The following is a 461373-nucleotide window of genomic DNA, read 5'->3' on the forward strand; positions in this document are numbered from 1 at the left end:
ATCGGCCGCACCGTGTTCTGGCCCGCTCCGAACGTCGATTCGGGGCTCGTCTCCCTGGTCCGGCGTACCGAGCCGATCCGCACCACCGCGAGCAGGACCCAGGTCTTCGCCGTCGTCGACGCGGCCTTCGCCCAGCGCCGCAAGACGCTGCGCGCGGCCCTCGCCGGCTGGGCGGGTTCGGCGCCCGCCGCCGAGGCGGCGCTGGTCGCGGCGGGGATCTCGCCGCAGGCCCGCGGCGAGTCGCTGACCGTGGAGGAGTTCGCCGCCATCGCCGAGAACAAGCCGGAGCCGTCCGCATGACCCACAGCGTCACCGTCCGCGTACCCGCCAAGGTCAACGTGCAGCTCGCGGTCGGCGCCCCGCGCCCCGACGGTTTCCACGACCTGGCCAACGTCTTCCTCGCCGTCGGCATGTACGACGAGGTCACCGTCACCCCCGCCGACGCCCTGCGCGTCACCTGCTCGGGGCCGGACGCCGCTTCCGTCCCGTTGGACGGGACGAATCTCGCGGCCCGTGCCGCGACCGCCCTCGCCGCCCGGTACGGCATCGCGCCCGACGTGCACCTGCACATCGACAAGGACATCCCCGTCGCCGGCGGTATGGCGGGCGGCAGCGCCGACGGCGCCGCAGCCCTGCTGGCCTGCGACGCCCTGTGGAACACGGGCGCGAGCCGGGAGGAACTGCTCGCCATCTGCGCCGAGCTGGGCAGTGACGTGCCCTTCAGCCTGATCGGCGGGGCCGCCCTCGGAGTCGGCAGGGGCGAGCGGCTGTCCCCGGTCGACGTCGGCGGCACCTTCCACTGGGTCTTCGCCGTCGCCGACGGGGGGCTCTCCACCCCTGCGGTGTACGGGGAGTTCGACCGTCTCACCGCCGGTACCGAGGTGCCTCAGCCCGCCGCTTCCGCCGGGCTCCTGTCCGCACTGCGCACCGGGGACACCGCCGCGCTCGCGGACACCCTGAGTAACGACCTCCAGGCGGCCGCGCTCTCGCTGCGGCCCTCGCTTGCCGACACCCTCGCGGCGGGCACCGCCGCGGGGGCCCTGGCCGCCCTGGTCTCGGGCTCCGGGCCGACCACCGCGTTCCTGGTGTCCGACGAGGAGTCCGCGCGGAAGGTGGCCGACGCGCTGCTCAGCTCGGGAACCTGCCGCAGCGCGCGGGCGGCGGTGTCCCCGGCGCCGGGGGCGACGCTTCAGCGGCCGTAGCGGCCGTAGCGGCCGTAGCGGCCCCAGCGGCCTGACGGCAGGCGGGGCGGTCCGTCGGCGGGCGGCCCGGCCCCGTGGGGAGCCCGGGCCGAGCTCCCCGTCAGCCGAGCTTCAGGCTCCCCTTCGCCAGCTCGTACGCCGGGAGCATCTGCCGGTGCTCCTGGGAGTCCAGCCCGCCCAGGTGCACCACGACCGGGCCGCCCGGCGTGGCGACGGCGAAGGCGCGTTCGGTCTTCGGCCCGTCCAGCAGCTCGCCGCTCACGGTGTACGTGACCTCCGTGGCGGCCACCGCGCCGGCCTTCCCCTCGGTGTACGAGGCCTTGGCGGCGTTCGGTTCGCCCGCCACGAACGCCTCGAGGACCGCACGCGTACCGGTGTCGGACGGCTTGCCCTGCCACACGCGGATGTAGCCGATGTTCCCGGCCGGCTTCGCGTCGATCTCGCACACGAGCGTGACCGGACCCTGCTCGCCGAGCGCGGCCAGGTCGGACCCGGGCTCCACGGTGACGGCCTCCGGCTTCCAGTCCGCCGCGAGGTCGAAGGTGACGGGCAGCGCGCAGGCAGAACCCGCGCCGCCGAGCCTGCTGCCCTTCTCCGCGGCGGCGCTCCCCGCGGCCTTCGGGGGAGCACCGTCCCCGTTCCTGCCCGTGTCCGTACCGCTGCCGGACGGCGACGAGCAGCCCGCCAGCACCGCCGCCGCCAGGACCGCCGAAAGACCGGCCCGCACCATGTCGCGCATCATGAAGTCCCCACCCCGGATATGTTCCGTACCGCTCCGACCTGGGGTTACGCCCCATGATCGATCGCCGCACGCTATCGCACCTCCGGCGGCGACTACGCTGGGACGTCGAGCGGTCCCCGACGCAGGGATCCCCGAGGCAGGAGTGAAATGGCCGTCAATCTGGTCAATGTCGAGCAGGTCAGCAAGGTGTACGGCACCCGTGCACTGCTCGACGGTGTATCCCTCGGGGTGTCCGAGGGCGACCGGATCGGTGTCGTCGGCCGTAACGGCGACGGCAAGACGACGCTCATCCGGATGCTCGCCAAGCTGGAGGAGGCCGACACCGGCCGGGTCACCCACAACGGCGGGCTGCGCCTCGGTGTCCTCACCCAGCACGACTCGCTGGACCCGCAGGCCACCATCCGGCACGAGGTCATCGGAGATCTCGCCGACCACGAGTGGGCGGGCAGCTCGAAGATCCGTGACGTGCTGACCGGTCTCTTCGGCGGGCTCGCCCTGCCGGGCTTCGAGCACGGCCTGGACACCGTCATCGCCCCGCTCTCCGGCGGCGAGCGGCGCCGGATCGCGCTGGCGAAGCTGCTGATCGCCGAGCAGGACCTGGTCGTGCTCGACGAGCCCACCAACCACCTCGACGTCGAGGGCATCTCCTGGCTGGCCGGGCACCTGCGGACCAGGCGCTCCGCGCTCGTCTGCGTCACCCACGACCGGTGGTTCCTGGACCAGGTCTGCACCCGCATGTGGGACGTCCAGCGCGGCGCGGTCCACGAGTACGAGGGTGGCTACAGCGACTACGTCTTCGCGCGGGCCGAGCGCGAGCGGATCGCCGCGACGGAGGAGTCCAAGCGCCAGAACCTGATGCGCAAGGAGCTGGCCTGGCTGCGGCGCGGCGCCCCCGCACGCACGTCCAAGCCGCGTTACCGCATCGAGGCCGCCAACGAGCTGATCGCGGACGTCCCGCCGCCGCGCGACACCAGCGAGCTGATGAAGTTCGCCAACGCCCGGCTCGGCAAGACCGTCTTCGACCTGGAGGACGTGACGGTCCAGGCCGGACCCAAGACGCTGCTCACGCACCTCACCTGGCAGCTCGGCCCCGGCGACCGCATCGGCCTGGTCGGGGTGAACGGCGCCGGCAAGACCTCGCTGCTGCGGGCCCTCGCCGAGGCGTCCTGGACCCAGGGTGACGTGCAGCCCGCCGCCGGGAAGGTCGTCGTCGGCAAGACGGTCAAGCTGGCCTACCTCTCCCAGGAGGTGGCGGAACTCAGCCCGAACCTGCGCGTGCTCGAAGCCGTCCAGCAGGTACGCGACCGGGTCGACCTCGGCAAGGGCCGCGAGATGACCGCCGGCCAGCTCTGCGAGCAGTTCGGCTTCTCCAAGGAGAAGCAGTGGACCCCGGTCGGCGACCTGTCCGGCGGCGAGCGGCGGCGGTTGCAGATCCTGCGGCTGCTCATGGACGAGCCCAACGTCCTCTTCCTCGACGAGCCGACCAACGACCTGGACATCGAGACCCTGACCCAGCTGGAGGACCTCCTCGACGGCTGGCCCGGGTCGATGATCGTGATCTCGCACGACCGGTTCTTCATCGAGCGGACCACGGACCGCGTGATGGCGCTCCTGGGTGACCGGTCGCTGCGGATGCTGCCACGCGGCATCGACGAGTACCTGGAGCGCAGGCGGCAGATGGAGGCGGCGGCGACGCCCGCTTCCGCCGCCGCGGCCTCCGCGCCCAAGGCCGCACCGGCCGAACCCGCCGTCTCCTCGCAGGTCGCGCGCGCCGCGAAGAAGGAGCTGCGGAAGGTCGAGCGGCAGCTCGAGAAGGTGTCGACCAGGGAGACGGCGCTGCACGCGCAGATCGCCGACCACGCCACGGACTTCGAGAAGGTCGCCAAGCTCGACACCGAGCTGCGTGAACTGGTCGCCGAGCGGGACGAGTTGGAGATGCGCTGGCTGGAGCTGGCCGAGGAGGCGTGACGCCCACGGCGTGACGGCAGGTGCCTGAGGGGCGGGTGATAGAAAGAAACCTCGCCCGGTCAGGCACCTGGCCGGGCGGCACGAAGGGGGACGAGCCGATGACCCAGCCGCCCGACGGGCAGCCGTCGCAGGGGGGCTTCGGCGCTCCGTACGATCCGGTCACCGGAGTGCCGCAACCGCCCCCTCCCGGTTACGGCTACCCGCCCCGGCCCGGCCCGTACGACCACCGGCCGGGCCCGTACGGGCAGCAACCCGGCCCGTACACCCAGCAGTCGGGTTACGGCTACCCGCCGCCCCCGATGCCGCCGCAGCAGTCGGCGGGCGGCCCGGCGGGGCCCGGTGGCGGCCGTTCCAGGGGCAGGACCTGGCTGGTCGTCGGTGTCGTGCTCGCCGTGCTGCTGACCGGCGGCGGCGTCTGGTTCGCGACGAGCGGCGACGACGGGGACACGCGGCGGCCCGTCGCCGGTGGGTCCGGCGCCCCGTCCTCGGCCGGCACGGACGGCGGCAAGGCCGGCGGCACGGACAAGGGCAGGCGTGAGAAGGCCGGGCCGACCGCCGGCGAACTCAACGCCGGGCGAAAGCCCGGTGAGGCGAAAGTGCTCTGGCTCCAGTACAACGATGTGGACGTGCCCGGCAAGGGAGCCGGGGTGCACGGGCCGTGGACGGTCGGCGACACCGTCGCCACGGCCATGTACCGCACCGTGTCCGGCTACGCGCTCGCCGACGGCACCCGCAGGTGGACCGTGAGCCTGCCGACCGACATCTGCGCCGCAGCCACCCTGCCCACGGCGGACGGAAAGATCGTCATCGGGCTGGCGGAGAGCAACACCGCCGACGCCCCCGACTGTTCCGTGCTGCAGGTGATCGACCTGAGGACCGGGAAGCCGGGCTGGAAGAAGACGGTCCCCAGCAACGGGCTCATGGACATGCGGTCGGAGGTGTCCGTCGCGATCGGCGGCGACACCGTGACCTACGCGCGGGCCGGCGGCATCGACGCCTACCGGATCAGTGACGGCACGAGGCTGTTCGGCAACCAGCCGGGAGACTGCCAGCCGAACGACGTCGCCGGTGGCCCCCGGCTCATCGCCGCCGTCACGTGCGGGGACACGGCCGGCACCGGTCAGATCCAGGAGCTCGACCAGCTGACCGGAAAGCCGAAGTGGACCTACGAGCTCGACCCGGGCTGGCACCTCGAATCGGTCTACTCCGCCGACCCACTGGTGGTCGTGGTGACGAACGTGGAGGAGCAGCGCATCATCGCCCTGCGGGACGACGGCACCCTGCGCTCGCGCATCGACGGCGCCGCCGCCCTGGGCGCGGCGGCCGACGACACGACGCTGTACCTGTCGACCAAACTCATCTACGCCGACTCCCGCGTCACCAACAAGATCGCCGCGTACGACCTGGACACGGGGAAGCGCACCTGGGAGTCGAACTCGCCGCCGGGGCAGGCCATGAAGCCCCTGCGCATGGAGGGCGGGAAGGTACTCGTCCATGTGATGGCCTCCAGAACCCGGGGCGGCGCGATCGCGACGCTCTCACCCGGCGGCGGCGCACCGCAGACACTCCTGAGGCATCCCGCGTCGGCTGCGGACGCCGAGGAGGACATGTTCTCGGCGAAGGTCCTCTACGCGGGTGGGCGTTGCGTCCTCACCACGCCGAGCGTCGCTTCCGACACGGACGCGAACGAGGCGAAGATCAGGACGATGATGGTCTTCGGCGAGTGACCGGCGCCGGGCCCGAGATGGCCACACACGCGGTGGGGAGGGCCCACCGGGGAGGGGCGGGCGATGTTCCCGGTGAACTGTGGCCGCCACGGAGTGAGTTGGTGTGCATCCGGTGCGGTAGGGCACAGGCAGGCGCGTAACGAGGGCATCACGGGCCGGTTCTCCCTTGGGAACAGGGGGTGGACCGATCCGGTGTTCGATGTGATGCGGGTGGTACAAAGAAGCCCCGCTCGACTGTCGCAACACTGCGGAAGCCATGCCCGATTCGCTCCTTTCCGGAGGGAATTCAGAGAATTCGCGTGTCCGGTCCTCTGAAATCCCGGCGGAATCGCGGGGGAGACCGGAACGGGCACCGGACCGCACGAAGGGGGACGTGCTGATGACCCAGCCGCCCAGCCAGCAACCGCCGCAGGGGGGCTTCGGGGCTCCGCAGGAACCGCAGGGAACTCCCCAGCCTCCTCAGGGAACTCCCCAGCCTCCTCAGCCTCAGGGTCCGCCTCCGCAGACGCCGCCCCCCGCGGCCCCGCCGCAGATGCCGCCCGCGCCCCCGCAGACGCCGCCGTCCGGACAGCCCGGATACGGCTACCCGCAGGCACCGTCCGGACAGCCCGGTTACGGCTACCCGCAGGCCTCTGGCCCGTACGCGCAGCAGCCCGGTCCCTACGGTGCCCAGCCCGGCCCGTACGGCCAGCCCACGCAGCCCGGCCCGTACGGCCAGCCCACGCAACCGGGCGCGTACGGCCAGCCCACGCAGCCGGGCGGTTACGGCTACCCGCAGCAGCAGTACCCCGGCGCGCCCGTCCCCGGCGGGTCCGGTGGAGGGCCCTTCAAGGGCAAGCCCGCCGTCGTCATCGGCGCGGCACTCGCCGCACTCCTCGTGGTCGGCGGCGGCATCTTCTTCGCCACCAGCGGCGACGACGGCGACGACAAGAAGCCGGTCGCCGGTTCGAGCACCGGGGACACGAAGCCCAGCGTCTCGCCCACGGTCGATGAGGGGGACGGTACCGGCGGTGGCCGTGAGGCGAACGACGACCTCAACGCCGGACGCAAGGCAGGCGAGGCGAAGGTCCTCTGGCTGACGAAGAACGACATCGACCTGCCGCGCAACGGCGCGGACGTGTACGGCCCGTGGATCGTCGGCGACACGCTCGTCAAGGGCATGTACCGCTCGGTCATCGGCTACTCCGTGGCCGACGGCAAGCAGAAGTGGACCCTGCCGCTGCCCGCCGACATGTGCTCGGCCCCCGGGACGCCCACCGCCGACGGCAAGATCGTCATCGGTGTCATGAACGGCACGACGGACAAGGCCGACTGCTCCGAGCTGCAGATGATCGACCTCAACACCGGCAAGGCCGGCTGGAAGAAGTCGGTCAAGAAGAACGGCACCTGGGACCTGATGTCCGACATCGGTCTGGCGATCAGCGGCGACACCGTGACCGTCGGCCGGACCAGCAACTCCAACGCCTACCGGGTCAGTGACGGCAAGGAGCTGTTCGGCAAGCCGTCGGGCAACTGCCAGCCCTTCGCGTTCGCCGGCGGAGCGAAGCTGATCGCCGCGTCCAGCTGCCGCACGGATGACGTGGACAACCCCCAGCACCAGATCCAGGAGGTCGACCCCACCACCGGGAAGGCCAAGTGGACGTACACACCCGAGCGCGGCTGGGAGGTCGACAAGGTCTACTCGGTCAGCCCCCTCGTCGTCTCACTGACCCACCCCGCGAAGAAGAAGTGGTCCATCCTCGCCCTCAAGGAGAACGGCACGCTCCGCTCCCAGCTGGCGGGTGACGAGGAGGACAAGTTCTCGGTCGACTGCGGTCACGACTTCGCGATCTTCGGCCAGAAGCTCGAGGGCTGCACCGGCGTCGCCGCCGACGCCAACACCTTCTACATGATGACCGAGGACGACACGAGCGGCACCGGCCGCACCAACAAGGTCATCGCCTTCGACCTGAACACCGGCAAGCCCAAGTGGAAGGCCGCGGCTCCCGCCGAGCGCACCATGAAGCCGCTGCGCATGGAGGGTGGCAACGTCCTGGTCTACCTTGAGCCCTCGTACGACAAGGGCGGGGCGATCGCGACGATCGCACCCGGCGGTGGCGCGCCCGTGGTGCTGCTGCAGCACCCGGACTCGACGACGCAGATCGAGAACTTCTTCAGCTCCACGACCGTCTACGCGGGCGGTCGTTCCTTCGTCGTCAGCACGCGTGTGAGCGCGAGCAACGATGAGGAGGAGAAGGAGCAGACGACCATGATGGCCTTCGGCAAGTGACGGCCCACGACGCCACCCGCATCCCCTTCTCCCCGGACACCCCAGAGGTACGCACCCCATGACGCAACCGCCGAACGATCCGCCGCAGGGCGGATTCGGAGCGCCGCAGGACCCGCCTCCCGGCGGTTTCGGCGCGCCCACCCCGCCGCCGCCCTCCGACCCGCTCGCGAAGCAGCCGCCGGCGACGCCGCCGCCGACCCCCGCCGCGCCGCCGACCCCGCCCGCCGGCGGGTACGGCAGCCCGCCGCCCCCGGGCGGACACGGCGCCCCGCCCGCCGGTGGCTTCGGCGCACCGCAGACGCCTCCGCCCGGCGGCCCGCCGCAGAACCCCGCGTACGGCTATCCCGGGACGCCGCCCCCGGGGCAGCCCGGTTACGGCTTCCCGCAGGGGGCGCCGGCCGGGCAGCCCGGCATGCCTCCGCAGCAGGGGTACGGCTACCCGACCGCGCCGATGCAGCCGCAGTACCTCCCGCCGCAACAGGGCGGCAGCGGCGGCAGGTTCTCCACCCAGATGAAGATCATCGTCGCCGCGGCCGTCGCCGTGGTGCTGATCATCGGCGGCGGAGTCATCTACGCCTCCGGCGGCGGGGACGACGAGGGCGGCAAGGAGACCGAGGCGTCCTCGGCCGGCACGACCGGCGGGGAAAGCCAGGGCAAGGGCGGAACGGGCAGCGGCCTCGACGGCGGCACCGAGAAGGCGCCGGCCGACACCAAGTCCACGGTCGGCTTCCAGCTGCCCCAGCCGAAGGTCACGGACACCACCACGGTCGACGGCTCCTGGGTCACCGACAAGGCGTACGTGAAGACCGGCGTGTACGAGATCACCGGTTACGACCTCGCCAAGGGCACCAAGCTCTGGTCGATCCCGCTGAAGGGCGAGCTCTGCGCAGCGTCCCGGCACCTGAGCAAGGACTTCAGGACGGCGATCGCGTTCGAGGACGGCAAGCCGAGCGCACAGGACAAGTACCCCTCCTGCACCCAGGTCGGCGCACTCGACCTGGCCACCGGCAAGCTCATGTGGAGCAAGTCGGTCACCTCCACCGCCGGTGGTGACGCGCCCGTCCGCTTCAACGAGATCACGCTCAGCGGCACCACGGTCGCCGCGGGCGGCACCAGCGGCGGCGCCGCCTTCAACCTCGCGAACGGCGCCGAGCTCTGGAAGCCGAAGGCCGACACCAACAACTGCTACGACATGGGGTACGGCGGCGGCGAGGCCCTCGCCGTGATCCGCAAGTGCGGCAGCTACGACGCCCCGCAGCTCACCGTCCAGTCGCTGAACCCGACCACGGGAGCCCCGCTCTCCTCGTACGACATGCCCGCCGGCGTCGAGTACGCGAGCATCGTCTCCACCAAGCCGCTCGTCGTCGCGGCCGACGTCGGCGACACCGCCGGTGACGGCAGCGGCATCTCGGACTTCTTCTCGATCGACGCGGCCACCGGCAAGCTGATCGTCCGCATCTCGGCCGACGCGGACAAGTACGCGGCACGCTGCGGCTCCACCGAGGTCGAGACCTGCCAGTCCCTGGCTGTCGGCGGCAACCGGCTGTACCTGCCGACCGAGGAGCACGAGGGCGGCGGGGAGTACGGCGACACCAACGAGATCGTCGCCTTCGACCTGACCACCGGCAAGCTCGTCGGCGGCAAGGCGGACGCGGGTGACCGCTACACGCTGCGGCCGCTGCGCATGGACGGCACGAACGTCATCGCCTACAAGGAACCCCCGTACGACAAGGGCGGCCAGATCGTGTCCATCAACGGCTCCACCTTCGAGGAGACCGTGCTGATGGAGAACCCGGACGAGGAAGCGGTGCGGGACGCGGAGACCAGTTTCTCCGGTGACTACGCCGAGTACATCTACGACAAGGGACGGCTGTTCATCTCGGAGAAGATGCTCAGCAAGCCCAGTTCGAGCTCCCTGGACGACAAGCAGTACCTCGTCGTCTCCTTCACCACCGGCTGACCCATGTGCGGGTGAGCACCGACGGTGTGCGACGAACGGCCCTGCCGGTTGATCATTCGACCGGCAGGGCCGATCGTTTTCTGCCCGGCAAGTGGCCTCGAACGGAGCGGAAACAGGCATTCCGAGTGGCTTCTGCCCGGTAGAGGGCGCAGCACGTCGAACAAGCGTGTAACTTGCCGGGTCAAGAGGGCCGGGGGGCCTGTTCCGGAGTCACACAGCGGTACGGCGCTGTACACAGGGGGGCTATCTCGATGGGCGTGCGGCTCATGGTGGTCGACGACCACCGACTGCTCGCCGAGGCGCTCGCCTCGGCGCTCAGACTGCGGGGGCACCGGGTCCTCGCGGCAGCCGCGCCGACCGCGGGATCGGCGGAACTCGTGGTCAGCAGAGCGCCGGAGGTCTGTCTGTTCGGTACGGCCGCGCCCGCCGCGCCGGGCGCCTTCGACCCGATCACGCGGATCGGGCGGGAACGGCCGCAGGTGGCCGTCGTCGTGCTCGGGCCGGTTCCCAGCCCGCGTGGGATCGCCGCCGCCTTCGCCGCGGGCGCCGCGGGGTACGTCCGGCACGACGAGCGCATAGAGGGCGTCGAACGCGCGATGATCAAAGCGCGGGCCGGGGAGACCGCCGTCGCCCCGCAGTTGCTGCGGGGCGCGTTCGCGGAGCTGCTCCATCCGGTGGTCCAGCCGGACGACGAGGGGCAGCGGCTGCTGCGGATGCTGACCCCGCGCGAGGTCGAGGTGCTGGTCCGGGTCGCCGAGGGCGAGGACACCCGGCTGATCGCGGCGGGAATGGCCATCGCGCCGAGTACCGCACGCACGCATGTTCAGCGCGTGCTGATGAAGCTGGGCGTCGGCTCCCGGCTGGAGGCCGCGGCCCTCGCGGCCCGTACGGGGCTGCTGGACCGGGCCTCGGCGCACACGCCGCAGGGGCAGGACGGCCTCGCGTGAACGCGTGACGGTCCTGCCCCTGCGGTGGTGTCAGCTCTCCGGCGTGGCGGGAGCCTCCTCCGGCACCTGGGCCGGGCGCAGCTTCATCCAGATCAGGAAGAAGAGCCCGAGGACCAGCATGGCCAGGCCGGTCCAGAGGTTGATGTGGACCCCTTCGGCCTTCTTCAGGTCGGCGTCGGAGGGGTTGATGCCGGCGATGGTGACGATCACTCCGTAGACCACGAAGAGCCCGCCGATGATCCTCCGGATGTCGAAGAGCCGGGCCGCGGTCGCGGATGTGCGCTCCAGTTCGGAGACTTCCTTGTGCAGGTCGGACATGGTGAGTGCCTCCGATCAGAGCGAGTAGGGCAGGTAGCAGAGGGCGGCGAGGATCATGGCGCCCCAGCCGAGCAGGGCGGGCTTGCGGTACCAGGCGCTGTCGCCCTCCTCCGGCGCCTCGTCGGCGTCCGGGGACTCGGTCCCGTACACCAGGCCGGCCAGTTCGGCCTCCGGCTTGGGGGCCGTGAAGAAAGTGACGGCGACCATGACGACCGCGCCGGCGACGAATCCGACGATGGCGGAGACGAAGTTGGCGCCCTGGTCGGACGGGATGTCGATGATGCCCTGCTTGTAGATGACGAAGTAGTTGACCATCGCGGCGGTGGTGCCCGCCACGAGGCCCCAGACGCCGGACTTCATCGAGGCGCGCTTCCAGAACATGCCGATGATGAAGACCACGAACATCGGGACGTTGAAGAAGGAGAAGAGCGTCTGCAGGTACGTCATGATGTTGGAGAAGCTGGCGGCGATGAACGCGGTGCCGATCGAGGCGAGCACTCCCACCGCGGTGATCAGCCGACCGAAGCGCAGGTAGTACGCGTCCGGCTGGTCCTTCTTCACGTACCGCTGCCAGATGTCCGTGGTGAACACCGTGTTGAACGAGGACACGTTGGCGGCCATACCCGCCATGAACGCGGCCAGCAGACCGGTCACCGCGATGCCGAGCACACCGTTGGGCAGGAGCTCCTGCATCAGCAGCGGGATGGCGTCGTTGTACGTGAGGTCCGAACCGGGCGTGCCGATCGTGGGCACCAGTACGGCGGCGACCAGGCCCGGGATCATGACCACGAAGACGATGAATATCTTCGGGAACGCGGCGATCAGCGGGGTGCGCTGGGCGGCCGAGAGGTTCTTCGCGGACAGGGCGCGCTGCACCTCGGCGAAGTTGGTCGTCCAGTAGCCGAAGGAGAGCACGAAGCCCAGGCCGAGGATGATCGTCAGCCAGTTGGCGCCGAGCGGGTTGGCGTCCCCGATGCCCGTGCCGCCCCAGGCGGACAGGAAGTCCGTGCCGTGCTGCTTCTCCAGGGAGCCGCTCAGCCCGTCCCAGCCGCCGACGCGCTTGAGGCCCAGCAGGGTCAGCGGGATCAGCGCGGCGAGGATGACGAAGAACTGCAGCACCTCGTTGTAGATCGCCGAGGAGAGACCGCCGATGGTGATGTAGACGAGGACGAAGAGCCCCGCGACGACGATCGCCACCCACTGAGGCCAGCCGAGCAGTGCCTCCACGACGATCGACAGGGCGTAGAGGTTCACGCCCGCGATCAGGATCGCCGCGAAGGCGAAGAGTATGGAACTCAGCAGGTGGGCCGACTTGTCGAAGCGCTGGAGCAGGAACTCCGGTACGGAACGGACCTTCGACCGGTAGTAGAAGGGCATCATCACGAGGCCGAGGAAGACCATGGCCGGGATGGCGCCGATCCAGTACCAGTGCACGACCGCGACACCGTACTGCGCGCCGGTCGCCGCCATGCCGAGAATCTCGGTGGCCCCGAGATTCGCCGCGACGAAGGCGAGACCGGTCACCCACGCAGGCAGTGACCGGCCGGAGAGGAAGAAGTCGAGGCTCGTCTTCACACTGGCCCGGGCGGCGAACCCGATGCCGAGCACCACGACGAAATAGATCGCCAGGATTGTGTAATCGAGCCCGTTCGTGGGGAGCCGGAGCCCTTCGGCCAGATAGTGCATGGGGGGTATCCGCTTCGTTGCGTGAACTGAACCCGTCGGAACTTACGCCTTTGTGTTCAGAAACTGAACAGGTCAAGTGGGGTTCTTTGTTTGATCGTGATCGAGCGGAGCGATATGTCCACGTCTGCGCCTCGCGGAGCACAGGTGACGCACAGGCTGTGTCCGGCATTGACTCGCGTGTTTGCTTGTGATTTGTTATGTGCGGTTATGTTGGAGGGCGGTTACATGGAGGAGCCTGGTGAAGAAGACGGTTACGACCCTCGCCGACGGCCGTGAGCTGATCTATTACGACTCCGCGGACGACACCGTCCGCGACGCCGTCGACCAGCGGCCGCTCGACGCCGTCTCGACGTCCTCGGAGATCCGCCGCGACCCGCTGCTGGGCGACTCGGTGGCCGTCGCCTCGCACCGGCAGGGGCGCACGTACCACCCCCCGGCCGACGAGTGCCCGCTCTGCCCCTCGCGGGACGGCCGGCTGAGCGAGATCCCCGACGACCACTACGACGTCGCCGTGTTCGAGAACCGCTTCCCCTCCCTCGCCGGTGACTCGGGCCGCTGCGAGGTCGTCTGCTTCACCTCCGACCACGACGTGTCCTTCGCCGGGCTCACCGAGGAGCAGGCCGCCCTGGTCCTGGAGGCCTGGACCGACCGGACCGCCGACCTCGCCGAACTCCCGCAGGTCACCCAGGTGTTCTGTTTCGAGAACCGGGGCGCCGAGATCGGCGTCACGCTCGGCCACCCGCACGGGCAGATCTACGGCTACCCCTTCGTCACCCCGCGCACCGAGCTGATGCTGCGCTCGGCCGATGCGCACCGGACGGAGACCGGCCGCAACCTCTTCGACGACGTCGTCGCCCGGGAGCTGGCCGACGGATCGCGCGTCGTCCTGGAGGGCGAGCACTGGGTCGCGTTCGTGCCGTACGCGGCGCACTGGCCCTACGAGGTCCACCTCCACCCGCGCCGCCGTGTCCCGGACCTGCGGGAGCTCGACGAGGCGGCCCGCACAGAGTTTCCACAGATCTATCTGGAACTCTTGAGGCGATTCGACCGGGTCTTCGGCCCCGGAGAGCCGCCGACCCCGTACATCTCCGCCTGGCACCAGGCTCCCTTCCGGGTGCCCGGCCGGGAGGAGTTCGGTCTGCACCTGGAGCTTTTCACCATCCGGCGCACTTCCGGCAAGCTGAAGTTCCTCGCGGGTTCCGAGTCCGGCATGAACGTGTTCATCAACGACGTGCCGCCGGAGGCCGCGGCCCAGCGACTGCGAGAGGTAGCGAGCGAGTGAGCAACCCCGGTAAGAAGTACCTGGTCACGGGCGGGGCGGGATACGTCGGCGGGGTGGTCGCCGCGCATCTGCTGGAGGCCGGTCACACCGTGACCGTCCTGGACGACCTGTCGACCGGCTTCCGCGAGGGTGTCCCGGAGGGGGCCGAGTTCATCGAGGGCCGCATCCAGGACGCCGCGAAGTGGCTCGACGCCTCCTACGACGGCGTGCTGCACTTCGCCGCGTACTCCCAGGTCGGCGAGTCCGTCGTCGACCCCGAGAAGTACTGGGTGAACAACGTCGGCGGGACGACCGCCCTGCTCGCCGCGATGCGCGACGCCGGAGTGCGCACCCTGGTCTTCTCCTCCACCGCGGCGACCTACGGGGAACCGGTCTCCAGCCCGATCACCGAGTCCGACCCCACCGCACCCACCAACCCGTACGGTGCCTCCAAGCTCGCCGTCGACCACATGATCACGGGCGAGGCCGCCGCACACGGCCTGGCAGCCGTCTCCCTGCGCTACTTCAACGTCGCCGGGGCCTACGGCAGCCACGGCGAACGCCACGACCCCGAGTCGCACCTGATCCCCCTGGTCCTCCAGGTCGCGCTGGGCCGGCGCGAGTCGATCTCCGTGTACGGCGACGACTACCCGACCCCGGACGGCACCTGCGTACGCGACTACATCCACGTCGCCGACCTGGCGGAGGCCCACCTGCTGGCCCTGGACGCCGCCACCGCGGGCGAACACCTGATCTGCAACCTCGGCAACGGCAACGGCTTCTCCGTACGGGAGGTCATCGAGACCGTCCGTCAGGTCACGGGCCATCCTGTCCCCGAGACCGCCGCCCCCCGGCGCGGCGGCGACCCGGCCGTCCTCGTCGCCTCCGCCACCACCGCCAGGGAACGGCTCGGCTGGCAGCCGTCCCGCACCGACCTGGCCGCAATCGTCGCCGACGCCTGGGCGTTCGCCCGCCGAGAGGAGCTCACCACCCCATGACCGAGTCCCTGAGCGACCACGCTCTGACCGCAGGGTTCACCGCGCTGTACGGGACCGCGCCCGAAGGAATCTGGGCCGCGCCCGGACGAGTGAACCTGATCGGTGAGTACACCGACTTCAACGACGGCTTCGTCATGCCGCTCGCCCTCCCGCACAGCGCCCGCGCTGCCGTCGCCCGCCGCACGGACGGGGTGCTGCGCCTGCACTCCACCGACGTACCCGGCGGGGTCGTCTCGCTGCGCGTGGACGAGCTGGCCCCGCACTCGGGCCACGGCTGGGCGGCCTACCCGGCCGGCGTCGTCTGGGCCCTGCGCGAGGCGGGCCACCCCGTCACCGGCGCGGACATCCAGCTCGCCTCCACCGTCCCCGTCGGCGCCGGGCTCTCCTCGTCCGCCGCCCTCGAGGTGGTCACCGCGCTCGCCCTGAACGACCTCTTCGAGCTGGGCCTGAGCGCACCGGAGCTCGCCGTTCTCGGCCAGCGCGCCGAGAACGACTTCGTCGGTGTGCCGTGCGGAGTCATGGACCAGATGGCCTCGGCGTGCTGCACGCAGGGACACGCGCTCCACCTCGACACCCGCGACCTCACCCAGCGCCAGGTCCCCTTCGACCTGGCCGCACACGGGCTGCAGCTCCTGGTCGTCGACACCCGGGTCAAGCACGCCCTGGGCGACGGCGCCTACGCGGAGCGCCGGGCCGGCTGCGAGGCGGGGGCCCGCGCCCTGGGCATAGGCACCCTGCGTGACCTTCCGTACGAGGGACTGGGCGCCGCGCTCGACACCCTGGCGGCGTCGGGCGAGGACGAGTCCGTGGTGCGCTACGTCCGCCACGTCGTGAGCGACAACCACCGGGTGGAGCAGGTCATCGGGCTCCTCGACTCCGGCGAGGTGCGCGCGACGGGCCGGGTGCTCACCGAGGGGCACGTCTCCCTCCGGGACGACCTGCGGGTCTCCTGCCCGGAGCTCGACCTCGTGGTCTCATCGGCGAACGCGGCCGGGGCGCTCGGCGCGAGGATGACCGGGGGCGGCTTCGGCGGCTCGGCGATCGTGCTCGTGGAGGAGGCCGCGGCGGACACGGTCGCCAAGTCCGTCGAGGAGGCCTTCACCTCAGCCGGTTACGCCACCCCCGGAATCTTCCCCGCGGTTCCTTCGGCAGGGGCACGGCGGATCGCTCCAACTGCTTGACCAGGATGTACTCGGCGACGCCGGGCGGGTAGTCCGCGACCTCGCCGACCACCTCGTACCCCTGCTTCCGGTAGAAGGCGGGAGCCTGGAAGTCCCAGGTCTCCAGCCGGGAGCGGGTACAGGCCCGGTCGTCACGGGCGAGGCGTTCCGCCTCGGCGAGCAGCCTGGTCCCCAGCCCGCTGCCACGGTGGCGGGGGTCCACCCAGAGCAGGTCCACGTGGAGCCAGTAGGCCCAGGTCCGTCCGGACAGCCCTCCGGCGAGTGCTCCCTGCGCGTCGATGAGCCACACGTCCAGCGGGAGTTCGTGCTCACCTGGTGTGGTGTGCAGGGCACGCAGCTCCGGTGATCCGTCCCAGTTGTCGTCATGCAGCCGACGACCCAGCAGAATACGACGTTCCTTGTCCACTTCTGTCTCAAGACGGAACATGAATCACACCCTAAACACCTTCAGCAGTCAGTTCCGTGAATCGCCTTCCGCCGTCCACTACCCCCCGTACGCTGATGCACAGCACCGGTGGGGGCCGGTGTCGTTTCAGGGGACGAGACAGTCGGACACGACGCCCGGACGGGTGGCGGTCGGCGCGCGGCGGCGGCCGTGGGCGCGGGTCGCCTCGGCGCTCCGGGCGCCGTGTCCGCAGCGGTCCGTCCCCGGCGGGGCAGGCCGCACGGGGCGCCCCAGGAGCTGACGCAGCTTGGGGGGTTGTCTGTGGCTCGTATCCGGGTTCTGGTGGTCGACGACCACCGCATTTTTGCCGAATCCCTCGCGGCGGCGCTGGCCGCGGAACCGGACGTCGACGTGTCGGCGGCGGGCAGTGGTCCCGCCGCGCTGCGGTGTCTGGAGCGCGCGGCGGCAGAGGGGCGCCACTACGACGTGATGCTGGTCGACGCCGAGCTGGGCATCCTGCCCACGGGCGGGGTGCCCGCCGTCCCCGCACCGCGGGCACCGGAGGGACACGGGCAGGCGGACGGCATCTCGCTGGTCGCCGGGGTGCGCGCGGGCCGGCCGTCGATGCGCACGGTGGTGCTCGCCGAGAGGGACGACCCGCGCCGTGCCGCGCTGGCGCTGCAGGCGGGCGCGTCGGGGTGGGTCGCCAAGGACTGTTCGCTGCAGCGGCTGCTGACGGTCGTCCGGGGCGTGCTGCGCGACGAGACGCATCTGCCGGCCGCCCTGCTGACGGGCGTCCTGCGCGAGCTGACCGCGGCCCGCAAGCACCGCACCGAGAGCGAGCAACTGGTCGAGTCCCTGACCCCCCGTGAGCGCGAGGTGCTGCGCTGCATGGTGGCGGGCCTGGGCCGCAAGGCGGTCGCGGAGCGGCTCTTCCTCTCGCCGCACACGGTGCGTACGCACATGCAGAACGTACTGGGCAAGCTGGGCGTCCACTCGACGCTGGCCGCGGTCGCACTGGCCCGGCGGGCCGGTGTGGGGCCGGCGGCCCTAACCGGGGATGTTGTCGAACGGGGCGGTCAACTGGCGTAGCAGCCCCGCCAGTTCGGCGCGCTGCCGGGGGGAGAGCTCGCCGAGGATGGTGCGCTCCTGTGCGAGCAGGCCGGCCAGCGACTGGTCGGCCCTGTCACGGCCCCGGTCGGTCAGCCGCACGAGGACGCCGCGGCGGTCACTCGGGTCGGGCAGCCGCTCGACGAGATTCTTCTTGGTGAGCCGGTCGATGCGGTTCGTCATCGTGCCCGACGTGACCAGGGTCTGGGTGAGGAGCTGGCCGGGGGAGAGCTGGTACGGTGCGCCGGCGCGACGCAGTGACGTCAGGACGTCGAATTCCCAGGGCTCCAGATCGTGCTCGGTGAAGGCGATCCGGCGGGCCCGGTCGAGGTGACGGGCCAGGCGCGAGACGCGGCTCAGGACCTCGAGTGGTTCCACGTCGAGGTCGGGGCGCTCGCGGCGCCATGCAGCGACCAGTCGGTCGACCTCGTCCTCCATGTCGATCAGTGTAAAGGGTCCCTCGACATGAAGTCTCTTGAATTCAAGTGTCTTGACATCAAGATATTATTCCGGTGATCCTGGGAGGATGACCGCACCCCTCTGGGATCCGCAGCAGTACCTGCGTCACGCGGACCACCGCACCCGGCCCTTCCTCGACCTCCTGGCCCGGATCGGGCCCCTGCCCCATGATCCCGCCCCCCGTATCGCCGACCTCGGCTGCGGCGCGGGCAACGTCACGGCCCTGCTCGCCGAGCACCGGCCCGGGGCCCGCGTCACCGGGTACGACACCTCCCCCCAGATGCTCGAACGGGCCCGCGCCCACGCCGGACCCCGCCTGGACTTCGCCGAGGCCGACGCCGCGACCTGGGTACCGGGGGAGCCGTACGACCTCATCGTCTCCAACGCCCTGCTCCAATGGGTCCCCGGCCACGCCGACCGCTTCCCCGCATGGCTGGACGCCCTCACCCCCGGCGGCGTCCTCGCCTTCCAGGTCCCCGGCAACTTCGACGCCCCCAGTCACACCCTCATGCGGGAACTGGCCGGGACACCGCGCTGGCGCGGGCGCCTCGGCGGCCTGCTGCGTCACGACGACGCGGTCCTCGCCCCGGCGGAGTACCTGCGGCACCTCACCGCCCCCGGCCGTACGGCCGACGTCTGGGAGACCACCTACCTGCACCTGCTCCAGGGGGAGGACGCCGTCCTGGACTGGGTGAAGGGCACCGGTCTGCGCCCCGTCCTGACCGCGCTCGCCGACGACCCCGGGGCCCGGGACGCCTTCGTCAGCTCCTACCGCGACCTGCTGCGCACCGCCTACCCGGCGGGCCCGCACGGCACGGTCTTCCCGTTCCGCCGAATCTTCGCCGTGGTCCGCGTCGCCGGGTGAGCCTCCGGCCGGTGTCGCCGCGCGTCGGGTGAGCCTCCGGCCGGTGTCGCCGCGCGCCGGGTGCGGCCATGGGGTGCCGGCGTGACCGCGGTCAGCTCCTGCGGTGGCCTATCAGCCGGGGCTTCGACTCCAGATTCTCCAGCCCGTGCCACGCCAGGTTCACCAGGTGCGCGGCGACCTCCGCCTTCTTGGGCTTGCGGACGTCCAGCCACCACTGGCCGGTCAGCGCCACCATGCCGACCAGTGCCTGCGCGTACAGCGGCGCCAGCTTCGGGTCGAAGCCGCGGGCCTTGAACTCCAGGCCCAGGATGTCCTCGACCTGCGTCGCGATGTCGCTGATCAGCGACGCGAACGTTCCCGTGGACTGTGCGACCGGCGAGTCCCGGACCAGGATCCGGAACCCGTCCGTATACGTCTCGATGTAGTCGAGCAGTGCGAAAGCCGCCTGCTCCAGGAGCTCGCGGGGATGGCCCGCCGTGAGGGCGCCGGTCACCAGGTCGAGCAACTGGCGCATCTCGCGGTCGACCACGACCGCGTACAGCCCCTCCTTGCCGCCGAAGTGCTCGTACACGACCGGCTTGGACACTCCGGCGCGGGCCGCGATCTCCTCGACCGAGGTGCCCTCGAAACCCTTGTCGGCGAACAAGGTGCGGCCGATGTCCAGCAGTTGCTCGCGGCGCTCCTTGCCGGTCATCCGGACCCGCCGGGTCCGGCGGGTGGGGGCTGGTCTGCTCTTCTCACCGCTTGTGCTTCCGTCGGTCGCCACGTCGTCAATCATGCAGGGTCGGCAGTGGCGGACTTGCGCCGGGAGGCGATACGGGTGGCGTCGGGCCAGCGCACGTCGTGCGCCCAGCCCAGCTTCTCGAACCAGCGGATCAGCCGGGCGCTGGAGTCGATCTGGCCCTTGAGCACACCGTGTCGTGCGCTCGTCGGGTCGGCGTGGTGCAGGTTGTGCCAGGACTCGCCGCACGAGAGGACCGCCAGCCACCACACGTTCCCCGACCGGTCCCGGGACTTGAAGGGCCGCTTGCCGACCGCGTGACAGATCGAGTTGATCGACCAGGTCACGTGGTGCAGCAGCGCGACCCGGACCAGCGAGCCCCAGAAGAACGCGGTGAACGCACCCCACCAGGACATGGTCACCAGTCCGCCGACCAGCGGCGGAATGGCCAGCGAGGCGATGGTGAAGGTGAGGAAGTGGCGGGAGATGGCTCGGATGGCCGGGTCCCGGACCAGGTCCGGGGCGTACTTCTTCTGCGGGGTCTGCTCCTCGTTGAACATCCAGCCGATGTGCGCCCACCACAGCCCTTTCAGCAGCGCCGGGAGGTCGTCGCCGAACCGCCAGGGCGAGTGCGGGTCGCCCTCGGCGTCGGAGAACCTGTGGTGTTTGCGGTGGTCGGCCACCCAGCGCACCAGCGGGCCCTCGACCGCCATCGACCCCGCGACGGCGAGGGCGATGCGCAGGGGACGCCTGGCCTTGAAGGAGCCGTGGGTGAAGTAGCGGTGGAAACCGATCGTCACGCCGTGGCAGCCCCAGTAGTACATGACGACCAGCAGGCCCAGGTCGAGCCAGCTGACACCACGTCCCCATGCCAGCGGGACGGCCGCGACCAGGGCCGCGAACGGCACGACGATGAACAGCAGGAGCGCGATCTGCTCGATCGACCGCTTGTTGTCGCCGCCGAGCGTGGCGGAGGCGGGTGTAGTCGCGTCGGCCGCCGTCGGGCCGTCGTCGATCACATCGGGGCGGGTAGGCATCGACTGTCTCCCGTGGAGTGAGGAAATATGACGAAATTACCGGACTACGCTTCCGTAACCTACGGCAACGTAAGTATGGCAGCGAGGTGACCCGCGACACGAGAGCGCCGCCGCCGGAACCCTTGCGGGACCCGGTCCGCGCCACCCCTGTCGAATACCCCCCAGGGCAGCGAGCACGCCGGAGCCCCGGACACCTATCCTGGGTGGGTCGGACAGCGCGGTCCGCACTCTGCTTTCCCGGGGTGACGTCAGCACCGCGACGGCCCCGGACCCCCTGTGACAGAAGTGCTCAACCACTGCAAGGAGCCGCACACTGTGAGCAGTGCCGACCAGACACCTGCCGCCAGCGCCGAGCTGCGCGCGGACATCCGCCGCCTCGGCGATCTGCTGGGCGAGACCCTCGTACGCCAGGAAGGCCAGGAGCTCCTCGACCTCGTCGAGCGCGTCCGCGCCCTGACCCGCACCGACGGCGAGGCCGCCGCAGCACTCCTGGGCGACACGGATCTGGAGACCGCCGCACAGCTCGTGCGCGCCTTCTCCACCTACTTCCACCTCGCCAACGTCACCGAGCAGGTCCACCGCGCCCACGAGATGCGCGACCGCCGGGCCGCCGAGGGCGGGCTCCTCGCCCGCACCGCCGACCGCCTCAAGGACGCCGACCCCGAGCACCTGCGCGAGACCGTCAAGAACCTCAACGTACGGCCCGTCTTCACCGCTCACCCCACCGAAGCCGCCCGCCGCTCCGTGCTCAACAAGCTCCGCCGGATCGCCGAGCTCCTCGACACCCCCGTCATCCAGGCCGACCGCCGCCGCCAGGACCTGCGGCTCGCGGAGAACATCGACCTGATCTGGCAGACGGACGAGCTCCGCGTCGTACGCCCCGAGCCGGCCGACGAGGCCCGCAACGCCATCTACTACCTCGACGAGCTGCACGCCGACGCCGTCGGCGACGTCCTGGAGGACCTCGCCGCCGAACTCGAACGTGTCGGCGTCGAACTTCCCGCGGGCACCCGCCCCCTCACCTTCGGCACCTGGATCGGCGGCGACCGCGACGGCAACCCCAACGTGACGCCCGCCGTCACCTGGGACGTGCTGATCCTCCAGCACGAGCACGGCATCACCGACGCCCTCGAACTCATCGACTACCTGCGCGGACTGCTCTCCAACTCCATCCGCTACACCGGAGCCACCGACGAGCTCCTCACCTCCCTCCAGGCGGACCTGGAGCGCCTCCCCGAGATCAGTCCCCGCTACAAGCGGCTGAACGCCGAGGAGCCCTACCGGCTCAAGGCCACCTGCATCCGGCAGAAGCTCGTCAACACCCGCGAGCGCCTCGCCACCGGCACCCCCCACCGCCCCGGTTGCGACTACCTCGGCACCGCCGAGCTCATCGCGGACCTGGTCCTGATCCAGACCTCGCTGCGCGAGCACCGCGGCGGTCTCTTCGCCGACGGCCGCATGGACCGCACCATCCGGACGCTCTCCGCGTTCGGCCTGCAGCTCGCCACCATGGACGTGCGCGAACACGCCGACGCCCACCACCACGCCCTCGGCCAGCTGTTCGACCGGCTCGGCGAGGAATCCTGGCGCTACGCCGACATGCCCCGCGAGTACCGGCAGAAGCTCCTGGCCAAGGAACTCCGCTCCCGTCGTCCCCTCGCCCCGACCCCCGCCCCGCTCGACGCCGCGGGTGAGAAGACCCTCGGCGTTTTCCACACCATCAAGCAGGCCTTCGAGCGCTTCGGTCCCGAGGTCATCGAGTCCTACATCATCTCGATGTGCCAGGGCGCCGACGACGTCTTCGCCGCGGCCGTCCTCGCCCGCGAGGCCGGGCTCATCGACCTCCACGGCGGCTGGGCCAAGATCGGCATCGTGCCGCTCCTGGAGACCACCGACGAGCTCCGCGCCGCCGACGTCATCCTCGACGAGATGCTCGCGGACCCGTCCTACCGCCGTCTCGTCTCCCTGCGCGGAGACGTCCAGGAGGTCATGCTCGGCTACTCCGACTCCTCCAAGTTCGGCGGCATCACGACCTCCCAGTGGGAGATCCACCGCGCCCAGCGCCGGCTCCGCGACGTGGCCCACCGCTACGGCGTACGCCTGCGCCTCTTCCACGGCCGCGGCGGCACCGTCGGCCGAGGCGGCGGCCCCTCGCACGACGCGATCCTCGCGCAGCCCTGGGGCACGCTGGAGGGCGAGATCAAGGTGACCGAACAGGGCGAGGTCATCTCCGACAAGTACCTCATCCCCGCGCTCGCCCGCGAGAACCTGGAACTGACCGTCGCGGCCACGCTCCAGGCCTCCGCGCTGCACACCGCGCCCCGCCAGTCCGACGAGGCGCTCGCCCGCTGGGACGCCGCCATGGACACGGTCTCCGACGCCGCCCACGCCGCCTACCGCAAGCTCGTCGAAGACCCGGACCTGCCCGCGTACTTCCTCGCCTCCACCCCGGTGGACCAGCTCGCCGACCTGCACCTGGGCTCGCGGCCCTCCCGCCGCCCCGGCTCGGGCGTCTCGCTCGACGGACTCCGCGCCATCCCGTGGGTCTTCGGCTGGACCCAGTCACGGCAGATCGTCCCCGGCTGGTTCGGCGTCGGCTCCGGCCTCAAGGCACTCCGCGAAGCCGGCCTCGGCACCGTCCTCGAAGAAATGCACGGACAGTGGCACTTCTTCCAGAACTTCATCTCCAACGTCGAGATGACCCTCGCCAAGACCGACCTGCGCATCGCCCAGCACTACGTCGACACCCTCGTCCCCGACGAGCTCAAGCACGTCTTCGACGTCATCCGGGCCGAGCACGACCTCACCGTGCAGGAAGTCCTCAAGGTCACCGGAGGCAAGGAACTCCTCGGCACCAGCCCGGTGCTGCAGCAGACCTTCGCGATCCGCGACGCCTACCTGGACCCGATCTCCTACCTCCAGGTGTCCCTGCTCGCCCGCCAGCGCCAGGCGGCCGAGCGCGGCGAGGAAGCCGACCCGCTCCTCGCCCGCGCCCTGCTGCTCACCGTCAACGGCGTCGCGGCAGGCCTGCGCAACACCGGCTGACCCCCGGCGCAGACATGCGCGGGTGCGGTCCTGTCACAGGGCGACGAACGTCGCCGCGAGCAGGGCCGCACCCGCGATGCCCGCGCCCCAGGCCGTCCGGGGCATCCGCAGCCCGCCGCCGATCAGCAGAGCGGCCAGTACCAGCGCACCGCCGAACGGCAGCCACGCGTGCAGGAACCCCGGCGCCCCGGTGCGCACGACCTCACCGGTCCCGGGTTTCACCACGACGGGGAAGCGGTCGCCCTTGCGCACCGCGACGGACCGCTCGATGGTCACACCGGGCCGCTCCCGCGACTCCGCGTCCGGAGCGAACGACCCCGTGCACACGTCCTCACCGCATCCGGTGACGGCCATCGTGCCGTGTTCGCGGCCCTTGGACAGCACGATGTGGTGCGCCGTGTCCCACGACGCCCAGACACCCGCGACCAGCAGCAACAGGACGACACAGCCCGCGGCGAACGAACGGCCGTGGGCCAGCAGCCGGTGGGAGGAGCTCCGCTTCATGGGGGCCGATCTTTGGGCAGAGCTGTGCCCTCGGTCAACCTGTGGCTGAAAAAGACCCGGGAACCAGAGGGAATGTCAGGAGTTGTACGTGGACTGGGCCCGCTCGAGCCCGTCCGCCAGCAACGACTCCACGGCGTCCGCCGCCCGGTCCACCAGGTAGGCCAGCTCCTTGCGCTCCGTGCCCGAGAAATCCTTCAGCACGAAGTCCGCCACCTGCATCCGCCCCGGTGGCCGGCCGATGCCGAACCGCACCCGGTGGTAGTCCGGGCCCATCGCCTTCGTCATCGACTTCAGCCCGTTGTGCCCGTTGTCACCGCCGCCCAGCTTCAGCCGCAGCATGCCGAAGTCGATGTCCAACTCGTCGTGGACGGCCACGACGTGGTCCGTGGGCACCTTGTAGAAGTCCCGCAGAGCGGTGACCGGCCCCCCGGACAGGTTCATGTACGACATCGGCTTGGCCAGCACCACACGGCGGCTCAGCGGCCCGGGCGGGCCCATCCGGCCCTCCAGGACCTGTGCCTGCGCCTTCGGCGCGCGCTTGAACTTCCCGCCGATCCGCTCCGCCAGCAGATCGGCGACCATGAACCCGGCGTTGTGCCGGTTCGCGGCGTACTCGGGACCGGGGTTGCCGAGGCCCACGATCAGCCAGGGGTCGGTGGCGTCGGACATCTGCGCTCGGTCTCCTCGCGTTCGGACCAGTCGTGACAGGGAAACGGGGCGGCGGGACCCCCGGAAGGGAACCGCCACCCCGTCAGTGAAGCAGGTGGGGCGAGGCTCAGGCCTCGGTGCCCTCGGCCTCGGCGCCCTCGGCGCTCGGCTCCTCGGCCTGCGCGGAGACGACCTGGAGCACGACGGCGTCCTCGTCGCCGGCCAGCACCGAACCGGACGGCAGCGGGACGTCCTTGGCGAGGATCGAGTCACCGGCGTCGAGACCGGCGATGGAGACCGTGACGGACTCGGGGATGTGGGTGGCCTCGGCCTCGACGAGCAGCGTGTTCTGCACGTACTCCAGGAGGTTGCCGCCCGGGGCGAGCTCGCCCTCGACGTGCACCGCGATCTCGACCTCGACCTTTTCGCCGCGCGTCACGGTCAGCAGGTCGACGTGCTCGATGTTGCCCTTGATGGCGTTGCGCTGGACGGCCTTCGGGATGACCAGGGCGTCCTTGCCGTCGATCTCGAGACCGATCAGGACGTTGGCGGTGCGGAGCGCCAGAAGCAGCTCGTGACCCGGGAGGGAGATGTGGACCGGCTCGGCACCGTGGCCGTAGACGACCCCGGGGACCAGGTTGGCACGACGCGTACGGCGGGCGGCGCCCTTGCCGAACTCGGTACGGACCTCTGCGGCGAGCTTGATCTCGGCCATGATGCACTCCTCGTAAGGTGAAAGAAGACTGTTGGTCACCCGGCCCACGACAGGCCTGCTACGAAGAGCGCGTCGATAACGGACCGCCGCACCAACAGGTACGGCCTCCCTCGCCGAGCAACTCGCTGAGTCTACCCGCCGGGGAGGCCGCACCCAAGTGGATCACCCGCAGGTGACCCACCGCCGTCCTGTTCCTAGTCGCCCTGCTCCTCGAAGAGGCTCGTCACCGAACCGTCCTCGAAGACCTCCCGGACCGCACGAGCGATCGTCGGGGCGATGGACAGCACCGTGATCTTGTCGATCTCCAGCTCGCCCGGGGTCGGCAGGGTGTCCGTGAAGACGAACTCGCTCACCTTGGAGTTCTTCAGACGGTCCGCGGCGGGGCCGGACAGCACACCGTGCGTCGCCGTCACGATGACGTCCTCCGCACCGTGCGCGAACAGGGCGTCGGCGGCGGCGCAGATCGTGCCGCCCGTATCGATCATGTCGTCCACCAGGACGCACACCCGGCCCTCGACGTTACCGACCACCTCGTGGACGCTGACCTGGTTCGGCACGTCCTTGTCGCGGCGCTTGTGGACGATCGCCAGCGGCGCGTCCAGGCGGTCGCACCAGCGGTCGGCGACGCGCACCCGGCCGGCGTCCGGCGAGACGATCGTCAGCTTCGAGCGGTCGACCTTGGCACCGACGTAGTCGGCCAGTATCGGCAGCGCGAAAAGGTGGTCGACCGGGCCGTCGAAGAAGCCCTGGATCTGGTCCGTGTGCAGGTCGACGGTCAGGATGCGGTCGGCACCCGCCGTCTTCATCAGGTCCGCGACCATGCGGGCCGAGATCGGCTCGCGGCCGCGGTGCTTCTTGTCCTGGCGGGCGTAGCCGTAGAACGGCACGATCACCGTGATGGAGCGGGCGGACGCGCGCTTGAGCGCGTCCAGCATGATCAGCTGCTCCATGATCCACTTGTTGATCGGAGCCGTGTGGCTCTGGATCAGGAAGCAGTCTGCACCGCGGGCGGACTCCTGGAACCGCACGTAGATCTCGCCGTTGGCGAAATCGAAGGCCTTCGTCGGCACGAGGCCGACACCCAGCTGATGTGCGACCTCCTCGGCCAGCTCGGGGTGGGCGCGGCCGGAGAAGAACATCAGTTTCTTCTCGCCGGTCGTCTTGATCCCGGTCACAGCACAGTCTCCTCAGACGTGTATCTGGCCCCGCGCGCAGGTGTCCCGATGTGCGACGAGCCAGCCGAAATGGGTGAGCATCTATCACGGTACGCCGCCTCGGGCGCACCTGTTTCCGGTCAGCTTTCGCCGCCGGCCTCCTGGGTGGCGGCCTGGGCCGCCTGTGCCGCCGCACTGCCGGGACGCTTGCGCGCCACCCAGCCCTCGATATTCCGCTGCTGGCCCCGTGCGACGGCGAGCGAGCCGGCGGGCACGTCCTTGGTGATGACCGAACCGGCCGCGGTGTAAACGCCGTCCCCGACCGTGACAGGCGCCACAAACATATTGTCCGAGCCGGTCCGGCAGTGTGACCCGATCGTCGTGTGGTGTTTGGCGACGCCGTCGTAGTTCACGAAGACGCTCGCCGCACCGATGTTCGTGTGGTCGCCGATCGTGGCGTCGCCCACGTAGCTCAGGTGGGGGACCTTGGTGCCCTCGCCGATCGTGGCGTTCTTCATCTCCACGTACGTACCGGCCTTCGACCTCGCGCCCAGCCGCGTTCCCGGCCGCAGATAGGCGAACGGGCCGACCGTCGCGCCCGGGCCCACCTCGGCCCCGTCCGCGACCGTGTTGTCCACGCGTGCGCCGGCGTGCACCACGGTGTCCGTGAGGCGTGTGTTCGGGCCGACCTCGGCGTCCTCCGCCAGATGCGTCGTTCCCAGCAGCTGCGTCCCCGGGTGCACGACCGCGTCACGCTCGTACGTCACCGTCACGTCGATCTGTGTCGACGCCGGGTCCACCACCGTGACGCCCGCCAGCATGGCGCGCTCCAGCAGCCGCTCGTTGAGCAGCCGCCGGGCCTCGGCCAGCTGGAGCCGGTTGTTGATGCCGAGGATCTCCCGGTGGTCACCGGCGATCGAGGCGCCGACGCGGTGACCCGCCTCGCGCAGGATCGACAGCACGTCGGTGAGGTACTCCTCGCCCTGGCTGTTGTCGGTGCGGACCTTGCCGAGCGCGTCGCGCAGGAGCCGTCCGTCGAAGGCGAACACCCCGGAGTTGATCTCCCGGATCGCGCGCTGCGCGACGGTGGCGTCCTTGTGTTCGACGATCTCGGTGACCGCCCCGGTGGCCGCGTCGCGGACGATCCGGCCGTAACCGGTGGCGTCCGGGACCTCGGCGGTCAGCACGGTGACGGCGTTGGAGTCGGCGGCGTGGGTGGCGGCGAGCGCGGAGAGGGTCTCTCCGGAGAGCAGCGGGGTGTCCCCGCAGACGACGATCACGGTGCCCTCGACCGTGCCGCCGAGCTCCTCCAGCCCCATCCGGACGGCGTGCCCGGTGCCGTTCTGCTCGGCCTGGTAGGCGGTGCGTACGGGGGCGTCCCCGGCGGAGAGGTGGGCGGTGACCTGCTCGCTCGCGTGTCCGACGACCACGACGAGGTGCTGGGGGTCGAGCTCACGGGAGGCGGCGACGACATGTCCGACGAGCGAGCGCCCGGAGATCTCGTGCAGGACCTTGGGCGTCTTCGACTTCATGCGGGTGCCCTCACCCGCTGCGAGGACGACGACGGCGGCCGGGGAGGCGACGCTCACGGATATGCCCTTCGGCTTCGGGTGGTGGACACCCGCAGGATACCGGGGGTGTTTCCGGTCGAAACGAGCGCGGGCCCCGACCGGAACGAGCGCGGGCCCCGACCGGTGAGGTCGGGGCCCGGACGCGGTACGGCTCCTGCCGGCGCCGAAGCTCCCCTGCCAGGACTCGAACCCGGACAAATGGCACCAAAAGCCACTGTGCTGCCATTACACCACAGGGGACTGCACGGTCTGTCGGACCGGACATCTCACCGGCCCTCGATACGGCACCCAACACTATGCCGTACCAGGTGCCCTCCACGCGACGCCGCTGTCCGGGTGCTTCGCTGCGCCGGACGCTCCGCAACGCTGGTGCGGCACGCCCCCGTTCCCCACGGCGGACCGGCACCGCGGAGCCTTCTGCGCCGCGGCCGGTCGCTTTCCGTGCTGTCGGACTCCCCGGAAAATCAGGTGCGCCCGCCCGTAGGCTGGACGCCATGACCGCAACGGGGGCAGACCGGGAGGCGGCGGGATCGACCACCCGCGGCTACTGGTGGTGGGAAAGGCGACGCGGTGTCGCCCTGGACGTAGGACTGGCGCTGTTCTCGGCGCTCGAGTGCGCGCTGGAGGGGGTGGAGTTCGCCGGGGACACCGGGCTGCCGGTGCCGGTCGGCGTGGTCTTCGGGCTGGTGGCGGGGTCGGTCCTCCTGCTGCGCCGGCGCTGGCCGATCGCCGTGGTGCTGGTGTCGATAGCGACGACGCCCGCCGAGATGGGCTTCCTGATGGGGCTCGTCGGCCTGTACACGCTCGCCGCCTCGGAGGTGCCGCGCAGGATCACCGTCGCGCTGGCGGGGATGACGCTCGTCGGCACGTTCGTCGTCTCCTACGTACGGCTGAGGCAGAGCGTGGACGCCCATGCCGACTTCGGGCCGGGTGTCTGGTACATCCCGGTCGTGTCCCTCTTCATGTCGCTGGGACTGACGGCGCCGTCCGTGCTCCTGGGCCTGTACATCGGGGCCAGGCGCCGGCTCATGGAGAGCCTGCGGGAGCGGGCGGACTCGCTGGAGCGGGAGCTGTCGCTCCTGGCCGACCGGGCCGAGGAACGGGCCGAGTGGGCGCGTACGGAGGAGCGGACCCGGATCGCGCGGGAGATGCACGACGTCGTCGCGCACCGGGTCAGCCTCATGGTGGTGCACGCGGCGGCGCTCCAGGTGGTGGCACCCAAGGACCCGGCGAAGGCGGTCCGCAACGCGGCGCTCGTGGGCGACATGGGCCGGCAGGCGCTGACGGAACTCCGGGAGATGCTCGGGGTGCTGCGCAGTGGCGACGCGCTCGTGGCCCCGTCCGACGGCCAGGTGCCGCTCGCCACGGTGGGCCGGGTCGCCGCTGCTGCGGCTGCCGCCGAGCCCGCGGAGGACGGGCCCCGCCTGTGCGAGGTCGAGGCGCTGGTGGCGCAGTCCCGGGAGGCGGGGATGACGGTGGAGCTGTCCGTGGACGGCGAGCTGCGCCCGTACGCCCCCGAGGTGGAGCAGACGGCGTACCGGGTGGTGCAGGAGGCGTTGACGAACGTGCACAAGCACGCGGCGGGCGCCAGGACGTGGGTACGGCTGGCGCACCGGGACGCGGAGGTCGCGATGCAGGTGGAGAACGGGCCGACCGACGGGGCCACGGCGGACGCGGGGCTGCCGAGCGGGGGGAACGGCCTGGTGGGGATGCGGGAGCGGGTGCTGGGGCTCGGCGGCGTGTTCGTGTCCGGGCCGACGGAGGCGGGTGGCTTCCGGGTGTCGGCGGTCCTGCCGGACGCCGGGGCGGCCGCGTGACGGACACGGGCTGGGCTGCGCCGCGGCCGGCCGCGTAACGGCGTGGCGGGCGGCCTGACGGCGTGCCGGGGCGGTGGCGATGCCCGGGCGGTGCGGGTGTGGCGCCCGGCGGGTGCGGGGCCCTCGCGTTCAGCCCGAGGTGAGCCGCTCCGGCTGTACCCCGGTGACGAGCGCCTCCAGGGCGCGGTCGATGTCCGACCCGAGGTACCAGTCACCCGTGTGATCGATGGAGTAGACGCGTCCCTCGATGTCGATGGCGAGTACCGCCTGTCCGTCCCCTTCTTCGCCGAGCGGTGCGACCTCGGTCCGGAGGGCGCGTCCCAGATCGCCGAGCGTGCGCGCCAGGTGCAGACCGCTCAGCGGGTCGATGCGCACGGCGGCCGGTGCGATCTGCCGGCCCGGCGCGGAGCCGGTGATGCGCAGGCCGCCGAACTCGGCCCAGGCTTCGACGGCCGCGGGGAAGACGGCGTGCTGGTGTCCGGCGGGCGAGGCGTGGGAGCGCAGGGCGTCGGCCCATTCCTCGGCCTGGCGGATGTTCCAGCGCCCAGGCTGCCAGCCGGCCTCCCGCAGCGCCGCGTCGAGGGGCACGGCGAAGCGGGTGGAGGACGTGCGGTCGTGCTGGGCGGGTACGGCGGCTCGGTCGTGCATGGTGTGGTGCTCAGCCCTTCTCGGCGGTGGTCACCGCGCCGGGGGTGGTGAGGTCGACGGGGCGTACGCCGAAGTGGGCGAGCATCGCCGTACAGGACCGGCAGGGGGGTGCGTAGCTGCCGTGGAGCGGGTCGCCGTCCTCGCGGATGCGCCGGGCGGTGAGCCGGGAGTGCTTGAGGACCCGGCGGGCTTCGCCGTTGGTCAGCGGTTTGCGCTGGGCGCGCTTGGAGCGGCTGCTGTCGGCGGAGGTGAGTTGCCGGGAGAGCAGTATCGCTTCGGGGCATCGCCCGGTGAAGCGTTCGCGCTGGCCGCTGGTGAGGGTGTCGAGGAAGTCCTGCACGAGTGGGTGCAGGACCGGTGGCTGGTCACCCTTGCCCGCCGTGCAGGTCAGTGTCTCTCCGCGTACGGACAGAGCTGCGGCCACGGCCGGCAGGATGCCGTCGCGGCGGTGGTGGAGCTGGGGCGTACGGCTGAGCTCGGTGGCGCGCCAGCTGAGACGTGGATCTCCGGACGTGACTGTTTGTGCACTGTGCATGGTGCGGACTTCCCTCCCTGCAATCCCCCGAGTTGCGGGGACAGCCTGCCAAATGTGCAGGGTGGTGGGGAAGCTGGGGCGGTGAAACGTGTGTGCGTGTCGCGATCCGGTGGCCCGGGCGTGGCACGTCCGTCACGCGTCGGTGACGTTCGGTGAGGGGTACCGCAGGGGCGGGAGCCGCTGTCGCGGCACCGCATAGGCTGTGCGGAACACCGGACGCAGCAGGGGGCAACCGCCATGACGACAGGTCGGCTCGGGCAGCAAGCCGCGCCACCGAACGCGGCCTACGCCGGGCAGGTCGTGCACTTCCCGGACCCGGTCCGGGCGTCCCGCCACCCCAGAGGTGTGCGGGTGGACGCGAACGGCCATCCGGATCTTTCGCCGTACGCGCGTGCCGCCGCGGAGATCGCCGACCCCCCTCCGGGCTTCGGGATCGACGAGCTGCGGCTGACGGACTACGTGTCGGCCAACGCGGCGATGGCGGCGAGCGGTCACGAGCTGTGGGACACGATCCCGGCGGTGGCGACTCCGCACGGATGGACGTGGCACCACGTGGCCGGTGGCCGGCGGATGGAGCTCGTCCCCGTCGAGGTGAAGGCGCTCCTGCGTCACCACGGTGGGCTGGCGACGACTCCGGTGGACCAGGACCGGCGGGGTACGCGGCCGTTGCAGGAGACGCGGCCGGCCCACTTCCGGCTGCCGAAGGGTGCCGTGGCGGTCGGTGAGCAGCAGGTCCTGGGCGTCGAGGAGGACCTCGGCTACCGGCTGCCCGGTGCGTACCGTTCCTTCCTGAAGGCGGCCGGCGGTTCGGCTCCGGTGGGCGCCGCCCTGGACGCGGAGCTCGGTCTGCTGATCGACCAGCCGTTCTTCACGGTGCGCGAGGAAGCCGCCGTGAACGACCTGGTGTACGTCAACAAGTGTCTGCGGGACCATTTCACGAAGGACTACCTGGGCGTCGCTTTCGTCCAGGGCGGCATCGTCGCGGTGAAGGTGCGCGGCAGCGACGTGGGGTCGGTGTGGTTCTGCGCGTACGACGACGCGCGGGACCGGGACGGCTGGGGTGTGCAGGAGCGCGTGGAGCGGCTCCTGCTGCCCTGCGGCGAGGATTTCGACGCCTTCCTCCAGCGTCTGGCGGGTAACCCCCCGGAGCTGGAGACGGTGGCGAACCTGATGGTGGACGGTGGCTTCGCGCGCGCCGTCCCGGTGGAGGGGTGAGCGCGTTGGTGACCTTCGCGCAGGCGCAGGAGCGGGCGGACGAGTGGGTCAACGGTGACGTGCCCGCCTATCAGCACCGTGAGGTGCGGGTCCGTGAATTCGAACTGGGTTTCGTGGTGTGGGCCGAGGACCGCGCGGAGGGTCCCGTCTCGGACGGCGGCCGTCAGCGGCTGGTGATCGCCCGCGACAGCGGTGAGGCCACGTTGTGGCCGGGGCTGCCGGTGGGTGAGGTGATCCGGCGGTACGAGGAGGAGTACGGGGCGCCGGAGGGAGTCGCGCCCGCCGCTCCCGAGCCGCCGCAGCGTATCGATCTGAATCAGACGTCGTTCCTGTTGAGCCCGCCCGAGTGGCTGCAGGAGGCGGCGGACAAGCTGGGCATCCCGGACCGGCGCGCGGAGGCGGGTACGGACCCGGCCGCCGATGCGCCGTCGGTCCCGGCTCCGGCGCCGGGTCCGGCCCCTGCCCCGGCTGCTGCCCCGGCTGCTGCCCCGGTGCCTGCTCCTTCCGTGGCCTCCGCATCCGGCGCCGCCCCGCCTTCCGGGGCGACCCCGTGGCCGGCTGCGGGCGGGCGGCCCGACCACGAGCCCACGGCTTCGGACGGCGTCCCCGCCGACGCGACCCCCTGGGCGGGTACGGACACCAACGCGGGGACGGACGACGGCGGAGTGCCGCTGCCTGCGACGGTGTTCGCGCCGCCGCTGTCCGGGTCGGACGACGACGGGACCCCTCCGCCCGCGGTGTCGGCCGAGGCGCCCACGGCGCTGATGTCGGGGGGCAGCGGGCTGCCCCGGACGGCGGTCGTCCCCGGGTTGGACGCCCAGCCCGGTGGTCCGGGCGCGCCCGCGCCGGGGATCCCCGCCGGTGCCGCTCCCGGGCGCGATGCCCGGGACATCGCGGACGCCGCCACCAGTAAGGCCGTGGTGCCGCCGCGTGGCGCGCGCGGGACCGGGCCCAGCGCTCCGCCGCCGCCGGGGGCACCGGGCACTCCCGGGCTCCGGCCGGGTGCCACTCCGCCGCCGTCGGGACCGGGTGCGCCCGGTGCGCCGGCCGGCGGGTACCTCCCGACCCAGCTCGTCTCGCAGCTCGACGGGCCCGGTGCGCCGGCCGCTCCGCGGCCTCCCGGTCCGCCCGGTCCGCCGGGACCTCCCGGCCCTCCCGGAGGCACGCCGCCCCCTGGAGGCGGGATGCATCACGCGGCCACGATGTTCGCCGACGCGAGCATCGGCGGCCCGAACGCGCCGCGGCCCCCGGGCCCTCCCGGCGCCCCGGGTGTCCCGCAGCCTCCCGGTCCGCCCGGCCCTCCCGGTGTCCCTGGTTCCACGCCGCCTCCCGGTCCGCCGGCCCCTCCGGGTCCGCCCGGTTCCACGCCGCCTCCCGGTGGCGGGGTGCACCATGCGGCGACGATGCTCGCGGGTCCGGCGCAGGGGGTGCCCGGTGCGCCCCAGCCGCCCGGTCCTCCGGGACCTCCCGGTGCTCCCGGCATGTCGGGTCCTCCCGCTCCTCCCGGGACGCCGGGGCCGCACACGCCGCCTCCCGCGTACGGCTACCCGCAGCAGCCCCCGGGGCAGCCGACGGTCGGCCCGGGCTACCAGGCCGTCCTGCGCTTCCGGGCGCCCGACGGCAGTGAGCAGCAGCTGATCCGCCGTTCGGCGCCGGGTACCCCGCACCCCGAGTGGCAGATGCTGCACGAGTTGCGTGCGATGAACGTGCCGCCGCAGCAGGTCATCGAGCTGCACACCGAGCTCGAGTCGTGCGAGCTGCCGGGTGGTTACTGCGCGCGGATGATCCGGGAGACCTGGCCGCAGGTGCGGATCACCAGCGTCGCTCCGTACGGCACCGATCACGCGAGCCGGCAGCAGGGCATGCAGCATCTGCTGACGCACCAGGGTGAGCTGCACCAGGTCGCCGACGGTCCGGCGCGGCCGGCTCCGGTACGGGCGCCGCTGCCGCAGATGCCGCCGGCGACGGCCCTGCCGCCGGAGGCACTGGCGGAGGAGATGCTCGGAGCTTTCGGTCCTCAGGGCGTGCTGCGGTTCGACCAGCGGGCGGTGTCGCGTCAGGGTGTGCCGGAGGTCGTGGCGCGGACGCTGGTCTGGGCGGGTCTGCCGGCCGACTTCGGGCCGTTCTTCTGGGCGCAGCCGGGACACCCCGTGGTGCCGACGCTGGCCGAGCTGGCGGCGCAGCGCCGGCTGCAGCCGGCCTCGGACGCGGGTTCGTACCTCGTGATGGGGTCCGACTTCGGCCGGGCGATCTGTGTCCAGTACGGGACGGCGAACATCGTCGCCGTCCCGGTGGAGGCGGGCCCCGGCGGGCAGCCGGTGCCGCCGCAGTTCGTCAACACGGGACTGCCGGAGTTCGTGCGGTCGATGGCGTTGCTGGGCCGGATGTGGCGGCTGCGGTTCGGGCTGACTCCGGAGCAGGCGGGCCGCTGGACCGTCGATTTCCAGGCGCAGTTGGTGGCGCTCGACCCGGCCGCGCTGTCGTCGCCGGAGAGCTGGTGGTCGGTCCTGCTGGAACAGATGTGGGACGGGCTGCTCTGATCCTGCCCCCTTGTGCGCACGGCGCCCGGTCTCCGGAGGGGCCGGGTGCCATCCGCGCGCGGGGGGCGTACCGGTGGTCTGTGACGCCCGTCGCTTCCGTCCTGAAAGCGGCTGATCGATTCCGACTTCCGGGCCAATTGCCGCATCCTTGGCGTATTGCTTGATGGTCGGGCGGTCGGAGAGCGGGAAAGAGGGCTTCAGGGATGAGTGGTGGTCCGGTGTCCGGGCACGGTTTCGTCGGTGTACGGGGACGTGGTTACCGTCCTGAGCAGGTGGACCGCGCCGTGGCCGCGCTGTCGGCGGAGCGGGACCGGGCCCGGGAGCGGCTGACCCGGCTGTCGGTCGTGGCCGAGGAGCTGACGGCCGAGGCGGCGCGACTGCGTGAGGTGGTGGCCTCCCTCGCGCCGCAGACGTACGTCTCGCTGGGGGAACGGGCGCAGCAGATCCTGGCGCTCGCCGAGGCCGAGGCGGAGGCGGCCAGGGGTGCGGCCCTGGAGGAGGCGCAGGAGCTGAGGGACGCGGCGGACGCGGCCGGCCGGGCGGTCCGTGAGGCGGCGCGTGAGGCGGCGGGGGCCGTGCGGGCGTCCGCCGACGCGCAGGCGGAAGGCGTGCTGGCCGAGGCGCGGGACACGGCCGGCGCGCTGGTGGCCGAGGCGCGTCAGGAGGCCGGCGCCGTGCGCGCGGCGGCGGAGGAGCAGATGGCGGAGACGCGCCGTCGTACGGCGGGTGTGCTGGCCCACCAGGAGCAGGAGCACGCCGAGCGGACCAAGGCCGCGGAGAGCGGGATCGCGTCGGCCGAGGCCGCGGCGGCGGCCCGTGAGGCGGAGCTGACGGCCCGGGCGGAGGCGGTGCTGGAGCGGGCGCGGCGGGAGCTCGCCGAGGCGGAGGAGACTGCCCGTCATGTCCAGGAGGATGCCGAGGCGCGGGCGGCGGAACTCCTCGCGGGGGCCAGGATCGCCGAGGAGCGGGTGGTCCGGGAGACGGAACGGATCCTGCGGGAGCACGAGGAAGGCCGCGAGGAGGTGCAGGCGCACATGGCGCACGTGCGCAACTCGCTGGCGGCGCTCACGGGGCGCCCGGTGCCTGACCGGCAGCCCGCGGAGGACTGACGGGCTCCCGGGGAGGGCCGGCCGGAGCCCGCGGGGAGGTGGCGGGCTGGTGGGGACGGTCCACGGCGGCCTGCGGGAGGCCCTCGGGCATCCGCCTCACGGGCGCGGCCAGGGCCGCATGGAGAGGTGCTCGATGTCGGTGTTGAAGCGTTTGAGGTAGCCGGCGAAGGCGGCGATGTCCTCGTCCGGCCACTCCTTCATGACGCGGTCCAAGGACCGGACCACGCGCTCGCGCTCCTCGTCGAGGAGGTGGGCGCCCTTCTCGGTGATGCGGAACTTGCGGGCCATGCCGCCCTGCGGGTCGGCGATGCGCTCGGCGAGTCCGGCGCGCACCGCGGCGGCGGTCTGGCGGTTGAGGGTGGACGCGTCGAGTCCGAACGCGTCGCTCAACTCGCCGATGGACATCGGCCCTTGCACCCGTATCCGGCTCAGGAGTATGTAGGCGCTCCGTTCCAGGAGGGCGCTCCTGTGGCGTCCGCCTCGGTGGTACGCGAGTTCGTGACGCCCGAGCAGCATCTGTTCGTACTCGACCTCGTAGGTGGGCCTGGCCATGGGGTGTCGCCTCCTGCTCGGGACCGGGTCCGGCCCCGCGTCGGATTCCTGGGGCCCACCTCATGATCCCACGGGGCATGCATCGGACACATAACGTGCATGACGCATTCGACATGTACGATGCACATCGCCTCTCGGACCATGAACAGACGATCCTCAAGGAGCCCCCTTCATGGATGCCCCCCAGCCGACAGCCAGATCAGGCGGTGTGATCGCCACCCTGGCCTTCGCCGGCACCGTGGCAGCGATCATGCAGACCCTGGTCACCCCGCTCATCGCGGAGCTGCCGCAGATCCTGCACACGTCGTCCTCGAACGCCGCCTGGGTGATCACCATCACCCTCCTGGTCGCGGCGGTGTGCGTACCGATCTCCGGGCGCCTGGGCGACCTCCTGGGCAAGCGCCGGATGCTGCTCGCGTGCTCGGTGCCGCTGGTCGTGGGCTCGGTGGTGTGCGCCCTGGCGTCCTCCGTGGTCCCGATGATCGTCGGACGCGGTCTGCAGGGCATGGGCATGGGCATGGTGCCGCTCGGCATCTCCCTGCTGCGTGACGTCGTACCCAAGGAGAAGCTGAGCTCCTCCATCGCACTGGTCAGTGCCTCCATGGGCATCGGCGGCGCCCTCGGCCTGCCGATCGCCTCGGCGGTCGCCCAGTACGCGAACTGGCGGGTGCTGTTCTGGGGGTCCGCCGTCCTGGCCCTCACCATCTGCGCGCTGATCTGGTTCCTGATCCCGGACGTCCCGGCCGGAGCCCGCGGTCAGCGCTTCGACGTGCCCGGAGCCCTCGGTCTGGCCGTCGGCCTGGTCTGTCTGCTGCTCGCCATCTCCAAGGGCGCCGAGTGGGGCTGGACCTCCGCGACGACGGTCGGCCTGTTCGTCGCCGCCGTCGTGGCGCTCCTCGTCTGGGGCTTCTGGGAACTGCGCACCGAGGACCCGCTGGTCGACCTGCGCACCACGGCACGCCCCCGGGTGCTCATCACCAACATCGCGTCGCTCTTCGTCGGCTTCGGCATGTACGCGGGCATGCTGATCGCCCCGCAGCTGCTGCAGTTCCCGGAGGCCACCGGCTACGGGCTGGGCGAGTCCATGCTGGCGGCGGGCCTCTGGATGGCGCCCGGCGGCGTCATGATGATGCTCATCTCCCCGCTCGGCGGAAAGCTCACCGACTCGCGAGGCCCCAAGTTCACCCTGATCTGCGGTGTCCTGGTCATCGCGGTCGGCTACGGCGTCGCGCTGCTGCTGATGGGCTCCGCCTGGGGACTGATGGTGTTCCTCATGGTCAGCAGCAGCGGCGTGGGCCTCGCCTACGGAGCGATGCCCGCCCTGATCATGAGTTCGGTGCCGCTGTCCGAGACGGCGGCTGCCAACGGGTTCAACACCCTGATGCGCTCCCTCGGGACGTCGATCGGCGCCGCCGTCATCGGCGCGGTCCTCTCCCAGCTGACCACGACCATGGGCGGCTACACCCTCACCTCCGAGGACGGTTTCCGTACCGGCCTGATGGTCGGCTGCGGTGTCGCCGTGGTCGCCGTGGTGATCGCGTCGTTCATCCCGGCCGTCCGCGCGTCCGCCGCCGCGGGCGAGAAGTCCGACGCGGCCGCCTCGCCCGAGGTGGCCGCCGCCAAGGGCTGACGCGCACGTCGCCGTGCGGCGCGGCCTGCCGCCCGGCTCCGTCCCCGAGGGGGTGGAGCCGGGCGGCTCGCCGTGACGGGGAGGAGGGCTTCCGGGCGGGCCTGCGGGGCGGGGTCCGAACGCCCGCGCCGACGGCAGGATTTCGCCGGCCCGATCGCCCGTCCCTCAGCCGCGTCCCGCGGGTGGCGCGCCCGCCAGGATCCAGGGCTCGACGGCCTCGTACCGGGCCCGTTCCCCGCCCGCCGAGCGGCTGCGGACGGTACCCAGCCAGCCGGCCAGGAAGCCGAAGGGGATGGAGACGAGGCCTGTCGTGGTGAGCGGGAACCAGTTGAAGTCCCGGTTGGGGAACACGGCTCCGGGGGAACCGGAGACCAGGTTGGTGCCGGTGATCAGGACCAGCACGCAGGCCGTACCGCCGACGAGGGTGCAGAGCAGGCCGGTACGGGTGTAGCGGCGCCAGAACATGCTGTACACGAGGGCGGGGGCGATGGCCGACGCTCCGATGCAGAAGGACAGGGTCACCAAAGCCTGGACGTTCCAGTGCCGGGCGAGGACGGCGAGGGTGACGGCGATCAGCCCCACGCCGACCGCCGCGGCCTGCGCCATGGCCATCTCCGTCCGGTCGGCCGGCTGCCGCCCGCCGCGCAGGCCGTGGGCGAAGAGGTCGTGGGCCAGGGAGTTGGCACAGGCCAGGATCATTCCGGCGACGGAGGCGAGCAGGGTGAGGAAGATCGCCGTGGTCATGGTGGTGACGACGAGAGCGCCGACCTCGCCACCCCCCGCCACCGCGCCGCTGACCTGCAGGATCGCACTGTTGCCCTGGGCGCCGGCGGCGGTGATGGCGTCGTGCCCGACGAGCGCGGAGGCGCCGAAGCCGATGACGGCGAGCAGCGGGCAGAGGCCGACGACGACGCAGACCGCCCAGGACAGGGAGCGGCGGACGGCCTGGGCGCTGCGGACGCTCGTCATCCGCATGGTGATGTGCGGCAGGCACGCGGCACCGAGGACGACCGTCAGTTCGGAGCTGATCATGTCGAGTCCGCTGCCGCCGAACTGCAGCCCGGAGTGCAGATAGGCCCCGCCGGCGCCGCTGCCGGCCCGCGCGGCGCCCAGCAGGGCGCCCGTGTCCCAGTCGAAGCGGTTCAGGACGAGTACGGAGACGAGGAGGCCGGCACCGAGCAGGGCGACGGTCTTGACGATCTGGATCAGGGCTGTGCCCTTCATGCCGCCGATCGCCGCGTAGCTGATCATGACGACGCCGAGGGCGACGACGGAGCCGGTACGGAAGCCCGGACTGTCGAAACCGAGGATGAACGCGAGCAGATTGCCGCTGCCGGCGAGCTGGACGACCATCAGCGGCAGCAGGGCGGCGAGGGTGACCGCGCAGGAGGCGATGCGAGCGGCCCGGCCGGGGGCCCGGCGGGTCAGCATGTCGCCCATGGTGAACCGGCCCGCGTTCCGCAGGGGTTCGGCGAGCAGGAACATCAGCAGGACGAGCGAGAGCGTGGTGCTGAGCGCCAGGACGAGACCGTCGTGGCCGGTCAGGGCGATGACGCCGGTGGTTCCGAGGACGGTCGCGGCGGAGAGGTAGTCACCGGCGATGGCCAGGCCGTTGCGCAGGGGCGAGAGGGAGCGGTAGCCGGTGTAGAACTCGTCGAGGTCGTCACGGTCCGGGCCGGTCATGACACAGAGCAGCAGGGTGACGGTGGCGACCGCGATGAAGGCGGTGAGGGACATCGTCCTCGCGGACGCGTCGAATCCGTTCACCGGCCGGCCCCCTTCCGGCGGCGGTCGGCCGGTCCGCCGCCCGTGGTGCCACGGGCGGCACGGCTGCGCAGACCGGCGGAGAGCGGGTCGACGGTGCGCCGGGCGGTCCACTCGTACACGGCGATGGCGACGAGGGCGACCGGGAGCTGGCACAGGCCGAGGAGGAGGCCCGTGGTCAGGGCGCTGCCGCCGACGGGACGGGTCATCAGGCCGGGGGCGTATCCCGACAACAGGAGGAAGAGCGTGAAGTAACCGAGGGCGGTCAGGGTGGAGACGCGGCGCAGCACCCGGTAGGCCGTGCGCAGCCGGCGCAGGTCGCTGTGGTGGCCGGGTGCGGGGACCGGTGCGGACGCGTGGGGCGCCCAGTTCGGTGGTGGCTGCGGTGAGGAGCTCTGCCAGGGCAGCAGGTACTCGCCGGGGTACGGGGGCGGCGGGGGCCGGTGCCGCGGGTCGCGTCCCCGCGGCTGCGGGAAGGCTGGTTGTGGGGAGCCGGGTTGCCAGGGCTGCCGGCGGGGTGGGTACGGGGGTGGCTGCGGGTGCTCGTACGGCATCTGGTGCTGCTCCTTGCATGGCTCGGGCCCGGGGACGGACTGCAAGGCAGGAGCGCGGGCGCGCTCGTGGGAGCGCGAACGTTACTCGCGAGTATCACGCCTGGGGAGGGTTACGTACGAACTACCCCCGGTAACGCGTCAGTTGCCTAGTCCTTGGCTGCCGTGTCCCTGGATGCGGCGGTGGCGCTCCCGTGTTCCGCGAGCACCGGGAAGCGGCGTGGTGCCACGAGAACGAGGACCAGCAGGGCGATTACGGCGGCTCCCGCGGCGCCCATGAACACGTGGTCGACGGCCGCGTCGACCGCCCGGCGCAGATGCTCCGTCGCGGCCCCGGACAGGGCGGCCGGGTCCGCCAGTGCGTGCGAGACCGCGTCCAGGTCTCCGGGCAGACCCGGGACGGGGGCGGAGGCCAGTCGGGAGGCGAGCACGCCGTTGGCCACGGCGCCGAAGAGCGCGGCGCCCAGACTCTGGCCCACCTGGCGGCAGAACAGCACGGAAGCGGTCGTCGTCCCCCGCTCGGACCAGCCGACGGTCGACTGGACCCCCACGATCAGGGGGAGCTGGAAGAGCCCGAGTGCCGCTCCGAGCAGCAGCATGAGCAGGGCGGGGTGCCAGGCGGCCCCCGGGAAGGGCAGGAGCGGGAAGGCCAGCAGGACCAGCAGGGCGCCGGTCATGCCTGTGATCGCGGTGCGGCGGAAACCGACGCGGTTGTAGACGCGGTCGGCGAACGCCGCGGACACGGGCCAGCTCAGCGTCATGGCGGAGAGGACGAAACCGGCGGCGATCGGGCCGAGTCCGAGCACCGACTGGGCGTACGTCGGCAGGAAGACCGTCGGTGCGACCATCAGCAGCCCCATCGCGCCGAGGGCCAGGTTGACCGAGGCGATGGTGCGGCGCCGCCATACCCAGCCCGGGATGACCGGTGCGGCGGCGCGCCGCTCGATGAAGACGGTCAGGGCGGCCAGCGCGGCACTGGCGCCGAGCAGCCCCAGTGAGGGAGCGGAGATCCAGGGCCAGGCCACTCCGCCCTGGACGAGCGCGGTCAGCAGCAGCGCGCCGGTGGCGAAGACGGCGAGGGCGCCCGCCCAGTCGGTACGGGGGCGGGTGGCGGGCCGGGGCCGGGCCGGTTCGTGGAGGTGACGGACCACCAGCCGGAGGGCGACGGCGCCGACCGGCAGGTTGACGAGGAAGATCCAGCGCCAGTCCGCGTACGCGGCGAGCAGCCCGCCGAGCGCGGGGCCCGCGACGGACGAGGTGGCCCAGACGGTGGAGAGCCGGGCCTGGATCCTCGGACGCTCCTTGAGCGGGTACAGATCGGCCGCGATCGTCTGCACCGTGCCCTGCAGCGCGCCTCCGCCGAGGCCCTGGACCACGCGGAAGGCGATGAGGGCGGCCATGTTCCAGGCGGCGGCGCAGAGGACGGAGCCGGCCAGGAAGAGGACGATGCCGGCGATGAGGACGGGCTTGCGGCCGAAGGTGTCGGAGAGCTTCCCGTACACCGGCAGGGTGACGGTGACCGCCAGCAGGTAGCCGGAGAACAGCCAGGAGAACACGGCGAATCCGCCGAGGTCGCCGACGATCTGCGGGACGGCGGTCGCGACGATGGTGCCGTCGATGGCCGCGAGCCCCATGCCGAGCATGAGCGCGGCGACGACAGGGCGACGGCTGCGGTCGGTGGCCGCCCGGTCGGTTGCGGCCCGGCCGCCGACCGCCCCGTCCGCGCCGTCCGGTCGGTGGCCCAGGGCACCCGAGTGGTCGTCAGGGCCGCCGCCCGGTCCGCGCTCCGTGCCGTCGTCGAGTCCGCCGCCCGTGCCGTCCACGCCGCCCACAGGGTTTCCTTCCCTATGCATGTATTTTCCGCGGGCCAGCCTCTCACCGCAGGCGGCCCGGCGGGAGGAGGCGGCCGAGGGGTGAGACCCCCTACTCAGGTCCCGTCCCGGGGGCCGGTTCCCCTAGGGGGAGCTCCGTCTTCCCGCCCAGGGGTCGTTCCTCCCGCTGGAGGACGTGCCGTGCCGGGGCCGTTCCTTACCGTGTTCCTACACCGCGATCGAAGACCGGACACAGGCTGACCACAGCGGCCGAGGTGGGGAAAACCCCACCCGAAGACTGCGCCGGGCACCAGCGCGCCGGACCCCTCTCGCACCCGAGACTCAGGACGTACACAGAGACGTCCCCGCACCGAACCGCATAGGAGAATCACCGTGACAACGGCTGTAACCATTCCCAGGCACGGGGGCACTGGAGGGCGTACGGCCGTCGCTGCGCGAGCGCGTCAGGTCGTCAAGGCGTACGGCGCCGGGGAGACCCGGGTCGTCGCGCTCGACCACGTGGACGTGGACATCGCCCGCGGGCAGTTCACAGCGATCATGGGTCCGTCCGGCTCCGGCAAATCGACACTCATGCACTGCCTGGCCGGTCTGGACACGGTTACCTCGGGGGAGATCCACCTCGCCGACACCGAGATCACCAAGCTCAAGGACAAGAAGCTCACACAGCTGCGCCGGGACCGGATCGGCTTCATCTTCCAGGCGTTCAACCTGCTCCCGACGCTCAACGCGCTGGAGAACATCACGCTGCCGATGGACATCGCGGGCCGCAAGCCCGACGCCGGCTGGCTTCAGCAGGTCGTGGAGACCGTCGGTCTCGCCGAGCGGCTGAAGCACCGGCCCACGCAGCTCTCCGGCGGTCAGCAGCAGCGTGTCGCGGTGGCCCGGGCGCTCGCCGCCCGGCCGGACATCATCTTCGGCGACGAGCCCACCGGAAACCTCGACTCGCGGGCGGGCGCCGAAGTGCTGTCCTTCCTGCGCAGATCCGTCGACGAACTGGGCCAGACCATCGTCATGGTCACCCACGACCCGGTGGCCGCCTCCTACGCGGACCGGGTCCTGTACCTCGCGGACGGCTCCATCGTCGACGAGATGCACAACCCCACGGCCGACCAGGTCCTGGACCGGATGAAGGACTTCGACGCACGCGGGCGGACGTCATGACCGTCTGGAAGACCTCCATGCGCAACTTCTTCGCGCACAAGGGGCGGATGGCGCTCTCCGCCGTCGCGGTGCTCCTGTCGGTGGCGTTCGTGTGCGGCACGCTCGTCTTCACCGACACGATGAACACCACGTTCGACAAGCTGTTCGCGGCATCGGCGGCCGACGTGACCGTCAGCCCGAAGGCGGCCGGCGGGGCCGACGACATGCCGGAGAACGGCCGGCCCGAAGCGCTGCCCGCCTCCACCCTCGCCCTCGTCGAGAAGGCCGAGGGGGTGAAGACGGCCGAAGGCGGCGTCTCCAGCATGTCCGTCACGGTCGTCGACAGCCACGACAAGAACATGGGCTCGGAGACGGGCGCCCCGACGATCGCCGGCAACTGGACGCACAACGACCTGCGTTCCATGGAGATCACCTCCGGCCACGCCCCGCGCGGCCCGACCGAGGTCATGGTCGACGCCGACACCGCCGAGAAGCACCACCTGAAGATGGGTGACGAGCTCCGTACCATCGCGGTCACCGGCGACATCAAGGCGAAGATCAGCGGCATCGCCACCTTCACCGTGACCAATCCGGGTGCGGCCGTCGTCTTCCTCGACACGGCCACCGCACAGCAGAAGCTGCTCGGCGCGTCCGGTGTCTTCACCCACATCTCGGTCACGGCAGAACCCGGCGTCAGCGACGTCCGGCTGAAGGAGAACGTCGCCACGGCCCTGGGCGACGGAGCCGCGTACAAGCTGCAGACCCAGGACGAGGCCGCGGCGTCCAACAAGGACTCCATGGGCTCCTTCCTCGACGTCATGAAGTACGCCATGCTCGGCTTCGCCGGGATCGCCCTCCTGGTCGGCATCTTCCTGATCGTCAACACCTTCTCGATGCTCGTCGCCCAGCGCACCCGTGAGATCGGCCTGATGCGGGCCATCGGCTCCAGCCGCAAGCAGGTCAACCGGTCCGTGCTGGTCGAAGCGGTGCTCCTCGGCATCGTCGGATCCGTCCTCGGTGTCGGTGCCGGGATCGGCCTGGCCGTCGGGCTGATGAAGCTCATGGGCGCCATGGGCATGGAACTGTCCACCGACGACCTCACCATCGCCTGGACGACTCCCGTCATCGGACTGGCGCTCGGGGTGGTCGTGACCGTCCTCGCCGCCTACATCCCGGCCCGCCGGGCCGGCAAGGTGTCGCCGATGGCCGCCCTGCGTGACGCCGGGACCCCGGCGGACGCGAAGTCGGGCTGGGTCCGTGCCGGGATCGGCCTGGTCCTCACCGGCGCCGGCGCCGCGGGACTGTGGGCGACGACGCAGGTGGACGAGGCGAGCGACGGCTCGCTCTTCCTGGCCCTGGGTGTGGTCCTCACCCTGATCGGCTTCATCGTGATCGGCCCGCTGCTCGCCGGCCTGGTCGTGCGGGGGCTCAGCGTCGTCGTCCTGCGGCTGTTCGGCCCGGTCGGGCGGCTGGCGGAGCGCAACGCGCTGCGCAACCCCCGGCGCACCGGTGCCACCGGTGCGGCGCTGATGATCGGCCTGGCCCTGGTGGCGTGCCTCTCGGTGGTGGGCTCGTCCATGGTGGCCTCGGCCACCGACGAGCTGGACAAGTCGGTCGGCACGGACTTCATCGTCCAGTCCTCCACCGGCCAGCTGATCGTGCCGCAGGCCGCCGAGGCCATGGCGAAGGTGCCCGGCATCGAGCACGTCACCGACTACAAGGTCCTCGCCGCGAAGCTCACCAACCCCGACGGTTCGACGGTGGACGAGGACGTCACCGCCGCCGACCCGACCTACCCCCAGGACCTGCGACGCGAGACCGTCTCCGGCGACCTGGCGAAGGCGTACGGCAAGAACGCCATGTCCGTCGGCTCGGACTACGCCACCCAGCACAAGATCGCGGTCGGGGACGAGATCACCGTCGCGTTCAAGGCCGGCGACCCGGCGAAGCTGAAGGTCGCGGCGATCACCTCGGACGACACGAACGTGGACCAGGGGGCGATGTACCTCAACACCACGACCGCCGAGCAGTACGTCTCCGACGACCGCATGCCGAAGAACATGATCATGTTCGCCTCGGCGCAGGACGGCAAGGAGAAGGAGGCATACGCGGCCCTCAAGAGCGCGCTGGCCGAGTACCCCCAGTACAAGGTGCAGAATCAGGCCGACTTCAAGCAGGACCTGAAGGACCAGATCGGCCAGCTGCTGAACATCGTGTACGGACTGCTCGCCCTGGCGATCATCGTCGCGGTGCTCGGTGTGGTGAACACCCTGGCCCTGTCGGTCGTCGAGCGGACCCGTGAGATCGGCCTGATGCGGGCGATCGGTCTCTCCCGCCGCCAGCTGCGCCGCATGATCCGGCTGGAGTCCGTGGTCATCGCCCTGTTCGGCGCCCTCCTCGGCCTCGGCCTGGGCATGGGCTGGGGCACCTCGGCACAGAAGCTGCTCGCGCTGGAGGGGCTCGGCGTCCTGGAGATCCCGTGGCCGACGATCCTCACGGTGTTCGTCGCCTCGGCCTTCGTGGGACTGTTCGCCGCCCTCGTACCGGCCTTCCGGGCCGGCCGTATGAACGTCCTCAACGCGATCGCCACCGACGGGTGAGAGTGCTCGCCGTAGGATGACTGATCCGGCCCCGGGGCGTTCCTCCAGACGCCCCGGGGCCGGATCACGTCGTGGTGCCGCAGTCAGGCGTGCAGGACCGGCACGTCGTACTGGGGGATCCACTTGTCGCGCGTGACGACGGTCAGTCCCTCGGTCTGGGCCTGGGCGACGAGGATGCGGTCGAAGGGGTCCCGGTGGAGTGGGGGGAGACGGCCCGCGCGTACGCCGTGTTCGGCCGTGATGGGGCACCTTCTGAACTGCATGTCCCGGGCACGCTCAGCAAGGTCTGCGGCGCCTTCCAGCTTTCCGAGGTTCTGCTTGATCGCGATTTCCCAGGGCGTCGCGGCGCTGACGTAGGCCTCGGCCTCGGTGCGCAGCAGCTCCCTAAGCTCGTCGGACAGGTCGTCGGAGGCGTTCAGCCACCACAGCACCACATGGGTGTCGAGGAGAAGCTTCATCCGCGCATCCCGAACGCCTCTGCGATGTCGTCGGGCAGCTCGTCGAAGTCGTCGGGGATATGGATCTGTCCCCGCAGGGTCCCGTAATCGGTCCGGTTGACCTTGGAGTGCAGCGGCACGACCTTCGCGATGGGCTCGCCGGCCCGGCTGATCACGACCTCCTCGCCGGTCTCGACCTGCTGCAGTATGCGGGAGAAGTTGGTCTTGGCCTCGTGCACGTTGTACTGCCGGGCTGCTTCCATGACTGCCTCACCAGCGCCGCGAGTGGACTAGCTATCGGGCTAAGGCTAGCGCCCGTACCACCGTCCGGACAACGGCGTTCCCTCGCGCGGGTGACACACCGGCGTCGTACGCTGGAGCCCCCGGCCCGTCCCACGTGTCGGGTCCTTCGCGTTGCTCACACCTCGCCACACCGGACGGAATTCTTCATGAGCCTGCACGGTCTGCTGGATGTCGTCGTCACCGACCCGGCGCTCTCGGAAGCGGTGAAGGCCGCCACCGACGGGCACCGGGCCCACGTCGACCTGGTCGGCCCGCCGGCCGCGCGCCCCTTCGCGGTGGCCGCCCTGGCCCGCCGGGTGAAGCGCACCGTGCTCGCCGTCACCGCCACCGGCCGAGAGGCCGAGGACCTGGCGGCGGCGCTGCGGACCCTGCTGCCACCGGACACCGTCGCGGAGTTCCCTTCGTGGGAGACCCTGCCCCACGAGCGGCTCTCGCCCCGCTCGGACACGGTGGGCCGGCGGCTCGCGGTGCTGCGCCGGCTTGCGCACCCCCGGCAGGACGACCCCGAGACCGGCCCGGTCTCCGTGGTGGTCGCCCCCATCCGGTCGGTTCTCCAGCCGCAGGTCAAGGGGCTCGGCGACCTGGAGCCGGTGGCGCTGAGCAGTGGGCAGACCGCTGACCTCGCCGAGGTCGTGGACGCCCTCGCGGCAGCCGCGTACGCACGGGTGGAGCTGGTCGAGAAGCGTGGCGAGTTCGCCGTGCGCGGCGGGATCCTGGACGTCTTCCCGCCGACCGAGGAGCACCCCCTGCGGGTGGAGTTCTGGGGCGACGACGTCGAGGAGATCCGCTACTTCAAGATCGCCGACCAGAGGTCCCTCGAGGTGGCGGCACACGGGCTGTGGGCGCCGCCCTGCCGCGAGCTGCTGCTCACCGACGAGGTCCGCGCGCGGGCGGCAGACCTCGCCGAGGCGCACCCCGAGCTGGGTGAGCTGCTCGGCAAGATCGCGGAGGGGATCGCCGTCGAGGGCATGGAGTCGCTGGCCCCCGTGCTCGTGGACGAGATGGAGCTGCTGCTCGACGTCCTGCCCAAGGGGTCGATGGCCCTGGTCTGCGACCCGGAGCGGGTCCGGACCCGGGCGGCCGACCTCGTCGCCACGAGTCAGGAGTTCCTGCAGGCGTCCTGGGCGGCCACCGCCGGCGGCGGAGAGGCCCCGATCGACGTGGGCGCGGCCTCCCTGTGGGGCATCGCGGACGTCCGGGACCGGGCCCGCGAGCTGGGCATGATGTGGTGGTCGATCTCTCCGTTCGCCGCCGACGAGGAGCTGGACGGGGACACCCTCCAACTCGGGATGCGTGCCCCGGAGGCGTACCGGGGCGACACCGCCAGGGCGCTCGCCGACACGAAGGGCTGGCTCGCCGGCGGATGGCGGACGGTCTACGTCACCGAAGGGCAGGGGCCCGCCTCCCGTACGGTCGAGGTGCTCGGCGGCGAGGGCATCGCGGCCCGCCTCGACCAGGACCTCGCGGAGCTCACGCCGTCGCTCGTGCACGTCTCGTGCGGGGTCCTCGACCACGGCTTCGTCGACCCGGGCCTGAAGCTCGCCGTCCTGACCGAGACGGACCTGACCGGTCAGCGCACGGCCACGAAGGACCTCGGCCGCATGCCGGCCCGCCGTCGCAAGTCCATCGACCCGCTGACCCTCCAGGCGGGCGACTACATCGTGCACGAGCAGCACGGCGTGGGCCGCTACATCGAGATGGTCCAGCGCACCGTGCAGGGCGCGACCCGCGAGTACCTCCTCGTCGAGTACGCCCCCGCCAAGCGCGGCCAGCCCGGTGACCGTCTCTACATCCCCACCGACCAGCTGGAGCAGGTCACCAAGTACGTCGGTGGCGAGGCGCCCACCCTGCACCGGCTAGGCGGCGCCGACTGGACGAAGACCAAGCAGCGCGCCAAGAAGGCGGTCAAGGAGATCGCCGCCGACCTGATCAAGCTGTACTCCGCCCGGATGGCGGCCCCCGGCCACGCCTTCGGCCCGGACACCCCGTGGCAGCGCGAGCTGGAGGACGCGTTCCCGTACATGGAGACGCCCGACCAGCTCTCCACGATCGCGGAGGTCAAGGAGGACATGGAGAAGTCGGTCCCGATGGACCGGCTGGTCTGCGGCGACGTCGGTTACGGCAAGACGGAGATCGCGGTGCGCGCGGCCTTCAAGGCGGTCCAGGACGGCAAGCAGGTCGCCGTCCTCGTGCCGACGACCCTCCTGGTGCAGCAGCACTTCGGCACGTTCACGGAGCGGTACGCCCAGTTCCCGGTCAACGTGCGGGCGCTGAGCCGTTTCCAGTCGGACGCGGAGTCCAAGGCGACGCTGGAAGGGCTGCGCGACGGTTCCGTGGACCTGGTGATCGGCACGCACCGGCTGTTCTCGGCGGAGACGAAGTTCAAGGACCTGGGCCTGGTCATCGTCGACGAGGAGCAGCGCTTCGGCGTGGAGCACAAGGAACAGCTGAAGAAGCTCCGGGCCAACGTCGACGTCCTCACCATGTCCGCGACGCCCATCCCCCGTACGCTCGAAATGGCCGTCACCGGCATCCGGGAGATGTCGACGATCACGACGCCCCCGGAGGAGCGGCACCCCGTCCTCACCTTCGTCGGGCCGTACGAGGAGAAGCAGATCGGCGCGGCCGTGCGGCGTGAACTCCTGCGCGAGGGCCAGGTGTTCTACATCCACAACCGGGTGGAGTCCATCGACCGGGCCGCGGCGCGGCTGCGCGAGATCGTGCCCGAGGCGCGGATCGCCACGGCGCACGGGCAGATGGGGGAGAGCCAGCTGGAACAGGTCGTCGTCGACTTCTGGGAGAAGAAGTTCGACGTGCTGGTCTCCACGACGATCGTCGAGTCCGGCATCGACATCTCCAACGCCAACACGCTGATCGTGGAGCGCGGTGACAACTTCGGCCTGTCCCAGCTGCACCAGCTGCGCGGCCGCGTCGGCCGGGGCCGTGACCGCGGCTACTCCTACTTCCTGTACCCGCCGGAGAAGCCCCTCACCGAGACCGCGCACGAGCGCCTGGCGACGATCGCCCAGCACACCGAGATGGGCGCGGGGATGTACGTGGCGATGAAGGACCTGGAGATCCGCGGCGCCGGCAACCTGCTGGGCGGCGAGCAGTCCGGTCACATCGCCGGGGTCGGCTTCGACCTGTACATCCGGATGGTCGGCGAGGCGGTGGCCGACTACCGGGCGGCGGTGGACGGCGGCGTCGAGGAGGAGCCGCCGCTGGAGGTCAAGATCGAGCTCCCGGTCGACGCGCACGTCCCGCACGACTACGCCCCCGGCGAGCAGCTGCGCCTCCAGGCGTACCGCGCGATCGCCTCGGCCAATTCGGAGGAGGACATCAGGGCGGTGCGCGAGGAGCTCACCGACCGTTACGGCAAGCTGCCGGAGCCGGTGGAGAACCTCCTTCTGGTGGCGGGCCTGCGGATGCTGGCCCGGGCCTGCGGCGTGGGCGAGATCGTGCTGCAGGGTCCGAACATCCGTTTCGCGCCGGTGGAGTTGCGGGAGTCGCAGGAGCTGCGGCTGAAGCGGCTGCATCCCAAGACGGTCATCAAGCCGGCCGCCCATCAGATCCTCGTGCCGCGCCCGACGGCCGGCCGGATCGGCGGCAAGCCGGTGGTGGGACGCGAACTGCTGTCCTGGACCGGCGAGTTCCTCACGACGATCCTGGGGTCGTAGTCCGTGGTGGCGGCCCGGCCGCCCGGGCCGCCACATCGCACCCGGCCGCCCGGGCCGCCACCCGACTGTTGCGGAGCCGCCGGTCAGCCGTCGTCGCGGTCGTCCCGTGCGAAGGCCAGCTCGGCGATGACCCGGAAGACCTCACCCGGGTCCCGGCCGCCCACCGGCGCGTCCAGGTTGCCGCTCAGCAGCAGCGTCGAGAAGCCATGGGCCAGTGACCAGGCGGCGATCCCCGCGAGCCGGTCGTCGTCGCCCCGGCTCGTCCCGGACAGGCCGCTGATCCCGGAGCGCAGCGCGTCCGTGGCGCGTGCCTTGGCGGCGATCAGGCCGGGATCGTCGGCGTGGTGGAGCTCCGGGCGGAACATCACCTGGAAGTGCGCGGGGTGGCCGATGGCGAACCGTACGTAGGCCACGCCCCGTTCGCGTAGGTCCGGGGCTTCGGCCAGGGCGTCGGCGAAGAGGTCGTACCCCTCGGCCGCGACGGCGGTCAGCAGTCCGGTGCGGTCCTTGAAGTGGTGGGCCGGCGCGGCGTGCGAGACACCCGCGCGCCGGGCCAGGCCACGCAGGGACAGGGCGTCGGGGCCGTCCGCCGCGATGGTGTCGAGTGCGGCGGTCAGCACGGCGCGCCGCAGGTCACCGTGGTGGTAGGTGCGCTCACTGGTCATGGGGCGTACGGTACGCCGAATCTAGGCATTGACAAGTTCACGGGTTCTGGTCCACCCTGGGGATCTAGTCACTGACAAGATGAACGCCGTGGGGGAGGTCGGGACATGTCCGACGAGCTGGGACGCGTACGCCAGATGTGGCACCTGCTGGAGCCGCTGCACGCCGTCTTCTACTACGCGCCGGAGGTGTTCGAGGAGGCCGCCGCGCTCGGGTACGCCACGGACGAGCGCTGGCCGAGCTACTTCGCCTGGCGTCCGGCGCCGCTGGGGCAGGTCGGGCCGGACCGGGTGACCGCCACCTTCTACAGCTTCAGCCCGGCCATGGTCCGCACGTACGTCCCGGCAGGCACGCCCGTGGCCGCTCCCCGGGCGGTGCTCGAGGCGCGGACGAGGGCGGTCGACCGGGCGTACCGGGCTCTGTTCGGAGACCGGGTGCACGGCCCCGACCTGGCCGAGGCCGCCACGCTGGTGCGGCGTGCGGCTCGGGCGGCCGACGTCTCCGGCCGCCCGCTCGCCGAGGCCAACGCGGCCCTGCCCTGGCCGGACGCACCGCACCTGGTGCTCTGGCAGGCCGCGACGATCCTGCGGGAGCACCGGGGTGACGGGCACGTGGCGGCGCTGATCGCGGCGGGCCTGGACCCGGTGGAGTCGCTGGTCTCCTTCGCGGCCGTCGGTGCGGCCCGCCCGGAGGTGTTCAAGAGCCGCGGATGGAGCGAGGAGGAGTGGCAGGCGGCCCGGCGCCGGCTGCGTGACCGTGGGCTGCTGAAGGCGGACGGTACGGCCACGGACGCCGGACGGGCGCTGCGCGCGGAGGTCGAACGGCGGACGGACGAGAGTGCGTCCGGCCCGTGGAGGGCGCTCGGCGCCGAGGAGCGTGAGCGGCTCGTGGAGCTCCTGGGGCCGCTGTGGGTGGAGGCCATCGGGTCGGGGCTGCTCCCGTCCGAGACGACGCTGGGCATCGGGAAGGTGTGAGAGGGGCCGACGGCCGCGGGGGACCGACGGCCGCGAGGGCCGGCGCATGCCGGAGCCGGATGGTCCCGGTCAGGCACGGGGCAGCAGCGACTGCGGCCCACCCGCCCCGCTCCCGCCCCCCGGCGCCTACTCTGGTGCGCTGTGACGCCTCTTCGTGCCGTAAGGCCCCGACGCAGCCTGCTCCCCCTGGTGACACTGGCCCTCACGGGCGCGCTCGCCCTGACCGCGTGTGAGGAGCTGGGCGATCCGCTGGAATCCTCACCGGCCCCTGCCGGCCCGGCGGCCGCAGGTTCGGCGCTCCAGGCCGTCGGAACCCTGACGGTGAAGGGCCGGGCGCCGAAGACCGGGTACGACCGGGACGAGTTCGGGTCCGCCTGGGCGGACACCGACCGCAACGGCTGCGGTACCCGCGACGACATACTCGCCCACCAGCTGGACGACGTCTCCCGGGACGCCGACGGCTGCAAGGTGCTCAGCGGTGTCCTGGACCCCGATCCGTACACCGGGACGCGCATCAGGTTCGAACGCGGGCGCAGCAAGGTGGACATAGACCACCTCGTCGCCCTGTCCGACGCGTGGCAGAAGGGCGCCCAGCGGTGGAGCGACGCCAAGCGGCGGGCCTTCGCGAACGATCCGCTCAATCTGGTGGCCGCCGACTCGTCCACCAACCGCCGCAAGGGGGACGGGGACACCGCGACCTGGCTCCCGCCCAACAAGGGGTACCGCTGCGCGTACGTGGCGGGTCAGGTGTCGGTCAAGAAGAAGTACGGGCTGTGGGTGACCACCGCCGAGCGGGACGCGATGACGAAGGTGCTGACGGCCTGTCCCGACCAGAAACTGCTCACGGGCGGCAACCCCACGCAGGCTCCCGCCCGTTGAGCGGCTCGCGGCCGGGCGCCGCCTGAGGGAAGCCCGGGGCGACGGGCGACGGGCGACGGGCGTCCGGTGATCGGCGCCCGGCCCGGGTGATGATGCCGTCGGTGCGGATACTGGGCACATGTGGAAGTGGCGGCTGACAGCCGTGGGCGTGAACCTGCTCCTCGGAGTGCCGGCCGTGGTACCGGTGTGGCTGGTGTGGTATTTCCTGGCGAACGGCCCGTTCGCGGACGTCGGCTGGACGCGGCGGGAGCCGACGGAGAACGACGGCATGGCGCTGTGGCTCGTGATCGTCGTGCCGGTGGTGCTGGCGTTCGGACTCACGTGGTGGCTCGCCAACGGCCCGGTTCGCCGGAGGGCCGCGCTGGATCCTCTCGTGTACTGGCCGGCCGGCGTGCTGCTGACCCTCCTGCCGACAGGAGCGCTCGTCGTCGCCTCCGTCGTGTGAGCCGTCAGGCCACCAGGTGTGTGCCGGGGCGCCGCGCAGGCGGTGAACCCCGAGTCCGTGACCGTGGCCACCGACCGGGAAGGCGCCGTCGTCGCATGGGCGTACAACGGGGCGTTCGCGTGTGGGCGGGGGCGGAACCCGCCCTCCGTGCCGCCACGGCGGAATCGCCATGTACCGTACAGCGTCCAGATCGCCCCGGGGCCTGTGCGGGCCCCCGGCCGGCCGGCCCGAGTGGGCTCCCGCCCGCGCCCTTCCCGTGAGGAACAGACCGTGAAGCCTGCTGTGCCCGTCGGCACCGAGCGAAGTGCCCGTACGCCGGTGGCGGCGACGAGGGCGGCACTGCCCCGAGTCCTCGTGGCCGTGGTGCCCGTGGCCACCTTGGGCATGCTGGCCTTCGTCCCGTCCCTCGTGATCGCCCTGCGCCGGCGCAGGGCCGCCGACTGGCTGGTGTGCGCCGGGTTCACCGCCGTCGCCGTCGCGTGGTGTGCCTGGGCGGCCCTCAGCCCGGTCGAGACCCACGGAACGGGCTTCGCGCTGGATCTGCTGTTGCTGCTGGGCGCGACCCTCGGTGCCGCGGCGCACGCCCTGTTCGGGTGGCACACGCCCGAACGGACCGGTCACGACGCGAAGGCGACGGCGTGAAGACCCGTCGTACCTGGAGGAGGAAGATCCCGGCCGGGACCGGCCGGTGGGTGCCCCGTGCGCGACGGCTGCTCCTCGCGTCGCAGGTCACCTTCCGCGGGCGCCGCGGCGCCTGGGCGGCAGGAGGGGTGCTCGCGCTGGTGTGCGCCCTCCTCGCCGGCTGGCTGTTCAGCGGTGGGGACACGGCGAGCCCCCCGGACGCCCGCGCCCGGCAGTACAGGGACTTCGACGCCTGTCTCCTCACCGGTGACAAGGGCATCGGGGCGGGCACTCCCGCCGCTCCGGTCTGGCGGGGCATGCAGCAGGCCTCCGACGACACACGGGTCCGTGTCACTCATCTTCCGGTCATGGGCGCACAGTCGGCGGCGAACGCGCTGCCCCACCTGAACAGCCTGCTCCAGCGCGGCTGCGAAATCGTGCTGGCCGCCGGACCCGCCCCGACCGAGGTGGTGCGGAAGGCGGCGAAGGACCATCCGGAGGTGCGGTTCGTGGTCGTCGGAACACCGGGAACGACCGCGGGGACGACCGGGGGACTCACGACCGTGGCTCCGGGCGCCGGGCTGACCGACGAGGTCGCGGGGACCGTCCGACGGCTCGTCAAGAACACCCCGGCATAGACCCCTTGGGTAAGACTTTACTGTGAGATAAAGATCGCATAAAAGTGAGGGGGGATTGAGTAGATCTTGTGACCGGTGGTGGGGCAATCTCGCGAGGCTATTTACAGACTTCGTGAAGAGAAAGCAGCCCTGATGCCTGCTCGATGGCATAGACCATCACAGTTCTTCCCACCCGGTCCCATCGGGCGACGCAGGGCACGAGGTACGGCACTCGCCGTACTCGTGTCGTTCGCCTGCATGCTGACGACCGAGACGGCTTCGGCCGCGGGTGAGAGCCTCCCGGCACTGTCGATGCCCCGGATGTCCCTCTCCGGCCTGTGGGAATGGGCGGAATCCTCCCCCCTGCACACACCCGGCCAGGAGAGCGGTACCGCGCGCGGCAAGAGCCACAGCGCCCCCACCTCGCAGACCCGCAGCGACCTCGGCGTGGGCCACCGCCCCGGAAAGGGCAAGGGCGAACTCGACGCGTACGAGCGCTACGACGACCGCGCGGACAAGGCGGTCTCCGACCCCGCCGCGGGCAACGCCAAGAGCTTCGACGCGAAAACCAGCAAGCGGAACGCGAAGAAGTCCACGGCGACATCGGACTACTACGTCAACGCGGACGGCTCCACCACGGTCCGCCACTACGCGAGCCGGTCCAACTTCAAGGCGGCCGACGGCACCTGGAAGCCGATCGACACGGACCTGACCCGGGACGAGGACGGCAGGCTCCAGCAGAGCGCCAACTCGCTCGACGTCGAGTTCGCCCCCGACGCCGCCGACCAGCAGCTCGCCTCCGTCGACTTCGGCGCGGGCCGCAGCCTCGCGTACGCGCTCCGCGGCGCGAACAAGGCCACCCCGACGGTCGACGAGGACAACACGGCGACGTACGCCGACGTCCTGCCGGAAACCGACCTGCTGCTCTCGCCGCTGACCGAGGGGTTCAAGGAGCGCCTGGTCCTGCGTTCGGCCGACGCGCCGAACTCCTGGCTGTTCCCCCTGGACGTCAAGGGCCTCACCCCGCGCGTCACCGACACCGGTGACGTGGAGTTCACCGACGCGGACGGGGAGGTGACCGCCACCATCCCGCACGCCTTCATGGAGGACTCCGAGGTCGACCCGCGCTCCGGGGACGCCACCCTGTCCCGGGCCCTCACCTACGAGCTGACCACCGCCGACGGGAGGCCCGCACTGCGGCTGACCGCCGACCGGGGCTGGCTCGACGACCCGGCCCGGGTCTACCCCGTCACCGTGGACCCGACCGTGGCCGCGAGCAACTCGACGTACACGCAGAACACCATCGGCGGCGACCACTCCACCGAGAACCAGATCAAGGTCGGCAGCTACGACTCCGGCACCAACAAGGCGAACTCCTTCCTGCAGTTCTCCTCGCTGGGCACCACGCTCAAGGGCCAGCGGGTCAGCGCCGCCACCCTCAACGTGTACGCGATCTGGTCCGCGACCTGTACCCCCGAGCCGTTCTCGGTGAGCCCGGTCACGACGTCCTGGACCCCGTCCGGCGTCACCTCCTACCCCGGCCCGGCCTACGGCGCCGCGATCGGAAGCGCCACCGCTGCCCCCGGGGATTCCTGCAGCAACAACGCGGGCGGCACGAACGACCTGAACGTCGGCGTCAAGATGCCGGTGAGCCTGTCCAAGAGCTGGTTCGACGCCGTCGCCACCGGCAGCCCGAACTACGGCCTGGCGCTGACGGCCCCGACCGGTGACGGGCTGCACTGGAAGAAGTTCCACTCGGACAACAGCGCCAAGGCGGCGTTCCGCCCGGCCCTGGACCTGACGTACACGGCCAACACGAAGCCGCAGATCAACGCCCAGTACCCCCCGGAGAACCACCAGTCCAACACCCTCCAGCCGGAACTGCTGGTCTACGCGAGCGACGCCGACAAGTGGCCGATGACGGCACTGACGTACGCCTTCGAGGTCTACGACGCGGACAGCGACAGCACGACACCCGTCGCCACCTCCGGGGTGCAGGACAAGAGCAGCTGGAAGATACCCGCCGGCAAGCTCAAGTGGAGCAAGAACTACGCCTGGTACGTGAGCGTCACCGACGGATACGACTCGGTGATGTACTCGGCGAGCCGGTTCGCCACCGCCGTACCCCAGCCGCCGGTCACCTCGGGCCTCGCCCAGAACACCGACGGCCACGAGTTCGACCCGAGCGACGGCAACTACACCACCGAGGACACCGACGCCGAGATCGAGGTCGTCGGCCCCTCGCTGTCCGTGGAGCGCTCGTACAACAGCCTCGACCCCCGCACCGACGGGGCCTTCGGCGCAGGCTGGGCGACGGTCACCGACATGAAGGCCGTCGAGGTCAAGGACGGCTCCGGCGCGCTCACCAGCGTGGTGGTCACCTACCCGGGCGGCGAGCAGGTCGGCTTCGGCCGCAACGCCGACGGCACCTTCGTCCCGCCGATGGGCCGCTACGCCAGGCTGGCACCGGCCGCGTCGGGCGGCGGTTACACGCTGACCGACAAGGACTTCACGGTCTACAGCTTCCAGCAGGCGGTGACGGGCCGGGCCGGCACGTACGCGATCTCCGCGATCAAGGACTACGCGAACCGCGCCGAGACCTTCACCTACACCAGCGGCAAGCTCAGCAAGGTCACCAACACCACGTCCAACCGGTCGCTGGCCTTCGCCTGGCAGACGCCGGCCGGTGCCACCGCCCCGCACGTGGCGACCGTGACCACCGACGCCGCCACGGCGGGGGACGCGAGCACCGCCCAGGTCTGGCAGTACGGCTACAGCGGTGACCAGCTCACCAAGGTCTGCCCGCCCGCCGACGCCACCAAGTGCACGGTCTACGGCTACACGACGGGCAACCACTACCGCACCACCGTCCTGGACGCCGACCCGTTCGCGTACTGGCGGCTCGGAGAGACCGGCGGCACGGTCGCGACAGACACGATCGACCTGAACCAGGGCAGGTTCAACGGCCTGTACCGCAACGTGACCCTCGGCGGAGCGGGCCCGCTGGCCGGCTCCACGCAGAAGGCCGCCACCTTCAACGGCACCACGTCGTACGTCGAGATCCCGAGCGCCCCCGGCGCGACGCCCTCGTACACGACGGTCTCGCTGTGGTTCAGGACCACCCAGGCGGGCGGCGTCCTCTTCTACTACGGTGACAAGCCGCTCAGTGGCACCGACCCCGTCGGCACCACGAAGAAGAACACTCCGGCGGTGTACGTCGGCACGGACGGCAAGCTCCGCGGCTGCCTCGCCATGTCACCGGGGTGCATGACCACGACCGCCTCCACGGCCACCGTCACGGACGGCAAGTGGCACAACGTGGCCCTCACCGGCGCTGCCACCAGCCAGACGCTCTACCTCGACGGCGCCAAGCAGGGCAGTCTCGCCGGCACCATCAACGACTGGGAGCAGCCCTACATCTCCTTCGGCGCCGGGGTGAACACCGACGGCTGGCCCGCCATGAACGCCTCCGACCCGCTGGGGCACTTCGCGGGACAGCTCGCCGAGGTCGCCGTCTACACCGAGGCGCTCGACCCGTCGGTCATCACCGCGCAGTACCAGGCGGCCACCCGGTCCGCGGGACTGCTCAACAGGATCACCACGCCGAACGGCAAGACGCAGTCCGCCGTCACCTACGGCACCACCGACGACCTGGTCCTCCAGGCCACCGACGGCGACGGCGGCACCTGGAAGCTGAACCCGGCCACGGTCACCGGCTCCTCCCAGGTCTACCGCTCCGCGGTGATGGGGTCCGCCCCCGCCGGGTACTGGCGCATGGACGACACCCAGGGCGCCGCGCAGGCCGCCAACGAGGTGCACACCGGATTCGGTACGTACAGCAACGTCACCCAGGGCGTGGCCGGGCCGTTCGGCACCGGTGACGTCACGGCGGCGCAGTTCAACGGCACCAGCTCGTACGCGGAGGTCCCGTACGCACCGTGGCACGGCAAGGGTGACCGCTCCGTCGAGCTGTGGTTCAAGACGGCGAAGCCCGGTGTGCTGGTCGCCGACCAGTCCAAGGCGGTGAACGACGCGGCCGGTGCGAGCGGGCCGATCAACCCCGTCCTGTACGTCGCGGCCGACGGCAAACTCCGCGGCCACTGGTACAGCGCCGCCGGTTCGGCCGCCACGGACTTCGGCTCCAAGGCCACGGTGAACGACAACGCCTGGCATCACGCGGTGCTCTCCGCCGGCGGCACCACCCAGACGCTCTACGTGGACGGTGTCAAGCAGGCCGACTTCACCGGGGCACCCAACGACCAGACCAACTCCCGCACCTTCATCGGTGCCGGCTTCGCCAAGGGCTGGATCAGCGCGCCCGCCGACGTCAGCTACTTCACCGGCTCCATCGCCGAGGTCGCCGTGCACGCGGGCGGACTCACCGAGGAGCAGGTCGAGCAGCACTGGTCGGCGTACAAGGCCTCCGCGGGCGTCGCCCCGGTACGGACGGTGAAGCTCACCGACCCCACCGGCAAGACGCTGACGTACGTGTACGACGCGGAGATGGGCAACCGCCTGCTGACCGCGATCGACACCAACGGCAAGCGGAGCACGTACGGCTACGACACGGCGGGCTTCCTGCACACCGTGACCGACGCCAACGGCAACCGGTCGGTCACCGGACACGACATCCGCGGCAACACGGTCTCCCAGACCATGTGCCAGGACACCGCGGCGGGCAAGTGCGCCACCGACTACTACACCTACTACCCGGACTCGACCACGGCGTTCCCGCCGATGGACCCGCGCAACGACCTGGTGCTCACCGAGCGCGACGGCCGTTCCTCGGGACCGACGGACAACACCTACCTGACCAGCTACGCGTACGACACGGCGGGCAACCTCACCTCGGTGACGACGCCGCCGGTGCCGGGCCACCCCGCCGGGCGGACCGCCACCACCACGTACACGACCGCCACCACCCCGGCGGCGGAGGGAGGCACCGCCAAGGCGCCGGCCGGCCTGGTCGCCGAGGTGGTCACACCGGGCGGCCGGAGGACCACGTACTCCTACTTCGCCAACGGTGACATCGCCGAGGTGACCGACGCCAACGGCGCCGAGGAGCGGAGCACCTACGACGCCCTGGGCCGTCAGCTCACCAGGACCGAGGTCACCGACGCCCAGCCGGACGGCCTCACCACGACGCTGACGTACGACAAGGACGACCAGGTCCTCACCGAGACCGATCCGCCGGTCACCAACCGGGTGACGGGCGCCGTCCACACCGGGCGGACCAGCACGGTGTACGACGCCGACGGCAACGTCTCCTCGCAGACGGTCGCCGACCTCACCGGCGGCGACGCGTCCCGCACCACGACGATCACGTACGACGCGTACAACCGCATGGCCTCCCGGACCGACCCGGGCGGCGACACCACGGCGTTCGAGTACGACGTGTACGGGAACAAGGTCAAGGAGACCGACCCGGCGGGCAACGTCAACACGTACACCTTCGACGGCGAGGGCAGGCCCCTCACCACCAACCTGCTCGGCTACACGGGCGACCCGGCCGACCCGTCGCCGCCCACCACGCTCGTGCAGGAGTCGCGGGCCTACGACCCGGCGGGCCGGCTCGCCTCGATCACCGACGCGATGGGCCACGTCACCGCGTACACGTACACCGACGACGGCCTCGCCGCCACGGTGGTGCGCAAGGACCCGGCCAACGGCCTCTCCTTCACCGAGGAGGCCAACACCTACGACGCGGCCGGCAACCTGATCCGGCAGGTCACCAACGACGGCCGGACCATCTCCGCCTTCACGGTGGACGCGGCCGACCGCACCACGTCGTCGATCCTGGACCCGGCCGGGCTCGCCCGGACCACCAAGGTCAGTTACGACCCCGACGACAACGTCGTCTCGGAGACCGACCTCGACCCGGCCAACGGCCGCACCAGCACCGAGGACACGCTCTACGACAACCTGGGCAACGTCACCGGGGCCACGCTCCACGACGGCACCACCGCCCCGGTGGGCCGCTGGAAGCTGGCCGAGGCCGCCGGCCTGACGGCCGCGGACTCCTCGGGCGGGAACCGTACGGCCACCCTCGGCAGCGCGGTCACCCGCTCCACCGAGCACGGCGGCGCCGCCGTCTTCAACGGCACGGCGAACGCCTACGGACAGACGAAGGGCGCGGCGGTCAACACCGGTGGGTCTTTCACCGTTTCCACCTGGGTCAAGCTGAACTCCACCGCCGCCAACAGCACCTTCCTCGCGCAGGACGGCGAGACCGGCAGCGGCTTCCAGTTGTACTACTCCACGGGGGCCGGCTGGACGTTCAACCGGCACGCCAACGACAGGCCGGGCACCGCCATCGTGCGCGCCAGTTCCGGCACCGCCGCGGTGACCACCGGCACCTGGACGCATCTGACGGGCGTCTACGACAAGGACGCCGGCCAGATCAGGCTGTACGTCAATGGCGTCCAGGCAGGCACATCGACCGCCTTCACCACCCCCTGGGACGCCACCGGGCCCCTCCAGATCGGGCGCAGGCTCGCCGAGGGCGCGTACGGGGAGAACGCCAACGCCTCGCTCAGCGACATCCAGGTCTACGGCGAAGCGCTGACCGCGTCGCAGGTGACCGCGCTGAAGGGCGGCACCCTCCCCGCGGCCGGCAGCTCGGTCCGCACCACCAGCTGGGCGCTGGACCAGCGCGGCCTGCCGCTGTCGATGACCGACGAGAACGGAGCCACGACCGACTACGGCTACGACGAGGCCGGTCAGCAGACCAGCGTCACCGAGCCGGCCGTCAGCAGCGAGACCGGGGGCACCGCGGCGGTGACCGTCCGGCCGGTGTCGATGACCGGTTACAACACGTTCGGGGAGGACACCGAGTCCTCCGATCCGCTCGGCAACGTGGTGACGACGGCGTACGACGCCGAGGGCCAGGAGTCCTCGACGACGATGCCCGGCTACACCCCGCCGGGGGCCTCGGCCCCGATCACGGCCATGACCTGGAACGAGTACAACAAGCTCGGTCAGGTCACCGCCGAGGTCGACCCGCTGGGCAAGCGCACCGAGTACACCTACACCCAGCTCGGTGACCTGGCCTCGGTCCGGGAGCCCGGCGGCGCCACGACGCGCTACACGTACACCACCAACGGCGACCAGCTGTCGGCCGTACGGCCCGGCGGCGCCCGCCAGGAGACCACCTGGGACTACCTCGGCCGCCCGGTCACGGACACGGACATCGTGCGCCAGCCGACCGAGCGGGCGTACACCTCGATCAACGAGTACGACGCTCCGGGAGGTGAACTCTCCCGGACGGTCAGCCCGACCGGGGTGAGCGAGTCCTACAAGTACAACGCCCTCGGTGAGACGACGGAGGTGACCGACGCCGCGGGCGCCACCAGCCGCTTCACGTACGACATGGACGGCCGGCCGCTCACGTCGGTGGACGCCGACGGAACCAGCACGGCCAACACCTACGACGGCTACGGCCAGCTGGTCGCCACGAAGGACCTGGACGAGACGGGCAAGGTGCTGCGTACCAGCAGCTCCACCTACGACCGTGCGGGCAACCCGACGTCGGTGACCGACTACCGGGGCCACACCGTCACGCTCACCAACGACGCGACGGGGCTGATCACCAAGGCGGTCCAGCCGGTCTCGGAGACCGAGTCGATCACCACGACCTTCGGCTACGACGCGGCGGGCAACCGCACGCGCTTCACCGACGGCCGCGGCAACTCCTTCCTCACCACGTACAACGCGTGGGGCATGGCGGAGAAGGAGATCGAACCCTCCACCCCGGCGCACCCCGACCTCGCGGACCGCACGTTCACGATGGTCTACGACGCCGCGGGCCGTCCCCAGGAGCAGCGCTCCCCGGGCGGTGTCGTCGTCAGCAACGAGTACGACGACCGGAGCCGGCTGGTCCGCCAGCACGGCACGGGCGCGGAGGCGGAGACCACCGACCACACCTACACCTACGACGAGGACGACCAGGTCACCTCGGTGGCGGGCGTGGGCGAGGAGAAGAACACCTTCTCCTACGACGACCGCGGTCTGCTCCTGAGCGCCGAAGGCCCGTCCGGCACCTCCTCGTTCGCCTACGACGGCAACGGGGCGATGACCTCCCGCAAGGACGCGTCGGGCACGTCGACCTTCGGGTACGACACGGCGGGCCGGCTGGACACGGCCGTCGACGCGGCGACCGGCACCTCGATGACGTACGGCTACGACGTCGAGTCCAACGTCACCTCGATCGACTACGGCCAGGGCAAGGGGAAGCGAACCTTCTCGTACGACTCCCTGGGGCAGCTCACCACCGACGAGCTGACCTCGCCGACCGGCAAGACGCTGGCGTCCTTCACCTACGGCTACGACCTCAACGGCAACGAGACGTCGAAGACGACGACCGGTGTCGCGGGGGCGGGCACGAACACGTACACCTACGACTGGGCGAACCGCCTGTCGTCCTGGAACAACGGGACGACGACCGAGCAGTACGGCTACGACGCGTCCGGCAACCGGACCCGCGTGGGCGGTGACACCTACACGTACGACGCCCGCAACCGCCTCACCTCGGACGGGCAGAGCACATACACGTACACCGCGCGCGGCACGATGCGCACGGTCACCGACGAGGGAGGTGTACAGACCTCGGTGAAGGCGGACGCCTTCAACCGGGTGATCAACGAGGGCGACCGGACGTACACGTACGACGGCCTGGACCGGACGCTCAAGGCGACCGACACCCAGGGCGGCTCGATGTACGACTTCGCGTACAGCGGAGCCGGCAACGACGTGGCGTCCGACGGCTCCACGACGTACAGCCACAACGTCGACGGTTCGCTGCTCGGCATCAAGTCGGCGGCCGGCTCGGTGCTCGCGCTGACCGACGTCCACGACGACGTGGTGGGCCAGTTCACCGCGGCCGGCGAGGCACTGGCCGGCTCGTCGACGTACTCCCCGTTCGGCAAGGTCGAGCAGTCGCAGGGCATGGTCGGCCACCTCGGCTACCAGTCCGGATGGACGGACCCGGAGACCGCCAAGGTCAACATGGCGGCGCGCTGGTACTCACCGCAGACCGGCCAGTTCAACAGCCGGGACACGGTGGGCATGAACCCACTGCCGACCTCGGTGTCCGCGAACCGGTACGCCTACGCGGACCAGAACCCGATGACGGCCACCGACCCGACCGGCCACTGGCCGAGCTTCGTCGACAAGGCCATCAAGAAGGTAAAGAAGAAGGTCAAGAAGACCGTCAAGTCGGCCTGGAAGAAGACCAAGAAGGCCGTCAAGAAGGTCGCCAAGACGGTCAAGCACGCCGCCAAGAAGATCAAGAAGGCGGTCAAGAAGGTCGTCCGCAGGGCCACGCGGGTTGTGCGCAAGGCCGTGCACTATGTGGCCGACAGCGTCAAGAAGGTCAAGAGATACGTCAAGCGCACGTATAAACGCGTCAAGAAATACGTCCACAAGGTCGTCAAACAGGTCAAGAAGACGGTCCGCAAGGTCGCGAAGGCCGTCACACACGTGGCGAAGAAGGTGGTGAAGGCCGCCAAGAAGGTCGGCAGAGCCGTCAAGAAGGCGGCGAAGGCGACAGCCAACTTCGTCAAGCAGCACGCCTCGACGATCGTCTCGGTGGCAGTCGGTGTAGCGGTCTTCGCGGGTTGCACGGGCGCGACATTCGGTGGGGGCGTTGTCGCCTGCGGGATGCTCGCGGGCGCTGCCGCCAACGCGGTCGGCTACGCGATGAGCGACGGCCCGAAGACCCTGGCCGGCTTCGCGACCGCGGTCGGCGTGGGAGCCCTGACCGGCGCCCTCGGCGGCGCGGCCGGCGGCGCTGCCTCCGGAGCGGTGGGCCGCCTGCTCGCCGGTGCCGGCGGCAAGGCGCTGAACGGCGCGGCGATGGGCGCGGCGGGCGGCGGCGCGGAAGGCGCGGTCGGCTACGGCATCTCCTGCGTGACCAGCGAGGAAGGCTGCAGCGTCAGCGGCGCGGCGAAGGCCACGGCGGTGGGCGCGGCGAGCGGTGGTGTGTTCGGCGCGGCAGCGAGCAAGTTCGGCCGCAAGTCGACGTCGAAGCCGGAACCGGACGGACAGCCGTCCTCTCCGGGGGGCGCTTGCCGAGTCGGCGTCCCGCACAGCTTCACCGGTCTGACCGGGGTCCTGCTGGCGAACGCCACGACCAAGCCGATCTCGCAGGTGAAGGTCGGGGACTACGTCCTGACGGCCGAGCCGGGCAAGAAGAAGAAGGAAAAGCACAAGGTCAAGGCGGTCATCGTCACGAAGACGGACCGTGACTACGTCGACGTCGTCATCGACACCAAGTCCGGCCCGAAGACGATCCAGACCACCAAGCACCACCAGTTCTACGAGTCCACGAAGGACGCCTGGACCCAGGCCGCCGACCTCAAGGCCGGCCAGAAACTCCAGAACGCCTCCGGCGGACCCGCGGTGGTGATCGACGTCAAGGCGTACACGGCGCAGCGCGTCACGTACGACCTGAGCATCGAAGGCCTGCACACGTACTATGTGCTCGCTGGTGAGACGCCGGTACTCGTTCACAACTGCGATGGCGGCGTCGATTGGGTCAACGAGAACGCAAATATGAGTTCCGCAGCGCGGGCTTATGATGCTGGGGCGGCGGGTTCCAGGGCTGGCGTGGCCCCGGCGTTGCAGTACTACAAGGCTGGCGGGAATCGCTTGTCTCAGATCAAATTCGATGGTTTTGATGCGGCCAACGGCGTGATGATCGACCGAAAGGTGAGCGTCACAACCTTCAACAAGACATACCGACAAGCCACGAATCAATCTCTGGCGCTTGAGCAGAACGGTTACAGCGGCCGGTGGGAAGTCCCCACTGCGGCTGAGGCCGCGCGGGCTCGGAAAGTCCTCGGCGGCCTCTTGATCACCAACATTCGAGTGAGGGTCGTGCCCTGATGGATGTCAACAAGGTCCTGGTTCGCGCATTCGTAAGCGTCGTCGTCTCGATCGACTTGACGGACGATGAAGATATTGATCCGGATATCGCGACGGATATTCTCGAACCTGCTGCCGCCCTGTTTCGTGATCTCTCGGAAGAGGGGCGTCGGGAAGTTACTTCCCTGGTTCTTGAGTGCGCCGAACTGGAAGAGAACCCGGAGCGCAGGAGGGTAATTCTGGGGCTTCCGGAAGCCATTGGTCTTCTCGATGAAGACTGATCAGCGGTAAGTGAGGCGTGACCTCTTCGCTCGATCCCGCAACCGTCGCACTGGTTATCGGTAGCGAAATTGAAGCCCCGTCAGGCGAGTCCTGGCGGGGCTTCTGCGTGGGGTGACGGCAGTAGTTGACGGCAACGTCAGCGGACGAGCGCGGCGCAGGGCGGCGGTTCGTCGCCGTCGGCGTTGCCTGTCCCGGTGTTCGTCGGGCCGTCGAGCGCGCTGCAGAGGGCGTCGATAGCGTCTTGCTGGAGGCGGAGCCTCACGTGGGCATAGACGGTGGCGGTGACGCCGATGTGGGCGTGGCCGAGGAGTTCCTTGATCACGACGAGTTCGACGCCCTGCTCCAGAAGCAGGGTCGCGGTCGAATGGCGAAGGTCGTGGAAGCGGATGCGACGGAGGCCGGCCTTGCGGAGGAGCGTGGTGAAGGAACGGGTGAGGTTGGTCGGGTCGATCGGCCTGCCCTGTGGCGTGGTGAACACGTACCCGTTGTGCTGCCACTCAGTTCCTGCCGCGTGCCCTTCGCGCTGCTGCTGCTCGTGTTGGTGCTTCAGCGAGTGGAGGCAGCGGGTGGGGAGGGCGATGCGGCGTTCGGAGGCCCGGGTCTTGGTGGGCAACGTGGTGAGTCCGCCGGTGCTGGTGCGCTGCAATGTGCGGCGGACGGCAGCGGTGCCCCGATCAAGGCGGTCCGCTGGCGCGGCCCGCGCGCGCCCGGCACCTCGGGGCCGCCGCCCGCTCCTGTCTCCGCCCCGCTCGCCGACGACCCCGCCGGTCCGGGCGCGCAACAGCCCACCCAGTAAAGCCTTTCCAGGGGCTCCGCCCCAGACCCGGGCCCTCCCTCCGAGGGGCAAGGGGGCGCGTGTCGGGTGCGGCTTCGTCGTGGTGTGGGGTTCGTGGTCGCGGGAGGGGGTCCCTCGCCGCCCGGTCACCGGAGGCGTACCAGGAACCCCCGGGGGCCGCCAAGGCCGAGCGCACGCGTCACGAAGTGGGCCTTGGCGGCCCCCGGCGAACCCTGGCATGGCAAAGCTGCCCGACCGACGAGGGACCCCCTCCCGCTCAGGCCGCGATCGTGCCGGAGGCCGGCCGACGGGTGGTCTTCTCCGAGGGCGGTCAGGACGCCAGCAGGTCGGCGACTTCGGGCACCTCTCGAAAAGCCCGCAGGCGGTCCAGCACGATCCGTGTGCGCTCTGCTGTTCGTTCGCTGCCGCTCTGCCCGAGTGCGAGCATGCGGCTCGCTGTCCCGGCTGCTGCCTCGGGCTCGTTGGCGTCGGCGTAGGCCACAGCCAGCCACGAAAGGTACAGCGCCAACTCCCTTGAGTGACTGGCGTCGTAGCGGCCGAGTACGTCCGTCAGCAGAGGTACGGCGCGCAGGGGCCGCCGCAGCTCGGTATAGACGCGGGCCTCCATGACCTGCAACTCCCCGGCGTCCATCCAGTACAGGTACGACGGCGATTCGGTGCCAGCCGAGTCCTCGGCCAGGGCCTCGGCCGCTTCTCCCAGGGCGGTCATCGCCGGGCGGTCCTGCCCGGCCCGGGTATGCGCCCAGGCCACACGGTCCAGGTACAGCGCGCGAGCCTTCGGCGGGGCGTTCGAACCGGCGCCCTCCAGCGCGGCGCGGGCCAGTCCTACCGCGTCCGCAGTGTGCCCGGTGTTGCTCCACTGGTAGGCCAGCGAGCCTGCCACGTTTCCGGACAGCACTCCGTCCCCGGCGGCCTGCGCGGCGCTCATACCGAGTCGGTAGATGCGTTCCGCCTCGGTATGCTCCCCGGCGTCGGAGGCGACCCATCCGGCGATCTGCGCCAACTCGCCGATGGCCCGCAGAAGGTCGCGTCCCACTTCGTCGGTGTGCACACCCTCGCGGTGCAGCCTCACCGCCGCTCGCAGCTCGCGCAGGGCGGGGCCGATCAGGTCCTTGCCGTACACCACGTCGTCGGCCAACCGTAGGCCGTGAACCCGCTGGGCCAGGTCGGCCACCTGCCCGGAGCCGATCCGGCGGCCCGTACGGGCACTGAGCGGGGACAGCGGGTCGCCCGCGGGCAGGAAGTCGGCCACGGACAATACACGCGGCGCGGACTCGACAGGCCGAACGGCCTTCGCCGCTTCCAGCATCTCGCGGGGAACCTCCAGCACCCGCGCGAGGAAGGGCAGCCACTCACGAGGGGACCGAGTCCCGATCTCCCAGCGGGAAACATCGTTTCGCGTCAGAGGGACGCGCCCGGGAGCAGCCTCAGCCAGCGCCTCGGCGAGCCGCCGCTGACTCCAACCACGCGCCAGACGCAGCCGCCTGACCAGTTCCCCGACCGTCTCCCGCACCAGGCCAGCTTGGCAGACAGCAAGGCAGACACGCTGGCTACTCCGCAAGATTCACGCCAGCGAGATCCTGATCAATAGCCCGAGCCGAGCCGACGAAAGGGAGACAGGATGGCCGAGCAGGCGACACAGTGGCCAGAGCGTGCCACAGCAGAGGGATCACGCCTGCTGCCGTGGACCACCCAGGACGGGCGCCCCTGCTACTTGAGCACCGACGGCCGGGGCTACCTTGCCAACCTCGCCGACAATATCGAAGCCGTACAACTCGGCATGGGCGAGGAGCTGCTGGAGTACGCCCGAGAGGCCATGGCCCCCGGAACGCAGACCCGGTCGGCGACTGAATACCGATGGCTGGCCCGCCGGTTGACCGAAGCCCTGTCCGACGCGCTCAGGGTCGCCGACTCACGCGGGCAGCGCATCCCAGACCCGGGAGAGGCGACCGAGGATGCCTGACTCCACGAACACCGACGCACCGGCCCGTAACGCCACGCGAAGTCGCTACCGATTCCGCGAGTACCACGTGACCACCGTCCCCGACCCCATGGCACTGCCAGCCCTCGAAGCGGTGTGCGTAACTGGCGAAGAACGCAACTGCGGTGCCGCATCCGGCGCACTAAACGACCGGGACGAGCTGACCCGCTGGATCGCCGGGCACTGCGCCCAGACCGGCCACGAACTGTACGAGCAGACCACCCGTGCCCTTCTCCGTGCCGAGCCCGGCGCATGGCAGTAAAGTCCCCCTGCGCCAGCACTCCGGGCCCGCACCATCTGACGGCAGTAGCGACGGCAACACCCACGGATTTCCCCGCACAACCACGAACACCAGCGGAACCCGAAACCGCCGCTGATCTGCGAATACGCAGATAGAGAGGGGTCGTGTAGCACGCGTACTATGTGCTGGCGGGGGCCACACCGGTGCTCGTTCACAATTGCGGTGGTGCGCTAGAGGGCGCTCAGGGAGTCGCTGATGCGTGTCAGCTTCCATTCGCCCCTCCGCAGCAAGGCCGGCGGTTGCGGAAGCGATTCAGTTGTCGAGTGGGCGGGTGTCGGTCATGGGCAATGCGGGATGGCCGTATGCCTCTCGCAGGCGCTCTTTAGCGGAGAGAGCCCAATGGGAGCCGATGCGGCAGCAGTTTTGATCAGAGGCGACGTTGGTCACCCCAAGCACGGATTCCCAGTGGGCCCGTGCAATAGCTGCAAGGCTCTTTCTGAGCACTTCAACCTCAACTTCCTGACAGGTGACTAGGGTGAGTGAGCTATCCGAAGAGTCGGAGCGGGTACTCCTGCTCGCAGGTTGGACACCTGGCCGGTGCGTTGATACATCGGCCTGGCGTGCCCGCCTGGAGGATTCTGGATTCGTCATGCACGAGACAGCCGAGAGCTTCCTCTCTGAATTTGGTGGCCTGTCTTTCGAGTACGGCGGTGATGGGATTTCGCGGGCGCGAGAAGCCTTCGAACTTGATCCACTGCTCGGACTCGGCGAGGATGACAGATTCGCTGAGTGGGGTGAATTGATCGGGGTGACACTGTTCCCGATTGGCGCACTCGATCAGGGCAGGTACTTTCTCGGCCTCGATGAAGCGGGGACGATCTACCTTGTAGCCGATTGGCTGGCGCAGTTCGGTGTCGGCCTCAACGGGGTGGAAAGTCTCATCCTGGGCGTTGCGCCAGAAGTGCTCTACAATTGCTATCCGAAATCTTGATCACCAGATTTCGACTCAAGGCCAGCGCGGCTTATCGAGTTTGACGGAATGGTTGCAAGCAGAAGCCCGCCGGAGTGGTTTCCGGCGGGCTTCTGGGAGGTTTGACGCCAACGGTGACGGCAACGTCAGCGGACGGCTGCTGTGGCGGGTGGGTCGTCAGGGTGGTCGTTGGGCCGACCGACGGCGTCGTTGAGGGTGTCGATGGCTTGACGTTGGAGGCGGAGTCTTACGTGGGCGTAGACGCCAGCGGGCACGCCGATGTGGGCGTGGCCGAGGAGTTCCTTGATCACGATGAGGTCGACGCCTTGACATCGTGACGCACAAGCGAAAGTCGAGTCTCATCAGCACGCACACGATCACCATGGAGGATGCCATGGCTACCGGGCGCAAATTCCTCGGTGAGGGAATGCGCGATGTGACCAAGGGGCGAGAAATCTATCGAAGCGCTGACAACCGTCGCGGATTCCGTACCGACCCCGATTCTCTTGCGGGAGGCCACTGGCCTGATGTGCCGCACGTCCATTTCGAGATCTTTGGCGAGGCAGGAAAACCATTGGCCAATAACCATGTCCCCCTTGCCGAGCCGTGATGACCAAGATTGAAATGGAGCGGCACGGGCGAATTCTTTCGGGGTTCTACGAAGGGTACTTCGTGAAACTCCATGACGACTCCGAGATCACCGGCGGGCACTACATCTACCTGGTCGACGACCTGTCCGCACCAACGGACGGGGGTGACTACTGGGTGGCGGACCGGGCGGAGCTCGAGTCTTTCGTGGAGTCTTCCCAGTGGGAGATCGAATGGCTGCCTGAGTAGGAGAGGAATCGCAGGGCCCGTCGGCATCAGTGCCGACGGGCCCTCTTCGGATTTAGGCGCATATGAGTTCACTCGGAACGCCTGGACGCAGGCGGCCGACCTCAGGGCCGGCCAGAAGCTCCAGAACGGTAGTGGTGGGCCCACGGTCATCTTCGACACCAAGGCCTACACGGCGCAGCGCGTCACGTTCGACCTCAGTATCGAAGGCCTCATACGTACTATGTGCTGGCGGGGGCTACGCCGGTCCTCGTTCACAACTGTGGCGGAAGCAAATGGACGCCCGACGAGAACTACTCGCCGGAAACTGTTGCTGGTAGAAGTGCGGCGAATAAGGCGTACTACGAGACCCCGCAAGATATGCATGATCTCGTCAGTTCCGTCACCTCGAATCCGAATTACCCGCAGCGAATGACGGGCCCTGCCGGCAATAGGCGCCCTGACGTGTATGGAGCACAGAGGCCGCTGTCACTCCAGGCTGGCCTGCCGTCTCGCTGGTGAGGCCGCCGGTGCGGGTGCGCTGGAGCGAGCGGCGGATGCTGACGGGCCCGCCGTTGAGGTCGATGTCTTCCCAGTGCAGGCCGAGGAGTTCCCCCTTCCGGAGGCCGGTGCGCAAGGCGAGATAGTCCAGAGGCCCCGCCGCAATGTGCTTCCGGAGGGGCCTCTGGGGTGTCTGACGGCAGTAGTTGACGGCAACTCGGCGGACGGGTGCCGCACAGGGCGGTGGTTCGTCGCCGTCGTCGGACCGGGTGACAGGTTCTGTGGGTTTGCGGAGGGCGTTGCCGAGGAGGCCGATGGCGTCTCGCTGGAGGCGGAGTCGGATGTGGGCGTAGACGGTGGCGGTGACGCCGATATGGGCGTGGCCGAGGAGTTCTTTGATCACCACGAGGCCGACGCCTTGTTCCAGGAGAAGGGTCGCGGTCGGGTGCCTGAGATCATGGAAGCGGATCATCGGGAGTTCCGCGCAGTGGAGGAGGCACCGCAAGTGGCGGGTCAGGTTGGTGGTGTCGAGCGGCCTGCCCTTCTGGGTGGTGGAGACGAGCCCACTGTCCGTCCAGCCCGTTCCGACCGGCAGGTGCTCCGCCAGGCGTTGGCGGCGGCAGGGAACGCCGAGGTCCGTGAGGTCGACGTCGAGGCGGCTTGTGTGGCCTACACGCAAGCCGGCTACGAGGTCACCCGTAAACTCCGGGAGTTCTTGGAGAGCTACGGCGAGATCGTCATGGGTCGGACAGCACCGGGAACGGGCGAGGAGCTTGTCCTGACGATCTCCGTCGAGGAAGCGATGGGCGTCTTTCCGCCGAACGTCCGCAGTTACTCCCGTCGGCTCGGTATGCCGGTGGTGCCGATCGGCACCGCCCTGGTCACGGAAGAGAACGTACTGCTCGCCGAGAACGGCGACATAATCTTCGCCGGGGATGCCGGGATGCAGCGTGTCGGAAACGGGTTCGCCGCGGCGGTGCAGGCGTTCATGTCCGGCACCTGGGACAAGACGTTCTTCTGAGCCGGGCGGTATCCGCGAGGTACACGCGCATGGGGGCGAGGACTCGCATGGAGACGACGGACGAGGAAACGTGGCTGCTCTGCTCGACCATCTGGAAGCACGACTGGGTCGACTCGTCGGAGCGTGGTCGGTCAGGGACGGCGCCCCCGAAGGCGCGTCGGAGGTGGGGTACTTCACCGGCGGCGCCTTCGAGGGCGTGCAGTCCTACGCGACCACCACTCTCTACCGGACGCACCTGGTCTCTCCCACCACCGGGGAGCCTCAGCACTTGGTGCTGCTCGGTTGCGGCCGCCCCCTGGCCGGGGACGAGCACGGTCCGTTTCCGGGCGTGCTGGAGTGGGTGGCGGAGCGCCTGGCGACGACCGGGCAGGCGATCCTCCGCGGGGAGGTCGTGCCGCTGCCGATGCCGTTGGGCCCGGGTGGTTCCATGACCGCGCTGTACGCGGCCCTGCCGGTCTACTTCGACGACAGCTTCTTCTCCGTCACGCTGGAGAACGGGACGCACGTGTCCGTGATCTGGCTGGTGCCGCTCCATGGCGCCGAGGCGGAGTACGTGGCGAAGAACGGCTGGCCGGCTTTCGAGGAGGAACTGACGAAGCAGGATCCTGATCTGTTCGATCTAGGACGCCCGCAGATGAGTCTTTGAACCGTTGTCCTGTCCGGTCTTCGCGGTGTGGCGGAGACCGGACAGGGCAGAGGCGCTCCCTCAGCCCTGATACCGGCGCTCCAGGGACGTGGCCGCAGCGTCGGCCACGTCCTTCCGGGGACCGGCCGCACAGGACTCCAGGAACGTGCGGACTCGGTCACCGGGCCACTCCGCGGCAGCGACCGCGGCCCAGAAACGCAGTCCGTCATAGGGGTTCAGCGGATCGAGGACGTCCAGGACGCGGTCAACGGTTTCGGCGTCCAGGGCCGCTCGCGATTCGGCGACGGCGCGAAGGGCGCCGTCGAGAAGCGATGGATCTCCATGATCCAGGCACCATCGCAGTGGGGCTCCGAAGCCTTCGTGAGGGCTTCGCAGCCGCATGATCGAGTTCCCCAGGGCAATGTGCAGTGCGGTGTCATCGGTGGGTCGCTGAGCCAGTTCGGTCAGGAACCCGACGGCGGACCGGTAACCACACGCTCCAAGAGCCATGACCATCTCGTACTGGGTCTCCCAGGTGCGGCGGTCGCCGATTTCGCGCCGGAGCGCATGGAGCAGTGCTGGCCCCGCCGCTTCTTCGGCCAGTTGATGTAGGCGCCTCGCGGCCGAACGGCGTTTTGCCGATGCCTTGTCGCTCAGTTGAATGACGGCTTCTTCCAGGGTCAGTGTCATCGTCCACCTTCCTGAGGTCCCTCATCGGTGTGCCGAACGCTAGGTGATCTGTGAAGTAAGTGGTCGCGCAGATGGGCGGCTGGTGGAGGCGTGTATCCCAGTGGTGAGTGGTCCAGACTCGGCGGATGAGACTGCGCACAGTGATGATGGTGCCGGTGAGCCGGAGAAGGCTTAGATGACACTGGTCCGGCGTTCGTAGCAGCGGGCGAGCCGGTGGAAGACGTTCTGCCAGGCATGGGGGTGCTCGGCGTGCCACCGCTGGGTGCGGTCCGAGGGAAACGGCTGTCCCGCCTGTCACAGGTGGGTGTTTGAATGCCGGGATGGCCCCTGAGACCACGCTCTCCGCCCTGCGCGAGTTCTGCGCCGAACGTCTCGGCGCAGAACTCGCCGCCCGCTTCGTCGCCCTCGCCCGGCCCGGTTTCGCGCTCACCGCAGCCGGGCCGGGCGAGGCTGCCGGGCACAGCCGATTCGGCGGCCGGGCGCTACTCGAACCAGGTACGCCCTGGCCGGCCTTCGAGGGCTTTCCGCTGAGCCTGCTCGCCATCCTCGACACCGATGCCTTGGCCCCCTGGCTCGGTGACCTCCTCCCAGCCGGGACAGGCCTGCTCAACTTTTTCTACCTCGACAGCGACTCCGAGCAGTGCGACCCCGCCGCCTTCAAGCTGGCGGCCAAGTTCTTCGGAAACGAACCACAGGTGGGAAGGGTGATCGCGGCACGCTCCGCGCACGCCGTCGAGACAACTCCGCCCGCTCGGTCGAGCGCCTTCGCGCCGGTCTCGTGGGTGGCATCACCCGGGTTCGCCTTCCCCGATCCCTGGGACCGGGCCTATGACACCCTCGAACTGGGACCCGAGGCCGACGACATGGCCAGGCTCATGCCCGGCATGTACATAGAGGACCTACTCACCGAGTGGTCGCAACGACCTGGCGCGCTCGGCTCCGAGGACATCGCCTTCGGCTGGCCGGAATTCCCGACGGGATCCTCGCCGTGGATGCCGGACGGCGAAGACCCGAACCTTCACCACCACCTGCTCCAACTGTCCTCACGGAACGAGTGGCACCTCGGCGGCGACGGCGGCTGGATGCACTGGTCGACCCCCACCGAGGCGCTGCGGGCTGGCGACTTCAGCCGGGCGATCCCGACCCCGGACATCTGGTGACCACCGGGTGGCTCAGCCGCCCGCTTGTCCGCGCCGACTCCTGTACTCGGGGAGACCTGTGCCTGGGCTGCCATCGTGGCTGACTGAGAGGCCGCGCAAGTAGGCGTGTGCGCGTGGTCGGCGTCAGGGGCGTGCGTCCCACCGGTGGGTGGTCCAGGCTCGGCGGATCAGACTGCGCACAATGATGATGGTGTCGGCGAGGTCGAAGAAGGCGTCGACAACGGTGGCCCGGCGCTCGAATACCGCGCGCTCCTCCGCTCGCGGTCGGCGACCACATGGCGGCCCGGGCCCGGTCGCAGCCCCTGTGTACGACACCGAGCGTGCCTACGGGCCCCACCACCCACTTCCGGTCGGACCCCGCGGCCGGCCGGCCCGCCATCAGGACGTTCGTGGGTCGCCGCGAGGGGAACGAGCGGCGGAAAGAGGCGACCAGGACGGGGATGTGTCCGCGACCCCACACCGACGGGTCCGGAAATCGTTGGTCGAAGCAGTGGCCCGAATCACGTCCACTGCCTAACATCGATCACCGCAAGGCTTTGTGCACTGATGCACAAACTCTCCCCGGGAGGCTCCTTTGCACCGCCGACGTCGCACCGCGCTCGCCCTGTCCGCCGCAACGCTCGTCGCGGCGCCCCTTCTCTCCGCCTGCGGTAGCGAGGGCCACCCCGGTGCCGCGGCCATGGTCGGTGGCGACCGTATCGATGTGTCCACCGTCCAGGCGCAGACGGCGGACGTACGTGACGCTCAGCAGACCTCGGCCCAGTCCGCCCAGCTGGTGAAGTCGTCCGGGCAGCTCAGCCGGGTCAAACTCTCCGGCCTCATCTTCGGCCGGGTACTGGACCGTGCCGCGAAGGACGCCGGAGTGAGCGTCAGCCGCAAGGAGATCCAGCAGACCCGCACTGCGGCAGCCGCACAGACCGGCGGGGACGAGGGCCTGCGGAGCATGATGCTGGAGCAGCGCTGGGTCGCGCCCGGGCAGATCGACGACAGTCTCCGCCAGGAGGTGCAGCTCCCGAAGCTGGCGCAGGCGCTCGGGGCCGACCTGCAGAGCCCGGCCGGCGTGCAGAAGGTGGGGCAGGCACTCACCAAGGCGTCGAAGGCCCTGCACATCGACATCAATCCGCGCTACGGCACCTGGGACGACGAGAAGGTCCAGCTCAGCACGTACAAGGTTCCGTGGATCACTCAGGTCACCACCTTCCCGAACCCGCAGCCCGAGACGAGCGCCTGACGCGGAGACCGGTGGCCGGTGGCGGCTGTTCCGTATGGCAAGGTATCCCGGTCATACGTGCTGAGCCGTGCAAAGTCTCCAGAGCCGCACAGCCCTGTCGGGGTGGGCGTTTTCGGCGTAGTTCTCTGCGTTCGCTCGCCGCACCTTACTTTTCGATCCATCTCAGGGATGTGTTGTGAACGCGAGACGACGTCGGGCGCTGCTGGTTGCCGTTGCGGTGCTGCTGGAGCCCGGTGAGCAGGTCGAGGCGACCGCGCTGGTGAATCTGAGCGAGATTTCGCTCAAGAAGAACCTGGCGATGGGGGTTGCCGCGGCGATCCTGACCGGCGGCGCGATGACGATGGCCATGGCGCCGCAGCCGATGTACCTCGCGGTGACCGGAGAGCGCCTGTTCCTGTTCCAGGCGAACCAGGCGTTCGCGAAACCGGACCGGCTCGTGGGCGTCCTTCCGCTCGAGAACCTGACGCGGACCGAGGTCAAGCGGGGCCTCATGAAGTACTCGTTCGACCTCGTCGACGAGGCGCGGGAGAGCGGTGCTCTGCGACTGTTCTTCCCGCGGGTCGGCGGTGGCAAGGAACTGGACGCGGTGGCACAGCTGATACCCGTGGTGTCGGCCGTAGCGGCATAGAGCCGGTGCGGGCGCCCGGGGGCGGCGGGCCTCGGTACGGGCGTCGGGCGGACGGACCCGGGACGCCTCACGCGACGGCCGGGGTAGGTTCGGGGTGTGAACGCTGAAGCATCCGGCCGCATCGTCCTGCTCACCGCCAGCCACCGGGTCGCGCCGGGGCTGCTGTCCTGGCCCGCCTGGCAGACGTTGCACGCCGCCGACCGCGTGCTGTGTGCCGAGGCGGACCACCCGCAGCTCCCGTACCTGAGGGAGGCAGGGGTCGCCGTCGAGCACACGGCGCCCTCGGCCGAGGAGCTCGTGGACGCCTGCGCGGGCGGGCGGACCGTGGTGGTGCTGGTGGGCGGCGAGGGCAATCAGCCGCTCACCGACGGGCTGGCCCGGCTCGGTGGTTCCGGCCGGGTGCAGATGCCGGACCTGGAGCTCCTGCCCGGTTCCTACGACCTGCCGGGAGCGCGCCTCCTCGATCTGGTGCAGGTCATGGACCGGATCAGGCTCGAATGCCCGTGGTCCTCGCAGAAGACGCACAAGGGCCTCGCGAAGTACGCCATCGAGGAGGCGTACGAGCTGGTCGAGGCGATCGAGGACGGCGACCGGGACGAGCTGCGCGAGGAGCTCGGGGACGTACTGCTCCAAGTGGTCTTCCACGCCCGGATCGCCCAGGAGGACCCGGACGAGCCGTTCGCGATCGACGATGTGGCAGGCACGATCGTGGAGAAGCTGATCCACCGCCATCCGCACGTCTTCGGTGACGAGACCGCCGAGACCCCGGAGGACGTGCACGCCCACTGGCTGCGGACCAAGGCGATCGAGAAGCAGCGTGACTCGGTCACCGACGGGGTGCCGCTCGGCCAGCCCGGCCTGGCCCTCGCGGCGAAGCTGGCCGGCCGGGTGCGTACCGCCGGGCTGGACGTGGCGCTCCCCGAGGGCGACGGCATCGGCTACCGGCTCCTCGCCCTCGCGGTGCGGGCAGAACAGGACGGCAGCGACCCGGAGGCCGCGCTGCGGGCCGCCGCGCGTACCTACCGGGACGCGATCCGGGCGGCGGAGGGCCACGGGGCGGCTGCGGATACCGTCGAGGGGTGAACGACAGCCCCGCCGACAGTCCCGCCGACACCCCCGCCGGCCCTCCGGCCGACACCCCCACCGGCCCTCCGGCCGACACCCCCACCGGCCCTCCCACCGAGTGCCCCGCCCGCCACCCGGCGCCCGCCGACGCCCCCGAACTCTTCACCTGGGAGTTCGCGACCGACCCGTACCCCGCCTACGCCTGGCTCCGCGAGCACAGCCCCGTGCACCGCACCACCCTGCCCAGCGGGGTCGAGGCCTGGCTGGTCACCCGGTACGCGGACGCCAAGCAGGCCCTCGCCGACGCCCGGCTCTCCAAGAACCCGGCACACCACGCCGGGTCGGCGCAGGCCAAGGGGAAGACGGGCATCCCGGGGGAGCGCAAGGCGGAGCTGATGACACATCTGCTCAACATCGACCCGCCGGACCACACGCGGCTGCGCCGGCTCGTCTCCAAGGCGTTCACGCCGCGCCGGGTCGCCGAGTTCGCGCCCCGCGTGCAGGAGCTGACGGACAGGCTCATCGACTCCTTCATCGAGGAGGGCAAGGCGGACCTCATCCACGACTTCGCCTTCCCGCTCCCCATCTACGCGATCTGCGACCTGCTGGGAGTCCCCCCGGAGGACCAGGACGACTTCCGGGACTGGGCGGGCATGATGATCCGCCACGGCGGCGGCCCACGCGGCGGGGTGGCCAGGTCGGTCAAGAAGATGCGCGGGTACCTCGCCGAACTCATCCACCGTAAAAGGGAGAATCCCGGCGACGACCTGATCTCGGGGCTGATCCGGGCGAGCGACCACGGTGAGCACCTCACCGAGAACGAGGCCGCGGCCATGGCCTTCATCCTTCTCTTCGCCGGTTTCGAGACGACCGTCAACCTGATCGGGAACGGCACGTACGCCCTGCTGCGCAACCCGGAACAGCGCGGACGGTTGCAGCGCTCGCTCGCCGAGGGGGAGGACGGCCTGCTGGCCACGGGCATCGAGGAACTGCTGCGATACGACGGTCCGGTGGAGCTCGCCACCTGGCGCTATGCCACCGAGCCCGTGACGCTGGGAGGCCAGGACATCGCGGTGGGGGACCCTGTCCTCGTGGTGCTGGCCGCCGCGGACCGGGACCCGGAGCGTTTCCAGGATGCGGACACCCTGGACCTCGCACGGAGTGACAATCAGCACCTCGGATACGGCCACGGCATCCACTACTGCCTGGGGGCGCCGCTGGCCCGTCTGGAGGGACGGACGGCGCTGGCCACGCTGCTGAGGCGCCTTCCTGACCTGCGACTGGCTGCGGAAGCCGACGAGGTGAGGTGGCGTGGCGGGCTCATCATGCGGGGACTGCGCACTCTCCCCGTTGAGTTCGATCCCGGACAAAGGGGCGCCGCAAGTGACACGCCGTCAACTCCGTGACCTTCACGTGATCTCCGCTGCATCGACTTGTGACACACGTTCGAGTGCGGCTAGGTTCACCGTTCGACTCACCCGTCACATGTCAGTCACACGGAAGGCAATCCCATGGGCTCCGCGAACGGCAGACACCGTCGCCCTCGTCAGGCACCCGCCATCGTCGTCGCCGCAGGCGTGACGGGATCGGCCATCGCCATCCCGCTGCTCGGCGCGGCCGGCGCGAACGCCGCCGAGGCGTCGACCTGGGACCGGGTCGCCGAGTGCGAGAGCGGTGGCATGTGGAGCGCCGACCTCGGCAACGGCTACTACGGCGGCCTGCAGTTCTCGCAGGACACCTGGTCGGCCTACGGCGGTTCGGCGTACGCCGCGCGGGCCGACCTCGCCAGCCGCTCGCAGCAGATCGCGGTCGCCGAGAAGGTCCTGGACGCCAAGGGGCCGCAGGCCTGGGCCAGCTGTGCGGTGATCTCCGGCCTGGCGATGGACGATTCGCTGCCGGGCGTCGACCCGGGCGGCGACCCGAGCGCCGAGCCGTCGGACTCTGCGAGCCCCTCGGACACGTCCTCGCCCGAAGCGTCGGCCGGGGCGGACGAGGCGGACGCGAAGGACGGCGCCGCCGCGGGCGGTAAGAGCGGCACGAGTGACAAGGGCGGGAAGGGCGACAAGGCCGCCGACGCCGGCACACCCACCGGAACCGGCACTCCGGAGTCCTCGTCACCCTCCACCACCCCCTCGCCCGAGGCCTCCGGAGCGGCGCGGGGCGAGGACGCGACGGGTGGCAAGCACCGCGGCATCCCGGCCCCCGAGGCGAGTGCGGAGGCGGACGCGGAGAGCGCCCGCGAGTCCGGCCGGCACGCCTCGCGCGGTGGCGCCGAGGCGCGCAAGGGCGCGGAGGCGGGCACGGACGGCACGTACACCGTCCGCGAGGGCGACAACCTGTGGGCGATCGCCGACACCCAGGAGCTGCCCGGCGGCTGGCCCGCGCTCTACGAGGCCAACAAGACCGAGCTGGGCTCCGACCCCGACCTGATCCTTCCGGGCCAGAGCCTCGACCTGGGTCTCCAGGGAGGGGCGGCCTCCGCCTCGACGGGCGCGGAGAACGGTGCGGAGACCGGTGCGGAGACCGGCGTGGAAGCGCCTGCCGGCAGCTGATCAAAAGTGTGAAAACACCCCGAAAGCGAGGGTAGTTCAGAGGCCTATGTCCACTTATGCGTAAGTGAGACATGGGTCTCTTTGCTTCAACTGGCGGGCTGCGCCCGTCCGGTCCGCCCGCATCCGCTCCGACCTGCGGAAACGGCCGACCTCCCCAGGGCGGTAAGGGCTGATTAGCCGTTATGTCCATCTTTGAATGTCGGGGTTGCCTGTGTTTACGGTCGTAACCGCTCGCACCGCGGGCACCTTCGACCGTCACGCCGAATCCTGCCGTCGGACGAAGGGGACCGACGCGTAAAGCGCCGTAGGCAGGAGCGGGGGACCCAGGTAAGTGCCGTGCCCGGCCGTCGAGAGACGGCGAGGACCGGCTAGGGGTGAAGTCGCCTGCGACAGCGGGCGACCGGGCGACTCACAGCCCGAACCCGACAGCTCACCTCGTAGGCGTCGGTGAGGAGAACCATGCTGCTTTCCAGCAAGGGCAAGCACCGCCGCCCGTCCAAGGCCGTCCGTGTCGCCACCCTGGCCGGTGTGGCCGGTGCCGCCGTCGCCGTCCCGCTGATGGGTGCGACGGGCGCCTCCGCCGCGTCCGTCTCCACGTGGGACGCCGTCGCGCAGTGCGAGTCCGGTGGCAACTGGTCCATCAACACCGGCAACGGTTACTACGGCGGACTGCAGTTCTCGGCGTCCAGCTGGGCCGCCGCCGGCGGTACGCAGTACGCCGCCCGTGCCGACCTGGCCACCAAGGGCCAGCAGATAGCCACCGCCGAGAAGCTTCTCGCCCTGCAGGGCCCGGGTGCCTGGGCCTGCGCCGGTGCCGGTGGCCTGACGAACGACGGTGTGGACCCGGGCGTCGACACCGGCTCCGCCAAGAACGGCGACACGGCCCCGCAGGCCGCGCCGGAGCGCAAGGCCGAGCAGCCCACCACGCGCAGCGAGACGCGCACGGCTCCCAAGGCGGAGAAGACCGTCACCACCCCGACCGGCGACAAGGTCAAGAAGGGTGACGGCGAATACAAGGTGAAGGCGGGCGACACCCTCAGCAAGATCGCCAAGGCGAAGGACGTCAAGGGCGGCTGGCACAAGCTGTTCACGCTCAACGACGACATCGTCGAGAACGCCGACCTGATCTTCCCGGGTCAGCAGCTCCACCTGAAGTAGTCCCGGGGTCTTCCTCCCTCCCAGGACGAAGGGTGTCCGGCGGCACCCGAAACGCTACCCGGCCCGGCGCGCCCACACCCCCCGTGTGCGCCGGGCCGGGGGTGTGTTCACGGAGCCTCAGGGGATCAGCCGACGGGGTACGGAGGCGGTGTGCGCGAGGGTGCGTGAGGGGGCGCAGGGGGTGTCGGCCGAGAGGCCGAGTTGCAGGTGAGTGTTCAACCTTTGTAGTTACTGACCAGTAGATTTCTGGAGCTTTGCCCGGAATGCAGGCTGTTGGGTCCTTTTTCGTCCCAGGGGACGGGCGGTCGGCCGACGGAGCGGGCCGGGCCGGTTAGGCTCGTATCGCAAGGCCACAGTGACCCTGCACAACCAGTGTCATATCCCAGAAGGAGATGCCTCGTGCCGTCCATCGACGTCGTCGTAGCCAGGGAAATCCTCGACTCCCGGGGCAACCCCACGGTCGAGGTCGAGGTTGGCCTCGACGACGGCAGCACGGGCCGTGCTGCCGTTCCGTCCGGCGCCTCCACCGGCGCGTTCGAGGCCATCGAGCTTCGCGACGGCGACCCCAACCGTTACCACGGCAAGGGCGTCGAGAAGGCCGTCCTCGCCGTGATCGAGCAGATCGGCCCGGAGCTCGTCGGTTACGACGCCACCGAGCAGCGCCTCATCGACCAGGCGATGTTCGACCTGGACGCCACCGAGAACAAGGGCTCGCTCGGCGCCAACGCCATCCTCGGCGTCTCGCTCGCCGTCGCGCACGCCGCGTCCGAGGCCTCGGACCTCCCGCTGTTCCGTTACCTCGGCGGCCCGAACGCGCACCTGCTGCCCGTCCCGATGATGAACATCCTGAACGGCGGTTCGCACGCCGACTCCAACGTGGACATCCAGGAGTTCATGATCGCGCCGATCGGCGCCGAATCCTTCTCCGAGGCCCTGCGCTGGGGCGCGGAGATCTACCACACGCTGAAGAAGGTCCTGAAGACCAAGGGCCTGTCCACCGGTCTCGGTGACGAGGGCGGCTTCGCGCCGAACCTCGAGTCCAACCGCGCCGCCCTCGACCTCATCCTCGAGGCCGTCAAGGAGGCCGGTTACGTCCCCGGCCGCGACATCGCGCTCGCGCTGGACGTCGCCGCGTCCGAGTTCTACAAGGACGGCGTCTACGAGTTCGAGGGCAAGTCCCGCTCGGCCGCCGAGATGACCGAGTACTACGAGGAGCTCGTCTCCGCGTACCCGCTGGTCTCCATCGAGGACCCGCTGTACGAGGACGACTGGGCCGGCTGGAAGGTCATCACCGACAAGCTGGGCTCCAAGGTGCAGATCGTCGGCGACGACCTCTTCGTCACCAACCCCGAGCGCCTCGCCCGTGGCATCGAGGAGGGCTCGGCCAACGCCCTGCTCGTGAAGGTCAACCAGATCGGTTCGCTGACCGAGACCCTGGACGCCGTCGAGCTCGCGCAGCGCAACGGCTTCAAGTGCATGATGTCCCACCGCTCCGGTGAGACCGAGGACGTCACCATCGCCGACCTCGCCGTCGCGGTGAACTGCGGCCAGATCAAGACCGGCGCACCGGCCCGCTCGGACCGTGTCGCCAAGTACAACCAGCTGCTGCGCATCGAGGAGATCCTCGACGACGCCGCGGTGTACGCGGGCCGTTCGGCGTTCCCGCGGTTCCGTTTCGAGGGCTGACAGCCCTTCGGCAGGACCTCGGCGCACCAGCCTCCGTCCGTCCCCGCACTCGGTCCCGTACCGTGTGCGGGGACGGACGTGCGTAACGGGGAGCGTGAGAGATGGCCGGGAAGGACCGCGACCGGTTCTCCACCACGACCAGGCTGAGGCTGCTCGGTGAGCAGACGGCGGCCCGCGTCTACCGCTCCCAGAACCGGCGTCAGGCCCGCCGCTCCCGCCTCACCGGCCGGGCGGCGTTCCTGGCGCTGATCGTCTGTTCCCTGGTGGTCGCCCTCGCGTACCCGATGCGCCAGTACATCTCCCAGCGCGACGAGATCGCCGAGCAGGAGAGGCTGTCGCGGGAGGCGCACGAGCGGACCGAGGAGCTGCGGGACGAGAAGGCGCGGCTGAAGGACGACGCGTACATCCGCCGTCTCGCGCGTGAGCACCTCCACTACGTCATGCCCGGGGAGACCGGTTACACCGTGATCGACCCGGACGCGGCCGAGGTCCGCCGAGGCGAACCCGGTGCGACGGGCCGGCCCTGGCACTCCAACCTCTGGGACGGCGTCGACAGCGCGGACCGCGAATGACCCCGTGCGCGTACGCGGCCCTGAACACGTCCCCGTACGCACACCGATACACACAGACCGACCGATGACATTCAAGGCAGGCATGGACACGCCCCCTCCGCAGACCGAATCCACCACACCCACCGCTGCGGACATCGCCGCGTTCGAGCAGCAGCTCGGCCGGCCGCCCCGTGGGCTGCGCGCCATCGCGCACCGCTGCCCGTGCGGCAATCCGGACGTGGTCGAGACGCAGCCCCGTCTGGAGGACGGCACGCCGTTCCCGACGACGTATTACCTGACCTGTCCGCGTGCCGCGTCCGCGATCGGCACGCTGGAGGCCAACGGGGTCATGAAGGAGATGACCGAGCGGCTCACGACGGACCCGGAGCTGGCCGCCGCGTACCGCGCGGCGCACGAGGACTACATCGCGCGCCGGGACGCCATCGAGGTCCTGGAGGGCTTCCCGAGCGCGGGCGGCATGCCGGACCGGGTGAAGTGCCTGCACGTGCTGGTCGGTCATTCGCTGGCGGCGGGGCCCGGGGTGAACCCGCTGGGCGACGAGGCGATCGCGATGCTTCCGCAGTGGTGGGCGAAGGGCCCCTGTGTGTCGCCGTGCGCCGCTGCGGACGAGAGCGGGAGCACGGACGAGGGGCGGGCAGCCGGCGAGCCCGGCGAGGGGGCAGGGCGGTGACCCGCGTCGCCGCCGTCGACTGCGGTACCAACTCCATCCGCCTGCTGGTCGCGGATCTCGACCCGGCCACCGGCTCGTTCACCGAGCTCGACCGCCGGATGCGGATCGTCCGGCTCGGTCAGGGTGTCGACCGCACCGGGCGGCTGGACCCCGAGGCGCTGGAGCGCACCTTCGCCGCCTGCCGGGAGTACGCCTCGGCGATCAAGGAGCTCGGCGCGGAGGAGATCCGGTTCGTCGCCACCTCCGCCTCCCGTGACGCAGAGAACAGCGAGACGTTCGTCCGGGGCGTCCTGGACATCCTGGGCGTCGAGCCCGAGGTCATCAGCGGCGACCAGGAGGCGCAGCTCTCCTTCGACGGTGCCACCAGGGAACTCGCGGGCAGCGACCACCTGGAGAAGCCTTACCTCGTCGTGGACATCGGCGGCGGCTCCACCGAGTTCGTCGTCGGTGACGACGAGGTCCGTGCGGCCCGGTCCGTGGACATCGGCTGCGTGCGCATGACCGAACGTCACCTGGTGCGGGACGGCGCGGTCGTCGACCCGCCCACGCCCGAACGGGTCGAAGCGATCCGGGCGGACATCGACGCCGCGCTGGACCTGGCGGGGGAGACGGTGCCGCTCGCCGAGGCGGCCACCCTCGTCGGACTGGCGGGCACGGTCACCACCCTCGCCGCGATCGCCCTCGGCCTGCCGGAGTACGACTCCGAGGCGATCCACCACTCCAGGATCTCCGCATCCCAGGTGCGGGAGATCACCGCCAGGCTGGTGGCCTCGACGCACGAGGAGCGCGCGGCGATTCCCGCGATGCATCCCGGACGGGTCGATGTGATCGCCTCCGGAGCGCTGGTCCTGCTCGCTGTCATGGAGCGGACCGGAGCCCGGGAGGTCGTCGTCAGCGAACACGACATCCTTGACGGCATCGCCTGGTCGGCAGCCTGATCACCGCGGGGCACAGGGAGCGGTGAGGATGCGCTCATACGCATTCCCGCCTGCACCTTTGAGCTGTTCGAGGCCTCTCCGTGCCGGTCCGGAGAGGCCTTTCGCGAGGCGCCGCGACCAACTTCGTGAACTTCTTCACAAGGAAATCGGTCCCCTTGGGTGAAGTTCTGCCGCCGTGGGGCCGTGTGGGTCGCTCCCGGGGTCGCCCGCCGGGGTCGCGTGGACGTTACGGGGGTGTGGCGCGGGGGTGTCGTGGACCGGTGGTTCGCCGCGTTCGAGGGATCAAGGGCCAGCTCACAGGCGGTGAACAACGTCCGCGTGTACCGAGTGGTTCCCCGGCGGCGCCATGACCTGGGTCACGTGGGCGGCGAAGTGTAGCAGAGGGTGGCGCATACCTTGTGAAGGGGCTCACGAGCATGCCCCCCCAGGGGGGTGGATACTCGATGGCATGAGCACCACGGAGCGTCCCAGGATCCTCGTTGTAGGCGGTGGGTACGTAGGCCTGTACGCAGCTCGTCGCATTCTTAAGAAGATGCGGTACGGGGAGGCGACCGTCACGGTCGTCGACCCTCGCTCGTACATGACGTACCAGCCCTTCCTCCCCGAAGCTGCTGCCGGCAGCATCTCGCCTCGGCATGTCGTCGTCCCGCTGCGACGCGTGCTGCCCAAGGCCGAGGTGCTCACCGGTCGTGTCACGACCATCGATCAGGACCGCAAGGTCGCCACGGTCGCGCCGCTCGTCGGCGAGGCCTACGAGCTGCCCTTCGACTACCTGGTCATCGCGATGGGCGCGGTCTCCCGCACCTTCCCGATCCCCGGCCTCGCCGAGCAGGGCATCGGCATGAAGGGCATCGAGGAGTCCATCGGCCTGCGCAACCACGTCCTCGAGCAGCTGGACAAGGCTGACTCGACGACCGATGAGGAAGTCCGCCGCAAGGCGTTGACCTTCGTCTTCGTGGGCGGCGGTTTCGCCGGCGCGGAGACCATCGGTGAGGTCGAGGACATGGCGCGCGACGCGGCCAAGTACTACACCAGCGTGAAGCGCGAGGACATGCGCTTCATCCTGGTCGACGCCGCCGACAGGATCCTTCCCGAGGTCGGCCCGAAGCTGGGCGCGTACGGCAAGGAGCACCTGGAGAGCCGCGGCGTGGAGATCTACCTCTCCACCTCGATGGACTCCTGCGTCGACGGTCACGTGGTGCTGAAGAACGGCCTCGAGGTCGACTCCAGCACGATCGTGTGGACGGCCGGCGTGAAGCCGAACCCGGCGCTGGCCCGCTTCGGTCTGCCGCTCGGCCCCCGCGGCCACGTGGACACCTCCGAGAAGCTCCAGGTGCAGGGCACGGACTACATCTGGGCCGCGGGCGACAACGCCCAGGTGCCGGACATGGTCGGCCGCCGGGCCGGCAACCCCAACGCCTGGTGCCCGCCGAACGCCCAGCACGCGCTGCGCCAGGCCAAGGTCCTCGGTGACAACGTCATCTCCGGCATGCGGGGCTTCCCGCAGAAGGAGTACAGCCACGCCAACAAGGGTGCGGTCGCCGGTCTCGGCCTGCACAAGGGCGTCGCGATGATCGTCATGGGCAAGGTGAAGATCAAGCTCAAGGGCCGTCTCGCCTGGTACATGCACCGCGGCTACCACGGCATGGCGATGCCGACCTGGAACCGCAAGATCCGGATCTTCGCCGACTGGACCCTGGCGATGTTCCTGAAGCGCGAGGTCGTCTCGCTCGGCGCCATGGAGACTCCGCGCGAGGAGTTCTACGAGGCCGCCAAGCCCAGCCCCGCGCCGGTCGCCGCCAAGGCCGAGGGCGAGAAGGCCAAGGCCTCCTAGCACGCGCACGACACCGAAGGGACCGTCCGCCATCCGTGGTGCGGACGGTCCCTTCGGCGTTTCCGTTGGCCGGCCGAACTGTATGGCGTATGCAGGTATTTTGCCGTTCCGTTGCACCGGCACGGGAAGGCCGCCGTACCGGGCGGCGTTGAGTCAGGTGTACCTCACCGTCGCCCCGAGGTGTCGCGGCCCGGTTCGGGTGCGTATATGCGAATTTAGGCACGTTGGGAACACCACCACGGAGGTGTACGCCATGGCAGACGCCGCGTCGCGGCTGACCGCTCTCGCCGAAGAGTTGCTCGGAGAACCCCTGCCGGTTCGGATCCGGGCCTGGGACGGCAGCGAATCGGGGCCGCCGGGTGCCCCCGTTCTCGTCCTGCGCCACCGCCGCGCCCTGCGCCGGCTGCTCTGGAAGCCGGGCGAGCTCGGTCTGGCCCGTGCCTGGGTGGCCGGGGAGATCGACATCGACGGCGATCTCTACGCGGCCCTGGGACATCTGGCCGCCCTCCTGTGGGAGCGCGGTGCCGACGCGAAGGACTCCGTCCACCCCGTGCGGGACCCGAAGGTGCGCGCCTTCGCCCGTGGTCTCGTGCAGCTGGCCGGGCCCTGGCCGCCGCCGCCCCCGCCGGCCGAGGAGGTCCGCCGCCGTTCCGGTGCGCTGCACACCAAGCGCCGCGACAAGGAGGCGATCAGCCACCACTACGACGTGGGCAACGAGTTCTACGAACTGGTCCTCGGCCCCTCCATGGTCTACTCCTGCGCCTACTGGCAGGACGGTGGCACGCTCGAGGACGCCCAGCGCGACAAGCTCGACCTGGTCTGCCGCAAGCTCGCGCTGAAGGAGGACGACCGCCTCCTCGACGTCGGCTGCGGCTGGGGCTCCATGGCCATCCACGCGGCCCGCGAGTACGGCGCCCGGGTCACCGGTGTCACCCTCTCCACCGAACAGGCGGCCTTCGCCCGCAAGCGCATCGCCGAGGAGGGCCTCACCGACCGGATCGAGATCCGCGTCCAGGACTACCGGGACGTCAGGGACGGTCCGTACGACGCCATCTCCTCGATCGGCATGGCCGAGCACGTCGGCTCGGTCCGCTTCCGCGAGTACGCCGACGACCTCTACGCACTCCTGAAGCCCGGTGGCCGGCTGCTGAACCACCAGATCGCCCGCCGCCCCGAGAAGGACGAGTCGGCGTACCGCATCGACGAGTTCATCGACGCGTACGTCTTCCCGGACGGGGAGCTCGCTCCCGTGGGCCGCACGGTGGCCACCCTCGAGGAGGCAGGCTTCGAGGCGCGGGACGTCGAAGCCCTCCGTGAGCACTACGCACTGACCCTGCGTCAGTGGGTGGCCAACCTGGAGCAGCACTGGCAGGAGGCGGTCAGGGTCACCTCGCCCGGACGCGCGCGGGTCTGGCGGCTCTACATGGCCGCCTCGGCCCTCTCCTTCGAGCGCAACAAGATCGGCGTCAACCAGATCCTCGCGGTGCGTCCGCAGGAGGGCGGCCCGGCGGGTATGCCGCTGCGAGCCCGCGCCTGGACGGCGTCGGCGGCCGGCTGAGCCGGGAACGCACGAGGGCCGGCACCCGCGGTGCGGATGCCGGCCCTCAATTCGTCTGTCGTCTACTCCGTCTTGATCGCGGTCAGCATGTTCAGCTTCGCGCCGCTGCGGGCCGGCCACAGCGAGGCCAGCACACCCACGAGCCCTGCCAGCACCAGGAAGAGCGCGAGCCGGTCCCACGGGATGACCAGGGCGTAGCCCGGGATGGAGGAGGACAGGGCCTTCCCGATCGCCCAGCCGAGGAACGTACCGAGGGCGACACCGACCACCGCTCCGAAGAGCGAGATGACCACGGCCTCCAGCCGGATCATGCGCTTGACCTTGCGCCGGTCCAGGCCGATCGCCCGCAGCATGCCGATCTCCTGCTGGCGTTCGAAGACGGACATGGCCAGAGTGTTGACGACCCCGAGGACCGCGATGACCAGGGCCATCGCCAGGAGCGCGTACATGATGTTCAGCGCCGTGTTCACGAATCCGCCGAACATGTCCCGGATGCCCTGGCGGTCCATGACGCTCATCGCAGGGTTGTCGCCGAGTGCGTCGACCACGGCCTGCTCGTTGGCGTCGGTCTGGCCGCCGTCCATGGTCAGCCACACCTCACGGATGTCGGCGACGCTCTCGTGCGGGTCGACGACGTCCTCGGGGACCAGGACCGGGGAGAGGAACTCGTTGCCCTCGTAGAGGGCGCCGACCTTCAGGGTCTCCTTCTTCTCGTCCTGGAACGTCACGGGGACGGCGTCGCCGGTCTTCCAGCCGTGCGACTCCGCGGTCTTGCGGTCGACGGCGATCTCGCCGTCCTTCAGCGAGGAGAGCGAGCCGGAGACCGTCTTCAGGTCGAAGACCTTCTCGACGTCGCCCGGGGTGACTCCGGAGGCCGAGACCCCGGCCTCACCGACGGTCAGCCAGACGGCCCGCTGGGGGGAGGCCGCGGCGACGCCGTCGGCCTTGCGCAGGGCGGTGAGGGCGGACTCGTCCAGCGAGCCCCCGCCGGCCATCGAGACCATGTAGTCGGCGCGGATGTTGTCCGTGGTCATCTTGTCCACGGCCTGGCCGAGCGTGACACCCAGCACCGAAATGCCCGTGACGAGGGTGAGCCCGATCGCCAGCGCGGAGGCGGTGGCACCGGTACGGCGCGGGTTGCGGACCGCGTTCTGCGCGGCCAGCTTGCCGGAGACCCCGAACAGCTTCCGCAGCAGCGGACGCACCAGGGCGATCACCGGACGGGAGAGCAGCGGGATCAGGACGATGACACCGATCAGGGCGAGGAAGGCCCCGCCGCCGATGGTCACCTTGCCGTCCGAGCCCTGGGTGGAACCGAAGACGACCGCCGCGGACCCGAGCAGGGTGAGCACCCCGCCGATCGAGTTGCGCAGGACGAGCGACTTGGTGGTGGCCACCGCGTGGACACTGCTCATCGCCGCGACCGGCGGGATCTTGGCGGCGCGACGGGCCGGCAGCCAGGCGGCGCACACGGTGATCAGCACGCCGACGGCGAACGCCGAGAGGACGGCGGTGGGGGAGACGACCAGGGGCCCGGCAGGGATCTTCCCGCCGAACATGCCCATCGCGGAGCGCAGGCCGGTGGCGAGGCCGATGCCGAGCAGCAGGCCGATCACCGAGGCGATCAGGCCGACCACACCGGCTTCGAGCAGGACTGCCCGCTTGACCTGCCGGCGGGAGGCGCCGACGGCGCGCATGAGGGCGAGTTCCTTGGTGCGCTGGGCGATGAGCATGGTGAACGTGTTGGCGATCAGGAAGACGCCGACGAAGAGCGCGATGGCCGCGAAGGCCAGCAGCATCTGGTTGAGGTTCTTGAGACCGTTCTCGGTCATCTCGGCCTCCTCGTCCGCGAGGGCCGCGCCCGTCTTGGCCTCGGCGTCCTTCGGGAGGAGGGGCTTCACCGCGTCCAGCAGCCGCTGGTCGGACGCGCCGGCCGCGGCGGTCACGGTGACGTCCTTGAACTCGCCGGGGCGCAGGTAGAGCCGCTGCGCGACCTCGGTGTCGAAGAGGACGAGGCTGCCGCCCGCGTTCACGGCGCCGTCCTCGGTGGTGAAGACACCGGAGAGGGTGTACTCCTTCACCGGCCCGTTCGTGGCGACCCGCACCGGGTCGCCCACCCGGTACCTGCCCTTGCTCGCGGTCTCCTTGTCGAGGGCGACCTGGCCGTCCCTCACCGGTCCCGTGCCCTCGGTGAACGCGTACTGCGCGTCCTCGCCGCCGGCGCCGGGGGAGAAGTTGGAGCCGGTGTTGGACCAGCCGTCGCCGATGAGCTTGCCGTCGGGGTCGGCGACGCCGGCGAATCCGGAGACCCGTCCGGTGGCCTCGGCCACGCCGTCGAGGGCCCGGATCTTCCCGAGCGTGGCCTCGTCGATGGAAGCCGACTCCTCGTCGCCGCGCTCGGCCCAGGTGGTGACGGCCACGGCGACGTCGTCGTAGCTCTTGGCGGACTGGTTGCGGAAGGCGTGGCCGAGGGTGTCGGTGAAGACCAGCGTGCCGGAGACGAAGGCGACGCCGAGCATCACGGCGAGCACGGTCATCAGCAGCCTGGCCTTGTGCGCGAGGACGTTGCGCACGGCGGTACGGAGCATGTCGTGTATTCCCGGGAGGAGTTCGGTAGGGGGTGGCAGGGGTGGGCAGCAGCTGTCAGCTGGTGCGGCCCTTCGCGTCGAACGCCTTCATCCGGTCGAGGACCCCGTCGGCGGTGGGGTGCATCATCTGGTCGACGACCGCCCCGTCGGCGAGGAAGACCACGCGGTCCGCGTAGGAGGCGGCGACCGGGTCGTGGGTCACCATCACCACGGTCTGGCCGAGTTCGCGCACCGAGTTGCGCAGGAAGCCGAGAACCTCGGCGCCCGAGCGGGAGTCCAGGTTTCCGGTCGGCTCGTCCCCGAAGATGATCTCGGGCTGGGAGGCCAGGGCGCGGGCCACGGCGACGCGCTGCTGCTGTCCGCCGGAGAGCTCGGTGGGCCGGTGCTTGAGCCGGTCGGACAGACCGACCATGTCGATGACCTTCTGCAGCCACGCGGCGTCCGGCTTACGGCCCGCGATGTCCATCGGCAGGGTGATGTTCTCCAGCGCGGACAGTGTCGGCAGGAGGTTGAACGCCTGGAAGATGAAGCCGATCTTGTCCCGGCGCAGCTGGGTGAGCTGCTTGTCCTTCAGTGTGCCGAGCTCGGTGTCGCCGATGCGTACGGAGCCGCTGCTGAAGCTGTCGAGGCCGGCCACGCAGTGCATCAGGGTGGACTTGCCGGAGCCCGACGGCCCCATGATCGCGGTGAACTCACCCTGCGGGAAGTCCACGGTCACCCGGTCCAGGGCGACCACCTGGGTCTCACCCTGTCCGTAGACCTTCGACAGCTCCGTGGCGCGGGCGGCGACCGCGGTGGTGCGGTGAACGGCGGTGGTGGTCACAGGGGTGCTCCTGGTTCGGGGTGATGCGGGACTGCTCGGGGACCCCTCCATCCTCGCCGCCGCGTTCCGCCCGGTCGTCAGTCCCCGTACCCGTTCCGGGGGCCCTCTTGAGTCGCACCGGCAGGGCCCCGGAGTACGCCTCGGGTATGACACCGACCCTGAGAGCGTCCCTCCTCAGCGGGGCGGAGCGGTCGAACCGCGGGGCACCAGCCGGGCCGCGGCGTCCTCGAATCCGGCCGGGTTCGAGGACACCGGGCCCTCCGCCACCCGCTCCAGCAGGGTGCGGGCGGCATGGGTGCCGTACGCCGGGATGTCGCGGCTCAGCGCGGTCAGCGGCGGGCGGACGACCCGGGACAGCTGGGAGTCGTCCCAGGCGACGAGCGAGAGGTCGGCGGGCACGTCCAGCCCCATCTCCTGGGCGACCGAGAGCCCGGCGACGGCCATGATGTCGTTGTCGTAGATGACGGCGGTGGGCCGGTCGGCGGAGCTGATCAGCCGCCGTGTGGCGTGCGCGCCCTCCTCGCCGGAGTAGTCGGTGTGCACCACCACCGGTTCGTGCAGACCCAGTTCGGCGCTGATCTCACGCTGGGCGCGGTCGCGCAGCTGGGTGTGGATCAGATCGGGCAGTCCGGCGACCCGGGCGACGGAGCGGTGGCCGAGGGCGGCCAGGTACGTCAGGGTGTCCCGCAGTGCCGCCGAGTCGTCCGACCACACGGGGGTGAGGGGGCCGGCGGCCGAGGGGTGGCCGATCACCACGGCGGGCAGGCCCAGCTCGGCGACGCCCTCGACGCGCGGGTCGGGGGAGCGCACATCGGCGAGGAACACCCCGTCCACCCGGCCCTCGCCCCACCAGCGGCGGTACATCTCCAGCTCCTGCGCCGGGTCGGTGACGACCTGCAGGAGGAGGGCGTAGCCCCGGGTGGACAGCTCGGTCTCGATGCCACTGATCAGTTCCATGAAGAACGGCTCGACGCCGAGCATCCTGGCCGGCCGGGACAGTGCCAGTCCCACCGTGTCGGCCCGGGCGCGGGTGAGGGCGCGGGCCGCGCTGTTGGGCCGCCAGCCGATCTCCTGGGCGATGGCCTTGATGGACGCGCGGGTCGCGGAGGAGACGCCGGGGCGGTCGTTGAGCGCGTAGGAGACCGCCACCTTGGAGACCCCGGCGCGGCGCGCGATGTCGGCGATCGTGGGGCGGTTCTTGGACATGCGACCTCGCTTAACCGGTTCCTTTTCGCGGGTCATCCTAGCCGGACGCCTGTGGCCTACGTCTCCCTGGATCCGGACCGGACCTCCCGGGAGAGCGTTGAACAAACTCCTTTGGGAGCGCTCCCGCTCTCTTGACACGGCTACGGGGTCCCCATACCTTCACGGCACTTACCCGGTTCAGTAACTCCGCTCGGCAGGGACGGCGGGGGAAGAGGAGGGGCTATGGGTACGCGTACCCGGGTGCGGATCACCGTCGCGCTCACCGTGTTCGGACTCGCCGCGACCGCGTGCACGGGCGGCGGTTCGTCGGCGGGAGGCCCCACCGGGCCGAGCGGCAGGGGGAGCTCACTGCCGCGCAACGAGACGCTCTACACGACCGGGACCCAGTGGGGGCCTCCGGCCAACTACAACCCGCTGCGCAACTGGGACCACGCGACCGGCACCAAGGGCCTGGTCTACGAGACGCTCTTCCACTTCGACCCGGACGAGGGCGAGCTGAAGCCCTGGCTGGCGGAGTCGGGCAGCTGGACCGACGGCAGGACGTACGACGTGAAGCTGCGCCCGGGCATCACCTGGGCGGACGGCAAACCCCTGACCGCCCAGGACGTCGCGTACTCCTACGGCATCGGCAAGATCGAGGCCTCCGCCTTCCACTCTCTGTGGAGCTGGCTCTCGGACGCGAAGGCGGTGGACGCGACGACCGTCCGCTTCACCTTCAAGGAGGCCCGCTACCAGGAGTGGGACTACACCCTCTTCGGTCAGCCGATCGTGCCGGAGCACATCTGGAAGGCGCGCACCGAGGAGGACATCCTCAACGGCGTCAACGACAAGCCGGTCGGCACGGGGGCGTACAAGCTCAGGAGCAAGAGCCAGGACCGGGTCGTCTGGGAGCGGCGTGAGGACTGGTGGGGCACGAAGACGCTCGGCATGACGCCCGCGCCCCGCTACATCGTGGACGTCTCCAACCCGAGCAACGAAGTGGTCATCGGCCAGCTCGGCCAGGGCCAGCTGGACCTCAGCAACAACTTCCTGCCCGGAGCCTCCTCCCTGATCAAGAGCAAGAAGGTCGTGTCCTACTACGACGAGGCGCCGTACATGCTCTCGGCCAACACCGCCTGGCTGGTGCCCAACACCACGAAGAAACCGATGGACGACGCCGCCTTCCGCAGGGCGCTGGCGGCCTCCGTCGACACCGGGAAGATCGTCAAGGGCGTCTACGGCGACCTGGTGAAGCCGGCCTCCCCGACGGGCCTGCTGCCCCAGTGGGAGCAGTTCGACGACAAGGCCCTGATCGCCGAGAAGGGCTTTCGCCACGACGTCGCCGCGGCCAGGAAGGAACTCGCGGACGCCGGTTACCGGGACAGGAACGGCGACGGCCTCGTCGAGAACAAGGACGGCTCCACCCTCGCCCTGAAGCTGGCCGTGCCGTCGGGCTGGACGGACTGGATGGAAGCGGCCAAGGTCGTCGCCGAGGGCGCCAAGGCGGCGGGCATCAAGGTCACCACGGAGTTCCCCGACCAGAACGCCCTCAACGAGCAGCGCGGCAAGGGCGACTTCGACCTCGTCGTCAACAACGAACGCCAGCTGTCCAACACCCCCTGGACGTACTACGAGTACATGTTCCAGATGCCGGTGCAGAAGCAGCAGAACACGGTGAACTTCGGTCGGTACGAGAACGAGGAGGCCTGGAAGCTGGTCCAGGAGCTCGGCGGGGTCAAGACGGACGACACCGCAGGCATGAAATCCGTGATCTCCCGGATCCAGGACATCCAGCTCACCGAGATGCCGATCATCCCGCTCTGGTACAACGGCCTGTGGTCGCAGTCCACCACCGGGACCTGGAAGAACTGGCCGTCGGACGCCGCCGGAGCCCCCAGGAGCGCGCCGGCCCTGTGGCGCAACTGGCTGGAGATGGGCGGCTTCGAGACGCTCACGCAGCTGAAGCCCGCGAAGTGACACGGCAGTTCTGACTCCATGACCGCCCCGTCGTGCGCGCTTCGACCTGACCGGTGCGCGCGCGGCGGGGCTCTCCACCAGGGGAGCTCCCTTGCGCCGCTATTTCGCCCGCAAACTACTCGTCTACGCACTGACCTTCGTCGCCGCCGTCACCGTGAACTGGATGATCCCGCGCTTCATGCCCGGTGACCCGGTGGCGGCGATGGTGGCCCGCGCCCGGGTCTCGCAGCCCGAGGCCGCCGAAGCCATGCGCGCCTACTACAACAACCTCTTCGGCTTCGACGAGCCCCTGTGGCAGCAGTACCTGCACTTCTGGGGGGCGCTGCTCCAGGGCGACTTCGGGATCTCCATCTGGGTCTTCCCCACACCGGTCGGCGACGTCCTGCTCGACGCGCTGCCGTACACCCTGGGCCTCATGATCCCGTCCGTGCTGCTCAGCTGGTTCGTCGGCAACTGGATCGGCGCGCTGTCCGCCCGCCGCAAGGTGCTGGACAACACCGTGCTGCCGGTCGGGTACCTGCTGACCGCGATGCCGTACATGTGGATCGCGGTCATCCTCGCCTGGGCCCTGGGTGCGCACGCGGGCTGGTTCCCCATATCGGGCGGCTACAGCCTGGACATCACGCCCGGCTGGAGCACCGACTTCGCGCTGGACGCGCTGCACCACTGGGTGCTGCCGTTCCTCTCGCTCTTCCTGGTCGCGCTGGGCGGCTGGGCCATCGGCATGCGCAACATGATCATTTACGAGCTGGAGTCCGACTACTCCTCCTACCTGTCGGCCCTCGGCGCACCCCAGCGCCTGATCCGCCGCTACGCGTTCCGCAACGCCGTGCTGCCCCAGGTCACCGGCCTCGCCCTGCAGCTGGGCGTGCTCGTCGCCGGAGCGCTCGTCACCGAGATCGTCTTCGCCTATCCGGGGCTCGGCTCCCTGATCCTGGCCTCGATCCAGAACCAGGACTTCTTCCTCCTCCAGGGTGCCTTCCTGTTCATCGTCATCGGCGTACTGATCGCCAACTTCCTCATCGACATCGTGTACGTCGTCGTAGACCCCCGCACCCGTACGGGCATGGCAGGAGGCACGTCATGAGCACACTGCCCGACCCGGTCCCGGAGACGGCCGCCGCCCCGGCGGCGCCGTCCGCCCCGGCGGCGAAGCCAGGCGGCGAGTGGCTGCACTACGCGGTGCGCAACCCCAAGCTGATCATCGGCGCCACCGTCGTGGTGATCCTGCTCGCCGTCGGACTCCTGGGCCCGCTGCTGCTCGACAACGGCAACCCCAACGAGTACGTCGGCCCGCAGGCGTCCGCGCCCGACGGCACGTACTGGATGGGAACCACCACCTTCGGCCAGGACGTGTACGCGCAGTTCGTGCACGGACTGCGCGCCACCTTCCTCGTGGGCGTCGTCGGCGGGGCGATCGCCGCCGTCATCGCGATGGTCGTCGGTTTCCTCGCCGGTTACCGCGGCGGCATCGTGGACGAGATTTTGAACATGCTCACCAACATCGTCCTGGTCCTGCCCGCCCTCGCCGTCCTGCTGATCATCAACGCCTACATGGGGGTGCGCAGCGTCGCCGTGCAGGGCCTGTTCATCGGGCTCACCTCGTGGCCGTGGGCGGCCAGGGCCATCCGGGCGCAGACGTTCTCGCTGCGCACCCGGGAGTTTGTGGACCTCGCCCGGCTCAGCGGGAGCGGGACCTGGCGGATCGTCTTCCGCGAGATCGCGCCCAACATGAGCTCCTACCTCTTCATGATGTTCATCCTGCTCTTCGGCGGGTCCATCCTCATCGCCTCCTCGCTGGACTTCATCGGGCTCGGCCCGACCGAGGGCGTCTCGCTCGGCCTGATGCTGCAGAGCGCCCAGCAGTGGAGCGCGCTGCAACTCGGCATGTGGTGGTGGTTCATTCCGCCGGGCGCCGGGATCACCGCGATCGTCGGAGCGCTCTACGTCGCCAACGTCGGCCTCGACGAGGTCTTCAACCCGAAGCTGAGGGAGTCCTGAGCACATGACCCTGACCGTCGACGACCTGCGGGTCCACTACCGCACACTGCGGGGCGAGGTCCGGGCCCTGGACGGCGTCAGCTTCGACCTGGCGGACGGCGAGATCCTGGGCCTGGTGGGTGAGTCCGGCTGCGGCAAGACCACTCTCGGCAAGTCCCTGATCCGGCTCGACGGCCGGATGCGGCACGCGGGCGGCACCGTCACCCTGGACGGCGACGAGCTGCCGCTCTCCGACGACCACGCCATGAACGCCTACCGGTTCCACAAGATCTCGCTCGTCCCCCAGTACTCGATGAGCGCCCTGAACCCGACCCGCCGCATCGGCCGGATGATCCGCGAACTCCTCGCCTCCCGGGGCGTGGGCGTGGACACCGGTGAACTGCACCGGCGGCTCGCCCTCGTGGGGCTGGAACCCGATGTCCTGGACCGCTATCCGATCGAGCTCTCCGGCGGTATGAAGCAGCGCACCGTCATGGTGATCTCCACCCTGCTGGACCCCTCCGTCCTCGTCGCCGACGAGGTGACCTCCGCCCTGGACGTCTCCAACCAGCAGGCCGTCGTCGGCGCCCTCACCGGACTCCGGGACAAGGGCCTGGTGACCAGCATGATCTTCGTGACCCACGACCTCGGGCTGACCTCGCACATCGCCGACTCGATCATGGTGATGTACGCGGGCAAGCTCGCCGAGAAGGCCCCCACGAAGGCGCTGACGACCGAGCCGCGTCATCCGTACACCAAGATGCTGATCGGCTCGCTGCCCCAGGTGGGCGCCCGCTACGCGGACAAGCCGCTCCGCGGGATCGAGGGCTCCCCACCGTCCCTGCTGAACCCACCGGCCGGCTGCCGCTTCCGCGACCGCTGTCCCCTCGCCGACGCGCAGTGCGCCGAGGAACCGCCCGTCGTCGAGGTCGCCCCCCGCCACTCCGTCGCATGCTGGAAGGCGGCCTGATGCTGACCCTCGACCGTGTCACCAAGACGTTCCGGGCCGGCGCCTTCGGCGGCGGCTCCGTCACCGCCGTCGACCGGGTGTCCTTCGACGCCGCGCCGGGCGAACTCGTCTCGCTCATCGGGGAGAGCGGCAGCGGGAAGTCCACGATCGGGCGCATGGTCCTCGGCCTCACCGGGGTCAGCGCCGGCCGCCTCACCCTGGACGGTGAGCAGGTCAAGCCCGGCAAGGACTTCTACCGCCGGGTCCAGGGCGTCTTCCAGGACCCCTTCAGCTGCTACAACCCCGTCTTCAAGGCCGACCGGGTCTTCGCCCTCGTCCGCCGCGCCTACCACCCGGGCGCGAGCGACAAGGAGTGGTCCGAGCGCGTGGAGAAGGCGGTACGGGACGTGCGGCTGGACCCCGGCCAGGTGCTGGGCCGCTACCCGCACCAGCTCAGCGGGGGGCAGCTGCAACGGCTCCTCATCGCCCGCGCCCTCCTGCTGGACCTGCGCTTCCTGGTAGCCGACGAGATCACCAGCATGCTCGACGCCTCCACCCGCATCGATGTGCTCAACCTCCTCGCCGGCCTCAAGGAACGGGGCCTGGGAGTCCTCTACATCACGCACGACCTCTCACTCGGCACCTACCTCGCCGAGAAGACCGTCGTGCTGCGCGGCGGACGCGTCGTCGAACGCGGCGACACCCAGAAGCTCTTCGGCAACCCGCTCCACCCCTACACCCGCACCCTCCTGGCCGCGGTGCCCCGGCTGAACCAGCCCTGGACGGAGGCCGCCCCCGTGGAGTCGTGCGCCTACCACGAAGGCGGTGGCGGCGCCCGGGGCGACGAGTTGTACGAGACCGAGCCGGACCACTTCGTCGCCTGTGCCGGACTCCCCACTTGCGGAAGGACCCCCGCGTGACACTCCACCGCCTGCCCCTGCACGAAGGATGGACGCTCCGCAGCGACGGCCCCGTGCCGGTCGAACTCCCCACGGACGGCGTGCCGGCGACCGTCCCCGGCTGCGTCCACACCGACCTGCTGGCCGCCGGACTGATCGACGACCCGTACCTGGACGACAACGAGACCCGGCTCGGCTGGATCGGCCGCACCGACTGGACGTACCGCACCACGTTCGAGTGGTCCGCCGACGGCCACGAGTTCACCGACCTGTGCTTCGACGGCCTCGACACCGTCGCCAGGATCCTGCTCAACGGCACCGAAGCCGGCTCCACCGCCAACCAGCACCGCGGTTACCGCTTCCCGGTGCGGGCCCTGCTGCGCGAGGGCCTCAACACCCTCGACGTACGGTTCACCGCCCCGTACACGTACGCGGAGGCCCTGCGGGACAAGCTCGGCGACCGGCCGGGTGCGTACACCGAGCCGTACGCCTTCATCCGCAAGATGGCCTGCAACTTCGGCTGGGACTGGGGACCGACCCTGGTCACCTCCGGCATCTGGCGACCGGTCGCTCTGGAGTCCTGGACGGGCCCGCGCATCGCAACGGTCAAGGTGCTCGGCGACCTCGACGAGGACGGCGTGCCGCGCCTGTCCCTCACCCTCGACGTGGACCGGGCCGGCGGCGAGGCTCTGGAGGCGTCGGTGGAGGTGGCCGGCGAGCGGGCCGTGTTCACCCTCCCCGCCGGAGGGTGCCGGGCCACCGCCGTCCTCGCCGTGCCCGCGGCCGGGCGCTGGTGGCCGCACAGCCACGGCGAGCAGCCGCTGTACGACGTCACCGTCCGCCTCGGCGACGAAGCCTGGAACGGCAGGACCGGCTTCCGGGGCGTCGCCCTGGAGCACGAGGCGTTCCGGATCTCCGTCAACGACGAGCCCGTCTTCGTACGCGGGGTCAACTGGATCCCCGACGACTGCTTCCCCGTCCGCGTCACCCGGCAGCGGATCTCCGACCGTTTCGACCAGGCGATCGCGGCGGGCGTCAACCTCGTCCGGGTCTGGGGCGGCGGGCTGTACGAGAGCGACGACTTCTACGAACTGGCCGACGAGAAGGGGCTGCTGGTCTGGCAGGACTTCCCCTTCGCCTGCGCCGCCTACCCGGAGGAACAGCCGCTGTACGACGAGGTGGCCGCCGAGGTCCGCGAGAACCTCGTCCGCCTCGCCCCGCACCCCTCACTGGTCCTGTGGTGCGGCAACAACGAGAATCTGGAGGGGCACGCCGACTGGGGCTGGCAGGAGAAGCTGGAGGGCCGCACCTGGGGCCACGGCTACTACCACGAGCTGCTGCCCGCCCTGTGCGCCGAGACCGACCCCACCCGCCCGTACTGGCCGGGCTCCCCCTACTCCGGCTCCCCGGAGCTGCGTCCGCAGGACCCCGCCCGGGGCACGGTCCACCTCTGGGACGTCTGGAACCGGGTCGACTACCGCCACTACGCCGACACCGCCCACCGCTTCGTCGCCGAGTTCGGCTTCCAGGGGCCGCCCGCGTACGCCACCCTGCGCCGGGCGGTCAGCGGCCCGCTCGTCCCCGGCGATCCGCTGATCGCCCACCACCAGAAGGCGGAGGACGGGGACGCCAAACTGCTGCGCGGCCTGGGCGACCACCTCCCGCAGCCCGGCGCCTCCTCCTTCGACGACTGGCACTGGCTCACCCAGCTGAACCAGGCCCGCGCCGTCGCCTTCGGCATCCGGCACTTCCGCTCGCACACCCCGTACTGCATGGGCGCGATCGTCTGGCAGCTCAACGACTGCTGGCCGGTCGTGTCCTGGGCCGCCGTGGACGGCGACGGCCGCCGCAAGCCGCTGTGGTACGCGCTGCGCACGGTGTACGCGGACCGGCTGATGGCCGTACGGGACGGTGTACTGCACCTGGTCAACGACTCGCCCCGCCCGTGGGAGGGCTCCCTGCGGCTCACCCGGCGAGGTCTGGACGGGACGGTGCTGGCCGAGGAAATGATCATGGTGGGCACGGCCGCGCGGGGGACCGGCCGCGTCCTGTTGCCGCCGTCGGTCGCCCTGCCGGGGGACGGGCGCCGCGAAGTGCTCGTGGCGGAGCTGGGCGACCTGCGGACGGTGGAGTTCTACGAGGAGGACACCCGCCTCGCGCTGCCACCGGCCCGCTACGACGTGTCGGTCACCCAGGGTGACGAATCGGGGATCGGCTACCGGGTGACGGTGACCGCGCACACCCTCCTGCGCGACCTCGCGCTCTTCCCCGACCGGCTGGACCCGGCGGCCGAGGTGGACGACATGCTCGTTACGCTGCTGCCCGGCGAGAGCGCGGTGTTCCACGTCACGGGCGCGGTCCTGAAGGACCCGAAGGCACTGGGAACCCGGCCGGTCCTGCGGTGCGTCAACGACATCGTCGGCCGGTGAGGTGGCGAAGCCGTGGCGAAGGGTGGCGCACCCATGGCTGTTGACCCGTACGAGTGCGGCGAGTTTCCGTCATTCCCGCCCGCCGCGGTTCGTCCCCCTCGACCCGCCCGGACACGGGCTGGCGCCGGTGGCGTGTCTGACGGGCCCTCAGGAAGTCAATAAAATAAGACAACATCGAGCGGAGGTTCCGCTGTTCGAGGGACGCCCCCCGATAGGGTCTTGTGCCAACGCGGAGTCGCGCGCCCACGCCCGGGTGGTGGAATGCAGACACGGCGAGCTTAAACCTCGCTGCCTCCTCGGGGGCGTGCCGGTTCGAGTCCGGCTCCGGGCACCACCGCACAGCCGGTGGAGCCCGGGCGGCCGCGCGGTGATTCAGTGGTCAACTTCTCCGAAAGATCCTCCTCCGGTACCGGACGTTTGTTTTGCCTACCCATTACTCTTGTGGGAAGGCCACGCACGGTGGCCATGGAGGAGTGAGATGAGGAGCAGCAACCCGGTCTTCTCGCGACGGGGGTTCAGCCGCGACAACGGCTACGCGGGCTTCAACGCGGCGCCGCAGGCCGGGGCCCCCGCAGCGGGTCCCAACCCGTACGCGCAGGGCACCGCCGCCAACCCGTACGCCACCAACCCCTACGCCCAGCAGGACACCCGGTACGGCGCCCCGCAGGCGCCGGCGCGCGCCGACGTGATGACGATCGACGACGTCGTCACCCGTACGGCGATGACGTTGGGCACCGTGGTGCTCACCGCCGCGCTCTCCTGGGCCCTGCTGCCGGTCGACGAGGCCAATCTCGGCAAGTCCTACGGCATCGGTATCGGCGCCGCCCTGGTGGCCTTCGTCTTCGCGATGATCCAGTCGTTCAAGCGCAAGGCGTCACCGGCACTGATCATCGCGTACGCGGCCTTCGAGGGCGTCTTCCTCGGAGTGATCTCCAGCGCGGTCAGCACCTACATCAGCCCCGGCACGGTGATGCAGGCGGTGATGGGCACCATGTGTGTCTTCGCCGGTGTCCTCATCGCCTACAAGATGCGCTGGATCCGCGTCACCCGCCGCTTCTACGGCTTCGTGATGGCCGCCGCCATGGGCTTCGTGCTCCTGATGATGGTCAACCTGCTGTTCAGCGTGTTCGGCGGTGGTGACGGCCTGGGCTTCCGCAGTGGCGGCCTCGGCATCCTCTTCGGAGTCATCGGCATCATCCTCGGCGCCTGCTTCCTGGCCCTCGACTTCAAGCAGGTCGAGGACGGCATCAACTACGGCGCTCCGCGCGAGGAGTCCTGGCTGGCCGCCTTCGGCCTGACCCTGACCCTGGTCTGGATCTACCTGGAGATGCTGCGCCTGCTCTCCATCCTCAACGGGGACGACTGACCCCGCAGGGACACGGCGCACGGAACGGCCCGCAGGCACAGAGCCTGCGGGCCGTTCCGTCGTGACCGCGGTGACCGCGGTGACCGTCGTGGCCGCGGGATCCGCGGAGCGCTCAGAGCAGCTTCCGGGCCGCCCGCCTCAGGTCGTATTCGTGGATGATCGCCTTGGCATGGCCGTACGTGAGGTCGTGTTCGCTCCGCAGCCAGCTGACCTTCTCCTCGAAGCGGAAGAGGGAGGGGCCCTCGTCGACGGTGCGGAGCCAGTCGGCGATGGCGCGGCCGGTGCGGTCAGGGATCCGGGAGAGCAGGTTGCGATGGGTTTCTTCGGAGAAGACTTGGGACATCGGCGCCTCCGACGCAGTGCGCGTTGCTGGACCTTTCCGACACCGTGCCCGAGCCGCGGCCCGTTGGCAACCATCCGGTGGGGGCGCGTAGGGTCGCGGCGTGCTCGATACGACGCCCCTGATCGCCGCCGTTGACCGATTCGCCGACCGCCTGCGCAGCGCCCCGCAGAGCAGGCTCCAGCGCGGGGCCGCCGCAGAGGGCCTGGCCGTGGCCAGGGAGCTGTCCGCACGGGCCCAGCGGGCCGAGGCGCCGGGTCGGGAGCCGCGCGTCATGCCGGACGCCGGCATATTCGCCGTCGGCGACCAGCTCGCCGTCGCGGGCCGCGACCTGGCCGTCACATTGGAAACGGCCTCGTCCCAGGAGCTGGACGAGGCCGTGCGCTGTGTCGAGGAGGCGGCGGGGCGGGCGTTCGCCCCGGAGCACCGCTGAAGGCCGCCGGACGGTGGCCGTGGCCGCCGAGCGGCGTCAGAACGAGGCGATGACGCGGTCCGCGAGGATGTAGACGTTCTCCTCGCCGCACGAGAACGTCAGCGCGTAGGCGCCGGAGACGCCGGAACCGCCCAGCAGCACCGGCTGTTCGCCCGCCCGCAGCGAGTCGGCCAGCCGCTCGGCGGTCTCGCGGTGGCCGGGGGTCATGCAGAGCGTGGTGCCGTCGGCGAAGACGTACACGTCCAGTGTCCCGAGCGGGCCCGGACGCACGTCGGTGAGCTCGGTCCCGGTGTCCGCTAGCCGCTCCAGCCGGTTCACGGTACGCTCATGGTCAGTGACAGCGGGTGCCTGTGCGGGGATGAAGTCCGGGTGCGACGGGTGGCGCCGGCGGGCCGCGGCCAGCTCGGGAGAGTCCTCGGCGAACTCCGTGACCTCGGCGACCTCGGGCAGGTCGGTCAGCTCCACCAGCTCCTCGAGGGCCTCGGCGGCTTCGAGGTCCATCGCCTCGAGACCGGCGAAGTCGGCCTGGCGGGGCATGAAGAACGGGACGTCCTCACCGAGACCGGCGATTCCGCCGAGCAGGGACGGGGCGTCGGCGGCGTCGCGCGCCTCCTGCGCGGCCCAGAAGGCGCGGGCCTCCGCGAGCTCGCGCTCCCGTTCCTCGGCGAGCGCCTCGGCCACGGCCGTGCGTATCTCCTCGGCCGTGGTGGCGGAGCTCCGGTCCTGCTGCTCGGGGACGGAAGCGTGACGGTCCCGCCCCTCCGCCAGCTCCGTACGCAGCGCCGTGACCTGCCTGCGCAGCCCGTGAGCAGCGTGCAGAGCGGCGGCGCCGACGGCCGTGGCAGCGGCGGTGGTCAGCAACAGGGCAAATGACATGGCGCTCACTGACATACTCCCGGTTTCAATCGACACCCCCCGACTTCATACATCAGCTTGTCCTGTACTGGTGCCCGCTGTCAGTGCATTACGTCACGAAATGGACAGGTATTTGGGCCTGGTGTTTAGCTGAGTGGCAGGTGTGACCTGGGAAAACGTTTCTCCCCCGGGACGTAGATCACATCCTGGGGGAGATTCGGTCACGTTCGGGGCTCGGCCCGATTCGATCCGGCCTTCCTGCGGGACGGCGGATGCCCAGCCGGCCGACTCGGGCGCCAGGCGGTCGCGTTCGCCTCGCCATGCCGAGGCTCAGCTCAGCCGCTCGGCGTCGATGGTCGCGTTCGCCTCGCCCCGGCTGCGGGCAGGTGCCGCCTTCGTACCTCAGGCGACCCCTACCCACCGCCGAGGCTCAGCTCAGCCGCTCGGCGTCGATGGTCGCGTTCGCCTCGCCCCGGCTGCGGGCAGGTGCCGCCTTCGTACCTCAGGCGACCCCTACCCACCGCCGAGGCTCAGCTCAGCCGCTCGGCGTCGATGGTCGCGTTCGCCTCGCCCCGGCTGCGGGCAGGTGCCGCCTTCGTACCTCAGGCGACCCCTACCCTCCGCCGAGGCTCAGCTCAGCCGCTCGGCGTCGATGGTCGCGTTCGCCTCGCCCCGGCTGCGGGCAGGTGCCGCCTTCGTACCTCAGGCGACCCCTACCCTCCGCCGAGGCTCAGCTCAGCCGCTCGATGACCATCGCCATGCCCTGGCCGCCGCCCACGCACATCGTCTCGAGGCCGAACTGCTTGTCGTGGAACTGAAGGCTGTTGATCAGCGTTCCCGTGATCCGGGCGCCGGTCATGCCGAAGGGGTGGCCGACGGCGATGGCGCCACCGTTGACGTTGACCTTGTCGAGCGGCAGGCCGAGGTCCCGGTAGGACGGGATGACCTGGGCGGCGAACGCCTCGTTGATCTCGGCCAGGTCGATGTCGTCGATGGTCAGCCCGGCCCGCTTCAGCGCCTGCTTGCTGGCCTCGACCGGCCCGTAACCCATGATCTCGGGGGAGAGACCGGAGACACCGGTCGACACGATCCGGGCCAGCGGGGTCAGGCCCAGCTCGCGCGCCTTGGTGTCCGACATGATGACCAGGGCCGCGGCGCCGTCGTTGAGCGGGCAGCAGTTCGCCGCGGTGACGAGTCCGTCGGGACGGAACACCGGCTTCAGGCCCTGCACGCCGTCCAGGGAGACGCCCGCACGGGGGCCGTCGTCCTTGGAGACGACCGTGCCGTCCGGCGTCGTCACGGGCGTGATCTCGCGCTCCCAGAAGCCGTTCTTTATGGCTTCCTCGGCGAGGTTCTGCGAGCGCACACCGAACTCGTCCATGTCCTGACGGGTGACGCCCTTGATCCTGGCGAGGTTCTCGGCCGTCTGCCCCATCGCGATGTAGGCGTCCGGGACCAGGCCCTCCTCGCGCGGGTCGGTCCAGCTCGCGCCCGACTCCTCGGCGCGGGCGGCGGTGCGCGCCTCGGCCTCGGCGAAGAGCGGGTTGTGCGTGTCCGGCAGGCTGTCGGAGTTGCCCTTCACGAAGCGGGACACCATCTCGACACCGGCGGAGATGAAGACGTCGCCCTCGCCCGCCTTGATCGCGTGCAGCGCCATGCGGCTGGTCTGCAGCGAGGACGAGCAGTAGCGGGTGACCGTACAGCCGGGGAGGTGGTCCATCCCCATCTGCACGGCGACGATGCGGCCCAGGTTGTTGCCCTGTTCCCCACCCGGCAGGCCGCAGCCGAGCATCAGGTCGTCGATGTCCTTCGGGTCCAGCTCGGGGACCTTGGCCAGCGCCGTCTGGATGATGGTCGCGGTCAGGTCGTCCGCGCGCAGGTCCTTGAGGGACCCCTTGAACGCCCGGCCGATGGGCGAGCGGGCTGCAGAGACGATCACGGCTTCGGGCATCACGCGGCTCCATGAGGGCTGGAAGGCAGGAAGGCTGGACTGACTTGGAAGTTACCCGGACGTATAGCTGAGGTCACCCGGCACGGGATGTGATGCGGGCCTCTTTTCTAAGCAACCGCTCAGTCTCTCCGGTTGTTCCCGTCCGGCCCACCCCGTAACCGCGCTGCCCTTCGTCGCCCCGGTCCGCGCCTCACGCGGACCGCCACGTCGCCCCGGACCCCGGCGGGGCCGGGCGGCCCTCTTCCGTGCCGTCGTGCGGTGCGGGTTCCGTGTGGGCGGGCAGCCTCCGCCGGCGCCGGTGCTTGAGCAGGGCCCAGGGCGCCCGCGCGCCCGTGACCTCCGTGCCGGCCTCCCGGGCGGCCTGGGAGGCCGCCTTGGCCACCGGCAGTATGTCCTCCCGCCGGGTCCCGTCCAGGTGGTCGGACTCGGGCCACAGGCCCAGCGCCGCGCACAGCGTCGGAAGCATCGCCATCGACGCCGTCGCGTACCCCTCCGCCGACGGGTGGTAGTTGTCGGGGCCGAACAGCTCCCGGGGGTTCGCCTCGAACTCGGGCCCCAGCAGGTCCCCCAGCGACACCGTCCGCCCGCCCTGCTCCACCGCGCCGATCGTCTGCGCCGCCGCCAGTTGCCGGCTCACCCGCCGGGCCAGCCACCGCAGCGGCTGGTACACCGGCTCGATCGTGCCCAGATCGGGACAGGTGCCGACGACCACCTCCGCACCGGCCGTGCGCAGCCGCCGGACGGCCGTGGTGAGGCAGCGCACCGACTGCGTGGCCGGCATGCGGTGCGTCACGTCGTTCGCCCCGATCATGATCACGCAGACGTCCGGCACCCCCGACGGATCCGCCAGGACCAGAGCCACCTGCCGCTCCAGATCGTCGGAGCGAGCTCCCGGAGAGGCCACGTTCCGCAGATCTACCGGGCGTTCGGCCACCGCCGCCAGCCCGGACGCCAGGAGCGCCCCCGGCGTCTGGCCGGCTCTGCGCACCCCCTGACCGGCCGCCGTTGAGTCCCCCAGCAGCGCGAAGCGCAACGGATCGGCGGGACCGGCGAACGCCACTCCGTACCGCCCGTCGGCGCTCGGCGGAACCGGTGCCGTACCCCCGCCCACCTGCCGTTTCGCCAGCTGCACCTCGGCCAGTACCAGACCTACCGTCGCCGCGCCGATCAGCCCGACGCTGCCGCCGCCGTAGGCCGCGCCCGCTGCGATCCGCCGTGCCACCCTCGCTCTCGACACAGTCCGGTCCACCTCCTCCATGCCGTACAGCCGTACACAGCACTACCTGCCCCGCAGGGGGTACGACCCAATCGCTCCGCCCGAACCCGTGCACCTACGCATAGTCTTGCCTGACCATCTCGGAGATCCCGGAGTACACGGTGCAATTCCACGATTCGATGATCAGTCTTGTCGGCAACACCCCGCTGGTGAGGCTGCGCAATGTGACGGCAGGCATTCAGGCGACGGTCCTGGCCAAGGTCGAGTACTTCAACCCAGGCGGGTCGGTGAAGGACCGCATCGCGCTGCGCATGATCGAGGCGGCCGAGCAGAGCGGCGAGCTGAAGCCCGGCGGCACGATCGTCGAGCCGACCAGTGGCAACACGGGCGTCGGCCTGGCCATCGTCGCCCAGCAGAAGGGCTACAAGTGCATCTTCGTCTGCCCGGACAAGGTGTCGACCGACAAGATCAACGTCCTGCGCGCGTACGGCGCCGAGGTCGTCGTCTGCCCGACGGCCGTCGACCCCGAGCACCCGGACTCCTACTACAACGTCTCCGACCGCCTGGTCCGTGAGACGCCGGGGGCCTGGAAGCCCGACCAGTACTCCAACCCGAACAATCCGCGCTCCCACTACGAGACCACGGGCCCCGAGCTCTGGGAGCAGACGGACGGGAGGATCACCCACTTCGTCACGGGCGTCGGCACCGGCGGCACGATCACCGGTACGGGCCGCTACCTCAAGGAGGTCAGCGAGAACCGGGTGCAGGTCATCGGCGCCGACCCGGAGGGCTCGGTCTACTCGGGCGGCTCCGGACGGCCGTACCTCGTCGAGGGGGTCGGGGAGGACTTCTGGCCGAGTGCCTACGACCGTACGGTCACCGACGAGATCGTCGCCGTCTCCGACAAGGACTCCTTCCGGATGACGCGCCGCCTCGCCAAGGAGGAGGGGCTGCTCGTCGGCGGTTCCTGCGGCATGGCGGTGGTCGCGGCGCTGGAGGTGGCCGAGCGGCTCGGTCCCGAGGACGTGGTGGTCGTCCTGCTGCCGGACAGCGGACGCGGATACATGAGCAAGATCTTCAACGACGAGTGGATGGCCGACTACGGTTTCCTGGAGGACGCCGGCCCGTCCGCTCAGGTCGGTGCCGTCCTCGACTTCAAAGAGGGCCCGATCCCCTCGCTCGTCCACATGCACCCGGAGGAGACGGTCGGCGAGGCCATCGACGTGCTGCGCGAATACGGCGTCTCCCAGATGCCGATCGTGAAGCCGGGCGCCGGACACCCGGACGTGATGGCCGCGGAGGTCATCGGCTCCGTCGTCGAGCGGCAGCTCCTGGACGCCCTGTTCACCCAGCGGGCCTCGCTCTCCGACCCCCTGGAGCGGCACATGTCGCCCCCGCTGCCGCAGGTCGGTTCCGGCGAACCGGTCGAGGACCTGATGGCCGTGCTCAGTGGCACGGACGGCGCCGACGCGGCGATCGTCCTCGTCGAGGGCAAGCCGAAGGGCGTCGTGAGCAGGCAGGACCTGCTGGCCTTCCTCGCCAAGGACGCGGCGCCCAAGCAGTGACGCCCGGCTTCCGGGCTTCGCGAAAACGGTACGGGCGCGACACGTACGCGCAGCACCGGCTTAACACGGCTCGGGCAGAGTGATCGGTGTCGGCAGGGAAACCCGCCGGCACCGAGTACGGCGACACGGACTACGGAGCGGCTCCCGGACCTCCACCGTCGCCCGGACGCGACACCCGGCCCTGACCCGGGACCGCGTCCCTCGTGGGGACCGCCGTCGTCCCGCCCCCCGGTTCGACCGGGGGTGCGGCGGTCCCCACGGCAGCTCGGCTCAGTCCTCCAGGTCGGACGCCCTACGCCCGGGCCGGAACCAGGGCCACGCGCGGGCGGCATGCACGGCGTTGACGCCGACGATGCCCAGCCAGGCCACCACGAGTCCGTCGATCCCCGCGTTCGCGACGCCGATCGCGGACAGCGGGACGGCCAGGACCAGCGAGACGACCCCGGAGCCGAACCTCTCCCCGAAGCCCCCTCCCGTCCCGGCCGGCCGTGCCGCGCCGCGGGCGGCGGTCATCTGCTGCTCGGCGAAGTGCCTGCGCGCCCGTCGGTCGAACGTGCCGTCGAGCCGCTGCTCGACCTTCTCCAGAAACGAGTCGATGAGCGCGCTCTCGTACTCCGGTCCCAGCTCGCCGCGGGCCTGCAGGGTGGCATCGAGCTCTCGCCTGAGCTCAGGGTCACGGGCTTCCATGCGTCCCACGGTACGGAGCCGGGCGGCCCGGGGCAGTGGGGCTAACCCCCCGTTCCCCGGCCCCCCGTCGCCAGGTCCTGCGGTGTGCCCGGTCCCGCGTCGTCCGGCTCAGAGGGGCGTCACCTCCGCCAGGAAGGCCTCCGGAGTGACCGCGTACCCCATGGCGTTGATGACCGCGACCGGCGTGCGGTCGATCAGTACCGTCGGGGTGGACCGGATGCCGCTGTTCTCGAAGGCCAGTGACACCTGTGCTGCCCAGGGCAGGTACTTCCCCTCCAGCACCTTCTCCCGGAAGTCGTCCGTGTGCAGGGCCTCGACCTCGTCGGCCAGGCGCAGCAGGTTGGCGCGGTCGGCGAAGGAGTCCTCGTCCTCACTGGGCTGATCGGCGTACAGGGCGCGCAGGTAGTGCATGAACGGCTCGGGGCCCACGTCGACGGCGGCGCCCAGGGCGGCCAGCGCCTCCATGGAGCCGGTCCCGCCGGCCGAGTCGTCGAGGAACGTGCCGAAGTGGTGGTCCACCGCGAACCGCCCGTCGTCGGCCGCCCGCTCCATCACGGCACCGAGGCCGAGCTCCATGCGCTTGCAGTAGGGGCAGCGCAGATCGGCGTAGACGCTCAGCACGTGCGCGGCGTCGTCGCTCCCGTAGCGGACGACGACGCCGCCGGGGCCTCTCGTATTGGCTGGGATCATGGTTCAAGGGTCGGCAGGGGGAAGCCGTCCCGCAATGCGAGCACCAGCGGTTGTATATGGACATGCAGTCTGCGTGCTGGCTGAATGGATCCGGCGGTGCCGGCCCGGTGCGCCGGATCTCTGGAGGGGACAGCATGAGCGGGAGCAGCCCGGCCGCGCGGTTGCAGGGGCTCTTCGAGGGGCGCAGGCTCACGCCCACCCAGCGGCGGATCGCGCACTCCATGGTGCGGCGGGCCGCCGACGCCCCGTTCCTGTCCAGCGTGGAGCTGGCCGAGCTGGCCGGGGTGAGCCAGCCGTCGGTCACCCGGTTCGCCGTGGCCCTCGGCTTCGACGGTTATCCGGCTCTCCGCAGGCACCTGCGGGAGGTCGCTCCGGACGGGTCGGAGAGCGGTACGGGCGGGGACGAGGACGTCAACGAGTACCAGCAGGCCGTGCGGGCCGAGATCGAGAATCTGCGGCACCTGGCCGACCTGCTCGCCGACCCGGCGCCGGTGGAGCGGGCAGGCAGGCTGCTCGCCGGATCACGGCCGCTGCTCGTCCTCGGCCTGCGGGCCGCGTCCTCACAGGCTCGGGGCTTCGGGTACTTCGCCGCCAAGGTGCATCCGGACGTACGGGTGCTCGACGAGGGCGGCAGCATGGTCCACGACCGTATCGACGCGGCCCGCCGTGCGGGAGCGAGCGTGCTGCTGTGCTTCGCGCTGCCACGGCATCCCCGCGAGGTCGTCGACGCGCTGGCCTACGCCCGGGAGCAGGGGCTGACGGTCGTGACCGTCGCCGATTCGGCGTTCGCCCCGGTGGCCGTCCACAGCGACCTGCTGATCCCGGCCGCCGTGGGGACCGGGCTCGCCTTCGACACCGCGTGCGCGCCGATGCTGCTGGGGCGGGTGCTGCTGGAGGCCATGTGCGACGGGCTGCCCGAGGCGCAGGCCCGGCTGGAGGAGTTCGACGCGAGGGCCGCCGCGAGAGGACTGTTCGTCGAGTGAGGAACGCACCGGCCGGCCACCAGCGGTGGCCGCGCCCGTCCTGGGCGCGCACCGACCGGGTGGAGCGGAACCGGCCGGCGGGCCAGGGCCTACCGGACGACCGGCCCCATGGCGGGGGACGCCGCACCCGGCGGGGCGCGGCGTCCCCCGCCGGTGAGAACCCCGGCGCGGACGCCGGGTCAGATCTCCAGCTCGGCTTCGATCTTCCTCAGCTGATGGCGGGCCATCGCGAGGTTGGACCTGCCCTTGTCCAGGACGAGGTAGAGGAACAGGCCGTTGTTGCCGCGGGTCTTGAGCAGCCGGATCAGGTGGTACTGGTCGCCGAGGGTGATCAGGATGTCCTCGATCTCGTCCTTGATGCCCAGGTGATCCATCGTCCTGAGCTTCGCCCGGACGACGTCGGTGTTGCCGGCTGCGGCGACCTCCAGGTTGAAGTCCTTGCCACCGCCGATGGTGCCCAGGGCCATGCCGCTGGTGTAGTCGACGAGTGCGGCGCCGAGGGTGCCCTCGATCGACGCCATCGCATCCTTGAGTGACGCTTCGGTGTTGGCCATAGTGCTCGTTTCCTTCCTCTGGCCGGCCCGGTGGCCGGTCCGACTCCTGGCTGACGCGGGTGTCATGGGTGATCCGGTGCGATGCTGCGGCGGGGCAGGGCCCGGGACTGCGGGGGGCGCGTGGGCGGCGCCGGGTCGGCGCGTTCGAGTGCGGCGTCGACCACTTCGCCGATCCGCGCGCCGGCCCTGCGGCCCTCCAGGTGCAGCCGGCCGACGTTGATGCGGTCCTCGGCCAGCAGGGTCAGAACGGCGGACGAGCCGGCCGCGTACGTCGCGATGTAGCCGGTCGCGCCGCGGATCAGGAGTTCGCGGAAGCCGCCGCGTCCGGTGGCGTCCGTCATCCGGGTCGACACGCCGAGTGCGGCGGCGGTCAGTGCGGCGACCCCCTCCGCCTCGATGCCAGGGGTGTCCTGGGCCACCACCAGGCCGTCGGTGGTGGCGGCGAGGGCTCCCGCCAGAAGTGGTACCCGGGCCCGTAACCGCTGGAGCTCGTCGAGGACATCCTGTACTTCGGCCTCGGGCACCATCAGCTGTCTCCTCCCGGCACGCTGTCTGAGCGCGCGTATCACAGGGCCTCCAATGCGTCTCTGAGCCGGCGCAACAGGGCGACGTCCGGGTCGGCGGTGACCTCGGGCAGCTCGATCCGGTCGCGGGCCGGGGCGGCCTGCCCGGCCGTGGCCGGGCGGACGGCCTCGACCAGACCGGCTGCCGCCAGCCGGCGCAGGTCGACCAGGATGTGGAAGGCCGAGCGGCCCAGCTCCTGCGCGATGTCCGTGGCCGTCCGCACGCCGTTCACCAGGTCGAGGACGCAGCGCTGGCGCGGCGGGACCGGGGCGTCGACCGGGTGCGCCGTGGGAGCGAGCGGGGCGCTGTCCGTCAGCGCGTCGGTCCAGATGCGGTCCAGCAGTTCACGGCGCCGGAGCGTCTCGCGCTGTACGGCCTCCACGGGCACGGGGCGGACCGGGCCGATCCAGTGGGAGACCCCGTAGCGGAACCGTGCGGGGGTGTGCGTCGGGGCCAGGGCGAAGAAGGCGGCGTCGTACAGCGCTCCGAGGTGGCACAGCTCCAGCGCGCCGCCCGGCACCCTGCCGCTGTCCACGAGGTAGCGGCCGACCCGCTGTGCCGCACCGGCCTGGGCGACGGCGTCCCACCAGCCCTCGCTGCGCAGTGCGCCCCCCGTGGTGAGCAGGACGTCGATGCCGGGCGTGGCGGGGCTCTCGGCGTGGACGACCTGGCCGTCGGCGAGGTACAGCGTGCCGCGGTCGCGCATCAGTGCGCCGGTGGCACGTTCCGCCGCGAGCCGCTGGAGCATGGGGGAGAGCACGGAGGTCTCTGATATGCCGGACGGTGCGGTGGTGGTGGGACTCATGCCAGGACCAGCCGCTCCGCCATGTCACCCAGCCGCATGCGGGCGAGGGCGAGGTTGCCTTCCTTGCGGTCCAGCCAGAGGTGGAGGAAGACACTGCTGTCGAAGGACGTCTCGACGAAGCGCAGGATGTGGTAGCCGGCTGCGGTGGTGACGATGACGTCCTCGACGGCGAGGCCGGGCGGGCCCGGAGCCCCGGGGCCGGGTAAGCGCGGCGAGCCGGCCGGGGCCGGGTGGGGCTGCGAGGGGTCTGCCGCGGGGTCGCGTGCGAAGACCGGCTGTTCGGCTGCCATCCTCGCCACCTCGGCCGTCTCGGCGGCCGTCGCCTCGTAGTCGCCGTTGGGCGATTCGCCGATGGTGCCGAGGGCGAGACCGCTGGTCCAGTCGATCACCGCGGCACCCCTGGCACCGGGCAGCCTCATGACTTCGAGCAGGCACTCGTCGATTCCGGGCACCGCGGACTCCCCTCCCGACGTGGCGTACGGCTGTAGTGACGAGGCTACGCAACGTGCTCGGGGCCGGTGGGTGTTCTGGCATTTTCCACAGGTACATGCGGACGCTCGTGCAAAGGACCGCAGGTGGACGTCCGGCAGCCGGCCGGAACATGCCCGGCCGGCTGCCCGTCGCCGAGGAGGCGCCGCGCCGCCGTCCGTCGCCGGGCGCGCTCGCGAGCCGGCAGCACGGCCTGAGGAGGCATGCCCGGGCGAGGCGCGTGCCTCTGCGCCCACCTCACCTGTTGACTAGGAGTATTCAGGGCGCCAGGATGTGAATAGAACGGTCACAGTGTTCGGTCTTCAGTCATGACGGTCGCAGTCGCGAGGAGGCATTCCCCATGTCAGGACCCCGCCCCGTACGGGCACCGCGCGGTACGGAACTGAGCGCCCTGGGGTGGCAGCAGGAAGCCGCCCTGCGCATGCTGCAGAACAACCTCGACCCCGAGGTCGCCGAGCACCCCGACAAGCTCGTCGTCTACGGCGGTACGGGCAAGGCGGCCCGCGACTGGCGCTCGTTCGACGCGATGGTCCGTACGCTGCGCACGCTCAAGCAGGACGAGACGATGCTGGTCCAGTCCGGGCGGCCGGTCGGGGTCATGCAGACGCACGAGTGGGCGCCGCGGGTCCTGATCGCCAACTCCAACCTGGTCGGCGACTGGGCGAACTGGGAGGAGTTCCGCCGGCTGGAGGCCCTCGGCCTGACCATGTACGGCCAGATGACCGCCGGGTCCTGGATCTACATCGGCACGCAGGGCATCCTCCAGGGCACCTACGAGACGTTCGCCGCCGTCGCCGCCAAGCGGTTCGGCGGTACGCTCGCGGGCACCATCACGCTGACCGCGGGCCTCGGCGGCATGGGCGGGGCCCAGCCGCTGGCCGTGACGATGAACGACGGCGTCGCCCTCTGCATCGACTGCGACCCGCGCGCCATCGAGCGCCGGATCGAGCACCGCTTCCTGGACGTCCGGGCCGACTCGCTCGAGCACGCGCTCCAGCTGGCGGTCGAGGCGCGGGACGCACGCCGCCCGCTCTCCATCGGCCTGCTGGGCAACGCGGCGGAGCTGTTGCCCCGGATGCTCGCCGAGGGCGCGCCCGTCGACATCGTCACCGACCAGACCAGCGCGCACGACCCGCTCGCCTATCTCCCGGTCGGCGTCGACTTCGACGACATGGCGTCGTACGCGGCCGAGAAGCCCGCCGACTTCACACAGCGCGCCCGCGAGTCGATGGCCGCGCACGTCGAGGCCATGGTCGGCTTCATGGACGCCGGGGCCGAGGTCTTCGACTACGGCAACTCGATCCGGGGCGAGGCCCAGCTCGCCGGGTACGCCAGGGCGTTCGACTTCCCCGGCTTCGTGCCCGCCTACATCCGGCCGCTCTTCTGCGAGGGCAAGGGCCCCTTCCGCTGGGCGGCTCTGTCGGGTGAGGCCTCGGACATCCACAGGACCGACAGGGCGATGCTCGAACTCTTCCCGGAGAACGAGTCGCTGCACCGCTGGATCAGGATGGCCGGCGAGCGGGTCCAGTTCCAGGGGCTGCCCGCCCGGATCTGCTGGCTCGGGTACGGGGAGCGCGACAAGGCCGGGGAGCGGTTCAACGACATGGTGGCGAGCGGGGAGCTCGCCGCGCCGCTGGCCATCGGGCGTGACCACCTCGACTGCGGGTCGGTCGCCTCGCCGTACCGCGAGACCGAGGCCATGCTCGACGGCTCCGACGCGATCGCGGACTGGCCGCTGCTGAACGCCATGGTCAACGTGGCATCGGGGGCGTCGTGGGTCTCCCTGCACCACGGGGGCGGCGTGGGGATGGGGCGCTCCATCCACGCGGGACAGGTCACCGTCGCCGACGGTACGAAGCTGGCCGGCGAGAAGATCCGCCGGGTCCTCACCAACGACCCGGGCATGGGCGTCATCCGGCACGTCGACGCGGGGTACGACATCGCGGAGTCCGTCGCCTCGGACAAGGGCGTACGCGTTCCCATGGCGGAGGACGACGGCCGGTGACCGGGACCGTGGACAGCCGGCCGCAGGGCGCTCAGCCGGAACCGCGGCCGTCCGGGCCGCAGTCGTTCGACTCGATGTGGCGCGGCCTCGCACCCATCGGGCGCCATGCCGCGAGCGGCGGATACCGTCGGCACGCTTGGACCGGTGCCGACCTCGAGTGCCGTGCGTGGTTCCGTGCCCAGGCGGAGTCCCGGGGGCTCGTCCACGAGACCGACCGGAACGGCAACCAGTGGGCCTGGCTCGGCGACCCGCTCGCCGGTGACGCCGTCGTCACCGGCTCGCACCTGGACTCCGTGCCGGACGGGGGTGCCTTCGACGGCCCCCTCGGTGTGGTCTCCGCCTTCGCGGCCCTCGACGAACTCCGCCGCAGAGGAGCGGAGTTCGTGAAGCCGTTCGCCATCACCAACTTCGGCGACGAGGAGGGGGCCCGCTTCGGGCTCGCCTGCGTCGGCTCGCGGCTCGCAGCCGGTCAGCTGACCGCGCAGAAGGCGCACCTGCTCCGGGACGGGGAGGGGGTCTCGCTGCCCCGGGCCATGGAGGCGGCCGGATACGACCCGGACGCCATCGGCCCCGACCCCGAACGGCTCTCCCGCATCGGCGCCTTCGTCGAGCTCCACGTGGAGCAGGGGCGCGCCCTGGACGTCGACGGCCACCCGGTCGGCGTCGCCTCGGCCATCTGGCCGCACGGGCGCTGGCGGTTCGACTTCCGGGGCGAGGCCAACCACGCGGGTACCACCCGGCTCGCCGATCGCCGCGACCCGATGCTCACGTACGCCGAGACCGTGCTCGCGGCCCGGCGTGAGGCGGAACTCGCCGGGGGAGTCGCGACCTTCGGCAAGATCGCCGTCGAGCCCAACGGGGTCAACGCGATCCCGTCCCTCGTGCGGGGCTGGCTCGACTCGCGGGCCGCCGACCAGGCCACCCTCGACGCCGTGGTCGGCGGGATCGAGCGCGCCGCCCGGGAGCACGCCGAGCGGGCCGGCATCGACCTCGACGTCGTACGGGAATCCTTCACGCCCGTCGTGGAGTTCCAGCACGCCCTGCGGGACGAGATCTGCCGGATCCTCGGGAAGCGCGGCCCGGACGACACGGGGCGCGCCGTGCCCGTGCTGGGCACCGGGGCGGGACACGATGCGGGTATTTTGTCCGCTTCCGTGCCGACCGCCATGCTGTTCGTACGGAACCCCACCGGGATCTCGCACTCGCCGGCCGAACACGCCCGTGAGGACGACTGCGTGGCCGGGGTGAACGCACTCGCCGACGTACTGGAAGGTCTCGCGTGCAACTGACAACCCGACCGGCGGGCACGCCGGTCACCGCCACCTACTGGATGTCCCACGCCTGGCTCGGCACCCATGTCGAGCCGGGCGTCGCCCTGGACGTGGCCGGGGGGCGCATCGCCGGCGTGCGCACGGGCGTCGAGCTGCCACCGCCCGGCGCCGTCGCCCTGCGCGGCCTGACGCTCCCCGGACTGGCCAACACGCACTCGCACGCCTTCCACCGGGCTCTGCGCTCCACCGTCCAGGTGGGCTCGGGCACCTTCTGGACGTGGCGTGACCTGATGTACCGGGCGGCCTCGCGGCTGACCCCCGACACCTACTACGACCTGGCCCGGGCGACCTACGCCGAGATGGCGCTGGCCGGAATCACCGCCGTCGGCGAATTCCACTATCTGCACCACGCGCCGGGCGGCACGCCGTACGACAATCCGAACGCGATGGGTGAGGCGCTCATCGCGGCGGCGGCCGGAGCGGGTATCCGCATCACCCTGCTGGACACCGCCTATCTCGCCGCCGGCTTCGGCCAGAAGCCCACCCGCCACCAGCTGCGCTTCTCCGACACCACCGCCGACGCCTGGGCCGAGCGCGCCTCCCTCCTCAAGGGCGACGACGGCCAGACGCTGATCGGCGCCGCCATCCACTCCGTGCGCGCGGTTCCGGCCGGTGAGCTGGCCACCGTCACGCGATGGGCCCAGGAGCGTGAGGCCCCGCTCCATGTGCACCTGTCCGAGCAGACCGCGGAGAACGACGCCTGTATCGCCGCGCACGGGCGCACCCCCACCCGGCTCCTCGCGGACCACGGCGTGCTCGGGCCGCGCACCACCGGCATCCACAACACGCACCTCACGGCCGAGGACATCGAGCTGCTGGGCTCCTCCCGGACCGGTACCTGCATGTGTCCCACCACCGAACGCGATCTGGCCGACGGCATCGGCCCGGCCGCCGCCCTTCAGCGTGCGGGCTCCCCGCTCTCGCTGGGCAGTGACAGCCACGCGGTGATCGACCTCTTCGAAGAGGCCCGGGCGATGGAGCTCGACGAGCGGCTCCGCACCCACGCCCGGGGGCACTGGACCGCGGCCGCCCTCCTCAGGGCCGCGTCCGCCGACGGGCACGCCGCTCTCGGCCGCCCCGACGCGGGCACGCTCGAACCGGGCGCGCCGGCCGACCTGACGACCGTCGCGCTGGACTCCGTCCGAACAGCGGGGCCGGCGCCCCGGCTCGCAGCCGAAGTGGCTGTGTTCGCCGCCTCCGCCGCGGATGTGCGGCACACCGTCGTGGCAGGCAGGCACATCGTCCGGGACGGTCACCACACGCTGGTCGAGGACGTGCCGCAGGCGCTCACCTCGGCCATCGCCGCCCTGCACGCCTGACACACCCGTATGCCGGATCGCCCGCCCTGTGCACCCGGTCCGCCCCGCGCGCCGGACGATCCGGCCGACAGCCGACAGCCGACAGCCGACAGCCGACAGCCGACAGCCGACAGCCGACAGCCGACAGCCGACAGCGACACCCGCGACGAAAGGTGCGCCCAGATGACGACGACCGCCGTCACCAACATCGCCGGACTGGTCACCAACGACCCCTCCCTCGGCAACGGAAGTCCCCTGGGCCTGATCCGTGACGCGGCCGTCGTCATCGAGGGCGACCGCATCGTCTGGGTAGGTGAGTCCGGCAGAGCACCCGCCACCGACGACATCGTCGACGCGGGCGGCCGCGCCATGATCCCCGGCTTCGTCGACTCGCACTCCCACCTGGTGTTCGCGGGTGACCGCACCGACGAGTTCAACGCCCGCATGTCCGGCCGCCCCTACTCCGCGGGTGGGATCCGCACGACCGTGTCCGCCACCCGCGCCGCCTCCGACGAGGAACTGTCCGCCAACGTCGCCCGTTACCTCGCAGAGGCGCTGCGGCAGGGCACCACCACGCTGGAGACCAAGTCCGGCTACGGCCTCACCGTCGAGGACGAGGCCCGCTCCCTGCGCATCGCCGCCGGCCACACGGACGAGGTGACCTACCTCGGCGCCCACATCGTCTCCCCCGACTACGCCGACGACCCCGCCGGTTACGTCGACCTGGTAGCGGGACCGATGCTGGACGCCTGCGCCCCGTACGCCCGCTGGATCGACGTCTTCTGCGAGCGGGGCGCCTTCGACGGGGACCAGGCACGGACGATCCTGACCGCGGGTCTGGCCAGGGGGCTGCACCCCCGTGTCCACGCCAACCAGCTCGGCCACGGCCCGGGGGTCCAGCTCGCCGTGGAACTCGGCGCGGCGTCCGCCGACCACTGCACCTACCTCACGGATGCCGACCTGGACGCGCTCGGCCAGGGCGGTACGGTCGCGACCCTCCTGCCCGGAGCGGAGTTCTCCACCCGCGCTGACTGGCCCGACGCGCGGCGCATCCTGGACGCGGGCGCGACCGTCGCCCTGTCGACGGACTGCAACCCGGGTTCCTCCTTCACCTCCTCCATGCCGTTCTGCCTCGCCCTCGCGGTACGGGACATGGGCATGACCCCCGACGAAGCCCTCTGGTCGGCCACCGCCGGGGGAGCCGCGGCACTGCGCCGCACCGACGTCGGCCGTGTCGCACCGGGCGCCCGCGCCGACCTCGTACTCCTCGACGCGCCGAGCCACGTCCACCTCGCCTACCGGCCGGGAGTCCCGCTGGTCCACACCGTGTGGAGGGGCGGCGAGCGGGTGGCAGGAGCCCGGTAGCGGAGGGCGGTGCCGACCAGGAGGTGGGTCCGACGCCGCTTCGCGCGTGGCGCGGTCCGCCGGCCCGCCCCCCGAGGGCCAGGTGCGTCCCGCTGCCGACGTCCGATGCGGCCCGGTCGGTGGCGCCGCGTCACCCATGCGGAAGGACCCGCCCGTTGCCGGGTCGGGTCCTTCCGCGTCGACGTGCCCGGGCCGTCCCGGGCGCCGGATCACTCCTCGACGGTCAGGCCCTTCCTGAGCTTGACGAGCGTCCGGGAGAGCAGCCGGGACACGTGCATCTGCGAGATGCCGAGCTCCTCGCCGATCTCCGACTGCGTCATGTTGTCGACGAACCGCAGCGAGAGGATCGTGCGGTCGCGCAACGGCAGCGAGGCGATGAGCGGCTTCAGGGACTCGACGTACTCGATGCCTTCGAGGCCGTTGTCCTCGTAGCCCATGCGGTCCGCGAGCGCGCCCTCGCCGTCGTCGTCCTCGGACTTGGCGTCCAGCGAGCTCGCGGTGTACGCGTTGCTCGCGGCCATGCCCTCCACGACCTCGTCCTTGCTGATGCCGAGGCGCTCGGCCAGCTCGTCCACGGTGGGTGCGCGGTCCAGTCGCTGGGCCAGCTCGTCGCCCGCCTTGGCGAGGTCCAGACGCAGCTCCTGCAGCCGGCGCGGGACGCGCACGGACCAACTGGTGTCGCGGAAGAAGCGCTTGATCTCACCGATGATGGTGGGCATCGCGAACGTCGGGAACTCGACGCCCCGGCTGAGCTCGAAGCGGTCGATCGCCTTGATCAGGCCGATGGTGCCGACCTGGACGATGTCCTCCATGGGCTCACTGCGGGTGCGGAACCGGGAGGCGGCGAACTTGACCAGCGCGAGGTTGAGTTCGACGAGGGTGTTGCGGACGTACGCGTACTCGTGGGTGCCTTCCTCGAGGGCTTCGAGCCGGGCGAAGAGCGTCTTCGACAGCGCCCTTGCGTCGAGGGCGCCGATTTCGGCGTAGTGCGGGATCTCGGGGAGATCGCCGAGGCTCTCGCTCAGGACGCCGTCACAGGTGGTGGCACAGGCGGTGACGCCGGTGGTGTCGCCCGTGCGTGGGCCGGGTACGGCACCAGCGACGGGGAAGTCGGAATCGGTCGGTCCCTGAGGACATGCCGACGTCGCGATGTGGGTACGCGATACGTCGAGCCGGGGTGACATGGGTCTCCTCCATCGTTCTCGGCATATGGCTGCCGATGCCCCTATGTGTTCCTGCGGTGAAGCGGCGCCTCCGAAGCCGATCGAATACCGGGTGGGGTTGTCCCTACTACCCTTACCCGGTTCCAGCCACGACTTACAAGCGCCAATTACTCCTATATGTCCGGTTTGTTGAGTTCTTCGACTACCGTGTGGCGAGGGAAACGCGTAATGTTTCACCGGCGTCGGCGTAAGCCACGAAGACAGCCGCGACATACTGCGCGGGCGGTGACGAACGGCGAAGAGGATCGGGCATGGACCGCGGGACGGTCGGCAGTGCGAACCAGGGTCGGCTACAGGTCGAGGTCCGGACCGAAGGGCTGAGCGAAATCGTGACGCCGGTGGGTGAGCTCGATCACCACACGGCCGATCTCCTGCGGGAGCCCCTGGAAAGTGCGGTCGAGCAGGGGCGTGTACGCCTCGTGGTCGACTGCTCGCGCCTCGAATTCTGTGACTCCACCGGGCTCAACGTGCTGCTCGGTGCCCGCCTCAAGGCCGAGGCCGGCGGAGGAGGGGTCCACCTGGCCGGAATGCAGCCGGTCGTGGCTCGCGTTTTCGAGATCACGGGAGCGGAAGCGGTCTTCACCGTGCACGCCTCGCTCGAAGAGGCCCTGAGCTCCTGACCCCGGTGTTTCCGAGTCGTTTCCCGCCCCCGCGCCCCGTGAACCGCCCACATCATGCTCTCGGCATAGCCGAAGTGGGTGTTGTCACCAAGCGACCGGGCAGAAGACACCCCGGTGGGGTCCTGAAGACCGCACATGCTGTAACTGACCAGTATCTTTTCGATGGCAACACGGTGAATCGGTGAGGTGAAGCGCTGATGAGCACCACCCGGCAGCATCCGCCGGGCGGCCTCGGCCGCGAGCCGGACGGTAAGGGCGCCGCCTCTGCCGTACCGTCCGACCGGCAGTGGCGCTCGCTCTCGCTGCGGCAGGCCAGCGGCATCGTGCCGATGGCCCGTGACTTCGCCCGGCAGGCTCTGTACGACTGGGGCTGGCTCCCGGCGGACGGTGCCGACCGGCGGGCGGCAGCGGAGGACGTCCTGCTGGTCGTCTCCGAGCTCGTGACGAACGCCTGCCTGCACGCGGACGGACCCGAGGAGCTGCGCATCGCCCGCTCCGACAAGGCGCTCCGGGTCGAGGTCGTCGACCGCGGCGCGGGCCAGCCGGCCCCTCGTACCCCGCACCGGGCGGGACGCCCCGGCGGGCACGGCATGTTCATCGTGCAGCGGCTCTGCCTGGACTGGGGTGTCACGCGTACGCCGGACACGCCGGGCAAGACCGTATGGGCGGAGCTCGCGGCGCCCGAGTAGGCCCCTCGGTAGCCCTGGTAACCCCGAACACCGCTTCTCCTCCCTCGGAGCGCGCCGGAACACCCGGCGCGCTCTTTCACGTGCCCGCGCGCAGGCGGCGCCCGCCGGTACGGCCGGCGGGTCCCGTCCCGGTGACGCGGGCCGGTCGGCTCATCGGCAGGGCAAGGCAGCGGGGCGGCCGAGCGGAAGGCGCGCGCCGAGCGGAAGGCGCGCCGAGCGTGCCGAGCCCGAGCGGCCGAGCGGAAGCGGAGGCGGCCGGACACGACACAGGGCCGCCGCACCGCATCGGTGCGACGGCCCCGGGCCGTGAGGAAGGGCTCCGCGTCAGCGGACGTTGCCCATGAGCGTCTTGACCTTGCCGCGGTACATGAAGATCGCGGCTCCCGCCAGGACCGCCAAGGCGGCCTGGAGCGCCACCACCCCGGTGCCGTTGAGCTCGACACCCGCGATGGACAGCAGTCCGGTGGTGCAGTCACCGGCGGTGACCGCGAGGAACCAGACACCCATCATCTGGCTCGCGTACTTGGCCGGAGCCATCTTCGTCGTGACGGACAGGCCCACCGGCGACAGCGTCAGCTCGGCGACGGTCTGCACGAAGTAGATCGCCACCAGCCACATCGCGGCGGCCTTGTGGCCGTCGCCGGCGATCGTCAGGGGCAGCAGGAAGAGGAAGAACGACGCACCGACCAGCACCAGACCGGAGCTGAACTTCACGATCGTGCTCGGCTCCTTGCCGCGCCGGTTCAGCGCCATCCAGAAGGCGGCGAAGACCGGGGCGAGCGCCATGATCAGAACCGGGTTGACCGACTGGTACCAGGAGACCGGGAAGTCCCAGCCGAGGACCGAGTTCTCCGCCGAGGAGTCGGCGAAGATCGCCAGCGTCGAACCACCCTGGTCGTAGATCATCCAGAAGATGGCCGCGGCCACGAAGAACCAGATGTAGCCGGACATCTTGGCCTGCTCGGCGTCGCTGAGCTCCTTGTCGCGCTTGATGCGCGTCAGGACCATCACGGGGATGACCAGGCCGGCGATCGTGATCGGGACCAGGAGCCAGTTCAGCGTGTAGACGCCGGTGACGACCGTGCCGATGTAGAAGACCGCGGCGACGCCCATCCAGATCATGGCCTTGCGCAGCGTGGACGCGCGCTCGTCGGCGGACAGCGGCTTCGGGACCACCAGGCTGCGCGGGTCGAGGTGGCGGGTCCCGAGCAGGAACTGGGCGACACCCAGTCCCATGCCGAGCGCCGCGAGGGCGAAGCCCAGGTGCCAGTTGACGTTCTCGCCGACGGTGCCGATGGCCAGCGGTGCGGCGAAGGCACCCACGTTGATGCCCATGTAGAAGATCGTGAAGCCACCGTCGCGGCGCGGGTCGTCCGGGCCGTCGTAGAGGTGGCCGACCATCGTGGAGATGTTGGACTTCAGCAGGCCGGAGCCGATCGCCACCAGCCCGAGGCCGGCGAAGAAGGTGCCCTCGGAGGGAAGTGCCAGCGTCACGTGGCCGAGCATGATGACGCCACCTGCGATGGCGACGGTCTTGCGGGGACCCCAGACGCGGTCGCCGAACCAGCCGCCGGGCATGGCGAGCAGGTACACCAGCGACAGGTAGACCGAGTAGATCGCCGTGGCCGTGGCGGGATTCATGTGAAGCCCGTTGGGAGCGATCAGGTAGAGCGGGAGAAGCGCGCGCATGCCGTAGTAGCTGAAGCGCTCCCACATCTCCGTCATGAAGAGAGTGGCCAGGCCGCGGGGGTGGCCGAAGAAGGTCTTCTCCGCACCAGTCGTACTGGCCGAGTCCTTCGTCAGGCTGGACGCCATGGTCGATCCTTGCTGGTCGGGACGCGTCGCCTTGTGAGCGGTACGCGCCCGGTGGGGGGTAGCCGGCACCGGCGCGGCTGCGGCCCCACCCCCGACGCCTCGAGGGGATTCGATCCGGCCGCCGGCTCCCTGGGGGAGTCGGGGCGGAGTCGGGGACCGGCCGCACCGGGATCCACACCCGTCGCGCGTCCTCGCGCTCCGGGCCCGGCTCATAGGTCATTCACTGATGAGAGCCGGCGGGAACCGGCCCGCACACAAAAGTGACCCTTGGCGCGAAACGCTGCCCAAAGGTCTTCAGGTGGTGCAACAGGCGTCGAGCAACCATACGACACGACACGCGGGCATATGGAAGGACTTGAGACATGGATCACAGGTTTGGATGGAACCACAGTCCCACATTCAAAGGTCCATGCCTGATTCGTGTCCCTGACCCGTAGGCCCTGACGAGGGCCTCACTGGGGAGCTCCGGCGCGGACTACCATCACTGCATGACCCGTGTACTGCTCGCCGAGGACGACGCATCCATCTCGGAGCCACTGGCTCGCGCCCTGCGTCGTGAGGGTTACGAGGTCGAGGTCCGCGAGGACGGTCCGACCGCGCTCGACGCCGGACTCCAGGGCGGCATAGACCTGGTCGTGCTCGACCTGGGGTTGCCCGGGATGGACGGCCTCGAGGTCGCCAGGCGGCTGCGGGCCGACGGCCATGCCGTGCCGATCCTGGTCCTGACCGCCCGGGCCGACGAGGTCGACACCGTGGTCGGCCTCGACGCCGGAGCCGACGACTACGTCACCAAGCCCTTCCGTCTCGCCGAACTGCTCGCCCGGGTCCGGGCCCTGCTGCGCCGCGGCGCCACGGAGCCGGCCCTGCAGCCCGCCACGCACGGCGTCAGGATCGACGTCGAGTCGCACCGCGCCTGGATGGGCGAGGAGGAACTCCAGCTCACCGCCAAGGAGTTCGACCTGCTGAGGGTCCTCGTCCGGGACGCCGGCCGGGTCGTCACCCGGGACCAGCTGATGCGCGAGGTCTGGGACACGACCTGGTGGTCCTCCACCAAGACCCTCGACATGCACATCTCCTGGCTCCGCAAGAAGCTCGGCGACGACGCCGCCAATCCCCGCTACATCGCCACCGTGCGGGGCGTCGGCTTCCGGTTCGAGAAGAGCTGACGTACAGAGACAGTCATGCGCCGCCGACTGATCAACTCCACGCTCGCCGTGGTTCTCGTCGTGATCGCCGTCTTCGGCGTCTCCCTCGTCATCGTCGAGACCCGCACCATCAGCAACAGCGCCCAGGAGAGCGTCGACTCCGAGGCGCTGCGGCTGATCAGCGTCGTGGAGAGCCGCCTGCTCGGAGCGGAGCGGATCACCCCCGACGTGCTGGCGGAGCAGGTCGACCCCAACCGGTACGCCCGCGTCGAGATCCCGGGGCGCACCGCCATCGAGGTCGGCGAACGCCCCACGGACAGCGTGCTGCGCAGCACCGAGACGGGGGAGCAGGGGGAGAAGGTCACCGTCGAGGAGTCCCGCTCGGCCGTCACCCGTGAGGTCGGCCGGACGCTGATGATCATCGGTGCGGTGGCCCTGCTCGCGATCGTCTCCGCCGTACTCCTCGCCGTACGCCAGGCCAACCGGCTGACCTCGCCGCTCACCGACCTCGCCGAGACGGCCGAACGTCTCGGCTCCGGCGACCCGCGCCCCCGGCACAAGCGGTACGGGGTGACGGAGCTGGACCGGGTCGCGGATGTCCTGGACGCGTCCGCCGAACGGATCGCCCGGATGCTCACCGCCGAACGGCGCCTTGCCGCGGACGCCTCGCACCAGCTCCGTACACCGCTGACCGCGCTCTCGATGCGGATCGAGGAGATCTCCGTCACCGACGACCCGGACACGGTGAAGGAGGAGGCGAACATCGCGCTCACCCAGGTCGAGCGGCTCACGGACGTCGTGGAGCGGCTCCTGACCAATGCCCGCGACCCGCGTACCGGCTCCGCGGTCTTCTTCGACCTCGACGAGGTCGTCAAGCAGCAGATCGAGGAGTGGCGCCCGGCCTACCGCAGCGCGGGCCGCGCGGTCGTCTGCTCCGGCAAGCACGGGCTGCGGGCCGTGGGCACCCCCGGTGCCGTCGCCCAGGTGCTCGCCGCGCTGATCGAGAACTCGCTGATGCACGGTGGTGGCACGGTCGCCCTGCGCACCCGGGTCACCGGCAACCAGGTCGTCATCGAGGTGACGGACGAGGGCCCCGGTGTCCCGGCCGATCTCGGGGCGCGGATCTTCGAGCGGACCATCAGCGGGCGCAACTCCACCGGGATCGGCCTCGCGGTCGCCCGGGACCTCGCGGAGGCCGACGGCGGCCGGCTGGAACTGCTCCAGCAGCAGCCCCCGGTCTTCGCCCTCTTCCTCAGCCGCGTCGCACCGGCCCACGAGGAACCGGAACGACCGGTGCGCTGAGGGTCCCGGTGCGTCCGGAAGGCCCGGGTGGGGGCCCCGGTGCCTCCGGGGCCCGGGCGGCCGGGCGCGTCAGTGGCTCACAGGGCCACGCGCTACGTCGTCGGCGGGTCGTCGCTGCTCCAGAAACCGCTCCGCGTTCAGCACGGCCTCCTTGGCGGGAAGTGCCTTGAACACCCAGGTGCGGTAGGACCAGAAGCGGAACAGGGTCGCGACGGAGATGCCGAGGATCTTGAAGGCGTTGCTCTGCACCGGGCTGTTCCAGCCGAAGCCGTACGTCGCGAGGTACAGGATGCCCGTCTCGATCACCGCTCCGACAGCACTGAACAGCAGGAACAGCGTCAGTTCGCGCGCCCGGCCGGTCTTGTCGCGGTCCCGGTAGGTCCAGTAGCGGAAACCGATGTAGTTGAACAGGATGGCGACGATCGTCCCCATCAGCCCGGCCCGCACCACCGGAATGTCCGTGGTGCGCCAGATCAGGTTGGAGACGGCGATGTTCACGACCAGCCCGAATGCGCCGACCGCGCCGAACTTGGCGACCTCCCGGGCCAGCAGATCAAGCCGGGTCCGCAGTGCGCCCCGTTCGCTCATGGTGATCGCTCAGCCCCGTCCGGTCGGTTTCGTCAACCCGGCCATGCTAACGACCTCCCCCGTGTGATGCCTGTGAGCTGCCCTGGCCGCCCGGCGAGGGCCCCTGTCCGAGGACGGGTGCAAGGACCTCCCGCCCGCCGGATATCCTGGAAGCGTGACGTTCCCGGTAGTCGGTATGGTCGGCGGCGGTCAGCTCGCCCGTATGACCCACGAGGCGGGTATCCCCCTCGGGCTGAAGTTCAAGCTGCTCAGTGACACCCCTCAGGATTCGGCCGCCCAGGTGGTGAGCGAAGTCGTCGTGGGCGACTACCGCGACCTGGAGACACTGCGCGCCTTCGCGCGCGGCTGCGACGTGATCACCTTCGATCACGAGCACGTGCCGACCGAGCACCTGCGCGCCCTGGAGGCGGACGGCATCCCCGTCCGCCCCGGCCCCGACGCCCTGGTGCACGCGCAGGACAAGGGGGTGATGCGCGCGAAGCTCACGGAGATCGGCGCGCCCTGCCCCCGCCACCGCATCGTCGAGGACCCGGCCGACGCCGCGGTCTTCGCCGAGGAGGCCGGAGGCTTCCCCGTCATCCTCAAGACGGTCCGCGGCGGCTACGACGGCAAGGGCGTCTGGGTGGTCCGCTCCGAGGCGGACGCCGCCGAGCCCTTCCGGGCCGGTGTCCCGGTCCTGGCCGAGGAGAAGGTCGACTTCGTCAGGGAGCTCGCGGCCAACATCGTGCGCTCGCCGCACGGCCAGGCCGTCGCCTACCCGGTCGTCGAGTCCATCCAGGTCGACGGCGTCTGCGACACGGTCATCGCGCCGGCCCCCGAGCTCGACGAGCGGCTGGCCGGCGAGGCCCAGCAGCTCGCCCTGCGGATCGCCGCGGAGCTCGGCGTGGTCGGCCACCTCGCGGTCGAGCTGTTCCAGACCCGCGACGGCCGCATCCTCGTCAACGAGCTGGCGATGCGCCCCCACAACTCCGGGCACTGGACCCAGGACGGCGCGGTCACCTCGCAGTTCGCCAACCACGTCCGGGCCGTCCTGGACCTGCCGCTCGGCGACCCGCGCCCCCGCGCCACCTGGACGGTCATGTGCAACGTCCTGGGCGGCGACTACCCGGACATGTACCAGGCCTACTTGCACTGCATGGCCCGCGACCCGCAGCTCAAGATCCACATGTACGGCAAGGACGTGAAGCCCGGCCGCAAGGTCGGCCACGTCAACACCTACGGCGACGACCTGGCGGACGTGCGGGAGCGCGCCCGGCACGCGGCCGACTACCTGCGAGGAACGATCACCGAATGACCTTCCCCGGTACCGCCCCCAGCCCCGTCATCGGCATCGTCATGGGCTCGGACTCCGACTGGCCCGTCATGGAGGCGGCCGCCAAGGCCCTCGACGAGTTCGAGATCCCCTACGAGGTCGACGTCGTCTCCGCCCACCGCATGCCGCGCGAGATGATCGCGTACGGCGAGGGGGCGGCACACCGCGGGCTGAAGGCGATCATCGCCGGTGCGGGCGGAGCGGCACACCTGCCGGGCATGCTGGCCTCGGTGACCCCGCTGCCCGTCATCGGCGTCCCGGTGCCGCTGAAGTACCTCGACGGCATGGACAGCCTGCTCTCCATCGTGCAGATGCCCGCCGGGGTCCCCGTCGCCACCGTCTCGGTCGGCGGCGCGCGCAACGCGGGCCTGCTCGCCGCCCGCATCCTCGCGACGCACGACGCCGAGCTGCTGGCACGGATGAAGGACTTCCAGCAGGAGCTCAACGACCAGGCCACGGAGAAGGGCAAACGCCTGCGCGCCAAGGTCGAGGGTGCCGACTCCTTCGGCTTCGGGAAGTAGGGAACCGATGAGCAGCGAGCACCACCTGGACCGGGCCCGCCGTCTCCTCGCCGACCACCCCGTCGTCGACGGCCACAACGACCTTCCCTGGGCGCTGCGCGAACAGGTCGGCTACGACCTGGACGCCCGGGACATCGCCACCGACCAGACCGGCACCCTGCACACCGACATCCCGCGGCTGCGGGCCGGCGGCGTCGGCGCGCAGTTCTGGTCCGTCTACGTCCCCACCCGCCTCACGGGTGACGACGCGGTCAGCGCCACGCTGGAACAGATCGACGTGGTCGCCGAACTGCTGGAGCGCCACCCGGCGGACCTGGCACGCGCGCTGACCGCCGACGACATGGAGAAGGCCCGCGCCGAGGGCCGCATCGCGTCCCTGATGGGCGCCGAGGGCGGCCACTCCATCAACAACTCCCTGGGCACCCTGCGCGCCCTGCACACCCTCGGCGTCCGCTACATGACGCTGACGCACAACGACAACACCGACTGGGCGGACTCGGCGACCGACTCCCCGCGCGTCGGCGGCCTGTCGGAGTTCGGCCGCGAGGTCGTACGCGAGATGAACCGCATCGGCATGCTGGTCGACCTCTCCCACGTGGCGGCCACCACCATGCGTGACGCGCTGGCCGTCTCGGTCGCGCCCGTGATCTTCTCGCACTCCTCGGCCCGCGCGGTCTGCGACCACCCGCGCAACATCCCCGACGACGTGCTGCGGATGCTCGCCGCCAACGGCGGCGTGGCCATGGCGACGTTCGTACCGAAGTTCGTCCTCCCCGCTGCCGTCGAGTGGACGCTGGCCGCCGACCGCAACATGCGGGAGCACGGTCTGCACCACCTGGACACCACACCGGCCGCCATGCGGATCCACGCGGACTTCGAGGCGGCCCGTCCCCGCCCCCTGGCCACCGTGGCGACGATCGCCGACCACCTCGACCACATGCGCGAGGTCGCCGGTGTCGACCACATCGGCATCGGCGGCGACTACGACGGCACGGCGTTCCTGCCCCAGGCACTGGAGGACGTCTCCGGCTACCCGAACCTGATCGCGGAGCTGCTCGGCCGCGGCTGGTCGGAACGGGACATCGCCAAGCTGACATGGCAGAACGCGGTACGGGTGCTGCGTGACGCGGAAGCGGTGTCCCGGGACCTGAGCGTGCGGCTGGGTCCGTCCCACGCCACGATCGAGCAGCTGGACGGCCCGGCGCGCTGACCCCGCGCCACCCGGTCCCGCCGGGCGGGGCCCGGCCGCCCCTCCGGCGACGGAGGGAGCGGCGGCCCCGGCCGCCCGGGCCTCAGGCCTTCGGCCGGCCCATCGCCCGGTACGTCCACCCGGCCTCACGCCACACCAGTGGGTCGAGCGCGTTGCGTCCGTCCAGGATGGTGCGCCGCGCGGCCACCTCGCCCAGCGCGGCGGCGTCCAGCTCGCGGAACTCGCGCCACTCCGTCAGGTGCAGGACCACATCCGCGCCGCGCACCGCGTCCAGGGCCGTGTCCGCGTAGCCGAGCGTCGGGAACAGCCGCCGCGCGTTGTCCATGCCCTTCGGGTCGAACACGGTGACCTGTCCGCCCTGCAGGTGGATCTGGCCGGCCACGTTGAGGGCCGGTGAATCGCGTACGTCGTCCGAGTCCGGCTTGAAGGTCGCGCCCAGCACCGCCACCCGGGTGCCCAGGAACGACCCCCCGCCCACGGCTTCCCGGGCCAGCTCCACCATGTGGCCGCGACGGCGCATGTTGATCGAGTCGACCTCGCGCAGGAACGTCAGCGCCTGGTCCGCGCCCAGCTCGCCGGCGCGCGCCATGAAGGCCCGGATGTCCTTGGGCAGGCAGCCCCCGCCGAAGCCGACCCCGGCCCGCAGGAACTTCTTCCCGATCCGCTCGTCGTGGCCGAGCGCCTCCGCCAGCTTCATCACATCGCCGTCGGCGGCCTCGCACACCTCCGCCATCGCGTTGATGAACGAGATCTTGGTCGCCAGGAACGAGTTCGCGGAGGTCTTGACGAGCTCCGCCGTCGGGAAGTCCGTCACCACGAACGGTGAGCCCTCGCCGACCGGCCCCGCGTACACCTCGCGCAGCACCTTCTCGGCCCGCTCACTCTCCACCCCGACGACGATCCGGTCGGGGTGGAGCGTGTCGTTCACGGCGAAGCCCTCGCGCAGGAACTCCGGGTTCCAGGCCAGCTCCACGTCCGTACCCGCCGGGGCGAGTTCCGTCAGCCGAGCCGCGAGGCGGGCGGCGGAGCCCACCGGCACGGTGGACTTGCCGACCACCAGGGCCGGCCGGGTGAGCCGCGGGGCCAGGGACTCGAAGGCGCTGTCCACGTAACTCATGTCGCAGGCGTACTCGCCGTGCTTCTGGGGAGTGTTCACGCAGACGAAGTGCACGTCACCGAAGGCGCCGATCTCCTCCCAGGAGGTGGTGAACCGCAGCCGCCCGGTGGACCCCTCGATGCCCGCGACATGCTTGCGCAGGATCTCCTCGAGCCCTGGTTCGTACATCGGCACCTTGCCCGCCGAGAGCATCGCGATCTTCTCCGGCACCACGTCGAGGCCCAGGACCTCGAAGCCGAGCTCCGCCATGGCCGCTGCATGGGTGGCGCCGAGGTAGCCGGTACCGATCACGGTGATCCTGAGGGCCATGGGTGCTCCTGACGATGCGGGCAGACGTGCGGAGCCGAGCATATCCGGGCCGGTGGAACGCCCGTTTTCCGGCAGTCCCGGGGCTGTCGGCAAGCTCACGTGTCCCGCCCGTATGCCGGAGTGGGGACCGCGAACTAAAATTGGGTTACTTAACGGTAGTTAGCATCCTTGGGGAGTGAACGTCTTGGCGGGTTCGACCGACTTCGACCTGTACCGTCCGGCCGAGGAGCACGACATGCTCCGCGAGACGATCCGTTCGCTGGCCGAGGCGAAGATCGCCCCGCACGCCGCCGCGGTGGACGAGGAGGGCCGCTTCCCGCAGGAGGCCCTGGACGCCCTGGTCGCCTCGGACCTGCACGCGGTCCACGTCCCGGAGGAGTACGGCGGGGCGGGCGCCGACGCGCTCGCCACGGTCATCGTGATCGAGGAGGTGGCCCGCGCCTGCGCGTCCTCCTCCCTCATCCCGGCCGTCAACAAGCTGGGCTCGCTCCCGGTGATCCTCTCCGGCTCCGAGGAGCTGAAGAAGAAGTACCTGGGCCCGCTCGCCAAGGGTGACGCGATGTTCTCGTACGCCCTCTCCGAGCCGGACGCCGGCTCGGACGCCGCGGGCATGAAGACCAAGGCCGTCCGCGACGGCGACTTCTGGGTCCTCAACGGTGTGAAGCGCTGGATCACCAACGCGGGCGTCTCCGAGTACTACACGGTCATGGCCGTCACCGACCCGGACAAGCGCTCCAAGGGCATCTCGGCGTTCGTCGTCGAGAAGTCCGACGAGGGCGTCTCCTTCGGTGCCCCGGAGAAGAAGCTCGGCATCAAGGGCTCCCCGACGCGCGAGGTCTACCTCGACAACGTCCGCATCCCCGCCGACCGCATGATCGGTGCGGAGGGTACCGGCTTCGCCACGGCGATGAAGACCCTGGACCACACCCGCATCACCATCGCGGCCCAGGCCCTCGGCATCGCCCAGGGTGCGCTGGACTACGCCAAGGGCTACGTCCAGGAGCGCAAGCAGTTCGGCAAGCCCATCGCCGACTTCCAGGGCATCCAGTTCATGCTCGCCGACATGGCGATGAAGCTGGAGGCGGCCCGCCAGCTCACCTACGCGGCGGCGGCCAAGTCCGAGCGCCTCGACGGCGACCTCACCTTCTTCGGCGCCGCGGCCAAGTGCTTCGCCTCCGACGTCGCCATGGAGGTCACCACCGACGCCGTCCAGCTCCTCGGCGGCTACGGCTACACGCGCGACTACCCGGTCGAGCGCATGATGCGTGACGCCAAGATCACCCAGATCTACGAGGGCACCAACCAGGTGCAGCGCATCGTCATGGCCCGCAACCTGCCGTAGCACCTCCCGCAGTTCCGCACCGCGGCCCCCGGCACTTCTGCCGGGGGCCGCGCGTGCTTCCGCCGAGGTGGACGACTTTGCCGCCCTCGGGACCAGGGTGCCTGCGACGCCTGGCCGGGCCCACACCTGCGGCCCGTCGTTCCGTCCGGTGGCGCACCGGCCGGGACGCGGTGAGGTCCTGCACGCCCGGGACGCGGTGAGGTCCTGCACGCCCGGGAGGCGGTGAGGTCCTGCACGTCCGGGACGCGAAGAGGTCCCTCACCCGCGACGGGTGAGGGACCTCGTGCGGCCGGAGGGGCGTCAGCTGCCCTTGACCGTGACCTTCTCGTCGTTCTTCAGCTGCTCCACGAGCTGCTTGACCTTCGTCTTGTCCCAGACCAGGTTGCCGTTCACGCTCTCGCCCGTGAGCGGGATGTTCATCGACGTGCCCTCGCCACCCGTGACGCCCTTCATCGCGAAGAACATGTTGCCGAGCGACCAGAGCGACATGTCCTTGTCGACGACCAGCGTGTCCAGGCCCGCGCCCATCGTCGGGTAGAGCTTGAACGGGTTGAGGACGGTCGACGGGGTCGCCGTCTGCGAGGCCAGGGCCGCGAGGAACTTCTGCTGGTTCTTCGTGCGGTCCAGGTCGCTGCCCGCGAACGCGTACCGGGTGCGTACGAAGGCGAGCGACTGCTCACCGTCCAGGGTCTGCTTGCCGGCCTGGAAGTCGGCGCCGGACTTCTTGTCCTTGAACGCCTTGGGGATGTCCAGCTCCACGCCGCCGATCGCGTCCACGATCTTGGCGAAGCCGCCGAAGCCGATCTCGACGTAGTGGTCGATGCGCAGCCCGGTGTTGAACTCGACCGTGCGGACCAGCAGCTCCGGGCCGTCCTCCGCGTAGGCGGCGTTCAGCTTCGTCGTGCGGCCGGTCCCCGCGAACTTCTTGCCGGACTCGGAGCCGACGAACGAAGGGATCTCGACGTTCGAGTCGCGGGGCAGGGAGATCAGCGTCGGGCCGTTGGACCCGTCGTGCAGGATCATCATCGAGTCGGTCCGCTTGCCCTCCGCGGAGCCGGTGTGCAGCTTCTTCTTGTCCTCCGCCGTCATGCCCTCACGGCTGTCGGAGCCGACGACCAGGTAGTTCGTGCCGTCTCCCTCGCCCGGCCGCTCGATGACCTTGGACAGGTCGACCTCGCGCTTGAGTTTGCCGTCCGCCCAGAAGTACGTGCCGACGGAGACGGCGAGCAGCACCACCACGAGGGTCAGCGCACCGACCTTGATCCGCCGGCCCCAGTCGGCGGCCGGACGGGGCCGGACGTAACCGCTGTCGCCGCCTCCGCGGCGGCCACCGCCGTTACCGCCCCCGCCACCACGGCTCTGTCCGGCGTAGACCTGACCCGTGTTGTAACCGCTGTCGTAGCCGGGGCCCTCGTCGTAACCCTGTCCCTGCTGCGGCGGGATGCGGGGCGGGGACTGCGGCGGAGCGGGACGGCGCCGGACGTGCGGCATCGCACGGGCGCTCTCGGGCCGGGAGCTCGCACTGCCCTGTCCGTAGCGTTCGCCGGATCCGCCGTTCCGCCCATCGGGCCATTCGCTCATGGGGACCAGTGTGCCGTCTCGGCCCTCGGCTCTTACAGGGTGTACCGGATTTCGGGCCGGGGCTGTTGCGAAGCTGATGCAATGCAACCGTGCGCAAGCCCCCGCATAAGGTGGAGGGCATGACAGATCAGGCCCAGATCCCGGCGGGTGAGGTCGTGGACAAGCCGACCTCGGCCTCCCGGACCACCCTCAGCCACATCATGACCGGCAACGACACGAACCTCCTGGGCACGGTCCACGGCGGTGTGATCATGAAACTGGTCGACGACGCGGCGGGTGCCGTCGCAGGCCGGCACTCGGGTGGCCCGGCGGTGACGGCCTCGATGGACGAGATGGTCTTCCTGGAGCCGGTCCGCGTCGGTGACCTCGTCCACGTCCGTGCGCAGGTGAACTGGACCGGCCGCTCCTCGATGGAGGTGGGGGTCCGGGTCATGGCGGAGCGGTGGAACGAGTCGACCCCCGCCCAGCAGGTCGGCAGCGCGTACCTGGTGTTCGCCGCGGTCGACGAGGAGGGCAAGCCGCGCCGCGTACCGCAGGTGGTGCCGGAGACGGAACGGGACAAGCGGCGCTACCAGGAGGCGCAGATCCGGCGTACGCACCGCCTGGCCCGCCGGCGTGCGATCAAGGAGCTGCGGGAGAAGCGCGCCGCGGAGGGCATCGACGACTGAGGCCGGGGGCGGTGACGCTGTCCGGCCACCAGGCAGCGGGCCGGGCATCCATGTCGCTCCGGGACCGCCCTTGGGCCGGACGACCCGGCTCACCTACGGTGCGAAAGACCTGCCCGCGTACAGGTTCGGACGGCCCGGGGCCCGTTCACGGGCAGACGACCTGGTCGCCCGTCACCGCGTCGAACTCGCCCCGCTGCGGGTCCTCGCCCTTCACCCGCCGTACCTCGGTGAAGTCCGCGCCGGCCGTCACCTTCATCGTGCCGCCCTGCCCCTTCACCGCCTTGAGCTCGCAGCCGGGCAGCGCTGCGGCCAGGGACCTCGCGGACCGGTCCCACCGGGGGTCGTAGCTGACCACCGTCCGCTTGACCACGTCCGCGCCGCCGTTCAACGGCAGCCGCGTGGTGTCGAAACCGGTGCCCCGCAGCGCGGCGTCCACCTCCTGGCCGAGGCCGTCCCGCGGCGTCCCGTTGTAGACCTGGACCCGGATCTGCTGCGGAGCGACGGCCACGAGCGTGGCCTTGGGCTGCTTCGGCAGGTGCGCGGTGAGCGGCTTGTCCTCACGCAGGGCCCGGAACAGCTTCTTCGCCTTCGGCGCGTCCCACTTCACCGTGGCACCGATGCCCTTGACCTGGTAGCCGTCCTTCTCCAGCGGCACGGAGGTGAACTCGGACGAGGCCGGGGTGAAGCGGCGCATCGCCTTGCCGAGCTCCAGCATCTGCTCCGTGTCGAAGCCCTCGTCGGCGCGGACGGAGTCGAGCATCGACGCCGCGAGCTGCCGGAACTTCACCGGGTTCATCAGGACGCCGCTGCTGGTCGTCCGCTTGATCAGCGAGGCCATGAACTTCTGCTGGCGCTGCATCCGGCCCAGGTCCGCGGCCCCGTCGATGTGGCGCGAGCGCACGTACTGCAGGGCCTGCCCGCCGTCCAGCTTGTGGGGGCCCGCGCTCAGGTCGAGGCCGGTGTAGGAGTCCTTGAGCGGCTTCGCGGTGCAGATCTCGACCCCGCCCACGGTGTCCACGGTCTTCATGAAGCTGGTGAAGTCGACCTCCAGATAGTGGTCGATCTTGATGTCCGTCATCTGCTCGACGGTCCGCACGGTCAGCTGCGGGCCGCCCTCGGCGTACGCGGCGTTCAGCTTCAAGGGGTGGGCGGAGTGCTGCTGACCGGTGTTGCGGTCGGTGTGCGCCGGGATCTCCGCGTAACTGTCGCGCGGCAGACTGACGACGCTCGCCCGCTGCTTGTCGGCCGAGAGGTGCACGAGCATGAGGGTGTCGGTGCAGTGACAGGGCTCACCGCCCAGCCTGTACTTCTTCTTGTCGTCCTTGCTGATCTTGTCGCGACCGTCGGTGCCGACGAGCAGGAGGTTCATGCCGTGACCACCCTGTGGGCGGTTCTTCATGTCCTTGAACGGGTCGACCCGGTCGATCCCCGTCTCCAGTCCGCTCACCACGGCATGGCCGATCCCGCCGGCGCCGAGCACCAGCACGGAGAGCCCGGTGGCCACCCGCATGCCCCAGCGGGGCGGCACCTTCCGGCCGCCCGGCAGGCCGCTGCCACGGCCTTCGGCCCTTGGCTGCCGAGCGGGTCTGCGCTGCACAGGGGCGGTACGGGGGCGAGGGGGCCGGGGCGATCGGGGCGGCGTGGGCACGAGGGACACCTCCGCAGTGCTAGTGGGACTTTCGCACGGTAGGCCCATACGATCAGCGGACCGGGAGGAGAACTGGCGGCGCGCGCCGGTGTCCCCCGTTCGCGGTAACGTGGCGGCCGAATCACGCCGCCTTCCGGGGTGCGAAGCCCGGAGCCGTCGGCACCCCCCGAGGACCCCCGAGGACCACATGTCTGCCGCGCAGTACCCCGCCGTCTCCGTGATCATGCCGGTGCTCAACGAGGAACGTCATCTCAGGAACTCGGTCCGGCACATCCTGGAGCAGGTGTACGCCGGTGAGATGGAGGTCGTGATCGCCCTCGGCCCCTCGGCCGACCGTACCGACGAGATAGCCGCTGAGCTGGTGCGGGAGGACTCCCGGGTCCACACCGTGCCCAACCCGACCGGCCGTACCCCGGCCGCGCTCAACGCCGCGATCAAGGCCTCGCGTCACCCGATCGTGGTGCGGGTCGACGGTCACGGCATGCTCTCGCCGAACTACATCGCCACCGCGGTCCGGCTCCTGGAGGAGACCGGCGCGCAGAACGTCGGCGGCATCATGCACGCCGAGGGCGAGAACGCCTGGGAGGAGGCCGTCGCCGCCGCGATGACGTCGAAGATCGGCGTCGGCAACGCCGCCTTCCACACCGGCGGACAGGCGGGTCCGGCCGAAACCGTGTATCTGGGGGTCTTCCGGCGCGAGGCGCTGGAGCGGGCGGACGGCTACAACGTGGAGTTCATCCGCGCCCAGGACTGGGAGCTCAACTTCCGCATCCGCGAGGCGGGGGGGACCGTCTGGTTCTCGCCCGAGCTGAAGGTGCAGTACCGTCCGCGCCCCAGCGTCCGCGCGCTCGCCAAGCAGTACAAGGACTACGGCCGCTGGCGCCACGTCGTGGCCCGCTACCACTCCGGCTCGATCAACCTGCGCTACCTGGCTCCGCCGACCGCCGTCTGCGCGATCGCCGCGGGCATCGTCGTCGGTGCCGCCGTCACCCCGTGGGCGTTCGTCGTGCCGGCCGGGTACGTCGCGGCCATCGTGGCCGGGTCGCTGCCGGCGGGCAAGGGCCTGTCGCTCAGGGCGCGGGCGCAGATCCCGGTGGCGCTGGCCACCATGCACATGTCGTGGGGGTACGGCTTCCTGACCAGCCCCCGCTCACTGGCGAAGAAGGTCATCGCGAGCCGCCGCCCGGCGGTGCGGGAGCAGACGGTCTGACGGCCGTACGGAGGAGGGCCCCACCGGCCCCCACCGGCTTCGGGGGCCCTCCTTTCCGCACGGGCTACCAGGTGTAGTTCGGGTTGACGTGCATGCACGCCCCCTCGTCCTCACCGTTGAGCGCCTTCGCGGTGTCCGGGGTCTTCTCCTCGGCCCCGGAGGCGGGATAGGCGCCGTCCTCGCGCCAGTCGGCGCCCACGGCCAGCGTGATGCCCGAGACGTCGGTCGACTTCTTCACCTGGGACACCGGGATCCCGAGGGTCTTGGCGACGGCCTGCGCGTCACCCTCCATGTCCGCGGAGGGATAGAGGATGCCGGTACGGGCGGCCGGTTCGACGTCCTGCGAGTCGATCGTGGCCCGGGCGAACCCCGCGTCCGTCAGCAGTTTCCCGACGGTGCTCGCACGGCCCCGGGCCGGAGCGAGCGTGTCCGTACCGGTCGCGTTGCGCACGCTGACCGCGATCTCACCGGTGGGCGCGGCAGGGTCCTTGGTCACCGGGGTCTTGCGCTTGGACGCCTTGCCGTCCAGGGGGATGTCGTCGCGGATCATCCGGAACAGCTGCTCGGCGTCGCCCGGCTTGGGGAACACCCGGCCGTCGAGAGCCCCCGTGCCGTAGACGTTCGGCATCGTCGTCATCGTGATGCGGCCGGTCGGGGCCTTCTTGAGCTCCTCGGCGAGGTCGTACAGCTTCTTGACGGTGTCGAGGCCCTTGTCGACCGTCAGCGCGCTGGTGGCGGCTTCGGCGAGGTCCATCAGCTTTCCGGGGTCGGTGAGCTTGGTGCCCTTGCGCAGCTCGCGCACCATCGAGTTCAGGTACTGGTGCTGGGCCTCGGCGCGTCCCAGGTCCGTGTTGTCCTCGAAGCCGTACCGGGTACGCAGCCACTGCAGGGCCTGCGTGCCCTTGATAGAGGTGGTGCCCTTCTCCAGGGTCAGCCCCGACCCCTTGCCGTCGGAGCCGCGCGAGCGGATGTTGGCGTCGACGCAGACCGGGACACCGCCGACCGCGTCGGCCATCGACACGACACCCGAGAAGTCGATCATCATGAAGTGGTCGATCGTGATGCCGGTGAGCTCGTACCAGGTGGCGACGGTGCAGCCCGGCCCACCGCGGCCGAGGCTCTGGTTGGTCTGTACGTTCCCCGCGCTGGCCGGATACACCTTGTCCGTGTCGGGGTCGGTGCACTTCGGCATCTTCAGCATGGTGTCGCGCGGCATGCTGACGACCGAGATGTTGCTGCGGTCGGCGGAGAGGTGGAGCAGCATCTGCACGTCCGCGAGGGGCGCGGCGCCGAAGGTCTCCTTCGCACCGCCGAGCTTCTGGTTCTCCTTGGAGTCCCGGGCGTCGGAGCCGATGATCAGGATGTTCAGCGGGGTCTGCCCAGCGGCGTTGGCCTTGTGGTCGGCCATCTCCTTGTCGCCGAGCGTCAGGTCCTCTTTCCTGAGGTTGCCGTTGAGGTGCCTGTAGTAGAGGTAACCGGCCGCGCCGGTGCCGAGTATCAGCAGGGCGAGCACGGAGGCGACCCAGCGCAGTATGCGGCGCCTGCCGCTCCTGGGGGCACGTCTCGAGCGGCGGCCGGGCCCGGCCTGGCGACGTCCGCCCTCCGGCGGGGCGGACCGCTCCCGCCGGCCACGACCGCCGCGTCCCGTACCGCCCTCGCTCTCGCCCTCGTGGGGCCCGTCGGCCGGGTCGCCGTGCCGGACGCGCGACCGCGTCCCCTCCCCGCGCGTGCTGCTTCGTCCCACCAGGACCCCCCTGCTGCTCAGACTTTCGCTGTGGCGCTGCGACCTGTCGTCACTTCGCGCACTCCGCCTTGTCGGCGCTGGCCTTCTGAATGTCGTCCGGCGCCTTCGCCGGACCGGTGACGGGCACCCCCGCGCCCTTGAAATCGGCCCCGAGGGTCAGGACCATCGCCTGAAGCCCCTCGGCGTCGCTCGTTCCCTGCTTCAGTGCCGTGGCGGGCAGCCCCATCATGTCCGCGAGCGTGCGGGCCTGGTCCGCCTGGTTCGGCGCGTACGCCAGTGTCGTCCTGTCGATCTTCGACGGTGCGTTGGCCTTGTTGGTGGACTCGAGGACGCCCTGCTCGTTCCGCAGCCAGGTGACCGTCGACCGGGCGGCTCCGGGGATGTCGCCGCCGTTGAGGACGTCGACGTGTACGTCGGCCGGTGCCGCCTTGGTCCCCCGGAGTGCCGCCGCCTGCTCGGTCCTGGCCGCCTTCTCCTTCTTCTTCACCTCGGTCAGGGAGGTGTCGGAGCGCATCGTCGCGAAGAGCTGCGGGGACTTCCGCGGATCCACGACCACGGTGACGGGCGTCGGCTCGGCGGGGTTGTCGATCACGGGCAGCGTGACGAACGTGATGTTCTTCGTGTCGATCTTGCCGAGCTCCTTGGCGAGCGAGGTCAGCTTCTTGATCGAGCCGATGCCGGAGTCGACGGTGAGCGCCTTGGTCGCCGCGTCGGCGAGGCTGAAGAGCTTGGACGGATCGGTCAGCGTGTCGTCGGACTTCATCTGCCGGATCATCGAGCCGATGAACTGCTGCTGGACCTTGATCCGGTCGAGGTCGCTCTCGTTGCCGAAGCTGTGCCGGGTGCGGACGAAGGCCAGCGCGTCCTCGCCCTGGACGGTGGATTCCCCCGCCGGCAGATCGAGGTGCGAGTCCGGGTCCTTCACCGCCTTGGCCAGGCAGACCTTGACGCCGCCGACGGCCGTCGAAAGCGTCTTGACCGCGTTGAAGTCGACCATCATGAAGTGGTCGACCGAGAGGCCCGTGATCTCCTTGACCGTACGCATCGTGCAGCCGGGGTCGCGCCCCTCCTGGCCGAGGCTGACGTTGAAGCGGACGTTCCGCGAGCCGGGTATGACCTTCTCGGAGCCGTCCGGTTGCTTGGTGGTGCATTCAGGGATATCCGTCATCAGGTCCCGGGGGATGCTCAGCGCCGTGGCGTTGGTGCGGTCCGCGGAGACGTGGAAGAGGATGTTGGTGTCGGCGTGGCCGGTGCTGCCCTTGTCGCCGTACCCCTCGTTGCCCTCTCCGATGCGCTTGTCCGTGCCGATGATCAGGATGTTGAGCGGCCCGTCGGCGGTGACGCTCTTGCTGCCCGCGTCACCGACGTCGACGGTGTCGAGGTTGCCGTTGAACTTCTGGTAGAGGGCATAGGCTCCGGCCGAACCGGCGACGATCACGAAGGCCATGACCCCGCCGGTCCACAGCAGGGCCTTCTTCCGCCGGGAACCGGGGGACGGGCGCTTGCGGCGGCCGCCGGCCGGGGGTTCCTGGGCACGGCCGTTGCGCGTCGAGCGACGGTCGCGCTGGACCGGCACCTCACCGCCGGCGGAGCGACGGCCGGCTGGACGGGGGGCTTCGGACGACTCTCCTGCGGAGTTGTCCGGTCGCAGTTCGTAATGGCCGGTCTGCGGGTTGAGCACCCACTGGTCGGCGGGATCGATTTCGCCCACCTGCCCACGGCTATGCGCGTCCACGTCTTCCTGAATCCTTCGTCGGTGCCACGCGAGGCGCCTCCCCCGGCAAGCGCTCGGTCTTTCCCTCCAGCAGTGCGCGACCTGACGGCCACAAGCACCGGATCGCGTCACACTATCCGGCCGATTCGGCGATCGGTGACACGCGTGAGATATTCCACGCCCCTTACAACCGGGCATTCCGCCTATTCCGCTCCGTTCGGCTCCCGTCACTTGAATATCGCTTTACGCGTCGCACGGGTCGTCGGCGGCATTCGATCCCGAATAGGTGGGAGAGGGTGTCGGGCTCCCGGTAACGGCCTCGGGCTTTTGGCCGGACGAGTTCCCGTCCGGACTGTGATCCGCCTGTGAATCGGCTGTGCGGATTTCATCGGCGGGAACGACGGCGACGGGTTCGTCTTTGCGCAACTGCTCGAACAGCCGGTCGGCGTCCGGCTGCACGAGCTCGTCGCGGTTCGGATTCGCGCGGTAGGGCTGTCGGGGCACGGTCAGGAACTGCACTTTGTCCGTCGGTACGTTCCGCATTCCTCGCACCAGGTCGTACAGATCCCGGAGGGAGTTCAGCCCCGGGTCGGTGGTGAGTGATTTGGTCGCCGCGTCCAGTACCGGGTAGAGGCGCGTCGGGTTCAGCAGGACCCCGTTGCTCTGCATCTTGTTGACGAGAGCCCCGAGGAATCTCTGCTGGCGCTCCATCCGATCGGTGTCGCTGCCGTTGCCGATCGACTTGCGCGCCCGTACGTACCCGAGCGCCTCCTCGCCGTCGAGCTTCTGGCGACCCGCCGGGAGCTTGAGGTGGGCGTCGGCGTCGTCGACCGGCTTCTTGAGACAGATCTCGACACCCTCCACGGCGTCGACCATGTCCTTGAACCCGTTGAAGTCGATGACCATGTGGTGGTCGATGCGAATGCCCGTCATCTTCTCCACGGTGCGGATCGTGCAGGCCGTGCCGCCGAGCTCGAAGGCCCAGTTGAACTGCGCGAACTGCTTCCTGGTCGCCTTCTTGTCCGCGTCGTGGCAGCTGGGGATCTCGGCCATCAGGTCGCGCGGCAGCGACACCGCGGTCGCGCTCCTGCGGTCGGCGGCGAGGTGCAGCAGGATCGTGGTGTCCGAGCGCTGGCTGCCGCCGTCGTCGCGGCCGTACCTGCTGTTGTCGCCCGCCCGGGTGTCGGAGCCGATGAGCAGGATGTTCTGCGCGTCCTGCGCGATCGGCGTAGGGCGCTCCTTCTCGTACGCCTTGAGCTCGGCGGCGGCGCCCGTGTCGGTCGTGATGTTGCCGTCGAGCTTCTTGTAGAACCACCAGCCCGCGCCGGCGGCCACCAGCACCAGGAACGACAGGGCGAGGGCCGTCCACCGGATCCAGTGGCCCCTGCGGCCGGGCAGGCCGTCCTTCGGCCGCTCGGCCCAGGTGCCGTCGCCGTCGCCCGCCCCTGCGGGGGAGCCGTCGTCTTCCGCGGGCCGTGACGCGTCCTGTGTCCCGTCCGTGGGCTCGTCCCCGGGCGAGTGGTCCGGGTGGTCCGGGGGGCCGGCACTGTCGGTCACGTCTGCGTCCATCCTTCACGGTCGGCGGCGCGCTGGGCCGCCGGTCGCAGGAGTAGACGGCTGAACCTCACGCTTGGTTGTGCAATCGGGCAGCGTTCTCGGCGGCGCTTCGTACCGCCCGATCATGTACCGCCGTCGGTGCTCAGTCCCGGGGGCTCGGCCCGCCCTGGGCCGGACGGGTGGCCCTCGGAGCGCTTGTCATACCGCGCTGCCGGTGACGCGCTCGCTCTCCACACGCTTGGCGAGACCGTCCTCGTCCAGCCGGTCCAGGTGGCGGCACAGGACCACCGACCCCCCTGCGGCCAGCGGCGCGAACAACCCGGCGGAGAGTCCGTCCCAGGTGTCGTACGTGCGCCCCGTCAGCAGCCGCGATCCAGGGACGAGCCCGAGTTCCGCCGCGTCCTGACGGGCCCGGGCCACCAGCTGGTCCGCCGTCAGCTCGACGCCGCCCACGGCCAGGGCGGGTGCGGCGGGGTCCACCGGCGCGAACGGGGCGAAGCGGTCGCCCTGGCCCGGCACCTCGACGGCGTAGTCCGAGAACCCGTCGGGTGTCTGCGGGAAGCGGCTGCCGAGGGGGCGCAGGGCCAGGGCGACCCGCTCACCGCGGCACGTACGCGCCCGCTCCAGCGTGTCCGGTCCGCTGACGACCAGATCGGCGGTGGCGGGGTCGCCCTGGACGTCGGCGACGACGCCGACGGAGGCGCAGGCGAGCAGCCAGACCGCGGACTGCCAATGGGCCGGCAGCAGCAGGGCGAGCCGGTCGCCGGGCTCCGCGGCCAGGTCGCCCTGCAGCAGATTGGCCGTCTTGGCCACCCAATTGGCGAACGTCGCCACCGACAGTTCGACGCGCTCTCCGGTTGCGTCGTCGTAGAAAGTGACGAGGGGGCGGGCGGGGTCCGCGACGAGCGCGGATCGCAGCAGGTCGGCGGGGGTGCGATCACTGGCGTTCATCCGGGCAAGGGTACGCGGCGGGAGCCGCCCGGGCGGGGCGGGCGGGCGGCGCGTACACCGGTTCGGCAGACGGGTCGTCAAGTAACGGCGGATGCACTCCAGTAGCCGGGAATGCCGGACTGAGCAAAGTATTTCCTGTATGCGTGCACTTCTTTCCTCTTCCATCGGCGTCACCTGCGCGGCGGCACTCACCCTCCCGCTCGCCGCGCCCGCGCCGGCCGTCCCCGCTCCCGTCCCGGTCGCCCAGGCGCCCGCGGTCCCCGCTGCCGAGCCCCTGGGCTCGACCCAGTCCCTGCCCCTGCGGCCGCTCACCGGCGCCGCCTCCCGGGCCGCCGGTGAACCCACCGACTCCACGTCGTCCCCGTCTCCCGCCGCTCAAGGGCTGCGGCAGCTCGACTCGCACCGCTTCTCGCTCGTCGGCGTGGTCTGGGACGACGCCGACACCGAACTGCACGGCACCGTGCAGGTCCGTACCCGTGCGACCGGCACCGGCCGGTGGTCCGGCTGGCAGGACCTGGAGACGCACAACGCCGACCACGGCGCCGACGCCGGAAGCGCCGAGCGTGAATCGGGCACGGTCCGCGGCTCCACCGCCCCCCTCTGGGTCGGTGACTCGGACGGCGTCGAGGTACGCGTCCACGGCGAGGCCGGGGGGCCGCGGACGGGTGAGGGCGACACCGCCGCACTTCCCGCAGGCCTGCGGGTGGAGCTCGTCGACCCCGGCGACGACCCCCAGCAGACGCCGGCCGCGGGCGCCACGGGCGTGGCGACACCGGCCGTGGCCACCCCGTCGGCCGGGACCGCGACACCGGCCACCTCCCCGCAGCCGGGCGCGCTCCCCGACTACGCCGGCCTCACCGTGGCGGCAGCCGAGGCCTCCGCGGTCAACGCCGACCTCGCCCCGCTCGGTGCGGCCGAGATCCCGGCCCTGAGCAAGGCCGAGTCCGAGGAGCAGGCGGTCGTCGCGGCGGGTGCCAAGCCGTTCGTGGGGCCCCGCCCGCGCATCGTCACGCGCAAGGGCTGGGGCGCCGACGAGAGCCTGCGCGAACGCGCCTTCGCCTACACCAGCACGGTCAAGGCCGCCTTCATCCACCACAGCGCCACCGGCAACAACTACACCTGCTCCCAGGCGCCCTCGGTCCTGCGCAGCATCTACCGCTACCACGTCAAGAGCAGTGGCTGGCGCGACTTCGGCTACAACTTCGCCGTCGACAAGTGCGGGAACATCTACGAAGGGCGGGCCGGAGGCGTCACGAAGGCCGTCCTGGGAGCCCACACGCTCGGGTTCAACACCAACAGCATGGGCATCGCGGTACTCGGGACGTACAGCTCCAAGAACCCGCCCGCCGCCGCGGTGACCGCGATCGCCAAGCTCACCGCCTGGAAACTCGGCCTGTACGGCCGCAACCCCAAGGGCAAGGTCACGCTCGTCTCCGGCGGCAGCGGCAAGTACAAGAAGGGCGCGAAGGTCAAACTCAACGTCATCGCCGGTCATCGCGACGGTTTCGCAACCGAATGCCCCGGGAGCCGTCTCTACAAGAAGCTCGGCACGGCCCGGACCAGTTCGGCCAACCTGCAGGGCCGCTGACCGAAGGAGCTGCGGACGGTCTGCATACACTGGCCAGCCGATACGAGGCCCGGCCCCAGCAGGAAGCAGAGACGGCGCTGTGACAGAGGCAAGAGAAGCGATCCTCCTGGTCGGGGGCAAGGGCACCCGGCTGCGCCCGCTCACGGTGAACACCCCGAAGCCGATGGTGCCCGCGGCGGGCGTCCCGTTCCTCACGCACCAACTGGCGCGCGCCAGGGCGGCGGGGGTCGAGCACATCGTGCTCGCGACCTCCTACCTGGCGGAGGTGTTCGAACCGCACTTCGGCGACGGTTCCTCGCTCGGCCTCTCCATCGAGTACGTCACCGAGCACGAGCCGCTCGGCACCGGCGGTGCCATCCGCAACGTGGCGGCGCGACTGTCCTCGGGCCCGGACGACCCCGTCCTGATCTTCAACGGGGACATCCTCACCGGCCTCGACATCCGGGCCCTGGTCGCGTCGCACGCCACATCCGGGGCGGACGTCTCCCTGCACCTGACCAGGGTGGAGGACCCCCGTGCCTTCGGCCTCGTGCCGACGGACGCGACCGGCAGGGTGACGGCCTTCCTGGAGAAGCCCCAGACACCCGAGGAGATAGTCACCGACCAGATCAACGCGGGGGCGTACATCTTCCGCCGCTCCGTCATCGACACCATCCCGGCCGGCCGGCCCGTCTCGGTGGAGCGCGAGACGTTCCCCGGGCTCCTCGCCTCCGGCGCCCACCTCCAGGGCATGGTCGACTCCACCTACTGGCTGGACCTCGGCACCCCGCAGGCGTTCGTCCGCGGTTCGGCCGACCTCGTCCTGGGCCGTGCGCCGTCCCCCGCCGTCCCCGGCCGCTGCGGCGACCGGCTCGTCCTGCCCTCCGCCTCCGTGGCCGTCGACGCCAAGCTCACCGGCGGTACGGTCGTCGGTGAGGGCGCGGTCATCGGTGAGGGCGCCAGGATCTCGGGCTCCACCGTGCTGGCGGGCGCCGTCGTCGAACCGGGCGCGGTGATCAGCGACTCACTGGTCGGGGCCGGCGCCCGGATCGGCAGCCGCACGGTCCTGGCAGGCGCGGTGGTCGGCGACGGTGCGCAGGTCGGCGCCGACAACGAACTGCGCGACGGGATCCGCGTCTGGTGCGGCGCGGTCCTCCCGGACGCCTCGGTCCGCTTCTCGTCCGACCAGTGAACGGTCCCCGTCGGCCGTACCCTCGATAGGCACCCCCCCCCGACGACCGAGGACCTCACCCGTGGCAGGACGCTTCGTACCCCTCACCACCGCCGTGCCCCGGCAGCAGCAGCAGCAGCCGGCGGTCGCGGAAGCGTCCGCCTCGCACCGGACCTGGACGCCGCCGGGGCCGCTGGACCTGAGGCTGGTCCTCTCCCCGCTGCGGCGGGGGCCCGCCGACCCCACCTACCGGGCGCTGCCCGACGGCACGTTCTGGCGGGCGACGCGTACCCCGGCCGGCCCCGGCACCCTGCGAGTCGCGGCGGCCCGGGACGGCCGGATCGCGGCGGCGGCCTGGGGCCCCGGGGCGCAGTGGCTCCTGGACCAGCTGCCCACGCTGCTCGGTGAGGGCGACGCACCCGACGCCTTCCGCCCCCGCCACCGGCTGGTCGCCACGACCCACCACCGGCGGCCCGGCCTGCGTCTGCTGCGCACCGGGCTGGTCATGGAGTCGCTGATCCCGTCGATCCTGGAACAGAAGGTCACCACCGACGAGGCCTACCGCGCCTGGCGCCTGCTGGTCCGTACCTACGGCACCCCGGCCCCCGGCCCCGCGGACGCGGAGTTCGCCGCGTACGGCCTCCACGTCATGCCGGACGCCCGGACCTGGGCGAGGATCCCGTCCTGGGAGTGGCACCGGGCGGGCGTGGACTCCAAGCGCTCGGCGACGATCCTGCGCGCGGTCCGGGTGGCCCGCCGCATGGAGGAGGCGGCGTCGATGGAGCTCCCCGAGGCCATGGCGCGGCTGCAGCTGATCCCGGGCATCGGGCCCTGGACGGCGGCGGAGACCCTGCAGCGTTCGAACGGCGCGGCCGACGCGGTCACCGTCGGCGACATCCACCTCCCGGGTATCGTCGGCTACGCCCTGGCCGGTGACAGGGACGCCGACGACGACGCCATGCTGGCCCTCCTGGCCCCGTACGCGGGCCAGCGCCACCGTGCGACCCGCCTGATCCTGCTCTCGGGCCACACCCCGCCCCGACGGGCTCCCCGCATGACGCCGCGCGACATCGCCCGCCTGTAGGGCGGTGGCGGGACACGCCGCCGTACGCCTATCGCACGGTGATGAACGCCTCCGCGTCCCGGGCTCCCCGGGCCGGCGGAGCCGTCTTCGCGTGCCCCACGGCCACCGCGCCCAGCGGGTCCCAGCCGGCCGGCAGGTCGAGGACCTCGCGCACCACGTCCCGGCAGAACATCGTCGAGGACACCCAGGCCGAGCCCAGCCGCTCACCGGCCAGCGCCACCAGGAAGTTCTGCACGCCCGCGCCCGCCGCGACCACGAACATCTCACGCTCCGCAGCGTCCCGGCGCTCGTCCCCGTAGGTGTGCGAGCCGTCCGTCACGAGGCAGGGCACCGCCAGGTACGGCGCGTTGCGCAGGACGTCGCCGCGGCGTACCCGCTTGGCGATCGACTCCTCGCTCCGGCCGTCCCGGCGCAGGTCCGCGATCCACGCCTCCCGCATCGCGTCGAGCAACCGGGTCCGCGACCGCGCCGACTCCAGCAGGACGAACCGCCACGGCGTCGTGTGGTGCGGCGCAGGGGCCGTCACCGCCGCCGCGACCGCACGCCGTACGGCTCCCGGGTCCACCGGCTCGTCCGTGAACTCCCGCACCGTGCGGCGCAGCTGCAGTGCTTCGCGCACCGCCTCGGAGGTCCCCAGCCGGAACATGTCGTCGGCCGCCACCCGCACCATCGCCCTGGCCCCGTCCTCGGAGCCGGGCGGGGCCACCACATGGGCCAGTCCCCGCACGACCGCGACCGGCAGACCGGACGCCTTGCCCTTCACCAGGTCGCCGGCCGAGGCCAGCTCGTCGGCCGTGGCGACGACGGTGGCGCTCAGCGGATTGCCGTGCGCGTCCGTGCCGCCCCGCAGGTCGTCCAGGACCCGGACGCCCGCCGCGCCGATCGCCACATCGGTGAGCCCGTTGCGCCAGGGACGCCCGAAGGTGTCCGTGACGACGACCCCGACCTCGACGCCGAGCGTGTCCCGGAGCCCGTCCCGGATCGACCGGGCCGAGGCGTCGGGGTCCTCGGGGAGCAGCAGCACCGTCCCGGCCGGGGTGTTCGACGCGTCGACGCCGGCGGCGGCCATGACGAGGCCCTGCCGGTTCTCCACGATCCGCAGTGTCCCGCGCCGGGCCACCACCCGGACGGTCTCGGCGTCGATCGCCGCCTCCCGGTCGGCGGCCTCGACGATCCGGCCCTCCGCCTTGGAGACGATCTTCGAGGTGACCAGCAGGACGTCGCCGTCCACGAGGCCCGGCTCCGTCGCGGCGATGAGCTTCGCGAGGTCGTCCCCCGCCCGGACCTCGGGCATGCCGGGCAGCGCCCACACCCGGTAGGAGGGTGCTCGGGTGTCCGGGGTGCTCATGCCCGTACCTCTTCGGCCAGCGCCAGTGCCTGCCGTGCCATCTCGGCCGTCGTCTCCACGTCCGTCATCATCAGCGGGACGGCGCGGCAGCGGATCCCGGCCGCCTCCACCTCGCCGACGGCTCCGGCGTCCACGGTGTCGACCAGCCAGCCGTCCAGGAGCCCCGACCCGTAGTGCCGTGCGACGGCAGAGGCCGTCGACTCGACGCCCACGGCGGCCAGCACCTTGTCGGCCATGCCGCGCACGGGCGCGTCCCCGACGATGGGGGAGAGCCCGACGACCGGCACGCCCGCCTCGGCGATGGCCTCCCGGATACCGGGTACGGCGAGGATGGTCCCCACCGACACGACCGGGTTGGACGGCGGGAAGAGGATGACGTCCGCCTCGGCGAGGGCTTCCAGGACGCCCGGTGCGGGCTTGGCCTGCTCGGCTCCCACCGGGACGATCGCGTGCGCCGGGACGGAGGCGCGCAGCTTCACCCAGTACTCCTGGAAGTGGATGGCCTTGCGTTCGCCGTCCACGTCGACCGCCACGTGGGTCTCCACGCGGTCGTCGGACATCGGGACCAGCCTGACCCCCGGCTTCCAGCGCGCACAGAGCGCTTCGGTGACCGCGCTCAGGGGGTAACCGGCGCCGAGCATCTGCGTACGGACGATGTGGGTCGCGAAGTCGCGGTCTCCGAGCCCGAACCACTCGGGTCCGACGCCGTAGGCGGCCAGCTCCTGCTTGACCTGGAAGCTCTCGTCGGCGCGCCCCCAGCCCTGCTCCTCGTCGATGCCACCGCCGAGGGTGTACATCACGGTGTCCAGGTCGGGGCAGACCTTCAGCCCGAACAGATGGATGTCGTCACCGGTGTTGCCGATGACCGTGATGTCCGCGTCCGGCGCGGCCTGTTTGAGGCCGCGCAGGAAACGAGCACCACCGATACCGCCGGCCAGAACCACAATGCGCATACAGACAGTCTGTCAGGCGGAGCCTGGCGTGTGTGGGGTGGTGGTGGGTGACGGGTGGGGCTGTCAGGCGGAGCCTGGCGTGTGTGGGGTGGTGGTGGGTGACGGGTGGGGCCGTCAGGCGGTCACGGTCTCCTGGGCGCACTGTGCCGCGTGCATGGGCATGTCGGTGAGGCCCGGGTAGTAGATGTGGAGGCTGACGGCCGGTTCGAGGGAGTCGTTGACGACTTCGTGGACGTACCCCGGGGCGAAGACGCGCTGTGCGCCGGGGGCCAGAGCGCGTGTCCCGCGCTGCGTGTGCTCCGTCAGTTCGCCCTCCAGGACGGTCAGTACGCCGGAGGAGAGGCCGTGGTCGTGGAGTCCGCTGCCCTGACCGGGGACCCAGCTGAGCAGCCATACCTCGTAGCCGAGCGGGGTTTCCCCCGCAGGGGCCGTCCCGGGAGTCGGCGGTACCGCCTGCAGCCGGTGGTACCAGCGCGTGGTGGTGTCGTACCGGACGAGCGGGGCCCAGCGGTCACGGTCGGCCGCGATGGTGCGGGCGAGCCCGGCGAACCCGGCCACGGTGGAGGGGTGGGGGCGGGCCGGCTGGAGGAGGTGCTGGACCTCGAGGATGTCGCCGGCGATCTGGAGGTCGCTGTCGCTGTTCATGGGTGCGGGAATTCCTCGGCGTGGGGATGCACGTGCGGGGGGTGTCGCGCAGACGCGGTTCTCGGGCAGACACGCGGGTCTCGGGGAGACACGCGGCCCGAGGAGACCGGAAAGCGCTGGAAGGCGAGCTGGTCAGAGCTGGAGCGTCAGGGCTTCAACAGCTGTGACAGCTGGAACAGCAACAGCGGGCCTGGACAGCCGTACGGAACCCACGGACGTGGGTCGGGTACATCGCTGCGGTCGCTGGCATACGGGCAAGGAGACCGGTTCGGCGGATGTTCTGTCAACTCTATGCCCGGTTTGGCGGCAATCTTTCATCCCATCCGGTTGCCGAAGGAGGAGAAAGGTTTTGGCAGCCCCAGGAGAGGCAAGGTGGCGCAACAACCGTGCTCCCAAACGCGGCTGACGCCTGTGACCCGACTGTGATCTTGATCGCTTCGATGATCGAATCGAAACATCGAGGTGGCCGCGGTCGTCTCACCCGGTGAGAAGCGGTGGCCGGGGAGACCGGCGGCATATGTCAGGTTTTTGGTGATTTGAACACTTTCCGCATACGCTTGGTTCCGCAGAGTGAATACCGAGGCCAATAGCAGATCTTCGCTTGACTGGCCCAGAGCTACACACTTGTAATTTCACTCGTGTTGTTCGGCCTCACATAACGGCCGCATCACGGGGACGCAAGAGACAGACGAGGGGCGCACATGACCGAGCTGTTCCAGCAACTGCTGGTCGAGGACGCGGACGAAGAACTCGGCTGGCAGGAGCGCGCGCTGTGCGCCCAGACCGACCCCGAGTCCTTCTTCCCCGAGAAGGGCGGATCGACCCGCGAGGCCAAGAAGGTCTGTCTCGCGTGCGAGGTCCGCTCCGAGTGCCTCGAGTACGCCCTCAACAACGACGAACGGTTCGGCATCTGGGGCGGCCTCTCCGAGCGGGAGCGGCGGCGCCTGAAGAAGGCCGCCATCTGACGCGCCACGCGCCACGCGCCACGGACCCGGCAGCCCGGGCCGCTGATGGCCCGTGGCCCCGGACCCGTACGCGGTCCGGGGCCACGGGCCATCAGCGTGTCCGCACGCCCTCCCTGCCCGCCGGTCAACCGCTCGGAGCGGGGCGCACATCCGTACCGTTAGTGTGGGGCCCCGTCCGAGAGACGCGCCAACGCCCCGCCGGGGCGCGCGTGTACACCGATGCAGCCCCCGGGGGGACGCCCCTCCGGACCCGGCCGGAGGGCCCGTACCTCGATGTCCGTGCACAGCCACCCGGCGGCGCCGAACCCGGCCGCCGCCGCCCCAGAGTTCCCCCGGCACGTCGTCACCGCCGTGCTCGTCTCCCATGACGGCGCGCGCTGGCTGCCCGACGTGCTGGCCGGGCTGCTCGGGCAGGAACGCCCCGTACAGAACGTCGTCGCCGCCGACACGGGCAGCGCCGACGACTCCGCGCACCTGGTCACCCAGGCGCTCGGCGGCGAGCGCGTCCTGCACCTCGCACGCCGTACGAGCTTCGGCACCGCCGTCGACGAGGCGACCCGCACGGCCGGCGTCCTCACGCCCGACGACCTGCCGTACCTGAAGCGCCCCAGCGGCTGGGACCCGGCCACCCGGAGCTGGCGCGACGACGCGTACGACCTGCCGGAACTCCCGCACGGCGAACCCGTCCAGTGGCTCTGGCTGCTCCACGACGACAGCGCGCCCGAGCCGGACGCGCTCGCCGAGATGCTGCGCGTCGTCGACCACGACCAGCACGCCGCGATCGTCGGACCGAAGCTGCGCGGCTGGTACGACCGCAAGCAGCTCCTCGAAGTCGGCGTCTCCATCGCCAACAGCGGACGCCGCTGGACCGGACTCGACCGGCGTGAGCAGGACCAGGGGCAGCACGACCAGGTGCGTACCGTGCTCTCCGTCTCCTCCGCCGGGATGCTCGTACGCCGCGACGTCTGGGAGGAACTCGGCGGCTTCGACCGCAGGCTTCCGCTCATGCGTGACGACGTGGACCTGTGCTGGCGCGCCCACATGGCCGGCCACCGGGTGCTCGTCGCACCGGACGCGGTGCTGCGGCATGCCGAGGCCTCCGCCAGGGAACGCCGCCCCATCGACTGTGCCGGACGCTCCGTCTCCAGCCCGCACCGCGTCGACAAGGCCGGAGCCGTCTACACGATGCTCGTCAACGCCCGGGGCAGACAGCTCCCCTGGGCGCTGCTCCGCATCGTCCTCGGGACCCTGCTCCGCACCCTCGCCTACCTCGTCGGCAAGGTGCCCGGGCAGGCGCTGGACGAGGTCGCCGGACTCTTCGGCACCCTGCTGCGACCCGGGCGGATCCTCGCCGGACGCCGTGCGCGGGGCAAGGGAGGCGTGGACGCCGCCGAACTGCGGTCCCTCTTCCCGCCGCCCGGCGCCACCGTCCGCGCCACCGTCGAGCAGGTCGCGGGCAACTTCGGCACTCGCACCGACGCGGAATCCGGTGGTTCACGGCACGGAGCCGTCGAATCCGGCCCCGGCGGCGACGACGCCGACTTCCTGGAGATCGAACAGTTCGCACGGGTCAAGCGCATCGTCCGCAAGCCCGGCCCCGTCCTCTTCGCACTCCTCCTCCTGGTCTCGCTGGTCGCCTGCCGCGGCCTTCTCGGCGGCGGCGCCCTCGCGGGCGGCGCGCTGCTGCCCGCCCCGGCGGACGTCTCCGACCTCTGGGGGCGGTACGCGGACGGGTGGCACACGGTCGGCACCGGCGGCACACAGACCGCACCGCCCTACCTCGGCATGGTCGCCGCCCTGTCCGCCCTCTTCCTCGGCTCCACGGGCTTCGCCCTCACCGTGCTGCTGGTCTGCTCGGTACCTCTCGCGGGGCTCACCGCGTACTTCGCCTCCCGGCCGCTGCTCCAGTCCCGCCTCCTGCGGGCCTGGGCGAGCGTCGCGTACGCCTTCCTGCCCGCCGCGACGGGAGCACTGGCCACCGGCCGCATCGGGACCGCCGTCCTTGCGGTACTGCTGCCGCTGATCGCCCGCGCCGCCGTCGCCGCGTACGGGCTGCGCGACGGCAGCGCCACCACGCGTGGCAGTTGGCGTGCGACCTGGGCGTACACGCTGCTGCTCACCCTCGCGACGGCCTTCACTCCGGTGGTCTGGCCGCTCGCCGTGGTGCTCGGACTCGGGGTCCTGGTCCTGCGACGGGGTGACATCACCGCGTACGGGCTGCGCTTCCTGGCCACGGCGGGCACGCCGCTGCTGGTCCTCGCTCCCTGGTCGCTGTCGCTGCTGACCAGCCCGTCCGGCTTCCTGAAGGAGGCGGGTAAGGACCTGGGCACGGGCACGGCCACCGCCCTCGACCTGCTCGGCATCAGCCCCGGTGGGCCCAAGGCCGCGGGGGGCGTCCTGCTGCTGGGCATCGTCCTGGCGGCGCTGGCCGCGCTGCTGCGCGGTGAGCGGCAGTTCGCCATCCGTACCGCCTGGACCACCGCACTCGTCGGTCTGCTCTTCGCCGCAATCGCCAACGGTTCCACCTGGGCGGGGCCCGCCACCCTCGTCTACGGCAGCGCGCTGATCGCCGCCGCGCTCCTCGGCGCCGACGGCGCCCGGGTCCGGGTCGCCGAGCTCAGCTTCGGCTGGCGCCAGCCGGTCGCCGCACTGATCGCGCTGGCCGCCGGGGTCGCTCCCGTGCTGGCCGCGGCCGGCTGGATGATCGGTGGCGCCGCAGGGCCGCTGGAGCGCCGCGACCCGGTGCAGGTGCCCGCCTTCGTCGCGGAGGAGAGCACCACCCGGGACCAGCCGCGGACCCTGGTCCTGGGCGGTTCGTCACCGGCAGCCGTCTCGTACAGCCTCGTCCGCGGCTCGGGCGCCCGGCTCGGGGACGCCGAACTCACCGAGGCGGGCGGCGGCAACGCCCACCTCGACAAGGTCGTCGCCAATCTCGTCGCGGGCTCCGGCGCGGATCAGGGCAGCCAGCTCAGCGGCTTCGCGATCCGTTACGTCCTCGTACGGGACGGGGCGCCGCGGGAGATGAGCCGCGTGCTCGACGCGACGCCGGGTCTGAGCCGGCTCAGCCAGCTGGACGGCAGCGCCTTGTGGCGGGTCGACCGCCAGGTGTCCCGCGTCATGATCGTCCCGGCCGGTGCCGGCGCCGAGCCGGTCGCCGTCGGTTCGCTGCCCGTCGAGGCGCACTCCAAGATCCCGGCAGGCGACTCCGGCCGGGTGCTGCGGATCGCCGACGGGGCCGACCCCGGCTGGCAGGCCACGCTGAACGGCCGGGCCCTGAAGCCGAAGACGGTGGACGGCTGGGCCCAGGGCTTCGAACTCCCGGCCGACAGCGGCACGCTGGACCTCACCTACGACACTCCGCTCACACACACCGTCTGGATCTGGACCCAAGTGGTGCTCGGTGTCGTGCTGCTGGTCCTGGCCCTGCCGGGCCGTCGCCGCGAGATCGACGACGACCTGCCCGAGGAGACCGCGACCGTCGCGGCCGAGCCGGTCGCGGGGGAGGGGCGCCGGGCCCGCAGGCTGCGCGCCGCGGCACAGGCGGAGGCAGCCGTGGCCGGGGAGGACGGCGAGGCCGAGGAGAACGGTGCCTTCGGCGAGCCGGGTGCCTCCGGTGAGTCCCATGAGTTCCATGGGACCGGCGGGTCCGTTCAGGAGGCCGTCGGGCAGGAGACCCCGTACGGCCCGCAGAGTGGGACAGCCGTCCCGGACGCCGCCCGGCCGGCCCAGGAGGGCTACATCCCGGCGCAGCAGAACACCGATCCGTACGCCGCCGCCCCGGACGACCAGAACGGCACCGGTTCGTACGCGGCGGTCGGACAGCAGGGCTACGGTGACGGCGGGTGGGACGCGCAGCAGTACCAGGACGCCGACCACGGCCAGTACCAGGCCGGGCAGGACACGGGCCAGTACCACACCGGGCAGGACGCGGGCCGGTACCAGGCCGGGCAGGACGCGGGCCAGTACTACCAGGCCGATCCGTACCAGCAGGAGCCCTACCCCCAGGATCCGTACCAGCAGGACGCCTACCAGCAGCAGGGCGCCTACGACCCGTACGGCTACGCCCAGCAGCAGCACTACACCCCGGGGGCGGGCGGCGAGGCCGCTCCGTACGACGGGCAGGAGAACGACGCTGCCTACGACGGGCACGACGAGAACCCAGCCCCGGGCCAGGGCCCGTGGCCGACCGGCAACGCATCGCGAGGCGAGTCCGAGTGAAGTCCACCCCCCTGTCCCTCATCGCGGGCGTTGTCGCCCTCGCCGCCGTCACCGGTTTCGCCGCGCTCAACGCGCCCGGCGACACAGGCGCACCAGAGGCGAAGGCCGCGGCCCGGCTCCCCGTCGAGCGCTCCAGCCTGCTCTGCCCGGCGCCCAGCAGTTCCGAGCTGGCGGACACCACCTACACGTCCTTCACACCGGCTGGAGCCTCGGCGGGAGAGGGCGGCGGAGAGGCCGGAACGGCCGAGCTGACACCGTCCGTGCCCCTCCCGGTGGACGGCGAGGACGCTCCGGCCGGGGACGCGGACAAGGAGAAGGGCAAGGACGGGAAGACGAGCAAGGATGCTGCCAAGCCCGTCGTCGCCCTCAAGGGAAACGGCAAGCCGGCCACTGCCGAGACCTCCGCGTCGAACGCCCCCGCACTGATCGGTACCGCCACCGGCCGGCTGGCCCCGGGCTGGACCGCCCAGCAGACCACCATGACCTCCGCGGGCGACGGGCGTGGCCTCCTCGGCGTCACCTGCACCGCCCCGGACACGGATTTCTGGCTCCCGGGCGCCAGCACGGCGAAGAGCCGCCAGGACTACATCCACCTCACCAACCCGGACGACACGGCCGCGGTGGCGGACGTCGAGCTCTACGGCCCCGAGGGCGTCCTCGAGTCCGATGCCGCAGAGGGCATCACGGTTCCGGCCAGGTCGAGCGTCCCGTTGCTGGTCTCGACGCTCACCACCGAGGCCGTCGACGATGTGACCCTCCACGTGACCACCCGGACCGGCCGCGTCGGCGCGGTGGTCAGGGTCGCCGACGAGAAGGCGGGCAGTGACTGGCTGACCGCCTCCGACGACCCTTCGGGCACCCTGGTCCTGCCCGGCATCCCGGCCGACGCGACCTCCGTTCGCCTGGTGGCCTTCGCGCCGGGGGAGGACGACGCCGATGTGAAGGTGCAGCTCATGGGGAAGAGCGCGACGTTCTCCCCGGCCGGCAATGCGAGCCTGCACATCAAGTCAGGGATGACCACGAGCCTCGACCTCAAGAACGTCACACGGGGGGAGCCCGGCTCGCTCCGGCTGTCCCCCGAGGGCGGCAGCGTGACACCGATCGTCGCCGCGCTGCGCGTGGTGCGCGGGACCGGTGCCGAACAGGAGGTCGCGTACATCCCTGCGACCGAGCCCGTGGGCGCCCGGGCGAGCGTCGCCGACAACCGGGCGAAGGGCTCGGTGCTGTCACTGACCGCGCCGGGCGCCACGGCCAAGGTCAAGGTGACCGTGTCCGCGGGCAGCGAGGGCGGGGGCAGCGCCGTCAAGACGTACACGGTCGAGGGAGGGACGACCCTCGAGGTCACCCCCGAAGCTCCGCCGGGGCTCAAGGGTTCCTACGCGCTGACGGTGGAGCCGGAATCGGGCGGCCCTGTCCACGCGGCCCGCACGCTCACGGTCGAGGAGGACGGCATCAACATGTTCACCGTGCAGACGCTGCCGAACGACGGGGGCACGGTCGAGGTGCCCGCCGCCGAACAGGACCTCTCCGTCCTCGACGACTGAGGCGTTCCCGGACGACTGAGGTGTTCCCGGACGGCTGAGGTGTTCGCGGACGCCGGAGTCCTGTCCGGCGACGGAGGTTCGTGCGACGACTGCGGGCAGGACCGAGGGCTCCTGGGGGAGGAGGCCCGGCCCTGCCCGCAGCCCGGCGAACGGGCCATGCCGGTGCCCGGGGCTCAGTCCTGGCCGTAGCGTGGGTCGACCGACTCGGGCGAGAGGCCGAGCAGCTCAGCGACCTGCTCCACCACGACCTCGTGCACGAGCAGGGCGCGCTCGTCGCGGCCCTTGGTGCGGATCTCGAGGGGACGCCGGTAGATGACGATCTGGGCCGGCTGCCCCTTCGCTGCGGACACCGCGCGGCCCAGCGGCACGCTCTCCTCCAGCGACCCCGGCACGTCGAGGACCAGGAAGTCGACATCCGCCAGCTGGGGCCAGCGCCGTTCGAGCCGCTCCACCGAATCCTGGACCAGGTCGCGGAAGCTTTCCGCCCTGCTGACGGACAACGGCACCTGGGGCGGGGCGACCGGCCCGCGCATACCGCGGCCGTGACGGTCGCGGCGACGGGGCCGTGGCTCGGACGGGTGGGGAGGTACGGGACTGTCCATCACCGACGCAGCGTAACCCTCCTCCCGCCGGGCGGATCACGGGTGCTCCGCAGGTCGGCTCGATGTCCACACCTGAACATTTCGGCCAGGGATGAGTCCGGATCCGGCCCCTCATTCGATCGCCGAGCCTTCGCCGAATGACTCCTCAGGTACTCCCCGGCGACCGGGAGGCAAGCGGTCCCAGGCCGCGCGAACCGGCTGCCGCGCAGGTCAGGGCAGCCCGGAAGAATCGCTTCGGTCCGGGCCTCGCAGGGCGACACGAGGGTGCGACCTGAGCCAGAGTCGTCGCAGCCCGCTCAAGAGTGCGGTACCGTCCAACATCGTGAGCCCTGTACGTCGCTGTTCGCGAACCGCGTGCGGCCGTCCCGCCGTCGCGACACTGACGTACGTCTATGCCGACTCGACCGCGGTCCTCGGCCCGCTCGCCACCTATGCCGAGCCCCACTGCTACGACCTCTGTGCCGAGCACGGGGAGCGGCTCACCGCGCCGCGCGGCTGGGAAGTCGTCCGGCTCTCCGACCCCTCCGGGCCCACCCACCCCAGCGGTGACGACCTGGAAGCGCTTGCCAACGCCGTGAGGGAAGCGGCCAGGCCCCGTGAACGGGCGCCCGAAACGGGCGGCCGGGGGCCGCGTACCGCGGATCCGGTCGAGGTCGCGCGCCGCGGCCACCTCCGGGTGCTGCGCTCCCCGGACTCCTGACGGCCCGTCCGTCCTTCCCGCGCGCGTTCCTCCGTCCTTCCCGCGCCGCGTTCTCCGTGCTGCCCGCACCTGGCCCGACGCCCCGTCGTGGTGGCCGGGCGCGAGGGCCGGACGCTCCCCTGACGGGATGTGCGGGGCCGCCGGGTAGTTTGGGCGGTCCGTAAAGACCCCCCAGGAGGACCGGCCGTGGTTGCTGACCTGTCGCAGCTCGTGAAGGCGTACGACGTGCGCGGAGTGGTGCCCGACCAGTGGGACGAGTCGCTGGCCGAACTGTTCGGCGCCGCCTTCGTCCAGGTCACGGACGCGGACGCCATCGTCATCGGTCACGACATGCGGCCCTCCTCGCCCGGCCTGGCCCAGGCCTTCGCCCGCGGTGCGACGGCACGCGGGGCCGACGCCACCCTCATCGGGCTCTGCTCGACCGACCAGCTGTACTACGCCTCGGGGGCGCTGGACCTGCCGGGAGCGATGTTCACGGCCTCGCACAATCCGGCGCGGTACAACGGCATCAAGATGTGCCGCGCGGGAGCCGCGCCCGTCGGCCAGGACACCGGCCTGACCACGATCCGCTCCCTCGTCGAGGAGTGGTCGGAGCACGGCGCCCCCGCGACGACCACCACCACCCCGGGCACGATCACCGAGCGCGACACCCTCGCCGACTACGCCGCACATCTGCTGGGCCTCGTCGACCTCTCCGGGATCCGCCCGCTCAAGGTCGTCGTGGACGCGGGCAACGGCATGGGCGGCCACACCGTCCCGACCGTCTTCGCCGGCCTCCCCCTCGAACTCGTCCCGATGTACTTCGAACTGGACGGCACCTTCCCGAACCACGAGGCCAATCCGCTCGACCCCGGCAACATCGTCGACCTCCAGGCCCGCGTCCTCGCCGAGGGCGCCGACCTCGGCCTCGCCTTCGACGGTGACGCCGACCGCTGCTTCGTCGTCGACGAGCGCGGTGAGGGCGTCTCCCCGTCCGCGATCACCGCCCTGGTCGCCGCTCGGGAGCTCGCCCGCAACGGCGGCACGGGCACGGTCATCCACAACCTGATCACCTCCTGGTCGGTCCCCGAAGTCGTCCGCGAGCACGGCGGCAAGCCCGTCCGCACGCGCGTCGGCCACTCCTTCATCAAGGCGGAGATGGCCGAACACGGGGCGATCTTCGGCGGCGAGCACTCCGCCCACTACTACTTCCGCGACTTCTGGAACGCCGACACGGGCATGCTGGCCGCCCTCCACGTGCTGGCCGCGCTCGGTGGACAGGAGGGCCCCCTCTCCGGGCTCGTCGACCGCTACGACCGCTACGCGGGCTCCGGCGAGATCAACTCCACCGTCGCCGACCAGGCGGACCGGCTCGCGGCGATCAGGGCGGCGTACGGGAACCGCGACGACGTGTCCCTCGACGAACTCGACGGACTCACCGTGACGAGCACCGACTGGTGGTTCAACCTCCGCGCCTCGAACACGGAGCCGCTGCTGCGCCTGAACGTCGAGGCCCGTGACGGGAAGACGATGGCGGCGGTACGCGACGAGGTCCTGGCCCTGGTCCGCGCCTGAAACCTGGCGCCCGGACCGTAGCGATGTGGCGATGTATCCGGCCGTCCGGATCCTGACACCCCTGCCGTCCGGCTCGTGGCGATCGGTCCGGACGGACCCCGAGGGCCTCGGTGCCGCCGCTCCACCGGCGGATGCGCGGCCGGACCGGGCCCGCCGCGCCGCGTCCCTCCCGGCCCGGCGGTAGGCTGACGAGGCCCCGGCGCGCGGACCCCGATCGGTCCGCACCCGATCCGTACCGCATGCCCGAAGGGACCCACCCCATGCCGCTCGAAGCCGGCCTCCTGGACATCCTCGCCTGCCCGGCCTGCCACGCCGCGCTCGACGACCGGTCCGCAGCCGACGACCCCGAGCTGGTCTGCACCGGCACGGACTGCGGCTTGGCCTACCCCGTGCGGGACGGCATCCCGGTGCTGCTCGTCGACGAGGCCCGCCGCCCCGCCTAACGCCGGGACACGCGCACCCCGCGTCCCGTACCTGATCAGCACGGTGATCGGAGGCCCACCGCCATGCTCGACGAGTCGTTGCTCGACGCCCCGGAAGCTCTGGCCCGAGCCGACCGGCGCGGTCTGCTCCGCGGCGCGGCCGAGGCCGGCGCCCGGGTCCGCACCGCCGCCCGGCACGCCTCGGAAGCGGGCATCGAGGGCCTGGCTCCCGAAGGACGGCCGCGGGCCGTCCTCGTCGCGGGCCCCGGTACCGCCGCGCGTGGCGTCGCCGACCTGATCGGCGCACTCGCGGGCGCCGCCGCACCCGTCACCCAGATCCGTCCCACCGGGGTCGCCGCGGCAGCCGGGGCCCTGCGCTGGGCGCTGCCGGGGTGGGCGGGATCGGTGGACCTGCTGCTCATCGCCACGGCGGACGGTTCGGAGCCCGGCCTCGCCCTTCTCGCCGAGCAGGCGTACCGCCGCGGCTGCACGGTCGTGGCCGTCGCGCCCGTCCGGTCGCCGCTGCGCGAGGCCGTCGACGGAGTCCACGGCCTCGTCGTGCCGATGGCCGCAGCCCCGCACGGGGAGTACGACGCCGAGACCTCCGCCGCCGGCCCGGGGACTCTCTGGGCGCTGCTCACCCCGCTGCTGGCCCTGCTGGACCGGCTGGGCCTGGTCGACGCGCCCGCCGACGGTCTCCAGAAGGTCGCCGATCGCCTCGACCGCACGGCCGAACGCTGTGGCCCGGCCATCGCCACGTACGGCAACCCGGCCAAGACCCTGGCCGCGGAACTGGCCGACAGCCTGCCGCTCGTCTGGACGGAGGGCGAGACCGCAGGTCCGGTCGGACGCCGCTTCGCCGCCGTGCTGGCCGAGCTCGCCGGCCGCCCGGCCCTCGTGGCCGAGCTCCCCGAGGCGCTGCCCTCGCACGGGGCGCTGCTCGCCGGAGCGTTCGCGGCAGGGGCCGACCCGGACGACTTCTTCCGCGACCGGGTGGACGAACCCGAAGCGATGCGGGCGCGCGTCGTCCTGCTCCGTGACCGGCCCACCGGCGGTCTCACCGCGGCGCCCGCGGCACGGGAACTGGCTCTCGGCCACGAGACGGCGATCAGCGAGATCGAGCCCGAGGACGGCAGCGCACTCGAAGCCCTCGCCGAGCTCCTCGCGATCACCGACTTCGCCGCCGTCTATCTCTCCCTCGCCTCCGACAACCGGGTGTGACGGAGTACCTCCGGGGCCCGTCTCCGCTGCGTGCGGCGGCCTCACGCGCCCGCGCGTCCGAGCCGTCCCGCCCGTCCCTTGCTCCGCCGCCCGTCCTGCGCGGCCCGACCGCGTGAGACCCCACGCCCGTCTCGCGCGTCCCTGTAAGCCCCGTCTTGCGCATCCCCTGTAACCCACGCATCCGATGAGGACGAATTCCCATGGACCGGCTCTCCAACACCGTGCGCCCCTACGCCTGGGGCTCCACCACGGCCATCCCCGAGCTGCTCGGCACGGCCCCCACGGGCGAACCGCAGGCCGAGATGTGGATGGGAGCCCACCCGGGAGCCCCCTCGCGTCTCACCCGTCCCGCGGGTGACGGTGTGGAACAGGCCCTCGACGACGTCATCGCGGCCGACCCCGAACGCGAACTGGGCGCGGCAGCCGTGCGCGCCTTCGGCCCCCGCCTCCCCTTCCTGCTCAAGCTGCTCGCGGCGGGCGCCCCTCTCTCCCTGCAGGTCCACCCGGACCTCGCGCAGGCGCAGGAGGGGTACGAGGACGAGGAGCGCCGGGGCGTTCCGATCGACGCGCCGCAGCGCACGTACAAGGACGCCAACCACAAGCCCGAGCTGATCTGCGCCCTCACGCCCTTCGACGGACTCTGCGGCTTCCGCAGGCCGGCCGAGGCCGCGGAGCTGATGGAGGCACTCGGCGTCGACTCACTGAAGCCGTACGTCGACCTGCTCCGCGCCCGCCCCGAGGAGGCGGCCCTGCGTGAAGTCCTGACGGCGGTCCTCACGGCGGACCCCGCCGAGATGGCCGGCACGGTCGGCGAGGCGGCCGAGGCCGCCGGACGGCTCGGTGGTACCCACGCCCCGTACGCGCAGATCGCCCACCACTACCCCGGCGACCCGGGTGTCATCGCGGCCATGCTGCTCAACTACGTACAGCTGCAGCCCGGCGAGGCCATGTTCCTCGGGGCCGGTGTGCCCCACGCCTACCTGGGAGGCCTCGGAGTCGAGATCATGGCGAACTCCGACAACGTGCTGCGCTGTGGACTGACCCCCAAGCACGTCGACGTCGCTGAACTGCTGCGCATCGTCCGTTTCGAGCCCACCGAGCCGGGTGTGCTGCGACCGGAGGCGGCGCCCTCCGGAGAGGAGCTCTACGAGACGCCGGTCGACGAGTTCCGGCTCTCGCGCCACGTCCTCACCGCCGGCGGAGCACCCGTCGACCTGACGGCGGTCACTCCGCAGATCCTGCTCTGCACGGCGGGCGCCCCCCTGGTGGGCGAGTTGACTCTCGCGGCCGGTGAATCGGTGTTCGTCCCGGCGGAAGAAAAGGTCGAAGTGTCCGGTACGGGAACCTTGTTCCGGGCCACCGTGGTGGTCTGACGTACCGTCCGCACCAGCGGCTGCAACAATGTCGGGCCGTACCGCGGCGTCCGTGCCGCAGCATCGAGGAAGGGACACCAGGCACCCATGAGCGCGTCAGGCGGAACCAGGGCGATCGTGGCGGCACTCGCCGCCAATCTCGCGATCGCGGTGGCCAAATTCGTGGCGTTCCTGTTCAGCGGCTCGTCGTCGATGCTCGCGGAAAGCGTCCACTCACTGGCGGACTCGGGCAACCAGGGGCTCCTGCTGCTCGGCGGCAAGAAGGCCCAGCGCGAGGCGACGCCCCAGCACCCCTTCGGTTACGGGCGCGAGCGGTACATCTACGCCTTCCTCGTCTCCATCGTGCTGTTCTCGGTCGGCGGCATGTTCGCGGTCTACGAGGGGTACGAGAAGATCAAGCACCCGCACGAGATCGAGGCCTGGTACTGGCCGGTCGGTGTGCTGGTCTTCGCGATCATCGCGGAGGGTTTCTCCTTCCGTACGGCCATCGCCGAGTCCAACGTCACCCGCGGGACGCTGTCCTGGACGCAGTTCGTCCGCCGCGCCAAGGCCCCCGAGCTTCCCGTCGTCCTCCTCGAGGATCTCGGAGCGCTCATCGGCCTGATCCTGGCCCTCGGCGGCGTGGGCCTGGCGCTGGGCACCGGAAACGGCGTGTGGGACGGCATCGGCACCCTGTGCATCGGCATCCTGCTGATCGTGATCGCGATCGTTCTCGCCGCGGAGACGAAGTCGCTGCTGCTCGGTGAGGCGGCCGGCATCGAGGACGTGGAGAAGATCAGGACCGCTGTGGTCGACGGGGACACCGTCACCCGCATCATCCACATGCGTACGCTCCACCTCGGCCCTGAAGAACTGCTCGTGGCGGCCAAGATCGCGGTGCGGGCCGAGGAGTCCGCCGCCGAGGTGGCCGAGGCGATCAACGCAGCGGAGACGCGCATCCGGACGGCTGTCCCGATCGCCCGGGTCATCTACCTCGAGCCCGACATCTACGACGAGGCGGCCGCTGCCGCGGGCGCCGACCCGGACAAGGCCCCCGGCGGGCCGGTCCCGGCCGACCCGAGCGGGCCGTCCTCTCCCTCCGCACCGACCGGATCCGGCCACTGACACGTTGGAGATCGGCCCCGGACGGCCCTGCGCCGGCCCCGGATGCCCGGACGGGCTGGGGCTCGCTGGGCCGTTCGGTGTAGATTCGTCTCAGTACCAGACGTCGCTGCTGATGGCGGTCGATCGGTTCGCGGACGCGGGCCGGCCGAGGGAGAGAGGGCCTCCGACGGACTGCACTGCGATCGACCGGGCATCCGTATGCCCGTGCCGCCGCAGCCAGCCAGCCCACCCTCGACCCACCAGGAGCAGCCCGTTATGACGACGGCCGCCAACCGCCAGGACTTCAAGGTCGCCGACCTCTCCCTTGCCGCCTTCGGGCGCAAGGAGATCACCCTCGCCGAGCACGAGATGCCCGGCCTGATGTCGATCCGCAAGGAATACGCCGCCACGCAGCCGCTGGCAGGTGCCCGCATCACCGGTTCGCTGCACATGACGGTGCAGACCGCCGTGCTCATCGAGACCCTCGTCGCCCTGGGCGCGGAGGTCCGCTGGGCCTCCTGCAACATCTTCTCCACCCAGGACCACGCCGCGGCCGCCATCGCTGTCGGCCCGAACGGCACCCCCGAGGCTCCCGCCGGAGTCCCGGTCTTCGCCTGGAAGGGTGAGTCCCTGGAGGAGTACTGGTGGTGCACGGAACAGGCGCTGACCTGGCCCAACACCCCCACCGGCGGCCCGAACATGATCCTGGACGACGGTGGCGACGCCACCCTCCTCGTCCACAAGGGTGTCGAGTTCGAGAAGGCCGGCTCGGCGCCGGACCCGTCGACCGCGGACAGCGAGGAGTACGCCCACATCCTCACGCTGCTCAACCGCACCCTCGGTGAGTCCCCGCAGAAGTGGACCCAGCTGGCGTCCGAGATCCGCGGGGTGACCGAGGAGACGACGACCGGTGTGCACCGGCTGTACGAGATGCACCGCGACGGCACCCTCCTCTTCCCGGCGATCAACGTCAACGACGCGGTCACCAAGTCGAAGTTCGACAACAAGTACGGCTGCCGCCACTCGCTGATCGACGGCATCAACCGCGCCACCGACGTCCTGATCGGCGGCAAGACCGCCGTCGTCTGCGGCTACGGCGACGTGGGCAAGGGCTGTGCGGAGTCCCTGCGCGGCCAGGGCGCCCGGGTGATCATCACGGAGATCGACCCCATCTGCGCCCTGCAGGCCGCGATGGACGGATACCAGGTCGCCACCCTCGACGACGTCGTGGAGACCGCGGACATCTTCATCACGACGACGGGCAACAAGGACATCATCATGGCCGGTGACATGGCCCGGATGAAGCACCAGGCCATCGTCGGCAACATCGGCCACTTCGACAACGAGATCGACATGGCCGGCCTGGCCAAGATCGACGGCATCGTCAAGGACGAGGTCAAGCCCCAGGTCCACACCTGGACGTTCTCCGACGGCAAGGTCCTGATCGTGCTGTCCGAGGGCCGCCTGCTGAACCTCGGCAACGCCACGGGTCACCCCTCGTTCGTCATGTCCAACTCGTTCGCGGACCAGACGCTGGCCCAGATCGAGCTGTTCACCAAGCCCGAGGCGTACCCCACCGACGTCTACGTGCTGCCGAAGCACCTGGACGAGAAGGTCGCCCGTCTCCACCTCGACGCGCTGGGCGTGAAGCTCACGACCCTGCGCCCCGAGCAGGCCGAGTACATCGGTGTCTCCGTGGACGGCCCGTACAAGTCCGACCTCTACCGCTACTGAGCCGCCCGCCGGCCGGTGGCCGGCGCGCCCTCGCAGCAGCAGATCCGAGCGCAGGCCCCCGCACCCCCGTGCCGGGGGCCTGCCCCGTTATCGCACCCGCACAGCTCGAGGAACCCGAAGGACCCCATGCCCCGCGGCCGTTATTCGCTCCACGACCTCCACGACCACACCCCCCTCGGCGAAGAACACTTCCACTGCGCCCCCGGCCCTTCCGGCTGGCGCTACGTCTCCCGGACGACGGCCCCCTCCGGCGACGACCTGGGCTCCGTCGATCTGGCCCTGGACGAACTCGGCCGCCCCATCCGTCTCGAGCTGCACACCGCGAGCTGGCAGGTCCGCGGCGCCGCACTCGACGGCGTCACATGGGTACGGACCGACCCGAGCGGCACTCACGCCACCGAAGGCAACGTCCGCGCTCACACCTTCTCCGGCACGTCCCCCGCCTTCCTCGTCGCGACCGCCCGGCTCCTGCGCCTCACCCCCGCTTCCCCCGCGACCCGGGTCCGCCTGGTCACCTTCACGGATCCGGTGCTCGCGCCCCGGACCGTCGACCAGTCCTGGGCGCTGGTGAACAGTGAAGCGCACGCCACTGACAGCGGCCCTCTGATCGTGGACGAGTACCAGGTCAACGCACTGGACACCGGCGATCAGCACACCGTCCACATCGCCGGTGACGTGGTCCTGACAGCTCCTGGCATCGAGTTGGAGGACCTCGAAACACCGCCTTCGCCGCCGCCGTCCCCGGCCGCCTAGGCGGGCGGGGCGAAGCCGGTCCCGGTCGTGACCGAGCCCTCCGGCGCGCCCGCCACCGCGCCGTTCGGCGCGGTGGCGGGCGGCCCGGGCACCGGTCCTGTCGGCCCGGGCGCCGCGGTGGCCGTCGTGGTGGGGGAAAAAGCCATGGCCGGTCCCGGCGGGAATCCCGCGGGCGCGGCCCAGGGCCCGGTTCCCGCCTGCGTTCCGTGGGGCTGACCGGTGCGGCCCGGTGCCGGGGCACCGCGGCCGGCGGCAGCGACCACGCGCCTGACATCCCGCGCCTGCCGCTCGTTCACCACGGCCGCCAGATACGCGGGCGCCGGCACCCCCTGCGGCACCGGAGCCCCCGTACGGGCGGCGAGATCGGCGGCCAGCCGCTCGGCCATCGACCGGCCCACTCCGGCCTCGAGCTGGTGCATCCGCGTGAGGTACTGCCGTATCGCCAGCCAGAGAGCGTCCGGGACACCCGACAGGTCCAGCTGCGCGAAACGGCCCACGAGCCACGGCGGGGGAGGGGGCACGGCGGCGGCCCGCCCGGACGGCACGCGCTCACGTACGACGAGCGTCCCGGCGAACACGTCACCGAGCCGCCGCCCACGGGCCGAGACCAGGGAGGAGACACAGGCCACGACGCCGAGCGTCCCCAGGATCTCGACCACGCCCATCGACCCGCGGACGAGCGAGTGCCGGAACCGGATCGGACCGCCGTCGTCCCGCACCACGCGCAGTCCGCAGGCCAACTTGCCCAGCGAACGACCGTGGCTGAGTGTCTCGACCGCGATCGGCCCGCCCACGAGCACCAGGAGGAAGGTGGCGACCGCGATCGCGGCACTCGCCGCCTCGTCGAGCGCCACGGTCGCCAGCGCCGTACCGATCGACACGAGGACGAACGCCGTCACGACCACCGCGAGATCGATGGCGATCGCCAACGCCCGGCTCGGCAGCCTCGCCGGCTGCAACCCCAGTACGACCGCGTCCCCGGTCACGAGCTCATTCATCGCCACCCCACCCCTCGCCGCCCTTCCCTGCCCGCGCAGACATCAGTCTGCCAAGCTGACCCGCAGCGCGCCGTAGTACGGACCCGTACGCACCCATGCCTGGAGCAGCAGCCGACCATGGACCTCGACGTCTTCGTGACCACCCACCGCACCGAGTGGGACCGCCTCGACCACCTCCTGCGCCGCGGCCGCAGTCTGACCGGTGCGGAGGCGGACGAACTCGTCGACCTCTACCAGCGCACAGCCACACACCTGTCGCTGCTCCGGTCCAGCGCCCCGGATCCCTCGCTGACCGCCCGCCTCACACAGCTGGTGGCGCGGGCCCGTTCGACCGTGACGGGCACCCGGCGCGCTTCGTGGCGCGACGTCGCACGTTTTCTGACCGCGGGCTTTCCCGCCGCCGTCTACCGCTCGCGGCACTGGTGGGTGCCGACGGCCGTCCTCTCCACCCTCCTGGCAGCCGTCATCGGCTGGTGGATCGGCACGCATCCGGAGGTGCAGGCGGCGATCGGCGCACCGGAGGACCTCCGCAGCCTGACCCGGCCGGGCGGAGAGTACGAGACCTACTACTCCAGTCACCCCGCCGCCTCGTTCGCCGCCCAGGTCTGGACGAACAACGCCCAGGCCGCTGCGATGTGTCTGGTGCTGGGCGCCTTCCTCTGTGTTCCGGTGGTCTGGATCCTCTTCGTCAACGTCCTCAATCTCGGCGTGGGCATCGGCCTGATGTCGTCGGCCGGCCGCCTGGACACCTTCCTGGGGCTCGTCCTGCCGCACGGCCTGCTCGAGCTGACCGCTGTCTTCGTCGCGGCGGGGACCGGCCTCCGCCTCGGCTGGACCGTCGTCGACCCGGGACCCCGGACCCGGAGGGCGGCCCTGGCACAACAGGGCCGGGCCGCCATAGGCATGGCCATCGGCCTGGCACTGGTCCTGTTCGTCTCCGGGGTCATAGAAGGCTTCGTGACCCCGTCGGGCCTGCCCACCTGGGGAAGGATCACCATCGGTGTCGTTGCCGAACTGGTCTTCCTCGCGTACGTCTACGTACTGGGAGGGCGGGCGGCCCGGGCCGGCGAGACGGGCGACGTCGACGCGGCCGAACAGAGCGCCGAGCTGCCCTCCGCCGCCTGACGGCCGATGTGCGACGACGGCCGCTGACCTGCTAGTCTCTGCTGGCCCGCAAGAACTGTTGACACAGTTCGCGTGGGGAGGTAGATTTAAACAGTTCCGACGAACTGGACACGTCCGGTCGGGAACGGTTGAAGTTCATTTCGCTCGTGTCGAGGGCAGAGCCCTCGTAGAGCCGATCGATTCTTCTCTTTCGAGCAAACAGCCGATTAGGTTCGGTCGATTTGCTTCTGATAAAGTCGAGTCAGCCGAAAGGCAAAGGCCCTCCGTAGGCCGCTGGAATCGAACTCGGACCGGAAACGGAACGAAAAAGAGTCTGGTAAAGTCGGACTCGCCGGAAAGGGAAACGCGAAAGCGAAGAACTGGAAAGCGAAACAGCAGGAACCCGCTTCGGCCGGGAATCGGACACGAAAGAGTCTGATAGAGTCGGAAACGCAAGAACGAAGGGAAGCGCCCGGAGGGCCCCGGTGAAACGGGACCGAAGGAAGCGTCCGTTCCTTGAGAACTCAACAGCGTGCCAAAAGTCAACGCCAGATATGTTGATACCCCGGCCTGCTTCGGCAGGTTGGTGGTTCCTTTGAAAAAGTCCTGCCGGCCTTTACCGGTCCGGTAGGCAACAACAGCGAGGACGCTGTGAACAACCGTTCTTATTCCGATCGGTTGTTCCGCTCTCGTGTTGTGATCCCGATTACGGGAAAACATTCACGGAGAGTTTGATCCTGGCTCAGGACGAACGCTGGCGGCGTGCTTAACACATGCAAGTCGAACGATGAAGCCTTTCGGGGTGGATTAGTGGCGAACGGGTGAGTAACACGTGGGCAATCTGCCCTTCACTCTGGGACAAGCCCTGGAAACGGGGTCTAATACCGGATAACACTCTGTCCCGCATGGGACGGGGTTAAAAGCTCCGGCGGTGAAGGATGAGCCCGCGGCCTATCAGCTTGTTGGTGGGGTGATGGCCTACCAAGGCGACGACGGGTAGCCGGCCTGAGAGGGCGACCGGCCACACTGGGACTGAGACACGGCCCAGACTCCTACGGGAGGCAGCAGTGGGGAATATTGCACAATGGGCGAAAGCCTGATGCAGCGACGCCGCGTGAGGGATGACGGCCTTCGGGTTGTAAACCTCTTTCAGCAGGGAAGAAGCGAAAGTGACGGTACCTGCAGAAGAAGCGCCGGCTAACTACGTGCCAGCAGCCGCGGTAATACGTAGGGCGCAAGCGTTGTCCGGAATTATTGGGCGTAAAGAGCTCGTAGGCGGCTTGTCACGTCGGATGTGAAAGCCCGGGGCTTAACCCCGGGTCTGCATTCGATACGGGCTAGCTAGAGTGTGGTAGGGGAGATCGGAATTCCTGGTGTAGCGGTGAAATGCGCAGATATCAGGAGGAACACCGGTGGCGAAGGCGGATCTCTGGGCCATTACTGACGCTGAGGAGCGAAAGCGTGGGGAGCGAACAGGATTAGATACCCTGGTAGTCCACGCCGTAAACGTTGGGAACTAGGTGTTGGCGACATTCCACGTCGTCGGTGCCGCAGCTAACGCATTAAGTTCCCCGCCTGGGGAGTACGGCCGCAAGGCTAAAACTCAAAGGAATTGACGGGGGCCCGCACAAGCAGCGGAGCATGTGGCTTAATTCGACGCAACGCGAAGAACCTTACCAAGGCTTGACATATACCGGAAAGCATCAGAGATGGTGCCCCCCTTGTGGTCGGTATACAGGTGGTGCATGGCTGTCGTCAGCTCGTGTCGTGAGATGTTGGGTTAAGTCCCGCAACGAGCGCAACCCTTGTTCTGTGTTGCCAGCATGCCCTTCGGGGTGATGGGGACTCACAGGAGACTGCCGGGGTCAACTCGGAGGAAGGTGGGGACGACGTCAAGTCATCATGCCCCTTATGTCTTGGGCTGCACACGTGCTACAATGGCCGGTACAATGAGCTGCGATGCCGCGAGGCGGAGCGAATCTCAAAAAGCCGGTCTCAGTTCGGATTGGGGTCTGCAACTCGACCCCATGAAGTCGGAGTTGCTAGTAATCGCAGATCAGCATTGCTGCGGTGAATACGTTCCCGGGCCTTGTACACACCGCCCGTCACGTCACGAAAGTCGGTAACACCCGAAGCCGGTGGCCCAACCCCTTGTGGGAGGGAGCTGTCGAAGGTGGGACTGGCGATTGGGACGAAGTCGTAACAAGGTAGCCGTACCGGAAGGTGCGGCTGGATCACCTCCTTTCTAAGGAGCACTTCTTACCCGGTTTTCCGGGTCAGAGGCCAGTACACCGGCGAATGTTCGGTGCTGGTTGCTCATGGGTGGAACGTTGACTATTCGGCACGGTTGGCTGGTTTTCGTTAGTACTGCTTCGGCGTGGAACACGAGAACGGGTTGATTGTGTCGGGCACGCTGTTGGGTATCTGAAGGTATGGCCGTGAGGTCGCCTTCGGTTGCCGGCCCCAGTGAACTCGCCTGTAAGGGTGGGGTGATGGGTGGCTGGTCGTTGTTTGAGAACTGCACAGTGGACGCGAGCATCTGTGGCCAAGTTTTTAAGGGCGCACGGTGGATGCCTTGGCACCAGGAACCGATGAAGGACGTGGGAGGCCACGATAGTCCCCGGGGAGCTGTCAACCAAGCTTTGATCCGGGGGTTTCCGAATGGGGAAACCCGGCAGCCGTCATGGGCTGTCACCCGCTGCTGAACACATAGGCAGTGTGGAGGGAACGAGGGGAAGTGAAACATCTCAGTACCCTCAGGAAGAGAAAACAACCGTGATTCCGGGAGTAGTGGCGAGCGAAACTGGATCAGGCCAAACCGTATGCGTGTGATACCCGGCAGGGGTTGCGCATACGGGGTTGTGGGATCTCTCTTTCACAGTCTGCCGGCTGTGAGGCGAGTCAGAAACCGTTGATGTAGGCGAAGGACATGCGAAAGGTCCGGCGTAGAGGGTAAGACCCCCGTAGCTGAAACATCAACGGCTCGTTTGAGAGACACCCAAGTAGCACGGGGCCCGAGAAATCCCGTGTGAATCTGGCGGGACCACCCGCTAAGCCTAAATATTCCCTGGTGACCGATAGCGGATAGTACCGTGAGGGAATGGTGAAAAGTACCGCGGGAGCGGAGTGAAATAGTACCTGAAACCGTGTGCCTACAAGCCGTGGGAGCGTCGCTGTATGTGCTTGCACATGCAGTCGTGACTGCGTGCCTTTTGAAGAATGAGCCTGCGAGTTAGCGGTGTGTAGCGAGGTTAACCCGTGTGGGGAAGCCGTAGCGAAAGCGAGTCCGAATAGGGCGATTGAGTTGCACGCTCTAGACCCGAAGCGGAGTGATCTAGCCATGGGCAGGTTGAAGCGGAGGTAAGACTTCGTGGAGGACCGAACCCACCAGGGTTGAAAACCTGGGGGATGACCTGTGGTTAGGGGTGAAAGGCCAATCAAACTCCGTGATAGCTGGTTCTCCCCGAAATGCATTTAGGTGCAGCGTCGTGTGTTTCTTGCCGGAGGTAGAGCACTGGATAGGCGATGGGCCCTACCGGGTTACTGACCTTAGCCAAACTCCGAATGCCGGTAAGTGAGAGCACGGCAGTGAGACTGTGGGGGATAAGCTCCATGGTCGAGAGGGAAACAGCCCAGAGCATCGACTAAGGCCCCTAAGCGTACGCTAAGTGGGAAAGGATGTGGAGTCGCAGAGACAACCAGGAGGTTGGCTTAGAAGCAGCCACCCTTGAAAGAGTGCGTAATAGCTCACTGGTCAAGTGATTCCGCGCCGACAATGTAGCGGGGCTCAAGCGTACCGCCGAAGTCGTGTCATTCATACACATATCCCCAACGGGAGTATGGATGGGTAGGGGAGCGTCGTGTGCCGGGTGAAGCAGCCGCGGAAGCGAGTTGTGGACGGTTCACGAGTGAGAATGCAGGCATGAGTAGCGATACACACGTGAGAAACGTGTGCGCCGATTGACTAAGGGTTCCTGGGTCAAGCTGATCTGCCCAGGGTAAGTCGGGACCTAAGGCGAGGCCGACAGGCGTAGTCGATGGACAACCGGTTGATATTCCGGTACCCGCTTTGAAACGCCCAATACTGAATCAGGCGATGCTAAGTCCGTGAAGCCGGCCCGATCTCTTCGGAGTTGAGGGTAGTGGTGGAGCCGACGAACCAGACTTGTATTAGGTAAGCGATGGGGTGACGCAGGAAGGTAGTCCAGCCCGGGCGATGGTTGTCCCGGGGTAAGGGTGTAGGCCGTGTGGTAGGCAAATCCGTCACACATTAAGGCTGAGACCTGATGCCGAGCCGATTGTGGTGAAGTGGATGATCCTATGCTGTCGAGAAAAGCCTCTAGCGAGTTTCATGGCGGCCCGTACCCTAAACCGACTCAGGTAGTCAGGTAGAGAATACCGAGGCGTTCGGGTGAACTATGGTTAAGGAACTCGGCAAAATGCCCCCGTAACTTCGGGAGAAGGGGGGCCATCACTGGTGATTGGATTTACTCCATGAGCTGGGGGTGGCCGCAGAGACCAGCGAGAAGCGACTGTTTACTAAAAACACAGGTCCGTGCGAAGCCGTAAGGCGATGTATACGGACTGACGCCTGCCCGGTGCTGGAACGTTAAGGGGACCGGTTAGTGCACTTTCGGGTGTGCGAAGCTGAGAACTTAAGCGCCAGTAAACGGCGGTGGTAACTATAACCATCCTAAGGTAGCGAAATTCCTTGTCGGGTAAGTTCCGACCTGCACGAATGGCGTAACGACTTCTCGACTGTCTCAACCATAGGCCCGGTGAAATTGCACTACGAGTAAAGATGCTCGTTTCGCGCAGCAGGACGGAAAGACCCCGGGACCTTTACTATAGTTTGATATTGGTGTTCGGTTCGGCTTGTGTAGGATAGGTGGGAGACTTTGAAGCGGCCACGCCAGTGGTTGTGGAGTCGTCCTTGAAATACCACTCTGGTCGTGCTGGATGTCTAACCTGGGTCCGTGATCCGGATCAGGGACAGTGTCTGATGGGTAGTTTAACTGGGGCGGTTGCCTCCTAAAGAGTAACGGAGGCGCCCAAAGGTTCCCTCAGCCTGGTTGGCAATCAGGTGTTGAGTGTAAGTGCACAAGGGAGCTTGACTGTGAGACCGACGGGTCGAGCAGGGACGAAAGTCGGGACTAGTGATCCGGCAGTGGCTTGTGGAAGCGCTGTCGCTCAACGGATAAAAGGTACCCCGGGGATAACAGGCTGATCTTCCCCAAGAGTCCATATCGACGGGATGGTTTGGCACCTCGATGTCGGCTCGTCGCATCCTGGGGCTGGAGTCGGTCCCAAGGGTTGGGCTGTTCGCCCATTAAAGCGGTACGCGAGCTGGGTTTAGAACGTCGTGAGACAGTTCGGTCCCTATCCGCTGTGCGCGTAGGAATATTGAGAAGGGCTGTCCCTAGTACGAGAGGACCGGGACGGACGAACCTCTGGTGTGCCAGTTGTCCTGCCAAGGGCATGGCTGGTTGGCTACGTTCGGAAAGGATAACCGCTGAAAGCATCTAAGCGGGAAGCCTGCTTCAAGATGAGTATTCCCACCACCTTGAGTGGTTAAGGCTCCCAGTAGACGACTGGGTTGATAGGCCAGATGTGGAAGCCCGGTAACGGGTGGAGCTGACTGGTACTAATAGGCCGAGGGCTTGTCCTCAGTTGCTCGCGTCCACTGTGTTAGTTCTGAAATAACGAACGGCCGTGTTTTCATCCGGTGTTGGTTAATTTCATAGTGTTTCGGTGGTCATTGCGTTAGGGAAACGCCCGGTTACATTCCGAACCCGGAAGCTAAGCCTTTCAGCGCCGATGGTACTGCAGGGGGGACCCTGTGGGAGAGTAGGACGCCGCCGAACAATTATTCCGGGAAAGCCCCGTGCCCTTGTGGCACGGGGCTTTTCTGCGTTCACGACCCGGCCGGGAGAGACAACTCCTCCCTGCTCCCGATCTCGGCTTCGCTCCTCAGCTTCTTTTTTCGTGGCGCCGCCCCGCCGTCACCGCCACGAATCAGAGTCGACCGCTCGCTTTCAGCGCGAGATAGGCGTCAGCCAGAGCGGGCGCCAGGTCATGGGGTGGGGCATCGACGACGACCACCCCATGACGGCGGAGTTGATCCGCCGTCCGCCGGCGCCGGGCCTGTGCCTGCGTGGCGGCAGCGGCTTCGTATGCGGCGTCAACGGTGCCTCGCGCGCCGGCCATGGTTTCCACATGGGGGTCGGCGACGGCGGCGACCAGGACCGTGTGGCGGTGCGTGAGCTGGGGGAGCACAGGAAGCAGTCCTTCCTCGATGGGAGCGGCGTCCAGGCCGGTGAGCAGCACGATGAGCGAGCCACGGGGCGCACTCGCGAGTGCGGCCGTGCTGAGACCGCGGGCGTCGGTCTCCACCAGTTCGGGTTCGAGCGGGGCCAGGGCGTTGACGACGGTCGACAGGACGTCGCCCGTGGCGGACCTGCCCCGTACCTGGGCGCGGACACGGCGGTCGTAGGCCAGCAGATCGACGCGGTCGCCTGCCCGGGCTGCGAGAGCCGTGAGCAGGAGCGTCGCGTCCATGGCCGCGTCCAGGCGCGGTACGTCGCCGACCCGGCCCGCCGACGTACGACCGGTGTCGAGGACGACGAGAACATGGCGGTCCCGCTCCGGGCGCCAGGTACGGACGGCGACCGCGGACCGGCGGGCCGTGGCCCGCCAGTCGATGGAACGGGTGTCGTCCCCGGGCACGTAGTCACGCAGGCTGTCGAACTCGGTGCCTTCGCCGCGCGTCAGGACACTGGTACGGCCGTCGAGCTCTCGGAGCCGGGCGAGCCGCGACGGCAGGTGCTTCCGGCTGGTGAAGGGAGGCAGGACCCTGACCGTCCAGGGGACGACGTGATCGCCCTGACGGGCCGCGAGCCCCATCGGGCCGAAGGAGCGAACGGTGACGCGCTCGGCCCGGCGGTCGCCCCGCCGAGCGGGCCGGAGCAGCGTGGTGAGGCGGCGACGCTCGCCCGCCGGCACGGTCAAGGCGTGCCGGGAAGCGGCCTGCTCGGCTTCCGCCGTCCAGCTGCTGGGTGGCCACGCGTCACGGAGCTGGGCGCGGAGACGGCGACGGGACGCGTTGGTCACGGTGAGTTGTACCTGGGCGGTGTCACCGAGTCGAACGGATGTGTCGCCGGATCGGGTGAACTGCAGGGTTCGCACTGGCGCTGCCAGGGCGTAGTCGCACAGAATTGCCAGAGAGAGCGGGGCGTTGACCGCGAGCATGCCTGTCCAGCTCGGGGCCAGAATGCCTACGGGGAGTGATCCCAAAGCGGCGAGCAGTGCGGTTCGTCCGGTGAGGGCCATGGTCACCGCCTCATCGGGGGACGGGGACGTGGGCGAGCACGGCGGTGATGACGGAGTCGGGGGTGACTCCTTCCATCTCCGCCTCGGGCCGCAGTTGCACGCGATGCCGCAGCGTGGGAAGAGCCAGGGCTTTCACATCGTCCGGGGTGACGTAGTCCCGGCCGGTGAGCCAGGCCCACGCACGGGCGGTGGAGAGCAGGGCGGTCGCTCCTCGAGGGGAGGCCCCGAGGCTGAGTGAGGGGGATTCACGCGTGGCACGGCAGATATCCACCACGTAAGCGGCGATCTCGGGTGACACCGAGGTCTTGGCCACGGCGGCGCGTGCCGCTTCCAGGTCGGCAGGGCCGGCCACGGGCCGTATGCCCGCAGCATCGAGGTCGCGCGGGTCGAAGCCGTCCGCGTGGCGGGTGAGGACGTTGATCTCGTCCTCACGTGACGGGAGGGGGACCGTCAGTTTGAGCAAAAAGCGGTCCAACTGGGCCTCGGGCAGCGGATAGGTGCCCTCGTATTCCACGGGGTTCTGAGTGGCCGCGACGAGGAACGGGTCGGGCAGCGTGCGCGGAGTCCCGTCGACGGTGACCTGGCGTTCCTCCATGGCTTCCAGGAGCGAGGACTGCGTCTTGGGCGGGGTCCGGTTGATCTCGTCGGCCAGCAGGAGATTCGTGAACACCGGGCCGGGCTGGAAGGAGAATTCGGCGCTGCGGGTGTCGTAGACGAGTGAGCCGGTGACGTCACTCGGCATCAGGTCGGGGGTGAACTGGACGCGCTTCGTGTCCAGTTCGAGAGAGGCGGCAAGAGCGCGGACCAGAAGGGTCTTGGCGACTCCGGGCACGCCCTCGAGCAGGACATGGCCTCGGCAGAGCAGTGCCACGACCAGTCCGGTGACAGCCGGGTCCTGGCCGACGACGGCCTTGGCGATCTCGAAGCGCAGGGCTTCGAGGGATGCGCGGGCACTGTCGGTGGCCACGGGGGTCGCAGGGGTTCCTGTGGTCACCGCAGGCGCGGAGGGCTCCGGGGTCGGGGCGCTCATGAGGTGCGTACCTCTCTTTCGAGGGCGTCGAGTTGGTCGGTCAGGAGGACGAGCGCGGCGTCATCGGCCGGAGCCGGGCCGAAGAGCAGGGAGTCGAGGCCGCCGCCCGGGGTGCCGAGGCGTGCGGCGACGGCAGGCACGAGGACGGCGGGGGAATGGCTGTCGCGGGCGGCCACACCGACGAGGGGGGCGATGCGGGTGCGGGTGGCGGAGCGCAGCGCGGTGGCGGCGCGGTCGCGGGCGTTGGTCTTGCGGTAGAGCCGGGCCCGGCCCTCGGTGGATTCCGAGGCACGGATGGCCACCGGGAGCCGTTCGGTGACCAGCGGTCCCAGACGCCGTCCTCGCCAGATGGCGGCGAGGACGGCTGCGAGAGCGAGTTGAAGGGTGCCCCAGAGCCAGCCCGAGGGGACGAGGTCGAGGAATCCGCTCTCGCCCTCGGTGCTCCCGCCGCTTTCGTCATCGCCGCTGTCGCGGCCTCCGCCTTCCGTGTTGCCGATGGACGCGGAGGGATCGTCGAGTGAGGGGAGGTACCAGACGACATGCGGCCGGGAGCCGAGGAGTTGCAGGGCGAGGGAGGCATTGCCCTGCTGATCGAGACGATCGTTGTACAGGATGTCGGGGGAGCCGAGCAGGACGGTGTCGCCGGCCTGGGTCTCCGGGAGAAGAAGGAGGGTGGGAAGGCCGTTGTCCGGGTAGCAGGCGGTCGCGTCAGTGACGTCCGGCAGGTAGCGGATGCCTCCCATGTCGGCCGTCCCCGCGGTGCGTGCGGCGGAGAACGCGCATCGTGGGACCCGGGCGGCCACCGGGCCGGACGACTGTGCGCGCGCGCCGGGGGCGAGGGTGGTCACGGACGGACGGCCGGCAGCGACCAGGACGGTTCGGCCGGCGGAGCCGCCGGTTGCTGCTCGGAGGCGCTGCTGCTGGTACGCGGTGAGCGCGTCGGGCCCGGCGACGACGAGAGTGGTGTCGGCTCCTGCCGCGCCGGCTGCGTCGTCGAGGGTGTCGACGACGTCCACGGAGACGTCGCGGTCCTTGAGGAGTTCGGCGACGACCCTGCTGCCGTACCGGTCGGCGGAGCGGGGATCGAGTCGGCCGTGCTGGCCTTCGGAGCGGACTGCGGCGACGGCGATGCCGGCGATGACGAGGATGAGAACGGCTGTCATCAGCCCTCGGACCCCTCGCCAGATCTGGCGAGGGCTCCGGGCGGTCGAGGTGCGGGCGGTCGCGGGGGTGCGCTCAAGGGCGGTCCCGGTCATCCGGCGGCCTCCCGGACCGAGCCGGCCGGCAGCAGGGGCTTGGCGGTCTGGAGATCGAGGTCGAGTGCGCGCATGTCGGTGTACGTCGCCTCGTGTGCGGTGCGGCCACCGTATGTGACGTCGTCGAAGGCACGGGCTGCGGCGCGCAGGCGTGTGGCGTGTCCTGGCAGGAGCCGGCCCGCGTCGGTGGCGGCCTCGTCCGCGGTGCGGCCGGGGCGGCGGTCGAGTACCGCCCGGTCCTCCAGGGAGCGTACGACGGCACGCATGCGTTCCTGGACGGCCTCGGTCCATCGACGGGCGGCGGCATGTGCCTCCGCTGCCGTGCGGTGTTCCGCGGCGCTTCGCTCACTGCCGCCGAGCAGGGCCTCGGCCGCGCGCACGGAGCGCTGCGGTGTGCCGAGCCGCCACCAGAGGGCGGCGCCCAGGCCCATGACGACCAGGGCGATGACGACGAGTCCGAGCGGCCCGCCGGGAGCGGACCCGGCGGCGCCGTCGAAGAGGTCGCCGACCCAATGCCAGAAGCGGTCGATGCCGCGCTGGAGGAGGTTCGGGTCGTGTTCGTGGTACATCGGCTCGGACAGTTCGTCCTGTGCGGCTTCACGGGCGGGGACGCGTGAGACGTCCACGGGTATGTCGTCGCCCGCCCGGATGAGCCGTACCGCGGCTGTGGTGCCCCCCGCCCCCGTCACCGCATCAGCTCCTGGAGGTGTCGTAGCCGGGCACACCCGCGGCTCGTGCGAGGTCGATGTCGAGTGCCTCGCGGCGAATGCGCTGGTCGATGTAGAGCAGGGCCATCACTCCCGCGGTGAAGGGGTAGGTGAGCGTCGAGACGATCACCTCGCCCACGCCGGTGATGATGAGGAAGGGCCAGCCGAAGTCGGAGGAGTCGCCGTTGAGGATCTCGCTCAGGCCGTCGCTGCCCACGGTCACGGCGATGATGCCGAACGGGACGGCAATGATCAACGTCACGACGACGACCAGCAGGTAGGTGAGCGCCAGGATGCCGAAGGTGCGCCACCAGCTGCCCCTGACCAGCTTGGCGGACCTGCGCAGCGAGGTGAGGACGGGCTGCCGTTCCAGCATGAGTGCCGGTGCGGCCAGCGTGAAGCGGATCATCAGCCAGAGGACGATGACGCAGGCGGCGACGAAGCCGACCGCGGCCAGAGCGATTCCCGCGTCGCCGCCCAGCAGCATTCCGGGCAGCAGGCCCACCGCCATGATCGCGGCGCTCATCAGGCTCAGCAGCAGCGTCAGCCCGAGCAGGGGCAGCAGCCGGGGCCGGGCCTCGGTGAAGGCCTCGGAGAGCGTCACCCCGCGGCCCAGTACGGATCGGCTGATGACCACGGTGAGGACCGAAGTGGTGAAGAGCGTGGCGATCATCGCGAGGAACGTGGCGGGGGCGCTGGAGATCAGTTCCGACTGCATCGAGTCGGTGGCCTGCCGCAGGGCCTCGGCTCCGACGGCGTTCGGGTCGATCGAGGCCGGTTCGGGCATGAGGTAGCGCTGGACGAGCAGGATCACGACCTCGGTGATCACGGAGACCGTGAGACTGACGCCGAGCACGGTGCGCCAGTGCGTACGCATCGTGGAGACGGCGCCGTCGAGGATCTCGCCGACGCCCAGCGGGCGGAGCGGGATGACCCCGGGCTTCGCCGCCATCGGCGGCCCGCCCCATCCGGCCCCGGGTGGCATGCCGCCCCAGCCCGGGGGAGGCGGGGGTGCGCCGGGCCCGCTTCCGGGAGCGCTCGGCGGCGACCACTGCCCGGGCGGCTGCTCAGGAGACCACTGTCCAACAGGGCCGCTTCCGTCGACGGGCGAGGAGGGCCTTGGGATGCCTGTCTCCTGGTCGTCGGAGGGGGCGGATCCGGGCGAAGCCCAGCCCGGAGAGTCGTTCATCGTCGCTCCTTCACGGTCCTGTCCGCTCATCGGGGCGGCAGGTTGTCAGCCATCGTGCCACGCGTTGCCCTGGTGCGGACCGGGCGCCGTATCTCGTTCTCGCCTTCGTATGCGGGCGGTGCAGCGGGCAGACTGGGCAGATGGCTGATCAGGACGCGCGACCGCCGGCGGATATCGAGTCTCCGCCCCTTTCCGTACTCCGCTGGGAGGAGCCCCCGGGAGGTCCCGTGGTGGTCCTCCTCGACCAGCGGCGGCTGCCCGCCGCGGAGGTCGAGCTGGTGTGCGCGGATGTCCCCGCGCTGGTGGGGGCGATCCGTGCGCTGGCGGTGCGGGGGGCGCCCCTGCTGGGCGTAGCCGGAGGCTACGGGGTGGCGCTGGCTGCCGCCCGGGGCGATGACGTGATGCGGGCGGTGCAGGTGCTGGAGCAGGCGCGGCCCACCGCTGTGAACCTCGGCTACGGGGCACGGCGGGTGGCGCGCGCGTACACGTCGGCGGTCGGCGAGGGGGCCGGCCAGGAGGCGGCAGCAGCCGCGGCGCTGGCCGAGGCGCGAGCGCTGCACCGGGAGGACGCGGCGGCCAGCGGGCGCATGGCGCAGTACGGTCTGCGACTGCTGGCGGAGCTGCTGCCCGCGGGCGGGCATAGGCTGCTCACCCACTGCAACACCGGTGCGCTCGTGTCGGGCGGCGAGGGCACGGCCTTCGCCGTGGCGCTCGCGGCGCACCGGGAGGGCACGCTGAGGCGGTTGTGGGTGGACGAGACGCGTCCGCTCCTCCAGGGCACCCGGCTGACGGCGTACGAAGCCGCGCGGAACGGGATGCCGTACAGCGTGCTCACGGACAACGCGGCGGGTTCGCTGTTTGCCGCAGGAGAGGTGGATGGCGTACTCATCGGGGCGGACCGCATCGCTGCGGACGGCTCGGTGGCCAACAAGGTGGGGAGTTATCCGTTGGCGGTGCTCGCGAAGTACCACCATGTGCCGTTCATCGTCGTCGCACCGACCACGACGATCGATCTGGGGACGGCGGACGGCGCGTCGATCGTGGTCGAGCAGCGCTCCGCGAGTGAAGTGACGCAGTTCACATCGCCGTGGATCGTCGGCGACGGAAGCGACGGTGGCGGAGGGGCCGGTCCGGCCGTGGCACCCGCGGGAGCCCCGGCGTACAACCCCGCATTCGACATCACGCCGCCCGAACTGGTCACGGCGATCGTCACGGAGGAGGGCGTCATTTCCCCGGTCACGGGGGTCGGACTGGCAGAGCTGTGTGCCAGGTCATCGCAGGTAACGATTAGCTAATGGGATGATGTCGTTTATGAAGGGACGCGTCCTTGTCGTCGACGACGACACCGCACTCGCCGAGATGCTCGGGATTGTGCTGCGTGGAGAAGGTTTCGAGCCGTCGTTCGTAGCGGACGGTGACAAGGCACTGGCTGCATTTCGTGAGGCCAAGCCGGACCTGGTGCTGCTGGACCTCATGCTGCCCGGACGGGACGGCATCGAGGTCTGCAGGCTGATCAGGGCCGAGTCCGGCGTGCCGATCGTCATGCTCACTGCCAAGAGCGACACGGTCGATGTGGTGGTGGGCCTGGAATCCGGGGCCGACGACTACATCGTCAAGCCGTTCAAACCTAAGGAGTTGGTCGCCCGGATCAGGGCACGTCTGCGGAGGTCCGAAGAGCCCGCGCCGGAGCAGCTGGCGATCGGGGACCTGGTCATCGACGTGGCCGGTCATTCGGTGAAGCGGGAAGGGCAGTCCATCGCCCTCACCCCTCTGGAGTTCGACCTGCTGGTCGCACTCGCCCGTAAGCCGTGGCAGGTCTTCACCCGTGAGGTCCTGCTCGAGCAGGTGTGGGGTTACCGCCACGCCGCAGACACCCGTCTGGTGAACGTGCACGTCCAGCGGCTGCGCTCCAAGGTCGAGAAGGACCCCGAGCGTCCGGAGATCGTCGTGACCGTCCGCGGTGTCGGTTACAAGGCCGGACCGAGCTGACATGACCCTGGGCAGCGCTGCTCCGAAACCCGGGGGGCCGGGAGTCCGTACGGAGCGGGCTGCCGGCCCGGCACGGAGGTTCGCCGGGCTCCGCCGGCTCCTGGCGGGTGGCCGGTTGTTCCACGACCGGTCGCCCGGCGGTCCTGTGCCGCGGCTGCTGATGCGGTGGATCCGCCGTCCGCTGCTGCCCGCTGCCCGTCTGTGGCGGCGGAACCTGCAGTTGCGCGTGGTGGCGGGCACGCTGCTGATGTCGATCGGCGTGGTGCTGCTGCTGGGCTTCGTCGTGATCGGGCAGGTCAAGAACGGTCTGCTCGACGCGAAGGGCAAGGCCGCGCAGATGCAGGCGGCCGGTGGCTTCGCGGCCGCGCAGGCGGACGCCAACGCGCCGCTCGCCCCGGGGGCTCAGGGCGAGGAGGGCGCCGACGGCATGATGGCCAGCACCTCCTGGCGCACCGAGCTGGTCGATCAGCTCGCCAGCGGTGGGACCAACGCCTTCAACGTGGTGGCTCTGAGCGCCGACTCCGTGGGGCAGAGCGCCACCAGCCGCGCACCACGTGGATCGGGTGACGTGGAGGCGTCCAGCGTCCCGCAGAGCCTGCGGGAGGCAGTGGGCAAGGGGCCCGGAGCGTTCCAGACGTACTCCCTGATCCGCTACTCCTACGGGAAGGACCCGCAGCCGGGGCTCGTCGTGGGCAAGAGGCTCTACGACATCGACCACAATCCGTACGAGCTCTACTACCTCTTCCCGCTGACGCAGGAGGAGAAGTCGCTGACCCTGGTCACGACGACGCTGGCCACGGCCGGCCTGTTCGTCGTCGTGCTGCTCGGCGCCATCGCGTGGTTCGTGGTGCGCCAGGTCGTCACGCCGGTGCGGATGGCGGCGGGGATCGCGGAGAGGCTCTCGGCGGGCCGTCTGCAGGAGCGGATGAAGGTCACCGGTGAGGACGACATCGCCCGCCTCGGTGAGGCCTTCAACAAGATGGCGCAGAACCTCCAGCTGAAGATCCAGCAGCTGGAGGAGCTCTCCCGTATGCAGCGGCGCTTCGTGTCGGACGTCAGCCACGAGCTGCGCACACCGTTGACCACCGTGCGGATGGCCGCCGATGTCATCCATGAGGCACGTGTCGACTTCGACCCTGTCACCGCCCGTTCCGCGGAACTTCTCGGGGACCAGCTGGACCGGTTCGAGTCGCTCCTGTCCGACCTGCTCGAGATCAGCAGGTTCGACGCCGGTGCCGCGGCGCTCGAGGCCGAGCCGATAGACCTGCGTACGGTCGTGCGCCGGGTCATCGGCGGTGCCGAGCCGCTGGCGGAGCGCAAGGGCAGCCGGATCCGGGTCGTGGGCGACGAGCAGCCCGTGGTCGCGGAAGCCGACGCACGCCGGGTCGAGCGGGTCCTGCGCAACCTCGTGGTCAACGCCGTCGAGCACGGTGAGGGCCGGGACGTCGTCGTACGGATGGGTGTGGCCCAGGGTGCTGTGGCGGTGGCGGTCCGGGACTACGGGGTGGGGCTCAAGCCGGGCGAGGCCACTCGGGTCTTCAACCGCTTCTGGCGGGCCGACCCGGCGCGCGCCCGCACCACCGGGGGAACCGGGCTGGGATTGTCGATCGCGGTCGAGGACGCCCGGCTGCACGGTGGCTGGCTGCAGGCCTGGGGCGAGCCCGGTGGCGGCTCGCAGTTCCGGCTGACTCTGCCGCGGACGGCGGACGAGCCGCTGCGAGGGTCGCCCATACCCCTTGAGCCCGAGGACTCCCGGCGCAACCGGGAGAACCGTGAACGCGCGGAGGCGGCCCCGGCGGCGGCCGACCACCGGCTGATGTCCGTACCGACCCAGAGCGGTTCGGCCACGCGTCCCCAGCTCCCCGTCACGGCACACAGCCCCGCCGCACCCCGTACGGCCCCTGCTTCGGTCGATCCGGCGGCCCTGCCGGGCAACGGCTCCCGTGTGGTGGCACGTCCGGCCGGGGAGCGGCCGGGCGGCGGCACCGACCCAGAGGCGCACCATCCGGAGCAGGAGGACACGACTCGTGGACACTGACCGCCGTCGGGACGGACGTCGGCGGGCGGTGCGGATGTCCGCGCTGCTCGGCTGCGGCGCCGTGGTGCTCGCGGGATGCGGGGCGATGCCGGTCACCGGTGACGTCAAGGGGGTCGGTGCCTCGCAGCCGGGCGACTCCCAGGTGCAGGTGTACGCCGTGCCGCCGAGGGAGGACGCCGAGCCGATCGAGATCGTCGACGGATTCCTGGAGTCGATGACGAGTGACGACCCCGACTTCAGGACGACCCGCACCTATCTGACGACGGAAGCCGCCCGCACCTGGAAGCCGAGTGAGGGCACGACGGTGCTGGCGCAGGCTCCCAATCGCAACGGGCCCACGTTCCGCGACGACGAGCGCAGGACCACCGACACCACGTACACGCTGACGGGTGAGCAGGTTGCGGTGGTGGACGCGCAGAGCTCCTACCGGCCGCTCGCGCCGACGGACTACTCCCAGACGCTGCATCTGGTGCGGCAGAAGGGACCGGACGGCAAGCAGGAGTGGCGCATCGACATCGTGCCGGACGGCCTGGTGCTCGGGCAGTCCGACTTCAAGCGGCTGTACCGGTCCGTGAACAAGTACTACTTCGCCGCCGGGCGGACCGACGGCGGTGCCGCGCTGGTCGCCGATCCCGTCTACGTAAGGAACCGCACGGACCCCGTCACACGGATGGACACGGCGACGCAGACCGTCCGGTCGCTGCTGCAGGGGCCGTCGGACTGGCTGCGGCCGGTGGTCGATTCCCGCTTTCCCACCGGTACGGCCCTGCGGAGCGATGTGACCGCTCTGGCACCCGACGACCAGAACGTCCTGAGGGTGCGGCTCAACAAGAAGGCCGACAAGGCCGGACAGGGCGCCTGCCGCATGATGGCGGCCCAGGTGCTCTTCACCCTGCGGGACCTGACCTCCGCCCGGGTGGGCCAGGTGGAACTCCAGGGTGAGCGCGGCCCGCTGTGCTCCCTGGGGGCCGACGAGGCCGAGGAGTTCGCGTCGGACAGCGGCTCGGAGGCTCCCGACAGTCAGTACTTCGTCGACGACAAGGGGCGGGTCCAGCAGATTCCCGGGAGCAGCAAGGGAAGCGGTGAACCGGAACCGGTGGCCGGTCCGCTCGGTTCCGGGCAGGTGGCCATGAGCGCCGTGGGGGTGGCCAGGGACGAACAGCAGGCCGCCGCGGTCTCGGCGAACCGGCAGCACCTCTACGTGTCCTCGCTGTCCTCGGAGAGCGAGCCGGCCGCCCCGGTGGTGACCAGCCAGGCCGTGAAGGCCGAGGACCGGCTGTCGGCACCGAGCTGGGACGGCGCCGGCGACCTGTGGGTCGCCGACCGTGATCCGTCCGGTCCGAGGCTGCTGCGCCTGGTGGCCGGCGCGGGCAAGCCCCAGGAGGTCGCGGTGCCCGGACTGGGTGGCGGGCGCATCGAGGCACTGAGGATGTCGGCCGACGGTGTGCGGATCGCCCTGCGGGTGTCGGAGGACGGGCACACCACGCTGAAGATCGGCCGGGTCGAGCGCCACGGCTCGGGGAAGTCCGAACGGGCTTCCGTCGAGGACCTGCGTCAGGCCGCGCCCCAGCTGGCCGAAGTGACCGCTGTCTCCTGGTCGGGTCGCAGCCGCCTCGTGGTGGTCGGCAAGGAGGAGGGCGGTGTGCAGCAGGTGCGCTACGTGCAGGCCGACGGCTCCACGTCCTCCTCCGGGGTCCTGCCGGGTGTGAACCAGGTGACGGCGGTCGCCGCCGCGGACGACGAGCAGTTGCCGTTGATGGCGGACACCGAGAGTGACGGAATAGTGAAGCTTTCGCCTGGGGACAACTGGCAGACGGTCCTCAAGGACGGTTCGTCGCTCGTCTACCCGGGCTAGAGCTCGTCCACCTGGGCCAGGGCCGGACGGCTCGTCCGCCCGGGCCGGCCGGACGGCGGCGCGGCGCGGGCCCCGGACGGCCGGCACCCACCGGCCCACGAGGTTGTCCACAGGCGCTGTCCACAGGACCGGCCAGGTTCTCCGACTCCGGGCACAGTGGAGTCATGAGCGCATGGTGGCGGGAGATCACCGGGCTGGTCCTGCCCGTGGCCTGTGGTGGCTGCGGCAGACCGCGCACGGAACTGTGCGAGACGTGCGCGGCGGTGCTGGAGGCGGCGCCGCGTCGCGTGAGGCCCACGCCCGAGCCCGCCGGGTTGCCGCTCGTGTACGCGGTCGCCCCGTACGGGAGCGCGGTGCGCGCCGTGCTGCTGGCCCACAAGGAGCGAGGGGCACTGGGGCTCGCCGGACCGCTCGGCGGGGCGCTGGCGGCCGCGGTGCGGGCCGGGGCGGGGTGCACGGGGGGCACGGGGCCCCTGCTTCTTGTGCCCGTACCGTCGGCGCGGCGGGCCACCGCCGCGCGTGGGCACGACCCGACGCGCAGGATCGCGCTGGCCGCCGCGGCCGTGCTGCGGCGGAGCGGGACGCCGGCGCGGGTGCTGGCCGTGCTGCGGCAGCGGCGGGCGGTGGCCGACCAGGCGGGGCTCGGTGCCCGGGAGCGGCAGGCGAATCTGGCGGGCGCGCTCGACGTGGCGGTCGGTGGCCGCGACCTCCTCGGCGGAGGCCGGGTGTGGCTGGTGGACGACCTGCTGACGACTGGGGCGTCGCTGACGGAAGCGGCACGAGCGGTCCGCGCGGCCGGTGGCGCACAGCAGGCCGGCAACGCCTCCGGCCAGGGCGCTGTGCGCTCCCCGGCATCCCTACGGGCCGCTGTCGTCGCAGCATCTCCGTCGGCTTTCGAAATAAACCGGAACTGACAGAAAATTTGCATCGCTGCAGGTAGTGAGTGGGTAAAGCGACCTGATCGGAGGTACGCGCGAGTAGCGGGTGCCGACACGGCGCTGGGCAGGCTATGTTCGGTTGTGAGGGACGGTGAACGCCGAACCTCGAAGAATGCACCACCGCGTTTCGGGCAGGTGAGTCACCAAGGCCAGAGGCATGGAAGTCGGTGGGGTGGAAACCCTGCCGATGGGGGAGGAGGAGGTGAAAGCCACCGAGTCCGCGGCTCCGGCGATTACCGGAGCCTGGTGCAAAAGGGAGATGCTCCGCCGCTGAAGCGGAGCGATCCGGGAACGGAGTTCTGCGTGGACATCGTCGTCAAGGGCCGCAAGACCGAGGTGCCCGAGCGGTTCCGCAAGCACGTGGCCGAGAAGCTGAAGCTGGACAAGATCCAGAAGTTCGACGGCAAGGTGATGAGCCTGGACGTCGAGGTGTCCAAGGAGCCGAATCCCCGTCAGGCCGACCGCGCGGCCCGCGTGGAGATCACGCTTCGCTCGCGAGGGCCGGTCATTCGCGCGGAGGCGGCGGCAGGCGACCCGTACGCAGCGCTGGACCTGGCCACCGACAAGCTGGATGCCAGGCTGCGCAAGGAGCACGACAAGCGCTACAGCAGGCGCGGTAACGGCCGGCTGCCGGCCTCCGAGGTGGGAGATGTCGTGCCGGGCGTCGCTTCCTTCAACGGGGACGGTGAGCTGATCCCCGAGGAGACGGAACCGGCGGTGCCCACCACCAGGATCGGTTCGCTCGAGGTGCAGGGCGAAGGGCCGCTCGTGGTGCGCGAGAAGACGCATGTCGCGGCACCCATGACGCTCGACCAGGCGCTCTACGAGATGGAGCTGGTCGGTCACGACTTCTACTTGTTCATCGACTCCGACACCAAGGAGCCCAGTGTCGTCTACCGGCGGCACGCCTACGACTACGGTGTCATCCACCTGAGGACCGACCCGCTGGCCTCCGACGGGGCGGGCGGCGCGGGCGGTGCGCTCGGCGGCTGACACGCACCATACACAGCTCATACACGGTGCCCCTGGAGCGTCTGCGCGCCCCCAGGGGCACCGGTGTGCGGCCACACGGTCACCGCTGCCACCGCTGGGCATGGAATCATGGCGGCCCAAGCCAATCGGCGCTGTGACAAGTGCCGTTGGCGGACAGCCTGTGACCTCAGGCCGTGGCCTTCAGGGGGAGGAACGATGGCGGACACCTTCGGGCCCGTGCACAGGACGAACGCTGCCGACGACGTTTCCGGTGCGGATTCCGGCGCGGACGGCGACACTTCCGGCAAGGAGCCGATCCGGGTCCTCGTGGTCGACGACCATGCGCTCTTCCGCAGAGGGCTGGAGATCGTCCTCGCGCAGGAGGAGGACATCCAGGTCGTCGGGGAGGCGGGGGACGGGGCCGAGGCGGTCGACAAGGCGGCGGATCTGCTGCCCGACATCATCCTGATGGATGTCCGCATGCCCAAGCGCGGCGGCATCGAGGCGTGCACCTCCATCAAGGAGGTGGCCCCCAGTGCGAAGATCATCATGCTGACGATCAGCGACGAGGAGGCCGACCTCTACGAGGCGATCAAGGCGGGCGCCACGGGTTATCTCCTCAAGGAGATCTCCACCGACGAGGTGGCCACGGCCATTCGCGCAGTGGCGGACGGCCAGTCCCAGATCAGCCCGTCGATGGCCTCCAAACTGCTCACCGAGTTCAAGTCGATGATCCAGCGCACCGACGAGCGGCGGCTCGTCCCGCGCACCACGGCTCACCGAGCGGGAGCTGGAGGTGCTCAAGCTGGTGGCCACGGGGATGAACAACCGTGATATCGCCAAGGAACTGTTCATTTCCGAGAACACGGTGAAGAACCACGTCCGCAACATTCTGGAGAAGCTGCAGCTGCACTCCCGGATGGAAGCCGTGGTCTATGCCATGCGGGAGAAGATTCTCGAGATCGGATAGTGCGGCGGGCGGCTGCTACGCCAGGGCGCGGGTGATCTCCGCGCTCAGCGGTCCACGCAGTTCCGGGGCGTCGACCCGCTCCAGCCGCACGTCCGTGCAGCCGACCCAGGACGCCGCTTCCACGAGAGCCTGCGCCATCGGCGTCACGGATTTCCTGCCGTCCAGGGACACCTGGCGGGCGACCAGCGTGGTGCCCTCACGCGCGGGGTCCACGCGGCCCTGCAGCCGGCCACCCGCGAGCAGGGGCATGGCGAAGTAGCCGTGGACGCGCTTGGGCCGGGGGACGTACGCCTCCAGGCGGTGGGTGAAGGCGAAGATCCGCTCCGTGCGTGCCCGCTCCCAGATCAGCGAGTCGAACGGTGACAGCAGCGTCGTACGGTGCCGGCCGCGTGGCTCCGAGGCCAGAGCCTCGGGGTCGGCCCAGGCCGGCTTGGCCCACCCGCGCACCGACACCGGCACGAGTCCCGAGTCCGCCACGACGGCGTCGAACTGCTCGCCCTTGAGCCGGTGGTAGTCCGCGATGTCCGCGCGGGTCCCGACTCCCAGCGACCGGCCTGCCAGCGCGACCAGGCGGCGCGTGCACTCCGTGTCGTCCAGGTCGTCGTGGAGGAGGGCGTCCGGGATCGCGCGCTCGGCGAGGTCGTAGACGCGCTTCCAGCCGCGCCGCTCGGTGCACACCACCTCGCCGTACATGAGGGCGCGTTCGACGGCGACCTTGGACGCCGACCAGTCCCACCATTCCCCGCCGTTCTTCGCGCCGCCGAGCTCCGTGGCCGTCAGCGGGCCCTCGGTGCGCAGTTGCCTGATCACCGTCTCGTACGTCCCGGTGGGCAGGTCGTGGTTCCAGTGCGGACGGGAGCGGTAGGCGCGGCGGCGGAACGCGAAGTGCGGCCACTCCTCGACCGGCAGGATGCACGCGGCATGGGACCAGTACTCGAACGACCGGCCCCCCGACCAGTAGGCGTCCTCGACGGTGCGGCGGCCGACCGCGCCGAGCCGGGCGTAGGGAACGAGCTCGTGCGACCGGGCGAGGACCGAGATCGTGTCGAGCTGGACGGCCCCGAGACGGCGCAGGACTCCGGGCGCCCCGCCCCGGCGGTCCGGCGCCCCCAGCAAGCCCTGCGCACGCAGGGCCATCCGGCGTGCCTGATCGGCGGAGAGTTCCAGTACGGGCAGCGGCACAGGCGTCATGGATCGAACACTAGAGGGCCCCACTGACACCGGGCGCCGGCAGATACGGGTGGGTGCCGGGCAGCCCCAGGTCGGCGGGGATCAGAGCCCCGGCCCAGGTGTCGCGCCGTATCCCCTTGTTGAGCAGGGCCGACCGCTGCTCCCCCTCCATGCGGAAGCCCGCACGCAGTGCGACGGCCCGGGACGGTGCGTTGCCGATCTCGGCCCGCCACTCGAGCCGGTCGGCCGCGAGGGCGGTGAACGCCCACCGGGCGGCGGCGAGCACCGCCTCCGTCGTGAAGCCCCGGCCACGGTGCTCCTCGGCCGTCCAGAAGCCCACCTCGTAGGTGCCCGGCAGGCTGCGGGCGTTGACGCCGAGTGCGCCGGTGAGCTGCCCGCCGTCCCGGGCCACCACGGCGAAGTCGTACGACGTGCCGTCTTGCCAGCCCCGGGGGGACAGTTCGCGGGTGAACAGCTCCGCGTCGGCACGGGTGTACGGGGAGGGGACCACCGTCCAGCGCTGGATGTCCGGGTTCTGGCAGGCGGTGTACACCTCGTCCGCGTCCTGGGGGGAGAAGGGCCGCAGGAGCAGGCGCTCGGTGGTGAGGGTGATCGGTTCCATGCGGGAATTGTGGTGATCCGCCACCCGTGATGCGAGCTCTTTCCCGGCTTCCCGGCACCTTCCGCACCCTCCGGCCGTTGTCCAGGGAGGGTGCGGCGAGGTCAACGCGGCAGCAGCCCTCCCGGCGCGGCGGGGTCCTCGCTTACGATGGCCGTTGCGGTGGGGTCCACCTGCCGTGCCCGCGCCAGAGTCCATAACACGACCCAGTGCCAGGCCCGACCGGCAAGGAGACCAGCCTCAGTGTCCGTCTTCAACAAGCTCATGCGTGCAGGCGAAGGCAAGATCCTGCGCAAACTGCACCGCATCGCGGACCAGGTCAGCTCCATCGAAGAGGACTTCGTCAACCTCTCCGACGCCGAGCTGCGGGCGCTCACCGACGAGTACAAGGAACGGTACGCGGACGGCGAGAGCCTGGACGACCTGCTTCCCGAAGCCTTCGCGACCGTCCGTGAGGCCGCCAAGCGTGTCCTCGGACAGCGCCACTACGACGTCCAGATGATGGGTGGCGCCGCCCTGCACCTCGGCTACGTGGCCGAGATGAAGACCGGTGAGGGCAAGACCCTCGTCGGTACGCTGCCGGCGTATCTCAACGCGCTGTCCGGCAAGGGCGTGCACCTGATCACGGTCAACGACTACCTCGCCGAGCGCGACTCCGAGATGATGGGGCGCGTCCACAAGTTCCTCGGTCTCGAGGTCGGCTGCATCCTCGCCAACATGACGCCGGCGCAGCGCCGTGCGCAGTACGCCTGTGACATCACGTACGGCACGAACAACGAGTTCGGCTTCGACTACCTCCGCGACAACATGGCGTGGTCCCAGGACGAGCTCGTCCAGCGCGGCCACAACTTCGCCATCGTCGACGAGGTCGACTCGATCCTCGTCGACGAGGCGCGTACGCCGCTGATCATCTCCGGCCCCGCCGACCAGGCCACCAAGTGGTACGGCGACTTCGCGAAGCTGGTCACGCGTCTCACCAGGGGTGAGCCGGGCAACCCGCTGAAGGGCATCGAGGAGACCGGCGACTACGAGGTCGACGAGAAGAAGCGGACCGTGGCGATCCACGAGCCCGGTGTCGCCAAGGTCGAGGACTGGCTGGGGATCGACAACCTCTACGAGTCGGTGAACACCCCGCTCGTCGGTTACCTCAACAACGCGATCAAGGCCAAGGAGCTCTTCAAGAAGGACAAGGACTACGTCGTCATCGACGGCGAAGTCATGATCGTCGACGAGCACACCGGCCGCATCCTCGCCGGCCGCCGCTACAACGAGGGCATGCACCAGGCGATCGAGGCGAAGGAAGGGGTGGACATCAAGGACGAGAACCAGACGCTCGCCACGATCACCCTGCAGAACTTCTTCCGCCTGTACGACAAGCTCTCGGGCATGACCGGCACGGCGATGACCGAGGCGGCGGAGTTCCACCAGATCTACAAGCTGGGCGTCGTGCCGATCCCGACGAACCGGCCGATGGTCCGGGCCGACCAGTCGGACCTGATCTACCGCACCGAGGTCGCGAAGTTCGCCGCGGTCGTCGACGACATCGCGGAGAAGCACGAGAAGGGGCAGCCGATCCTGGTCGGCACGACCTCGGTCGAGAAGTCCGAGTACCTCTCGCAGCAGCTCTCCAAGCGCGGTGTCCAGCACGAGGTCCTCAACGCCAAGCAGCACGACCGTGAGGCGACGATCGTCGCCCAGGCCGGCCGCAAGGGCGCGGTCACGGTCGCCACGAACATGGCGGGCCGAGGCACCGACATCAAGCTCGGCGGCAATCCGGACGACCTCGCCGAGGCGGAGCTGCGGCAGCGCGGTCTCGACCCTGTCGAGCACGTCGAGGAGTGGGCGGCCGCTCTGCCCGCCGCACTGGAGAGGGCCGAGCAGGCCGTGAAGGCCGAGTTCGAAGAGGTCAAGGAGCTCGGCGGGCTGTACGTGCTGGGCACGGAGCGGCACGAGTCGCGGCGTATCGACAACCAGCTGCGCGGCCGTTCCGGCCGCCAGGGCGACCCGGGTGAGTCCCGCTTCTACCTCTCGCTGGGTGACGACCTGATGCGCCTGTTCAAGGCGCAGATGGTCGAGCGCGTCATGTCGATGGCGAACGTCCCCGACGACGTGCCCATCGAGAACAAGATGGTGACCCGCGCGATCGCTTCCGCGCAGTCCCAGGTCGAGCAGCAGAACTTCGAGACGCGCAAGAACGTCCTGAAGTACGACGAGGTGCTCAACCGGCAGCGCGAGGTCATCTACGGCGAGCGTCGTCGTGTCCTGGAGGGCGAGGATCTGCAGGACCAGATCCGCCACTTCATGGACGACACGATCGACGACTACATCCGCCAGGAGACGGCCGAGGGCTTCGCCGAGGAATGGGACCTGGACCGGCTGTGGGGCGCCTTCAAGCAGCTCTACCCGGTGAAGGTCACGGTCGCCGAGCTCGAGGAGGCCGCGGGTGACCTGGCCGGGGTCACGGCCGACTTCATCGCGGAGTCCGTCAAGGACGACATCCACGAGCAGTACGAGGAGCGCGAGAAGACGCTCGGCTCGGAGATCATGCGTGAGCTGGAGCGGCGCGTGGTGCTGTCCGTCCTCGACCGCAAGTGGCGTGAACACCTCTACGAGATGGACTACCTCCAGGAGGGCATCGGCCTGCGGGCCATGGCGCAGAAGGACCCGCTGGTCGAGTACCAGCGCGAGGGCTTCGACATGTTCAACGCCATGATGGAGGGCATCAAGGAGGAGTCCGTCGGCTACCTGTTCAACCTGGAGGTGCAGGTCGAGCAGCAGGTCGAGGAGGTTCCGGTGCAGGACGCGGCGGAGCGGCCCTCCCTGGAGAAGCAGGACATGGCGGCCGGCGGCGGCCGTCCGGAGATCCGTGCCAAGGGCCTCGACGCCCCCCAGCGGCCCGACCGGCTGCACTTCTCCGCTCCCACGGTGGACGGGGAGGGCGGCGTCGTCGAGGGCGACTTCGCCAGCGGTGACGGTGACGCCGGCCGTCCCGACGGTGACGGGATGACGCGTGCGGAGCGCCGCAAGGCGCAGAAGAGCGGTGGCGGCGGGCGTCGCCGCAAGAAGTAGCGCGCAGCGCTTCGAACGGGTCTGGGCCGGGGCACCGCGGGGTGTTCCGGCCCAGACCCGTTTCCGCACCCTTCCGGAGGGTGAGGACGGCCTGGGGATTCCTCGGTCCCTGGCCCGCAGGCAGGGGACCCGGGTGGGAGGGCGGGGCCTGCGCGGGCCCAGGAAGGCGCCGGGACGGCCGTGGCGGCCCCGGGGGAGGGCTATCTCACCGCAGGCAGGCGTTCGCCGCCGAGGTCGACCGCCGCGCAGCGCCAGCGCAGGTCGCGCCCCTGTTCCAGGCGGAAGGCCAGGGCGCGGATCTGTTCGCCCGTCGCGATGCTGGCGAAGGCTTCGACCACGCCGGTGGCGGGCTGGACGCCGTGGCAGGTGCGTACGACCGGCCGGCGGTACCCCGCACCGAGCGGTGCGCTCGGCGCGAGTTCGGCGAGCTGGTCGTAGGCCTCCCCGATGGTGTGGCCGAGCATCCAGTGCACCGGGCGCTGGCCGCTGAGGACCGCGAGGAGGCGTTCCGCGAACCACTGGTGCGGGCGCAGCGCGTGCCGGGGCCGCTGCGTCCGCTGCGGCGGTACGGTGCCCGGCCTGCTGCTGTCCCGTCGTCCGGCCGGCCTCGTCCTGTCCGTGTTCATGTGTGTAGCCCCCGTGGCTGCTGTCCGGCGCCCGGAGAATACCGGGCGGTAACTTTCTGCTGGGCATCTTCTACGGGTCCGGCCGAGGGTGCCGCAAGCCGCGGAGGGGCCGTACGGGAGCCCCGCTCGATTCACCTATCCGGGTGGCGGGCCCCGCGCCGCACGGCGTCGACGGGGGTGACGGCCGTTGCCGGGTGGACAGCGGGGGGTAGCTCGCCGACCCCGATGGGGGACCTCCCACGTATCCTGAGGGCGTCATCGACTACGAAAGCGGTCATCCATGCGTGTGTACGTCCCCCTGACCCTCTCCGGTCTTGCCGAGGCGCACAGCGTGGGCCGGCTCGGCCCGGGCCCGCTGACCGCCTACGCGGTGACCCCCGGACTGCGCGAGTGGTACGTCTCCGACGACATCGAGGAGCTGGAGTACGCCGCGCTCAACCGGGCCGCGTCGGCTTCTCTGCGCCTGATCGCCGCAAAGCCGGACGAGCCGAGGCGGCGGGTCGTCGTCGCCGTCGACGTGGCGGACGGGGCGGCGGTCGCCGATCCGGATCACGTCCTGGACGCTTCGTCCCTCGGTGAGGTGCGCATCGCGGAAGCCGTGGCGCTGTCGAAGGCCGCCGCCGTGCATGTGGACTCCGACGACGCCGAGAAGGACGTCGCGGCGGCAGCGGCGGCGCTGGGCGCGGCGGACCTCGGGGACGACGACGCGCAGTTCACCGTGGACGGCGCGGAGGACCACGAGCTGCTGTGGTTCGGGATCCAGGAGATCCCCGGCCTGATCGGCTGAGCGGGGGCTGCCGGGGGCCGGGAGCTGACGGGCCCGGCACCGAACGGCCGGGCACCGGCCGGGCCGGTGGACTGTCCTACCCGGCGAGTATTTTCTACCTATGGCGACACCGGGGAAGCACCACACACATCTGGTCTGGGACTGGAACGGCACACTGCTCGACGACGTCCACGCGGTCCTCGGGGCGACGAACGCCGCGTTCGCGGAGCTCGACCTGGCGCCTCTCACGCTCGAGCAGTACCGCGAGATGTACTGCGTACCGATCCCCAGGTTCTACGAGCGGCTGCTCGGACGGCTGCCCACGGACGCCGAGTGGGAGCGTATGGACGGCATCTTCCACCGTCATTACACCGAACGGCGGTCCACCTGCGTGCTGACCGCGGGGGTCGAGGAGCTGCTGTCGCGGTGGAGCCTGGCGGGCCGCAGTCAGTCGCTGCTGAGCATGTACGGCCACGAACACCTGGTCCCCGTGGTCCGGGGGTACGGCATCGAGCGGCATTTCGTCCGCGTGGACGGCCGCACGGGTCCCTCCGGCGGCAGCAAGGCGGAGCACATGGAGCGCCACTTCGAGGTGCTGACGGCGCTGGAGGGGACGGCCCGCATAGCCCCCGAGCACGCGGTCGTCATCGGCGACGCGGTGGACGACGCCGTGGCCGCCGCGCATGTCGGGGCGCGCGCGGTGCTCTACACCGGCGGTTCGCACAGCCGCGGCAGCCTGGAGGCGGCGGGGGTCCCCGTGGTCGACACGCTCGCCGAAGCCGTCGCCCTGGCGGAACGCATGGTGGACTGACGGCGCGGCCCGCAGGTGGCCTGACCGCGCGGCCTGCGGGCGGACTGACGCCGCGGCCTGCGGGCGGGCTGACAGCGGCCGCCCGAAGACGCGTCGAGCGCATCGAGGCGCAGCGGCGAGCGCGGGGGCGCGCTGCGGCCGGGAGCGCGTCGACGGCGGACCAACGAGCGCGTGCGTCCGTCGTGACGGTCCGGGACCCCCGGCGCGATGTCCAGAGTGTCAAAGTTCGGGGTCTTCTTTTGTACATATACGGCCCATGACGGTTGCGGGTGCGGGAGAGATAGCCTTGTGCCGTGATCAGCGCGATACGCCTCGGGGGCAGCGAAGCCCCCGGCCTGCGCCCGGAGTGCCACCGCACCCGGGCGATCCGCGATCTCCGCACCCCGGGCCTTCTGCCAAAAATGGCCAATATGGCCCCGGGTATCTCCCATGGCGGCATAGCGTCGACCGAGACCGGTAACCCCGTGTCGTGGCGGTACGTCGTCTTTTACACCTACGTCACGCAACGGCGCGCGACAGGAGCCAGAGGACATGCAGACCAAGCTGGACGAAGCCAAGGCCGAGCTGCTCGAACGGGCGGCCCGGGTAGCTGACAACAGTCCGGGCGGTGGTGTCGGTGGCCCGGGAGGTATTCCCCGGGTGCTCCCTGCCGAGGAGGGCACGGGGGCGGACCGGAGTGAGCGGTCGGGCCACGACATGCTGCTCGCCTATCTCCAGCGCTACTACCTGCACACCGCTCCGGAGGATGTCACCGACCGCGATCCGGTCGATGTCTTCGGTGCCGCTTCCTCCCATTTCCGCCTCGCCGAGAACCGCCCGCAGGGCACCGCGAACGTCCGGGTGCACACCCCGACCGTCGAGGAGAACGGCTGGACGTGCAGCCACTCCGTCGTCGAGGTCGTCACCGACGACATGCCGTTCCTGGTCGACTCGGTCACCAATGAGCTGTCCCGGCAGGGTCGCGGCATCCATCTGGTGATCCACCCGCAGGTCATCGTGCGCCGTGACGTCACCGGCAGGCTCATCGAGGTCCTCGCCGACGACAGGCCCGGGGGCAACCGCGCCGAGCGGGCCAAGGGCCGCAAGGAGGTCCGGGCCGAGCTGCCGCACGACGCGCTCGTCGAGTCGTGGATCCACGTCGAGATCGACCGGGAGACGGACCGCGCCGACCTCAAGCAGATCACCGCCGATCTGCTGCGCGTCCTGTCCGACGTGCGGGAGACCGTCGAGGACTGGGAGAAGATGCGCGAAGCCGCCCTGCGGATCGCCGACGACCTTCCCGCCGAGCCGCTCGACGAACTCGGCGACGAGGAGGTCGAGGAGGCCCGTGAACTGCTGCGCTGGCTCGCCGCCGACCACTTCACCTTCCTCGGCTACCGCGAGTACGAACTCAGGGAGTCCGACGCGCTGACGGCGGTGCCCGGCACCGGCCTCGGCATCCTGCGCTCCGACCCGCACCACAGCGAGGACGAGGCGCATCCGGTGAGCCCGTCGTTCGACCGGCTGCCCGCCGACGTACGCGCGAAGGCCCGGGAGCACAGGCTGCTCGTGCTGACGAAGGCGAACAGCCGGGCGACCGTGCACCGCCCCAGCTACCTCGACTACGTCGGCGTGAAGAAGTTCGACGCCGACGGCAACGTCATCGGCGAGCGGCGCTTCCTCGGCCTGTTCTCCTCCGCCGCCTACACCGAGTCCGTACGCCGGGTGCCCGTGGTGCGCCGCAAGGTCGCCGAGGTGCTGGAGGGTGCGGGCTTCACGCCGCACAGCCACGACGGCCGCGACCTGCTGCAGATCCTCGAGACCTACCCGCGCGACGAGCTCTTCCAGACGCCCGTCGACCAGCTGCGGTCCATCGTGACGTCGGTGCTGTACCTCCAGGAGCGCCGCCGGCTGCGGCTGTACCTGCGCCAGGACGAGTACGGGCGCTACTACTCCGCCCTCGTGTACCTGCCGCGGGACCGCTACACCACCGGGGTGAGGCTCCGCCTGATCGACATCCTGAAGGAGGAACTGGGCGGCACCAGCGTCGACTTCACCGCCTGGAACACGGAGTCGATCCTCTCCCGGCTGCACTTCGTCGTGCGGGTCCCGCCGGGCACCGAGCTCTCGCACCTCACCGACGCCGACGCGGACCGCATCGAGACACGTCTCGTCGAGGCCGCCCGGTCCTGGTCCGACGGCTTCCAGGAGGCGCTCAACGCCGAGCTGGGCGAGGAGCGCGCCGCCGAGCTGATGCGCCGGTACGGGCACTCCTTCCCCGAGGGCTACAAGGCCGACCACTCGCCGCGCGCCGCGGTGTCCGACCTGGTGCACCTCGAAGCGCTCAAGAGCGACGCGAGGGACTTCTCGCTCAGCCTGTACGAGCCCGTCGACGCCGCTGCCGGTGAGCGCCGCTTCAAGATCTACCGGACCGGTGAGCAGGTCTCCCTCTCCGCGGTCCTGCCGGCCCTCCAGCGCCTCGGCGTCGAGGTCGTCGACGAGCGCCCGTACGAGCTGCGCTGCGCCGACCGCACGCACGCCTGGGTCTACGACTTCGGGCTGCGGATGCCGACGGTCGCCAGCAGCGGCGACTACCTCGCCGACGACGCCCGGGAGCGTTTCCAGGAGGCCTTCGCGGCCGTCTGGACCGGCCGGGCGGAGAACGACGGCTTCAACGCGCTCGTGCTGGGCGCGGGGCTGGACTGGCGCCAGGCCATGGTCCTGCGCGCCTACGCGAAGTACCTGCGGCAGGCGGGCTCGACGTTCAGCCAGGACTACATGGAGGACACCCTCCGCAACAACGTCCACACCACCCGGCTGCTGGTCTCCCTGTTCGAGGCCCGGATGTCGCCGAGCCGGCAGAAGGCCGGTACGGAGCTGACCGACGGGCTGCTCGAGGAGCTGGACGGGGCCCTGGACCAAGTGGCCTCGCTCGACGAGGACCGGATCCTGCGGTCCTTCCTCACCGTCATCAAGGCCACGCTGCGGACCAACTTCTTCCAGAGCGCCGACGGGGACGGCACGCCGCACTCCTACATCTCGATGAAGTTCGACCCGCAGGCCATTCCCGACCTGCCCGCGCCCCGCCCGGCGTACGAGATCTGGGTCTACTCGCCGCGCGTGGAAGGCGTCCACCTGCGCTTCGGCAAGGTCGCCCGCGGCGGTCTGCGCTGGTCGGACCGGCGGGAGGACTTCCGTACGGAGATCCTCGGCCTGGTCAAGGCGCAGATGGTCAAGAACACCGTGATCGTGCCGGTCGGCGCCAAGGGCGGCTTCGTCGCCAAGCAGCTCCCGGACCCGGCCGTCGACCGCGACGCCTGGCTCGCCGAGGGCATCGCCTCCTACAAGACGTTCATCTCGGCACTGCTCGACATCACCGACAACATGGTGACGGGCGAGGTCGTGCCGCCGGCCGACGTCGTCCGCCACGACGAGGACGACACCTACCTCGTCGTCGCGGCCGACAAGGGCACCGCGAGCTTCTCCGACATCGCCAACGAGGTCGCCGAGGCCTACGGCTTCTGGCTCGGCGACGCCTTCGCCTCCGGCGGTTCCGCCGGATACGACCACAAGGGCATGGGCATCACCGCCCGCGGCGCCTGGGAGTCCGTCAAGCGGCACTTCCGTGAGCTGGGGCGCGACACCCAGACCGAGGACTTCACCGTCGTCGGTGTCGGCGACATGTCCGGTGACGTGTTCGGCAACGGCATGCTGCTCTCCGAGCACATCCGGCTGGTCGCCGCCTTCGACCACCGGCACATCTTCATCGACCCGAACCCCGACGCCGCCACCTCCTACGCGGAGCGGCGCCGGCTGTTCGAGCTGCCGCGCAGCTCCTGGGCGGACTACGACACGAAGCTGCTCTCCGCGGGCGGCGGTGTCCACCCGCGCTCGGCGAAGTCGATCCCGATCAACGCGCACATCCGTGAGGCGCTCGGCATCGAGTCCACGGTCACGAAGATGACCCCCGCCGAGCTGATGCAGAACATCCTGAAGGCGTCGGTCGACCTCCTGTGGAACGGCGGCATCGGCACGTACATCAAGTCGTCCGCCGAGTCGAACGCCGATGTCGGCGACAAGGCCAACGACGCGATCCGGGTCAACGGCGAGGACCTGCGGGCCCGGGTCGTCGGTGAGGGCGGAAACCTCGGGGCCACGCAGCTCGGCCGCATCGAGTTCGCCCGGGCCGGTGGCCGGATCAACACCGACGCCATCGACAACAGCGCCGGTGTGGACACCTCCGACCACGAGGTGAACATCAAGATCCTGCTGAACGGCCTCGTGCGGGACGGCGACATGACCGTCAAGCAGCGCAACAAGGTTCTCGCCGAGATGACCGACGAGGTCGGACAGCTCGTGCTGCGGAACAACTACGCGCAGAACGTGGCGCTCGCCAACGCCTACGCGCAGGCGCCGTCGCTGCTCCACGCCCACCAGCGCTTCATGCGCAGGCTCGGTCGTGACGGCCACCTGGACCGGGCGCTGGAGTTCCTGCCCAACGACCGGCAGATCCGCGAGCTGCTGAACCACGGCAAGGGGCTCAGCCAGCCCGAGCTGGCCGTGCTGATCGCCTACACCAAGATCACGACGGCCGACGAGCTGATCTCCACCAGCCTGCCGGACGACCCGTATCTGCAGAAGCTGGTGCACGCGTACTTCCCGAAGCAGCTGAGCGCGGCCTTCCCCGAAGCGGTCGACGGACACGCCCTGCGCCGCGAGATCATCACGACCGTGCTGGTCAACGACACGGTCAACAGCGGCGGTTCGACGTTCCTGCACCGGCTGCGGGAGGAGACGGGCGCATCGCTCGAGGAGATCGTGCGGGCGCAGTTCGCCGCCCGGGAGATCTTCGGGCTCTCCGGGGTGTGGGACGCCGTCGAGGCCCTCGACAACCAGGTGGCCGCCGATGTGCAGACCCGCATCCGGCTGCACTCGCGCCGGCTGGTGGAGCGCGGATCACGGTGGCTGCTCGGCAACAGGCCGCAGCCGGTCGAGATCGCTGAGACCGTCGCGTTCTTCGGCGAGGGGGTCGAGAAGGTCTGGAACGAACTGCCCCAGCTGCTCAGGGGCGCCGACCTGGAGTGGTACCGGTCGATCCTCGACGAACTCACCTCGGTGGGGGTTCCCGAGGAACTGGCGGTGCGGGTCGCCGGATTCTCGTCGGCCTTCCCGACGCTGGACATCGTGGCCATCGCGGACCGTACGGGCAAGGACCCGCTGGCCGTGGCCGCGGTCTACTACGACCTCGGCGACCGGCTGGGCATCACCCAGCTGATGGACCGGATCATCGAGCTGCCGCGGGCCGACCGCTGGCAGTCCATGGCCCGCGCCTCCATCCGTGAGGACCTGTACGCGGCGCACGCCGCGCTGACGTCGGACGTGCTGTCCGTCGGCAACGGTTCCTCGACGCCCGAGGAGCGGTTCGCGGCCTGGGAGGAGAAGAACGCGGCGATCCTGACGCGGTCGCGCTCCACCCTGGAGGAGATCCAGAGCTCGGACGCCTTCGACCTGGCCAACCTGTCGGTGGCCATGCGGACGATGCGGACACTGCTGCGCACGCACGCGTGATCCGAGGCGGCCCCGGGGCCGCCTGCGGACGAGACCGCCGGACGGGCCGAAGGGGCCCGTCCGGCGGTCTCGTCACTTCCGGGGCTTGGAGGGCGCGGTGAACTTCTCGTACGCCGCCACGACCTCGTCGGCGGGGCCGTCCATCCGCAGCGTGCCGGCCTCCAGCCAGAGCGCCCGGTCGCAGGTCTCGGTGATCGACCTGTTGCTGTGGCTGACCAGGAACACCGTTCCGGCCTCCTTGCGGAGCTCCATGATCCGGTCCTTGCTGCGCCGCTGGAACTTCGCGTCGCCGGTGGAGAGCGCCTCGTCGATGAGCAGCACGTCGTGGCTCTTGGCGGCCGCGATGGAGAAGCGCAGCCGGGCGCCCATGCCCGAGGAGTACGTGCGCATCGGGAGGGTGATGAAGTCGCCCTTCTCGTTGATGCCGGAGAAGTCGACGATGGACTGGTAGCGCTCGCGGATCTGTTCGCGCGTCATGCCCATGGCCAGGCCACCGAGGACGACGTTGCGTTCCCCGGTCAGGTCGCTCATCAGTGCGGCGTTCACGCCCAGGAGCGAGGGCTGGCCCTGGGTGTGGACGCGGCCCCGGGAAGGGGGCAGCAGCCCGGCGATCGCCTTGAGGAGCGTGGACTTGCCGGATCCGTTGGAGCCGATCAGACCGATGGCCTCGCCCTTGTACGCGGCGAAGCTGACGCCCTTGACGGCGTGCACCTGCCGGGCGCCCCGTGGCTGCCGGCGCGAGACGATCCGGTTCAGGGCCGAGGTGGCGCTGCCCCGCCCGGTGCGCGCGCCGTTGACGGTGTAGGTGATGTGGACGTCGTCCACGACGACGGTGGGTACGCGCGTGCCGGGGGTGCCGGCCACGTCCGTGACGCTCAGCGGCCCTCCGGGAGTAGGGGTGTCAGCCACGTCCGTAACGCTCCTCGGCCTTCCAGAAGTACACGAAACCGCCGATCCCGCAGACGAGCGCCCAGCCCGCCGCGACGGCCCACACGTGCGGGGGCATCTGTTCCCGGGTGAAGCTGTCGATCAGCGCGTACCGCATCAGGTCGATGTAGACGGCGGCCGGGTTGCACTCCAGTGCCACCAGGACGAGGCGCGGGACCCTGTCCGTCGTGAGCAGGGTGTCGAGGCTCCACATCACGCCCGACGCGTACATCCACGTGCGCAGGACGAACGGCATCAGCTGGGCGATGTCGGGGGTCTTGGCGGCCAGTCGCGCCACGACCATGGACACCCCGGTGTTGAACATCGCCTGCAGGGTGAGGGCCGGGACAGCCAGGAGCCAGGAGGGCTGCGGGTACTGGCCGAAGGCGAGCAGGATCAGGAAGAGCGCGCCCAGCGAGAACATCAGCTGCTGGAGCTGCTGCAGGGCCAGGGCGATCGGCAGGGACGCGCGCGGGAAGTGCAGGGCGCGGACGAGTCCGGTGTTGCCGCTGATGGCCCGGGTGCCGGCCGTGATCGAGCTGGCGGTGAAGGTCCAGATGAAGACACCGGTGACGAGGAAGGGCACGTAGTCGGGGACTCCGTGCTTGGTGTTCATCAGGACACCGAAGATGAAGTAGTAGACCGTCGCGTTCAGCAGCGGGGTCATGATCTGCCATATCTGGCCGAGCTTCGCCTGGCTGTACTGGGCGGTCAGCTTGGCGGTGGCGAACGCGGTGATGAAGTGCCTGCGCCCCCACAGCTGCCGGACGTACTCCGTGAGTGAGGGCCGGGCCCCGCTGACGGTCAGGCCGTGCCGGGCGGCGAGCGCGGCCAGCTCGCCGGGTTCGTACACCGGGAGGAGGGTGGGGGAGGCGGGGTCCACCGGGGCCGGCGGTGCTGCTGTCTGGCTCACCGTGATCGCTTTCGACGGGGGGCGTGAGGAACAGGGCGAACGGTGCGGACGTGCCTCCACGGACGGGACGGCACCGTATCGTCGCCACGCTGACAGTAGGACGTTTGTGCGTCGCAACGCAACCGTTTCGTCGTTACGGTCTATCATTCGGGCCATGACCAGCGAACGGCGGACCGGGCGCCGAACCCCGGCAGGCGCCGCGGTGCTGCGCGAGGACGTGACCGACGCGATCCGGGGCGCCGTCTTCGACGAACTGGCCGCAGTGGGCTTCGCGCGGATGTCGATCGAGGGCATCGCGCGGCGCGCGGGCGTCGGCAAGACCGCCGTCTACCGCCGCTGGAAGTCCAAGCTGCACCTCGTCCTCGACCTGGTCGCCGCCGTCGCGGCCCAGGGCATGCCGGCCCCGGCGACCGGTTCGCTGTACGGAGACGTGCGCGCGGTCCTCGAACTGGCCGCGTACGCCCTGCGCCACCCCGTCGCCTCGCAGGTCATCCCCGACCTGCTGGTCGAGGCGGCACGCAGCCCGGAGATCTCCGACGCCATCAAGGCCGCCCTGCTGGACCAGCAGCAGGGGGTGGCCGCCGTGGTCGTGAGGGCGGCGGTGGCCCGGGGCGAACTGCCCGAGGGCAGTGATCCGGACCGGGCGCTGGACCTGATCGTCGGGCCGCTCTACTGGCGTCTCGTGGTGGTGCGCGGCGGTCTCCCCAAGGGGTACCTGGACGACCTGGCCGCCTCGGCGGTCCGGGCGCTCAAGGGCTGAGCCACCGGACCGGGGGAGCCGGGCGGGTTCAGCCGGCGAGGAGCCGGTCCGCGACGCGGCGTGCCGCCCCGCCGTCGTCGAGGTCGCAGAACTCCCGCCGGAAGGTCTCGTACGCGCCCGGGTGGGCGTCCGCCCACGCCCCGGGCGCACGCAGGGCCCGCACGACGTCGTCCGTGGTGGCGAGCAGGGGCCCGGGGGCCCGGGCCTCGAAGTCCAGGCAGAACCCGCGCACGGTGTCGCGGTAGTGCTCCAGGTCGTAGGTGTGGAAGAGCACCGGCCGGCCGGTGTGGACGAAGTCGAACACCAGGCCGGAGTAGTCGGTGACGAGGACGTCGGCGATCAGCAGCAGCTCGGCGGCGTCCGGGTGCGCCGACACGTCGCGCAGGGCCGGTCCCTGCGGCACGCCGCCCGTCACCTGCGGGTGCCTGCGGACGAGCACCGTGGTGCGGTCGTCGAGCCCCCGTGCCAGGGCGCGCAGATCGAGGGCCTGCTCCCATCGGTACAGCCGGGGCGAACCGTCCGCGGCGCTGCCCGGCGCGTGGGCGAGGTGGTCGCGGTACGTCGGCGCGTACAGCACCACACGGTGCCCGTCCGGAACGCCCAGCCGACGGCGTACCCGCTCGGCCGTCTTGTCCCGGCCGGGCGCGAGGAGCAGGTCGACGGTCGGGGAGCCCGCCTCCAGCACCTCACCGCCGTAGGCCAGGGCGCGGCGCAGGTGCGGGGTGGCGAAGCCGCTGGGGGAGACGAGGACCGACCACTGGGCCGAGCGGTGCGCCAGCGACGCGAGGTCCTGGTGGTCGGCGTACAGCGAGTCGGCGAGGTCCAGGCCGAAGCGGCCGAGCGGTGTGCCGTGCCAGGTCTGCACGACCGTCTGACCGGGCCGCCGTTCGAACCACGCGGGCAGCGCGCCCCCGGCGACGATACGGCGGGCGCGCGCCAGTGCGTCGTACCAGGCGGTGCTGTACGCCACCACGGGTACGGCGGCCGGCGGGACCTGGGCGGCGGAGCCCGCCGACCCGTCGGTCACCCAGAGGTGCCCGGCCTCGGTGCTCCGGCGCACGAGCTCGGCGTGGACGGCCCGCGGGGAGCCGCCTCCCGCGGGGAGCCCCGGGTGGAGGCCCGTGTAGAGGACGACGTCACGGAGGGGGAGCCGGCGCTGTGCCGGGTGGTGCGCCGTGCGCAGGAGGCCCTGCCGGTACGCGCCCCGCTCGGCGTCGCCGAGCACCGGATCGGCCCGCACGGTCAGCCGGTCGCCGTGCCGGCGGTCGACGCGGAACGCGGCGCCCTCGGGGCGGGCCGGGAACTGCGCGGCGAGCGCCGCCGTCACCCGTACGGCCAGACCGTCCAGGAGCACCTCCCAGTCGCCCTCGCGGGGCGGAAGGGTGAGCAGGGCGGCGAACCGTCCCTCCCGCCGTTCCAGGGGGACGGTCACGGTCTCACCCAGGGTGCTGTGCCGGAGGACGAGTCCACCGGGTGCGCCGTGGCCCGCCTCCGCCACGGCGAGCGTCCCGCCGATACGCAGCGCACCCTCCCGCGCGGGTTCGGCGCGATCCGCGAGCGGGTGGCCGGTCACCTCCACGACGAGCCGGCCCGCCGCGTCCGCCAGTGCCGGCGGCGGCAGGTCCGGAGCGGCGGCGAGCGGGACGCGGGCGCCGCCGGTCAGGAGCAGGGCCCGCCACCGTGTATCCGGCCCCGCGTCGACGGGCGCGGCGACCGGGGCGACCGGGTCGGCCGCGAGTTCCGCCAGCGGAATCCGTACGGTGAACCGCCCACCGCCGCCGTGCTCCGCGCCGTCCCCATGGTCGTCGCCCCCGGCGTGTCCCCCGCCGTGCCCGTGCGGCCCGCCGTCCTCTTCGAAACGCACCGGGCAGGTGTGCTCCGCCGACCCGTCGCGGGTCAGCACCAGGGCCGTCGGCCGGGCGCCGGTGTACAGCCGGCCGGTCAGCTCCAGGGTCCCGCCGGACCCGCCGTCGTGGGCGACGGCCAGGGCGGGCAGCCGTTCGACGGTCAGTTCGAGCCGGCCGCCGCGGTAGCCGAGCACCGCGCGCCGCCCGCCGGCCAGTTCGTGGACCAGCGGCTGGGCGGCGGCGGCCTCCACCGCGCGCAGGGCCGCCCGCCGGACGACACCGTGTCCGGCCACCACCACGCCCACCAGCCAGCTGCCCGGTCCGAGGCGTTCCGGGTCCAGGACCATCTCGAAGCCCGCGTGGTCGTAGCAGTGCAGCTCCTGCCCCGAGTCGGCGGTGGCCCGGGGCATCCGGATCGTGCGTACGGGCACGGGCCGCAGCCCCCTGCCCTCCGCCTCCCGCACCAGCCCTGCCTTGAGCGAGTGGCGGGCCGCCCGCGCCGGGAGGTTGCGGATGTACGCGTACCCGCGCAGCCTCAGCTTCCCGTCCTCGCCCCAGGACGACTCCACCAGCCGTGCCACGGCGGGGAGATCGCCCCGGCCGAGCCGTACGCCGGTGCCCGGGGCGCCCGCGACGGCAGGGTGCGCCGCCCGCCGCCGGCCCGGGAGCCCTTCGACGGCGAACGTCCCTGTCCCGTTGGCCCGTTCGAAGGAGAGGACGGCCAGCAGCTCCTCCAGCCTCCGCTCACGCACGAGCTGCCACCTGAGGCGGGCCTCGGCCGGCAGCCCGTCCGGCGCGGTGTCGGCAGCCCGGTCCAGGAAGGCGCCCGCATCCGCCATGAACGCCGCGCGGTAGGAGGGGCCGCCCATCGGCAGGCCCTCCAGGAAGTAGACGAAGTCGTCGCGCAGGCAGGACGCGTCGTACAGCCGCTGCTGGGCCGGGTCGCGGTCCGCCAGGAAGGCGCTGACCTGCTCACAGGCCGCGATGCGGTCCCGCACGCCCCGCACGTCCGTGCGCCGCCGGGTGATCGACCCCTCCCGGACGCGCCAATGGTAGACGTGGTCCTGGAGCACGTCCACCGCCGTGGCGAGGTAGTGCGCCGGGATCATCACGGGAGCGTCCTCGTAGAGCTTGCCCACCGGGAAGGTGAAGGCGTGCCGGTCCCAGAAGGAGCGCCGGAACACCTTGTTCCAGGCGACCCGGTCGGCCAGCAGCCGCGCGTCACGGGTGACGTGCGTACGGAGGTGGTCGGCGGTCAGCCAGCGGTACTGCCAGGCCTGCTGCCTGCCCTGCCCGCTCAGCCGCCACACGTTGCCCGTCGCGAGGTCCGAACCGGTCGACTCCAGGGACGCGACCATCCGTTCGTAGGCGTCGTGGACGACGACGTCGTCGCTGTCCGCGAACGCCAGGTACGGAACGCCGGGAGTGGTGTGGGCGACACCCGCGTTGCGCGCGGCGCTCAGACCCGCGTTCTCCTGGCGCACACAGCGGAAGCGGTCGTCCCGGGCCGCGAAGTCCGCGGCGATCCTGCCGCTGCCGTCCGTCGAGCCGTCGTCGACGAGCACCACCTCGAGGGCGTCCAGGGACTGGCCGGCCAGGGAGGCGAGGCACTCCTCCACATACTCCTCGACGTTGTGCACGGGGACGACGACGCTGAGGAGTGGCTTCATGTACGGATCAACCCGGGGGAGCCGTCCGGGTCACCGGAGCTGACCCGAACGGATGAATGTCCGTCACGGAAGGTGTGCGTCGCGCACTACGCTCCGCTGCCATGCTCGTCAGTGTCGTCATGCCCGTCCACCGCGTCCAGGGACACCTGAGGGCGGCCATCGAATCCGTGCTCGACCAGTCCGACGGGAGCTGGGAGCTGATCGCCGTCGACGCCGGTCCGCCCGACGGCAGCCTGGCCATCGCGGAGGAGTTCGCCGAGCGCGACCCCCGGGTGCGGGTGCTGCGCACGGGGCCACCCGAGGGCGCCCGGGGCCTGGGCGCCGCCCGTGACGCCGGGGCGGCCGAGGCACGCGGCGCCTATCTGCTCTTCCTCGACGGCGACGACCTGCTCCTGCCGGGCGCGGCCCGGGAGATCACCGCACGGGTGTCCCCGGAGGAGCCCGTCGACCTCGCCCCGGTGTCCCCCGGACAGCCCGATGTGCTCGTCCTCGGACACGACCGCCTCGACTGGTGGGGCCGGACGGCTCCGGGGGACGCCCTTCCCGCAGCCCGCAACCAGCTCTTCCGCCGTGCCTTCTGGACCGCCCACGGACTGCGCTTCACCGAAGGCCCGTACGACGACGTCGTGCCCGTGCACCGCGCGGTCTTCCTCGCCTCGGACGCGGGCACCCTCGCCACCCTCGACCGGATCTGCGTGCGCCACCGCCTGCGCCGCTCCCGCACGCCGGACACCCTGCCCGGGCGCGGGCACTTCGCCGTCATCACCGCCTACGAGCAACTGGCCGCCGACACCGGCGGCGACCCGCGCGTCCTGCCGGCGCGCACCGCCCACCTGCGGGCCGTACTCGACGATCCGGGCCGGATCGCCCCCGCCGACCGCGCGGCCTTCTTCCGTGCCGCCGGGCTCCCCGGACGGTACGCCGCACACCGTGCCCGGGAAGCCGTCCGCGCCCGCCGCGCCCGGGCGCGGACCGCGCTGCTCGCGGCCAGGAAGACGCTGCGCGCCCGGGTGATGAGGGCTGCCTACCGGGCCGACCTGCACCGGCCGCTGGACCCGTGCCTCGCGGTCTACGGGGCCTACTGGAACAGGGGCGTCGCCTGCAACCCGGCAGCGGTCTACGCCAAGGCCCGTGAGCTGGTCCCGCACATCCGCGGTGTCTGGGTCGTCTCCTCCCGCCATCGTGACCGGATGCCGCCCGGCGTGCCGTACGTGATCGAGGGGTCGCGCGCGTACTGGCGGGCCATGGCCACCGCCACGTACCTCGTCAACAACTCCAGCTTCCCCGGCGGCTTCACCAAACGCCCGGGCCAGATCTACCTGCAGACCCATCACGGGACCCCGCTGAAGACCATGGGCCTGGACCAGTACCCGTATCCCGCGCTCACCAACGGGGTCAGTTTCGAACGCATCCTGGCCCACACCGACCAGTGGGACTACAGCCTCTCCGCCAACCCGCACTCCACCGAGGTCTGGGAGCGCGTCTACCCCTCCTCGTACGAGCACCTGCCGTACGGCTATCCGCGCAACGACGTCTTCTTCACCGCGACGCCGGAGCGGATCGGCAGGATCCGGGCGGATCTGGGCATCGCCCCCGGTGCGACCGTCCTGCTGTACGCACCGACCCACCGTGACTACCGGCGGGGCTTCCTCCCCCGGCTGGACCTGGAGCGTCTGACCCGTGAGCTGGGCGGGGAGTACGTGGTGCTGGTGCGGGCCCACTACTTCTACGGGCGCTCGGCCGGGCAGCTCGCGGGGGGCGGGGTCGTCGACGTCACCGGGCACCCGAGCACCGAGGAACTCTGCCTCGCCGCGGACGCGTTGATCACCGACTACTCGTCCCTGATGTTCGACTACGCCTGCCTGGACCGCCCGATCATCACCTACGCGCCGGACTGGGCTGCCTACCGTGCGGCACGCGGTACCTACGTCGATCTCCTCTCAGGCCGCCCCGGCGACACCCCGGGGGCCGTCGCCACCACGGAGGACGAGCTGCGGGAGGTGCTGCGGACGGGTGCGTGGCGCTCGCCCGGGGCGAGCGCGCTGCGGGCCGCGTTCCGCAGCCGCTTCTGCCCGTACGACGACGGACAGGCGGCGGAACGCGTGGTGCGGCGGGTGTTCCCCGTCGGGTCCGGCTGACGCCTCGCGTCACCCGTACGGGGCGTCCCCTCCGTACCCCGCCGTCGTTGTCCTCAACAGCGCGCGCACACCGCAACGTTGGGAGAAGGCCATGCACCGGTCCGCCTACGAGCAGATGGAACTCTGCGTCGAGGAGTATCTGCCCAGGTCCCGCGGGTATCGGGTGGTGGACCTCGGCTCACGGATCTCGGGCAAGCAGACCCGCACCCACAAGGGGCTGCTGGCGGACCACGACATCGACTACGTCGGCGTCGACGTGCTCGACGGGCCCAACGTGGACGCGGTGATGACCCGGCCCTACCGCATCCCCGTCAGGTCCCGCAGCGCCGACGTGGTCCTGTCGGGTCAGGCGTTCGAGCACATTCCCTTCTTCTGGGTGACGATGCTCGAGATCGCCCGCGTACTGAAGCCCGGCGGCCACGCCTTCATCACCGCTCCCTCGCGCGGTCACGTCCACGACGCGCAGGACTGCTGGCGCTACTACCCCGACGGCTTCCGTGCGATGGCAGCCCACTCGCGCCTCGAACTCCGCGAGGCGTACACGGACTTCCCGCCGGTCAAGGGCATCTGGCACGACTACCGGTCCATCGACGCCAAGGCCGCCTATTGGGGCGACTCCGTCGGTGTCTTCCGCAAGCCGCAGCGCTACCCCCGGCTGGCCATGTTCGCCGTGCGGGAGACGGCGGTCTGGTGGGCCAACCGGGTCGGTGGGGTGGAGCGGGTGCCGCTGCCGCGTCCGCTGGACGGCCGGGAGCGGTGCGGGCGGCCGGAGAGCCCCGCGGTCGCATCAACGGCAGGTTGACGAAAGATGACATGAGCCGCAAAACGCGCGTACTGTCCGGCGGCATGGCTTGGCGCAACGCCGTCAACGGCGTCCTACAGCAACTCACCGGATACGAGCTCAGGCGTGCGACCGTGCCCGCCCCCCGTACCTCCCCGGTGACGAAGACGGAACAGCCCGCCCCTTCGGCGAAGCAGCAGGCGACCGTGAAGCCGGTTTCGGCCGGGCAGTCCGCCGCGGCGAAGAAGCCGCAGTTCCCGGCGGACTACGACGACGAGGCCAAGGACATCATCCGTGCGGTCAAGCCGTACACGATGACCTCGCCGGAGCGGCTCAACGCCTTCGTCCTCGCGACCCGGCACATCGTCAAGCACGACATCCCGGGCGACATCGTCGAGTGCGGCGTGTGGCGCGGAGGGTCCATGCAGGCCTGCGCGAAGACGCTGCTCTCCCTCGGCGAGACAGGGCGCGACCTCTACCTCTTCGACACGTACGAGGGCATGACCCCGCCCACCGCGGAGGACCTGCGGCGTGACGGCAGGCCGGCCCGGGAACTGCTGGACGCCCAGGGCAAGGACCGGCCCATCTGGGCCGTGGCCTCCCTGGAGGACGTCCGGGCCGGGTTCGAGCAGGTGCCCTACCCGAAGGACCGGGTCCACTACGTGCGGGGCAAGGTCGAGGACACCGTCCCCGGGCAGGCTCCCGAGCGCATCTCGATCCTCCGGCTGGACACCGACTGGTACGCCTCGACCAGACACGAGCTGCGGCACCTGTACTCCCGCCTGGTGAGCGGCGGGGTGTTGCTCATCGACGACTACGGCTACTGGCAGGGATCGCGCCAGGCGGTGGACGAGTTCCTGGAGGAGACCGGCGAGCGGCTGCTGCTGCTGCGCATGGACGAGGGCCGCATCGCCGTCAAACCCTGACCGGACGGCACGCGTCGTGAGCCCCGTGCCTCCCCGGCACGGGGCTCGTTCGTTATGCAGAAGACCAGTTGAGCCCGGACCGGCCGGCAGCCGGGGTGCCGTGTCCCCCAGGTGCCGGTCGGTCCCAGTCCGCCCGGAAGGATCGTGCGCAGCGCATGGCACCCCGTCTCACCGTCGTCGTCCCGCTCTACAACGTCGAGGAGTACCTCGGAGCCTGCCTGGAGTCGCTGGCCGCACAGACCATGACCGACCTGGAAGTCGTCATGGTCGACGACGGATCGACGGACGACAGCGCCTGCGTGGCCATGGAGTTCGCCCGCAGGGACACGCGGTTCCGGCTGATCCGGCAGGAGAACGCAGGACTCGGCGCCGCACGCAACGCGGGCGCCGGACAGGCCCATCCCGACGGGCGGTTCCTGACGTTCGTCGACAGCGACGACGTCGTACCGGCCGGGGCCTACACGAGGATGCTGGCCGAACTCGACGCGTCGGGATCCGACTTCGCGACCGGCAACGTCCTGCGGCTCCGGGCGAACGGCGCACTCGAGCAGTCCCCGATGTTCCGCAGGCCGATGGAGACCCACCGAAGGGCCACCCACGTCACCCGGGACTGGATCCTCCTCGGCGACCGCATCGCCTGCAACAAGGTCTTCCGCAGGTCCTTCTGGGACCAGCACGCCTTCGCGTTCCCGACCGGGGTCCTGTACGAGGACATCTCCGTCGTCCTCCCCGCGCACTTCCTCGCCCGGAGCGTCGACGTCGTCGAGGAGCCCGTCTACCACTGGCGGGACAGGGACGGCTCGATCACCACCCGGCGGGCAGTGGCCCGCGGTATCCGCGACCGCGTCACAGCGGTGACCACGGTCAGCCGGTTCCTGGCCGAGCGCGGCATGACGGAGGCCCGGAGGCGCTACGACGAGCACGCGCTCTCCGGCGACCTGTGGCTGTTCATCGAGGCGCTCCCGGACGGCGACGCCGACTTCCACGAGGCCTTCCTCACCCATGCCAACGCCTTCGCCGACACCGTCGAACCGGCCGTTCTCGCCGGGCTGCCCGTGCACCTGCGGGTCAAGTGGCAGCTCATCCGCGAGCGCAGGACGGCCGAGCTCCTCGCGCTCCTCGCCCACGAGTCCGAGGGCCGGGACACCTTCCACGTCCGGGGCCTGCTGCGCCCGAGGGCGCAGTACCCGGGCGTGGAGGGGCCCCTGCCGCACCGGGTCACCGCCCTGTCCGACGCGGACCTCCCGGTGCACGCGCACCTCACCGAGGCCGTCTGGCGGGACGGGAAGCTGCACCTCAAGGGGTACGCGTACGTCCGCAACGCCCCGGGCAGGTCGGCCGGTACCGGCTGGCTGAGGGCGGGAAGGAAGCTGATCCCGCTCCGGATGCGCAGGACGGTGACGGACGAGGCGGCCGCCAGGTCGGGCAGGACCCTGCACCGCTACGAGCGGTCCGGTTTCGAGACCGTGGTGGACCCCCGCCGGCTCACCACCCGGGGTGCCCGCACGGTCTGGAAGCTGGAGTCCGTCGTCCTCGCCGGTGGCCGGCCGCGCCGGGGCCCGATGCGGCTGCTGGGCAACCCGGCAGCGCCCGCGGTGCGGTACGTCGACGAGCGCAACCGGATCGTGCCCGTGCTCAGCGGCAACAAGCTGGAGCTGCGCGCCGAGCGGATCGACGCGGTACTGGCCGGACACGCGCCGGCCCGCGCGGAGGACGGAAACGGGAACGCGGTACGGATCGCGGTGCGCGTCCTGGGCGGGGAGCCGCCGACGGCCCTGAGGGCCCTGCGCCTCCTGGAGTGGCGCACGAAGGAGACCCGGGAGTTCCCCCTGGCGGCGGACGAGGGCGCGGACGGCCGCACCGTCGTCGCCGACGTGCCGCTGGACACGTTCCGGTGCTCCGACGGTGACTGGGGCGTCCAGCTCGTGGGTGCGGGCCGCCCGCTGACGGTCGCGGCCCGCCCGGAGACCGAGGCCGGGCGGTACCCGCTGGCCGGGGGCCGCGAGCTGTACGCCGCGGCCAACCCCTCCGGCGACCTCGTCCTCATCGACCGGGTCGTGCAGCCCGTCGTCGTACGGGTCTCGTGGCCGCAGGACGGTGACCTCACCCTGGAAGGGACCTTCCCGGCGACATCCGGCCGCCCGGTCGAACTCGTGCTGCGCCACGCCGGCCACCAGGAGGAGGCCGCCTTCCCGGTGGAGCGCACGGGGGCCGCGTTCCGTACGGTGCCGACCCCGGCGGCCGTCGACGGGACGGGCGGTGTTCTGCCCCTCGCGGAGGGCCGCTGGTACCCCTTCCTGCGTGAGCGGGGCGAGAGGGACCCGGAGCGCTACCTGCCGTTGCGTGCGGTGCCCCAGCTCCACTCCGGGCTTCCGGTGCACCGGGAGTCGGGTGGGCGCCGCTTCACCCTGGAGCGGCGTTTCCACGACCGGTTGAGCCTGGAGTCCGGCAGCGCCCTGCCCCTGCGGGACCGGGGCGCGTACGGACAGAGCCGGCTGCGCGAGGGGTACGCCACCGCGCGGACCCGGGGGCTGCGCGACGCCGTGCTGTACTCCAGCTTCGACGGGCGGCAGTACTCCGACTCGCCCCGTGCCGTCCACGAGGAGCTGGCCCGCCGCGACACCGGCGTCGAGCACCTCTGGGTGGTGCGCGACCAGCAGGCCGCCGTACCCGCCGGGGTCCGTGCCGTCGCCCTGCACAGCGCCGAGTGGCACGAGGCCCTGGCCCGCAGCCGCTGGATCGTCACCAACACGCAGCTGCCGGACTGGTTCGAGCGGGCGGACGGCCAGTTCGTCGTCCAGACCTGGCACGGCACCCCGCTCAAGCGCATCGGCCGCGACCTTGAGGGCAGCCCGTGCGCCGACGCCGCCTACATGGCGTCCATGCCGCGGCGCGCCGCCCAGTGGAGCGTGCTGGTCTCACCGAACACCTTCTCCACCCCCGTCCTGCGCCGCGCCTTCGGGCACACGGGTGAGGTGCTGGAGTGCGGCTACCCGCGCAACGACCTGCTGTTCGCCCCCGAACGGGCGAAGGCGGCCGTCGCCGTACGGGAGGCGCTGGGCGTGCCCGACGGCAGACGGGTGGTGCTGTACGCCCCCACCTGGCGCGAGGACCGGCCCAAACAGAGCGGCCGGTACGGGCTCGATCTCCAACTGGACCTGGACCACGCGGAGAAGGAGCTCGGGGACGACCACGTCCTGTTGGTGCGCCGCCACTACCTGGTCGGCGGCAGCATCCCCGAGACCGGCTTCGTCCGTGACGTGTCGCGCTACCCGGACGTCGCCGAGCTGATGCTGATCAGCGATGTGCTGGTCACCGACTACTCCTCCCTGATGTTCGACTTCGCCCAGACCGGCCGCCCGATGCTCTTCCACACCTACGACCTGGAGCACTACCGCGACACCCTGCGCGGCTTCTGCTTCGACTTCGAGAACCTCGCGCCCGGCCCCCTCGTCCCCACGTCGCAGGGCGTCGTCGAGGCGCTGCGCGACCCGGGGGCCGCGACCGCCGCCCACCGCGAGGCGTACGACCGCTTCCGTGCGTCCTTCTGCGATCTCGACGACGGTACGGCGGCGGCGCAGGTCGTGGACCGGATGCTGAAGGGGGCGCGGGCATGAGCGTCCCCGGCTTCAGCTGTGTGATCACCGCCGCCCCGGGTGGGGAGGCCGCCCTGCGGGCCTCCGTGGAGACCGTGCTCGACCAGTCCCTGCGCGCCGTCGAGGCCCTCGTCGTCCTGCCCGCCGACGGGGACGCCGCCCTCCGCGCGGTGGCCGAGTCGCTCGCCGGGCAGGCTCCCGACCGGGTGCGCGTCCTCACCCCGGACGCGCCGGCGAGGGCTGTCGCCGTCCTCCGCAACACCGGGCTGGACGCTGCCCTCGGCACGTACGTCCTCGTCCTCGGCGAGGGCGAACGCCTGCAGCGCCATGCCTGCCGCAACCTGTGGGAGGCCGGGGCGCGCACCGGCGCCGATCTGGTCGCCGGGCGCTGGAGCCGGCTGACCGGGGAAGGGGCCAAGGAGCAGGAACCCCACTGGCAGCAGGCGCTGATCGCCCGTTCCCGGGCCGTCGCCCGGTACGCCGAGGCTCCCGAACTGGTCGTGCACGACGCGCTGGTGACCGGCTTCTGCCTGCGACGCGAGGCGCTGGAGCGGCACGGTCTGCGCTACGACGAGGACCTCGCCCACAGCGAGATCTTCTTCGGCCCCCTCGCCGCGGCCGTGGTCGGCAGGATCGCGCTCGTACGCCGAAGGATCGTCTCCGGGCGGGCCCTGCCCGACGGCGGACGCGACCTCGCCGGCCTGGTGGAGGCCCACCGGCGGGTGTGCCACGTCCTGGTGGCGCAGGGCCTGACCGGCCTGCGTGAGGAGCGGGAGCGCGCCTTCCTGAGGGACCACCTCGTGCCCCTCGTGCGCACGTTCGTGCAGCTCCCCGCCGCCGAGCGTGACCGGATCACCGCGACGGCCGTCCGGGTGCTGCCGGACTGCGTCCCGGAGGAGGCGCTCCTGACCCTCCCACCCGTGGAGCGCGTCGGTGTCCGGCTGCTTGAGCGTGGCGACCCGGACGGGGTGCTCACGGCGGCGTACGCGCTGCGCAGGCGGGGCACCGTGGCCGCGCCGCTCAGCCTGGGCGAGGACGGGCGGGTGTACTGGCAGGGCGGCCCCGATCCGGCCCTGGACGTCACCGAACTCGGCCACCAGCACCGCACGTTCGGCGAGCTGAGGCTGATGAACCGCCTCACCCGCTACGAGGCCGGCGGCGGCCGGGTCCTGCTGGCGGGCCGGCTCGTCCTGCCCGCCCACACCGGCCCCGACCCGGACCGGCCCCTGACCGCCCACCTGGAGTTCCGGGTGCGGGACGGCTCCCGCACGTTCCGCTTCCCCGTCGACGACGTACGGCGCGACGCCACCGGGATCGCCTGGCACGCCCGGATCCACCTGACCCGTGGGCTGCGCCCGATCGGCGCCCGCGACACCGTGTGGGACGCCCGCATGGTGGTGGAGGACGGCCGCACCCGCTCGGTCAGCGACCTGTTCGCCGCCCACGACCTGGTCGGTCCGGCGGACCGTTCACCCGCCCTGCCCCGGCTGGGCCGGACGGCCGGGGACACCTGGCAGCCCTACGTCACGCTCAAGGACCACCTGGCGCTCCGGCTCGAAGCCCGCGGGCGTCCCGCACGCACGGCCCGGCGGCTCGTCCACTACGCCACCCACTTCCGCCCCGCCCGCCGGGCCAGAACCCTGCTGCGGGCCCTGCGCACGGGCGTGGGCAGGCTGCACGCCCGGGGCCACAAGGTCTCCGTCTACCACTCCTGGCTCCTCCGGCTGCCCGTCCGCAAGGGCTCCGTGGTCTTCGAGAGCCACATGGGCAGGTGTTACGGCGACAGCCCCCGGGCCGTGCACGAGGAGGTGCGCCGCAGGGGCCTGCCCTTGCACTGCGTCTGGTCGTACGAGAACTCCCCGGACGGCTTCCCGTCAGACGCGCGGCTCGTACGCCGATGGTCCTGGCGGTATCTGTGGGCTCTCGCCCGGGCCGAGTACTGGGTCGACAACCAGGGCTTCCCCCAGCACCTGCGCAAGCCGTCCGGCACCACCTACCTGCAGACCTGGCACGGGTCGGCGTACAAGCGCATGGGCTTCGACGAGACGCGGGTGCGGATGCAGAACGCCCCGCAGCGCGAGCGGCTCCGGCGGGCCGTGCAGCGTTTCGACCACTTCCTGGTCCGCTCCGAGCACGACGTACGCACGCTGGCCCGCGCCTACCGGCTTCCGGAGGAGTCCCTGCTGCGCACGGGATACCCGCGCAACGACGCCCTGGTCGCGGCGCGTGCCAGGGACGAGACGGAGGGACGTCTGCCACGGCCGCCACTCGCGGCGGAGCTCGGACTGCCCGACCACCGCAAGGTCGTGCTGTACGCGCCGACGTTCCGCGCCGTTCCCGGCAGGCGCCGGCGACGGCCGCTGCTGCTGGACGCCGCACGCTTCGCGGAGCGCTTCGGCGACGATTACACGCTGCTGGTGCGGGCCCACTACCTGGAGGCGGCGAGCCTGCCCGTGTGCCCACCCGGCACGGTCGTGGACGTCTCGGGCCACCACGACGTCAGCGAACTGCTCGCGCTCGCCGACGTCCTCGTCACCGACTACTCGTCGATCATGTTCGACTACGCGCTCCTGGACCGCCCGATCGTCCTGTTCGCCCCCGACCTCGACGCGTACGCCGCCGACCGTGGCAGCTACTTCGACCTGCGGGAGAAGGCTCCCGGGCCGGTCGTCGGGACCGAGGACGAGCTCTTCGCCGTGCTGGCCCGGCTGAAGAGCGCGGACACCGGCTTCCAGGAGCGGCGCACCGCCTTCGCCGAGGAGTTCGGCGGCTACGACCGGGGGGACGCGGCCCGTGCGGTCGTCGACACCGTCTTCGCCCGGCACATCGTCCCGGCCCGTAGGGCCCGTACCGGGGAGGCCGGCCGATGAGCCGCAGCCGTGAGGTCCGTGACGTGTTCATCGTCTCCAACAGCACGGACGAACTCGGGGGTGTGACGGGCTGGACGCACCGGACCGCGCGGCTGCTGCGGGAGCGGGGCCACCGGGTGCACGTCATCGGCGTCCACGCGTCCGAACTGAAGATGGCCCTGCCCGAACCGCCCGGTTACCCCGTCACGGCGCTGTACCCGGCCCACCCGCCGACCCCGTGGTCCCCCAAGGGGGCGCGGGACCGCCTCCGGCTCACGGCCAGGCGGCGTGAGGCGGCACGCGTGGCGGAGAAGCGGTGTGCCGTCGAACGGCTCTCGGAGATCTTCCGCACGGCGCGGCCCGGCGGGGTGGTGATCGTCAGCCAGGTCTGGGCGATGGAGTGGGTCGGCGAGGCGGACACGTCCGGCCTGCGGGTGATCGGGATGAGCCACGAGTCCTACGCCTACTCCAGGGCGAGCCACCGATACCGCTGGATCAGGAACCACTACAAGGGGCTCGACCGCTGGCTGGTCCTCACCGAGGAGGACGCCGACATCTGGGCGGGCGACGGGATGAACAACGTCGGTTCCATGCCCAACGCCCTGGCCGCGCTGCCCGATGTGCCCTCGCCCCGGCGGGAGAAGGTGGTCGCGAGCATCGGCCGGCTCACCGACCAGAAGGGCATCGACATGCTCCTGGACGCCTGGGCGCTGGTGGCCCCGCAGCGACCCGACTGGCGTCTGGACGTGTACGGGGCCGGCGAGGACGAGGCGAGCCTCAGGGCACAGTGCACGGACCTGGGGCTGGACGGGTCGGTCCGGTGGAGGGGCCGCACGGACGACGTCCCCGGAGCGCTCGCGGCGTCCTCCGTCTTCGTCCAGTCCTCACGCGGCGAGGGCTTCCCCCTCGCGCTGCTGGAGGCCATGGCGAGCGGGGTGCCGTGTGCCGCGTTCGACTGCGCGCCGGGCGTGCGGGAGATCGTGCGCGACGGCGAGGACGGACTGCTGGCACCCGCCGGAGACATCGGCGCGCTCGCCGACCGGGTCCTGCGGCTCACCGGCAACCCCCGGATGCGGGACGCGATGGGGGACCGGGCGCGGATCGCCGTCCAGCGGTTCTCCGAGGAGGAGATCATGGACCGCTGGGAGGACCTGTTCGCCTTCCTGGAGCGCTGAGCGCTGGGTGCCGGGTGCCGGGTGCTGGGTGCCGGGCGCGGGGGGCGACCCGCACCCGCACCCCCCGGACCGCGTCGCTGCCCCTGCTCCGCGTTTCTTCGGCCCGGGACGTCCGCTCTCACCCGTTGGTGTACTCCCGTACCGGCACCTGCCGGGGTACTCCCGCGGTGCCCCGGTCCTTGAGCGGTGCGGGCAGGGGCAGCCCCGAGGTCTCGCCGAGGAAGACCCGGCGGACGACCCGCTCCGCCGCGTGCCCGTCGTCGTACGGGCAGAAGCGGGCACGGAACGCGGCCCGGCGCTGCGCGGAGCGGGGGCCGCGCCAGTGGTCCGTGGAGAAGATCTCGTGCAGCTCGTCCTGGTCGCGGGCCACGGCGCCGGGAGGGAACGCCTCCAGGTCGAAGTAGGTCCCCCGGGCCGCTTCGTAGGCCTCCCGGTCGGGGAGGTGGAGCACGACCGGCCGGTCCAGGTTGACGTAGTCGAACATCAGCGACGAGTAGTCCGTGATCAGCGCGTCCGAGGCGAGACAGAGTTCCTCGACGGACGGGTGGCCGGTGACGTCGATGATCTGCGGGTGCGAGGGACGGGGGACGCCCGCACGGGCCGCCGCGTCGAGGTAGTGGGAGCGGGTCAGGATCACGTAGCGCGGACCCAGGACACGGACGAGCCGTTCCAGGTCCAGAGGGCGGTGCGGATCGCGCCGGTAGTCGCGGTGGGTCGGCGCGTAGAGCAGGGCGGTGCGGCCGGCCGGCACGGCCAGGTGCTCGCGCAGCCGTGCGATCTCGGCCTGAGGCGTGCGGTGGAAGGCGTCGTTGCGGGGGCTGCCGTACTCCAGCGTGGTGTATCCGGAGGGGTAGGTCCGCTCCCACACGAGCGTCGAGTGCTGGTTGGCGGAGAGCGAGTAGTCCCACTTGTCGACGTTGCGCAGCAGCTGCCCGAAGTCCATGGCGCCGGCGGCCGCCGGACGGTGCACCAGGTCGGTGCCCATGGTCTTCAGCGGGGTGCCGTGATGGGTCTGGAGGAACACCTGATCACGTCTCTTGACCAGCCTGCGGTCGAAGTTCACGTTGTTCACCAGGTACTTGGAGCGTGCCAGGGCCGTCCAGTACGCGTACGTCCCCGGATGCAGCACGCGCGTGGCCGACGGCACCGTGTGCGCGTCCTCGGGGCGGCAGATCCAGGAGGTGCGCAGACCGGGTACCAGGGCGCGGGCGGTGGCCTCCAGGGCTGCGGGGCTGCACGTGTAGCCGCGGTGCCAGTAGGCGGCGAACACGGCTTCGGCGGGGCGTACCGGCAGCCGTAGCTGGACGCGGTAGTGCACCTGGAGGACCGCTCCGCGCACCGCACGGCGCAGGGCGGTGTACCGGCCGCGCAGCCGGCCGCGGAGCTGCTGCCCGGCCCACAGGGTGCGGTACGTGCGATGGGCGCCCAGCCGGAACAGCGCGTGCCGCAGCCGGGTACGGCACGGGACGGGGGCGCCGGGGGTGCGGTAGCGGCGGCAGTGGGCGCGGGCGCGGCGGAAGAACTCGGCCCGGGTTCCGCGCGGGAGCCGGCCCCGGGAGGTGTAGATCGTCGAGAAGTGGTCGAGCATGCGGCGGAACATCACCGGCCGCCATACGGCGAGTTCGGGTCGGGAGCCGATGAAGGCGAAGACGCGGTCGTACTGGTCGAACACGTCGAAGTGCCGGCGGGTGGTGGTGGACAGGATGTTCCCCCGGCGCCGCTGGCGGTATCCGACGCAGACCGCGTCCAGTACGGCGATCGATCCGGCGGCCATCAGGACCGGATAGGTCCAGGGGGTGTCCTCGTAGTAGCCGGGCGGGAAGGTGAAGCCCTCGGCCTCGATGAACTCACGGCGGTACGCCTTGTTCCAGACGACCATGAGGACCTTGAGCAGTTCGGGGCGCTGTGCCAGCCGGAAGGAGGCGGGGCCGGTCTCCGCGAGGTGTTCGGCGAAGGTGTTGCGTACAACCCCGCCCGACCAGTACGTACGGGCGTAGTCGTAGACCAGGACGTCGGGTCCGCCGGTCGCGTCCAGGCGGTCGGCGATGGTCTGCAGCGCCTCGGGGGTGAAGGTGTCGTCACCGTCCAGGAAGAGCAGGTAGTCACCGCTCGCCCTGGCCACGCCGGCGTTCCGGGCGGGTCCGAGACCGGCGTTGTGCGGGAGGTGTACGGCGCTGACCCGGGGGTCACGGGCGGCGTACTCGTCGGCGATCGGGCCGCAGGCGTCCGGCGAACAGTCGTCGACCACGATGATTTCGTAGTCCTTGTACGACTGGTCCAGCACGGAGTCGAGACACGCGTGCAGGTACGCCTGGACCCGGTACGCGGGCACGATGACACTGAACCGGGGCACAACACATCCAGGGGGCGCTCGCGGGCGGGCAGGTGGCCCGCAAACGGCCGATGGAGTGACATGGTTACGGCGGACGTGGCATTCGGGGGAAATACCAGGTAGGGCGGCCCGTTCGCGAGTGAACGGGCCGCCCCTGGGGTTGACGAACGTCTGTGCTGTCGCCGGCTCCCCTCCTACTTGACCGCGCCGGCCATGACGCCGGAGACGAACTGCCGCTGGAAGGCGAAGAACACGGCCAGCGGAATCACCATCGAGACGAAGGCGCCGGGCGCCAGGACGTCGATGTTGTTGCCGAACTGCCGGACCTGCTGCTGCAGGGCCACCGTGATCGGCGGGGACTCCGAGTCGGCGAAGATCAGCGCGACCAGCATGTCGTTCCACACCCAGAGGAACTGGAAGATCCCGAGTGAGGCGATCGCGGGCCCGCCCAGCGGCATGACGACCCGTGTGAACAGCCGGATCTCGCCCGCGCCGTCCAGCCGGGCGGCCTCCAGGAGTTCGCGTGGGATCTCGGCGAAGAAGTTCCGCAGCAGGAAGATGGCGAACGGCAGGCCGAACGCCGTGTGGAACATGATCACGCCGAAGGTCGTCTCGAAGATCCCGATGGTGCCGAAGAGCTTGGAGACGGGGATCAGGGCGACCTGCACGGGGACGACCAGCAGGCCGACCACCAGCAGGAACCACCAGTCGCGGCCGGGGAACTCCATCCAGGCGAAGGCGTATCCGGCGAACGAGCCGATCACCACCACCAGGAAGGTGGCCGGGACGGTGATCAGTACGGTGCTGAGCAGCGAGTCGGTGATGACCGAGTTGTCCAGCAGCCGCTGGTAGTTGTCGAAGGTGAGCTCGGAAGGAGCCGTGAAGACCTTCCACCAGCCGGTCGCCGCGATGTCGTCGGACCCGCGCAGCGAGGAGAGCAGCAGTCCGATGGTCGGCATCAGCCAGAACAGGGCCACCAGGACGAGGAAGACCCGCATCACACCGCCGCCGGCCCGTGCCGCGAGCCGGGAGCCCAGGGACTGCCGGGCCTGTGCGTCCGGGGGTGGGGGCGTCGTGCGTACCGCCTCCGGGACGGGTGCCGTCTGTGCGGCTTCGTTCGTGGTCACCGCCGCCCCTCCTTCCGTATCCGGCGGATGTTGAACAACATCACCGGGATCACCAGCAGCAGGAGGAGTACGGCGATGGCGCTGCCGACCCCGAGGTTCGCGTCCGTCCCGAAGGAGGACCGGTACAGCTGCAGCGCCAGGACGTTCGCGTCGTCCTGCGAGGAGCCCGGAGCGATGATGAAGACCAGGTCGAAGATCTTCAGGACGTTGATCATCAGGGTGACGAGCACCACCGCCAGGACGGGTGCCAGCATCGGGACCGTGATCCGGCGGAACACCTGCCACTCGTTCGCTCCGTCGACCCGGGCCGCTTCGAGGAGTTCGCGCGGCAGGCCCGCGAGGCCCGCCGCGATGAGGACCATCGCGAAGCCCGCCCACATCCAGACGTAGCTGCCGATGATCCCGGGGGTCACCAGGGACGGCCCGAGCCAGTCGACGCCGTTGTACGGCTCCCGGAAGTTGGCGGCGGGCAGCCGTAGTTCGGCGCCGTCGGCGGACGCGGGCAGCGTGAAGACGCCGTCGGCGCCCGCCGTCGCCGACGCGATGACCTTGCCGTCCTTGACGGCCTCGACCTCGATGCCCTTGAGGCCGAGCTCCGAGGGGTCGACGACGTTGGGCCTGCCGCCCCCGCCCTTGGTGAAGTCGAGCCAGGCGGTGCCCGTGACGCCCTCACCGGAGGCGGACGCGGCCTTGGCGGGCACCGCGTCGTCCGGCATCTTCGCGGGCGCCACCCCGACCAGCGGCAGCAGCACCGGTTCACCGGCCCGTACCGGCTCCTTGGTGACGAACGAACCGCTGCCGCCCGCCTTCAGCGGGTGGACGGGCAAGGGGTGCGCCTTGGGGAACGCCGAGGAGGCGGCGAAGGTGTCGTGCACGCCCACCGCCACCGCGTTGGCGACCCCGCGTTCCGGCGCCTGGTCGTACACCAGCCGGAAGATGATGCCCGCGGCGAGCATGGAGATCGCCATCGGCATGAAGACGATCAGCTTGAACGCCGTGCCCCAGCGGATCCGCTCGGTCAGCACCGCGAAGATCAGGCCCAGCGCGGTGGAGATCGTCGGTGCGAAGACCACCCAGACCGCGTTGTTCCTGACCGCCGTGCGGATGGTGTCGTCGGTGAACAGCGCCTTGTAGTTGTCGAGGCCGGCGAAGCCCGTGCCCGCCTGGTCGAAGAACGACCGGTAGACGGAGTACACGATCGGATAGACGACGAGAGCGCCGAGCAGCACGAGGGCCGGCAGCAGGAACGCCGCCGCGATGGCCCTCCGGGTGCCGGTCACGCTCCGCCGTGAACGCCCGGGCCCTGGCCCGCGCCCGCCGGGCTGCCTGCCGGGTTGCCTGTCGGCGGGGGGTACCTCTGCGGAGCCCCCCGCGGTCGCTGTGGTCATCCCGTCAGCTCGTGTAGGCCTTGGCCGCGTCGGACTCCAGTTTCGCCTGGGTCCCCGCGATGTCCTTCGGGTTCTTGAGGAAGTCCTGGAGCGTCTTCCACTCACCCTTGCCGGGCGTACCGCCGAACGACTGAGGGGCCTGGTCCGACATGTCGAACCGGACGTCGTCGCCGGCCGCGATCAGCGCCTCGGCCATCGTGCGCTGCACGTCGTTCGGGTACGCGGCCGCGTCGAGCGACTTGTTGGGCGAGATGAACCCGCCCGCCTCGGCCCAGATCTTCGCCGAGTCCTTCGAGGCGAGCCAGGTCAGCAGTGCCTGGGCACCCTTGCTGTCCTTGAGCGCCACCGCCGCGTCGCCGCCCGTCACCACGGGGGAGTCCGCGCCGACCGCCGGGAACGGGAACACCTTGGCGTCCGTACCGATCTTCGCCTCCGTCTGGGCGATGTTGACGGAGACGAAGTCGCCCTCGAACACCATCGCGCCCTTGGGCTGGTCGCCCCCGGTGAACGTCTGCGTGACGGATGCCGGGAACTCGGTCTGCAGGGCCCCGTCGGCGCCGCCCGTGATCAGGCTCGGCTTGCCGAAGAGCTCGGCGAGCGTGGTCAGCGCGTCCTTGACCGACGGATCCGTCCACTTGATCTCGTGCTTGGCCAACTGGTCGTACTTCTCGGGGCCTGCCTGCGAGAGGTAGATGTTCTCGAACCAGTCGGTGAGCGTCCAGCCGTCCGCGCCGCCGACCGACACGGGAGTGACACCGGAGGCGGACACCGTCTCCGCGGTGGCCATGAAGTCCTTCCAGGTCTTCGGCTCGCTCGCGCCCGCGTTCTCGAACGCCTTGGCGTTGTACCAGATCAGCGACTTGTTGGCGGCCTTGAAGTAGACGCCGTACTGGGTGCCGTCGACCTTGCCGAGGTCCTGCCAGACCTGCGCGTAGTTCTGGCCCAGCTGGGCCCTGGCCTCGTTGCCGACCGGCTTGGCCCACTTCTTGGCCACCGCCTGCTGGATGGCACCCACCTGCGGGATCATCGCGACGTCCGGGGGCTGACCGCCCGCGATCTTCGTACCGAGGAAGTTGACGATCGGGTCCTGTGCCGGGACGAAGGTGACCGTGGCGCCCGTGCGCTTCTCGAACTCGTCGAGCACCTTCGTGAAGTTGGCCTGCTCCGGACCCGTCCAGACCGCGGCGACCGAGATCTTCTCGCCGTCCAGTGCGGGCAGCGTGACGCTCGACGGGCTCTCCTTGCCCGTGGCAGGGCCCTCCCCCGCCTTGTCCTTGCCGCCGCCGTCGTCACTGCAGCCCGTGAGGGCCAGTGCTCCGATCGCGGAGAACACCAGCGCGGCTCGCCGCATGCGAAGGGTTGTGCGCATTCCTGCCCCGTCTCTTCTGCACGCGTGAGCGCGGACCGGCACCAACGGTCGTACCCTGCGGTGCCACTCACGCCCCACATACGTGCGGTTCACATCGTCCGTGCGCACAGTCCTACGCCGGGTGCACGGGCGCCGCAATACCGCGATCAGCTATAACGCACCGATCGTGACGAGCTCGTGACGTCACGTCGAGACGCGGCCCGGACGGGTGGTCAGGAGGACGAGGGCGCGGCGTAAGGGCTCAGCGGCGGAAGCCGCTCGGCGTTGACCGAGCGGGCCGCCCGCTCCAGGGCGCTGGCCAGCAGGGCCAGGTCCGTGGGTCCGTTGCCCAGTTCGCGGACCGGGCGGCGGGTCGGCGGATCGCCCATCCGCTCCCAGTCCAGGGGGACGACGGTCGGGCGCAGGGTCGCGGTGCGCGGGATGCGGCCGGTGACCCGGCCCCCCTGGAACGGCGTCACACGGCCGTCCGGATGACCGAGGCGCCCGCGGCCGGGCGCCGCCTCGTCCGGGGAGGGGGGCACGACGGGTGGGTCGAGCACGATGCGCAACCGGGCGCCCCGGGCCAGCTCCGTGTCCTCGGTGCGGTCCGGGCGGCCGGAGGTGGCGACCAGGTGGACGCCGAGCCGCCCGCCGTCCCTGGCCACGGCCTCCAGGACGCGGACGACGGATCCGGCGGACGGGCGGCCGGGACTGCCGAGCGCCGGGGCGACGAGGGCGTCGAAGTCGTCCGCCAGGACGACGAGCCGGGGCAGCGGGGACGGGCCGGGGGCCGGTGGCCGGGCGGCGGCGGGGCGCAGCCGAAGAGTGCCGGTCGCGGGGGATTCGAGGTCACCGCGCTGTTCGGCGGCGCCGGAGGGGCGCCGGCCGGCGGGGACCGCCCGCGCTTCGGCGTACCGCTCGTGCCACTCGGTGAAGTCGAGCCCGCCGAGCAGTTCCGCCCGGCGTTTCAGCTCGCCACCGAGCGCCTGGGCGAACTCCCGCATCCGTACGGGGTCGGAGGCGACGAGGTGCGTGAAGACGTGCGGCAGCTCCGTGCACGGGCGCAGTCCCTCGCCGCGCTCCCCGTGTTCGCCGCCCGAGCCGTCGATCAGCAGGATGCCGAGCCGGTCCGGCCGGGCGGCGGAGGCCAGCGAGGCGGCCACGGCCCGCAGCAGTTCCGTACGGCCGCTGCCCGCCGGGCCCTCGATCAGCAGATGCGGCCCCTCGCCGGCCAGATCGACGGACAGGGGCCCCCGGGGCCCGGCACCGAGCACGATCACCGGGCGCCCCGCACAGCTGGAGGACACGCCTGCGGGCCCGGGCACGGGCCCGCTGTCGCGCCGCTGCGCCACGATCCGGGGGGCACCGCCGCTTCCGGCCGCCGTGGTGGGCGACAGGCGGCCGGAGCCGGAGCTGGTGGGCCCGCTGCCCTGCGACGGAGCGTGCCCGGATGTGGCGGCCCCGCGCTGCGGGCCCACCCGGGGCCCGGTGCTCAGGGTGCGGCCGGAACCCGTCGTGTCCAGGTCGGCGCCGGCGGGGGCCACCGGGGGCAGCGTGGCGCCGGGCTGCTGCTCCGCCGTGGAGGCCCAGCGCGCCATCAGGGAGGCGGGGGTGGCCCTGGCGAGACCCAGCTCGTCCAGGAGGCGGGCGGAAGGGGGCAGCGCCGCGGCCATGGGCCTGCCCGGCAACACGGCCGTGCCCTCGTCCCGGAGTGGTGCGAGGGCGCGCGCGAACCGCTCGGCCCAAGGCGCCGACACCGCGTCCACCGTGGCGACGGTGCCGTGGCCCGCCGTCCGGCCGCCCGCCGTGCGCAGGAGCCGCAGAGCGGTCGCCACGTCGCCGCTCAGCATGGCGACCGCTCCGCACTCACGGAAGGGGATCGAGGCCCGGCAGGCCGTGTCGTAGGTCGCGGCGACCGGGGAGGTGGGCGAGGCGGGCGGGGTCTCGGCGAGGCAGATCAGGTGGATTCCCGCGGCCGCTCCGGCGCCTGCGAGCCCGGCCGTGGCCTCGCGCAGCTCGGCGGAGCCCGGGTCGCCGTCCACGATCACCACGGTGTACGGCCCCGCGTGACCGCGGGCGGCCTGGGTGACGGCCGACCGGTCGGCGCTCGCCCAGGCGGGACCCAGCGGCCCCTCCTCCAGGCGGCGCACCAGCTCGGCCGTCCTGGCCCCCGCCTGCTCACGGTCGTACGCCAGGAGCAGCCTGCAGTCCTGGCCGTGCATGGGTCGCAGATGCGGCAGCCACCCGAGCCAGGCCCACTCGCGCCGGCGCTCCTCCGCGCCGCGTGCCCGGTCCGTGCTGATCAGGACGATCTCCAGGTCGAACGGGGAGTGCAGGGCGGCGAGCTGGGCCACCGCCGAACGGGCCAGCCCGGCCAGCCGGGCCCGGGGGCCCGCCAGCCCGAGCGAGCCGGCTTCCCGCAGCCCCACGGTGACGGGTACGGCGGGCAGGCCGGCCCGCTCCGTCGTCCCCAGCCGGACGACCAGTGCCTCCGGGTGCGCGGGGCCGCGCTCCCACAGCCGGGGACCCGGCCCGAGCGCCGTGAGGAGCACGGCCGCCGGGTCCGGCCAGGTCCCGGCCGGGACCCGGCCGGAAGGTGCGGGGGCGTCGGTGCCCGCGGGTGCGCCGCCGCGGGATCCGCTCTGCGCAGGCGCTTCCGCGTGCACCGATGTCCCCTCTCCCGGCGCGTTCTGTCCCTGGTCGCCCTTGCCGCCCGCCAGACGACGCGCCCAGGCCCCTATCCCGCGCCGGGGTGCCTCGCCCTCCGCCAGGCCGGTGCCGCGTCCGTGTGTGACGTGGGCCGTCGTCGCCCCCGGCCCGCCGGGGCCCGCCGGGCCGGTGGATCCGCGCCGCTCACCGTGGCCGGCGGGTCCGCCGTCGTACGGATCGTGCGCGGCGTGGGGGTCGTGATCATCGGGGGCGGGGCTGTAGGCGTGGCCGTGGCCCGCACCGCCCTCGGCCGCCCCGGCCTCCGTGTGCGCTCCCGCGCCGTCCGGCCGGGCCACCCGCAGATGGCCCTCTCCGTCCGGGGTCGTCGTCAGCGTCGGGGTGCGGGAGCCCGAAGTGAGCCGCAGGGCGGACTCGCCGAGGCGCAGCAGCGCGCCCGGCGCCAGCCGGACCGGGGTGTCGCGCACCTCCGCGCCGTCCAGGGAGGTGCCGTTGGTCGAACCGAGGTCGGCGACCGACACCCGGCCGTCCCCGGACACGGTCACCGCGCAGTGCAGCCGGGACACGTCCGGATCGTCGAGCGGGACGTCCGCCTCCGCGGACCGGCCGATGCGGATGCGTCCGCCGTGCAGCAGGTGGACCCCGCCGGCGTCGGGCCCCGCGATCACGTGCAGCTGCGCGGGGACGGGGTCGTCCGCCGCCTCGTCCTCGCCGGGCATCTGCAGGGAGAGCACCGCGCCGTCCACCAGGGGCGGCTCGCCGAGGGCGCAGCGCTGCGGGTCGAGCCGCTCACGCCCGGCGTACAGCACCACGGCGCCGCCGCCCAGAGAGGTCTCCGGGCCGGACACCGCCGCGGCCAGGCCGGAGGCGACGGCCGCGAGAGCCGTTCCTGCGGGCGCGGTGACGAGCACGTCGCAGGTGCGTGCCGGGGTCTGGCCGCTGCGCGGCGCGAGGACGGTCAGCCGGATCTGCATCGCCGTCAGCGGTCCCTTCTGCGCGGGGTGCCCGGCAGGGGAAATGCCCTGTGATTCCCCCCACCCGGCGCGGACGCGTCGTCCGGTACAGGTCGTCACGGAGGGCGAGGCACCAACCTCACAGCTCCGTGCTGGAGGCATCCTCGCACCTGCCACTGACAACACGCCCGGGGGTGACCGCTTAGTGATCTTGATTGGCCGAGTGTGGGTACAAAAGTGCCTGCTTGGTCCTGCGGCGGGCGTGCTGCACACTCGTTCGGCAACCAACCCTTCGGTGGCTGCGTCTTCCCCTGGACACAGCGGCGACACGGCCGGAAATCCCACCGGACGGTGCTCCGTCCGGCGGCATCACGGCCGCACGGGAGGTCGTTAGAGTGGGCCGGAACATCCGGGCGGGCCCGGGGGATCCGCAAGCACAACGATCAGCAGGGAGCGCATGACGTGCGGCCGGTAGGCAGCAAGTACCTGCTCGAGGAACCGCTCGGACGCGGCGCCACGGGCACCGTCTGGCGAGCCCGCCAGCGGGAGACCGCGGGTGCCGAGGCGGCCGTCGCCGGGCAGCCCGGAGAGACCGTCGCGATCAAGGTGCTCAAGGAGGAGCTCGCCAACGACGCGGACGTCGTGATGCGGTTCCTGCGTGAGCGCTCCGTGCTCCTGCGGCTCACCCACCCGAACATCGTGCGCACCCGGGACCTCGTCGTCGAGGGCGATCTCCTGGCCCTCGTGATGGACCTGGTCGACGGCCCCGACCTGCACCGCTACCTCCGTGAGAACGGCCCGCTCACCCCGGTCGCCGCCTCCCTGCTCACCGCCCAGATCGCGGACGCGCTCGCCGCCAGCCATGCCGACGGAGTGGTCCACCGTGATCTGAAGCCCGCCAACGTGCTGCTCGACGAGCGCAACGGCGAGATGCACCCGATGCTCACCGACTTCGGCATCGCGCGCCTCGCGGACTCCCCGGGGCTGACCCGGACCCATGAGTTCGTCGGCACGCCGGCCTATGTGGCGCCCGAGTCCGCCGAGGGCCGTCCGCAGACCTCCGCCGTGGACATCTACGGCGCGGGAATCCTGCTGTACGAGCTGGTCACGGGCCGTCCGCCGTTCGCCGGGGGCACCGCGCTGGAGGTGCTGCACCGGCACCTCAGCGAGGAGCCCCGCCGCCCCGGCTCCGTCCCGGAACCGCTGTGGACGGTCATCGAGCGTTGTCTGCGCAAGGACCCGGACCAGCGGCCCAGCGCCGTGAACCTGGCCCGCGCGCTGCGGACCGTCGGCGCGGGCGTCGGCGTGCACGCCAACTCCGCACAGATCGCGGCCGCCGAGGGCGTGGGCGCCCTGCTCGCCCCCGACCCGGCGCCCGCCGCCGTCCCCGAGACCCCGGGTGCGGCCGACGCGACGCAGGTGCTGCCGAGCAACGCGGGTTCGTACGACCCGGCGGCCCCCACCAGCGTCATGCAGCAGACCCCGGGGAGCGGCGGCCACGCCGACCCGACCGCGGTCATGCCGCCCGTGCCGCCGCGCCCCGACGGAGCCCCCGGCCCCGACGAGCCGCACCCCTGGCAGTCCCAGCTCCGGGCGGCCCGCGACCGCAACGAGCAGACGCAGGTCCAGTACCTCGACCCCAGCCAGGACCCGCTGCGCCGCCGTCCCCAGCGACAGCAGCCACCGCAGCAGAGCCAGCAGCCCCCGCAGCGCCGGCAGCAGAGCCCGCAGCCTCAGCACGCCCAGCAGTACCCGCAGCAGCAGCCCCAGCGCTACCAGCCGCAACAGCACCAGCCGCAACAGCGGCAGCAGTACGCGCCGCCGCAGCCGCCGGCACCCCAGCAGCCCACCCCGCGTCAGCCGAGACAGCGCAACGCCAACCCCATGCGCATCCCCGGCCTGGGCTGTCTCAAGGGGTGCCTGTTCACGGTGGTCCTGCTGATCGTCGCCGGCTGGCTGATCTGGGAGCTGACGCCGCTCCAGGACTGGGTCGACCAGGGCACGGGCTACTGGGAGGCCATCGGGGACGGGATCTCCACGGTCACCGACTGGGTCAAGGACCTCGGCGGCAGCTCCCCGAGCGAGCCGACGGGGCAGTAGACGGGGCAGTCACAGCACCCACTCTGTGTCTTTGTCGACTTCTGCGGGCCCATTTCGCCCGCAGAAGTAAAGGTTGGCGCCATCCAGGGCACGCAACACCCCGATCGCCGCGTAACTTTGTCGACCGGGGGTCAACGCCAGCCGCTGAGGGAGCAGTCTTGGCACGGAATATCGGCAGCCGGTACACCGCCCACCAGATCCTGGGGCGCGGCAGCGCCGGCACGGTGTGGCTCGGCGAAGGGCCCGAGGGCCCCGTCGCCATCAAGCTGCTCCGCGAGGACCTCGCGTCCGACCAGGAGCTCGTGGGCCGTTTCGTACAGGAGCGCACCGCGCTGCTCGGTCTCGACCATCCGCACGTCGTCGCCGTCCGCGACCTCGTCGTGGACGGCAACGACCTGGCGCTCGTGATGGATCTCGTACGGGGCACCGACCTGCGCACCCGCCTCGACCGCGAGCGCAGGCTCGCCCCCGAGGCCGCCGCCGCGATCATCGCGGACGTCGCCGACGGCCTGGCCGCGGCCCACCGCGCCGGAGTCGTGCACCGTGACGTCAAGCCGGAGAACATCCTGCTCGACATGGAGGGCCCGCTCGGCCCCGGCGGCTCCCACCCCGCCCTGCTCACCGACTTCGGTGTCGCCAAGCTGATCGACACCCCGCGCCGCACCAAGGCCACGAAGATCATCGGAACGCCGGACTACCTGGCGCCCGAGATCGTCGAGGGCCTCCCGCCGCGCGCCGCCGTCGACATCTACGCCCTGGCGACGGTGCTCTACGAGCTGCTCGCCGGCTTCACGCCCTTCGGCGGCGGCCACCCCGGCGCGGTGCTGCGACGCCACGTCACCGAGACGGTCGTCCCGCTCCCGGGTATCCCCGAGGAGCTCTGGCAGCTCCTGGTCCAGTGCCTGGCCAAGGCCCCGGCCTCCCGGCTGCGCGCCTCCGAGCTGGCGACCCGGCTGCGTGAGCTCCTCCCGCTCCTCTCCGGGATACCCCCGCTCGACGTCGACGAGCCGGAGGGCGACTCCGAACCGCAGACGTACGACGAACAGAGTTACGCCCCGGCCCAGGAGGAACCCCGCCGCCGCGGAGCCGTCCCTCTGGTCCCGGGCTCCGCCCCGGACTCCAACCGGGACACCCACACGAGCATGCGGGTCCCCGCCCCCGACGAGCTGGCGGGCGGCCCCCTCGGCACGGCCCGGGCCCCGCGCGCCCCGGGGCGCCCCCGGCCGGGCTCGGCCCGGAACAGGTCCGCCGCCGTGCGCAAGCGCCGCATCACCCTCGGTGCCGCGGCGGTCGCCCTGTGTGCGGCGATCGGCGTCGGCGGGTGGCTCGCCACGAGCGGGGACGACGGGGGAACGCGGCCCGGGAACACGAGGAATTCGGCTCCCACGGTCCCCTGAGGGCCGGACCATGACGGTCGGCACCCGGGGGAGGGACAGGTTCACTCGTCCAGCCGTTACGCTGGACCCGTGGCAGTCGTCGATATTTCCGAAGAGCTGAAGTCCCTCTCCTCGACCATGGGGTCGATCGAGGCCGTCCTGGACCTGGATACCCTGAGGGCCGAGATCGCCGCGCTCGAGGAGCAGGCGGCGGCGCCGTCCCTCTGGGACGACCCGGAAGCGGCCCAGAAGATCACCAGCAAGCTTTCGCACCTCCAGGCCGAGGTCCGCAAGACCGAGGCCCTGCGTGGGCGCATCGACGATCTCAGCATCATGTTCGAGCTCGCCGAGGACGAGGGCGACGCCGACGCGCTGGGTGAGGCGGAGGCCGAGCTGGAGTCGGTCAGGAAGGCGCTGGACGAGATGGAGGTCCGCACCCTCCTCTCCGGCGAGTACGACTCGCGTGAGGCGCTGGTCACCATCCGCGCCGAGGCCGGCGGCGTCGACGCCGCGGACTTCGCCGAGAAGCTCCAGCGCATGTACGTCCGCTGGGCCGAGAGGCACGGCTACAAGACCGAGGTCTACGAGACGGCGTACGCGGAAGAGGCCGGCATCAAGTCGACCACCTTCGCCGTCGAGGTGCCGTACGCCTACGGCACGCTCTCCGTCGAACAGGGCACCCACCGGCTCGTCCGGATCTCGCCCTTCGACAACCAGGGCCGCCGCCAGACCTCCTTCGCGGGTGTCGAGGTCCTCCCGGTGGTCGAGCAGACCGACCACATCGAGATCGACGAGTCCGAGCTGCGCGTGGACGTGTACCGCTCCTCGGGCCCGGGCGGCCAGGGCGTCAACACCACGGACTCCGCGGTGCGACTGACCCACCTGCCCACGGGCATCGTCGTCTCCTGCCAGAACGAGCGCTCGCAGATCCAGAACAAGGCGTCCGCGATGAACGTCCTCCAGGCGAAGCTGCTCGAGCGCCGCCGCCAGGAGGAGCAGGCCAAGATGAACGCCCTCAAGGGCGACGGCGGCAACTCCTGGGGCAACCAGATGCGTTCGTACGTCCTGCACCCGTACCAGATGGTCAAGGACCTCCGTACGGATTTCGAGATGGGCAACCCGGAAGCGGTCTTCAACGGCGAGATCGACGGCTTCATCGAGGCGGGCATCCGCTGGCGCAAGCAGAGCGAGAAGTAGCCGTACACGTACGGTGATCGGGCCCGGGCAGGGAGAACCTGCCCGGGCCCGACCCGTTCTCCCGCCGGGACCAAGGGAGTTGGGGGGACCGTGTGCTGAATGAGTCACAGTCGTGATTCCGAATAGCCGTCAAGAACCCCCATAGCGGACCGTATGCCTCGGAACGGCCTTGACGTAGCCCTTAAGTCTGGACAGGGTGCTGAGGCAGCATGCGTATGTCTGGGACAGGTGCGATCGGGGGCGGGGCGGGATGACCACGGCACGACGTGGCCCCGCGAAGACCGCGACCTCGCAGGGCCGTGGACCGCATATGGCTGCTCCACTGACGAGATCGGCTACTGGGGGTAGCAACAGATGACCAAGAAGACGCGAGTCCGCGTTGCGCGGATAGCCGCTGGTGCGGTTATTGCCGCGGGCGCCTCGCTCACCGTCGCGGGTGCGGCGCAGGCTGCGGGTTACCTCACCGAGGAGAGCTCGAACAGCAACTACACGACTGAGGGCACGGAGCCCGAGGTCAACGGCGGCCTCCTCGGCGGCGTCGACACGGGTGGGACGACGACCGGTGAGACCACCGGTGAGACGTCCACCACGGGTGAGACCACCGGCGAGACGTCGACCACGGGTGAGACCACCGGTGAGACGTCGACGACCGGTGAGACCACCGGCGAGACGTCCACCACGGGTGAGACCACCGGCGAGACGTCGACGACCGGTGAGACGTCGACCACGGGTGAGACCACCGGTGAGACGTCGACGACCGGTGAGACCACCGGCGAGACGTCCACCACGGGTGAGACCACCGACGGCGGCACCACGTCCAACGGCGGCTCCAACGGCAACAACGGCTCCTCCGGCAACGGGGGCTCCACCGGCAATGGCGGGACCACCGGTAACGGCGGTGCCACCGGCTCGGTCACCGGCGGTGACACGGGGGCAACCACCGGCTCGGTCACCGGCGGCGACACCGGAACCACCGGCTCCACCGGTGGCGCCGGCACCTGCACCGTCGACCTGGACGGCGCCGCGTGCGCCGACAACACCGACACCGACAGTGTCGGAAACCAGCCGGCCGAGCAGAGCAAGGGCAAGGACGAGCTCGCCGAGACCGGTGCGGCCGAGACCACGTTCCTGCTGGTCGGCGCCGCGACGATGATCGCGGGCGGGATCGGCTTCCGCTTCCTGCCGCGTCTGGCGGCCGGCGGCCGTACGGCCGCCTAGAGGCCCGTACGCGTACGGCGAAGGGCCCGGGAGAGCCGTCACGGCCTCTCCCGGGCCCTTCGTGTACCCGAACCACTCCCGGGCCGTGCGCGCGCGTCCTGAGACGGCTCAGGCGGCCTGGTGGGCCAGCAGTGCCAGAGCGGCCACCAGGATTACCATGAGCGCGATCAGCATCGCCGGATTCAGCCCCGCGAAGGGGCCTTCGTCCTGCATGCGCTCCCGGCTCGCCCGGCAGACGCGGCAGCGTCCCTCGCTCACGGGCGCCGCGCAGTTCGCGCACACCAGTCGGTCATAGGTCATGCGCATTCCTCCTCACCGCGCGGCGGAGCCGCATACGCGTTCTCTCCGCACAACGCTCAGGGAAACGCAACCGTTCCCCCTACCACTGTGCCAGCTCGCGCCCATTTCGGCGCGGCCCACCGGAGAGGGCCCGGCACGCCCCGTTTCGTTCCCTGCCGCGTTACGGCACAAATCCCTCATGGGCGGACGCCGACTGCACGCGTCAGCCGGGTTCGCGTATGGTCACGCACACCTACTCCCGGCCGACCGTGGTGCATCCGTGATCCGATTCGACAACGTCTCCAAGACCTACCCGAAGCAGAGCCGTCCTGCTCTCCGGGACGTCTCACTCGACATCGAGAAGGGCGAGTTCGTCTTCCTGGTGGGCTCGTCCGGCTCCGGCAAGTCCACCTTCATGCGGCTCATCCTCCGTGAGGAGCGCGCCAGCCAGGGCACGGTCCACGTGCTCGGCAAGGACCTGGCCCGCCTGTCCAACTGGAAGGTGCCTCAGATGCGCCGCCAGTTGGGCACGGTGTTCCAGGACTTCCGGCTCCTGCCCAACAAGACCGTCGCCGAGAACGTGGCCTTCGCCCAGGAGGTCATCGGCAAGCCCCGCGGCGAGATCCGCAAGGCCGTGCCGCAGGTGCTCGACCTCGTCGGTCTCGGGGGCAAGGAGGACCGCATGCCCGGCGAGCTCTCCGGTGGTGAGCAGCAACGCGTCGCGATCGCGCGGGCGTTCGTCAACCGCCCGATGCTGCTGATCGCCGACGAACCGACGGGCAACCTCGACCCGCAGACCTCCGTGGGAATCATGAAGCTGCTGGACCGGATCAACCGGACCGGCACCACCGTGATCATGGCGACCCACGACCAGAACATCGTCGACCAGATGCGCAAGCGCGTCATCGAGCTCGAGCAGGGCCGTCTCGTGCGTGACCAGGCGCGCGGCGTCTACGGCTACCAGCACTAGGGCGTGTTTCGAAAGTCCCGCCTGCCCGGGGGCGTCTGGCACGCACGCTCGCCGCGTTGTCGGGATCACCCCGATACACCCGGTATCGAGGCGACCCTCCGCCTTGCGATCGCACGCACCAGACGCCCCCGGGCCTACCCTTCGGGCAGACGACGCTACTTTCGAGACACGCCCTAGGCCGACACGTCCTGGGAGGGGCCGCCCCCTCCACGCACCTGCACGAGCATCGAGTACTGAAAGGACGCCATGCGCGCCCAGTTCGTCCTGTCGGAGATCGGCGTCGGTCTTCGTCGCAACCTCACGATGACCTTCGCGGTCGTGGTCTCCGTCGCTCTCTCGCTCGCCCTGTTCGGCGGCGCGCTGCTGCTGCGCGAGCAGGTCGGCTCGATGAAGACCTACTGGTACGACAAGGTCAACGTCTCGATCTTCCTCTGCAACAAGAACGACGCCAAGGACGTGCCCAAGTGCGCCAAGGGTGCCGTCACCGCGGACCAGAAGAAGGAGATCAAGGCCGACCTCGAGAAGATGGACGCCGTCGAGAAGCCGGTCCTCTTCGAGACGGTCGACGAGGCGTACAAGCACTACCAGGAGGAGTTCGGCGACTCGCCGATGGCCGGCAGCATCACGCCGGACCAGATGCAGGAGTCCTTCCGGGTCAAGCTCAAGGACCCGCAGAAGTACAAGGTGGTCGCGACGGCCTTCGCGGGTCGTGACGGGGTGCAGTCCGTCCAGGACCAACGGAGCATCCTGGACAACCTCTTCGAGCTGATGAACGGCATGAACGTGGCCGCGATCTTCCTGATGGCGCTGATGCTGATCATCGCGTTGATGCTCATCGTGAACACCGTGCGCGTCTCGGCGTTCAGCCGGCGACGGGAGACCGGCATCATGCGGCTGGTGGGGGCGTCCGGCTTCTACATCCAGATGCCGTTCATCATGGAGGCGGCCTTCGCCGGTCTGATCGGCGGACTGCTCGCCTGCGTCATCCTGCTCGCCGGCCGGTACTTCCTCATCGACGGTGGTCTGGCGCTCCAGGAGAAGCTGAACCTGATCGACTTCATCGGCTGGGAGGCCGTGATCACGAAGCTTCCGCTGGTGCTCGCCATCGGGTTGCTGATGCCCGCAGTTGCCGCACTGTTCGCGTTGCGCAAGTACCTGAAGGTGTGACGATCGCCCCGTGCGGCGCGCGGCCGACGAGCCGTGTGCCGTAGGGGCGTTGTCCTAGACTCGGCGTCATGACGGGCCTCACGAAACCCTTGGTTCCCCGCGGTGTCCGCCGCGGGGCGGCCCTGACACTGGTCTTCGCGAGCGTGCTGGCCACGGCCGCGGCGACCGGGTCCCTGCCCCGCGAGGACGCCGCGGGGACGGAGATAGAGGCCGGTTCCGTCTCCTCCACCGTCGGTTCCGCGGACCGCGGGGCGGTCGCCGAGGCGGCCGCCGAGGCCGAGGCCCACGGCAAGTCCGGTACGGACGCCGCGGAGGAGGCCGTCAGCCGCAGCGGGGACCGCTGGGGCGCGGTCTACGACGAGCGGGAGTACGAGGAGTTCGAGCAGGCCCTCGACGGCTCGTACACCGGGGTCGGCATCTCGGCACGCCGCTCCGCCGGGGGAGCGGTGACCGTGAGCGGCGTGCAGTCCGGCGGTCCCGCGGACCTGGCCGGGGTGCGCACGGGGGACCAGCTGCGCACGGTCGACGGCAGGCCGGTGGGCAGGCGCCCCGTCGCCGAGGTGGTCGCCCTGCTGCGCGGGGACCGCACGAAGGAGGCCGAGGGCACGCCCGTCGTCCTCGGACTGCGGCGCGGCACGCACACGTGGACCGAGACGCTGCGCCGGGCCCGGCTGACGACCGAACCGGTCACCGTCCGGCGGCTGGGCCGTGATGCGTCCTCCGCCGTCCTGGTCAAGGTCGCCGCCTTCACGAAGGGCGCGGGGACAGCCGTACGCGACGCGGTGGACGCCGCCCCCGAGGATGCGGGCATCCTCCTGGACCTGCGGGCCAACTCCGGTGGCCTCGTCACCGAGGCCGTCACCGCCTCCTCGGCCTTCCTCGACGGCGGTCTGGTCGCCACCTACGACGTGCACGGCGAGGAACAGGCGCTGTACGCCGAGCCCGGCGGGGACACCGACCGGCCCGTGGTCGTCCTGGTGGACGGCGGCACGATGAGCGCCGCCGAGCTGCTCACCGGCGCCCTGCAGGACCGGGGGAGGGCCGTGACCGTCGGATCCCGCACCTTCGGCAAGGGGGCCGTGCAGATGCCCAGCGCGCTCCCGGGCGGCGCGGTGGCCGAGCTGACCGTCGGCCAGTACCGCACTCCGGCGGGCCGCAGCGTCGAGGGGCGCGGCATCACGCCGGACGTCGGGGCGGGTCAGGAGGCCCAGAAGCGGGCCGAGACGGTATTGAGTGGCCTCGGGGGTGGGTCGTAGTGCGAAAATGACCGCACTATGGCCAAGGAAAAAGACACCGGGCGCAAGATGATCGCGCAGAACAAGAAGGCGCGGCACGACTACCACGTCCTCGACACCTACGAGTGCGGCCTCGTGCTCATGGGCACGGAGGTCAAGTCGCTGCGGATGGGCAGGGCCTCGCTGGTCGACGGCTTCGTCCAGATCGACAACGGCGAGGCGTGGCTGCACAACATCCACGTTCCCGAGTACGTGCAGGGCACCTGGACGAACCACGCGGCCAAGCGCAAGCGCAAGCTGCTCCTGCACCGGGCCGAGATCGACAAGCTGGCGTCCAAGTCGCAGGAGTCGGGCCACACGATCGTGCCGCTCGCCCTGTACTTCACGGAGGGCCGGGTCAAGGTCGAGATCGCCCTCGCGAAGGGCAAGAAGGAGTACGACAAGCGGCAGACGCTGCGCGAGAAGCAGGACACGCGGGAGACGAACCGTGCGATCTCGGCGGCTCGCCGGCGCCAGCGCAGCGCCTAAGGGTTGTCCCGCAACCCCGGCGGGCGCACGACGACAGCTACGGCACCTCACCGCGTTGTCGGAACGCCCGAATACATCCAGTATGCGGACGTCCCTCCGCCTTGCGATGCACCGCATCTGACGCCGCGCGCCGGTCCACCAGGGATTACGGGACACCCCTTAGCCGGGGCCGACGCGGTCGATGGCCGGGGCCCGCGCCCCGGAGCTGCCGGAATACGGTGGCATCCGCGTACGTTGGTCACGTACGATGGGCCGTGCGCCTCGCAGAAGGTGCACGTTTGAAAAAACAACATGGGGATGATCGGTTTCGACAGCGGATGTCGAAGCAGGGGAAGCGAGTCGAGGAAGCGGCAATGATCTCGTTAACCATATGTCGCAACCAATAATCGCCAATTCCAAGCGCGATTCCTCCGCCTTCGCCCTCGCTGCCTAATTAGCAGCTAAGCGAAGACTCTGCGGAGTGTCAGCCCGGGGGTGATCCCGACCCGGATCCTGGCATCATTCAGGGATCTAAACTTCTAAGCCCGGTCACGGGGCCTAGAAGGAAATCAAACAGTGACTGGGCCTGTCGGAGGCTTGTTCGCGTGACCTCCGGGGCCGAGAAAAGCGCAGCGAACTGCACTCGGAGAAGCCCTGGTTCTGCACCGTTGGACGCGGGTTCGATTCCCGCCATCTCCACAATTCCCATGTGAACGAGGACCCCGTTGCCCCTGGCAGCGGGGTCCTCGTTTTTCTGCCCTCCGTCATTTTTCAGGCTTTGCGCGTCCCGGCTGCCGCGACGGCCAGGGCCAGGGCCGCGGCGCACACCGGCACCGCATAGCCGGTCACCGTCCCGGAATGCTCGACCGTCCAGCCGCCGGCCGCGGAACCCGCGGCTATTCCCCCCAGGAGCGCGGTGACCGCCAGCGTCATGCCCTCGTTGAGCTGCGCCTGCGGGGTGAGGCGCTGCACGAGCGTCATGCCGGTGACCATGGTGGGCGCGGTGGCCGCGCCCGCCAGCAGCAGGCAGCCCGCCAGCACCGGCAGGGAACGGGTGGCGGACGCGGCGATCAGCGGAAGGGACATCAGCGCGGTCATGCCGGTGAGACAGAGCACCAGCCTGCGGCCGACGCTCGCGGCGGGGCGCAGTGAACCGTAGAGCAGTCCGGCCACGCAGGAGCCGCCCGCCTGAAGGGCGAGGATCGCGCCCCCGGCGTGGGCGATCGAGACGACCTCCATGGCGCCGAAGACGGCACCGGTCGCCAGGAAGACGGTCAGCAGGGCGGGCATGCCGCGGGTCCGCAGTGGGGAGGCGGCGCGGATGTGTGGGGCGACCGGCGGCTCGGTCGCCCGCTGAGCCGCGAAGATCAGGACACCGGTCATCAGCAGGACCGCGCCGGTGAGGGTGCCGGCTTCGGGGAAGAGCGCCCCGCACAGCGAGGCGGCCAGCACCGGGCCGAGCATGAAGCACAGCTCGTCGGCGGCCTGTTCGAAGGAGTTCGCGGTGTGCAGGGCGCCCGGATCGCCCTTGTGCAGGTGCGCCCAGCGGGCCCGTGACATCCCGCCGGTGTTGGGGGTGGTGGCCGTGGCGGCGTACGAGGCGAAGAGGGTCCAGACCGGAGCGTCGTAGTGCACACAGAGCACGAGGGCGAGTGAGCCGAGCACGGCGACGGCGGTGGCGGGCACGGCGATCCTGGCCTGGCCGTACCGGTCGACGAGCCGTGCGGTCCAGGGGGCGACCACGGCGGTCGCGGCCAGTCCGGTCGCGGTGACGGTTCCGGCCAGGGCGTACGACCCGTGCGCCCCGGCGATCATGATGACGGCGCTGACGCTGAACATCCCCATGGGCAGCCGGGCGAGGAGGTTGCCCGCCGTGAAGGCGCGGGCGCCGGGGGTGGCGAGCAGCCGGCGATACGGGTTGCCGGGCACGGCGGCAGGCATGGACATGGTGGGCGGCGGCGCAGGTGGGGACGCGGGCGGGCGCGCGGCAGGTGGCGACGCGGGCGGCGGAGGCGGAGCGACAGCGGTTTCATCGGGCACGCGACAACCTTCACGGCGGGACGTCCGTACCGTCCAACACCTGCACCACCCCGATTGACGCACTCCTGTTGTAAATTTCGCGCATGGCCCCCTCCGACACCGATCCCCGGCTCCTGCGCGCATTCGTCGCCGTGGCCGAGGAGCTGCACTTCACCCGCGCCGCCGCCCGGCTCTACGTCGCGCAGCAGGCGCTGAGCCGGGACATCCGCCGGCTGGAGCGCGAGCTGCGCAGGGAGCTCTTCGTGCGCACCACCCGCCAGGTGTCACTCACGCCGGACGGGGAAAGGCTCCTCCCGTACGCCCGCCGGGTGCTCGAGGCGCAGGACCATCTCGCCGAAGCGTTCGCCGATCCGGCCGCCCGTCCGCTGCTCGTCGACCTCAACACCGACGGGATGACCGCGGCCCGGGTGCTGGCCAGGGCGCGTGAGCTCGTTCCCGAGTGCGAGCTGATGGCCCGCTTCGAGAGCGGACTGACCTATGCGGCCGGTGAGGTGCTCGCCGGCCGGCTCGACGTCTCCTTCGGGAGGGCCGCGGGGCTCGACCCGGGGGTGCTCGCCCGGCTCCGCGTACAGCCGGTGCGGTACGAGCCGATGGCCGTCCTGCTGCCGCACGGTCACCCCCTGGCAGGGCGTGCGGTCGTCGCCATGGATGAACTGTCCGGCGAGACCGTCTACGCGGGGGCGGGCAATGCGCGCACCCGGGAATGGACGGATCTTGCCTCCCAACTCTTCGCGCAGTGGGACATCGTGCTCGCCCCGCCCGCCCCTCTCGCCGTCGGAGTGGCCGAATTCCAACGGGTGATGGCGAAGTCCGGGAACCCCGTACTGGCTGTCGTCGACTTCCCACCGCTGCCGGGCACGGTCGTACGCCCCTTGGTGCGGCCGGTGCCGCTGTCCCCCCTGCTGATGGTCCGGCGGGCCGGGCCGGACCATCCGGGCCTGGGTGCGCTGAGCGCCGCAGCGGCCGAATTGGCTGCCACAGAGGGATGGATGGCACGGCCAACCGGATCGTGGCTGCCCGAAAGCGACGAGTCACTCATGCGTCACCGTTTCTTCACAACAGCTGAGACGGGGTCCGGATGGTGACCGTCGTGCGCTACATTCGAAGCTCCGGTGCACGGTGGTACGTGGCGCGAGGACAGGGTGGGGGTCCGGTCCGACGGCAAGAAACCAGTCATTTCCGCGCGCCTGTCTCACTGAGTGGGGGAAGAGCGAACATCTGTGGAAAATTGGCGCGAAGGCACCCGTACCGGGCACACTCATGAGCCGCACGACGTCACGATCCAGCTGGACGGACTCGGCCGGCAACTCTCCGAACTACCTGTTGAACCAAGCCGTCCGGACCCCGCGGACGGCCCCGTCTTCGTCGACGAGAGCGGTCGCCGGAGCAAGACGTACCGACGGCTGGGCTGGCTGCTCGCCGGCATCTGCGCCGTCTACGCGGTGACCCTGGTGGTCGCGTTGCTGGGCGGCAACTCCACCGCCCCGTGGCTGCCGCTGAACGGCCAGGAGCAGAAGAAGGCGAGCGACGTCGAGGTGCGGCCCGTCCCCACCGAGAGCGCGTCGTCCGAGCTCACCGGCGCCGAACCCGGCGCCTCCGCATCGGGCGTCGCGGTGATCCCGTCCGCCAGCGCCTCCGCGTCCCCGCCGGCGGCGCCCGGCGCGCACGCCTCGGCCTCCAGGAGCAGCGCTCCCCCGAAGGCCGACGACGCCTCCGCAGAACCCGCCCCCGAGACCTCGGCCCCCGAGTCGTCCTCCGGGATACCCACGCCGTCGACCGGTACCGGGGACCCCGTCGAGGAGAGCCCGCCGGCGTCCTCGGATCCCGTGGTCCCACCGGTGCAACCACAAGAAGGCCCTCACTAGATGACGCCCCCCGCCCCGCGGGGCAGGCACAACCGGAGGAAGAAGCGGACCGTCCGGCGCAGGCTCCCCATGCGCTACCTGCTTCCGTCCCTCCTCCTTGTCGCCCTGCTCGCGATGCTGATGCTGCGCGGATACGTGCACAGCGAAATCCTCGCCGACCACCGCGTACAGCCTCCGGCTCCCACCACCCAGGTGCCGTCCGAGGTCCTCGACGGTGGACCGGTCATCGACGCCCGTACACCGGGCGAGGTGGCCAAGACCCTCCGCATACCCGACCACAAGATCGTCCTGACCTTCGACGACGGGCCGGACCCGGTCTGGACGCCGCGCGTCCTGGACGAGCTCGAGAAGCACCACGCACACGGTGTGTTCTTCGTGACCGGCACCATGGCATCGCGCTACCCGGACCTCGTGCAGCGCATGGTCGACGAGGGCCACGAGGTCGGCCTGCACACGTTCAACCACCCCGACCTCTCCTACCAGTCCACCAGCCGCATCGACTGGGAACTCTCCCAGAACCAGCTGGTCCTGGCCGGGGCGGCGGGCATCCGCACCTCCCTGTTCCGGCCGCCCTACTCCTCGTTCGCCGACGCCATGGACAACAAGTCCTGGCCGGTCACGCAGTACATCGGCAGCCGCGGCTACCTCACCGTCGTGAACGACACCGACAGTGAGGACTGGAAGCGCCCCGGTGTCCCCGCGATCATCGAGCAGGCCACGCCCGAGCACGGCAAGGGCGCCATCATCCTGATGCACGACTCCGGCGGCGACCGGTCCCAGACCGTGGGCGCCCTGGGCGAGTTCCTGCCGCAGATGCAGGCGCGCGGCTACGACTTCACCAACCTCACCGCGGCCCTGGGCGCCCCCAGCGCCCATACCCCGGCCACCGGCTTCGCGCTCTGGAAGGGCAAGGCGTTCGTCCTCGGCGTGGACATCTCCGAGCACGTCACGAGCGTGCTCGTCGTCGGCCTCGCGGTCATCGGTGTCCTGGTCATGGTCCGCTTCGGGCTGATGCTGCTGCTGTCCTTCCTGCACGCCAGGAAGGTGCGCCGCAGGAACTTCCGCTGGGGCGAGCCGTTCACCCGCCCGGTGTCGGTCCTCGTGCCCGCGTACAACGAGCGCGAGTGCATCGCGTCCACCGTGCGCTCGCTCGTGGCCAGCGACTATCCGATCGAGGTCATCGTCATCGACGACGGCTCGACGGACGGTACGGCCGACATCGTCGAGGCGATGTGGATCCCGAACGTCCGTGTCGTCCGGCAGGTCAACGCGGGCAAGCCGGCAGCTCTCAACAACGGCATCGCGCACGCCCGTTACGACATCGTCGTGATGATGGACGGCGACACGGTCTTCGAACCCTCCACCGTGCGCGAGCTCGTGCAGCCTTTCGCCGACCCCCAGGTCGGCGCGGTCGCGGGCAACGCCAAGGTCGGCAACCGCGATTCGCTGATCGGCGCCTGGCAGCACATCGAGTACGTGATGGGCTTCAACCTCGACCGCAGGATGTACGACCTCCTGGGCTGCATGCCCACCATCCCCGGTGCGGTCGGCGCCTTCCGCCGGAACGCCCTGGACCGGATCGGCGGCATGAGCGAGGACACCCTCGCCGAGGACACCGACGTCACCATGGCCCTGCACCGCGACGGCTGGCGCGTCGTCTACGCCGAGAACGCGCGGGCCTGGACCGAGGCCCCGGAGTCCGTCCAGCAGCTGTGGTCGCAGCGCTACCGGTGGTCGTACGGCACGATGCAGGCCATCTGGAAGCACCGCCGGGCGGTCTTCGAGCGGGGGCCCTCGGGCCGGTTCGGACGCGTGGGGCTGCCGTTCGTCTCCCTGTTCATGGTCGTGGCCCCGCTGCTGGCCCCCCTCATCGACGTCTTCCTGCTGTACGGCCTGGTCTTCGGCCCGACCGGGAAGACGGTCGCCGCCTGGTTCGGCGTCCTGCTGGTGCAGGCCGTCTGCGCCGCGTACGCGTTCAGGTTGGACAAGGAACGCATGACCCACCTGATATCCCTGCCGCTCCAGCAGATCCTCTACCGGCAGCTCATGTACGTCGTACTGCTCCAGTCCTGGATCACCGCTCTCACCGGCGGCCGGCTGCGCTGGCAGAAGCTGCGCCGCACCGGAGTGGTCGAGGCGCCGGGCGGTACACAGAACCGCCGCAAGGACACGGACAGGGACCGGAGGCCGGTCGCATGACCCATCCGAACCAGCAGGACGGCTACGACGGCGTCCGGCCGGCGGGGGCCGACGCCTGGGCACAGGACGGCGGCAGTCACCAGGTGCACGCCGGTGCCCACCCGCGCCACGACGGGTCCTACCCGCGCCACGACGGGTCCTACCCGCCGGCCACCGGGTCCTACCCGCCGGCCCACGGTGAGTACCAAGCCACCGGCGGCGAGTACGGGCCGGCCCACAGTGCGTACCAGGCGACCGGCGGTGGGTACCCGTCGGCCGGCAGCCCCTACGCCCCGCCCGCCGGCGCCCACCCGGCCCAGGACACCGCCTTCCCGGGACACGGCGGGGCCCCGGTGCAGGCCGCCGCCTTCCCCGGCCGGACCGGTACCGCTGCCCCGGAGACCGTGCCCCTGCCCCTGCGCCCGTCCCCCGACGAGGGGGCCCCGGCGTCCCCCGCGACCACCGAGGCCACCGGGGCCGTGCCGAAACCGGGACGGGACCGCTACCTCGACCTGCTCCGGGCCGTCGCCCTCGTCCGCGTGGTCTGCTTCCACCTCTTCGGCTGGGCCTGGCTGACCGTCCTCTTCCCGTCCATGGGCGTGATGTTCGCCCTCGCCGGTTCGCTGATGGCCCGCTCGCTGGCCCGCCCCGCGGGAAGCGTCATCCGCAGCCGGCTGCGCAGGCTGCTCCCTCCGATGTGGGCGTTCTCCCTCATCGCCGTACCGGTGATGTTCGCGCTGAGCTGGAAGCCCGTGCGCGAGGAGGGGCTGTGGTGGTTCATCAAGATCGGCTGCTACATCCTCCCGGTCGGCTCCCCGCCCTATCCCGAGGAGAGCGGCTCGACCGGCGGATGGCTGGAGGTGTCCTGGGCGGACCAGGCTGTGGGACCGCTCTGGTACATCCGCGCCTACCTCTGGTTCGTGCTCGCCTCACCCCTGCTGCTCAAGGCCTTCCGCAGGCTCCCGTGGGTCACGCTGCTCGCCCCGATCGCCCTCACGGCGGTCATCGGCACGGGTCTCGTCACGGTCCCCGGCATGCTCGGTGAAGGGCTCGTCGACTTCGCGGTCTTCGGCTCCTGCTGGATCCTCGGCTTCGCCCACAACGACGGGCTGCTCCAACAGATCCCGCGCTACCTGGCGGTGTCCAGCGCCGCGATCGTCATGGGCTTCGGCCTGTGGTGGGCGTCGGGACACCTCACCGAGGAGGGCTGGAACCTCGACGAGATCCCGCTCGCCCAGGCCACCTGGTCCCTCGGCTTCTGCGCGGTCCTCCTGCTCTACGCACCCTCCTGGCGGAAACTCCCCGGGAAGCTCGCCGGCTGGGACAGCCTGGTCACCCTCGCCAACAACCGGGCCGTGACGATCTACCTGTGGCACAACATCCTGCTGATGGCGGCCGCGCAGCTCGTCGACGAGTCCTGGAACATCCCGTGGTTCGGTGACACGTTCGGCCCATACATCGAGAAGTCCTACAACGGCCTCATCCTCATCCTGATCTGGCCGCTGCTCGGTGTCGCCATCCTGGCCTTCGGCTGGGTCGAGGACGTGGCCGCGAAGCGCCGGCCGCGCCTGTGGCCCAACGGGGCGGTCAAGGGCCGCGGCCGCGCCGCCTGAGCCGTCCGGCAGGGGTGCGGCGGGCCCGGCTCACCGCGCCCCCTCCGGCCGAGTGAGAGCAAGGTTGCGCACCGGTCACCTCACGGCACCGCGCCGAAACGCGGACTCCATAGCGTCGGGAGCACAACACCCCGACCCCTGTGGAGGCGCGTGATGGCCGGTCGTTGGATCGAGCAGTGGGAGCCGGAGGACGAGACCTTCTGGCGCGAGACGGGCGAGCGGGTCGCCCGGCGGAACCTGTGGTTCTCCGTGCTCTCCGAGCACATCGGTTTCTCCATCTGGTCCCTGTGGTCCGTCATGGTCCTGTTCATGGGACCCGAGTACGGGATCGACCCGGCCGGGAAGTTCTTCCTGATCTCCACGGCCACCCTGGTCGGAGCCGTCGTCCGGGTGCCCTACACCTTCGCCGTCGCCCTGTTCGGCGGGCGCAACTGGACGATCTTCAGCGCGCTGTCGCTGCTGGTGCCGACCGTCGCCGCCTTCGTGGTCATGGAACCCGGTACCTCCTACACGACGTTCCTCGTCGTCGCCGGGCTCACCGGCATCGGAGGGGGCAACTTCGCCTCCTCCATGACGAACATCAACGCCTTCTTCCCGCTCCGCAAGAAGGGCTGGGCGCTCGGGCTCAACGCGGGCGGCGGCAACATCGGCGTACCGGTCGTGCAGCTCGTCGGCCTCCTGGTGATCGGCACGGCGGGCGCGGCGCACCCCCGGATCGTGCTGGGCGTCTACGTGCCCCTGATCGTCGTCGCCGCGGTCTGCGCCGCTTTCCGCATGGACAACCTCCGGCCCGTGCAGAACGACGCCGGGGCTGCGCTCCAGGCCGTACGCGAGCCGCACACCTGGATCATGTCGGTGCTCTACATCGGCACCTTCGGATCGTTCATCGGCTACAGCTTCGCCTTCGGCCTCGTCCTCCAGACCCAGTTCGGCCGGACCCCGCTGCAGGCCGCCTCGCTCACCTTCATCGGCCCGCTGCTCGGCTCCCTGATCCGCCCCGCGGGCGGCTGGCTCGCCGACCGGTACGGCGGCGCCCGGATCACCCTGTGGAACTTCGCGGCGATGGCCGCGGCGACCGGTGTCGTCGTCTACGCCTCCGGGATCGAGTCGCTGGCCGTGTTCCTCGTCGGCTTCATCGCGCTGTTCGTGCTCACGGGACTGGGCAACGGCTCGACGTTCAAGATGATCCCGGGCATCTTCCACGCCCAGGCGGTCGGCAAGGGCCTGCGCGGCGAGGAGGCGGCGGCGTACGGCCGGCGGCTGTCCGGTGCGGCCATGGGACTCATCGGGGCGGTCGGCGCGCTGGGCGGCCTGGCGATCAACCTCGCTTTCCGCCAGTCCTTCGCGACCTCGGGCGCCGGAACGGCCGCCTTCTGGGCCTTCCTGGTCTTCTACGCCGTCTGCTTCACCCTCACGTGGTCGGTATACCTTCGGCGTACCGCGGCGGTGCCCGCGAAGCCCCAGCTCAGCTACGCCGAGGTGTGAGGATGGCCCTCAGGCGTCATGTGACGTAACGGGCGGGAAATACAAGCGAACCGAGCCTGTCACGCAGGGTTGGCAGTCTCGGTCCTCCGCACCATCGAGCACCAGCGGGACGAGAGCCGGGTATCACGCCATGCACGACGACGACGCACAGCACGGGCCCCTCGCGGGCTTCACGGTCGGGGTCACCGCCGCCCGTCGCGCCGAGGAGCTGGGGACGCTCCTCACGCGCAGGGGCGCCGCGGTCCTGCACGCGCCCGCGCTGCGGATCGTGCCGCTCGCGGACGACAGCGAACTCCTGGCGGCCACGAAGGAACTGATCGACGACGCACCCGACGTCGTCATCGCCACCACCGCCATCGGCTTCAGGGGCTGGGTGGAGGCCGCGGACGGCTGGGGGGTCGGCGACGCGCTCCTGGAGCTGCTGCGCGGGGTGGAACTGCTCGCCCGCGGTCCCAAGGTCAAGGGGGCCATCCGGGCCGCCGGACTCACCGAGGCGTGGTCGCCCGGGTCCGAATCGATGGCCGAAGTCCTGGACCGGCTGCTGGACGAGGGCGTCTCGGGCCGACGGGTCGCCCTCCAGCTGCACGGGGAGCCCCTGCCCGGATTCGTCGAGTCGCTGCGTGCGGCGGGCGCCGAGGTCGTCGGCGTACCCGTCTACCGGTGGATGCCCCCGGAGGACATCGCGCCCCTCGACCGCATGCTGGACGTCACGGTCGCCCGCGGTCTGGACGCCCTCACCTTCACCAGTGCCCCGGCAGTCGCCTCCTACCTGAACCGGGCCGAGGCCCGCGGCATGCTCCCGGAGGTGCTGTCCGCCCTGGGCCACGACGTCGTAACGGCGTGCGTGGGACCGGTCACCGCCCTGCCGCTGCAGGCGCGGGGCATCGACACCCTCCAGCCGGAGCGCTTCCGGCTCGGTCCGCTCGTCCAGCTGCTCTGCACCCAGCTGCCCGCCAGGGCCCGCACGCTGCCGGTCGCCGGGCACACGGTCGAGATCCGGGGGCACGCCGTGCTCGTCGGCGGCGCACTGCGCCCGGTGCCGCCCGCCGGCATGGCACTGCTGCACACGCTCGCCCGCAGGCCGGGCTGGGTCGTCTCCCGGGCCGACCTGCTGCGGGCGCTGCCCGGCAGCGGTAGCGACGAACACGCGGTCGAGACGGCGATGGCCAGACTGCGCACGGCCCTCGGAGTGCCGCGGCTGATCCAGACGGTCGTCAAGCGTGGCTACCGGCTGGCGCTGGACCCCTCGGCCGACACGAAGTACTCCGGCACCTGAACCGGTCGCGTACCGACTCCGGTACCGCATACACCGTGGCCCGACCGGGCGGTTACCGTGCGGGAATGATCGACGACATCCACCGCCTGACCTCCGACGTCCGGCTGAGGCCCGCGACGCTCGGCGACGCCGCGTCCTTCGCCGAGGCGCTGATCCGGAGCCGCTCCTACATGCGGCGCTGGGAGCCCGAACGGCCCGCATCCTTCTACACCCCCGAGGGGCAGCGACAGCGCCTGACCGGGCTGCTGGCGGACCGGGACGCGGGGCGCGCGATGCCCTGGGTGCTGGCCGACGAGGAGGACCGGGTCGTGGGGGCGATGACGCTCGCCTCCATCGAGCGCGGGCCGTTCCGCAACGCCCGGCTCGGCTACTGGGTCGACGTCGACCGGGCGGGCCGGGGCCTGGCGACGGCCGCGGTCGGCCGGGTCTGCGAGGCGGCGCGGGACGGGCTCGGACTGCACCGCATCGAGGCGGGCACGGTGGTCGACAACACCGCCTCGCAGCGGGTGCTGACCAAGTGCGGCTTCGTGCAGATCGGTACGGCGCCGCGCTACCTCCACATCGACGGGGCGTGGGCGGACCACCGGCTGTTCCAGCGGATCCTGCACGACGGGCCGCCGCAGCGCTGAGCGGTGCCTGCCGTACGCGCCTGTGGCCGTCCCGCGGACACGGTGACGGCTGCGGGTCGTCGTACGCCGCGGGCGGGGTACGTCGCCCGGGCGTCTCGGCCGCGGGCGGGGCGGGCACGACGTCCGGGCGTATCGGCCGCGGTCGGAGCGGACCGGTGGCCGGCGTCGCTGTCGTGAGGTGGCTGCGGGCACGGTGGGCGGCGTTCCGGGCGGCAGGAGGGGTTCCCGGCCGGGCCGGGGACGGGCACTCTGGGGTTGTTCCACTCGCGCGGACCGCTCCCCACGAACGGCTCTCCCCCCACAGGTGACCCCAAGGCGGTGACAGGCTCATGGCGGCGGGCACGGGCACGGCCCCGTACGGCCGGCGGTTCGACTCCGGGCGCGTCTGTCTCGACCTGGTGGCGACGGCTGCTGCCTGCTCCGGCGGCTCCGAGCGGCTCGACCGCCCCGCCGGCCTCGCCGGCTGGCTGGTGGCCTCCGGGCTGGTGCCTGCGGGGACGGTCCTCACGGGCGTGGACGAGACGTGGGTGGCGCGCTTCCGGCAGCTGCGTACGTGTGTCGACCGGCTGATGACCGCCGAACTGGCCGGGAACAGCGCCGAGAACGCCCTGGAACGCGTCAACGCCCTGGCAGCCGGGCCGCCGCCCGGGGTACGGGCCGTACGTGCCGAGGGAGGAGCCCTCGTACGGGTGCTGAGTGCCGACCCCGCGTGCGAGGCCCTGCTGGCGGCGGTGGCCCGGGACGCCGTGGAGCTGCTGACCGACCCGGCGGCCAGAGCGGGGCTGCGGCGCTGCGAGGGCGATGCCTGCCGGCGGCTCTACCTGGACACGTCGCGGGGCCGGCGGCGGCGCTGGTGCTCCAGCGAGGTCTGCGGGAACCGGGAACGGGTGGCCCGGCACCGCCGCCGCGTGAAGGCCGTGCGGTGAGCACCCGCCGAGCCGCCGTGCGGTGAGCACCCGCCGAGCCGCCGGCGCGGCGGTGGGCACCCGCCCGGGGCGGCCGGTATGCGCGCCTGCCCGCCCGTAACGGCCCTGCCGGGAAGAAAAGTCGTGCGCCCGTTGAATGAACCGCCGCCCGCGCCCGTATCGATGGTCACAGAGCTCGACAGGGTCTCGACCGGGAGGTTCGGGTGCGCAAGGATGCGGCCGTGGCCGATGACCGTCCGCACAGGGCTCGACATCGCAGTGAGCCGCCCCGCTCTCCCTCCGCCGTCCCCGACGAGGAGCTGATGCGGGCGCTGTACCGCGAACATGCCGGGCCGCTGCTCGCCTATGTGCTCCGTCTTGTCGCCGGAGACCGTCAGCGGGCCGAGGACGTCGTGCAGGAAACGCTCATCCGTGCCTGGAAGAACGCCGGTTCGCTCAACCGGGCCACCGGCTCCGTCCGCCCCTGGCTGGTGACGGTCGCCCGGCGCATCGTCATCGACGGCCACCGCAGCCGGCAGGCCCGGCCGCGTGAGGTCGATCCGTCGCCGCTGGAGGTCATTCCCGCGGAGGACGAGATAGACAAGGCGTTGTGGCTGATGACGCTCTCGGACGCACTCGACGATTTGACCCCCGCCCACCGGGAAGCATTGGTCGAGACCTACTTCAAGGGCCGTACGGTCAACGAGGCCGCCGAGGTGCTCGGCGTCCCCAGCGGAACCGTGCGGTCCCGGGTGTTCTACGCACTGCGTTCGATGAAGCTCGCACTCGAGGAGAGGGGGATCACGGCATGAGCGACCAGGAGTGGCAGCCTTTCGGGCCCCGGCCGGCAGGTCCCCGTACCCCCGGCGGGCCGTCCGGGCCACCCGGCCCGCCCGCCGGTCCCTTCGGCCTCCCCACGGAGGGCCCGGAGCACGACGCGGCCGGCGCCTATGTGCTCGGCATCCTCGACGACGCCGAGGCGAGCGCCTTCGAGGCGCATCTGGCGCACTGCGCGCTGTGCGCCGCCCATCTCGACGAGTTCGCCGGGATGGAGCCCATGCTGGCGATGCTCGCGGAGGCACCCGCCGCGGCGGGCGCGCGCCCCGTCCCGCACGTGCCCGACCGGCCCGCGCCGAGGTTGCTGGCCGGCCTGGTCGACGAGGTCGCGCGCAAGCGGTCCCGGCGGAGGCGGCGTGCCCGTTACCTGATCGCGGCGGCGGCGGTCCTGGTCATCGGCGGCCCGGTGGCCGCGGTCGTCGCCACGGGCGGCGACGACTCCGGCACGCAGGTGCAGGCCGGCGACCCCCACCCCACGAGCCCCGCCGAGGACGCCTTCTTCCACCACATGAAGGAGAAGCTGCGGGCGACCGACCCCACCACCCGGGTAGACGCCACGGTCGGTATGGAGCCCAAGGCCTGGGGGACGCACACGGTCCTGGAACTCAAGAACGTCAAGGGGCCGCAGAAGTGCAGCCTGATCGCCGTCTCCAGAACCGGCGATGAGGAGGTCGTCACCTCCTGGTCCGTACCGACCTGGGGGTACGGGATCGAGGACTCCACCCACGCGAGCGCGAGGAATCCGCTGTACGTGCACGGCGGCGCGGCGATGGCGCGCGAGGACATCGACCACTTCGAGGTGCGCACCTTCGACGGCGAGCGGCTGGTGGAGATCGACGCGTAAACGCAATCCGGGCCGCAGGTGCGCGGGGAGCCCCCTTTCGCGTACGGTTGACGGCTGCCCAATGCACGTCAGAAGGGGGCCTCGGTGGCCGCGCAGGATGCCGCTGTCGATTCGTTGCGGGACCGGGAAATCGGTGTCGAGCAAGAACATCTGGACCGGGTCTACCACCGCCTCGAAGAGAAGATCCACGAGGCGGAATTTCTCATGCACGACGCCGGCAAACGGGCCCAGGTCGGGACCCCCGGGGCACTCGCCGAACGCGACGCCCAGGTCTTCCGCGCCGGTGTCCACCTCAACCGGCTGAACAGTGAGTTCGAGGACTTCCTCTTCGGGCGGATCGACCTGCTGCACGGCAAGGACGGCGAGCGCGGCCCGGACGGCGCGTTCACCTCCGTCGCACCCGCCGACGACGCCGTACGGGAGGACGGCACCGCCGACATCGCGGAGACGCTCCACATCGGGCGCATAGGAGTCCTCGACTCCGACTACGCGCCGCTGGTGATCGACTGGCGGGCCCCGGCCGCCGCGCCGTTCTACCGGTCGACGCCCAAGGACCCGGGCAGGGTCGTACGCCGACGGGTCATCCGCTCCAAGGGCCGCAGGGTCCTCGGGGTCGAGGACGACCTGATGCGTCCGGAGCTGACGGCGTTCCTGGGAGGCGAGAGCCTCCCGGTCATCGGCGACGGCGCCCTGATGGCCGCGCTGGGCCAGGCCCGCAGTCACACCATGCGCGACATCGTCTCCTCCATCCAGGCCGAGCAGGACCTGGTGATCCGCGCCCCCGCCGCCTCCGTCACGGAGGTGTCCGGAGGGCCCGGCACCGGCAAGACGGCGGTGGCCCTGCACCGGGCCGCGTACCTCCTCTACCAGGACCGGCGCCGGTACGCGGGCGGCATCCTCGTCGTCTCCCCGACCCCGCTCCTGGTCGCGTACACCGAGGGAGTGCTGCCCTCGCTCGGGGAGGAGGGCCAGGTCGCCATCCGCGCGGTCGGCTCGCTCTCCGACGAGGCCGCCGGTGCCGAGGGGGCCACCACGTACGACGAGCCCGCCGTCGCCCGGATCAAGGGCTCCTCCCGGATGCTCCACGTGCTGCGCAAGGCCGCCCGTGGTGCCCTGGAGCAGCCGGCCCCCCGACCCGCCGCCCAGGAGGGTCAGCTCTCCTTCGGCGAGGCGGAGGGCCCGGCGGAGCAGGGCACCCCGGCCCGGCTGAGGGTGGTGGCCTTCGGCGCCCGGGTCGAACTGGAGGCGGACGAGCTCCGGCGCATCCGGCACAACGCCCTCGGCGGCACCGCACCCGTCAACCTGCTGCGCCCGCGCGCCCGCAAGCTTCTCCTGGACGCCCTGTGGAGCAAGTCGTCGGGCCGGGGCCGTTACACCGACCCCGAGCTGATCGCGGAGCTGCGCTCCTCGTTCGACGAGGACGTCTCCACCGAGCCGGTGTTCCTGGAGTTCCTGAACGCCTGGTGGCCGGAGCTCACCCCCCGCCGGGTGCTGGCCGCCATGGCCGACGAGCGGCGGCTGAGCCGGTGGGCGCGCCGGATCCTCAACCAGGGCGAGGTGCGTCGCCTGGCCCGCTCGCTGAAGCGGCTGGACGAGGACGGCAAGGGTCCCCTCTCCGTCCACGACGTGGCGCTCCTGGACGAGCTGCAGACGCTGCTGGGAACCCCGCACCGCCCGAAGAGGAAGCGCGAGCTCGACCCGCTGGACCAGCTCACCGGCCTGGACGAGCTGATGCCGCAGCGCGAGGAGACCCAGCGGGAGCGGGCCGAGAGGCTGGCGGCGGAGCGCACCGAGTACGCGCACGTCATCGTCGACGAGGCGCAGGACCTGACCCCGATGCAGTGGCGCATGGTCGGCCGCCGCGGCCGGCACGCCACCTGGACGATCGTCGGCGACGCGGCCCAGTCCTCCTGGTCCGACCCGGACGAGGCGTCCGCGGCCCGTGACGAGGCGCTCGGCAACCGGCCCCGGCGGCAATTCACCCTCACGGTGAACTACCGCAACCCGGCGGAGATCGCCGAGCTCGCGGCGAAGGTGCTGGCGCTGGCCATGCCGGGGATGGAGTCCCCGGCGGCGGTCCGCTCCACGGGGGTGGAACCGCGCTTCGAGACGGTGCGCGCCGGGGATCTGGCCGGGACCGTCCGCGAGGAGGCGCGCAGGCTGCTCGCGGAGGTGGACGGCACCGTCGGCGTGGTCGTCGCGATGGACCGCCGTGCCGAGGCCCGTGCCTGGCTCGAGGAGCTCGGCGAGCGGGTGGTGGCGCTGGGCAGCCTGGAGGCGAAGGGCCTGGAGTACGACGCCACGGTGGTCGTCTCGCCCGCGGAGATCGCGGACGAGTCGCCGGCGGGGCTGCGGGTGCTGTACGTGGCGCTCACCCGTGCGACGCAGCAGCTGACCGTGGTCTCCGGCGAACGTGACATGCCGGACGAGCACGGCGTACCGGACCTGCTGAGGGACTGACGGGACTGACGGGACTGACGGGACTGAGGGGGCGGAAGGGCGTGATGGGGCTCAGGGGGCGGGCAGACGGGCGGTTCGCAGTGGCCGGCGACTCTTTTTCGAGTCGGCGCGCCGCAGGGGAATCACTTTTCCTGGGTCTTTGTTAGCCTGGTGTCGGCACCGGCTCGATCCAAGCCCCCGGGCCCAACCTTCGTCGCTTCGAGCGACCACTTGCCGCGAGGCGAGCATGGCGGGCCGGTGTCACTGAGTGAAAAGACAGACCCGCGTCACCTGATGGTGGCGCGGGTCTGTTTGTGTTCGAGGCCTGGCCGGGGTTCCCCGACGAGCCAACTTCTCGTATGGTGGAAAACACTTTCCGAAAGGTGGCAGTCATTACCGGCTACCGGTCGGTAGGTGCGACGATTCAGAACGCGCGTACGGGACTGCGTCCCACCTGCGCGCCAGCAATGAAGCTAAGGAAAGCGAAGGACTCGCCATGGCAACGGCGCCCAGCGTCTCGTACTCGATGACGGTCAGGCTGGAGGTGCCCGCGAGCGGCACAGCGGTCTCCCAGCTCACCACGGCCGTGGAGTCCTCCGGCGGTTCGGTCACCGGCCTCGACGTGACCGCCTCCGGCCACGAGAAGCTGCGGATCGACGTCACCATCGCGGCGTCCTCCACCTCGCACGCGGACGAGATCGTCGAAGGACTGCGCGGTATCGAGGGCGTCGTCCTCGGCAAGGTCTCCGACCGTACGTTCCTCATGCACCTCGGCGGCAAGATCGAGATGGCGTCCAAGCACCCCATCCGCAACCGTGACGACCTCTCGATGATCTACACGCCGGGTGTCGCCCGGGTCTGCATGGCGATCGCCGAGAACCCCGAGGACGCCCGCCGCCTGACCATCAAGCGCAACTCCGTGGCGGTGGTCACGGACGGTTCCGCGGTGCTCGGTCTCGGCAACATCGGCCCCAAGGCCGCTCTCCCCGTCATGGAGGGCAAGGCGGCCCTGTTCAAGCGTTTCGCCGGCATCGACGCCTGGCCGCTTTGCCTGGACACGCAGGACACGGATGCCATCGTCGAGGTCGTCAAGGCGATCGCCCCCGGCTTCGCGGGCATCAACCTCGAGGACATCTCCGCCCCCCGCTGCTTCGAGATCGAGGCGCGGCTGCGCGAGGCCCTGGACATCCCCGTCTTCCACGACGACCAGCACGGCACGGCGATCGTGGTCCTGGCGGCCCTGACGAACGCGCTGCGCGTGGTCGGCAAGTCGATCGGCGACGTGCGGGTCGTCATGTCCGGCGCCGGCGCGGCCGGTACGGCCATCCTGAAGCTGCTCATCGCGGCAGGCGTCAAGCACGCCGTCGTCGCCGACATCCACGGTGTGGTGCACACGGGCCGTGAGGACCTCGTCTCCGCCGACCCCGACTCGCCGCTGCGCTGGATCGCCGACAACACCAACCCGGAGGGCGTCACGGGCACCCTCAAGGAGGCCGTCGCCGGCGCCGACGTCTTCATCGGCGTCTCCGCCCCCAACGTCCTGGACGGCGACGACGTCGCGGCGATGGCGGAGGGTGCGATCGTGTTCGCGCTCGCGAATCCGGACCCCGAGGTTGACCCGGCAATCGCTCGGGAGACGGCGGCAGTTGTGGCCACCGGCCGCTCCGACTTCCCGAACCAGATCAACAACGTGCTGGTCTTCCCCGGCGTCTTCCGCGGTCTGCTGGACGCTCAGTCCCGTACCGTCAACACGGAGATGATGCTCGCCGCCGCGCGTGCCCTCGCCGGTGTGGTCGCCGAGGACGAGGTGAACGCGAACTACATCATCCCGTCGGTCTTCAACGACAAGGTCGCGGGAGCGGTCGCCGGAGCGGTCCGCGAGGCCGCCAAGGCCGCCGGGGTGGCCGAGGCCGCGCCCGACCCGGCCTAGGGCGTGTTTCGAAAGTCCCGCCTGCCCGGGGGCGTCTGGCACGCACGCTCGCCGCGTTGTCGGGATCACCCCGATACACCCGGTATCGAGGCGACCCTCCGCCTTGCGATCGCACGCACCAGACGCCCCCGGGCCTGCCCTTCGGGCAGACGACGCTACTTTCGAAACACGCCCTAGGTCCGGCCCGAAGAGTTCCCGTGCGTCACACCGCCGGCGGAGGCCGTGCGCGGCCTCCGCCGGCGGTGTCCTGCCTCACGTCCGGGCTCCGTACGGCGCGTCGCGGGTCGCGGCGTCCCAAACGCCCCTTTAGGGTGGGCGGGCAGCGAGCCCCACAGGCCCGGCATCCGCTGCGGACCGCTCCAAGAAGTCGACGGAACGTCACCACGGGCAATCAGTGGCGCTTTTCGTGTGACGTCCGGGGGTTCCGGATTGGCGTTAGCGCCGCAGGTGGGGGCAGGATGCGTATTCGGGCGCGAGGGTCTGACATCAGACCCGGGTCCGGGGACTGTCAGAGGGCCCTGGCAGCATCGGCTTCGATCTCACGCCTCACAGGCAAGAAGAACACGGGAGTAACAACATGAACCGCAGTGAGCTGGTGGCCGCCCTGGCCGACCGTGCCGAGGTGACCCGCAAGGACGCCGACGCCGTTCTGGCCGCCCTCGCCGAGACCGTCGGCGAGATCGTCGCCAAGGGCGACGAGAAGGTCACCATCCCCGGCTTCCTGACCTTCGAGCGCACCCACCGTGCCGCTCGCACCGCTCGCAACCCGCAGACCGGCGACCCGATCAACATCCCGGCCGGTTACAGCGTGAAGGTCTCCGCGGGCTCGAAGCTCAAGGAAGCCGCCAAGGGCAAGTAAGGCCCTCAAGGCATCGAAGGGCGGCCGTCCTCTCCGGACGGCCGCCCTTCGGCGTGCCCGGACCCCGGCCGTACCGTGCCGGTCTGCCGGTCTGCCGGCCTGCCGGCCTTCCGGTCTGCCGTGCAGGCGCTGCGACGGGCTCGAGGCGGGCCGGGAGGCCCGGCGGGCCGCCGAGGGCCCCGGACGGTCGCCACAGGCCCGTGGAGGGGCTCCGGGGCCCTCGTGCACCGGTGTGTGGGCGCCGGCCCCGGTGGCTCCGCTCTCCGCAGCGCGGACAGCCCGCTGCCCCGGTCCCATGTGCGGGTCCGGGGCAGCGGGCTGCGGTGCGCGGGTGCGCAATGCTGTGTGCGGCAGCACTGTGCGTACGCCGGAGCGCGTCCGGCGCGGGGTCAGACGAGCGATCCGCCCGGGAGCTCGACCTTGGCGCCGAGTTTCTCGAGCTTGTCCATGAAGTTCTCGTAGCCCCGGTTGATCAGGTCGATGCCGTGCACCCGGGACGTGCCCTGGGCCGCCAGCGCGGCGATCAGGTACGAGAAGCCGCCCCGCAGGTCCGGGATGACCAGGTCGGCGCCCTGGAGCTTCGTGGGCCCGGACACGACCGCCGAGTGCAGGAAGTTCCGCTGCCCGAAGCGGCAGTCGGAGCCCCCGAGGCACTCGCGGTAGAGCTGGATGTGCGCACCCATCTGGTTGAGCGCCGAGGTGAAGCCGAGCCGCGACTCGTACACCGTCTCGTGGACGATGGACAGGCCCGTGGCCTGCGTCAGGGCCACCACCAGCGGCTGCTGCCAGTCGGTCTGGAACCCGGGGTGGACGTCCGTCTCCAGGGCGATGGCGTTCAGCGCGCCGCCCGGGTGCCAGAAGCGGATGCCCTCGTCGTCGATCTCGAAGGCACCGCCGACCCGCCGGTAGGTGTTGAGGAACGTCATCATCGAGCGCTGCTGGGCACCGCGCACGTAGATGTTGCCCTCGGTCGCGAGCGCGGCCGACGCCCAGGAGGCGGCCTCCAGGCGGTCCGGGATCGCCCGGTGCGTGTAACCGTCGAGCTGGTCGACACCCGTGATCCGGATGGTCCGGTCGGTGTCCATCGAGATGATCGCGCCCATCTTCTGCAGCACGCAGATGAGGTCCTCGATCTCCGGCTCGACGGCCGCGTTGGACAGTTCGGTGACGCCCTCGGCGAGGACGGCGGTCAGCAGCACCTGCTCGGTGGAGCCCACCGACGGGTACGGCAGCCTGATCTTCGTACCGCGCAGTCGCTGCGGGGCCTCCAGATACTGGCCGTCGGCCCGCTTCTCGATGGTCGCGCCGAACTGGCGCAGCACCTCGAAGTGGAAGTCGATCGGCCGGCCGCCGATGTCGCAGCCGCCCAGCCCGGGGATGAAGGCGTGGCCCAGGCGGTGCAGCAGCGGACCGCAGAAGAGGATCGGGATGCGCGACGAGCCCGCGTGCGCGTCGATGTCGGCGACGTTCGCGCTCTCGACGTGCGACGGGTCGAGGATGAGTTCGCCCGGTTCGTCACCGGGGCGGACGGTCACGCCGTGCAGCTGCAGCAGTCCCCGGACCACCCGCACATCGCGGATGTCGGGCACGTTGCGGAGTCGGCTGGGCCCGCTGCCGAGCAGCGCGGCGACCATCGCCTTCGGCACCAGGTTCTTGGCGCCTCGGACGCGGATCTCGCCCTCCAGCGGGGTGCCGCCGTGGACAAGCAGGACATCGTCTGTGCCGGTCATGTATCTCGCGTTCCGGAGTGGTCGGGCAGGGGGCCTTCGAAGAGGGTAATGGGCCCCCACCCCCCTTCCGTAAGTCACAGGGGGGTGTACGAACGTCATGAATCCGCCACAACACGCTCTGCGCCGGGAATCTTGCGGAGGGTTACCGTCCGCCAGAAGGCCCCTGGGCGGCCGTCCGCGCGCTCCCCGTGCGCCTGTGCGGCGGCTCGTGCGCCCTGAGCTGCGCGCGTGTCCGGAACCGTGCCGGGCGCGGCGTCCGGTTCCCGCGGAGGGTGAAGATGCGGGATCATCTCTGCCATGACCGAGGTGTCCTCGCTCACAGGGCGACTGCTCGTGGCCACGCCCGCCCTGGCGGATCCGAACTTCGACCGTGCCGTGGTGCTGCTCCTCGACCATGACGAGGAGGGCTCCCTCGGCGTGGTCCTCAACCGTCCGACCCCGGTCGGCGTCGGTGACATCCTCGCGTCGTGGGCCGGTCTGACCGGTGAGCCGGACGTGGTCTTCCAGGGAGGCCCCGTCTCGCTCGACTCGGCACTGGGCGTGGCGGTCATCCCCGGTGACGAGGGGCCCCTGGGCTGGCGCCGGGTGCACGGGGCGATCGGCCTGGTGGACCTGGAGGCGCCCCCCGAGCTGCTGGCCGCGGCGCTCGGGTCGTTGCGGATCTTCGCCGGGTACGCGGGCTGGGGGCCCGGGCAACTGGAGGCGGAGCTCACGGACGGGGCCTGGTACGTGGTCGAGTCGGAGCCGGGCGATGTGTCGTCGCCGCGCCCGGAAAACCTCTGGCGGGCCGTTCTGCGGCGCCAGCGCAGCGAACTGGCGATGATCGCGACGTATCCGGACGACCCTTCGCTGAACTGATGCCCGGAGCTTTCAGTACGCTTGGCAGTTATGAGCACTCTTGAGCCCGAGCGCGGGGCAGGGACGGGCACCCTCGTAGAGCCGACGCCACAGGTGTCGAACGGCGACGGCGACCACGAGCGCTACGCCCATTACGTCCAGAAGGACAAGATCATGGCGAGCGCCCTGGAGGGCACTCCCGTGGTGGCACTGTGCGGCAAGGTCTGGGTCCCGGGGCGCGACCCCAAGAAATACCCGGTATGTCCCATGTGCAAGGAGATCTACGAGTCCATGGGCGCCGGGGGCGACAAGGACAAGGGCAAGGGCGGCAAGGACAGCGGCAAGAAGTAGTCCACACCTGTTGTCACCGTCCGGGCCATGACCCCCGGGGCGCGCTTCGCTGCGCGCCCCGGGGGTCTTTCGTGTGTCCGGGGACGGCCGGGCCCGTGCGGGCGGGCGTTGCACGGGGCGCTTCGGGTGGTCACAGAGTGGTTGAGACCACTTGTCGGGGTGCGGGCGCGCCCTTACTCTCCTGCCAGTTGTGCAGAACGAAACGAGCGTTGCGCAGAATGCAACGACTGACCGGTAGGGGTTCCGGATGAAGCTTTCTGCCCGAATTGCCGCCCCGGCCGCGGCTCTTGTGCTGGCCGGCCTCACCGCCACGGCCTGTGCGCCACAGACGTCCGACGCCGGGGCCGGGGCGGACGAGAAGAACGGGACGCTCCGCGTCTGGCTCTTCCAGGAAGTCGGCAACAAGCCGAAGGAGAAGGTCGTCGACGCCGCGGTCGCCGACTTCGAGAAGTCGCACAAGGGTGCGAAGGTCGAAGTCGAGTACATACCGGTCGACACCCGCGCCCAGCGCATCAAGGCGGCGTTCAACGACCCGAAGAGCGCTCCCGACCTCATCGAGTACGGCAACACCGACACCGCCGGGTACGTGAAGGACGGCGGACTGGCCGACGTCAGCAAGGAGTTCGCCGCCTGGGACGAGGCCAAGGACACCGACCCGGCGGCCAAGCAGTCCGTGACGGTCGGCGGCCAGGTGTACGGCGCGCCCCTGTTCGTCGGCGTACGGGCGCTGTACTACCGCACCGACGTCTTCGATGACCTCGGCATCGAGCCCCCCAAGTCCCAGGCCGAACTGATCGCCACCGCCAAGAAGGTCCACAAGGAGAAGCCCGCCCTGTACGGCCTCGCGGTCGGCGGCGCGTACACCTACGGCGCGATGCCCTTCATCTGGGCGCACGGGGGTGAACTGGCCACCGAGACCGGGGTGACCTACCAGGCGGCCATCAACAGCGAGAAGGCCCGTACGGGCATCGAGGCGTACACCTCACTCTTCGGCGACGACAACTGCCCCGCCGCGAAGTGCGCGGCCATGGGCGGCAACGCCACCGTCACCGCCTTCGCGTCCGGCAAGGCGGCCATGGCGATCGGCGGCGACTTCAGCCACGCGGCCGTCGAGGCGGGTGCCGTGAAGGGCAAGTACGCGGTCGTGCCGCTGCCCGGTGTCGAGAAGGGCTCCATCGCCCCGGCCTTCGCAGGCGGCAACAACATCGGCGTGCTCAGGAGCACCTCGCACCGCACCCTCGCGGTCGACCTCATGAAGTCGCTGACCGGCAAGAGGACCCAGGCCGCGATGTTCGACGCCATGGGCTTCCTGCCGACCTACACGGACGTACGGGCCACGGTCGCCGAGAAGGAGCCCTTCGTCGCACCCTTCGTCGACACGCTCGGCGCGGGCGCCACATTCGTCCCGGCGTCCCCGGCGTGGGGTCAGATCGACGCCTCCCTGGTCCTGCCCACGATGTTCCAGGAGATCGTCAGCGGCCGTAAGGACGTGGCGACCGCCTCGGACGACGCGGCGAAGAAGATGGACGCGGCGTTCGCCGACGCGGGCTGACGATGACCGCGAACACGACGGTGCACAAAGCCCCCGAGAGGCCCGGGGCGGGCAGCGCGCCGGCCCGCCCGCCCCGGCGCCGGCCGGCATCACCCGCACGGCGCTCCGGCTGGACCCCCTGGCTGTATCTGCTGCCCGCCCTCGTGCTGCTCGGCGGGCTCCTGGTCTACCCGATCTACCAGCTCGGCCTGATCTCCTTCCTGGAGTACACCCAGGCCCAGGTCAGCGGCGGCGAACCCACCACCTTCCAGGGCCTCGGCAACTACGCGACGCTCTTCGGCGACAGCCAGTTCTGGCAGGTGCTCCTGGCGACCGTGCTCTTCGCCACGGCCTGCGTGCTCGCCACGCTGTTCGTCGGCTGTGCCCTGGCCGTCCTGCTCACCCGTGTCCGTGCCCTGCCGCGGCTCGCCCTGATGATGGCCGCCCTCGGGGCGTGGGCGACCCCGGCGATCACCGGGTCGACCGTGTGGGTCTTCCTCTTCGACCCCGACTTCGGACCGGTCAACAAGGTGCTGGGCCTCGGTGACTTCTCCTGGACGTACGGGCGCTACAGCGCCTTCGCCCTGGTCCTCCTCGAAGTGCTCTGGTGCTCGTTCCCGTTCGTGATGGTGACCGTGTACGCGGGGATCCGCGCGATTCCCGGCGAGGTCCTCGAGGCGGCCTCGCTGGACGGCGCCTCGCAGTGGCGGATCTGGCGGTCGGTGATGGCGCCGATGCTGCGGCCGATCCTGATCGTCGTCACCATCCAGTCGATCATCTGGGACTTCAAGGTCTTCACCCAGATCTACGTCATGACCAACGGCGGCGGCATAGCCGGCCAGAACCTGGTGCTCAACGTCTACGCGTACCAGAAGGCGTTCGCGTCCTCGCAGTACAGCCTCGGATCGGCGATCGGCGTCGTGATGCTCGTGATCCTGCTGGCCGTGACGCTGGTCTATCTGCGCCTGGTACGGCGCCAGGGGGAGGAACTGTGACCACGCCGACGACCCGTCCGCGTATCCGCAGGCCCGGAAGGCTGGCGGCGGAGGCGGCGGCCCTCGCCATCGCCGCCGTGGTCGCCTTCCCGCTGTACTGGATGGTGCTCTCCGCACTCAAGCCGGCAGGCGAGGTCCAGTCCACGCAGGCCCGCCCCTGGACACTGGCCCCGTCCCTCGACTCGTTCCGCCGGGTCTTCGAACAGCAGGACTTCGGCCGCTACTTCCTCAACAGCCTGATCGTCGCCGGCACGGTCGTCATCGCCTCCGCGCTGATCGCCTTTCTCGCGGCCACGGCCGTGACCCGATTCCGCTTCAGGTTCCGCACCACACTGCTGATCATGTTCCTCGTGGCGCAGATGGTGCCGGTCGAGGCACTCACCATCCCGCTGTTCTTCCTCATGCGGGATTTCGGGCAGCTGAACACCCTTGGCTCACTGATCCTGCCCCACCTCGCCTTCTCGCTGCCGTTCGCGATCTGGATGCTGCGCGGATTCGTCAAGGCCGTCCCGGACGCCCTGGAGGAGGCCGCCTACATCGACGGGGCGAGCCGCACCCGCTTCCTGTGGCAGATCCTCTTCCCGCTCGTCTTCCCGGGCCTCGTGGCGACCAGCGTGTTCTCCTTCATCTCGACCTGGAACGACTTCCTGTTCGCGAAGTCGTTCATCATCAGTGACACCTCCCAGTCGACGCTTCCCATGGCGCTGCTGGTCTTCTTCAAACCCGACGAGAACGACTGGGGAGGGATCATGGCCGCCTCGACGGTCATGACCGTCCCCGTGCTGGTCTTCTTCGTACTCGTACAGCGCCGTCTGGTCTCCGGACTGGGCGGCGCGGTAAAGGACTGACGTGGACAACCTGATTCCGGCGCCCGTACGCGCCGTGGCCGACGACCGGGGCGCGTTCCTCCTGGACGGGGCCACCACCATCACGGCGGGGACCGGCACCGAGACCACCGGACGCTGGCTGCGCACCACCCTCGGGGCCGCGTTCGGCCTTCCGCTCGCCCCGGGGGGCGACGGTGCGGGGAACACCGTCGACCTGCGCATCGACCCCGCCAGGGAGGCCGAGGGCTACCGGCTGGCCGTCACCCCCGACGGGGGCGTGGAGATCGCCGGAGGAAGCGCCGCAGGGGTCTTCTGGGGCGCGCAGACACTCCGTCAGCTCCTCGGCCCCGAGGCGTTCCGCCGCGCACCCGCCGGCCCCGTCGCCGCGCGGGCCGTGCCCTTCACGGACATCGAGGACAGCCCGCGTTTCCCGTGGCGCGGTCTGATGCTCGACGTGGCACGGCACTTCATGCCCAAGGACGACGTCCTGCGCTACCTCGACCTGATGGCAGCCCACAAACTCAACGTCTTCCACTTCCACCTCACCGACGACCAGGGCTGGCGCATCGAGATCAAGCGCCACCCGCGGCTCACGGGGACAGGCGCCTGGCGCTCCCGCACCAAATACGGCCACCGCGCATCGGAGCTCTGGGACGAGACCCCGCACGGCGGTTTCTACACCCAGGACGACATCCGCGAAATCGTCGCCTACGCCGCCGAACGGCATATCCGGGTCGTCCCCGAAATCGACATCCCCGGACACTCGCAGGCAGCGATCAGCGCATATCCGGAACTGGGCAACACCGACGTCATCGACACCACCACCCTTTCCGTCTGGGACACCTGGGGCGTCAATCCGAACGTACTGGCCCCCACTGACAACACCCTCCGCTTCTTCGAAGGGGTCTTCGAGGAACTGCTCGACCTCTTCCCCGCCGCCACCTCGCCGTTCATCCATATCGGTGGTGACGAATGCCCCAAGGACCAGTGGAAACAGTCGCCGGCCGCGCAGGCCCGGATGGCCGAACTCGGTCTCACCGGTGAGGACGAACTGCAGTCCTGGTTCATCCGGCACTTCGACAGCTGGCTCACCGCCCGGGGCCGCCGGCTCATCGGCTGGGACGAGATCCTCGAGGGCGGCCTCGCCGAGGGCGCCGCGGTGTCGTCGTGGAGGGGCTACGCGGGCGGCATCGCCGCCGCCGAGGCCGGGCACGACGTCGTGATGTGCCCCGAGCAGCAGGTCTACCTGGACCACCGTCAGGACGGCGGCCCCGACGAGCCGATGCCCATCGGGTACGTACGCACCCTGGAGGACGTCTACCGCTTCGAACCCGTCCCCCCGGGCCTCTCCGAAGAGGCGGCCACCCACGTCCTCGGCACCCAGGCCAACGTCTGGACCGAGGTCATGCAGAACAGGGCCCGCGTCGACTACCAGGTCTTCCCGCGGCTCGCGGCCTTCGCCGAGGTCGCCTGGTCCCCCCTCCCGGCGCCCGGGGAGCGGGACTTCGCCGGATTCGAGCGCCGCATGGGCACGCACTACGCCCGGCTCGACGCCCTGGGGGTCGGCTACCGGCCCCCGGGCGGCCCGCTGCCGTGGCAACGGCGGCCGGGCGTCCTGGGTCGCCCGATCGAGGGACCGCCCCCGCACGTGTGAGTGGCCCGGCGTCGTGCCCGTGTGCGGGGTCCGCGTCGGTGCGGGTGCCCGTTCGGTCCGTGTGTCCGCCCTCCGGTCCGGGCGGACACACGAACCGAACAAGTCGTACGAACTCGCCGAAGGGTGGCATTCCGCTCAGCGGGCAGAAGGCGCCCGAAAGGTGATTTACCCCCTGGTGGGGGACGGATGCTCCCTTCGTGGACCCTCGCGTCGGTCCGCCCGGAAGATGTGCCAGAGTTGCCACGTCCCGGCCGTGAGCACGTACCGTACGGCGGACAGGCGGGACTGCCGGGACACCGGGAAGGGGCAGCTGGGTTGACCACGCACGCACCGCAGGCGATGCAGTCGGTGACGCTCCCGGCCTCGCTCGACGAGGCCGTGGCGGCTCTCGGCGCCATGCCTGCCGCCGTCCCCGTGGCCGGGGGCACGGACCTCATGGCGTCCGTCAACAAGGGCCTCCTGAGGCCCTCGGGGCTGGTCGGCCTGGGCCGGATCAGCGAACTGCGGGGCTGGCACTACCAGGACGGCCACGCCCTCCTCGGGGCCGGCCTCACCCACGCGCGCATGGGGCGGCCCGACTTCGCCGCCCTCATCCCCGCGCTGGCCGCGTCCGCGCGCGCCGCGGGCCCGCCCCAGATCCGTAACGCCGGAACGCTTGGCGGCAACATCGCCACCGCGGCCCCGACCGGCGACGCCCTGCCGGTACTGGCGGCACTGGAGGCCGATCTGGTCATCGCGGGACCCGGGGGAGCCCGACGGGAGATCCCCGTCTCGCACCTGCTGGCAGGCCGCGAGATGCTCGAGCCCGCCGAGCTGATCGGCTTCGTCCGCGTACCGCTCCTGCACGCCCCCCAGATCTTCCTCAAGGCCACCGGCCGTACCGGTCCCGGGCGTGCCACCGCCTCCGTCGCGATCGTCCTGGACCCGGCGCGGCGCGGCGTGCGCTGCGCGGTCGGCGCGATCGCCCCCATGCCGCTGAGGCCCCTGGAGGCCGAACGCTGGATCGCCTCCCTGATCGACTGGGACGGCGAACGCGGCCTGGCACCCGACGCGCTGGCCGCCTTCGGCGAGTACGTGGCCGCGGCCTGCATCCCGGACCAGGCACCACCGGACGACGGGGGAGAGGCGCCACCGCTGCCTCCCGCCGTACAGCACCTGCGGCGCACGGTCGCCGCGCTCGCCCGACGCGCACTGGGGAGGGCACTGTCGTGAGCCAGGAAGAGAACCCGGAACAGCACGGGCAGCCCGACCCGTACGGCGGCTGGCAGCCGATCCCGCAGGGCGGTGAGTACGACGCCGAGGCCACCGCCTTCGTCCACCTCCCCCCGGAGGACCTGGCGAACCTCGGCGGCGTCCCCTTGGCCGCTCCTGGGCAGGGCTACGTCCCGCCGATGATCCTCCCGCTGACCCCGGCCGCAGGGCTGGACCCCGCGGCGACGGGCAGCTGGGTCATGCAGACGCAGAGCCAGCAGGAGCATGCCGACCGGGCCGCCGGCGCGGAGGCCGTACCCGAGGCGGTGCACTGGCCCGACCCGAACAGCACGCACGAGACGTATCAGCAGCACCACCCGGACACGTCGCAGTACGGGCAGACGTCGTCCACGACGGCGCAGTGGCACTTCGCGGAGGCCGAGCCCGCCGCTCCGGCCCCCGAGCCCGTACCCGAACCCCTCGGGCACACCGGGCAGTGGACGATCCCGGTCGCCGACGGCGACCTCCCGGAGGAGTCCGGCGAGTACGCCGCCTCCGCCATGGCGTCGCAGTGGTACGCGGACACGCCCCCGGCCACGCTGCCGGGTGGCGCGCCGGCACCGTGGGCCACACCGGAGCCCACGCCCGCCCCGGAGGAGCCTTCGGCCGCTTCCGAGCCCGAGCCTCCGCGCCCGGAGCCGGAGGCCGGACAGCCGGTGGCCGGGTCCCCGGAGGGGATGGAGGGGGCCGGGTCCCACATGCCCGGCTCGCAGCTGCCCGAGTCCCAGGTGCATGAGTCCCAGGTGCCCGAGTCCCAGGTGCACGAGTCCCAGCTGTCCGGGGAAGCACGTGAAGTGGCTCCCACCGACGTACCCGGGCAGGCACCGGACGTCCCCGAAGGCGCTGAGGACCCCGACGCCGGGAGCGCCCAGGACGCCCGTGCCGACGCCCCTGGTGAACTCGGCGAAGCGGACGCCCCCGGGGATGCCCCGGAGCCCGCAGGGGCCCACGAGCAAGCCGCTGTGTCCTCCACGGACGCGGGGCATCCAGGGCATCCGGAGGATGCCATCGAAGTCCTCGGGGTTCCGGACGCGGCACCCGACCGGCTTCCGGACACCGCCCCCGTGCCCACGGACGCCCCCAGCGAGCACCCGGCGGCCTCGTACGTCCTGCACGTGAACGGCGCGGACCGCCCCGTCAGCGACGCCTGGATCGGCGAGTCGCTGCTCTACGTGCTCCGCGAGCGCCTCGGCCTCGCCGGGGCCAAGGACGGCTGCTCGCAGGGCGAGTGCGGGGCCTGCAACGTCCAGGTCGACGGCCGGCTCGTCGCCTCCTGCCTCGTCCCCGCGGCCACGGCGGCGGGCAGCGAGGTCCGCACGGTCGAAGGCCTGGCGGTGGACGGGGAACCGTCCGACGTCCAGCGGGCCCTGGCCGAGTGCGGTGCCGTCCAGTGCGGCTTCTGCATCCCGGGGATGGCCATGACCGTCCACGACCTCCTGGAGGGCAACCACGCGCCCACCGAGCTCGAGACGCGCCAGGCCCTCTGCGGCAACCTCTGCCGTTGTTCCGGCTACCGGGGCGTACTCGACGCCGTACGGGAGGTCGTCGCGGGCCGGGAGGCGACGGTGGAGGCGGCGTCCGCCGCCGACGACGAGCCGCGCGTCCCGCACCAGGCGCCCCCCGGCGCCGGCGGTGTCCAGTCCCACGCGCACGAGGGAGACATCCGGTGAACGCCGTGTCTCCCGCCTCACCGGTCACTCACACCACCACCAGCCGCTGCCGCAGCGGGGCGAACGACAAGGAGGCGGCGTGACCAGCGACGCAGCCACCGCGACCAGCACCACCCGTACGTCACCGCAGCCCGAGGGCACGGGCCCGGACCCCGAGCTGCCCACGCACGGCCTGGGAGCCTCCCTCCCGCCGACCGACGCCCGCGCCAAGACCGAGGGCACGTTCCCGTACGCGGCCGACCTCTGGGCCGAGGGGCTGCTGTGGGCCGCGGTGCTCCGTTCCCCGCACGCGCATGCCCGCATCCTGTCGATCGACCCGTCGGCCGCCGCGGCGATGCCCGGCGTCCGGGCGGTCGTCACCCACCAGGACATCCCCGGCGACAGCATGTACGGCAGGAGTGTCGTCGACCGCCCGGTCTTCGCCTCCGACCTCGTCCGCCACCACGGCGAGGCGATTGCCGCCGTCGCCGCCGACCACCCCGACACCGCCCGGCTGGCCGCCGCGGCGATCGCGGTGGAGTACGAGGTGCTCGAACCGGTCACCGACCCGGAGAAGGCCTTCGCCGCCGAACCGCTGCACCCCGACGGCAACCTCGTCCGCCACATCCCGCTGCGCTACGGCGACCCGGAGACCGTGGGCGAGGTCATCGTCGAGGGCCTGTACCGCATCGGCCGCCAGGACCCCGCCCCGATCGGCGCCGAGGCCGGCCTCGCCGTGCCCCGCCCCGACGGCGGCGTCGAGCTGTACACGGCCTCCACCGACCCGCACACCGACCGGAACCTCGCCGCCGCCTGCTTCGGCCTGGACGCCGACCGCGTCAAGGTCGTCGTGACGGGCGTTCCCGGAGCCACCGGCGACCGGGAGGACCCGGGCTTCCAGATCCCGCTCGGCCTGCTCGCCCTGCGCACCGGCTGCCCGGTCAAGCTGGCCGCCACGCGCGAGGAGTCCTTCCTCGGCCACGCACACCGCCACCCGACCCTGCTGCGCTACCGTCACCACGCGGACAGCGAGGGCAGGCTGGTCAAGGTCGAGGCCCAGATCCTCCTCGACGCGGGCGCGTACGCCGACTCCTCGTCCGAATCCCTCGCCGCCGCGGTGGCCTTCGCCTGCGGGCCCTACGTGGTCCCGCACGCCTTCATCGAGGGCTGGGCGGTCCGCACGAACAACCCGCCCTCCGGCCACGTGCGCGGAGAGGGCGCGATGCAGGTCTGCGCGGCCTACGAGGGCCAGATGGACAAGCTGGCGGCGAAACTCGGCATCGACCCGGCCGAGCTCCGCCTCCGTAACGCCCTGTCCACGGGTGACATCCTTCCCACCAGTCAGACGGTGACCTGTCCCGCTCCGGTGGCGGAACTCCTGCAGGAGGTACGCGACTTCCCGCTTCCCGCGCTCCCGAAGGACGCCCCGGAGGACGACTGGCTGCTCCCGGGCGGCCCGGAGGGCGCCGGCGAGCCCGGGGCAGTACGCCGGGGCGTCGGCTACGCGCTCGGTATGGTCCACATGCTCGGCGCCGAGGGCACGGACGAGGTCTCCACGGCCACGGTGCGGGTCCACGACGGCGTCGCCACGGTCATCTGCGCGGCCGTCGAAACCGGCCAGGGCTTCACCACGCTCGCCCGCCAGATCGTCCAGGAGACCCTGGGCATCGAAGAGGTCCACGTGGCAGCGGTGGACACCGACCAGCCCCCCGCGGGTCCCGCGACGCACGGTCGCCACACCTGGGTCTCGGGCGGTGCGGTCGAGCGCGCAGCCAAGATGGTCCGCACCCAGCTCCTCCAGCCCCTGGCCCACAAGTTCGGCATGTCCACGGAGCTCCTCCAGATCGCCGACGGCAAGATCACGTCGTACGACGGCGTACTGTCCACGACGGTCATGGAGGCCATGGACGGCAAGGAACTCTGGGCCACCGCCCAGTGCCGCCCGCACCCGACCGAACCGCTGGACGAGTCCGGCCAGGGAGACGCCTTCGTCGGCCTGGCCTTCTGCGCGGTCCGCGCGGTGGTGGACGTGGACATCGAACTCGGCTCGATCCGGGTGGTCGAGATGGCGGTCGCCCAGGACGTCGGCCGGGTCCTCAACCCTTCCCAGCTGGCGACCCGTATCGAAGCGGGCATCACCCAGGGCATCGGAGCGGCCCTCACGGAGAACCTCCGCACGGCCCGCGGCCTGATCCGCCACCCCGACCTCACGGGATACGCACTTCCGACGTCCCTGGACACCCCGGACATCCGCATCGTCAAACTGGTCGAGGAACGCGACGTGGTGGCCCCCTTCGGCGCCAAGGCCGCCTCGGCGGTACCGGTGGTGACCGCCCCCGCGGCGGTGGCGTCAGCGGTCCGCGCGGCCACGGGCCGCCCGGTCAACCGCCTCCCGATCCGGCCGCAGGCGGCGGTGGCAACACCCAGGCCCTGACGTGTGATTCGCGTTGCACGTGCAACCCGGGGATGCGGTGTGTCACCGGTGCTGACTACAGTGATCCCAGATGTTGTAGCCAGCCGGATACGGGGAGGGTGCTGTGCTGCCGAGTGAGGTCGGAGCGAGTATGGCGGCGGTGCCGTTCGTGGGGCTCGCCGCGTCGGCTGCGGGAGCCGCCGATCTGGCCACGGAGTTGACGTCGTTCACCAAGTTCCGCGATCGCATCGACGAGATCCTCCGGGACCTCAAGGCGTCGCCGGCGGGGCCGCAGAAGGTCGGTGAAGACCCGCTGTCCCGCCCGCAGTTCGGCGGCGGCGACATGCAGTGGGCGGAAGCGGCCAATCTCTTCGTTTCGTACCAGAAGGTGGTCACCGAGCTGGAGACGCTCTCCAAGCTTCTGTCGGAATCCATAGAGGGTATGAGCATCGCGGTGCTCGCCTCCCACAAGGGATACGAGAACCTGGACGTCGATATCCGGCGTCGTATGCTCGCCATCACGGACAACGCGGAGAATCACTACGGCGGTGAGTACGACCCGTCGCAGGAGTCGAAGCAGAATACGGACGCGCCGGGGACGGAGAAGTCGGCGAAGCCGACGCCCGGGGCGAGCACCGGATCGGCCTGATTGCGACGATGATCACTGGCACGACACGGGGATAGACGGGGGCAGGGGATGGACGCCAGGGAAGCCGGGCAAGGTACACCGTTCGACAGCATGAGTCACGAGACCATGCTGGCTTGGCTGGACAAGGCCAACAGTGGCGCGGTCAAGGGCGCGTCCGATCGTCTGTTGAGCGCTGCCACAGAGATCCGGAAGGTCGCTACGGAGCTCAAGGACCGCCCGCAGAGGGTCGAGTGGAAGGGCGAAGGGGCGAACGCCTTCCACGCGTGGAGCGCAGACCTGGCCAACGCGACGCTTCGCCTGGGCGACTTCAGTTCGGGTGTGTCCGAGTGGCTGGCCGAGGCATCCAATGCGATCGCTACGGCTCAGGCCTCCATTCCCCGGACGCACGCTGGTGCCCAAGCGAATCTGGACGCGGCGCACGAGGCGAGGAACGACCCGGACGCGTCGGCGGTCGCAAGGAAGTCGGCGGAGACGCTGATCGCGACCCAGGAGGCCAATCGCCACGAGGCGGCGGCCCAGATGCGGAGGCTGGCTCAGACGTACGAGTTCTCCGCCAAGAAGATGGACGACCTGGAGCGGCCGGTGTTCCCACCGCCACCGGGGGCGATCGTGCCGGACCGGAAAGATCCCGAGCTGAACTCGAGCACCGGCCGTGACTTCGGATCGGCAGCGTCGACCGGGGGGACTGCTGGTTACGCTTCGACGCAGGCTACCGGCGGCGTAGCAGCTCCGACCGAGAGTGTCGCGACCACGTCAGTTGCGCACGCAGTGTCGGCTCCGGTTGGAGCCACTGTGCAGAGACCGGTCGACATGGAGATTGCGAGGGCTGGCACGCTCCCCGACACTCCGACCGTCACGCCGACAGCCCAGCCCACTGTTCCTGGGGTCGGGAAGAGCGACGGTATGCCTACGGTTGCAGTTCCTGCGGCCGGGCAAGCACTCGTTCCGCCGTTCAAGTCGAACGTGAACGGTGGCCGGCCGGTTGTCAGCGTTCGTCCACCGACACCTTCCACGGGTGGGCCGAACCTTGGGAACACTTTTGCCGGTCGCCCTCCCCGCGACGGAGGAATCACCGGGGGGCGTCAGGTCGCGCAAACCACTGGCCGGCCGTCAGGTGGACTACCTCGTGGCAACGCAATCGGCGAAGGGGCTCACGCCGGCCGTGCACCGATGACGCACGGCCCCGGCACAAGTGGGCCGGCGGGGCAGAGTGGCGTTGTCGGTGGTCGTCGCTTGGCGGGGGAGACCGGCGGCATGGTCGGTGGCCGACCTGCGCCGCAGGGGCGAGCGCTTGGCCGTCCGTTCACTCCGGGCGGTACAGGTTTGGTCCGAGGTGGGCCGACAGCCGATGGTGCTCGTGGTACCGGCGTGGTGGGGCGCGGAGCAGGGGGCGCTCCTCAGCGGCCGGGAGAACCCCGACGTGAGAACGGTGAGCGTCCGGACTACTTGGTCGAGGACGAGGAGACCTGGCAGCAGGGCGGTAGGCGAGTCGTTCCGCCGGTCATCGACTGAGCCATAGGTACAAAAAGGGAAGAGCGGATGCGGACCAACAGCACCACGGGGGTTGCCCCTCGAACTTTTGCCCCCGTTGTGCTGGGGCTGATGCTTGCAGTTGGCACCTCGGTGCCTGCGCACGCAGACTCTGCCCGTTCCGAGCAGTGGCACCTCGACGTCATGAAGGCCGACGAGATGTGGCAGAGCAGCACTGGCAAGGGCGTCACTGTGGCAGTCATCGACACGGGCGTGGATACGTCGAACCCTGATTTGGCGGGCCGCATTCTTGAGGGCTTGGATCTGGAGACCAAGATGCCAGGCGACGAGCATGTGGACTACAAGGGCCACGGCACCGGCATGGCGGGGCTCATCTCTGGAACAGGGAGGGCCCTCGGCGGAAACGGAGCTTTCGGCTTGGCCCCCGGGGTCAAAATTCTGCCGATCCGTATGCCGAAGGCAGGCCAGGCTGCGAACCGGGCTGCAGGGGACGCACGGTTCAATGAAAGCCTCACGAAGGCAATTAAGTACGCCGTGGACCATGATGCGAAAGTCATCAACGTGTCCTTGGGGGTTTCGACCGGGTCGGACGAGTTGAGCGGTGCGGTCAAATACGCGCTGGACAAGGGCGCGCTCGTTTTTGCTGCTGTCGGTAACACCGGTGACGGATCAAATGTGGTCGAGTACCCGGCAGGTACGCCAGGTGTAATCGGTGTAGGTGCTGTCGGTAGGGACCTTCAGAAGACGGAGGAGTCGCAGTACGGATCGCAAGTTGACATTTCGGCGCCAGGGGAGGAGATGATCCATGCCTGCGGTGGTGAAACCGGTTTCTGTGAGTCGCACGGGACCAGTGACGCCTCGGCCATTGCTTCCGCCTCTGCCGCCCTGATTTGGTCCAAGTACCCCGACTGGACCAACAACCAGGTTCTGCGTGTCATGCTCAACACGGCCGGAGGCCCGATCAATGGCGACGAGCGCACGGACTACATCGGCTACGGAATCGTCCGCCCCCGCATCGCACTGAAGACCCCGGGCGACCCCGGCCCCGCCGACGAATACCCGCTCCCCGACCTCGCCGCAGCTGCGTCGCCGACGCCATCTGCCGAGCCGCCGAAGGCCGCCGGCGGCGCCGAGGAGTCGGATGCGAGTGACAAGCCGGCTGCTGCTGCCCCGGCCGCCGACGACGAGAGCGGCGGTAGCAGCACCGGCCTCTGGATCGGCGTGGGTGTCGGCGCCGCGGTTCTTGTCGGTGCTGCCGCATCATTCGCGGCTGTCCGCTCCCGCCGCCGTAAGGCGGTCGCCGTGGCCCCGCCGCCGTACGCAGGTCAGCAGGCCCCGTCGCCATACCCGCACCAGCAGACTCAGTCTCCCTACCCGCCCTACGGCACGCCAGGTGCTCAGGATCCCCACTCGCCCTATGCCGACCCTCCGAGCCAGGGTGGCGGCCCTACCAGGTGAAGGCGTTCCGCGACCGAGGGCACCGCGCCACGTCCCGGGGTCTCACCCGAGGGAAGTACCGCCGGGCAGCCACATGCGCCGGACTGGCGTCGCTGCTGGTAGGCACGTCAGCTACTACCGGCACTGCCGCGACAGTACTGTCTCAGCAGTGGCATCTGGTCGCCATGAAGGCGCAAACGATGTGGCGCACGAGTACCGGCGAAAGGGTGACCGTCGCAGTCATCGACACAGGTGTACGCGAGGTGCCTGAGCTCGCTGGGCAACTCCTCGCAGGCAAGGACTTCACGGACGGCGTCGTGGGCGAGCACGACGAAGGCGGGACCACGGCCGCCGCAGCCATTGCCGGAACCGGTAAGGGCGCCGGCGGCGAGGAAAGCGTATACGGGCTGGCGCCCGGTGCGAAGATTCTTCCGCTGAAGGTGTCGGACGGAAGCGAGGCCCCGGATTCACTGCTGCGGTCGATAACTATCAACAACGCCCTGGCACCCGCCATCCGGTATGCGGCGGACTCCGAGGCCAAGGTCATCACCGTTTCGGTAGCTGCCCGCCAGGGCAGTGCGGTCGTGGCCGAGGCCGTGAAGTACGCGCTGTCGAGAGGGAAGTTGGTTTTCGCCGCGGTCGGGGAGAACGCGAGTGGACGGGGCGAGGTGCAGAACCCCGCGGTTGTGCCGGGAGTCGTTGGTGTGGCGTCCGTCGGAGAGGATTTGGCGGCCAGCGCATACTCGACGAGAGGTCCTGAAGTGGATCTCAGCGCTCCCGGCGAGGACGTGCTCAGCGCATGTGCCGAAAAGGCTGGTACCTGTAGAAGCAGTGGCTCGGCGGTGGCCAGCGCCATCGCTGCGGCGTCGGCGGCGTTGATCTGGGCGGAGCACCCCAACTGGACCAATTACCAGGTCATGCGCGTGATGGTGAACACGGCCGGGGGCCCTACGAGCGGGGCCGTGCGCAACGACTACATCGGTTACGGAGTGGTGCGCCCCCGCATCGCCCTTCAGACGCCGGGTGATCCGGGGCCGGCTGATTCGTACCCGTTGCCTGATTTCACCGACGCGCCTGCCCCGCAGTCCGGCGGGGCCACCGGAGGTGAGAAGGCCATTCCCGTGGCAGCCGACAACCGCCACCACGCCTTCGTCATCTCCCTCGGGGTGACGGGCGTGGGTTTGCTGTGCCTCGCCCTGTCCGTCCCGTTGCTGATGGCTGACCGGCGACGAGTCGGACGAAACCTCAGCGGTCCCTGAACTGCCATGTGGCCGTGCCGCCGCCGACGGTCAGGACAGCGCCGACAGACGCGAGGCCTGTCAGAAAGCGGCGTCGGACCTGGCCCGGAGGGGAGACGGGCGCTGTCGTTGTCGACGGGGCCACTTGGCGGATCTCGGCCTGCCGCCGTTCGATCAGGGCGGCCAGGGGACCCTGACGCCAGATTCCGCTGTCTGCGTGCGGGGCCGCGAAGGCGTGGGCGATCTGCCCGGGGCTCGGACGCAGCCAGGCATCCTTGGCGAGGCACGGGGCGACGAGCCCTCGGAGGGGCTCAGGAATGAGGTGCAACTGCGGCTCTCCGTGTACCACCTCGTATTGCACAGCTGCGACGTGCCCGCCGTTGAAGGCGCGCTGACCACTGGCGGCGTACAGCAGCACAGCGCCGAGGGAGAAGACATCGGCAGCCGGCCCCACCCGCTGGCCCAGCACCTGCTCGGGTGCACCGTACCCGGGCGTCACGGGGGCCTCCCCGGTGGTGGTCAGGGTGAGCCCATGCTCCGGCCTGGCAATGCCGAAGTCGATGATGCGAGGGCCGTTCGAGGTCATGACGATGTTGGCGGGTTTGATGTCGCGGTGGATCAGTCCCGCCGTATGAATGTCCCCCAGTGCCCGGGCAAGGGCGGAAGCCAGAGCGCGCACCGTCACGTCGTCGAGGGGACCGTGGGCAGTAACGGCTTCCTCCAGGGTGGGCCCGGCCAGGAACTCGGCGGCGATCCAGGGACGCCCGCCCTCGGTCTGCGCGTCCAGCACACGGGCTACCCCCGGGCTGGAGACGGACTGTGCGGTCCAGGCCTCGCGGACGAAGCGTTGTGCCAGGTTCTGGTCATGAGCCATCTCCGGACGAAGGATTTTCACAGCAGCGCGGCGGCCCAAGGTGTCCTGACCGAAATAGACCTTTCCCATTCCGCCTTCGCCGAGGACGCCGAGAAGGCGATACGGGCCGAGGCGGAGTGGGTCTCCAAGGCTGAGCGGTTTCATGGGGTTCCTCGATATTCCGGCTCGGGTGCGTGGACAACGGGACGGCTTCCGTCACTCCATGTGCAAGGCTGTCACGCGCTCCTTGCCCACCCCGATGATCATGCGCTGGTCAGGATCCGCCGCGAAACGCTCCAGCCGAGGCGCCTGAGTCCTCACGTACTTCCGGGTGCGCAAGTCGATCGCTCCCAGCCCGGTCGTTCCTCCGTAGTAAAGATGCGTCTTGCCGACGACGGGTGGCCCGGCCAAAACGGGAGGGTTCTCCTTGGGCGTGGGGGCCTCCCACAGCAGTTCGCCGCGCGCGGCGTCGAGGGCGACGATGGCCCCGGTGAGTTCGGCCGCGTACACGACTCCCTCCCGGATGGCAGGTGCTCCGTAGTGAGTGGCGAACTGCGTTGCGTCTCCGAAATCCCGGAAGCTGCCGAACTCCCAGAGGACCGTGCCGTCGGAGACCCGAATCGCCTGGAGCAGACCCGCCCCGACGTACATCTTCTCGCCGTCCTCCGCGAGCTCGGTCCCGTTGCGGACCGGGCTGATGATTTCGTCCTTCCAGTCGGACACCTCCTTGGACCAGAGGTGCTTGCCCGAGCGACTGTCGTGGGCGTGCAGCTCGAGTTGGCTGAATCCGCCGCCCAGCACCAGCACATGCCCGATGGCCTTGGCGAACCACGCGCCGCCCTCGAAGGAGGGCTCATGCATGTGTGTGAGCGGTGTCTGCCAGCGAATGCTTCCCGAGCTCGTGTTCGCGGCCAAAAGGTGCCAGTCCTGCCCGTTCAGGCCGGCCTCACGTCCGGCCGTGAAGAAGACAGTGCCACCGGAGGCGTGGAGGAGCGCTGCCGCGGTGGTCGAAGATCCCAGGGCCTTGACGTCGGGCAGGGTGACAAGAGTGCGGTCCGACCCTCCGACCTCGTCAAGGGTAAGAAGGGCCAGGCGGTCCTTGCTGTCCCGGAGGAAACAGTAAATGGCTGAACCGTCGGAGGTGATCTGGTCGGGCAGTGTGAGCGGCATGGTGAACCAACTGCCCTTGCCGGTTGCCGGGTCCAACCCGACCAGACGAAAGACGTCTGCGACCACGACTGCGTCGGCGACGAAGAACGGTGTCGTGTGATCTTGAGCTGAGGCTGTGTCGTTGGTCCACAGGGTTTGCATCAAGCGGTGAGTGCTGCCCGCCCTCGACGCGCCCTCGCCGAAAAGCCTCATCCCGGCCCAGCCGCCCGCCCCCACCCCCGCCACGGACAACCCGGCAACGGTGAGCAGCCGACGGCGGGACATCCCGGTGCGACGTGGTGTGGGCGCTTCGGGCGCCGTGCCCGCCCGTTCCGGGGGCGCAGGGAGCCGATGGGGCCGGTACTGCCAGACCTCGGCAGCAAGTCGGCCGATCACCGCGAGCAGTTCGGCCGGCAGGTGGTCCACGAACTGGCCGTGGCCGTCGTGCAGTTCCCGCGCGAGTTCGGCCGTCCCCGGGCGCGCGGACGGATCCTTGGCGAGGCAGCGGGTCAGAAGCGGGGCGAGCGATGAGGGTACGCCGGTGAGATCGGGGTCCGCGTACCGCACCCGGTAGATGAGGTCTGCGGCCTGCCCGCCACCGAAGGGGCCGTGGCCCGTGGCGGCGAATACTAGGACTCCGGCAAGGGCGAACACGTCGCCGGCCGGTGTCTGCTCCTGCCCGCCGGCCTGCTCCGGCGACATGTACGCGGGCGTGCCCGCGGCCGTCCCTGTGCGGGTGAGCCGGTCGTCGCCCAGGGCACGGGCGATGCCGAAGTCGATGACCTTCGGTCCGTATGCGCTCAGCATGACGTTGGACGGCTTCAGGTCGCGGTGCACCACGTCCGAGCTGTGGAGTTGGCCGAGCGCGCCGCACAGCGCCGCGCCCACGGCACGCACCGCGGTCTCGGGCAGCGGACCGTGCCGTGCGACGGCCTCGTCGAGAGGCGGACCGAGGACGTACTCCGTCGCCAGCCAAGGTGTTTCGGCCAGGGGATCTGCGTCGAACACCTGGGCACCGTGCCGTCCGCCGATGACACGGGCAGCATCTGCCTCGAGGCGGAAGCGGGTACGGAAGGTGGTGTCCGCGGCGATGCGCGCGTGCACGGTCTTGAGCGCGACCGTGCGGCCGCCGGGGGAGCGCGCCAGGTAGACCGTTCCCATGCCACCGCTGCCGAGCCGGGCGATCAGCCGGTAGGAAGCGGTGGTGTGCGGGTCGTCGTGGAGAAGGGGTTCGAGCACGGTCAGCTTCCGGAGGGCAGGGGAAGGTCGGCGGCGAGGATTTCCGCGGACTGGCGAGCGATGGCCGCGATCACGCGCCCCGGGAGGGGAAACGACCTGGCGGCGGCGTCGACGACGGTGGGGGCACCGGTGGTGGCCGAGGCGCCGGCGGGGAGTAGCGCGCTCAGGACGTCGGCGGCTCGTGGACGTGCGGCCGGGTCCCGGGCCAGGCAGGTCGGTACGACCGACCGCAGCAAGGGCGGGAGCTCTTGGCGGTCGGGCACCGTGTGCCCGGTAGCCGCGTACGCGAGGACCGCGCCCAGCGCGTAGACGTCACCGGGCGGACGTGGGCGCCCGCCGGTGGCTTGCTCGGGGGCGAGGCTGCCAGGCTCGAGGCCGGGCAGGCCCGCTCTCGGTGTGCCGTCCGGCGCGGCGGCCCGGGCAGCACCGAAGCAGGTGACCCGGGGGCCGTCGGGGGCCAACAGTACGGCCGTGGGGGAAAGTCCGGCGTGGGTCACGCCCACTGTGTGCGCGGCGACGAGCGTCTCCGCGAGGCAGGCACCGAGCGCCCGTAGCGTCTCCTCCGGCAGAGGCGCTCCGTGCACGGCCAGAGCGGTCGGAAGCGGAAGAGCGGGCTCGTAGGGGCGAGCGCACCAGGCGGGCCCGTCAGGAGGCGAACACTCGGTGACCACCGATGCCCACGGTCCCATCGGAAGCTGCGCGCCCGTGCCTCCACACGAAACCGGTTGGGGTCCGCTCCGCTGACGGGAAGACTCAGCATGACGGTGCGCTCACCATCAGCAGTGCGCGCGATGTATCGGCGCTCGGAAACGGGCATCGCGCCGGTGCCCGTGGGATCCAGTCGGGTGATGACGAGGTACGGCCCGACCTGCCGGGCGGAGGCGTGACGCGGCGTGTGCATGAATCGTATTCCCCCGAACGAAGACTTGACCGGGGGAGCCTACTCAAAAGGCTCATGCAGGGTGGGAGAGGGGAAAGGGCGCCCTGGCCAGGTCGACGATGCCGGTCAGTCCGGGGCCGGATCCGGCGGGGGAGGCCGGACCTGTGCCACAGCCGTCAGGGGGCCGGGAGAAGTTCGGAGGGCACGGCGGGGGCGTTGTGCAGCCCATCTGCCGCGTCACTGACTGTGCGAACGCGCTGAGCAGCTCCCACCGCAGTTCAACCCCCGGATCTGCACCCGTCACCTGGAATTGGAGCGGCAGGTCCGTCGACTGCGACGCAACTGCTCCGGGTACTGCACATCCCGCGAGCAACTGCGAGCGTGCCGGGCCGGGGTTCCGGCGCCACGTACATCAGCTCACTCGCCTGACGCCATGCCACAGCCGATCTTGGGATCACCCATCGACCCGAGTGGGAGCACGGACCACTTCACCGACACATCCCCGGTGCCACGGTGCTGTTCGCCCTCGAACGTATCGATGCGGCAGTCGGTGTAGGAGTTGGGCAGCAAGTCCGCTTCCTGCCACTCGGTCCGGGTCGCCTGCCGCCTCCGCACGGCTGGCCAGCGGACTTTCGGGCCCGTGCCTCATGAGCCGGGCTGCGAGGTGGTTGCAGTGCCGGCCAAGGGGCGAATTCCCTGCTTCTTGCTGAGTACTGAAAGCGTTCGGGTCTCGAGCCTCGCATTGCGGTCTTCCCCATACCTTTCGAACCCGCAACTCGCCGTAGGGGAGGGGATCCGACACCTGGACAGGCTGGTGATCGGTGAAACTGAACGGTTAGCGTGGGCGTCAGCGATAGCGAGGTCGACGGCAACCGGGAACAAGTACGGGGGAATACGTGACGTTCGACGCAGAATGGGCGGCTCTTCGGGCGGAATCGACCCAGCGGGTCGACATGCGGCTCAACAGCCTTCCGGCGGAGGGAGGCGGCAGTGGCAGTGGTCCGGCGGATGCCGATCTCGCCGTCGACCGGGACAACCTGGGTGCCATCGGGCATGACGCGTACACCCTGCACACCCGGCTCGCCAAGGACGGGGACCACGCACGACCCTCCACCTTCGACGCGGCGATCGCGCTGACGAACGGCAACTTCACCAGCGGGTCCGCGTTGCTCAAGGTGCACGACCGCTGGCAAACGCACATGAAGACGTTGCTCGGCGCCTGCGCGCAGATCTCGAACCACCTGGACTACACCAAGTCCGCCCACATGAAGGACGACGTACAGATCGGCGGCGATCTGATATCCGTCTCCAAACTGAACGAGTACCTGAAGTAGTCCACGGGGGAGCGCAGGAACGATGGAGTACGCGGACATAATCGACGCGCCGACGACGAAGCTGAAGACGGCGGCCGACGACTGGGCCGACATGGTCACGAAGCTGGACCGGCTGGCCGACGACGCCAACGACGGCATGAAGGTCAAGGCGGACAAGGCCGACTGGGCGGGCGCCAACGCGGGCGTCACCAAGGGGTTCATCGGCAAGACGGCCAAGGAGTTCAAGGACGCCGCCGCCGAGGCCAAGGGCGTCAAGCAGATCCTCGAAGAAGCGCACACGGCCATCAAGAAGGCCAAGGACGAGCTGATCAACATCCGGGACCACGAGGGGCCGGCGGCTGGCATCCACGTGGACGCCAAGGGCAAGGTCACCGCGCGGCACCCGGTGGAGGACATCCCGCCGGCGCAGCGGCATCACGACCCCGACTACCCGGACTTGGTGCGCCAGCAGAAGGAGAACATCGCTGCCTGGCAGAAGAAGATCGACGGCATCGTCGAGACCTGCAACGACACGGACGTGTCCTTCAAGAACTCCCTCGAGGCCAACGTCACCGAGGGCAAGGACTTCAGCGCCCCGAAGTACACGAAGATGGACCAGGAGGAGGCCGCCCGGGCTGCCGCCCTGGCCGCCAAGGGCCGCGACATCACGCACACCGAACTCACTGCGCTCAACGAGCTGCTGCACGACAACGGCAAGTCGCCGGATTTCGCGAAGAACTTCTACGAGAAGCTCGGACCGGAGAAGTCGCTCGCGTTCTTCGGCCAGCTCTCCAGGGACACGTACGACTACAGCAAGGTCGACAAGGAACGCCTCAAGGATGTTCAGGCGCTCCAGAAGAACCTGGGCCTCAACCTGGCCACGGCCTCACACGACAAGGCATTCACCGCCGAGTGGGGTCCGGAACTGCGCAAGCTCGGCACGGAACGGATCCCGCTGTCGAAGTACGACAACGGCGGGCCGTTCGGCTATCAGCTGCTCGGCGGAATCATGCGGTACGGGAACTACGACGCGAAGTTCCTGAACCCGATCGCCGAACACGTGGCACAGCTGCACCAGAAGGACCCGTACATGTTCGCCGACAGCAAGGTGGTGAACAGTCCCTTCAAGAACCCGTTCAACCCTTCCGGTGTCAACGGAGCCGGCTACGAACCGACCACGGCCATGCTGGAGGCGCTCGGCAACAGTCCGGACGCGGCGAAGCACTTCTTCGCTGACCCGCCGACCGCCTACAACGAGGACGGCACGGTCAACAAGGGCGCCACCGCGAACCTCGGGGAGGCGGACGGCAAGGCGATCGAGAACTACCTCGACTTCTTCGGCACCGAGAAGTGGGAATCCTTCGGGGACGTCAACTCGCTGGACAAGAAGGAGGGGGAGGCGTCCCTCGACCACATACCTGACGCTCTTGGGCACGCCTTGGAAGCGGCGACGCTCGGTTATCCGGTCGGACACCCGGACGCGGGCGTGGTGCGGGACGCGGACAATGCCACGATCATGGAACAGGTCATGCAGAAGTACGGCGAGGACGCCAAACTGCTCAAGGCGCACGAGTCGATGGCTGACAGCCTGGGCACCATGGGTGCCGGCTACATCGACGACATCAACTGGGCACTGGACAAGAACGGCGATGACAGCGTCTTCGCCCCGGGTAAGAACGTCGACGGGCACATGGATTTTGCCGACGCCGAGGACGGCGAAGGTCGGGGTATCGCAAGGAAGTTCCTGAGCGTTCTAGGCCAGCATCCGGACGCGTACGCGTCGGTGAGTGCTGCCGAGCAACTGTATACGAGCAGTGTGTTGGAGGCGCAGGTAAATGCCGACGGGGACATTGACACAGGGGATGCCCGAAGGGCAGTGAGAATCGGATCCGGGGCGCAGGGCATCCTGGATCAGGCCCGTGCGGATCAAATAGAGGCCACGAACCTCAAGACACACGAAGATTACGAGAAGGCGGCAGAAAAGCGTGCTGGGTGGGTGGAGTTCGGTAGCACCGCGGCTCTCGGCGCCGGAGTGGCGACAGCCGCGTTCTTCCTGCCGGCGGCCCCGGTCATCGGCGCTGGCGCACTCCTGGTACCCATTTTCACCGATACGGCGACCGGAGCCGTCGAACAGCTCATGGGAGATGTGCTGGGCGGCATGGGCGAGAAGGTGATCGACGAGAACAAAGAGAAGATGGACGATCTCACCGACACGGAAAAGTACGCCGTGTACACCGCTGGAGAGGTGTACACGGAGACACCGGTCGAAGACTTTGCGTCGCGGCACAAAGAAGAGATCGACAAGTTGGACGCGAGGACGGAGGGCTCGTTGGTTGAGGACTTGCATGAATCCAGGCTCGTCGGTTACCAGGACGGCAACCTTCGTGCGCGGGTCCAGGGCACCGGGCCCGAGGCTTGATCTGTGCGAATGGCGCTGTCAGGGGCAAACGGTTGCTGGTGAACGGGCGGATGGGACGAACCGAAGGCGAGACAAGGGAAGCGGGTGCGCGGAGGTGCGGCGATTGCTGACGGCTGCGGGGATGGTCCTGGCCTTGGGGGCGGGGAGCGTGGCATGCGGCTCCGGCGAGGAGGAGCACCCGCAGTTCGTCGGGGCCGATGAGGTGTGCGGCGGTCTGTTCGCCGGTCCGCCGGCGGAGATGCTCGAAAAGGTGACGGGGAAGAAGGTCTTCGCCTGGGAAAATGGAAACGGCATGGAGAAGGTCGTGTCGGCCCTCAAGGAGGGTTATGCGTCAGGACGTTCGTGGGCTGGTGGAGCACACCTGTGTGAACCCGATCCGAAGGGAGGGGGGCTGGGTGATGAAGCGGGCGTCTCGTTCTCCATGTACGCCCCGCAGGACGTGAAGGATGAACGTCTTCCGGCCGGTGGCGAGTTGTACACCATGGGTTTGCAGTCTTCGGTGAGGCGGGGTGGTGCATCGCTCTACTTCGAGTGCGTGAGTCCTCAGTTGGACGGTTCGGACAAGTCGCCACTGCGGATCCAGGGCGGTTTCGGGAGGGGGGAGAGCGATGCGCCCGACACGCGTGAGTACCGCAACATGAACATGAAGATTCTGCACGCCATGGCGCTCAAGCTGGTGAAGGAACTCGACTGCGAGAACAACGGCGGCCTGCCGAAGACCCCCGTACTCACCCCGAAATAGCGCCCTGGGCATACGGCATCGGCCGCCCCCTCACCATGGGGGCGGCCGATGCCGTCGGGTCTCGCGTTGAGGCGGTCTCCGGAAATAGCCGGGTACCGCGGAGGCCGTGACCGGATTCGAACCGGTGTAACTCGAGTTGCAGTCGAGCCCCTGAACCACTCGGGCACACGGCCAGGTGTGTTGTTCCCTGTGTCACCGACCGTACGGGCGCGGCGCCGCACCGCTCAAGGGCGGCGGCCGCCCCGCAATACGACTGCCATACGGCGTTCACGCCCGGGCCCGTGGACCTACGACCAACGGCGGGGCCGCACTCCTCCCACCGACAGGGGTCACCTGCTGTTTCGGCCCTTACTCTGGGGTCCATGAGTGTCCTGGAACCGCGTGACGCCGAGCTCTCGGCCCCCGTCGACGACATCGCCGCCTACGCCCCTTCCGAGGGTGTGCTGGGGCGCACGTACCGGGCGCTCAGTGTCGGCATCGTCTCCGTGGTCCTGCTCATCGCCTTCGAGGCGACCGCCGTCGGTACGGCGATGCCGGTGGCTGCCCGGGAACTGCACGGCATCCCGCTCTACGCGTTCGCCTTCTCCGCGTACTTCACCACCAGCCTCTTCGCCATGGTGCTCTCCGGGCAGTGGGCCGACCGGCGCGGGCCGCTCGCGCCGCTCGCCACCGGTATCGGGGCGTTCGGCGCCGGGCTGCTGGTCTCCGGGACCGCGGGGTACATGTGGACGTTCATCCTGGGGCGGGCCGTCCAGGGCGTCGGCGGCGGGCTCGTGATCGTGGCCCTGTACGTGGTCATCGGGCGGGCCTATCCGGAGCGGGCCCGGCCCTCGATCATGGCGGCGTTCTCGGCGGCGTGGATCGTCCCGTCCGTCGTGGGGCCGCTCGGGGCCGGGACGGTGACCGAAAACCTCGGCTGGCGCTGGGTCTTCGTGGGGATCCCGGTGCTCATCCTCCTGCCGCTCGGTCTGGCCCTGCCCGCGATCCGCCGGATGGCCTCCGGGCCGGCCGACGCGGTGGCGGGGGCACAGCCCTACGACCGTCGGCGCCTCCGGCTGGCCCTGGGCATCTCGCTCGGTGCGGGACTGCTGCAGTACGCCGGGCAGGAGCTGCGGTGGCTGTCGCTGCTGCCGGCCGTGGCCGGTACCGCGCTCCTCGTGCCGGCCGTGCTCGGGCTGATGCCCCGGGGCACGGTGCGGGCCGCGCGGGGGCTGCCCGCGGTGATCCTGCTGCGCGGGATCTCGGCCGGGTCGTTCATCGCCGCGGAGTCGTTCGTCCCGCTGATGCTGGTGACCCAGCGCGGGCTGTCCCCGACGATGGCGGGGCTGTCGCTCGCCGCGGGCGGCCTGACGTGGGCGCTCGGCTCGTACGTCCTGGCCAGGCCGCGGCTGGAGCCGTACCGCGAACCCCTGATGGTGGCCGGCATGGTGCTGGTGGCCCTCTCGATCGCCGCCGCGCCCGCCGTGCTGATCGAGGCGGTGCCGGTGTGGACGCTGGCCGCCGTGTGGGGTGTCGGCTGCTTCGGCATGGGCGTCGTGATCGCCTCGACGAGCGTGCTGCTGCTGAAGCTGTCGGCACCGGAGGAAGCCGGCGGCAACTCCGCAGCCCTGCAGATCTCGGACGGGCTGGCCAACGTCCTGCTGCTCACCGGCGGTGGTGCGGCGTTCGCCGCGCTCGGTGGCGGCGCGGTGGGCACTGCCGTGCACGGGGCCGTGGGCAGCGGGACCGCCGGGGCCCGCCCGGGGGCCTTCGCGGCGGTGTTCCTGCCGATGGCGGTGGTGGCGCTGGTGGGGGTCTGGGTGGCGAGCCGGGTGCGGACTTCCCAGACGTACCGGTGATGCGGCGGAACGCCTGGTCACCGCCGCGGCCCCGGGAGCGGTGGACGAGGTGAAGCGCATCGGCCAGGCCCTTCGCGACCCGGTCGTCCCCGACGTGTGACAGCCGTCGCACTATCCGGGGCAGGGGCGCCGTCGAGGGCGGATTCCGTCCCGCCCGCCGGTAGGGTGGCCCGGTTGTCGTATCGCGTGCGGGCTGCTTCCGGCCCGTACGGACACCGCCCCACGTACCCGAGTGCCCCGAACCGGAGACCGTGACTACTACCGCCTCCCACCACCTCTCACCCGCCTTTCCCGGCCGCGCCCCCTGGGGCACGGCCGGGAAGCTGCGAGCCTGGCAGCAGGGTGCCATGGAGAAGTACGTCCAGGAGCAGCCGCGCGACTTCCTCGCCGTCGCGACGCCCGGCGCGGGAAAGACCACCTTCGCGCTGACCCTCGCCTCATGGTTGCTGCACCACCACGTGGTGCAGCAGATCACCGTCGTCGCGCCGACCGAGCACCTCAAGAAGCAGTGGGCGGAAGCCGCTGCCCGCATAGGCATCAAGCTGGACCCGGACTACAGCGCCGGACCCGTGAGCAAGGAGTACCACGGGGTCGCCGTCACCTACGCGGGCGTGGGCGTGCGCCCGATGCTGCACCGCAACCGGTGCGAGCAGCGCAAGACGCTCGTGATCCTCGACGAGATCCACCACGCCGGTGACTCGAAGTCCTGGGGGGAGGCCTGTCAGGAGGCGTTCGACCCGGCGACCCGGCGCCTGGCCCTCACCGGTACGCCGTTCCGGTCGGACACCAACCCGATCCCCTTCGTGGCGTACGAGGAGGGCAACGACGGCATCCGGCGGTCCTCGGCCGACTACACGTACGGCTACGGCAGCGCTCTCGCCGACGGGGTCGTCCGCCCCGTGATCTTCCTCAGTTACAGCGGCAACATGCGCTGGCGCACCAAGGCCGGGGACGAGATCGCCGCACGCCTCGGCGAGCCGATGACCAAGGACGCCATCGGGCAGGCCTGGCGCACCGCGCTCTCGCCCACCGGCGACTGGATCCCGAATGTGCTGGCCGCCGCCGACAAGCGGCTGACCGAGGTCCGCAAGGGCATTCCGGACGCGGGCGGGCTGGTCATCGCGACGGACCAGGAGTCGGCGCGCGCGTACGCCAAGATCCTCAAGTCGGTCACCGGCGAGAAGCCGACGGTCGTCCTCTCCGACGAGAAGGCCGCGTCCAAGAACATCGACACGTTCAGCCAGGACGGATCGCGCTGGATGGTCGCGGTCAGGATGGTGTCGGAGGGCGTCGACGTGCCGCGCCTCGCGGTCGGCGTGTACGCCACCACCATCTCGACACCGCTCTTCTTCGCGCAGGCGGTCGGCCGTTTCGTACGGTCGCGGCGGCGTGGCGAGACGGCCTCGGTCTTCCTGCCGACCATTCCCATGCTGCTGGACTTCGCGAACGAGATGGAGGTCGAGCGCGACCACGTGCTCGACAAGCCCAAGAAGGGCAGCGACGAGGAGAACCCGTTCGCCGAGGAGGACCAGCTCCTCGCGGACGCGGAGAAGCTCGAGGACGAGGAGACCGAGGAGCAGCTTCCCTTCGAGGCGCTGGAGTCCGACGCGGTCTTCGACCGGGTGCTGTACGACGGTGCCGAGTTCGGCATGCAGGCGCACCCGGGGAGCGAGGAGGAGCAGGACTACCTGGGGATTCCGGGGTTGCTGGAACCCGACCAGGTGCAGTTGCTGCTCCAGAAGCGGCAGTCCCGGCAGATCGCGCACAGCCGCCAGAAGCCTGCCTCGGAGGCGGACCTGCTGGAGAAGCCGGCCGAGGGCAGGCCCGTGGTCACGCACAAGCAGCTGCTGGGGCTGCGCAAGCAGCTCAACACGATGGTGTCGGCGTACACGCACCAGAGCGGCAAGCCGCACGGGGTGATCCACACCGAGCTGCGGCGGGTGTGCGGCGGGCCGCCGAGCGCGGAGGCGACGGCCGGCCAGATCCAGGACCGGATCAAGAAGGTGCAGGAGTGGGCCACCCGGATGCGGTGAGCCACCACCGCTGAGGTGTGAGCGGGCCCGGTACGGCGAAGTGCGCCCCGTACCGGGCCCGTTGCCGTCACCGCTCCGGGGGCGTACGGGCGCTCGCGGGGGCGCGCGAGGCCCGCTCGGGCACAAGTTTCTGCAACAATTATTCACGGTTGGTTAACAATCGTTCACAAGTGGTGCACGGAGTGTCGCGGTGACGTCCTTCGACATGAACGCGCGTAGATGTTCGCGTTCCGGACGCTTTCGCGTTGACCGGCGGTTATGCCGTCGCGTTCGGCGGCGGGACCGGATTCTGGACGAGGTCTTCCGCTGAGCGGACCCGCTCGCTAATGTCCCCGAAACATGAACGCGCCGTGGCAGCGTGGCCGCGGAGCGCAGCCGGTGCCATGGCCAGTCGGCGGCCTCTCGGTGCGTCGCCGATGGGACCGGCGTCGGCACTCCGAAGAGAGAACCGCCCCGCTCACCAAAGAGGGAGAGGGCGTCGTGACCGCGGAGACTTCTCAGACGCTCGACCGGGGACTGCGTGTCCTCAAACTGCTCGCCGATACCGATCACGGCCTGACCGTCACCGAGTTGTCGAACAAACTCGGCGTCAACCGCACCGTGGTCTACCGACTGCTCGCCACTCTGGAACAGCACGCCCTCGTCCGGCGTGACCTGGGCGGCCGGGCCAGGGTCGGCCTGGGCGTGCTGCGCCTCGGCCGCCAGGTGCACCCCCTGGTCAGGGAGGCGGCTCTGCCCGCCCTTCGATCGCTGGCCGAGGACATAGGGGCCACCGCGCACCTCACGCTGGTCGATGGGGCCGACGCGCTCGCGGTCGCCGTCGTCGAGCCGACGTGGACCGACTACCACGTGGCCTACCGGGCCGGCTTCCGGCACTCGCTGGACAGGGGGGCCGCGGGCCGGGCCATCCTCACCGCCCGGCAGAAGACGGTCACCGACCACCCGGGCTACACCCTCACCCACGGCGAGCTCGAAGCCGGCGCCTGCGGGGCGGCGGCGCCGCTCGTCGGGGTGTCCGGGGTGGAGGGCAGCGTGGGCGTGGTGATGCTCGCGGACGCCGTACCGGAGCGGGTCGGGCCCCGGGTGCTGGACGCGGCCCGCGAGGTCGCGGACGCGCTGCGCTAGTTCCGCCCCGCCTCGCCCCCACCCCGCCTGTCACGGTGGGAGACGGGGAGCGGAGCAGCGGCGGGCGGTCGGGCGCGGGCGGCCGGGCAGGGACCGGACGGGCCCGCTCCGCCTTCCGGGCCCACCGGACCGGTGGGCCCGGGGCCGGGTGGTGGCGGATAGATTGGGCGGGTGGTCACTCGTCTCTCGCGCCCCCGCGTCCTCGCCCTCTGCGCGCTGCCCGTCCTCGCCCTGTTCGGCACGGCCGCCTTCGCGCCGCTGCCCTTCACGCTGGCGCAGCCCGGCACGACCGCGAACGTCCTGGGGGACGACAAGGGAACGCCGGTCATCACGATCGCGGGCGCGCCGACCCGGACCACCGACGGTGCACTGCTGATGACGACGATCGTCGCGACCGGTCCGGGCGCCGACGTCGGGATCGGGGACGTGGTCGACAGCTGGTTCAGGACGGACCGCGCGGTCATGCCCCGTGATTCCGTCTACCCGACGGGCGGATCCGAGAAGGAGATCGAGAAGCACAACCTCCAGGACATGCGGGAGTCGCAGAACGTCGCCGTCGACGCCGCCCTGACCTACCTGGACAGGGCCCCCGACTCGGTGGACATCACGCTGCATCTCGCCGATGTCGGTGGTCCCAGCGCCGGCCTATTCTTCTCGCTGGGCATCATCGACAAGCTGGACGGTGACGGCTCCGGCGGCGATCTGACCGGCGGCCGCACGGTCGCCGGCACGGGGACGATCGAGGCCGACGGCACGGTCGGCGCCGTCGGCGGGGTCTCCATGAAGACGCAGGCCGCCCGGCGCGACGGTGCGAGCGTCTTCCTGGTGCCCGAGGCCGAGTGCAAGGAGGCCCGGGCGGAGAAGCCGGACGGCCTGAGGCTGATCCCCGTCACGACGCTGAAGGGTGCCGTGTCCTCGCTGCGGGCTCTGGAGCAGGGCACGAAGGTCCCGAGCTGCTGAGCGGCCCGTTCCCCTCCCCCCGCGCATTCTTCCGCGGGCCCTGTGGTGCCTGACGCACCTCCATCGTGCGCCAGGCGGGGAACACCAGCGGGCTCAGCGTCGCCAGGAAGTACACCGCGCCCATCGCCAGCAGCGCGCCCCGGGCCCCCACGCCCTCCACCAGCAGGCCGGCGGCGAGTCCGCCGACGGGCATGGCCAGCTCGCAGCCCGCGGTGAGCGCCCCGGACACCCGGCTGCGCAGCTCCTCGGGGACGCGTTCGTACGTCACCGTCGTCAGGATCGGGTTGAGCATGCCGCCCGCCACACCACTCAGCGCCATCGTGACGGCGAGCGGCGCAGTCGTGCCCGTGACCGCGGCGACCACGAATCTGGGCGCCCCGCACAGCACCACGCACACGGTGAACACCGTGTGCCGTGAGAAGCGGTGCCCCACGGCCCCGTACAGCAGCGCGCCGGCCAGTCCGCCCGCCCCGAACAGTGCGGTGAGCAGCCCGAGGTCGGTGGCCCCGCCCAGCTCCCCCTCGGCGTGCACGGGCAGCAGGACCGCGTTCCAGCCCTGGTCGGTGCCGTTCATGAACATCACCATGACGACCACGCAGAGCAGCAGCCGGTTGCCCAGCAGGTAGGCGTAGCCCTCGCGCAGTTCGGCGCGGTAGGAGCGCAGCGAGACGGGGGCCGTGGTCCTGCGGGGCTCGGCGGCGCCGACCCCGCGCACGCCTGCAGCGACCAGCAGCGCGGACACGGCGAACGAGGCCGCGTCCAGCAGCAGGACCGTCTCGGCGCCGGCGACGGCGATCAGTACGCCCGCCAGGGCCGCGCCGACCATACGGGCGCCGCGCGAGACGGCGTCGAAGAGGCTGGCGGCGCGGGTCAGGGTGGTGCCGGCCTCCTCGGCCAGGTCGGGGACGAGGACGTAGCGGGCCGTGTTGCCGGGGGTGTGGACCAGTCCGTTCAGCGCCATCAGGGCGCACAGCATCCAGAAGGCGAGCGCCCCCGCGTAGTGCAGGAGGGGGATGGCGGCGACGGCCGCGCCGCACACCGCGTCGGAGGCGACGGCCACCCGGCGCCGGCCGATCCGGTCGATGACCGGCCCGCCGATCAGGGCGGCGACGACGATGGGCAGGGTCGCGCAGAAGGCGACGACGCCGGCCCGTCCCGCACTGCCCGTGGTCTCCAGGACGAACCACGGCACGCCGATGAGGGTCAGCGAGGTGCCCGCCGTGGATATGGAGTTCGCCGCCAGGACGGCGGCGAGCGGGGTGCGGTTCCGCGCAGGCCCTCCGCTGTCCGGCCCGTCCACGTCAGGCCGTCCGCGCGGCGCGGACGGGGGCCCTCCGGGTCTGCGCCAGCCGCAGTCCCAGGTCGACCATCAACCAGCCGGCCCGGTGACGCAGTCCGTCGCGCCGCGGCCGGAACCGTGTCGCCTCGCCGTGCAGTTCGGCGGCGCGGTAGGCGTGCAGCAGGTAGTGGATGTCGCAGTGCACGGCAGTGGTCCCCTCAGTCGGTCGAGCGCGGGAAGAGGTGGGTGTGGCTGCGGACCATGGCGGAACCCTCGGTGCCTTCGGGGACGCGGTCCTGGTAGCTCTCGACGAGTGCGTGCATCCGGTCGATGAGTTCGGAGGCCAGGTCGGGCGTGAGGCGCACCTTGTAGTCGCTGATGTCCCAGCTGTGGCGCCAGGTCTCGGGCCATTCGTGCATCGTGCCGACCCAGGTGTCCATCTCCCTGGCGTGCGCCGACGCGACCTCGTGGATGACGACGCCGGTGGCTCCGCGGACCTCGGGGTCCGGATGGTCCATGAGGCGGCCCATGTCGAAGCTGGTGCCCGCGTGGGCCGCCCGCCACCAGCGCTCACGGCCCTTGCCCAGTTCCGGGGCGTCCTCCACGAAGCCGTACGCCGCCAGCTGCCGCAGGTGGTAGCTGGTGGCGCCGCTGGACTCGGCGAGCCGCTCGGCGAGGCCGGAGGCCGTGGCGGGGCCGTACTCCCTGAGGGTGCTCAACAGGCGCAGGCGCAGCGGGTGGGCGAGTCCGCGAAGGGTGCGGGCGTCGACCCGGTGCAGCCTCGGGTCGTCGGCCTCAGGGGCGGTTCCGTCGGGTTCTGTGGTGGGCATGGGCTGACCGTAAGGTTGCAAAGACAGCTTTGCAACGCCTTTTTTGCAACCACCTCTTTGCACCCGCGCGGCGCACTCTCAGCCGGTGTCCCGCGCCGCCTGTTCCACGAGCGGGATGACGCGCAGCGGTACGGGGTTCTCCATCACGATCGCCGTGGAGGCCCGCATGATGCCGTCGAAGCCGACGACGCGGTCGATCACCCGCTGCAGGTCGGCGTTGGAGCGCGCCACGAGTCGGCAGAGCATGTCGCCGTGCCCTGTCGTGGTGTGGAGCTCCAGCACCTCAGGAACCCCGCGCAGGTGCGCCCGCACGTCCACCCCCTGCCCCTGCTTGATCTCCAGCGTCGCGAACGCGGTGACGGGATAGCCGAGTGCCGCCGGATCGACGTCCGGCCCGAACCCGCGGATGACGCCGTTCGACTGAAGCCGGTCGAGCCGCGCCTGTACGGTTCCGCGCGCCACGCCGAGCCGCCGGGAAGCCTCCAGTACACCGATACGGGGCTCACGGGCCAGCAGCACGATGAGCCGGCCGTCCAGATGATCGATCGTCATGACACCTCTTCCGGTGGTCATCCTGTACAGATAGCCCGCCCATCATGGCCATCCGCCGGGCAAGCTGCCCACCGATCGCGCGAACTGTTGCGCACCTTGCGAAGCGACGGGAACCTTCCGGTATGACTGAGACTCTGCACACCACCCCCGACACCGCACGGCAGGCCGATCCCTTCCCGGTCAAGGGAATGGACGCGGTCGTCTTCGCGGTGGGCAACGCCAAGCAGGCGGCGCACTACTACTCCACCGCCTTCGGCATGAAGCTCGTCGCCTACTCCGGACCGGAGAACGGCAGCCGCGAGACCGCGAGTTACGTCCTGACCAACGGCTCAGCCCGCTTCGTCCTGACCTCCGTCATCAAGGCCTCCACCGAGTGGGGCACCTTCCTGGCCGACCACGTGCACGCCCACGGCGACGGCGTGGTCGACCTCGCGATCGAGGTCCCGGACGCCCGCGCCGCCTACGCGTACGCGGTCGAGCACGGCGCGAAGGGCGTCGCCGAGCCGTACGAGGTCAAGGACGAGCACGGCACCGTCGTCCTGGCTGCCATCGCGACGTACGGCAGGACCCGCCACACGCTGGTCGAGCGCGGTGACTACGACGGCCCCTACCTGCCGGGCTACCGGGCCGCCGAGCCCATCGTCGAGCCGGCCGCCAGGCGCACCTTCCAGGCCATCGACCACTGCGTCGGCAACGTGGAGCTCGGCCGGATGAACGAGTGGGTGGCCTTCTACAACAAGGTCATGGGCTTCACCAACATGAAGGAGTTCGTGGGCGACGACATCGCCACCGAGTACTCCGCCCTCATGTCGAAGGTCGTCGCCGACGGCACGCTGAAGGTGAAGTTCCCGATCAACGAGCCGGCGATCGCGAAGAAGAAGTCGCAGATCGACGAGTACCTGGAGTTCTACGGCGGCGCCGGCGTCCAGCACATCGCGCTCGCCACCAACGACATCGTCGCCTCCGTGAAGGCCATGCGGGCGGCCGGCGTGCAGTTCCTGGACACGCCGGACTCGTACTACGACACGCTCGGCGAGTGGGCGGGCGAGACCCGGGTGCCCGTGGAGACGTTGCGCGAACTGAAGATCCTCGTCGACCGCGACGAGGACGGTTACCTGCTGCAGATCTTCACCAAGCCGGTCCAGGACCGGCCGACGGTCTTCTTCGAGATGATCGAGCGGCACGGCTCGATGGGCTTCGGCAAGGGCAACTTCAAGGCCCTCTTCGAGGCGATCGAGCGCGAGCAGGAGAAGCGCGGCAACCTGTAGGCCCCAGCGGCCGGACGCGGGCGGGCGTCCTCGCGGAGCACCCGTCCGTGCCGGCGCGCGCCGCCTACGAGGCCGCCGCGCCCCCCGGCGCCCCCGCCGACGCGGAGGACGCCCGCACGGGCGGGGCCGCCGGCTGCGTCGGCGCGGTACCCGGACCGGAGGGGGAAACGGCGCCGGTGCCGGGCCCGCGTACGGAGACCGCGTCCGCCTTCGGTGCCGAAGAAGGAGAGGCGGCGGCGGAAGGGGCCGGCTCGGGCTCCGCGCCCCGCATCTCCTCCGGGCCGCCCGGTGCCGGCTCACCCAGCTCCTCCAGGGCCTCCCGGGCCAGGGGGGCGGCCAGCGGCGAGAACCGCGGGTTGGTGCGCAGCGCCTCCTCCAGATGGCCGCGGGCCGGGCCGTCCTGACCGAGGCTGCTCTCGATCACGCCCAGGTGATACGCGTACGAGGCGTCCCGCACCCCCGTCTCCACAGCCCGCTCCGCGTACTGCACGCCCTCCTCCGTCCGGCCCGCCCGGTGCAGCGCCCAGCCCAGCGCGTCCGCGACCGCCGCACTGCGGCGCAGCGAGGACCACTCCGTGCGCATCAGCTCCACCGCCGCGTCCGGGTCGCCGTGGTCGGCCTCGTAGCGGGCCTCCAGCACGGACTCGTTCACTCCGGCGGTCCTCGCCCGGTCCAGGAGCTCACCCAGCTGTGCGTACTGGGTGCGGGCGTCCCCGTCCAGGTCCATCGACTCGTACAGCTCGCCCAGTTCGAGGACGTACTGCGGGACGGGCAGCTTCGCGGTGACCGTCCGGTAGTCGGCCAGTGCCTCGTCCGTGCGCTCCAGGGCGGCCAGCGCGCGGGCCCGGCCCGCACGGGAGGCGAGGTGGCTCCTGTCCGTACGCAGGGCCGCCTCGTACTGGGCGAGCGCCTCAGCGGGTTCGCCGCGCTCCCAGGCCAGATCGCCCAGCCGGTGCAGCGCCTCCGCCTTCTCGGCGGGAGCCGTGGCGTGGTCGGCCGCCTCCTGGGCGGTTGCCAGCGCGTCCTCGCGCCAGCCCTGGTTGCGGTACATCTCGGCCGTCCTGGCCAGCGAGGGGACACCCTTGCGCAGCGCCCCGAACCTCTCGGTGGCCTTGCCCGCCGCCTCGTACTCGCCGAGGCCGTTGTACGCGTCGATCAGCACCGGGTAGGCCGTCCAGTTCTTCGGCTGCCGGGCGCGGACCGTCTCGCCCCACTTCTTCGCCGCGAGGTAGTCGTGGCGGGCGTTGGCGAGTGCCCCCAGCCCCACCCACGCCTCCGTGTTCCCCCGCTCGCCGGGCTGTACGGCCAGTGACCGCCGCAGGGCCTGTTCGGCCCGCGCGTAGTACGCCGCGTCCGCGGAGCGCCGGCCCCATTCCACGAACGCCGTCCCGAGCACCGCCCAGGACGGCGCGTCGGACGGATGCGTCTCCACCCACCTCTGCCGGTCGCCGATCAGCGCCGTGAGGTCGGACAGGGCCGCAGGGGAGCCGGCCGCCGCCGCGGCCTCGGCCCGTGCCACCGGCCCCGGCCGGGGTGGCACGGCCCTCTCCGCGCCGTCCGGTACGGCGACCACGGCTCCGGCCACGAGCACGGCGCCGGCGACGGCCCCGAAGGCGGCCCTGCGCAGCGTGGTGCGCAGGGGCGCGGGAGGCAACGGCACGGACGTCGCGCCCTCCGGCGGCAGGGTGGAGGAGGGTGGCTCCGGGTTCTGCTGCGGCTTGGCATCCATGGTCATCACTCTGCGTCAGTACGAAGAGCACATCGCGTTCCGCGTACGTGGGCGTAGACGGGTTCACACCATTGGCCCCGGGTGTCACGCTTGGATCATGGATGCACTTCTTGAACACCTGCGGGCAGGTCTTCCGGCCGAGGCCCTGATCACGGACCCGGACGTCACCGCCTCGTACGCCCACGACATGGCGAGCTTCTGCGACGCCGGTGCCCCCGCCGTCGTCGTGCTCCCGCGCACGGTCGAGGAGGTCCAGCACGTCATGCGGACCGCCACCGCGCTGCGGGTGCCCGTGGTGCCCCAGGGGGCGAGGACGGGTCTGTCCGGCGGGGCGAACGCCTGCGACGGCTGCATCGTGCTCTCCCTGGTCAAGATGGACCGGATCCTGGAGATCAGCCAGGTCGACCGGATCGCGGTCGTCGAGCCGGGCGTCGTCAACGCCACGCTCTCGCGTGCCGTCGGCGAGCACGGGCTGTACTACCCGCCGGACCCGTCCAGCTGGGAGATGTGCACCATCGGCGGCAACATCGGTACCGCGGCCGGTGGCCTGTGCTGCGTGAAGTACGGCGTCACCGCCGAGTACGTACTGGGCCTGGAGGTGGTCCTCGCCGACGGACGGCTGCTCAGCACCGGCCGGCGCACCGCCAAGGGCGTCGCCGGATACGACCTCACCCGGCTCTTCGTGGGTTCGGAAGGCAGCCTCGGCATCGTCGTCAAGGCCGTCCTCGCACTCCGGCCCCAGCCCCCGCAGCAACTCGTGCTCGCCGCCGAGTTCCCCTCGGCGGCGGCCGCCTGTGACGCCGTGTGCCGCATCATGGAGCACGGACACACCCCGTCACTCCTCGAACTGATGGACCGTACGACGGTGCGCGCCGTCAACGCGATGGCCGCCATGGGCCTCCCCGAATCCACCGAGGCGCTGCTGCTCTGCGCCTTCGACACACCCGACCCGGCGGCCGACCTCGCCGCCGTCGGGGAGCTCTGCACCGCCGCGGGTGCCACGGAGGTCGTGCCCGCCGAGGACGCCGCCGAGTCAGAACTCCTGCTGCAGGCCCGCCGGCTGTCCCTGCCCGCCCTGGAGACCGTCAAGTCCGCCACGATGATCGACGACGTGTGCGTACCGCGGTCGAAGCTCGGCGCGATGCTCGAGGGCACCGCCGCCATCGCCGAGAAGTTCGACCTGACCATCGGCGTCTGCGCCCACGCGGGCGACGGGAACACCCACCCCGTCGTCTGCTTCGACCACACCGACGCGGACGAGTCCCGCAGGGCCCGCGCGTCCTTCGACGAGATCATGGCGCTGGGTCTCGCACTCGGTGGCACCATCACCGGCGAACACGGCGTCGGCGTGTTGAAGAAGGAGTGGCTCGACCGCGAACTGGGAGAGGTGGGGCTGGAGTTGCAGCGTGGCATCAAGGCGGCCTTCGACCCGCTCGGTCTCCTCAACCCCGGCAAGCTGTTCTGACCCCGGACCGCCCGGACCGCCCGGACCGCCCGGACCGCCCGGCCACGGGGCCGGCCCCCGCACCGCTCACGGCTCTCCGTCCTGGGCTTCGTCCGCGGACCACGGATCGGTCAGCCAGAGGTCGTCGGCCGGCAACGGCGTGAGCAGCTCGGCGAGCGCGGCGTCCAGGCCGAGCAGCGCGCTCTCGGTCCCGGGGGGCACGACCACCAGGGTGCGCTCCATCCAGGCGGAGACGGCGGCCGCGTCCATCTCCAGCAGGGCGTCGCCGTCCGGCGAGGCGAGGGCGACGCAGATGACGCCGCGGTCGCCGATCCGGGTCGGCCAGATCCGTACGTCCCCGTACCCGCACGGCCGGAACACTCCCTCCACGAGCAGCTCGCGGGCGAACGTCCAGTGCACGGGCGCCTCCGAGCCGATGTGGAAGGCGATGTGCACGGCGTACGGGTCGTCGGTGAGGTAGGAGAGCCGGGCGGGCACGGGAACGGACCGCTCGGGCGACAGGACCAGCATCAGTTCCAGCTCACGTTCCACGACGTCTCGCATGGGAAGCACCTTCCGTTGCTCGTGGGGACCGGTCCCCTGACCGGTCCGCGCAAGGAGAGAGAGCCCTCCCGTCCGTCCATGACGCGACTTCCCGGAAAATCTTCCCGCAGCCCTGAAAGTGGTCCAAACGGCAGGACCGGCCCGGGGGTGCGCGGCGGTCTGATAGATGTGGACCCTTGTATTGAGGCCTCGAAGAGATACGGGACCACGGTGATGAGCGCCCCAACCCCGGCACCCGGTGACGAAAGCCCCCGCGAGGGCTACTACCCCGATCCGTCCATTCCCGGATACGTCCGGTACTGGAACGGCGCTTCCTGGGTTCCCGGCACGAGCCGGCCCGCGCCGCCGGACGACGGGACGTCGGCGGCGCCGCAGCAGGGCGGGACGGCAGCCGCATCGACGGCGGACGCCGCCCCGCAGCAGTCGGCCCGGCGCCCCGCCCCGGTGGACGAGACCGGGCCGATGTTCCTCGACGAGGTCGAGGGGCCCGGAGGCTTCGGCGGTGGCGGTGAGGTGGCGCCGACAGGCAACCGCCCCGAACCGGCGTCCGCCTGGCAGGCCGACACCGCCCGGCAGGGGGGCTTCGGCGGCGAACACGACCGCCGTGTCTCCTGGGGCGGCCCGGACCCACGAACGGCCGGTGGTGCTCCTTCCCCTGCCGCCCGGCCGGGTGCCACGCCTCCGGGCGCCGCGCCCGCGCCCACGGGTGACGCCGCGGCCGGGCGTCCCCCCGCCGACCCCCGCGGGGCCGGCTCCGCCGACCCGACACGGGGCGCCCTGCCCGGCATGCGGGACGGCGGCGAAGCCGTGCCCGACGGCACCGTCGCCGGCCGCGCCGACCGGACGGGCGGCACCGGCGACCGGAGCCGCCCGCCGTCGGACGGCACGCTCACCATCCGTGCCGTGGGCGCGGACGGCGTACGCACCCCGCGAGCGCGCGAGACGGGGCCCGCACCCGCCGACGGCACGATGACGATGAGGGCGGTGCCGCCCGCCGCGACCCCGCGGGCGCCCGTCCCGGCGCCCGCGCCGTCCCCCGGACCGCCGCGGGCCCAGACCCCGGCGCCCGCGCCGCACACCCCCCTGACCCCCGGCCCCGGCGGCGGCTCCGCCTCCTGGGCGCAGCAGGTCCACCAGCTCGCCCAGCCCGAGCAGTCGGCCCGCCCCCAGCCGCCGCAGCAGCAGCACCCGGTGCCCGCGCCGCAGCAGGGAGCCCGGCCCGAGCAGCAGCCCGTCATCCCCTGGAAGCCTCCGGTCGACGACCCCTTCCAGCAACTGGCCCGCTCGCAGGCGTCCGCCAGGCCCGCCGGCCTCGGAAGGCGGCTGGCGGCCCGGTTCCTCGACACGGTGGTGCTCGGCGCGCTGGTCGGTGCCGTCGGCTTCCCGCTGGTCACCCGGGCGACGGACCACATCGACGGGAAGATCGAAGCGGCGAAGCAGTCCGGAGAAACCGTCACCGTCTGGTTGCTGGACTCCACAACGGCGGGGTTGTTCGGCGCCGTACTCGGCGCGTTCCTCGTGCTGGGCTTCATGCTGGAGGCCCTCCCCACGGCCAAGTGGGGCCGCACACTCGGCAAGAAGCTGTGCGGCATCGAGGTGCGGGACATCGAATCCCACGACGCGCCCTCCCTCGGGGCCGCGCTGCGCCGCTGGCTGGTGTACGGCGTGCTGGGCCTGCTCGTCATCGGTGTGGTCAACGTGCTCTGGTGCCTGGTGGACCGGCCGTGGCGCCAGTGCTGGCACGACAAGGCGGCCCGCACCTTCGTCGCCGGCTGAGGAACGGCCCGGGGAACGGGCCGGGGTAGGGCCCGAGGTGGTGGCCGACCGAGGAGCGGGCCCCGGCAGCGGCCCACGCGCACGGCCCCGTGCTGACGGCCCGACACACCGGCCGGTGCCCTGGCCCGGGCGGCGGTACCCGCCCGCACGCTGCCGTACGCCCGTGTGCTGACGCCCCGTCCCCCGAAAGCACCCCAGCCGTTGCGGGCCCGCGCGGCCCGCGGTGCACTGCCCCCATGAGTAACGAACCACCGCCGCCGCCACCCGGTCAGCCGCCCGAGGACGATCCCTTTTCCAAGCGACCGCCCCAGGGTCCCCCGCCTCCGCAGGGCGGACCGCCCCCGCCGCCGTACGACCCGGGTCCGTACGGCGGCGGCGGGCCGTACGGTGGTCCGGATCCGCTGGCGGGCATGCCGCCGCTCGCCGAGCCGGGCAAGCGGATCCTGGCGCGGCTGATCGACTTCCTGATCGTCTCGATCCCGCTGTACCTGATCTCGCTGCCCTGGGGCGGGGCGGTGGACGTCTCGTCGGACGGCAAGGACGACGACTTCGGCAATGCGGTGGGCAGCGCCTACAGCGGGCACCAGCTGGTCTGGTCGCTGATCGGCCTGGTCGTCTACGTCGCCTACGACACGTACTTCACGCACAAGGACGGCCGGACGCCCGGCAAGCGGCTGCTGAAGATGCGCGTGGCGATGCTCAACGACGGTTCGGTGCCGGACACGAGCTCCGCGCTGATGCGGGCCGTCGTGCTCTGGCTTCCGGCACTGCTGTGCTGTCCATGCCTGTGGTGGCTGATCAACATCATTCTGATGTTCACCGACAAGCCCTACCGGCAGGGCCTGCAGGACAAGGCGGGCAAGACGGTGGTGGTCGCCGTCAGATGACCGGTGAGGCGCGGGAGATGACCGGTGACGCGCGGGCAGGGCCGGGCTCAGCGGTGAAGCGAATGCTCGCCGACACGGTTCCGGCGTGCGGCGGGCGTCTCGATGTCCTCGATCACGTGCTGGGTGCGGGCCGGGGACCGCGTCGTCGCCTGCCGGGCCTGTCCGGCTCGCCCGGGCAGCGGGACGGTCACGGCCACCAGGAGGCCGAGGGCCAGTGCGGCGATACAGACGACGGCCACACCGATGCCCGATTCCGTACGTGCGAGCAGCAGCATGGCGAGGGCCGAGAAGACGACGGTGACCGAACCGTAGGAGAACTGTGCGGCAGTCGGACGAGGCATGGCGTTATCCGTCCTCTGGGTGTCGGATAGGGGGTCTCTCAACACGTTCGCACTGTCAATCGACTCTACGACGGTGGATGCCCCCGGGGAACGGGTAGTAAGCGTGACCTAACCCACGGTGCCGGTGCACAGGGGGCGCACTGAGTCACACGGGCGCCGATCGGGTTGCCCGACGCGCCGGTTGGTCACGCCGAGGTCTCACATGAACGTCCGGATACCGGTAGACGGCTCCCACATAGTGCACTTGGCCTGTGCAAGTCAAGATCTGTCTTTTCTCTCGCAACTCCGATCGAATGTCGTCACTTGTGACGCGTCAACGCGCGCGGCCCTGCTCCACACTTCGTGGCCGCGGACGCGAACGCCGGGGAGGACTGCATCAAGTGACCAATCAGAGAAGGGCGCTGCGCGCCACCGCAGTAGCCGTGGCCCTGGCCGCCACCGCTGCGACGGCATCGGCCTTCGCCACGGCGCAGGCGGATGACAGGACGTCGGGCTCGGACGCTTCCATCGTGGACCGCCGCGATCCCGCGCCGGCCAAGGCACACGAGCACGACCTGGAAGGCCCCTTCAGCAAGGAGCAGGACGCCCAGCGTCAGGCCGCGCTGGAGCAGGTCCTGTCCGGTGACAAGAAGGTGACCACCCACGGCGGCTCCAAGGTCGTCAAGCTCGGCAAGAGCAAGTACGTCGAGCTCGGCCGGGAGAAGACCGACAAGATCTTCACCATCCTCGTGGAGTTCGGCGACAAGGTCGACGACACCACGATGTTCGACCCCGACGGAGACGGCCCGAAGCCGCCCGTCAAGAAGTACGGCGGCACGGCCGGCCCGCTGCACAACCGAATAGCCGAGCCGGACCCGGCGAAGGACAACAGCACCGCCTGGCAGGCCGACTACAGCCAGGAGCACTTCCAGGAGCTGTACTTCGGCGAGGGCAAGGGCAAGGACTCCCTCAAGACGTACTACGAGAAGACGTCCTCCGGACGCTACTCGGTCGACGGCGAGGTCTCGGACTGGGTGAAGGTGCCCTACAACGAGGCCCGTTACGGCTCCAACTACTGCGGCTCGACCAACTGCGCCAACGTCTGGGACACCGTCCGCGACGGCGTCAACGCCTGGGTCGCCGACCAGAAGGCCAAGGGCCGCACGCTGGACCAGATCAAGGCGGACCTCGCCCGGTACGACGAGTGGGACCGCTACGACTTCGACGGCGACGGCAACTTCAACGAGCCCGACGGCTACATCGACCACTTCCAGCTGGTCCACGCCGGTGAGGACGAGTCCGCGGGCGGCGGCGCCGAGGGCACCAACGCCATCTGGGCGCACCGCTGGTACGCGTACGGCACCAACGCCGGCGCGACGGGCCCCGCAGGCAACAAGGCCGGTGGCGCGGAGATCGGCGACACGGGGATCTGGGTCGGCGACTACACCGCGCAGCCCGAGAACGGCGGCCTGGGCGTCTTCGCCCACGAGTACGCCCACGACCTCGGCCTGCCGGACCTGTACGACACCTCCGGCGGCGGCGAGAACTCGGTCGGCTTCTGGTCCCTGATGTCGGCGGGCTCCTGGCTCGGCACCGGCCAGGGCGAGATAGGCAACCTGCCGGGCGACATGACCGCCTGGGACAAGCTCCAGCTCGGCTGGCTCGACTACGACACGGCCAAGGCGGCCACGAAGTCGACCCACAAGCTGGGTGTGTCGGAGTACAACACCAAGAACAAGCAGGCGCTCGTCGTCGAGCTGCCCGAGAAGGCCGTCACCACCACGGTCACCGAGCCCGCCGAGGGCGCCAAGCAGTGGTGGAGCGACATGGGTGACGACCTGTCGAACACCCTGACCCGCTCGGTCGACCTGACCGGCAGGACGTCCGCGTCGCTGGACCTGTCCGGCTGGTACGACATCGAGGCCGACTACGACTACCTCTACACCGAGGTCTCGGACAACGGCGGCACCTCCTGGACCGCGCTGGACGGCACCGCCGACGGCAAGGCCATCCCGCGCGACGCCAGCGACAAGCCGGCCCTGACCGACGTCTCCGGCGCGTACAAGAAGCTCTCCTTCCCGCTGGACGCCTACGCGGGCAAGAAGATCGACCTCCGTTTCCGTTACCAGACGGACGGCGGCGCGGGCGGCAAGGGCTTCGCGGCCGACGCCATCACCGTCACCGCCGACGGCGCCGTGCTCTTCACGGACAACGCCGAGGGCGACGACAACGGCTGGACCGCCAAGGGCTTCTCGCGGATCGGTTCGTCGTTCACCAACGACTACCCGCAGTACTACATCGCGGAGAACCGCCAGTACGTGTCGTACGACAAGACCCTCGAGGTCGGCCCGTACAACTTCGGCTTCTCCTCCACCCGCCCCGACTGGGTCGAGCACTACTCGTACCAGAACGGCCTGATGGTGTGGCTCTGGGACACCGCCCAGAAGGACAACAACACCTCGCAGCACGCGGGCCAGGGCCTGATCCTGCCGGTGGACTCGCACGCCAAGCCGCTGAAGTGGGCGGACGGCTCGCTCCTGCGCAACAAGATCCAGCCGTTCGACGCGCCGTTCAGCTGGTACCCGAACAAGGGCTTCACGCTGCACAACGCCGACGTGCCGCTGAAGATCAAGCCCTCGCTGGGCGTCCCGGTCTTCGACGACCGTCAGGGGACGTACTGGTACAAGGAGAACCCGACCGGAAGCGTCAAGGTCACTGACACCAACACCCGTATCTCGATCGTCAACGAGCCGCTCAGCGGCTCCACGATGACCGTGAAGGTCGGACCTTCGGGCAAGTAGTCCGCAACACCGCAGGTCAGAACTTGATCGGCCGTCGCCCTCTAGCGGGGCGGCGGCCGATCGTGTTTAGGTGCGTCCTACCTGATCCTTATTGACGCGATGTCTCACGGGGGAGCGCGAAGCATGGCAGGCGGCGGTTTCTGCAGATTGCCCAACGGCACGGTGGTGGTGGCGCTCGCCCTGAACGGGCCGGCCGACGGAGCCGGGCCGGGGGCCCCGGTACGCGTGCTGGTCCACGCGGTCAACCGGGCGCGCGCCCTGACCCGGCTGCGCAACCTCGGGCTGCGCGCCGTCTACCTCAGGGGCAACGCCCAGCCGCCCACCCCCGACGAGATCACGGCGGTCCTGCACCACCCGGACGGGCTGCTGTGGCGCACGGCGCCCCAGACCGGCCAGGAGCTCCGGCACCAGGAGCTCTGGCACCCGATCCGGGCCCTGCTGGGCCCCGCCGGATACGCGGGGCCGGCCCGGCCGGCCGCCTGAGGGCCGCCGGAAGCCGGGTCAGACGACCGGCTTCCCGGACAGCTCCACACCCGCCGTACGCAGCTCTTCCAGGGCCCGCTCCGTCGTCCCCTCGGCCACGCCGGCGGTCAGGTCCAGCAGCACATGCGTCGTGAAGCCCTCACGGGCCGCGTCCAGGGCGGTGGCGCGCACGCAGTGGTCCGTGGCGATACCGACGACGTCGACCTCCGTCACGGACCGCTCGCGCAGCCACTCGGCGAGCCCGGTCCCGTTCTCGTCGACACCCTCGAAGCCGCTGTACGCGGCGGCGTACGCCCCCTTGTCGAAGACGGTGTCGATGGCGCCGGAGGCGACCGCCGGAGCGAAGTTCGGGTGGAAGCCGACCCCCTCGGTACCGGCGACGCAGTGCACCGGCCAGGAGTGCTCGAAGTCCGGCGTGGCGGAGAAGTGGTCACCCGGGTCGATGTGGTGGTCACGGGTGGCCACCACATGGCGGTAGCCGGGCTGTGCCTCGCCGATCAGGTCGGTGATGGCGGCGGCGACATCGGCGCCGCCCGCCACCGCGAGGCTGCCGCCCTCGCAGAAGTCGTTCTGAACGTCGACGACGATCAAGGCGCGATGCATGACGGGTGTCCTTCGGTGGGGGTTCGGCTCGGACGTTCGGCGGGGGAGCTGGGATACGGGGGAGCAGGAGAGCGGGGAGCTGGGATGCGGGGGAGCGGGGGAGGCGGTCACGGGGGACGGGTGAGGATGCCATCGAGCCTAGAGACTCGGTGGGGTCTGCGGGAGGGGGCACACCCGTCGGGTGTGCGCGCCCGTGACACCCCCGCCCTCTCAGACGTACTCCGTGGGGATCACCGGCTCGCCCCGCGACAGCTGCATCGCCGACATCGGCAGCCCCGACCGGGCCGCGATGTGCCGCTCGCGCGCCGCCTCCAGCGGCTCCCGGGCGATCACCTCGCCGCCCCTGACCAGCTCCACCTGGAGCTGCCTGCCGACCGGCTCCGCCGGTAGGTCACCGGTGCCGATCACCTCGGCCTCGGCCACCCCGTACTCGTCCAGCCGGCGCGCCGCCCACTTGCGGCCGCCCCGGGACGACTTCGCGCCGAGCGACTTCTTCACGACCGGCACCAGCGGATCGGCGGGATCGGCGGACCCCGCACGCGCGACCAGCTTGTAGACCATCGAACACGTCGGGTGCCCGCTCCCGGTGACCAGCTGCGTGCCCACCCCGTAGGCGTCGACCGGCGCGGCGGCCAGCGAGGCGATCGCGTACTCGTCCAGGTCCGACGTCACCACGATCTTCGTCTCCGTGGCACCCAGCTCGTCCAGCTGCTGCCGCACCCGGTGCGCGACCAGCAGCAGGTCGCCCGAGTCGATCCGTACGGCGCCGAGCTCCGGCCCGGCGATCTCCACGGCCGTACGGACGGCCTCGGTCACGTCGTACGTGTCGACCAGCAGCGACGTGCCCCGGCCCAGCGAGTCCACCTGCGCCCTGAACGCGTCCCGCTCGCTGTCGTGCAGCAGCGTGAAGGCGTGGGCGCTCGTCCCGACGGTCGGGATGTTGTACCGGAAGCCGGCCGCCAGGTCCGAGGTGGTGTGGAAGCCGCCGACGTACGCGGCGCGGGCGGAGGCCACCGCCGACAGCTCGTGGGTGCGCCGCGCCCCCATCTCGATCAGCCGGCGTCCGCTCGCCGCGGCCGACATCCGGGAGGCCGCGGCGGCGATCGCGGAGTCGTGGTTGAGGATCGACAGGATCACGGTCTCCAGCAGCACGCACTCGGCGAAGGAGCCCTCGACCCGCAGGAGCGGCGAGCCCGGGAAGTACACCTCGCCCTCCGGGTAACCCCAGATGTCGCCGCCGAAGCGGTAGTCGGCCAGCCAGTCGATCGTGGCCGCGTCGACGATGCGCTGGTCGCGCAGGAAGGCGAGCATCTCGTCGTCGAAGTGGAAGTTCTCCACCGCGTCCAGCACCCGGCCGGTGCCCGCGACCACCCCGTAGCGCCGCCCCTCGGGCAGTCGCCGGGTGAAGGCCTCGAAGACGGAGCGCCGGTCCGCGGTGCCGGCCTTCAGTGCGGCCTGCACCATCGTGAGCTCGTACTGGTCGGTGAAGAGCGCGGTCGACGGCACACCGACCCGTCGCCCAAGGTCCGCTGAGTTCATGCCGGGGATGCTACTCCCTATTCGTCAAACTGACGAGATGGGGGCTTCGTTTGTGCGTAGCCCCCTTCCTGGTGGCAGCATGGGCATGTGAGCGTCGCTGCCCCCGTAGAGATCGAACGTCCCGAATCGGCCGAGGAGACCTTCGTCGTCCCCGAGCCCGATGTCCCCTGGGTGACGCTGGTGCACAACGATCCGGTCAACCTGATGAGTTACGTGACGTATGTCTTCCAGGCCTACTTCGGCTACTCCAAGGACAAGGCCCACAAGCTGATGCTCGACGTCCATCAGAAGGGCCGCGCCGTCGTCTCCAGCGGAAGCCGTGAGGAGATGGAGCGCGACGTCCAGGCCATGCACGGCTACGGCCTCTGGGCCACGCTGACCCAGGACCGCAACTGACTCAACCGCTGCCCCTCCGTCCGACCCACCATCGGAGAATTCATGGCCGGCCACTTCGAGGCCACCCCCGGCGGCGGCGCGGCCGTCGCGCTCGACGAGGTCGAGATCGCCATCCTGCGCTCCCTCGCCGTCCAGCTGCTCGAACTCATCGGACCCGGTGACGAACCCGCCGACGGCGAGGACCCCCTCGCCGCACTGTTCGCCGAAGGGCCGAGCGAGCCGCCCGCCGATCCCGCGCTCGCGCGGCTCTTCCCCGAGGCGTACGGGAAACCCGAGGGGTACGGGGACGGGGACAAGGAACTGCGCGAGGCGTCGGCGGAGTTCCGCCGCTTCACGGAGAACGACCTGCGCGCCCGCAAGCGCGAGGACGCCCTCGTGGTCGTGCGGACCCTGGACGCGCTCGGACCCGTCGGAGAGGGCGGCGCGGTGCTCACCCTCACCGCCGGCGAGTGCCGCAACTGGCTGGGGTCCCTCAACGACCTCCGTCTCACCATCGGCACCCGCCTCGAGGTCTCCGACGAGGACGAGGGCCAGGACGGCTCCCTCTACCGCCTCCCCGACAGCGATCCGCGCAAGCCGATGGTGATGGCCTATCTCTGGCTCGGCGCACTCCAGGAAACGCTTGTCGAAACGCTGATGCCATAGCGACCGGGCCGTTCGCTCAACGGATGCTCAAATCCGAATAACGATCCCGTCACCTGAACGGCCTTCTTTGCAGCGGCTGGAAACTCTTGTCCGCTTTTTCCTGTGGCGTGCGCCACATAATGTCCGGTGGACCATCCGGGTACACGTGATAAATCTTCACGACCGCCCGGGGACGCCACCCCTGTCCCCGGGGGCGCTACAAGCCGGCCGAACGCCGGCGGCACTCCATCCATATCCGGGGGGATCAGGACCTGATCCGACGCCTATGACGGCGCGGATCGGCGTGGAGAAAGGCGCATCACCATGACATCGGCGCAGGTCGACAACGGACAGGCGGACGGCCCGAAGGCCGCGGAAGCCGGCACGGCGGGTGAGGGCTACCAGCGTGGCCTGGGAGCTCGGCAGATCCAGATGATCGCGATCGGCGGCGCCATCGGCACCGGGCTCTTCCTCGGTGCGGGCAAAGCCATCGACCGGGCCGGGCCCAGCCTCATCCTGGCGTACGCCATCGCGGGCCTGGTCATCTTCTTCATCATGCGCGCCCTGGGCGAACTGCTCATGTACCGCCCCGTGTCCGGCTCCTTCTCGGAGTACGCGCGCGAGTTCCTCGGCCCCTTCTTCGGATTCGTGACCGGCTGGACGTACTGGCTGTTCTGGGTCGTCACCGGAATCACCGAAGTCACCGCCGCGGCAACCTATATGACGTACTGGTGGGATATCCCGCAATGGCTGTCCGCGCTGGTGTTCACCGTCATCCTCTACGGGGCGAACCTGATCTCGGTCAAGCTCTTCGGTGAGCTCGAATTCTGGTTCTCGATGGTCAAGGTCACCGCGATCCTCGGCATGATCCTCATCTGTGCCGGAGTGCTCACGCTCGGCTTCTCCGACGCCGGTGACACCGCGACCGTCGCCAACCTGTGGAACGACGGCGGCTTCTTCCCCGAAGGCATCAGCGGCACGCTGATGACCCTCCAGATCGTGATGTTCGCCTTCCTCGCCGTCGAGCTGGTCGGTGTCACCGCGGGCGAGTCCAAGGATCCCAAGACCGTCCTGCCCAAGGCCATCAACACCGTGCCGTGGCGTATCGCCGTCTTCTACGTCGGGGCGCTCATCATGATCCTCTCCGTGGTCCCGTGGAGCTCGTTCCAGCCGGGCGTCTCGCCGTTCGTCGCCGCGTTCGAGGAGATGGGCCTCGGCATCGGCGCCGCGATCGTCAACTTCGTCGTCCTGACCGCCGCGCTCTCCTCCTGCAACTCCGGCATGTACTCCACCGGCCGGATGCTGCGCGACCTCGCACTCAACGGCCAGGGACCCAAGGCGTTCACCAAGCTCACCAGGAACGGCCTGCCGCTGATCGGCACCACGTTCTCCGCCGCCCTGATGCTCGTCGGCGTGTGGATCAACTACCAGTGGCCCGGTGACGCCTTCAACTACGTCGTCTCCTTCGCCACCATCTCCGGCATGTGGGCCTGGATCATGATCCTCGTCTGCCAGATCCGCTACCGCGCCAAGGCCGACCGCGGCGAGCTGCCCCAGTCGACCTTCAGGGCGCCCGGCGCCCCCTACAGCAGCTGGTTCGCGCTGGCGTTCATCGGCCTGGTCATCGTCATGATGGCCGTCGACAAGGACGCCCGGATCTCGCTGTACTGCGCACCGCTGTGGGGGCTCATCCTCGGCGTCTCCTACCTCGTCCTCAAGGCCCGCAACCCCGAGAACACCTCCTTCGCCAAGCGCTGACCCGCGCGACGGCACCCTCGGACCCCGGCCGCCCCAACGGCCGTGTCCGGCATCCGGGCCCTTCCGTACCACCCCTCGGTACGGGAGGGCCCGTCTGTCTATCCTGGCGCCATGCTGACCATCACCCAGGCGCTCTACGACCAGATCGTCGCGCACTCCCGCGCCGACCACCCCGACGAGGCGTGCGGAGTGGTCGCGGGCCCGGCCGGAACGGGCCGCGCCGAACGCTTCATCCCGATGCTCAACGCCGCACGCTCGCCCACGTTCTACGAGTTCGACTCGACCGACCTGCTGAAGCTCTACCGCGAGATGGACGACCGTGACGAGGAGCCGGTGATCATCTACCACTCCCACACGGCGACCGAGGCCTACCCGTCCCGCACCGACGTCTCGTACGCCAACGAGCCGGGCGCCCACTACGTGCTGGTCTCCACGGCGGACACCGATGAGGCGGGCCCCTTCCAGTTCCGCTCGTACCGCATCGTGGACGGTGCGATCACGGAGGAGAACGTCGAGGTCGTGGAGGCCTACCCCTCCGCCGCCTGACCCACGGGGGCGGGGCGATCCGTTCCGCCCCCGCCGGTTGTCCGCCTGGTGAACGCTCACCGTCCATCATGTGGGATCACACTCCGGGTTCCGGGCAGGGAATCGATACGATGAGCGCATGGTTCCCCATGACGTGAGCGACAAGACGCCGGGCATGCTGCTCGTCGCGCGGCTGCACGTCGACCTGTGCAGGCTCTCCAGCGCGATGTGTCCCGCTGCCGCATGCCCGTGAACCGCACGGTCTGAGCCGGGCCCGAGCGCCCTCACGTACGCACCACCCCTCGCGCGGGGGCCACGAACGCGCGCCCCGCCACCTCCACGCTTTCGACAGGAGCCCACGCCATGGCCATCGAGGTCCGCATCCCGACCATCCTCCGCACCTACACCGACGGCGCCAAGGCGGTCGAAGGCAGCGGGGAGACCCTTGCCGACCTCTTCGCCGATCTGGAGAGCCGCCACAACGGCATCCGTGAGCGCATCGTCGACGGTGACAAGCTCCGCCGCTTCGTGAACGTCTACCTGAACGACGAGGACGTCCGCTTCCTCGACGGCATCTCCACCAAGCTCGCCGACGGCGACAACGTCACCATCCTCCCGGCCGTCGCCGGCGGCATGCGCTGATGCGGTACGACTCCCCGCTGGAGGCCGTGGGCAACACGCCCCTGGTCCGCCTTCCGCGGCTGTCCCCGTCCGAGGACGTCCGCATCTGGGCCAAGCTCGAGGACCGCAACCCCACCGGCTCGATCAAGGACCGCCCCGCGCTCCACATGGTCGAGCAGGCGGAGAAGGACGGCCGCCTCACCCCCGGCTGCACCATCCTGGAGCCGACCAGCGGCAACACCGGCATCTCCCTCGCCATGGCGGCCAAGCTCAAGGGCTACCGCATCGTGTGCGTCATGCCGGAGAACACCTCGCAGGAACGGCGCGACCTGCTCGCCATGTGGGGCGCCGAGATCATCTCCTCCCCGGCCGCGGGCGGCTCCAACACCGCCGTACGCGTGGCCAAGGAGCTCTCCGCCGAGCATCCCGACTGGGTGATGCTGTACCAGTACGGCAACCCGGACAACGCCGGCGCCCACTACGCGACCACCGGCCCGGAGATCCTCGCCGACCTCCCGTCCATCACGCACTTCGTGGCGGGCCTCGGCACCACCGGCACCCTCATGGGCGTCGGCCGCTACCTGCGGGAGCACAAGCCGGACGTCAGGATCGTCGCGGCCGAACCCCGCTACGACGACCTCGTCTACGGCCTGCGCAACCTCGACGAGGGCTTCGTCCCCGAGCTCTACGACGCGTCGGTCCTCACCACCCGCTTCTCCGTCGGGTCCGCCGACGCGGTCACCCGAACCCGCGAACTCCTCCAGCAGGAGGGCATCTTCGCGGGTGTGTCCACCGGCGCCGCACTGCATGCGGCGATCGGCGTCGGCAACAAGGCCGTCAAGGCGGGCGAGCCGGCCGACATCGCCTTCGTCGTCGCCGACGGAGGCTGGAAGTACCTGTCGACGGGCGTCTACACCGCCCCCACCACAGAAGCCGCCATCGAAACGCTGCACGGCCAGCTCTGGGCCTGAGGGCACGTCGTCGTCCCACGGTGCGGGGCGGACCGGATCATCCCGGTCCGCCCCGCACCGCTGTTCCCCCCGTGCCGCTGCTCCGGTGATCCGTCGTCCCGGGCCGTCCCGGTGTGGTCCGCGGTCCCTGAGTGATCCGCCGTCCCGGGCCGCACCGGTCGTCCCCGCGTGATCCGCCGTCCCGGCGTGGTGCGCGAGGGAGAGCGGAGCCCTACCCCAGCTCCCGCACCCGCTCCCACACGGACGCCTCCACCTCGCCCGCCTTCCGGCGGAACCCCGACATCGCCACGTCCCGCAGCTCGTCCGTCTCCAGGAAACTCTGCCGCCCGCGCGCGTCCCCCACGGCCCCCGGCGGCAGTGCGATCACCCCGGGCCGCTCCTCATGGGACCTGCTGGTGATCTTGGCGACGACCGCCGTGCCGCCCCGCACCGACAGCACGAGACACGGCCGGTCCTTGGACCCGGGCCCGTCCTCGAACGGCACGTCCGCCCACCAGATCTCCCCGGGCCGCGGCTCACCGTGCGGCCGCGCCCGTACCCGCTCCGGCGCCCGGCCCGGCCCGCGCCCCGGCGGACGGGTCCGCCCGCCCGGTCTCCGCGGCCCGCGCCCGCCCCGCCCCCACCCGTCGGAGACCGTAGCGACGAGAGCCAGCAGGACGACGGCGGCCGACGCCACCCACCACCACGTGTTCATCACCCGACCGTACCTGTGCCCCCGTCCCCCCGGGGCTTCCATCGAACCGGTGACAGCACAGGTGAGTTCCCCCACAACGGCAGGCCGTGGAGGAGCGACCCGTGGTTTCGCGCCTTACGCTCGACGGACCGCACGAACCCTCCCCGTTCCCACGTCTCGGAGGTTCACGCTCCATGAAGCTCACCGTCGTCGGCTGCTCCGGCTCCTTCCCGTCCGCGGGTTCGGCATGCTCGAGCTACCTCGTAGAGGCCGACGGCTTCCGGCTGCTCCTCGACATGGGCAACGGCGCCCTGGGCGAGCTGCAGCGCCATGTCGGTCTCTACGACCTCGACGCCATCTTCCTCAGCCACCTCCATGCCGATCACTGCATCGACATGTGCGCGTACTTCGTCGTCCGGTACTACCGCTTCGACGGCGGGCGCCCCGCCGCCATCCCCGTGTACGGCCCCGAGGGCACCGAGCAGCGGCTGACCACCGCGCACGCCGACACCCCGTCCGACCACGCGATGGGCGAGGTCTTCGACTTCCACACGCTGAAGTCCGGATCGTTCGACATCGGCCCCTTCTCGGTCCGTACGGAGAAGCTCCGCCACCCCGTCGACACCTTCGGCATCAGGGTCGAGCACAACGGGCGCACCCTCATCTACTCCGGCGACACCGGCACCTGCGAAGGCCTGGCCGAACTCGCCGAGGACGCCGACCTGTTCCTCTGCGAGGCCTCGTTCGTCCATGGCAAGGAAGACATCCCCGACCTCCACCTCAACGGCCGCGAAGCAGGCGAGTACGCCGCACGCGCCGGAGCGGGACGCCTGGTCCTCACCCACATCCCGCCGTGGACGGACGCCGAACGCAATCTCGCCGACGCCCGCGAGGTCTACGACGGCCCGGTCGAGCTGGCGGTGCCCGGCGCGGTGTACGAGGTCTAGGGGCCCCGGACACGACGTACGGCGTACGACAAAGCCCCCACCGTCCCTTCGCGGGAGGTGGGGGCTTCGTGAGGCCGTCCAGGGCTTACGCCTTGGTGAGGTCCTCGACCTCTTCCTCGGGCTCACGGCCCGGAGTGGTGAGGTTGAACTTCGTGATGGCGAAGCGGAAGACCACGTAGTAGATCACCGCGAAGACCAGACCGATCGGGATGATCATCCAGGGCTTGGTCGCGAGGTTCCAGTTCAGGAAGTAGTCGATCGCACCGGCGGAGAAGCTGAAGCCGTGGTGCACGCCCAGGCCCCACGTGACGGCCATCGACACGGCGGTCAGCACCGCGTGGATCACGTACAGCAGCGGCGCGATGAACATGAACGCGAACTCGATCGGCTCCGTGATGCCGGTGACGAACGAGGTCAGCGCCAGGGACATCATCATGCCGCCCACGGCCTTGCGGCGTTCGGGGCGGGCACAGTGCGTGATCGCCAGGGCGGCGGCGGGCAGCGCGAACATCATGATCGGGAAGAAGCCGGACATGAACTGACCGGCCGTGGGGTCACCGTGGAAGAAGCGCGGCAGGTCGCCGTGCCACATGCCACCGGCGGAGTCCTTGAAGGAACCGATCTCCTGCCAGGCCACCGTGTTGACGAACTGATGCATGCCGACCGGCAGCAGGGCACGGTTGACGACACCGAAGACGCCGGCGCCGACAGCGCCCAGACCGGTCATCCACTCACCGAAGTTGGTGATGAGGTCACCGATCGGCTCCCAGACCAGACCGAAGAGAACACCCATGATGGTGCCGACGAAGGCCATGATGATCGGGACGAGACGGCGGCCGTTGAAGAAGCCGAGCCAGTCCACCAGCTTGGTGCGGTGGTAGCGCTGCCATATGACGGCGGCCAGGAGGCCCATGATGATGCCGCCGAAGACCTTGGGGTCGTTGTACGTCGCAGCGACGTCGACACCCTTGTTGGCCGTGGTGTTGACGACGGCGTCGGAGGTCGGGAACGCAGTCAGCACGTTCTTGTAGACCAGGAAGCCGACCAGGGCGGCGAGCGCGGTGGAGCCGTCGGCCTTCTTGGCGAAGCCGATGGCTATACCGACGCAGAACAGCAGCGGCAGGTTGGCGAAGACCGCGTCACCGGCGGTCGCGAAGACCGTGGCGACCTTGCCCCAGCCCAGGCCCTCGGCCCCGAAGACATCGGGCTGGCCGAGGCGGAGCAGAATGCCCGCTGCCGGCAGCACGGCGATCGGCAGCTGCAGGCTGCGACCCACCTTCTGCAGGCCCTGGAACACACCGGCGCCCCGCTTCTTCGCGGGCGCGGCCGGAGCGGTGTCCGTACTCATCAACTTCCTCCAGTAGGCAAGGCGCCGCCGGGGACAGGATTCTGGAGGGCGACGACTCGAGGAACGCGGCGGGGGACGGCCGCGTGGTCTGGACCACTCAGTGGTGTAGACCAGTTTTAGCACGGTGAGGGTTAAATAAGGAACCTGCGATTCTCTCCCATTTGCCGTGTAGTTCCACCGGCACCCTGGGTGACACGGCGAAGACCCCCGGACCGTCAGGCCCGGGGGTCTTCGTGCAGGGTAGGAAGCCTACTTCGTCATGTCCTCCTCCACCTTCTCCTCCTCCTCCGGAGGCTCCCGCCCGGGGGTCTGGAGATTGAACTTGGTGATCGCGAACCGGAAGATCGCGTAGTAGACGACCGCGAAACACAGTCCGATCGGGATGATCAGCCACGGTTTCGTATCCAGATGCCAGTTGACGACGTAGTCGATCAGCCCGGCCGAGAAGCTGAACCCCGCATGCACGCCGAACGCCCAGGTCACCCCCATCGACACACCGGTGAGGATCGCGTGCACCCCGTACAGCAGTGGCGCGACGAAGAGGAACGAGAACTCCAGCGGCTCCGTCACGCCCGTGACGAACGACGTCAGTGCCACGGACAGCATCAGCCCGGACACCTCCTTGCGCCGCTCCGGCCGCGCGGTGTGGGCGATGGCCAGGGCCGCGGCCGGCAGGCCGAACATCATGATCGGGAAGAAGCCCGAGGTGAACTGGCCCGCCGAGGGGTCGCCCGCGAAGAAGCGGGAGATGTCGCCCTGCACGGTGCCGCCGTCACTGCCCGTGAACTCGCCCGCCTGGAACCAGAAGAACGTGTTCAGGAACTGGTGCATGCCGATCGGGATCAGCAACCGGTTCGCGAACCCGAAGATCGCCGCGCCCCAGGCGCCGAGATCGATCAACTGCTTGGCGAACCACGTGAGCGCGTCACCCACCGGCTGCCACAGGAGGCCGAACAGCACGCCCAGGATCACGCAGAGGAACGCCATCAGAATCGGTACGAGCCGGCGCCCGTTGAAGAACCCGAGCCAGTCGACCAGCTTCGTGCGGTGGTACCGCTGCCAGATGACGGCCGTGAGCAGACCGATGATGATGCCGCCCAGGACCCCCGGATTCTGCGGTACGCCGTCGGGCGTGGCCTCGGTGACCGTGTTGTCGACGGGGAACGCGGCCAGCACGCCCCGGTAGACGAGGAAACCGACGACCGCGGCGAGCGCCGTCGAGCCGTCGGCCTTCTTCGCGAATCCGATCGCCACACCGATGCAGAAGAGCAGGGGGAGGCCGACTTCGCCGTCGAGGATCGCCGTCCCGCCGTTCAGGAGGACCTTGGCGAACTTGTCCCAGAAGGCGCCGTGGAGAGAGGAGTCGAAGAGATTGCCGAGGCTGACCAGCAGACCCGCCGCCGGCAGGACGGCCACCGGCAGCTGCAGGCTGCGCCCGACCTTCTGCAAGCCTTGGACCGGCCCGTTCCACCACTTGCGCTGCGGTGCTGCAGCCGCGCTCGAGCTCATCGGCATCCTCCCGGAACACGCCAGGTTTGGCGGGCGTTGCAAACTGGTGTAGACCAGTTGCGATACGGTGCGGAGCCCGCTGCAAGGCAGGGCGCCGGTGATCGTCATCATTGGGGACTGCGCGGTTACCCGCCCGTGAAGTTGGGCCAACCGTGCGTTACCGTGACGAAACGGACCCACGGTGGGCCGCCCACGCACGCACAGACCAGGAGAAGGACATGGCCAGCAAGGCTGAGAAGATCGTCGCCGGGCTCGGCGGTATCGACAACATCGACGAGATCGAAGGCTGCATCACCCGCCTCCGTACCGAGGTCCACGACCCCAGCAAGGTCGACGAAGCCGCACTCAAGGCCGCCGGCGCCCACGGCGTCGTCAAGATGGGCACCGCGATCCAGGTCGTCATCGGGACCGACGCCGACCCCATCGCCGCCGACATCGAAGACATGATGTGACCGGCTGACCCCGGCCGGCCCACCGCGGTCCCGCACCGCACCGCAGGCCCCGCTCCCGCCGTCCCCACCGGCCCGGAGCGGGGCCTGCGGCACGCGGCCCCGCACACGGCCGGGGACCCCGCGCCGGGGCCGGAAGTGCACCCGAACGGAGCCACTCCCGCCAGCCGATAGGCTCGGCGCCATGTCTCGTATCGACGGCCGCACCCCCGAACAGCTCCGCCCCGTCACCATCGAACGCGGATGGAGCAAGCACGCCGAAGGCTCCGTACTCGTCTCCTTCGGCGACACCAAGGTCTTCTGCACCGCCTCCGTCACCGAAGGCGTCCCGCGCTGGCGCAAGGGCAGCGGCGAAGGCTGGGTCACCGCCGAATACTCCATGCTGCCCCGCTCCACCAACACCCGCGGCGACCGCGAGGCCGTACGCGGCAAGATCGGCGGCCGCACCCACGAGATCAGCCGCCTCATCGGCCGTTCCCTGCGCGCCGTCATCGACTACAAGGCCCTCGGCGAGAACACCATCGTCCTGGACTGCGACGTCCTCCAGGCCGACGGCGGCACCCGCACCGCGGCCATCACCGGCGCCTACGTCGCCCTTGCCGACGCCATCGCCTGGGCCCAGGGCAAGAAGATCGTCAAGCACGGACGCAAGCCCCTCACCGGCACCGTCGCCGCGATCAGCGTCGGCATCGTCGACGGCACCCCCCTCCTCGACCTCTGCTACGAGGAGGACGTCCGCGCCGAGACCGACATGAACGTCGTCTGCACCGGTGACGGCCGCTTCGTCGAGGTCCAGGGCACCGCCGAGGCCCAGCCCTTCGACCGCACGGAACTGGGCGCGCTGCTCGACCTCGCCACCGCCGGCTGCGCCGACCTGACGGCCCTCCAGAACGAGGCGCTCGCCCGTACGCTCGGCGAGTAGAGCGGGTAAAGAAGCAACCAAATAAGCACCGCAGAGCGTCGTTACGCGTACGGACGCACGGGTCGAACCGTGCGTCCGTCCACGTATCCACCCCCGGGGAGGGACCGCACCATGGCCTCGCGCCGCCACCACCGCACCGCACTCGCCGTCACGGCCACCCTGCTGACGCTCACCGCAGCGGCCGGCTGTGGAGCCGTCGACAAGGCCCTGGACTGCGTCCGCACCGCCGACGCCATCGCCACCAGCGTCGACAACCTCCAGCAGGCGATATCCAACGCCTCCAACGACCCGACGCAGGCCTCCGAGGCCCTGGACCAGATCGACAAGGAGCTCAAGGACCTCGGCGACACCACGGACGACGCCGACCTCGGCAAGGCCGTCGACGACCTCCAGGCAGGCGTCACCAGCGTCCGCGCCTCCATCGAGAAGGGCGACGCCACCCCCGACATCGCCCCGGTCACCGACGCCGCCACCGAGATCGGCAAGATCTGCACACCGTGATCCCGGCGATAATCGACGCATGACCCGCCTGATCCTCGCCACCCGCAACGCCGGGAAAATCACCGAACTCCACGCGATCCTCGCCGACGCAGGTCTCACCCACGAACTCGTCGGCGCGGACGCGTACCCCGAGATCCCCGACGTCAAGGAGACCGGCGTCACCTTCGCCGAGAACGCCCTCCTCAAGGCCCACGCCCTGGCGCGCGCCACCGGCCACCCGGCCATCGCCGACGACTCCGGCCTCTGTGTCGACGTACTCGGCGGCGCCCCCGGCATCTTCTCGGCCCGCTGGTCCGGCACCCACGGCGACGACCGGGCCAACCTGGACCTGCTCCTGGCCCAGCTCGGTGACATCGCCGACCCCCACCGCGGGGCCTACTTCGCCTGCGCCGCGGCCCTCGCCCTCCCCGACGGCACGGAACGCGTCGTCGAGGGCCGCCTCACCGGCACCCTGCGCCACACCCCCGCGGGCACCCACGGCTTCGGCTACGACCCGATCCTCCAGCCGGACGACGAGACCCGGACCTGCGCGGAACTCACCCCGGCGGAGAAGAACGCGATCAGCCACCGCGGCAAGGCGTTCAGGGCTCTGGTGCCGGTGGTGCGGGAGCTGGTGGGCTGAGGTCCGCTGACACGCCGAAGGCTCAGCGCGCACGGGGCGGGCTGAGCCTTCCGTGATGTACGCGAGGAGGGACTCGAACCCTCACGCCACTAGGGCACTGGTACCTAAAACCAGCCTGTCTTGCCAATTCCAGCACTCGCGCGTGTAGCGGCAGTCTACAAGGACAGCGGTGGCCGGTAGGAAGAGGCTAAGTCGTTACCGTCTCGGCTCGACTCGGTTGCGGCAGGGAAGTGGCTGACGTCGATCCCTGCAGCCGCAATGCGGCGGGCGATGTGCGACAGCGTGCCGGTCGCCGGTGTCGCACCCAGCTCGAGGACGACCTCGCGCAGCGATGACGACGATGTCGCAGCAGCGGCGATGGCTGCGTCGGGATACTTACGCCATGGGCTCCGCTGCTTGAAGTGGCCTGTGTCGAGACCGAGCTCCGCGACCTTGCCCTTGAGGACGCGGTGTCTCCCGCCACTCTTCTTCAAGCCCGAACGCCGCATGAGGTCCGTCCAGTTGCTCGCCGCTGCCACAGCCGGTGCGAGCCTCGCTGGGTCGTACACCTCGGACGTCCTGCCTCCGCATCCGGCCGCGCGTTCGCGGCCTCGTACGGAGCAACGAACCGCTTATCGGATGGTCTCGTCCACAATGCGATGAGATGCGGAAGGGCCCGTACCGCGTCGGGGGAAAGCGGTACGGGCCCTGGCGTGCGGGGTGTGTCAGAACTTCGGGTCGGGGCTCTGGGCGTGGACCAGTTCCGCTGCTTCTTCTTCCGTCTCCACCGAGGGCGGGGAGCCGGCGAGGGGCTTGTTGGCGGTCTCCTTCATGCAGGCCACCGCGATCACGCCGACCAGGGCCGCCGCCATCGCGTAGTACGCCGGCATGAGGTTCGAGCCGGACCAGCTGATCAGGGCCGTGATCACGAGCGGGGTCGTGCCGCCGAAGATCGAGGCCGAGAGGTTGTAGCCGACCGACAGGGATCCGTAGCGGACGTTCGTCGGGAACAGTGCGGGCAGGGCGGCGGACATCGTGCCCAGCATGCAGACCAGCGAGAGGCCCAGCATCAGCATGCCGACGGTGATCGCCGGGATGCTGCCCTGGCGGATCAGGAGGAAGGCCGGCAGGGACAGGAACAGGAAGCCGAGCATCCCGGCCATCAGCAGCGGCTTGCGGCCGAACCGGTCGGAGAGCTTGCCGAACCGGCTGATGACCAGCATCAGGAAGACCATGACGGCGAGCAGGATGAGCAGACCGTGGGTCTCGCTGTAGCCGAGCTCGTCGGAGAGGTACGTGGGCATGTACGACAGCAGCATGTAGTCGGCGATGTTGTACGCGCCGACCAGGGCGATGCACAGGAGCAGCGTCGGCCAGTACTGCCGGAAGATCTTGGCGAGGTCGCCCTTGGCGGTGGACTCGACGTGGTCGGCGGCCTCGGTGGCGTGGGTGGTGCCGCCCTCCAGCTTCTGGAAGGCGGGGGTCTCGTCCAGGCGCAGTCGCAGGTAGAGGCCGACCAGGCCGAGGGGACCGGCGACGAGGAACGGGATGCGCCAGCCCCAGGACTCCATCTGGCCGGTGTCGAGCAGGGCGTACAGGAGGGTGACGAGCCCCGCGGCACCGACGTATCCGGCGAGGGTGCCGAACTCGAGGAAGCTGCCGAAGAAGCCGCGGCGCTTGTCGGGGGCGTACTCGGCGATGAAGGTGGAGGCGCCGCCGTACTCACCGCCGGTGGAGAAGCCCTGCAGCATACGGAAGAAGATGAGCAGGACCGCGGCCCAGACGCCGATCGTGCCGTGGGAGGGGATCAGGCCGATCGCGAAGGTGCCGATCGCCATGAGGATCATGGTGAGGGCGAGGACCTTCTTCCGGCCGATCTTGTCGCCCATGGGCCCGAAGAACATTCCCCCGAGTGGCCGTACGAGGAAGGCCACGGCGAAGGTCGCGAACGAGGAGAGGAGCTGGGTGGTGTCGTTGCCCGACGGGAAGAAGACGTGCCCGATGGTGACGGCCAGGTAGGAGTAGATACCGAAGTCGAACCATTCCATGGCGTTACCGAGCGAGGCCGCCCTCACCGCGCGCTTGACCGCCTGGTCGTCGGTGATCGTGATGTCCGTCCGACGGAGCCGGGGGTTCTGCCGCTTCCTGATGGCACGGAAGAGCGCAGGATGCCGTTTGACCGCGTCCGGGTCGGCCGCCTGTTGGGGGTCGGAGGCCGCCATGGCCGGTTCCTTTCCTCGACGGGAGTTCCAGGAAAGGCTTCTGCGCCGTCATGGCGTGCGCAAACCGAATCGATGGGCGATTGGGACGTCGATCACACCGGTCGCATGTTTCCGGCCATGGCGCGCCCGGTCGGTCTCAGATGCCGAGATCCTTGATGATCTTCGCTACGTGCCCGGTCGCCTTGACGTTGTAGAGGGCCCGCTCCACCTTGCCCTCTTCGTCGACCACGATCGTGGACCGGATGACCCCTGTCACCACTTTGCCGTAGAGCTTCTTCTCCCCGTACGCGCCGTAGGCCTCCAGCGTCTCCTTGGAGGGGTCGCCGACCAGGGTGACCTTGAGGTCCTCCTTCTCGCGGAACTTCGCGAGCTTCTCCGGCTTGTCGGGGGACACGCCGATGACGTCGTATCCGGCGCCGGCGAGGAGCGCGAGGTTGTCGGTGAAGTCGCAGGCCTGCTTGGTGCAACCAGGGGTAAGTGCCGCGGGGTAGAAGTAGACGATGACCTTGCGGCCCTTGCGGTCCGCGAGCGACACCTCGTTGCCGTCGGCGTCCGGAAGGGTGAAGGCGGGGGCGGTGTCGCCGGCCTGGAGTCGCTCGCTCATGTCTCTCCTCGAGTGGCACACGGACTGTGTGGGACCGAGCGTAATAGGGGGTGCCGCCGGGTGTTGGGGCGGCCGAGCTGACAGACTGTCGATGAAGGTTTACCCGACGACGACCACGGAGGCGGCGCAGTGTCGGATACCAGGACCCCTGCGCAGATCGAGGCGGACATCATCAGCAGGCGCGAGCAGCTTGCCGTGGTGCTGGACGAGATCGGGGTGCGGATGCACCCGAAGACGATGATCGGTGACGCGAAGGCCAGGGTGGCCTCGACGGTGGACCGGACGGCCGGGCGTGCGTTCGTGGCGGTGAACCGGACGGTGTCGGACGTGAGGGCGCAGTTCGTGTCGGAGGACGGTTCGCCGCGCCTGGAGCGGGTGATCCCCGCGGCGCTGGTGGTCGCGGGAGCGGTGGCGCTGCTGACGGTGTCGGTGCGGAGCAGGAAGCGCTGAGGCCCTGTCCCCGGCTGCCCGGGGGCGTGGGGTGGGGCGTGGGCAGGTAGATTTTCGGGCGTGAGCGACAACGGCGTGAGCCAGAACCCCGACGACAAGCTGCCCATCCGCATGCTGCACGACCGTGTGCTGGTCCGGTCCGATACGCCGGAGGGTGAGCGGCGGTCGGGCGGCGGCATTCTGATTCCGGCGACGGCTGCGGTCGGCCGGCGTCTGGCGTGGGCCGCGGTGGTCGCGGTGGGTCAGAACGTGCGGACGGTCGAGCCGGGTGACCGGGTGCTGTACGACCCCGAGGACCGCGCGGAGGTCGAGGTGCGGGGCGTGGCCTACGTGCTGATGCGGGAGCGCGATCTGCACGCGGTGGCGGCGGACCGGTTCGAGGGGTCCGTGGACTCGACGGGCCTGTACCTGTAGGAGAGGCCGACTCAGCGGCTGACGGTGGGCCTGGTGACCGTTGTCACCAGGCCTTTCGCTGTTTTTTGCTACGGTGGGGGACCCCGACGAGACGCGCCGTACCGGGTTTCCGCAAAGACGACGCACCCGTGTTGTTCGCGTGTTCCGTCGTGGAGGTGCCGTCGTGGCGTGGGTTCTGCTGTTGGTCGCCGGTCTGCTGGAAGTGGCCTGGTCGATCGGGATGAAGTACACCGAGGGGTTCACCCGGCTGTGGCCGAGTGTGTTCACCGGGCTCGGGATCGTAGCCAGCATGGTGCTGCTGTCGCAGGCGGCGAAGACGCTGCCGATCGGCACGGCGTACGGGGTGTGGGTCGGGATCGGTGCGGCGGGCGCGGCGGTACTGGGCATGGTGGTGCTGCACGAGCCGGTGACGGCGGCCCGGATCTTCTTCGTCTGTCTGCTGCTGGTGGCCGTGGTGGGGTTGAAGGCGACGTCCGGGCACTGACGCCCCGCTCAGTGGCGGGGGGCGGCGGTGCTCCGGGTGGGGGCGGCTTCCCGGCCTCCCGGGTCGGTTTCCCGGCCCCTCGGGGCGGGCGCCGCCGGCGCCGCAGGGGTCGCGGAGACGGTGCCCCGGCCTTTCGGGGTCGGGGTGGCGGGTGCTCCGCCGGCCGGGGGGCCGGGAGTGGCCCCGGGCGGGTGCTCGATGGTGGGGGCCTTGGTGGGCCTGGTGGTGCGGTCGCCTGACCGTCGCCCGGCGGGGGAGTCGGTGTCGCCGCCTTCGGCCTCTTCGGTGTCCCCGGGCCCCTCCGAGGCCCCGGATTCGTCCGGCTCCGGCTCCTCGGGGCCTTCGTCGGCCTCCAGCTCGAAGCCCTGTACCTCGCTGTCTTCCAGTGCCGCGCGGGTGTAGGCGCCCCACGTCTGGGCGGGGGCGCCGCCGCCGTTCATCCGGGCGAGGCCGAGGGCTCCGTAGAGCGGTTTCTGGACACCGGTGTCGGGGTCCTGCCCCATGACGGCGATGACGGTGGCGAGGTCGGGGGTGTAGCCGGCGAACCAGGCCGCGCGGTCCTCCTCGGCGGTGCCCGTCTTGCCGGCGGCGGGCCGGCCCGCCGCCTGGGCGGCGGTTCCGGTGCCGCCCTTGACCACGCTCAGCAGGACGGAGGTGGTGGTGTCGGCGGCTTCGCGGCTGACGGCCTGGCGGGTGGTCCTGGCGGGGAGTTCGAGGGCGGTGCCGTTCTTGCTGATCTTCGCGACGAGGGTGTGGGGCCGCTGTCTGCCGTGGTCGGCGAGGGTGGCGTAGGCGGAGGCCATGTCGACGACGCTGGCGGTGGCGGGGCCGAGGGCGATCGAGGGGGTGGCGGTGAGGTCGGGGGTGTCCCGGGGGATGCCGAGGGCGATCGCGGTGTCCTTGACCTCGGCGGGGCCGATGTCCTGGGCCATCTGGGCGTAGACGGCGTTGACGGATTTGTCGGTGGCTTCGCGGACGGTGATGGAGCCGTAGTCGACGTCGTCCTCGTTGGCCGGGGAGTACCCGGTGGAGCCGGTGGCGCTCTGGACGGTGCGTTCGTTGGTGCCGTCGTAGCGGGTGTTGGGGGTGATGGCACGGCCGCCCTGGGTGGTGGAGCCGTTGGCGAGGGCGGCGGCGAGGACGAAGGGCTTGAAGGTGGAGCCGACCTGGTAGTCGCGGCGGGTGGCGTTGTTGACGTACTGCCTGGTGTAGTCGACGCCCCCGTAGAGGGCGACGACGTGGCCGGTGGCGGGGTCGATGGAGGCGCCGCCGGCGCGGACGTTGCGGTCGGCCTCGCGGTCGTCGCTGGTCTTGGACAGGACGTTGTCCTCGACGGCTTCGACGAGGGCGTCCTGCTTGTCCTTGTGGAGGGTGGTGGTGATGCGGTAGCCGCCGGTGGCCAGGGTCCTGCCGTCGATGATCTTGTTGTCGGCGAGGTAGGCCTCGACGGCCCGGACGATGTAGCCGCGCTGGCCGGAGAGGGCGGTGGCGGGCTTGGCCTCGTCGGGGACGGGGAAGGTCATGGCCTTGCGTGCGGAGCGGGTGAGCCAGTCCTGCTTGACCATGCCGTCCAGTACGTAGTCCCAGCGGGCGAGCACGGCCTTCTTGTTCTCCGGGTGGGAGACGACGTCGTAGTTGCTGGGGGAGTTGAGCAGGGAGGCGAGGTAGGCGCCCTCGCCGGCGTCGAGGTCCTCGACGTCCTTGCCGTAGTAGGCGTGGGCGGCGGCCTGGATGCCGTAGGCGTTGCGGCCGAAGTAGCTGGTGTTGAGGTAGCCCTCGAGGATGTCGTCCTTGCTCTGTTCCCGGTCGAGCTTGATCGAGATGAAGAACTCCTTCGCCTTGCGGACGACGGTCTGTTCCTGGCCGAGGTAGTAGTTCTTGACGTACTGCTGGGTGATGGTGGAGCCGCCCTGGCGTCCCTTGCCGGTGAGGGTGTTCCAGCCGGCGCGGATGGTCGCCTTGATGTCGATGGCGTCCTCGGAGTAGAAGTCGCGGTCCTCGGCGGCGAGGACCGCGTGCTGGATGGTGCGGGGGATGCGGCCCAGTGGGACCTTCTCGCGGTTGATCTCGCCGTCCCGGGCGATGACGTTCTTCCCGTCCTCGTACAGGTAGACGTTGGCCTGGGCGGTCGCGGTGGCGTTGGCGGCGGGGATGTCGATGAGCTGGTAGCCGGCGACGAATCCGCCGACGAGGAGCAGGGCCAGAAGGAGGACGCCGCCGAGGACCATCCGCCAGGTGGGGACCGCCCGGCGCCAGCCGGTTCGCTTGGGGCGTTTCGTGCGCCCCTTCTTCTCGGGCACGCCGTCCTCGCCCGGAGGCTCCGGGGTGGGGGGCGCGGCCGAGGGGTCCCGGGGGACCCAGCCTTCGGGGCCCTGCTGACCAGGGTCTGAGCTGTGCTGCGGTGGCTCGTGGCTCATGACGGTGGAGGCTCCTCGACGCCGGGTGATTTTCCCATATTGCACTTTTTGGGCGGTTAACCCCCGGATCCGATGCGGAAATCGGGTCGCGGCGGCCGTCCGGCGTGGGCTAGGTTCGTTCGCTTTGGTCCTGCGCGTGGATCGGCGGGCCGACCCGCATGCGGTCCCGCATGCGGCTTCGGGTGGGGCGGTCCCGGCGTGGCCGGGAGGGGAGGGGGACCGGTGCGGCTCTATGCGGTGGTGGCGGCCGGCGGGTTCCGGCGGTACGCCACGTACCGGGTGGCGACGGCCGCGGGAGTGTTCACCAACACCGTCTTCGGTTTCGTGATGGCGTACACCTACATGGCCCTGTGGCAGGAGCGTCCGCGGCTCGGCGGGTACGACACGTCGCAGGCGCTGACGTACGTGTGGCTCGGGCAGGCGCTGCTGATGACCTGCGCCATGATGGGCGGCGGTTTCGAGGACGAGCTCATGGAGCGGATCCGTACGGGGGACATCGCGGTCGATCTGTACCGGCCGGCCGACCTGCAGCTGTGGTGGCTGGCCGGAGACCTCGGCCGGGCCGCGTTCCATCTGCTGGGGCGTGGGGTCGTGCCCATGGCGCTGGGGGCGCTGGCCTTCGATCTGGCGCTGCCCGGCTCCCCGTGGCGGTGGCTGGCCTTCCTGGTGTCGGTGGCGCTGGGCGTGGTGGTCAGTTTCGCCGTGCGGTTCCTCGTCGCGCTGTCGGCCTTCTGGCTGATGGACGGGGCGGGTGCGATGCAGATGGCGTGGCTCGCCGGGCTGTTCTTCTCGGGGATGCTGCTGCCGCTCAATCTCTTCCCGGGGGCGCTGGGTGAGGTGGCGCGGGCCCTGCCGTGGTCGTCGCTCCTGCAGGTGCCTGCCGATGTGTTCCTCGGCAGGCACACGGGATGGGACCTGGTGCGGGCGTACGCCTTCCAGGCCGGGTGGGCGGTTGCGCTGTTGCTGGCGGGGCGGTTGCTGCAGTCGGTGGCGACCAGGAGGGTGGTGGTCCAGGGTGGCTGAGACCGAGGCTGTGCGGGTGGGTGCGGCGGAGGCGGATCGGCGGCCGGAGGGGACCGCGTTCTCCGACCGGTCGCGGCTGGTCGAGGGGGTCCGGGCGTACGGGCTGATCGTGGCGATGTGGCTGCGGTCGACGTTGGCCTACCGTGCGTCGTTCGTGATGACGACGGTGGGGAACTTCGTCGCGACGGCCTTCGACTTCCTCGCGATCATGCTGATGTTCACGCATGTCGACGCGCTGGGCGGCTTCACGCTGCCCGAGATCGCGCTGCTGTACGGGGCGTCGGCGACCGCGTTCGGGCTGTCGGACCTGGTGCTGGGATCGATGGACCGGCTCGGCCGGCGGGTGCGTGACGGGACGCTCGACACGTTGCTGGTGAGGCCCGTACCGGTTCTGGCGCAGGTGGCGGCGGACCGGTTCGCGCTGCGCAGGCTCGGGCGGATCACGCAGGGGCTGCTGGTGCTCGGGTATGCGCTGGTGACGCTGGACGTGGAGTGGACGCCGCTGAAGGTGGTGATGCTGCCTCTGATGGTGCTGAGCGGGGCGGCGATCTTCGGGGCGGTGTTCGTGGTGGGGGCGGCGTTCCAGTTCTTCGCGCAGGACGCCTCGGAGGTGCAGAACGCGTTCACGTACGGCGGCACGACGCTGTTGCAGTATCCGCCGTCGATCTTCGCGCAGGACCTGGTGCGCGGGGTGACCTTCGTGGTGCCGCTGGCGTTCGTGAGCTGGCTGCCGGCGCTGTATGTGCTGGGCCGGGACTACCCCTTGGGGCTGCCGGGGTGGGTGGCGTTCCTGCCGCCGTTGGTGGCCGGGGCGTCCTGGGTGCTCGCGGGCCTGGCGTGGCGGGTGGGGCTGCGGGCGTACCGCAGCACGGGAAGCTGAGGGGCGGATATGGGCGACACGGATTTCATCGAGCTCGACGGGGTCGAGAAGGTCTTCGACGTGCGCCGCAGGGCGGGTTTCCTGCGGCGGGAGCGGCACGAGGTGCGTGCCGTGGACGGCATCAGCTTCCGGGTGCCGCGCGGCGAGATGGTGGGTTACATCGGCCCGAACGGGGCGGGCAAGTCGACGACGATCAAGATGCTGACGGGCATTCTCACTCCGAGCGGCGGCCGGTTGCGGGTGGCGGGCATCGACCCCTCCCGGGAGCGTATGAGGCTTGCGCACCGCATCGGGGTGGTGTTCGGGCAGCGGACCACGCTCTGGTGGGACCTGCCGTTGCGTGATTCGTACCGGCTGGTGCACCGGATGTACCGGATCCCGGATCGCCGCTTCAGGGAGAACATGGATCGGTGCGTCGAACTCCTCGACCTGGGCGCGTTGTTGGACACGCCGGTGCGGCAGTTGTCGCTGGGGCAGCGGATGCGGGGTGACATCGCGGCCGCACTGCTGCACGATCCGGAGGTGCTCTATCTGGACGAGCCGACGATCGGGCTCGACGTGGTGTCCAAGGCCAGGGTGCGGGAGTTCCTGCGGGACCTGAACGCCGAACGGTCCACGACGGTGTTGCTGACCACGCACGACCTCACCGACATCGAGCAGTTGTGCCGGCGGGTGATGGTGATCGACCACGGCCGTCTGGTGTACGACGGAGGGCTCGCCGGGTTGCACGAGGTGGGGGAGAGCGAGCGCACCCTGGTGGTGGACCTGGCGCGGGAGCTGCCACCGATCGACCTGGCGTCGGAGCCCTCGGTGCGGGTGGTGAAGGTGGAGGGGCCGCGGCAGTGGCTGGCGTTCCCGGCGTCGGCGTCGGCGGCGGGCCTGGTGGCGCGGATCGCGGCGGACTATCCCCTGGTGGACCTGTCGGTGCGGGAGCCGGACATCGAGGCCGTGATCGCGAAGATGTACGCGGCGTCCTCCTAGGCCCGTGAAACCTCGCTCTATAGGGTTCGCGGTATGACAGGTGAACGTCCGGACATGCGGGCCTCCGATGCGGAACGTGAGCGGATCGCCGAGACGCTGCGGGAGGCGGTGGCGGAGGGCCGGCTGGACATGGACGAGTTCGAGCAGCGGCTCGACGCGACGTACAAGGCCCGCACGCACGGGGAGTTGGAGCCGCTCGTCAGGGACCTGCCGGTGCCGGGTGCGGCGGTGGCGGGTCTGCCGTCCGTGCCGGGGCGCGGGGTGTCCACGCCCGTGGACTGGTCGCGCAGGATCGGTGGTCCCGCGACGTCGACCGGGGCGTTCGCCTTCTGGGGCGGGTTCGGCCGCAGGGGCCGCTGGACGGTGGGGCGGGTGTTCACCGCGTTCGCGATGTGGGGCGGCGGCGAGATCGACCTGCGCGAGGCGCACTTCGAGGACCGCGAGGTGGTGATCCGCTGCTTCACGATCATGGGCGGGATGCAGGTGAAGGTCACGCCCGACGTCCATCTGCACGTGAACGGCGTCGGGATCATGGGCGGGTTCGACGAGCAGACGAAGGACGCGGGCGAGCCCGGCCCGGACGCCCCGCGGGTGCGGGTGACCGGGTTCGCCCTGATGGGCGGGGTGGGTGTGGACCGCAAGTGGAGCAAGGCGCAGCGGCAGCGGCTCAGCGAGGCCGGGCGCGTGGACCGGTTGCGGCTGGAGCGGCCGGATGCGGGTGAGGGGCGCAAGGAGCTCGGCTGAGGCGGGGCCGCCGGTCAGAACATGTGCGCCATGGCGGCCCCGGACACGGCGTCGAGGTCGATGGAGCGGCCCAGGGCCCGGTAGCCGGTGTCGTTGAAGTGGAGCCGGTCGCCGGAGTCGTAGGCGGGCAGGATCCGGTCGGGAGCGTAGGGGTCGCGGACGGTCCGGTCGAAGTCGAGGTAGTCGTCGAACACCCGGCCGGCCCGGATCTGCTTGTTGACGGCGAGGCGTACGTCGTTGCGTGCGGGTGTCCAGGTGTGGAAGCCCTGGAACGGGGTCAGTGTCGTCCCGACGACCCGCAGCCCACGGGCGTGGGCGCGCTCCGTGAGGGCACGGAGCGCGGCGACGATGCGCCCCGGGTCGCTTTCCTGGGGCGCCAGCTGTACGTCGTTGATGCCGAGCGCGATGATCAGGGTCTTCGCTCCGGCGACGGAGAGCGCGTCGCGTTCGAAGCGATGCGTCCCCCGGGGGCCGCCCCGGCCGCTGGGGCTCTCACGCAGCAGGCGGTTGCCCGAGATGCCTTGGTTGGCGACTCCGTACCGGTGGTGCAGGCGGTCGGCCAGGACGTCAGGCCAGCGGTTGTCGGCGTCGGTGGTGGAGCCGCTGCCCGCGGTGAGCGAGTCGCCGATGACGACGATCGCGCCGGGTGAGGTGGCGTTGCGGACGTCGACGGCCGTCAGGTGGCGCCAGGTGGTCGTGGACCAGGTCCCGCGGGTGTCGGCGAGGTAGGACGTGCGGTGGCTGCCGGGGTGCTGGGTGACGGGACCACCCGCCCGTGGGGTGCGCAGGCTCACGACGAGGTCGGCGTCGGGGGCGACGGTGACGGTCACGGGGTCGCTGACGATCTGCCGGCCCGCGGGCACGGTGACGGTGGGCCGGCCCCGGAAGGTCACAGGGCGGGTGTCGACGCTGGCCCGGTCGATGACGAGCGGGGTGGTACCGAAGAGGTTGGACAGGGTGATGCGTGCCGCGTCACCGCCGACGCTGGTGTGCACGATGTTGCGGAAGGTGCGGCCGGGGTAGCCGTGCGCGGTGTTCGGTTCGCCGCTGACCGGTGCAGCGGTCCAGGTGGCGACCCAGGCGCCGGAGGAGTCGGCCGGGTCGGCGAGGCTGTGGGCTGCCGCGTTCGCCTCGGTCCCGGTGAGCGGGGCCTGCCGCTCTCCGGCGATCAGTGCCGTACCGAACGCCATGGCGGCGGCCAGTACGGCGGTACCCGCCACGAGGGCGATGAGCAGGGCGTACCCCTGGCGCCTGGGCATGTGCGGTGGTTCTCCTTGCGGTGTTCGTGCGTGTCTCATGATGCGACAGGCCCCGGGGAACTCGACGTGCGGCCCGGGAGTAGGTGAGGTAGGGACAATGCGTACGGCACGGAGTGACGCGTACGCGGACGGGTGGAGCGGATGGAACAGCACACGGAGCAGGGTCCGGAGCCGGCCGGAGCCGCCGGGCGATCGGCGGGGGCGTCGCTCGGCGGGTTCGCGTACACCGCCGCCGACGAGGAGAAACGGCGGGGGGTGCGCCGGATGAAGACCACCGCCACCGCTCTGCTCCTGCTCGTCGCGCTCGTGTACGTCCTCGCCACCTGGGCGAGGAACGAGGGTGGGGGCGGCTGGCCGGGCTACGTCGCCGCGGCCGCCGAGGCGGGAATGGTGGGTGCGCTGGCCGACTGGTTCGCGGTCACGGCGCTCTTCCGCCGCCCGCTCGGTCTTCCCATCCCCCACACCGCCATCATCCCCACCAAGAAGGATCAGCTCGGGGCCTCCCTCGGTTCCTTCGTGGGCGAGAATTTTCTCTCCGGGGACGTCGTTCGTGGCCGGATTCACGCATTGGGGGTCGGCGCGCGGCTGGGGGCCTGGCTGTCCGAGCCGGAACACGCGGACCGGGTCACCGACGAGCTGGCCACCGCGCTGCGCGGCGCGCTGACCGTGCTGCGGGACTCCGACGTGCAGGCGGTGGTGGGTGAGGCGATCACCCGGCGGGCGGACGCCGTGGAAGTCGGCCCGGGCCTGGGGAAGATGCTGGAGAGGATCGTCGCGGACGGTGGCCACCGCAGGGTCGTCGACCTGGTCTGCGTACGCGCCCACGACTGGCTGGTCGAGCACGAGGGCTCCGTCATGGACGCCGTGCAGGGCGGGGCGCCGGGCTGGACGCCGCGCTTCGTCGACAAGCGGGTGGGGGAGCGGGTCTACAAGGAACTGCTGCGCTTCGTCACGGAGATGCGCGACATGCCGGGCCATCCGGCGCGTGACTCGATCGACACGTTCCTGACCGACTTCGCGGCGGACCTCCGGACGGACGCGGACACCCGGGCCCGGGTGGAGCGGCTCAAGTCGGAGATCCTCGGCCGCGGGGAGGTGCAGGACGTCATCGCCTCGGCATGGTCCTCCGTCCGTTCGATGATCATCGCGGCGGCCGAGGACGAGCGGAGCGAGCTGCGGCTGCGTGCCAGGGCCTCGCTGCTGTCGCTGGGCTCCAGGCTGTCGACGGACGAGCGGCTGCAGGCCAAGCTGGAGGGCTGGCTGGAGGACGCGGCGGTGTACGTCGTCACGACGTACCGGGCGGAGATCACGTCACTGATCAGCGATACGGTCGCCGGCTGGGACGCGGATCAGACGTCGAGGAAGATCGAGGCGCACATCGGCCGTGACCTGCAGTTCATCCGGATCAACGGCACGGTGGTGGGGGCGCTGGCCGGTCTGGTGATCTATTCGGCCTCGCGGGCGCTGGGGGCGTAGAGGCTCACAGGGAGCGCGCCGGGGGCGCGCCCGTCCTGTCGTACGGGTGCGCCCCCGGGTCACGCGGGGGAGTTGCTGTTCAGTACGCACCCGGCGGCGCCCGTGTTCAATCCCCCGGCACGGACTTTCCCGGACGCGGCCCTTCCTCACCCCCGGCCTCCGCCATCCCGGGGGCGGTGCGTCCTCGTGGCGGTGCGGGGAATCCCCGGAGGCGGTGCGTTTTCGTGGCGCTGCCGGGGATTCCCGGAGGCCGTGCGTTTTCGTGGCGCCGCGGGGGATCCCCGGTTGCGGCGACGGGGCCTCAGGCGCTGCGGCGGGTGACAGCCCAGGAGGCCGCGGCCATGCCGCCGGCCACGGCGAAGACCGCGGGCCAGGCACCGATCTTCTTGGCGAGCGGGTGCGAGCCCGCGAACGCGGCCACGTAGGCGGCGCCCAGTCCGGCGGCCGCGCGCGCTCCCGCCTGCCGGTTCCACTCGTAGGCGGCCACCGAGCCGGCCGCGGCCAGGGCGACCCCGCCCAACGGGCGCTTCTTCGTCCACCGCGCGATCGCGTACCCGCCGACGAGTCCGCTCGCCGCCACCGCCGCTGCCGGGACCTTCGCCATAACCGCCACCTTCGCTCGTTTTGTTGCCGGTCGGGAATCCGAGGCTAACGCGCCGGCCCGGCCCCCCGGTTCCCGGGGGGTGTACGTACGTTTACCCTGGGGGTGAACGTACGTACACCCCTTCCCCTCCCGCCCGTACGGAGACCAGATGACCGCACCGGCCGCAGCTCCGAGCCACCCGCGTCTCGCCGTCGGCGTCCTGGCCTTCTGCGGCGTCGTGGTCGCGGTCATGCAGACGATCGTCGTCCCCCTCCTCCCGCACATCCCGGAACTCACCGGGGCCACCCCCGCCGCCGCCAGTTGGCTGGTCACCGTCACCCTGCTCACCGGAGCGGTCTTCACCCCCGTCCTCGGACGGATCGGCGACATGTACGGCAAGCGGCGTGTGCTCCTCATATCCCTGGGCGTCCTCGTCGTGGGCTCGGTGCTCTGCGCCGTCAGCTCGCACATCGGCGTACTGATCGCCGGCCGCGCCCTGCAGGGAGCGGCGATCGCCGTGGTGCCGCTGGGCATCAGCATCCTGCGCGACGAACTGCCCCCGAGCGGGTCCTGTCCGCGGTGGCGCTGATGAGCTCCACGCTGGGCATCGGCGCAGCGGTGGGACTGCCCGTGGCGGCCCTCGTCATCGAGAACTTCGAATGGCACACCATGTTCTGGGTCTCCGGCGCCATCGGCCTCCTCGACATCGTCCTGGTGCTCCGTTGCGTACCGGAGTCACCGCTGCGCTCCGGCGGCCGGTTCGACGCGCTCGGCGCCCTCGGCCTCACCGCCGCGCTGGTCTGCCTGCTGCTGGCCGTCACCCAGGGCGGCGGCTGGGGCTGGACATCGGCGCGCACCCTCGGCCTGCTCGCCGCCTCGGTCGCCGTCGCGCTGCTCTGGGGCGCGTACGAGCTCCGGGTGCGCACCCCCATGGTCGACCTGCGCGTGTCCGCCCGGCCCCAGGTGCTCCTGACGAACGTCGCGGCGCTCCTGATCGGCTTCGCCTTCTACGCCAACTCCCTGGTCACCGCCCAGATGGTGCAGGAGCCGAAGGCCACCGGTTACGGGCTCGGCGCCTCGCTCGTCGTCAGCGGGCTGTGCCTGCTCCCCGGCGGACTGGCGATGGTGGCCCTCTCGCCCGTCTCGGCCAGGATCTCCGCACAGCACGGGCCCAGGACGAGCCTGGCGCTCGCCGCCGGGATCATCGCCGTGGGCTATGTGGTGCGGTACTTCACGAGTCACAGCCTCTGGATGATCATCGCAGGCGCCACGGTCGTCGCGGCGGGTACGGCGATCGCGTACTCCGCGCTCCCCGCGCTGGTGATGCGCGGCGTCCAGATCGGCGAGACGGGCGCCGCGAACGGCCTGAACACCCTCATGCGCTCGATCGGCCAGGCGTTCTGCAGCGCCGCGGTGGCGGCCGTGCTGGCGAACATGACCTTCGTGGCGGCGGGCAGCACGGCGCCGACGCTCCAGGCCTACCGGCTGGTCTTCCTGATCGCCTCGGGCGCGGCGCTGCTGGCCCTCGCGGTGACGCTGTGCCTGCCGGGCAACCACGCGGGCACGGGCGCGGACACCGGCCCGGGCGCGGAGGCGGGTACGGTCGGCAGGAAGAAGCGCAGGAGCAGCGGCCGTGAGCGGACGGTGCCGATCCAGGAGGGTGCATGACCGCCCGAGGTGCCGCAGTACCGAGCCCGGCGGAGGCGACCACGGGCAGGGACGCGATCCTGCGTGCCGCCCGCCGGGCGTTCACGCAGCGCCCGTACGCGGAGGTGACCATCCGCGGGATCGCCGCCGACGCCGGGGTGAGCGCGGCCCTCGTGGTGAAGCACTTCGGGCGCAAGGAGGAACTCTTCAACACGGTCGCCGACTTCGGTCCGGCGGCCGATGAGCTCTTCGGCGCCCCGCTCGACGGGCTCGGCCGCCACATGGTGCTCGCCCTCGTGCGCCACCGCAGGGAACAGCAGGGCGACCCGTTGCTGCGCGTCGTCTTCTCCCTGGGGAACCACGACGAACGCTCCCTGCTCCGTGACCGGTTCCACGAACAGGTCACCGTGCGCCTCGCGGCTCTCCTCCCCGGTCCCGAGCCCGCCCTGCGTGCCGAACTGATCGCCGGCCAGCTCATCGGCCTCGGAGCCACCCTCAGCCTCCACCGCGAGGGCGCGGGGTCCCTCGCCACGCCCGAACACCTCGCGGACCTGTGCGCTCCCGCGCTGCAGAACCTCGTGACGGGCTGACCTGCCGGGGCAGCGGAGTCCGGGCCACGCGACGAGAGGGCTCCCCTCTTCTTCCGTGACGGCCTGCGTCCCGCGATGCCCGCCGCGCTCCTTGCCGACGTCCGGACGCAGGGCCGCCCGGAGGACCAGCGCTGACGCCCGGAGGACCACCGCTGACGGGACGTCGTACGAGACGTCACACGAGCCGTACGTCGATCCCCAGGGCGGTGAATTCCTCGACGACGTCCGCGGGGGCGTCCTGGTCCGTGACGAGGATCGACACGGCGCTCGTCTCGCAGACCTGGGCGAAGGCACGGCGCCCCAGCTTCGCGGAGTCGGCCACCACGACGACCGTGTGGGCACACTCGGCGAGCGCCCGGTTCGCCCCGGCCTCGGACTCGTCGTGCGTCGCCGCCCCGAAGCGGGGGTGCACGGCGTCCACGCCCAGGATCGTGTAGTCCAGGGCGAGGGTCCGCAGGACGGAGTCCACGAGCGGGCCGACGAGTTCGTAGGAGTTGGGGCGGGCCACGCCGCCGGTGACGACGATCTTCACGTGGGGGCGGACCGCGAGCTCGTTGGCGATGTTGATCGCGTTCGTCACGACGGTCAGCGCGGTTCCCCCGCCCCCGCCGGCCGGCTCGGGCCGCACGGCGAGCTCCCTGGCCACCTCGGAGGTCGTCGTACCGCCGTTGATGCCGACGGTCGAACCCGAGGGGATCAGTTCGGCCGCGGCCTTCGCGATGCGCTGTTTCTCATCGGCCTTGCGGGCCGCCTTGTAGCGCAGCGGCAGGTCGTAGGCGACGGTGCTCACCACCGCACCGCCCCGGGTGCGGGTCAGCAGGTTCTGCCGGGCGAGCTCGTCCAGGTCGCGGCGGACCGTGGCGGGGGAACAGCCCAGCCGCTCGGCGGCGTCGAGTACGTCGAGATGGCCCTGGTCGCTGAGGATCTCCAGCAGCCGGGTCCATCGCGTGTGTGCCGCCACCTGGTCCTCCTTGCGCTCGCCGCCGCCGACCTTATCGCGCCCGGTCGTCCCCGGTGCGGGCCAGTACGTGCAGCAGGCGCGTCACCTCGGCGGCGACGGCGTCGCGGGCCGGGCCGAGGTAGGTGCGGGGGTCGGCCGCCTGGGCATGGGCGTCGAGGTAGGTGCGGACGGCCCGGGTGAACAGCTTGTTCAGGTGCGTGGAGATGTTCACCTTCGTCATCCCCGCGCCGACGGCGTCGGCCAGGCCGGTGTCCCCGACGCCCGAGGAACCGTGCAGGACGAGCGGGACGCCCACCGCGTGGCGCAGCCGGGAGATGAGGGCGAAGTCGAGGACGGCGTCGCGGGTCAGCATGGCGTGCGAGCTGCCGACCGCCACGGCGAGGGCGTCGACGGCCGTGGCCTCGACGAACGCGCGTGCCTCGTCCGGATCGGTCCGCACGCCGGGGGCGTGCGCCCCGTCCTTGCCGCCGACCTCGCCGAGCTCCGCCTCCACCCACACACCGTGGCCGTGGCAGTGCTCGGTGATCGCACGGGTCGCGGCGACGTTGTCGTCGTACGGGAGCGTGGACGCGTCGAACATGACGGACGTGAATCCGAGCCGGACGGCCTCGTCGACCAGGGCGGGCGACTCGGCGTGGTCGAGGTGCACGGCCACCGGGACTCGGGCCGCCCGTGCGACGGCGAGTGAGGCGAGCCCGATCGGTTCGAGGGAGCCGTGGTAGCGGGTGGTGTTCTCGCTGATCTGCAGGATCACCGGCAGTCCGGCCGCCTCCGCCCCGGCGACGATGGCCTGCGCGTGTTCGATCTGCACGACGTTGAAGGCCCCGACGCCCCTCGCTTTCGTCCGTGCCTCGTGCGTGATGTCACCGGTGGATATGAGCGGCATGGGCTTCCCTCGCAGGTACAGGCTGCATGAATCCAGGCGGATGATGCTCGAAGTTGCTCATTTATAGCCTGTTTGAAGCAGCTTGAAAAACAGCAGCCGCCTCCGGACGGTGGCCGGAGGCGGCTGCTGACGCGCCGGGAGGGGGTGCGGGGCTACGCGCAGGCGACTCCGTCGCCGTGCCGGTCGAGGTGCGATCCGTAACCGGGGTCCCCGCAGTGGATGGGGGCGGCTCCTGTGCCGCTGAGGGGCCGATGCCCGCAGTGGGGGGACGGCTCGGCGGCGACGGCCGGTGAAGGAAGCGGAAGCGTGAATCCGTGGAAAAGCTATGTGCGCACGGGCGCACGAGCGCACGGGCGCACGAGCGCACGAGCGCACGGACGCACGGGCGGCCGTGGACCGGGAGCGGTCCTATGCCGTGGGGCCGGCCGCCGACATGGCCTGGATGCCGATGACGTCGAGGAGTCCCAGCCGGTCGGCGCTCTCGCTGCCCGGGACCGCCGTGTAGGCGACGACACGCAGGTCGCTGCCGGCGGCGACCAGCACGTCGCAGTCGAGGGCGAGGGTGCCGACATCGGGGTGGTGGACGGTCTTGGTGCCCGACACGTGGACACCCACGATGCCCGAGTCCCACAGGGAGGCGAACGCGGGCCGGCTCTCGCGCAACTCCCTGACCAGGGTGCGCAGTCCCGCGTCGGAGGGGTAGCGGGCGGTGGCCGTTCGGAGGTCTCCGACCATGGCCGCCTCGAAGTGGGACTCCTGCTCGGGGGTCTGCCTGACCCGGCCGGGCAGGCCGGCGAAGTGGCGCCAGATGAGGTTGCGTTCACGCCCCCGAAGGCCGGACGGATCCCCGAACAGGGCCGCCCACGGGCGGTTCCACTCGATCAGGTTCCACGCGGCGTCGTGGACGCTCAGCGGGGCGCCGCCCAGCTGGTCGAGCAGGCGGCGCAGCCCGGGCGGGACGTGGACGGGGATCTGGCCGGGGCCGGGGACGGGCTGCCCGGCGAGGACGTACAGGTGCTCGCGTTCGGCGTCCGACAGGCGCAGGGCGCGGGCCAGTGAGGACAGGACCTGCGGGGAGGGAGAGGTGGCTCTGCCCTGTTCGAGGCGGGTGATGTAGTCGACCGACAGGCTGGCGAGCTGGGCCAGTTCCTCGCGGCGGAGCCCGGCGGCCCGGCGCACCCCTGCGGTGGGCAGTCCGACGGTGGCGGGGGAGAGCCGGTCGCGCCAGCCGTGCAGCGCGCTGCCCAGTTCCTTCGAGTCCTTGGTTTCGCTCACCGTTCCAGTATCCGGGGACCGCTCCCGGACAGCCTGGTACTGCCGGTCCACCGGCTGGGGAAGGTACTGCCTGCGCGCCGGTGATGCGAGGACGGTGGGGCATGACCCACTCACCGACCGATCCCCGGAGCGGACACATGACCATCACACTCATCACCGGAGCGAACAAGGGCCTCGGTTTCGAGACCGCGCGGCGCCTCGTGGAGGCCGGGCACACCGTGTACGTCGGGGCCCGCGACGCCCGGCGCGGGCAGGAGGCGGCGGCGCGCCTCGGTGCCCGCTTCGTGCCGATCGACATCACCGACGAGAAGTCCGTCGAGGCAGCCGCCGCATCCGTGCGCGAGGAGGCGGGCCGCCTGGACGTCCTGGTCAACAACGCCGGGATCGTCGGCGTGCGCAAGCCGGTCGGGGAGGTGACCCGGGGACGACATGCTGGGCACGTTCGACACGAACGTCTTCGGGGCCGTCCGGGTCACCCGCGCCTTCCTGCCGCTGCTGGAGGTCGGTGACGCGTCGGTCGTCGTCAACGTCGGCAGCGGTCTCGGCTCGATCGCGGCGACCACCGACCCCGAGCGGATCGAGTTCCAGGTGGCCGCACTCGACTACAACTCCTCCAAGACCGCCCTGGTCATGGTGACCTCGCAGTACGCCAAGGCCTACCCGCACATCAGGTTCAACGCCGTCGACCCCGGTTACACGGCGACCGACCTCAACGGCAACCAGGGCACCAACACCGTCGAGGAGGGGGCGGAGGTCATCGTCCGCCTGGCTTCCATCGGCGCGGACGGCCCGACCGGCGGATTCTTCGACGAGGGCGGCCCGGCCGCCTGGTGACCGCGCCACCCGGCGGGCCGGCAGGTGCCCGGGCCGTGGGGCACCTGCCGTGCGACACGGCCTGTGCGACACGGCCCGTGGGGCACCGGCCGGGGCGGGCGTCAATCGATGGTCCGGCCGCCGCAGCGCCCGTACTGTGCCCCCATGACAGCGCAGCCCCGCCTGGAGAAGGTCACGCCCGAGAACGTGCTCGACGCCTGTCGCCTCACGGTCGCGCCCGAGCAGGAACGGTTCGTCGCCCCGGTCGCCCGGTCGCTGGCCGAGGCGTACGTCCAGCCCGAAACCGCCTGGCCGCGGCTGATCGTCGACGGCGACCGGCTGGTCGGCTTCGTGATGGCCTTCTTCGACGTACGGTTCGACCCCGCGAACCCCGCGGACCGGCCCCGCTCCGGGCTCTGGCGCCTGGCCGTCGCCGCCGGTGAACAGGGCCGGGGCTACGGTCGTTTCGCGGTGGAGGCCGTCTGCCAGGAGATCCTGCGGCGCGGACAGGACCGCGTCACGGTGACCTGGGGGCAGGGGGAGCACGGTCCGGAGGAGTTCTATCTGCGGCTCGGCTTCCGCAGGACCGGCGAGATGAGCGGGGACCAGGTCGTCGGCGAGCTGGACCTGCCCCGCACCTGACGCGGACCGGACCGGACCGGCGGTGGACATGCCCGTGATCCACATGCGGGCCGCAGTGATCCACATGCGGGTCCGGGGATGCCGCGTGAGTATCGGTGGTACGGGCGGCGGCCCGGGCGTGCCCTGACCCTCTCGGGTCGGTTCTCCCTTCCGGGTGCCCCGGTCCGTCTCCCGGCCCAGCCACCAGGGGGGTCTGGAGGTATGCATGCCGCGGCCCTTGTGGACCGGAGCGATCAGCTTCGGGCTGGTCACGATCCCGATCAAGGTGGTGTCCGCCACCGAGGACCACTCCCTCTCGTTCCACCAGTACCACGCGCAGGACATGGGCCGGATCCGTACCCGAAAGGTGTGCGAGATCGACGGCGAGGTCCTCTCGCAGGAAGAGATCGGCAAGGGGTACGAGGTCGCCAAGGACCGGACCGTCCCGGTCACCGACGAGGAGCTCGACCGGATGCCGCTGCCGACGGCGAAGGCGATCGAGATCGTGGCGTTCGTCGACGCCGATACCGTGGACCCGGTGCGGATCAGCGACAGCTACTACCTGGCCGTCGACGGGCAGGTGGCGGCGAAGCCGTACACCCTGCTGCGCAGGGCGCTGGAACGCAGCGACAAGGTGGCCGTGGCGAAGTTCGCCTGGCACAACCGGGAGCGGCTCGGCCTGCTGCGGGTCCGGGACGACGCCATCGTGCTGCACTCCATGCGGTGGCCCGACGAGATCCGCAGTCCCGAGTCGTTGGCGCCACGGGACGTCGAGCTGGACGAGGACGAGATCGACCGGGCGGTCCAGCTCACCGAGACGATGGCCCTCGACGACATCTCCGGCTTCCGGGACCGCTACCGGGAGGCCCTGGAGGAACTGATCGCCGCCAAGTCGGAGGGCAAGGAGAGGCCGGAAACGCGCGGTGGCGAGGAGGAGGAGCCGGGCAAGGTCATGGACCTGATGGCAGCGCTGAACGCCTCGGTGAAGGCCGCCCGGGAGACGCGAGGGGAGGAGCCGGAGGGCGAGCACGCGACCGTGCACGAGATGGAGTCGCGCCGCCCCCGCACCCGCAAGAAGGCCGCACCGGCGCAGAAGGAGAAGGCGGCGGAGGGGAAGGCGGCGAAGTCGGCGGGGAGGAAGCAGCCCGCCAAGAAGACGGCGGCGAAGAAGCGGACCGCGTCCTGAGCGCCACCGGGGCGTTCGATGCGGTGTCCCCGCGTGCGCGGAGCGAGGCACGCGGGGCGAGCCATGGGTGTGAACGTGCGAGGCCTGCGGAGCGGGGCGTGCGGGGCGCGGCGGGGTCACACGGGCGAGACCGCCCGGCCGGTCTCGTGCCGGAGCCTCTCCGGCGTCACCCGAGGTCGTCGGGCGCCAGATCGGGCCGCAACCGGTGCCAGGAGGGGTGGCGCAGCTTCCCCGCCCTGGTCCGGGTCGCGTACCGCACCTCGCCGACCAGCCGCGGCAGCACCCACCGGGCGCCCGCGACCTGGGGCACCTCGTCGAACGGGCACGTGCCGACCGCGGCGACCCGGAGCAGTTCGGCGAGCGTGGTGCGCTCGGCGTCGCTCCACCCCGTGCCGACGCTGCCCGCGTACCGCAGACCGCCCTCATGGCGCTCACCGACCAGCAGGGCCCCGGGCAGACCGCCCAGCCGCCCGCGGCCGGGCACCCAGCCGCCGACGATCACGTCGACGGTGCGGGCGTGGCGGATCTTGATCCACGTACGGGCCCGGACCCCGGGCTCGTACACGGAGCTCAGCCGCTTCGCGACGAGGCCCTCAAGACCGGCCTCCCGCGTCATGTCCAGGGCCTGCGCGCCGTGGCCGACGACCACCGCGGGTGTGGACCAGCGCGGCCCGTCGAGCCCGAGCGCTTCCAGGGCTGCCCGCCGCTCGCTGTAGGGCAGCGGCACCAAGCTCGCTCCCCGCAGGTGCAGGGCGTCGAACAGGACCAGGTGGGCGGGGACCCGTTCCGCCATGTGGGCGGCCTTCGCGGGAGACCCGGACAGGCCCATCCGGGACTGGAGCCGCTCGAAGTCACTGCGCCCCTGACCGTCCAGCGCGACGATCTCACCGTCCAGCACCGCCGGTACGCCGCCGAGCGCCGCCCCGAGCGCCGTGAGGTCCGGGTAGGCCGCCGTGATGTCCGTCCCGGACCGGGCGCGCAGCTCCACGGAGCCGTCGCCCGGCAGATAGACCACGGCCCGCTGGCCGTCCTGCTTGACCTCGTACGCCCACTGGTCGTCGGCGGCCGGGGCCGGCAGGGTGCCGGGGGTCGCGAGCATGGGGGCGAAACGGGGCAGAGAGGTCATGGCAGCACTTTCTCAGGTTGACCACCCACCCGGGCGCAGGCCTTCGCCAGTTCCTCGCGCCCGATCTGGACCTCATGGGTCCCGTGGTGGCCGCAGGCGAAGGCGCCGGAGACCGACCCGGCGCGTACGCACTGCTCGATGCCGCCACCGTCGAGCAGGGTGTGCAGGAACGCGGTGAGGAACCCGTCCCCCGCGCCGTTGCTGTCGATCACGGGCAGCTCCGGCCGCACGGCGGGGAAGTGCCGTACCTCGCCGGAGTTCTCCCGCTCCAGCACGAAACACCCGTTGGCGCCGTCCGTGGCCACCACGATCCGGGCCCGGCCCCGCGCCAGGATCTGCCGCAGCACGTCGCCCACCCGGTCCTTCACCGTGGCCGCGCTCAGGAAGACGAAGTCGGCCCCGTAGGCCCACGGGTGGGCCGACGGGTCCGCCCCGTCCCACGCGTGCAGGTCCGTCGAGACGGTCACGCCACGGCGGTGGGCCTCGGCGAAGACGTCGCGTGTGAAGGCGGAACGCGACACGTGGACGTGACGGGCGCGGTCGAGGTGGGGGCCGTAGAACGCGGCGGGCATGAGGAGGTCCTCGGGATGCCGGCCGTCGTAGAACGAGAAGCGGCGGCCCTCCGCGTCGACGAGGTTGACGCTGCGCGGTGTACCCGCGGGCGCGGTCAGATGATCGAAGTCCAGGCCCACCGAGGCGTAGCGTTCGAGGATCCGCCGGCCGAGATGGTCGTCCCCGAGGTAGTCGATGAACTTCGTCCGCCGCTCCAGCGCGTGGAATCCCAGTGCCACGCCGTTGCCCGTGTGGGCCACGTAGTCATGGATGGGCGGTACTCCGACGGAGTCGCCGTCGGGCACCTCGAGGGCGTCGACCCGCACGATCGTGTCGATGCCGGAACCGCCGATGACCAGGACGTCGTAGTCCACCGAATCACTCCTTCCGGGAGGCGTGGGCCCGTCGCCCCATGATCGGGTACTTCGGCGCGTACGCCGAGGCTTCCGGCCAAGAGGCAGGAGTGGTTCCGGGACGCGTACGACGTCATCGGCGGCGACGGTGCCGTACGCGTCCCGGACGGCGCCCAGGCAGGGGGGTCCGAGCGGATCCGTGACCCTGACGTGCGCCGCGGGCGGTCAGTTGTAGCCGAAACCGCGCGGGAGCGGCGCCTGGCGGAACAGCCGGGCCGGTACCGCGTCGGCCAGTGCCCGGTAGCCGGACGGGTTCAGGTGGAGGTGGTCCCCGGTGTCCATCGAGGGACGGAGGGTACGGGGTGCGAGCGGGTCGCGGGCGGTCCTGTCGAAGTCGAGCACGCTGTCGAAGCGGCCGCTCGTGCGGATCCAGGAGTTGACCGTCTGCCGGGCCTCCTCGCGGTGGCCGTCCGGATCGTCGTAACCGGTGTTGCCGCCGAACGGGGTGAGCGTCGCCCCGTACACGCGGATGCCCTGGGTGTGGGCCCGGGTGATGATCTGTTCGTACGCCGCGATGACGTCGGCCGCGACCTGCTTCTGGGCGGCGGGGGAGGCTTCGGCCGTGCCGATGTCGTTGATGCCCTCGAAGACGAGCAGCCGGTCCACCCCGCTCTGTGCCAGGACGTCACGGTCCAGGCGTGCCAGGCCGTTGGGGCCCAGGCCGTCGTTGAGCAGGCGGTTGCCGCCTGCCGCCTGGTTGACCAACGCGGTGCCCGCGGTGGCGGGTTCGTCCTTCAGGCGCTGGAGCAACAGGTCGGGCCAGCGGTCGTTCATGTTCGTGGTGGAGCCCCGGCCGTCGGTCAGCGAGTCACCCAGGACGACCGCCGCCGAGGTCGTGCTCCTGGACCAGACCTCGACGCCGCTGAGGAAGTACCAGTGGTCGGTGGGGGTCGCCCCGGGCAGGTCCGCGTCACCGACGTGGTCACCGGCCCGCAGGTAGGAGGTCGTACGGGAGCCGGGGTGCGAGGTGATGGCGGTGGATGCCTGGCCCGCGGCCAGATAGACCGTGGCGGTGAGGTTGGAGCCCGGTGCGAGGCGGAAGTCCAGGGGGTCGGAGACCGCCTGCGCACCGGCCGGTACCGACACCGACGGCCGGCCCTGGAACGTCACCCGGTGCGTCGTGCCCGCCCTGATCGCGCCGGTACCCGCCTTGCCGTCCTGCGGCAGGGCGACGGAGACCTTCGTGATCGGCAGTACCGCGCCGCCGAACGCGTTGGAGAAGCGCAGCCGGATGTGCTCGCCACCGGCCGACACGTGCACCGTCTGCCGCAGTGTGGCGTCCGTCATCACCGAGTCGGCCCGCGTGAAGGGCGCCGGGGGCATGTTCCCCGGTTCCGTCAGCTGTGGCATGGACGTCCAGGTGCTCACCCAGTGGGCGTTCCGTTCCGTCGGGGAGACCGAACCGCCCGGGCCGTGGCCGTCACCGGCTCCCAGTGCGGGGGTGACGACGGCCGCGGTGAGCGCACCCGCGACGAGCAGGCTGAATATCGATGTTCTTCGGTTCACGGTGGTGCTCCCTCTGCGTGGGTGGGGGAAGCAGGATCGATCCACGTATGTGGACGGCGTCCTCGCCTGCGGACGGCGACGCAGGCGGCAGGCTAGTCCCTCCGACAAATTTCGGTCAACGCTTCGAAAGTTTTCGTTCCCACGGTGCGCCGGCGGGATGCCCGGAGGGGTGTCACCGCGTCAGGCGGGCGGTGCCGTGAAGGAGACGTCGGCCGCCTCCGTGGTGACGTCCGCGTCCCTGCTCAGAGGCCATGCGGCAACGCGCGAGACGGTGGCGGCGGGGACGGCCTCACTGATGCCGGGCTCCGCCGGGATGTCGTGGGTCGCGTGGCCGTCGTGGGGCAGGACGACCCGGTATCCGAGCGCCAGGGCCGTACGCGCCGTCGCCTGGACGCACATCTCCGACATCAGGCCGCAGACGGCGATCGACCGCACGCCCGCGGCGGTCAACAGGCCGCCCAGCGCCGTCCCTTCGAAGCTGTCGTCGTGTGTCTTGCGGATCACCGTCTCCAGCGGGCCGTCCTGGACGGCGTGGTGGAGTTCCCAGCCGGGGGTGTGGGGCTCGTCGTCCGACCCGGCCGGGCCGTCGTTCTGGACGTGGACGACGAGGGCCCCGCCCTGCCGGGCCCGCGCGATCAGGTCCGTCGTCCGGTCCAGGAGCCGGGCGGCTGCGGGCAGGGCCCCGTCGCCGGTGACGAAGGCGGACTGGACGTCGACAACGACGAGGGCTTCGACGGGAGTCGGGTGTGTGCTCATGCCGCCATCATGCCGAGGGTCACCGGCCCGGGACTCCTCGGCCGGTGGGCCCTCCGCGTGATGGCCCTTCGCCGATCCCCCCGCGCTCGGGGTGCGGGCGGGTGTGTCCCACGGGGTGGGCGGACCGTCCGGCCGCAGGGGCGGACCGTCCGGCCGCAGGGTGGGAGGACCGTCCGGCCGGGCCGTGAAGGGTCGTCAGGCCTTGGCGGTACAGATCGCGTCGTACGGCCGGCCCGGGCTCGGGAACAGCTCGATGGGGTTGTCGGCCTCCGCCGGGCACTCCTCGACCTTCTCGGCCAGGGCCAGCACCTTGCTCCCGCCGCTCGCGCAGGCCACTTCCTTCGCCTGGTCGTCGACGCAGTCGCCCACCACGAGCTGGCCGCCGCCCATGCCCGCGTCGCCCGGGTGGTCACCCGACAGGTTCCGGCCGCAGATCGTCTTGCTGGGGAGCCCGGCACCGGCGTCGCCGCCGTAGGAGACCTTCACCGAGATGATCTCGTCCGTACCGGCGGGGCACTCGACGGCCCCGGCGAAGATCTCGCCGTCCTTGACCTGGAGGGCCTTGATCGTCGCCTCGGGATCGTCGCAGTCGAGGGCCTGGTAGCCGTCCTTCGACTTGCTCGTGTCCGGCCCGGCGCAGTCGCCGGTCTTCCACTCCTTGGCCTTCTGGTCGCCGCCGGCCGGCGAGGAGGAGTCGTTGCACGCGGTGCCGGCTCCCAGGACGAGCGCGAGCAGCAGCCCGGCCTTCGCACAGTCCAGGAGGACCGTACGCGTGCTGCGGGAGCCCCCCGCGCCGCGGTTCCGGGCGCGCGTGCTGCCGTGGACGCTCATGCTGCTCCTCGAATGCGTGACGTGGCCCCGCACGGCACCTCGCGTGGTGCGTACGGCCGTTCGCGCGTAAGGACGGCATAAGTATGCGGAGCGGTTCCCGGCAGCCATCGGGAAGTGGTGCGCGGTGACGCGGTGGCGGAGCCTTGGCCGGGCTATCTCGGATAGAAAACATCCGGGATTCCGGGTACGGTGAGGAAAGGGTGCAAACCCACTCTTCGACGGAGGTACGACATGAAGATCGCAGTGATCGGTGGAACGGGGCTGATCGGCTCGCAGGTCGTCGACATCCTGCACGCGGCGGGGCACGAGGCGGTGCCGCACTCCCTGTCCACGGGCGTCGACCTCCTCACCGGGGAGGGGCTCGCACCGGCGCTCGAAGGGGTGGACACGGTCGTCAACCTGACGAACTCGCCCACGTTCGACGACGCCTCGCCCGCCTTCTTCTGGACGACGATGGACAACCTCCTGGCGGCCGCCGCAGAGGCGGGCGTCGGCCATGCGGTGATCCTCTCCATCGTCGGCGCGGAGCGGGTGCCCGCACTCGACTACTACCGGGCGAAGGTGCTGCAGGAGGACATCCTCAAGGCCGGCCCCGTGCCGTACTCCATCGTCCGCGCCACCCAGTTCTTCGAGTTCATGGACGCGGTCCTGTCCTGGACGGCCGACGAGCACACGGTCCGGCTGCCTTCCACACCGCTGCAGCCCATGGCGTCGGCCGACGTCGCCATGGCCGTCGTGGACGTGGCCGTCGGCAAGCCCCTCCGCGGCACGCGCGACGTCGCGGGCGCCGACGTCTTCCGCCTGGACGAGCTGGGCCGTATGACACTGAAGGCCCGGGGCGACGAGCGCACCGTCATCACGGACGAGGAGGCCGGCATGTTCGCGGCCGTGGAGGGCGACGCGATCATCGCCGGTGACGACGCCGTCATCGCCCCCACCCGTTACCAGGACTGGCTCGTGTCCTGACGGCCGCCCATGAGGCCCACCGGCCGCGTGACCGTGGCGTGCGGAACCGTTCTTTCTCCCCCGGACGACGCACCGGCGTGCCCGGACGGCCACCGCCCGGGCACGCGCTGACAGGCCGCCCGTCCGGGTGGCCGTCGTCCGGCCGTGCGGCGGGGGGCGGTCGCCCGCGCCCCCGCCGCACGGTGCGGATCAGGCGGTCGCGCAGGCGGCTCCGCCGAGCGTGAAGGCGGTCGGGGCCGTGTTGGCGGCTCCCTTGGCGGCGGTGAAGCCGACGGTCACCGTGCCGCCGGCCGGGATCGTGGACGTGTACGAGGCCGGGGCGACGCTCACCGTGGCGCCGTTCTGGGTGGCGACCCCGCCCCACATGTTGCTGATCGTCTGACCGTCGGCGAAGGCGAAGCCGAGCTTCCAGCCGCTGACGGCGGTCGTGCCGGTGTTGCGGAGGGTGATCTCGCCCTGGAAGCCGCCCGGCCACTGGCCGACGACGCGGTATCCGACGGAGCAGGCCCCGCCGGGCGTGCTGCCGCCCTTGGCGGTGGTGACGTTCACCGGAGCCGAGCGGGCCGAGCGGTTGCCGGCCGCGTCCCGCGCGTAGACGGCGAAGGTGTACGCCGTGTCGGCGGTGAGGCCCTTCACGGTGGCGGATGTGGTGGTGGACGCGGCGACCGTGGTCTCGGTGCCGCCCACGCGGACGACGTCGTAGCCGGTGACGCCGACGTTGTCGGTGGCGGCCGCCCAGGAGAGGGTGGCCGACGAGGCCGTCACGGTGGTGACGGACGGGGTACCGGGGGCGGTCGGGGCCGCGGTGTCGCCCGTTGCGCCTCCGTAGACGGTCGCCTCCTCGGAGGTCTGGGCGATGCCGTTGACGCCGTGGAAGATCCGCTCACCCCAGGAGCTGAGCCGGCCGGGGTCGAAATCGATGACCAGGTCGAGGATCGGGTCGGTGTTGCCGCTCCAGGACCAGGCCAGGTAGCCGAGCCGGAGTCGCTCGGCGGTGGCCATCATCGTGTCCTCGTCCGGGTCGCCGTACTGATCGGCCGGGCCGCCGAACTCGCCGATCAGCAAGGGAAGTCCGGCGTCGACGAAGGCGTTGAGGTAGTCGGTGACCTTCTCCGCGGTGTTGTAGACGCTGTACATGTGGATCGAGAAGATGAGGTTGCCGGTGGGGTCGGCGTCGTACACGGACCGGGCGTTGGCCCGCATGACGCCCTGCCAGTCCTGGCCCCAGTTGGGCGCGTCCACCATGATCGTGTGCTGGAAGCCGGCGTTGCGCAGCTTCTTGATCGCGGCGGTCGTCGGGGCGGTCCAGCCGGCGGGGTCGGTGTTGCCCCAGGGCTCGTTGCCGATGTTGATGACGACGTAGTCCTCCTCGCCGGCGAGGACGTCCTTCAGGCCGATCCAGTAGTCGGCGGCGTGGTCGAGCGTGCCGGCCGCGGCGTCCTCGCCGTAGCCGGTGGTGTCGTGCACCTCAAGGACGCAGATGAGCCGGTTGGCCTTGCACTGGGCGATGACGGCGGCGACGTCGGCCGGGCTGTTCTTGCTCCAGCGGTAGCCGTCGGACAGCACGACGCGGACGGTGTTGGCGCCCGTCGCCTTGATGTCGGCGAGCGACTGGGTCTCGCCCGGGTACCAGGCGTGCGCGTGGTTGACGCCGCGCATGACGAAGTCGTTGCCGTTGGCCTCGACCAGGCGGCCGTCGCTGATGTGGAGGCCTGCCGCAAGGGTGCCCGCCCTCTCGGCCCGGTCCGCGGCCTGCGCGGTGGCCGGGCCGAGTGCACCGACGACCACGAGCCCGAGGAGGGCGGCCAGCCCTCTCAGCAGGAGGGTGACGGGGCTTGGTCGTACCGTACTTCTTGCTGTTCTCACTGCGACTCCAGAGGGTGGACGCGAGGAAACTCGAGCATCAGCAGAGACATGGGAGCGCTCCCATGAAGCCATCTAGGCAGGGGCACGTCAAGATGTCGGGCGGATTCCGTCTGCCGCCGGGCGGTGCCGCCCTTTCACGTGCCGACCCGGCAAAGCCGGGCACGGGATGTCGGGTCCGGCAGGGCGGGGCCTTCCTAATGTGGTGGGCGAAAAGGGAAGGGGACCGGGGTGCTGGAGCGGCTCAACCAGGCCATGGAGCACATCGAGGCGCGTCTGGACGAGCCGATCGATGCCGCGGACCTGGCGCGCATCGCCATGACGTCGGAATACCACCTGCGCCGGCTGTTCTCGGCGCTGGCAGGCATCCCGCTGTCGGAGTACATCCGCCGCAGGCGGCTGACCGTGGCGGGCGCCGAGGTGCTCGCCGGTGAGCGGACCCTGCTGGACGTCGCCGTGCGCTACGGCTACGGCTCCGGCGAGGCGTTCGCCCGGGCGTTCCGCGCCATGCACGGCGTGGGTCCGGGTGAGGCCCGGCGGACGGGTGCGGCGCTGCACTCGCAGCCCCGGATGTCCTTCCGTCTCGTCGTCGAAGGGAACAGCAGCATGCGATACAGGATCGTCGCCAAGGAGGAGTTCCGCGTGGTCGGCAGGAAGGCCCGCGTGCCCCTCGTCCACGAGGGTGCCAACCCGGCGATCGGCGAGTTCATCCGTGGGATCGGCCGGGAGACGCTCGGGCGCATGGCGGCACTGTCCGACCAGGAGCCGGCGGGGGTCGTCGGGGTGAGCGACCAGCTCGACCCGAGCCGCGCGGAGGGAACGGAACTCGACTATTACCACGGGGTGGTGACGACCCGCGAGGCGCCCGACGACATGGAGGTACTCGTCGTCCCGGCGGGCACCTGGGCCGTCTTCGAGAACTCCGGCCCGTTTCCTCAGGCACTCCAGTACCTGTGGCGCGACGTGTACACGCAGTGGTTCCCGTCGAACCCGTACAGGAGCAGGCCGGGGCCGGAGATCCTGAGCGTGAACCTGTCGGAGGACGGGACGCGGGCCGACGCGGATCTGTGGATTCCCGTGGAGGCCGACAGCGCTTGACGGACGCCGCCAGGTGGCGCCGACTGCTTCCTCCGCACCTCTCGAAGAGGAGCTGAACGACGGGCCGGAGCTGTGCGCCCACGGGGGAACTGAACACTCCCCAGGAGGGTCTACGTAAGCCGGGGGCCGTCGCGAAGGCGCGCAAGAGCGGTGACGAGTGTCGGGAGCTGGGGATGCAGGAGGACAATTGGGCGATCGCCATCGGCGTCATGGTCGTCGTGGGAGCCGTGATCGCGGTCATCGGGGCGGCGGTCGTGGTCGCGCTGGTGGGGATCGTGTTCGGCGCCAGGGCCGTGTGGCGGCGGAGGTTCGGCGCGCCTCGTGCCTGACGTGACGGGTTCACCAGGACGCAGGCCGTCACCGAGCCCGTGCGACTGGACCTGGCCTCCGGCGGTGACCGTCGGCGGCGGCGCCCGGCCGGGACGTGCCGGGCCCGGTCGGGTGGCTGCCTCGCAGGTCGGGGGTGGGCGCCGCATCGTCGGGGTGGGCGTGGAGGCAGCCTGCGTACGCGCCACCACCCGGTGGCGCGGTGTCCGGCCCCCGTGCCCGCTCCGAGGGCGTGGTCCGCGGCTGAGTACGGGGGCCCCGCACCACCGCCCGAGCTGAGTGCGCAGGCTCAGGCTCGGCACGAACTCCGGTCCGAGGATGGGGAATGCCCAGCCGCCGCACCGCCCCGTTCCGCCGAACCGCAGGAGCACCGTGCTCAGCCGTATAGCCGCCGCTGTCGTCCCGTCGCTCGGTCACCTCACGACATCCGCCGAACCGCCCGGCCTCCGGAGCCCCGGCATCCTGGTCGCCAACCACACCTCGCTCGCGGATCCCGGCATCGTGCTGGCCGCACTGCACCGGATGGGCGTCGAACCCGTCGTCCTCGCCACCGCCGGCCTGTGGCGCATCCCCCTTCTGAGGTATCTGCTGGACCGCGACGGCCACATCCCCGTGCACCGGCGCACGGCCCGGGCGGCCGACGCGCTGTACGGCGCCGCTGCGGCACTCGACGCGGGCCGTCATGTGCTCATCTACGGCGAGGGGCGCATCCCGCAGCGCAGGGACGCCGCCGAGGCCGCACCCCTGGCGTTCCGCAGCGGACCCGCACGCCTCGCCGCGGTCTCCGGGGCCCCGGTGATCCCGGTCGGGCAGGCGGGAGCCCGCCGGGTCTCCTCCGGCAGCGGCGCCAAGCAGTTCGCAGGACTCCTCACCGCACCCGCCCGCCGCCCCAGGCTGCACGTGCACGTCGGTGCTCCGGTCCGGCTGCCGCAGGAGGTCGCACCGGCGAGCGCGGCGGCTCATGAGGCCGTCACCGCCGCCTGGCGCATCGCGGCCCGGCACATCGGGGAGCCCGCGGCGTCGGCGGCGTGACCGTGGGGCGGCCTGCCTGCGGCGATCGAGGGCTGTGCCGCTGCCGATCCGGGGTCAGGGCGTTTTCAGCAGGTCGCGGAGCCCGGCGACGTAGGTGCGGACATCGCGTTCGGCGGGCAGGTCGGTGAGCGGTCGCCGGGCGGCGGGTGCTCCGGATCCGGGCTGCCGGCAGGGACGGCAGAGACCGTCGGGGAGGGCCTCGGGGCGGCCGGGGACACCGCACTTGGCGCATTCCAGCATGACCCGGTGGACAGGGCTGCCCGCCGCCGACGGCGTCGGCTGCCCCACGGGTACGTGCGGCGGGATCTTGTCGGCCAGGCGGCGGCGGAGGAGGCCGACGGGCGAGTCGACCTGGGCGGGGAGACCGGCGGTGAGGGCCTGGACGAGGTAGTCGGCGCTCACCCCGCGAGCGAGCCATTCCGTGGCCCGCGCTTCCAGGACCGCGCAGTCGGCGGCGGAAAGCGCCAGGCGGGAATCCCTACGGCCGAGTTGGGCCAGTGCGAGGTACGCGGGTGAGGGCCCCTCCGTGGTGGCGGCGGGAGCAGCGGCCGGGGAGGCCGGAGCGGGGTCGGTGGCTCGCTGCTGCGGTACGGCGGCGAGGACGGGCGCGGGCGCAGGTGCGGGTACGGGTACGGGTGCGGGCGCGGGTGCGGAGGCCACGGGGACCGGCTCCGGCGCTGGAACTGGTGTGCACGCGGGTGCCGATCGTTCTGCGGGGGCCGGGTCCTTCTCCGAGGTCCGGCTCAGTGGCGGGACAGCGGTCGCGGTGGCCGGGCGCCCCACCTCGGTGGTGGCCCACCACTCGTTGTCACGGGCCGTGCGGGACCAGAAGGTGCGGGAGACCCAGCGGACTTGGCCGAGTTCGCCGACGAGGCACCGTACGCGGCGCAGATACCCGGCGGCGGCAAGCGCCTTGAGGGCTGAGCCGACTGCCTGCTGGCCGTACAGCGGGAGTTGCCTGGCCAGGCTCTTTACGTCCATGGCGGCGCCGTCGGGGAGGTGGTCGATGAACCCGGCGATGTACCGCTCCCGGGCGGGGAGCAGTGCGAAGTCGTCGGCTCGGCGCGGGTGTTGGTCCGGCATGGAGCGCTTGCCGTAACCGGCTTTGGCCATCGGGTACGGGCGCGTGGATGCGGGTGCGGGCAGGGCGGGGCTAGGGTGCTGGATAGCCACGAGATCGGGTCCTTAGCGTTGATCTTGGGGTGAGACCCCGGCCTGGTGCGACTACACCGCGTCGGGGTCGTTCGGTTCTCGCACCGTAAGCAGTGGCGACGTTGCGTCGCAAGCTGATCACAACTAGTCATACTTGCTGGCCGTGACGGGTGGGGAGGGTAGGGAGGTTTTCCCAAACCCCTTTTATTCACCCGCCGGTTGAAAGCAGCGCTCGAATCCCGGATCCCGGGCCTCGCCCCTCGAATACCGAAGCTCGAGCGCCGGTCGGGGCCTCCGCGACCACGCCCCGAAAGAGTGACTCGGTGGCCCCGAGGCCGGCCCCCGAGTCCGGCACCCGAGTTCCGAGTCCCGAGTCCCGGCCCCAGGCGTCCCGAGTCCCGAGCGTCGAGCGCCGTTCGCCCCCCCCAACCTCCGCTGAGCGTTCCGCGCCCGAGCGCCGTGGCATTCCCTGGTCCCCCGTGGCCGCGCCTCATGGCCTGGACCTCACCGGGCCGCACGACTCGACTCGATCGGTATAAGCCCCGTAATTTTCGGGTTCGAATGCCCATTTGTGAACCCTTCCGTCGAGCTTTTCAGTGAGGCTGTGCGGCAAGTTCAACTACGCAAGCGCTGGACCTGGCCTTATGTCGTTCTGTAGCCCTTGTGCGAGCGCGAACTTTTCGGTCTCAACGTCGAAAGTATTGACACCCCTACAGGGCTGATCCAGCATCAGCGGCAACCGAATGCCCCCCACCGACGTCGGCCCGGTGCAGCCCGCGACCTGTTGCAGACAGGCCTGCCGGGTCGTACCCCGCTGCCCGGCCTCCGCCGGTTCTCACGAGGAGGAAGCATGGACAAGGACGAAGCCCCCGCCCGCCCGACCAGTCGCAGAAGCTTCATCGGCGGCGTCGGATCCCTGGCGCTCGGCGCCACGGCAGGGCTGCTCCTGCCCGGCACCGCACACGCGGACACGACGATCACCACGAACCAGACCGGCACCAACAACGGCTTCTACTACTCGTTCTGGACGGACGGCGGCGGGTCGGTCTCCATGACCCTGGGTTCCGGCGGCAACTACCGCACGTCGTGGACCAACTGCGGGAACTTCGTCTGCGGCAAGGGCTGGGCCAACGGTGGACGCAGGACGGTGCGGTACTCCGGCAGCTTCAACCCGTCCGGGAACGGCTACCTCACCCTCTACGGGTGGACCGCCAACCCGCTCGTCGAGTACTACATCGTCGACAACTGGGGCACCTACCGGCCCACGGGCACGTACAAGGGCACCGTCACCAGCGACGGCGGCACGTACGACATCTACCAGACGACGCGGTACAACGCCCCGTCCGTCGAGGGGACGAAGACGTTCAACCAGTACTGGAGCGTGCGGCAGTCGAAGAGGACCGGCGGCTCCATCACCACCGGCAACCACTTCGACGCCTGGTCCCGCGCCGGAATGCCGATGGGCAGCTTCAACTACTACATGATGCTCGCCACCGAGGGCTATCAGAGCAGTGGGAACTCCAACATCACCGTGAGCGGCTGAGCTGCGGCGTGGTCGAGCAGGTGAACGGCTGAACCTCGGCAAGCGATGGCGCGGCGTCCTCGGACGTCGCGCCATCGCTCGTGGCAGGGGTGTCCGGCCCGGTCCGCCGGTCGCGTCCTGCGTGCACCGGGCTCGAATATCGCCGTTAACAATGATCCGCTATCACTGGTAGCATCGATGGGGTCACAGCGGTTCCATCGGCAACAGCAGGGGAGAGCGGACATGATCATCGTCACCGGTGCCACCGGCCGACTCGGTTCACAGGTCGTCCGGCAACTGATCGAGCGAGTGCCCGCCGACGCGGTCGGCGTCAGCGTCCGAGACGCCGCTCGCGCCGCCGATTTCGCCGCACGCGGCGTCCGCGTACGGCGCGGCGACTTCACGGACCCCGGCTCCCTCCCCGCCGCGTTCGAGGGGGCCACGCAGGTGCTCATCGTCTCGGCGAACGACACGGGCGGGGCGGCGGTCGCCCAGCACGCCACGGCGATCGACGCCGCCCGCGCCGCAGGAGTCGAGCGCATCCTGTACACGAGCCACCAGGGGGCCGCGGCCGACTCGCTCTTCGCGCCCATGCCCGACCACGCCGCCGCCGAGCGGTACCTCGCCGAGGTGGGCACACCGTTCACGGCGCTGCGCAACGGGTTCTACGCGAGCACGGTCCCCCTCCTCCTCGGCCTGGCCCTCGAAACCGGCGAACTCGTCGCGCCGGCCGACGGCCCCGTGTCGTGGACCGCCCACGCCAACCTCGCCGAAGCGGCGGCGATCCTCCTCTCGGGCGAGAACCGTTACGAGGGCGCGACCCCACCGCTGACCGCACCGGACGCGCTGGACCTGGACGACGTCGCGGACATCCTCACCCGACTCACCGGACGCACCGTTCGCCGAGTGGTCGCCGACGACGACGAGTGGGTGGCCGGCCTGATCGGGAACGGCGTCCCCGAAGCCCAGGCGAACATGCTGCTCGGGATGTTCCGGGCATCCCGGAACGGCGAGTTCGATGTCACCGGACCGGCGTTGGAGAAGCTGCTCGGGCGGAGTGCCACGCCGCTCAGCTCCGTCCTCGAAGAGGTCGTGGCCTCGCGCTGAAACCGCCCTCCGGGGTGCATGGTCGCGACCGGCTCAGGCGCCGCGCTTGCTGACACGCACGCCGGGAAGCCGCGGGGGCAGCACCGGCCGGCCGGCCCATTCGGCTCAGGAACCGGCCGTCGGAAGTACCGGGCCCGGGTGCCGTCGCGCCGGGCGCTACGACGCGGGAACGGGTGACGTCGTCGGGCGCTGCTCCTTCAGCCGGTCCCGCAGTTCCTCGATGTCGGCCAGGAACCACGTCTGGCGCCCCCGGTTGCATTCACGGACGAAGTCCTGGAGCGCGGAACTGGCCGCCGTGTGCTCGGAGATGTCGCCGAGGACGACGAGGCCCACCCGGTATTGGACGAACTTCTGCACGATCTCGCCGGCGACGCGGGTCCGCAGGTGGAAGAACGCCTCGTCGAACCGCTGGACGGGGATGACCACCCATCGGGCGCCCTGGTAGGAGGCGTTGCCCACCAGATCCAGGGCATCACTCTCGCTGCTGATCATCTCGCCTTCGGAGGCACACATCAGAACGGGCACGTCGTCGATCGTCTGCAAGGTGCTCATGGAGGTCGAGGCTAGTGCCCCGCGCCATGACCGGAGCGGTTGTCGGCCAGCCGGACCTTCGTCCGGTCAGGAACGAGAAGCGTGTGAGCGACGTGGCAGGCGCAGGCCGGCCCTGACGCACGTGCCCGAAGCCCGAAGCCCGAATCACCGCCGTTTCACCGGTCCGGTGCGCACCAGGTGGCTCCAGTGAATGCGGCTCGCGCCTCACGGTGTGGTGGGTGCCTTGTGCACACCACCAGTCGGCGTGATGCTCCAGGAAGCACACGACCGGACGTACAGGAGGCCAGGCCTTCTCGACGTGGTGGCCGACGCCGTGAACGGTCCCTCGCCGTCGACCAGAAGGGCCCCGGGCGTGAAGTCCGGACGGAGTTCGTGGAGCGAGAAGGAGGTGCCCTCGTTCTGGGTGACGCGCAGGGGCATCCGGCCACCTGGGTGCCGGAGGACGTAGGTGCCGGTGGATCTCACTTCTTCCGTCAGGGCCGGGATGTGGTCAGCCGGATGCAGCCAGATCCGCCACCCGCGCTTGGTGGCCATCTGGAGGATCACCCGGTCACGCCCGTCCGCAGGCACGGGAACGATCGCCCGCGTCAGCACGGATCCGTGTGTGAGGATCTTCTGGGGTATTCCGCGCTCGCCCGGCGGGCTGGTCAGTTCGACCCAGGAGTCCTCGGCCCGGTCGAGGTGGACCACCAGCAGTGCGGGCTTGCGCAGGTCGGTGCGGACGAGCTGAACCCCGGTGGACCCGCGGCCCTTCCGGTGCTGCTGCACGCCCGTGTCCTGAGGCCAGGTCTCGTAGGGTGCGGACGAAGCGGGCGAGGACGCCGGTTGCGCGGCGGCAGCAGGCGTGCGGCGGTCCGGTGTCCGCTTCCCGGCTTCCCGGGCGGACGCGGCAGCCGGCCGTCGATCCGGCGGGCTGGGCGGGTGGGGACCGGGCTGCCGCTCCGACAGCCCACTGGCGATCGGCGGTACGCCCTCGGAGATGCGTATGGCATCGGCCGCACACACAGCGATGGTTCGGACGGCGCCCTCGGACGGTGCCCAGCGGACTTCCTCGGTGGAGGGTCCGTGACGGGGGTCGAAGAAGCACAGTGGGCGCAGTGACGGGCGTGGACGCCCTTGCATCGCGGCGTCCACGCAGGCCAGCGCGTGACGGCCCTCGTCAAGGGAACGCAGTACATCGGCCGCGTCCCGGAGGGTGCGGTCACCGACGAAGTTCTGTTTGGCCTGCTCGTATGCGTCCAGCGCCCGCTGGTAGTCGGTGACGAGACCCTCGTCGTCCGCATGGCCTCCCGGCGCGAAGGAATGCCCTGCAAGCGCCTCTCCGAACGCGGTGATCTCCGCATCGATCCGCGCGAGCTCGTCCTCGCGTCCACGTCCCCGGAAGAAGCCGGTGATCGCACCTACTATTCCGTCGGTCACGCAGGTGATCGTAGTCGTGCCGATCGGCTGGGGGCGGCGCCCGGACGGCGGGCCCTTGCGCCGCCCCGTGCGCTCAACGCCCCTGCAACGCCCCCCACTCGGGCGTTCCGGGCCCCGTGGGCATCGCGCATTCCGCCCAGACCGTCTTGCCCGGCCCGACGCGGTCGCTGACGCCCCAGCGGGCGGCGAGCGCATCGACGAGGACCAGGCCATGACCGTGGTCGTCGTCGGGGGTCGGCACGACGGGGACGGGCCGGGCGGGGTGGGTGTCGGACACCTCGATGCGGATGACGCCCCGGCGGTCGTCGTAGGTGAGGAGCAGGGCGAAGTCCCGGCCCGGTACGCGGCCGTGCAGCACGGCATTCGCGGCGAGTTCGGCGATGACGAGCGTGACCGTGTCGTGGTCGTCCGTACCGCGCGGTTGTCCCCACTCGACGAGTTGGAGCGCGGCGAGCAAGCGGGCGAGCCGCGCGCCGCGCCGGGTGGCGGAGAAGCGCTGGGCGAACGCGCGTACGGGGGCGACGGGTTGGCTGTGAGGGGCTGGCATGGGCTCAGCCTGGTGGGGGCGCGAGGCCCGGCGGCAGGCACGGCGCCGATACAGATCGGCTTGTACTGGCTCACCCGCTGGACTGGGTGTGTCACGTTACGTAACCATCGACCGGGTGGGCCCCGAGCGGGCCCGGCACAGGGAGAGGGCTGCGCAATGGCTATGGACAACCATGGTGGCAAGGGTGGGGGAGGCGGAAACTGTGGTGAGCCGGAGCTGTCAGACAGCCTCAAGACCTTCGGGGCCGTACTCAAGGCGCTGAGGGACGAAGCCCGTCTGACCCAGGAGCAGTTCGCACCCTTGGTGCAGTACTCGGTGGCGTACATCGCCAAGATCGAGCAGGGCAAACGGTTCCCGCCGAGGGACTTGCTGGACCGCTCTGAGGAGGTGCTGGGGACGACGGCGGCGCGGGTCCTGGTGGCGGCGGCAAGGAGCCTGACGCGGAAAGGGGGGCTGGCGTCGTGGTTCCTGCAGTGGGCGGCCATCGAGGAGGAGGCGATCACGCTGTACGCGTACGAGTGCCGGGTCGTCCCGGGCTTGTTGCAGCCGGAGTCGTACATCAGGGCGGTGTTCAGCAGCCGCTTGCCGCCCTTGACGGATGACCAACTCGAAACGCAGGTGGCTGCACGGCTGGAACGACAGCGCCTGTTCACGGACAAAGGGAACACCGCATTCGGCTTCATCGTCGAGCAGGCACTGATCCAGCGGGACACCGGGGGACCAGATGTGACGCGCTCCCTCATCGACTACATGTTGAGGATGGGAAGCCTGCGCAACGTAGAGATCCAGCTCATGCCATTGCGGCAGACAGCACACGCGGGGCTGGACGGCTCTATGTACCTGGCGGAGACTCCTGACCACCAATGGGTCGGGTACACCGAGGGCCATGACACAAGCGCTCTCGCCACGAATGGAAAACAGGTCAGTTCGATGCTCCAGCGCTATGGCAGGATGCGTTCGCAGGCCCTCAGCCCGGAGGCGTCCGTCCGCCTGCTTGAGCAACTGCGAGGAGCGCAATGACCACTCCTGAACCCGTCTGGTCCAAAAGTAGTTACAGCGGTACCGGCGGTGACAACTGCGTCGAGGTCGCCGTACGTCCCGAGGCCGTACTGGTCCGGGACTCGAAGGACACGCAGAGGCACGCGCTGACCATCTCGGCACGCGCATGGGCTGCGTTTACGGTGCTGGCTGCTGACTCACGCGTCTGAACGGCCCGTTGGGGCAGGGGCTTTCTTGTTGTCCCCCAGACGGTGTCCCCTGGACCGTGCACGTGTCTGGACGGGCTCCGTGAGCAATTCCGCCAAGGCGTCGGCGAACTCGACGATCCAGTGCAACCGTGGCCCACTGCGGGCGATACGGAATCCGTGGCGGCGGCCCCAGAACGCGGCCTGAACGGCATGGAACTGTGCCCAACGCCGCACGCGCTCGCGATCGACCTCCGCGGCCTCGGCGAAGACGTCCAGGCTCCGGTGTACGGCCGTGCGCAGGTCGTCGGCCTCGAGGAGCGTCAGCGCCCGTGACTTGAGCAGCGTGCCACCGTCGTAAGCGGGGTCGCCCACGTACCCCTTGGGATCGACGGCCAGCCACGGTTCCCGGTCGGCACGCAGGATGTTCCTGGGATGAAGATCTCCGTGAATGAGCAGGTCCGGCTGGGTGCTACCCAGCTCGCGGGCGGTCGCCGTGGCGGCGTCCACGACGTGACGCGGCAGGGCGTGCGTCAGTTCCCCGGCGTCCATGCGTAGCTGTTCCACCCAGGCGTCGGTCAGTTCCCACAGCCGGGGAAGACCCGGCGGGGCGGGGACGGCCAGCCGTCGATTGATCCGCCCTGCCACCATGAGCAGCTCATCGCCGTCTTCGACCTCCGCCAGGGTCGATGTCCGGACCCGCTCCAGCAACATCGCGAAGTGTTCGTCGGCACGCTCATGCAGCAGAACAGCTCCGCGACCGCCCCAAGCCGCGAACGCGTCCGGCTCATGGACGTTGGCGGGATGCGGGAACGACACCTTCAGCACAGCGGCCCCCTCGGCCCGCCGGCGCACAGGGACGACGACCCCGATACCGCCATGCATGACCGCGCCGTCCGGCACGCACTCCCAGTGCTCCAGCAGTTCTTGGACGATCCCGGGCAATGCGGCGAGCCATGCCGCTCCGGATTCACCTTCACGCTCGATGGTGCTGCGCGTGAACTCCGCCGGTACGTCGATCATTCGGGCACCATACGCGTCGTCGTGTTGTCATCACAGGCGCTGTTCAGCCAATGGCGATCGCCGAGTACGTCAACACGTCGGCGGGGATCTGGTGGCGGAGTTTCCAAATGATGCCCATGGGCTTGCTGCCCTCATGCTCCACGTACTCGGCCGGACCGAGGAGCATCCAGGGCTGTGGTCCGCCTATGTCCGTCTTCTTGTAGCGGCGGACGAAGAGCAAGACATGGGTGCCCATCGCCCTGTGGTTCTGGTAGCGGATGCCTGTCGGGGACGACTCCGACGTTTGATTCTGGGACTCCCAATGGAACAGAAAGTCGTTACGCGCATAGTCCTTGTACCGCGTCTCCGGCGAGAAGTCCTTCTCGTCCTTCTCCAGTGTGATGAGGAGCGCATCGGTCTGGATGTTCTCGCACCACTTCACCCCTTCCCGGAAGTGCCCAGGCAGGAAGCCGTCCACAGCGGACTGGCCCAACGCGGGGAGGATCTCCTCGCGACTGTAGGACGCGTGGACGGTCAGAGGCAGGCTCGCATGGGTGCCTAGCAGGGGGAGAGGGACGTGGTCCGCCCGGCTGAGCACGTGGGCGAGTACCTGGCGTAGTTCGTCGCGGAAGGCTTCTTGGGCGCGGAGGGTGTCGAAGCCGGCCTGGTAGTCGGTGAAGCCTCCACCCAACGGCCAGAGAGAGAAAAAGAACATGCGGGCGAACAAACGATCTTGTTCTGAGAGGTCGTCGTAGACAGGGGCGTCATCGGCCAAAAGTTTGCTGTAGGCGGCGACGCGGAGCGGATCGTCTACGTGCAGAAACGCTGAGACTCGCTTGAGCAGCGCTGTCTCACCGTCAGGCCCGGACGTGTCCAGGATTTTCGCCCGGCGGAGTAGGCCTGTCCACGAATTCCCGTTGCCTCGATACAGCTCCTTAAGCTCCCGACCGCTCTCCCAGAGGTAATCTGCGAGACGCGGCTCAGCGTATGCGGCTACCTCACGGGCCAGCTGAGTGACGTTGACACCGATCTGAGTGCGGATGTTCTCTATGATCATTTCCTTGGCCTTCGGCTCAAGGACGATCTGACAGCCGGAGGGCAATTGGGGGAAGCCCTGCTCGATGCTTGACAGGAGGCGGTTACGGGTCAGGTTGGTCAGAGCGCGGAACTGCTCCTCGAAGCGAAACTCCTTGCGGTGCTGTCCGATGAAGTCCAGAACTGTGAGCACAGCCTTGTCCTCCGTGCGACGCAGTCCGCGTCCTAGTTGTTGAAGGAAGACGGTGGCGCTCGAAGTGGGTCGTAGAAGGAGCAAGGTGTCGACGTCGGGGATGTCGAGCCCCTCGTTGAACAGGTCCACGGAGAAGATCACTTGTAGAGCCCCTGTGCGCAGGCTCTCAAGTGCGACTTTGCGTTCGTGGCGAGGGGTCTCACCCGACAACGCAAGGGCATGAAGACCGGCACGGCGGAAGAAGTCGGCCATGAAGTGCGCGTGCGCCACTGAGACGCAGAAACCCAGAGCGCGCATGGATCCCGGATCGGTGATCTTGTCCATCACCGCCTGGACGACGAGCCTGGCGCGGGCGTCGTTGCCGGTGAAGAGATTACTGAGTGCCGTTGAGTCGTATGCTCCACGCTTCCACGTGACGGTGCTCATGTCGGTGTTGTCCGTGATGCCGAAGTAGTGGAACGGGCTTAGGAGATCGTTTGCCAGGGCTTCCCACAGGCGCATCTCGGCAGCGATCCGGCCGTCGAAGAACTCGTCCTGAATGTTCAGGCCGTCCATACGCTCCGGTGTCGCCGTGAGGCCGAGCAGCTCCTCAGGTGTGAAGTGGTCCAAGAGCCTGCGGTACGTGGGTGAGGTGCCGTGGTGGAACTCATCGATCACGATGACGTCGAAATGGTCGGGGGCGAGACGCTCCAGCGTTTTCGCGTTGAGTGACTGAACGCTTGCGAAGACGTGAGTCCAGTGGTCGGGAATCTCGCCGCCAACCAACAGCTCGCCGAAGTTCGCGTCCACGAGCACGTTCTGGTAGACGCGCAGAGACTGTTCGAGGATCTCCTTGCGATGTGCGACGAAGAGCAATCGCGGGTCGCGACCGAGTGTCTGGCGCAGGCGCTTGTAGTCCAGCGCGGCCATCACGGTCTTTCCGGTGCCCGTCGCAGCTACGAGCAGATTGCGGTGGCGATCATGCACCGCCCGCTCCACTTCGAGGCGTTCGAGCATGTCCCGCTGATGCGGATAGGGCCGGACTTCGAGGCCGGAGAGAGTGATGGTGCTTCGATCCCGCTGGCCGGAACCACCCGCGTGTGACAGCGCCGCGTCGAGCCGTTCGGCGTCGGAGTCTGGGTCGTATGACTCGAAGGCCTGGTCGCTCCAGTAGGCGTCGAATGTGGCCTCGAACTTGTGGAGGACAGCCGGTGTGGCCACGGACGACAGGCGAACGTTCCATTCGAGACCATCGAGTAGCGCCGCCTTGGACAAGTTCGAACTGCCCACGTACGCGGTGTCGAAGCCGCTGTTTCTCCGGAAGAGCCACGCCTTGGCGTGCAGGCGCGTAGAGCGGAGCTCGTAATTGACCTTTACCTCAGCGCCGAAGTCGCGCACGAGTCGGTCCAACGCGCGACGCTCGGTGGCGCCGATGTACGTCGTAGTGAGCACCCGGATGGGGACACCGCGGGCGTGCGCCGAGGCGAGCGACTGCTCGAGGACGCGGAGACCGTGCCACTTCACGAACGCGCAGAGGAGATCGACACGGTCGGCAGTGGCGAGTTCAGCGCGGAGTTCAAAGCCGAGGCTTGGATCCTCCGGAGAGTTGGTGATCAGTGCCGTTTCGGAGAGTGGTGTGGCCGGACGGATGGCGTAGACGCCCGGAGCTTCCTGCTCGGCGACCGAAAGCAGTTGTCGTGGGCCGTCCGTGATGAGATCGATCCACTGCGTCGCACCCTCAATGGTGTTGAGGGACTCCAGGATGTGATTGGCCGCGAGCACCTGCTCCGCAGGGGACAACCCCTGGAGGACTTGGCGTACGACGGTGCCGATGTGGTGTGCGAGCACGTGGGGTGCGGATTCCTGCCCAACGAGCGCATCGATGGGCCGCCATCCCGTGTCGTCGAGCTGCTTCATGCGCTCTTCGAGACGGCGGGTGATCAGCGTTTCGTACAGCCCGACAACTGGCGCTGCTTCCGGAAAGGTGTTGGGCATGGCCGCGTCCCCTCATCTCGCCACGCGTGACACATGCAGTTGTATCAAGGGCCACTGACACGATGATCTCCACGCGGAGCTCGTACATGGCAAGCCGGCGAATGACGGCCTGTCGCCCGTAGAGCCATCACGACGGCCGCTCGCCCGGAACCCCCGACACCAGCACCTCCACCCCGTCCAGCACCCGCGCCAGGCCGAACTCGAAGAGGGCGTCCAGTTCCAGCTCGAAGCCGTCCTCGCCGAACAGCGTGGACAGGACCGGGTAGGCGGCGGCCGTCTGGATCGCCTCCATCCGGGGCTCGACGGACTCCATCCACTCCTCGGCCGTCATTCCGGTGTCCTGCCGGGCCTGCGACTCCAGCTCGACGGCCATCGCGATGCCCTGCGCGAACCCGAGCAGCGTGAGGTGGACGTGGAGCATCTGGGCGGGGGTGAGGCCGAGGCCCTTCAGGGCGCTGAGCACCCTCTCCGTGTACCGCATCGCGTGCGGGGAGGCCAGTGGCCGGGTCAGGGCGGCCATGGCCCGTGCCAGCCAGGGGTGTTGTTCGTACTGGCTCCACAGCCAGCGCGCCTCCCGTTCCAGCCGCGGCCGCCAGCCGACCGGCGGTGGGCCGGCGGGTGCTCCGCCGAACACCGCCTCCGACATCAGCCGGATGAGTTCCGCCTTGCTCGGGACGTGGCGGTACAGGGCCATGGTGGACGTGCCGAACTCGGTCGCCACCCGCCGCATCGAGAGTGCCGCCAGCCCCTCCGCGTCGACGAGCGCGATCGCCGCGCCGACGATGCGCCCGCGGTCGAGGCCCCGGCGGGAAGTCGGACCGCCGCGTTCGCGCACGTGCTCCGCGACCACCGTGCCCACACCGGGGACCGCCCGCACCAGGCCCTCCTGGTTGAGTGTGGCGAGCGCCTTCGTCGCGGTCGCCATCGCCACCCCCCACTCCTTCGTGATGCGCCGGGTGGAGGGGACGCGGTCGCCGGGGGACAGCTCGCCGGAGACGATCCGGCGCCGGAGCTCGCCGGCGATCCGGAGGTAGGGCGCTTCGGTGGTCACGGGCCCACCGTACTAGTGCACCTTGGGCCCCTCCACCCTCTGGGCCAGGGGTTCGTGGGCGGTGCACTAGGTACCTGTTTGTGGTGTACCCGCAGGCACCGCTTCCGTGTTCCGTTTGGAGAACACACCGAAGAACACATCGAAGAGCACACCGAACGACACATTCAGGAACGCGCTCAGGAACGCATCGAGCGGGCCACCGAGGAACGCGCCCGCACACACACCCGGCCCCCGCGCGGGCCGCAAGGAGTGGACCGCCCTCGGCGTCCTGATGCTGCCGCTGCTCCTCGTCTCGATGGACGTGTCGGTCCTCTACTTCGCGATTCCGTACATCAGTCAGGACCTGGAGCCCAGCGCCACCCAGCAGTTGTGGATCCTCGACATGTACGGCTTCGTCCTCGCCGGCCTGCTCATCACGATGGGGGCGCTCGGCGACCGGATCGGGCGGCGGACGCTGGTCCTCGTCGGCGCCGCGGTCTTCGGTTCCGCCTCGGTGGCCGCCGCGTACGCGGACTCGGCCGGGCTGCTCATCGCCGTGCGCGCGCTCCTCGGTATCGGCGGCGCCGCCCTCATGCCCTCGACCCTCGCCCTGATCCGCAACCTCTTCCACGACGAGAAGCAGCGGGGGAAGGCGGTGACCATCTGGACGGCCGTCATGACCACCGGTATCTCGCTGGGCCCGGTCGTCAGCGGACTGCTGCTCGAACACTTCTGGTGGGGTTCGGTGTTTTTGATCAACCTGCCCGCCATGGTGCTGCTGATCGTGCTCGTGCCCTTCCTGGTGCCCGAGTCCACGTCGCCGGTCCGCGGCCGCTTCGACCTGCCGAGCGCCCTGCTCTCGCTGGGCTCGCTCCTCCCGGTCATCTACGGCGTCAAGGAATGGGCCAGGCACGGTTACGCGCCGCTGCCCGCGCTCGCCATCGGCGCGGGGCTGCTGATGGGCCTCGTGTTCGTCCGCCGCCAGGGGCGCCTCACCCACCCGATGATCGACCTCGCACTCGTCGGCAGGCGGACCTTCGGCGGGCCGGTGCTCGCCAACATGCTCGCCATGTTCGCGACCGTCGGCATGGCCGTCTTCTTCACCCAGTACCTGCAGTCCGTGCTCAGTCAGAGCCCTCTGACCGCCGCCCTGTGGAGCCTGGTCCCGGCCGTGGGCGTCGCCGTCATGGCACCCACCGGAGCGGTCCTCGCCCGGCGCACCGACCGCGCATACGTCATGGGTGGCGGCTTCCTCGTCTCCGCCTGCGGCTTCCTGTGGCTGTCCACGGTGCAGGCCGACTCGCCACTCTGGCTTGTCCTCGCGGGCGGCTCGGTCTACGCGGGCGGTCTCGTCGCCTCCATGACCCTCGCCAACGAACTCGCGCTGGGCGCCGCCCCGCCCGAGCGCGCGGGCTCGGCCGCCGCCGTACTCGAAGCGGGCCAGGAGCTGGGCGGCGCGCTCGGCATGGCCATCCTCGGCTCGGTCGGAGCGGCGGTCTACAGCCGGGACATGTCCGACTCCCTGCCCGCCGGCGTGCCGGACGCCGACGCCGTACGCGAGACCCTCGGCGGGGCGGCGGCGGTGGCGGCCGACCTCCCGGCCGCCACGGCGGACGCCGTACTGACCGCCGCGCGCGAGGCGTTCACCCACGGCATGGGTGCGGCGGCGGTGGGGGCGGCCGTCGTCATGGCCGCTGCGGGAGTCTTCTCCGTCGGCCTCCTGCACGGGGCGGGCACGACGGACCATCCCGTACAGGCCGCACCCCCGGCCGCCGAGCGGGAAGGCGCACCTCTCGTGCGACCCTGATCCGGCTTTCCCCGCGATCCCGCCGGATCTCCTCTTCCGAGCCTGCGCAGCGCGGCCGGCCCGGCGATCCGGCGGTGGCGGCCGGGTCAGGCGCGCACCGCGGTGATGAGGACGCCGTTCTTCGCCTGGATCCGCAGAGTGGTCCCGTCCCAGGTGATCGGCAGCGGGAAGGGCGTGGTGTCCACCGGCGATCCGGGGTCGCCCTCCCCGGACTTCGCGTCATGGCCCCATTGCAGGGTGTGGGAGGCCTCGTCGCCGACGGAGCCCGGTAATCCGGCGCCCGCCCAGACGTTGTCCGAGGTCATGCCGTCCACCGTCACGGTCAGCCGGTCCCCCGTGAGCTCGAAGGAGCCCGCCTCGTCGCCGTCGTCGAGGCTCCATCTGCGCCCCGTGATCTCGATCCGCGCGTACTCGTCGTTGACCTGCCCCTGCGGGGTGAAGGACAGCTTCCACGCACCGCGCGCGAACGCCTCGACGGCCGCTCCGGTGACGGTCGCCTTCGCCTTGCCGGGCGCGCCGTCAGGCGTCTTCCCGCTCCGCCCGTCGTCCTTCTTGGCGCCGCATGCTGTCAGCGCGAGGGAGAGCAGGCCGAGGCCGCCGTACCTGATCGCGTCCCGCCTGCCGACGATGCGTCGTACCCGCCTGTAGTTGTCCAGCACCGCGCTGCCTTTCCTCGGCCCTGCCGTCCGAAACGCCGCTGTGGGGGAGCCAGAGTCTGGCGCACGGGCGGGCGGTACCGCAGCAGATCGCCCGTATCCGGGAAGAACCCGCGCGGTGTACGCCGGTGGACCGCAGCCGCACCGGCGCTGCGCGCGGGATGGGGCCGGAACGGACGGGACGGTCGGGGTCAGGGGATGGGAAGGGGTGGGGGGCCGAGAGCCTGGATGTCCTGAGCGAGCGTACGGCTGGCCGCCACGAAGTCCTCCGCGGCCTCGACCGACACCGATCCCGGGTGGTGCACCGCGGTGTTGCGCAGGCGACGGAGCCGGTCGAACACCGCCTCGGCATCGTCGGACACGCCCAGTTCCCTCAGCCCGGCCATGACCTGCCGGACGTCGTACGGTCCGGCCACCCGGCGACTCACCGGGAGGGATCGCTGCCGCAACACGTCCGCGGACAGTGATTCGAGGGTGGTCCACGCGGTGATCACAGCACCGACGGGGGAGGCGGCGGCCATGGCGCGAGCTTCCCCGAAGCGGGCTTCTGTGCTGTGGCCGTCGGTGCCACGCGGCCACCACCGGGACAGCCGGTGACTGCTGCCGCCGGGCCGGGCGCCGCCCGTGGCCGGAGGCGGCACCGTCCCCCAGGACGGCGGGAGCCGCTCTGCCGGGTGCGCCTGCCCGGCGGCACCCGACGGGGCTTCCGGGCCGGGCTCCCACTCGGCGTCCGCCTCGGCCTCGGGCTCCGCTTCAGGCCCGGGTTCCGGCTCGGCGCGGTGGGCCGCTTCGGGCACCGGCTCGTGACGCCGCTCCGCCGCGGGCTCCGGCCACGGAGCCCATTCGCGCCCCGACTGAGGAAACGGGTCGGCCCCCGGACGGTGGCCGGGCTCCTCGTCGGATGTGCCTCCGGGAAGCCCGTCAGGTGCGCGCGTCGCCGAGAGCCCGGCCGCCTCGTCGCGTAGTTCGCGGACCTCCGCCGCGAACTCCAGACTGCCGGCCGGCGTCTCCAGACGGGTCAGCCGCCCGAACGCTCCCCGGATGTGGGCCCGGAGACCGTAGACCAACACCAGGGTGACCAGCGGCCACGCCAGGGCTTCCACGTACTTGAGTACCAGTTCCGCGATCTCCACGGACACATCCTGGCCCGCACCGCCCGCGCTTCGCACCGGGTGGGGCGATTGTGACGGGTGTGAGACACACCCGGCGGGACGTGCGGGACCCCAGCCGGCGGGACGTCGAGGACACACACGGCGTGCCGGTGTGGGCGGGTGCCTACTTCCCGCTGTCTTCGGCGAGCGTGTGCGCGACCAGGGCGTTGGCGTGACCGTGGCCCAGCGCGTGGTCGGTCTTGAGCCAGGAGACGAGCTCCATGTGCTTGGTCAGGGGCGAGGTGCGGATGAGGTCCTTCCACTCCGCGATCGGGCGGCCGTACTTCTTCTCGATCGAGGGGAAGTAGCTCGCGGGGCCCTTCACTGCGTCGGCCATGTCGTCGTGTCCCGTCCGTCGTCGTCCTTCGTCACGAGGTGTGGTCGTCACGAGGTGCTGTCGTCATGAGGTGTTGTGGTGTCCTGCTGCGGTGATGACTGCCGGCCCGGGTGAAACTCATCGGTGACCAGGTGGTGCCGACAAAAGGGTGCCGTGTGTCAACGCACGTGAAATACTCGTGTGTTCAGTGGATCACTTCAAGCAGAGCGCGGTTCACTGCGCGGATCACCGCACGGACGACTTTCGTGGATCACTTCGACGCGGGGCGGCGGCAACGGTGCCGATGGGGGCAGGACGTATGACGGACGGGGCAGGACCGGTCGGATCGGAGCCGGGGCGGGGGACGGTCGAGTTACGGATCAGCGTGAGCGGGACCCATACCCGGCGCGACGACCTCGAGGCGCTCCACGCCTGGCTGCAGAACGCACCCGCGCTCGACGAGGCGCGGGACCGGCGTGAGCTCAGCGTCGGGCGCAAGGACTCGCTGACGCAGTCCGAGGCGATGAGCGGGGAGCTGGTCCAGGACATCATCCTCGTCGTCTCGGTCGAGGTCGCCCGGTCGGTCACCGAGAACGCGTGGCGGTCCGTGGAGACCTGGCTGCGCAACCGGCGCCGGTTCGCCGAGCCCGAGGAGACGCCCCGCGTCACCCTCGACGCGCCGCCCCAGGGGCCGGGCGCCGATCTCAGCCGTGACACCGATCGTGACGGGGGTCCGGACGCGGGCCCGGAGTCCGGCGGGCACAACCGAGCGCGCGGCGGCGACGAGCCCGGGGAGGTCTAGCCGCCGTGCCGCCGTACAACGCGCGCGGCGAGGAGAACAGGGCGAAGCGGCACCGAGCCGTGCTCGTCGGGGTCGAGCGCTACACGGGCAACCGGAACAGCCTCCCGGCCGTCGCCGCGAACCTGCGCCTGATGCGGGAAGCCCTGACCGCCGAAGGCACCGGGGTGCTGGCCCCGGACGACATCGTGGTCGTCGCGGGGGAGCGGGGCCCGACGGGGGACGCTCCGGGCGGGGTGGACCCGCTCCGCGTCCGGGCGGCGCTGAGCGCTGCCCGGGACGAGGTCACCGGGCTGCTGGTGGTCTACTTCGCCGGGCACGGCATCGTGCGTCCCGACGGCAGCGACCTCAACCTGATGTTCACCGACTCCCGCGTCTCCCGGGACCGGCACCATCCCTTCGTGGACACGCTGTCCTGGCGCGACGACGTCATGCCCGAGCTGCGCAACGCCCGCGCGGACTGGGTGGTCGTCATCCTCGACTGCTGCTTCGCGGGCAACGCCCTCTCGGCCTTCGCCCCGGCGGCCGGGCAGAACTTCGCCCTGCTGACGGCCGCGGAACCGGGCGTGGAGATCCCGCCCGGCGACCCGGCCACCGGTACGGAGTTCACGGCCGCCCTGCACCGCCTGCTGACCGCCGGCACGCACGACCGTGAGCCGGCCACCTTCACCGGTGTCGTCGCCGGGATACGGGAGGAGATGGCACCGCTCAAGGCCATCGACGGGCACCCATGGATACCGGACGAGCTCCGGCACGGCGACGACGTGGTGCTCGCCCTCGCGCGGGACCGAGAGCTCATGCCCCCTCCGCCGGACCCGCACCCGAACCCCCTTCCGACGCACACGCCGACCCCGAACCCCACGCCGACCGCTACCCCGACCCCGGCCCCGACGCACACCCGGACCCCCCTGCCCGCCCCGCAGCCGGCCCCCGGGCCGAAGCCCCCGGGCCGGAAGTGGCCCCCGGCTCCCGCCCGCGTACGCAGGTTGCTCCCCGCCCTGCCCCGCCGCCTGACCCGTACGACCGCCCTCGCCCTCGCGGGCGTGGTGGCCCTCGCCGGGGCCGGTGCCTGGTTCCTGCTGGCGCCCGGGTCCGGCGGGAAGTGCGCGCCGCCCCTGGAACTGCGCGTGCTCACCGACCCCGACATCCGGCCCACCGTGCAGAGGGCCGCCGACGCCTACCCGAACCAGCGACGGCACGGCGGCCGCGACTGCCGGACCGTCAACCTCACCGTCTACGACGCCAAGGCCACCGATGCCGTGGCGGCCTTCCGGTCCTCCTCCCTCTGGCAGGAGCCCCCGGCCGCCTGCCCGGCACCCGGCGACTGCCCGCGGCCCCAGCGGGACGTCGGCGCCCAGCCCGACATCTGGATCCCCGCCGCCGGGAGTACGTGGCAGCGGGCGACGGACGAGGAGGAGGGCGGCGGCAGCGCCGCGGCCTCCGCCCCGGCCGGGGCCACCGGCACCGACGCGCACGGGGACGTGGGGGACAGCGCCGTGACGCTCGAACCGCTGGGCTCCGTCGCCTTCACGCCGATGGTTCTCGCCGTGCCGTACACCATGCCCCTCGCGCCGTCCCTGCAGACCGGAGCTCCCCTCGGCACGGTCATCTCCGCGCTGAGAGCCGCACAGAAGCAGCCGATCGCGATCCTGCGGCCCGACCCGGAGGGTACGGACGGAGCCCTGCTGTCGACGCGTGCGCTCTACGCGTCCGCGGCCACCGGACCCGCCTCCGCCCTCGAACAGGACATGGCGCAGGAACTGCGGCCCATGCCCTCCACCGCGAGGGAACTGATGTGCGCGCTGGCCGACGGCTCCCGCAACAGCCTGGAGGACCGGGCCGCCGTGCTGGTCCCCGAGCAGACCCTGGCCCAGTTCAACCTGTCCGCGGGGAACGCGGCCCGCCCGTCCTGTGCGACCGAGAGCCTGGAGCGCCGCACCGCCCAGTACCCGTCCGACATACCCATGCTGGACCTGCCGTTCCTCCGGGTCACCTGGGACGACGCCGACCGGGACGCCGTGGCGCGCAGGAACGCCGTGACGGACTTCCACGACTGGCTGGTCACGGACCCGGATGCCCAGAGGTTCTTCACGGACGACGGCTTCCGGGGTGTCGACGGGAAGGGCCGTCCCGCTCCGCCGGCCGAGAACTCCCTGCTGCGGACCGGTGTGAACGAGTCGGCGGTGAAGGAGGAGATCCCGGCGACCGGAGCGGGCACCGGCACGATCACGCCCGCATCGCTGTACGACGTCCTGCGCCGCTACCGGTCCGCCCTCGGGCCCGGACGGGTGCTGTACCTCCTGGACAACTCGACATCGATGGCCGACAAACGGGTCTGGGACGGCCCCGGGCGGGCCAAGGAACTGGTGACACGTTCGATGAGCGCGCTCGGTACCAGGGACGAGTACGGCGTGTGGTCGATGGCCGTCGAGGAGGGGGCGAAGGCCACGGACGTCGTGCCCTTCGGGCGCCACACCCGCGCCGCCGCGTCCGGGGCCGCCGCCGCCGCGGCGACCGCCGACCACGACGCCCGCATCGCGGAGGCCCTGCACGACGCGTTCGCCACCCTGCGCGGCGGGAGCGCGGACGAGGAGCAGCCGCGGCTCCTGGTCCTGGTCACCGACGACGAGGACACCGCGGACATCGGGAAGAAGGAGCGCGACGCGCTGCTCGCCGAGGCGAGCGGCGCCCCGCTCGTACGGATCGTGTCGGTATCGCTGCAGAACGGCGGCTGCTCAGCCGGCCGGTTAGGCGAGCGGCTCGCCGGGACGAGCGGCGGGCGCTGCCTCGACCCGGCCGACGACATCGCGACCGAGCTGGCCGCCGAGGTCGCCAAGGCCGGTACGGGGGACGCGGAATGACCCCCGCCGTCCGTGGTCCCGCCCGCCGCACGGCCAGGGCCACCGTGGCCCTCGGCTGCCTGCTCACGCTCGTCTCGGCCGGCTGCACGGGCGGGCCCGACGGCACGTCCGGGCCGGACCCGCAGGACCAGGCGGCCGAGGGCCCCATCGTCGTCGCCAGCGGGCTGGACGTGACCGGCTCCGGAGGCGTGCGCCAACAGCTCATAGAGGAGTGGAACCGGCAGCACGCCGGGAAACCGGCCCAGCAGGCCAAGCTCGTGGAACTGCCCGGCGGCGCCGACCAGCAGCGCAGCCAGCTCCTCGGCGCCCTCCAGTCCGGCAGCGCCCACTACGACGTGGTCAACCTCGACATCACCTGGATCCCCGAATTCGCCGAAGCCGGGCTCATCAGCCCGATGCCCGAGGCCGAGACGGACAGCGAGGCCGACAACGACCTCGACTTCATGAAGCGCGTGCACGCGACGACCCTCTGGAACGGCCACTCCTACGCGCGCCCGTTCAACACGGACGTCGGTCTCCTCTACTACCGCCCCGACCTGCTGACGAAGGCCGGCATCCCCACGAGCCGCCGTCCCACGGCGGTATGGACGTGGGACGACCTGTACGCCTCCGTCAAGACGCTCGGGCTGAGCCCCGACCGCCCGGACGACCAGGCGGGCTGGACCACCCAGCTGAAACAGTACGAAGGGCTGACGGCCAACACCGTCGAGGCGTTCGAATCCGCGGGCGTCCAGATCGCCGACAACCAGGGGCGTTACAAGGCGACTGCCGGGCAGCTCAAGAAGGGACTCGACGAACTCCTCGACCGCACCGGCCGCGGCCGGGTCCGGCCCGCCGCGCTCAGCTCGGACGAGACGGCGTCGCTCACCGACTTCGCCGCAGGACGCGCCGTCTTCCTGCGGCACTGGCCCTACGGGTACGGGGCGATGCGGAATCTGCTGGAGCCGGACCAGTACACGGTGAACCGGCTGCCGGGGAAGTCCGTACTCGGAGGACAGAACCTCGCCGTCACCGCGGACTCCCCGCGCGGCGACGACGCACGCGAACTCATCACCTTCCTGACCTCGCAGCAGAGCGAGAGCTGCCTGTTCGACGCGGGCTTCGCCGCGACCCGCGCCTCCGTGTACAACCGCACCGCCGAGCCCTGCTGGCCCGGCGTGGCCGCCGCGCTCCGGCCGGCCGGCGACGCCCCGAAGGCGGCGGCCACCGGGGGCGAGGGGACCCCGAAGGAACAGGGGGAGGCCGAGCGGGACGCGTACGCCCGGACGCTGAGCGCGGCTCTGAACGAGGCGGTACAGCGCCCGCGCACGCCCTACTACGGCGCCTTCACCCACGTACTGCAGTCGCATGTGCACGCCCTGCTGGCCACGGACTCGCCGGACAGCGGCAAGGCCGCCACCGATCTCGACGCCGAGCTGCGGGACGTGTTCGCGGGCAGGTGAGCCGGGCCCGCCCGGGCCGGATCAGCCCGCCCGCTCGGTGGTCAGGCCGCTCCGTGGCACTCCCGGTAGGTGCGCCCGGAACCGCACCAGCACCCCGCACTGCGTGCGGGTGGCCACGGGACGGCACGGCCGCGGGCCGCGAGCGTGGTGGCGTACTGGGGGAGCAGGTCCGGGTCGGAGGGGGAGGCGGCCTCCGACGCGGCGAACGCCTCGTACGAAGGGACCGTGCCCGTGACGAGGCCGAGATTCGGCGTGCCCGTGGCGTGCAGATCCCGCAACGCCGCCTCCAGCCGCGCCAGATGGTCCGCGTGGGAGTTGTACTCCTGTGCCAGCTCCGGATAGTTGGTGAGGAGCTCGCGCAGCTCGTCCTCGGGCCAGTGCAGGACCGCCACGGGGAACGGCCGGGACAACGCCGTGCGGTAGGTGCCCAGTTCGGCGCGGAGGCGGGTGATCTCGGCCCTCAGCTCGCCCGGGTCGGAGGAGCCCAGGGACCACAGCCGCTTCGGGTCGTGCAGCTCGTCGAGAGGGACGGCGGCCGTGTGCAGGGTGTCGGCGAGCTCGTCCCACGCGTCGTGGGAGACGCCCATCAGCCTGCGCACCCGGTGCCGCCCGGTCAGCAACGACTGGGTGGCGTAGGGGACTTCCTCCCCGGGGGTGATCAGCAGGGTCAGGGCGGTCGAGAAGAAGTCGTGGGCCGGCTCCAGCTCGTCGTGGGCCTCGAGGGTCTCCGCGGCGATCTCCCACGGGGCCGCCTCGGCGGGGCTCGCGGTGCGGATGCCGTCGATGATCGCGCGGGCCTCCGCCTCGTGGCCGTACTCCCAGAGATTGGCGGCCTTGAGCGCTTTCACCAGGTGCGGGTTCTCGATCTCCGTACCGGACGATCCGAGCAGCTCGTCGTAGAGGGTGGTGGCGCGGGCGCGCTCACCGGCGAGCTCCAGATGGGCCGCGGCCTGGAGGAACAGCGGCTCCTGGTCCTCGGGGTACCGCGCCGCGGTGCGCAGCAGGCGCTCGGCTTCGGTGATGTGGTCGGCAGGCGTGTCGGGGCGCATGAACCACACGGTACTGCGCCCCGGGGGCGAGGTGAGAGGGTGCGGTCGCAGGACCGGTGGAACGCTCGGCGCTCCCGCAGGAAGGGGACGCGGGAGGAGGACGCCCGCCGTGGCCGCCAGGGCCGTCCCCGCCGGGACGGGTACCGCTGCGTGCGCGCCGGACGGCGTGGTCGCCACCGCGAAGGTCACGGCGGCACCGGCCGAGGAGCCGGGGTGGCGGGCCGTGTCGCCGGCGCCGGAAGCGCCGGCCGCCCGCTCCGGCGGCACGGACTCGCCCGAGCCCGATCGTGTATAACGGCTGGAGGACATGAGAGGCACGACGCGCAGGGGAGGGCCGATGAACGACGACACGAACCGTGCACGCCGCGCCTTCGCCCGCCTGCTGCGGCCCGCCGCCTTCCTCGTCCTCTTCCTCACCGAGGTCCTGCTCGCCGAAGGCGGCAGCCTCTCCGCCGCCGTCGCGCTCGCCGCCACCGCGGCCGCCGGATCGGCGCTCCTCGTCTGCTCCGTCATCAGCGCCCGCTGCGCCGCCCCCGTGCCCCGCACGCGGGTGCGCACCGCGATGCGCGACCGGGAGGAACGCACCGCCTTCCTTCCGCAACGGGATCCCGACGCAAGGGGCCGTACCAGGCCCCGGGCCCCCGGGGCCGCCCTCCTGGCGGCCGCGTAGGGGCATCGCTCCCCCCGCGCGGTCCGTCCTGCCGAGTTCCACTCCTCCCGGCACGACGAGACCCCCCGGAGGGCTCACCCATGTCCGCTTTCATGTCCGCCTTCGCGAGCCTGGTCGGCTCGCTGGCCGATCTGCTCCAGCCCTTCTTCCAGAGTGCGTCGACCGCTGCCGCGATCGTCCTGTTCACCGCGCTCGTACGGCTCGCCGTCCACCCCTTGTCCCGGGCGGCGGCGCGCGGGCAGAAGGCCCGCACCAAGCTCCAGCCGCAGATCGCCGCACTGCGCAAGAAGCACGCCAAGAACCCCGAACGCATGCAGAAGGCGCTCATGGAGCTGCACGCCGAGGAGAAGGTCTCACCCCTCTCCGGCTGCCTGCCGAGCCTGCTCCAGATGCCGGCGTTCTTCCTGCTCTACCACCTCTTCTCCAGCCAGAGGATCGGCGGCGGGGCGAACTCCCTGCTCGGCCACGAACTCCTCGGCGCCCCGCTCGGCGAGCGGTGGCACCAGGCCCTCGCCCACGGCGGGCCGTTCGGGGGGCAGGGGCTGGTCTACCTGGCACTCTTCGTGATCGTCGCCGCCGTCGCCACCTTCAACTACGGACGCACCAAGCGCCAGATGGCCGCCAACCCCGTCACCCCGGCGACCGGCCCGGACGGGCAGCCGGTGCCCGGCATGGGGGCCATGACGAAGGTGATGCCGCTGATGTCCTTCCTCACCCTCTTCTCCGTGGCCTACGTGCCGCTCGCCGCCGCGCTCTACATCGTCACCAGCACCACCTGGACCGCGATCGAGCGCGCCTACCTCTACCGGGACACCCCGGCCACGGACGCCGCACTCGCCCCGGCCGTGTGAGGGCCGTCGGTCCAGTGTGTGAACAGGGTCTTGCGGAGTGATCCGACGTCTTGGAGGATCGACCAAGCCTTTCGCTGGCCGCAACCCACCGACGGGCTGGATCTCGACCAAGGGGAGATGGACCGTTGAAGCTGCTTCGAGTGGGTACGGCGGGCGCGGAGCGCCCCGCACTGCTGGACCGGAACGGGACCCTGCGTGACCTTTCGGGCCTTGTCGCCGACGTCGACGGTGAACTGCTCGCCGACGCCTCGGCACTGGCCCGCGTACGGGAGGCGGCGCAGACACCCGACGTACTCCCGCCGATCGACCCGGCCGGGCTGCGCATCGGCCCGCCGGTCGGCCGGATCGGCAAGATCGTGTGCATCGGGCTGAACTACCACGACCACGCGGCCGAGACCGGCGCCGCGATCCCCCAGGAGCCGATCCTCTTCTTCAAGGCGCCGGACACCGTCGTGGGACCCGAGGACACCGTGCTCGTGCCGCGCGGCAGCCGCAAGACCGACTGGGAGGTCGAGCTCGCCGTCGTCATCGGCCGCACGGCCCGCTACCTGGACTCCGCGGAGGAGGCGCTCGGACACGTCGCGGGATACGCGACGGCGCACGACGTCTCGGAGCGGGAGTTCCAGATCGAGCGTGGCGGCACCTGGGACAAGGGCAAGAACTGCGAGACGTTCAACCCCCTGGGGCCCTGGCTGGTCACCGCCGACGAGGTCCCGGACCCGCAGGCGCTGCCGCTCAGGCTGTGGGTCAACGGGGAGCTGAAGCAGGACGGCACGACGGCCGACCAGATCTTCCCCGTGGGCGAGGTCGTGCGCTACCTCAGCCACTTCATGACGCTGTACCCGGGCGACGTGATCAACACCGGGACGCCCGCCGGTGTGGCCATGGGCCGCCCCGAACCGAAGCCCTACCTGCGGGCCGGGGACGTGGTGGAGCTGGAGGTCGAGGGCCTCGGACGCCAGCGCCAGCAGCTCAAGGACGCGTAAGGCCCGCGGTCCGGACGGGGCGGGGGCCCGCGGGAAAGGCCGGAGGGGGTGGAGCCGCGCGTGCGGCTCCACCCCCTCCGGCCGGGTCCGGTCAGGCGGTGCGGCGGGTGGCGAACTGCTCCAGCGCCTCCACGACCAGCGCGTGGTCCTCGGCCTGCGGCAGACCGGACACCGTGACCGAGCCGATCACGCCGGCACCCTCCACCGCGATCGGGAACGAGCCGCCGTGCGCGGCGTACGTGTCCGGGTCCAGCCGCGAGGACTCCTCGAAGGTCGTGCCCTTCGCCCGGAACCGTGTGCCCACCAGGTAGGAGCTCTCGCCGTAGCGCTCCACCACCCTGCGCTTGCGGTCGATCCAGGCGTCGTTGTCCGCGCTCGAACCCGGCAGCGCGGCGTGGAACAGCTGCTGGGCACCCCGCCGGATGTCGATCGCGACCGGGGCGTGCCGGTCACGGGCCAGCGCGACCAGCAGGCCGCCCAGCGCGTAGGCGTCGTCGTAGCCGAAGTGCGGCAGCGTCAGGCGCCGCTCCTGGGCGATCAGCTCGGAGATGGTCGGAGCGCTGGGATTCATGCGTGCTGCTCCTCGTCGTGGTGCGGAAGAAGGGTCACGGACGCGCCCTCGCGGGCCGAGCGGCGCGCGGCCTCCAGGACGTCCAGCGTGGCGGCGGCCTGCAGGGCCGTCACCGGGTTCTCACCGGTCCCGCGCAGAGCGGCGGCGACTGCGGCGTAGTACGCGGGATAGTCGCCCGGCAGCGTGCGGACCGGGTCGCCGCCGCCGGTCAGCGGGGACTCGCCGGCGCCCACACGCCCCCACAGCTCCTCCGGCTCCTCGCCCCACGGCTGCCCGGCCACCGGGCGGGCACCCTCGCGCAGGGCGGCCTCCTGCGGGTCAAGGCCGTACTTCACATAGCCCGCCTTCGAGCCGAGCACCCGGAAGCGCGGCCCGAGCTGGGCCGTGGTGGCGCTGGCGTACAGGTGGGAGCGGACCCCGTTCACGTGCGTGATCGCGATGAACGTGTCGTCGTCGGCCGCCGCACCCGGGCGGCGGACGTCGGACTCCGCGTACACCTGCACCGCCGGCCCGAACAGCGTCAGCGCCTGGTCCACGACGTGGCTCCCCAGGTCGTACAGCAGCCCGCCGATCTCCAGCGGGTCGCCCGACTCGCGCCAGCCGCCCTTCAGCTGCGGGCGCCACCGCTCGAAGCGGGACTCGAAACGCTGTACGTCGCCGAGCTGCCCGTCCTCGATCAGGCCGGCCAGCGTCAGGAAGTCGTTGTCCCAGCGGCGGTTCTGGAAGACCGACAGCAGGAGCCCCCGCTCACCGGCCAGCGCGGCCAGCTCACGGGCCTCCGCGGCCGTCCCCGCGAGGGGCTTGTCCACGACCACCGGGACTCCGGCCTCCAGGGCGGCCCGCGCGATCGGGACGTGAGTCCTGTTGGGGGAGGCGACCACGACCAGGTCCAGCTCGCCCGCCCGCGCGAGCAGCTCCTCGGCCGAGGCCGCGAGCCGGACTCCGGGGAACTCGGCGAGGGCCTGCGCCTGCCGTTCCTCGTTCGACGTGACGACCGTGTCCAGGAGGAGGCCCCCGGTCGCCGAGATCAGCGGGGCGTGGAAGACGGAGCCCGCCAGGCCGTAGCCCACGAGTCCGACGCGGAGAGGAGCGTTGGCAGTCATACCGACCACTTAAGCAACGCTGTTGCCAAAGTGCAAGCGAAGGGGACAATGGGGCGGTGAACAGGAGCAACAGCAGGAGCGGCGGAGCGAACCTCCCGGCCCTGCGTCACCACAACGCCTCGCTCGTGCTCGACCTGCTGCGCGTGGCCGGTGAGCAGGGGATCAGCCGGCTGGAGCTCGCCGAGCGCACCGGACTCACCCCGCAGGCCGTCAGCAAGATCACCGCCAGGCTGCGCACCGAGGGCCTCGCCGCGGAGGCCGGCCGCCTCGCCTCCACGGGCGGCAAGCCCCGCACCGTGCTGCGGCTGGTCCCCGACGCCGGGTACGCGGTGGGGCTCCACCTGGACCGCGACGAACTGACCGCCGTCCTGGTCGACCTCGCCGGAACCCCGGTCGCGACCAGGACCGCGCCGCTCGACCTCGGCGCCCCGGCGGCCGAGGTCCTCACGACGGCGGCCCACGCGGTGCAGACGGTACGGGCAGACGCCGCCCACGCCGAGGACCGCCCGGTCCTCGGCGTGGGCGCCGCCCTGCCCGGCCCCCTGGACCACCGCAGCGGCGTCCTCCACCGCGTCACGGGCTTCCCCGGGTGGAACGGCTACCCGCTGCGTGACGCCCTCGCCGAGCGGATCGGAATGCCCGTCGTCGTCGACAAGGACACCAACGCGGCCGCCCTCGGCCTCGCCCTGCGGGAACGGGGCGACGCCGACTTCGCCTACCTCCACCTGGGCACCGGGCTCGGTGCCGGACTCGTCCTCGGCGGGGCCCTGCACCGCGGAGCCCGTACCGGCGCCGGAGAGTTCGGCCACCAGACCCTCCAGCTGGACGGTCCCCGGTGCGGTTGCGGCGGGCGCGGCTGCATCGAGGCGCTCTGCCTGGCCGCCGCCGCCCGCGGCGACATCGCGGAGGCCGCCAGGGTCCTCGGGGCGGGGGCCGCCAACCTCGTCGGACTGCTCGACATCGACCGGGTCGTCCTCGGCGGCCGCACCGTGGCCGCCGACGAGGACGCCTACGTGGACGGGGTGCGCGCCGTGATCGAGGAACGCGCCAGGCGTGAGGGCGCCGTCGTGCCCGTACCGGTCACCGTCGCGGGCGGCGGCGACCTCCCGGTCGCCGAGGGCGCCGCCCAGCTGGTCCTGGCCCCGCTCTTCGGCCGGGCGGGCGAAGGCGGCGACCAGGACCCGGGTGAGGGCGGCCGGTGCGGCGAGGAGGCTGTGGGCGGGGAGGACAGGGCCGGTGGGCAGGGGCGGGGCGAGCGGGCGACGGGGGCCGAGCGGGGCCGATCGAGCGGTTCCTGACCCCCGAACGGGCGGTTTTCCCCGCCGAGCGGTGGCTCGTCCCACAGGTGCGTGGCAGCGTCGCCGCCACAGCCGGTGGCCTTCCGCCCCGGCCGTTCGCGAGCAGCAAAGGGTGTCCCCCTATGCCCCCCAAACCCCCCGCACGACTGCGCGACGGCCGTGCTCTGACCCGTCTCGGGATCGCCGCGGGACTCGCCGTCCCGACCGGTCTCCTCGGCACTCCGGCGGCCATCGCCATCCCGGTGACGGCACCGGTCGTCACCCCGTACGACGCCGTCACCGCACAGCAGCCGGCCTGCGGCGATCCGGACGGCGAGGACTTCCCCATCGACACCCGGATACACGGCGGCCCCGACACGTACGCGTCCGGCGGCGGCTACGGCACCTGGTACCTCGACCTGATCAACACCACCTCCGAGCCCTGCCACTCCATCCACCCTGTCCTGGTCCTCACCGACGAGGACCGCACGCTCACCCCCGAGCAGATCCAGCTGGAGTTCACCGAGCGGGCGCATCCCGGCGAGGAACACCGGGTCAACTGGGAGTCCACCGACCGGGACGAGCAGATCGGCGTCTTCGGCAGCGGTGAAGAGGGCGACGACTTCCCCGGCTACACCGTCCCCGCCGAGCGGACCGTCACCGTCGAGATCCGGATGGCGTTCACCTCCGACACCCGGCCCGGCAAGGTCACGGCGAACGCGGCGATCGTCCAGCGGCGTGCCACGAAGGACGACCGCAAGGCCGGCGGACAGGCCGACGGCGACTGGGTCGGCGAGTCGGAGGGGTACGCGTTCACCATCGTCGAGGGCGAACTCGACGGCGGGACCGACGCCGACCCGGACGAGGAGGCCGTGCGGCGTGACGCGGCGGGCGACCCCCTGCCGGAGCTCGCCCGCACCGGCCGGGTACAGCCCCTCTGGGCGGGCCTGACCGCCGGGGCGCTGATCCTCGCCGGAGCCGCCCTCGTCCTCCGGTTCCGCCGGCGTGCCTGAGGCCGCCCTCGCCGCTCAGCACCTCCCCGCGCCGCACCGGCCCCGGGGAGGCCCGTTCACCGTTCCGACGCCTCACGGGCTCCGCGCGGACCGGAAGAAGATCGGTACCGCCTGATCCGGTACGCCACCGCTTCGGCCTAATATCGGGACGTCGGCGCTGCACAACGCGGTGCCGCCGGCGTCCCGGCACATGGCGTGCACAGCGTACGTACGGCAGGAGTCCCGTCACATGGCAGAGCGCAAGCCGATCGAGTCCTGGCTGACCGACATGGACGGTGTCCTCATCCACGAGGGCACACCGATCCCGGGGGCCGATGCCTTCATCAAGCGGCTGCGGGAGTCGGGGCTGCCCTTCCTGGTCCTCACGAACAACTCCATCTACACCGCCCGCGACCTGCACGCGCGTCTGCAGCGCATGGGTCTGGACGTGCCCGTGGAGAACATCTGGACCTCCGCGCTGGCCACCGCCCAGTTCCTGGACGACCAGCGGCCGCGCGGCACGGCGTACGTCATCGGCGAGGCGGGTCTCACCACGGCCCTGCACGACATCGGGTACGTCCTGACCGACCACGAGCCCGACTACGTCGTCCTCGGGGAGACGCGTACGTACAGCTTCGAGGCGCTCACCAAGGCGATCCGGCTGATCAACGGGGGCGCACGGTTCATCTGCACCAACCCGGACGAGACCGGCCCGTCCGCCGAGGGCCCGCTGCCCGCGACCGGTTCCGTCGCCGCGCTGATCACGAAGGCCACCGGCAAGGCCCCGTACTTCGCCGGCAAGCCCAACCCGCTGATGATGCGGACCGGGCTCAACGCCATCGGCGCGCACTCCGAGAGCTCCGCCATGATCGGCGACCGGATGGACACCGACGTGCTCGCCGGTCTGGAGGCCGGCATGCAGACGTTCCTCGTCCTCACCGGCCTCACCACGACGGCCGACATGGACCGCTACCCCTTCCGGCCGTCCACGGTCGTCGACTCGATCGCCGACCTGGTCGACCTCGTCGACCTGCCCGTGCAGTAACACCTCCCGCGCACCCCGGCCGTAAACCGGCACGGGCCGGTCGTCACCCGACCGGCCCCCAGCGGGTGCGGGCAGCCGCTGCGCGCGTGAACCTTCCCCCAGGAGGTTCACGATGCGTTCACTGTCCCTCACGTGCTGTGCCGCGGCGGCGGCTGCGGCCATAGCCCTGCCCGTGTCCGCCGCACAGGCCGATTCCGAACACCGGGACCCCCGGGACCACGCGGTGCCGGGAGTGGTCTCGATCACTCCGTCCAGCGTCTCCCCCGGCGGGGAGGTCGAGCTCCGGGTCGACGTCTGCGGCAAGGGCGGGTCGGCCCGGGGCGACTCCGAGGCCTTCGCCTCCGAGGCGCACTTCGCCCGGGCCGACGGCAAAGGCCTCGTCGCGACGGCCCGGATCCGCTCCGGCGCAGCCCCCGACGACTACGAGGTCCGGGTGACCTGCGAGGACGGCCATGGCAAGGCCACCGGCACCCTCACCGTCGTCCACCACGGGCGCCCCTCGCCCGTCGCCCCCGTCCCGGCCGGCGGCGGAGGAACCGCGGCCCTCGCCGACGGATCCGCCTCCCGGCAGAGCGGACCTGGAACCCGGCACGCGGTGACAGGGCTGGCCCTGGGCGCCGTCGCGGCCGTCGCCGTCGCGTACCGCAGTGCGCGCCGCCGTCGTCCGGTCGCGGCCTGACATGCCCGCCCCGGACCGTCCCGCCGGAACCGGACGGCTGCTGACCGGCATCGCCTGGGCCGTGCTCCTGCTGGGTCTCTGGTTGTGGGGCCGCGAGTCCACCGGAGGCGTCTCGGCCCCGACGACCGGGGACGTCGCGGCGGTCGGGCGCCCGCTGGGCACCCAGCTTCCGCCCGCGCACGAGCCCCTGGCCGGGGCGACGCCCCAGCGGGTGGAGATCCCGTCGATCGGTGTCGCCGCGCCCGTCGTCCGACGTGCCCTGGACGGTGAGGGGGCCATCGAGCCACCACCGTTCGACACGCCGGACACCGTCGGCTGGTACGCCGCCGGCACCGAGCCCGGGACACGGGGCGCGGCGCTCTTCGTCGGCCACGTCGACACCGAGACCGAGCCGGCCGTCTTCTACGGGCTCAGCACCGCGCAGCCCGGGGAGAAGATCCGGGTGAGCCGGTCGGACGGCACGGTCGCCGAATTCACCATCGACGACGTCCAGGTGTTCACCCGGAAACGCTTCGACGCCGAGAAGGCGTACGGGCCCAGGCAGGACGGGCGGGCGGAACTCCGCCTCATCACCTGCGGCGGCACGTACGACCGCGCGTCCCACGCGTACACGGCCAACGTCGTCGTGTCCGCCTACCTGACGGGTGAGAGGAGCGGCGGGAAGAGCCGCGTCTGACGTGCCCGGACACCTGGCCCGGCCGGCACCCGCTCCCCCTCGGGTCGCCTGCCGGGCCGGTCCTCGACCGTGGTGCACGGACTGCGGGAGAAGCCCGGCACGGCACGGGAGGTCGGGAGGCCCGTCCTGACCCGACACTGTAGGGCCGGTCCCCGGTGGCGCCCAGCGAGTTCTCCGCAGGATGTCCGGATCCGGACGGAAAGCCCCAGGCACAAGAACAAGGCCCCCTCACGCTCGGTGAGAGGGCCTTGCTTCTGCGTGCGCCGTCAGGGACTCGAACCCCGGACCCGCTGATTAAGAGTCAGCTGCTCTAACCAACTGAGCTAACGGCGCCTGCTGACCTGGAGAACTTTACCCGATGGGCGAGCGTGCTCCTGACCAATTCCCGTCGGTACGGCCTGTCGAATGGTCCTTTTGTCCCTTTAGTCAGTCAACATGACCTATGCCATGAAAGGTGAGATACGAAAAGAGACTGACGGCTGCCGAGGGAAGAGGAGTCGCATGCCAGTGCCGGTCTTCGAGGAGTACGAACCCGCCGTCGACTGCGGTTGCCCGGGTTGCGCGCTGCGGCGGCGTACGGCGGCCGTGCTGCCCGTGCGGTACGGCGGACATCCGGCCGCGCACGGCGCCCGGCGGGCGCTGGTGTTCGTCACGGCGGCGGGAATGGTCCTGTCCTGCGGAGCGGCCGAGGCCGCCGCCGCGGCCGGGCGGGGGGCCCGGGCGGACACGGCGGCCGATCCCCAGCCGGCCACCCCGCAGGGGGCGGTCGGCCCCCTGGGCGCGGGCGGGGCCTCCGGTCCGCCCGCCACTCCGCAGACGGCGCCGCGCGCGACGACCCGGGCCGACATCATCAACCGGGCCAAGACGTGGGTGACCGCGCAGGTCCCGTACAGCATGGACTCGTACTGGTCGGACGGGTACCGGCAGGACTGTTCCGGCTTCGTGTCGATGGCCTGGGGCCTCGGCACCAACGAATGGACCGGCAGCCTCGCCTCCTTCGGGACGAAGATCGCCAGGGCGGATTTGCAGCCCGGGGACATGCTGCTCTTCCACGACGCGGCCGATCCCGCGCAGGGGTCCCACGTCACGATCTTCGGCGGCTGGACGGACCACACGCACACCCACTACCTCGCCTACGAGCAGACGCCCCCGCACGCGCGCAAGGCGACGACGCCCATGGCGTACTGGACCAACTCCTCCCAGTACGTGGCCTACCGCTCCAAGGGCCTGGCCGCGGGAGTGAGCGACAGCGGATCGGCCACGCAGTACCCGGGCACCGCGGCGTTCGGCCCCGGGGCCGACAACGCACACGTGACCCAGCTCGGGAAGCTGCTCATCGCCCAGGGCGGCAAGCGCTTCTACACGACAGGCGCGGGGCCGCGCTGGACCGATGCGGACAAGCGGGCGACGCAGGCCTTCCAGCTGGCGCAGGGCTGGACGGGCAAGGAGGCGGACGGCGTCCCGGGCCCGGGCACCTGGAGCCTGCTGCTCGAGGGGACCGGGCGGAAGATCCCCGCCGCGCAACCGGGCGGCAACCCGAACGGGGCCACTGCCTTCCCCGGGCGGGGCTTCTTCACGCAGGGGCAGTCCAACAGCCATGTGCGGCGCCTCGGTGCCCAGTTGGTGAAGAGGGGATACGGCAGGCACTACACGACGGGTCCCGGCCCGCGCTGGAGCGAGGCGGACCGCCGCAACGTCGAGGCCTTCCAGCGGGCCCAGGGGTGGCGCGGCGGTGCTGCCGACGGATACCCGGGGCCGGAGACCTGGCGGCGGCTCTTCGCGTGACGGCTGTGCTGACGGAACGGACATGACGGAGGCGGACATGCGCTACATGGAGAACACGTGGGACGACCGGGGCGAGTGGGGCGTGACGCCCGGCGCCGGTGCGAGTACGGGCAGGGGAGAGGAGGAGTGGTCGGATCCCGGGGCGGCTCCGAGGCCGGGGCCGGCCGAGGGGGTGTCGGTGCCCGAGCCGGTGCGGGCGGCCGAGGGGGTGTTGGTGCCCGAGACGGTGGTGGCGCCGATGCCCGAGCAGGTGCTGGTGGGTACGGGAGTGCTGCCCGTCGGCGAGACGCCCGAGGCCGGGGCGGACCCGGGGGCGGGCCGGGAGGCGGTGCCTTCCGCGGGCGCGGGCCTCGAGCTGGGCGCGGGCGACACCGCGGATGAGGGCGCGGCGGCTTTCGCCGTGGCTCCTGCGGACGTGTACCCCCCGGATCCTGACGCGGGTCCGGACCTGGACGCGGATCCGGCCGTGGACGTGCCGGCCGACCTGGGGCCCGCCCTGGACGCGGTGGCCGGCGTGGGCCGGTCCGGCAAGGCGGGCGCCGACGTGCCGCCGGACCTGCGGCCGGTCCTGGAGGTGGCCTCCTTGGTGCGGGAGTGGGCGGCTGCGGAGAGGGCCCCCGTCGTGCGGGAGCGGCCGGTCATGGAGACGGCTCCCGAGGTGCGGGAGCGGCCGGTCATGGAGACGGCTCCTGAGGTGCGGGAGCGGCCGGTCATGGAGACGGCTCCCGAGGTGCGGGAGCGGGCAACTGCGGAGGCGGCCCCCGCCCCCGCGGTGCGGGAGCGAGCAACTGTGGAGACAGCCCCCGCGGTGCGGGAGCGGGTGAGGACGGAGGCGAAGGCGGAGACCACCCAGGCGGTGCCGGTGGCCGCGGCCCGGGTTGTGGAGCCGGCTCCGGTTGTGGAGCCGTTCCAGGAGCCGGCCCCCGTGGCGGAACCGGCCCACGTGGAGCCGACCCCGGTTGTGGAGCCGTTCCAGGAGCCGGCCCCCGTGGCGGAACCGGCCCACGTGGATTCGGCCCCGGTCATGGACCCGGCCGAGGAGCCGGCCCCCGTGGTGGAACCGGCCCACGTCGACCCGGCCCCGGTCATGGACCCGGCCCAGGAGCCGGCCCCCGTCGCGGAACAGGCCCAAGCGGAACCGGCCCACGCTGTGGAACCCGCCCCCGTCGTGGAGCCGGCCCCGGCACGAGCGCAGGCCAGGGACTCGGTCCCTGCCCAGGCGGGCCAGGGGACCGGTGCGGAGGTGCCTGCCTCTTGGGAGGCGGCGCACGACGGGGAGGTGGTGGGCGGCTTCCCGGGCGGTGCCGAACGTGCCAGGGTGGCCGCCTCCGTAGGGGCGGGGGACCTGGCCCCGTGGAGGGAGACCGGACGCCGGCACACCACGATCGCCGGCGGGACCACCGCACCCGGTCCCGTACACCTCTCCTTCCGCGGCGGGTCCTCCGCCCCCGGCGATGCGGCGGCGCCGGGACCCCGGACCGACGGAGCGGGGCCGCGGCCTCCTGCCGGAGCCCCGCACCGGCCGGGTGTCCGGCGCCCGCCCATGCCGCGCTCGCCCCTGACGCAGAAGCCCACCCGGCCGGCGCCCACCCCCGATCCCCGGCTCACCGAGCGGCCCGGACCCGTACTCCCCGGCTGGGCCGCGCTGCTGACCGGGACGGCGGGGACGGTCGCCGGGATCGCCGTGCTGGGATGGCACGGTGCCCTGCCCACCGCCGTGACGGACCGGCTGGGCATCGGCGTACGCCCGTACGACGGCATCGGCATCGGCGCGTGGGCGCTGCTCGCGCTGCTCGCGACGGTGGTCATGCTCGCGCTCGGCGGGCTCGGGCGCGGGCTGGTCGGGTACGCGTCGGTGCTGACGCTCTTCGGGGACTACCGGGGCAGCATCCGGCGCACCGGCCTGATCTGGGCCTCGCCGCTCCTGCTGCGCCGCCGCGTCGACGTGCGGCTGCGGCACTGGCGCAGCGAGCCGCTGCCCGTGGTGGACGCGAGCGGTACGGCCCTGCGCGTCGTCGTCCTCGTCGTCTGGCGGGTGAGGGACACCGCGCGGGCCACGCTGGGCGTCGCGGACCACGAGCAGTATCTGCGGGACCAGGTGGAGGCGGTTATGGCCCGGGTGCTCTCGCAGCTCCCGGCCGACGCCTTCGACGGGGAGACCCGCACCCTGCGTGACGCCGAGGCCGTCGGCAACGCGCTGACCCGGATGCTGAAGGACGACTGCTCGGCCGTGGGCATCGAGGTGTACTCGGCGCAGCCGACCGGGATCGAGTACGCCCCCGAGGTGGCGGCGGCGATGCAGCGCCGCCGGGTGGCGGCCATCGACGCCAAGCACCGGGACAGTGTGCTGACATCCGTGGTCGACGCGGTGGACGACACCGTCAGCCGGCTGACCTCGCGCGGCATCGTCGAGCTCGACGACTACGAACACAAGGCCCTGGTCAGGGATCTGACGGTGGCCTTCTACACCGGGCGTGGCGGCGGCGGGTGCGCCTGACCCCGGCCGGGGCCGTGCGGGCGTGCGCGGAAACGATGGCCACATTGGTCTGGACATGTTCATGCTCCGTCAATAATCTGGAGTTGGTCTAGACCGCAAGACGACCTATGCGCGCAGCAGTCCCCGGAACATCCCCCACGTTCGAGGAGCGACACAGCATGCGGAAAAGGGCAAGCGCGGCCGTTCTCGGCCTCGCGATAGCGGGCGCCTCCATGTTCGCGACCGGCAGTGCCAGTAGCCACGGCTACACGGATTCCCCCATCAGCCGGCAGAAGCTCTGCGCCAACGGCACCGTCACCGGCTGCGGCGCCATCCAGTGGGAACCGCAGAGCGTCGAGGGCCCCAAGGGCTTCCCGGCGGCAGGACCGGCGGACGGGAAGCTCTGCTCCGGCGGCAACAGCACCTTCGCGGCGCTCGACGACCCGCGCGGAGGCAACTGGCCCGCCACCAACGTCACCAGCGGGCAGGGTTACAGCTTCCGCTGGCAGTTCACGGCGCGCCACGCCACCACGGACTTCCGGTACTACATCACCAAGAACGGATGGGACACGACCAAGCCGCTCACCAGGGCCGCACTCGAATCGCAGCCCTTCATGACCGTGCCGTACGGGAACCAGCAGCCCCCGGCGACACTGACCCACCAGGGCTCCATGCCGACCCAGAAGACCGGCAAGCACGTCATCCTGGCCGTCTGGAACGTCGCCGACACCGGGAACGCGTTCTACGCGTGCTCCGACGTGAAGTTCTGATCTCAGCGCCGCACGACGCACAGTGGGCGGTCTCCTCGGAAGGAGACCGCCCACTGTGGTGTCTGTGCGCCGTCAGGGACTCGAACCCCGGACCCGCTGATTAAGAGTCAGCTGCTCTAACCAACTGAGCTAACGGCGCCTGCTGACTCGAAAATAATACCTGGTCCCCGGGGGTGCTGGTGACACGTGCCCGCACTCCCGTGCGTGGCCCTCCCCACAGCTCTCCCGGCACCTTGACGTGCCCGGGAGGGGGGTGGCTCTCCGGTTCGCCATTCCTTCCTCAGCCTCTACCGGTCCGCGCCGGCCACGCGCCGCGCCCGGGCGTGCGGGCAGGAGACAGGGGGGCAGGGCGGAGACGGCGACCGGGCCCGGGACCGGCCTCAGAGCGCCAGCGACAGGAGTACCGGTGCCGCGCGCCGGTTCAGGGTCGCCGCCGCGGCCCGCAGCCGGTGGGCGTCCTCGATCGGCAGGGACAGGGCCAGGCACCCGGCCGTCGAGCCCGCCGTCAGGGGGACCGCCGCGCACACCGTCCCCACGGCGTACTCCTGCAGGTCGAGCACGGGAACCGTCGCCGGCTGGCTGTCCAGCTTGGAGAAGAGCACCTTCTCGCTCGTGATCGTCCGCGAGGTGAGCCGGGCCGTCCGGTGCCGGGAGAGATGATCACGCCGCCCGTTCTGGTCGAGCTGCGTCAGCAGGCACTTGCCGATCGCGCTGGCGTGCGCCGCCGAGCGGAAGTCCACCCACTCGTTGACCGCGGGCGTGAGCGGTCCGTCGGCCACCTGTGTGACGCGGATCTCGCCGTCGACGTACCGGCTGAGGTAGACCGCCGCGCCCACCGAGTCCCGCAGCTGGACGAGCGACTGCTGGAGCTTCGCCTCCAGGGCCCGTTTGCGGGCCGTGCCGGATCCGAGCTCCAGGAGCGAGGGACCGATGACGTAGGCACCGTCGGCCACCTGCTCGACGTATCCCTCGCGGCGCAGGGTCAGCAGCAGAGGCGTGAGATGGCCGATGGGCAGCCCCGTGTCGCGGGAGAGCCGCGCGTCGGTGACGCCGTCGCCGTGGGTGGACACGGACTCGAGCACGCGCAGGGCGTACTGCACCGAGTGGAACGGCGCCTTCGGCTCGGGCTTCAACGCCACGGTTTCCCCCTACCAGGTTGTGACCGCAAGCTTTCGGCCCACGATAGCCGTCAACGGCGCCGACCGGAGGGAGTGTTGGCGAGGTGGTGGGCGGGCCCCGGCCCCGTCAGCAGGGGCGCACCCGTCCGGCATATGCCCGTGTCATGGTCCGAACGCCGGCACCGAGGTCACAGCACCGCGTCGAGGAACGCGCGCGTACGTTCGTGTTCGGGAGCGGAGAAGATCTTCTCCGGCGTACCGGACTCCACCACGCGGCCCGCGTCGAACATCAGGACCTTCTCCGACACGTCCCTGGCGAAGTTCATCTCATGGGTCACGCAGAGCATCGTGATGTCGGTGTTCCTCGCGATGTCACCGAGGAGTTCCAGCACCCCCGCCACCAGTTCCGGGTCCAGTGCCGAGGTCACCTCGTCGAGCAGCAGGATCTCCGGCCGCATCGCCAGGGCGCGGGCGATCGCCACCCGTTGCTGCTGACCGCCGGAGAGCTGGGAGGGGTGGGCGTCGACCTTGCCCGAGAGCCCGACCAGGTCGAGCAGCTCGCGGGCGCGGGACTCCGCCTCCTCGCGCTCCATGCCCAGCACGTTGACCGGTGCCTCGGTGATGTTCTGGAGCACCTTCATGTTCGGGAAGAGGTTGAACTGCTGGAAGACCATCCCGATCTTCTTCCGGGACTCCCGCAACTGCTTCTCGCCCGCAGGCTTCAGCGCACCGGACGGCGTCCGCACGTGCGAGAGCGGCGAACCGTCGACCCAGATCACGCCGTCACTGACCTTCTCCAGCGTCATCAGCAGCCGCAGGATCGTGGTCTTCCCCGAGCCGCTCGGCCCGATCAGCGTGACGTGCTCACCGCGCCTCACGGTGAAGTCCAGCTCGTCCAGGACCACATGGTCGCCGTAGCGCTTGACGACCTTGTCGAAGCGGACCAGTGGCTCGACAGCGGTCTCCGCGGCGGTCCGCGCGGCGTCCGCGGGTTCCTTCAGGGGAGCAGAGTCAGTGGCCAAGGCGCTTCTCCAGCTTTCTCATCAGCAGGGAGGTGGGGTAGCTCGCGACCAGGAAGACCAGTCCCGCGAGGGTGAACACCTCCGTGTACACGAAGTGGTCGGCCCCGTACTTCCGGGCCTCGAAGACCATCTCCTGCACCGTGATCACGGCGAGGAAGGGAGTCTCCTTGAACATCGAGATCGCGTAGTTCCCGAGGGCGGGCAGCACGTTGCGCACCGCCTGCGGCAGGATCACCGCCTGCCAGGTCCGCCGGGGCGACAGGGAGAGCGCGCGGCAGGCCTCCCACTGGCCCTTGGGGACACCGTCGATCCCGGCCCGGTAGACCTCGGAGGTGTAAGCGGCGTAGTGGATGCCCAGCACCACGATGCCGATGGTCAGCGGCTCCACGGAGCGGAACACGGCGGCGGCGCCGACCAGCTGGACCAGCAGGGGCGTGGAGCGGACGAACTCGGTCACCACCTTCACCGGCACCGTCACGAACCGCGACGGTGCCCGCCCGGCCACGGCGACGGCCAGCCCCAGCACGGCGGCGACGAGCGTGCCGAGCGCGGTGGCCAGCAGGGTGACCCGGAACCCTTCGAGCAGCAGGGGGAACGCCTCGCCTGCCGCGTCCCAGTCGAACGACTGGTTCACCGGATACCTCCGGCAGTGCCGGCGGCTTCCGCCGTCCGCGTCCTGAACAGACCGGCGGCTTCCGTGTGGATGCCCAGCCGCCGCTTCGCGGTGCGCTCCAGCACGTTCATCAGCAGGGTCAGCGCGTAGGCGAGGAGGAAGTAGACGGCGAGCAGCAGCAGATAGGTGGCGAGGGTCTCCCCACTCCGGCTGCGGACGTGCTCGATCGCGGTCATCAGATCCGCGGCGGAGAGCAGCCACAGCAGGGGCGTGCTCTTCAGCAGCTGGATCAGCAGGTTGGTGAAGGAGGGGATCATCTGCACCCAGGCCTGGGGCATGATCACCTTTCGCATCCGGTGGAAGGGCGACATGTTCAGTGCCACGGCTGCCTCGTACTGCGCGCGGGGCACGGAGTTGATCGCGCCGCGGACGACCTCGGAGCCGTAGGCGCCGTAGTTCAGGCCGAAGGCGACGACCCCGCAGAGCAGAGGGGTGAGTTCGTACCCCGTCAGTGGGGGCATCGCGTAGTAGAGCCAGAACAGCTGGATGTAGAGCGAGGTGCCGCGGAAGAACTCCACCACGGTCCGCGAGACCCCGCGCACCAGGAGCAGCTTGCTGCCCGCCATCAGGCCGAGCGCGAACGACAGCAGCAGCGCGAGCAGGGAGCCGAGGGCCGTGGCCTCGAGCGTCACCCACAGGCCCGACCTGATCTGGGGGAACTCTTCGCCGAGCAGGGAGAGGAAGTCACTCATACCGTGTGATCCGCCCTGTCAGCCCTTGCACAGATCTGCGGTCTTCAAGGTGGCCGGCGGGACCTCCGTGGCGCCGAAGCCGTACTCCTTCAGCAGTTCCACGTAACGCGACCTGTCGGACACGATCTTCTTGAGTTCGCGGTTGAAGGCGTCCCGCAGGTCCTCGTTGCCCTGGCGGAACACCGCACCGCCCGGGGAGAACTGCTTCGCACCCTCCAGCTCCGGCACGAAGGCGTCGGTGACCTCGGTCTCCGGGTTGGTCCTGGCCAGCCAGCGCAGCGAGATGCCGGTGAGCAGGAAGGCGTCGATCCGGCCGCCCTTGACGGCGTCGGCACCGTCCTGCGGCTTCTGCAGCGTCTTGATCTTCCCCTCGGCGATGCCCGCGCCCTTCGCGTACGAACCCTCGACCGCGCCCGACATCACGCCGACGGTGACTCCGGCGGCCTTCGCCGACACCAGATCGGTGATCTTCTTCGGGTTGCCCTTCTTCACCATCATGGCGGTGGGGGAGATGAACTCCGGCTCGGAGAAGATGGCGTTGGCACACCGCTCCGGGGTGATGGCCATGCCCGCGCTGACCACGTCGTACTTCCCGGCCTGCAGGCCGGGGATCAGCCCGTCCCACTCCGACAGGGTGGGCTTGAGCTCGTCCACGCCGAGGGCCTTGAAGATCTCCCGGTGCAGGGTGGGCGCCTCGCCCTTGAGTTCCTTGCCCTCCATGTAGCCGTACGGGGCCTCGTTGGCGTACGCGACCCGCACGAAGCCCTGCTTGCGGAGCTTGTCGAGAGCGCCCTCACCGTCCGCCGCACCGGCGTCGGTCTTGCTGCACGCGGCAAGCAGACCGGGGACGACGAGCAGTCCTCCCACAGCTGCCGAACGATTGAGGAAGCCCCGACGGGACAGGTGAGGGAAGTCGGCCATGGTTCGCAATCTCCTGGAGAAATCGGGGAGTCGGACTGTCCGGACAGGCTGAGTGCCTGCCCGATCCCACGCGTCTATGCAGGCAGGGTCGTCATGTGATCGAACAGTGGCCGGAGGGAGACCTTCCGGTGTCTCGCCGCGGGCGGAGGGCGACGACAGGGGTGCGGACCGTGTCGCCGTGCCCCACTTGCTTCCTGAGTGACCGTTACGTCCGCGTCTCAGACGGAGACGTCCCGGGAAGGTACGTAACCGCGGCGTATGTCCACCACGTTCGGCAGCGCCTCACCGACTGCCCACTGCTCGTACATCGAAACGAACTGCTCGCCCAGCCTGTCCCGCCAGCCGGCCGTGTCGCCGCTCATGTGCGGGGAGACCACCAGGCCGGGCACGTCCCACAGCGGGCTGCCCGGCCCCAGCGGCTCCTCCTGGAACACGTCGAGCGCGGCGCCGGCGATCCAGCGCCTGCGCAATGCCCCGGCCAGGTCCTCCTCGACGACCAGTGGCCCGCGCCCCACATTGACGAACCGGGCGAACGGCTGGAGGAGGCCGAAGAAGCGGGTGTCGAACATGCCGCGCGTCGCGTCCGTCAGCGGCGCCGCGCAGATCACCCAGTCGGCGCCGGCCGCCAGCCGGTCGAGGTCTTCCACGCCGTGGATCGAGCGCCGCGCCGTACGCCCCACGAGCGCCACCCGCACGCCGAGGCCGTGCAGCAGCCGCATGATCTCCCGGCCGATCGGGCCCGCCCCGACGACGACCGCACGGCTGCCGGCGAGCTGCCGGGTCTCCCGGTGGTGCCAGCGACGCTGCCGCTGGGACTCCAGGGTCCCCGGGAGATCCTTGGCGAAGGCGAGTACCAGCCCCGCCACGTACTCGGCGACCGGGAGTTCGAAGACGCCCCGCGCGTTGGTGACGACCGTGGGGGACGCGGCGAGCTCCGGGCAGAGCAGCCGGTCCACTCCCGCGCTCGCCGTGTGGACCCAGCGCGGGCGCGGCCCCTCGCCGGGCCAGGCCCGGCGCACGGCGTCGGAGGTGAAGTCCCAGACCAGCAGCACGTCCGCGTCCGGCAGCTGAGCCGCCAGCGTCCGCTCGTCGGCGTACCGGATGCGGGCCCGCCCGGTCAGCCGGCCCAGGCGCGGAGACGGGTCGGTGTCCAGGACGAGGATCACGGGTTCGGCCATGAGGTTCTCCACGCTCGCACCGCACCGGACGGCCGTCAACAGGACCTGTGCCCGCCGGGGAAACCGCTGGTCAGGAGTGCTGCGGGCGCCGATGGGCGCCGATGGGAGGAATACTTGTCCCAGGCGGGGGCAGCGGTGACAGGGCGCACGGGAGCGGCAGCAGGACATCCGGACGGACTGGAAGGATGGACATGACGACCGTAGGACTTCTTTACCCGGGCCACGCCGCGGAGGAGGACTTCCCGCGGATCGAGGTCATGCTCGACAGCGACATCAGAGTGCCGCTGTTCCACACCGACACCGGCATCGGCACCGGCGTGGGGCAGGGTGCTTCCCGGCTCGAGGCCCTGAGGGAGGCGGGTGCCCCCGAGCGTCTCGCCGCCGGGGTGGAGGAGCTGCGCCTGGCCGGTGCCGAGTCGCTGGTGTGGGCCAGCACGAACGGCAGCTTCGTGTACGGCTGGGACGGCGCCCACCAGCAGGTCGCCGGCCTCGCCAGGGCCGCCGGGCTGCCCGCGTCCAGTACTTCCTTCGCCTTCGTGCACGCGGTCGGGGAACTGGGTGCCGGCCGGGTCGCGGTCGCCTCGCTCGACGCCGAGGACATCGCGCCGCTGTTCGCCGACTTCCTGACGGCCGCGGGTCTCGACGTCGTCTCCGTCCGGGCCGTCGGCGACGACAGCGGACCGGCCCCCGCCGACGCCGCCACCTGGGGGCCGGAGCGGGTGAGGGAGCTCGTCGCGGCCGCGGACCATCCGGACGCCGAGGTGGTGCTGCTGCCGTGCACCGCCCTGCACACGGCGGCGTTCGTCCCCGAGCTGGAGGAACTGGTGGGCAAGCCGGTCCTCACGGCTAACCAGGTGACGGTCTGGGAAGGGCTGCGGCTCGCCGACCGCCGGGTCTGGGCCCCCACGCTCGGCACCCTGTTCGCCACCCGCGAGCCCCCGCTCGGCGCCACCCAGCCCCGGGGCATCGAGGTACGCGAGTAGGCCCGGCCGGCACGGGCCACGCCGGACGGGCCGGCATCCGTGAGGGCCCGCACCCCGTGAACGGAGGCAGTGCGTTCGTGGCGCCGGGCTCGCGGTGCCGGCCGGCTCGCGGGACCCGGCCCGGGGAATAAGCGGAGCCATCCTCCTGTTCGTACTCTCCGATACACGGATGCAGCACAGGAGAGGCCAGACACGTGGACGAGAACCGAGGCGACGAGATTCGCGGCACCGCCGGCGGGACGGCTTCCGTGCCCCTGTCCGTGCTCGACCTGGTGACCGTGGGGCAGGGGCGCACCGCGACCCAGGCCCTGGGCACCAGCGTGGACATCGCGACCCTTGCCGAGCGGCGCGGATTCCACCGCTTCTGGGTGGCGGAGCACCACTCCATGCCCGGCGTGGCCTCGTCGTCGCCCGCCGTCATCCTGGCCCACCTGGCCGCCCGCACCGAGCGCATCAGGCTCGGCTCCGGCGGCGTCATGCTCCCCAACCACGCCCCGCTGGTCATCGCCGAGCAGTTCGGCACCCTGGAGGCGATGGCCCCCGGCCGCATCGACCTGGGTCTCGGCCGCGCCCCCGGTACGGACGGCGCCACCGCGGCGGCCCTGCGCCGCACCGACCGGCTCAACGAGGGCGCCGACGACTTCCCGCAGCAGCTGGCGGAGCTGACGCGCTTCCTGGACGACGACTTCCCGGACGGGCACCCCTACGCCCGCATCCACGCCGTACCCGGGCCCGTGCAGGCCACCTCGCCCGGCGGCGTGCAGTCGCCCGCCCGCCCGCCGATCTGGCTGCTGGGCTCCTCCGGTTTCAGCGCCCGGCTGGCAGGTGTCCTGGGTCTCCCCTTCGCCTTCGCTCACCACTTCTCGGCCCAGAACACCGTGCCGGCCCTGGACCTGTACCGCGAGTCCTTCAAGCCGTCCGCGGTGCTGGACGCCCCCTACGCCCTGATCGGCGTCTCGGCACTGGCCGCCGACGAGGAGCGCGAGGCCCGGCGCCAGGTGCTGAGCGGGGCCCTGTCGATGGTGCGGCTGCGCACCGGACGCCCCGGACTCGTGCCGACGCCCGAGGAGGCGGAGGCGTACACCTTCAGCCCCATGGAGCGCGACTTCGTCGACGGCTGGCTGACCAACATCGTCCACGGCACGGCCGACGAGGTCCGCAGCGGCCTGGACGACCTGGCCAAGCGCACCGGCGCCGACGAGCTGATGATCACGGCCAACGCCCACGGCGCCGATGCCCGGCTGCGCTCGTACGAGCTCATCGCGGACGCGTACGGGCTGCCCGACCTCGGCTGAACCCGCCCGGCCCGCCGGCTCAGCCCGCCTGCGGCTTGCCCGCGATCAGCTCGGCGATGCGTTCCGGGGCCACCGCCCGGGAGTACAGCCACCCCTGCCCGGTGTCACAGCCGATCCGGCGCAGCCGCTCGGCCTGGCCCGACGTCTCCACGCACTCCGCGGTGACCGTCAGGCCGAGGCGGTGCGCCAGCTGCACCATGGCTTCGACGATCGTCTCGTCGGCGGGGCTGGGGTGTGAGTCGTCCTCGTACCGGAAACCGCGGACGAAGGAGCCGTCCAGCTTCAGCACCGAGACGGGCAGCCGGCTCAGGTAGGCGAGGTTGGAGTAGCCGGTCCCGAAGTCGTCGATGGCGATACGGACGCCCATGTCGCTGAGCTCCTGGAGCACCCGCAGCGGACGGCCGGAGGACCCCATCACGGCGGACTCCGTCAACTCCAGCTGCAGCAGCGCCGGTTCCAGACCGGTTTCGGCGAGGACCTCCGCGACGTCGGCGACGAGATCGGAGTCCCGGATCTGACGCACGGCCACGTTGACGCTGATGAACAGGGCCGGCTCGCCGGGGTGTTCCAGCTGCCAGCGACGGGCCTGCCGGCAGGCCGTGCGCAGGACCCACCTGCCGAGCTGGACGATCGTGCCGTCCTCCTCGGCGATCGAGACGAACCGATTCGGCGCCAGCGTGCCGAACTGCGGGTGGTTCCACCTGACCAGGGCCTCCACGCCCCGGACGACCTCGTCGGCCATGCCGACCAGAGGCTGGTACTCCAGCGTGAACTCGCCGCGCTCCACGGCGGCCCGGAGCGTGGAGGAGAGTGCCTGCCGGGTCACCCGGTGCGCGTTGCGTTCGGGGTCGAAAAGCGTCCAGCGGGCCCTGCCGTCCGCCTTCGCCCAGTACAGGGTGGTGTCCGCGGCCTGCATCAGACCGGTGGGCGAGGTGCCCGCGGTGGCCCGCTCCACCACACCGATCGACGCGGAGACCGAGAGCCGCTGGCCGGCCAGGTCGAAGGGGCGCTGGAGCGCGGTGAGGACCGAGTGGGCCAGCTCGGTGAGCTGATGGGCGCCCGCGGAGTCCTCCACGAGGATGGCGAACTCGTCCCCGCCCAGACGGGCCACGAGGTGACCACCGCCGCCGACACCGTGGTCGCCGCCGCGGTGGTGGCCGTCCGCCTCGGCACAGTCGGTGAGGCGCCCGGCGACGGCGGCGAGCAGCCGGTCACCGACGCGGTGCCCCAGGGTGTCGTTGACCGCTTTGAAACCGTCGAGATCCAGGTAGCAGAGGCCGATGCGGCCGTGGCGGGGCAGCGAGTCGTCCTGGAACGGCGGGGTCTCCAGAGCGGTGGAGAGCCGTTCGAAGAAGAGTGCCCGGTTGGGCAGCCGGGTCACCGGGTCGTGCAGGCGCAGATGGCGCAGCCGCTCCCGCAGTTCGTGCCGGTCACTGATGTCCGTGACGGACAGCAGCACCCCGCCCGCACCGGCAGGTCCGCGCGCGGCGGGGTCCGCCATCGGCACGACGGTGACCTCGGCCCAGACGGACCGGCCGTCGGCGTGCTTGAGCCGTCTGGTGCAGCGGAGCCGGGACCGGGTGCCGTCCAGGACCTCGCTGTACGACTGCCAGGTGGGGCGGTCCGACGCGAGGCCGACGAGATCGGCCGCGGGCTGCAGGACCAGCGAGCGGGGGTCCGCGCCGAGGAGTGCGCCCATCGCGTCGTTGACGCGGACGACGCGGCCCCGGCGGTCCACGACGGCCATCGGGAGGGCGGCCAGCTGGAAGGCGGCGCGGTACGCGTCCGGTTCCGAGGGCCCCGGACGGTCGTCCGGTCCGGAGGGTGCCGCACCCTGCTGGTCACGTTCGGTGACCGTCGGTCGTGCGGTGCCGGTGGACGCACCGGCCGGGGCTGCCGGTCGTTCGGAGGTTCCGCTCACCGCTCGCTCCCGCTGTGCAGATGGTCGTCGACGGATGTGGTCGGGCAGGGTCATGGGGTGGAGTGCCGTGCCAGTGGCGGAAACCACGCAGGAAAGCGAGGTGAAGCATAGAGGGTGGCGCCTCGGCCGTTCCAGCGCGCCCACGGTTTCGGTCGTGCGGCACGCGCATGGTCCAGGCGAACGGCTCTCATCCCCTTTGCCCGCGAGTGATTGCTTTTGTGCTCAAGTGGTTCATTGGAGTGCCGAGATGATCGAAAGTGACTTTCCGTGATCGTCTGAGTTCATGATCTGCGGACAGGGCGGCACTGTTCGGGCGAGGCGCGTCGCCCCCTGACCCGAGTGGGGCAGCACAACAGGGCGTACCGCAATGAATCGGCACAGGGTGAGGGAGGTGTTCCGCATTCGCCACCCCGGAGGTAGATGTGCCGCGTCAGCGCAGACCCGGGGGAGTGGAGAGGCCGAGTCTGCGCAGTGCCGCGGCTGCTCTCACCTCCCTCGTGGCGCTCGCCGCCACCGGACTCGTCGCCGGGCCGGTCGTGGCCGCCACGCGCGACGCCGGCCCCTGCGCGCTTCCACGGACCGCGGCTCATCACTCCCTCGGCCTGGACAGCTGGAACGACGCCTACCCGCGCCCCCGCCGCAGCCTCGACGCCGTCATGGTCTTCCTGTCGTTCCCCGACTCCGAACCCGTCGTGCCGCCCGAGGTGCTCGCCGCCGACCACTTCCCCGCGACCACACGCTTCTTCCAGCGCGCCTCGTACGGGAAGTTCACCCTGCGCGCCCACCCGCAGCGGCAGTGGATCCGGATGCCCCACCCCTCCACCTGGTACGGCATACAGCGTGACTGGGACCCCGAACGGCGCGGCGCCTACCTGCGCGACGCGATCCGCGCAGCCGACGAGCGGATCGACTTCTCCGCTTACGACATCGTCTACCTGGTCGCCGACCCGGACGCGCCCGGCGTCGACTCGGACGCGACGAAGGTCGTCAACTTCGACCGGCCGCTGCACGCCGACGGTACGGACATCGGGCGCGTGGTCACCGTCTTCGAGGAGCACCCGCCGGACCGGAACGTCCTCGCGCACGAGACAGGACACGTCTTCGACCTGGCCGACCTCTACCACCGCCCGGAGGACGGCAAGGGCGACTGGGACACCTACGTCGGCGACTGGGACGTGATGGGCAGCCAGTTCGGACTGGCCCCTGAACTGTTCGGCTGGCACAAGTGGAAGCTCGGCTGGCTGGGGCAGGGGCAGGTCGTCTGCGTGCAGGGCGGCGCGGACCTCACCCTGGAGCCCATGGCGGAGGTGCCCGTGCCCGGCGGGTCCCTCGGAACCCGGCTCGCGGTCATCAGGACCGGCAGGGACAGCGCGCTGGCCGTCGAGGCCCGCAGCGCCACGGGGAACGACCGGGCGACCTGCACGGAGGGCGTGCTCATCTACCGCATCCACAACGCCACCCCGTCCGGGGGCGGCCCGGTCGAGGTGCTGGACACCCACCCCGACTCCGGCGCCTGCTGGGACCGGTCCGTCTACCCGCCCCTCGCCGACGCTCCGCTCCGCGAGGGCGAGCGCTACACCGTGCCCGGCGAGCACGTCCGGATCGAGGTCGCCGACCGGACGCGGTCGGGGGCATGGACGGTGCGGATCACCACCGGCACCTGAACCGGCGGCTTCGGACGCGGACGGCGAGACCTGCGCCGTACGAAAGAATCCCTCGCCGCCGCACGGAGAAGTCGCCGGCACACGAAGAAGCCCCCTCGCTTCCGCGAGGGGGCTTCTTCCGTCTGTGCGCCGCCAGGGACTCGAACCCCGGACCCGCTGATTAAGAGTCAGCTGCTCTAACCAACTGAGCTAGCGGCGCCTGCTGACGTCGTAGACATTAGCACCCGGATCGGCGGGAGGAAAAATCGAATACCCCGTGGTCGACGGCGCCGCGGACCTGCCCACCCGCACACATGCCCAGAGCAGCACGTCCGGCCCCGGCAGCCACGGGTCGCGGGTGTCGGGTGCGACCAGCCAGTGGGGCCCCGTGTCGCCGGAGCCGCCGACCAGGGGCGGTACGGTCACCGCGTCCCCCGTGCCGTGGCACAGCAGCGGAGGCAGGGACCCATGGTGCGTCCGGGCGTGGTCGGCGGACCCGGTGCCCCACTCCTCCCAGGCCAGCAGGGAGGGCAGCCGCTGGGCGGTGCCGGGGGAGGCGAAGAGCAGCATCCGGCCCCGGTGCGTCGCGACCGGCCCGGAGCCGGGCCCTTCGGCCCACAGCTGTTCCAGCACTCGCCTGCCGAACAGTGCGGGGACGTTCACGACGTCGAAGGCGGAGCCGCACGGCAGGACGCCGGGGGAGCCCGGGCGCGCCTCCCACTGGGAGAGCGTGCTGCGCGGGTGGGACGTGGCGCCGGCCAGCCAAGCCGCCCCGGCGGCGGTGACCTGGGCGGCCCGGTCGTCGGTCGTCCGGCCGTCGGTCGTCCCGTTGCCGGCCCCGTCCCGCAGGAGAGCGAAGATGTCGACGCGGTGGCGCGGGGCGGCACCGGGGTGCAGGGTCGTTTCGTCGTTCAGCCATGCGCTCATGACGACAGGTCTACCGGCTGTGACGGTACTGTTTCCCAGAGTTGCGCGAAAGCCGGACAGCTCGCCCCTCGAAGGGGTATCTTGCCCGAGCGCATATGCCAGAGGCTGTACCCGGAGTGACCGGGAGGAGCGGCCGGAGACCTCGCAGGAGGCCTGGTGGCAGCCCTGCCCGGGTCAGGGGCGCGGGGCGTTCAGCAGCGAACGGCCGAACTCGATCATTTTCTTGGCATAGTCCTCGGTCCACTCCGCGCGCTCCGCTATGTCCGCGGCCGTGAGCCGGTCGAACCTGCGCGGATCGGCGAGCTGTGCGGCGGCCACGGCCTGGAACTCGACGGCCCGGTCGGTCGCGGCCCGGAAGGCGTGCGTCAGCTCCGTCGCGCGGGCCAGCAGTTCCTTCGGGTCGTCCATCGACTCGAGGTCGAAGAAGTGTTCCGGGTCGGCTGCCGCCTCGGCCGGCTCGAAGAGCAGCGGCGCGGGACGCAGCCTCTGCCGCTCGTTCCGCTCGGGTTGTGCCATGTGGTGATCCTTCCTCGTGCGGCCGGACGGCCACATTCCATTGTCCAGCGCGGCGCACCAGGCCGTAAGAGCGCTGCCCAGGAACGGAGCGGCCGATACCTGCCGGACGCCCTCGAAATCACGGCCGCCAGGAGACGCGGTGCTCCGCGAGGTGGGCCATGACCGCGTGGTTCGCCTCCCAGCCGTCGGGAAACTTCACCGTCACCCCCAGCTGGACCGGCTCCGTCGAGGGATGCTCGTCCAGCAGGTCCGCGACCCCCGCGCGGCACACGACCACGCAGGCGTGCCGGTGCCGCGAGGCCAGCACGCACAGCCGGCCCGTCTCCAGGTGGAAGGCCGTGGCGTCCGGGCGCCCGGACAGCGGGTGCAGGACCACCGTCACATCGAACTCGCGGCCCTGGAGCCGGTTCGCCGTGTCCACCGCGACGCCCGTCACCCCCAGCTCGGCGAGCGCCGCCCGCACCGCTGCGGCCTGGTCACGGTGGGCCGTACCGACCGCCACCCGGTCCGCCACCACCGCCACGGGATCCGGGGAACGCTCGCTCGTGGCGGCGCCGCCCCGGTCCAGCAGCCGCCGGACCACCATGGCCACCGCCCGTACCGCCTCCGGGTCGGTGCGCGGGGTGTGACGGGCCGGAAGCTCCAGCAACCCCCAGCCGGACCCCGCAGCCTCGTCGAGCACCCGGTCGGGGCCGGAGCCGTCCGAGGGCACACCGAACGACAGCCGCCGGTCCCCGTGGTCCGTACCGCTGCGGAAGGGGGTGTACGGGTAGAACGCGTCCGAGACCAGTGGCGCCGCCGACGCCGGCAGCCGCCACGACACCGGCAGCCGGTGCTGCGGCAGGTCCGGGTTGTGCGCGAGCAGCGTGGACACCGCGCTCGCCGAGGGGTCGTACGACAGCCCCGCCCACTGGTCCGCGCCCACGATGGAGAACGGGTCCAGCTGTCCGGGATCCCCGACGAACAGAGCCCGCTCGAAGAGGCCGGCGACGGCGAGCAGGGCGTCCGAACGCATCTGGTACGCCTCGTCGACGATCGCGTGCGCCCACGGCTCCACGTTCTTCACGTGCGCCCACTTGGCGGCCGTGGAGATGACGATGTCGAGACCGGCCAGGTCGGCCGCCTTCGCCGACTTCCGCACGCCGGCCAGGCCGTCCAGGACCTTGTCGTACGGGTCGGAGTCGCTGCTGTGCAGCCGGCCGACCGGCAGGCCGGGCGCCTTCTCGGCGAGCCGGACCACCAGGTCGTCCACCTGGGCGTTGGTCTGCGCGACCACCATCAGCGGACGGCCCGCCGCGGCGAGCTCGAGTGCGGCGCGCACCACCAGCGTCGACTTCCCGGCGCCCGGCGGGGAGTCCACGACGATGCCGCGCGCCGTGCCGCGCAGGGTGTCTTCGAGGATCGCGTCGGTCGCCCGCGTCGCCGCGGCACCCGGGTCGGCAACGGCTGTCACAGGAGATCCTCCGCGGTCACGGGGTCGGGCTTCTCGGCGTGTCCGTCGGCGGCGCCCGGCGGGCCGCCGTGGGTCCACGGGGTGTCCTCCGGGTCGGGAAGTTTCGGACCTCCCCGCTGGTCGTGCTCGAACAGGGTCCAGGCGATCCGGTCGCCGGGCTCCGGCACCGAACCGGGGGCCGGCTCCTTGCTCCGGCCCATCCGGTCCGTGATCCTCAGGACGAGCAGGATCTCCTGATCACCCGGGTCGTCGGAGGCGTACGCGACGAACTCCGCCGTCTGCGGCTTGCCGTCCAGCGAGCGGTACACCTTCGTCCGCTCACCGAGGTGCGGGCGCTCGTCCGTGCGCACGGTGACCAGGGGGCGCGGCGAGGGCCGCTTCGACTCCGTGTACGTCATCTCCACGTCCGTCACCTCCGCGACGAACGCCTCGCCCGCCAGTCGGCGCCCCGCCAGCACCAGTGGATCGTCCAGCGCCTCCTGGGCCTCGAGCTGCGCCTGGGCCGTCTCCCTGGAGGCCAGCTTCTGGGCCGCCGTCACGGCGTCGTCGCGGCGCGGCTGTGGCGGTTCGCCCGCCCGCACCCGGTCCCGGTGCGCGGTGAACGACCAGCGGTCCCTGGTCCAGCGGTCCTCGGCCCTGGCCCCCTCCGGCAGTTCCCGCAGCAGATCGAGGCTCCGCCACACGGCGTCCCACGTCGGCAGCAGCACCCCCGCGAGCAGCGACCTGATCTGCCGCTCGGCAGCGCTCAGCTCGCCGTACCGGGCGTCGGCGGCCAGACCGTCCTGTGCGGCGGCCAGCGACGTGCGCGCCCGGTCGTACGCCTCGATCGCCGGGGCCAGGAGCCTGTTGTCGAAGGCCGGGTCCGTGGCCGGTCCCGCCGGCGGGACGACCAGCTGCCCGGCGCCGTCCCGCTCCAGCTCCGCACGGAGTGCCGCCACCGCTCCCGACCCGCCCTCCGGAGGGTCGATCCAGGCCAGCAGCGCGCCGAGGTGCTGGTCCTCCAGGCTGCTCTGGCCGGTCGCCCAGTGCCGGTTCAGCAGGTCCGTCGCGGCGAGCAGCAGCGAGGAGCCCGGCACCCTGGCCCGCTCGCCGTAGTGCGTCAGCCAGCGGCCGAGGAGCGGCACCCGGGCGGGCGCCGGATACGGGGTGTCCGGATCGTCCTCGACGGTGCGGCGGAAGCGCATGGACCGGCCGAGCAGCCGCACGAACTCGATGCCCGCCCGGCTCGGCACGATCAGCTGGGCCGCGTCCGTGCAGAGCTCGACCTCGACCTTGACCTTCTTGCCGGTCTCCGGATCGGTCTCCGCACGCTCGGCCGGCTCGACGGCATCGGCGTACGACTCGATGTGCGGCAGGACCGCCTCCGCCAGCTCGGCGAGGAACCCGAACCGCAGGTCGCGGTCGCGCGGCTGGGGAACCGCCAGCAGCCGCGGTGCCTCACGGTCGGTGCCCACGAGCGCCCCGAGCGGGGCGCCCGTCTCACCCGCGGTGGTCAGTGGCACCAGGACGAGCGGCCGGCCGGTCAGATGGCGGTGGCGCACGGTGGCCAGCGGCTGTGCCCGCCCGCTGTCGACCGCCTCCAGCCGGGCCAGGGTGGTGATCAACGACATGGTGCGCCGCCCTCAAGTGCCTCCGCGCGCAGCGCCGCCGCGCGGCGCAGCGCGGCCACCGTCGGGTCCGCGGGGTCGCCCTCCTTGCCGGCGGCCGCCGCCAGCACCCCGGCGACCGTCGTCAGGCTGCCGAGCTCGCCGCGCACACTCCGGCCCAGCGCCTCCACCGCCCCCTGGGCGCGGGCCTTCGCCCGGCAGTGGAAGGCCAGCTCGCACGCGGCCAGGCACTCGGGGGCGTAGGCGGCGGGGACCGCGTCGACCGCCGTGCCCAGCTCCTCGGGGGAGCGCCCCGGGTCGAACGTCGTCCCCTCCGGCAGGGCCGCCGCGATGTCCTCGACGCGCGTCAGCCTGGTCAGCTGGCGGCGGGTGACGGCGCGCTGCTTGCGGACGTCCACGACCGAGGCGGTCGGCAGGTTGGAGAAGTCCTTCGGGCAGACCAGCAGCACCCGGTGTCCGACCTCGGCGCCCTGGGTCAGCGCGGCCACCCGCTCCAGCGCGAGGACGTAGACGGCGGCCTGGCGGGCGGCGGCACCGACCTTGGCGGCGTCGGCGGAGCTGTCGATCATGGGGAAGGACTTGATCTCGACGACCGTCCAGGTGCCGTCGGGGTGCACCACGACGGCGTCCGGTTCCAGGTAGGCCGGCGACCCGGCCACCTCCAGCGCCAGCATCGGGTGGTCGAGCAGTGTCCAGCCGTCCGCCGCGGTGGCCTCGCGCAGCGCCAGCGCCGTACGCGCGGCTCGGCCCTCGGGGCCGGCAGCCGTCAGATCGGGCACCTGGGCCGGGCCCGGGGCGTCCGCCCCGCTGCCGAGTCGCTCGAACAGGAGGCGGAGCAGCTCCGTACCTCCGTCGGCCTTGACCTTCGCCTCGAAGGCGTTGCCCCGGATGAACGCGAACTGCGACTGGCCGAACGCGGCGGGGGAGCCGAGCGCCGTGGCCAGCCCGGCCTTGTCGACCCCGGCCCCGTCGAGCAGGGCGCGCCGCTTGCAGCCCGGGTTGGCGGCGAGGGCGGCGAGAGCGCGCGCGTCGAGCGGCTGCGGCGCGACGGACGGTCCGCGCAGCTCAGCGAGCCGCTGCCGGAGCGTCGTCGCTGGCGGCTTCTGACGCGGAACCGGTGGCCGCGTGGCTGGAATCTGCGGAGGTGGTCCGCTGGCCGGGTATTCGCTCACCCGCGGAAGTCTTGCATCCGCCACTGACAATCGGGGACTTCGCGCGGGCGACGGAGGCGGGAACCGGGGTGAACACGGCACGCACCCGGCTCTTGACGCGGTCGGCGATCCGCAGGACCGGCCTGGTCAGCAGGGCGCCGATACCCATCACGGCCGCGCCGGCCACCGCGTCGAGGAAGTAGTGGTTCGCCGTTCCCATCACCACGAACACGGTGATCAGGGGGTACGCGACGCCTGCCGCCCGGACGAGCGGGTGGCGGCCGTGGCGCCACAGCAGGACTCCGCACCACACGGACCAGCCGACATGCAGGCTCGGCATGGCCGCGTACTGGTTGGTCATTCCGCTGAGTCCGCGGGGGGCGCTCGCGCCCGTGCCCCACCAGCCGTAGGCGCTGTACTGGGACATCGTGTCGACGAATCCGTGCCGGGCGTCGAGGAGGCGGGGCGGGCAGGTCGGCATCAGCGTGAAGCCGGCCAGGCCGAGGAGGGTGGAGGTCATCAGCCAGGTGCGGGCCGCACGGTAGGCGGCGGACCGGCGCCGGAACATCCATACGAGGACGGCCGGGGTGACCAGGTAGTGCAGGGAGGCGTAGGCGAAGTCGGCCGGTACGCCCAGTGCGGGGTGGGTGGTCAGCAGACGGTTCAGCGGATGCTCGGCGTTGAGGAAGAGCGCCTTCTCGATCCGGAGGATGGCGAGGCCGTGGTCGACGGCCGCCGGTATGTTCTCCCGGACCAGCAGGCGGCCCGCCGAATACAGCGCGTACACCACCGCGAGCAACGGCAGCTCCGTCCACCAGCGGGGCCGCCGGTGACCGGAGGTGGGCGTCGCGGCGGTGACGTGCGGCATCCGGTGGCTCTCCCCTTGTTCGTGCGGTCGACGGCGGGCGTTCAACCGTACGTGGCTGATGGTCTTCTTCCCCCCCGGGGGTCGTTCAGCTGCGGACGTCCCTGGTCATGCGTGAAGAGGGACGCCGGGGCCGCCCCGCAAGTTGCCCCGGTGGCGTGTGGGAGATGATGGGACGGGGCCTCGCCCGCACCGTCCGCCGGCCGGTCGTCGCCGCTGCCGCCCCGTCGCCGTCCCGGACACCGCTGTCCCGGACCCATCAGATCCTAGGGTCCCCGGATCTTCGGATCTCAGTATTTTCAGGGAGAGCCGTCATGGCACCGCGAATCCTGCTCGCCCGGCACGGCCAGACACAGTGGTCGGTCCAGGGCAATCACACCGGCAGGACCGACATCCCCCTCCTCGACACCGGCCGCGAGGGCGCCAAGCTGCTCGGAGAGCGGCTGCACCGGGAGCCCTGGGGAGGGCTGCCCGGGGTGGAGGTGCGGACCAGCCCGCTCGTCCGGGCGGCCGAGACGTGCGCGCTCGCCGGGTTCGGGGAGCGCGCCGAGCCGTGGGACGCGCTGATGGAGTGGGACTACGGGGAGTACGAGGGACTGACCCCGGCACAGATCAAGGCGGACCGTCCGGACTGGCTCATCTGGCGCGACGGCGTGCCCGGCGGGGAGACCCTGGCCGAGGTCGCGGCCCGGGCCGACGCGATCGTGGAATGGGCGCGATCGGGCGACCGCGACGTGCTGGTCTTCGCGCACGGCCACATCCTGCGGGCGCTGGGAGCGCGGTGGCTGGGCGAGGACGTGTCCTTCGCCGCGCGCATCCGGCTGGAGCCGACCTCGCTGTCCGTGCTGGGGTGGGCGTACGGCCTGCCGGCCCTGGAACGCTGGAACGACACGGGGCACCTGGACCGGTAGGCAGTAGGCCGGTGGGCCGCCACGGCGGCGGGCCGGCGGGCCGGCAGGCCGTTCGGAGGCCAAGGGACCGGCAGGGCCGGCGGGCTCGTGCGAGCCCGCCGGTCATCCGGCGGGTGGCAGCTCCTCGTACCGGTTCAGGAGCGCGGTGACCTCCGGCCCGCCCCGCGGCCGCAGCACCCGTACCGCGCTCGCCAGCATCCCCCGGATCCGCGAGGACTGGACCCGGTCCAGCAGGTCCAGCACCTGGTGACCCGCCGCCGCGGCCTCGTCGGCCGTGCCCGCGCGGGCCAGGTCACCCGTGAGCTGCGCCCGGTAGAGGGCGAGGTTCCGGGTGAAGTGCGGGTCCTGGAGCCGGGTGGCCCGCCGGGCGTGCCGCGCCGCCCGGGGCCAGTCGCTCAGCGCCGACCAGCACTGCGCCTGCAGTATCTCCAGCTCCGCCTCACGGAAGAACGTCATCCACTCGGGGTCCGAGTCGCGCGCTCCCCGCTCGAACGCCGACCGTGCCCGCCCCATCGCCTGCTCGCACCCCGTACGGTCCCCGAGCCACGCCCGGCCGCCGGCCTCCCGCAGGGCGAGGAGGGCCATCAGCCGCGGTGAGCCGAGCGGGCGGGCCGCCCGCTGGCCCGCCTCCGCCGCCCGGACCGCCTCCCTGGGCCGCCCGGTGTCCCGGGCCAGGAACGACGCGTTGCAGAACGCGTGCGCCTCCAGCGCGGGATCCCCGGCCAGCCGCGCCGTCGCGAGCGCCTCCGCGTAGTGCGAACGCGCGTCGTCGAAACGGCCCGAGTCGTGCGCCAGCCAGCCCACGGAGATCGCCAGCTCACCGGCGCCGGCGTGCAGCCGGTCCAGGGTGCCGCGACGGGCCGACGTCCCGGCGTCGAGCAGGGCGTACGCGGCCCGCAACGGCTGGGAGGCCCGCCGATAGAGGCCGTCCGCGCCGTGCCGGTCGTCCAGCAGCCGGATCTGCCGCACCGCGTTCTCGACGGCGCTCACCTCGGCCGCGCCGACCCTGCGTTGTGCGGGCAGGGCGATCAGGCCGGTGGCGGACGCACTGCCGAGACCCAGGGACGCGGCTGCCACCGTGGCGGTGCCGCTGGTCATGAACACGCGACGCAGCACGTCGCTCTCCTCGTCGGTATCACTGTGGAGCGTGGGGGGAGTGGTGGGAGGGGGCGCCGGCCGGGCCCCCCGGCCGCGCACGCTCTCGCGGGCCGAGAAGCCCAGGTCCTCGAGGGTGGCCCCGGGGAACATGTGCAGGAACACCCGTTCGTACGCGTAGTTGGGACAGCGGATCTCGCCGGCCTCCACGCGCCCGATGTACCGGGCGTCGCACGCGACGTGTTCACCGATCTCGCGGGCAGCCCTGCGGACCGTTGCCGCGAACTCTCCGGCGGAGCGCTGTCCGCGCAGCCGCCGGAAGGCGAGGTTGGGAACTGCCCGTGTCGACACCATGGCGGGGCCCTCTCTGGTGTGCAGCCGGGCGCCTGCTCCGGTGTCCCGGCGGAGCAAGAACGTACCTGCTGTGACGGAACGCACACACTGCGTTTCGCAACAAATCAGACATCTCACCCGTGATCCGCCATGAACTGCCACCCTTTGCGGCGGCGTGCCGCCGTAGCCCTTGACGCCGTCGGCGCGTTGGTCCATGCGAGACGGGGCGTGGTCCCGTTCGGCGACAGAGGAGGGTTTTCCCTTGCTGCACATGGGCCCGGAAACCGCACCGTGCGACCTGGTGACTGTCCCGGCGCGTCAAGGTCTGGAGGCCGTCGACATCCTGCGCCGAGGCGCCGACCACGAACCCGTCGGCCCGGTTCTGCACGACGGCGCCTGCGCCACCCTCGGCTTCCTGGTGCCACCGGGTACGGCGGACGCGTGGGACGTACCCGGCAGCGCCTGTACGCGGACGGACGGACGCGGACTCAGCCTCCCCGCCGAACCGCCCGTCGTCGGTGGCGGCTGGCTCCTGCCACCCGGCGCCGACGCCCCGGTCACCGACCCGGACGCGCTCCGGGCCGCTCTCGGCCAGGCGGCCCGTCTCATCGAGGCGGCCGACAACTGCCGCTGAGGCGATAATGGGCAGGTGGGCGGAGTTCCCGCCGTTGCCGGCCGTCCCAGGACACCGGCCGGAACCGGTGAGCGAGGGCAAGGGCGTGGCACGTCGAGGATCGTCGGCGAAGGGCGGGAGCGCCCGGAATCGGCCCGACGGGCAGGAGCGCGTCGCGGCCCCGGTGGACGGCGGGCTCGCCGAGCTCGTCCCCGACCGTGAACGGCCGCGGGCCCGGACGCTGCTGCTCGACGGTGCCCCGCAGTCCCACGTGGACCTCGACGACCCCGCGTACCTCTCGTTCGCCTACCAGCGCAGGCTCGGCCACGTCATCGATCTCGCCGCGCCCCCGGGCCGGCCCCTCCAGGTCCTCCACCTGGGCGGCGGCGCCTTCACACTCGCCCGTTACGTCGCGGCGGGCCGCCCCCGCTCCACCCAGCAGGTCGTCGAGATCGACGCGGCCCTCGTCCAGTTCGTGCGCCGGGAACTCCCGCTGGACCCGCAGGCCCGGATACGGGTGCGCTCCGCGGACGCCCGCGCCGGGCTCGGCAGGATCCAGGACGGATGGGCGGATCTCGTCATCGCCGACGTCTTCGGTGGAGCCCGTACTCCCGCACACCTCACCTCCGCCGAATTCCTCGCCGAGGTGCGCCGGGTACTGAAGCCCGGCGGCCAGTACGCCGCCAACCTCGCCGACGGACCGCCGCTCGCCCACCTCCGCGGCCAGATCGCCACGGCCGCGTCCGTCTTCCCGGAACTGGCCGTGGCGGCCGACCCGGCCGTCTGGCGGGGACGCCGCTTCGGCAACGCGGTCCTGGTCGCATCGGCCCTTCCCCTCGCCGTCGCCGAACTGACCCGCAGGGTCGCGAGCGACCCGCATCCCGGCCGGGTCGAACACGGCCGCGCCCTCACCGACTTCACCGGCGGCGCCGCCGTCGTCACGGACGAGGGCGCCCGGCCCTCACCGGCCCCGCCGCCCGGCGCCTTCGACTGACGGCCTCGCCCCGCGCGCGTCACTGGTCGACGACCTGCACCGTCGGCGGATGACCGTTCCACGTGCAGAAGACGGAGACCGTGGCGCCGGCCCCGTCGCCGAAGTCCACCCGGATCCACTGCCCGGTCGTCCACACCTGCATCGACCAGCCCTGCTCGGGGGTGGCCGAGACCAGCTTCGCCGCGTCGTCCGTCAGCTCCAGGACGACCCGCCCGCCGCGCGTCGGGTAGCTCTTCACCTCGCCGGAACCCGCAGCGGGCGCCGGGGACCCGGCCGGACCGGCACTCTCCGAGGGAGGCCGCGAGGAAGGCCGCCGGGAGGGGCGGGGTGACGGCGAGGTCCCGGCGCGCGAAGCCGTCACGCTCGGCGAGGGCGACGGCAGGGCGCTGTGCGTCGACGAGGACACCGGCGCGTCCGTGGCCCGTACGCCGTCCACGCTCCCCGCGCCCACGGAGACGGGCACCGCACGCGGGGGGTCGTACGCCGTCCCCGACATCACCGTGTGCACGCCCCACCACGACAGGGTGACCGCCGCCCCGGTGGCGAGCAGCCACGCGGTCGCGTGTACGAATCCTCGCTGCATCGGGCACATCCTGCACCACCCGTCCCGGTGTTGTCCCGGAGGGGACCGGGTTCCTCCGGATGGGCTACGGTGCCGCCCATGCCAAGTGTGCTCGTGGTCGAGGACGACCAGTTCGTACGTTCCGCCCTCATCCGGCACCTGACCGAGGCCTCCCACACGGTACGGAGTGTCGGCACCGCGCTCGAAGCGCTGCGCGAAGTGGCGCACTTCCGCTTCGACGTGGTCATCCTCGACCTCGGACTGCCCGATCTCGACGGTGGCGAGGCGCTCAAGATGCTGCGGTCCATCACCGACGTACCGGTCATCATCGCGACCGCGCGGGACGACGAGGCGGAGGTCGTCAGGCTGCTCAACGACGGCGCCGACGACTACCTCACCAAGCCGTTCTCCGTGGAGCACCTCTCCGCCCGCATGGCCGCCGTGCTGCGCCGCACCCGGGGTGCCGCCGGCCAGGCGCCGCCCCCACGCGTCATCCAGGTCGGCGGGCTCTCCATCGATCCGCTGCGCCGTCAGGCCGAACTGGACGGGAACGCGCTCGACCTGACCCGCCGGGAGTTCGACCTGCTGGCCTTCCTCGCCGGACGCCCCGGCGTCGTCGTCGCCCGCCGTGACCTGCTGGCCGAGGTCTGGCAGCAGTCCTACGGCGACGACCAGACCATCGACGTCCACCTTTCCTGGCTGCGCCGCAAACTGGGGGAGACCGCCGCCCGGCCGCGCTACCTGCACACCTTGCGCGGTGTCGGCGTCAAACTCGAACCGCCGGCGGCGCCCGAGCGGCCCTCATGAGATGGGCTCTGGTCAAGGTCTGTCTGGCCGTCACCGCCATGGTCGTGATCGCGTTCGCCGTGCCCCTCGGACTCGTCGTCAAGGAAATGGCCCGGGACCGTGCCTTCTCCGACGCCGAGCGCCAGGCCGCCACCATCGGCCCCACCCTCACCATCACCACCGACCGCGAGGAGCTGACCCGCGCGGTCCTGTCCACCGAACCCGGTGGCGACGGGCGGCTCGCCGTCCATGTCCCCGCCACCGACGAACCGGACAGCCGGCGGCTCGAGATCGGCACCCGGCGCGCCACCCGGGAGGACCTGGAGACCGTACGCGAGTCGGGGCGCGCCTCCATCGCCGAGGTGCCGGGCGGCTCCGCCCTCCTCCAGCCCACCGCCCTGGGCTCCGGTGACATCGCCGTCGTCGAGGTCTTCGTGGCCGAGGGCGAGTTCTCCCACGGAGTCGGCACGGCCTGGCTGATGCTGGCGGGCGTCGGCATCGCCCTGATCGTCGGCTCGGTCGCGGTCGCCGACCGGCTCGGCGTACGCATGGTCGAGCCCGCCCAGCGCCTCGCGGGTGCCGCCCAGGACCTGGGGGAGGGCCGGCTGGGGACCAGGGTCCCGGAGGAGGGACCGACCGAACTGCGGTCCGCGGCCGTCGCCTTCAACTCCATGGCCGACCAGGTGGTCCAGCTCCTCGCCAACGAACGCGAGCTCGCCGCCGACCTCTCGCACCGGCTGCGCACCCCGCTGACCGTGCTGCGCCTCAACGCCGCCTCGCTGGGCGAGGGGCCGGCCGCCGAGCAGACCCGGGCCGCGGTCCAGCAGCTGGAGCGCGAGGTCGACACGATCATCCGTACCGCCCGTGAGCAACGCCCGCAGACACAGGGCGTCCAGACGGGCGCCGGCGCCGGGTGCGACGCGTCCGAGGTGATCCGGGAACGCATGGGGTTCTGGTCGGCGCTGGCCGAGGACGAGGGCCGTACGGTCAGCCTCGCGGGGGTGGACCGCACGGTCCGCATCCCGGTCGCCAGGGCCGAACTGGCCGCCGCGCTCGACGCCCTGCTCGGCAACGTCTTCCGGCACACCCCCGAGGGCACCGCGTTCGCCGTCGACGTCCACCACAGCGGCGACGCGGTCCTGGTGCTGGTCTCGGACGCCGGACCCGGCATACCCGACCCGGCGGCGGCCCTGGCCCGGGGCGCCAGCGGCCGGAGCGGTGGGCGGGACGCGGTGGGATCGACCGGCCTCGGCCTGGACATCGTCCGCCGGGTCGCCGAGTCCACCGGCGGTGACCTGCGGATCGGGCGTTCGGTGCTCGGCGGTACGGAGGTACGCATCTGGATCGGGCTGGACGGCCCGTCCGAACGCGCGCGCCGCGACCACCGGGTGGGCAAGCGCAAGGGGAAGCGGAACGGCAGGCGCAGCGGCCTGCGGACCGGGGGAGCAGGGAGCCATGAGCCGGAACGCCGGGGCCGGTGACCCCGCGAGCCGGGTGCGGTGACCCCCGCGAGCCGGGGCCGGACCATTAACCGGCGCCGATGCCCTCCTTAAGCCAACCCTAAGAACATCGGCCGAGGTACCAAGAGCCCCATTTGCCGGTTTCCGGGCGGCTAGCGTGCAGACGCAATCACCCCCCGGCAGGACAGAGGCAGGAACGCGATGGGTACCAGCACGCACCGCCGCACGACCAGTACCCGCACCAAGGCGGTCGGCGCCCTGGTCGCTGCGGCTGTCATCGGCGGCACGGTCTTCGCACTCACCGGCACGGCGCAGGCCGCGGCGGTCGGCGCCACCTACACCAGGACCAGCGGCTGGAGCGGCGGCTACACCGGGCAGTACGTCGTCACGAACGACACCGGCAGGACCCGGTCGGGGTGGACGCTCGAATTCGACCTCCCCGCCGGCACGAAGATCGACTCGCTCTGGAACGGTGAGCACAGCGTCAGCGGCGGCCACGTCACCGTGAAGCCGGCGAGCTGGAACAAGGACCTCGCCCCCGGCGCGTCCGTGACGGTCGGTTTCGTCACCGCCGCGTCGGGCACCGCGGCCGATCCGGTCGAGTGCGTCATCGACGGCGCCGCGTGTTCCGCCGACGCCGGCGCGACACCGCAGCCGAGCGGACGCCCGACCGGGACGCCGGCGCCCACACCGACGCAGACGGCGACGCCCGCGCCCACGGAGACGGGAACGGCCGCGCCCACGCCTTCCCGGACGTCCGGCGGCGACGGAGGCGGGAACGGCGACGGAGGCGGGAACGGCGACGGAGGCGGGAACGGCGACGGAGGCGGGAACGGCGACGGCGGGAGCGGTACGGCAACCGGCGCGCGGTTCGCCCCGTACGTCGACACCTCCCTCTACCCGGCGTACGACCTGCTCGACACGGCCGGCCGGACGGGCGTCAAGGAGTTCACGCTCGCGTTCATCACGTCCGGCGGCAGCTGCACCCCGCTCTGGGGCGGGGTGACCGCCCTCGGTGACGACGCGGTGGCCGCCCAGATCGGCGCACTGCGGGCCGAAGGCGGAGACGTCCGCGTCTCCTTCGGCGGCGCGGCCGGCGCGGAACTGGCCCTGCACTGCTCCTCGGCCGCCGAACTGGCCGCCGCGTACGGCAAGGTCATCGACACCTACGAGCTCACCAAGGTCGACTTCGACATCGAGGGCGGGGCGCTGCCCGACACGGCGGCCAACTCCCGCCGTTCGCAGGCCATCGCCCAACTCCAGAAGTCCCACCCCGGACTGGACGTCTCCTTCACGCTGCCGGTGATGCCCGAGGGGCTGACCCAGCCGGGCGTGGACCTGATCGCAGACGCGAAGAAGAACGGGGTCACGGTCGACGCGGTCAACATCATGGCGATGGACTACGGGGCCTCCTACAGCGGTGACATGGGTGACTACGCGACCCAGGCTGCCACCGCCACCCAGGCACAGATCAAGGGCGTGCTCGGCCTCTCCGACGACGCCGCCTGGAAGGCGGTCGCGGTCACCCCCATGATCGGCGTCAACGACGTCGCGACGGAGGTCTTCAAGGTCGACGACGCCGCCCAGCTGGTGAAGTTCGCGCAGGAGAAGGGCATCGGGCGGCTGGCGATGTGGTCCGGCACGCGGGACAAGCAGTGTGCGGGCGGCACCAAGCCGACGGCGGACGCGAGCTGCAGCTCGATCCTCCAGGAGCCGCTGGCCTTCACGAAGGCTTTCGGAGCCCTCCGCTAGCACCCGCCCGCTCCACCCGCGGGCACCCACCCGCCCCCACCCCGCAGGCACTCCCGTACTCCCGCAGACCATCCCCGCCCGTCCGCAGACCATCCCCGCCCGCGCACCCCGGCCGGCCCCCCACCCCCCACATCCGGCCGGGGTGCGCGCCCCTTTGTCCGCACCTTCCACCCGCCGAGCGGAACACCCCCCTGCCCGCCCGGAGTTCGGGGAAAGAACGCGGGAAGGCACTCAGGTCCCTCTGGGCACCCCCGAACCGCCGTGTCCCGTTCATTTTCCGGCGGGCGTCTCCGGACGGGCGGGGCCGGTGGCACCCGCCGGAAAGCCCGCGCCGAAAACCGCCGACGAGGCGCCCCGGATCGCGGACAGCTGCCGCCTTTTCGGCCCAACATCCGTCTGACCTGCGGACTTTGGCAACCGGGCGCTCAACCCATGCAGGGTGCGTCGATGAACGCAAGACCTCGGTCGGACACGTTCGCGTGACTTGCAGGACACACTCGGGCAACGGAAGCGTCTTCAACTCTTGACACCCACCCCCTTCAGGCAGCAATCTTCCGGCATCAGCGCATGGGAGCGCTCCCATATCGAACGAGGTTTTTCGCTCGTACGGGGACGGCACAGCCCATGTCCTCTCCGTACCACTGGCACCCGCACCCACCAGCGCGTATGCCGAGCAGATCGAACGAACGCCAGTCCCACCCTGGAACAAGGAGTAGTGGAATGCGCATCACCCGCACCGTCGCAGGTCGACGCCGCAGAGCTGCCGTCATGGCCACCACGGGCCTCACGGCCACCGCGCTGCTGCTGACCGGCTGCAGCGACTCGGGATCGGACTCCGACGAGGCCGACGCGAACGGGAACATCACCCTGACCGTCGCCGACTTCGGGCAGTTCGGGTACAAGGAGGCGGGGCTCTTCGCGAAGTACCACGAGCTCCACCCGAACATCACGGTCAAGGAAAACACCACGGCCGACGAGAAGGTCTACTACCCCAAGTTCCTCCAGCAGCTCAACACGGGCAGCGGACTGGCCGACGTACAGGGCATCGAGGTCGGCCGCATCAAGGAGCTCGTCGACACCAAGGCCGACGCGTTCACCGACCTCGCCAAGGTGGTCGACACCGACCAGTGGGTGAACTGGAAGGCGCTGCAGGCCAGCACCGACGAGGGCAAGGTCATCGGAGCGGGCACCGACATCGGCCCCATGTCGATCTGCTACCGCCGTGACCTGTTCGAGCAGGCCGGTCTGCCGGCCGACCGCGAGGCGGTCGCCGCGAAGGTCGCCGGCGGCTGGGAGGACTACCTCAAGCTCGGTGAGGAGTACAAGAAGAAGGCTCCCAAGGACACCTTCTTCATGGACTCCGCCAGCGCCATGTACAACGGCGTGGTCAGCTCCGACTCGGAGCAGTACTACTCCAAGGACGGCAAGCCGATCTACAAGGAGAGCGCCGGCGTCAAGGCGGGCTGGGATCTCGCCGCCGAGGCCGTCGACAAGAAGCTGACCCAGGGCCTGGCCCAGTTCAGCCCCCCGTGGCAGGCGGCCCTGCGCAAGGGCAGCATCGCCACCGTCGCCTGCCCCGCGTGGATGGCGGCGCAGATCTCCACGTACGCCGGTGACGCGTTCAAGGGCAAGTGGGACATCGCCCGCACTCCGGGTGAGACCGCGGCCAACTGGGGCGGTTCGTTCCTCTCCGTGCCCGCGAAGGGCAAGCACGTGAAGGAGGCCGGTGAGCTCGTCAAGTGGCTGACCGCGCCCGAGCAGCAGGCCGCCGTCTTCAAGGCGGTCGGTGTCTTCCCGTCGAACAAGGGCGCCTACGAGCTCGCCGACGTGAAGAGCGCCAAGCTGGCGTACTTCAACAACGCCCCCATCGGTGAGATCTACGCCGAAGAGGCACAGATCATCCCCGCGGCCGTGCTCGGCCCGAAGGACGGCATCATCAAGGACTCCATCTCCACCCAGATCAACAACATGGAGCAGCGCGGCACCAGCCCGGACAAGGCCTGGGACGCCGCCACCGAGGCCATCGACAAGGTGATCGGCTGATCCTGGCCGGTGCGGGCGGCCGGGACGCCTTCCACGCGTCCCCGGCCGCCCGCACCGGTGCCGGTTCCCGAACCGGCCCCGTGCACGGCTTCCGACACCCCCGCCGGACCTGACCAGAGGCCCGGCCTGCCCCTGTGGTGTCGGCACACCCCAGGGAAGGACTCCCACCTGTGGCAACCACGACCCCCACCCGGGGCGCACACGGCTCCCGGCCCAGCCGCCGCGCTCCGAAGCCCATGACCCCCGCTCGCCAGGCATGGCGCAGCCGGCTGTGGCGATGGGACGACAAGGCGTCGCCGTACGCCTACATCGCCCCCTTCTTCCTCGTCTTCGGGGCCTTCGGGCTCTACCCCCTCATCTACACGGGCTGGATCGCCCTCCACAAGGTGGAGATGACCGGCCTCGACCAGATGGAATGGGTCGGCTGGGACAACTTCAGCACCATCCTGCAGGACTCCGAGTTCTGGACCGCGGTCACCAACACCTTCGTCATCGGGGTCATCTCGACCGTCCCGCAGCTGATGATGGCGCTCGGCCTCGCCCACCTGCTGAACTACAAGCTGCGTGCCAGCACCTTCTGGCGCACGGTGATCCTCACCCCGTACGCCACCTCGGTGGCCTCCGCGGCTCTCGTCTTCGCCCTGGTGTTCCGCGCGGACGGCGGCCTCCTGAACTGGGTGCTCAGCTTCTTCGGCGCCGGTGAGACGAACTGGGTCAACGGCCACTGGACGTCCAACATCGCCATCGCCGTCATCGTGATCTGGCGCTGGACGGGCTACAACACGCTGATCTACCTGGCCGCCATGCAGGCGGTCCCCTCGGACCTGTACGAGGCCGCCTCGATCGACGGGGCCTCGCGCTGGCAGCAGTTCCGCAACGTGACGATTCCCGCGCTCCGGCCGACGATCCTCTTCACGATCGTCATCTCGACCATCGGCTCCATGCAGCTGTTCGGTGAGCCCCTCCTGCTCGAGGGCGGCGTCAACGGAGCGCAGGGCGGCACGGAGCACCAGTACGAAACGCTCAGCATCTACCTCTACAACTACGGCTGGAATCTCGGGCACCTCGGTCCGGCCGCCGCAGTCGCCTGGGCCATGCTCGTCCTGCTGCTGCTCATTGCCGCGATCAACTGGCTCATCGGGCGCTTCGCGCGCAAGACCGCGGCCTGACGGGGAGCGATAACCATGACCACCACCAGCCCCATCACCGCCCCGGACCACCGCGGCGTCACCAAGACCGCCGCCCGCCCCGGCGAACCGCCGCGCCGCCGCCGCTTCAAGCCCGGAGCCGGCCGCCAGCACCACGCGGGACCCTTCGCCTACTTCGCCCTGGCCGTCGTCGGCATCGGCTCGCTGTTCCCGCTGTACTGGACGCTCGTCACCGCGTCCCGCACCCAGGACGAGGTGCTGGACACGCCTCCGCCGCTCTTCCCGGGCGGCAAGCTGTTCGACAACCTCGAAGCGGCCTGGGAACAGGCCCACCTCGGCACAGCCATCCTCAACACCTTCATCGTGTCCTGCTGCATCACCGCCGCGACCCTCTTCTTCTGCACCCTGGCGGGCTACGCCTTCGCCAAGATGCGCTTCAGGGGCCGTGGAGCGCTGATGACCACGGTCATCGCCACCCTGACGATCCCTCCGCAGCTGAGCGTCGTCCCGCTGTTCATGATGATGTCCGACATCGGCTGGGGCGGGCAGCTGGAGTCGGTGATCTTCCCGACCCTGGTGAGCGCCTTCGGTGTGTTCTTCATGCGTCAGTACCTCCTGGAGGCGCTGCCGTACGAGCTCATCGAGGCGGGCAGGATGGACGGGGCGAACAACCTGCGTATCGTCCGGAGCATCGTGCTCCCCGTGGCCCGCCCGGCCATGATGGTGCTCGGCATGCTCACCTTCGTCCAGACGTGGAACGACTTCTTCTGGCCCTACCTCGCGCTGAACCAGGAGAACCCCACCCTGCAGGTCGCCCTCGGCCAGCTGAGTGCCTCCTACGTTCCCGACCAGAGCATCATCATGGCCGGCGCGCTGATCAGCACAGTGCCGCTGCTCGTCGTCTTCGTGATCTTCGGCAAGCAGATCGTCGGTGGGATCATGTCCGGTGCCGTCAAGGGCTGACCGCCCGCAGCGGACTCCGGCCGGCGGTCCCGCCGCGGTCCGGCCCCGGTCCGACCCCGGGCCGCCGGTCCTCCCCGGTCGGCCCCGGCCGTTCCGTACGGCCTGTACCTGACCACAGACCGTACGGGGGTCGGGGCCCCCGCACTTCCCGTCCCTTTCCCTCCACCCATGGGAGCGCTCCCGCATGACTGCCGTACGACCCGACACCACCCCGAAGCAGGCGCCCGAGGCACAGTTCCCCACGGGCTTCATCTGGGGCGCGGCGACCGCCTCCTACCAGGTCGAGGGTGCCGCTGCCGAGGACGGCCGCACGCCGTCCATCTGGGACACCTTCAGCCGTACTCCCGGCAAGGTCCGCAACGGCGACACCGGCGACATCGCCGCCGACCACTACCACCGCTACCGCGACGACGTCGCACTCATGAAGCAGCTCGGGCTGAAGGCCTACCGCTTCTCCGTCTCCTGGTCCCGTGTGCAGCCCACCGGCCGAGGCCCGGCCGTCGAGCGCGGCCTGGACTTCTACCGCAAACTCGTCGACGAGCTGCTCGACGCCGGCATCATGCCCGTCGCCACCCTCTACCACTGGGACCTGCCCCAGGAGCTGGAGGACGCCGGCGGCTGGCCCGAGCGCGTCACCGCCGAGCGCTTCGCCGACTACGCCGCCATCGTGTCCGGCGCACTCGGCGACCGGGTCGGCATGTGGACCACCCTCAACGAGCCGTGGTGCTCGGCCTATCTCGGTTACGGCTCCGGTGTGCACGCCCCCGGCCGCACCGAGCCCGCAGCGGCGCTGCAGGCGGCCCACCACCTCAACCTCGCCCATGGCCGGGCGATCGAGGTTCTGCGCGCCCAACTCCCCGCTGCTGCGCAGACCTCGGTCACCCTCAATCTCCACCAGGTCCGCCCGCTCACCGACAGTCCGGCCGACGTGGACGCCGCACGCCGGATCGACGCCGTCGGCAACCGCGTCTTCACCGGCCCGATGCTGCGCGGCGAGTACCCCGAGGACCTGATCGCCGACACCTCGCACCTGGTGGACTGGTCGAAACTGGTCAAGGACGGCGACCTCGCGGCCATCTCCCGTCCCGTCGACGCGCTCGGCATCAACTACTACACGCCGACCCTGGTCTCCGACCCGGTCGAGGGTGCGGACTACGCGCGCAGCGAGGCCCACGGCAGCAGCGCCCACTCCCCGTGGCCCGGCTCCGAGCACATCGCCTTCCACCTCGCGGAGGGGAAGGCGCGCACCGCGATGGACTGGTCGATCGACCCCGACGGGCTGTACAGCCTGCTCATGGACGTCCACCGCGACCACCCCGGTCTGCCGCTGATGGTCACCGAGAACGGCGCCGCGTTCGACGACTACGTCTCGCCCGAGGGCAAGGTCGAGGACCCCGAGCGGATCGCCTACCTGCACGGCCACCTCGACGCCGTCCGGCGGGCGATCGCCGACGGCGCGGACGTCCGCGGCTACTTCCTGTGGTCGCTGATGGACAACTTCGAGTGGGCGTACGGCTATTCGAAGCGTTTCGGTGCGGTGTACGTCGACTACGCCTCCCAGCGCCGCATCCCCAAGGCGAGCGCCCACTGGTACTCCGACGTGATCCGCCGCCACGCCCTGCCCCGGGCCGACGGCGCGGTCTGACCCGAGAAGGAGGAGCGGGGCCCGCCCGGGGGGGGGCGGGCCCCGCTTTTCTGCGCCCGCCCCGCCTTACCTGCCGGTCACACGGACGCCGTAGGCTTGGGAGCGCTCCCAAGAATGTGGCGCCGGCACGGACCGCCAGGTCCGCACGAGTGTCGAGGGAACGGGCAGTGGGACTTGGTTTGGCTACCCCGCTGTGAGAAATTGACCGCGAACGGGAGGCAGCCATGGCGGCAGCGCGAGTACGGAGTGGCGGGCGGCCCACGCTCGAAGAGGTAGCGGCACGGGCCGGAGTGGGGCGGGGCACTGCCTCACGCGTCATCAACGGCTCGCCCCGGGTCAGCGCCCAGACCAGGGAGGCCGTCGAGGCGGCCGTCGCCGAACTGGGTTACGTGCCCAACCGGGCGGCCCGCGCGCTCGCCGGGAACCGGACGGACGCCATCGCGCTCGTCGTGCCCGAGTCCGAGACCCGGTTCTTCGCCGAACCGTACTTCTCCGACATCGTGCGGGGAGTCGGAGCGGCCCTCGCCGACACCGAGATGCAGTTGCTGCTGACCCTCGCCGGCAACGACCGCGAGCGCCGCCGGCTGGCCCAGTACCTGACCGCGCACCGGGTCGACGGTGTGCTGCTGGTCTCCGTGCACGCGGACGACCCGCTGCCCGACCTGCTGGAGCAGCTCGGCATGCCCTCCGTGATCAGCGGCCGCAGGCACGCGGCGGAGACGCTGCCCTCCGTCGACTCCGACAACTTCGAGGGCGCCCGCGCGGCGGTGGACCACCTGATAGCGCGGGGCCGCCGCTGCATCGCCACGATCACCGGACGCCTCGACGTGTACGGCGCCCAGCGCCGCCTCGACGGCTACCGCAAGGCCGTCGCCGCGGCCGGGCTCGACCCGGACGAGCGGCTGATCGCCCCTGCCGACTTCAGCGAGGAAGGCGGCGTCCGCGCCATGCGCGAGCTGCTGGCCCGGCGCCCGGACGTGGACGCGGTGTTCGCCGCATCCGACGTGATGGCGGCGGGCGCCCGCCAGGTGCTGCGTGAGTCCGGCCGCCGCATCCCGGACGACGTGGCCCTCATCGGCTTCGACGACTCGGCGGTGGCCCGCCACATGGACCCGCCGCTGACGAGCGTCCGCCAGCCGATCGAGGAGATGGGCCGCACGATGACCCGCGTCCTGCTCCAGGAGATCGCGAACCGCTCCTCGGGCGACGGCACCCAGGAACGCCCGAGGATCGTGCTGCCCACGGAGCTGGTGGTGCGGGAGTCGTCCTGACGTGCGGGGGTGAGCCCGCTTGCTCGTACGAAGGTCAAAAATTTCACAACTCCTCCATGAGCGGAGTCGTCGGCCACTAGGGTTCCCGGATACGGCGAACGTGTGACGCACCACACAACGTCACACACCATCCTGCCGCGCGTGCGCCCTGGTCCGGCAGTGCCTTTGGGGGGCCGCATGCAGAAGATGGTCAAGGGTGCCAACGTCGGTCTGGCCGCGCTGAGCGAGGACGTCGGATCCGTGGTGACCCCGAACCGGCGGACCTCCTCCCGAAGGACGGTGCGGAGATCGTCGGCTTCCGGCTCTCCCTGTTCAAGGGCATGGGCAACGGCCGGGGCAATGCCGAATCAGGGTTCATCCGCAGTGTCGACGAGGCGGTGGACCGCTTCCACGCTCATGTGATCACCCGGTTGGAGACCCGTGAAGGGCGCCGCACCGGGGGCGAGCCGGTGGCTTCCCGCTGACTTCCCGCTGGACGTGGGGGGCGGCCCCGCCGCGTCGGGGGAATGCGCGGCAGGGCCACTGTGCCGAGTGCCCGGCAGGCGGGTTTCGATGCGGTGCGGGGCGCTCTGTGCCGGGTCTCACGTGGCTGCCCAGCCGGACGCCGGCCGCGCCGTGCGTACGGCGGACCCGCGACCATGCCGGCGTGCCGCCGACACCTCGGTGACCCGCGGGCTCGCAGGCCGCTGCCTGGAGCGGTGACGGGAGCGGTGACCAGCCTCCGGACGGACATCGGCTCGGCGAGGGCGCGCTCCAGTACCTGCTGCGCGTGGCGTGGCGGGAGCGAGCGGTGGTGGAACGCCCGGCGACCGCCCGGCCGGCGTGCCTCCTCCTCGCCGTCCCGCAGCGTCCCGCACCGCGCGGCTGCCGGCCACGTGGGCCCGGAGAGGCTGCCGCTGGGCCCAGGGCCCCACCGCGCCCGTCCCGCGCTCCCGGACGGGACGCCGGACGGTGTCCGGGGCCGGTATCGGGGCACAGGGCACAGGGCACAGGGCACAGGGCACAGGGCACGAGAAAGGCCCGACCTGTTTTCACAGGTCGGGCCTTTCTCCATCAGGGTGAGTAACGGGACTTGAACCCGCGACATCCTGGACCACAACCAGGTGCTCTGCCAGCTGAGCTATACCCACCATGTCGCCCGGTCTTTTTCCGACCGGCCGAGAAAAAGTGTACAGGGTCCGAGAGGGTGCTCGCGCCCGAGTTCTTCCGGCCCCGGTCGCGGGCCCCGAAGGGCCCGTGACCAGGGGGTGTGCGCCCTACTGGGCGGTGGGCGGCGTGTGGCGTGCCGCGATCTCCTTGGCGCGTGCCGAGTCCGGGCCGGGCTGCGGCACGAAGACGGCCTCGCGGTAGTACCGCAGCTCCGTGATGGAGTCACGGATGTCCGCCAGCGCCCGGTGGTTGCCGTTCTTGTCCGGACTGTTGAAGTACGCCCTCGGGTACCAGCGCCGGGCCAGCTCCTTGACCGAGGACACATCGACGATCCGGTAGTGGAGGTAGCCCTCCAGCGACGGCATGTCCCGCAGGAGGAAGCCCCGGTCGGTACCGACCGAGTTCCCGCACAGCGGGGCCTTGCCCGGCTCCTTCACGTGCTCGCGCACGTACGCCAGGACACGCTCCTCGGCGTCGGCCAGGGTGGTGCCCCCCGCCAGCTCGTCGAGGAGGCCCGAGGCGGTGTGCATCTGCCGCACCACCTCGGGCATCGTCTCCAGCGCCGCGTCCGGCGGGCGGATCACGATGTCCACCCCTTCGCCGAGCACGTTCAGTTCCGAGTCGGTGACCAGCGCGGCCACCTCGATGAGTGCGTCGTCCGTCAACGAGAGCCCGGTCATCTCGCAGTCGATCCACACCATGCGGTCGTTCATGCGCCCCACCCTACGGGGCACTCCGCTGCCCGGGCAGGGCCGGGCGCCCGGGAACGTACGCATCGGGCATCCCCGCGAAGTGCTCCATGGGGCCGCCGGAGCCCGCCGCCGCGGTGACGGGTGCCGGGCCGGGGGAGGCCGCCACAGCGGCCCGCCGGCTCGACGCCGTGCCCTGGGTGGGCACGGACGTCTCCATCACCGTGGTGACGCCCTCGAGCGCCCCGCCCTGCGGACGACGGGCCCGGTAGGCGGCCCGGTACGCGGCGGGGGAGGAGCCCAGCTGGCGGCGGAAGTGCCCGCGCAGCGCGACCGGCGAACGGAAGCCACAACGGCCCGCCACCTCGTCGACCGAGTAGTCGGAGGTCTCGAGCAGCCGCTGTGCCTGCAGCACGCGCTGGGTGATGAGCCACTGGAGCGGTGCGCTGCCCGTGAGCGAGCGGAACCTGCGGTCGAAGGTCCGCCTGCTCATGTAGGCACGCGCGGCCAGCGTCTCCACGTCGAACTGCTCGTGGAGATGCTCCAGCGCCCAGGCCACGACCTCGGCGAGCGGGTCGGAGCCGATCTCCTCCGGTAAAGACCTGTCCAGATAGCGCTCCTGACCGCCACTGCGCCGCGGCGGTACGACGAGCCGGCGAGCCAGCGCCCCCGCCGCCTCGGTGCCGTGGTCGGTACGGACTATGTGGAGGCACAGATCGATTCCGGCCGCCGTTCCGGCCGAGGTGAGTACGTCTCCGTCGTCGACGAACAGCTCTCGCGGATCGACGTGCACCGACGGATAACGCTTGGCCAGCGTCGGTGCGTACATCCAGTGTGTGGTGGCCGGGCGGCCGTCCAGCAGACCGGCCGCGGCCAGCACGAAGGCGCCCGTGCACAGTCCGACGATGCGCGCGCCCTCCTCGTGGGCGCGGCGCAGCGCGTCCAGTGCCTCGGCGGGCGGCGGTGATGTGATGGACCGCCAGGCGGGCACCACGACGGTGCCGGCCCTGCTGATCGCCTCCAGGCCGTACGGCGTGCTGAGTTCGAGCCCGCCGGTCGTGCGCAGCGGCCCTTCCTCACCCCCGCACACCAGCAGGCGGTAGCGCGGAACCCCCGCGTCCTGGCGGTCGATTCCGAAAACGGAGAGCGGGATGGAGCTCTCGAAGATAGGGCCGCCGCTGAACAGCAGTACGGCTACGACTTCCCGGCGCCGCCGCCCGGTCAGCTTCCGTGCGGCCTCCGTTGTGGTGGCGGAGTCCTGGCTCATGACGCTAAGCCCCCCTCGGTGTTCGCGTCTCCCTGGTCCCTACGGGCCTGTCGCTCCTGCACGTTTCCCCTCGGTCTCGCACGCGTCCCCAGTCCTCGATCCCCATGATCGAATCTACTGCGTTCCGTGGTGCCGACGTGACACGTTCCCCCACCGGCACTATGTCGACAAGGCAACTTGGCGCGAAGCATTTGATCACGAAGCGTTTCACCCGCGAGCGCCTCAGGGAAGAGCGCCTGGTGATCATGGCCCGTCCGCGTCGGGTCAAAGCGTACCGCGCGGTCTATTCCTGCCTGGTGGCACGTGGCTTGGTCGGCCATAACGCCAAGAAAAGGGGGCCGATGTGAAGTTGGCTGAAAACCGGCGGTTGCGCGTGCGCCTTTCAGTCATGCGACCGGCGTACGACCCCTGGCGTCGGCAGCTTCAGTGCGCCCCGAGGCCTTCAGGAGACTCTTCGACGCCCCGATGTGAACCACCCGGAGCCGCCCGGTGGCGGGGAGTGACGGCCGGGCCGGTGACGGGCGGGCCGCGTCCGCAAGCCGCTCGTGGATCTGTCACACCGGCCGGCGAGAACCGGAACGGAAGCCGGCCACTTCGCCCGAGCTGGATGTACGACACAACCGGCATTGCCATACGGGACGGTCTCGGGCATGCTCCCCCCATTGCCGCACGCAGCCGTGCGAGGGCTGGGCAGTGAAGGAGTGGCGCCGTACCCTTGAGGGTAAGGAGTTGGGAAGATGATTCCCGGACACGGCTTCACCGCTCGCAGGCCCACCTCCACACCGCTCCCTCCTCACGAGGACTCTCTTCGCCGAGACACCGATGGCCGGTCACGAAATCCCTGAACCCGCAGACCGCAAGCAGGTAGCCGACCCCCGGTCGGACCCGCAGACGGTCGCAGAGTCGCGCCCCTCCTGCGATCCCGCCTTCCGGCATGGGGTCGTGGTCGGTTTCGACGGTTCCATGTCCAGCGAGCGAGCTCTCGCCTATGCCATCGGCATGGCGGGAAGGCTGAGTTCCGGGCTGATCATCGTCCACGTGGCCAACCGGCTGCCGACCACGGTCTGGGCGGGTTGCGAGCCGCCGGTCTTCGTGGACGTGCCCGACCACCGCACCGAGGTCCTCGGCCTGGAGCTGGCGTGCGCGGACTACCTCTCCGACGTGCCGTGGGTGCTCGTCGAGCGTGGCGGTGACATCTGCCACGAGCTGGAGGAGGTCGGCCGCGAGTATTCGGCGGACGCCATCGTGGTCGGCTCCACGCACGGCATCGTGGGCCGGATCTTCGGCTCGGTGGCCGGCCGTCTCGCGCGACGCGCCCAGCGCCCCGTCATCGTCATCCCCTGAGGCCTCGGAGCGTCATTCCAGGAGGCCTCAGAAGGCCACAGGGCGGCCCCTGACGGCCCGTCAATCCTCTGCGGGCGGCCCGATTGCCGCCCGCACGCGCCAGGCGCGCGGAGAGCGGCCCCCGCACCCACCGTGGCGTGGTGCGGGGGCCGCTCCGTGTCCGCGAGCCCTCCGTGCGCGAGCCGCTCCGTGTGCGGGCCGCCGGCTACTCGACGGTGACCGACTTCGCCAGGTTGCGCGGCTTGTCGATGTCACGGCCCATGGCCAGCGCCGTGTGGTAGGCGAACAACTGGAGCGGGATGCCCATCAGGATGGGGTCGAGCTCGTCCTCGTTCTTCGGCACGACGATGGTGTGGTCGGCCTTCTCCTGCTCACGGTGGGCGACGGCGAGGATGCGCCCGCTGCGGGCCTTGATCTCCTCGAGCGCGGCCCGGTTCTTCTCCAGGAGGTCGTCGTCGGGGACGATCGCGACCGTGGGCAGCGCCGGCTCGATGAGGGCGAGGGGGCCGTGCTTCAGCTCGGAGGCGGGATAGGCCTCCGCGTGGATGTACGAGATCTCCTTGAGCTTGAGGGAGGCCTCCAGCGCGACGGGGTAGCCCCGGACACGGCCGATGAACATCATCGACTGCGCGCCCGCGTACTCCTCGGCCAGCTTCTTGATCTCGTCCTCGGCCTCGAGGATCTGCCCGATCTGCGCGGGCAGCTTCCGCAGGCCCTCGATGATCCGCTTGCCGTCGGAGACGGACAGGTCGCGGATGCGGCCCAGGTGCAGGGCGAGCAGCGCGAAGGCGACGACGGTGTTGGTGAAGCACTTGGTGGAGACGACGCAGACCTCGGGACCGGCGTGGACGTACATCCCGCCGTCGGCCTCGCGGGCGATCGCCGAGCCGACGACGTTCACGACGCCCAGGACGCGCGCGCCCTTGCGCTTGAGCTCCTGGACGGCGGCCAGCACGTCGTAGGTCTCACCGGACTGGGACACGGCGACGTACAGCGTGTCGGGGTCCACGACGGGGTTGCGGTAGCGGAACTCGGACGCGGGCTCGGCGTCCGCGGGGATGCGGGCCAGCTCCTCGATGAGACCGGCGCCGATCAGGCCCGCGTGGTACGAGGTGCCACAGCCGAGGATCTTGATCCGGCGTACCCCGCGGGCCTCGCGGGCGTCCAGGTTGAGACCCCCGAGGTGCACGGTGGAGAAGCGGTCGTCGATGCGGCCGCGCAGCACGCGGTCCACGGCGTCGGCCTGCTCGGAGATCTCCTTGTGCATGTACGTGTCGTGGCCGCCCATGTCGTACGACTCGGCCTCCCACTCCACCGTGGTGGGCGTGGCCGTCGTGGTCGAGCCCTCGGTGGTGTACGTGCGGAAGTCGTCGGCCTTGAGGGTGGCCATCTCGCCGTCGTCGAGGGTGACGATCTGGCGGGTGTGCGCGACGAGGGCGGCCACGTCGGAGGCGACGAACATCTCCTTCTCGCCGATGCCCAGCACGACCGGGGAGCCGTTGCGGGCGACGACGATGCGGTCGTTGAAGTCGGCGTGCAGGACGGCGATGCCGTACGTGCCCTCGACGGACTTCAGCGCCTCGCGGACCTTCTCCTCCAGGGTGGCGGCCTGCGCCCGGGAGATCAGGTGGACCAGCACCTCGGTGTCGGTCTCGGAGAGGAAGGTGATCCCGTCCGCGACGAGCTTCGCGCGGAGCTCGGAGGCGTTGTCGATGATGCCGTTGTGGACGACGGCGACCTTGTTCTCCGCGTCGAGGTGCGGGTGGGCGTTCTCGTCGCTCGGAGCGCCGTGCGTCGCCCAGCGGGTGTGGGCGATGCCGGTGGTGCCGGCGAACCGCTTGGGCACCCGGGCCTCCAGCTCACGGACCCGGCCCTTGGCCTTGACCGTCTTCAGGGTGCCCGGCTTCCCCGCCGGGGCCTTGCCCGTGATGACGATGCCCGCCGAGTCGTAGCCCCGGTACTCCAGCCGCTGCAGGCCTTCCAGCAGCAGCGGAGCCACGTCACGCTTCCCGATGTAACCGACGATCCCGCACATAGAGTCTGCCCCTCCATCGACGTACAAGTGAGTGCCCGGCCGTCCCGACCGTTCAGTCGCCCGGCCTCTTCGCCGCCCGGCTGTTCAGCCGTAGACGATGCGGCGCAGCTGCCGGAGCGAGAGCTCCTGCGGTGCGACCGCCCGGTGCGGCAGTTCGGCCGCGATCCGCTCGAAGATCTCCGTGTTCACCAGGCCGCCGGACTGCAGTTCGCGGTGGCGGCGGCGGACGAAGTCCTCGGCCGTCTCGTCGAAGTACGCCAGCACGTCGAGGATCACCCGGACCGCTTCGCCCCGCTGGAGCGGGGTGGAGCGGATGAGGTGGTCGATGAGGTCGTCATGCGAGGCGCGGTGTTCGAGCACCCGTTGATATTGCTCGGGATGAGCGGGATTCGCAAGAAATCTGCCCGATATCGGGCAGGCGGGCACGGAAGTGTGTCACTCGATGGACTCACAGACGCTGCAGAACCGCCTGTTTCGCGGTGGTGAACTCCTCGTCGGTGAGGATGCCCGCCTCGTGCAGCTCGCCGAGCTCGCGCAGCCGGCGCAGCAGGACGTCCTGATCGTCGGGAACCGCCGCCGCCGTGCTGCTGCCGGTGCCGGCGGCAGGCCCGGCGCCGCCCTGGGGGGCGGGCAGGACGAGGGGCTTCGCTCCCGTCCGCGCGGCGGGCATCCGCACGAGTACGGCGGCCGCCACCAGCACGGCGGTGTACTCGCGCTTGGACAGCCCCCACAGGTCCAGCGCGTACGGATCGAACTTGGGCGGCAGGGAGGAGGTGACACCACCCCGGTCGAAGCGCAGGAAGCCGTTCTCCAGCCCGATGGAGGGCACCCAGCGGACCCCCGTCACCTCCGCCACGGGAAAGGACACCGCGCCACCCGAGGACTTCGCGTCCTCGGCCTTCCAGTTCCAGACGAGCCGGACCGTCTCCCCGTCGAAGGACGCCGTACCGTCCCCGCCGCCCCCGGACACGGGTACCGACGGGCCGGGGAGCAGGAAGCCGTCCACCGGCCCGTCGGGCACCTGCTCGATCAGGAGGGCGTTGCGCACCTCGTCCACGAGGTATTCGGCCACGCCCGTGCGGTCCTTCTCGACGGCGAGCTGATACGGGTCGCAGGCGTCCCTGAGCCGGCCGTCCGCGGCGCGCAGGACCGGGCACGCGCCGGTGCGCAGGCGCAGCCGCAGGCGGCCCCCCTTGCGGTCGGGCTCGAACGATATGCCCGCCACGGCCTGCAGCGGGACGGCGAACTCGCCGAGGTCCTGCCGCACCGGATGAACCCTGCCGCCGGGCACGATGCGTACCGAGTCACCGTCGAACTGCCACGTTCCGTCGCGCGTGATGATGTCCGCCATGCGGCGGATTCTGCCAGCGCGCCGGCCCGCGTACCGACTGAACGGTTCGGACCGGTTCCGCGTGCTCCCGGGATCCGCCGATCGGCCACCCCGGCGGCTCCTCCCTCGGCTGCTCCCGGCCGCGGCCACGCCGCCCCGGGCCGGGGAGTCAGCTGACCTTCTTCGCCTTCTCGATGGCCTCGGCGAGGTCCTCGAGGATCGGCGCGCACTTGGCGTACGAGTAGATGGGCTCCGTCGTGCGCGGGACGACCTGGCCGGCCTTGACGGCGGGCAGCTGGGCCCAGGTCGGCTTCGACGTCAGGGCGTCGGGCTGGAGGGCCGAGGACCGGTTGTCCATCATGATGATGTCGGCCTCGTACTTGTCCACGTTCTCCCAGCTCAGCTCCTCGAAGAAGCCGGCGGCGTTGACCTTCGGCTCGACGAACCGCACACCGAGCTCCTGGAAGTAGAGGGTGTCCGCGGACGTCTTGGCGAGCGAGACGTAGAAGAGGTCCTGGCTGGCGGAGCCGACCATGACCTTGATGTTCGGCTGCGACTTCGCGGCGGCGCGCAGCCGGGCGGCGGCCTTCTCGAAGCGGGCCTTCGCGTCGGTGACCGTCTTGGCCTCGACGTCGGCGCCGAGGGAGACGGCGAGGTCCTCGTGGCGCTGGATCGCCTTGGGGACAGTGGTCTGCGCGGCCCACAGGGCGACGCTCGGGGCCAGCTTGAGGATCTTGTCCTTGGACTGGTCCGGCACGTACCAGAGGGCGTCCTTCTCCCACATGGCGGTGACGAGCAGCTCCGGTGCGAGACCGGTGTACTTCTCGACGTTGAACTCGCCCCAGACGTTGCCGAGCACCTCGACCTTGCTGATGTCGAGGTCGCCTGCCTGGACGTCCGGCTTGCCGTCCGCGGTCTTCGTCGGGCCGAAGACGCCCTTGACCTCGATGCCGTAGTCGTGAAGAGCGGCGGCGACGCCGATGAAGGCGACGATGTTCTTCGGCACGGAGCCGGCCTTCGCGGTCAGTCCGCGGTCGTCCTTGAAGCTCCAGGGGCCGGACTTCGCGGCGCCGGTGTCCGAGCCGGACTCCTTCGTGGAGTCGTCACCGCACGCGGCGAGTACGGCCCCGAGGCCGACGGCTCCACCGGCGGCCAGCAGGCCGCGGCGGGAAAGGGAGGTGGTCCGGACGTGGGGCATGGGTGTGTCTGCTTTCGTACGCGCCGAGGGCGCCCGCCGACTGATCGAAGGTAGGCTAGCCTAACCTCACATGAGGGGGGAGGGAGGGGCAGGAGGAAGCCGCCCTCCCCGTACCGGAGAGAGCGGCTTGCCGACATCCATGCGGGCGTCCGTCCTCAGGCGTCGATCCCGAGCTCCCGTGCGATCAGCATCCGCTGGACCTCGCTCGTGCCTTCGCCGATCTCCAGGATCTTGGAGTCGCGCCACATCCGGGCCACCGGGTACTCGTTCATGAAGCCGTACCCACCGTGGATCTGCGTCGCCTCGCGCGCGTTGTCCACCGCCACCGTGGACGAGTACAGCTTCGCGATCGCCGCTTCCTTCTTGAACGGCTCGCCCGCCAGCAGCCGGGAGGCCGCGTCCCGCCACCCGATCCGGGCCATGTGTGCCCGCATCTCCATGTCCGCGATCTTGAACTGGATGGCCTGGTTGGCGCCGATCGGCTTGCCGAAGGCGTGCCGCTCCCGCGCGTACTTCACGGACTCGTCCACGCAGCCCTGCGCCAGGCCCGTCGACAGCGCCGAGATGGCGATCCTGCCCTCGTCCAGGATGCGCAGGAACTGCGCGTATCCGCGGCCCTCCTCGCCCAGGAGGTTGGCCGCCGGGACGCGCACGTCGGCGAACGACAGCTCACGGGTGTCCGAGGCGTTCCATCCGACCTTCGAGTACGGGGCGGCGACCGTGAAGCCGGGGGTGCCGGAGGGGACGATGATCGAGGAGATGCGTGGGGCGCCGTTCTCCTTGCGGCCGGTCACCGCGGTCACCGTCACCAACTCCGTGATGTCCGTGCCGGAGTTGGTGATGAAGCACTTGGAGCCGTTGATGACCCACTCGTCCGTGGCCTCGTCCAGCACGGCCGTCGTCCGGGTGCCGCCCGCGTCGGACCCGCCGTCCGGCTCCGTCAGCCCGAACGCGCCGAGTGCCTCGCCCGAACAGAGCCTCGGGAGCCACCGCTGCTTCTGCTCCTCGGTGCCGAAGCGGTAGACGGGCATGGCGCCCAGCGAGACCCCGGCCTCCAGGGTGATCGCCACGGACGAGTCGACCCGGGCCAGCTCCTCCAGGGCGACCCCGAGGGCGAGGTAGTCGCCGCCCATGCCGCCGTACTCCTCCGGGAAGGGCAGGCCGAAGAGCCCCATCCGCCCCATCTCCCGCACGATCTCGTACGGGAACTCGTGACGCTCGTAGAAGTCGCCGATCTTCGGGGCGATCACGTCGTGGGCGAACTCCTCGACGGTGCGGCGCAGTTCCTCGTGCTCGGCGGTCAGCCGATGGTCAAGGGACATGGGGTGGTCACTCCTTGTGAGAGAGGGCACGGACAGTGCGGGACGGGCTGGGCCGGCCCAGTTGTTCGGCCATCCACACGCTCGTGGCGGTGAGTGCGCCGAGATCGACACCCGTTTCGACACCGAGGCCGTCGAGCATCCACACGAGGTCCTCGGTGGCGAGATTGCCGGTGGCGCTCTTGGCGTACGGACAGCCGCCGAGACCACCCGCCGAGGCGTCCACCGTCGTCACCCCCTGCTGGAGCGCGGCCAGGGTGTTGGAGAGCGCCTGGCCGTAGGTGTCGTGGAAGTGCACGCCGATCGCGTCGGTGGGCACTCCCGACTCGTTCAGGGCGGTCAGCAGGGCCACCACGTGGCCCGGGGTGGCGACACCGATCGTGTCGCCGAGGGAGAGCTCGTCGCAGCCGAGGTCCATCAGGGCCCTCGCGACGCGGACGACCTGTCCGACCGGCACCGCGCCCTCCCACGGATCACCGAAGCACATGGACAGGTAGCCGCGCACATGCACCGCTTCCGCCCTGGCACGGGCGACGACCGGCTCGAACATGGCGAGCGACCCGTCCACCGTGCGGTTGAGGTTGCGGGCGGCGAACGTCTCGGTCGCCGAACCGAACACCGCGATCCGCCGGGCACCGAGTGCGAGCGCCCGGTCCAGCCCGCGCTCGTTCGGCACGAGGACGGGCAGAGCCACGTCCCCGACGTCCGCGACGTCCCCGAGCAGCGGGAACAGCTGCTCCGCATCGGCGAGCTGGGGCACCCACTTCGGATGCACGAAGCTGGTCGCCTCGATCGTCGAGAGCCCGGCCACGGCGAGCCGGCGGACGAACTCCGCCTTCACCTGCGTCGGGACGACGGCCTTCTCGTTCTGCAGGCCGTCACGGGCCCCCACCTCATGGATACGGATGCGGGCGGGCAGGCCCTCGGCCGGCAGGCGCATCGGCAGAGCGCTGGTCATGATTCCTCCCTCGGAGTCACCACGGCCAGGATCTGGTCCATGGCGACCGCGGTACCGGCCGTGACGTCCAGTTCGCTCACCGTGCCGGCGTGCGGGGCGGAGATGACGTGCTCCATCTTCATCGCCTCGACGACCAGCAGGCTCTGCCCGGCCGCCACCTCGTCCCCGACGGCCACCTTCACCACCGTGACCGTGCCGGGCATGGGCGCTGCGAGGGTGTCCGCGCCGGAGCGCCCGGCGCCGCCGAGCGACGCCTGGACCGGGTCGTGGTCCTGGACGTGCCAGGTGTCCCCGTCCCGGCCGAGCCAGACGCCCTCCGGGGAGGAGGCCCGGCTGAACGTACGGGTGAGGCCGTCGAGTTCCACGGTGACGTGGAGCGGGTCCGCCGCGACCAACCGCGACCCCTCCGCTCCCGGCAGCGAGGGCACCGGACCGCACGCGTCGGCCGGCTCCTCCCGGTCGCCGGCATGGCCGAACGTCAGCCGGGCCGTGCCGTCCCGCCCCGTGCGCACGCCCACGCGCACCGGGTCGTGGCCCGGGACCCGGAAGTGGTGGAAGGTCTCGGCCGGGGTCCCGCCCAGCCGCCAGCCGCTGGGCACGGAGAACGGATCGACCCAGCCCGGGGCGGGCGGCGAGGACGGCTGCCGCAGCAGTGCCGCCGCCGCGTAGACCTCCTCCGGCACACCCTCGGGCACCAGCGAGTCCACCTCGCGCTCCACCAGACCGGTGTCGAGATCGCCCGCGACGACGGCCGGGTGAGCCAGCAGCCGCCGCAGGAACCCGGCGTTCGTCGGGACGCCCAGCACCACGGTGTCCGCCAGCGCGGCCCGCAGCCGGCGCAGCGCCGTCGCCCGGTCGGGGCCGTACGCGATGACCTTCGACAGCATCGGGTCGTACGTGCTGCCGACCGGCACGCCCTCGCTGAGCCCCGAGTCCGTCCGGACCCCGCCGCCCTGCGGCTCGTGCAGCGCGAGCACGGTGCCGCCGGACGGCAGGAAGCCGCGCGCCGGGTCCTCCGCACAGACCCGGGCCTCGACGGCGTGCCCGGTGAGCGTGATGCCCGCCTGGGAGAACGGGAGCCGCTCGCCGGCGGCCACCCGCAGCTGCCACTCGACCAGGTCGAGGCCGGTGATCAGCTCGGTGACCGGGTGCTCGACCTGCAGCCGGGTGTTCATCTCCATGAAGTAGTACGAGGCGGGGTCGTTGCCCGGGACGATGAACTCCACCGTGCCCGCGCCCACGTAGCCGCAGGAGCGCGCCGCCTGGACGGCCGCCTCGCCCATCGCCGCCCGGGTCTCCTCGTCGAGCAGGACCGAGGGGGCCTCCTCGATGATCTTCTGGTGACGGCGCTGCAGCGAGCACTCGCGCTCGCCGAGGTGCACGACACCGCCGTCCTGGTCGGCCAGGACCTGGATCTCGATGTGGCGCGGCCGGTCGATCCACCGCTCGACCAGCAGCGTGTCGTCGCCGAACGAGGCGCGCGCCTCGCGCCGCGCCGCCGCGATCTCGTCCGCGAGCAGCGCCTCCTCGCGCACCAGCCGCATGCCCTTGCCGCCACCACCGGCCGAGGGCTTCAGCAGGACGGGCATACCGATCTCGCGGGCCGCGCCGGCCAGTTCGCCGTCGGTGAGCCCGCTCCCGGAGGAGCCGGGCACCACCGGGACGCCGGCCGCGGCGACCGTCTCCTTCGCGCGGATCTTGTCGCCCATCAGCGAGATCGCGGGGGCGGGAGGACCGATGAAGACGAGCCCCGCCTCCGCGCACGCCCGGGCGAAGGCGGCGTTCTCGGCGAGGAAGCCGTACCCGGGGTGGACGGCCTCCGCGCCCGTACGGCGCGCGGCGTCCAGGAGCCGCTCCACGGAGAGGTAGCTCTCGGCGGCCGGCGCGGGTCCGATGCGTACCGCCGTATCGGCCTCCCGCACATGCCGGGCGTCCGCGTCCGCGTCGCTGAAGACGGCGACCGACCGCACGCCGAGCTCGCGCAGGGTCCGGATGACCCGGACCGCGATCTCGCCGCGGTTGGCGACCAGAACAGTGCTGAACATCGAAGTCCTCACATCACATCCGGAAGACGCCGAACTGGGGGTCACCCAGCGGGGCGTTGGCACACGCGGTCAGGGCGAGCCCCAGCACCTGCCGGGTCTCCATCGGGTCGATCACACCGTCGTCCCACAGCCGGGCGGTGGCGTAGTAGGCGTTGCCCTGCTGCTCGTACTGCGCGCGGACCGGGTCCTTGAACGCCTCCTCGTCCTCGGCGGGCCACTGCTCACCGCGCCCCTCGATCTGGTCCCTCTTGACCGTGGCCAGCACGGAGGCGGCCTGCTCGCCGCCCATCACGGAGATCTTCGCGTTGGGCCACATCCACAGGAAGCGCGGCGAATACGCCCGCCCGCACATGGAGTAGTTGCCCGCCCCGTACGAACCGCCGACGACCACGGTCAGCTTCGGCACCCGCGTGCACGCCACGGCCGTCACCATCTTGGCGCCGTGCTTGGCGATGCCGCCCGCCTCGTAGTCCCGGCCGACCATGAAGCCGGAGATGTTCTGCAGGAAGACCAGCGGGACGGAGCGCTGGTCGCACAGCTCGATGAAGTGGGCGCCCTTCTGGGCCGACTCCGAGAACAGGATGCCGTTGTTGGCGACGATGCCGACGGGGTGGCCGTGGATCCGGGCGAAGCCGGTGACCAGCGTCTGGCCGTACTCCGCCTTGAACTCGGCGAACCGGGAGCCGTCCACGACCCGGGCGATGACCTCCCGCACGTCGTACGGGGTGCGGGAGTCGACCGGCACCGCGCCGTACAGCCCGGCGGGATCGACCTCGGGCTCCTCGACCGGCTCCACCGACCAGGGGAGCGCCCCGCGCTCCGGGAGCGTCGCCACGATGTTCCGGACGATCCGCAGCGCGTGCGCGTCGTCCTCGGCGAGGTGGTCGGTGACCCCCGACGTGCGGGAGTGCACCTCGCCGCCGCCGAGCTCCTCCGCCGTGACGACCTCGCCGGTGGCCGCCTTCACCAGCGGCGGACCGCCCAGGAAGATCGTCCCCTGGTTCCGGACGATGACGGCCTCGTCGCTCATGGCCGGGACGTACGCCCCGCCGGCCGTGCAGGAGCCGAGCACCGCGGCGATCTGCGGAATGCCCGCGCCCGACATCCGGGCCTGGTTGTAGAAGATCCGCCCGAAGTGGTCCCGGTCGGGGAACACCTCGTCCTGCAGGGGGAGGAACGCGCCCCCCGAGTCCACCAGATACAGGCAGGGCAGCCGGTTCTCCAGGGCCACCTCCTGGGCGCGCAGGTGCTTCTTCACCGTCATCGGGTAGTACGTGCCGCCCTTGACGGTCGCGTCGTTGGCGACGATCACGCACTCGCGGCCGCTGACCCGCCCGATACCGGCGATCACCCCGGCCGCCGGCGCGGCGCCCCCGTACAGCCCCTCGGCCGCCAGCGGTGCCAGCTCCAGGAAGGGTGAGCCGGGATCGAGGAGGGTGTCCACACGCTCCCGGGGCAGCAGCTTGCCGCGCGCCACATGCCGGGCGCGGGCCTTCTCACCCCCGCCGAGCCGTGCCGTGGCGAGCCGCGTGCGCAGCTCCTCGGCGAGCGCGTGATGCGCCGCCTCGTTGGCCTGCCAGGCCTCCGAGGCGGGATCGGCCGCGCTCGCCAGGACCGGTGCCTGCTGCATCTGTCGAGCCCCCTTGCCCGTACCGCAGTGGTCGGCCGCCCGCAGTGCGGGAGCCGGCGAAGGTTAATGAGCGTTAACGCGTCGCGCTCAGGTTAACGAGCGCTAACGCGCCTGTCTAGAATGAATCTCCATGAGCACCCATGCCGCCGACCGCAGCGCCGCCCGTGCCGTCTCCCGGGTCGCGGCCCCCACCCGCCGCGAGCAGATCCTCCGGGAGGCCGCGCGCCTTTTCGCCGAACGCGGCTTCCACGGTGTCGGTGTCGACGAGATAGGGGCGGCGGTCGGCATCAGCGGCCCCGGCCTCTACCGTCACTTCCCCGGCAAGGACGCGATGCTCGCCGAGCTCCTCGTGGGGATCAGCGAGCGCCTGCTGGAGGGCGGCAGGCTGCGCGTGACCGAGGACGCCGCCTCTCCGGGCAGCTCCCCTGAGGCGCTCCTGGACGCCCTCATCGAGGGTCATATCGACTTCGCCCTGGACGACCGGCCCCTGATCACCCTCCACGACCGGGAGCTGGACCGGCTGCGCGACACCGACCGCAAGCGGGTGCGCCGGCTCCAGCGGCAGTACGTGGAGGTCTGGGTCGAGGTCGTACGCGCCCTGTACCCCGCCCTCGCGGAGAACGAGGCCCGCGTCACCGTCCACGCGGTGTTCGGCCTGCTGAACTCCACCCCCCATCTGGCCCGCCCCGAGGCGCTCCCCGGCCGTGCGGCGACGGCCGCCCTGCTGCACCGGCTGGCCCGCGGGGCTTTCGCCGCGGCCGCGTCGTGACCGTGCCAGGTGACCGGGGGTCCGGTTCGCGCGGGCGGCAGGTGGAGTGGCCGGTCAGGCGCCGTTCCCGTCCGCTCCCCGTCTGACCTCGTCGAGCGAATCCTGCATGGCCTCCTTCGCCCGGCCGAACCAGTCGGTCAGCACGGCGATCTCGTCCGGCCCGTAGTCGGCGAACAGGGCGCCCAGGCGTGCGTAGAACGGTCCGTACACGGCGAGGATGCGCGCCTGCGCCGACTCGTCCATCACCACGTGCAGGCGCCGCCGGTCGGCCGGGTCCGCCCGGCGCCGGGCGTACCCGGCCTTCTCCAGGCGGTTGAGCACGCCGGTCACCCCGCCGGTGGTCAGCCGCGCCCGCTCCGCCAGGTCGCCGGCGGTCAGCGTCGCGCCTGCCGCGGCGGCCTCCATCACGAAACCGAGGCAGGTCAGGTCGGTGGTGTTCAGGCCGAGCCGTCCGGCGATGTCGTGCTGCCCGAACTGCGCGAGCGCGATCATCCGGTCCATCGCCTGCAGCGCCTGGTCGGCCGTCGCCTCCGGGCGCTTCTTGCCGTCCACGGGAAAACCCCTTAGTGTCTAAGTAGCTTAGTTTGTAAGTTATTGGCTCCGGGTGCGGTCCCGGTCGCTGAACTATCACACCCGAGGAGCCGACGTGAGCGCACACGGTGACTACGACCTGGGCCACACCGTGGCCGGCTGGGCCGGTACGGCCATCGGCGTCCTGGGGAGCGCCGTGCTGGGAGCGGCCGTCATCACGACGTCCGCCGCGGTGCTCCGGCTGGGCCTGGCGGTCGTCGTGCTGGCGGCCCTGACCACCTGGGTGCTGCACCTGGCGGGATGGGGGAAGCCGACCGGCCCGCGCCCCCCGGCCGGCCAGGGCTGGCGGACCCGTGACACCGCCGCCCGGCGGGGCCACCCCGGCTGCCTCGGCTGCCGGATGGCGGGCCGCGGCCGGGCGGCCGTCGTGGCGACGCCCGCGCCGTACGCCGCCCCGCAGCAGGGCGACGTCCCCGCGGGGCGCGGGGTGCGTGCGGGGGCCGTCTAGGGAGCGGCGCCACGACGGCACGCGTTCCGCCGTGCGAGACACCGGGCACACAGCGCGCCGCCGACCGCACAATGGGTGCATGCCGATACCCAGCCGAGCCGCCCTCGTCGAGCACCTCGTCCGCACCCGCATCGCCGGCGACGTCGCCACCCCCCGCGACAACAACCTCTCCCACTACCGCCAGCTCGCCAACGGCAACCGCCACTTCTGGCTGGGCCTGGAACTCGGGGACCGGTGGCGGGACGAGCAGGACGTCCTGGCCGTGATGGCCGAACGGTGCGGTGTCAGCGACGACCCGGAGCACCGGCAGGGGCAGGACACCATCGATCCGGAGCTGACCATCGCAGCCCTGGACCGGATGGCGGCCCGGCTGCGCAAGGCGGCGGACGGCGGCGAGCGGGTGCTGTTCGCGACCGGGCACCCGGGTGGGCTGCTGGACGTGCACCGGCAGACGGCGGCCGCGCTGCGGGCCGCCGGATGCGAGATCGTACGCATCCCCGGCGGCCTCATGGCGGACGAGGGAATGGTCTTCCAGTTCGCGGACGTCGCCGTCCTGGAGCGCGGTGCGACGCTCTGGCACACGCACTCCCCGGCCCCGATGGCCGCCGTCCTGGACGGTCTGGAGCGGGAGGGCCGGCCGCAGCCGGACCTGGTCGTGGCCGACCACGGGTGGGCCGGGTGCGCCGGGCAGCGCGGGCTCGACTCGATCGGCTACGCCGACTCCAACGACCCCGCGCTGTTCCTCGGCGAGGCGGAGGGCACCCTCCAGGTCACCGTGCCACTGGACGACCACGTCACCGACCCGCGTTTCTACGACCCGATGACCGACTACCTGTCTGGACGCCGCCGGGCTGCCCGGATCCGTCGACCTGGCGTAACGGGCGGAGAGCTCCCGCAGGTGAGCGACCAGCTCGGGCGGCTCCGTCACGGTGAAGTCGAACCCGAGCATGCCGAGGTGGACGGCGAGGCCGTCCAGGGAGTCGGCGCCGGTGTCCAGGACACAGGTGCCGGCGTCCAGGGGCTCCACCGCCCCGACCGCGGGATTGATCCGCTCCAGTACCGCGGCCGCCGGGGCGTGCACCACCACCCGGGCGCGATGGCGCCAGGCCGCGGCCGAGACCTTCCCCGCCACGTACGCCGCCGCGCCGCCCTCCGGGTCTTCGCGCGGCGCGAAGCGCGGGCCGGCCGGGACCCGCGGCGTGAGCCGGTCCGCCCGGAACGTGCGCCAGTCCTCCCGGTCCACGTCCCAGGCCACGAGGTACCAGCGGCGGCCCCAGTTCACGACGCGCTGGGGTTCGACCAGGCGGCGCGTGGACGCTCCCGAGTGGTCGCGGTAGTCGAGACGCAGCCGTTCGCGGTCCCGGCAGGCGGCCGTCAGCGTCATGAGGATTTCGGTGTCGACGCCCGGAGCCGGCCGGTCGGCGGGCACCGGCACGGCGTACCGCTGAAGCGCCTGCACGCGCCGGCGCAGCCGTGAGGGCAGCACCTGCTCCAGCTTGGCCAGAGCCCGTAGTGAGGTCTCCTCCATGCCGGCCATCGAGCTGTGGGCCACGTTGCGCACGGCGACCGTGACCGCGACCGCCTCGTCGTCCTCCAGCAGCAGCGGCGGCATCGCACTGCCCGCCGCCAGGCGGTAGCCGCCGGCGGAACCGCGCGTGGCGTCCACGGGGTAGCCGAGGGTACGCAGCCGTTCGATGTCGTTGCGTACGGTCCGGCCGCTCACCCCGAGCCGTTCGGCGAGCTCGGTCCCGGGCCACTCGCGCGGGGACTGGAGCAGGGACAGCAGTCGCAGCAGGCGTGCGGACGTTTCCAGCATGGCCCGGATCCTGACGCTTCATTAGGAAGGCAACGTGCCTATATGAATCCTAGGATTCCACTCATGGAGAACAGCGGCAACACCGCATCGGACGCGTCCACCACGAGCGGGACCGCGCAGGTCCGGCCCTTCCGGGTGGAGATCCCGCAGGCCGATGTCGACGACCTGCGGCACCGTCTGGAGCGCACCCGCTGGAACACCGCGGTGACGGGCCTGGACGGCTGGGCGCGTGGCGTGCCCGCCGACTACCTGAAGGGCCTCGCCGACTACTGGGCCGAGGAGTTCGACTGGCGCGGGGCCGAGGCGCGGCTGAACGAGTTCCCGCAGTACATCACCGAGATCGACGGCCAGGACATCCACTTCGCGCACGTCCGCTCCGACCGGCCGGACGCCACGCCGCTGCTGCTCGTCCATGACTGGCCGGGGTCCTTCGTCCAGTTCGTCGACGTCATCGGGCCGCTGTCCCGGGACTTCCACGTCGTCGTCACCTCCACACCCGGGGTCGGCTTCTCCGGACCCCTCTCCTCGACCGGCTGGAACACCGGCCGCATCGCGGGGGCGTTCACCGCCCTGATGGCCCGCCTCGGCTACGACCGCTACGGCGTGCAGGGCAACGGCGGTGGTGCGTGGATCGCCGCCGAGATGGGCCGGCTCGCCCCCGGGCACGTCACCGGCATCCACGTCAACGGCCTGGTCACCTTCCCCTCGGAGGACCCCGCGGACTTCGCCGGCCTCACCGAGGGCGAGCAGGCCCGGCTGGCGCGGCTGCAGGACTTCCGCGACGACAAGATGGGCTTCAACGTCATCCAGTCCACCCGGCCGGAGACGGTGGCCTACGGGCTGAACGACTCACCCGTCGGGCAACTCGCCTGGATCATGGAGAAGTTCAAGGAGTGGACGGACCCCGCCAAGGAACTGCCCGAGGACGCGGTGGACCGTGACACCCTGCTGACCAACGTGAGCGTGTACTGGTTCACCGGCACGGCGGGGTCCTCGGCCCACCTGTACTACGAGATGGCCCACGACCCGGCCGCCTGGGCGCCCAAGGAGCGGGGCACCGTCCCGACGGCGGTGGCTGTCGCCCTGCCGTCCGATGTCGCGATCCGCCGGTTCGCCGAGCGCGATCACCACGTGGTGCGCTGGACCGAATTCGGCCGCGGTGGCAACTTCCTCTCCCTGGAACAGCCGGAGCTGCTGGTCGAGGACGTGCGGGAGTTCTTCGCGGACCTCGCGGACCTCGCGGCCCTCGGCTGACCGGGGACGGCCGAGCGGAGTGGGCCGGCCGGAGACGGCTGCCGGGGGCGGCCGGCCCGTCCTCAGGCCTCTGCGGGGCGCAGGCGTACGGGCAGGGACCGGTGGCCGTTGCTGATCAGCGAGGCCATCGGTTCCAGCTCCCCGGCCCGAACGGCGAGTTCGGCGTCCGGGAACCTTCCGAAGAAGGCGCGCAGCGCGGTCTCGCCCTCCAGCCGTGCCAGTGCCGCCCCGAGGCAGAAGTGGATGCCGTGGCCGAAGGCCAGGTGTTCCTTGGTGAGGCGCGTGACGTCGAAGCCGTCGGGATCCCGATGCCAGCCGGGGTGGCGGTTGGCCGCCGCGTAGGAGGCGAGGATCGCCTCGCCCTTCAGGATGGTCCGCCCGTCGGGCAGCGGGATGTCGGTGACGGCGAACCGCAGGGGCAGGTGTTTGACGGGCGGCTCGTGACGCAGGGTCTCCTCCACCACGTCCGCCCAGGTGGCGCGGCCCTCGCGGACATGGGCGAGCTGTTCCGGGTGGGTGAGGAGGGTGGTGACGGCCTGGTCGACCAGGTTGACCGTCGTCTCGTAACCGGCGTTGATCATCAGGAGCAGGGTGTCGCGCAGTTCACCCTCGCTCAGCGCGGGCCCGCCCTCACCGCCCTCCTCCGCGCGCACGGCGATCAGCGCGGAGGTCAGGTCGTCGCCCGGATCGGCCCGCTTGGTGGCGATGAGGTCTTCGAGCATCGCGTACAGCCGCTGGTTGTTGCCGGCGGCCTGCTCGGGGGTGAGCATGGTGTCGAACACCCCGTCGACGAGTGCGCGGAAGTCGGTGCCCCGGTCCTCCGGCACTCCCATGAGGTGCCCGATGACGGCGATGGGCAGCGGATACGCGAGCCGCTCCCGCAGCTCCGCGCTCCCGCCCGGAGGCGTCGCCTCCAAGACGTCGAGGAGTCCGTCCACGATGTCCTCGACGACCGGTTTCAGCGCGGCCATGCGCCGGGCGCTGAGCGCCGGGGCGACGATGCGGCGCAGCCGGCGGTGGTCGCCTCCGTAGGCGGTGAACATGTTGGTGGCGGCGACCCACAGGGCGAGCGGCCAGGTCTGTACGGCCTCGTCGAACCCGGGCCAGTGCCGGCGCCCGTCCTTGGAGACGTCCGGACTGGTCAGCAGCTCCTTGAGCAGCACGGGATCGGTCACGGACCAGGCCTTCACCCCGAGTATGTCGATGCGCGCCGCAGGCCCCTGGGCACGGAGCAGGCGGTGTTCGGCGTCCGCGTCGCGGGCCGCGGGGTCGAGGACGATGGGCGCTGCGTGCTGGGTCACGGCGGGGCTCCTCGGTCGGCGGGATCCGACAGGGACCTGCCCACGGCCGACGGCCCGGACCCCCGCTCTCGGACGCACTCCCACCGTCCCGTTGTGCGACCGGCTCGCTCGGCGTCCGCCCGCGTACGGTCACCCGCCGGAGCGTGCCGCCGACCGCTGTGCGCGCCCCGGGGTCGGGTCCAGATACACCCGCTGGATCGACGGGTACCGTTCCCGCAGTTGCTGCGCCGCCTCCTCGCAGGCCCACTCGATCTCCTCGGCGGTCGACGCGTCCCGGAAGTCGACCTTCGCCGCGACCAGCGACTCGGCCGGCCCCTGGATCAGGGTGGTCAGCTCCACCACCTCGACGATGTGCGGCACGGACAGCAGCTCCTCGCGCACCCCGGCCCGCATCTCCGCCGGGAGCGGCCGGCCGATGAGCAGCTGGGCGTTGGACCGGCAGAGCACCCAGGCGACGTAGACCAGCAGGACGCCGATGAGGATCGACGCGATGCCGTCCCAGACCCCGGATCCCGAGAGCTGTCCTCCGAGCAGGCCACCGGCGGCCAGCAGGAGGCCTGCCAGGGCCGCGGAGTCCTCCATCACCACCGCCTTGACGGCCGTGTCGGGGGTCCGGCGCAGGTAGCGCGGGGCGGGCATCCGGAGCCGGGCCGCCTCGCCCCTGACCTGCCGGATCCCCGTGCGCAGAGAGAAGCCCTCCAGCAGGAAGGCGACCGCGAGCACGAGGTAGGAGACGAGCGGATCGCCGAGCTCCTCCCCCCGCGTCAGGGTGTGGACGCCGTCGTACAGGGAGAAGACCGCTCCGCCGACGAACGTGGCGACGGCCGCGAGCATCGCCCAGATGTACCGCTCGGGGCCGTAGCCCAGCGGGTGGTCCTCGTCGGCGGGCTTCCCGCTGCGCTTGAGCGCGGTGAGGAGCATGACCTCGGTGACCGTGTCGGCGACCGAGTGCGCGGCCTCGGAGAGCATCGCACTCGAGCCGCTGATCAGACCCGCCACCACCTTGGCCACGGCGATGCCGAGGTTGGCGGCCGCCGCGACGACGACGGTGAACACCGACTCGCCGTCGGATCCCCGGCCCTGGCTCTTCTCGTCACTCATGGTGGCGAGTATGTCCCCATATCGAGCGCTCAGTCCCTCGGGACGCGGACCACGCCTTCCTGGATCACGGTGATGGCGAGCTGTCCGTCCGCCGTGTAGATCCTGGCCTGGCCGAGACCTCGCCCGCCGGACGCCGACGGCGACTCCTGGTCGTACAGCAGCCATTCGTCCGCCCGGAAGGGCCGGTGGAACCACATCGCGTGGTCGAGGCTCGCGCCCACCACGTCGCCCACGGCCCAGCCCCCGCGCCCGTGGGCGAGGAGCACCGAGTCGAGCAGCGTCATGTCGGAGACGTACGTCGCCATGCAGACGTGCAGCAGCGGATCGTCGGCCAGCTTGCCGCGCGTGCGGAACCACACCTGGGACCGTGGATCGCGCGGTTCGCCGACGCTGGCGAAGGGCGGGGCGTCCACGTAGCGCAGGTCGACCGCCGCACGTGCCTCGATCAGCCGGTCCACGACCGTGGGGTCGCTGAAGCGGTCCGCGTACCGCGGGAGCATCTGCTCGGCGGTGGGCAGCGTCTCCGGGTCCGGGGCGGACGGCATGGCCGCCTGGTGGTCCATGCCCTCCTCCTGCACCTGGAAGGAGGCCGAGAGGTGGAAGATCGGCTTGCCGTGCTGGACGGCGACGACCCGGCGGGTGGTGAAGGACCGCCCGTCGCGGATCCGGTCGACGTTGTAGACGATCGGCGCACCGGGATCCCCGGCACGCAGGAAGTACGCGTGCAGGGAATGCGTACCCCGGTCCGGCGCGACCGTACGGCCCGCCGCGACCAGGGCCTGGGCGGCCACCTGGCCGCCGAACACCCGGGGCACGACCGCCGAACGGCTCGTGCCCCGGAAGATGTCCTGCTCGATCTGCTCCAGGTCGAGCAGATCGAGCAGGGAGTCGAGTGCTGAGCTCATGGAGAGAAGGTAGCCGCTCTACAGGCCCATGGACTTGGCGATGATCGACTTCATGACCTCGCTGGTGCCGCCGTAGATGCGGTTGACACGGTTGTCCGTGTACAGGCGTGCGATCGGGTACTCGTTCATGAAGCCGTAGCCACCGTGCAGCTGGAGGCAGCGGTCGATCACGCGGTGCGCGACCTCGGTGCAGAACAGCTTCGCCGAAGCGGCCTCGGCGGCGGTGAGCTCACCGGCGTCGTGCGCGTCCATCGCCCGGTCGACCACGGCCTCGGCCGCGTCAACCTCGGCCTTGCAGGCGGCCAGTTCGAACTTCGTGTTCTGGAAGGACGCGACGGTCTTGCCGAAGACGGTGCGGTCCTGCGTGTACTGCTGGGCGAACCGCACGGCGGCGGCTGCCTGGGCGTACGCGCCGACGGCGATGCCGAGGCGTTCCTGCGGAAGGTTCTGGCCGAGGTAGGAGAAGCCCTTGTTCTCCTCGCCCAGCAGGTCCTCGACGGGCACCTTCACGTCCACGAAGGCCAGCTCGGCGGTGTCGGAGACCTTCAGGCCCAGCTTGTCGAGCTTGCGGCCGACCGAGTAGCCCTCGGACTTGGTGTCCACGACGAGGAGCGAGATGCCGTGCCTGCGGTCGTCCGCCTTGGGGGCGTCGGTGCGGGCGCAGACGATGACCTTGTCGGCGTGCACACCACCGGTGATGAAGGTCTTGGCGCCGTTGAGGACGTAGTGCGTGCCGTCCTCGGACAGCTTGGCGGTCGTCTTCATGCCGGCCAGGTCCGAACCGGTGCCCGGCTCGGTCATGGCTATCGCGTACATCGACTTGCCGCTGACGAAGTCCGGAAGCCAGCGCTTCTTCTGCTCCTCGGTGGCGTACGCCTTGATGTACGGCAGGCAGAGCAGGACGTGCACCCCGGAGCCGCCGAAGGAGACGCCCGCGCGCGCGGTCTCCTCGTACAGGATCGCCTCGAACTTGAAGGACTCCTCGCCCGCGCCGCCGTACTCCTCGGGCACCTCGATGCCGAAGATGCCCAGCTCGGCGAGCTTGTAGTAGAAGTCGCGAGGCGCCTGGCCCGCCGCGAACCACTCGTCGTAGACGGGGACGACCTCGGCCTCGATGAAGGCGCGGATGGTCTCCCGGAACGCCTCGTGGTCCTCGTTGTAAACCGTACGGCGCACGGGGTGCCTCCTCAGTCGGCTTCAGCTTCAGCTTCGGGCAGGATGGCTAAGCGCTTGCTCAGTCCTGGTCAGAAGTTACCCGGCAGTCACGGTGGCTGTCCAGGGTGATGCTGAGCACGCCGGCTCCCGAAGGGGCCTTCTGCGGGCGGGAGACGCGACGAACACCGCACGCCCCGGGATGCCTGACCGGGGTGTGCGGTGCTCGTCCTGCTGCGGGAGGGGCGCGTGAGGGCCGCGCGCGGGCGGTGCGGGGGCCGTGCGAGGGCGGTGCGGGGCCTACTGGGGCTTGAAGGAGCGGATCTGGTAGCTCCCCTGGAGGTTGCCGCCCTGGCCCGAAGGGGTCGAACCGACACGGGAGTTGTAGTTCGTCCCGGTGTAGTACTGCACGCGGTGGCCGGTCGCGTTCCACACGGAGCGGACGTTCTCGCCCCGCTGGATGAACGAGCAGTTGTCCGCGGTGTTCGCCTTCCGCTCGTCCGGCCACTGGCAACGGGTCCCGCCGCCGTTCCAGTCGCTGTACATGCAGAAGTTGCCGGGGCTGCAGCTGAACGCCGCAGGGGCGACCCGGGCTGCGTCGTCGGTGGCGGTGGCGGTGGCGGTGGCGGCCCCTGTGCCGAGCCCGAAGGCCAGGGTGATCGTGGCGGCGGCGAGTGCGGTGATGCGGTGCAAGGCGGAGAACCTTCCTCTGTCCGGTGACCCGTTTCCGGTGATCGACAGCAGCGTGGCATGGCTGTGACCTGCACCGTCAGGGGCCGAATGGGGGGCGTCCGAGGCTCGCGGGACGACCGGGCGCACGCCTTCGCACCCCGGCGCTGACGAGCGGCCCGGTCGATGTCGGTGGCGTCGTGCAGGATCGGTTCGACGGATCACCGAGCGGACAGAGGGATCGCTGTGGCGATCACGAACGGGCGCATGACCGAGTACGCGTTCCTGCGCGGGCTGTACGAGGACGGCTACTTCCCCGACCAGGTGGTGGACAAGGGCAGGGCCGTCCTGATCCGGCTCTGCGAACGCATCGAGGCGCAGCGGCCGGCGGACCTGACTGCCCTGTACGCGCTCACCCATGCGGCGACGGAGGAGTTCAACGGCCTGGAAGCCGAGTTCGAGGCGGCCGGCAGCGAGATCGAGACCGTCGCGCGCGAGGAGATAGGCGAGAACTTCTGGTACATCGCCACCGCGTACGGCTTCGCGGAGGCGGACGTGGAGGAGCTGATCGCACCCCGGGAATGGTGACCGACGGCATGACCCACGGAGCGGCGGAGGGGGCGGCCCGGCGGCGGCAAGTACACGGTCACGCCCACGAAGGTGCGATGGGGACGGCGGCCGACGTGGACGACTCCGGGCCTGGACACAGCCGAGCTGCCGGGCCCCAGGACCCGTGTACATCTGGTCCACGCTCACCCACAAGATCAGGACGGACCGAGGGGACCGTGCCAGGGGCCTTTTCGTTCTCATGGGCGATGCCACCTGGCCGAACTGCCCACCCCCCCCCGGAATCCGATAAGAAGCTGAACGCGGGGGAGGCGGCGGAGATCTGTACGGCGTTTCTGATCTCCGCGGGCGAGAAGGCGGAGGCCGTTGCACACACACGGGCTTCAGCGGTGAAACGCTGGAGTGGCCACTCAAACTGGCGCTGGAGGCCAGGCAGCTGGAGGCCATCGCTTACGTGGGGAACTCGCCGCACCAGTTGCGTCCGAGGAGGGTGGCGGGCAGGTACTCGGACTCGACTTCGATGGGGATGCCGGCGTCGTGGGCGATGCAGGCCATGGCGAGGGGAGCGAGCGCGATGAAGCCGGAGGGGCACGGGTGACCGAGTGCCTCCCGTGGGTCACGCGTGGGTAGGCCCGCCCTCGCGCAGCGCGAACCACAGCTCCGTCCGTACGTCCATGTCGTCCAGGTCCACGTCCAGCAGCGCCGCGCACCGGGCGATGCGCTGGCGGACCGTGTTGCGGTGGACCCGCAGGGCCACAGCCGTGCGGTCCCAGCTGCCGTGCAGGCCCAGCCAGCAGCGCAGTGTCTCGGCCAGGGGCGGGGTGAGCGGGGCCAGGAGGGCGCGGGCGTGGGCCTCGGCCTCGTCCCGGGGCACGAGGGCGGCGAGACCTCCGGTGGCCCGGCGGTCCGTGGCCAGCGGTGCGCGGGTGGCCTCCGCACGGCCCAGGGCGCGGGCCGCCCGGGTGCCGGCGGCGGGCAGGTCCGCGAGCCGCACCGGCTCCGAGGCGCCGAGGGTCCAGCCGGGCTGCGGGGTCACCTCGTGGGAGCCGGCGAGGAGGACCCGCACCGTCCCGCGGTCCGCGTCGGTCAGCGCGGAGCCCATCGCCGCCCCGAGGGTGCCGGCGGCGAGCGGGTCGGCGGCCGCGCCGTCGGCGCGGCGGGCGTGGACCACGGTCCAGAGGGCCTCCTCGTCCCCCAGGAGAGGGGCCACCTCCTGCGGGGGCGCGCCCAGCAGCAGCCGTACGAGCGCCGCCGAGCGGCCTGCCGCGCCGGCGCCCTGGTGCGGGGCCGTCAGGAGGGAGAGCAGGACGACGGCGATCCCGGCGACGGTGTGGTCCCCCGCCTCGCGCCCGGCAGTGGCCAGCACGAGGACCAGGCCCTGCGCGCCGCCGAGCGGGTACGCCGACAGGTGGGTGCCGCCCAGGGTGTCCGTCGCCGATGCGGGGCTCTGCTTCCGGGCGGCCGCCGAGGTGCCGGCGACGGCGGGGGAGGGTGCGGGGGCGGGGGCCACCACGCGGGCCAGCCGGGCCAGTGCCGCCCGTACCTCCGGCGTCAGGGCCCCGCCCGCCGCGTGGACCTCCTCGCCCTCGGCCGTCAGCAGAGCCACCCTGCCCTCCAGGTGCACGGCCAGCTGGTGCAGCACCGCCGGCACCGGACCAGGACGGGCCGCGGCGGTCGCCAGGGCCTGCTGCGCCCGGGCCGCCCGGCGCAGCTCACGGTGGCGGGCCTCCGCCATGAGCCGCCACACCGCCCGCGCGATCGCCGTGAAGGGGGTCGTGGGCGGCACCTCCAGCAAGGGCAGGCCGTGCCGGTCGCACGCCTCCACCAGCGCGCCCGGCACCGTGTCGTGCACCGGCGCCACCCCGAACCCGAGCGCCGCCGCCCCCGCCTCCACCAGCCGGGTCACATAGGTGTCCGCGTCCGCGAGCAGCACCCCGGCGCTGAGCAGCAGTTCACCACCGAGCAGATACGGATACGGGTCGGCCATCTCCGAGGTGTGCACCCACAGCAGATCGGCGTGGTCCGGGCCGGCGATCCGGCGCAGCCCCAGTTCTTCCCGCGCCAGCAGTTCGGCCAGGGCGACGGGCGGGGCCGGGGGTCCGGCGGGGAGGTCCGTCATGGATGGTCCGTCCATCGGTGCGGTCGAGAATGGATGAAACGTACACTTCAGCGTCGGCTTCCGGCCACCTACCGTCTTCTTCACGCACGACTCGTGCGCCGGGACGAGACGGAGGAAGCCCATGGCTGTCGACTACGCGGTGATCGTCGTCTATCTGGCCGGCATGCTCGCCATGGGCTGGTGGGGCATGCGCCGCGCCAAGTCCAAGAGCGAGTTCCTGGTCGCAGGCCGGCGGCTCGGTCCCTGGATGTACTCCGGCACCATGGCCGCGATCGTCCTCGGCGGCGCCTCCACGATCGGCGGCGTCGGCCTCGGCTACCAGTACGGCCTGTCCGGCGCCTGGATGGTCTTCACGATCGGCCTGGGACTGCTGGCGCTGTCCGTGTTCTTCTCGGCCCGCATCGCGCGGCTGAAGGTCTACACCGTCTCCGAGATGCTCGACCTGCGCTACGGCGGCCGGGCCGGAATCATCTCGGGCGTCGTCATGTGGGCGTACACGCTCATGCTGGCCGTCACGTCGACCATCGCGTACGCCACCATCTTCGACGTCCTGTTCGACATGGACCGGACCGTCGCGATCATCCTGGGCGGCACCATCGTCGTGGCGTACTCGACGCTCGGCGGCATGTGGTCGATCACGCTGACGGACATGGTCCAGTTCGTCGTGAAGACGATCGGTGTCCTGCTGCTGCTCCTGCCGATCGCCGTCGTCAAGGCCGGCGGCTTCGCCGAGATGAGGGCGAAGCTGCCGACGGAGTACTTCGACCCGCTGGGCATAGGCGGCGAGACGATCTTCACGTACGTCCTGATCTACACCTTCGGCATGCTGATCGGCCAGGACATCTGGCAGCGGGTGTTCACCGCCCGCAACGACCGCACGGCGCGCTGGGGCGGCACCGTCGCCGGCACGTACTGCCTCGTGTACGCGATCGCCGGAGCCGTCATCGGTACGGCGGCCAAGGTCATGTACCCGAAGCTGCCCAGCGCGGACGCGGCCTTCGCGACGATCGTCAAGGACGAACTGCCGGTCGGCGTCCGGGGCCTGGTCCTGGCCGCCGCGCTCGCCGCCGTGATGTCCACCTCCTCCGGCGCGCTGATCGCCTGCGCGACCGTGGCCAACAACGACATCTGGTCGCGCCTGCGGGGCGCGGTCACCGGGGGCGACGGTGCGGAGCGTGACGAGGTGAAGGGCAACCGGGTCTTCATCCTCGTCATGGGTGTCGCCGTCATCGCGATCGCCATCGCGCTGAACAACGTCGTCGAGGCGCTCACCGTCGCCTACAACCTGCTCGTCGCCGGGCTGCTCGTGCCCATTCTGGGCGGTCTGCTGTGGCGTCGGGGAACCGCGGCCGGTGCGCTGGCCGCGGTCGCCGTCGGTGGCGTCGCGGTCGTCGGCCTCATGGCCGGGTACGGCATCCTCGCCAACGAGCCCGTCTACTACGGGCTGCTGGCCTCGCTCGCGGTGTACGTGGCCGTCTCGCTGGCCACCAGGCCGACGGACGCCGACGTACTGGCCGCCTGGCGCGAGCGGCTGGCAGGCCGGGGCGCGCACGCCGAGACGGCCCCGGACGCGGACCCGGTCGCCGTGTGAGCGCTGCCGGAAGCCGGGCGGGGGTCGCCGAACCACGCCCGGCTTCCGGACGGTCGCACCCTGCCCCGGCCGCACCGGAACCACCGGCCCGGTCACCCCGGCCGTCCCGGACCCCGCACACTTGATTACCGTACGAACGCCCACAAAGCGTGCAGCACCCTCGCAGAGCCCGAACGAAAGGCACCCGTCCTCATGAGCAGCACCGAATCGCCGCGCGGTCCCGTCGACTCCTCCCGCGTCCCGCGGTACGCCGGACCCGCCACGTTCGCCCGGCTGCCCCGGCTCGACGAGGTGGGGACCGCCGACGTCGCCGTCGTCGGCGTGCCCTTCGACAGCGGGGTCTCCTACCGCCCCGGCGCCCGCTTCGGCGGCAACGCGATCCGCGAGGCGTCCCGCCTCCTGCGCCCCTACAACCCCGCGCAGGACGCCTCCCCCTTCGCCCTCGCCCAGGTCGCCGACGCGGGTGACATCGCGGCCAACCCGTTCAACATCAACGAGGCCGTCGAGACCGTCGAGGCCGCCGCCGACGACCTGCTCTCCACCGGCGCCCGGCTGATGACGCTCGGCGGCGACCACACCATCGCGCTGCCCCTGCTGCGTTCCGTCGCCAAGAAGCACGGCCCCGTCGCCCTGCTCCACTTCGACGCCCACCTGGACACCTGGGACACGTACTTCGGCGCCGAGTACACCCACGGCACCCCGTTCCGCCGCGCCGTCGAGGAGGGCATCCTCGACACGGAGGCGCTGTCCCACGTCGGCACCCGCGGCCCGCTGTACGGCAAGCAGGACCTCACCGACGACGCCAAGATGGGCTTCGGCATCGTCACCTCCGCCGACGTCATGCGGCGCGGCGTCGACGAGATCGCCGACCAGCTCCGGCAGCGCATCGGCGACCGGCCGCTCTACATCTCGATCGACATCGACGTCCTGGACCCGGCGCACGCCCCCGGCACCGGCACCCCGGAGGCCGGCGGCCTCACCTCGCGCGAGCTCCTGGAGATCCTGCGCGGGCTCTCCTCCTGCCACCTGGTCTCCGCCGACCTGGTCGAGGTCGCCCCGGCGTACGACCACGCGGAGATCACCTCCGTCGCCGCGTCCCACACGGCGTACGAGCTGACGACGATCATGTCCCGCCAGATCGCGGAGGGCCGGAACCGGTGAGCCACGACCACGACGACCGGCCGCAGCTCACCCCCGCCCAGGCCGAGGCCGCCCTGAACCCTCCGCCCGGACGCAACGGCGGTGACCTCGTGGTCGAGACCCTCCAGGGCCTGGGCGCCACCACCGTCTTCGGGCTGCCGGGCCAGCACGCGCTCGGCATGTTCGACGCGCTGCGCCGCTCCTCCCTCTCGTACGTCGGGCTGCGCGTCGAGAACAACGCGGGCTTCGCCGCCGACGCCTACGGCCGGATCACGGGGGAGGTGGCCCCGCTGCTGCTCTCCACCGGCCCGGGAGCGCTGACCTCCCTGGCCGCGCTCCAGGAGGCGGCGGCGGCATCGGCGCCCGTGCTGGCGGTCTCCAGCCAGATCCCGAGCGCCGGGCTCGGCGGCGGGCGCCACGGCTACCTGCACGAGCTCCGCGACCAGCAGGCGTCGTTCCGTGGCGTCGTCAAGTCCGTCCACACCGTGCGCACGGCGTCGCAGATCCCGTCCGCGATCGCCGCCGCCTGGGAGTCCGCGCTCACCGCCCCGCACGGGCCCGTGTGGGTGGAGATCCCGCAGGACGTGCTCCTCGCCGAGACGCTCCTGCCCGTGGTCAGCGCGCTCGACGCCACCCCGCGCGAGGTGTACCCGCGTCCGGAACTCACCCTCGCGGCGGCGCACCTGCTGTCGAACGCCGAACGGCCGGCGATCATCGCGGGCGGCGGAGTCGTACGGTCCGACGCGAGCGGCAAGCTGCTGGCGCTCGCGGAGAAGATCGACGCCCCGGTCGTCACCACCTTCGGTGGCAAGGGCGCCTTCCCCTGGGAACACCCGCTCTCCCTCCAGTCCTGGCTGGAGGACCGGTACACCACGGACTTCCTGGAATCCGCGGACGTGCTCCTGGTCGTGGGCTCGGGACTCGGTGAGCTCTCCTCGAACTACCACACGTTCAGCCCGCGCGGCCGGATCATCCAGATCGAGGCCGACGCCGGGAAGCTGGAGTCCAACCACCCCGCGCTCGGTATCCACTCCGACGCCCGCGAGGCCCTCGCCGGCCTGCTGGAGGCCGTGGAGCGCCGCGAGGACGCCACCGCCGCCACCCGCGTCCGTACGGTCCTGGACCAGGTCCGGGCACGGATCGCCGCCCAGGACCTCACCCTGGAGCAGCAGGTGCTCGCCTCGGTCCGCGAGGCACTGCCCGACACCGCGCCCAGCTTCTGGGACATGACGATCCTCGCCTACTGGGCCTGGTCCGCCTTCGACGCCCGGCACCCCAACACCATGCACTCGGCCCAGGGCGCGGGCGGTCTCGGCTACGCCTTCCCGGCCGCGATCGGCGCCGCGGCGGCGGATCCGACCAAGCCCGTGCTGGCCGTCTCGGGCGATGGCGGGGCGATGTACTCGATCGCCGAGCTCGCCACCGCGCGTCAGTACGACCTGCCCGTCACCTGGCTGATCGTGGACGACGGCGGCTACGGCATCCTGCGCGAGTACATGACGGGCGCCTTCGGCGAGGCCACGGCGACGGAGCTGTCCCGCCCGGACTTCGTCGCCCTCGCGGAGTCCTTCGGAGTTCCCGCGGTCCGTACGGCCCCCGAGTCCCTGGCCGCCGACCTGGCGAAGGCGCTGGCGGCCCCCGGCCCCGCGGTCGTCGTCCTGCCGGCCCTGCTGAGGATGTTCGAACCGACGCATCTGTGACCCGGGCGGACACCCGGGACGGTGACCTGGGCGGACACCCGGGACGGTGACCTGGGCGGACGCCCGGCACGGTGACCTGGGCGGACGCCCGGCACGGTGACCTGGGCGGACGCCCGGCACGGTGACCTGGGCGGACGCCCGGCACGGTGACCCGGCGCCGCTCGGTGCTCCGCCGCCCCGTGGGAACAGGGCACGCACCCCGGGCCGGCCCCCTTCGCCCCAGTGTCCTGGCTCGGACGTCAGCCGCGAGGTAGCGGGATGATCACGTGCTCGCCGTCGCTGGTCTTCAGCTCCTCGACGAGCGCGGCGTGTCCGGTCCGTGCCGCCGCCAGGCCTCGGTGAGGCGGGCGAGGCGGGTGGGGGCGGCGATGCCGCGCACGGTCGCGATCCTGCCGTGGGTGATGTCGAACGTCACGGAGCCGACGACCTGGTCGCCGAGCACGAAGAGGATGGCGGGGGCGCCGTTGGCGAGCGCGTGGTGGACGCCGGGCGTGGTGGCGGTGCTCTCCACGCGGGCCACCCTGAGGCGCTGTCGCCGGCGGCGTAGACGTTCGGGTGCGAGACCGACCGCATGGTGCGATCGACGACGATCCGGCCGTTCTCGGTGACCTCCAGCCCGCCGGCGGCGGCGACGGGGCTGACCGCGAACCCGGCCGTCCACACGGTCGCGTCGGATGCCACGGCGGTGCCGTCGGCGCGGAGCACCCGTGCCGCTTCGACGGCCTTGACGACGGTGTGCTCCAGGACCGTGATGCCCAGCCGGTCGCAGGCCTGGCGCAGGTGGTCGCGGGCTCCGGCGGAGAGCCGGACGGCCAGCTCGCCGCGGGCGATGAGCGTCACCGACAGGCCGGGCCGGGATTCGGCGATCTCGGTGGCGGTCTCGATGCCGGTCAGCCCGTCGCCGACGACCAGTACACTCCCGCCTTCGCCCCGCCTGCCCAGGCCGTCCAGACGCTCGCGCAGGCGCAGCGCCGAGGGCCGGGCGGCGACGTCGTGGGCGTACTCGGCCACGCCGGCTCCTCCGGTGCCCACTCCTGCCGCACGCCCGCCCCTTCGGCCTCGATCACTCGATCGGACCGGCGGCGACGCCAAGGCCGGGAAACGGGCTCGCCCGGCTGCCCGTGACCTCCTTGCGGTTGGTGTCCGGGCCACGACTCCGGGGCCCCTGTGGTGTCGGTCACCCGCCCCCGGCGCGCCGGCCGCGCCGCCGTCCGAGTGCACCGCCGCGCCACCAGGGCGGGAGGGTGCGCCCGGCCCAGGTCCGTCCGGAGGACGCCGGGGGCCGGGCCAGGAGGCCTGTGGCGCGGACCATAGGACGTTTTGTCCGCATGTGTGCATCATGCTCGGGTCCCTCAGGCCGCACCCGACACACAGGACGGAAGGTTCATGAGTCACCAGCTGACGTCCCGGCGTTCCCGGGCGGCCGTCTGCGCCGCCCTGATCTGCGGCGTGCTCGCACCCGCGGCCGCCGTGGCGAAGCCCGCAGAGGCCGTCTCGCCCTCCGTCTCCTGCGTGTCGAAGAAGACCGGCCTCGCCGCCCGGCTGTCCGAGGACATCACCGCAGCCCTCAAGGGCACCGGATCCACCACCGCCCTGGCGGTCCAGGACCACAGGACCGGTACGACCTGCACACTGCGGGCCACCCAGCAGGTGGACTCGGCCAGCGTGGTCAAGGTGACGGTCCTCGCCGCCCTGCTCTGGGACGCCCGGCGCACGGGCCGGCCGCTCACCCCGCACGAGACCGAACTCTCCACCGCCATGATCACGAAGTCGGACAACGACGCGACCAGCGAGCTGTGGGGCCGCCTCGGCCCGTCGAAGGTCAAGGCCTTCCTCCGGGCCGCCGGCATGACCCGCACCACTCCGGACGCCGGGCATGCGTGGGGACTCACCCAGATCACCGCCCAGGACGAGCAGCGCCTGCTGACCCTGGTGACGAGCCGGAACAAGATCCTCGACGACCGCTCGCGGACGTTCCTCCTGGACCGGATGCGCAAGGTCGTGCCGGACCAGCGCTGGGGGGTTCCGGCGGGTGCTCCGGCCGACGCGACCGTCCAGCTCAAGAACGGCTGGCTGGAGCGGTCCGCCCACGGCTGGCGCGTACACAGCGTGGGCGCGTTCAGCGGCAAGGGCCACGACTACCTGATCACCGTCCTCACCCAGGACAACAAGACGATGAACGACGGCGTCAGCACCATCCAGGCCGTGGCCGAGGCCGTACACAAGGACCTCGGTCCGACCACCGGCTAGGGCGTGTTTCGAAAGTGGCGTCGTCTGCCCGAAGGGCAGGCCCGGGGGCGTCTGGTGCGTGCGATCGCAAGGCGGAGGGTCGCCTCGATACCGGGTGTATCGGGGTGATCCCGACAACGCGGCGAGCGTGCGTGCCAGACGCCCCCGGGCAGGCGGGACTTTCGAAACACGCCCTAGGGGCCCGGTCCGCCGTGCGGGGGCCCGGGGCCCCGCACCACCGGCCTCCCGTACGGGCGTCCCTCCCGCCCGCCCCACGACCTGGGACCTGCCGTCCCCCCGCCTCCGGCCATGGGCCGGCAATTGTTGCGGCGGGATGAAATCCGCAGCTGACGGCGTTGGTGACATGCGGTAGACCAGGCGGGGCGACGGGGAAAGCAGGAGGCACGATGGCGGGCGAGAGCGCGGACGGGGAGCAGCGGAGCGCGGAGCCGGGGTGGGGCCGGCGGCTGGCCGGATACGCGTGGCGCTACCGGCGCAACGTCCTGCTGGCGCTGGGCTCGTCACTCGCCGGCATGGGCGTCATGGCCCTGGTCCCGCTGATCACCAAGGTGATCATCGACGACGTCGTGGGCGACCGCACCCGCTCCCTCGGTCTGTGGACCGGGATGCTCGTCGTCGCGGCCGTCCTCGTCTACGCCGCCACCTACGTCCGTCGCTACTACGGCGGCCGGCTCGCCCTCGACGTGCAGCACGACCTGCGGACCGAGATGTACGGCACCCTCACCCGGCTCGACGGGAAGCGGCAGGACGAGCTCTCCACCGGCCAGGTCGTCGGGCGGGCCACCAGCGACCTGCAGCTGATCCAGGGTCTCCTCTTCATGCTCCCGATGACCATCGGGAACATCCTGCTCTTCCTGATCTCCCTGGTGATCATGGCGTGGCTGTCGCTGCCGCTGACCTTCGTCGCCCTCGCCGTCGCCCCCGCCCTCTGGTTCATCGCCCGCCGCTCCAGGACCCGCCTCTTCCCCGCCACCTGGTACGCCCAGAGTCAGGCCGCCGCCGTGGCCGGAGTGGTCGACGGGGCCGTCTCCGGCGTCCGGGTCGTCAAGGGGTTCGGACAGGAGGAGCAGGAGACGGGCAAGCTCCGCGAGGTCGGGCGCAGGCTCTTCGCGGGCCGGCTGCGGACCATCCGGCTGAACTCCCGCTACACCCCCGCGCTCCAGGCGGTTCCCTCGCTGGGCCAGGTGGCGATGCTGGCTCTCGGCGGCTGGCTGGCCACCCGCGGGGAGATCACCCTCGGCACGTTCGTCGCCTTCTCCACCTATCTCGCCCAGCTCGTGGGCCCGGTCCGGATGCTCGCCATGGTCCTCACCGTCGGCCAGCAGGCCAGGGCCGGGGTGGAACGCGTCCTGGAACTGATCGACACCGAGCCCTCCATGCAGGACGGCACGAAGCAGCTGCCGGCCGACGCCCCCGCGAGCGTCGAGTTCGACGACGTGCGCTTCGGCTACGCCGACGAGCGACCCGTACTCGACGGGTTCTCCCTGACCATCGAGCCCGGCGAGACCGTCGCCGTCGTCGGCGCCTCCGGCAGCGGGAAGTCCACCGTCTCCCTCCTGCTGCCCCGCTTCTACGACGTGTCGCACGGCGCCGTCCTGGTCGGCGGCCACGACGTCCGCGAGCTGACCCAGGACTCCCTGCGGGCCGCCATCGGTCTCGTACCGGAGGACAGCTTCCTCTTCTCCGAATCGGTCCGCGCCAACATCGCCTACGGACACCCGGACGCCACCCAGGAACAGATCGAGCGGGCCGCGCGCGCCGCCCAGGCGCACGACTTCATCACGCAGCTCCCCGGCGGCTACGACACCAAGGTCGGCGAGCACGGGCTCACCCTGTCCGGGGGGCAGCGACAGCGGGTCGCCCTCGCCCGGGCCATCCTCACCGACCCCCGCCTGCTCCTCCTCGACGACGCCACCTCCGCCGTCGACGCCCGCGTCGAGCATGAGATCCACGAGGCGCTGGCGCAGGTCATGGCCGGCCGCACCACCCTGCTGATCGCCCACCGGCGCTCCACCCTCGGCCTCGCCGACCGCATCGCCGTCCTCGACCAGGGGCGGCTCGCGGACATAGGCACGCACGCCGAGCTGGAGCAGCGCTCCGCGCTCTACCGGAGGCTGCTCACCGACCCGGACGAGCTCGGCGGCACCTCACCGGGGCACCAGAGGGTGACGGACGGGGCGCCGGACGACGACCGCGCGCTCCAGGAGGAGCTGGAGGCCGAGTTCGACGCGGAGCGCGGCATCACCCCGGAGCTGTGGATCCGCAAGGAGGAGCAGCGCGACACGGCGGCGGCCGGTATGCCCGCCACCCCCGAGCTCCTCGCCCAGGTCGAAGCGCTGCCGCCCGCCACCGACACGCCCGGCATCGACGAGGCGGGCGCCGTCCGCCCGGAGGAGTCGTACGGCCTGCGCCGGCTGCTCCACGGCTTCGGGCTCCCGCTGCTGGTGAGCCTGGCGCTGGTCGCCGTCGACGCGGGCATGGGCCTGCTCCTGCCGGTGCTGATCCGGCACGGCATCGACGACGGCGTGCAGCGCATGGCGCTGGGCGCGGTCTGGGCGGCGGCCGGGCTCGGCCTGCTCGCCGTCCTCGTGCAGTGGGCGGCCCAGGTCGGTGAGACCAGGATGACGGGCCGTACGGGCGAACGCGTCCTGTACTCCCTGCGCCTGAAGATCTTCGCGCAACTGCAGCGGCTCGGCCTCGACTACTACGAGCGCGAGCTGACCGGCCGGATCATGACCCGGATGACGACGGACGTCGACGCCCTGTCCACGTTCCTGCAGACCGGCCTGGTCACGGCCTTCGTCTCCGTCGTCACCTTCTTCGGCATCACCGTCGTGCTGCTCGTCCTCGACGTGCAGCTGGCCCTGGTCGTCTTCGCGACCCTGCCGCTCCTGGTCGTGGGCACCTTCTTCTTCCGCCGCAGGAGCGTCAAGGCCTACGAACTGGCGCGGGAGCGCATCAGCGTCGTCAACGCCGACCTCCAGGAGTCCGTCTCCGGGCTGCGGATCGTGCAGGCGTTCCGCCGCGAGCGCGACGGCGCCCAGCGGTTCGCCGAGCGCAGCGACCACTACCGCGAGGCCCGGGTGCGCGGGCAGTGGCTGATCTCCGTCTACTTCCCGTTCGTGCAGCTGCTGGCCTCGGTCGCGGCGGCCGCCGTGCTGATCGTCGGCGCCGGACGGGTCGACGACGGCACGCTGACCACGGGCGCGCTGGTCGCCTACCTCCTCTACATCGACCTGTTCTTCGCCCCGGTGCAGCAGCTCTCCCAGGTCTTCGACGGCTACCAGCAGGCCACGGTCTCGCTCGGCCGGATCCAGGAGCTCCTGCGGGAGCCGACCTCCACCGCCGACCACGACACACCGCAGGACGTGCCCTCGCTGCGCGGCGACATCGCCTTCGAGGACGTCTCCTTCGCCTACGACGGCGAGGAGGAAGCCCTCACCGGCATCGACCTGCGCATCCCCGCCGGCCAGACGGTCGCCTTCGTCGGCGAGACCGGTGCGGGCAAGTCCACGCTCGTAAAGCTGGTCGCCCGCTTCTACGACCCCACGAGCGGCCGCGTCACGGCGGACGGCACGGACCTGCGCAGGCTGGACAGGACCGCGTACCGGCACCGGCTCGGAGTGGTACCGCAGGAGTCCTACCTCTTCGCGGGCACGGTCCGCGACGCCATCGCCTACGGGTTGCCGGAGGCCACCGACGCCCAGGTGGAGGCGGCGGCCCGGGCGGTCGGAGCCCACGAGATGATCGCCACCCTGGAGGGCGGCTACCTGCACGAGGTCGCCGAGCGGGGCCGCAACCTCTCGGCGGGCCAGCGCCAGCTGATCGCCCTCGCCCGCGCCGAGCTGGTCGACCCCGACATCCTGCTGCTCGACGAGGCGACCGCCTCCCTGGACCTCGCCAGCGAGGCCCAGGTCAACCAGGCCACCGACCGCCTCGCCGGCCGTCGCACGACACTCGTCGTCGCCCACCGCCTGACGACGGCCGCCCGCGCCGACCGCGTCGTGGTGATGGACGGGGGCAGGGTCGCCGAGGACGGCACGCACGGCGAACTGCTCGCGAGGGACGGCCTGTACGCCCGGCTGTGGCGCACGTTCATAGGGGAGGGCATGGACGAGGGCGCCCCCTCGAAGGTCTGACACCGTTGTCCACCCCGCTTCTCCGGAACCTCGCACCCCCCGTTGTGCGTCGTACACCCATACGCATACGTGGCCGACGAGGGTCAGGGTGTTCGACGGAGCAGGTGGGGTGGACGGAGTGACGGGACCGCTGAGGGCATCGGGACGGCCGCGGCCGGCGAAACGGCCGGCGGGCCGGCGCCTGGGGGTGGCGCTTTTCGTGCTGCCACTGCTCGGGTCCGTCGGCCTGGTGCTGGGCGGGCCCGGCGCGGCCCCCGCGCAGGCCGCGTCACCCTGTTCCGGACGGCTGGTCAAGACGGTGGCGTTCGCCACCGGTTCGCTGCGCGTCTACGAGAGCCGGGCCTACGCCTGCGCCGTCACCGTCGCCAGGGACCCGGGCGCGCGCCGCGCGATGCGCGTCTCGCTGCAGCCGCGCGGAGGCCGGGCGGTCGTCGACAGCGGCCGGTTCACCCGGCTGGCGGGCCCCGTCACGGTCCACGCGCTGAACCGGTGCGTCCGCGCCTCCGGTTCCGTCGCGGGTTCCTCGGGTTCCACCGGGTGGATCTTGTGCTGACACGCAACTGGGTCTGGCGTGGCAGGTGTTGCCCCCGCTAGGTTCACGGCGACTGTCGTGAATCAAGGGGAGGGTGCATGCGCAAGGCGCTCACAGGGGTTCTGTCGCTCGCGGTGCTCATAGGCACAGCGGGGGCGACCGGAGCCTCGGCCGGTGCGGCCACCGCCGCGGAACCGGCCGCGAAACAGAGCAGCGGCTCCACCAGCAGCAGCGAGGACGTCAAGGACCGCATCCTGGCCATCCCGGGCATGAGTCTGATCGAGGAGAAGCCGTACCCCGGTTACCGCTTCTTCGTCCTCAACTACACACAGCCGATCGACCACAGGCACCCGTCCAAGGGCACCTTCCAGCAGCGCGTCACCCTGCTGCACAAGGACACGAACCGCCCGACGGTCTTCTTCACCAGTGGCTACAACGTCTCCACGAACCCGAGCCGCAGCGAGCCGACGCAGATCATCGACGGCAACCAGGTCTCGCTGGAATACCGCTTCTTCACCCCGTCCCGCCCGGCGCCCGCCGACTGGTCGAAGCTCGACATCTGGCAGGCCGCCAGCGACCAGCACCGGGTCTTCACGGCGCTGAAGGGGATCTACTCCCGGAACTGGCTGACCACCGGCGGCTCCAAGGGCGGCATGACCGCCACCTACTTCGAGCGCTTCTACCCGAAGGACATGGACGGCGTCGTCGCCTACGTCGCGCCCAACGACGTCGTGAACGACGAGGACTCGGCCTACGACCGGTTCTTCGCGCGAGTCGGCACCGAGGAGTGCCGCGACCGGCTGAACGGCGTACAGCGCGAGGCACTCGTGCGCCGCGAGCCGCTGGAGAAGAAGTACAAGGCGTACGCCGCCGAGAACGGCCTCACGTTCAACACCGTCGGCTCGCTGGACAAGGCGTA

General features: G+C 70.9%; 368 protein-coding genes, 8 tRNA genes, 3 rRNA genes, 1 other RNA gene, 17 pseudogenes and 2 riboswitches (2 of these 399 running past the window's edge). Of the genes and pseudogenes, 233 read left to right on the plus strand and 164 right to left on the minus strand.

Features of this window, described 5'->3' with window-relative positions:
* Nucleotides 1–300, plus strand: the end of a protein-coding gene (gene rsmA, locus QFZ58_RS21935; protein WP_307126609.1) for a 16S rRNA (adenine(1518)-N(6)/adenine(1519)-N(6))-dimethyltransferase RsmA. It extends 573 nt beyond the left edge of the window; the window shows 300 of its 873 coding nt (coding positions 574–873); the start codon falls outside the window, past its left edge; it ends in the stop codon at nucleotides 298–300.
* The gene (locus QFZ58_RS21940) at nucleotides 297–1202 is read left to right on the plus strand and encodes a 4-(cytidine 5'-diphospho)-2-C-methyl-D-erythritol kinase (protein ID WP_307126610.1); all 906 of its coding nucleotides are present in this window, start codon (nucleotides 297–299) and stop codon (nucleotides 1200–1202) included. Before rsmA ends, QFZ58_RS21940 begins: the two co-directional genes overlap by 4 nt.
* Before the next feature lie 100 nt (nucleotides 1203–1302).
* On the opposite strand, the gene QFZ58_RS21945 is transcribed toward QFZ58_RS21940, so the two are convergent.
* Complete coding sequence (locus tag QFZ58_RS21945) at nucleotides 1303–1944, minus strand: lipoprotein (RefSeq protein ID WP_307126611.1); 642 nt, start codon at nucleotides 1942–1944, stop codon at nucleotides 1303–1305.
* A 147-nt stretch (nucleotides 1945–2091) separates the two neighbouring features.
* Here QFZ58_RS21945 and QFZ58_RS21950 point away from each other — a divergent pair, with 147 nt between their 5' ends.
* From QFZ58_RS21950 to QFZ58_RS21970, 5 genes are all read left to right on the plus strand, one after another.
* Nucleotides 2092–3912, plus strand: a complete 1821-nt coding sequence (locus tag QFZ58_RS21950; protein WP_307126612.1) for an ABC-F family ATP-binding cassette domain-containing protein — start codon at nucleotides 2092–2094, stop codon at nucleotides 3910–3912.
* Nucleotides 3913–4010: 98 nt separating this feature from the next.
* On the plus strand, nucleotides 4011–5639 hold the full coding sequence (locus QFZ58_RS21955) for a PQQ-binding-like beta-propeller repeat protein (protein WP_307126613.1): 1629 nt from the start codon (nucleotides 4011–4013) through the stop codon (nucleotides 5637–5639).
* A 379-nt stretch (nucleotides 5640–6018) separates the two neighbouring features.
* Nucleotides 6019–7908, plus strand: a complete 1890-nt coding sequence (locus tag QFZ58_RS21960; protein ID WP_307126614.1) for a PQQ-binding-like beta-propeller repeat protein — start codon at nucleotides 6019–6021, stop codon at nucleotides 7906–7908.
* Nucleotides 7909–7966: 58 nt separating this feature from the next.
* Complete coding sequence (locus QFZ58_RS21965; RefSeq protein WP_307126615.1) at nucleotides 7967–9868, plus strand: PQQ-binding-like beta-propeller repeat protein; 1902 nt, start codon at nucleotides 7967–7969, stop codon at nucleotides 9866–9868.
* A 251-nt stretch (nucleotides 9869–10119) separates the two neighbouring features.
* Nucleotides 10120–10815, plus strand: coding sequence for a LuxR C-terminal-related transcriptional regulator (locus QFZ58_RS21970; protein WP_307126616.1), 696 nt, complete (start codon nucleotides 10120–10122; stop codon nucleotides 10813–10815).
* A gap of 30 nt (nucleotides 10816–10845) precedes the next feature.
* Here QFZ58_RS21970 and QFZ58_RS21975 read toward each other — a convergent pair whose 3' ends face one another.
* Both QFZ58_RS21975 and QFZ58_RS21980 read right to left on the minus strand, forming a co-directional pair.
* Entirely contained in the window at nucleotides 10846–11133 is a 288-nt protein-coding gene (locus QFZ58_RS21975) for a hypothetical protein (RefSeq protein WP_307126617.1), read from the minus strand.
* 15 nt (nucleotides 11134–11148) lie between these two features.
* Nucleotides 11149–12819 carry a sodium:solute symporter family protein gene (locus QFZ58_RS21980; protein WP_307126618.1) on the minus strand — a complete coding sequence of 557 codons (1671 nt, stop codon included), beginning with the start codon at nucleotides 12817–12819 and terminating at the stop codon, nucleotides 11149–11151.
* Between the two features lie 238 nt (nucleotides 12820–13057).
* Here QFZ58_RS21980 and galT point away from each other — a divergent pair, with 238 nt between their 5' ends.
* The 3 genes from galT to galK are packed head-to-tail and all read left to right on the plus strand — an operon-like array spanning nucleotide 13058 to nucleotide 16259.
* On the plus strand, nucleotides 13058–14101 hold the full coding sequence (gene galT / locus QFZ58_RS21985) for a galactose-1-phosphate uridylyltransferase (protein WP_307126619.1): 1044 nt from the start codon (nucleotides 13058–13060) through the stop codon (nucleotides 14099–14101).
* A complete protein-coding gene (gene galE, locus QFZ58_RS21990; RefSeq protein ID WP_307126620.1) occupies nucleotides 14098–15078 on the plus strand; it encodes a UDP-glucose 4-epimerase GalE in 981 nt (326 codons plus the stop codon). Before galT ends, galE begins: the two co-directional genes overlap by 4 nt.
* Nucleotides 15075–16259, plus strand: coding sequence for a galactokinase (gene galK, locus QFZ58_RS21995; protein WP_307126621.1), 1185 nt, complete (start codon nucleotides 15075–15077; stop codon nucleotides 16257–16259). The genes galE and galK overlap by 4 nt, the downstream gene beginning before the upstream one ends.
* Here the strand turns inward: galK and QFZ58_RS22000 are convergent.
* A pseudogene (locus QFZ58_RS22000) lies at nucleotides 16249–16686 on the minus strand (GNAT family N-acetyltransferase); the annotation flags it as partial. The gene galK and the pseudogene QFZ58_RS22000 sit on opposite strands and share 11 nt — an antisense overlap.
* A gap of 279 nt (nucleotides 16687–16965) precedes the next feature.
* On the opposite strand from QFZ58_RS22000, the gene QFZ58_RS22005 reads away from it, so the two are divergent.
* Nucleotides 16966–17736, plus strand: a complete 771-nt coding sequence (locus tag QFZ58_RS22005; protein ID WP_307126623.1) for a response regulator transcription factor — start codon at nucleotides 16966–16968, stop codon at nucleotides 17734–17736.
* On the opposite strand, the gene QFZ58_RS22010 is transcribed toward QFZ58_RS22005, so the two are convergent.
* On the minus strand, nucleotides 17695–18192 hold the full coding sequence (locus tag QFZ58_RS22010) for a MarR family winged helix-turn-helix transcriptional regulator (protein WP_307126624.1): 498 nt from the start codon (nucleotides 18190–18192) through the stop codon (nucleotides 17695–17697). The two genes, QFZ58_RS22005 and QFZ58_RS22010, sit on opposite strands and share 42 nt — an antisense overlap.
* Nucleotides 18193–18280: 88 nt before the next feature.
* Here QFZ58_RS22010 and QFZ58_RS22015 point away from each other — a divergent pair, with 88 nt between their 5' ends.
* On the plus strand, nucleotides 18281–19078 hold the full coding sequence (locus QFZ58_RS22015; protein ID WP_307126625.1) for a trans-aconitate 2-methyltransferase: 798 nt from the start codon (nucleotides 18281–18283) through the stop codon (nucleotides 19076–19078).
* Between the two features lie 91 nt (nucleotides 19079–19169).
* Here QFZ58_RS22015 and QFZ58_RS22020 read toward each other — a convergent pair whose 3' ends face one another.
* Nucleotides 19170–19856 carry a TetR/AcrR family transcriptional regulator gene (locus QFZ58_RS22020; RefSeq protein ID WP_307126626.1) on the minus strand — a complete coding sequence of 229 codons (687 nt, stop codon included), beginning with the start codon at nucleotides 19854–19856 and terminating at the stop codon, nucleotides 19170–19172.
* Nucleotides 19853–20836, minus strand: a complete 984-nt coding sequence (locus QFZ58_RS22025; RefSeq protein WP_307126627.1) for a fatty acid desaturase — start codon at nucleotides 20834–20836, stop codon at nucleotides 19853–19855. The genes QFZ58_RS22020 and QFZ58_RS22025 overlap by 4 nt, the downstream gene beginning before the upstream one ends.
* Before the next feature lie 315 nt (nucleotides 20837–21151).
* On the opposite strand from QFZ58_RS22025, the gene ppc reads away from it, so the two are divergent.
* Nucleotides 21152–23881, plus strand: coding sequence for a phosphoenolpyruvate carboxylase (ppc, locus tag QFZ58_RS22030; RefSeq protein ID WP_307126628.1), 2730 nt, complete (start codon nucleotides 21152–21154; stop codon nucleotides 23879–23881).
* A gap of 33 nt (nucleotides 23882–23914) precedes the next feature.
* Here the strand turns inward: ppc and QFZ58_RS22035 are convergent, their stop codons facing one another.
* From QFZ58_RS22035 to QFZ58_RS22060, 6 genes are all read right to left on the minus strand, one after another.
* Nucleotides 23915–24385: a hypothetical protein gene (locus QFZ58_RS22035; RefSeq protein ID WP_307126629.1), complete on the minus strand. Its 471-nt coding sequence runs from the start codon at nucleotides 24383–24385 to the stop codon at nucleotides 23915–23917.
* Between the two features lie 75 nt (nucleotides 24386–24460).
* On the minus strand, nucleotides 24461–25054 hold the full coding sequence (gene pth / locus QFZ58_RS22040) for an aminoacyl-tRNA hydrolase (RefSeq protein WP_307126630.1): 594 nt from the start codon (nucleotides 25052–25054) through the stop codon (nucleotides 24461–24463).
* Between the two features lie 106 nt (nucleotides 25055–25160).
* Complete coding sequence (locus QFZ58_RS22045) at nucleotides 25161–25748, minus strand: 50S ribosomal protein L25/general stress protein Ctc (RefSeq protein WP_307126631.1); 588 nt, start codon at nucleotides 25746–25748, stop codon at nucleotides 25161–25163.
* Between the two features lie 194 nt (nucleotides 25749–25942).
* Nucleotides 25943–26923 (minus strand): ribose-phosphate diphosphokinase, encoded by a 981-nt coding sequence (locus QFZ58_RS22050; protein WP_307126632.1) that lies wholly within the window; start codon nucleotides 26921–26923, stop codon nucleotides 25943–25945.
* A gap of 119 nt (nucleotides 26924–27042) precedes the next feature.
* Nucleotides 27043–28491, minus strand: a complete 1449-nt coding sequence (gene glmU, locus QFZ58_RS22055; RefSeq protein WP_307126633.1) for a bifunctional UDP-N-acetylglucosamine diphosphorylase/glucosamine-1-phosphate N-acetyltransferase GlmU — start codon at nucleotides 28489–28491, stop codon at nucleotides 27043–27045.
* A gap of 151 nt (nucleotides 28492–28642) precedes the next feature.
* A tRNA-Gln gene (locus tag QFZ58_RS22060) sits at nucleotides 28643–28713 on the minus strand.
* A 254-nt stretch (nucleotides 28714–28967) separates the two neighbouring features.
* Between QFZ58_RS22060 and QFZ58_RS22065 the strand changes: the two genes are divergently transcribed.
* The gene (locus tag QFZ58_RS22065) at nucleotides 28968–30290 is read left to right on the plus strand and encodes a sensor histidine kinase (RefSeq protein ID WP_307126634.1); all 1323 of its coding nucleotides are present in this window, start codon (nucleotides 28968–28970) and stop codon (nucleotides 30288–30290) included.
* 129 nt (nucleotides 30291–30419) lie between these two features.
* Here the strand turns inward: QFZ58_RS22065 and QFZ58_RS22070 are convergent, their stop codons facing one another.
* Entirely contained in the window at nucleotides 30420–30938 is a 519-nt protein-coding gene (locus tag QFZ58_RS22070; protein ID WP_307126635.1) for an SUKH-3 domain-containing protein, read from the minus strand.
* Nucleotides 30939–30948: 10 nt separating this feature from the next.
* Nucleotides 30949–31473: a YwqJ-related putative deaminase gene (locus QFZ58_RS22075; protein WP_307126636.1), complete on the minus strand. Its 525-nt coding sequence runs from the start codon at nucleotides 31471–31473 to the stop codon at nucleotides 30949–30951.
* A 237-nt stretch (nucleotides 31474–31710) separates the two neighbouring features.
* Here QFZ58_RS22075 and QFZ58_RS22080 point away from each other — a divergent pair, with 237 nt between their 5' ends.
* The 3 genes from QFZ58_RS22080 (at nucleotide 31711) to QFZ58_RS22090 (ending at nucleotide 36337) form a co-directional block, all read left to right on the plus strand.
* A complete protein-coding gene (locus QFZ58_RS22080) occupies nucleotides 31711–32688 on the plus strand; it encodes an SMI1/KNR4 family protein (RefSeq protein WP_307126637.1) in 978 nt (325 codons plus the stop codon).
* 5 nt (nucleotides 32689–32693) lie between these two features.
* Nucleotides 32694–35228 (plus strand): SUKH-4 family immunity protein, encoded by a 2535-nt coding sequence (locus QFZ58_RS22085; RefSeq protein ID WP_373428669.1) that lies wholly within the window; start codon nucleotides 32694–32696, stop codon nucleotides 35226–35228.
* 203 nt (nucleotides 35229–35431) lie between these two features.
* The gene (locus tag QFZ58_RS22090; RefSeq protein WP_307126639.1) at nucleotides 35432–36337 is read left to right on the plus strand and encodes a cellulose-binding protein; all 906 of its coding nucleotides are present in this window, start codon (nucleotides 35432–35434) and stop codon (nucleotides 36335–36337) included.
* Nucleotides 36338–36433: 96 nt separating this feature from the next.
* Here the strand turns inward: QFZ58_RS22090 and QFZ58_RS22095 are convergent, their stop codons facing one another.
* Nucleotides 36434–36889, minus strand: a complete 456-nt coding sequence (locus tag QFZ58_RS22095) for a MarR family winged helix-turn-helix transcriptional regulator (protein ID WP_307126640.1) — start codon at nucleotides 36887–36889, stop codon at nucleotides 36434–36436.
* 172 nt (nucleotides 36890–37061) lie between these two features.
* Here QFZ58_RS22095 and QFZ58_RS22100 point away from each other — a divergent pair, with 172 nt between their 5' ends.
* On the plus strand, nucleotides 37062–38519 hold the full coding sequence (locus QFZ58_RS22100) for an MFS transporter (RefSeq protein WP_307126641.1): 1458 nt from the start codon (nucleotides 37062–37064) through the stop codon (nucleotides 38517–38519).
* A 165-nt stretch (nucleotides 38520–38684) separates the two neighbouring features.
* Here QFZ58_RS22100 and QFZ58_RS22105 read toward each other — a convergent pair whose 3' ends face one another.
* The 3 genes from QFZ58_RS22105 to QFZ58_RS22115 all read right to left on the minus strand — a co-directional run bounded on the left by QFZ58_RS22105 (nucleotide 38685) and on the right by QFZ58_RS22115 (nucleotide 42687).
* Nucleotides 38685–40256, minus strand: a complete 1572-nt coding sequence (locus QFZ58_RS22105) for a cation acetate symporter (protein WP_307128951.1) — start codon at nucleotides 40254–40256, stop codon at nucleotides 38685–38687.
* Nucleotides 40257–40282: 26 nt separating this feature from the next.
* Nucleotides 40283–40837 carry a DUF485 domain-containing protein gene (locus tag QFZ58_RS22110; protein ID WP_307126642.1) on the minus strand — a complete coding sequence of 185 codons (555 nt, stop codon included), beginning with the start codon at nucleotides 40835–40837 and terminating at the stop codon, nucleotides 40283–40285.
* Nucleotides 40838–40983: 146 nt separating this feature from the next.
* Complete coding sequence (locus tag QFZ58_RS22115) at nucleotides 40984–42687, minus strand: MFS transporter (protein WP_307126643.1); 1704 nt, start codon at nucleotides 42685–42687, stop codon at nucleotides 40984–40986.
* Between the two features lie 351 nt (nucleotides 42688–43038).
* Here QFZ58_RS22115 and QFZ58_RS22120 point away from each other — a divergent pair, with 351 nt between their 5' ends.
* Entirely contained in the window at nucleotides 43039–43827 is a 789-nt protein-coding gene (locus tag QFZ58_RS22120) for an ABC transporter ATP-binding protein (protein WP_307126644.1), read from the plus strand.
* Nucleotides 43824–46406: an ABC transporter permease gene (locus QFZ58_RS22125; RefSeq protein WP_307126645.1), complete on the plus strand. Its 2583-nt coding sequence runs from the start codon at nucleotides 43824–43826 to the stop codon at nucleotides 46404–46406. Before QFZ58_RS22120 ends, QFZ58_RS22125 begins: the two co-directional genes overlap by 4 nt.
* Before the next feature lie 83 nt (nucleotides 46407–46489).
* Here the strand turns inward: QFZ58_RS22125 and QFZ58_RS22130 are convergent, their stop codons facing one another.
* Complete coding sequence (locus tag QFZ58_RS22130; protein ID WP_307126646.1) at nucleotides 46490–46864, minus strand: type II toxin-antitoxin system VapC family toxin; 375 nt, start codon at nucleotides 46862–46864, stop codon at nucleotides 46490–46492.
* The gene (locus QFZ58_RS22135) at nucleotides 46861–47106 is read right to left on the minus strand and encodes a type II toxin-antitoxin system Phd/YefM family antitoxin (protein WP_307126647.1); all 246 of its coding nucleotides are present in this window, start codon (nucleotides 47104–47106) and stop codon (nucleotides 46861–46863) included. Before QFZ58_RS22135 ends, QFZ58_RS22130 begins: the two co-directional genes overlap by 4 nt.
* A 186-nt stretch (nucleotides 47107–47292) precedes the next feature.
* On the opposite strand from QFZ58_RS22135, the gene mfd reads away from it, so the two are divergent.
* Nucleotides 47293–50823, plus strand: a complete 3531-nt coding sequence (gene mfd, locus QFZ58_RS22140) for a transcription-repair coupling factor (RefSeq protein WP_307126648.1) — start codon at nucleotides 47293–47295, stop codon at nucleotides 50821–50823.
* 83 nt (nucleotides 50824–50906) lie between these two features.
* On the opposite strand, the gene QFZ58_RS22145 is transcribed toward mfd, so the two are convergent.
* On the minus strand, nucleotides 50907–51488 hold the full coding sequence (locus QFZ58_RS22145; RefSeq protein ID WP_307126649.1) for a TetR/AcrR family transcriptional regulator: 582 nt from the start codon (nucleotides 51486–51488) through the stop codon (nucleotides 50907–50909).
* A 105-nt stretch (nucleotides 51489–51593) separates the two neighbouring features.
* Between QFZ58_RS22145 and QFZ58_RS22150 the strand changes: the two genes are divergently transcribed.
* The 7 genes from QFZ58_RS22150 to QFZ58_RS22180 all read left to right on the plus strand — a co-directional run bounded on the left by QFZ58_RS22150 (nucleotide 51594) and on the right by QFZ58_RS22180 (nucleotide 66166).
* Nucleotides 51594–52460, plus strand: coding sequence for a hypothetical protein (locus QFZ58_RS22150; RefSeq protein ID WP_307126650.1), 867 nt, complete (start codon nucleotides 51594–51596; stop codon nucleotides 52458–52460).
* Between the two features lie 141 nt (nucleotides 52461–52601).
* Complete coding sequence (locus QFZ58_RS22155) at nucleotides 52602–53339, plus strand: HNH endonuclease family protein (protein WP_307126651.1); 738 nt, start codon at nucleotides 52602–52604, stop codon at nucleotides 53337–53339.
* 118 nt (nucleotides 53340–53457) lie between these two features.
* Nucleotides 53458–53784: a hypothetical protein gene (locus QFZ58_RS22160; protein ID WP_307126652.1), complete on the plus strand. Its 327-nt coding sequence runs from the start codon at nucleotides 53458–53460 to the stop codon at nucleotides 53782–53784.
* A 270-nt stretch (nucleotides 53785–54054) separates the two neighbouring features.
* Nucleotides 54055–54426 carry a hypothetical protein gene (locus QFZ58_RS22165; RefSeq protein WP_307126653.1) on the plus strand — a complete coding sequence of 124 codons (372 nt, stop codon included), beginning with the start codon at nucleotides 54055–54057 and terminating at the stop codon, nucleotides 54424–54426.
* On the plus strand, nucleotides 54423–55043 hold the full coding sequence (locus QFZ58_RS22170) for a BMP family ABC transporter substrate-binding protein (protein WP_307126654.1): 621 nt from the start codon (nucleotides 54423–54425) through the stop codon (nucleotides 55041–55043). The genes QFZ58_RS22165 and QFZ58_RS22170 overlap by 4 nt, the downstream gene beginning before the upstream one ends.
* Nucleotides 55044–55280: 237 nt before the next feature.
* The gene (locus QFZ58_RS22175; protein WP_307126655.1) at nucleotides 55281–65906 is read left to right on the plus strand and encodes a LamG-like jellyroll fold domain-containing protein; all 10626 of its coding nucleotides are present in this window, start codon (nucleotides 55281–55283) and stop codon (nucleotides 65904–65906) included.
* Nucleotides 65906–66166: a hypothetical protein gene (locus QFZ58_RS22180; protein WP_307126656.1), complete on the plus strand. Its 261-nt coding sequence runs from the start codon at nucleotides 65906–65908 to the stop codon at nucleotides 66164–66166. The genes QFZ58_RS22175 and QFZ58_RS22180 overlap by 1 nt, the downstream gene beginning before the upstream one ends.
* 137 nt (nucleotides 66167–66303) lie before the next feature.
* On the opposite strand, the pseudogene QFZ58_RS22185 reads toward QFZ58_RS22180, so the two are convergent.
* From QFZ58_RS22185 to QFZ58_RS22195, 3 genes and pseudogenes are all read right to left on the minus strand, one after another.
* A pseudogene (locus tag QFZ58_RS22185) lies at nucleotides 66304–66846 on the minus strand (site-specific integrase); the annotation flags it as partial.
* 427 nt (nucleotides 66847–67273) lie between these two features.
* Nucleotides 67274–68215, minus strand: coding sequence for a transcriptional regulator (locus QFZ58_RS22190; protein ID WP_307128952.1), 942 nt, complete (start codon nucleotides 68213–68215; stop codon nucleotides 67274–67276).
* Nucleotides 68216–68272: 57 nt separating this feature from the next.
* Nucleotides 68273–68476 (minus strand): annotated as a pseudogene (locus QFZ58_RS22195) (helix-turn-helix domain-containing protein); the annotation flags it as partial.
* 108 nt (nucleotides 68477–68584) lie between these two features.
* On the opposite strand from QFZ58_RS22195, the gene QFZ58_RS22200 reads away from it, so the two are divergent.
* From QFZ58_RS22200 to QFZ58_RS22210, 3 genes are all read left to right on the plus strand, one after another.
* On the plus strand, nucleotides 68585–68926 hold the full coding sequence (locus QFZ58_RS22200; RefSeq protein ID WP_307126657.1) for a hypothetical protein: 342 nt from the start codon (nucleotides 68585–68587) through the stop codon (nucleotides 68924–68926).
* Nucleotides 68919–69206 carry a hypothetical protein gene (locus QFZ58_RS22205; RefSeq protein WP_307126658.1) on the plus strand — a complete coding sequence of 96 codons (288 nt, stop codon included), beginning with the start codon at nucleotides 68919–68921 and terminating at the stop codon, nucleotides 69204–69206. Before QFZ58_RS22200 ends, QFZ58_RS22205 begins: the two co-directional genes overlap by 8 nt.
* Before the next feature lie 514 nt (nucleotides 69207–69720).
* A complete protein-coding gene (locus QFZ58_RS22210) occupies nucleotides 69721–70176 on the plus strand; it encodes an SUKH-3 domain-containing protein (protein ID WP_307126659.1) in 456 nt (151 codons plus the stop codon).
* 125 nt (nucleotides 70177–70301) lie between these two features.
* On the opposite strand, the pseudogene QFZ58_RS22215 reads toward QFZ58_RS22210, so the two are convergent.
* Nucleotides 70302–70484, minus strand: a pseudogene (locus tag QFZ58_RS22215) (site-specific integrase); the annotation flags it as partial.
* Nucleotides 70485–70489: 5 nt separating this feature from the next.
* On the opposite strand from QFZ58_RS22215, the gene QFZ58_RS22220 reads away from it, so the two are divergent.
* On the plus strand, nucleotides 70490–70765 hold the full coding sequence (locus QFZ58_RS22220; RefSeq protein WP_307126660.1) for a hypothetical protein: 276 nt from the start codon (nucleotides 70490–70492) through the stop codon (nucleotides 70763–70765).
* Nucleotides 70765–70992, plus strand: a complete 228-nt coding sequence (locus tag QFZ58_RS22225) for a hypothetical protein (RefSeq protein ID WP_307126661.1) — start codon at nucleotides 70765–70767, stop codon at nucleotides 70990–70992. Before QFZ58_RS22220 ends, QFZ58_RS22225 begins: the two co-directional genes overlap by 1 nt.
* A 490-nt stretch (nucleotides 70993–71482) precedes the next feature.
* On the opposite strand, the pseudogene QFZ58_RS22230 reads toward QFZ58_RS22225, so the two are convergent.
* Nucleotides 71483–71611: pseudogene (locus tag QFZ58_RS22230) on the minus strand (tyrosine-type recombinase/integrase); the annotation flags it as partial.
* Nucleotides 71612–71689: 78 nt separating this feature from the next.
* A pseudogene (locus tag QFZ58_RS22235) lies at nucleotides 71690–72070 on the minus strand (tyrosine-type recombinase/integrase); the annotation flags it as partial.
* Here QFZ58_RS22235 and QFZ58_RS22240 point away from each other — a divergent pair.
* Together QFZ58_RS22240 and QFZ58_RS22245 are read left to right on the plus strand one after the other, a co-directional pair.
* Nucleotides 72065–72490 carry an SUKH-3 domain-containing protein gene (locus tag QFZ58_RS22240; protein ID WP_307126662.1) on the plus strand — a complete coding sequence of 142 codons (426 nt, stop codon included), beginning with the start codon at nucleotides 72065–72067 and terminating at the stop codon, nucleotides 72488–72490. The pseudogene QFZ58_RS22235 and the gene QFZ58_RS22240 overlap by 6 nt on opposite strands.
* A 70-nt stretch (nucleotides 72491–72560) precedes the next feature.
* Nucleotides 72561–73136 carry a suppressor of fused domain protein gene (locus QFZ58_RS22245; protein ID WP_307126663.1) on the plus strand — a complete coding sequence of 192 codons (576 nt, stop codon included), beginning with the start codon at nucleotides 72561–72563 and terminating at the stop codon, nucleotides 73134–73136.
* Nucleotides 73137–73196: 60 nt separating this feature from the next.
* On the opposite strand, the gene QFZ58_RS22250 is transcribed toward QFZ58_RS22245, so the two are convergent.
* On the minus strand, nucleotides 73197–73805 hold the full coding sequence (locus tag QFZ58_RS22250; protein WP_307126664.1) for a HEAT repeat domain-containing protein: 609 nt from the start codon (nucleotides 73803–73805) through the stop codon (nucleotides 73197–73199).
* 320 nt (nucleotides 73806–74125) lie between these two features.
* On the opposite strand from QFZ58_RS22250, the gene QFZ58_RS22260 reads away from it, so the two are divergent.
* Nucleotides 74126–74965: a DUF1963 domain-containing protein gene (locus QFZ58_RS22260; protein ID WP_307126665.1), complete on the plus strand. Its 840-nt coding sequence runs from the start codon at nucleotides 74126–74128 to the stop codon at nucleotides 74963–74965.
* Nucleotides 74966–75088: 123 nt separating this feature from the next.
* Here QFZ58_RS22260 and QFZ58_RS22265 read toward each other — a convergent pair.
* Nucleotides 75089–75205: pseudogene (locus tag QFZ58_RS22265) on the minus strand (IS5/IS1182 family transposase); the annotation flags it as partial.
* Between the two features lie 334 nt (nucleotides 75206–75539).
* On the opposite strand from QFZ58_RS22265, the gene QFZ58_RS22270 reads away from it, so the two are divergent.
* The 12 genes from QFZ58_RS22270 (at nucleotide 75540) to QFZ58_RS22325 (ending at nucleotide 88857) form a co-directional block, all read left to right on the plus strand.
* Entirely contained in the window at nucleotides 75540–76196 is a 657-nt protein-coding gene (locus QFZ58_RS22270; protein WP_307126666.1) for a SurA N-terminal domain-containing protein, read from the plus strand.
* A 175-nt stretch (nucleotides 76197–76371) separates the two neighbouring features.
* Nucleotides 76372–76824: a hypothetical protein gene (locus QFZ58_RS22275; RefSeq protein WP_307126667.1), complete on the plus strand. Its 453-nt coding sequence runs from the start codon at nucleotides 76372–76374 to the stop codon at nucleotides 76822–76824.
* A gap of 96 nt (nucleotides 76825–76920) precedes the next feature.
* Nucleotides 76921–77907, plus strand: coding sequence for a nucleoside triphosphate pyrophosphohydrolase (locus tag QFZ58_RS22280; protein WP_307126668.1), 987 nt, complete (start codon nucleotides 76921–76923; stop codon nucleotides 77905–77907).
* Nucleotides 77904–79295 (plus strand): cytochrome P450, encoded by a 1392-nt coding sequence (locus tag QFZ58_RS22285; RefSeq protein ID WP_307126669.1) that lies wholly within the window; start codon nucleotides 77904–77906, stop codon nucleotides 79293–79295. Before QFZ58_RS22280 ends, QFZ58_RS22285 begins: the two co-directional genes overlap by 4 nt.
* Before the next feature lie 105 nt (nucleotides 79296–79400).
* Complete coding sequence (locus QFZ58_RS22290) at nucleotides 79401–80441, plus strand: transglycosylase family protein (RefSeq protein ID WP_307126670.1); 1041 nt, start codon at nucleotides 79401–79403, stop codon at nucleotides 80439–80441.
* 290 nt (nucleotides 80442–80731) lie between these two features.
* Nucleotides 80732–80900: riboswitch (cyclic di-AMP (ydaO/yuaA leader) on the plus strand.
* Nucleotides 80901–81599: a transglycosylase family protein gene (locus QFZ58_RS22295; protein WP_307126671.1), complete on the plus strand. Its 699-nt coding sequence runs from the start codon at nucleotides 80901–80903 to the stop codon at nucleotides 81597–81599.
* A 399-nt stretch (nucleotides 81600–81998) separates the two neighbouring features.
* Nucleotides 81999–83285, plus strand: a complete 1287-nt coding sequence (gene eno / locus QFZ58_RS22300) for a phosphopyruvate hydratase (protein WP_250290848.1) — start codon at nucleotides 81999–82001, stop codon at nucleotides 83283–83285.
* A gap of 101 nt (nucleotides 83286–83386) precedes the next feature.
* Complete coding sequence (locus QFZ58_RS22305; protein WP_307126672.1) at nucleotides 83387–83857, plus strand: septum formation initiator family protein; 471 nt, start codon at nucleotides 83387–83389, stop codon at nucleotides 83855–83857.
* An 82-nt stretch (nucleotides 83858–83939) separates the two neighbouring features.
* Nucleotides 83940–84527: a DUF501 domain-containing protein gene (locus QFZ58_RS22310; protein ID WP_307128953.1), complete on the plus strand. Its 588-nt coding sequence runs from the start codon at nucleotides 83940–83942 to the stop codon at nucleotides 84525–84527.
* On the plus strand, nucleotides 84524–85465 hold the full coding sequence (locus QFZ58_RS22315; protein WP_307126673.1) for a Ppx/GppA phosphatase family protein: 942 nt from the start codon (nucleotides 84524–84526) through the stop codon (nucleotides 85463–85465). Before QFZ58_RS22310 ends, QFZ58_RS22315 begins: the two co-directional genes overlap by 4 nt.
* Nucleotides 85466–85913: 448 nt before the next feature.
* Nucleotides 85914–87299, plus strand: a complete 1386-nt coding sequence (locus QFZ58_RS22320; protein ID WP_307126674.1) for an NAD(P)/FAD-dependent oxidoreductase — start codon at nucleotides 85914–85916, stop codon at nucleotides 87297–87299.
* Between the two features lie 253 nt (nucleotides 87300–87552).
* Nucleotides 87553–88857: a cyclopropane-fatty-acyl-phospholipid synthase family protein gene (locus QFZ58_RS22325; RefSeq protein WP_307126675.1), complete on the plus strand. Its 1305-nt coding sequence runs from the start codon at nucleotides 87553–87555 to the stop codon at nucleotides 88855–88857.
* A 62-nt stretch (nucleotides 88858–88919) separates the two neighbouring features.
* On the opposite strand, the gene QFZ58_RS22330 is transcribed toward QFZ58_RS22325, so the two are convergent.
* From QFZ58_RS22330 to QFZ58_RS22340, 3 genes are all read right to left on the minus strand, one after another.
* Complete coding sequence (locus QFZ58_RS22330; protein WP_307126676.1) at nucleotides 88920–91445, minus strand: ABC transporter permease; 2526 nt, start codon at nucleotides 91443–91445, stop codon at nucleotides 88920–88922.
* A gap of 55 nt (nucleotides 91446–91500) precedes the next feature.
* Nucleotides 91501–92268, minus strand: a complete 768-nt coding sequence (locus tag QFZ58_RS22335) for an ABC transporter ATP-binding protein (protein WP_307126677.1) — start codon at nucleotides 92266–92268, stop codon at nucleotides 91501–91503.
* Nucleotides 92269–92442: 174 nt separating this feature from the next.
* Complete coding sequence (locus QFZ58_RS22340; protein WP_307126678.1) at nucleotides 92443–93474, minus strand: LacI family DNA-binding transcriptional regulator; 1032 nt, start codon at nucleotides 93472–93474, stop codon at nucleotides 92443–92445.
* 222 nt (nucleotides 93475–93696) lie between these two features.
* Here QFZ58_RS22340 and QFZ58_RS22345 point away from each other — a divergent pair, with 222 nt between their 5' ends.
* The 8 genes from QFZ58_RS22345 (at nucleotide 93697) to QFZ58_RS22380 (ending at nucleotide 103053) form a co-directional block, all read left to right on the plus strand.
* On the plus strand, nucleotides 93697–95430 hold the full coding sequence (locus QFZ58_RS22345; protein ID WP_307126679.1) for an ABC transporter substrate-binding protein: 1734 nt from the start codon (nucleotides 93697–93699) through the stop codon (nucleotides 95428–95430).
* Between the two features lie 91 nt (nucleotides 95431–95521).
* Entirely contained in the window at nucleotides 95522–96517 is a 996-nt protein-coding gene (locus tag QFZ58_RS22350) for an ABC transporter permease (RefSeq protein WP_307126680.1), read from the plus strand.
* On the plus strand, nucleotides 96514–97431 hold the full coding sequence (locus QFZ58_RS22355) for an ABC transporter permease (protein WP_307126681.1): 918 nt from the start codon (nucleotides 96514–96516) through the stop codon (nucleotides 97429–97431). Before QFZ58_RS22350 ends, QFZ58_RS22355 begins: the two co-directional genes overlap by 4 nt.
* Nucleotides 97432–97435: 4 nt before the next feature.
* Nucleotides 97436–98380 carry an ABC transporter ATP-binding protein gene (locus tag QFZ58_RS22360; protein ID WP_307126682.1) on the plus strand — a complete coding sequence of 315 codons (945 nt, stop codon included), beginning with the start codon at nucleotides 97436–97438 and terminating at the stop codon, nucleotides 98378–98380.
* A complete protein-coding gene (locus QFZ58_RS22365; RefSeq protein ID WP_307126683.1) occupies nucleotides 98380–99279 on the plus strand; it encodes an ATP-binding cassette domain-containing protein in 900 nt (299 codons plus the stop codon). The genes QFZ58_RS22360 and QFZ58_RS22365 overlap by 1 nt, the downstream gene beginning before the upstream one ends.
* Entirely contained in the window at nucleotides 99276–101687 is a 2412-nt protein-coding gene (locus tag QFZ58_RS22370) for a glycoside hydrolase family 2 protein (protein ID WP_307126684.1), read from the plus strand. The genes QFZ58_RS22365 and QFZ58_RS22370 overlap by 4 nt, the downstream gene beginning before the upstream one ends.
* 247 nt (nucleotides 101688–101934) lie before the next feature.
* Nucleotides 101935–102021: transfer RNA gene (locus QFZ58_RS22375), tRNA-Leu, on the plus strand.
* Nucleotides 102022–102165: 144 nt separating this feature from the next.
* On the plus strand, nucleotides 102166–103053 hold the full coding sequence (locus QFZ58_RS22380; RefSeq protein ID WP_307126685.1) for a Bax inhibitor-1/YccA family protein: 888 nt from the start codon (nucleotides 102166–102168) through the stop codon (nucleotides 103051–103053).
* 112 nt (nucleotides 103054–103165) lie between these two features.
* Here the strand turns inward: QFZ58_RS22380 and QFZ58_RS22385 are convergent, their stop codons facing one another.
* Entirely contained in the window at nucleotides 103166–103396 is a 231-nt protein-coding gene (locus QFZ58_RS22385; RefSeq protein ID WP_307126686.1) for a DUF4287 domain-containing protein, read from the minus strand.
* A 100-nt stretch (nucleotides 103397–103496) separates the two neighbouring features.
* Here QFZ58_RS22385 and QFZ58_RS22390 point away from each other — a divergent pair, with 100 nt between their 5' ends.
* Nucleotides 103497–103826, plus strand: coding sequence for a hypothetical protein (locus QFZ58_RS22390; RefSeq protein ID WP_307126687.1), 330 nt, complete (start codon nucleotides 103497–103499; stop codon nucleotides 103824–103826).
* Between the two features lie 36 nt (nucleotides 103827–103862).
* Here QFZ58_RS22390 and QFZ58_RS22395 read toward each other — a convergent pair whose 3' ends face one another.
* The 3 genes from QFZ58_RS22395 to QFZ58_RS22405 all read right to left on the minus strand — a co-directional run bounded on the left by QFZ58_RS22395 (nucleotide 103863) and on the right by QFZ58_RS22405 (nucleotide 107854).
* The gene (locus QFZ58_RS22395) at nucleotides 103863–104702 is read right to left on the minus strand and encodes a hypothetical protein (protein ID WP_307126688.1); all 840 of its coding nucleotides are present in this window, start codon (nucleotides 104700–104702) and stop codon (nucleotides 103863–103865) included.
* A 709-nt stretch (nucleotides 104703–105411) separates the two neighbouring features.
* Nucleotides 105412–106632, minus strand: coding sequence for an acetyl-CoA C-acetyltransferase (locus QFZ58_RS22400; protein WP_307126689.1), 1221 nt, complete (start codon nucleotides 106630–106632; stop codon nucleotides 105412–105414).
* A 190-nt stretch (nucleotides 106633–106822) separates the two neighbouring features.
* Nucleotides 106823–107854 (minus strand): SGNH/GDSL hydrolase family protein, encoded by a 1032-nt coding sequence (locus tag QFZ58_RS22405; protein ID WP_307128954.1) that lies wholly within the window; start codon nucleotides 107852–107854, stop codon nucleotides 106823–106825.
* A gap of 155 nt (nucleotides 107855–108009) precedes the next feature.
* Here QFZ58_RS22405 and QFZ58_RS22410 point away from each other — a divergent pair, with 155 nt between their 5' ends.
* On the plus strand, nucleotides 108010–109413 hold the full coding sequence (locus tag QFZ58_RS22410; RefSeq protein WP_307126690.1) for a cystathionine beta-synthase: 1404 nt from the start codon (nucleotides 108010–108012) through the stop codon (nucleotides 109411–109413).
* Nucleotides 109414–109683: 270 nt separating this feature from the next.
* On the opposite strand, the gene QFZ58_RS22415 is transcribed toward QFZ58_RS22410, so the two are convergent.
* Entirely contained in the window at nucleotides 109684–110100 is a 417-nt protein-coding gene (locus QFZ58_RS22415) for a hypothetical protein (protein ID WP_307126691.1), read from the minus strand.
* Between the two features lie 108 nt (nucleotides 110101–110208).
* Nucleotides 110209–110790, minus strand: coding sequence for a thioredoxin domain-containing protein (locus tag QFZ58_RS22420; RefSeq protein WP_307126692.1), 582 nt, complete (start codon nucleotides 110788–110790; stop codon nucleotides 110209–110211).
* Between the two features lie 134 nt (nucleotides 110791–110924).
* Here QFZ58_RS22420 and QFZ58_RS22425 point away from each other — a divergent pair, with 134 nt between their 5' ends.
* Nucleotides 110925–111773: a MurR/RpiR family transcriptional regulator gene (locus tag QFZ58_RS22425; RefSeq protein ID WP_307126693.1), complete on the plus strand. Its 849-nt coding sequence runs from the start codon at nucleotides 110925–110927 to the stop codon at nucleotides 111771–111773.
* A 179-nt stretch (nucleotides 111774–111952) separates the two neighbouring features.
* Here the strand turns inward: QFZ58_RS22425 and QFZ58_RS22430 are convergent, their stop codons facing one another.
* The 4 genes from QFZ58_RS22430 to QFZ58_RS22445 all read right to left on the minus strand — a co-directional run bounded on the left by QFZ58_RS22430 (nucleotide 111953) and on the right by QFZ58_RS22445 (nucleotide 114148).
* A complete protein-coding gene (locus QFZ58_RS22430) occupies nucleotides 111953–112327 on the minus strand; it encodes a hypothetical protein (protein ID WP_307126694.1) in 375 nt (124 codons plus the stop codon).
* Nucleotides 112328–112389: 62 nt separating this feature from the next.
* Nucleotides 112390–112854 carry a roadblock/LC7 domain-containing protein gene (locus QFZ58_RS22435; protein ID WP_307126695.1) on the minus strand — a complete coding sequence of 155 codons (465 nt, stop codon included), beginning with the start codon at nucleotides 112852–112854 and terminating at the stop codon, nucleotides 112390–112392.
* Nucleotides 112855–112892: 38 nt separating this feature from the next.
* Nucleotides 112893–113696 carry a helix-turn-helix domain-containing protein gene (locus QFZ58_RS22440; protein WP_307126696.1) on the minus strand — a complete coding sequence of 268 codons (804 nt, stop codon included), beginning with the start codon at nucleotides 113694–113696 and terminating at the stop codon, nucleotides 112893–112895.
* Nucleotides 113693–114148 (minus strand): hypothetical protein, encoded by a 456-nt coding sequence (locus QFZ58_RS22445; protein ID WP_307126697.1) that lies wholly within the window; start codon nucleotides 114146–114148, stop codon nucleotides 113693–113695. Before QFZ58_RS22445 ends, QFZ58_RS22440 begins: the two co-directional genes overlap by 4 nt.
* A gap of 377 nt (nucleotides 114149–114525) precedes the next feature.
* Here QFZ58_RS22445 and hutU point away from each other — a divergent pair, with 377 nt between their 5' ends.
* From hutU to hutI, 4 genes are all read left to right on the plus strand, one after another.
* Nucleotides 114526–116190: a urocanate hydratase gene (hutU, locus tag QFZ58_RS22450; protein WP_307126698.1), complete on the plus strand. Its 1665-nt coding sequence runs from the start codon at nucleotides 114526–114528 to the stop codon at nucleotides 116188–116190.
* Between the two features lie 74 nt (nucleotides 116191–116264).
* Nucleotides 116265–117479 carry an allantoate amidohydrolase gene (locus tag QFZ58_RS22455; protein ID WP_307128955.1) on the plus strand — a complete coding sequence of 405 codons (1215 nt, stop codon included), beginning with the start codon at nucleotides 116265–116267 and terminating at the stop codon, nucleotides 117477–117479.
* Nucleotides 117470–118840: a formimidoylglutamate deiminase gene (locus QFZ58_RS22460; RefSeq protein WP_307126699.1), complete on the plus strand. Its 1371-nt coding sequence runs from the start codon at nucleotides 117470–117472 to the stop codon at nucleotides 118838–118840. The genes QFZ58_RS22455 and QFZ58_RS22460 overlap by 10 nt, the downstream gene beginning before the upstream one ends.
* A 162-nt stretch (nucleotides 118841–119002) precedes the next feature.
* Nucleotides 119003–120184 (plus strand): imidazolonepropionase, encoded by a 1182-nt coding sequence (gene hutI, locus QFZ58_RS22465; RefSeq protein ID WP_307126700.1) that lies wholly within the window; start codon nucleotides 119003–119005, stop codon nucleotides 120182–120184.
* A gap of 209 nt (nucleotides 120185–120393) precedes the next feature.
* Here the strand turns inward: hutI and QFZ58_RS22470 are convergent, their stop codons facing one another.
* Nucleotides 120394–121368 (minus strand): RNA polymerase sigma factor SigF, encoded by a 975-nt coding sequence (locus QFZ58_RS22470; protein ID WP_307126701.1) that lies wholly within the window; start codon nucleotides 121366–121368, stop codon nucleotides 120394–120396.
* 290 nt (nucleotides 121369–121658) lie between these two features.
* Between QFZ58_RS22470 and QFZ58_RS22475 the strand changes: the two genes are divergently transcribed.
* Nucleotides 121659–122027 (plus strand): STAS domain-containing protein, encoded by a 369-nt coding sequence (locus tag QFZ58_RS22475; RefSeq protein WP_307126702.1) that lies wholly within the window; start codon nucleotides 121659–121661, stop codon nucleotides 122025–122027.
* 197 nt (nucleotides 122028–122224) lie between these two features.
* Nucleotides 122225–122716: an ATP-binding protein gene (locus QFZ58_RS22480; RefSeq protein WP_307126703.1), complete on the plus strand. Its 492-nt coding sequence runs from the start codon at nucleotides 122225–122227 to the stop codon at nucleotides 122714–122716.
* Nucleotides 122717–123040: 324 nt separating this feature from the next.
* Here QFZ58_RS22480 and QFZ58_RS22485 read toward each other — a convergent pair whose 3' ends face one another.
* On the minus strand, nucleotides 123041–124531 hold the full coding sequence (locus QFZ58_RS22485; RefSeq protein WP_307126704.1) for an oligopeptide:H+ symporter: 1491 nt from the start codon (nucleotides 124529–124531) through the stop codon (nucleotides 123041–123043).
* Between the two features lie 488 nt (nucleotides 124532–125019).
* Here QFZ58_RS22485 and QFZ58_RS22490 point away from each other — a divergent pair, with 488 nt between their 5' ends.
* Nucleotides 125020–125697 (plus strand): response regulator transcription factor, encoded by a 678-nt coding sequence (locus tag QFZ58_RS22490; RefSeq protein ID WP_307126705.1) that lies wholly within the window; start codon nucleotides 125020–125022, stop codon nucleotides 125695–125697.
* Between the two features lie 15 nt (nucleotides 125698–125712).
* On the plus strand, nucleotides 125713–126978 hold the full coding sequence (locus tag QFZ58_RS22495) for an ATP-binding protein (RefSeq protein ID WP_307126706.1): 1266 nt from the start codon (nucleotides 125713–125715) through the stop codon (nucleotides 126976–126978).
* A 69-nt stretch (nucleotides 126979–127047) separates the two neighbouring features.
* On the opposite strand, the gene QFZ58_RS22500 is transcribed toward QFZ58_RS22495, so the two are convergent.
* Nucleotides 127048–127566 carry a GtrA family protein gene (locus QFZ58_RS22500; protein ID WP_307126707.1) on the minus strand — a complete coding sequence of 173 codons (519 nt, stop codon included), beginning with the start codon at nucleotides 127564–127566 and terminating at the stop codon, nucleotides 127048–127050.
* Nucleotides 127567–127669: 103 nt separating this feature from the next.
* Here QFZ58_RS22500 and QFZ58_RS22505 point away from each other — a divergent pair, with 103 nt between their 5' ends.
* The 3 genes from QFZ58_RS22505 to QFZ58_RS22515 are packed head-to-tail and all read left to right on the plus strand — an operon-like array spanning nucleotide 127670 to nucleotide 130609.
* A complete protein-coding gene (locus QFZ58_RS22505) occupies nucleotides 127670–128860 on the plus strand; it encodes a 5-(carboxyamino)imidazole ribonucleotide synthase (protein WP_373428670.1) in 1191 nt (396 codons plus the stop codon).
* Complete coding sequence (gene purE / locus QFZ58_RS22510) at nucleotides 128857–129399, plus strand: 5-(carboxyamino)imidazole ribonucleotide mutase (protein WP_307126709.1); 543 nt, start codon at nucleotides 128857–128859, stop codon at nucleotides 129397–129399. Before QFZ58_RS22505 ends, purE begins: the two co-directional genes overlap by 4 nt.
* A 7-nt stretch (nucleotides 129400–129406) precedes the next feature.
* The gene (locus QFZ58_RS22515; protein ID WP_307126710.1) at nucleotides 129407–130609 is read left to right on the plus strand and encodes a dipeptidase; all 1203 of its coding nucleotides are present in this window, start codon (nucleotides 129407–129409) and stop codon (nucleotides 130607–130609) included.
* A gap of 82 nt (nucleotides 130610–130691) precedes the next feature.
* On the opposite strand, the gene QFZ58_RS22520 is transcribed toward QFZ58_RS22515, so the two are convergent.
* The gene (locus QFZ58_RS22520; protein ID WP_307126711.1) at nucleotides 130692–132035 is read right to left on the minus strand and encodes a UDP-glucose/GDP-mannose dehydrogenase family protein; all 1344 of its coding nucleotides are present in this window, start codon (nucleotides 132033–132035) and stop codon (nucleotides 130692–130694) included.
* A 184-nt stretch (nucleotides 132036–132219) separates the two neighbouring features.
* On the opposite strand from QFZ58_RS22520, the gene QFZ58_RS22525 reads away from it, so the two are divergent.
* Nucleotides 132220–133377, plus strand: a complete 1158-nt coding sequence (locus tag QFZ58_RS22525; protein WP_307128956.1) for an acyl-CoA dehydrogenase — start codon at nucleotides 132220–132222, stop codon at nucleotides 133375–133377.
* Between the two features lie 300 nt (nucleotides 133378–133677).
* On the opposite strand, the gene QFZ58_RS22530 is transcribed toward QFZ58_RS22525, so the two are convergent.
* Nucleotides 133678–134958 (minus strand): LCP family protein, encoded by a 1281-nt coding sequence (locus QFZ58_RS22530; RefSeq protein WP_307126712.1) that lies wholly within the window; start codon nucleotides 134956–134958, stop codon nucleotides 133678–133680.
* A gap of 119 nt (nucleotides 134959–135077) precedes the next feature.
* Between QFZ58_RS22530 and QFZ58_RS22535 the strand changes: the two genes are divergently transcribed.
* Nucleotides 135078–135626 carry an acyl-CoA thioesterase gene (locus QFZ58_RS22535; RefSeq protein WP_307126713.1) on the plus strand — a complete coding sequence of 183 codons (549 nt, stop codon included), beginning with the start codon at nucleotides 135078–135080 and terminating at the stop codon, nucleotides 135624–135626.
* 145 nt (nucleotides 135627–135771) lie between these two features.
* Here QFZ58_RS22535 and QFZ58_RS22540 read toward each other — a convergent pair whose 3' ends face one another.
* Nucleotides 135772–137136, minus strand: a complete 1365-nt coding sequence (locus tag QFZ58_RS22540; protein WP_307128957.1) for an LCP family protein — start codon at nucleotides 137134–137136, stop codon at nucleotides 135772–135774.
* 325 nt (nucleotides 137137–137461) lie between these two features.
* Between QFZ58_RS22540 and QFZ58_RS22545 the strand changes: the two genes are divergently transcribed.
* Nucleotides 137462–138484 carry a glycosyltransferase family 2 protein gene (locus QFZ58_RS22545; protein WP_307126714.1) on the plus strand — a complete coding sequence of 341 codons (1023 nt, stop codon included), beginning with the start codon at nucleotides 137462–137464 and terminating at the stop codon, nucleotides 138482–138484.
* Between the two features lie 64 nt (nucleotides 138485–138548).
* Here QFZ58_RS22545 and QFZ58_RS22550 read toward each other — a convergent pair whose 3' ends face one another.
* The 4 genes from QFZ58_RS22550 to QFZ58_RS22565 form a co-directional block, all read right to left on the minus strand.
* Nucleotides 138549–140228 (minus strand): LCP family protein, encoded by a 1680-nt coding sequence (locus QFZ58_RS22550; RefSeq protein ID WP_307126715.1) that lies wholly within the window; start codon nucleotides 140226–140228, stop codon nucleotides 138549–138551.
* 49 nt (nucleotides 140229–140277) lie between these two features.
* Nucleotides 140278–141963, minus strand: a complete 1686-nt coding sequence (locus tag QFZ58_RS22555; protein ID WP_307126716.1) for an LCP family protein — start codon at nucleotides 141961–141963, stop codon at nucleotides 140278–140280.
* A gap of 222 nt (nucleotides 141964–142185) precedes the next feature.
* On the minus strand, nucleotides 142186–143511 hold the full coding sequence (locus tag QFZ58_RS22560; protein WP_307126717.1) for an LCP family protein: 1326 nt from the start codon (nucleotides 143509–143511) through the stop codon (nucleotides 142186–142188).
* Nucleotides 143512–143697: 186 nt separating this feature from the next.
* Nucleotides 143698–144450 carry a TIGR03089 family protein gene (locus QFZ58_RS22565; protein ID WP_307126718.1) on the minus strand — a complete coding sequence of 251 codons (753 nt, stop codon included), beginning with the start codon at nucleotides 144448–144450 and terminating at the stop codon, nucleotides 143698–143700.
* 139 nt (nucleotides 144451–144589) lie between these two features.
* Between QFZ58_RS22565 and QFZ58_RS22570 the strand changes: the two genes are divergently transcribed.
* From QFZ58_RS22570 to QFZ58_RS22580, 3 genes are all read left to right on the plus strand, one after another.
* Complete coding sequence (locus tag QFZ58_RS22570; RefSeq protein ID WP_307126719.1) at nucleotides 144590–146038, plus strand: N-acetylmuramoyl-L-alanine amidase; 1449 nt, start codon at nucleotides 144590–144592, stop codon at nucleotides 146036–146038.
* A 79-nt stretch (nucleotides 146039–146117) separates the two neighbouring features.
* Nucleotides 146118–147209: an NDP-sugar synthase gene (locus QFZ58_RS22575; RefSeq protein ID WP_307126720.1), complete on the plus strand. Its 1092-nt coding sequence runs from the start codon at nucleotides 146118–146120 to the stop codon at nucleotides 147207–147209.
* A 61-nt stretch (nucleotides 147210–147270) separates the two neighbouring features.
* On the plus strand, nucleotides 147271–148272 hold the full coding sequence (locus QFZ58_RS22580) for a DNA-3-methyladenine glycosylase (protein ID WP_373428575.1): 1002 nt from the start codon (nucleotides 147271–147273) through the stop codon (nucleotides 148270–148272).
* Nucleotides 148273–148300: 28 nt separating this feature from the next.
* Here the strand turns inward: QFZ58_RS22580 and QFZ58_RS22585 are convergent, their stop codons facing one another.
* From QFZ58_RS22585 to QFZ58_RS22595, 3 genes are all read right to left on the minus strand, one after another.
* A complete protein-coding gene (locus tag QFZ58_RS22585) occupies nucleotides 148301–149620 on the minus strand; it encodes a coenzyme F420-0:L-glutamate ligase (RefSeq protein WP_307126721.1) in 1320 nt (439 codons plus the stop codon).
* A complete protein-coding gene (gene cofD / locus QFZ58_RS22590; RefSeq protein ID WP_307126722.1) occupies nucleotides 149617–150573 on the minus strand; it encodes a 2-phospho-L-lactate transferase in 957 nt (318 codons plus the stop codon). The genes QFZ58_RS22585 and cofD overlap by 4 nt, the downstream gene beginning before the upstream one ends.
* A gap of 114 nt (nucleotides 150574–150687) precedes the next feature.
* Nucleotides 150688–151218, minus strand: coding sequence for a cysteine dioxygenase family protein (locus QFZ58_RS22595; protein WP_307126723.1), 531 nt, complete (start codon nucleotides 151216–151218; stop codon nucleotides 150688–150690).
* Between the two features lie 701 nt (nucleotides 151219–151919).
* Between QFZ58_RS22595 and QFZ58_RS22600 the strand changes: the two genes are divergently transcribed.
* From QFZ58_RS22600 to QFZ58_RS22610, 3 genes are all read left to right on the plus strand, one after another.
* On the plus strand, nucleotides 151920–152183 hold the full coding sequence (locus QFZ58_RS22600) for a WhiB family transcriptional regulator (protein ID WP_031093859.1): 264 nt from the start codon (nucleotides 151920–151922) through the stop codon (nucleotides 152181–152183).
* Nucleotides 152184–152456: 273 nt separating this feature from the next.
* Nucleotides 152457–156401 (plus strand): glycosyltransferase family 2 protein, encoded by a 3945-nt coding sequence (locus tag QFZ58_RS22605; protein ID WP_307126724.1) that lies wholly within the window; start codon nucleotides 152457–152459, stop codon nucleotides 156399–156401.
* Complete coding sequence (locus QFZ58_RS22610) at nucleotides 156398–157945, plus strand: DUF5719 family protein (protein WP_307126725.1); 1548 nt, start codon at nucleotides 156398–156400, stop codon at nucleotides 157943–157945. Before QFZ58_RS22605 ends, QFZ58_RS22610 begins: the two co-directional genes overlap by 4 nt.
* 173 nt (nucleotides 157946–158118) lie before the next feature.
* Here the strand turns inward: QFZ58_RS22610 and QFZ58_RS22615 are convergent, their stop codons facing one another.
* Nucleotides 158119–158547: a metallopeptidase family protein gene (locus QFZ58_RS22615; RefSeq protein WP_307126726.1), complete on the minus strand. Its 429-nt coding sequence runs from the start codon at nucleotides 158545–158547 to the stop codon at nucleotides 158119–158121.
* A gap of 271 nt (nucleotides 158548–158818) precedes the next feature.
* Here QFZ58_RS22615 and QFZ58_RS22620 point away from each other — a divergent pair, with 271 nt between their 5' ends.
* The 8 genes from QFZ58_RS22620 to QFZ58_RS22655 all read left to right on the plus strand — a co-directional run bounded on the left by QFZ58_RS22620 (nucleotide 158819) and on the right by QFZ58_RS22655 (nucleotide 167387).
* Entirely contained in the window at nucleotides 158819–159247 is a 429-nt protein-coding gene (locus QFZ58_RS22620; protein WP_307128959.1) for a DUF3499 domain-containing protein, read from the plus strand.
* Between the two features lie 186 nt (nucleotides 159248–159433).
* Nucleotides 159434–160801, plus strand: coding sequence for a phosphomannomutase/phosphoglucomutase (locus tag QFZ58_RS22625; protein WP_307126727.1), 1368 nt, complete (start codon nucleotides 159434–159436; stop codon nucleotides 160799–160801).
* Nucleotides 160802–161061: 260 nt separating this feature from the next.
* On the plus strand, nucleotides 161062–161244 hold the full coding sequence (locus QFZ58_RS22630) for a Trm112 family protein (RefSeq protein WP_307126728.1): 183 nt from the start codon (nucleotides 161062–161064) through the stop codon (nucleotides 161242–161244).
* Nucleotides 161245–161307: 63 nt separating this feature from the next.
* Nucleotides 161308–162444 (plus strand): SIS domain-containing protein, encoded by a 1137-nt coding sequence (locus QFZ58_RS22635; protein WP_307126729.1) that lies wholly within the window; start codon nucleotides 161308–161310, stop codon nucleotides 162442–162444.
* Nucleotides 162445–162644: 200 nt separating this feature from the next.
* Complete coding sequence (manA, locus tag QFZ58_RS22640; protein ID WP_307126730.1) at nucleotides 162645–163817, plus strand: mannose-6-phosphate isomerase, class I; 1173 nt, start codon at nucleotides 162645–162647, stop codon at nucleotides 163815–163817.
* Nucleotides 163818–163904: 87 nt separating this feature from the next.
* Nucleotides 163905–164921 (plus strand): cation diffusion facilitator family transporter, encoded by a 1017-nt coding sequence (locus QFZ58_RS22645; RefSeq protein WP_307126731.1) that lies wholly within the window; start codon nucleotides 163905–163907, stop codon nucleotides 164919–164921.
* A gap of 255 nt (nucleotides 164922–165176) precedes the next feature.
* A complete protein-coding gene (gene ahcY, locus QFZ58_RS22650) occupies nucleotides 165177–166634 on the plus strand; it encodes an adenosylhomocysteinase (RefSeq protein ID WP_307126732.1) in 1458 nt (485 codons plus the stop codon).
* A 126-nt stretch (nucleotides 166635–166760) separates the two neighbouring features.
* Nucleotides 166761–167387: a hypothetical protein gene (locus tag QFZ58_RS22655; protein WP_307126733.1), complete on the plus strand. Its 627-nt coding sequence runs from the start codon at nucleotides 166761–166763 to the stop codon at nucleotides 167385–167387.
* Here the strand turns inward: QFZ58_RS22655 and QFZ58_RS22660 are convergent.
* Nucleotides 167384–168385: an RDD family protein gene (locus QFZ58_RS22660; RefSeq protein ID WP_307126734.1), complete on the minus strand. Its 1002-nt coding sequence runs from the start codon at nucleotides 168383–168385 to the stop codon at nucleotides 167384–167386. The genes QFZ58_RS22655 and QFZ58_RS22660 overlap by 4 nt on opposite strands.
* Nucleotides 168386–168502: 117 nt before the next feature.
* Here QFZ58_RS22660 and QFZ58_RS22665 point away from each other — a divergent pair, with 117 nt between their 5' ends.
* From QFZ58_RS22665 to rrf, 4 genes are all read left to right on the plus strand, one after another.
* The gene (locus QFZ58_RS22665; protein ID WP_307126735.1) at nucleotides 168503–169510 is read left to right on the plus strand and encodes a stage II sporulation protein M; all 1008 of its coding nucleotides are present in this window, start codon (nucleotides 168503–168505) and stop codon (nucleotides 169508–169510) included.
* 698 nt (nucleotides 169511–170208) lie between these two features.
* Nucleotides 170209–171734: ribosomal RNA gene (locus tag QFZ58_RS22670) — 16S ribosomal RNA — on the plus strand.
* A 298-nt stretch (nucleotides 171735–172032) separates the two neighbouring features.
* Nucleotides 172033–175157 (plus strand): 23S ribosomal RNA (locus QFZ58_RS22675).
* 79 nt (nucleotides 175158–175236) lie between these two features.
* Nucleotides 175237–175353: ribosomal RNA gene (gene rrf / locus QFZ58_RS22680) — 5S ribosomal RNA — on the plus strand.
* The 16S, 23S and 5S rRNA genes sit together here, the layout of an rRNA operon.
* A 151-nt stretch (nucleotides 175354–175504) precedes the next feature.
* Here rrf and QFZ58_RS22685 read toward each other — a convergent pair.
* From QFZ58_RS22685 to QFZ58_RS22705, 5 genes are read right to left on the minus strand one after another with little or no spacing between them, the layout of a single operon-like run.
* Nucleotides 175505–176818 (minus strand): DUF58 domain-containing protein, encoded by a 1314-nt coding sequence (locus QFZ58_RS22685; protein WP_307126736.1) that lies wholly within the window; start codon nucleotides 176816–176818, stop codon nucleotides 175505–175507.
* 10 nt (nucleotides 176819–176828) lie between these two features.
* Nucleotides 176829–177848: a MoxR family ATPase gene (locus QFZ58_RS22690; RefSeq protein ID WP_307126737.1), complete on the minus strand. Its 1020-nt coding sequence runs from the start codon at nucleotides 177846–177848 to the stop codon at nucleotides 176829–176831.
* Nucleotides 177845–179104, minus strand: a complete 1260-nt coding sequence (locus QFZ58_RS22695; RefSeq protein ID WP_307126738.1) for a DUF4350 domain-containing protein — start codon at nucleotides 179102–179104, stop codon at nucleotides 177845–177847. The genes QFZ58_RS22690 and QFZ58_RS22695 overlap by 4 nt, the downstream gene beginning before the upstream one ends.
* Nucleotides 179101–179793 carry a DUF4129 domain-containing protein gene (locus QFZ58_RS22700; protein ID WP_307126739.1) on the minus strand — a complete coding sequence of 231 codons (693 nt, stop codon included), beginning with the start codon at nucleotides 179791–179793 and terminating at the stop codon, nucleotides 179101–179103. Before QFZ58_RS22700 ends, QFZ58_RS22695 begins: the two co-directional genes overlap by 4 nt.
* 4 nt (nucleotides 179794–179797) lie before the next feature.
* Nucleotides 179798–181000 (minus strand): glycerophosphoryl diester phosphodiesterase membrane domain-containing protein, encoded by a 1203-nt coding sequence (locus QFZ58_RS22705; RefSeq protein ID WP_307126740.1) that lies wholly within the window; start codon nucleotides 180998–181000, stop codon nucleotides 179798–179800.
* A gap of 140 nt (nucleotides 181001–181140) precedes the next feature.
* Here QFZ58_RS22705 and mtnA point away from each other — a divergent pair, with 140 nt between their 5' ends.
* From mtnA to QFZ58_RS22740, 7 genes and pseudogenes are all read left to right on the plus strand, one after another.
* Nucleotides 181141–182295 carry an S-methyl-5-thioribose-1-phosphate isomerase gene (mtnA, locus tag QFZ58_RS22710; RefSeq protein WP_307126741.1) on the plus strand — a complete coding sequence of 385 codons (1155 nt, stop codon included), beginning with the start codon at nucleotides 181141–181143 and terminating at the stop codon, nucleotides 182293–182295.
* A 4-nt stretch (nucleotides 182296–182299) separates the two neighbouring features.
* The gene (gene mtrA, locus QFZ58_RS22715; protein WP_187281934.1) at nucleotides 182300–182989 is read left to right on the plus strand and encodes a two-component system response regulator MtrA; all 690 of its coding nucleotides are present in this window, start codon (nucleotides 182300–182302) and stop codon (nucleotides 182987–182989) included.
* A 1-nt stretch (nucleotide 182990) separates the two neighbouring features.
* Nucleotides 182991–185027 carry an MtrAB system histidine kinase MtrB gene (gene mtrB, locus QFZ58_RS22720; RefSeq protein ID WP_307126742.1) on the plus strand — a complete coding sequence of 679 codons (2037 nt, stop codon included), beginning with the start codon at nucleotides 182991–182993 and terminating at the stop codon, nucleotides 185025–185027.
* A 34-nt stretch (nucleotides 185028–185061) separates the two neighbouring features.
* Complete coding sequence (locus QFZ58_RS22725) at nucleotides 185062–186882, plus strand: LpqB family beta-propeller domain-containing protein (RefSeq protein WP_307128960.1); 1821 nt, start codon at nucleotides 185062–185064, stop codon at nucleotides 186880–186882.
* Nucleotides 186883–187046: 164 nt separating this feature from the next.
* Nucleotides 187047–187796 (plus strand): ComF family protein, encoded by a 750-nt coding sequence (locus QFZ58_RS22730; protein WP_307126743.1) that lies wholly within the window; start codon nucleotides 187047–187049, stop codon nucleotides 187794–187796.
* 327 nt (nucleotides 187797–188123) lie between these two features.
* Nucleotides 188124–188813, plus strand: coding sequence for a ribosome hibernation-promoting factor, HPF/YfiA family (gene hpf, locus QFZ58_RS22735; RefSeq protein WP_307126744.1), 690 nt, complete (start codon nucleotides 188124–188126; stop codon nucleotides 188811–188813).
* Nucleotides 188814–189008: 195 nt separating this feature from the next.
* Nucleotides 189009–189762: pseudogene (locus QFZ58_RS22740) on the plus strand (response regulator).
* 15 nt (nucleotides 189763–189777) lie between these two features.
* On the opposite strand, the gene QFZ58_RS22745 reads toward QFZ58_RS22740, so the two are convergent.
* The gene (locus tag QFZ58_RS22745) at nucleotides 189778–190953 is read right to left on the minus strand and encodes a winged helix-turn-helix domain-containing protein (protein ID WP_307126745.1); all 1176 of its coding nucleotides are present in this window, start codon (nucleotides 190951–190953) and stop codon (nucleotides 189778–189780) included.
* Between the two features lie 10 nt (nucleotides 190954–190963).
* Nucleotides 190964–191554, minus strand: coding sequence for a GNAT family N-acetyltransferase (locus QFZ58_RS22750; RefSeq protein ID WP_307126746.1), 591 nt, complete (start codon nucleotides 191552–191554; stop codon nucleotides 190964–190966).
* Nucleotides 191555–191794: 240 nt separating this feature from the next.
* Here QFZ58_RS22750 and secA point away from each other — a divergent pair, with 240 nt between their 5' ends.
* On the plus strand, nucleotides 191795–194620 hold the full coding sequence (gene secA / locus QFZ58_RS22755) for a preprotein translocase subunit SecA (RefSeq protein ID WP_307126747.1): 2826 nt from the start codon (nucleotides 191795–191797) through the stop codon (nucleotides 194618–194620).
* A gap of 200 nt (nucleotides 194621–194820) precedes the next feature.
* Here the strand turns inward: secA and QFZ58_RS22760 are convergent, their stop codons facing one another.
* Complete coding sequence (locus QFZ58_RS22760) at nucleotides 194821–195246, minus strand: Rv3235 family protein (protein ID WP_307126748.1); 426 nt, start codon at nucleotides 195244–195246, stop codon at nucleotides 194821–194823.
* Between the two features lie 280 nt (nucleotides 195247–195526).
* On the opposite strand from QFZ58_RS22760, the gene QFZ58_RS22765 reads away from it, so the two are divergent.
* The 3 genes from QFZ58_RS22765 to QFZ58_RS22775 all read left to right on the plus strand — a co-directional run bounded on the left by QFZ58_RS22765 (nucleotide 195527) and on the right by QFZ58_RS22775 (nucleotide 202370).
* The gene (locus tag QFZ58_RS22765; protein ID WP_307126749.1) at nucleotides 195527–196033 is read left to right on the plus strand and encodes a hypothetical protein; all 507 of its coding nucleotides are present in this window, start codon (nucleotides 195527–195529) and stop codon (nucleotides 196031–196033) included.
* Between the two features lie 100 nt (nucleotides 196034–196133).
* Nucleotides 196134–196823 carry an HAD family hydrolase gene (locus QFZ58_RS22770; protein WP_307126750.1) on the plus strand — a complete coding sequence of 230 codons (690 nt, stop codon included), beginning with the start codon at nucleotides 196134–196136 and terminating at the stop codon, nucleotides 196821–196823.
* 531 nt (nucleotides 196824–197354) lie between these two features.
* On the plus strand, nucleotides 197355–202370 hold the full coding sequence (locus QFZ58_RS22775) for an NAD-glutamate dehydrogenase (RefSeq protein ID WP_307126751.1): 5016 nt from the start codon (nucleotides 197355–197357) through the stop codon (nucleotides 202368–202370).
* Between the two features lie 72 nt (nucleotides 202371–202442).
* Here QFZ58_RS22775 and QFZ58_RS22780 read toward each other — a convergent pair whose 3' ends face one another.
* Both QFZ58_RS22780 and QFZ58_RS22785 read right to left on the minus strand, forming a co-directional pair.
* Nucleotides 202443–203234 (minus strand): ABC transporter ATP-binding protein, encoded by a 792-nt coding sequence (locus tag QFZ58_RS22780; RefSeq protein WP_307128961.1) that lies wholly within the window; start codon nucleotides 203232–203234, stop codon nucleotides 202443–202445.
* A 37-nt stretch (nucleotides 203235–203271) separates the two neighbouring features.
* Nucleotides 203272–204210, minus strand: coding sequence for an ABC transporter permease (locus QFZ58_RS22785; RefSeq protein WP_307126752.1), 939 nt, complete (start codon nucleotides 204208–204210; stop codon nucleotides 203272–203274).
* Nucleotides 204211–204364: 154 nt separating this feature from the next.
* Here QFZ58_RS22785 and QFZ58_RS22790 point away from each other — a divergent pair, with 154 nt between their 5' ends.
* The gene (locus QFZ58_RS22790; RefSeq protein ID WP_307126753.1) at nucleotides 204365–204970 is read left to right on the plus strand and encodes a TetR/AcrR family transcriptional regulator; all 606 of its coding nucleotides are present in this window, start codon (nucleotides 204365–204367) and stop codon (nucleotides 204968–204970) included.
* Between the two features lie 28 nt (nucleotides 204971–204998).
* On the opposite strand, the gene QFZ58_RS22795 is transcribed toward QFZ58_RS22790, so the two are convergent.
* A complete protein-coding gene (locus QFZ58_RS22795; protein WP_307126754.1) occupies nucleotides 204999–208487 on the minus strand; it encodes a CDP-glycerol glycerophosphotransferase family protein in 3489 nt (1162 codons plus the stop codon).
* Nucleotides 208488–208588: 101 nt separating this feature from the next.
* Between QFZ58_RS22795 and QFZ58_RS22800 the strand changes: the two genes are divergently transcribed.
* The 6 genes from QFZ58_RS22800 to QFZ58_RS22825 all read left to right on the plus strand — a co-directional run bounded on the left by QFZ58_RS22800 (nucleotide 208589) and on the right by QFZ58_RS22825 (nucleotide 219952).
* On the plus strand, nucleotides 208589–210625 hold the full coding sequence (locus QFZ58_RS22800; protein ID WP_307126755.1) for a CDP-glycerol glycerophosphotransferase family protein: 2037 nt from the start codon (nucleotides 208589–208591) through the stop codon (nucleotides 210623–210625).
* Nucleotides 210626–210716: 91 nt separating this feature from the next.
* Nucleotides 210717–211427: a class I SAM-dependent methyltransferase gene (locus QFZ58_RS22805; RefSeq protein ID WP_307126756.1), complete on the plus strand. Its 711-nt coding sequence runs from the start codon at nucleotides 210717–210719 to the stop codon at nucleotides 211425–211427.
* Nucleotides 211428–211438: 11 nt separating this feature from the next.
* Nucleotides 211439–212332 (plus strand): TylF/MycF/NovP-related O-methyltransferase, encoded by an 894-nt coding sequence (locus tag QFZ58_RS22810; RefSeq protein ID WP_307126757.1) that lies wholly within the window; start codon nucleotides 211439–211441, stop codon nucleotides 212330–212332.
* A 155-nt stretch (nucleotides 212333–212487) separates the two neighbouring features.
* Nucleotides 212488–215949: a bifunctional glycosyltransferase/CDP-glycerol:glycerophosphate glycerophosphotransferase gene (locus QFZ58_RS22815; protein ID WP_307126758.1), complete on the plus strand. Its 3462-nt coding sequence runs from the start codon at nucleotides 212488–212490 to the stop codon at nucleotides 215947–215949.
* Nucleotides 215946–218798: a CDP-glycerol:glycerophosphate glycerophosphotransferase gene (locus QFZ58_RS22820; RefSeq protein WP_307126759.1), complete on the plus strand. Its 2853-nt coding sequence runs from the start codon at nucleotides 215946–215948 to the stop codon at nucleotides 218796–218798. The genes QFZ58_RS22815 and QFZ58_RS22820 overlap by 4 nt, the downstream gene beginning before the upstream one ends.
* Nucleotides 218795–219952: a glycosyltransferase gene (locus tag QFZ58_RS22825; RefSeq protein WP_307126760.1), complete on the plus strand. Its 1158-nt coding sequence runs from the start codon at nucleotides 218795–218797 to the stop codon at nucleotides 219950–219952. The genes QFZ58_RS22820 and QFZ58_RS22825 overlap by 4 nt, the downstream gene beginning before the upstream one ends.
* A 118-nt stretch (nucleotides 219953–220070) precedes the next feature.
* Here QFZ58_RS22825 and QFZ58_RS22830 read toward each other — a convergent pair whose 3' ends face one another.
* The 5 genes from QFZ58_RS22830 to QFZ58_RS22850 all read right to left on the minus strand — a co-directional run bounded on the left by QFZ58_RS22830 (nucleotide 220071) and on the right by QFZ58_RS22850 (nucleotide 229788).
* A complete protein-coding gene (locus QFZ58_RS22830; RefSeq protein ID WP_307126761.1) occupies nucleotides 220071–222305 on the minus strand; it encodes a bifunctional glycosyltransferase family 2 protein/CDP-glycerol:glycerophosphate glycerophosphotransferase in 2235 nt (744 codons plus the stop codon).
* A 173-nt stretch (nucleotides 222306–222478) separates the two neighbouring features.
* A complete protein-coding gene (locus QFZ58_RS22835; RefSeq protein ID WP_373428576.1) occupies nucleotides 222479–223411 on the minus strand; it encodes a carbohydrate ABC transporter permease in 933 nt (310 codons plus the stop codon).
* Nucleotides 223408–224799, minus strand: a complete 1392-nt coding sequence (locus QFZ58_RS22840; protein ID WP_307126762.1) for a carbohydrate ABC transporter permease — start codon at nucleotides 224797–224799, stop codon at nucleotides 223408–223410. Before QFZ58_RS22840 ends, QFZ58_RS22835 begins: the two co-directional genes overlap by 4 nt.
* 4 nt (nucleotides 224800–224803) lie before the next feature.
* Nucleotides 224804–226168: an ABC transporter substrate-binding protein gene (locus tag QFZ58_RS22845; RefSeq protein WP_307126763.1), complete on the minus strand. Its 1365-nt coding sequence runs from the start codon at nucleotides 226166–226168 to the stop codon at nucleotides 224804–224806.
* A 212-nt stretch (nucleotides 226169–226380) separates the two neighbouring features.
* The gene (locus tag QFZ58_RS22850; RefSeq protein ID WP_307126764.1) at nucleotides 226381–229788 is read right to left on the minus strand and encodes an FHA domain-containing protein; all 3408 of its coding nucleotides are present in this window, start codon (nucleotides 229786–229788) and stop codon (nucleotides 226381–226383) included.
* A gap of 441 nt (nucleotides 229789–230229) precedes the next feature.
* Here QFZ58_RS22850 and QFZ58_RS22855 point away from each other — a divergent pair, with 441 nt between their 5' ends.
* The 4 genes from QFZ58_RS22855 to QFZ58_RS22870 all read left to right on the plus strand — a co-directional run bounded on the left by QFZ58_RS22855 (nucleotide 230230) and on the right by QFZ58_RS22870 (nucleotide 235658).
* Nucleotides 230230–231867 (plus strand): serine/threonine-protein kinase, encoded by a 1638-nt coding sequence (locus tag QFZ58_RS22855; RefSeq protein ID WP_307126765.1) that lies wholly within the window; start codon nucleotides 230230–230232, stop codon nucleotides 231865–231867.
* A 158-nt stretch (nucleotides 231868–232025) separates the two neighbouring features.
* A complete protein-coding gene (locus QFZ58_RS22860) occupies nucleotides 232026–233264 on the plus strand; it encodes a serine/threonine-protein kinase (protein ID WP_307126766.1) in 1239 nt (412 codons plus the stop codon).
* A 69-nt stretch (nucleotides 233265–233333) separates the two neighbouring features.
* Entirely contained in the window at nucleotides 233334–234440 is a 1107-nt protein-coding gene (gene prfB, locus QFZ58_RS22865; protein WP_307126767.1) for a peptide chain release factor 2, read from the plus strand.
* 354 nt (nucleotides 234441–234794) lie between these two features.
* The gene (locus QFZ58_RS22870; protein ID WP_307126768.1) at nucleotides 234795–235658 is read left to right on the plus strand and encodes an LPXTG cell wall anchor domain-containing protein; all 864 of its coding nucleotides are present in this window, start codon (nucleotides 234795–234797) and stop codon (nucleotides 235656–235658) included.
* 108 nt (nucleotides 235659–235766) lie between these two features.
* Here QFZ58_RS22870 and QFZ58_RS22875 read toward each other — a convergent pair whose 3' ends face one another.
* Nucleotides 235767–235958: a hypothetical protein gene (locus QFZ58_RS22875; protein WP_307126769.1), complete on the minus strand. Its 192-nt coding sequence runs from the start codon at nucleotides 235956–235958 to the stop codon at nucleotides 235767–235769.
* Nucleotides 235959–236217: 259 nt separating this feature from the next.
* Here QFZ58_RS22875 and ftsE point away from each other — a divergent pair, with 259 nt between their 5' ends.
* From ftsE to ssrA, 5 genes are all read left to right on the plus strand, one after another.
* On the plus strand, nucleotides 236218–236907 hold the full coding sequence (gene ftsE / locus QFZ58_RS22880; protein WP_307126770.1) for a cell division ATP-binding protein FtsE: 690 nt from the start codon (nucleotides 236218–236220) through the stop codon (nucleotides 236905–236907).
* Nucleotides 236908–237153: 246 nt separating this feature from the next.
* Entirely contained in the window at nucleotides 237154–238074 is a 921-nt protein-coding gene (gene ftsX / locus QFZ58_RS22885) for a permease-like cell division protein FtsX (RefSeq protein WP_307126771.1), read from the plus strand.
* Nucleotides 238075–238142: 68 nt separating this feature from the next.
* Nucleotides 238143–239330, plus strand: a complete 1188-nt coding sequence (locus QFZ58_RS22890) for a S41 family peptidase (RefSeq protein ID WP_307126772.1) — start codon at nucleotides 238143–238145, stop codon at nucleotides 239328–239330.
* Between the two features lie 18 nt (nucleotides 239331–239348).
* The gene (smpB, locus tag QFZ58_RS22895) at nucleotides 239349–239837 is read left to right on the plus strand and encodes an SsrA-binding protein SmpB (RefSeq protein ID WP_307126773.1); all 489 of its coding nucleotides are present in this window, start codon (nucleotides 239349–239351) and stop codon (nucleotides 239835–239837) included.
* A 293-nt stretch (nucleotides 239838–240130) separates the two neighbouring features.
* Nucleotides 240131–240518: a transfer-messenger RNA gene (ssrA, locus tag QFZ58_RS22900) on the plus strand.
* A 69-nt stretch (nucleotides 240519–240587) separates the two neighbouring features.
* Here ssrA and QFZ58_RS22905 read toward each other — a convergent pair.
* On the minus strand, nucleotides 240588–241757 hold the full coding sequence (locus QFZ58_RS22905) for an MFS transporter (protein ID WP_373428577.1): 1170 nt from the start codon (nucleotides 241755–241757) through the stop codon (nucleotides 240588–240590).
* A gap of 182 nt (nucleotides 241758–241939) precedes the next feature.
* Between QFZ58_RS22905 and QFZ58_RS22910 the strand changes: the two genes are divergently transcribed.
* From QFZ58_RS22910 to QFZ58_RS22970, 13 genes are all read left to right on the plus strand, one after another.
* A complete protein-coding gene (locus QFZ58_RS22910) occupies nucleotides 241940–242941 on the plus strand; it encodes a LysR family transcriptional regulator (RefSeq protein ID WP_307126775.1) in 1002 nt (333 codons plus the stop codon).
* A 135-nt stretch (nucleotides 242942–243076) separates the two neighbouring features.
* Nucleotides 243077–243721 carry a hypothetical protein gene (locus tag QFZ58_RS22915; RefSeq protein WP_307126776.1) on the plus strand — a complete coding sequence of 215 codons (645 nt, stop codon included), beginning with the start codon at nucleotides 243077–243079 and terminating at the stop codon, nucleotides 243719–243721.
* The gene (locus QFZ58_RS22920) at nucleotides 243722–245920 is read left to right on the plus strand and encodes a bifunctional polysaccharide deacetylase/glycosyltransferase family 2 protein (protein WP_307126777.1); all 2199 of its coding nucleotides are present in this window, start codon (nucleotides 243722–243724) and stop codon (nucleotides 245918–245920) included.
* 395 nt (nucleotides 245921–246315) lie between these two features.
* Nucleotides 246316–247512 carry an acyltransferase gene (locus QFZ58_RS22925; RefSeq protein ID WP_373428671.1) on the plus strand — a complete coding sequence of 399 codons (1197 nt, stop codon included), beginning with the start codon at nucleotides 246316–246318 and terminating at the stop codon, nucleotides 247510–247512.
* A 153-nt stretch (nucleotides 247513–247665) separates the two neighbouring features.
* Nucleotides 247666–248997 (plus strand): NarK/NasA family nitrate transporter, encoded by a 1332-nt coding sequence (locus tag QFZ58_RS22930; protein WP_307126778.1) that lies wholly within the window; start codon nucleotides 247666–247668, stop codon nucleotides 248995–248997.
* Between the two features lie 130 nt (nucleotides 248998–249127).
* The gene (locus QFZ58_RS22935; protein WP_307126779.1) at nucleotides 249128–250273 is read left to right on the plus strand and encodes a uroporphyrinogen-III synthase; all 1146 of its coding nucleotides are present in this window, start codon (nucleotides 249128–249130) and stop codon (nucleotides 250271–250273) included.
* Nucleotides 250274–250338: 65 nt separating this feature from the next.
* Complete coding sequence (locus QFZ58_RS22940; RefSeq protein ID WP_307126780.1) at nucleotides 250339–250902, plus strand: GNAT family N-acetyltransferase; 564 nt, start codon at nucleotides 250339–250341, stop codon at nucleotides 250900–250902.
* A 329-nt stretch (nucleotides 250903–251231) separates the two neighbouring features.
* Nucleotides 251232–251828, plus strand: coding sequence for an ABATE domain-containing protein (locus QFZ58_RS22945; RefSeq protein ID WP_307126781.1), 597 nt, complete (start codon nucleotides 251232–251234; stop codon nucleotides 251826–251828).
* Nucleotides 251829–252031: 203 nt separating this feature from the next.
* Nucleotides 252032–252619 carry a sigma-70 family RNA polymerase sigma factor gene (locus QFZ58_RS22950; protein ID WP_307126782.1) on the plus strand — a complete coding sequence of 196 codons (588 nt, stop codon included), beginning with the start codon at nucleotides 252032–252034 and terminating at the stop codon, nucleotides 252617–252619.
* Nucleotides 252616–253488: an anti-sigma factor gene (locus QFZ58_RS22955; protein ID WP_307126783.1), complete on the plus strand. Its 873-nt coding sequence runs from the start codon at nucleotides 252616–252618 to the stop codon at nucleotides 253486–253488. Before QFZ58_RS22950 ends, QFZ58_RS22955 begins: the two co-directional genes overlap by 4 nt.
* Nucleotides 253489–253572: 84 nt before the next feature.
* Nucleotides 253573–255948 carry a UvrD-helicase domain-containing protein gene (locus QFZ58_RS22960; protein WP_307126784.1) on the plus strand — a complete coding sequence of 792 codons (2376 nt, stop codon included), beginning with the start codon at nucleotides 253573–253575 and terminating at the stop codon, nucleotides 255946–255948.
* 475 nt (nucleotides 255949–256423) lie between these two features.
* Nucleotides 256424–257857, plus strand: coding sequence for an NAD-dependent malic enzyme (locus QFZ58_RS22965; protein WP_307126785.1), 1434 nt, complete (start codon nucleotides 256424–256426; stop codon nucleotides 257855–257857).
* 577 nt (nucleotides 257858–258434) lie between these two features.
* Nucleotides 258435–258716: an HU family DNA-binding protein gene (locus QFZ58_RS22970; protein ID WP_003968811.1), complete on the plus strand. Its 282-nt coding sequence runs from the start codon at nucleotides 258435–258437 to the stop codon at nucleotides 258714–258716.
* Between the two features lie 389 nt (nucleotides 258717–259105).
* Here the strand turns inward: QFZ58_RS22970 and murA are convergent, their stop codons facing one another.
* On the minus strand, nucleotides 259106–260446 hold the full coding sequence (murA, locus tag QFZ58_RS22975) for a UDP-N-acetylglucosamine 1-carboxyvinyltransferase (RefSeq protein WP_307126786.1): 1341 nt from the start codon (nucleotides 260444–260446) through the stop codon (nucleotides 259106–259108).
* Between the two features lie 297 nt (nucleotides 260447–260743).
* Here murA and QFZ58_RS22980 point away from each other — a divergent pair, with 297 nt between their 5' ends.
* The 12 genes from QFZ58_RS22980 to QFZ58_RS23035 all read left to right on the plus strand — a co-directional run bounded on the left by QFZ58_RS22980 (nucleotide 260744) and on the right by QFZ58_RS23035 (nucleotide 276790).
* Nucleotides 260744–261304, plus strand: a complete 561-nt coding sequence (locus QFZ58_RS22980) for a YqgE/AlgH family protein (RefSeq protein WP_307126787.1) — start codon at nucleotides 260744–260746, stop codon at nucleotides 261302–261304.
* A gap of 30 nt (nucleotides 261305–261334) precedes the next feature.
* Nucleotides 261335–261634 (plus strand): DUF3039 domain-containing protein, encoded by a 300-nt coding sequence (locus QFZ58_RS22985; RefSeq protein ID WP_014155978.1) that lies wholly within the window; start codon nucleotides 261335–261337, stop codon nucleotides 261632–261634.
* Nucleotides 261635–261881: 247 nt separating this feature from the next.
* On the plus strand, nucleotides 261882–263186 hold the full coding sequence (locus QFZ58_RS22990) for an extracellular solute-binding protein (protein ID WP_307126788.1): 1305 nt from the start codon (nucleotides 261882–261884) through the stop codon (nucleotides 263184–263186).
* 2 nt (nucleotides 263187–263188) lie between these two features.
* Nucleotides 263189–264160, plus strand: a complete 972-nt coding sequence (locus QFZ58_RS22995) for a carbohydrate ABC transporter permease (protein ID WP_307126789.1) — start codon at nucleotides 263189–263191, stop codon at nucleotides 264158–264160.
* A complete protein-coding gene (locus QFZ58_RS23000) occupies nucleotides 264157–265008 on the plus strand; it encodes a carbohydrate ABC transporter permease (protein WP_307126790.1) in 852 nt (283 codons plus the stop codon). The genes QFZ58_RS22995 and QFZ58_RS23000 overlap by 4 nt, the downstream gene beginning before the upstream one ends.
* Before the next feature lies 1 nt (nucleotide 265009).
* A complete protein-coding gene (locus tag QFZ58_RS23005) occupies nucleotides 265010–266641 on the plus strand; it encodes a beta-N-acetylhexosaminidase (RefSeq protein ID WP_307126791.1) in 1632 nt (543 codons plus the stop codon).
* 315 nt (nucleotides 266642–266956) lie between these two features.
* On the plus strand, nucleotides 266957–267853 hold the full coding sequence (locus QFZ58_RS23010; protein WP_307126792.1) for a xanthine dehydrogenase family protein subunit M: 897 nt from the start codon (nucleotides 266957–266959) through the stop codon (nucleotides 267851–267853).
* Nucleotides 267850–269562: a 2Fe-2S iron-sulfur cluster-binding protein gene (locus QFZ58_RS23015; protein WP_307126793.1), complete on the plus strand. Its 1713-nt coding sequence runs from the start codon at nucleotides 267850–267852 to the stop codon at nucleotides 269560–269562. Before QFZ58_RS23010 ends, QFZ58_RS23015 begins: the two co-directional genes overlap by 4 nt.
* A gap of 79 nt (nucleotides 269563–269641) precedes the next feature.
* Nucleotides 269642–271975, plus strand: coding sequence for a xanthine dehydrogenase family protein molybdopterin-binding subunit (locus tag QFZ58_RS23020; protein WP_307126794.1), 2334 nt, complete (start codon nucleotides 269642–269644; stop codon nucleotides 271973–271975).
* A gap of 103 nt (nucleotides 271976–272078) precedes the next feature.
* On the plus strand, nucleotides 272079–272603 hold the full coding sequence (locus QFZ58_RS23025) for a hypothetical protein (RefSeq protein ID WP_307126795.1): 525 nt from the start codon (nucleotides 272079–272081) through the stop codon (nucleotides 272601–272603).
* 1539 nt (nucleotides 272604–274142) lie between these two features.
* The gene (gene mycP / locus QFZ58_RS23030; protein ID WP_307126796.1) at nucleotides 274143–275552 is read left to right on the plus strand and encodes a type VII secretion-associated serine protease mycosin; all 1410 of its coding nucleotides are present in this window, start codon (nucleotides 274143–274145) and stop codon (nucleotides 275550–275552) included.
* A gap of 179 nt (nucleotides 275553–275731) precedes the next feature.
* Complete coding sequence (locus tag QFZ58_RS23035) at nucleotides 275732–276790, plus strand: S8 family serine peptidase (RefSeq protein ID WP_373428672.1); 1059 nt, start codon at nucleotides 275732–275734, stop codon at nucleotides 276788–276790.
* Here the strand turns inward: QFZ58_RS23035 and QFZ58_RS23040 are convergent.
* The 4 genes and pseudogenes from QFZ58_RS23040 to QFZ58_RS23055 all read right to left on the minus strand — a co-directional run.
* Nucleotides 276789–277787: pseudogene (locus tag QFZ58_RS23040) on the minus strand (serine/threonine-protein kinase); the annotation flags it as partial. The gene QFZ58_RS23035 and the pseudogene QFZ58_RS23040 sit on opposite strands and share 2 nt — an antisense overlap.
* Before the next feature lie 51 nt (nucleotides 277788–277838).
* The gene (locus QFZ58_RS23045; RefSeq protein ID WP_307126798.1) at nucleotides 277839–280010 is read right to left on the minus strand and encodes a serine/threonine-protein kinase; all 2172 of its coding nucleotides are present in this window, start codon (nucleotides 280008–280010) and stop codon (nucleotides 277839–277841) included.
* Between the two features lie 2 nt (nucleotides 280011–280012).
* Complete coding sequence (locus QFZ58_RS23050; RefSeq protein ID WP_307126799.1) at nucleotides 280013–280594, minus strand: hypothetical protein; 582 nt, start codon at nucleotides 280592–280594, stop codon at nucleotides 280013–280015.
* A 713-nt stretch (nucleotides 280595–281307) separates the two neighbouring features.
* Nucleotides 281308–281460 (minus strand): hypothetical protein, encoded by a 153-nt coding sequence (locus QFZ58_RS23055; RefSeq protein ID WP_307126800.1) that lies wholly within the window; start codon nucleotides 281458–281460, stop codon nucleotides 281308–281310.
* Between the two features lie 326 nt (nucleotides 281461–281786).
* Between QFZ58_RS23055 and QFZ58_RS23060 the strand changes: the two genes are divergently transcribed.
* The 3 genes from QFZ58_RS23060 (at nucleotide 281787) to QFZ58_RS23070 (ending at nucleotide 285364) form a co-directional block, all read left to right on the plus strand.
* Nucleotides 281787–282224, plus strand: coding sequence for a hypothetical protein (locus QFZ58_RS23060; RefSeq protein ID WP_307126801.1), 438 nt, complete (start codon nucleotides 281787–281789; stop codon nucleotides 282222–282224).
* Between the two features lie 22 nt (nucleotides 282225–282246).
* Nucleotides 282247–284622 carry a hypothetical protein gene (locus QFZ58_RS23065; RefSeq protein ID WP_307126802.1) on the plus strand — a complete coding sequence of 792 codons (2376 nt, stop codon included), beginning with the start codon at nucleotides 282247–282249 and terminating at the stop codon, nucleotides 284620–284622.
* 94 nt (nucleotides 284623–284716) lie between these two features.
* Nucleotides 284717–285364 carry a hypothetical protein gene (locus tag QFZ58_RS23070; protein WP_307126803.1) on the plus strand — a complete coding sequence of 216 codons (648 nt, stop codon included), beginning with the start codon at nucleotides 284717–284719 and terminating at the stop codon, nucleotides 285362–285364.
* Nucleotides 285365–285465: 101 nt separating this feature from the next.
* Here the strand turns inward: QFZ58_RS23070 and QFZ58_RS23075 are convergent.
* Nucleotides 285466–285537, minus strand: a tRNA-Cys gene (locus tag QFZ58_RS23075).
* Nucleotides 285538–285726: 189 nt separating this feature from the next.
* Here QFZ58_RS23075 and QFZ58_RS23080 point away from each other — a divergent pair.
* The 4 genes from QFZ58_RS23080 to QFZ58_RS23095 all read left to right on the plus strand — a co-directional run bounded on the left by QFZ58_RS23080 (nucleotide 285727) and on the right by QFZ58_RS23095 (nucleotide 291320).
* Complete coding sequence (locus tag QFZ58_RS23080; RefSeq protein ID WP_307126804.1) at nucleotides 285727–287202, plus strand: MFS transporter; 1476 nt, start codon at nucleotides 285727–285729, stop codon at nucleotides 287200–287202.
* Nucleotides 287203–287453: 251 nt separating this feature from the next.
* Nucleotides 287454–289235: a DEAD/DEAH box helicase gene (locus QFZ58_RS23085; RefSeq protein WP_307126805.1), complete on the plus strand. Its 1782-nt coding sequence runs from the start codon at nucleotides 287454–287456 to the stop codon at nucleotides 289233–289235.
* Nucleotides 289236–289715: 480 nt separating this feature from the next.
* On the plus strand, nucleotides 289716–290360 hold the full coding sequence (locus QFZ58_RS23090; protein ID WP_307126806.1) for an IclR family transcriptional regulator: 645 nt from the start codon (nucleotides 289716–289718) through the stop codon (nucleotides 290358–290360).
* Nucleotides 290361–290531: 171 nt separating this feature from the next.
* Nucleotides 290532–291320 (plus strand): S16 family serine protease, encoded by a 789-nt coding sequence (locus QFZ58_RS23095; RefSeq protein WP_307126807.1) that lies wholly within the window; start codon nucleotides 290532–290534, stop codon nucleotides 291318–291320.
* Here QFZ58_RS23095 and QFZ58_RS23100 read toward each other — a convergent pair.
* The 4 genes from QFZ58_RS23100 to QFZ58_RS23115 all read right to left on the minus strand — a co-directional run bounded on the left by QFZ58_RS23100 (nucleotide 291250) and on the right by QFZ58_RS23115 (nucleotide 293981).
* Complete coding sequence (locus QFZ58_RS23100) at nucleotides 291250–292620, minus strand: MFS transporter (protein WP_307126808.1); 1371 nt, start codon at nucleotides 292618–292620, stop codon at nucleotides 291250–291252. The genes QFZ58_RS23095 and QFZ58_RS23100 overlap by 71 nt on opposite strands.
* A 1-nt stretch (nucleotide 292621) precedes the next feature.
* Nucleotides 292622–292804, minus strand: a complete 183-nt coding sequence (locus QFZ58_RS23105; protein ID WP_307126809.1) for a hypothetical protein — start codon at nucleotides 292802–292804, stop codon at nucleotides 292622–292624.
* Between the two features lie 13 nt (nucleotides 292805–292817).
* Complete coding sequence (locus tag QFZ58_RS23110) at nucleotides 292818–293429, minus strand: winged helix-turn-helix domain-containing protein (protein WP_307126810.1); 612 nt, start codon at nucleotides 293427–293429, stop codon at nucleotides 292818–292820.
* Nucleotides 293430–293507: 78 nt separating this feature from the next.
* Nucleotides 293508–293981 carry an Lrp/AsnC family transcriptional regulator gene (locus QFZ58_RS23115; RefSeq protein ID WP_307126811.1) on the minus strand — a complete coding sequence of 158 codons (474 nt, stop codon included), beginning with the start codon at nucleotides 293979–293981 and terminating at the stop codon, nucleotides 293508–293510.
* Nucleotides 293982–294103: 122 nt separating this feature from the next.
* Between QFZ58_RS23115 and hppD the strand changes: the two genes are divergently transcribed.
* Nucleotides 294104–295249, plus strand: a complete 1146-nt coding sequence (gene hppD, locus QFZ58_RS23120) for a 4-hydroxyphenylpyruvate dioxygenase (protein ID WP_307126812.1) — start codon at nucleotides 294104–294106, stop codon at nucleotides 295247–295249.
* 64 nt (nucleotides 295250–295313) lie between these two features.
* Here hppD and QFZ58_RS23125 read toward each other — a convergent pair whose 3' ends face one another.
* On the minus strand, nucleotides 295314–296978 hold the full coding sequence (locus QFZ58_RS23125) for a lipopolysaccharide assembly protein LapB (protein WP_307126813.1): 1665 nt from the start codon (nucleotides 296976–296978) through the stop codon (nucleotides 295314–295316).
* A 97-nt stretch (nucleotides 296979–297075) separates the two neighbouring features.
* On the opposite strand from QFZ58_RS23125, the gene QFZ58_RS23130 reads away from it, so the two are divergent.
* Complete coding sequence (locus tag QFZ58_RS23130; RefSeq protein ID WP_307126814.1) at nucleotides 297076–298443, plus strand: FAD-binding oxidoreductase; 1368 nt, start codon at nucleotides 297076–297078, stop codon at nucleotides 298441–298443.
* Between the two features lie 66 nt (nucleotides 298444–298509).
* Here QFZ58_RS23130 and QFZ58_RS23135 read toward each other — a convergent pair whose 3' ends face one another.
* On the minus strand, nucleotides 298510–298986 hold the full coding sequence (locus QFZ58_RS23135) for an SsgA family sporulation/cell division regulator (RefSeq protein ID WP_307126815.1): 477 nt from the start codon (nucleotides 298984–298986) through the stop codon (nucleotides 298510–298512).
* Nucleotides 298987–299199: 213 nt separating this feature from the next.
* Here QFZ58_RS23135 and QFZ58_RS23140 point away from each other — a divergent pair, with 213 nt between their 5' ends.
* Complete coding sequence (locus tag QFZ58_RS23140; RefSeq protein ID WP_307126816.1) at nucleotides 299200–300762, plus strand: RDD family protein; 1563 nt, start codon at nucleotides 299200–299202, stop codon at nucleotides 300760–300762.
* Between the two features lie 236 nt (nucleotides 300763–300998).
* Entirely contained in the window at nucleotides 300999–301649 is a 651-nt protein-coding gene (locus QFZ58_RS23145; RefSeq protein ID WP_307126817.1) for an RDD family protein, read from the plus strand.
* A gap of 47 nt (nucleotides 301650–301696) precedes the next feature.
* Here QFZ58_RS23145 and QFZ58_RS23150 read toward each other — a convergent pair whose 3' ends face one another.
* The gene (locus QFZ58_RS23150) at nucleotides 301697–301990 is read right to left on the minus strand and encodes a hypothetical protein (protein ID WP_307126818.1); all 294 of its coding nucleotides are present in this window, start codon (nucleotides 301988–301990) and stop codon (nucleotides 301697–301699) included.
* A 380-nt stretch (nucleotides 301991–302370) separates the two neighbouring features.
* Between QFZ58_RS23150 and QFZ58_RS23155 the strand changes: the two genes are divergently transcribed.
* Together QFZ58_RS23155 and QFZ58_RS23160 are read left to right on the plus strand one after the other, a co-directional pair.
* A complete protein-coding gene (locus QFZ58_RS23155) occupies nucleotides 302371–304770 on the plus strand; it encodes an immune inhibitor A domain-containing protein (RefSeq protein ID WP_307126819.1) in 2400 nt (799 codons plus the stop codon).
* A 123-nt stretch (nucleotides 304771–304893) separates the two neighbouring features.
* Nucleotides 304894–305253 carry a hypothetical protein gene (locus tag QFZ58_RS23160; RefSeq protein ID WP_307126820.1) on the plus strand — a complete coding sequence of 120 codons (360 nt, stop codon included), beginning with the start codon at nucleotides 304894–304896 and terminating at the stop codon, nucleotides 305251–305253.
* An 18-nt stretch (nucleotides 305254–305271) separates the two neighbouring features.
* On the opposite strand, the gene QFZ58_RS23165 is transcribed toward QFZ58_RS23160, so the two are convergent.
* Together QFZ58_RS23165 and QFZ58_RS23170 are read right to left on the minus strand one after the other, a co-directional pair.
* Nucleotides 305272–305856, minus strand: a complete 585-nt coding sequence (locus tag QFZ58_RS23165; RefSeq protein ID WP_307126821.1) for an isochorismatase family protein — start codon at nucleotides 305854–305856, stop codon at nucleotides 305272–305274.
* A 210-nt stretch (nucleotides 305857–306066) separates the two neighbouring features.
* Nucleotides 306067–307395: a nicotinate phosphoribosyltransferase gene (locus tag QFZ58_RS23170; RefSeq protein ID WP_307126822.1), complete on the minus strand. Its 1329-nt coding sequence runs from the start codon at nucleotides 307393–307395 to the stop codon at nucleotides 306067–306069.
* Nucleotides 307396–307482: 87 nt separating this feature from the next.
* Between QFZ58_RS23170 and clpS the strand changes: the two genes are divergently transcribed.
* The 7 genes from clpS to QFZ58_RS23200 all read left to right on the plus strand — a co-directional run bounded on the left by clpS (nucleotide 307483) and on the right by QFZ58_RS23200 (nucleotide 312290).
* On the plus strand, nucleotides 307483–307791 hold the full coding sequence (clpS, locus tag QFZ58_RS23175; protein ID WP_307126823.1) for an ATP-dependent Clp protease adapter ClpS: 309 nt from the start codon (nucleotides 307483–307485) through the stop codon (nucleotides 307789–307791).
* Nucleotides 307792–307833: 42 nt separating this feature from the next.
* Complete coding sequence (locus QFZ58_RS23180) at nucleotides 307834–308436, plus strand: DUF2017 domain-containing protein (RefSeq protein WP_307126824.1); 603 nt, start codon at nucleotides 307834–307836, stop codon at nucleotides 308434–308436.
* 303 nt (nucleotides 308437–308739) lie between these two features.
* Entirely contained in the window at nucleotides 308740–310173 is a 1434-nt protein-coding gene (locus tag QFZ58_RS23185) for an amino acid permease (RefSeq protein ID WP_307126825.1), read from the plus strand.
* A gap of 111 nt (nucleotides 310174–310284) precedes the next feature.
* Entirely contained in the window at nucleotides 310285–310719 is a 435-nt protein-coding gene (locus tag QFZ58_RS23190; protein WP_307126826.1) for a M67 family metallopeptidase, read from the plus strand.
* 118 nt (nucleotides 310720–310837) lie between these two features.
* A complete protein-coding gene (locus tag QFZ58_RS34525; RefSeq protein WP_015577357.1) occupies nucleotides 310838–310951 on the plus strand; it encodes a putative leader peptide in 114 nt (37 codons plus the stop codon).
* Nucleotides 310952–311061: 110 nt separating this feature from the next.
* The gene (locus QFZ58_RS23195; RefSeq protein WP_307126827.1) at nucleotides 311062–311340 is read left to right on the plus strand and encodes a MoaD/ThiS family protein; all 279 of its coding nucleotides are present in this window, start codon (nucleotides 311062–311064) and stop codon (nucleotides 311338–311340) included.
* Entirely contained in the window at nucleotides 311340–312290 is a 951-nt protein-coding gene (locus QFZ58_RS23200; protein ID WP_307126828.1) for a PLP-dependent cysteine synthase family protein, read from the plus strand. Before QFZ58_RS23195 ends, QFZ58_RS23200 begins: the two co-directional genes overlap by 1 nt.
* A 211-nt stretch (nucleotides 312291–312501) precedes the next feature.
* Here the strand turns inward: QFZ58_RS23200 and QFZ58_RS23205 are convergent, their stop codons facing one another.
* Nucleotides 312502–312984: a type II toxin-antitoxin system PemK/MazF family toxin gene (locus QFZ58_RS23205; RefSeq protein ID WP_307126829.1), complete on the minus strand. Its 483-nt coding sequence runs from the start codon at nucleotides 312982–312984 to the stop codon at nucleotides 312502–312504.
* A gap of 173 nt (nucleotides 312985–313157) precedes the next feature.
* Between QFZ58_RS23205 and QFZ58_RS23210 the strand changes: the two genes are divergently transcribed.
* Nucleotides 313158–313910, plus strand: coding sequence for an MBL fold metallo-hydrolase (locus tag QFZ58_RS23210; RefSeq protein WP_307126830.1), 753 nt, complete (start codon nucleotides 313158–313160; stop codon nucleotides 313908–313910).
* Nucleotides 313911–313995: 85 nt separating this feature from the next.
* Here QFZ58_RS23210 and QFZ58_RS23215 read toward each other — a convergent pair whose 3' ends face one another.
* The gene (locus QFZ58_RS23215) at nucleotides 313996–315258 is read right to left on the minus strand and encodes a PTS transporter subunit EIIC (RefSeq protein WP_307126831.1); all 1263 of its coding nucleotides are present in this window, start codon (nucleotides 315256–315258) and stop codon (nucleotides 313996–313998) included.
* Nucleotides 315259–315507: 249 nt separating this feature from the next.
* On the minus strand, nucleotides 315508–316767 hold the full coding sequence (locus QFZ58_RS23220) for a PTS transporter subunit EIIC (RefSeq protein ID WP_307126832.1): 1260 nt from the start codon (nucleotides 316765–316767) through the stop codon (nucleotides 315508–315510).
* Between the two features lie 218 nt (nucleotides 316768–316985).
* Here QFZ58_RS23220 and QFZ58_RS23225 point away from each other — a divergent pair, with 218 nt between their 5' ends.
* The 4 genes from QFZ58_RS23225 (at nucleotide 316986) to rdgB (ending at nucleotide 319261) form a co-directional block, all read left to right on the plus strand.
* Nucleotides 316986–317219 carry a glucose PTS transporter subunit EIIB gene (locus tag QFZ58_RS23225; RefSeq protein ID WP_014046255.1) on the plus strand — a complete coding sequence of 78 codons (234 nt, stop codon included), beginning with the start codon at nucleotides 316986–316988 and terminating at the stop codon, nucleotides 317217–317219.
* Nucleotides 317220–317400: 181 nt separating this feature from the next.
* Entirely contained in the window at nucleotides 317401–318138 is a 738-nt protein-coding gene (gene rph / locus QFZ58_RS23230; RefSeq protein WP_307126833.1) for a ribonuclease PH, read from the plus strand.
* A gap of 111 nt (nucleotides 318139–318249) precedes the next feature.
* Nucleotides 318250–318639, plus strand: coding sequence for a hypothetical protein (locus QFZ58_RS23235; protein ID WP_307126834.1), 390 nt, complete (start codon nucleotides 318250–318252; stop codon nucleotides 318637–318639).
* Between the two features lie 19 nt (nucleotides 318640–318658).
* On the plus strand, nucleotides 318659–319261 hold the full coding sequence (gene rdgB / locus QFZ58_RS23240; RefSeq protein ID WP_307126835.1) for an RdgB/HAM1 family non-canonical purine NTP pyrophosphatase: 603 nt from the start codon (nucleotides 318659–318661) through the stop codon (nucleotides 319259–319261).
* Between the two features lie 58 nt (nucleotides 319262–319319).
* Here the strand turns inward: rdgB and QFZ58_RS23245 are convergent.
* From QFZ58_RS23245 to bcp, 4 genes are all read right to left on the minus strand, one after another.
* Nucleotides 319320–319403 (minus strand) — tRNA-Leu (locus QFZ58_RS23245).
* Nucleotides 319404–319416: 13 nt separating this feature from the next.
* Nucleotides 319417–319809, minus strand: a complete 393-nt coding sequence (locus QFZ58_RS23250) for a hypothetical protein (protein ID WP_307126836.1) — start codon at nucleotides 319807–319809, stop codon at nucleotides 319417–319419.
* Nucleotides 319810–319965: 156 nt separating this feature from the next.
* Nucleotides 319966–321462, minus strand: a complete 1497-nt coding sequence (proP, locus tag QFZ58_RS23255) for a glycine betaine/L-proline transporter ProP (protein WP_307126837.1) — start codon at nucleotides 321460–321462, stop codon at nucleotides 319966–319968.
* Nucleotides 321463–321598: 136 nt separating this feature from the next.
* Nucleotides 321599–322066, minus strand: a complete 468-nt coding sequence (gene bcp, locus QFZ58_RS23260; RefSeq protein ID WP_307126838.1) for a thioredoxin-dependent thiol peroxidase — start codon at nucleotides 322064–322066, stop codon at nucleotides 321599–321601.
* A gap of 129 nt (nucleotides 322067–322195) precedes the next feature.
* Here bcp and QFZ58_RS23265 point away from each other — a divergent pair, with 129 nt between their 5' ends.
* The 3 genes from QFZ58_RS23265 (at nucleotide 322196) to QFZ58_RS23275 (ending at nucleotide 323414) form a co-directional block, all read left to right on the plus strand.
* Nucleotides 322196–322516: a DUF3618 domain-containing protein gene (locus tag QFZ58_RS23265; RefSeq protein ID WP_307126839.1), complete on the plus strand. Its 321-nt coding sequence runs from the start codon at nucleotides 322196–322198 to the stop codon at nucleotides 322514–322516.
* Between the two features lie 75 nt (nucleotides 322517–322591).
* Nucleotides 322592–322930 carry a co-chaperone GroES gene (locus QFZ58_RS23270; RefSeq protein ID WP_307128964.1) on the plus strand — a complete coding sequence of 113 codons (339 nt, stop codon included), beginning with the start codon at nucleotides 322592–322594 and terminating at the stop codon, nucleotides 322928–322930.
* Nucleotides 322931–322987: 57 nt separating this feature from the next.
* Nucleotides 322988–323057, plus strand: a riboswitch (guanidine-III (ykkC-III) riboswitch).
* Between the two features lie 36 nt (nucleotides 323058–323093).
* On the plus strand, nucleotides 323094–323414 hold the full coding sequence (locus QFZ58_RS23275) for a multidrug efflux SMR transporter (RefSeq protein ID WP_307126840.1): 321 nt from the start codon (nucleotides 323094–323096) through the stop codon (nucleotides 323412–323414).
* A gap of 8 nt (nucleotides 323415–323422) precedes the next feature.
* Here QFZ58_RS23275 and QFZ58_RS23280 read toward each other — a convergent pair whose 3' ends face one another.
* Nucleotides 323423–325831 (minus strand): transglycosylase domain-containing protein, encoded by a 2409-nt coding sequence (locus QFZ58_RS23280; RefSeq protein ID WP_307126841.1) that lies wholly within the window; start codon nucleotides 325829–325831, stop codon nucleotides 323423–323425.
* Between the two features lie 222 nt (nucleotides 325832–326053).
* Between QFZ58_RS23280 and QFZ58_RS23285 the strand changes: the two genes are divergently transcribed.
* From QFZ58_RS23285 to QFZ58_RS23300, 4 genes are read left to right on the plus strand one after another with little or no spacing between them, the layout of a single operon-like run.
* Nucleotides 326054–326854 carry an ABC-2 family transporter protein gene (locus QFZ58_RS23285; protein WP_307126842.1) on the plus strand — a complete coding sequence of 267 codons (801 nt, stop codon included), beginning with the start codon at nucleotides 326054–326056 and terminating at the stop codon, nucleotides 326852–326854.
* A complete protein-coding gene (locus QFZ58_RS23290; protein WP_307126843.1) occupies nucleotides 326847–327734 on the plus strand; it encodes an ABC transporter permease in 888 nt (295 codons plus the stop codon). The genes QFZ58_RS23285 and QFZ58_RS23290 overlap by 8 nt, the downstream gene beginning before the upstream one ends.
* Before the next feature lie 9 nt (nucleotides 327735–327743).
* Nucleotides 327744–328715: an ATP-binding cassette domain-containing protein gene (locus QFZ58_RS23295; protein ID WP_307126844.1), complete on the plus strand. Its 972-nt coding sequence runs from the start codon at nucleotides 327744–327746 to the stop codon at nucleotides 328713–328715.
* Between the two features lie 54 nt (nucleotides 328716–328769).
* Nucleotides 328770–329459, plus strand: a complete 690-nt coding sequence (locus tag QFZ58_RS23300) for a DUF1707 domain-containing protein (RefSeq protein WP_307128965.1) — start codon at nucleotides 328770–328772, stop codon at nucleotides 329457–329459.
* Nucleotides 329460–329473: 14 nt separating this feature from the next.
* On the opposite strand, the gene QFZ58_RS23305 is transcribed toward QFZ58_RS23300, so the two are convergent.
* The gene (locus QFZ58_RS23305) at nucleotides 329474–330718 is read right to left on the minus strand and encodes an SGNH/GDSL hydrolase family protein (protein ID WP_307126845.1); all 1245 of its coding nucleotides are present in this window, start codon (nucleotides 330716–330718) and stop codon (nucleotides 329474–329476) included.
* Between the two features lie 141 nt (nucleotides 330719–330859).
* On the opposite strand from QFZ58_RS23305, the gene QFZ58_RS23310 reads away from it, so the two are divergent.
* Entirely contained in the window at nucleotides 330860–332194 is a 1335-nt protein-coding gene (locus tag QFZ58_RS23310) for a DUF445 domain-containing protein (protein WP_307126846.1), read from the plus strand.
* Between the two features lie 301 nt (nucleotides 332195–332495).
* Here QFZ58_RS23310 and QFZ58_RS23315 read toward each other — a convergent pair whose 3' ends face one another.
* Nucleotides 332496–332798, minus strand: coding sequence for a hypothetical protein (locus tag QFZ58_RS23315; protein ID WP_307126847.1), 303 nt, complete (start codon nucleotides 332796–332798; stop codon nucleotides 332496–332498).
* Between the two features lie 229 nt (nucleotides 332799–333027).
* Here QFZ58_RS23315 and QFZ58_RS23320 point away from each other — a divergent pair.
* Nucleotides 333028–334445, plus strand: a pseudogene (locus QFZ58_RS23320) (MFS transporter).
* A complete protein-coding gene (locus QFZ58_RS23325) occupies nucleotides 334442–335014 on the plus strand; it encodes a TetR/AcrR family transcriptional regulator (RefSeq protein WP_307126848.1) in 573 nt (190 codons plus the stop codon). The pseudogene QFZ58_RS23320 and the gene QFZ58_RS23325 overlap by 4 nt, the downstream one beginning before the upstream one ends.
* A 175-nt stretch (nucleotides 335015–335189) precedes the next feature.
* Here QFZ58_RS23325 and QFZ58_RS23330 read toward each other — a convergent pair whose 3' ends face one another.
* The 4 genes and pseudogenes from QFZ58_RS23330 to QFZ58_RS23345 form a co-directional block, all read right to left on the minus strand.
* Nucleotides 335190–335975: a DeoR/GlpR family DNA-binding transcription regulator gene (locus tag QFZ58_RS23330; RefSeq protein WP_307126849.1), complete on the minus strand. Its 786-nt coding sequence runs from the start codon at nucleotides 335973–335975 to the stop codon at nucleotides 335190–335192.
* Between the two features lie 31 nt (nucleotides 335976–336006).
* A complete protein-coding gene (locus tag QFZ58_RS23335) occupies nucleotides 336007–336861 on the minus strand; it encodes a class II fructose-bisphosphate aldolase (protein WP_307126850.1) in 855 nt (284 codons plus the stop codon).
* 152 nt (nucleotides 336862–337013) lie between these two features.
* Nucleotides 337014–337085, minus strand: a pseudogene (locus tag QFZ58_RS23340) (excalibur calcium-binding domain-containing protein); the annotation flags it as partial.
* Nucleotides 337086–337269: 184 nt separating this feature from the next.
* Complete coding sequence (locus tag QFZ58_RS23345) at nucleotides 337270–338136, minus strand: helix-turn-helix transcriptional regulator (RefSeq protein WP_307126851.1); 867 nt, start codon at nucleotides 338134–338136, stop codon at nucleotides 337270–337272.
* Between the two features lie 137 nt (nucleotides 338137–338273).
* On the opposite strand from QFZ58_RS23345, the pseudogene QFZ58_RS23350 reads away from it, so the two are divergent.
* The 3 genes and pseudogenes from QFZ58_RS23350 to QFZ58_RS23360 all read left to right on the plus strand — a co-directional run bounded on the left by QFZ58_RS23350 (nucleotide 338274) and on the right by QFZ58_RS23360 (nucleotide 340756).
* A pseudogene (locus tag QFZ58_RS23350) lies at nucleotides 338274–338970 on the plus strand (SDR family NAD(P)-dependent oxidoreductase).
* Nucleotides 338971–339114: 144 nt separating this feature from the next.
* On the plus strand, nucleotides 339115–339591 hold the full coding sequence (locus tag QFZ58_RS23355; RefSeq protein WP_307126852.1) for a GNAT family N-acetyltransferase: 477 nt from the start codon (nucleotides 339115–339117) through the stop codon (nucleotides 339589–339591).
* Nucleotides 339592–339796: 205 nt separating this feature from the next.
* Nucleotides 339797–340756, plus strand: coding sequence for a Ku protein (locus QFZ58_RS23360; RefSeq protein WP_307126853.1), 960 nt, complete (start codon nucleotides 339797–339799; stop codon nucleotides 340754–340756).
* Nucleotides 340757–340922: 166 nt separating this feature from the next.
* Here QFZ58_RS23360 and ligD read toward each other — a convergent pair whose 3' ends face one another.
* The 5 genes from ligD to QFZ58_RS23385 form a co-directional block, all read right to left on the minus strand.
* Nucleotides 340923–341882, minus strand: coding sequence for a non-homologous end-joining DNA ligase (ligD, locus tag QFZ58_RS23365; RefSeq protein ID WP_307126854.1), 960 nt, complete (start codon nucleotides 341880–341882; stop codon nucleotides 340923–340925).
* Entirely contained in the window at nucleotides 341879–342808 is a 930-nt protein-coding gene (locus QFZ58_RS23370) for a carbohydrate kinase family protein (protein WP_307126855.1), read from the minus strand. Before QFZ58_RS23370 ends, ligD begins: the two co-directional genes overlap by 4 nt.
* 204 nt (nucleotides 342809–343012) lie before the next feature.
* The gene (locus tag QFZ58_RS23375) at nucleotides 343013–344353 is read right to left on the minus strand and encodes an SGNH/GDSL hydrolase family protein (RefSeq protein ID WP_307126856.1); all 1341 of its coding nucleotides are present in this window, start codon (nucleotides 344351–344353) and stop codon (nucleotides 343013–343015) included.
* A gap of 180 nt (nucleotides 344354–344533) precedes the next feature.
* Entirely contained in the window at nucleotides 344534–345109 is a 576-nt protein-coding gene (locus tag QFZ58_RS23380) for a cysteine hydrolase family protein (RefSeq protein WP_307126857.1), read from the minus strand.
* Between the two features lie 195 nt (nucleotides 345110–345304).
* Nucleotides 345305–345940, minus strand: a complete 636-nt coding sequence (locus QFZ58_RS23385; RefSeq protein ID WP_307126858.1) for a hypothetical protein — start codon at nucleotides 345938–345940, stop codon at nucleotides 345305–345307.
* A gap of 231 nt (nucleotides 345941–346171) precedes the next feature.
* Between QFZ58_RS23385 and QFZ58_RS23390 the strand changes: the two genes are divergently transcribed.
* On the plus strand, nucleotides 346172–346906 hold the full coding sequence (locus QFZ58_RS23390; protein WP_307126859.1) for an SDR family oxidoreductase: 735 nt from the start codon (nucleotides 346172–346174) through the stop codon (nucleotides 346904–346906).
* Between the two features lie 189 nt (nucleotides 346907–347095).
* Here the strand turns inward: QFZ58_RS23390 and QFZ58_RS23395 are convergent, their stop codons facing one another.
* Nucleotides 347096–348772: a cellulase family glycosylhydrolase gene (locus QFZ58_RS23395; protein ID WP_307126860.1), complete on the minus strand. Its 1677-nt coding sequence runs from the start codon at nucleotides 348770–348772 to the stop codon at nucleotides 347096–347098.
* A gap of 228 nt (nucleotides 348773–349000) precedes the next feature.
* Here QFZ58_RS23395 and QFZ58_RS23400 point away from each other — a divergent pair, with 228 nt between their 5' ends.
* The 3 genes from QFZ58_RS23400 to QFZ58_RS23410 all read left to right on the plus strand — a co-directional run bounded on the left by QFZ58_RS23400 (nucleotide 349001) and on the right by QFZ58_RS23410 (nucleotide 351226).
* On the plus strand, nucleotides 349001–349867 hold the full coding sequence (locus tag QFZ58_RS23400) for an AraC family transcriptional regulator (RefSeq protein WP_307126861.1): 867 nt from the start codon (nucleotides 349001–349003) through the stop codon (nucleotides 349865–349867).
* 173 nt (nucleotides 349868–350040) lie between these two features.
* Nucleotides 350041–350196: a hypothetical protein gene (locus tag QFZ58_RS23405; protein WP_307126862.1), complete on the plus strand. Its 156-nt coding sequence runs from the start codon at nucleotides 350041–350043 to the stop codon at nucleotides 350194–350196.
* A 370-nt stretch (nucleotides 350197–350566) separates the two neighbouring features.
* Nucleotides 350567–351226 carry a lysophospholipid acyltransferase family protein gene (locus QFZ58_RS23410; protein WP_307126863.1) on the plus strand — a complete coding sequence of 220 codons (660 nt, stop codon included), beginning with the start codon at nucleotides 350567–350569 and terminating at the stop codon, nucleotides 351224–351226.
* Between the two features lie 54 nt (nucleotides 351227–351280).
* On the opposite strand, the gene QFZ58_RS23415 is transcribed toward QFZ58_RS23410, so the two are convergent.
* Nucleotides 351281–352399 (minus strand): MarR family transcriptional regulator, encoded by a 1119-nt coding sequence (locus tag QFZ58_RS23415; protein WP_307126864.1) that lies wholly within the window; start codon nucleotides 352397–352399, stop codon nucleotides 351281–351283.
* A gap of 829 nt (nucleotides 352400–353228) precedes the next feature.
* Here QFZ58_RS23415 and QFZ58_RS23420 point away from each other — a divergent pair.
* Nucleotides 353229–353921: a glycoside hydrolase family 11 protein gene (locus tag QFZ58_RS23420; protein ID WP_307126865.1), complete on the plus strand. Its 693-nt coding sequence runs from the start codon at nucleotides 353229–353231 to the stop codon at nucleotides 353919–353921.
* A 222-nt stretch (nucleotides 353922–354143) separates the two neighbouring features.
* A complete protein-coding gene (locus tag QFZ58_RS23425; protein WP_307126866.1) occupies nucleotides 354144–355007 on the plus strand; it encodes an NAD(P)H-binding protein in 864 nt (287 codons plus the stop codon).
* A gap of 156 nt (nucleotides 355008–355163) precedes the next feature.
* Here the strand turns inward: QFZ58_RS23425 and QFZ58_RS23430 are convergent, their stop codons facing one another.
* From QFZ58_RS23430 to QFZ58_RS23440, 3 genes are all read right to left on the minus strand, one after another.
* Nucleotides 355164–355559 carry a DUF4180 domain-containing protein gene (locus QFZ58_RS23430; protein WP_307126867.1) on the minus strand — a complete coding sequence of 132 codons (396 nt, stop codon included), beginning with the start codon at nucleotides 355557–355559 and terminating at the stop codon, nucleotides 355164–355166.
* Nucleotides 355560–355763: 204 nt separating this feature from the next.
* On the minus strand, nucleotides 355764–356978 hold the full coding sequence (locus QFZ58_RS23435) for a hypothetical protein (RefSeq protein WP_307126868.1): 1215 nt from the start codon (nucleotides 356976–356978) through the stop codon (nucleotides 355764–355766).
* Between the two features lie 73 nt (nucleotides 356979–357051).
* The gene (locus QFZ58_RS23440; protein ID WP_307126869.1) at nucleotides 357052–357525 is read right to left on the minus strand and encodes an ATP-binding protein; all 474 of its coding nucleotides are present in this window, start codon (nucleotides 357523–357525) and stop codon (nucleotides 357052–357054) included.
* A gap of 162 nt (nucleotides 357526–357687) precedes the next feature.
* On the opposite strand from QFZ58_RS23440, the gene QFZ58_RS23445 reads away from it, so the two are divergent.
* Together QFZ58_RS23445 and QFZ58_RS23450 are read left to right on the plus strand one after the other, a co-directional pair.
* Complete coding sequence (locus QFZ58_RS23445; protein ID WP_373428673.1) at nucleotides 357688–358545, plus strand: helix-turn-helix domain-containing protein; 858 nt, start codon at nucleotides 357688–357690, stop codon at nucleotides 358543–358545.
* The gene (locus QFZ58_RS23450; RefSeq protein ID WP_307126871.1) at nucleotides 358542–358733 is read left to right on the plus strand and encodes a DUF397 domain-containing protein; all 192 of its coding nucleotides are present in this window, start codon (nucleotides 358542–358544) and stop codon (nucleotides 358731–358733) included. Before QFZ58_RS23445 ends, QFZ58_RS23450 begins: the two co-directional genes overlap by 4 nt.
* On the opposite strand, the gene QFZ58_RS23455 is transcribed toward QFZ58_RS23450, so the two are convergent.
* The 3 genes from QFZ58_RS23455 to QFZ58_RS23465 form a co-directional block, all read right to left on the minus strand.
* A complete protein-coding gene (locus QFZ58_RS23455) occupies nucleotides 358722–359732 on the minus strand; it encodes an aminoglycoside phosphotransferase family protein (protein WP_307126872.1) in 1011 nt (336 codons plus the stop codon). The two genes, QFZ58_RS23450 and QFZ58_RS23455, sit on opposite strands and share 12 nt — an antisense overlap.
* A 43-nt stretch (nucleotides 359733–359775) precedes the next feature.
* Nucleotides 359776–362913 (minus strand): DUF3427 domain-containing protein, encoded by a 3138-nt coding sequence (locus tag QFZ58_RS23460; protein WP_307126873.1) that lies wholly within the window; start codon nucleotides 362911–362913, stop codon nucleotides 359776–359778.
* A gap of 127 nt (nucleotides 362914–363040) precedes the next feature.
* Nucleotides 363041–363964 carry a TetR/AcrR family transcriptional regulator C-terminal domain-containing protein gene (locus QFZ58_RS23465; RefSeq protein ID WP_307126874.1) on the minus strand — a complete coding sequence of 308 codons (924 nt, stop codon included), beginning with the start codon at nucleotides 363962–363964 and terminating at the stop codon, nucleotides 363041–363043.
* Between the two features lie 271 nt (nucleotides 363965–364235).
* Between QFZ58_RS23465 and QFZ58_RS23470 the strand changes: the two genes are divergently transcribed.
* Complete coding sequence (locus QFZ58_RS23470) at nucleotides 364236–365750, plus strand: MFS transporter (RefSeq protein WP_307128966.1); 1515 nt, start codon at nucleotides 364236–364238, stop codon at nucleotides 365748–365750.
* An 86-nt stretch (nucleotides 365751–365836) separates the two neighbouring features.
* On the opposite strand, the gene QFZ58_RS23475 is transcribed toward QFZ58_RS23470, so the two are convergent.
* The 3 genes from QFZ58_RS23475 to QFZ58_RS23485 form a co-directional block, all read right to left on the minus strand.
* Nucleotides 365837–366409 carry a hypothetical protein gene (locus QFZ58_RS23475; protein ID WP_307126875.1) on the minus strand — a complete coding sequence of 191 codons (573 nt, stop codon included), beginning with the start codon at nucleotides 366407–366409 and terminating at the stop codon, nucleotides 365837–365839.
* Nucleotides 366410–366597: 188 nt separating this feature from the next.
* Nucleotides 366598–367539, minus strand: coding sequence for a hypothetical protein (locus QFZ58_RS23480; protein ID WP_307126876.1), 942 nt, complete (start codon nucleotides 367537–367539; stop codon nucleotides 366598–366600).
* Between the two features lie 142 nt (nucleotides 367540–367681).
* Nucleotides 367682–367894: a DUF4287 domain-containing protein gene (locus QFZ58_RS23485; RefSeq protein ID WP_307126877.1), complete on the minus strand. Its 213-nt coding sequence runs from the start codon at nucleotides 367892–367894 to the stop codon at nucleotides 367682–367684.
* 364 nt (nucleotides 367895–368258) lie between these two features.
* Here QFZ58_RS23485 and QFZ58_RS23490 point away from each other — a divergent pair, with 364 nt between their 5' ends.
* Genes QFZ58_RS23490 through QFZ58_RS23500 form a run of 3 tightly spaced genes read left to right on the plus strand, consistent with a single transcriptional unit; the run spans nucleotide 368259 to nucleotide 372975 of the window.
* Complete coding sequence (locus QFZ58_RS23490; RefSeq protein WP_307126878.1) at nucleotides 368259–368675, plus strand: hypothetical protein; 417 nt, start codon at nucleotides 368259–368261, stop codon at nucleotides 368673–368675.
* A gap of 5 nt (nucleotides 368676–368680) precedes the next feature.
* The gene (locus tag QFZ58_RS23495) at nucleotides 368681–371533 is read left to right on the plus strand and encodes a caspase family protein (protein WP_307126879.1); all 2853 of its coding nucleotides are present in this window, start codon (nucleotides 368681–368683) and stop codon (nucleotides 371531–371533) included.
* Nucleotides 371530–372975: an extracellular solute-binding protein gene (locus QFZ58_RS23500; protein WP_307126880.1), complete on the plus strand. Its 1446-nt coding sequence runs from the start codon at nucleotides 371530–371532 to the stop codon at nucleotides 372973–372975. The genes QFZ58_RS23495 and QFZ58_RS23500 overlap by 4 nt, the downstream gene beginning before the upstream one ends.
* Before the next feature lie 41 nt (nucleotides 372976–373016).
* Here the strand turns inward: QFZ58_RS23500 and QFZ58_RS23505 are convergent, their stop codons facing one another.
* The gene (locus QFZ58_RS23505; protein WP_307126881.1) at nucleotides 373017–374024 is read right to left on the minus strand and encodes an SEC-C domain-containing protein; all 1008 of its coding nucleotides are present in this window, start codon (nucleotides 374022–374024) and stop codon (nucleotides 373017–373019) included.
* A gap of 337 nt (nucleotides 374025–374361) precedes the next feature.
* Here QFZ58_RS23505 and QFZ58_RS23510 point away from each other — a divergent pair, with 337 nt between their 5' ends.
* From QFZ58_RS23510 to QFZ58_RS23520, 3 genes are all read left to right on the plus strand, one after another.
* On the plus strand, nucleotides 374362–374694 hold the full coding sequence (locus QFZ58_RS23510; RefSeq protein WP_307126882.1) for a DUF6412 domain-containing protein: 333 nt from the start codon (nucleotides 374362–374364) through the stop codon (nucleotides 374692–374694).
* A gap of 80 nt (nucleotides 374695–374774) precedes the next feature.
* A complete protein-coding gene (locus tag QFZ58_RS23515; protein WP_307126883.1) occupies nucleotides 374775–375545 on the plus strand; it encodes a YidC/Oxa1 family membrane protein insertase in 771 nt (256 codons plus the stop codon).
* Nucleotides 375546–375670: 125 nt separating this feature from the next.
* Nucleotides 375671–376531 carry a fumarylacetoacetate hydrolase family protein gene (locus tag QFZ58_RS23520; RefSeq protein WP_307126884.1) on the plus strand — a complete coding sequence of 287 codons (861 nt, stop codon included), beginning with the start codon at nucleotides 375671–375673 and terminating at the stop codon, nucleotides 376529–376531.
* Nucleotides 376532–376622: 91 nt separating this feature from the next.
* On the opposite strand, the gene QFZ58_RS23525 is transcribed toward QFZ58_RS23520, so the two are convergent.
* Nucleotides 376623–377102 carry a heme-degrading domain-containing protein gene (locus QFZ58_RS23525; protein ID WP_307126885.1) on the minus strand — a complete coding sequence of 160 codons (480 nt, stop codon included), beginning with the start codon at nucleotides 377100–377102 and terminating at the stop codon, nucleotides 376623–376625.
* Nucleotides 377099–378205, minus strand: a complete 1107-nt coding sequence (locus tag QFZ58_RS23530) for a Gfo/Idh/MocA family oxidoreductase (protein WP_307126886.1) — start codon at nucleotides 378203–378205, stop codon at nucleotides 377099–377101. The genes QFZ58_RS23525 and QFZ58_RS23530 overlap by 4 nt, the downstream gene beginning before the upstream one ends.
* Before the next feature lie 56 nt (nucleotides 378206–378261).
* Here QFZ58_RS23530 and QFZ58_RS23535 point away from each other — a divergent pair, with 56 nt between their 5' ends.
* The 5 genes from QFZ58_RS23535 to QFZ58_RS23555 all read left to right on the plus strand — a co-directional run bounded on the left by QFZ58_RS23535 (nucleotide 378262) and on the right by QFZ58_RS23555 (nucleotide 382874).
* Nucleotides 378262–379503, plus strand: a complete 1242-nt coding sequence (locus tag QFZ58_RS23535) for an ROK family transcriptional regulator (RefSeq protein ID WP_307126887.1) — start codon at nucleotides 378262–378264, stop codon at nucleotides 379501–379503.
* A 122-nt stretch (nucleotides 379504–379625) separates the two neighbouring features.
* Entirely contained in the window at nucleotides 379626–380495 is an 870-nt protein-coding gene (locus QFZ58_RS23540; RefSeq protein WP_307126888.1) for an LPXTG cell wall anchor domain-containing protein, read from the plus strand.
* A 229-nt stretch (nucleotides 380496–380724) separates the two neighbouring features.
* On the plus strand, nucleotides 380725–381519 hold the full coding sequence (locus QFZ58_RS23545) for an HAD-IIA family hydrolase (RefSeq protein WP_307126889.1): 795 nt from the start codon (nucleotides 380725–380727) through the stop codon (nucleotides 381517–381519).
* A 112-nt stretch (nucleotides 381520–381631) separates the two neighbouring features.
* Nucleotides 381632–382198 carry a hypothetical protein gene (locus QFZ58_RS23550; RefSeq protein ID WP_307126890.1) on the plus strand — a complete coding sequence of 189 codons (567 nt, stop codon included), beginning with the start codon at nucleotides 381632–381634 and terminating at the stop codon, nucleotides 382196–382198.
* Nucleotide 382199: 1 nt separating this feature from the next.
* Complete coding sequence (locus QFZ58_RS23555) at nucleotides 382200–382874, plus strand: class F sortase (protein WP_307126891.1); 675 nt, start codon at nucleotides 382200–382202, stop codon at nucleotides 382872–382874.
* A gap of 259 nt (nucleotides 382875–383133) precedes the next feature.
* Here QFZ58_RS23555 and QFZ58_RS23560 read toward each other — a convergent pair.
* Nucleotides 383134–383207: transfer RNA gene (locus QFZ58_RS23560), tRNA-Lys, on the minus strand.
* Between the two features lie 168 nt (nucleotides 383208–383375).
* On the opposite strand from QFZ58_RS23560, the gene QFZ58_RS23565 reads away from it, so the two are divergent.
* The 3 genes from QFZ58_RS23565 to QFZ58_RS23575 all read left to right on the plus strand — a co-directional run bounded on the left by QFZ58_RS23565 (nucleotide 383376) and on the right by QFZ58_RS23575 (nucleotide 387905).
* Nucleotides 383376–384659 (plus strand): peptidoglycan-binding protein, encoded by a 1284-nt coding sequence (locus tag QFZ58_RS23565; protein ID WP_307126892.1) that lies wholly within the window; start codon nucleotides 383376–383378, stop codon nucleotides 384657–384659.
* Nucleotides 384660–384681: 22 nt separating this feature from the next.
* Complete coding sequence (locus tag QFZ58_RS23570) at nucleotides 384682–387156, plus strand: SPFH domain-containing protein (protein WP_307126893.1); 2475 nt, start codon at nucleotides 384682–384684, stop codon at nucleotides 387154–387156.
* Nucleotides 387157–387314: 158 nt separating this feature from the next.
* Entirely contained in the window at nucleotides 387315–387905 is a 591-nt protein-coding gene (locus tag QFZ58_RS23575) for a lytic polysaccharide monooxygenase (protein WP_307126894.1), read from the plus strand.
* 65 nt (nucleotides 387906–387970) lie between these two features.
* Here QFZ58_RS23575 and QFZ58_RS23580 read toward each other — a convergent pair.
* The 7 genes from QFZ58_RS23580 to QFZ58_RS23610 all read right to left on the minus strand — a co-directional run bounded on the left by QFZ58_RS23580 (nucleotide 387971) and on the right by QFZ58_RS23610 (nucleotide 393509).
* Nucleotides 387971–388044 (minus strand) — tRNA-Lys (locus QFZ58_RS23580).
* Between the two features lie 241 nt (nucleotides 388045–388285).
* A complete protein-coding gene (locus tag QFZ58_RS23585) occupies nucleotides 388286–389044 on the minus strand; it encodes an IclR family transcriptional regulator (RefSeq protein WP_307126895.1) in 759 nt (252 codons plus the stop codon).
* A gap of 167 nt (nucleotides 389045–389211) precedes the next feature.
* A complete protein-coding gene (gene ehuA / locus QFZ58_RS23590) occupies nucleotides 389212–390045 on the minus strand; it encodes an ectoine/hydroxyectoine ABC transporter ATP-binding protein EhuA (protein ID WP_373428578.1) in 834 nt (277 codons plus the stop codon).
* Nucleotides 390035–390679, minus strand: a complete 645-nt coding sequence (gene ehuD / locus QFZ58_RS23595; RefSeq protein ID WP_307126896.1) for an ectoine/hydroxyectoine ABC transporter permease subunit EhuD — start codon at nucleotides 390677–390679, stop codon at nucleotides 390035–390037. Before ehuD ends, ehuA begins: the two co-directional genes overlap by 11 nt.
* Nucleotides 390676–391410: an ectoine/hydroxyectoine ABC transporter permease subunit EhuC gene (gene ehuC, locus QFZ58_RS23600; RefSeq protein ID WP_307126897.1), complete on the minus strand. Its 735-nt coding sequence runs from the start codon at nucleotides 391408–391410 to the stop codon at nucleotides 390676–390678. The genes ehuD and ehuC overlap by 4 nt, the downstream gene beginning before the upstream one ends.
* A gap of 18 nt (nucleotides 391411–391428) precedes the next feature.
* Nucleotides 391429–392331 (minus strand): ectoine/hydroxyectoine ABC transporter substrate-binding protein EhuB, encoded by a 903-nt coding sequence (ehuB, locus tag QFZ58_RS23605; protein ID WP_307126898.1) that lies wholly within the window; start codon nucleotides 392329–392331, stop codon nucleotides 391429–391431.
* A gap of 218 nt (nucleotides 392332–392549) precedes the next feature.
* The gene (locus QFZ58_RS23610) at nucleotides 392550–393509 is read right to left on the minus strand and encodes a D-2-hydroxyacid dehydrogenase (protein ID WP_307126899.1); all 960 of its coding nucleotides are present in this window, start codon (nucleotides 393507–393509) and stop codon (nucleotides 392550–392552) included.
* 191 nt (nucleotides 393510–393700) lie between these two features.
* Between QFZ58_RS23610 and QFZ58_RS23615 the strand changes: the two genes are divergently transcribed.
* A complete protein-coding gene (locus tag QFZ58_RS23615; protein WP_307126900.1) occupies nucleotides 393701–394492 on the plus strand; it encodes a decarboxylase in 792 nt (263 codons plus the stop codon).
* Nucleotides 394493–394686: 194 nt separating this feature from the next.
* The gene (locus QFZ58_RS23620) at nucleotides 394687–395787 is read left to right on the plus strand and encodes an LLM class flavin-dependent oxidoreductase (RefSeq protein WP_307126901.1); all 1101 of its coding nucleotides are present in this window, start codon (nucleotides 394687–394689) and stop codon (nucleotides 395785–395787) included.
* A gap of 19 nt (nucleotides 395788–395806) precedes the next feature.
* Here the strand turns inward: QFZ58_RS23620 and QFZ58_RS23625 are convergent, their stop codons facing one another.
* Complete coding sequence (locus QFZ58_RS23625) at nucleotides 395807–397708, minus strand: bifunctional diguanylate cyclase/phosphodiesterase (RefSeq protein ID WP_307126902.1); 1902 nt, start codon at nucleotides 397706–397708, stop codon at nucleotides 395807–395809.
* A gap of 422 nt (nucleotides 397709–398130) precedes the next feature.
* Here QFZ58_RS23625 and QFZ58_RS23630 point away from each other — a divergent pair, with 422 nt between their 5' ends.
* The gene (locus tag QFZ58_RS23630) at nucleotides 398131–399372 is read left to right on the plus strand and encodes a M6 family metalloprotease domain-containing protein (RefSeq protein WP_307126903.1); all 1242 of its coding nucleotides are present in this window, start codon (nucleotides 398131–398133) and stop codon (nucleotides 399370–399372) included.
* A 125-nt stretch (nucleotides 399373–399497) separates the two neighbouring features.
* Here QFZ58_RS23630 and QFZ58_RS23635 read toward each other — a convergent pair.
* From QFZ58_RS23635 to QFZ58_RS23665, 7 genes are all read right to left on the minus strand, one after another.
* Nucleotides 399498–399571, minus strand: a tRNA-Lys gene (locus QFZ58_RS23635).
* The gene (locus tag QFZ58_RS23640) at nucleotides 399562–400278 is read right to left on the minus strand and encodes a bifunctional DNA primase/polymerase (RefSeq protein ID WP_307126904.1); all 717 of its coding nucleotides are present in this window, start codon (nucleotides 400276–400278) and stop codon (nucleotides 399562–399564) included. Before QFZ58_RS23640 ends, QFZ58_RS23635 begins: the two co-directional genes overlap by 10 nt.
* Before the next feature lie 174 nt (nucleotides 400279–400452).
* Nucleotides 400453–400794, minus strand: a complete 342-nt coding sequence (locus tag QFZ58_RS23645; protein ID WP_307126905.1) for a hypothetical protein — start codon at nucleotides 400792–400794, stop codon at nucleotides 400453–400455.
* A 118-nt stretch (nucleotides 400795–400912) separates the two neighbouring features.
* Nucleotides 400913–402247: an AAA domain-containing protein gene (locus QFZ58_RS23650; RefSeq protein ID WP_307126906.1), complete on the minus strand. Its 1335-nt coding sequence runs from the start codon at nucleotides 402245–402247 to the stop codon at nucleotides 400913–400915.
* Entirely contained in the window at nucleotides 402244–403857 is a 1614-nt protein-coding gene (locus tag QFZ58_RS23655) for a hypothetical protein (protein WP_307126907.1), read from the minus strand. Before QFZ58_RS23655 ends, QFZ58_RS23650 begins: the two co-directional genes overlap by 4 nt.
* Nucleotides 403848–405026, minus strand: coding sequence for a hypothetical protein (locus tag QFZ58_RS23660; protein WP_307126908.1), 1179 nt, complete (start codon nucleotides 405024–405026; stop codon nucleotides 403848–403850). Before QFZ58_RS23660 ends, QFZ58_RS23655 begins: the two co-directional genes overlap by 10 nt.
* Nucleotides 404920–405873 carry a phosphatase PAP2 family protein gene (locus tag QFZ58_RS23665; RefSeq protein ID WP_307126909.1) on the minus strand — a complete coding sequence of 318 codons (954 nt, stop codon included), beginning with the start codon at nucleotides 405871–405873 and terminating at the stop codon, nucleotides 404920–404922. The genes QFZ58_RS23660 and QFZ58_RS23665 overlap by 107 nt, the downstream gene beginning before the upstream one ends.
* 311 nt (nucleotides 405874–406184) lie before the next feature.
* On the opposite strand from QFZ58_RS23665, the gene QFZ58_RS23670 reads away from it, so the two are divergent.
* Nucleotides 406185–406781, plus strand: coding sequence for a histidine phosphatase family protein (locus tag QFZ58_RS23670; RefSeq protein ID WP_307126910.1), 597 nt, complete (start codon nucleotides 406185–406187; stop codon nucleotides 406779–406781).
* Nucleotides 406782–406883: 102 nt separating this feature from the next.
* On the opposite strand, the gene QFZ58_RS23675 is transcribed toward QFZ58_RS23670, so the two are convergent.
* Nucleotides 406884–408230, minus strand: a complete 1347-nt coding sequence (locus QFZ58_RS23675; protein ID WP_307126911.1) for a tetratricopeptide repeat protein — start codon at nucleotides 408228–408230, stop codon at nucleotides 406884–406886.
* Nucleotides 408231–408480: 250 nt separating this feature from the next.
* Here QFZ58_RS23675 and QFZ58_RS23680 point away from each other — a divergent pair, with 250 nt between their 5' ends.
* Together QFZ58_RS23680 and QFZ58_RS23685 are read left to right on the plus strand one after the other, a co-directional pair.
* Nucleotides 408481–408843 carry a hypothetical protein gene (locus QFZ58_RS23680; protein ID WP_307126912.1) on the plus strand — a complete coding sequence of 121 codons (363 nt, stop codon included), beginning with the start codon at nucleotides 408481–408483 and terminating at the stop codon, nucleotides 408841–408843.
* An 85-nt stretch (nucleotides 408844–408928) separates the two neighbouring features.
* Complete coding sequence (locus QFZ58_RS23685; RefSeq protein WP_307126913.1) at nucleotides 408929–409816, plus strand: spermidine synthase; 888 nt, start codon at nucleotides 408929–408931, stop codon at nucleotides 409814–409816.
* Between the two features lie 19 nt (nucleotides 409817–409835).
* Here the strand turns inward: QFZ58_RS23685 and QFZ58_RS23690 are convergent, their stop codons facing one another.
* A complete protein-coding gene (locus QFZ58_RS23690; protein WP_307126914.1) occupies nucleotides 409836–410399 on the minus strand; it encodes a hypothetical protein in 564 nt (187 codons plus the stop codon).
* 78 nt (nucleotides 410400–410477) lie between these two features.
* On the opposite strand from QFZ58_RS23690, the gene QFZ58_RS23695 reads away from it, so the two are divergent.
* From QFZ58_RS23695 to QFZ58_RS23735, 9 genes and pseudogenes are all read left to right on the plus strand, one after another.
* Nucleotides 410478–411185, plus strand: a complete 708-nt coding sequence (locus tag QFZ58_RS23695) for a response regulator transcription factor (protein WP_307126915.1) — start codon at nucleotides 410478–410480, stop codon at nucleotides 411183–411185.
* The gene (locus QFZ58_RS23700; RefSeq protein ID WP_307126916.1) at nucleotides 411182–412645 is read left to right on the plus strand and encodes a HAMP domain-containing sensor histidine kinase; all 1464 of its coding nucleotides are present in this window, start codon (nucleotides 411182–411184) and stop codon (nucleotides 412643–412645) included. The genes QFZ58_RS23695 and QFZ58_RS23700 overlap by 4 nt, the downstream gene beginning before the upstream one ends.
* 180 nt (nucleotides 412646–412825) lie before the next feature.
* Nucleotides 412826–414376 (plus strand): cellulose binding domain-containing protein, encoded by a 1551-nt coding sequence (locus QFZ58_RS23705; protein ID WP_307126917.1) that lies wholly within the window; start codon nucleotides 412826–412828, stop codon nucleotides 414374–414376.
* 720 nt (nucleotides 414377–415096) lie between these two features.
* Nucleotides 415097–416419 carry an ABC transporter substrate-binding protein gene (locus tag QFZ58_RS23710; protein ID WP_307126918.1) on the plus strand — a complete coding sequence of 441 codons (1323 nt, stop codon included), beginning with the start codon at nucleotides 415097–415099 and terminating at the stop codon, nucleotides 416417–416419.
* Nucleotides 416420–416589: 170 nt separating this feature from the next.
* Nucleotides 416590–417588 (plus strand): carbohydrate ABC transporter permease, encoded by a 999-nt coding sequence (locus tag QFZ58_RS23715; protein WP_307126919.1) that lies wholly within the window; start codon nucleotides 416590–416592, stop codon nucleotides 417586–417588.
* A gap of 15 nt (nucleotides 417589–417603) precedes the next feature.
* Complete coding sequence (locus QFZ58_RS23720) at nucleotides 417604–418530, plus strand: carbohydrate ABC transporter permease (protein ID WP_307126920.1); 927 nt, start codon at nucleotides 417604–417606, stop codon at nucleotides 418528–418530.
* Between the two features lie 184 nt (nucleotides 418531–418714).
* Nucleotides 418715–420175, plus strand: coding sequence for a GH1 family beta-glucosidase (locus tag QFZ58_RS23725; protein WP_307126921.1), 1461 nt, complete (start codon nucleotides 418715–418717; stop codon nucleotides 420173–420175).
* A 224-nt stretch (nucleotides 420176–420399) separates the two neighbouring features.
* Nucleotides 420400–421446 (plus strand): LacI family DNA-binding transcriptional regulator, encoded by a 1047-nt coding sequence (locus QFZ58_RS23730; protein WP_307126922.1) that lies wholly within the window; start codon nucleotides 420400–420402, stop codon nucleotides 421444–421446.
* A 224-nt stretch (nucleotides 421447–421670) separates the two neighbouring features.
* Nucleotides 421671–421910 (plus strand): annotated as a pseudogene (locus QFZ58_RS23735) (TerD family protein); the annotation flags it as partial.
* 593 nt (nucleotides 421911–422503) lie between these two features.
* Here QFZ58_RS23735 and QFZ58_RS23740 read toward each other — a convergent pair.
* From QFZ58_RS23740 to QFZ58_RS23750, 3 genes are all read right to left on the minus strand, one after another.
* Nucleotides 422504–422576, minus strand: a tRNA-His gene (locus QFZ58_RS23740).
* Nucleotides 422577–422702: 126 nt separating this feature from the next.
* Nucleotides 422703–423308 carry an oligoribonuclease gene (orn, locus tag QFZ58_RS23745; protein ID WP_307126923.1) on the minus strand — a complete coding sequence of 202 codons (606 nt, stop codon included), beginning with the start codon at nucleotides 423306–423308 and terminating at the stop codon, nucleotides 422703–422705.
* Nucleotides 423309–423318: 10 nt separating this feature from the next.
* Nucleotides 423319–424551, minus strand: coding sequence for a helix-turn-helix domain-containing protein (locus QFZ58_RS23750; protein WP_307126924.1), 1233 nt, complete (start codon nucleotides 424549–424551; stop codon nucleotides 423319–423321).
* Nucleotides 424552–424655: 104 nt separating this feature from the next.
* On the opposite strand from QFZ58_RS23750, the gene QFZ58_RS23755 reads away from it, so the two are divergent.
* Both QFZ58_RS23755 and QFZ58_RS23760 read left to right on the plus strand, forming a co-directional pair.
* A complete protein-coding gene (locus QFZ58_RS23755; protein ID WP_307126925.1) occupies nucleotides 424656–424898 on the plus strand; it encodes a hypothetical protein in 243 nt (80 codons plus the stop codon).
* A 475-nt stretch (nucleotides 424899–425373) separates the two neighbouring features.
* Nucleotides 425374–425895, plus strand: coding sequence for a universal stress protein (locus QFZ58_RS23760; protein ID WP_307126926.1), 522 nt, complete (start codon nucleotides 425374–425376; stop codon nucleotides 425893–425895).
* A 205-nt stretch (nucleotides 425896–426100) separates the two neighbouring features.
* Here QFZ58_RS23760 and glmS read toward each other — a convergent pair whose 3' ends face one another.
* The 8 genes from glmS to QFZ58_RS23800 all read right to left on the minus strand — a co-directional run bounded on the left by glmS (nucleotide 426101) and on the right by QFZ58_RS23800 (nucleotide 436410).
* Nucleotides 426101–427930 (minus strand): glutamine--fructose-6-phosphate transaminase (isomerizing), encoded by a 1830-nt coding sequence (gene glmS, locus QFZ58_RS23765; RefSeq protein ID WP_307126927.1) that lies wholly within the window; start codon nucleotides 427928–427930, stop codon nucleotides 426101–426103.
* Nucleotides 427931–428014: 84 nt separating this feature from the next.
* Nucleotides 428015–428290: a hypothetical protein gene (locus QFZ58_RS23770; protein WP_307126928.1), complete on the minus strand. Its 276-nt coding sequence runs from the start codon at nucleotides 428288–428290 to the stop codon at nucleotides 428015–428017.
* An 88-nt stretch (nucleotides 428291–428378) separates the two neighbouring features.
* Entirely contained in the window at nucleotides 428379–429281 is a 903-nt protein-coding gene (locus QFZ58_RS23775; protein ID WP_307126929.1) for a DUF4429 domain-containing protein, read from the minus strand.
* A gap of 148 nt (nucleotides 429282–429429) precedes the next feature.
* Nucleotides 429430–430458: an ABC transporter substrate-binding protein gene (locus tag QFZ58_RS23780; protein ID WP_307126930.1), complete on the minus strand. Its 1029-nt coding sequence runs from the start codon at nucleotides 430456–430458 to the stop codon at nucleotides 429430–429432.
* A gap of 155 nt (nucleotides 430459–430613) precedes the next feature.
* Nucleotides 430614–431780, minus strand: coding sequence for an acyl-CoA dehydrogenase family protein (locus QFZ58_RS23785; RefSeq protein WP_307126931.1), 1167 nt, complete (start codon nucleotides 431778–431780; stop codon nucleotides 430614–430616).
* 7 nt (nucleotides 431781–431787) lie between these two features.
* Entirely contained in the window at nucleotides 431788–432735 is a 948-nt protein-coding gene (locus QFZ58_RS23790) for a hydroxymethylglutaryl-CoA lyase (protein WP_307126932.1), read from the minus strand.
* Nucleotides 432732–434780, minus strand: a complete 2049-nt coding sequence (locus tag QFZ58_RS23795) for a biotin carboxylase N-terminal domain-containing protein (RefSeq protein ID WP_307126933.1) — start codon at nucleotides 434778–434780, stop codon at nucleotides 432732–432734. The genes QFZ58_RS23790 and QFZ58_RS23795 overlap by 4 nt, the downstream gene beginning before the upstream one ends.
* Before the next feature lie 13 nt (nucleotides 434781–434793).
* Nucleotides 434794–436410 (minus strand): carboxyl transferase domain-containing protein, encoded by a 1617-nt coding sequence (locus tag QFZ58_RS23800; protein WP_307126934.1) that lies wholly within the window; start codon nucleotides 436408–436410, stop codon nucleotides 434794–434796.
* A gap of 130 nt (nucleotides 436411–436540) precedes the next feature.
* Between QFZ58_RS23800 and QFZ58_RS23805 the strand changes: the two genes are divergently transcribed.
* Nucleotides 436541–437179: a TetR/AcrR family transcriptional regulator gene (locus QFZ58_RS23805; protein WP_307126935.1), complete on the plus strand. Its 639-nt coding sequence runs from the start codon at nucleotides 436541–436543 to the stop codon at nucleotides 437177–437179.
* A 54-nt stretch (nucleotides 437180–437233) separates the two neighbouring features.
* Here QFZ58_RS23805 and QFZ58_RS23810 read toward each other — a convergent pair whose 3' ends face one another.
* A complete protein-coding gene (locus QFZ58_RS23810) occupies nucleotides 437234–437731 on the minus strand; it encodes a MarR family transcriptional regulator (RefSeq protein ID WP_307126936.1) in 498 nt (165 codons plus the stop codon).
* Nucleotides 437732–437825: 94 nt separating this feature from the next.
* Between QFZ58_RS23810 and QFZ58_RS23815 the strand changes: the two genes are divergently transcribed.
* Nucleotides 437826–438218, plus strand: a complete 393-nt coding sequence (locus tag QFZ58_RS23815; protein ID WP_307126937.1) for an HGxxPAAW family protein — start codon at nucleotides 437826–437828, stop codon at nucleotides 438216–438218.
* Nucleotides 438219–438297: 79 nt separating this feature from the next.
* Nucleotides 438298–439096, plus strand: a pseudogene (locus QFZ58_RS23820) (phosphatase).
* Here QFZ58_RS23820 and QFZ58_RS23825 read toward each other — a convergent pair.
* Nucleotides 439066–440034: pseudogene (locus tag QFZ58_RS23825) on the minus strand (helix-turn-helix transcriptional regulator); the annotation flags it as partial. The pseudogenes QFZ58_RS23820 and QFZ58_RS23825 overlap by 31 nt on opposite strands.
* Nucleotides 440035–440097: 63 nt before the next feature.
* On the opposite strand from QFZ58_RS23825, the gene QFZ58_RS23830 reads away from it, so the two are divergent.
* A complete protein-coding gene (locus QFZ58_RS23830; RefSeq protein ID WP_307126938.1) occupies nucleotides 440098–441288 on the plus strand; it encodes an epoxide hydrolase family protein in 1191 nt (396 codons plus the stop codon).
* 62 nt (nucleotides 441289–441350) lie between these two features.
* Here the strand turns inward: QFZ58_RS23830 and QFZ58_RS23835 are convergent, their stop codons facing one another.
* The 5 genes from QFZ58_RS23835 to QFZ58_RS23855 all read right to left on the minus strand — a co-directional run bounded on the left by QFZ58_RS23835 (nucleotide 441351) and on the right by QFZ58_RS23855 (nucleotide 446440).
* On the minus strand, nucleotides 441351–442589 hold the full coding sequence (locus tag QFZ58_RS23835; RefSeq protein WP_307126939.1) for a cytochrome P450: 1239 nt from the start codon (nucleotides 442587–442589) through the stop codon (nucleotides 441351–441353).
* 129 nt (nucleotides 442590–442718) lie between these two features.
* Nucleotides 442719–443690, minus strand: a complete 972-nt coding sequence (locus tag QFZ58_RS23840) for a cation diffusion facilitator family transporter (RefSeq protein ID WP_307126940.1) — start codon at nucleotides 443688–443690, stop codon at nucleotides 442719–442721.
* A gap of 29 nt (nucleotides 443691–443719) precedes the next feature.
* Complete coding sequence (locus QFZ58_RS23845; protein WP_307126941.1) at nucleotides 443720–444595, minus strand: acyl-CoA thioesterase II; 876 nt, start codon at nucleotides 444593–444595, stop codon at nucleotides 443720–443722.
* An 18-nt stretch (nucleotides 444596–444613) separates the two neighbouring features.
* A complete protein-coding gene (locus QFZ58_RS23850; protein WP_307126942.1) occupies nucleotides 444614–445771 on the minus strand; it encodes an acyl-CoA dehydrogenase family protein in 1158 nt (385 codons plus the stop codon).
* Nucleotides 445772–446047: 276 nt separating this feature from the next.
* On the minus strand, nucleotides 446048–446440 hold the full coding sequence (locus QFZ58_RS23855) for a peptidase inhibitor family I36 protein (protein ID WP_307126943.1): 393 nt from the start codon (nucleotides 446438–446440) through the stop codon (nucleotides 446048–446050).
* 243 nt (nucleotides 446441–446683) lie between these two features.
* Between QFZ58_RS23855 and QFZ58_RS23860 the strand changes: the two genes are divergently transcribed.
* Nucleotides 446684–447004, plus strand: a complete 321-nt coding sequence (locus tag QFZ58_RS23860; RefSeq protein ID WP_373428579.1) for a DUF5713 family protein — start codon at nucleotides 446684–446686, stop codon at nucleotides 447002–447004.
* Between the two features lie 429 nt (nucleotides 447005–447433).
* Here the strand turns inward: QFZ58_RS23860 and QFZ58_RS23865 are convergent.
* Nucleotides 447434–447565 (minus strand): annotated as a pseudogene (locus QFZ58_RS23865) (Imm49 family immunity protein); the annotation flags it as partial.
* A gap of 34 nt (nucleotides 447566–447599) precedes the next feature.
* The gene (locus tag QFZ58_RS23870; protein WP_307126945.1) at nucleotides 447600–449102 is read right to left on the minus strand and encodes a PucR family transcriptional regulator; all 1503 of its coding nucleotides are present in this window, start codon (nucleotides 449100–449102) and stop codon (nucleotides 447600–447602) included.
* Nucleotides 449103–449223: 121 nt separating this feature from the next.
* Here QFZ58_RS23870 and QFZ58_RS23875 point away from each other — a divergent pair, with 121 nt between their 5' ends.
* From QFZ58_RS23875 to QFZ58_RS23885, 3 genes are all read left to right on the plus strand, one after another.
* Nucleotides 449224–450693 carry a sodium:solute symporter gene (locus tag QFZ58_RS23875; protein WP_307126946.1) on the plus strand — a complete coding sequence of 490 codons (1470 nt, stop codon included), beginning with the start codon at nucleotides 449224–449226 and terminating at the stop codon, nucleotides 450691–450693.
* 192 nt (nucleotides 450694–450885) lie between these two features.
* On the plus strand, nucleotides 450886–451854 hold the full coding sequence (gene speB / locus QFZ58_RS23880) for an agmatinase (protein ID WP_307126947.1): 969 nt from the start codon (nucleotides 450886–450888) through the stop codon (nucleotides 451852–451854).
* Nucleotides 451851–453533, plus strand: coding sequence for a thiamine pyrophosphate-binding protein (locus tag QFZ58_RS23885; protein ID WP_307126948.1), 1683 nt, complete (start codon nucleotides 451851–451853; stop codon nucleotides 453531–453533). Before speB ends, QFZ58_RS23885 begins: the two co-directional genes overlap by 4 nt.
* Before the next feature lie 286 nt (nucleotides 453534–453819).
* On the opposite strand, the gene QFZ58_RS23890 is transcribed toward QFZ58_RS23885, so the two are convergent.
* Entirely contained in the window at nucleotides 453820–453975 is a 156-nt protein-coding gene (locus tag QFZ58_RS23890; RefSeq protein WP_307126949.1) for a hypothetical protein, read from the minus strand.
* A gap of 83 nt (nucleotides 453976–454058) precedes the next feature.
* A pseudogene (locus QFZ58_RS23895) lies at nucleotides 454059–454556 on the minus strand (FAD-dependent oxidoreductase); the annotation flags it as partial.
* A 363-nt stretch (nucleotides 454557–454919) separates the two neighbouring features.
* On the opposite strand from QFZ58_RS23895, the gene QFZ58_RS23900 reads away from it, so the two are divergent.
* From QFZ58_RS23900 to QFZ58_RS23915, 4 genes are all read left to right on the plus strand, one after another.
* Nucleotides 454920–455783, plus strand: coding sequence for a serine hydrolase (locus QFZ58_RS23900; RefSeq protein ID WP_307126950.1), 864 nt, complete (start codon nucleotides 454920–454922; stop codon nucleotides 455781–455783).
* 386 nt (nucleotides 455784–456169) lie between these two features.
* A complete protein-coding gene (locus QFZ58_RS23905; RefSeq protein ID WP_307126951.1) occupies nucleotides 456170–459922 on the plus strand; it encodes an ABC transporter ATP-binding protein in 3753 nt (1250 codons plus the stop codon).
* 88 nt (nucleotides 459923–460010) lie between these two features.
* The gene (locus QFZ58_RS23910; RefSeq protein WP_373428580.1) at nucleotides 460011–460475 is read left to right on the plus strand and encodes a hypothetical protein; all 465 of its coding nucleotides are present in this window, start codon (nucleotides 460011–460013) and stop codon (nucleotides 460473–460475) included.
* A 77-nt stretch (nucleotides 460476–460552) separates the two neighbouring features.
* A protein-coding gene (locus tag QFZ58_RS23915; RefSeq protein WP_307126952.1) for a S28 family serine protease crosses the window boundary here: on the plus strand, nucleotides 460553–461373 show its 5' portion. Its footprint extends 652 nt past the window's final position; only the first 821 of its 1473 coding nucleotides appear in the window; the start codon lies at nucleotides 460553–460555; its stop codon lies beyond the right edge, outside the window.

It is taken from the genome of Streptomyces sp. B1I3 (assembly GCF_030816615.1).
In the GTDB taxonomy this organism is placed as follows: Bacteria; Actinomycetota; Actinomycetes; order Streptomycetales; family Streptomycetaceae; genus Streptomyces.

Coding starts and splice junctions, on each gene's coding strand:
- QFZ58_RS22010 (WP_307126624.1), bottom strand. CDS start 18,192: ATGGAGGACGAGGTCGACCGACTGGTCGCTGCATGGCGCCGCGAGCGC.
- QFZ58_RS23185 (WP_307126825.1), top strand. CDS start 308,740: ATGACATCGGCGCAGGTCGACAACGGACAGGCGGACGGCCCGAAGGCC.
- QFZ58_RS22955 (WP_307126783.1), top strand. CDS start 252,616: ATGAGCGACCAGGAGTGGCAGCCTTTCGGGCCCCGGCCGGCAGGTCCC.
- QFZ58_RS22470 (WP_307126701.1), bottom strand. CDS start 121,368: ATGTCACCCCGGCTCGACGTATCGCGTACCCACATCGCGACGTCGGCA.
- QFZ58_RS22095 (WP_307126640.1), bottom strand. CDS start 36,889: ATGGCCAGGCCCACCTACGAGGTCGAGTACGAACAGATGCTGCTCGGG.
- QFZ58_RS22175 (WP_307126655.1), top strand. CDS start 55,281: ATGCTGACGACCGAGACGGCTTCGGCCGCGGGTGAGAGCCTCCCGGCA.
- QFZ58_RS22845 (WP_307126763.1), bottom strand. CDS start 226,168: ATGCGCACAACCCTTCGCATGCGGCGAGCCGCGCTGGTGTTCTCCGCG.
- QFZ58_RS23780 (WP_307126930.1), bottom strand. CDS start 430,458: ATGCCCCACGTCCGGACCACCTCCCTTTCCCGCCGCGGCCTGCTGGCC.
- QFZ58_RS23775 (WP_307126929.1), bottom strand. CDS start 429,281: ATGGCGGACATCATCACGCGCGACGGAACGTGGCAGTTCGACGGTGAC.
- QFZ58_RS22385 (WP_307126686.1), bottom strand. CDS start 103,396: ATGTCCCAAGTCTTCTCCGAAGAAACCCATCGCAACCTGCTCTCCCGG.
- QFZ58_RS22500 (WP_307126707.1), bottom strand. CDS start 127,566: ATGAGCGAACGGGGCGCACTGCGGACCCGGCTTGATCTGCTGGCCCGG.
- QFZ58_RS22100 (WP_307126641.1), top strand. CDS start 37,062: ATGGATGCCCCCCAGCCGACAGCCAGATCAGGCGGTGTGATCGCCACC.
- proP (WP_307126837.1), bottom strand. CDS start 321,462: ATGGCGGCCTCCGACCCCCAACAGGCGGCCGACCCGGACGCGGTCAAA.
- QFZ58_RS23785 (WP_307126931.1), bottom strand. CDS start 431,780: ATGTCCCTTGACCATCGGCTGACCGCCGAGCACGAGGAACTGCGCCGC.
- QFZ58_RS22295 (WP_307126671.1), top strand. CDS start 80,901: ATGCTGCTTTCCAGCAAGGGCAAGCACCGCCGCCCGTCCAAGGCCGTC.
- QFZ58_RS21940 (WP_307126610.1), top strand. CDS start 297: ATGACCCACAGCGTCACCGTCCGCGTACCCGCCAAGGTCAACGTGCAG.
- QFZ58_RS23065 (WP_307126802.1), top strand. CDS start 282,247: ATGGAGTACGCGGACATAATCGACGCGCCGACGACGAAGCTGAAGACG.
- QFZ58_RS22515 (WP_307126710.1), top strand. CDS start 129,407: ATGAGCAGCGAGCACCACCTGGACCGGGCCCGCCGTCTCCTCGCCGAC.
- QFZ58_RS22980 (WP_307126787.1), top strand. CDS start 260,744: ATGACCGAGGTGTCCTCGCTCACAGGGCGACTGCTCGTGGCCACGCCC.
- QFZ58_RS22520 (WP_307126711.1), bottom strand. CDS start 132,035: ATGGCCCTCAGGATCACCGTGATCGGTACCGGCTACCTCGGCGCCACC.
- QFZ58_RS23720 (WP_307126920.1), top strand. CDS start 417,604: ATGACCACCACCAGCCCCATCACCGCCCCGGACCACCGCGGCGTCACC.
- QFZ58_RS22770 (WP_307126750.1), top strand. CDS start 196,134: ATGGCGACACCGGGGAAGCACCACACACATCTGGTCTGGGACTGGAAC.
- QFZ58_RS22890 (WP_307126772.1), top strand. CDS start 238,143: ATGACGGGCCTCACGAAACCCTTGGTTCCCCGCGGTGTCCGCCGCGGG.
- purE (WP_307126709.1), top strand. CDS start 128,857: ATGACCTTCCCCGGTACCGCCCCCAGCCCCGTCATCGGCATCGTCATG.
- hutI (WP_307126700.1), top strand. CDS start 119,003: ATGACGACGACCGCCGTCACCAACATCGCCGGACTGGTCACCAACGAC.
- QFZ58_RS22480 (WP_307126703.1), top strand. CDS start 122,225: ATGAGCACCACCCGGCAGCATCCGCCGGGCGGCCTCGGCCGCGAGCCG.
- QFZ58_RS22630 (WP_307126728.1), top strand. CDS start 161,062: ATGCCGCTCGAAGCCGGCCTCCTGGACATCCTCGCCTGCCCGGCCTGC.
- QFZ58_RS23300 (WP_307128965.1), top strand. CDS start 328,770: ATGCGGGCCTCCGATGCGGAACGTGAGCGGATCGCCGAGACGCTGCGG.
- glmS (WP_307126927.1), bottom strand. CDS start 427,930: ATGTGCGGGATCGTCGGTTACATCGGGAAGCGTGACGTGGCTCCGCTG.
- QFZ58_RS23445 (WP_373428673.1), top strand. CDS start 357,688: ATGGACAACCATGGTGGCAAGGGTGGGGGAGGCGGAAACTGTGGTGAG.
- mtrB (WP_307126742.1), top strand. CDS start 182,991: ATGACCCTGGGCAGCGCTGCTCCGAAACCCGGGGGGCCGGGAGTCCGT.
- QFZ58_RS23355 (WP_307126852.1), top strand. CDS start 339,115: ATGACAGCGCAGCCCCGCCTGGAGAAGGTCACGCCCGAGAACGTGCTC.
- QFZ58_RS23325 (WP_307126848.1), top strand. CDS start 334,442: ATGACCGCCCGAGGTGCCGCAGTACCGAGCCCGGCGGAGGCGACCACG.
- QFZ58_RS22320 (WP_307126674.1), top strand. CDS start 85,914: ATGAGCACCACGGAGCGTCCCAGGATCCTCGTTGTAGGCGGTGGGTAC.
- QFZ58_RS23235 (WP_307126834.1), top strand. CDS start 318,250: ATGGCCTCGCGCCGCCACCACCGCACCGCACTCGCCGTCACGGCCACC.
- QFZ58_RS23840 (WP_307126940.1), bottom strand. CDS start 443,690: ATGAGTGACGAGAAGAGCCAGGGCCGGGGATCCGACGGCGAGTCGGTG.
- rdgB (WP_307126835.1), top strand. CDS start 318,659: ATGACCCGCCTGATCCTCGCCACCCGCAACGCCGGGAAAATCACCGAA.
- QFZ58_RS22430 (WP_307126694.1), bottom strand. CDS start 112,327: ATGGCCAACACCGAAGCGTCACTCAAGGATGCGATGGCGTCGATCGAG.
- QFZ58_RS23500 (WP_307126880.1), top strand. CDS start 371,530: ATGACCCCCGCCGTCCGTGGTCCCGCCCGCCGCACGGCCAGGGCCACC.
- QFZ58_RS23615 (WP_307126900.1), top strand. CDS start 393,701: ATGACGACCGTAGGACTTCTTTACCCGGGCCACGCCGCGGAGGAGGAC.
- smpB (WP_307126773.1), top strand. CDS start 239,349: ATGGCCAAGGAAAAAGACACCGGGCGCAAGATGATCGCGCAGAACAAG.
- QFZ58_RS23485 (WP_307126877.1), bottom strand. CDS start 367,894: ATGGCCGACGCAGTGAAGGGCCCCGCGAGCTACTTCCCCTCGATCGAG.
- QFZ58_RS23190 (WP_307126826.1), top strand. CDS start 310,285: ATGCTGACCATCACCCAGGCGCTCTACGACCAGATCGTCGCGCACTCC.
- QFZ58_RS22365 (WP_307126683.1), top strand. CDS start 98,380: ATGCTGACCCTCGACCGTGTCACCAAGACGTTCCGGGCCGGCGCCTTC.
- QFZ58_RS23385 (WP_307126858.1), bottom strand. CDS start 345,940: ATGAGCGTCCACGGCAGCACGCGCGCCCGGAACCGCGGCGCGGGGGGC.
- rph (WP_307126833.1), top strand. CDS start 317,401: ATGTCTCGTATCGACGGCCGCACCCCCGAACAGCTCCGCCCCGTCACC.
- QFZ58_RS22935 (WP_307126779.1), top strand. CDS start 249,128: ATGCACGACGACGACGCACAGCACGGGCCCCTCGCGGGCTTCACGGTC.
- QFZ58_RS23420 (WP_307126865.1), top strand. CDS start 353,229: ATGGACAAGGACGAAGCCCCCGCCCGCCCGACCAGTCGCAGAAGCTTC.
- QFZ58_RS22035 (WP_307126629.1), bottom strand. CDS start 24,385: ATGAAGCGGAGCTCCTCCCACCGGCTGCTGGCCCACGGCCGTTCGTTC.
- QFZ58_RS22150 (WP_307126650.1), top strand. CDS start 51,594: ATGTCCGACGAGCTGGGACGCGTACGCCAGATGTGGCACCTGCTGGAG.
- QFZ58_RS22905 (WP_373428577.1), bottom strand. CDS start 241,757: ATGCCTGCCGCCGTGCCCGGCAACCCGTATCGCCGGCTGCTCGCCACC.
- QFZ58_RS22790 (WP_307126753.1), top strand. CDS start 204,365: ATGACCAGCGAACGGCGGACCGGGCGCCGAACCCCGGCAGGCGCCGCG.
- QFZ58_RS23680 (WP_307126912.1), top strand. CDS start 408,481: ATGGGCCCGGAAACCGCACCGTGCGACCTGGTGACTGTCCCGGCGCGT.
- ehuB (WP_307126898.1), bottom strand. CDS start 392,331: ATGGCCGACTTCCCTCACCTGTCCCGTCGGGGCTTCCTCAATCGTTCG.
- QFZ58_RS23800 (WP_307126934.1), bottom strand. CDS start 436,410: ATGCAGCAGGCACCGGTCCTGGCGAGCGCGGCCGATCCCGCCTCGGAG.
- ligD (WP_307126854.1), bottom strand. CDS start 341,882: ATGACCTCTCTGCCCCGTTTCGCCCCCATGCTCGCGACCCCCGGCACC.
- QFZ58_RS22570 (WP_307126719.1), top strand. CDS start 144,590: ATGCGTGCACTTCTTTCCTCTTCCATCGGCGTCACCTGCGCGGCGGCA.
- orn (WP_307126923.1), bottom strand. CDS start 423,308: ATGAACGACCGCATGGTGTGGATCGACTGCGAGATGACCGGGCTCTCG.
- QFZ58_RS23225 (WP_014046255.1), top strand. CDS start 316,986: ATGGCCAGCAAGGCTGAGAAGATCGTCGCCGGGCTCGGCGGTATCGAC.
- QFZ58_RS23380 (WP_307126857.1), bottom strand. CDS start 345,109: ATGAGCACACACCCGACTCCCGTCGAAGCCCTCGTCGTTGTCGACGTC.
- ftsX (WP_307126771.1), top strand. CDS start 237,154: ATGCGCGCCCAGTTCGTCCTGTCGGAGATCGGCGTCGGTCTTCGTCGC.
- QFZ58_RS23755 (WP_307126925.1), top strand. CDS start 424,656: ATGATCGAATCTACTGCGTTCCGTGGTGCCGACGTGACACGTTCCCCC.
- QFZ58_RS22070 (WP_307126635.1), bottom strand. CDS start 30,938: ATGCACGACCGAGCCGCCGTACCCGCCCAGCACGACCGCACGTCCTCC.
- QFZ58_RS22130 (WP_307126646.1), bottom strand. CDS start 46,864: ATGAAGCTTCTCCTCGACACCCATGTGGTGCTGTGGTGGCTGAACGCC.
- QFZ58_RS23705 (WP_307126917.1), top strand. CDS start 412,826: ATGGGTACCAGCACGCACCGCCGCACGACCAGTACCCGCACCAAGGCG.
- QFZ58_RS23760 (WP_307126926.1), top strand. CDS start 425,374: ATGGCCGGTCACGAAATCCCTGAACCCGCAGACCGCAAGCAGGTAGCC.
- QFZ58_RS23200 (WP_307126828.1), top strand. CDS start 311,340: ATGCGGTACGACTCCCCGCTGGAGGCCGTGGGCAACACGCCCCTGGTC.
- QFZ58_RS22495 (WP_307126706.1), top strand. CDS start 125,713: ATGCGCCGCCGACTGATCAACTCCACGCTCGCCGTGGTTCTCGTCGTG.
- QFZ58_RS22870 (WP_307126768.1), top strand. CDS start 234,795: ATGACCAAGAAGACGCGAGTCCGCGTTGCGCGGATAGCCGCTGGTGCG.
- QFZ58_RS23035 (WP_373428672.1), top strand. CDS start 275,732: ATGTGGCGCACGAGTACCGGCGAAAGGGTGACCGTCGCAGTCATCGAC.
- QFZ58_RS22965 (WP_307126785.1), top strand. CDS start 256,424: ATGGCAACGGCGCCCAGCGTCTCGTACTCGATGACGGTCAGGCTGGAG.
- QFZ58_RS22025 (WP_307126627.1), bottom strand. CDS start 20,836: ATGCCTACCCGCCCCGATGTGATCGACGACGGCCCGACGGCGGCCGAC.
- mfd (WP_307126648.1), top strand. CDS start 47,293: ATGAGCCTGCACGGTCTGCTGGATGTCGTCGTCACCGACCCGGCGCTC.
- QFZ58_RS23710 (WP_307126918.1), top strand. CDS start 415,097: ATGCGCATCACCCGCACCGTCGCAGGTCGACGCCGCAGAGCTGCCGTC.
- QFZ58_RS22795 (WP_307126754.1), bottom strand. CDS start 208,487: ATGAAGCCACTCCTCAGCGTCGTCGTCCCCGTGCACAACGTCGAGGAG.
- QFZ58_RS22840 (WP_307126762.1), bottom strand. CDS start 224,799: ATGACCACAGCGACCGCGGGGGGCTCCGCAGAGGTACCCCCCGCCGAC.
- QFZ58_RS23150 (WP_307126818.1), bottom strand. CDS start 301,990: ATGCCTCGTCCGACTGCCGCACAGTTCTCCTACGGTTCGGTCACCGTC.
- QFZ58_RS23205 (WP_307126829.1), bottom strand. CDS start 312,984: ATGAACACGTGGTGGTGGGTGGCGTCGGCCGCCGTCGTCCTGCTGGCT.
- QFZ58_RS23695 (WP_307126915.1), top strand. CDS start 410,478: ATGCCAAGTGTGCTCGTGGTCGAGGACGACCAGTTCGTACGTTCCGCC.
- QFZ58_RS22775 (WP_307126751.1), top strand. CDS start 197,355: ATGCAGACCAAGCTGGACGAAGCCAAGGCCGAGCTGCTCGAACGGGCG.
- QFZ58_RS22910 (WP_307126775.1), top strand. CDS start 241,940: ATGGCCCCCTCCGACACCGATCCCCGGCTCCTGCGCGCATTCGTCGCC.
- QFZ58_RS22690 (WP_307126737.1), bottom strand. CDS start 177,848: ATGAGCGCCCCGACCCCGGAGCCCTCCGCGCCTGCGGTGACCACAGGA.
- QFZ58_RS22990 (WP_307126788.1), top strand. CDS start 261,882: ATGAAGCTTTCTGCCCGAATTGCCGCCCCGGCCGCGGCTCTTGTGCTG.
- QFZ58_RS23080 (WP_307126804.1), top strand. CDS start 285,727: ATGAGTGTCCTGGAACCGCGTGACGCCGAGCTCTCGGCCCCCGTCGAC.
- bcp (WP_307126838.1), bottom strand. CDS start 322,066: ATGAGCGAGCGACTCCAGGCCGGCGACACCGCCCCCGCCTTCACCCTT.
- QFZ58_RS23870 (WP_307126945.1), bottom strand. CDS start 449,102: ATGACGGACCTCCCCGCCGGACCCCCGGCCCCGCCCGTCGCCCTGGCC.
- QFZ58_RS23430 (WP_307126867.1), bottom strand. CDS start 355,559: ATGAGCACCTTGCAGACGATCGACGACGTGCCCGTTCTGATGTGTGCC.
- QFZ58_RS23215 (WP_307126831.1), bottom strand. CDS start 315,258: ATGAGTACGGACACCGCTCCGGCCGCGCCCGCGAAGAAGCGGGGCGCC.
- QFZ58_RS22420 (WP_307126692.1), bottom strand. CDS start 110,790: ATGATCCCAGCCAATACGAGAGGCCCCGGCGGCGTCGTCGTCCGCTAC.
- QFZ58_RS23315 (WP_307126847.1), bottom strand. CDS start 332,798: ATGGCGAAGGTCCCGGCAGCGGCGGTGGCGGCGAGCGGACTCGTCGGC.
- QFZ58_RS21960 (WP_307126614.1), top strand. CDS start 6,019: ATGACCCAGCCGCCCAGCCAGCAACCGCCGCAGGGGGGCTTCGGGGCT.
- murA (WP_307126786.1), bottom strand. CDS start 260,446: ATGACCGGCACAGACGATGTCCTGCTTGTCCACGGCGGCACCCCGCTG.
- mycP (WP_307126796.1), top strand. CDS start 274,143: ATGCGGACCAACAGCACCACGGGGGTTGCCCCTCGAACTTTTGCCCCC.
- QFZ58_RS22435 (WP_307126695.1), bottom strand. CDS start 112,854: ATGGTGCCCGAGGCCGAAGTACAGGATGTCCTCGACGAGCTCCAGCGG.
- QFZ58_RS21945 (WP_307126611.1), bottom strand. CDS start 1,944: ATGATGCGCGACATGGTGCGGGCCGGTCTTTCGGCGGTCCTGGCGGCG.
- speB (WP_307126947.1), top strand. CDS start 450,886: ATGAGCAGCACCGAATCGCCGCGCGGTCCCGTCGACTCCTCCCGCGTC.
- QFZ58_RS22705 (WP_307126740.1), bottom strand. CDS start 181,000: ATGAACGACTCTCCGGGCTGGGCTTCGCCCGGATCCGCCCCCTCCGAC.
- QFZ58_RS22160 (WP_307126652.1), top strand. CDS start 53,458: ATGTGGAAGTGGCGGCTGACAGCCGTGGGCGTGAACCTGCTCCTCGGA.
- QFZ58_RS23180 (WP_307126824.1), top strand. CDS start 307,834: ATGGCCGGCCACTTCGAGGCCACCCCCGGCGGCGGCGCGGCCGTCGCG.
- QFZ58_RS22810 (WP_307126757.1), top strand. CDS start 211,439: ATGAGCCGCAAAACGCGCGTACTGTCCGGCGGCATGGCTTGGCGCAAC.
- QFZ58_RS23545 (WP_307126889.1), top strand. CDS start 380,725: ATGGCAGAGCGCAAGCCGATCGAGTCCTGGCTGACCGACATGGACGGT.
- pth (WP_307126630.1), bottom strand. CDS start 25,054: ATGTCCGACGCCACCGACCCCTGGCTGATCGTGGGCCTCGGCAACCCC.
- QFZ58_RS23460 (WP_307126873.1), bottom strand. CDS start 362,913: ATGCCCAACACCTTTCCGGAAGCAGCGCCAGTTGTCGGGCTGTACGAA.
- QFZ58_RS23130 (WP_307126814.1), top strand. CDS start 297,076: ATGGATGCACTTCTTGAACACCTGCGGGCAGGTCTTCCGGCCGAGGCC.
- QFZ58_RS23645 (WP_307126905.1), bottom strand. CDS start 400,794: ATGGCACAACCCGAGCGGAACGAGCGGCAGAGGCTGCGTCCCGCGCCG.
- ahcY (WP_307126732.1), top strand. CDS start 165,177: ATGACGACGGCCGCCAACCGCCAGGACTTCAAGGTCGCCGACCTCTCC.
- QFZ58_RS22850 (WP_307126764.1), bottom strand. CDS start 229,788: ATGCAGATCCGGCTGACCGTCCTCGCGCCGCGCAGCGGCCAGACCCCG.
- QFZ58_RS23730 (WP_307126922.1), top strand. CDS start 420,400: ATGGCGGCAGCGCGAGTACGGAGTGGCGGGCGGCCCACGCTCGAAGAG.
- QFZ58_RS23700 (WP_307126916.1), top strand. CDS start 411,182: ATGAGATGGGCTCTGGTCAAGGTCTGTCTGGCCGTCACCGCCATGGTC.
- QFZ58_RS22615 (WP_307126726.1), bottom strand. CDS start 158,547: ATGGACAGTCCCGTACCTCCCCACCCGTCCGAGCCACGGCCCCGTCGC.
- QFZ58_RS23310 (WP_307126846.1), top strand. CDS start 330,860: ATGGAACAGCACACGGAGCAGGGTCCGGAGCCGGCCGGAGCCGCCGGG.
- QFZ58_RS22020 (WP_307126626.1), bottom strand. CDS start 19,856: ATGATTGACGACGTGGCGACCGACGGAAGCACAAGCGGTGAGAAGAGC.
- QFZ58_RS22305 (WP_307126672.1), top strand. CDS start 83,387: ATGGCCGGGAAGGACCGCGACCGGTTCTCCACCACGACCAGGCTGAGG.
- galK (WP_307126621.1), top strand. CDS start 15,075: ATGACCGAGTCCCTGAGCGACCACGCTCTGACCGCAGGGTTCACCGCG.
- QFZ58_RS22530 (WP_307126712.1), bottom strand. CDS start 134,958: ATGAGCGAATGGCCCGATGGGCGGAACGGCGGATCCGGCGAACGCTAC.
- QFZ58_RS23570 (WP_307126893.1), top strand. CDS start 384,682: ATGACGGAGGCGGACATGCGCTACATGGAGAACACGTGGGACGACCGG.
- QFZ58_RS22090 (WP_307126639.1), top strand. CDS start 35,432: ATGAGTGGTGGTCCGGTGTCCGGGCACGGTTTCGTCGGTGTACGGGGA.
- QFZ58_RS23655 (WP_307126907.1), bottom strand. CDS start 403,857: ATGTCGTTGATCACCACCCTGGCCCGGCTGGAGGCGGTCGACAGCGGG.
- QFZ58_RS23515 (WP_307126883.1), top strand. CDS start 374,775: ATGTCCGCTTTCATGTCCGCCTTCGCGAGCCTGGTCGGCTCGCTGGCC.
- QFZ58_RS22655 (WP_307126733.1), top strand. CDS start 166,761: ATGCCCCGCGGCCGTTATTCGCTCCACGACCTCCACGACCACACCCCC.
- QFZ58_RS23145 (WP_307126817.1), top strand. CDS start 300,999: ATGAGTAACGAACCACCGCCGCCGCCACCCGGTCAGCCGCCCGAGGAC.
- QFZ58_RS22540 (WP_307128957.1), bottom strand. CDS start 137,136: ATGCGGGTGGCCACCGGGCTCTCCGTGCTGGTGCTCGGCGCCGGCGGG.
- QFZ58_RS23140 (WP_307126816.1), top strand. CDS start 299,200: ATGAGCGCCCCAACCCCGGCACCCGGTGACGAAAGCCCCCGCGAGGGC.
- QFZ58_RS22565 (WP_307126718.1), bottom strand. CDS start 144,450: ATGAACGCCAGTGATCGCACCCCCGCCGACCTGCTGCGATCCGCGCTC.
- hutU (WP_307126698.1), top strand. CDS start 114,526: ATGTCAGGACCCCGCCCCGTACGGGCACCGCGCGGTACGGAACTGAGC.
- QFZ58_RS23900 (WP_307126950.1), top strand. CDS start 454,920: ATGAGTCACCAGCTGACGTCCCGGCGTTCCCGGGCGGCCGTCTGCGCC.
- QFZ58_RS22995 (WP_307126789.1), top strand. CDS start 263,189: ATGACCGCGAACACGACGGTGCACAAAGCCCCCGAGAGGCCCGGGGCG.
- ehuC (WP_307126897.1), bottom strand. CDS start 391,410: ATGAGTGACTTCCTCTCCCTGCTCGGCGAAGAGTTCCCCCAGATCAGG.
- QFZ58_RS22145 (WP_307126649.1), bottom strand. CDS start 51,488: ATGACCAGTGAGCGCACCTACCACCACGGTGACCTGCGGCGCGCCGTG.
- QFZ58_RS23565 (WP_307126892.1), top strand. CDS start 383,376: ATGCCAGTGCCGGTCTTCGAGGAGTACGAACCCGCCGTCGACTGCGGT.
- QFZ58_RS23845 (WP_307126941.1), bottom strand. CDS start 444,595: ATGAGCTCAGCACTCGACTCCCTGCTCGATCTGCTCGACCTGGAGCAG.
- QFZ58_RS22075 (WP_307126636.1), bottom strand. CDS start 31,473: ATGCACAGTGCACAAACAGTCACGTCCGGAGATCCACGTCTCAGCTGG.
- QFZ58_RS23575 (WP_307126894.1), top strand. CDS start 387,315: ATGCGGAAAAGGGCAAGCGCGGCCGTTCTCGGCCTCGCGATAGCGGGC.
- QFZ58_RS22765 (WP_307126749.1), top strand. CDS start 195,527: ATGCGTGTGTACGTCCCCCTGACCCTCTCCGGTCTTGCCGAGGCGCAC.
- QFZ58_RS23640 (WP_307126904.1), bottom strand. CDS start 400,278: ATGAGCGCATGGCTGAACGACGAAACGACCCTGCACCCCGGTGCCGCC.
- QFZ58_RS23440 (WP_307126869.1), bottom strand. CDS start 357,525: ATGCCAGCCCCTCACAGCCAACCCGTCGCCCCCGTACGCGCGTTCGCC.
- QFZ58_RS23805 (WP_307126935.1), top strand. CDS start 436,541: ATGAGCACCCATGCCGCCGACCGCAGCGCCGCCCGTGCCGTCTCCCGG.
- QFZ58_RS22660 (WP_307126734.1), bottom strand. CDS start 168,385: ATGAATGAGCTCGTGACCGGGGACGCGGTCGTACTGGGGTTGCAGCCG.
- QFZ58_RS22115 (WP_307126643.1), bottom strand. CDS start 42,687: ATGCATAGGGAAGGAAACCCTGTGGGCGGCGTGGACGGCACGGGCGGC.
- QFZ58_RS22805 (WP_307126756.1), top strand. CDS start 210,717: ATGCACCGGTCCGCCTACGAGCAGATGGAACTCTGCGTCGAGGAGTAT.
- QFZ58_RS21955 (WP_307126613.1), top strand. CDS start 4,011: ATGACCCAGCCGCCCGACGGGCAGCCGTCGCAGGGGGGCTTCGGCGCT.
- QFZ58_RS22080 (WP_307126637.1), top strand. CDS start 31,711: ATGACGACAGGTCGGCTCGGGCAGCAAGCCGCGCCACCGAACGCGGCC.
- QFZ58_RS23450 (WP_307126871.1), top strand. CDS start 358,542: ATGACCACTCCTGAACCCGTCTGGTCCAAAAGTAGTTACAGCGGTACC.
- QFZ58_RS23790 (WP_307126932.1), bottom strand. CDS start 432,735: ATGACCAGCGCTCTGCCGATGCGCCTGCCGGCCGAGGGCCTGCCCGCC.
- QFZ58_RS22745 (WP_307126745.1), bottom strand. CDS start 190,953: ATGACGCCTGTGCCGCTGCCCGTACTGGAACTCTCCGCCGATCAGGCA.
- QFZ58_RS22815 (WP_307126758.1), top strand. CDS start 212,488: ATGGCACCCCGTCTCACCGTCGTCGTCCCGCTCTACAACGTCGAGGAG.
- QFZ58_RS23675 (WP_307126911.1), bottom strand. CDS start 408,230: ATGGTGTCGACACGGGCAGTTCCCAACCTCGCCTTCCGGCGGCTGCGC.
- QFZ58_RS22380 (WP_307126685.1), top strand. CDS start 102,166: ATGAGGAGCAGCAACCCGGTCTTCTCGCGACGGGGGTTCAGCCGCGAC.
- QFZ58_RS23220 (WP_307126832.1), bottom strand. CDS start 316,767: ATGAGCTCGAGCGCGGCTGCAGCACCGCAGCGCAAGTGGTGGAACGGG.
- QFZ58_RS22340 (WP_307126678.1), bottom strand. CDS start 93,474: ATGTCCAAGAACCGCCCCACGATCGCCGACATCGCGCGCCGCGCCGGG.
- QFZ58_RS22730 (WP_307126743.1), top strand. CDS start 187,047: ATGAGCGCATGGTGGCGGGAGATCACCGGGCTGGTCCTGCCCGTGGCC.
- QFZ58_RS23125 (WP_307126813.1), bottom strand. CDS start 296,978: ATGGATGCCAAGCCGCAGCAGAACCCGGAGCCACCCTCCTCCACCCTG.
- QFZ58_RS22205 (WP_307126658.1), top strand. CDS start 68,919: ATGCCTGACTCCACGAACACCGACGCACCGGCCCGTAACGCCACGCGA.
- QFZ58_RS23860 (WP_373428579.1), top strand. CDS start 446,684: ATGACCGAGTACGCGTTCCTGCGCGGGCTGTACGAGGACGGCTACTTC.
- QFZ58_RS22425 (WP_307126693.1), top strand. CDS start 110,925: ATGAGCGGGAGCAGCCCGGCCGCGCGGTTGCAGGGGCTCTTCGAGGGG.
- QFZ58_RS34525 (WP_015577357.1), top strand. CDS start 310,838: ATGGTTCCCCATGACGTGAGCGACAAGACGCCGGGCATGCTGCTCGTC.
- QFZ58_RS22260 (WP_307126665.1), top strand. CDS start 74,126: ATGGCCCCTGAGACCACGCTCTCCGCCCTGCGCGAGTTCTGCGCCGAA.
- QFZ58_RS21965 (WP_307126615.1), top strand. CDS start 7,967: ATGACGCAACCGCCGAACGATCCGCCGCAGGGCGGATTCGGAGCGCCG.
- QFZ58_RS22440 (WP_307126696.1), bottom strand. CDS start 113,696: ATGAGTCCCACCACCACCGCACCGTCCGGCATATCAGAGACCTCCGTG.
- QFZ58_RS22290 (WP_307126670.1), top strand. CDS start 79,401: ATGGGCTCCGCGAACGGCAGACACCGTCGCCCTCGTCAGGCACCCGCC.
- QFZ58_RS22725 (WP_307128960.1), top strand. CDS start 185,062: ATGTCCGCGCTGCTCGGCTGCGGCGCCGTGGTGCTCGCGGGATGCGGG.
- QFZ58_RS21970 (WP_307126616.1), top strand. CDS start 10,120: ATGGGCGTGCGGCTCATGGTGGTCGACGACCACCGACTGCTCGCCGAG.
- QFZ58_RS22930 (WP_307126778.1), top strand. CDS start 247,666: ATGGCCGGTCGTTGGATCGAGCAGTGGGAGCCGGAGGACGAGACCTTC.
- QFZ58_RS23160 (WP_307126820.1), top strand. CDS start 304,894: ATGGCAGGCGGCGGTTTCTGCAGATTGCCCAACGGCACGGTGGTGGTG.
- QFZ58_RS23170 (WP_307126822.1), bottom strand. CDS start 307,395: ATGAACTCAGCGGACCTTGGGCGACGGGTCGGTGTGCCGTCGACCGCG.
- QFZ58_RS23135 (WP_307126815.1), bottom strand. CDS start 298,986: ATGCGAGACGTCGTGGAACGTGAGCTGGAACTGATGCTGGTCCTGTCG.
- QFZ58_RS22065 (WP_307126634.1), top strand. CDS start 28,968: ATGACCGCAACGGGGGCAGACCGGGAGGCGGCGGGATCGACCACCCGC.
- QFZ58_RS22825 (WP_307126760.1), top strand. CDS start 218,795: ATGAGCCGCAGCCGTGAGGTCCGTGACGTGTTCATCGTCTCCAACAGC.
- QFZ58_RS22600 (WP_031093859.1), top strand. CDS start 151,920: ATGACCGAGCTGTTCCAGCAACTGCTGGTCGAGGACGCGGACGAAGAA.
- QFZ58_RS22875 (WP_307126769.1), bottom strand. CDS start 235,958: ATGACCTATGACCGACTGGTGTGCGCGAACTGCGCGGCGCCCGTGAGC.
- QFZ58_RS22645 (WP_307126731.1), top strand. CDS start 163,905: ATGAGCGCGTCAGGCGGAACCAGGGCGATCGTGGCGGCACTCGCCGCC.
- QFZ58_RS22110 (WP_307126642.1), bottom strand. CDS start 40,837: ATGCCGTACGAGCACCCGCAGCCACCCCCGTACCCACCCCGCCGGCAG.
- QFZ58_RS23505 (WP_307126881.1), bottom strand. CDS start 374,024: ATGCGCCCCGACACGCCTGCCGACCACATCACCGAAGCCGAGCGCCTG.
- QFZ58_RS22820 (WP_307126759.1), top strand. CDS start 215,946: ATGAGCGTCCCCGGCTTCAGCTGTGTGATCACCGCCGCCCCGGGTGGG.
- QFZ58_RS23280 (WP_307126841.1), bottom strand. CDS start 325,831: ATGAGCCACGAGCCACCGCAGCACAGCTCAGACCCTGGTCAGCAGGGC.
- QFZ58_RS23610 (WP_307126899.1), bottom strand. CDS start 393,509: ATGGCCGAACCCGTGATCCTCGTCCTGGACACCGACCCGTCTCCGCGC.
- QFZ58_RS22695 (WP_307126738.1), bottom strand. CDS start 179,104: ATGACCGGGACCGCCCTTGAGCGCACCCCCGCGACCGCCCGCACCTCG.
- QFZ58_RS23305 (WP_307126845.1), bottom strand. CDS start 330,718: ATGCCCAGGCGCCAGGGGTACGCCCTGCTCATCGCCCTCGTGGCGGGT.
- QFZ58_RS23750 (WP_307126924.1), bottom strand. CDS start 424,551: ATGAGCCAGGACTCCGCCACCACAACGGAGGCCGCACGGAAGCTGACC.
- QFZ58_RS21980 (WP_307126618.1), bottom strand. CDS start 12,819: ATGCACTATCTGGCCGAAGGGCTCCGGCTCCCCACGAACGGGCTCGAT.
- QFZ58_RS23540 (WP_307126888.1), top strand. CDS start 379,626: ATGCCCCCCAAACCCCCCGCACGACTGCGCGACGGCCGTGCTCTGACC.
- QFZ58_RS23115 (WP_307126811.1), bottom strand. CDS start 293,981: ATGACGATCGATCATCTGGACGGCCGGCTCATCGTGCTGCTGGCCCGT.
- QFZ58_RS22750 (WP_307126746.1), bottom strand. CDS start 191,554: ATGGAACCGATCACCCTCACCACCGAGCGCCTGCTCCTGCGGCCCTTC.
- QFZ58_RS23725 (WP_307126921.1), top strand. CDS start 418,715: ATGACTGCCGTACGACCCGACACCACCCCGAAGCAGGCGCCCGAGGCA.
- QFZ58_RS22360 (WP_307126682.1), top strand. CDS start 97,436: ATGACCCTGACCGTCGACGACCTGCGGGTCCACTACCGCACACTGCGG.
- hppD (WP_307126812.1), top strand. CDS start 294,104: ATGACTGAGACTCTGCACACCACCCCCGACACCGCACGGCAGGCCGAT.
- QFZ58_RS23525 (WP_307126885.1), bottom strand. CDS start 377,102: ATGAATCCCAGCGCTCCGACCATCTCCGAGCTGATCGCCCAGGAGCGG.
- QFZ58_RS22985 (WP_014155978.1), top strand. CDS start 261,335: ATGAGCACTCTTGAGCCCGAGCGCGGGGCAGGGACGGGCACCCTCGTA.
- QFZ58_RS22605 (WP_307126724.1), top strand. CDS start 152,457: ATGTCCGTGCACAGCCACCCGGCGGCGCCGAACCCGGCCGCCGCCGCC.
- QFZ58_RS22545 (WP_307126714.1), top strand. CDS start 137,462: ATGTCTGCCGCGCAGTACCCCGCCGTCTCCGTGATCATGCCGGTGCTC.
- QFZ58_RS22105 (WP_307128951.1), bottom strand. CDS start 40,256: ATGTCCCTCACCGCCTTCATCGCGGTCGCCACCGTCACCCTGCTGCTC.
- QFZ58_RS23195 (WP_307126827.1), top strand. CDS start 311,062: ATGGCCATCGAGGTCCGCATCCCGACCATCCTCCGCACCTACACCGAC.
- QFZ58_RS22920 (WP_307126777.1), top strand. CDS start 243,722: ATGACGCCCCCCGCCCCGCGGGGCAGGCACAACCGGAGGAAGAAGCGG.
- QFZ58_RS23555 (WP_307126891.1), top strand. CDS start 382,200: ATGCCCGCCCCGGACCGTCCCGCCGGAACCGGACGGCTGCTGACCGGC.
- QFZ58_RS22665 (WP_307126735.1), top strand. CDS start 168,503: ATGGACCTCGACGTCTTCGTGACCACCCACCGCACCGAGTGGGACCGC.
- QFZ58_RS22585 (WP_307126721.1), bottom strand. CDS start 149,620: ATGAGCACCCCGGACACCCGAGCACCCTCCTACCGGGTGTGGGCGCTG.
- QFZ58_RS22045 (WP_307126631.1), bottom strand. CDS start 25,748: ATGGCCGAGATCAAGCTCGCCGCAGAGGTCCGTACCGAGTTCGGCAAG.
- QFZ58_RS23795 (WP_307126933.1), bottom strand. CDS start 434,780: ATGTTCAGCACTGTTCTGGTCGCCAACCGCGGCGAGATCGCGGTCCGG.
- QFZ58_RS22485 (WP_307126704.1), bottom strand. CDS start 124,531: ATGGCGTCCAGCCTGACGAAGGACTCGGCCAGTACGACTGGTGCGGAG.
- QFZ58_RS23335 (WP_307126850.1), bottom strand. CDS start 336,861: ATGCCGCTCATATCCACCGGTGACATCACGCACGAGGCACGGACGAAA.
- QFZ58_RS22310 (WP_307128953.1), top strand. CDS start 83,940: ATGGACACGCCCCCTCCGCAGACCGAATCCACCACACCCACCGCTGCG.
- QFZ58_RS22595 (WP_307126723.1), bottom strand. CDS start 151,218: ATGAACAGCGACAGCGACCTCCAGATCGCCGGCGACATCCTCGAGGTC.
- QFZ58_RS22635 (WP_307126729.1), top strand. CDS start 161,308: ATGCTCGACGAGTCGTTGCTCGACGCCCCGGAAGCTCTGGCCCGAGCC.
- QFZ58_RS22125 (WP_307126645.1), top strand. CDS start 43,824: ATGACCGTCTGGAAGACCTCCATGCGCAACTTCTTCGCGCACAAGGGG.
- QFZ58_RS22225 (WP_307126661.1), top strand. CDS start 70,765: ATGACCAAGATTGAAATGGAGCGGCACGGGCGAATTCTTTCGGGGTTC.
- QFZ58_RS23295 (WP_307126844.1), top strand. CDS start 327,744: ATGGGCGACACGGATTTCATCGAGCTCGACGGGGTCGAGAAGGTCTTC.
- QFZ58_RS22345 (WP_307126679.1), top strand. CDS start 93,697: ATGGGTACGCGTACCCGGGTGCGGATCACCGTCGCGCTCACCGTGTTC.
- QFZ58_RS23905 (WP_307126951.1), top strand. CDS start 456,170: ATGGCGGGCGAGAGCGCGGACGGGGAGCAGCGGAGCGCGGAGCCGGGG.
- QFZ58_RS22760 (WP_307126748.1), bottom strand. CDS start 195,246: ATGAACACGGACAGGACGAGGCCGGCCGGACGACGGGACAGCAGCAGG.
- mtrA (WP_187281934.1), top strand. CDS start 182,300: ATGATGTCGTTTATGAAGGGACGCGTCCTTGTCGTCGACGACGACACC.
- QFZ58_RS22560 (WP_307126717.1), bottom strand. CDS start 143,511: ATGGACGCAGACGTGACCGACAGTGCCGGCCCCCCGGACCACCCGGAC.
- QFZ58_RS23670 (WP_307126910.1), top strand. CDS start 406,185: ATGGCACCGCGAATCCTGCTCGCCCGGCACGGCCAGACACAGTGGTCG.
- QFZ58_RS22400 (WP_307126689.1), bottom strand. CDS start 106,632: ATGCCCGAAGCCGTGATCGTCTCTGCAGCCCGCTCGCCCATCGGCCGG.
- QFZ58_RS22490 (WP_307126705.1), top strand. CDS start 125,020: ATGACCCGTGTACTGCTCGCCGAGGACGACGCATCCATCTCGGAGCCA.
- QFZ58_RS22250 (WP_307126664.1), bottom strand. CDS start 73,805: ATGACACTGACCCTGGAAGAAGCCGTCATTCAACTGAGCGACAAGGCA.
- QFZ58_RS22945 (WP_307126781.1), top strand. CDS start 251,232: ATGGCGGCGGGCACGGGCACGGCCCCGTACGGCCGGCGGTTCGACTCC.
- QFZ58_RS22200 (WP_307126657.1), top strand. CDS start 68,585: ATGGCCGAGCAGGCGACACAGTGGCCAGAGCGTGCCACAGCAGAGGGA.
- QFZ58_RS22330 (WP_307126676.1), bottom strand. CDS start 91,445: ATGCTCCGTACCGCCGTGCGCAACGTCCTCGCGCACAAGGCCAGGCTG.
- mtnA (WP_307126741.1), top strand. CDS start 181,141: ATGGCTGATCAGGACGCGCGACCGCCGGCGGATATCGAGTCTCCGCCC.
- QFZ58_RS22135 (WP_307126647.1), bottom strand. CDS start 47,106: ATGGAAGCAGCCCGGCAGTACAACGTGCACGAGGCCAAGACCAACTTC.
- QFZ58_RS23470 (WP_307128966.1), top strand. CDS start 364,236: ATGCTGCCGCTGCTCCTCGTCTCGATGGACGTGTCGGTCCTCTACTTC.
- QFZ58_RS23425 (WP_307126866.1), top strand. CDS start 354,144: ATGATCATCGTCACCGGTGCCACCGGCCGACTCGGTTCACAGGTCGTC.
- QFZ58_RS22535 (WP_307126713.1), top strand. CDS start 135,078: ATGACAGATCAGGCCCAGATCCCGGCGGGTGAGGTCGTGGACAAGCCG.
- QFZ58_RS22475 (WP_307126702.1), top strand. CDS start 121,659: ATGGACCGCGGGACGGTCGGCAGTGCGAACCAGGGTCGGCTACAGGTC.
- QFZ58_RS22180 (WP_307126656.1), top strand. CDS start 65,906: ATGGATGTCAACAAGGTCCTGGTTCGCGCATTCGTAAGCGTCGTCGTC.
- QFZ58_RS23550 (WP_307126890.1), top strand. CDS start 381,632: ATGCGTTCACTGTCCCTCACGTGCTGTGCCGCGGCGGCGGCTGCGGCC.
- QFZ58_RS23165 (WP_307126821.1), bottom strand. CDS start 305,856: ATGCATCGCGCCTTGATCGTCGTCGACGTTCAGAACGACTTCTGCGAG.
- QFZ58_RS23210 (WP_307126830.1), top strand. CDS start 313,158: ATGAAGCTCACCGTCGTCGGCTGCTCCGGCTCCTTCCCGTCCGCGGGT.
- QFZ58_RS23360 (WP_307126853.1), top strand. CDS start 339,797: ATGCCGCGGCCCTTGTGGACCGGAGCGATCAGCTTCGGGCTGGTCACG.
- QFZ58_RS23530 (WP_307126886.1), bottom strand. CDS start 378,205: ATGACTGCCAACGCTCCTCTCCGCGTCGGACTCGTGGGCTACGGCCTG.
- QFZ58_RS22355 (WP_307126681.1), top strand. CDS start 96,514: ATGAGCACACTGCCCGACCCGGTCCCGGAGACGGCCGCCGCCCCGGCG.
- cofD (WP_307126722.1), bottom strand. CDS start 150,573: ATGCGCATTGTGGTTCTGGCCGGCGGTATCGGTGGTGCTCGTTTCCTG.
- QFZ58_RS22940 (WP_307126780.1), top strand. CDS start 250,339: ATGATCGACGACATCCACCGCCTGACCTCCGACGTCCGGCTGAGGCCC.
- QFZ58_RS23110 (WP_307126810.1), bottom strand. CDS start 293,429: ATGCCCACCACAGAACCCGACGGAACCGCCCCTGAGGCCGACGACCCG.
- QFZ58_RS23875 (WP_307126946.1), top strand. CDS start 449,224: ATGGCTGTCGACTACGCGGTGATCGTCGTCTATCTGGCCGGCATGCTC.
- QFZ58_RS21975 (WP_307126617.1), bottom strand. CDS start 11,133: ATGTCCGACCTGCACAAGGAAGTCTCCGAACTGGAGCGCACATCCGCG.
- QFZ58_RS23690 (WP_307126914.1), bottom strand. CDS start 410,399: ATGCAGCGAGGATTCGTACACGCGACCGCGTGGCTGCTCGCCACCGGG.
- QFZ58_RS22800 (WP_307126755.1), top strand. CDS start 208,589: ATGCTCGTCAGTGTCGTCATGCCCGTCCACCGCGTCCAGGGACACCTG.
- QFZ58_RS23405 (WP_307126862.1), top strand. CDS start 350,041: ATGCAGGAGGACAATTGGGCGATCGCCATCGGCGTCATGGTCGTCGTG.
- QFZ58_RS22395 (WP_307126688.1), bottom strand. CDS start 104,702: ATGTCATTTGCCCTGTTGCTGACCACCGCCGCTGCCACGGCCGTCGGC.
- QFZ58_RS23665 (WP_307126909.1), bottom strand. CDS start 405,873: ATGCCGCACGTCACCGCCGCGACGCCCACCTCCGGTCACCGGCGGCCC.
- QFZ58_RS23455 (WP_307126872.1), bottom strand. CDS start 359,732: ATGATCGACGTACCGGCGGAGTTCACGCGCAGCACCATCGAGCGTGAA.
- QFZ58_RS23390 (WP_307126859.1), top strand. CDS start 346,172: ATGAAGATCGCAGTGATCGGTGGAACGGGGCTGATCGGCTCGCAGGTC.
- QFZ58_RS22970 (WP_003968811.1), top strand. CDS start 258,435: ATGAACCGCAGTGAGCTGGTGGCCGCCCTGGCCGACCGTGCCGAGGTG.
- QFZ58_RS22685 (WP_307126736.1), bottom strand. CDS start 176,818: ATGGCCCTCACCGGACGAACCGCACTGCTCGCCGCTTTGGGATCACTC.
- QFZ58_RS22325 (WP_307126675.1), top strand. CDS start 87,553: ATGGCAGACGCCGCGTCGCGGCTGACCGCTCTCGCCGAAGAGTTGCTC.
- QFZ58_RS22455 (WP_307128955.1), top strand. CDS start 116,265: ATGTGGCGCGGCCTCGCACCCATCGGGCGCCATGCCGCGAGCGGCGGA.
- QFZ58_RS23830 (WP_307126938.1), top strand. CDS start 440,098: ATGGAGAACAGCGGCAACACCGCATCGGACGCGTCCACCACGAGCGGG.
- QFZ58_RS21950 (WP_307126612.1), top strand. CDS start 2,092: ATGGCCGTCAATCTGGTCAATGTCGAGCAGGTCAGCAAGGTGTACGGC.
- QFZ58_RS22015 (WP_307126625.1), top strand. CDS start 18,281: ATGACCGCACCCCTCTGGGATCCGCAGCAGTACCTGCGTCACGCGGAC.
- QFZ58_RS22415 (WP_307126691.1), bottom strand. CDS start 110,100: ATGGAAGCCCGTGACCCTGAGCTCAGGCGAGAGCTCGATGCCACCCTG.
- manA (WP_307126730.1), top strand. CDS start 162,645: ATGGACCGGCTCTCCAACACCGTGCGCCCCTACGCCTGGGGCTCCACC.
- QFZ58_RS23510 (WP_307126882.1), top strand. CDS start 374,362: ATGAACGACGACACGAACCGTGCACGCCGCGCCTTCGCCCGCCTGCTG.